This is a genomic window from Streptomyces sp. NPDC017225, from assembly GCF_044331465.1.
Classification (GTDB): Bacteria; Actinomycetota; Actinomycetes; order Streptomycetales; family Streptomycetaceae; genus Streptomyces.
Genome location: NZ_JBIRNE010000003.1, coordinates 396,578 through 744,298 on the forward strand (window position 1 = coordinate 396,578; position 347,721 = coordinate 744,298).

Annotated in this window: 301 protein-coding genes, 6 tRNA genes, 1 other RNA gene, 5 pseudogenes and 1 riboswitch; of the genes and pseudogenes, 154 read left to right on the top strand and 159 right to left on the bottom strand. The window is 71.7% G+C overall.

Annotation, left to right across the window (positions count from 1 at the left end; translation table 11 throughout):
• Positions 1-51: 51 nt before the first annotated feature.
• Both ACH4NX_RS09035 and ACH4NX_RS09040 read left to right on the top strand, forming a co-directional pair.
• Positions 52-594, top strand: coding sequence for a DoxX family protein (locus tag ACH4NX_RS09035; protein ID WP_398127786.1), 543 nt, complete (start codon positions 52-54; stop codon positions 592-594).
• Between the two features lie 50 nt (positions 595-644).
• Entirely contained in the window at positions 645-995 is a 351-nt protein-coding gene (locus ACH4NX_RS09040; RefSeq protein ID WP_351388500.1) for a MazG-like family protein, read from the top strand.
• A 454-nt stretch (positions 996-1,449) separates the two neighbouring features.
• On the opposite strand, the gene ACH4NX_RS09045 is transcribed toward ACH4NX_RS09040, so the two are convergent.
• From ACH4NX_RS09045 to ACH4NX_RS09055, 3 genes are all read right to left on the bottom strand, one after another.
• Entirely contained in the window at positions 1,450-2,181 is a 732-nt protein-coding gene (locus ACH4NX_RS09045; protein WP_351388497.1) for a hypothetical protein, read from the bottom strand.
• Positions 2,182-2,314: 133 nt separating this feature from the next.
• Complete coding sequence (locus tag ACH4NX_RS09050) at positions 2,315-3,319, bottom strand: polysaccharide deacetylase family protein (RefSeq protein ID WP_398127787.1); 1,005 nt, start codon at positions 3,317-3,319, stop codon at positions 2,315-2,317.
• A gap of 45 nt (positions 3,320-3,364) precedes the next feature.
• Entirely contained in the window at positions 3,365-4,381 is a 1,017-nt protein-coding gene (locus tag ACH4NX_RS09055) for a glycoside hydrolase family 11 protein (protein ID WP_398127788.1), read from the bottom strand.
• Positions 4,382-4,731: 350 nt separating this feature from the next.
• Here ACH4NX_RS09055 and ACH4NX_RS09060 point away from each other — a divergent pair, with 350 nt between their 5' ends.
• Positions 4,732-5,781 carry an LLM class flavin-dependent oxidoreductase gene (locus ACH4NX_RS09060; RefSeq protein WP_398127789.1) on the top strand — a complete coding sequence of 350 codons (1,050 nt, stop codon included), beginning with the start codon at positions 4,732-4,734 and terminating at the stop codon, positions 5,779-5,781.
• 142 nt (positions 5,782-5,923) lie between these two features.
• Here the strand turns inward: ACH4NX_RS09060 and ACH4NX_RS09065 are convergent, their stop codons facing one another.
• Positions 5,924-6,346 (bottom strand): RNaseH domain-containing protein, encoded by a 423-nt coding sequence (locus ACH4NX_RS09065; protein WP_398127817.1) that lies wholly within the window; start codon positions 6,344-6,346, stop codon positions 5,924-5,926.
• On the opposite strand from ACH4NX_RS09065, the gene ACH4NX_RS09070 reads away from it, so the two are divergent.
• Together ACH4NX_RS09070 and ACH4NX_RS09075 are read left to right on the top strand one after the other, a co-directional pair.
• Entirely contained in the window at positions 6,322-6,813 is a 492-nt protein-coding gene (locus ACH4NX_RS09070) for a hypothetical protein (protein ID WP_351388485.1), read from the top strand. The genes ACH4NX_RS09065 and ACH4NX_RS09070 overlap by 25 nt on opposite strands.
• Complete coding sequence (locus ACH4NX_RS09075) at positions 6,813-7,196, top strand: hypothetical protein (RefSeq protein WP_398127790.1); 384 nt, start codon at positions 6,813-6,815, stop codon at positions 7,194-7,196. The genes ACH4NX_RS09070 and ACH4NX_RS09075 overlap by 1 nt, the downstream gene beginning before the upstream one ends.
• 94 nt (positions 7,197-7,290) lie before the next feature.
• Here the strand turns inward: ACH4NX_RS09075 and ACH4NX_RS09080 are convergent, their stop codons facing one another.
• Complete coding sequence (locus ACH4NX_RS09080; protein ID WP_351388480.1) at positions 7,291-7,476, bottom strand: DUF397 domain-containing protein; 186 nt, start codon at positions 7,474-7,476, stop codon at positions 7,291-7,293.
• Positions 7,473-8,345, bottom strand: coding sequence for a helix-turn-helix transcriptional regulator (locus tag ACH4NX_RS09085; RefSeq protein ID WP_351388478.1), 873 nt, complete (start codon positions 8,343-8,345; stop codon positions 7,473-7,475). Before ACH4NX_RS09085 ends, ACH4NX_RS09080 begins: the two co-directional genes overlap by 4 nt.
• A 167-nt stretch (positions 8,346-8,512) precedes the next feature.
• Between ACH4NX_RS09085 and ACH4NX_RS09090 the strand changes: the two genes are divergently transcribed.
• The 3 genes and pseudogenes from ACH4NX_RS09090 to ACH4NX_RS09100 all read left to right on the top strand — a co-directional run bounded on the left by ACH4NX_RS09090 (position 8,513) and on the right by ACH4NX_RS09100 (position 12,711).
• The gene (locus tag ACH4NX_RS09090; RefSeq protein ID WP_398127791.1) at positions 8,513-8,971 is read left to right on the top strand and encodes an ATP-binding protein; all 459 of its coding nucleotides are present in this window, start codon (positions 8,513-8,515) and stop codon (positions 8,969-8,971) included.
• Between the two features lie 350 nt (positions 8,972-9,321).
• Positions 9,322-12,339, top strand: a pseudogene (locus ACH4NX_RS09095) (AAA family ATPase); the annotation flags it as partial.
• Between the two features lie 3 nt (positions 12,340-12,342).
• Entirely contained in the window at positions 12,343-12,711 is a 369-nt protein-coding gene (locus ACH4NX_RS09100) for a hypothetical protein (RefSeq protein WP_398127818.1), read from the top strand.
• On the opposite strand, the gene ACH4NX_RS09105 is transcribed toward ACH4NX_RS09100, so the two are convergent.
• The 3 genes from ACH4NX_RS09105 to ACH4NX_RS09115 all read right to left on the bottom strand — a co-directional run bounded on the left by ACH4NX_RS09105 (position 12,712) and on the right by ACH4NX_RS09115 (position 15,487).
• Complete coding sequence (locus ACH4NX_RS09105) at positions 12,712-13,011, bottom strand: NIPSNAP family protein (protein WP_351388470.1); 300 nt, start codon at positions 13,009-13,011, stop codon at positions 12,712-12,714.
• A gap of 244 nt (positions 13,012-13,255) precedes the next feature.
• Entirely contained in the window at positions 13,256-13,585 is a 330-nt protein-coding gene (locus ACH4NX_RS09110) for a hypothetical protein (RefSeq protein WP_398127792.1), read from the bottom strand.
• 228 nt (positions 13,586-13,813) lie between these two features.
• Positions 13,814-15,487, bottom strand: coding sequence for a DUF262 domain-containing protein (locus ACH4NX_RS09115; RefSeq protein WP_398127793.1), 1,674 nt, complete (start codon positions 15,485-15,487; stop codon positions 13,814-13,816).
• Positions 15,488-15,998: 511 nt separating this feature from the next.
• Between ACH4NX_RS09115 and ACH4NX_RS09120 the strand changes: the two genes are divergently transcribed.
• Together ACH4NX_RS09120 and ACH4NX_RS09125 are read left to right on the top strand one after the other, a co-directional pair.
• Positions 15,999-16,676 (top strand): DUF4232 domain-containing protein, encoded by a 678-nt coding sequence (locus ACH4NX_RS09120; protein WP_398127794.1) that lies wholly within the window; start codon positions 15,999-16,001, stop codon positions 16,674-16,676.
• Positions 16,677-16,957: 281 nt separating this feature from the next.
• Positions 16,958-17,680, top strand: a complete 723-nt coding sequence (locus tag ACH4NX_RS09125; RefSeq protein ID WP_351388459.1) for a hypothetical protein — start codon at positions 16,958-16,960, stop codon at positions 17,678-17,680.
• A gap of 223 nt (positions 17,681-17,903) precedes the next feature.
• On the opposite strand, the gene rnpB is transcribed toward ACH4NX_RS09125, so the two are convergent.
• From rnpB to ACH4NX_RS09145, 4 genes and pseudogenes are all read right to left on the bottom strand, one after another.
• Positions 17,904-18,305: RNase P RNA component class A (gene rnpB, locus ACH4NX_RS09130), an RNA gene on the bottom strand.
• 118 nt (positions 18,306-18,423) lie between these two features.
• Positions 18,424-19,203: pseudogene (locus ACH4NX_RS09135) on the bottom strand (DMT family transporter); the annotation flags it as partial.
• 20 nt (positions 19,204-19,223) lie between these two features.
• Entirely contained in the window at positions 19,224-20,099 is an 876-nt protein-coding gene (locus ACH4NX_RS09140) for an AraC family transcriptional regulator (protein WP_398127795.1), read from the bottom strand.
• A gap of 27 nt (positions 20,100-20,126) precedes the next feature.
• Complete coding sequence (locus ACH4NX_RS09145; protein WP_351388687.1) at positions 20,127-20,708, bottom strand: Uma2 family endonuclease; 582 nt, start codon at positions 20,706-20,708, stop codon at positions 20,127-20,129.
• 175 nt (positions 20,709-20,883) lie between these two features.
• On the opposite strand from ACH4NX_RS09145, the gene ACH4NX_RS09150 reads away from it, so the two are divergent.
• The 4 genes from ACH4NX_RS09150 to eda all read left to right on the top strand — a co-directional run bounded on the left by ACH4NX_RS09150 (position 20,884) and on the right by eda (position 23,858).
• Positions 20,884-21,663, top strand: a complete 780-nt coding sequence (locus tag ACH4NX_RS09150) for a MerR family transcriptional regulator (protein ID WP_351388455.1) — start codon at positions 20,884-20,886, stop codon at positions 21,661-21,663.
• The gene (locus tag ACH4NX_RS09155) at positions 21,660-22,274 is read left to right on the top strand and encodes a hypothetical protein (RefSeq protein WP_398127796.1); all 615 of its coding nucleotides are present in this window, start codon (positions 21,660-21,662) and stop codon (positions 22,272-22,274) included. The genes ACH4NX_RS09150 and ACH4NX_RS09155 overlap by 4 nt, the downstream gene beginning before the upstream one ends.
• Positions 22,275-22,331: 57 nt before the next feature.
• Positions 22,332-23,114: a peroxide stress protein YaaA gene (gene yaaA / locus ACH4NX_RS09160; RefSeq protein ID WP_351388450.1), complete on the top strand. Its 783-nt coding sequence runs from the start codon at positions 22,332-22,334 to the stop codon at positions 23,112-23,114.
• A gap of 75 nt (positions 23,115-23,189) precedes the next feature.
• Entirely contained in the window at positions 23,190-23,858 is a 669-nt protein-coding gene (gene eda, locus ACH4NX_RS09165) for a bifunctional 4-hydroxy-2-oxoglutarate aldolase/2-dehydro-3-deoxy-phosphogluconate aldolase (RefSeq protein WP_351388448.1), read from the top strand.
• On the opposite strand, the gene ACH4NX_RS09170 is transcribed toward eda, so the two are convergent.
• The 3 genes from ACH4NX_RS09170 to ACH4NX_RS09180 are packed head-to-tail and all read right to left on the bottom strand — an operon-like array spanning position 23,833 to position 26,820.
• A complete protein-coding gene (locus ACH4NX_RS09170; protein WP_398127819.1) occupies positions 23,833-25,164 on the bottom strand; it encodes a bifunctional RNase H/acid phosphatase in 1,332 nt (443 codons plus the stop codon). The two genes, eda and ACH4NX_RS09170, sit on opposite strands and share 26 nt — an antisense overlap.
• Before the next feature lie 58 nt (positions 25,165-25,222).
• The gene (locus ACH4NX_RS09175; protein WP_351388681.1) at positions 25,223-25,966 is read right to left on the bottom strand and encodes a C4-type zinc ribbon domain-containing protein; all 744 of its coding nucleotides are present in this window, start codon (positions 25,964-25,966) and stop codon (positions 25,223-25,225) included.
• The gene (locus tag ACH4NX_RS09180) at positions 25,963-26,820 is read right to left on the bottom strand and encodes a Nif3-like dinuclear metal center hexameric protein (RefSeq protein WP_351388445.1); all 858 of its coding nucleotides are present in this window, start codon (positions 26,818-26,820) and stop codon (positions 25,963-25,965) included. Before ACH4NX_RS09180 ends, ACH4NX_RS09175 begins: the two co-directional genes overlap by 4 nt.
• Before the next feature lie 197 nt (positions 26,821-27,017).
• Between ACH4NX_RS09180 and ACH4NX_RS09185 the strand changes: the two genes are divergently transcribed.
• Positions 27,018-28,250: a hypothetical protein gene (locus tag ACH4NX_RS09185; protein WP_398127797.1), complete on the top strand. Its 1,233-nt coding sequence runs from the start codon at positions 27,018-27,020 to the stop codon at positions 28,248-28,250.
• A gap of 97 nt (positions 28,251-28,347) precedes the next feature.
• Complete coding sequence (locus tag ACH4NX_RS09190; RefSeq protein ID WP_398127798.1) at positions 28,348-28,518, top strand: hypothetical protein; 171 nt, start codon at positions 28,348-28,350, stop codon at positions 28,516-28,518.
• A gap of 88 nt (positions 28,519-28,606) precedes the next feature.
• Here ACH4NX_RS09190 and ACH4NX_RS09195 read toward each other — a convergent pair whose 3' ends face one another.
• Entirely contained in the window at positions 28,607-29,482 is an 876-nt protein-coding gene (locus ACH4NX_RS09195; RefSeq protein ID WP_398127799.1) for a MaoC/PaaZ C-terminal domain-containing protein, read from the bottom strand.
• 216 nt (positions 29,483-29,698) lie between these two features.
• Positions 29,699-31,141, bottom strand: a complete 1,443-nt coding sequence (locus ACH4NX_RS09200; protein ID WP_351388436.1) for an MFS transporter — start codon at positions 31,139-31,141, stop codon at positions 29,699-29,701.
• A 342-nt stretch (positions 31,142-31,483) separates the two neighbouring features.
• Here ACH4NX_RS09200 and ACH4NX_RS09205 point away from each other — a divergent pair, with 342 nt between their 5' ends.
• The 5 genes from ACH4NX_RS09205 to ACH4NX_RS09225 all read left to right on the top strand — a co-directional run bounded on the left by ACH4NX_RS09205 (position 31,484) and on the right by ACH4NX_RS09225 (position 36,625).
• Positions 31,484-33,379: an MFS transporter gene (locus ACH4NX_RS09205; RefSeq protein WP_398127800.1), complete on the top strand. Its 1,896-nt coding sequence runs from the start codon at positions 31,484-31,486 to the stop codon at positions 33,377-33,379.
• Between the two features lie 100 nt (positions 33,380-33,479).
• Positions 33,480-34,130 carry a class I SAM-dependent methyltransferase gene (locus tag ACH4NX_RS09210; protein ID WP_398127801.1) on the top strand — a complete coding sequence of 217 codons (651 nt, stop codon included), beginning with the start codon at positions 33,480-33,482 and terminating at the stop codon, positions 34,128-34,130.
• Between the two features lie 22 nt (positions 34,131-34,152).
• Entirely contained in the window at positions 34,153-35,154 is a 1,002-nt protein-coding gene (locus tag ACH4NX_RS09215; protein ID WP_351388428.1) for an N-acetylmuramoyl-L-alanine amidase, read from the top strand.
• A 158-nt stretch (positions 35,155-35,312) separates the two neighbouring features.
• Positions 35,313-36,221 (top strand): hypothetical protein, encoded by a 909-nt coding sequence (locus ACH4NX_RS09220; protein ID WP_398127802.1) that lies wholly within the window; start codon positions 35,313-35,315, stop codon positions 36,219-36,221.
• A gap of 113 nt (positions 36,222-36,334) precedes the next feature.
• On the top strand, positions 36,335-36,625 hold the full coding sequence (locus tag ACH4NX_RS09225) for a hypothetical protein (protein WP_398127803.1): 291 nt from the start codon (positions 36,335-36,337) through the stop codon (positions 36,623-36,625).
• 4 nt (positions 36,626-36,629) lie between these two features.
• Here ACH4NX_RS09225 and ACH4NX_RS09230 read toward each other — a convergent pair whose 3' ends face one another.
• From ACH4NX_RS09230 to ACH4NX_RS09240, 3 genes are read right to left on the bottom strand one after another with little or no spacing between them, the layout of a single operon-like run.
• Positions 36,630-37,718 carry a prenyltransferase/squalene oxidase repeat-containing protein gene (locus ACH4NX_RS09230; RefSeq protein WP_351388420.1) on the bottom strand — a complete coding sequence of 363 codons (1,089 nt, stop codon included), beginning with the start codon at positions 37,716-37,718 and terminating at the stop codon, positions 36,630-36,632.
• Positions 37,715-38,449, bottom strand: coding sequence for a class I SAM-dependent methyltransferase (locus tag ACH4NX_RS09235; RefSeq protein ID WP_398127804.1), 735 nt, complete (start codon positions 38,447-38,449; stop codon positions 37,715-37,717). Before ACH4NX_RS09235 ends, ACH4NX_RS09230 begins: the two co-directional genes overlap by 4 nt.
• On the bottom strand, positions 38,443-39,831 hold the full coding sequence (locus tag ACH4NX_RS09240; RefSeq protein ID WP_398127805.1) for a glycosyltransferase family 4 protein: 1,389 nt from the start codon (positions 39,829-39,831) through the stop codon (positions 38,443-38,445). The genes ACH4NX_RS09235 and ACH4NX_RS09240 overlap by 7 nt, the downstream gene beginning before the upstream one ends.
• A gap of 169 nt (positions 39,832-40,000) precedes the next feature.
• On the opposite strand from ACH4NX_RS09240, the gene ACH4NX_RS09245 reads away from it, so the two are divergent.
• The 6 genes from ACH4NX_RS09245 (at position 40,001) to ACH4NX_RS09270 (ending at position 46,704) form a co-directional block, all read left to right on the top strand.
• Positions 40,001-40,708 carry a TetR family transcriptional regulator gene (locus ACH4NX_RS09245; RefSeq protein WP_398127806.1) on the top strand — a complete coding sequence of 236 codons (708 nt, stop codon included), beginning with the start codon at positions 40,001-40,003 and terminating at the stop codon, positions 40,706-40,708.
• Between the two features lie 29 nt (positions 40,709-40,737).
• A riboswitch (cobalamin riboswitch) is annotated at positions 40,738-40,829 on the top strand.
• Positions 40,830-40,958: 129 nt separating this feature from the next.
• The gene (locus ACH4NX_RS09250) at positions 40,959-42,239 is read left to right on the top strand and encodes a prenyltransferase/squalene oxidase repeat-containing protein (RefSeq protein ID WP_398127807.1); all 1,281 of its coding nucleotides are present in this window, start codon (positions 40,959-40,961) and stop codon (positions 42,237-42,239) included.
• Positions 42,236-42,913 (top strand): SCO2322 family protein, encoded by a 678-nt coding sequence (locus ACH4NX_RS09255; protein WP_398127808.1) that lies wholly within the window; start codon positions 42,236-42,238, stop codon positions 42,911-42,913. The genes ACH4NX_RS09250 and ACH4NX_RS09255 overlap by 4 nt, the downstream gene beginning before the upstream one ends.
• A gap of 109 nt (positions 42,914-43,022) precedes the next feature.
• Positions 43,023-44,180, top strand: coding sequence for a CbiQ family ECF transporter T component (locus tag ACH4NX_RS09260; protein WP_398127820.1), 1,158 nt, complete (start codon positions 43,023-43,025; stop codon positions 44,178-44,180).
• Entirely contained in the window at positions 44,177-45,871 is a 1,695-nt protein-coding gene (locus tag ACH4NX_RS09265; protein ID WP_398127809.1) for an ABC transporter ATP-binding protein, read from the top strand. The genes ACH4NX_RS09260 and ACH4NX_RS09265 overlap by 4 nt, the downstream gene beginning before the upstream one ends.
• On the top strand, positions 45,868-46,704 hold the full coding sequence (locus tag ACH4NX_RS09270) for an ECF transporter S component (protein WP_398127810.1): 837 nt from the start codon (positions 45,868-45,870) through the stop codon (positions 46,702-46,704). Before ACH4NX_RS09265 ends, ACH4NX_RS09270 begins: the two co-directional genes overlap by 4 nt.
• Before the next feature lie 122 nt (positions 46,705-46,826).
• On the opposite strand, the gene ACH4NX_RS09275 is transcribed toward ACH4NX_RS09270, so the two are convergent.
• Complete coding sequence (locus ACH4NX_RS09275) at positions 46,827-47,597, bottom strand: calcium-binding protein (RefSeq protein ID WP_351388398.1); 771 nt, start codon at positions 47,595-47,597, stop codon at positions 46,827-46,829.
• Positions 47,598-48,036: 439 nt separating this feature from the next.
• Between ACH4NX_RS09275 and ACH4NX_RS09280 the strand changes: the two genes are divergently transcribed.
• Positions 48,037-48,642, top strand: coding sequence for a lytic polysaccharide monooxygenase (locus tag ACH4NX_RS09280; RefSeq protein WP_398127821.1), 606 nt, complete (start codon positions 48,037-48,039; stop codon positions 48,640-48,642).
• Positions 48,643-48,800: 158 nt separating this feature from the next.
• On the opposite strand, the gene ACH4NX_RS09285 is transcribed toward ACH4NX_RS09280, so the two are convergent.
• A complete protein-coding gene (locus ACH4NX_RS09285; protein ID WP_398128444.1) occupies positions 48,801-49,118 on the bottom strand; it encodes a hypothetical protein in 318 nt (105 codons plus the stop codon).
• A 313-nt stretch (positions 49,119-49,431) separates the two neighbouring features.
• The gene (locus ACH4NX_RS09290) at positions 49,432-49,863 is read right to left on the bottom strand and encodes an ATP-binding protein (protein ID WP_398128445.1); all 432 of its coding nucleotides are present in this window, start codon (positions 49,861-49,863) and stop codon (positions 49,432-49,434) included.
• Between the two features lie 94 nt (positions 49,864-49,957).
• Here ACH4NX_RS09290 and ACH4NX_RS09295 point away from each other — a divergent pair, with 94 nt between their 5' ends.
• The 4 genes from ACH4NX_RS09295 to ACH4NX_RS09310 all read left to right on the top strand — a co-directional run bounded on the left by ACH4NX_RS09295 (position 49,958) and on the right by ACH4NX_RS09310 (position 53,277).
• Entirely contained in the window at positions 49,958-50,806 is an 849-nt protein-coding gene (locus tag ACH4NX_RS09295) for a helix-turn-helix domain-containing protein (protein WP_398128446.1), read from the top strand.
• Positions 50,781-51,047 (top strand): DUF397 domain-containing protein, encoded by a 267-nt coding sequence (locus ACH4NX_RS09300; RefSeq protein ID WP_398128447.1) that lies wholly within the window; start codon positions 50,781-50,783, stop codon positions 51,045-51,047. Before ACH4NX_RS09295 ends, ACH4NX_RS09300 begins: the two co-directional genes overlap by 26 nt.
• Complete coding sequence (locus ACH4NX_RS09305; protein WP_398128448.1) at positions 51,044-51,517, top strand: hypothetical protein; 474 nt, start codon at positions 51,044-51,046, stop codon at positions 51,515-51,517. Before ACH4NX_RS09300 ends, ACH4NX_RS09305 begins: the two co-directional genes overlap by 4 nt.
• Positions 51,518-51,636: 119 nt before the next feature.
• Positions 51,637-53,277, top strand: a complete 1,641-nt coding sequence (locus ACH4NX_RS09310) for a hypothetical protein (protein WP_398128449.1) — start codon at positions 51,637-51,639, stop codon at positions 53,275-53,277.
• Here ACH4NX_RS09310 and ACH4NX_RS09315 read toward each other — a convergent pair.
• Positions 53,231-55,387 carry a bifunctional glycosyltransferase 87/phosphatase PAP2 family protein gene (locus tag ACH4NX_RS09315; protein WP_398128450.1) on the bottom strand — a complete coding sequence of 719 codons (2,157 nt, stop codon included), beginning with the start codon at positions 55,385-55,387 and terminating at the stop codon, positions 53,231-53,233. The genes ACH4NX_RS09310 and ACH4NX_RS09315 overlap by 47 nt on opposite strands.
• Before the next feature lie 456 nt (positions 55,388-55,843).
• Here ACH4NX_RS09315 and proP point away from each other — a divergent pair, with 456 nt between their 5' ends.
• Together proP and ACH4NX_RS09325 are read left to right on the top strand one after the other, a co-directional pair.
• Positions 55,844-57,238 carry a glycine betaine/L-proline transporter ProP gene (gene proP / locus ACH4NX_RS09320; RefSeq protein WP_351388382.1) on the top strand — a complete coding sequence of 465 codons (1,395 nt, stop codon included), beginning with the start codon at positions 55,844-55,846 and terminating at the stop codon, positions 57,236-57,238.
• A 179-nt stretch (positions 57,239-57,417) separates the two neighbouring features.
• Positions 57,418-58,089, top strand: a complete 672-nt coding sequence (locus ACH4NX_RS09325) for an O-methyltransferase (RefSeq protein WP_351388379.1) — start codon at positions 57,418-57,420, stop codon at positions 58,087-58,089.
• A 38-nt stretch (positions 58,090-58,127) separates the two neighbouring features.
• Here the strand turns inward: ACH4NX_RS09325 and ACH4NX_RS09330 are convergent, their stop codons facing one another.
• The gene (locus tag ACH4NX_RS09330; protein ID WP_351388376.1) at positions 58,128-58,520 is read right to left on the bottom strand and encodes a hypothetical protein; all 393 of its coding nucleotides are present in this window, start codon (positions 58,518-58,520) and stop codon (positions 58,128-58,130) included.
• A 192-nt stretch (positions 58,521-58,712) separates the two neighbouring features.
• Here ACH4NX_RS09330 and ACH4NX_RS09335 point away from each other — a divergent pair, with 192 nt between their 5' ends.
• Entirely contained in the window at positions 58,713-59,069 is a 357-nt protein-coding gene (locus tag ACH4NX_RS09335; protein WP_398128550.1) for a DUF1992 domain-containing protein, read from the top strand.
• Between the two features lie 18 nt (positions 59,070-59,087).
• Here the strand turns inward: ACH4NX_RS09335 and ACH4NX_RS09340 are convergent, their stop codons facing one another.
• Both ACH4NX_RS09340 and ACH4NX_RS09345 read right to left on the bottom strand, forming a co-directional pair.
• Positions 59,088-59,630, bottom strand: coding sequence for a hypothetical protein (locus tag ACH4NX_RS09340; protein WP_398128451.1), 543 nt, complete (start codon positions 59,628-59,630; stop codon positions 59,088-59,090).
• A 5-nt stretch (positions 59,631-59,635) separates the two neighbouring features.
• Positions 59,636-60,358 (bottom strand): hypothetical protein, encoded by a 723-nt coding sequence (locus ACH4NX_RS09345; protein ID WP_351388371.1) that lies wholly within the window; start codon positions 60,356-60,358, stop codon positions 59,636-59,638.
• A 165-nt stretch (positions 60,359-60,523) separates the two neighbouring features.
• Here ACH4NX_RS09345 and ACH4NX_RS09350 point away from each other — a divergent pair, with 165 nt between their 5' ends.
• Positions 60,524-61,033 (top strand): GNAT family N-acetyltransferase, encoded by a 510-nt coding sequence (locus ACH4NX_RS09350; RefSeq protein ID WP_398128452.1) that lies wholly within the window; start codon positions 60,524-60,526, stop codon positions 61,031-61,033.
• A gap of 27 nt (positions 61,034-61,060) precedes the next feature.
• Here ACH4NX_RS09350 and ACH4NX_RS09355 read toward each other — a convergent pair whose 3' ends face one another.
• Positions 61,061-63,229: a DHA2 family efflux MFS transporter permease subunit gene (locus tag ACH4NX_RS09355; protein WP_398128551.1), complete on the bottom strand. Its 2,169-nt coding sequence runs from the start codon at positions 63,227-63,229 to the stop codon at positions 61,061-61,063.
• Positions 63,230-63,424: 195 nt separating this feature from the next.
• On the opposite strand from ACH4NX_RS09355, the gene ACH4NX_RS09360 reads away from it, so the two are divergent.
• On the top strand, positions 63,425-64,753 hold the full coding sequence (locus ACH4NX_RS09360; protein WP_398128453.1) for a peptidoglycan-binding protein: 1,329 nt from the start codon (positions 63,425-63,427) through the stop codon (positions 64,751-64,753).
• Between the two features lie 80 nt (positions 64,754-64,833).
• Here ACH4NX_RS09360 and ACH4NX_RS09365 read toward each other — a convergent pair whose 3' ends face one another.
• Both ACH4NX_RS09365 and ACH4NX_RS09370 read right to left on the bottom strand, forming a co-directional pair.
• Positions 64,834-65,499: an HAD family hydrolase gene (locus ACH4NX_RS09365; protein ID WP_351388364.1), complete on the bottom strand. Its 666-nt coding sequence runs from the start codon at positions 65,497-65,499 to the stop codon at positions 64,834-64,836.
• Between the two features lie 274 nt (positions 65,500-65,773).
• Positions 65,774-66,355, bottom strand: coding sequence for a TMEM165/GDT1 family protein (locus ACH4NX_RS09370; protein ID WP_351388361.1), 582 nt, complete (start codon positions 66,353-66,355; stop codon positions 65,774-65,776).
• Positions 66,356-66,778: 423 nt separating this feature from the next.
• Here ACH4NX_RS09370 and ACH4NX_RS09375 point away from each other — a divergent pair, with 423 nt between their 5' ends.
• The 4 genes from ACH4NX_RS09375 to ACH4NX_RS09390 all read left to right on the top strand — a co-directional run bounded on the left by ACH4NX_RS09375 (position 66,779) and on the right by ACH4NX_RS09390 (position 70,776).
• Positions 66,779-67,423, top strand: coding sequence for an HNH endonuclease family protein (locus tag ACH4NX_RS09375; protein WP_351388359.1), 645 nt, complete (start codon positions 66,779-66,781; stop codon positions 67,421-67,423).
• Positions 67,424-67,523: 100 nt separating this feature from the next.
• Positions 67,524-69,161, top strand: a complete 1,638-nt coding sequence (locus tag ACH4NX_RS09380) for an alkaline phosphatase D family protein (protein WP_398128454.1) — start codon at positions 67,524-67,526, stop codon at positions 69,159-69,161.
• 251 nt (positions 69,162-69,412) lie between these two features.
• Positions 69,413-69,868, top strand: a complete 456-nt coding sequence (locus tag ACH4NX_RS09385) for a DoxX family protein (RefSeq protein WP_398128455.1) — start codon at positions 69,413-69,415, stop codon at positions 69,866-69,868.
• 269 nt (positions 69,869-70,137) lie between these two features.
• On the top strand, positions 70,138-70,776 hold the full coding sequence (locus tag ACH4NX_RS09390) for a VTT domain-containing protein (protein WP_351388352.1): 639 nt from the start codon (positions 70,138-70,140) through the stop codon (positions 70,774-70,776).
• A gap of 290 nt (positions 70,777-71,066) precedes the next feature.
• On the opposite strand, the gene ACH4NX_RS09395 is transcribed toward ACH4NX_RS09390, so the two are convergent.
• Entirely contained in the window at positions 71,067-71,300 is a 234-nt protein-coding gene (locus ACH4NX_RS09395; protein WP_351388350.1) for a DUF2277 domain-containing protein, read from the bottom strand.
• A 4-nt stretch (positions 71,301-71,304) separates the two neighbouring features.
• Positions 71,305-71,847: a GNAT family N-acetyltransferase gene (locus tag ACH4NX_RS09400; RefSeq protein WP_351388347.1), complete on the bottom strand. Its 543-nt coding sequence runs from the start codon at positions 71,845-71,847 to the stop codon at positions 71,305-71,307.
• A 157-nt stretch (positions 71,848-72,004) separates the two neighbouring features.
• Here ACH4NX_RS09400 and ACH4NX_RS09405 point away from each other — a divergent pair, with 157 nt between their 5' ends.
• Positions 72,005-72,361, top strand: coding sequence for a hypothetical protein (locus ACH4NX_RS09405; RefSeq protein WP_398128456.1), 357 nt, complete (start codon positions 72,005-72,007; stop codon positions 72,359-72,361).
• Positions 72,362-72,439: 78 nt separating this feature from the next.
• Here ACH4NX_RS09405 and ACH4NX_RS09410 read toward each other — a convergent pair whose 3' ends face one another.
• From ACH4NX_RS09410 to ACH4NX_RS09420, 3 genes are all read right to left on the bottom strand, one after another.
• Positions 72,440-73,081 (bottom strand): DUF305 domain-containing protein, encoded by a 642-nt coding sequence (locus ACH4NX_RS09410; RefSeq protein ID WP_398128457.1) that lies wholly within the window; start codon positions 73,079-73,081, stop codon positions 72,440-72,442.
• A gap of 80 nt (positions 73,082-73,161) precedes the next feature.
• The gene (locus ACH4NX_RS09415) at positions 73,162-73,659 is read right to left on the bottom strand and encodes a DUF6153 family protein (protein WP_351388341.1); all 498 of its coding nucleotides are present in this window, start codon (positions 73,657-73,659) and stop codon (positions 73,162-73,164) included.
• A gap of 94 nt (positions 73,660-73,753) precedes the next feature.
• A tRNA-Val gene (locus ACH4NX_RS09420) sits at positions 73,754-73,828 on the bottom strand.
• A 223-nt stretch (positions 73,829-74,051) separates the two neighbouring features.
• Between ACH4NX_RS09420 and ACH4NX_RS09425 the strand changes: the two genes are divergently transcribed.
• The 3 genes from ACH4NX_RS09425 to ACH4NX_RS09435 all read left to right on the top strand — a co-directional run bounded on the left by ACH4NX_RS09425 (position 74,052) and on the right by ACH4NX_RS09435 (position 76,694).
• Positions 74,052-74,822, top strand: coding sequence for a DUF4097 family beta strand repeat-containing protein (locus ACH4NX_RS09425; protein WP_351388338.1), 771 nt, complete (start codon positions 74,052-74,054; stop codon positions 74,820-74,822).
• Positions 74,823-74,893: 71 nt separating this feature from the next.
• Positions 74,894-76,312, top strand: a complete 1,419-nt coding sequence (locus ACH4NX_RS09430; RefSeq protein WP_398128458.1) for a hypothetical protein — start codon at positions 74,894-74,896, stop codon at positions 76,310-76,312.
• Positions 76,313-76,475: 163 nt separating this feature from the next.
• A complete protein-coding gene (locus tag ACH4NX_RS09435; RefSeq protein ID WP_345593421.1) occupies positions 76,476-76,694 on the top strand; it encodes a zinc ribbon domain-containing protein in 219 nt (72 codons plus the stop codon).
• A 55-nt stretch (positions 76,695-76,749) separates the two neighbouring features.
• Here ACH4NX_RS09435 and ACH4NX_RS09440 read toward each other — a convergent pair whose 3' ends face one another.
• Together ACH4NX_RS09440 and ACH4NX_RS09445 are read right to left on the bottom strand one after the other, a co-directional pair.
• On the bottom strand, positions 76,750-77,394 hold the full coding sequence (locus ACH4NX_RS09440) for a response regulator transcription factor (protein WP_351388333.1): 645 nt from the start codon (positions 77,392-77,394) through the stop codon (positions 76,750-76,752).
• Positions 77,385-78,527 (bottom strand): histidine kinase, encoded by a 1,143-nt coding sequence (locus tag ACH4NX_RS09445; RefSeq protein ID WP_351388331.1) that lies wholly within the window; start codon positions 78,525-78,527, stop codon positions 77,385-77,387. Before ACH4NX_RS09445 ends, ACH4NX_RS09440 begins: the two co-directional genes overlap by 10 nt.
• A gap of 132 nt (positions 78,528-78,659) precedes the next feature.
• Between ACH4NX_RS09445 and ACH4NX_RS09450 the strand changes: the two genes are divergently transcribed.
• Positions 78,660-79,514 (top strand): DedA family protein, encoded by an 855-nt coding sequence (locus tag ACH4NX_RS09450; protein WP_351388328.1) that lies wholly within the window; start codon positions 78,660-78,662, stop codon positions 79,512-79,514.
• Here the strand turns inward: ACH4NX_RS09450 and ACH4NX_RS09455 are convergent.
• From ACH4NX_RS09455 to ACH4NX_RS09465, 3 genes are all read right to left on the bottom strand, one after another.
• On the bottom strand, positions 79,432-80,244 hold the full coding sequence (locus ACH4NX_RS09455; RefSeq protein WP_398128459.1) for an HAD family hydrolase: 813 nt from the start codon (positions 80,242-80,244) through the stop codon (positions 79,432-79,434). The two genes, ACH4NX_RS09450 and ACH4NX_RS09455, sit on opposite strands and share 83 nt — an antisense overlap.
• Positions 80,244-82,736 (bottom strand): phosphoribosyltransferase, encoded by a 2,493-nt coding sequence (locus ACH4NX_RS09460; protein WP_351388674.1) that lies wholly within the window; start codon positions 82,734-82,736, stop codon positions 80,244-80,246. Before ACH4NX_RS09460 ends, ACH4NX_RS09455 begins: the two co-directional genes overlap by 1 nt.
• A gap of 64 nt (positions 82,737-82,800) precedes the next feature.
• Entirely contained in the window at positions 82,801-83,967 is a 1,167-nt protein-coding gene (locus ACH4NX_RS09465) for an HpcH/HpaI aldolase/citrate lyase family protein (protein ID WP_351388323.1), read from the bottom strand.
• Positions 83,968-84,175: 208 nt separating this feature from the next.
• Here ACH4NX_RS09465 and ACH4NX_RS09470 point away from each other — a divergent pair, with 208 nt between their 5' ends.
• Complete coding sequence (locus ACH4NX_RS09470) at positions 84,176-85,159, top strand: TerD family protein (protein WP_398128460.1); 984 nt, start codon at positions 84,176-84,178, stop codon at positions 85,157-85,159.
• Positions 85,160-85,221: 62 nt separating this feature from the next.
• On the opposite strand, the gene ACH4NX_RS09475 is transcribed toward ACH4NX_RS09470, so the two are convergent.
• The 6 genes from ACH4NX_RS09475 to ACH4NX_RS09500 form a co-directional block, all read right to left on the bottom strand.
• Positions 85,222-85,959, bottom strand: a complete 738-nt coding sequence (locus ACH4NX_RS09475) for a Tellurium resistance (protein WP_351388320.1) — start codon at positions 85,957-85,959, stop codon at positions 85,222-85,224.
• Positions 85,960-86,120: 161 nt separating this feature from the next.
• Entirely contained in the window at positions 86,121-87,263 is a 1,143-nt protein-coding gene (locus ACH4NX_RS09480; protein WP_351388317.1) for a DUF475 domain-containing protein, read from the bottom strand.
• Positions 87,264-87,312: 49 nt separating this feature from the next.
• A complete protein-coding gene (locus ACH4NX_RS09485) occupies positions 87,313-87,888 on the bottom strand; it encodes a TerD family protein (RefSeq protein ID WP_351388314.1) in 576 nt (191 codons plus the stop codon).
• Positions 87,889-87,997: 109 nt separating this feature from the next.
• Positions 87,998-88,573 (bottom strand): calcium homeostasis/redox stress adaptation protein, encoded by a 576-nt coding sequence (locus ACH4NX_RS09490; RefSeq protein WP_279563573.1) that lies wholly within the window; start codon positions 88,571-88,573, stop codon positions 87,998-88,000.
• A gap of 305 nt (positions 88,574-88,878) precedes the next feature.
• Complete coding sequence (locus ACH4NX_RS09495) at positions 88,879-89,337, bottom strand: peroxiredoxin (RefSeq protein ID WP_351388311.1); 459 nt, start codon at positions 89,335-89,337, stop codon at positions 88,879-88,881.
• 126 nt (positions 89,338-89,463) lie between these two features.
• The gene (locus ACH4NX_RS09500) at positions 89,464-89,901 is read right to left on the bottom strand and encodes a DUF3052 domain-containing protein (RefSeq protein ID WP_279563571.1); all 438 of its coding nucleotides are present in this window, start codon (positions 89,899-89,901) and stop codon (positions 89,464-89,466) included.
• Between the two features lie 384 nt (positions 89,902-90,285).
• Between ACH4NX_RS09500 and aceE the strand changes: the two genes are divergently transcribed.
• The gene (gene aceE / locus ACH4NX_RS09505) at positions 90,286-93,042 is read left to right on the top strand and encodes a pyruvate dehydrogenase (acetyl-transferring), homodimeric type (RefSeq protein ID WP_351388308.1); all 2,757 of its coding nucleotides are present in this window, start codon (positions 90,286-90,288) and stop codon (positions 93,040-93,042) included.
• Between the two features lie 296 nt (positions 93,043-93,338).
• Complete coding sequence (locus ACH4NX_RS09510; protein WP_351388306.1) at positions 93,339-93,869, top strand: MarR family transcriptional regulator; 531 nt, start codon at positions 93,339-93,341, stop codon at positions 93,867-93,869.
• On the opposite strand, the gene ACH4NX_RS09515 is transcribed toward ACH4NX_RS09510, so the two are convergent.
• Positions 93,823-94,131: a small hydrophobic protein gene (locus tag ACH4NX_RS09515; RefSeq protein WP_351388303.1), complete on the bottom strand. Its 309-nt coding sequence runs from the start codon at positions 94,129-94,131 to the stop codon at positions 93,823-93,825. The genes ACH4NX_RS09510 and ACH4NX_RS09515 overlap by 47 nt on opposite strands.
• Positions 94,132-94,410: 279 nt before the next feature.
• A complete protein-coding gene (locus ACH4NX_RS09520; RefSeq protein WP_398128461.1) occupies positions 94,411-96,033 on the bottom strand; it encodes an MFS transporter in 1,623 nt (540 codons plus the stop codon).
• A 155-nt stretch (positions 96,034-96,188) separates the two neighbouring features.
• Here ACH4NX_RS09520 and ACH4NX_RS09525 point away from each other — a divergent pair, with 155 nt between their 5' ends.
• The 3 genes from ACH4NX_RS09525 to ACH4NX_RS09535 all read left to right on the top strand — a co-directional run bounded on the left by ACH4NX_RS09525 (position 96,189) and on the right by ACH4NX_RS09535 (position 99,077).
• The gene (locus ACH4NX_RS09525) at positions 96,189-96,890 is read left to right on the top strand and encodes a TetR family transcriptional regulator (protein ID WP_398128462.1); all 702 of its coding nucleotides are present in this window, start codon (positions 96,189-96,191) and stop codon (positions 96,888-96,890) included.
• 54 nt (positions 96,891-96,944) lie between these two features.
• Positions 96,945-98,162, top strand: a complete 1,218-nt coding sequence (locus tag ACH4NX_RS09530) for an alpha/beta hydrolase family protein (protein ID WP_398128463.1) — start codon at positions 96,945-96,947, stop codon at positions 98,160-98,162.
• 66 nt (positions 98,163-98,228) lie between these two features.
• Positions 98,229-99,077 (top strand): DUF4429 domain-containing protein, encoded by an 849-nt coding sequence (locus ACH4NX_RS09535; protein ID WP_398128464.1) that lies wholly within the window; start codon positions 98,229-98,231, stop codon positions 99,075-99,077.
• Positions 99,078-99,120: 43 nt separating this feature from the next.
• Here ACH4NX_RS09535 and ACH4NX_RS09540 read toward each other — a convergent pair whose 3' ends face one another.
• On the bottom strand, positions 99,121-100,137 hold the full coding sequence (locus ACH4NX_RS09540) for an aldo/keto reductase (RefSeq protein WP_351388290.1): 1,017 nt from the start codon (positions 100,135-100,137) through the stop codon (positions 99,121-99,123).
• The gene (locus ACH4NX_RS09545; protein WP_351388288.1) at positions 100,134-100,619 is read right to left on the bottom strand and encodes a MerR family transcriptional regulator; all 486 of its coding nucleotides are present in this window, start codon (positions 100,617-100,619) and stop codon (positions 100,134-100,136) included. The genes ACH4NX_RS09540 and ACH4NX_RS09545 overlap by 4 nt, the downstream gene beginning before the upstream one ends.
• Positions 100,620-100,714: 95 nt before the next feature.
• Between ACH4NX_RS09545 and ACH4NX_RS09550 the strand changes: the two genes are divergently transcribed.
• Positions 100,715-101,185, top strand: coding sequence for a GNAT family N-acetyltransferase (locus ACH4NX_RS09550; RefSeq protein ID WP_351388285.1), 471 nt, complete (start codon positions 100,715-100,717; stop codon positions 101,183-101,185).
• 18 nt (positions 101,186-101,203) lie between these two features.
• Positions 101,204-102,025 carry a serine hydrolase domain-containing protein gene (locus ACH4NX_RS09555; RefSeq protein WP_351388283.1) on the top strand — a complete coding sequence of 274 codons (822 nt, stop codon included), beginning with the start codon at positions 101,204-101,206 and terminating at the stop codon, positions 102,023-102,025.
• Here ACH4NX_RS09555 and ACH4NX_RS09560 read toward each other — a convergent pair.
• Complete coding sequence (locus ACH4NX_RS09560) at positions 101,991-102,302, bottom strand: ATP-binding protein (protein WP_398128465.1); 312 nt, start codon at positions 102,300-102,302, stop codon at positions 101,991-101,993. The two genes, ACH4NX_RS09555 and ACH4NX_RS09560, sit on opposite strands and share 35 nt — an antisense overlap.
• Positions 102,303-102,529: 227 nt before the next feature.
• Here ACH4NX_RS09560 and ACH4NX_RS09565 point away from each other — a divergent pair, with 227 nt between their 5' ends.
• Complete coding sequence (locus ACH4NX_RS09565; protein ID WP_398128466.1) at positions 102,530-103,177, top strand: hypothetical protein; 648 nt, start codon at positions 102,530-102,532, stop codon at positions 103,175-103,177.
• The gene (locus ACH4NX_RS09570) at positions 103,177-103,587 is read left to right on the top strand and encodes a hypothetical protein (RefSeq protein WP_398128467.1); all 411 of its coding nucleotides are present in this window, start codon (positions 103,177-103,179) and stop codon (positions 103,585-103,587) included. Before ACH4NX_RS09565 ends, ACH4NX_RS09570 begins: the two co-directional genes overlap by 1 nt.
• Positions 103,588-103,926: 339 nt before the next feature.
• Here ACH4NX_RS09570 and ACH4NX_RS09575 read toward each other — a convergent pair whose 3' ends face one another.
• Complete coding sequence (locus ACH4NX_RS09575; protein WP_398128468.1) at positions 103,927-105,405, bottom strand: hydrolase; 1,479 nt, start codon at positions 105,403-105,405, stop codon at positions 103,927-103,929.
• A gap of 144 nt (positions 105,406-105,549) precedes the next feature.
• Positions 105,550-106,206 (bottom strand): pirin family protein, encoded by a 657-nt coding sequence (locus ACH4NX_RS09580; protein WP_351388669.1) that lies wholly within the window; start codon positions 106,204-106,206, stop codon positions 105,550-105,552.
• Between the two features lie 107 nt (positions 106,207-106,313).
• Here ACH4NX_RS09580 and fasR point away from each other — a divergent pair, with 107 nt between their 5' ends.
• From fasR to ACH4NX_RS09605, 5 genes are all read left to right on the top strand, one after another.
• Positions 106,314-107,519, top strand: coding sequence for a fatty acid biosynthesis transcriptional regulator FasR (gene fasR / locus ACH4NX_RS09585; RefSeq protein ID WP_351388271.1), 1,206 nt, complete (start codon positions 106,314-106,316; stop codon positions 107,517-107,519).
• A gap of 89 nt (positions 107,520-107,608) precedes the next feature.
• A complete protein-coding gene (locus ACH4NX_RS09590; RefSeq protein ID WP_398128469.1) occupies positions 107,609-108,565 on the top strand; it encodes an ACP S-malonyltransferase in 957 nt (318 codons plus the stop codon).
• A 16-nt stretch (positions 108,566-108,581) separates the two neighbouring features.
• Positions 108,582-109,613, top strand: coding sequence for a ketoacyl-ACP synthase III (locus ACH4NX_RS09595; protein WP_351388266.1), 1,032 nt, complete (start codon positions 108,582-108,584; stop codon positions 109,611-109,613).
• A gap of 103 nt (positions 109,614-109,716) precedes the next feature.
• Positions 109,717-109,965, top strand: coding sequence for an acyl carrier protein (locus tag ACH4NX_RS09600; RefSeq protein WP_121746777.1), 249 nt, complete (start codon positions 109,717-109,719; stop codon positions 109,963-109,965).
• Positions 109,966-110,052: 87 nt separating this feature from the next.
• Positions 110,053-111,333, top strand: a complete 1,281-nt coding sequence (locus ACH4NX_RS09605) for a beta-ketoacyl-[acyl-carrier-protein] synthase family protein (RefSeq protein ID WP_351388264.1) — start codon at positions 110,053-110,055, stop codon at positions 111,331-111,333.
• An 89-nt stretch (positions 111,334-111,422) separates the two neighbouring features.
• Here ACH4NX_RS09605 and ACH4NX_RS09610 read toward each other — a convergent pair whose 3' ends face one another.
• A complete protein-coding gene (locus tag ACH4NX_RS09610; protein WP_351388262.1) occupies positions 111,423-111,917 on the bottom strand; it encodes a DUF3145 domain-containing protein in 495 nt (164 codons plus the stop codon).
• A 256-nt stretch (positions 111,918-112,173) separates the two neighbouring features.
• On the opposite strand from ACH4NX_RS09610, the gene ACH4NX_RS09615 reads away from it, so the two are divergent.
• From ACH4NX_RS09615 to ACH4NX_RS09640, 6 genes are all read left to right on the top strand, one after another.
• Entirely contained in the window at positions 112,174-113,085 is a 912-nt protein-coding gene (locus tag ACH4NX_RS09615) for an SGNH/GDSL hydrolase family protein (RefSeq protein ID WP_351388259.1), read from the top strand.
• Positions 113,086-113,147: 62 nt separating this feature from the next.
• The gene (locus ACH4NX_RS09620) at positions 113,148-114,137 is read left to right on the top strand and encodes an aldose epimerase family protein (RefSeq protein ID WP_351388257.1); all 990 of its coding nucleotides are present in this window, start codon (positions 113,148-113,150) and stop codon (positions 114,135-114,137) included.
• 323 nt (positions 114,138-114,460) lie between these two features.
• Positions 114,461-115,090, top strand: a complete 630-nt coding sequence (locus ACH4NX_RS09625) for a hypothetical protein (protein WP_398128470.1) — start codon at positions 114,461-114,463, stop codon at positions 115,088-115,090.
• A gap of 100 nt (positions 115,091-115,190) precedes the next feature.
• Positions 115,191-115,730, top strand: a complete 540-nt coding sequence (locus tag ACH4NX_RS09630; protein WP_398128471.1) for a SigE family RNA polymerase sigma factor — start codon at positions 115,191-115,193, stop codon at positions 115,728-115,730.
• A complete protein-coding gene (locus ACH4NX_RS09635) occupies positions 115,727-116,443 on the top strand; it encodes a hypothetical protein (protein WP_351388248.1) in 717 nt (238 codons plus the stop codon). Before ACH4NX_RS09630 ends, ACH4NX_RS09635 begins: the two co-directional genes overlap by 4 nt.
• 111 nt (positions 116,444-116,554) lie before the next feature.
• Entirely contained in the window at positions 116,555-117,904 is a 1,350-nt protein-coding gene (locus ACH4NX_RS09640) for a pyroglutamyl peptidase (protein WP_398128472.1), read from the top strand.
• Here ACH4NX_RS09640 and ACH4NX_RS09645 read toward each other — a convergent pair.
• The 3 genes from ACH4NX_RS09645 to ACH4NX_RS09655 form a co-directional block, all read right to left on the bottom strand.
• Positions 117,822-118,700: an EI24 domain-containing protein gene (locus ACH4NX_RS09645; protein ID WP_398128473.1), complete on the bottom strand. Its 879-nt coding sequence runs from the start codon at positions 118,698-118,700 to the stop codon at positions 117,822-117,824. The two genes, ACH4NX_RS09640 and ACH4NX_RS09645, sit on opposite strands and share 83 nt — an antisense overlap.
• A 124-nt stretch (positions 118,701-118,824) precedes the next feature.
• A complete protein-coding gene (locus ACH4NX_RS09650; protein WP_351388240.1) occupies positions 118,825-119,244 on the bottom strand; it encodes an organic hydroperoxide resistance protein in 420 nt (139 codons plus the stop codon).
• A 154-nt stretch (positions 119,245-119,398) separates the two neighbouring features.
• On the bottom strand, positions 119,399-120,421 hold the full coding sequence (locus ACH4NX_RS09655) for an NADP-dependent oxidoreductase (protein ID WP_398128474.1): 1,023 nt from the start codon (positions 120,419-120,421) through the stop codon (positions 119,399-119,401).
• 103 nt (positions 120,422-120,524) lie between these two features.
• Between ACH4NX_RS09655 and ACH4NX_RS09660 the strand changes: the two genes are divergently transcribed.
• Positions 120,525-120,965 carry a MarR family transcriptional regulator gene (locus tag ACH4NX_RS09660; protein WP_351388235.1) on the top strand — a complete coding sequence of 147 codons (441 nt, stop codon included), beginning with the start codon at positions 120,525-120,527 and terminating at the stop codon, positions 120,963-120,965.
• A gap of 28 nt (positions 120,966-120,993) precedes the next feature.
• On the opposite strand, the gene ACH4NX_RS09665 is transcribed toward ACH4NX_RS09660, so the two are convergent.
• Positions 120,994-121,632: a hypothetical protein gene (locus ACH4NX_RS09665; RefSeq protein ID WP_398128475.1), complete on the bottom strand. Its 639-nt coding sequence runs from the start codon at positions 121,630-121,632 to the stop codon at positions 120,994-120,996.
• A 313-nt stretch (positions 121,633-121,945) separates the two neighbouring features.
• On the opposite strand from ACH4NX_RS09665, the gene ACH4NX_RS09670 reads away from it, so the two are divergent.
• From ACH4NX_RS09670 to ACH4NX_RS09705, 8 genes are all read left to right on the top strand, one after another.
• Complete coding sequence (locus ACH4NX_RS09670; protein ID WP_351388230.1) at positions 121,946-123,112, top strand: mandelate racemase/muconate lactonizing enzyme family protein; 1,167 nt, start codon at positions 121,946-121,948, stop codon at positions 123,110-123,112.
• Entirely contained in the window at positions 123,109-124,113 is a 1,005-nt protein-coding gene (locus ACH4NX_RS09675) for an alcohol dehydrogenase catalytic domain-containing protein (RefSeq protein ID WP_351388228.1), read from the top strand. Before ACH4NX_RS09670 ends, ACH4NX_RS09675 begins: the two co-directional genes overlap by 4 nt.
• 135 nt (positions 124,114-124,248) lie before the next feature.
• The gene (locus ACH4NX_RS09680) at positions 124,249-125,223 is read left to right on the top strand and encodes a hypothetical protein (protein WP_351388225.1); all 975 of its coding nucleotides are present in this window, start codon (positions 124,249-124,251) and stop codon (positions 125,221-125,223) included.
• A 176-nt stretch (positions 125,224-125,399) separates the two neighbouring features.
• Positions 125,400-126,509 carry a multiple monosaccharide ABC transporter substrate-binding protein gene (gene chvE, locus ACH4NX_RS09685; RefSeq protein WP_279559218.1) on the top strand — a complete coding sequence of 370 codons (1,110 nt, stop codon included), beginning with the start codon at positions 125,400-125,402 and terminating at the stop codon, positions 126,507-126,509.
• A 31-nt stretch (positions 126,510-126,540) separates the two neighbouring features.
• Positions 126,541-128,100 (top strand): multiple monosaccharide ABC transporter ATP-binding protein, encoded by a 1,560-nt coding sequence (gene mmsA / locus ACH4NX_RS09690; protein ID WP_351388222.1) that lies wholly within the window; start codon positions 126,541-126,543, stop codon positions 128,098-128,100.
• On the top strand, positions 128,097-129,341 hold the full coding sequence (mmsB, locus tag ACH4NX_RS09695) for a multiple monosaccharide ABC transporter permease (RefSeq protein ID WP_279559220.1): 1,245 nt from the start codon (positions 128,097-128,099) through the stop codon (positions 129,339-129,341). The genes mmsA and mmsB overlap by 4 nt, the downstream gene beginning before the upstream one ends.
• A 66-nt stretch (positions 129,342-129,407) precedes the next feature.
• The gene (locus tag ACH4NX_RS09700) at positions 129,408-130,556 is read left to right on the top strand and encodes an aldose epimerase family protein (protein WP_398128476.1); all 1,149 of its coding nucleotides are present in this window, start codon (positions 129,408-129,410) and stop codon (positions 130,554-130,556) included.
• Between the two features lie 110 nt (positions 130,557-130,666).
• Positions 130,667-132,373, top strand: coding sequence for a pyridoxal phosphate-dependent aminotransferase (locus ACH4NX_RS09705; protein WP_398128477.1), 1,707 nt, complete (start codon positions 130,667-130,669; stop codon positions 132,371-132,373).
• Positions 132,374-132,395: 22 nt separating this feature from the next.
• Here ACH4NX_RS09705 and ACH4NX_RS09710 read toward each other — a convergent pair whose 3' ends face one another.
• Together ACH4NX_RS09710 and ACH4NX_RS09715 are read right to left on the bottom strand one after the other, a co-directional pair.
• Positions 132,396-133,829: a family 43 glycosylhydrolase gene (locus ACH4NX_RS09710; protein ID WP_351388215.1), complete on the bottom strand. Its 1,434-nt coding sequence runs from the start codon at positions 133,827-133,829 to the stop codon at positions 132,396-132,398.
• On the bottom strand, positions 133,811-134,779 hold the full coding sequence (locus tag ACH4NX_RS09715; protein ID WP_398128478.1) for an arabinan endo-1,5-alpha-L-arabinosidase: 969 nt from the start codon (positions 134,777-134,779) through the stop codon (positions 133,811-133,813). Before ACH4NX_RS09715 ends, ACH4NX_RS09710 begins: the two co-directional genes overlap by 19 nt.
• 242 nt (positions 134,780-135,021) lie before the next feature.
• On the opposite strand from ACH4NX_RS09715, the gene ACH4NX_RS09720 reads away from it, so the two are divergent.
• Positions 135,022-136,587, top strand: a complete 1,566-nt coding sequence (locus tag ACH4NX_RS09720; RefSeq protein WP_351388210.1) for a substrate-binding domain-containing protein — start codon at positions 135,022-135,024, stop codon at positions 136,585-136,587.
• Between the two features lie 7 nt (positions 136,588-136,594).
• Here the strand turns inward: ACH4NX_RS09720 and ACH4NX_RS09725 are convergent, their stop codons facing one another.
• Positions 136,595-137,065, bottom strand: coding sequence for an ATP-binding protein (locus tag ACH4NX_RS09725; RefSeq protein ID WP_351388208.1), 471 nt, complete (start codon positions 137,063-137,065; stop codon positions 136,595-136,597).
• Positions 137,066-137,172: 107 nt separating this feature from the next.
• Between ACH4NX_RS09725 and ACH4NX_RS09730 the strand changes: the two genes are divergently transcribed.
• The 4 genes from ACH4NX_RS09730 (at position 137,173) to ACH4NX_RS09745 (ending at position 141,442) form a co-directional block, all read left to right on the top strand.
• Positions 137,173-138,003: a helix-turn-helix transcriptional regulator gene (locus tag ACH4NX_RS09730; RefSeq protein WP_351388205.1), complete on the top strand. Its 831-nt coding sequence runs from the start codon at positions 137,173-137,175 to the stop codon at positions 138,001-138,003.
• Positions 138,000-138,182 (top strand): DUF397 domain-containing protein, encoded by a 183-nt coding sequence (locus ACH4NX_RS09735; RefSeq protein WP_351388202.1) that lies wholly within the window; start codon positions 138,000-138,002, stop codon positions 138,180-138,182. Before ACH4NX_RS09730 ends, ACH4NX_RS09735 begins: the two co-directional genes overlap by 4 nt.
• Positions 138,183-138,184: 2 nt before the next feature.
• Positions 138,185-138,481, top strand: a complete 297-nt coding sequence (locus tag ACH4NX_RS09740) for a hypothetical protein (RefSeq protein WP_351388200.1) — start codon at positions 138,185-138,187, stop codon at positions 138,479-138,481.
• Positions 138,482-138,649: 168 nt separating this feature from the next.
• A complete protein-coding gene (locus ACH4NX_RS09745) occupies positions 138,650-141,442 on the top strand; it encodes a beta-galactosidase (RefSeq protein ID WP_398128479.1) in 2,793 nt (930 codons plus the stop codon).
• Between the two features lie 45 nt (positions 141,443-141,487).
• On the opposite strand, the gene ACH4NX_RS09750 is transcribed toward ACH4NX_RS09745, so the two are convergent.
• Genes ACH4NX_RS09750 through ACH4NX_RS09770 form a run of 5 tightly spaced genes read right to left on the bottom strand, consistent with a single transcriptional unit; the run spans position 141,488 to position 147,184 of the window.
• Positions 141,488-142,993, bottom strand: a complete 1,506-nt coding sequence (locus ACH4NX_RS09750) for an alpha-N-arabinofuranosidase (protein ID WP_351388195.1) — start codon at positions 142,991-142,993, stop codon at positions 141,488-141,490.
• A gap of 57 nt (positions 142,994-143,050) precedes the next feature.
• The gene (locus tag ACH4NX_RS09755) at positions 143,051-143,977 is read right to left on the bottom strand and encodes an arabinan endo-1,5-alpha-L-arabinosidase (protein ID WP_398128552.1); all 927 of its coding nucleotides are present in this window, start codon (positions 143,975-143,977) and stop codon (positions 143,051-143,053) included.
• A 50-nt stretch (positions 143,978-144,027) separates the two neighbouring features.
• Positions 144,028-144,891: a carbohydrate ABC transporter permease gene (locus ACH4NX_RS09760; RefSeq protein ID WP_351388192.1), complete on the bottom strand. Its 864-nt coding sequence runs from the start codon at positions 144,889-144,891 to the stop codon at positions 144,028-144,030.
• Positions 144,888-145,829, bottom strand: coding sequence for a carbohydrate ABC transporter permease (locus ACH4NX_RS09765; RefSeq protein WP_398128480.1), 942 nt, complete (start codon positions 145,827-145,829; stop codon positions 144,888-144,890). The genes ACH4NX_RS09760 and ACH4NX_RS09765 overlap by 4 nt, the downstream gene beginning before the upstream one ends.
• Positions 145,826-147,184, bottom strand: coding sequence for an extracellular solute-binding protein (locus tag ACH4NX_RS09770; RefSeq protein ID WP_351388188.1), 1,359 nt, complete (start codon positions 147,182-147,184; stop codon positions 145,826-145,828). The genes ACH4NX_RS09765 and ACH4NX_RS09770 overlap by 4 nt, the downstream gene beginning before the upstream one ends.
• A 299-nt stretch (positions 147,185-147,483) precedes the next feature.
• On the opposite strand from ACH4NX_RS09770, the gene ACH4NX_RS09775 reads away from it, so the two are divergent.
• From ACH4NX_RS09775 to ACH4NX_RS09785, 3 genes are read left to right on the top strand one after another with little or no spacing between them, the layout of a single operon-like run.
• Positions 147,484-148,086, top strand: coding sequence for a toxin-antitoxin system, toxin component family protein (locus ACH4NX_RS09775; protein WP_351388186.1), 603 nt, complete (start codon positions 147,484-147,486; stop codon positions 148,084-148,086).
• Between the two features lie 17 nt (positions 148,087-148,103).
• On the top strand, positions 148,104-149,336 hold the full coding sequence (locus ACH4NX_RS09780; RefSeq protein WP_351388664.1) for an MAB_1171c family putative transporter: 1,233 nt from the start codon (positions 148,104-148,106) through the stop codon (positions 149,334-149,336).
• On the top strand, positions 149,333-150,730 hold the full coding sequence (locus tag ACH4NX_RS09785; protein ID WP_351388184.1) for an FAD-dependent oxidoreductase: 1,398 nt from the start codon (positions 149,333-149,335) through the stop codon (positions 150,728-150,730). The genes ACH4NX_RS09780 and ACH4NX_RS09785 overlap by 4 nt, the downstream gene beginning before the upstream one ends.
• A 55-nt stretch (positions 150,731-150,785) precedes the next feature.
• Here the strand turns inward: ACH4NX_RS09785 and ACH4NX_RS09790 are convergent, their stop codons facing one another.
• Positions 150,786-151,700 (bottom strand): SMP-30/gluconolactonase/LRE family protein, encoded by a 915-nt coding sequence (locus ACH4NX_RS09790; RefSeq protein ID WP_398128553.1) that lies wholly within the window; start codon positions 151,698-151,700, stop codon positions 150,786-150,788.
• 11 nt (positions 151,701-151,711) lie between these two features.
• Positions 151,712-152,485 carry an IclR family transcriptional regulator gene (locus ACH4NX_RS09795; RefSeq protein ID WP_398128481.1) on the bottom strand — a complete coding sequence of 258 codons (774 nt, stop codon included), beginning with the start codon at positions 152,483-152,485 and terminating at the stop codon, positions 151,712-151,714.
• A gap of 144 nt (positions 152,486-152,629) precedes the next feature.
• Between ACH4NX_RS09795 and ACH4NX_RS09800 the strand changes: the two genes are divergently transcribed.
• Entirely contained in the window at positions 152,630-153,232 is a 603-nt protein-coding gene (locus ACH4NX_RS09800) for a hypothetical protein (RefSeq protein WP_351388179.1), read from the top strand.
• A 46-nt stretch (positions 153,233-153,278) separates the two neighbouring features.
• Here ACH4NX_RS09800 and ACH4NX_RS09805 read toward each other — a convergent pair whose 3' ends face one another.
• On the bottom strand, positions 153,279-153,992 hold the full coding sequence (locus tag ACH4NX_RS09805; protein ID WP_351388177.1) for a FadR/GntR family transcriptional regulator: 714 nt from the start codon (positions 153,990-153,992) through the stop codon (positions 153,279-153,281).
• Between the two features lie 175 nt (positions 153,993-154,167).
• On the opposite strand from ACH4NX_RS09805, the gene ACH4NX_RS09810 reads away from it, so the two are divergent.
• The 3 genes from ACH4NX_RS09810 to ACH4NX_RS09820 are packed head-to-tail and all read left to right on the top strand — an operon-like array spanning position 154,168 to position 158,434.
• Complete coding sequence (locus tag ACH4NX_RS09810; protein WP_351388174.1) at positions 154,168-155,559, top strand: SLC13 family permease; 1,392 nt, start codon at positions 154,168-154,170, stop codon at positions 155,557-155,559.
• Positions 155,560-155,610: 51 nt separating this feature from the next.
• Positions 155,611-157,071, top strand: a complete 1,461-nt coding sequence (locus ACH4NX_RS09815) for an acyl-CoA synthetase (RefSeq protein WP_398128482.1) — start codon at positions 155,611-155,613, stop codon at positions 157,069-157,071.
• Positions 157,064-158,434, top strand: coding sequence for a carboxyl transferase domain-containing protein (locus ACH4NX_RS09820; RefSeq protein ID WP_398128483.1), 1,371 nt, complete (start codon positions 157,064-157,066; stop codon positions 158,432-158,434). The genes ACH4NX_RS09815 and ACH4NX_RS09820 overlap by 8 nt, the downstream gene beginning before the upstream one ends.
• A 229-nt stretch (positions 158,435-158,663) precedes the next feature.
• On the opposite strand, the gene ACH4NX_RS09825 is transcribed toward ACH4NX_RS09820, so the two are convergent.
• Positions 158,664-162,332 (bottom strand): S8 family serine peptidase, encoded by a 3,669-nt coding sequence (locus tag ACH4NX_RS09825; RefSeq protein ID WP_398128484.1) that lies wholly within the window; start codon positions 162,330-162,332, stop codon positions 158,664-158,666.
• Between the two features lie 226 nt (positions 162,333-162,558).
• On the opposite strand from ACH4NX_RS09825, the gene ACH4NX_RS09830 reads away from it, so the two are divergent.
• From ACH4NX_RS09830 to ACH4NX_RS09870, 9 genes and pseudogenes are all read left to right on the top strand, one after another.
• Entirely contained in the window at positions 162,559-162,909 is a 351-nt protein-coding gene (locus tag ACH4NX_RS09830) for a CU044_2847 family protein (protein WP_351388166.1), read from the top strand.
• Positions 162,906-164,597, top strand: coding sequence for a trypsin-like peptidase domain-containing protein (locus ACH4NX_RS09835; protein ID WP_351388163.1), 1,692 nt, complete (start codon positions 162,906-162,908; stop codon positions 164,595-164,597). Before ACH4NX_RS09830 ends, ACH4NX_RS09835 begins: the two co-directional genes overlap by 4 nt.
• A 29-nt stretch (positions 164,598-164,626) precedes the next feature.
• Positions 164,627-165,709, top strand: a complete 1,083-nt coding sequence (locus ACH4NX_RS09840; protein ID WP_398128554.1) for an AAA family ATPase — start codon at positions 164,627-164,629, stop codon at positions 165,707-165,709.
• A pseudogene (locus ACH4NX_RS09845) lies at positions 165,699-167,189 on the top strand (SAV_2336 N-terminal domain-related protein); the annotation flags it as partial. The gene ACH4NX_RS09840 and the pseudogene ACH4NX_RS09845, both read left to right, overlap by 11 nt.
• A 204-nt stretch (positions 167,190-167,393) precedes the next feature.
• Positions 167,394-170,456: a BTAD domain-containing putative transcriptional regulator gene (locus ACH4NX_RS09850; RefSeq protein WP_398128555.1), complete on the top strand. Its 3,063-nt coding sequence runs from the start codon at positions 167,394-167,396 to the stop codon at positions 170,454-170,456.
• A gap of 180 nt (positions 170,457-170,636) precedes the next feature.
• A complete protein-coding gene (locus ACH4NX_RS09855) occupies positions 170,637-171,686 on the top strand; it encodes a rod shape-determining protein (protein ID WP_398128485.1) in 1,050 nt (349 codons plus the stop codon).
• Entirely contained in the window at positions 171,677-173,107 is a 1,431-nt protein-coding gene (locus ACH4NX_RS09860; protein ID WP_398128556.1) for a GAF domain-containing protein, read from the top strand. The genes ACH4NX_RS09855 and ACH4NX_RS09860 overlap by 10 nt, the downstream gene beginning before the upstream one ends.
• A 177-nt stretch (positions 173,108-173,284) precedes the next feature.
• Positions 173,285-173,986 (top strand): ANTAR domain-containing protein, encoded by a 702-nt coding sequence (locus tag ACH4NX_RS09865; protein WP_398128486.1) that lies wholly within the window; start codon positions 173,285-173,287, stop codon positions 173,984-173,986.
• A gap of 89 nt (positions 173,987-174,075) precedes the next feature.
• Positions 174,076-174,222, top strand: coding sequence for a hypothetical protein (locus tag ACH4NX_RS09870; RefSeq protein WP_351388155.1), 147 nt, complete (start codon positions 174,076-174,078; stop codon positions 174,220-174,222).
• Positions 174,223-174,229: 7 nt separating this feature from the next.
• Here ACH4NX_RS09870 and ACH4NX_RS09875 read toward each other — a convergent pair whose 3' ends face one another.
• The 6 genes from ACH4NX_RS09875 to ACH4NX_RS09900 all read right to left on the bottom strand — a co-directional run bounded on the left by ACH4NX_RS09875 (position 174,230) and on the right by ACH4NX_RS09900 (position 179,159).
• Positions 174,230-175,003 carry a glucose 1-dehydrogenase gene (locus ACH4NX_RS09875; RefSeq protein WP_351388152.1) on the bottom strand — a complete coding sequence of 258 codons (774 nt, stop codon included), beginning with the start codon at positions 175,001-175,003 and terminating at the stop codon, positions 174,230-174,232.
• A gap of 154 nt (positions 175,004-175,157) precedes the next feature.
• Positions 175,158-175,424 carry a hypothetical protein gene (locus ACH4NX_RS09880; protein WP_398128487.1) on the bottom strand — a complete coding sequence of 89 codons (267 nt, stop codon included), beginning with the start codon at positions 175,422-175,424 and terminating at the stop codon, positions 175,158-175,160.
• Between the two features lie 141 nt (positions 175,425-175,565).
• Positions 175,566-176,207: a histidine phosphatase family protein gene (locus tag ACH4NX_RS09885; RefSeq protein ID WP_398128488.1), complete on the bottom strand. Its 642-nt coding sequence runs from the start codon at positions 176,205-176,207 to the stop codon at positions 175,566-175,568.
• A gap of 123 nt (positions 176,208-176,330) precedes the next feature.
• Entirely contained in the window at positions 176,331-176,468 is a 138-nt protein-coding gene (locus ACH4NX_RS09890) for a hypothetical protein (RefSeq protein ID WP_398128489.1), read from the bottom strand.
• Positions 176,469-176,538: 70 nt separating this feature from the next.
• Entirely contained in the window at positions 176,539-177,402 is an 864-nt protein-coding gene (locus ACH4NX_RS09895) for a recombinase family protein (protein ID WP_398128557.1), read from the bottom strand.
• Positions 177,403-177,734: 332 nt separating this feature from the next.
• Positions 177,735-179,159 carry an MFS transporter gene (locus ACH4NX_RS09900; RefSeq protein ID WP_398128490.1) on the bottom strand — a complete coding sequence of 475 codons (1,425 nt, stop codon included), beginning with the start codon at positions 179,157-179,159 and terminating at the stop codon, positions 177,735-177,737.
• A 108-nt stretch (positions 179,160-179,267) separates the two neighbouring features.
• Here ACH4NX_RS09900 and ACH4NX_RS09905 point away from each other — a divergent pair, with 108 nt between their 5' ends.
• A complete protein-coding gene (locus tag ACH4NX_RS09905) occupies positions 179,268-179,960 on the top strand; it encodes a TetR/AcrR family transcriptional regulator (RefSeq protein WP_398128491.1) in 693 nt (230 codons plus the stop codon).
• Here ACH4NX_RS09905 and ACH4NX_RS09910 read toward each other — a convergent pair.
• The 3 genes from ACH4NX_RS09910 to ACH4NX_RS09920 all read right to left on the bottom strand — a co-directional run bounded on the left by ACH4NX_RS09910 (position 179,920) and on the right by ACH4NX_RS09920 (position 182,066).
• On the bottom strand, positions 179,920-180,438 hold the full coding sequence (locus ACH4NX_RS09910; RefSeq protein ID WP_398128492.1) for a DUF4158 domain-containing protein: 519 nt from the start codon (positions 180,436-180,438) through the stop codon (positions 179,920-179,922). The two genes, ACH4NX_RS09905 and ACH4NX_RS09910, sit on opposite strands and share 41 nt — an antisense overlap.
• 658 nt (positions 180,439-181,096) lie before the next feature.
• Entirely contained in the window at positions 181,097-181,666 is a 570-nt protein-coding gene (locus tag ACH4NX_RS09915) for a TetR/AcrR family transcriptional regulator (RefSeq protein ID WP_398128493.1), read from the bottom strand.
• 19 nt (positions 181,667-181,685) lie between these two features.
• Entirely contained in the window at positions 181,686-182,066 is a 381-nt protein-coding gene (locus ACH4NX_RS09920) for a hypothetical protein (protein ID WP_398128494.1), read from the bottom strand.
• Here ACH4NX_RS09920 and ACH4NX_RS09925 point away from each other — a divergent pair.
• A complete protein-coding gene (locus tag ACH4NX_RS09925) occupies positions 182,059-183,192 on the top strand; it encodes a DUF2867 domain-containing protein (RefSeq protein ID WP_398128495.1) in 1,134 nt (377 codons plus the stop codon). The two genes, ACH4NX_RS09920 and ACH4NX_RS09925, sit on opposite strands and share 8 nt — an antisense overlap.
• A gap of 14 nt (positions 183,193-183,206) precedes the next feature.
• Here the strand turns inward: ACH4NX_RS09925 and ACH4NX_RS09930 are convergent, their stop codons facing one another.
• Positions 183,207-183,788: a hypothetical protein gene (locus tag ACH4NX_RS09930; RefSeq protein ID WP_398128496.1), complete on the bottom strand. Its 582-nt coding sequence runs from the start codon at positions 183,786-183,788 to the stop codon at positions 183,207-183,209.
• Positions 183,789-184,374: 586 nt separating this feature from the next.
• Here ACH4NX_RS09930 and ACH4NX_RS09935 point away from each other — a divergent pair.
• From ACH4NX_RS09935 to ACH4NX_RS09955, 5 genes are all read left to right on the top strand, one after another.
• Positions 184,375-184,833 carry a MarR family winged helix-turn-helix transcriptional regulator gene (locus ACH4NX_RS09935; RefSeq protein WP_398128497.1) on the top strand — a complete coding sequence of 153 codons (459 nt, stop codon included), beginning with the start codon at positions 184,375-184,377 and terminating at the stop codon, positions 184,831-184,833.
• Between the two features lie 158 nt (positions 184,834-184,991).
• Complete coding sequence (locus ACH4NX_RS09940; RefSeq protein WP_398128498.1) at positions 184,992-185,744, top strand: class I SAM-dependent methyltransferase; 753 nt, start codon at positions 184,992-184,994, stop codon at positions 185,742-185,744.
• 216 nt (positions 185,745-185,960) lie between these two features.
• Positions 185,961-186,521 carry a DinB family protein gene (locus tag ACH4NX_RS09945; protein ID WP_398128499.1) on the top strand — a complete coding sequence of 187 codons (561 nt, stop codon included), beginning with the start codon at positions 185,961-185,963 and terminating at the stop codon, positions 186,519-186,521.
• 84 nt (positions 186,522-186,605) lie between these two features.
• Entirely contained in the window at positions 186,606-187,448 is an 843-nt protein-coding gene (locus tag ACH4NX_RS09950; protein ID WP_398128500.1) for an alpha/beta fold hydrolase, read from the top strand.
• A 1,077-nt stretch (positions 187,449-188,525) separates the two neighbouring features.
• On the top strand, positions 188,526-188,978 hold the full coding sequence (locus tag ACH4NX_RS09955) for a VOC family protein (RefSeq protein ID WP_328560303.1): 453 nt from the start codon (positions 188,526-188,528) through the stop codon (positions 188,976-188,978).
• A 36-nt stretch (positions 188,979-189,014) separates the two neighbouring features.
• Here ACH4NX_RS09955 and ACH4NX_RS09960 read toward each other — a convergent pair whose 3' ends face one another.
• Positions 189,015-190,004, bottom strand: a complete 990-nt coding sequence (locus ACH4NX_RS09960) for a DUF5937 family protein (protein ID WP_398128501.1) — start codon at positions 190,002-190,004, stop codon at positions 189,015-189,017.
• Between the two features lie 503 nt (positions 190,005-190,507).
• Here ACH4NX_RS09960 and ACH4NX_RS09965 point away from each other — a divergent pair.
• Positions 190,508-190,798, top strand: a complete 291-nt coding sequence (locus ACH4NX_RS09965) for an integrase core domain-containing protein (protein WP_398128502.1) — start codon at positions 190,508-190,510, stop codon at positions 190,796-190,798.
• A 42-nt stretch (positions 190,799-190,840) separates the two neighbouring features.
• Here ACH4NX_RS09965 and ACH4NX_RS09970 read toward each other — a convergent pair whose 3' ends face one another.
• From ACH4NX_RS09970 to ACH4NX_RS09990, 5 genes are all read right to left on the bottom strand, one after another.
• Positions 190,841-191,248, bottom strand: a complete 408-nt coding sequence (locus ACH4NX_RS09970; RefSeq protein ID WP_328560306.1) for a PIN domain nuclease — start codon at positions 191,246-191,248, stop codon at positions 190,841-190,843.
• On the bottom strand, positions 191,245-191,478 hold the full coding sequence (locus ACH4NX_RS09975) for a type II toxin-antitoxin system VapB family antitoxin (protein WP_328560307.1): 234 nt from the start codon (positions 191,476-191,478) through the stop codon (positions 191,245-191,247). Before ACH4NX_RS09975 ends, ACH4NX_RS09970 begins: the two co-directional genes overlap by 4 nt.
• A gap of 356 nt (positions 191,479-191,834) precedes the next feature.
• Positions 191,835-191,911 (bottom strand) — tRNA-Ile (locus tag ACH4NX_RS09980).
• Positions 191,912-192,086: 175 nt separating this feature from the next.
• Positions 192,087-192,159, bottom strand: a tRNA-Asn gene (locus ACH4NX_RS09985).
• A gap of 5 nt (positions 192,160-192,164) precedes the next feature.
• Positions 192,165-192,237, bottom strand: a tRNA-Asn gene (locus ACH4NX_RS09990).
• Positions 192,238-192,386: 149 nt separating this feature from the next.
• Between ACH4NX_RS09990 and ACH4NX_RS09995 the strand changes: the two genes are divergently transcribed.
• From ACH4NX_RS09995 to ACH4NX_RS10010, 4 genes are all read left to right on the top strand, one after another.
• The gene (locus ACH4NX_RS09995; RefSeq protein ID WP_279559250.1) at positions 192,387-192,692 is read left to right on the top strand and encodes a YtxH domain-containing protein; all 306 of its coding nucleotides are present in this window, start codon (positions 192,387-192,389) and stop codon (positions 192,690-192,692) included.
• A gap of 73 nt (positions 192,693-192,765) precedes the next feature.
• Complete coding sequence (locus ACH4NX_RS10000; RefSeq protein ID WP_351388142.1) at positions 192,766-194,220, top strand: FGGY family carbohydrate kinase; 1,455 nt, start codon at positions 192,766-192,768, stop codon at positions 194,218-194,220.
• Positions 194,221-194,349: 129 nt separating this feature from the next.
• A complete protein-coding gene (locus tag ACH4NX_RS10005) occupies positions 194,350-196,083 on the top strand; it encodes an ABC transporter ATP-binding protein (protein WP_398128503.1) in 1,734 nt (577 codons plus the stop codon).
• Positions 196,083-198,011 carry an ABC transporter ATP-binding protein gene (locus ACH4NX_RS10010; protein WP_398128504.1) on the top strand — a complete coding sequence of 643 codons (1,929 nt, stop codon included), beginning with the start codon at positions 196,083-196,085 and terminating at the stop codon, positions 198,009-198,011. The genes ACH4NX_RS10005 and ACH4NX_RS10010 overlap by 1 nt, the downstream gene beginning before the upstream one ends.
• Before the next feature lie 23 nt (positions 198,012-198,034).
• On the opposite strand, the pseudogene ACH4NX_RS10015 reads toward ACH4NX_RS10010, so the two are convergent.
• The 5 genes and pseudogenes from ACH4NX_RS10015 to ACH4NX_RS10035 form a co-directional block, all read right to left on the bottom strand.
• Positions 198,035-199,347: pseudogene (locus ACH4NX_RS10015) on the bottom strand (RNA polymerase sigma factor).
• 303 nt (positions 199,348-199,650) lie between these two features.
• A complete protein-coding gene (dnaG, locus tag ACH4NX_RS10020; RefSeq protein WP_351388136.1) occupies positions 199,651-201,588 on the bottom strand; it encodes a DNA primase in 1,938 nt (645 codons plus the stop codon).
• 29 nt (positions 201,589-201,617) lie between these two features.
• Entirely contained in the window at positions 201,618-202,883 is a 1,266-nt protein-coding gene (locus tag ACH4NX_RS10025; RefSeq protein WP_351388133.1) for an FAD-dependent oxidoreductase, read from the bottom strand.
• 143 nt (positions 202,884-203,026) lie between these two features.
• Positions 203,027-204,301 carry a deoxyguanosinetriphosphate triphosphohydrolase gene (locus ACH4NX_RS10030; RefSeq protein ID WP_351388131.1) on the bottom strand — a complete coding sequence of 425 codons (1,275 nt, stop codon included), beginning with the start codon at positions 204,299-204,301 and terminating at the stop codon, positions 203,027-203,029.
• 558 nt (positions 204,302-204,859) lie between these two features.
• Entirely contained in the window at positions 204,860-205,771 is a 912-nt protein-coding gene (locus ACH4NX_RS10035) for a sirohydrochlorin chelatase (RefSeq protein WP_398128558.1), read from the bottom strand.
• A 181-nt stretch (positions 205,772-205,952) separates the two neighbouring features.
• Between ACH4NX_RS10035 and ACH4NX_RS10040 the strand changes: the two genes are divergently transcribed.
• Positions 205,953-206,639, top strand: a complete 687-nt coding sequence (locus ACH4NX_RS10040; protein WP_398128505.1) for a vancomycin high temperature exclusion protein — start codon at positions 205,953-205,955, stop codon at positions 206,637-206,639.
• A gap of 192 nt (positions 206,640-206,831) precedes the next feature.
• Complete coding sequence (locus ACH4NX_RS10045; protein ID WP_398128559.1) at positions 206,832-208,937, top strand: molybdopterin oxidoreductase family protein; 2,106 nt, start codon at positions 206,832-206,834, stop codon at positions 208,935-208,937.
• Positions 208,938-209,233: 296 nt separating this feature from the next.
• On the opposite strand, the gene ACH4NX_RS10050 is transcribed toward ACH4NX_RS10045, so the two are convergent.
• Positions 209,234-209,821, bottom strand: coding sequence for an NADPH-dependent FMN reductase (locus tag ACH4NX_RS10050; protein ID WP_398128506.1), 588 nt, complete (start codon positions 209,819-209,821; stop codon positions 209,234-209,236).
• Between the two features lie 300 nt (positions 209,822-210,121).
• Here ACH4NX_RS10050 and ACH4NX_RS10055 point away from each other — a divergent pair, with 300 nt between their 5' ends.
• The gene (locus tag ACH4NX_RS10055) at positions 210,122-210,670 is read left to right on the top strand and encodes a hypothetical protein (RefSeq protein WP_398128507.1); all 549 of its coding nucleotides are present in this window, start codon (positions 210,122-210,124) and stop codon (positions 210,668-210,670) included.
• A 121-nt stretch (positions 210,671-210,791) separates the two neighbouring features.
• Entirely contained in the window at positions 210,792-211,412 is a 621-nt protein-coding gene (locus ACH4NX_RS10060) for a class F sortase (protein ID WP_398128508.1), read from the top strand.
• Here the strand turns inward: ACH4NX_RS10060 and ACH4NX_RS10065 are convergent.
• Complete coding sequence (locus ACH4NX_RS10065; protein ID WP_279559263.1) at positions 211,350-211,739, bottom strand: helix-turn-helix domain-containing protein; 390 nt, start codon at positions 211,737-211,739, stop codon at positions 211,350-211,352. The genes ACH4NX_RS10060 and ACH4NX_RS10065 overlap by 63 nt on opposite strands.
• Positions 211,740-211,846: 107 nt before the next feature.
• On the opposite strand from ACH4NX_RS10065, the gene ACH4NX_RS10070 reads away from it, so the two are divergent.
• Entirely contained in the window at positions 211,847-212,752 is a 906-nt protein-coding gene (locus tag ACH4NX_RS10070) for an NAD(P)-dependent oxidoreductase (protein ID WP_398128509.1), read from the top strand.
• A gap of 220 nt (positions 212,753-212,972) precedes the next feature.
• Entirely contained in the window at positions 212,973-214,799 is a 1,827-nt protein-coding gene (locus ACH4NX_RS10075) for a glycoside hydrolase family 3 protein (RefSeq protein WP_351388114.1), read from the top strand.
• Positions 214,800-214,910: 111 nt separating this feature from the next.
• On the opposite strand, the gene ACH4NX_RS10080 is transcribed toward ACH4NX_RS10075, so the two are convergent.
• Complete coding sequence (locus tag ACH4NX_RS10080) at positions 214,911-215,693, bottom strand: sulfite exporter TauE/SafE family protein (RefSeq protein ID WP_351388112.1); 783 nt, start codon at positions 215,691-215,693, stop codon at positions 214,911-214,913.
• Between the two features lie 197 nt (positions 215,694-215,890).
• Here ACH4NX_RS10080 and ACH4NX_RS10085 point away from each other — a divergent pair, with 197 nt between their 5' ends.
• The 6 genes from ACH4NX_RS10085 to ACH4NX_RS10110 all read left to right on the top strand — a co-directional run bounded on the left by ACH4NX_RS10085 (position 215,891) and on the right by ACH4NX_RS10110 (position 222,693).
• Positions 215,891-217,165: an FAD-dependent oxidoreductase gene (locus ACH4NX_RS10085; RefSeq protein ID WP_351388110.1), complete on the top strand. Its 1,275-nt coding sequence runs from the start codon at positions 215,891-215,893 to the stop codon at positions 217,163-217,165.
• A complete protein-coding gene (gene nirB / locus ACH4NX_RS10090) occupies positions 217,165-219,780 on the top strand; it encodes a nitrite reductase large subunit NirB (RefSeq protein ID WP_398128510.1) in 2,616 nt (871 codons plus the stop codon). The genes ACH4NX_RS10085 and nirB overlap by 1 nt, the downstream gene beginning before the upstream one ends.
• Entirely contained in the window at positions 219,777-220,142 is a 366-nt protein-coding gene (gene nirD / locus ACH4NX_RS10095) for a nitrite reductase small subunit NirD (RefSeq protein ID WP_351388106.1), read from the top strand. The genes nirB and nirD overlap by 4 nt, the downstream gene beginning before the upstream one ends.
• Positions 220,143-220,190: 48 nt before the next feature.
• Positions 220,191-220,775, top strand: coding sequence for a TetR/AcrR family transcriptional regulator (locus ACH4NX_RS10100; protein WP_351388103.1), 585 nt, complete (start codon positions 220,191-220,193; stop codon positions 220,773-220,775).
• Between the two features lie 86 nt (positions 220,776-220,861).
• Entirely contained in the window at positions 220,862-221,629 is a 768-nt protein-coding gene (locus ACH4NX_RS10105; RefSeq protein WP_398128511.1) for an SDR family NAD(P)-dependent oxidoreductase, read from the top strand.
• A 110-nt stretch (positions 221,630-221,739) separates the two neighbouring features.
• Positions 221,740-222,693: a superoxide dismutase gene (locus ACH4NX_RS10110; protein WP_351388098.1), complete on the top strand. Its 954-nt coding sequence runs from the start codon at positions 221,740-221,742 to the stop codon at positions 222,691-222,693.
• An 87-nt stretch (positions 222,694-222,780) separates the two neighbouring features.
• Here the strand turns inward: ACH4NX_RS10110 and ACH4NX_RS10115 are convergent, their stop codons facing one another.
• Entirely contained in the window at positions 222,781-223,713 is a 933-nt protein-coding gene (locus ACH4NX_RS10115; RefSeq protein WP_351388096.1) for an oxidoreductase, read from the bottom strand.
• Positions 223,714-223,895: 182 nt separating this feature from the next.
• On the opposite strand from ACH4NX_RS10115, the gene ACH4NX_RS10120 reads away from it, so the two are divergent.
• Positions 223,896-224,366, top strand: coding sequence for an excalibur calcium-binding domain-containing protein (locus ACH4NX_RS10120; protein ID WP_351388094.1), 471 nt, complete (start codon positions 223,896-223,898; stop codon positions 224,364-224,366).
• Positions 224,367-224,544: 178 nt separating this feature from the next.
• Here the strand turns inward: ACH4NX_RS10120 and ppdK are convergent, their stop codons facing one another.
• On the bottom strand, positions 224,545-227,274 hold the full coding sequence (gene ppdK / locus ACH4NX_RS10125) for a pyruvate, phosphate dikinase (RefSeq protein WP_398128512.1): 2,730 nt from the start codon (positions 227,272-227,274) through the stop codon (positions 224,545-224,547).
• A 499-nt stretch (positions 227,275-227,773) separates the two neighbouring features.
• Between ppdK and ACH4NX_RS10130 the strand changes: the two genes are divergently transcribed.
• Positions 227,774-229,570, top strand: a complete 1,797-nt coding sequence (locus tag ACH4NX_RS10130; protein ID WP_398128513.1) for a CDP-alcohol phosphatidyltransferase — start codon at positions 227,774-227,776, stop codon at positions 229,568-229,570.
• Here ACH4NX_RS10130 and dusB read toward each other — a convergent pair whose 3' ends face one another.
• Positions 229,571-230,737: a tRNA dihydrouridine synthase DusB gene (gene dusB / locus ACH4NX_RS10135; protein WP_351388086.1), complete on the bottom strand. Its 1,167-nt coding sequence runs from the start codon at positions 230,735-230,737 to the stop codon at positions 229,571-229,573. It abuts the gene before it with no gap.
• 108 nt (positions 230,738-230,845) lie between these two features.
• Here dusB and ACH4NX_RS10140 point away from each other — a divergent pair, with 108 nt between their 5' ends.
• Positions 230,846-232,291: an MFS transporter gene (locus ACH4NX_RS10140; protein ID WP_351388084.1), complete on the top strand. Its 1,446-nt coding sequence runs from the start codon at positions 230,846-230,848 to the stop codon at positions 232,289-232,291.
• Between the two features lie 191 nt (positions 232,292-232,482).
• On the opposite strand, the gene ACH4NX_RS10145 is transcribed toward ACH4NX_RS10140, so the two are convergent.
• Complete coding sequence (locus ACH4NX_RS10145) at positions 232,483-236,925, bottom strand: cation-translocating P-type ATPase (RefSeq protein ID WP_398128514.1); 4,443 nt, start codon at positions 236,923-236,925, stop codon at positions 232,483-232,485.
• Here ACH4NX_RS10145 and ACH4NX_RS10150 point away from each other — a divergent pair.
• Positions 236,896-238,014: a pentapeptide repeat-containing protein gene (locus tag ACH4NX_RS10150; RefSeq protein ID WP_398128560.1), complete on the top strand. Its 1,119-nt coding sequence runs from the start codon at positions 236,896-236,898 to the stop codon at positions 238,012-238,014. The two genes, ACH4NX_RS10145 and ACH4NX_RS10150, sit on opposite strands and share 30 nt — an antisense overlap.
• Before the next feature lie 64 nt (positions 238,015-238,078).
• Here ACH4NX_RS10150 and ACH4NX_RS10155 read toward each other — a convergent pair whose 3' ends face one another.
• Entirely contained in the window at positions 238,079-239,461 is a 1,383-nt protein-coding gene (locus ACH4NX_RS10155) for a glycine--tRNA ligase (protein ID WP_279559296.1), read from the bottom strand.
• A 216-nt stretch (positions 239,462-239,677) separates the two neighbouring features.
• Between ACH4NX_RS10155 and ACH4NX_RS10160 the strand changes: the two genes are divergently transcribed.
• The 4 genes from ACH4NX_RS10160 to ACH4NX_RS10175 all read left to right on the top strand — a co-directional run bounded on the left by ACH4NX_RS10160 (position 239,678) and on the right by ACH4NX_RS10175 (position 242,922).
• Positions 239,678-240,706 carry a metal ABC transporter substrate-binding protein gene (locus ACH4NX_RS10160; protein WP_398128515.1) on the top strand — a complete coding sequence of 343 codons (1,029 nt, stop codon included), beginning with the start codon at positions 239,678-239,680 and terminating at the stop codon, positions 240,704-240,706.
• Positions 240,703-241,521 (top strand): metal ABC transporter ATP-binding protein, encoded by an 819-nt coding sequence (locus tag ACH4NX_RS10165; RefSeq protein ID WP_398128516.1) that lies wholly within the window; start codon positions 240,703-240,705, stop codon positions 241,519-241,521. Before ACH4NX_RS10160 ends, ACH4NX_RS10165 begins: the two co-directional genes overlap by 4 nt.
• Before the next feature lie 10 nt (positions 241,522-241,531).
• The gene (locus tag ACH4NX_RS10170) at positions 241,532-242,434 is read left to right on the top strand and encodes a metal ABC transporter permease (protein WP_351388076.1); all 903 of its coding nucleotides are present in this window, start codon (positions 241,532-241,534) and stop codon (positions 242,432-242,434) included.
• Positions 242,435-242,502: 68 nt separating this feature from the next.
• Positions 242,503-242,922 carry a Fur family transcriptional regulator gene (locus ACH4NX_RS10175; RefSeq protein ID WP_345591816.1) on the top strand — a complete coding sequence of 140 codons (420 nt, stop codon included), beginning with the start codon at positions 242,503-242,505 and terminating at the stop codon, positions 242,920-242,922.
• A gap of 79 nt (positions 242,923-243,001) precedes the next feature.
• Here the strand turns inward: ACH4NX_RS10175 and ACH4NX_RS10180 are convergent, their stop codons facing one another.
• The 3 genes from ACH4NX_RS10180 to ACH4NX_RS10190 are packed head-to-tail and all read right to left on the bottom strand — an operon-like array spanning position 243,002 to position 244,892.
• Positions 243,002-243,853: an isoprenyl transferase gene (locus ACH4NX_RS10180; protein ID WP_351388072.1), complete on the bottom strand. Its 852-nt coding sequence runs from the start codon at positions 243,851-243,853 to the stop codon at positions 243,002-243,004.
• Positions 243,854-243,903: 50 nt separating this feature from the next.
• Positions 243,904-244,653 carry a DNA repair protein RecO gene (gene recO, locus ACH4NX_RS10185; protein WP_279559301.1) on the bottom strand — a complete coding sequence of 250 codons (750 nt, stop codon included), beginning with the start codon at positions 244,651-244,653 and terminating at the stop codon, positions 243,904-243,906.
• A gap of 23 nt (positions 244,654-244,676) precedes the next feature.
• Positions 244,677-244,892: a hypothetical protein gene (locus tag ACH4NX_RS10190; RefSeq protein WP_351388648.1), complete on the bottom strand. Its 216-nt coding sequence runs from the start codon at positions 244,890-244,892 to the stop codon at positions 244,677-244,679.
• A 321-nt stretch (positions 244,893-245,213) separates the two neighbouring features.
• On the opposite strand from ACH4NX_RS10190, the gene ACH4NX_RS10195 reads away from it, so the two are divergent.
• The 4 genes from ACH4NX_RS10195 (at position 245,214) to ACH4NX_RS10210 (ending at position 248,329) form a co-directional block, all read left to right on the top strand.
• Positions 245,214-246,047, top strand: a complete 834-nt coding sequence (locus ACH4NX_RS10195) for a helix-turn-helix transcriptional regulator (protein ID WP_351388069.1) — start codon at positions 245,214-245,216, stop codon at positions 246,045-246,047.
• Positions 246,029-246,220: a DUF397 domain-containing protein gene (locus tag ACH4NX_RS10200; protein WP_351388066.1), complete on the top strand. Its 192-nt coding sequence runs from the start codon at positions 246,029-246,031 to the stop codon at positions 246,218-246,220. Before ACH4NX_RS10195 ends, ACH4NX_RS10200 begins: the two co-directional genes overlap by 19 nt.
• Before the next feature lie 23 nt (positions 246,221-246,243).
• A complete protein-coding gene (locus tag ACH4NX_RS10205; protein ID WP_351388063.1) occupies positions 246,244-246,723 on the top strand; it encodes a cupin domain-containing protein in 480 nt (159 codons plus the stop codon).
• Between the two features lie 109 nt (positions 246,724-246,832).
• A complete protein-coding gene (locus ACH4NX_RS10210; RefSeq protein WP_398128517.1) occupies positions 246,833-248,329 on the top strand; it encodes an alpha/beta hydrolase in 1,497 nt (498 codons plus the stop codon).
• Between the two features lie 56 nt (positions 248,330-248,385).
• On the opposite strand, the gene ACH4NX_RS10215 is transcribed toward ACH4NX_RS10210, so the two are convergent.
• The 12 genes from ACH4NX_RS10215 to ACH4NX_RS10270 all read right to left on the bottom strand — a co-directional run bounded on the left by ACH4NX_RS10215 (position 248,386) and on the right by ACH4NX_RS10270 (position 265,471).
• Complete coding sequence (locus ACH4NX_RS10215) at positions 248,386-248,919, bottom strand: VOC family protein (RefSeq protein WP_351388058.1); 534 nt, start codon at positions 248,917-248,919, stop codon at positions 248,386-248,388.
• A 34-nt stretch (positions 248,920-248,953) separates the two neighbouring features.
• Positions 248,954-249,670, bottom strand: coding sequence for a response regulator transcription factor (locus tag ACH4NX_RS10220; protein ID WP_351388056.1), 717 nt, complete (start codon positions 249,668-249,670; stop codon positions 248,954-248,956).
• A 3-nt stretch (positions 249,671-249,673) separates the two neighbouring features.
• Positions 249,674-250,960, bottom strand: a complete 1,287-nt coding sequence (locus ACH4NX_RS10225) for a sensor histidine kinase (RefSeq protein ID WP_398128518.1) — start codon at positions 250,958-250,960, stop codon at positions 249,674-249,676.
• A gap of 67 nt (positions 250,961-251,027) precedes the next feature.
• Positions 251,028-253,109, bottom strand: a complete 2,082-nt coding sequence (locus ACH4NX_RS10230) for an MMPL family transporter (protein ID WP_351388053.1) — start codon at positions 253,107-253,109, stop codon at positions 251,028-251,030.
• Between the two features lie 155 nt (positions 253,110-253,264).
• On the bottom strand, positions 253,265-254,380 hold the full coding sequence (locus ACH4NX_RS10235; RefSeq protein WP_398128519.1) for a hypothetical protein: 1,116 nt from the start codon (positions 254,378-254,380) through the stop codon (positions 253,265-253,267).
• A gap of 73 nt (positions 254,381-254,453) precedes the next feature.
• Entirely contained in the window at positions 254,454-255,434 is a 981-nt protein-coding gene (locus tag ACH4NX_RS10240) for an SCO2521 family protein (RefSeq protein ID WP_351388050.1), read from the bottom strand.
• A 1-nt stretch (position 255,435) separates the two neighbouring features.
• On the bottom strand, positions 255,436-256,401 hold the full coding sequence (locus tag ACH4NX_RS10245) for an SCO2522 family protein (protein ID WP_398128520.1): 966 nt from the start codon (positions 256,399-256,401) through the stop codon (positions 255,436-255,438).
• A complete protein-coding gene (locus ACH4NX_RS10250; protein ID WP_398128521.1) occupies positions 256,398-257,315 on the bottom strand; it encodes an SCO2523 family variant P-loop protein in 918 nt (305 codons plus the stop codon). The genes ACH4NX_RS10245 and ACH4NX_RS10250 overlap by 4 nt, the downstream gene beginning before the upstream one ends.
• A gap of 3 nt (positions 257,316-257,318) precedes the next feature.
• Entirely contained in the window at positions 257,319-259,160 is a 1,842-nt protein-coding gene (locus tag ACH4NX_RS10255; RefSeq protein WP_351388044.1) for an SCO2524 family protein, read from the bottom strand.
• Between the two features lie 62 nt (positions 259,161-259,222).
• Positions 259,223-259,966 carry an SCO2525 family SAM-dependent methyltransferase gene (locus tag ACH4NX_RS10260; protein ID WP_351388042.1) on the bottom strand — a complete coding sequence of 248 codons (744 nt, stop codon included), beginning with the start codon at positions 259,964-259,966 and terminating at the stop codon, positions 259,223-259,225.
• A 131-nt stretch (positions 259,967-260,097) separates the two neighbouring features.
• The gene (locus ACH4NX_RS10265; RefSeq protein ID WP_398128522.1) at positions 260,098-261,069 is read right to left on the bottom strand and encodes a hypothetical protein; all 972 of its coding nucleotides are present in this window, start codon (positions 261,067-261,069) and stop codon (positions 260,098-260,100) included.
• Positions 260,990-265,471, bottom strand: coding sequence for a caspase family protein (locus tag ACH4NX_RS10270; RefSeq protein WP_398128523.1), 4,482 nt, complete (start codon positions 265,469-265,471; stop codon positions 260,990-260,992). The genes ACH4NX_RS10265 and ACH4NX_RS10270 overlap by 80 nt, the downstream gene beginning before the upstream one ends.
• Before the next feature lie 265 nt (positions 265,472-265,736).
• Here ACH4NX_RS10270 and ACH4NX_RS10275 point away from each other — a divergent pair, with 265 nt between their 5' ends.
• Positions 265,737-266,162 (top strand): GNAT family N-acetyltransferase, encoded by a 426-nt coding sequence (locus ACH4NX_RS10275; RefSeq protein WP_351388035.1) that lies wholly within the window; start codon positions 265,737-265,739, stop codon positions 266,160-266,162.
• A gap of 68 nt (positions 266,163-266,230) precedes the next feature.
• Here the strand turns inward: ACH4NX_RS10275 and ACH4NX_RS10280 are convergent, their stop codons facing one another.
• The gene (locus tag ACH4NX_RS10280) at positions 266,231-266,926 is read right to left on the bottom strand and encodes a TerB family tellurite resistance protein (protein WP_351388032.1); all 696 of its coding nucleotides are present in this window, start codon (positions 266,924-266,926) and stop codon (positions 266,231-266,233) included.
• Between the two features lie 184 nt (positions 266,927-267,110).
• The gene (gene leuA, locus ACH4NX_RS10285; RefSeq protein ID WP_398128524.1) at positions 267,111-268,832 is read right to left on the bottom strand and encodes a 2-isopropylmalate synthase; all 1,722 of its coding nucleotides are present in this window, start codon (positions 268,830-268,832) and stop codon (positions 267,111-267,113) included.
• A gap of 351 nt (positions 268,833-269,183) precedes the next feature.
• Between leuA and ACH4NX_RS10290 the strand changes: the two genes are divergently transcribed.
• The 8 genes from ACH4NX_RS10290 (at position 269,184) to ACH4NX_RS10325 (ending at position 276,840) form a co-directional block, all read left to right on the top strand.
• Entirely contained in the window at positions 269,184-270,254 is a 1,071-nt protein-coding gene (locus ACH4NX_RS10290; protein WP_351388028.1) for a M4 family metallopeptidase, read from the top strand.
• Positions 270,255-270,275: 21 nt separating this feature from the next.
• On the top strand, positions 270,276-270,542 hold the full coding sequence (locus ACH4NX_RS10295) for a protealysin inhibitor emfourin (protein WP_351388025.1): 267 nt from the start codon (positions 270,276-270,278) through the stop codon (positions 270,540-270,542).
• A 57-nt stretch (positions 270,543-270,599) separates the two neighbouring features.
• Entirely contained in the window at positions 270,600-271,931 is a 1,332-nt protein-coding gene (locus ACH4NX_RS10300; RefSeq protein ID WP_398128525.1) for a GH1 family beta-glucosidase, read from the top strand.
• A gap of 167 nt (positions 271,932-272,098) precedes the next feature.
• On the top strand, positions 272,099-274,258 hold the full coding sequence (locus ACH4NX_RS10305; RefSeq protein ID WP_351388020.1) for a PhoH family protein: 2,160 nt from the start codon (positions 272,099-272,101) through the stop codon (positions 274,256-274,258).
• 12 nt (positions 274,259-274,270) lie between these two features.
• Positions 274,271-274,768 (top strand): rRNA maturation RNase YbeY, encoded by a 498-nt coding sequence (gene ybeY / locus ACH4NX_RS10310; RefSeq protein WP_345591791.1) that lies wholly within the window; start codon positions 274,271-274,273, stop codon positions 274,766-274,768.
• Positions 274,765-276,069, top strand: a complete 1,305-nt coding sequence (locus ACH4NX_RS10315) for a hemolysin family protein (protein WP_351388016.1) — start codon at positions 274,765-274,767, stop codon at positions 276,067-276,069. The genes ybeY and ACH4NX_RS10315 overlap by 4 nt, the downstream gene beginning before the upstream one ends.
• A complete protein-coding gene (locus ACH4NX_RS10320) occupies positions 276,066-276,449 on the top strand; it encodes an MmcQ/YjbR family DNA-binding protein (protein WP_398128526.1) in 384 nt (127 codons plus the stop codon). Before ACH4NX_RS10315 ends, ACH4NX_RS10320 begins: the two co-directional genes overlap by 4 nt.
• 37 nt (positions 276,450-276,486) lie before the next feature.
• Complete coding sequence (locus tag ACH4NX_RS10325; protein WP_398128527.1) at positions 276,487-276,840, top strand: cytidine deaminase; 354 nt, start codon at positions 276,487-276,489, stop codon at positions 276,838-276,840.
• 110 nt (positions 276,841-276,950) lie between these two features.
• Here the strand turns inward: ACH4NX_RS10325 and ACH4NX_RS10330 are convergent, their stop codons facing one another.
• Complete coding sequence (locus tag ACH4NX_RS10330; protein ID WP_351388010.1) at positions 276,951-277,571, bottom strand: hypothetical protein; 621 nt, start codon at positions 277,569-277,571, stop codon at positions 276,951-276,953.
• Entirely contained in the window at positions 277,547-285,364 is a 7,818-nt protein-coding gene (locus tag ACH4NX_RS10335) for a ricin-type beta-trefoil lectin domain protein (protein ID WP_398128561.1), read from the bottom strand. The genes ACH4NX_RS10330 and ACH4NX_RS10335 overlap by 25 nt, the downstream gene beginning before the upstream one ends.
• 549 nt (positions 285,365-285,913) lie before the next feature.
• Between ACH4NX_RS10335 and ACH4NX_RS10340 the strand changes: the two genes are divergently transcribed.
• Both ACH4NX_RS10340 and era read left to right on the top strand, forming a co-directional pair.
• A complete protein-coding gene (locus ACH4NX_RS10340; RefSeq protein WP_398128528.1) occupies positions 285,914-289,063 on the top strand; it encodes a DNRLRE domain-containing protein in 3,150 nt (1,049 codons plus the stop codon).
• A 151-nt stretch (positions 289,064-289,214) separates the two neighbouring features.
• A complete protein-coding gene (era, locus tag ACH4NX_RS10345; RefSeq protein WP_351388005.1) occupies positions 289,215-290,168 on the top strand; it encodes a GTPase Era in 954 nt (317 codons plus the stop codon).
• A gap of 46 nt (positions 290,169-290,214) precedes the next feature.
• On the opposite strand, the gene ACH4NX_RS10350 is transcribed toward era, so the two are convergent.
• The 7 genes from ACH4NX_RS10350 to ACH4NX_RS10380 all read right to left on the bottom strand — a co-directional run bounded on the left by ACH4NX_RS10350 (position 290,215) and on the right by ACH4NX_RS10380 (position 299,246).
• The gene (locus ACH4NX_RS10350; RefSeq protein ID WP_398128562.1) at positions 290,215-291,357 is read right to left on the bottom strand and encodes a carbohydrate kinase family protein; all 1,143 of its coding nucleotides are present in this window, start codon (positions 291,355-291,357) and stop codon (positions 290,215-290,217) included.
• Between the two features lie 158 nt (positions 291,358-291,515).
• A complete protein-coding gene (locus ACH4NX_RS10355) occupies positions 291,516-292,811 on the bottom strand; it encodes a glucarate dehydratase family protein (protein WP_351388002.1) in 1,296 nt (431 codons plus the stop codon).
• A 224-nt stretch (positions 292,812-293,035) separates the two neighbouring features.
• Positions 293,036-294,034 (bottom strand): adenosine deaminase, encoded by a 999-nt coding sequence (locus ACH4NX_RS10360; protein WP_351388000.1) that lies wholly within the window; start codon positions 294,032-294,034, stop codon positions 293,036-293,038.
• A gap of 20 nt (positions 294,035-294,054) precedes the next feature.
• Complete coding sequence (locus tag ACH4NX_RS10365; RefSeq protein WP_351387998.1) at positions 294,055-294,960, bottom strand: ribonuclease Z; 906 nt, start codon at positions 294,958-294,960, stop codon at positions 294,055-294,057.
• Positions 294,961-294,967: 7 nt separating this feature from the next.
• Positions 294,968-295,321, bottom strand: a complete 354-nt coding sequence (locus ACH4NX_RS10370; protein ID WP_351387997.1) for a histidine triad nucleotide-binding protein — start codon at positions 295,319-295,321, stop codon at positions 294,968-294,970.
• A 118-nt stretch (positions 295,322-295,439) separates the two neighbouring features.
• Positions 295,440-298,637, bottom strand: a complete 3,198-nt coding sequence (locus ACH4NX_RS10375; protein WP_351387994.1) for a S41 family peptidase — start codon at positions 298,635-298,637, stop codon at positions 295,440-295,442.
• Between the two features lie 72 nt (positions 298,638-298,709).
• On the bottom strand, positions 298,710-299,246 hold the full coding sequence (locus ACH4NX_RS10380) for a hypothetical protein (RefSeq protein ID WP_351387992.1): 537 nt from the start codon (positions 299,244-299,246) through the stop codon (positions 298,710-298,712).
• Between the two features lie 72 nt (positions 299,247-299,318).
• Between ACH4NX_RS10380 and ACH4NX_RS10385 the strand changes: the two genes are divergently transcribed.
• Positions 299,319-299,675, top strand: coding sequence for a hypothetical protein (locus ACH4NX_RS10385; protein WP_398128529.1), 357 nt, complete (start codon positions 299,319-299,321; stop codon positions 299,673-299,675).
• A 33-nt stretch (positions 299,676-299,708) separates the two neighbouring features.
• Here the strand turns inward: ACH4NX_RS10385 and ACH4NX_RS10390 are convergent, their stop codons facing one another.
• The 4 genes from ACH4NX_RS10390 to hrcA form a co-directional block, all read right to left on the bottom strand.
• Positions 299,709-300,458: a 16S rRNA (uracil(1498)-N(3))-methyltransferase gene (locus tag ACH4NX_RS10390; RefSeq protein WP_351387987.1), complete on the bottom strand. Its 750-nt coding sequence runs from the start codon at positions 300,456-300,458 to the stop codon at positions 299,709-299,711.
• Positions 300,455-301,540, bottom strand: a complete 1,086-nt coding sequence (locus ACH4NX_RS10395) for a nitronate monooxygenase (protein WP_351387985.1) — start codon at positions 301,538-301,540, stop codon at positions 300,455-300,457. Before ACH4NX_RS10395 ends, ACH4NX_RS10390 begins: the two co-directional genes overlap by 4 nt.
• A 145-nt stretch (positions 301,541-301,685) precedes the next feature.
• Complete coding sequence (dnaJ, locus tag ACH4NX_RS10400) at positions 301,686-302,822, bottom strand: molecular chaperone DnaJ (protein WP_351387982.1); 1,137 nt, start codon at positions 302,820-302,822, stop codon at positions 301,686-301,688.
• A complete protein-coding gene (gene hrcA / locus ACH4NX_RS10405) occupies positions 302,823-303,839 on the bottom strand; it encodes a heat-inducible transcriptional repressor HrcA (RefSeq protein WP_351387979.1) in 1,017 nt (338 codons plus the stop codon).
• 186 nt (positions 303,840-304,025) lie between these two features.
• Here hrcA and ACH4NX_RS10410 point away from each other — a divergent pair, with 186 nt between their 5' ends.
• A complete protein-coding gene (locus tag ACH4NX_RS10410; RefSeq protein WP_398128530.1) occupies positions 304,026-304,769 on the top strand; it encodes an MBL fold metallo-hydrolase in 744 nt (247 codons plus the stop codon).
• Between the two features lie 67 nt (positions 304,770-304,836).
• Positions 304,837-305,649, top strand: a complete 813-nt coding sequence (locus tag ACH4NX_RS10415; RefSeq protein WP_398128531.1) for a DUF3097 domain-containing protein — start codon at positions 304,837-304,839, stop codon at positions 305,647-305,649.
• Here the strand turns inward: ACH4NX_RS10415 and ACH4NX_RS10420 are convergent.
• The 5 genes from ACH4NX_RS10420 to lepA form a co-directional block, all read right to left on the bottom strand.
• The gene (locus ACH4NX_RS10420; RefSeq protein ID WP_351387971.1) at positions 305,627-306,205 is read right to left on the bottom strand and encodes a Uma2 family endonuclease; all 579 of its coding nucleotides are present in this window, start codon (positions 306,203-306,205) and stop codon (positions 305,627-305,629) included. The two genes, ACH4NX_RS10415 and ACH4NX_RS10420, sit on opposite strands and share 23 nt — an antisense overlap.
• Before the next feature lie 100 nt (positions 306,206-306,305).
• Entirely contained in the window at positions 306,306-307,538 is a 1,233-nt protein-coding gene (gene hemW, locus ACH4NX_RS10425; RefSeq protein WP_351387968.1) for a radical SAM family heme chaperone HemW, read from the bottom strand.
• A 27-nt stretch (positions 307,539-307,565) separates the two neighbouring features.
• Positions 307,566-309,863, bottom strand: coding sequence for a SpoIIE family protein phosphatase (locus tag ACH4NX_RS10430; protein ID WP_398128532.1), 2,298 nt, complete (start codon positions 309,861-309,863; stop codon positions 307,566-307,568).
• Between the two features lie 237 nt (positions 309,864-310,100).
• Positions 310,101-311,978, bottom strand: coding sequence for an AMP-dependent synthetase/ligase (locus tag ACH4NX_RS10435; protein WP_398128533.1), 1,878 nt, complete (start codon positions 311,976-311,978; stop codon positions 310,101-310,103).
• Positions 311,979-312,311: 333 nt separating this feature from the next.
• A complete protein-coding gene (gene lepA, locus ACH4NX_RS10440; protein ID WP_279559343.1) occupies positions 312,312-314,180 on the bottom strand; it encodes a translation elongation factor 4 in 1,869 nt (622 codons plus the stop codon).
• A gap of 284 nt (positions 314,181-314,464) precedes the next feature.
• Here lepA and rpsT point away from each other — a divergent pair, with 284 nt between their 5' ends.
• On the top strand, positions 314,465-314,731 hold the full coding sequence (gene rpsT, locus ACH4NX_RS10445) for a 30S ribosomal protein S20 (RefSeq protein WP_345593877.1): 267 nt from the start codon (positions 314,465-314,467) through the stop codon (positions 314,729-314,731).
• A gap of 298 nt (positions 314,732-315,029) precedes the next feature.
• On the opposite strand, the gene holA is transcribed toward rpsT, so the two are convergent.
• The 9 genes from holA to ACH4NX_RS10490 form a co-directional block, all read right to left on the bottom strand.
• Positions 315,030-316,019: a DNA polymerase III subunit delta gene (gene holA / locus ACH4NX_RS10450; RefSeq protein WP_351387960.1), complete on the bottom strand. Its 990-nt coding sequence runs from the start codon at positions 316,017-316,019 to the stop codon at positions 315,030-315,032.
• 88 nt (positions 316,020-316,107) lie between these two features.
• The gene (locus ACH4NX_RS10455) at positions 316,108-316,353 is read right to left on the bottom strand and encodes a hypothetical protein (RefSeq protein WP_351387958.1); all 246 of its coding nucleotides are present in this window, start codon (positions 316,351-316,353) and stop codon (positions 316,108-316,110) included.
• Positions 316,354-316,406: 53 nt separating this feature from the next.
• On the bottom strand, positions 316,407-317,288 hold the full coding sequence (locus tag ACH4NX_RS10460) for a YceI family protein (protein WP_398128534.1): 882 nt from the start codon (positions 317,286-317,288) through the stop codon (positions 316,407-316,409).
• A gap of 238 nt (positions 317,289-317,526) precedes the next feature.
• Positions 317,527-320,139: a ComEC/Rec2 family competence protein gene (locus ACH4NX_RS10465; protein ID WP_398128535.1), complete on the bottom strand. Its 2,613-nt coding sequence runs from the start codon at positions 320,137-320,139 to the stop codon at positions 317,527-317,529.
• Between the two features lie 104 nt (positions 320,140-320,243).
• Positions 320,244-321,371 carry a helix-hairpin-helix domain-containing protein gene (locus ACH4NX_RS10470; RefSeq protein ID WP_398128536.1) on the bottom strand — a complete coding sequence of 376 codons (1,128 nt, stop codon included), beginning with the start codon at positions 321,369-321,371 and terminating at the stop codon, positions 320,244-320,246.
• Between the two features lie 110 nt (positions 321,372-321,481).
• A complete protein-coding gene (locus tag ACH4NX_RS10475) occupies positions 321,482-322,327 on the bottom strand; it encodes a DegV family protein (RefSeq protein ID WP_398128537.1) in 846 nt (281 codons plus the stop codon).
• Between the two features lie 73 nt (positions 322,328-322,400).
• The gene (locus ACH4NX_RS10480) at positions 322,401-323,207 is read right to left on the bottom strand and encodes a hypothetical protein (protein ID WP_398128538.1); all 807 of its coding nucleotides are present in this window, start codon (positions 323,205-323,207) and stop codon (positions 322,401-322,403) included.
• A 297-nt stretch (positions 323,208-323,504) separates the two neighbouring features.
• Positions 323,505-326,405, bottom strand: a complete 2,901-nt coding sequence (gene leuS, locus ACH4NX_RS10485) for a leucine--tRNA ligase (RefSeq protein ID WP_398128539.1) — start codon at positions 326,403-326,405, stop codon at positions 323,505-323,507.
• Between the two features lie 191 nt (positions 326,406-326,596).
• Entirely contained in the window at positions 326,597-326,788 is a 192-nt protein-coding gene (locus ACH4NX_RS10490; protein ID WP_398128540.1) for a hypothetical protein, read from the bottom strand.
• Between the two features lie 275 nt (positions 326,789-327,063).
• Between ACH4NX_RS10490 and ACH4NX_RS10495 the strand changes: the two genes are divergently transcribed.
• Positions 327,064-328,329 (top strand): cytochrome b/b6 domain-containing protein, encoded by a 1,266-nt coding sequence (locus tag ACH4NX_RS10495; protein WP_351387944.1) that lies wholly within the window; start codon positions 327,064-327,066, stop codon positions 328,327-328,329.
• Positions 328,330-329,943: an NADH-ubiquinone oxidoreductase-F iron-sulfur binding region domain-containing protein gene (locus tag ACH4NX_RS10500; RefSeq protein ID WP_351387941.1), complete on the top strand. Its 1,614-nt coding sequence runs from the start codon at positions 328,330-328,332 to the stop codon at positions 329,941-329,943.
• Positions 329,944-330,021: 78 nt separating this feature from the next.
• On the opposite strand, the gene ACH4NX_RS10505 is transcribed toward ACH4NX_RS10500, so the two are convergent.
• The 10 genes from ACH4NX_RS10505 to ACH4NX_RS10550 form a co-directional block, all read right to left on the bottom strand.
• Positions 330,022-330,094 (bottom strand) — tRNA-Ala (locus ACH4NX_RS10505).
• 111 nt (positions 330,095-330,205) lie between these two features.
• Positions 330,206-330,439 carry a hypothetical protein gene (locus ACH4NX_RS10510; protein ID WP_003976229.1) on the bottom strand — a complete coding sequence of 78 codons (234 nt, stop codon included), beginning with the start codon at positions 330,437-330,439 and terminating at the stop codon, positions 330,206-330,208.
• A 3-nt stretch (positions 330,440-330,442) separates the two neighbouring features.
• Entirely contained in the window at positions 330,443-330,616 is a 174-nt protein-coding gene (locus ACH4NX_RS10515) for a hypothetical protein (protein ID WP_351387940.1), read from the bottom strand.
• A 201-nt stretch (positions 330,617-330,817) separates the two neighbouring features.
• Positions 330,818-330,890 (bottom strand) — tRNA-Ala (locus tag ACH4NX_RS10520).
• Positions 330,891-331,010: 120 nt separating this feature from the next.
• The gene (locus ACH4NX_RS10525) at positions 331,011-331,682 is read right to left on the bottom strand and encodes a histidine phosphatase family protein (RefSeq protein ID WP_351387938.1); all 672 of its coding nucleotides are present in this window, start codon (positions 331,680-331,682) and stop codon (positions 331,011-331,013) included.
• Positions 331,679-332,125, bottom strand: a complete 447-nt coding sequence (gene rsfS / locus ACH4NX_RS10530; protein WP_351387935.1) for a ribosome silencing factor — start codon at positions 332,123-332,125, stop codon at positions 331,679-331,681. Before rsfS ends, ACH4NX_RS10525 begins: the two co-directional genes overlap by 4 nt.
• An 83-nt stretch (positions 332,126-332,208) precedes the next feature.
• Positions 332,209-334,089 (bottom strand): LytR C-terminal domain-containing protein, encoded by a 1,881-nt coding sequence (locus tag ACH4NX_RS10535; protein ID WP_398128541.1) that lies wholly within the window; start codon positions 334,087-334,089, stop codon positions 332,209-332,211.
• Between the two features lie 16 nt (positions 334,090-334,105).
• Positions 334,106-334,834: a nicotinate-nucleotide adenylyltransferase gene (nadD, locus tag ACH4NX_RS10540; RefSeq protein WP_351387930.1), complete on the bottom strand. Its 729-nt coding sequence runs from the start codon at positions 334,832-334,834 to the stop codon at positions 334,106-334,108.
• 58 nt (positions 334,835-334,892) lie between these two features.
• Positions 334,893-335,060: a hypothetical protein gene (locus tag ACH4NX_RS10545; RefSeq protein ID WP_351387928.1), complete on the bottom strand. Its 168-nt coding sequence runs from the start codon at positions 335,058-335,060 to the stop codon at positions 334,893-334,895.
• A 123-nt stretch (positions 335,061-335,183) separates the two neighbouring features.
• Positions 335,184-335,345: a hypothetical protein gene (locus ACH4NX_RS10550; RefSeq protein WP_351387925.1), complete on the bottom strand. Its 162-nt coding sequence runs from the start codon at positions 335,343-335,345 to the stop codon at positions 335,184-335,186.
• Between the two features lie 142 nt (positions 335,346-335,487).
• Between ACH4NX_RS10550 and ACH4NX_RS10555 the strand changes: the two genes are divergently transcribed.
• Complete coding sequence (locus tag ACH4NX_RS10555) at positions 335,488-336,630, top strand: M48 family metallopeptidase (protein ID WP_351387923.1); 1,143 nt, start codon at positions 335,488-335,490, stop codon at positions 336,628-336,630.
• Between the two features lie 73 nt (positions 336,631-336,703).
• On the opposite strand, the gene ACH4NX_RS10560 is transcribed toward ACH4NX_RS10555, so the two are convergent.
• From ACH4NX_RS10560 to proB, 5 genes are all read right to left on the bottom strand, one after another.
• Positions 336,704-337,777: a hypothetical protein gene (locus tag ACH4NX_RS10560; RefSeq protein ID WP_351387921.1), complete on the bottom strand. Its 1,074-nt coding sequence runs from the start codon at positions 337,775-337,777 to the stop codon at positions 336,704-336,706.
• An 86-nt stretch (positions 337,778-337,863) separates the two neighbouring features.
• The gene (locus tag ACH4NX_RS10565) at positions 337,864-338,433 is read right to left on the bottom strand and encodes a hypothetical protein (protein ID WP_351387919.1); all 570 of its coding nucleotides are present in this window, start codon (positions 338,431-338,433) and stop codon (positions 337,864-337,866) included.
• 150 nt (positions 338,434-338,583) lie between these two features.
• Positions 338,584-339,870 carry a glutamate-5-semialdehyde dehydrogenase gene (locus ACH4NX_RS10570; protein ID WP_351387917.1) on the bottom strand — a complete coding sequence of 429 codons (1,287 nt, stop codon included), beginning with the start codon at positions 339,868-339,870 and terminating at the stop codon, positions 338,584-338,586.
• Positions 339,871-339,949: 79 nt separating this feature from the next.
• Positions 339,950-340,504 (bottom strand): hypothetical protein, encoded by a 555-nt coding sequence (locus tag ACH4NX_RS10575; RefSeq protein ID WP_398128542.1) that lies wholly within the window; start codon positions 340,502-340,504, stop codon positions 339,950-339,952.
• A 136-nt stretch (positions 340,505-340,640) separates the two neighbouring features.
• Positions 340,641-341,765 carry a glutamate 5-kinase gene (gene proB / locus ACH4NX_RS10580; RefSeq protein ID WP_351387913.1) on the bottom strand — a complete coding sequence of 375 codons (1,125 nt, stop codon included), beginning with the start codon at positions 341,763-341,765 and terminating at the stop codon, positions 340,641-340,643.
• A gap of 333 nt (positions 341,766-342,098) precedes the next feature.
• Between proB and ACH4NX_RS10585 the strand changes: the two genes are divergently transcribed.
• The 3 genes and pseudogenes from ACH4NX_RS10585 to ACH4NX_RS10595 form a co-directional block, all read left to right on the top strand.
• Positions 342,099-344,255 carry a hypothetical protein gene (locus ACH4NX_RS10585; protein WP_398128563.1) on the top strand — a complete coding sequence of 719 codons (2,157 nt, stop codon included), beginning with the start codon at positions 342,099-342,101 and terminating at the stop codon, positions 344,253-344,255.
• Between the two features lie 94 nt (positions 344,256-344,349).
• On the top strand, positions 344,350-346,581 hold the full coding sequence (locus ACH4NX_RS10590) for a CDP-glycerol glycerophosphotransferase family protein (protein ID WP_398128543.1): 2,232 nt from the start codon (positions 344,350-344,352) through the stop codon (positions 346,579-346,581).
• Positions 346,582-347,199: 618 nt separating this feature from the next.
• Positions 347,200-347,535, top strand: a pseudogene (locus ACH4NX_RS10595) (transposase); the annotation flags it as partial.
• Positions 347,536-347,721: the final 186 nt, after the last annotated feature.

A 347,721-nucleotide genomic window follows, 5' to 3' on the forward strand; every position in this document is an offset into this window, starting at 1 on the left:
GGGCGGGCGACGGTGGGGAGGTGAGCCGCCGCTGTCTGCGAGGGAGTCGACGTGAACTGTTCTGACCGGCGTGATCTGGGGCTGCTGCTGCTCCGGCTGGGTACCGGCGGCGTCCTGGCCGTACACGGCGCGCAGAAGCTGCTCGGCTGGTTCGGCGGCGGCGGGATCGAGGGCACCGGCGAGGCCATGGAGGCCATGGGCTACGCGCCGGGCCGGGCCAGTGCCACCGCGGCGGGCCTGGCGGAGGCCGGCGGCGGGGCACTGCTGGCGCTGGGCCTGGCCACCCCGGCCGCGGGTGCGGCGGCGGCCGGGGCGATGGCGGGCGCCGCGGCGGTGCACGCCCCGAACGGCTTTTTCGCCCAGGCCGGCGGCTACGAGTACGCGGCGTCGCTCGGCCTGACGGCCGTCGGCCTCGCGGTCACGGGCCCGGGCCGCCTCTCCCTGGACCACGCGCTCGGCCACACCGTCAACCGGAACTGGATGGTCCCGGTGGCGTTCGCGGCGACGGCCGCGGCCACGACGGTGATCGTGGGGGCGCGCAACAAGCGGGTACGGAAGGCGGCGGAGGGAGAGCAGGAACCTCTGTTCGACTGACACGGCGACCGCGTACCGCGTCCCCGGCCGCCCGTGGCAGGCTGCCGCGCATGAACGACGACCATCACGGCAGCGCGCCCGCCGACCTCTGGACCACCGTCGACGCCCTGTGGAAGTGGCTGGAGGCGGACGAGCCCGTCGACGGCAGGGAAGGTTTCCTGCTGCGCATGCTGAAGCTGTCCGAGGAGGTCGGCGAGGTCTCCGAGGCGGTGATCGGCGCGACCGGCCAGAACCCGCGCAAGGGCGTCACCCACACGTGGGACGACGTTGAGGCGGAACTGTGCGACGTCGCGATCACGGCACTGGTGAACCTGCGGACGCTGACACCGAAGGCCCGGGAGGTGTTCGGGCGGCATCTGGAGCGGGTGGCGAGGCGGTCACTGGGCACGCCGGGAGCCTGATCGAGCCGCCGCCGTCGACGGCTGCTCACCCGGCCCGGCGGAGCCGGAACGTGACGGAGCCCGGGAGTCGTATCCAGCTCCCGGGCCCCTGGGGATGCCACCCAATTGCGCACGCCGGCGGCGTTTAAGAGGACGGATCAGTCATCATGCCGTCGTGTTCTTCCTTTGAACTACCGCACCAGGTGAGAGGTGCAGGCGAGAGTCGAACTCGCATCCGACGGCGTTCGTCCGTCCCCGGTCGGTCCGGCGATCGGCGGCGATGCTGAAGCTGGAGCGAGAGTCTGAGATTGACGGCCCGGGCGATCGCCGCCCGCGCCACTTCAGGCTGAACCTCAGTTTCAGCTTGCGCTCACCGCGCGAACCGGTCCTCAGTCCGGCCCGCGCCTGTCGCGCACCCCCGCGCTCGCACGCGGGGGCGTTTGTGGAGGCTACCCGTGTCCGGGCGGCCTGTGCCTCAGCCGAACAGGTAGCCGAACACCGCGTCGCCGACCCGCTGGTCGGTCACCTCGCCGCCGTTGGCCTCCTCGCGGGCGAACTTCACGGCCTGCTGGAGCTTCTCGACCCGCTCCAGCAGCTCGTTCACCCGCCGCGCCGGAAGCGCTCCGGAGAACTTCACGGTCGTCCAGTACCCGATGGGCACGTCCTCGTAGTACACCTCGACCTGCGCCGGGTGCTTGTCGGTCGCCTCGGCCTTGACGTGGTTGCGCGGGACCTTCTTCGTCCGGATGGTGCGGACCGGGTCGGTCTTCCACCAGTCCGTGGACGGGTCCTGGGCCCAGGACTCGGCGGCGTCGAGCGTGGGAAGCTTCTTGACGAAGGAGTGCAGGTCGGTGAGCTGCTTCTCCAGGAAGAGCAGGTAGCTGACCGGTACGTCCGCGACGACCGTCCGCCCGTCGACCGTGACGTCCGCGCGGGCCGCGCAGTTCGCCCAGTCCTTCGTCGCCGTCACGTCGAACAGCCGCGTCAGCGACGCCGCCATCTCACGCAGCACGTCCTCGGCCTGCACCTGCACCCGCGTGGACTCGGGCGGCAGCTGCTCGCCCTCCTCGTCCTTCGGCTGGTACGTACGCGAGATCCCGGCCAGCAGCGCCGGCTTCCGCACTTTCTGGTGCGCCGCGGTGACGTCCTGGAGCGACTTGCTCTTGACGCCCTTTTCGACAGCGATGATCTGGTTCAGCTTCGCCATGTCGGTCCCCCCTTCGAACAGGCATGAACGTATCCCGGCTCCTCGGGGGCGCGCACGTGCTTTTGGGGCCGGCCGGCACGCGTGTGGCACGGCGGCCGAGGCCACCGTGCCACAGCCGAGCTCCGGGCCCGGGTCAGCCCGTGCTGCAGGAGACCGAGGGCCAGGTCCAGTTGCCGTTGGCCTGGATGGTGGCGCCCCAGTTGCTTCCGCTGCCGTTCGACCTGGCGGTCAGCGTCTGCGCGTTCGGGTAACTGGCGTTGATGTTCCAGGTCGACAGGACCTTAGCCGGGGACGGCACGTTCATCGTCACGGTCCAGTCACTGGACCCGCTGACCGCGACGTCAAGGTTGTACCGGTCCCCCCACCGCTGCCCGGCGGACAGAGTGGCGGTGCAGCCACCACCTCCACCGCCTCCGCCACCACCACCACCGCCGCCGCCCCCGCTACCGCCCTCGGGGGCGACCGCGCGGCCGGTCTGCGGGGAGATCATGCCGGAGCACAGGCCCTTGCTCTCCAGGGTCCGCGCGATGCGCGGAATGGCCGCGAGCGTGTTGGCGGGCCAGTCGTGCATGAGGATGACCTGGCCGTTGCCCAGCCGGGAGGCGGCCTGCACGATCGCGTCGGTACTGGCGTTGTTCCAGTCCTGCGAGTCGACGTCCCAGATCACCTCGGTCAGCCCGTACTTGGCCTCGACCGACCGCAACGCCGCGTTGGTCTCGCCGTACGGCGGGCGGAACAGCTTCGGCGTACCGCCGCCCGCGCTGGCGATGGCCTGCTGGGTCCGGGAGATCTCCGAGTCCATCTGCGACTGGCTCAGCTGGGTCATGTGCGGGTGGGTGTAGCTGTGGTTGGCGACCCACATGCCCGCGTCGGCCTGCGCCCGGACCAGGGACGGGTTCTGGGCCGCGTACTGGCCCTGGTTGAACATGGTGGCCCGCAGCCCGTTCCGCCCGAGCGCGTCGAGCAGGGCCCGGGTGTTGCCGGAGGGGCCGTCGTCGAAGGTGAGTCCGACGTAGCCGTCGCAGGCGGCGGCTCGCGCCGGGCCCGCGTCGGCGGCGACGGTGCCCGCGACCGCCAGCGCGGCGACGGCCACCCCGGTGACCAGGGAACGCAGGGACTGACGAGGTGTGATGCGCATACGAGTGAGTCCTCCCCTCTGCTCGTGTCTGTGTCCGTGTCCGGGTCAGCCCGCGCTGCAGGAGACCGAGGGCCAGGTCCAGTTGCCGTTGGCCTGGATGGTGGCGCCCCAGTTGTTGCCGCTGCCGTTCGACCTGGCGGTCAACGTCTGCGCACCGGGATAACTCGCGTTGACGTTCCAGGTCGACAGGACCTTCGCCGGGGACGGCACGTTCATCGTCACCGTCCAGTCACTGGACCCGCTGACGGAGACGTCGAGGTTGTACCGGTCGCCCCACTTCTGCCCGGCGGAGACCGTGGCGGCGCACCCGCCACCCCCGCCGTTGTCGCCGCCGCCACCGTTGTCGCCGCCACCGCCGCCGCCCGTACCGCCGACGGTGATGTTGGAGCTGCCGCTGCTCTGGTAGCCCTCGGTGGCCATGATCATGTAGTAGCTGAAGTTGCCCATCGGCATCCCGGCCCGCGCCCAGGCGTCGAAGTGGTTGCCGGTGGTGATGGTGCCCCCGGTCCGCTTGGACTGCCGCACGCTCCAGTACTGGTCGAAGGTGCGGGTTCCTTCGACGGAGGGCGCGTTGTGGCGGGTGGTCTTGTAGATGTCGTAGGTGCCACCGTCGGAGGTCACGGTGCCCTTGTACTCACCCGTGGGCCGGTAGGTGCCCCAGTTGTCGACGATGTAGTACTCGACGAGCGGGTTCGACGTCCACCCGTAGAGGGTCAGGTACGCGTTGCCGGACGGGTTGAAGGTGCCCGAGTACTGAACGGTCCTGCGTCCGCCGTTGCTCCAGCCCTTGCCGGCGACGAAGTTGCCGGTGTTGCGCCACGAGGTGCTGTACTGGCCGCCGGAGCCCATGTCCATGGAGACGGTGCCCTGGCTGTCGGTCCAGAACGAGTAGTAGTAGCCGTTGTTGGTGCCCTCCTGGTTGGTCGTGACGACCGTGCCGGCGTGGGCGGTGCCCGGCAGCATCAGCGCGGCCAGCGCGGCCAGCGCGAAGGCCCACGCGCTTCTGACGAGCAGCGTGACGGGGCCGCTTCTGCGACGCCCGGGGTGGACGAGCACGTTCATGGCGGGTGCTTCCTCTCGTGAGGGTCGTGAGGTCTCGTGAGGGTGCGACAACGGCGCCAGTGTTGGCCTGCACTCGTCAACCGTCAACACTTTCGGTAGATGTTTCGAAACCTTCGGCCCGGCGCCGACGCTCGCGCACCGAACGCGAGAGCAGGTCAGCCCGGCCGTACGGATCGAACATCCAACCCGAAGAAGTGTCACGCGGAAGAGTGATCAGAAATCACTGAACGACCTGTCGAAACTTTCGCCGCCAACCGGCCCTCTGGACAAGGACGAGCCGTACCTCAATCCTCGGGAAGGCAGAGCACCAGACAGCCGCACACCGTTTCCCGCACCGGAAGGTGTCGCCCGTGAAGTTCAGCTACGCGATGCTCCCCGACTACCCGCTGGCCGAGTCCCTGGAGTCCATCCGGCTCGCCGACGAACTCGGCTTCCACGCCTGCTACGCCGCCGACGAGACCTGGCACAAGGACCTGTGGCTCCTCTTCGCGGCGGCCGCCGGCCGCACGAGCCGCATCCGCCTCGGCCCGAGCGTCTCCCCGGTGACACTGCGCGAGCCGACCCTGATCGCACAGGCCCTCGCCACACTCGACGAACTGTCCGACGGCCGCGCCGAAGGCGTCCTGTCCAGCGGCAACTTCGGCCTGCTCGCCCAGTACCGCATCGACTGGGCTCGCACCAGGCCGCTGTCACGGGTCAAGGAAGCCCTGCACGTGATGCGCACCTTCCTCGACGAGGGCGCCATCACGCACGACGGCGAGTTCTTCTCCTACGACGGCCTGTTCACGTTCGCCCGCCCCGTGCAGGACCGACTGCCACTGAAGCTCGGCGCGATGCGCGGGCCGAAGTCCTTCGAGGCCGCCGGGGAGTTGTCCGACGGCTGCCACCACGCACTGAGTTACACCCGCGAGGCCTACGACTACGCCGTGCACCACATCCGGGCGGGCGCGGAGCGCGCCGGCAAGGACTGGCGGTCCCTGGACATCGGAGCCTGGGTGGTCTTCGCGACCGGCCCCGACTCGGCGGCGGCCAAGGAGGCGGCACGCAGCATGGTCGGCATCTACGCCTCCTCGATGCCCGAGGAACAACTCCTCCGCAACGGCATGGACCCGGCCGAGCTGAAGCCGGTCATCGACGCCATCGGCGCCGGCGACCTGGCACGCGGCATCGAACTGACCACCCCGGAGATCGCCGAGCGCCTCTCCGTCGCGGGCACCCCCGAAGAGTGCCGGGAGAAGATCGAACGGGACATCGCCCCCAGCGGCGTGAACCACATGATCTGCGCGATCACCGACCGCACCCTGGTGAAGACCTTCACGGGCCGCGACCTGCCGAAGGCGGCGGACGTGGACACACAGCTGCGCCTCATCGCGGAACGGGTGATGCCGGCGTTCGCGTGAGGGGCCGAGAATGTCGTCCCCTTCAGCGCGGGAGTGACACAGCGGACAACGAGCCCACCGAACGTCGCTGTGGCGTGGCGGGCTCTCGGCGCCGACGTGGCCGGAGCTCCGTGCACGGGACTCTGGCCGGCCCCCTTCTCTCTCAGGAGTCGGGACACGAACCGTCTTCCTCGTCAGTAAGATCGAAATCGAACGCCAGCTGGCTGGACGAGACGTGCTCCCCCGTGGCGGCGACCCGCGGCGCGGTGGTGTCCGGCGCGTCCTCGACCTCGTGGGGCAGGGCGTAGTCGTCGGCGAGTCGCGCAAGATGCAAGATCAGGGGCAGAGCCAAGCCCTCCCGACCGGCACGGTAGTCCTCGCTGAAGCGCTGCTGGTGTACGAAAGCCGCCCATGCCTCCGCCTCGTCACCGGGCTGGAGACACGCCGCGGTCAGTTCCAGGAGGTCCGGGTTCCAGGCGTTCACCGTCGGCCGGTGGGCGTTGTTGCCCGAGGCGTTGGTGTGCGGGGTCAGCTTGGCGTCGTCGTTGGTGAGGTTCGGCTGTGTGCCCGAGGCTCCGCGATCTATTCAGCGAATCGATCGACGCCTACAGAACAAAGCTTCGTCGCCGCGTCGAAAAGCACGCCTCAGAAATCTTCCGCGTCCTGGCGTCCGAACCCGACTACGTAGGGCTGCGCATCACCGACAGCTACGGGCTTGAGATCCTTGACAAGGATGGCGAAGTCGTGAGGCGATCCGCAGGGTACGAGCATCTCGTGGCCCTGTCTCTGATTGCCGCCCTCCAAGACAGCACAGCGGTACGAGGACCAGTGGTGATGGACTACCCATTCGGTCGCCTGGATACCGAAAACACGGCGCACGTCGTCGCCGCTCCGCCACGAACGGCGAGGCAGGTGATCCTGCTCTCGTTCGACGGAGAGTTTGATCGAGGAGCCGCGCTCCACGCCCTAGGCGGCAATCTGGTGGCCGAGTACCAGTTGGAGCGGCGAAGCTCCAAGCACACTGTGATCGAATGTCGGAGGGCGGCTGTCTGATGGCTGATCTCAGGAACATCTCGCTCACCATTGAGGCGGCCCAGGCCGCAGATGATCTCCTCCACTGGCTAGGTATTTCGGAGAAGGACACGCAGTTGGCGGACCGAGTACGTCTCGGTTTCGCCTATGCGATCGAAAACCAGGTCGACCTGATCCGTACTCCTGGCACCCGCGGCGGGAGCAACTACGACACCGGCGGCCTTGACCCCGACGGTCTGATGGCCGAGGCAGTCAAGATCTACTACCCCGAGCCCGGTGTTCTCGCGGAGCCTTATCGGGCCGTGGAGATCTTGATGAACAAGGGGCTACTCCTGCTCGGCGAGCCCTGGTCGGCAGGAGAGATCGGCAGCAGGGGAGACCTGGTGGACAGGCCCACAGGCTGAGAAGACGTCTCAACAGGCACCTTGACTCCATGAACTCCTAGAAGGCCAGCGCGTGTGGGCACGCCACAACCGTATTGGCGTACCCACACACCGCTCAGCCCTCCGTCACAAACCCCACGAACCGCGACCACCCCTCGTGGCCGATGTCGAAGCGAGGGCGCGTCACGTCCTTGGAGTCCCGTACGCACACGGCCTGTCCGGAGACAGCGACCTCGATGCAGTCGTCACCCGAGCTGCCGCTGTAGCTGGACTTGAACCAGGCCAGTTCCGTCGTGCTCATAGCTCTCCTCGGAGTCGCTCCAGCAAGCCCCGGGAGTCTTTGGGGTTCAGGGCCTGCGAGCGCAGTGTGTCATAGCGCTGACAGAGGAGACTCACCTCTTTCGGGTCAGAGATCAACCGGCCGTTCTCTTGCCCTTCGGAGTATGCCAACCGTCGTCCCTTCGGCGTCTCCAAGAGGCGTACGGGACCGTCCATGCAGGCATGGAACTCCGCCTCCAACGGCATGACTTGCAGCGTCACGTTGCGCGGCGCAGTGCGCTCCAGCGCGTAGTCCAGCTGGTGACGCTGCACGTCACGACCGCCCAGCCTGCGTCGGAATACCGCCTCCTCCACAATGAAATGGAAGGGAACAGTGGGCCGCTCCAGCAGCATCCTCTGCCGGTCCAGCCTCGCCGCCACCTGAGCCTCCAACTGCTCGTCGGTCAGCAGCGGAATGCGGTTCTCGAACAGAGCCCGCGCATACCCCTCCGACTGCAGCAACCCCGGCACCAGTCGGCACTCATACGTGCACAGACTCACCGCCACCCGCTCCAGCCGAGCCCACTGCCGGAACCAGGCCGCGAGCCCCACATCCCCGCGCCCCCGTGTCACGTGCTTCGCCGACCGTCGCAGCGCCCCCGTGTTGCCCAGTGCCTCCTCGGAGCGCTCCACCAGCGCCACGTCGGGCATCCGGCGCCCCAGCTCCACCGACTCGACCGTGTGCTTGGAGAAGCTCACCAGGTCCGCGAACTGCGTCCTGCTGTACCCCGCGTGTTCGCGCAGGGCCTGCAGGACCGCTCCGAACGTCCGCAGGCTGTCCGAGGGGTCGGGTTCCCGGTCCGCCTCGCCGCACGGCATGCCGTCGTCGTCCACCACACCGCCGTCGGTCATCCGCGGCCACCTCCGGTTCCGTACCCGCGCTGTTCGCCGTGCCACACCCAACGACACCCAGCGTGACGTATGAACCGTCGTACCGTCCACGGAATGTGCCCGTACGCTGACGCAGCGTACGGAACGCATCTGTGGAACACGCTCCGCGCACCCGTCACCGTGGCCTCATGAACGCCACCGCATCCCAAGCTTGCCTCACCGTACGCACGTTCGCCCAGCTTCTGTCGTCCACCCGGCGCGGGGCACGGCTGGCCCGTCTCCTCGCCACCGAGCAGCTCCGCGCGTGGCCGGTATCGCACAGCGTCACCGAGCGTGCCGAGCAGATCGTCGCCGAACTCGCCGCCAACGCCGCTCTGCACGGCCGGGTCAACAGCCGTGACATCCGGCTCACCCTCGTCCTCGACACCACGGCCGGCCTGCTCCGCATCGGCGTCACCGACGCCCGGGGTGAGTGCCTGCCGTCGTCGTCCGTCGCTTGCGAGAGGTCTCTGGATGCCGAGTCGGGCCGTGGTCTTCTCCTGGTCACCGCACTCGCCGACCGCTGGGGCGTCGAGCCGTATCCACCCGGCGGCAAGACGGTCTGGGCCGAGTGCGACTGCGAGAGCCCGGACCCGTCAACCTCCTGATCTGGCGCGGCCCCGCTGTGGCCGGATCCGGCTCACACCGTTGATCGAGTCCTGCCCGCCCCGGAAGATGGTCACGAGTCCTCACGTCCACAGCGAGGGCCAAGGGAACGTGATGCCGGTTCTTCGAGGCCGGTAGATCGGGGGCGGGTCGTGTCGGCGGGCAGTGGTGCGGTCGTGAGTGGTGCCGGATGAGGCATCGGATGCAGGTGGCACTTCAGGTCGTGCTGGTACTGATCGCCTGCTTACTCGGCATCACCACCAACTACGCCACCAGCACGGATGACGCGCCGTGGGCGCTGGAGGTCATCCAACGCTTCTCTGTTCCGGCGATCGGGCTGCTGGTGGTGGCCATGGTGGTCGGCCAGGTCGTGGTGTACCGGTTGGAGAATCCCGCGCCGCCGCGGGCCGACTGGCCACGCGACCGGGTCCCGTATCCGGGCCTGGACGCGTACGACGAGGACGAGGCGGCCGTCTACTTCGGCCGAGAGGCACAGGTCGCCGAATTGACGCGCAGGCTGCACGCCACCGCGACGCGGCCCTCCGACCGGTTCCTGCTGCTGGCCGGGGCGTCCGGCAGCGGGAAGTCCTCACTCGTGCGGGCGGGGTTGCTGCCCCGGCTGCGAGAGCGCCGCTGGACTGTCGTCCCTCCGTTCTCACCCGGGCCGAGTCCGCTCGGCGCTCTGGCCGCGTCGCTCGCGACCGCCGCCGGAGAACCGGAAACGGCCGGCGCCGTACTGCGGCGGCTGCGCCAAGGGCCGGATGCCCTGCGGTCCGAGCTGGCCCGGTTGCGCAGCGGGCGGTTTCGGCGGACCCTCCTCGTCGTCGACCAGTTCGAAGAACTCGTCACCCTCGGGGGCGAACGCGAACGAGCCCACTTCCTCGACTCGCTGCGTGCCTGTCTGGAACAGGACTCTTCGGTCCGGGTACTGGCCACGCTCCGCGTGGACCTCCTCGGGAGGCTTCTCGGCACCGGTCATGCCGAACTCTTCCAGCATCCCGTCGCGATCGGCACTCTGGGCAGGGCACAGCTCGCCGAGGTGGTAGAGGCGCCCGGTGCATTGGTCGGCCTCTCCTTCGCCCCCGGCGTGGTCGACACGATCGTGAACGAGACGGGCACCGACGACGCCCTCCCGCTGCTCGCCTACCTCCTCCAGGAGCTGTACTTCGCCTCCGGCCCCGGCGGAACGGTCACCGAGGAGCTCTACCAGCGGCTCGGCGGCGTGCCGGGTGCGCTGGCGCGGCAGGCCGACAACACCGTGGCCGGTCTCGGTGCTGGCGACACCATCGACTTCGTACTCCGGGTGCTGCTGAAGTTCGTCACCGTGGAGGGGCAGGATGTCGCCCGCCGGCACGTGCCGCTGTCGGACCTCACCGATCGTGAGCGGCATGTGGTGGACGCGTTCATCGATGCCCGGCTGCTGCGGTCCGACGTACGCGGAGATGCGTCCGTCGGCCAGGAGCCGTACGCGCAGGTGACGCACGAGGCCCTGTTCCGGCAGTGGGCGCCGCTGCGGCAGGAGGTCGAGACGCGGACCGAACGGCTACGGGAGCGCGCCGAGCTGGAGCGGTGGGCCGGGGACTGGGAGAGATCCGGACGCAGTACCGACTACCTCCTCATCGGCGAACGGCTCACCGTGGCGCGGCGGTGGCTCGATGCTCTGGACGAGACCGGTCAGGCGTCGGCGCCTGCCCGGGCGCTCGTCGAGGCTTCGCAGCGCCGGGACATCGCCTTTCTGAGTCGTGTGTCCGACGGCATCGGCCGGAAGGTGCTCGGCAGCGCCGAGACCGAACCCGAGCGTGCCCTGTTGCTGTCCTTGGCCGCGCTCGGCGAGTGCACGTCGACACCCTTGGCACGGCGGGGTCTGATGGCGGCGCTGGCCACCAGCCACCTGCGCACCCGGCTCGACGGGCACACGGACACGGTCCGCAACATCGCCTGGTCACCGGACGGACGGCTGTTGGCAACGGCGTCCCGGGACGGTACGGCCCGCGTCTACGACGCCCGGTCGGGACGGCCCGTGCTGGTCCTGCCGTCCGACGGCGCGATGGTCGAGTCCGTCGCCTGGTCACCGGACTCGGCCCAGGTGGCCACAGCTGGCCGGGACCATGTCGTACGGATCTGGGACGCCGTATCCGGAGAGCCCGTACGGCTGCTCACTGGAGCCGGGGACCTCGGCAGGCAGGTGGCCTGGTCGCCCGACGGACTGCACGTCGCCGCCACGTTCAAGGACCGCGTGGTACGTGTCTGGGAGCACTCGACCGGTCGGCTCGTGCATGAGCTGCGTGGGCACGACGACGATGTCTGGGGTGTCGCATGGTCGCCGGACGGCAGCCTTCTCGCTTCCGCATCCCACGACCAGACGGTGATCGTGTGGGACCGGGCGACGGGAGCGGCCACTGTGACCCTGGCGGGGCACACGGACTTCGTCGAGGGCGTCGCCTGGTCTCCGGACGGGCGCCGCATCGCGACCGGCTCCGGTGATCACACCGCCCGTGTCTGGGACGTGGAGACGGGCGCGCTCCGGCTTCTGCTGCGCGGACACACCGACTAGGTGTGGAACCTGGCCTGGTCGCCGGACGGCCGGATGCTGGCATCCGCCTCCTCCGACCGGACCGTGCGCGTCGTCGACGCCGAGGACGCGAAGGTCCTGGCCGTGCTGCGCGGACACACCGACACCGTGTGGGGAGTGGCCTGGTCCCCCACCGGCACGCAGCTCGCCACTGGTTCGGCCGACGGCACCGGGATCGTGTGGGACCTGCGTCCGCACGGCGCTGAGACCACGCTCGTCGACGGGCACGACGGCCCGGTGAACGAGGCCTCGTGGTCCGGCGACGGCAGCCGCGTCGCCACCGCTTCCGACGACGGCAACGTGCGGATCTGGGACGCGGTGACGGGCACTCCCGTCGGGCCCGCGGTGAGGCTGGGGGACCGCGTCTGGAGTGTGGCCTGCTCGCCGCACGGCGACCGGCTCGCGCTCAGCACCAATGACGGGCTGTTCCGGGTCATGGACGGTACGGGCCACACACGTTTCGAGCAGCGCGGAGAGGTCGTCGAGGGTGTCGCCTGGTCCCCGGACGGCCGACGGATCGCGACCGGCGGGCACGATGGCGCCGTACGCATCCTGTCGGCGCAGGACGGAACCGAACTGATGAAGTTCGAGGATCACCAGGACTGGGTGGGCCGCACGACCTGGTCACCAAGCGGGCGGCTGCTCGCCAGCTGTTCAGACGACCGGACCTGCCGGCTGTGGGATACCAATGACAGCCGGCAGTTCACTGTCCTGCGAGGGCACGACAACTACGTGGAGGACGCCGCATGGTCCCCGGACGAGGCACGCGTCGCCACGGCCTCAGGCGACTGGACGGCCGCTGTGTGGGACGCGGTCACAGGGCGGCGCATCGACGTTCTGAAGGGGCATGAGGGGCGGGTTCGTGCCGTCGCCTGGTCGCCCGACGGCAGGCATGTCGCCACGGGGAGTGACGATCGCACCGTACGGGTGTGGTCCGCGGCCACCTTCGAGGAGGCTGGTGTCGTCGGCGTCCACCAGGACAAAGTGACCTCGGTGGCGTGGTCGCGCGACAGCACACAGCTGCTGACCGGGTCCGCCGACGGGACAGCCCGGGTGTGGCCCGCTGAACCGGACTACGACCGGCTGGAGGCGTTCGCGAGGAGGCGGGTCTTCCGCACGCTCACGGAGGAGGAGCGGCGGCACCACATGCTGCCGCTCGACCACCCGTGATCAGTGGACCTGCTCGACCGTACGGTCGTCGGTGTGGATGAGGTAGTCGTCCGGGTCGAGGTTCATCGCCTCGCGCTCGGACGACGACCAGTACAGCGCGTTACGCTCCTGGAAGGTCTCGGGACCGTCGTAGGAAACGAGCCACACGAACTGGTTGCGCTCTCGTTCCACCCACGCTCCTCCGATGGTGAAGCCCAACTTCAGCCGCAGCGGCACAATCTCCTGCCGCCAGCGCTCGACCCACTCGTCGAGCATGCCGTCACGAACGGTGTACGTACGCAGTTGCGTGGTCCTGGGCATGAGGGACGGCCTCCTGGCGTTCGGTTGTCGTAGACCCCCAGCCTAGGTACATCAGTGGAAGCCGCGAGGCGTTCTCCAGGACGCTGCTCCTGCCGGTTGTGCGCGCCACGCCTGGGCGAGGGCCGAGCACCAGCGCGGTGCGGGAGCATCCGCAGCCACTGGTGGTAAGCCACTGCTTCGCCTTTCGGTCGGCGAGTGCGATGCGCAAACCGCATGCCGGTGTCGTAGCCCTGCGCCCGTGCCCTCACGCAGGGAGCCCCGGGCGGCAGCCGTGCCGGTCGAGGCCGTGGGCGAGGCCGAGGGCCTCCTCGACCTCGCGGCGTTCCTGTTCCGTCAGTTCCGCGCCTGATTCCTGAGTGGGTACGGCGGGCAGTCCGTCCGCTGCCCGCTCCGCCCGGGCGATGAACGCGTCCACCTCGGCGAACTGTTTCACTACGGCCTCAGTCTCGGCCATCTGGCACATGGCGGCGTGCACCAGGTACGCCGAGACATCCATGCTCGCCAATTCCGCGTGCTCTCTGATGCGTTCGGCCTGGTCTCGCTCCAGGTCGATACTGATCCGCGTCTTCACCACCCAGTCACCGTATTGCGCCTACGACGACAGTGCGATCGCGATGGGAGGCCGTCACCGCGTAGGGGGTTCCAGAGCCCCGAGCACCCGCTCGACGTCGTCCCGCCACGCGGATGGGGCGCAGGCGGGAGGGGGACAGCGCGCCTCTGGGGGGCGCGAGGGCGGGGCCTTTCTTGGGACTTCGTGGGGTGTTTGGTGCGGTGACCGGGGTGTGAGTCCCCGGCCGCGCTCTCACAGACGCCACTCCTCGGCGAGCATGCCCAGCAGTTCCTCCTGCCGGGCCTTGAGCAGCTCGGGGGTCCACTCGGTGTGCTGGAGGACCTGGCTGGTCAGCGCGAAGGGGACCACTCCCCCGCGACCCGTGAAGTACTTGGCCTTCTTGGCGGCGAAGTCGTAGTTCTGGGCCGCGGAGTTCTTGGCCCGGTTCAGCAGCACCAGGTTGCCCAAGCGGTGTGTCCACTGCGCGCGCTGCTCGTCGTCGAACACGTCGACCCACTGGGAATCGGCGCCGGGGCTCTGCGGCAGGACGTGCTCGACCGTGATGAGCGGGTGGTCGTACGTCACTCCCTGACTGCGCGCCAGCAGCTCGTCGAGGCGGAGGAGGACGTACTTGCGGATCCTGCGGACGAGGTAGAGGTCGCCGTCGAGCCAGTTGCGCGTCTCCAGCTTCTCGTCGTCCCTCAGCTCGAGCGCCGGGGAGTCGAGGCCCTGCCCTTCGTCGAGTTGCCGGAGCAGCTCGGCATAGCGGGTGACGCGCGGTGTCGTGTAGACGCGGCGGATGAACATGCTGGCCGACAGGCGTTCCAGCGCCCGCATGAACGCGTCGAGCCACGCGGGGTCGTTCTCACGGTGGCGCAGCGCCCAGAGAGCGGCCGGCCGCCAGTCGTAGTTGTCGATCTGCTGGAGCCTCCTGAACCAGGCGTTGACCGCCTCCGCGCCCGAGGCGGATTCATAGCGGGCTTCCCTGATCTGGGCGTAGGCCTCCGCGTAGGGCCGGACGACGTCGTGAACGAAGACCTCGGCCCGCTCCGGCACGTAGTGACTGAGCACCTGATCGGGGAACTCCTTGAGCAGCTCCTGTTCCGCCCGCTTCTTGGCGAAGATCATCCGCAAGTGCAGGAAGAGTTCCGCGAAATCGTCCCGCCCCAGCATCTCCTCGGCGTCCTCCCAGGTGGTGGCGCACGCCTCGGAGGCCTCGTCGTCAAGATCCCCGATCACCCGTGACTTGAAGATGTCGGTGGGCGACAGGTCCAGGCCCCGGGAGTTCATGACGCTGAAGATGCGGTGGGCGCTGTCGAGGTCCGGGGTGCTGACCACGACCAGGAACGTCCGCTCGGCGAGCATCTGGGCCAGGGCCAGCCGGTTCTCCTCGGGCAGCGCGGCGAGACTGTGGTGCAGGGCGGTCGCGTTGCGCAGCACGGCCTTCTGCGCGTCGGTCCGCAAGCCTTCCGGTTCGAGTTCCAGCAGGGTCTCCACAGCGCCCTTGCTCTGTACGTACTTCTCGAAGAAGTCGGCGTCGCGGCTCCGCAGGGTGAGCCGCGGCCTCGGAGGCAGTCCGCGGATCTTGGCTCCGGGCTCCATCACCAGGCGGTCGAGGTCGCCGCGCAGGTCCGGGTCGTCCGTGAGGTCGCGCAGGACGGACAGGAGGATGGTGAGAGTCGTGAGGCGCTGCTGGCCGTCAATGACCTCTGCCCTGGGGGCGCCACCGTCCTTGACGAGGACGATGGATCCGAGGAAGTACGGCTCGTCCGTCCCGCGGTCCAAGGCCTCCCGCAGGTCCAGCAGCAACTGGAGCGCCTGTTCCTCCTGCCACGCGTAAGGGCGCTGGTAATCAGGGATCTTGAAGTCGTAGTCGCTGCTGAAGACTTTGTGCAGGGGCATCTCGTGCGCCTCGAGCTTTTGCATGTCCCGATGATGGCGGACATGCGTACTTCCTGACATCGAATCAGGCTCACTCGCCTCTGCAGACCGGCCTCCCCCCCCCCTGACCAAGTTGTCCAAGCCGCACCGGGCAGTAGCGGCATCCGACGCCCGGGTCGAGCGTGGTCTTCCGAAGATGATGTCCACCGGGTCACGGATCTGTCCCAGCCGGTGTTGAGCGCGAAAGTGCCGGCCCGGGGCCGGAACCGGTGTCCGCGCCCGGTGTCGGGCGGTCCGGTGTGCCGGGGACGCACCGGGGACGGGCCCCGGATCACCGGGCCGGGCGGTGTCGGGTGAGGGGCACGGCAGGGTGCGGAGGCGACCGCGTTCCCCGTGACGGTCCGCGGTGTACCGGGGTTTGTGTAACAGCAGTGTCCGGAGCGGTGGTCGCATGGAACGGGTTGTGGGGCGGACATGTCTTGGTGATCAGAAAGGCTCGCTCGTACCGAAGCGGACCGAGCGGCAGACACGATCCACCGAGACTGAGGAAGTAACGATGCGCGTTCGCAAGCTCACCTTCGCCGCCCTGGCCGTCGCCGCGGGTCTCTCGCTCACGGCCTGCAACGGCGACGACGGCGCGGCCCAGAGCGACGGGGCATCCGCCTCCTCCGCATCCTCCTCGGGCACCACCTCGGGCTCCGCCGGTTCGGAGCAGGAAGGCTCGGAGCAGGGAGGAGCGGAGCAGGAAGGTTCGGAGCAGGGTGGGGGGACGGACTCCGCCGGGGGCGGTTCCGGCTCGGACGCCCAGGCCGGCAAGTGCCGTACCGACGAACTGGAGGTCACCGCGTCGGACGCCACCATCGGTGGTGACGAGGAAGGCTCGGTCGCGGTCACGTTCAAGAACGGCGGCGGCCGCGACTGTGCCCTGAACGGGTACGCGGGCATCGACCTGAAGACCAGCGCGGGAGAACTGTCCGCCGAGCGCAGTGACCAGGCGTCCGACCCCATGACGCTCAAGGACGGTGAGTCGGTGTCCTTCGGCATCTTCTACCCGCTCAACGACTCGGGCGGCTCCGGCGTCAGGATCACCGGCCTGGTGGTGACCCCGCCGAACGAGACCAAGTCGGTCACCCTCGCGTGGCCGGGCGCCGGCACCCTGCCCGTCACCGACGGCAGCGGCTCCCCCGTCACGGTCGGCCCGATGGGCAGCGCGGGCCAGGGTGGGGCGAGCTGACCCGGCCCGTGGGCCCGGATTCTCCGCCGCCGGGAGGGACGGCTGCCCTGTTCCTACGCGATCCCCGCCGTCTCGATACGGTCGTCGAGACGGCGGCGCCGGACCTGGTGATCAACGCCTCCGGTGACGCCGTGTCCGGACACTAGGATCCCGCCATGGCGGAACCCGTGAGCCCTCAACAGGACAGTGTCAGTGGCATATCCATATCCCCCTCACGGTTGAGACGGCTGTACGCAGGCCGCCGAAGGCGGCTCCTCATCAGCGCGGGAGTCGCTCTGGGAGTGGTCGCCACAGTGCTCTTCGCCGCTTCCGGTCCCGAGCCCGGTGATCACGCATCGACGGTGGTGTGCTCCGACACCGACAACACCGGCCTGACCGCCGACGTGGACGCGGACGGGCGCCTGGACGAGGTGCGCGACCCCGACCTCTCGGGAAAGGTCTCCGTCCTCTTCAGCCGGGCCGACGACCGCGTCGACGTCGGTGTCGGCGAGGCGATCGGCGTCTGGCAGAAGGCCCGCGGCCTGCTGACGCCGGACCTGGAGACCCGGGGCACTTTCGGTGACTTCGACGGCGACGGCTACCTCGACCTGGCGTTGTTCCACAGCCAGGAGGACATCGGGGACAGTCCCCGCCCCAACCTGCTCGTGCACGAGGTGCGCTACGGACCGCTCGCCCGGGACCTGAGCGGCAGCCGGAGCGGCACCGTCCGCGTTCAGAGTTCGCTCTTCGTCGCCGCGGTGCGTGCGACCGACGAGAACCAGGACGGGCGCGCCGAGCTACACGTCTTCCAGTCCGTCGGAGACGGAGGCTACAGGCATTACGTCGGCCGCCAGGAGGACGGCGGCGTGACCCTGAGCGGGGACGACACCGACTACTACGGCAGCGGCGATTGGGACGAACTCCAGCCGGGGTGGAGCGACTTCGGCACGTGTGTGTACACCACTCCCGAGGGCACGCCGTCGGTTCGGACCTCACCTTGGATGTCACGCCCGCATCAGGAGTGAGGCGGGAGTGACGGCTGCCCGGGCAGGACTCGGCGGTCTTGTCGTAGCGGGTCGCGATGTCCGGACGGTGGCCCTGGAGCTGCATCCCCTGCCGCCCAGCACGTGGTCGGGCCGGACGCGGGGCCGGCGATGCCGAAGGCGGCGAACAGGCCGGTGATGCCGCGCCGCAGGTAGTCATGGGTACGGCGCTCGGGCCCTTTCGAGGGAAACCCGCAGGTGGCGGCAGACGAGTCGGGCTGTACGCCGGGTTCTGTTCCGGCGGGTCCTCGCGGGCCCGCCGGCGACGGCCATCCATCTAGGACCGGCGTTGCCACCGGTCTCGTGCGGTCTACCCGCGGACTCGGGCGGGCAGCCCTCGAACGTCCGCGCAGAGACACCGGGGTGTCTCCTTTTGACCTTGCTCCGGGTGGGGTTTACCTAGCTGCCCAGGTCGCCCTGGGCACTGGTGGTCTCTTACACCACCGTTTCACCCTTACCGGAGACCAAAGCCTCCGGCGGTCTGTTTTCTGTGGCACTGTCCCGCGGGTCACCCCGGGTGGCCGTTAGCCATCACCCTGCCCTGTGGAGCCCGGACGTTCCTCGGGAAGTCCCGCAAGGGACTCCACGCGGCCGCCCGCCCGGCTCGTCTGCCGTGTGGACCATGGTACCGGGCGTGCGCGCCGGCTCGGTCCCGTGGCCGCCGTGGCCAGCACCGAGCCGGCCAGGATCAGGGCGAAGGCGGCGATGACGCCGGGCGTCAGGGTCTCGTCCAGGAAGAGCGCGCCGGCCGCGACCGCGATCGCCGGGTTGACGTACGTGATGACCGACGCGCGGGTCGGGCCGACCTCCTTGATCAGCTCCAGGAACGCGACGAAGGCGATCGCCGTGCAGATCACGCCCAGGCCGGTGAGCGCGGCGAACACCTCTCCGGACGGCATCCGGTCCGGGCGGCCCGCGATGGCGGCGGGGGCGTAGACCAGGGCGGCGAGGGTGAGGCAGGACGCCGTGAGGTGGAGGGACGGTACGTCCTTCAGGTGGCGGGCGGCGATCAGGGGGGCCGTGGCGTAGCCCAGCACCGTCACCAGCACCTCGGCGAGGGAGCGGGCGTCGCCGCCGGTCAGGTGCGGGACGGTGAGGACGCCCACGCCTGCCAGCCCGAGGCCGAGTCCGGTCAGGCGCCGTACGCCGAGGCGCTCGGTGTCGCCGAAGAAGCGGGCCAGGAGGATTCCGGCGATCGGCACGCCCGCGATCAGCAGGCCCGCGGTGGAGCTGGACAAATGGCGTTCGGCGTCGGTCAGGGTCCACCAGGGGCCGATGATCTCGATGACGGCGAAGGCGAGGAGGGGCTTCCAGTGGCGTCGTACGGTGCCGGCCAGGCCCCCCTTGCGCAGGGCGAAGGGGAGCAGGATGGCGGCGCCCAGCGCGCAGCGTGTGAACACCACTCCGGACGGGGACACGGTGTCCACCGCCACTTTGATCATCAGGTAGGGGATGCCCCAGACCACTCCCATCAGGGAGAAGAGAAACCAGCCGCGTGCAGTCATGCGGCCGAGTCTCGGCCGGATCAGGCGGCGCCGTCTTGAACGCTGTTGCGGCCGACGTCGTCGTGGCGGACGTTGTCGTGGCGGACGCTGTCGCGGTACGCCGCCGGGGTCACGCCGAGGACCCTGCGGAACCAGCGGGTCAGGTGGGCCTGGTCGGCGAAGCCCACCAGTGCCGCCACCTCGGCGGGGCGCGCTCCCGCGTCCAGCAGGCCGCGCGCCCTGGCCACCCGGTGCTGGGCGAGCCAGGCGTACGGCGGTATCCCCGTCGTCGTACGGAAGGCGCGAAGGAGCTGGTAGCGGGACAGGCCGAGGTCCGTGGCGAGGGCTGCCAGGGACGGCGGGGCGAGGAGTTCGTCGGCCAGGCGGTCGCGTACGGCGCGGGCGACGCGGTCGGCACCGGGAACGGTGTCGTCGGTCGCGCGGGCCACCGAGTGGCGGCGGGCCAGGGCCGTGAGCAGCCAGGGGAGGCGGGACTCGGCCTCCAGGGGATCGGGGTGTCGGGTCAGGTCCGTGTGCGCGGTGCGCAGGGCGGCGGCGAGTTCCGGGTCGTCGAGAACCGGCTGACGGAAGTGCGGAGGGCGGGTGCCGCGCATGCCGTCGGTGAGGAGGTCAGGGGCCGCGTACAGGGCGCGGTACGAGTAGCCGTCGGGGGCTGCCGGGCCGCCGGTGTGCACTTCGCCGGGTTCCAGGACGACGATGGATCCCGGACCCGAGTGGATGTGCCCGCCCCGGTAGGCGATGACCTCCAGGCCGCCGACGGTGACACCGACCGTGAACTCGTCGTGGGCGTGCGGGGCGTAGACGTGCCGGTCGAACCGGGCGGTCAGGAGGTCGAGGGGCGGGCCGTCCGTCCCCAGCCTGGCCCTCGTCCACCGCGCCTGTTCACGTGCGTGCACCTTCCCCCACCCCCTGCCCCAACGGGATCAGAGGAAGTCCGCGGTGTCCAGTTCGAAGGCGAAGGGGGCGGGGAGGGTGAGCGGCTTGCCGAGGGGACGGGTGCGGTGCTCTCGGTAGTCGTCTCGGTGGTCGATCCTTTCCGGGGTGCTGAAGAGCGTGATCGAGGACGCCTGTCGGTCGACCAGCAGGTAGAGGGGAATGCCGCCACCGGCGTAGCAGCGGCGCTTGGCCTCGCGGTCGGCATGGGGCTTGCTGGACGTCACCTCCAGGACCATGGCGACGCCAGGACAGGGCATCCAGGGATCCGCGCCGCGATACAGGCGCAGTCCCGTGGGAGCGAAAGTGCCGTCGGGGATGACGTGGTCCATCGGACAGTCGAGTCCGCCCCTGAGTTTCAGGCCCTTGTTCCCGGAGAACTGCATGTCGGTCCGGGACTTCCTGATCACCTGGCTCACGATCAGCCCGATGTAGTCCTCGTGATCCCCGTCCGGCGGCGGCGTCACAACGATCTCCCCCTCGATCAGCTCGGCCCGGAAGCCTTCCGGCGTGTCCAGGGCGAGGAACCCCTCCAGCAGGACATCCGCCTGCGTCAGCGGCTCATGGGCCATGGCAGTCATGTCACGCCCCTCCTTCGGTCGCTCGCCAGACTGGGACATCGGCTGATCACCTGTCCGAGAGATCGGAAACCGTTCCCTCGATCGTGGCACACGATCACGCCCGCCGTCAGAAGCCCGGACCCGCCGCTCTTGACCCTGTCGCAACGTCAACGTCTTGACTGAAGTCATGCGAATCGGAGAGCTCGCCGACGCTGTCGGCGTCACCACGCGGACCGTGCGGCACTACCACCATCAGGGCCTGCTGCCCGAGCCGGAGCGGCTGGCCAACGGATATCGGACGTACACCCTGCGGCACGTCGTCGTGCTCGCCCGGATCCGGCGGCTGACCGAGCTGGGGCTCGGGCTGGCGGAGGTGCGGGACGTGCTCGCGGACGAGGCCGGGAAGGATCTGGCCGAGGTGCTGGAGGAGCTGGACGCGGATCTGGCGCGGCAGGAGGAGGCGATCCGGGAGCGCCGGGCGCGGTTGCGGGCGCTGCTGGAGACGGAGGGCACGCTGCCGCCCGAGGGGCCGGTGTCGGCGGAGCTGGCCGAGATCTTCGCCGGTATGGGGGACGTCTCCGGCTCCCCCATGGCCGTACGGGACCGGGAGATGCTGGCGCTGCTGGAGAGCACGGTGGCGCCGGAGGACCGGGAGGGTCTGCTGGCCGCGCTGCGCGACGGTCTGGGCTCGCCGGAGGCGGCGGCGCGGGCCCGCCGTGCCTACGCGCTGCTCGACGAGCTGGCCGACGCGGGCGCCGACGATCCGCGGGTGCCTCAGGCGGCCCGGGTGCTCGCCGACTGCCTGCCCGAGGGACTGCTGCCCGAGGAGGGCGTCGTACTGGACTCCGGTTCCGGCTCCGGCCCTGGCTCCGGCTTCCTGGGTGCCCTGTACGCCGACTTCGCGCCGGGGCAGGCGGAGGCGGTCCGGCAGGCCATGGAGATCGCGTCGAGGGGGCGGCGGTCGTGAGGGGCCGGTCCTTCGTCACGTTGCCGTCCCTCGTGGTCCGGCACGAGCTGCGGCTGCTGGCCGGTCTGTGGCTGTGGGCGGCGCGGCGGACCGACGGGGCGGCGGCGGGCGGGGCTGTGTTCGGGTACGCGCGGGGGCAGGGCGCGATGATGGCCGGTCTCGGATTCGTGTGTGTGGTCGAGACGGTGATGCTGTCCTTGCTGCTGCGCGACTGGCCCACCGTGCACCTCGTGGTGCTGGTGCTGGACGTGTACACCATCGTCTTCGTCGCCGGGCTGCACGCCGCGTCCGTGGTCCGCCCGCACGTCCTGGACCCGGACGCCGGCACCCTGCGCGTGCGTCAGGCCGTGCACGTCGACGTACGGATACCGCTGGAGCGGATCGCCTCCGTGCGGCGCGAGCCGCGGACGACGCACGAGCGGGCGGACGGTGAGCTCGATCTCGTCGTGGGCGCGCAGACCTCCGTCACCGTCGAACTCGCCGAGCCCGTCGCCTACGCCACCTTCCTCGGCCGGCGGCGCGAGGTGCGCGTCGTGCGCTTTCACGCCGACGACGCCGGTGGTCTCGTACGGGCCGTCGAGCGGGCACGGGACGGGTACGCCGTACCCTGACCAGGAGCCTCCTGGGGTGATGGAGCCCGGGAGCGCGGAGTGAGTGAAGGAGTGTCTGTGCTTGTCCTGCTGCCCCCGTCGGAGGGCAAGGCCGCGTCCGGTCGGGGCGCCCCGCTGAAGACCGGGTCGCTGTCCCTGCCGGGGCTCACCCCGGCCCGGGAGACCGTCCTGGCCGAACTGGTCGAGCTGTGCGCCGGTGACGAGGAGAAGGCGCGCGAGGTGCTCGGGCTCAGCGAGGGACTGCGCGGCGAGGTCGCCAAGAACACGGAGCTGCGGACGGCGGGGGCGCGTCCGGCCGGGGAGATCTACACCGGCGTGCTGTACGACGCCCTGGACCTGGCCTCGCTGGACGCGGCCGCCGGGAAGCGGGCCGCCCGTTCGCTGCTCGTGTTCTCCGGGCTGTGGGGTGCGGTGCGGGTGACCGACCGGATTCCCTCCTACCGGTGCTCGATGGGCGTGCGACTTCCCGGGCTCGGGGCGCTTGGCGCGTACTGGCGGGCGCCGATGGCCGAGGTGCTGCCCGAGGCGGCCGGGGACGGGCTGGTGCTGGACCTGCGCTCGTCGGCGTACGCGGCGGCGTGGAAGCCGAAGGGGGAGGTCGCCGGGCGGACGGCGACCGTGCGGGTGCTGCACGCGCCGACCCGGAAGGTGGTCAGCCACTTCAACAAGGCGACCAAGGGGCGGATCGTTCGGAGCCTGCTGGCGTCCGCGAGCGTGCCCGAGGGGCCTGCGGAGCTGGTGGATGCGCTGCGGGACCTGGGGTACGAGGTGGAGGCCCAGGCACCCGCGAAGGCGGGGAAGCCGTGGGCGCTGGATGTGCTGGTGGCGGAGGTTCACTGAGCCACCGACTCCTCGCCCGTTGCGTATGTCGCAACGCTTATTGCACAGAGCGCTCACCGGCGGCACGATGAGGGCATGACCTCTCCCCTGCCCTCCTCCCCTCACGTCTCGACGCCGTCGGTACTGGATCTCGCGCCCGTCGTGCCGGTCGTGGTCGTCGACGACCTCGCCGACGCCGTGCCGCTCGCCCGGGCGCTCGTCGCCGGCGGGCTGCCCGCGATCGAGGTGACGCTGCGGACGCCGGTCGCGCTCGACGCGATCCGCGCCATCGCCGGTGAGGTGCCGGGCGCGGTGGTCGGCGCGGGCACCGTCATCACGCCGGAGCAGGTCGGGCAGGTCGTGGCGGCCGGGGCGCGGTTCCTGGTCAGCCCGGGGTGGACGGACGGGCTGCTGGCGGCGATGCGGGCGTCCGGGGTGCCGTTCCTGCCGGGGGTGTCGACCACCTCGGAAGTGGTGGCGCTGCTGGAGCGCGGGGTGCGGGAGATGAAGTTCTTCCCGGCCGAGGCCGCGGGCGGCACCGCCTACCTCAAGGCGCTCGCCGCTCCGCTGCCGCAGGCCCGCTTCTGCCCGACCGGCGGCATCACCCCGGCCTTGGCGCCGGAGTACCTGGCGCTGCCCAACGTCGGCTGCGTCGGGGGCAGCTGGATGCTGCCGAAGGACGCGGTGGCCGGGCGTGACTGGGGGCGCGTGGAGGCGCTGGCCCGGGAGGCGGCGGAACTCAGCGCAGGTGGGACGTGTCGTTGAACAGCCGGACGCTGGCGCCGCCGTCCGCGTAGTACGCCACCGCCGACAGCGAGGCCGCCGACAGTTCCATACGGAACAGCGACTCGGGCGGGGCGCCCAGGGCGAGCCGTACGAACGTCTTGATCGGCGTCACGTGGGAGACCAGCAGCACCGTGCGGCCCGCGTACGCCGCTGCCAGCCGGTCGCGGGCGGCGGCGACCCTGGCGCCGGTCGCCGCGAAGCTCTCGCCGCCGCCGGTCGGCTCGGCGTCCGGGGAGGACAGCCAGGCGTCCATGTCCTCGGGATGACGCTCGCGCACCTCGCCGAAGGTGAGCCCCTCCCAGGCCCCGAAGTCGGTCTCCCGCAGGCCCTCGTCGACCGTCACCTCCAGGCCGAGGCGGGCGGCGACGATGCCCGCCGTCTCGCGCGTACGGGCCAGCGGGGACGCCACGACCGCCTGGATCGTGCCGCGCCGGGCGAGGCTCTCGGCGACCTTCTCGGCCTGCTCCCGGCCGACGGAGGACAGGGACGGGTCGCTGCCGCCGCTTCCGGAGAACCGCTTCTGCGGGGTGAGGGGTGTCTCGCCGTGCCGGAGCAGGACGAAGGTGGCGGGGGCGCCCATGTCGGGGGGTCCCCAGCCGGGTGAGGCCACGGTCTTCGCGGCCCGCACGTCGGCGGCGTCGGCGGTGGCAGGGGCGGTGGCAGGGGCAGCGGGAGCGGCGGTGGAGGGGCGGGGGACGCCGGTGGTCTCGGTGTCCGTCCGGGCCGCCTGGGCGACGCGTTCGTCCACGGCGGCGCCCGCACCGGCATCGGCACTGGTATCGGCACTGGTATCGGCACCGATACCGGCCTCAGGAGCGCCTGCCGCCGCGCCCGCGTCCAGTTCCGCCGTCGACGTGGACGCGGACCACCGCTCGCCGCGGGCCCCCGCGTCCATCGCCTCGTTGGCCAGGCGGTCGGCGTGCTTGTTGCTCGCGCGGGGGATCCACTCGTACGTCACCCGCCCCGGCGGGAAGACACGTGCCGCCTGGGCCGCCAGCGGCTTCATGTCGGGGTGCTTGATCTTCCAGCGGCCCGACATCTGCTCGACGACGAGCTTGGAGTCCATCCGGACGTGGACGGTCGCGTCCGGGTCCAGCTCCTTCGCCGCGCGCAGACCGGCCAGCAGGCCCCGGTACTCGGCCACGTTGTTCGTGACGACCCCGAGGTACTCGGCGGCCTCGGCCAGCGTCTGCCCGGACGCCGCGTCCAGGACGACGGCTCCGTAGCCCGCGGGCCCCGGGTTGCCCCGCGACCCGCCGTCGGCCTCGACCACGAACTTCGGCACCGGACCGGCCGCTGAAGCCGCCACCGAAGCCGCCTCCGAAGCTGCCACCGGACCGGCCCTACAGCCCGGAGTCGGCCGTGCGCACCAGGATGCGGCGGCAGTTCTCGCAGCGTACGACCGTGTCGGGCGCCGCCGAGCGGATCTCGCTCAGCTCGGTGATCGCCAGCTCCTGGCGGCAGCCCTGGCAGCCGCGCTGGTACAGCTTGGCCGCGCCGACTCCGTTCTGCTGCTCGCGCAGCTTCTCGTAGAGCTTCAGCAGGTCAGCGGGGACCGAGCCCGCGATGACCTCACGCTCCTTGGTCACCGAGGCCGCCTCGCCGTCCAGCTCCTCGACGGCGGCGTCGCGGCGCGCGGCGGCATCGTCGGCCTTGCCCTGCACCGCGCCGACCCGCTCGGTCAGCTCGGCGACCCGCTCCTGCGCGGACTCGCGGCGCTCCATCACCTCCAGGACGACGTCCTCGAGGTCACCCTGGCGCTTGGCGAGGGAGGTGATCTCGCGCTGGAGGTTCTCCAGGTCCTTCGGGGAGGTGACGGCGCCGGAGTCCAGGCGCTGCTGGTCGCGGGTGGCACGCTGACGCACCTGGTCCACGTCCTGCTCGGCCTTGGTCTGCTCGCGGGCGCAGTCGCTCTCCTCGGTCTGCGCGGCGACGAGCAGGTCGCGCAGCTGCGTGAGGTCCTTGGTCAGCGACTCGATCTCGGCGTGCTCGGGCAGGGACCTGCGCTTGTGCGCGAGCTGCTGGAGCCGCACGTCGAGGCCCTGGACGTCGAGGAGTCGGATCTGGTCGGCGGGCGCGGCTTTCAGTTGGGGGCTCCCATTGTGTTGGAGGTCGGGGCGGACGCCGCATGGGCGGTCCAGGGGTCGGTGACCGTCTTGGAGACGTGGACCCGGAGGTCCCAGCCGTGCCGGTCGGAGATCTCGTCGAGCTGGGCCGCGCCCAGCTCGCACCAGGGCCACTCGGTGGCCCAGTGCGCCGCGTCGAGCAGCGCGAGGGGACTGTGGGCGCGGGCTTCCGACACCGGGTGGTGGCGCAGGTCCGCGGTGAGGAAGGCGTCGACACCGGCCGTGCGGACGTGGTCGAAGAGGCTGTCGCCGGAACCGCCACTGACGGCTACCGTGCGGACGGTGGCCTCGGGGTCGCCGGCGACGCGGATGCCCTGCGCGGTGGCGGGCAGCCGCTCGGCGGCGCGGGCGGCGAACTCCCGGACGGTCAGCGGGTGCTCCAGCTCGCACACGCGGCCGAGACCGCGGCGCCCCTCGGGGTCGGCCGGGTCCGGCACCAGTGGCCCTACGACGCGCAGGTCGAGCGCGCCGGCCAGGGCGTCGGAGACGCCCGGGTCGGCGGTGTCGGCGTTGGTGTGGGCGACGTGCAGGGCGATGTCGTTCTTGATGAGCGTGTGCACCACGCGGCCCTTGAAGGTGGAGGCCGCGACCGTCGTCGTCCCCCGCAGATACAGCGGGTGGTGGGTGACGAGCAGGTCGGCGCCCAGCTTCACCGCCTCGTCGACGATCTCCTGGACCGGATCGACGGCGAACAGGACCCGGGAGACCTCCTGGTCGGGGTCGCCCACGACGGTACCGACCGCGTCCCAGGACTCGGCCCGCTCGGCGGGCCACAGGTTGTCCAGCGCGGCGATTACTTCTGACAGACGGGGCACGGATGCAAGGCTACCTGGAGGTTCTGCGCCGCTGTACCCACAGCGTGCCCCCGCGACCACCCCGCTCAGGCGCAGCACACACCGCATCCTTCCTTCAGGCGAATCGTTCCTGTGCCACACGTATGTGTGATGCGGACTGTCGCCGGTCCCCCGCCCGTGCGTACGAAACTAGCTTCGTCGCTGGAGGTGACCGAACGATGACGGTCTGTGCAATCGAGCCTTCGGCGGACCCCGGGAACGGCGGCCCCCGGCGGGCGGCCTGCAGTATCACCGCGGAGGGCGCCTACGCCGCGCGTCTCGCCCTGCGGGGAGACTCCTGGTACCCGGAGCGCTGGACCCTGGACGGTCCCGAGCCGTACGCGGTGCCGCTGCCCGGCAACCAGCCGGAGGAGCCCGGCACCGAGGTGCAGCCGATGGGCGACGGACGGGTCCTGGTCCACCGCGTCGCGGCCGGACGGCACGTCTTCTCGCTGCTGTACCCGACCGGGCCCGGCACCGGCGAGCTGTCGCTCGGCGCGGTCGAGTGCCCGTCGGACACCACCGCGCTGCGGCTGCTGCCGCCGGTCCCGGGTGGCGAGCGGGCGTACGCCCTCGCCGTCGGCCCGCGTGCGGCGGTGCTGTGGCAGGTCGCCGGCGGCCTCTTCGGGCCCCTGCGGGTCGCCGAGATCCCCGGCCGCTGCTCGGGCGGGGTCTGGCTGGACCGCACCGGCCGGATACTCGCCCTGGACCGGGAGACCGGCGGGCGCACCAAGACGGTCGTGGTGGACCTGGAGCGGGCCGGCGAGGTGTCGCCGCTGTTGCAGATCGCCGCGGACAGCGACGACCGGATACTGCTGGCCGACCCGGACAGCGGACTGGTGCTGATCCGCTCGGACGCTCCCTCGCCGGGGCACGAACGGCTCGGCTGGGGCGTCCTGGGCAGCACACTGCCGGTGCGCTTCCCGGAGTGCCTGCGGCTGCCGGACTGTGTCGTCACACCGTTCGCGATCCAGCCGGGTCAGGCGCTCACGCCGGAGCGCTGCGCGGTGGCACTGCGCCTGGACGGCGCGTTCGGCAGCTGGGTCGGCGTGTGGCGGCCCGACGAACGGCAGGTGCGTCACCTTCCGGCCCCCGAGGGATGGCTGACGGGGGCCGGGCTGTGGACCGCGGACGGGGAGCTGCGTCTGCCGTGCGCCACACCGCGGTCGCCGTGCGGTGTGGCGCGGCTGACCGCACGCGAGGCGGGCGACGGACCACGGACGAGGGGCCCGGGGGACGCGGAACGCGCGAGGCGTGCCACGCCCGCGCGGGATGCCACAAGCGGGCGGGATGCGGAGATTACGACTCCGGATACCCCGGACGGAACGGGCGAAGCGGACGCCCGGGCATCCGCTTCCCCCCGCCCCGTACCGCTGCAACAGGCTCCGCTGGCACAGCTTGTAACGAAGTAGTGCCGGTTGGCGTGGTCGCCTGGATTCGGGCCGAGGGGTGCCGGTTAAAATCGCCCGGCTGTAGGAAAGATCATGTTGACGGGGTGAATTCCTTCCGATGAACGACGCCAGCACGACCCAGCCGATGCAGGCCGACGGTGCCGACGTTCGCGAGACCGACACCGGCCACGGCCGGCACCGAGGTCCGGTCTCCAGCCAGGACGACGCGGCGACTCCACGGGGCCGCCACCGCAAGCCGGCCGAAGAGGCCGACTCCGCGGCGGCCTGACGGCACGACAAGAGACAGAACACAGAAGCAGCGAGCAGGCAAGCGGCTCCGGCCCCGTCCGTCACTCCGACGAACGGGGCCGTTGCCGTCATCCGAACCGGACGACGGTGTCGGCGAGGACCGGCGCGTCGTCGCGGTCCACGGCGCCCACCGCCACCCGCACCGTGCCGCCGTCCCCCGGCCCCGCGGACCGCCACATGCGCACCCGCAGCGTCTCCCCCGGATACACGACCCCGGCGAACCGCGCGCGGTACTCGCGCACCCGGGTCACGTCACCGTCCAGCAGCGTGTCGACGACCGTCTTGAGCGTGCCGCCGTAGGTGCACAGCCCGTGCAGTACGGGCCGGTCGAAACCGGCGCGCGCGGCGAACTCCGGGTCGGCGTGCAGGGGGTTCCGGTCGCCGGAGAGCCGGTAGAGCAGGGCCTGGTCCTCGCGCAGGGGTCGCTCGGCCACGTGGTCCGGCGCCGCGTCGGGTGGCGGTGCCGGGCGCCCGGACGGTCCCCGCTCACCGCCCCAGCCGCCTTCTCCGCGTACGAAGACCTCGGCCTCGTCGGTCCACAGCGGCCCGTCCTCGTCGGTGACCTCGGTGCGCAGGACCAGGACGGCCGCCGTGCCCTTGTCGTACGCGGCGACGATGCGCGAGGCGGCGCTCGCCCGGCCCCGCGCCGGAACGGGCCGGTGCGGGCGCAGGCGCTGCCCGCCGTGCAGGACATGGGCGAGGTCGACGTCGACGCCGGGCACGGACAGCGCGCCGATCACGCCGGGCGGACCGCCGCCGGCGACGGTGGCGAAGCTCGGCAGGACGTGCAGCCGGGACTCCAGGGTGTAGCGCAGCTCGCGTGGGTCGGTGGCGGGCAGGCCGGCGCCGATGCCGAGGTGGTAGAGCTGGACGTCCTTGTGGTCCCAGGCGATCTCGCGGACGCGGGGTGCGGCGGCGAGCGCCTCGGCTGCGTCGATGGGCATGGCTCTCCCGGTACGGGGATCACGGGTGATCGCGGACGAGCACGACCGTACGGGACGCCGGCCGCCCAGGACGTTCGTCCTGCCGTTCTCCGGACAACCGCGTCTGCCGCCCGCCCCCGCCGACTGGACGCCTGGGTCCGAGCCCGCTATGGCCGGGACTCCCGGCCCGGTACGGCCGAGACTCCCGGCCCGGTACGCCCGGCGCCCGAGCCGTAGTCACCCCCGCGCCCCGCGCTTCGCCCGCTCCCCCGGCGGCAGCCACACCCGCATCAGCACCGCCCCGGCGACCAGCACCACCGCCGCCGTGCGGAACACCAGCGCGTAACCCTCCGTCAGCTCCACCGGCCCGGCGTCCTCTCCCCCGGCCCGGGCCGCCGCGATCGTCGACATCACGGCGAGTCCCAGCGAACCGCCCATCGTCCGGGAGGTGTTGACCAGCCCGGAGACCAGCCCGGCGTCGTCGGGCGCCGCGCCGGAGATGGCCAGCGACGCCAGCGGAGTCGCCGCCAGGCCCGCGCCCAGCATCATCAGCACCCCCGGGATCATGATCGCGGTGATGTAACCCCCGTCCGCGGTCATCGTCGACTGCCAGCCGAAGCCGGCCGCCGCTACGAGCGTGCCGAGCACGGCCGTGTTCCGGGCCCCGATCACCCGCATGAACCGCGGTGCCGCCTTCGACGCGAGGACGACCGCCAGTGAGCTGGGCACCAGGGCGGAACCGGCCTCCAGCGGCGAGTAGCCCAGTACGTTCTGCGCGTACAGCGTCATGAAGAACCACATCGCGAACATCGACGAGCCGGACACCAGCATCGCCACGTTCGCCGACGCCACCGAACGCAGCCGCAGCAGCCCCAGCGGCATCAGCGGCGCCGCCGTCCGCGCCTCGACGAGGAGGAACAGAGCGAGCAGCGCGAGCCCGGCGAGCAGCGGCACCAGGGTGGCGGACGCCGTCCAGCCCTCTGACTCGGTCTGCGAGATGCCGTAGGCCAGGGTGGCCAGGCCGGCGGTGACCAGGAGCGCGCCCGGCAGGTCGAGGCGCCGTCGCTCGCCCGCCCGGCCCTCGGTCAGCCAGAGCGCGGCCCCGGCCAGCACCACCGCGCCCACCGGCACGTTGATCAGCAGCACCCAGCGCCACGACAGCCCGTCCACCAGGACGCCGCCCACCAGGCCGCCCGCGGCACCGCCCCCCGCGCCGACGGCGGTCCAGGTCGCGATCGCCCGGGCCCGCGCGGCGCCCTCCGGGACGGCGGCGGTCAGGATCGTGAGCGTCGAGGGGGCGAGTACCGCCGCGCCCAGTCCCTGCGCGGCCCGTGCGACCAGCAACTGCCAGCCCTCCTGGGCGAGTCCGCCGCCCAGCGAGGCCAGCGTGAACAGTCCGAGCCCGACCAGAAACATCCGCTTGCGCCCGTACAGGTCCCCGGCCCGCCCGCCCAGCAGCATGAACCCGGCGAAGGCGATGGCGTAGGCGTTGACCACCCACTGAAGCCCCTGCGCGCTCAGCCCGAGGTCGGTCCGCATGGACGGCAGGGCGACGTTGACGACGGACACGTCGAGCACGACCAGGAACTGGCCGGCGCACGCGAGCGCCACGACCAGCCAGGTGGGTGGTGTGCGGCGCGGGGATATTCGGGCGGTGTTGGTACCGGTGGCTTCCAGCATGGGTGTCATGGTCTCAACCCGGGTGCGGTCCTTGCATCGGTATTCGGTCCCCGGTCGGTCCGGTTCCCGTGCGGGGGCGGTCCGGTCCTGTCCGGGGGCGGCCCCAGGCCCGCGGACGTGGACATTCCCCAAAGAGAAGGTCAAGAATTCGTTAGGGACTCGAAGTAACGGAATAGTTGCCCCGGCGCACGAGGTTCAGCCTGCACACATACCGCGTCCGCACGTTCCGCGGCGCGGTTCACGCATGGCATCACCTCGCAACGCAACGCACGCAACGCACCGCACCGCACCGCGCGAAACGCATCGCATTCGCCGCTCACACCGGCCTGGAGGCCTCACTCAATGTCCGACACGACGACCGACGAGCCCGCCCGGAAAGCGAGCGGGGCCACCGTCCCGGTGCTCGCCTTCGCGGGCATCGTCGTCGCGGTGATGCAGACCCTGCTCGTCCCGGTCTTCAAGGACCTGCCCCGACTCCTGGACACGACCCCCGGCAACGCCACCTGGGTCATGACCTCCACGCTCCTGTCCGGAGCCGTGGCCACGCCGATCATGGGCCGGCTCGGCGACCTCTTCGGCAAGCGCCGCATGCTGATCGTCAGCCTGTCGGTGATGGTGGTGGGCGCGCTGGTCAGCGCGTTCACCGACGCCCTGCTCCCGATGATCGTCGGCCGTACCCTCCAGGGCTTCGCGATGGGCGCGATACCCCTCGGCATCGGCCTGATGCGCGACATGCTGCCCCGCGAGCGGCTCGGCTCGGCGATGGCGCTGATGAGCTCCTCGATCGGCGTCGGCGGCGGACTGGCGCTGCCCGCCGCGGCCCTGGTCGCGCAGCACACCGACTGGCACGCCCTGTTCTACGGCGCCGCGGGCCTCGGTGTCCTCGCCATCGCCCTGACCCTCGCCGTCGTACCCGAGTCCCCGCTGCGCGCCAAGGGCTCCTTCGACCTGCCGGGCGCGCTGGGACTGGCCGCCGGCCTGGTCCTCTTCCTTCTGCCGATCACGAAGGGCAGCGACTGGGGCTGGTCCTCGCCCACCACGCTCGGTCTGTTCGGCGCCGCCGTCGTGGTCCTGCTGCTGTGGGGCCTGATGGAGCTGCGCGTCGCGGCCCCACTGGTCGACCTGCGCACCACGGCCCGCCGCGAGGTCCTGCTCACCAACCTCGCCTCGATCATGGTCGGCGTCGCCTTCTACGTCGTCTCCCTGGTCCTGCCCCAGCTCCTCCAGCTGCCCGCCGAGACCGGCTACGGCCTCGGACAGTCGATGGTCGTCGCGGGTCTGTGCGTGGCCCCGCTCGGCCTGACGATGATGTTCACGGCGCCGGTGTACGCCCGCCTGTCCGCCCGCTACGGCCCCCGGACGACCCTGCTCCTCGGCCTGCTGATCATCGCGATCGGCTACGGCGGCGGCCTCGGTCTGATGAGCGCCGCCTGGCAGACCGTCGTCACCTCGGTGCTGCTCGGCGCCGGTATCGGCCTCGCCTACTCCTCGCTGCCCGCGCTGATCATCGGCGCGGTCCCGGCCTCGGAGACGGGCGCGGCCAACGGCCTCAACACCCTGATGCGGTCCATCGGTACGTCGGTGTCGAGCGCCGTCATCGGCATGGTGCTCGCCAACACCGCGGACGACGTCGGCGGGGTCGCCGTCCCGACCATGGAGGGCTTCCGGGTCTCCTTCCTGATCGCGACCGGCGCGGTCGCCGTCGGCCTGGCGCTGGCCTTCTTCCTCCCGCGCCGCCGCCCGGACACGACCACCCAGCTGCGCGCGAGCAGCGAGGAGGACGCGAACCTGGCCCGCGCCGAGCGGGCACTGGCCGGGACGCCCGGAACGGGGACGCCCGGAACGGGGACGACCGTGACCGAGATACCCCTGCCCGCGACGACCGGGACCGCGACCGCGACCGCCATGCCCGCGACGACCGCGACCGCGACCACCGCGACCGCGACCACCGCGACCGGCGAGCCGCCGCGCGGCTTCCGCGGCCGGGTGCTGGCCGCCGACGGCGCGCCCGTCGCCCGTGCCAAGGTCACGCTCATCGACCGGCACGGCCGCCAGGCGGGCGCGACCCTCTCCGCCGAGGACGGAAGCTACGCCCTCGCCGTCCCCGCCCGGGGCCCCTACGTACTGGCCGCCCGCGCCACGGGCCACGGCCCGCTCGCCCACTCGGCCACGCACACCGGCGTCGACCGCCCGGTCGACCTGGACCTGTCCCTGCCGGGCGAGACGGTCTCCGCCTGACCCGCCCGCCCCCTCCGGCTCCCGCACCCCCGTCGCAGCACGCGGCCGGGGGTGCGGCAGCATAAGGCGCCGTACGCCCGCCTCACCGAAAGGGACCCCCATGCCCGCGGCACCCACCCCCGACTCCCTGGCCGCCTTCGAGGCCGCGAAGGGGTTCATGCCCACGCACGAGGGCCTCGCCCTGTACGCGGCGGCCGTGGAGGCGGGCGGGCTCGGGCTGCCGTTGCTCGAGGTCGGCACGTACTGCGGGCGTTCCACGGTCCTGCTCGCCGACGCGGCCCGCCTGGCCGGGGTGACCGCGCTCACCGTCGACCACCACCGGGGCAGCGAGGAGCAGCAGCCGGGCTGGGAGTACCACGATCCGGACACGGTCGACCCGGAGCTGGGCGTGATGGACACCCTGCCCACCTTCCGCCGCACCCTCAACCGGGCCGGGCTGGAGGAGCACGTCGTGGCGCTCGTCGGCCGCTCCCCCCAGGTGGCGGCGGTCTGGAACTCCCCCCTCGGTCTCGTCTTCGTCGACGGCGGCCACACCGACGAGCACGCGAACGCCGACTACGAGGGCTGGGCACCGCACGTGGCCGACGGCGGGCTGCTGGTCATCCACGACGTCTTCCCGGACCCGGCCGACGAGTTCACCGGACAGGCCCCGTACCGCGTCCACCTCAGGGCTCTCGCGTCCGGGGCGTTCACCGAGGTCTCCGTGACCGACTCGCTGCGCGTGCTGCGGCGAACGGGCGCGGGGATCTGAGGGCGCGGTCTAGAGTCGCTGCGTGTCGTACACAGGACCGGACTTCGATCCTCCCCAGCCCCGCCGCTCCCCGCTGCGCCGACCGCTGACCGTGGCGATCGCCGCGCTCGTTCCCGGGGCGCTGCTCGGGTGGGGGGTGTACGCGGCGGTCGGCGGCCCGGACGACGGGGACGGCGGCGGGGGCGGTGCGGACCGCGCGGGCAGCGTGGGTACGTCGTCGCCGGCGCCGTCCTCCAGTGGTCCCGCGTCGCCCACCGACGACGCCAAGAGGCCCACGGACACCTCCCCGTCGGCGACGACGGCCAAGCCCTCCCCCTCCCGCTCGAAATCCGCGCCCGCCGCGGCGTCCGGTCCCCTCAGGGGCAAGGTCGTCGTCATCGACCCGGGCCACAACCCGGGCAACTTCCAGCACGCCTCCGAGATCAACCGCAAGGTGAACGTCGGCACGCACTGGAAGGAGTGCGACACCACGGGCACCGCCACCAACGCGGGCTGGCCCGAGGCGACGTTCACCCTCGACGTGGCGCACCGGCTGCGCACGCTCCTGGAGGAGCAGGGCGCCACGGTGAGGCTGACGCAGGACGACGACCGCCCGTTCGGGCCCTGCGTGGACGAGCGGGCCCGGATCGGCAACGAGGCGAAGGCGGACGCCGCGATCTCGATCCACGCCGACGGGTCGGGGGCCGGCAACCGCGGCTTCCACGTCATCCTGCCGGGCTCGGTGCGGGACGGCGACGCCGACACCCGAGCCATCGTCGCCCCGTCCGCCGAGCTCGGCCAACGCATCGCGGGCAACTTCGTCCGCGCCACGGGCAGCGCGCCCTCCAACTACGTCGGTGGCGGCACCGGCCTCGTCACGCGCACGGACCTGGGCGGTCTCAATCTGTCAACGGTTCCCAAGGTGTTCATCGAGTGCGGCAACATGCGCGATAGCAAGGACGCGGCGCTGCTGACCAGTGGTGCCTGGCGACAGAAGGCGGCGCAAGGGATGTCTGACGGAATCGTGAGTTTCCTGCGCGGGTAGTGACCAGCGCGCTCATCCCTGCGGACAGCTCCGACGTACGGACGATAGTGTCGTCCGTACGATGAGGGGCCACCCCCGCGCTTCACTCCGGAACCTGATGGCGACATGGTGACAGCGACGCCTCTACCGACGACGAGACGACCTACGAAGGACCTGAAGTGAATATCCGCTCCCTCACTCGAGGCGACGGCGTGGTGATCGGAGCAGCGGTGTTGCTGTTCATCGCGTCGTTCCTCGACATCTACTCGATCGACGGTGCCCCGGACGACGCCGACATTCCCAGCCTGTGGGGCAGTGGGGCGGTCGTGCTCGGTGTCGTCCTCGCGGGCATCATCGGCACCGTGCTCGTCGTCGTGGCCCGCGCGCTGCCGCAGCCCAAGAAGGTGGCGGGCCTCGACCTCGGCCAGTTCGGCGTCGCGTTCACCGTCTTCGCCGCCTGGTCCGCGCTCGGCAACATCTTCGACCCGGCGGGCGCCTTCGACGGCGACGGGGGCATCACCAACGAGTTCGGCGCCGGCACGGGCCTGATCCTCGCCCTCATCGCCACCCTGATCATGGCCGCCGCCGCCGTCGCGACCCCCCTGGTCCCGGCCCTCAAGGGCTCCCTGATCCCGGCCGCCCGTCCGGCCGCGCCGCAGCCCTACGGCGGTCAGCCGCAGGGTGGTTACGGCTACCCGGGCGCGCAGCAGCAGCCGTACGGCGGCCAGCCGGGCCAGCCCGGTCCCGGACAGCCGGGCCACGGACAGCCGGGCCCCGGTCAGCCGGGTCAGTCCTTCGGCGGGCAGCAGCCGCAGCCGGGTCAGCCGCAGCCGCAGGCCCCGCAGGCGGCCCAGCCGCAGCAGGCGCAGGCGCAGCCGGCTCCGGCCGGGGACTTCTCGCCGTTCTGGTTCGCCGTGCCGGTGCCGCGTCCGTTGTTCGCGGAGGACGGCTCGCCCACGCCGATCGCCGAACTGGCGCCGGGCACCTGGTACCTGGCCGTCGAGCAGCGCGGCGCGAACCTGGTCGCCCAGACGCAGGACGGCCGCCGCGGCGTACTGCAGGACACCTCGGGCATCCAGCGCGGCTGACCGCGCGTTCCACGTCAACGGCCCCTCGTTCCGGGAGACTTCCGGGAACGAGGGGCCGTCGGCGTATCCGCCTCCGCAGGTTTCGGACAGGCATCCGAGGCCAGACGGAAGTCATGTCCCCTAGAACTCGCAGTGGTTCCAGCGCCGGGACGGCCATCGCGGTCATCGCCGACATCATGGCCGTCATCCTCGGGCTGTGGATCCTCATGTACCTGTTGGACGCCAACCCGGCCAACGACCTGGTGCGGTTCGTCCACGATGTGGCCGACGTGCTCGCCGGTTGGTCACGTGACCTGTTCACCTTCGACGAGGCCTGGGCCCGCGTCGTCGCCGGGTACGGCCTGGCAGCCCTGGTCTACCTGTTCGTCGGCCACGCGATCGCGGGCCGCCTGGGCCGCCGCTGACCGCTCAGACGCAGCAGTCCGGGTCCAGTCCCCTCGGCAGGCGGTCGCCGGAGAAGACCTGGCAGGTGGCCTCGTGGCCGCCTAGCGCGGCGACGGCGAGGAGCAGGGAGCCGGCCGTCCAGGTGGTGAGTTCCCGAGGCCAGATCGCCTTGTCCTCGAAGACGTAGCCCGTCCAGTACAGGCCGCTGTCCGCGTCCCGCAGATGCTGGATCGACTGCAGGACGGTCAGGGCGTGGTCGGACTCGCCCACCGCCCACAGGGCGAGCGCGAGTTCGGCGGACTCGCCGCCGGTCACCCACGGGTTGGGGACGACGCAGCGTACGCCGAGGTCCGGGACCACGAAGCGGTCCCAGCTCTCCGCGATGCGGGACCTGGCCTCCGTGCCGGTCAGCGCGCCGCCCAGCACCGGGTAGTACCAGTCCATCGAGTAGCGGCCCTTGTCCAGGAACCGCTCCGGGTGGCGGCGGATGGCGTGCCGCAGCGCGCCCGCCGCCAACTCCCAGTCGGGCTGCGGCTCCTCACGCTGCTCGGCGATGGCGAGCGCGCAGCGCAGCGCGTGGTGGACGGAGGAACTGCCGGTCAGCAGCGCGTCCGTGGTGTCGGTGCCGTCGTCGTCGCGCCGCCAGCCGATCTGGCCGCCGGGCTGCTGGAGACGCAGCACGAACTCGACCGCAGCGTGGACGACGGGCCACATCCGGTCCAGGAACGTGTCGTCACCGGTGGAGAGGTGGTGGTGCCAGACGCCGACGGCGACGTAGGCGACGAAGTTGGTCTCCCGGCCGCGGTCGGTGACGTCGGCGAAGTCCCCGTCGGCGTAGGCCGCGTACCAGGAACCGTCGGGGTTCTGGTGGCGGGCCAGCCACTCGTACGCCCGCTCGGCGGCCTCGTGCTCGCCGGCCGCGTCGAGGGCCATCGCCGCCTCCACGTGGTCCCACGGGTCGAGGTGGTGCCCGCGGAACCACGGGATCGCGCCGTCCTCGCGCTGCTCGGCGAGGATGCCGCGGACGGTGGCGGCGGCCTCGTCGTCGGTGAGGACGCCGGGCAGGATCAGGTGTTCCGTGCGGGGCGTGCGAGGACTTTGGGGCGACGTCACGCGGCGTCCACCGGCGGGAGGTGCGGCTTGGTCGCGTACGCCACGAAGCTCTTGCCGATCAGCGGGTTCAGCGCCTGCTCGGCGACCCTCGTCGCCAGTGGCTTCTTCATGATGTCCCAGACCAGCAGTTTGTGGTACGCCCGCACCGGCAGCGCCTTGTCGTTGTCGACGCCGAACGCGCACTTCAGCCACCAGTACGGCGAGTGCAGCGCGTGCGCGTGGTGGGTGCCGTAGGGCCTGAGGCCGGCCTCGCGGATGCGGGCGAGGAGCTGGTCGGCCTTGTAGATGCGGATGTGGCCGCCCTCGACCTCGTGGTAGGCGTCGGACAGCGTCCAGCAGACCTTCTCGGGGCCGTAACGCGGCACGGTGATCGCGATGCGGCCGCCGGGCCTGAGGACGCGGACCATCTCGGCGAGGACGCCCTTGTCGTCGTGGATGTGCTCCATCACCTCGGAGATGATGACGACGTCGAAGGACTCGTCCGGGAAGGGCAGGGCCAGCGCGTCGCCCTCCATCGCGGTGGCGGTGGCTCCGGCCGGGGCCTCGCCGGCCTCCTCCATCGCCGCGAACCACTTGGCGACCTCGCGGATTTCCTCCGTGCTCCGGTCCAGCGCCACGACCTGGGCGCCGCGCCGGTAGCACTCGAACGCGTGCCGGCCGGCGCCGCAGCCGAGGTCCAGGACGCGGTCGCCCGGGGCGAGCGGGAACCGGGAGAAGTCGACGGTCAGCACGTGGCCCTGCTTTCGGGGTAGACACCGGTGTCACTGGTCGCACTCGTCGGGGTCGCGGGAACGGCCCTGGGAGCGGTCGCGGAGGGGCCGACGGCCTCGCGGTAGCGGGCGGCCGTTCCTTCGGCGGCCCGCGCCCAGGTGAAGTGCCGCAGCACGCGCTCGCGTCCGGCCGCGCCGAGCCGCGCCCGCAGTTCGCGGTCGCCGAGCAGCCGGTTCAGTCCGGCGGCCAGCGCCCCCGCGTCGCCCGGCGGTACGGCGAGGCAGGTCTCCCCGTCGGGTCCGGCGACCTCCGGGACGGCGCCGCCGGTCGTGGCGAGCAGCGCGGTGCCCGTCGCCATGGCCTCGGCGGCGGGCAGCGAGAACCCCTCGTACAGCGACGGCACGCACGCGACCTCGGCCGAACGCACCAGGTCGACCAGTTCGGCGTCCGAGATGCCCTTGACGAACTCGACGGCGCCTTCGAGGCCGTACCGCTCGATCGCCTGCGCGACGGGGCCCTCGGCGGGCCGCTTGCCGACGACGACGAGGTGGGCCCGCGGGTGTTCGGTGCGCGTCTTGGCCAGTGCCTCTACGAGGAAGACCAGGCCCTTGAGCGGCACGTCCGCGCTGGACGTCGTCACGATCCGGCCCGGTACCCGCGGCACCGAGGGGTCGGGCGAGAACAGGTCGGTGTCGGCGCCGATGTGGACGACGTGGACGCGGTCGTCCCGTACACCGAGGTGGTCGACGATCTCCTGGCGGGAGGTGCCGGAGACGGTGAGCACAGAGGGCAGGCGGCGCGCGACGCGCTTCTGCATGCGGGTGAAGGCGTACCAGCGGCGCACGGAGTACCGGCGCTTCCAGCCTTCGGCGGCGTCCAGTTCGAGCTGCCGGTCGACGGTGATGGGGTGGTGGATGGTGGTGACGAGGGGGGCGCCCACGTCGCCCAGCAGGCCGTAGCCGAGGGTCTGGTTGTCGTGGACGACGTCGAAGTCGCCGCGGCGGGCGCGCAGATGACGGCGGGCGCGCAGCGAGAACGTCAGCGGTTCGGGGAAGCCGCCGGTCCACATCGTGCCGACCTCCAGCGCGTCGACCCAGTCGCGGTACTCGCCGCGCTTCGGGGTGCGGAAGGGGTCGGGCTGGCGGTAGAGGTCGAGGCTGGGCAGCTCGGTGAGGGACAGCCGGTCCGCCAGACCCTCGTCGAGCACGGGGTACGGCTGGGCGCCGATGACCTCGACGCGGTGGCCGAGGCGGGCCAGTTCGCGGGAGAGATGGCGGACGTAGACGCCCTGCCCGCCGCAGAACGGGTTCCCCTTGTAGGTGAGGAGTGCGATACGGAGCGGTGGCAAGCCGTCGGCGGCTGGCTCCGGACGGGGACCCGTCTGACTGGCCTCGGCGGTCACCCTGGGCCCCCTCCTCACTGCGCTGTCCCGTGACACTATGCCGGGACGTTAATCTAGAACAAGTTTCAGACTTGATCGTTCAGAGGCTCCGAATCTACCGGCAGGTAGGGGTGCTGTGACGAGTGGATCGGGTGATTCACGCCACGGCGACGGGGAGAAGGTGGCCAAGGTGGACAACCCGGCAGCGAACGCGTCCGGCCGGGCACCCCGCTCCGCCGCCCCACCTCGTACCGCCGCCCCGTACCGCTCAGCAGCCCCGCCCCTCACCGAGCGGCAGCGGGAGCGCCGCCGCCGCATCCTGCACGCGACCGCGCGGCTGGCCTGCCGGGGCGGCTTCGAGGCGGTGCAGATGCGCGAGGTCGCGGAGTCGTCGCAGGTCGCCCTGGGCACGCTGTACCGCTACTTCCCGTCCAAGGTCCATCTGCTGGTGGCGACCATGCACGACCAGCTGGAGCAGTTGCACGGCACCCTGCGCAAGAGCCCGCCGTCCGGTGAGACGGCGGCGGACCGGGTGGCGCAGACCCTGATGCGGGCCTTCGGCGCGCTCCAGCGTGAACCCCGGCTGGCCGAGGCCATGGCCCGGGCCCTGACCTTCGCCGACCGCGGCGTCTCCCCGGAGGTCGACCAGGTATCCCGCCAGACCACGGCGATCATCCTGGACGCGATGGGCGGCCTGGAGAACCCGACCCCCGAGCAGCTCTCCGCGGTCCGCGTCATCGAGCACACCTGGCTCTCGACCCTGATCACCTGGCTCTCCGGCCGCGCCTCCCTCGCCCAGGTGAGAGTGGACATCGCGACGGTGTGCCGGCTGATCGACCTCACGGACGCCGGGGTGCGCGGGCGGGCGCCCCGGCCCGGCCCCGTCGGCTCCGGGTAAGGTGGCCGCGTCGTCATCACGCCGTACGGGGGGAAGCCGGTGCAATTCCGGCGCTGACCCGCAACCGTGAGCCGTCCGCGAAGCCCCCGGGGTCGTCCGCGGACGGTGAGCCGGACTGCCCCGCACGGACGTGACCGGCTCACGTGCCCGGCACCCGCCGGCGCACGGGCACCGTCGAGGCATACGGGGCCGAGCCGCCGGGGGTGCCCCGTGCTGTCCGGCCCCGCACAGGGAAAGGCACCCGCCGCTCATGAACGTCCGCCGTCGTGGCAGCGCCGCGGCCCTCGCCGTCATAGCCGTGCTCGGCGCCGCGGCCGCGCCCGCGGTCGCCGCCGACCCGTCGCCGTCCGCCTCCGCCTCCGCCTCCACGTCCACGTCGTCCAAGCCGTCCCAGCCGTCCGGGCTGTTCGGCACCACGGACCCCCAGTACGACGGCGTCTGGCGCCAGTCCCTCGCCCTGCTCGCGCAGGACACGGTGGGCATGCTCCCGTCGTCGGAGGCCGTGGACTGGCTCACCGGGCAGCAGTGCGACAGCGGCGCCTTCGCCCCGTACCGCGCCGACACCGCCAAGGCGTGCGACGCGAAGACCATGGTCGACACCAACAGCACGGCCGCCGCCGTCCAGGCGCTGTGGGCCGTCGGCGGACACGGCGATGCCGTCGAGGACGCCCTCGCCTGGCTGAAGTCCGTGCAGAACAAGGACGGCGGCTGGGGCTACACCCCCGGCGGTGCCAGCGACGCCAACTCCACCTCCGTCGTCATCGGCGCCCTGACCGCCACGGGCACCGACCCCGAGCGGGTCGAGAAGGACGGCAAGTCCCCGTACGACGCCCTGCTGACCTTCGCCCTGCCCTGCGCCGAGGACAAGGGCGCCGGAGCCTTCGCCTTCCAGCCCGACAAGGACGGCAAGCTGCTCGCCAACGCGGACGCGACGGCCGCCGGCGTCCTCGGCGCGCTCGGCAAGGGCCTGGTCACCGAGGCCGGCGGGAAGACCGCCGACGCCACCTGCGCCGACGCGGACAAGCCCACCCGCGAGCAGGCCGCCGCGAACGGCGCCGCCCACCTCACCCAGGCCCTCGCCGCGGACGGTCACCTGAAGTCCGCCCTCGGCGGCTCCGCCGACCAGCCCGACTACGGCAACACCGCCGACGCGGTCGTCGCCCTCGCCGCGCGGGGCGGCGCGCAGAAGGCCGCCGAGCCGCTGGCCTGGCTGAAGAAGAACGCCGCGAAGTGGGCCGAGCAGAGCGGCCCGGCCGCCTACGCCCAGCTGATCTTCGCCGCGCACGCCACGGGCACCGACCCGCGCGCCTTCGGCGGCACGGACCTGGTGGAGAAGCTGAACGCGACGGGGCCGGCTCCGCGAGGTGTGACGGACACCGCGACCATCAGCGCCCAGGACGCCGACCAGGACGAGAAGAAGGACGACTCCGGCTTCGGTGTCTGGTGGATCGTCGGCGTCTGCCTCGTCGTCGCCGTCGCCGTCGCCGCCGGCCTCGTCCTGCGCGCCCGCACCAAGAGGCAGCAGCCGTGACCCGCCGCGCCGTTCTCCTCCTCCTGGCCACGATCCTGCTGATCGGGAGCGCGGGCCAGGCGCAGGCCGCCGGGTATCGCTACTGGTCCTTCTGGGACCGCGACGGCGACAGCTGGGTCTACGCCACCCAGGGACCGTCGCTCGTCCGTCCCTCCGACGGCGACGTCCAGGGCTTCCGCTTCGCGGTGAGCGAGAACTCGGGCGACGCGGCCCAGCCGCGCGGCACGGCGGACTTCGCGACGATCTGCGCGAAGACGCCGGCCGAGGACGGCAGCAAGCGCGTCGCCCTGGTCCTCGACTTCGGCACGGCGTCCGACGCGCCGTCCGGCGAGACTCCGCCGGCCGCGCGCACGGCCTGCGCCCGGGTCTCCCCCGACGCGACGACCGCCGACGCCCTGGCCGCCGTGGCGGACCCGCTCCGCTACAACACCAACGCCCTGCTGTGCGGCATCGCCGGGTACCCGAAGTCGGGGTGCGGCGAGCAGGTGGCGCAGGACGAGGGCTCGCCGGACGACACACAGGGGGACTCGACGGCCACCGCGGCCCCGGACGAGAAGAGCACGCAGGACGACGACGGCCCGTCGGTCGGCCTCTACGCGGGCATCGCCCTCGTGGCGGCGCTGGCCGGAGCGGCGGCCTGGCAGGCGAGGCGGCGCAGGAATGCCACCGACTGAGCCCGCGGGCAAGCAGTCGGCGGGCACCTCTGCCACGCCGCCCCAGCCTGCGGGCAGCCACCCCACGCCGCCCCAGCCTGCGGGCAGTCGTGCCGCTGGGGCGGCACGGGTGGGCGCAGGCGGCACCCCGCAAGCGCCGGCGAGCATCCCCACCCCCCGCCACCACCGGGGCCCCGCCCTGCACCCCGGCGCCTGGTGGCTCTGGGCGCTGGCCCTCGGCACCGCCGCCACCCGCACCACCAACCCCCTCCTCCTCTCCCTCCTCGTAGCCGTCTCCGCCTACGTCGTCATCGCCCGCCGCCCCCACGCCCCCTGGTCCCGCTCCTACGGCGCCTTCGTCAAGCTCGCCCTCGCGGTCCTCGTCATCCGCCTCCTCTTCACCACGGTCCTCGGCTCCCCCATCCCCGGCACGCACACCCTCGTCACCCTCCCCGAGGTCCCCCTCCCCGACTGGGCACAGGGCATCCGCCTGGGTGGCCGGGTCACCGCCGAGGGCCTCACCTTCGCCCTGTACGACGCGATGAAGCTGGCCACGCTCCTCGTCTGCGTCGGCGCCGCGAACGCCCTCGCCAACCCCGCCCGCCTCCTGAAGTCCCTCCCGGGCGCCCTGTACGAGATGGGCGTGGCGGTCGTCGTCGCCCTCACCTTCGCGCCGAACCTCATCGCCGACGTCCAGCGCCTGCGCGCCGCCCGCCGACTGCGCGGACGCCCCGACGGCGGCGTACGGGGCCTGCTCCAGGTCGGTCTCCCGGTGCTCGAAGGCGCCCTGGAGCGCTCCGTCGCCCTCGCCGCCGCGATGGACGCCCGCGGTTACGGCCGTACCGCGCAGGTCCCCGCCCCCGTCCGCCGTACCACCGCCGCCCTCACCCTGGGCGGCCTGCTCGGCGTCTGCGCGGGGACGTACGGGCTGCTGACCGCGGCGGGCGGCACGTACGGCGTCCCCGTCCTGCTGGCCGGCGTCGCCGCCGCGCTCGCGGGGCTGTGGCTCGGCGGTCGCCGGTCGGTCCGCACCCGGTACCGGCCGGACCGCTGGGACGCCCGTGCCTGGCTGGTCACCGCCTCCGGCGTGGCGGTGGCGGCGCTGATGTTCCTCGCCGCCGCCCGCGACCCGGCGGCGCTGCACCCGGGCGTGGTCCCGCTGGTCGCCCCCGCCCTCCCGCTGTGGCCGGCGGCGGCCGTACTCATCGGCCTGCTCCCGGCGTTCGTCACCCCCGCCCCCACCTCCGTACCCACCCGCGTACCCGCCCCCGTCAAGGAGCCGTCGTGATCCGCTTCGAGGATGTCTCCGTGACGTACGACGGAGTGGCCGAACCCACCGTCCGGGGCGTCGACTTCGAGGTCCCCGAGGGCGAACTCGTCCTGCTCGCCGGCCCGTCCGGTGTCGGCAAGTCCACGGTCCTCGGCGCGGTCAGCGGCCTCGTGCCGCACTTCACCGGCGGCACGCTGAGCGGCCGGGTCACGGTGGCCGGCCGCGACACCCGCACCCACAAGCCGCGCGAACTCGCCGACGTCGTCGGCACGGTCGGGCAGGACCCGCTCTCCCACTTCGTGACGGACACCGTCGAGGACGAGCTGGCCTACGGCATGGAGTCCCTCGGTCTGGCCCCGGACGTGATGCGCCGCCGCGTGGAGGAGACCCTCGACCTGCTGGGCCTGACCGATCTCCGGTCCCGCCCCATCGCCACGCTCTCCGGCGGCCAGCAGCAGCGGGTCGCGATCGGCTCGGTCCTCACCCCGCACCCGGACGTCCTGGTCCTGGACGAGCCGACCTCCGCCCTCGACCCCGCCGCCGCGGAGGAGGTCCTGGCCGTCCTCCAGCGCCTGGTCCACGACCTCGGTACGACGGTCCTGATGGCCGAGCACCGCCTGGAACGCGTCATCCAGTACGCCGACCAGGTCGTCCTGCTCGCGTCCCCGGGCGCGGCGCCGCTCCTCGGTCCTCCGGCGGACGTGATGGCCGTGTCCCCGGTGTACCCGCCGGTGGTGGGCCTGGGCAGGCTGGCGGACTGGTCGCCGCTGCCGCTGACGATCCGCGACGCCCGGCGCCGCGCGGCCCCGCTGCGGGACCGGCTGGCCGGCCGGGAGATCCCGGACCACACGCCGCCGGCCGCCACGCTCCCGCCCCTTCCCCCGCTCCGGCCCGCCCGCGCGTCCCGCTGGCGCCGCCGCGGGAAGGCCCCGCAGGCCGCCCCTTCGGACCCCACCCCGTACGCCGCCGAGGCCCGCTCCCTCGCCGTCCGCCGGGACCGGATCCAGGCGTTGCGCCACATCGACCTGACCGTCTGCCCCGGCGAGACCGTCGCCCTGATGGGCCGCAACGGCGCCGGCAAGTCCACCCTCCTGTCCGCCCTCGTCGGCCTGGTCGAACCGTCCGCCGGTTCGGTCCGCGCCGGCGACGCCGTACCGCACCGCACGGCCCCCCGCGACCTCGTACGCCGGGTCGGCCTGGTCCCGCAGGAACCGCGCGACCTGCTGTACGCCGACACGGTCGCCGCCGAGTGCGCGGCCGCCGACCGGGACGCGGAGGCGGACCCGGGCACCTGCCGCGCCCTCCTCACCGAACTGCTCCCCGGCATCGCCGACGACGCCCACCCCCGCGACCTCTCCGAGGGCCAGCGCCTCACCCTCGCGCTGTCGGTCGTACTCACCGCGCGCCCGCCGCTGCTCCTCCTGGACGAGCCGACGCGCGGCCTGGACTACGCGGCGAAGGCCCGGCTGGCCGGCATCCTGCGCGGCCTGGCCGCCGAGGGCCACGCGATCGTGCTGGCCACGCACGACGTGGAACTCGCCGCCGAGGTGGCCCACCGGGTCGTGCTGCTCGCCGAGGGCGAGGTGATCGCCGACGGTCCGGCGGCGGACGTGGTGATGGCATCGCCGTCCTTCGCCCCGCAGGTCGCGAAGGTGCTGGCCCCGAGGCAGTGGCTGACCGTCGCGCAGGTGCGGGAGGCGCTGGCATGACCGGCGGCGTCCCTCCCCAGCGTCAGGCCCGCGCCGTCCGCCTCGGCCCCCGTTCCGTGGCCGCCCTGCTCCTGGTCAGCGCGGTGGGCGTGGCGGGCTTCGGCTGGCCCTTCCTGGCCCCGCCGGAAGCCTCGCTGAACGCCCACGCGCAGGACGCGCCGTGGCTGTTCGCGGGCCTGCTGGTGCTGCTGGTGGCCGTGGTGGCGGCGACGATCTCGGAGTCGGGGCTCGGCCCCAAGGCCGTGGCGATGCTCGGTGTCCTGGCGGCGGTGGGCGCGGCGCTGCGCCCCATCGGCGCGGGCACCGCGGGCCTGGAGCCGATGTTCTTCCTCATGGTCCTCAGCGGCCGGGTCCTGGGCCCGGGCTTCGGCTTCGTCCTCGGCTCGGTCACGATGTTCGCCTCCTCGCTGCTGACGGGCGGGGTGGGCCCGTGGATGCCGTTCCAGATGCTGTCGATGGGCTGGTTCACGATGGGGGCGGGCCTGCTGCCCTTCCCCGACCGCCTGCGCGGTCGCACGGAGCTGTTCATGCTGGCCGCGTACGGCTTCCTGGCGGCGTTCGCCTACGGCACGGTGATGAACCTGGCGGGCTGGACCTTCATGAACACGCTCGCCTCGAACATCGCCTTCGACCCGGACGCGTCGATCCCCGACAACCTGGCCCGCTTCCTCGCCTACTGCCTGGCCACGTCCCTCGGCTGGGACGGGGGCCGCGCCGCCGTGACGGTCGTACTGACCCTCGCGCTCGGCACCCCGGTCCTGAAGGCACTGCGCCGCGCCACCCGCCGGGCGGCCTTCGAGGCCCCGGTCACGTTCGAGCGGCCGGCGAGGTGAGCCGCCCCACGTGACCGAGGGCGCCGACTGCGGCGGCACCGCGCTCGCGACGCCGATCGCGCCGCGGGGCAGGGCCTTCGCGCTGAGCGGCGCGCTCACGGGAGGGCGTGCGCCGGGTGCGCCTACGGGAGGACGATGTCGCGGCCCGGCCCGCCTTCGACGGTGTCCTTGCCGAGGCCGCCACCGACGAGGTCGTCGCCGCCTTCGCCGTACAGCATGTCGTCGCCGGGGCCGCCGAGAACGATGTCGCGGCCGTCCCCGCCCATGGCATGGTCGTCGCCGGAGCCGGCGTACACGGTGTCGTCGCCGCCGTAGCCCTCGATCATGTCGTCGCCCGCGCCACCCCACATCCGCTGGTCGTCGCCGTCACCCATGAGGTGGTCCGTGCCGTCGCCGCCGTGCAGCACGGCGGGCCCCATGACCATGTCGTTCCCGTCACCGCCCAGCACCGTGCGTGCCGTGTGGGCATGCAGTTCGTCGTCCCCGGAGCCGCCGCTGACGGTGCCGACCCCGGGGGTGAAGGCGGCGACCGTGTCGTCGCCGTCGCCGAGGTGGATGTCGATCCGGTCGGGACGGGGGCCCTCGGCGGGCAGTTCGCAGACGACGGCGGTGGTGTCCTCGGCCGAGGAGTACGCGCAATGGCCGCCCGGTTCGAGCGGGACCACGTCGCGGAAGCCGATCCGCTGGATGCCGTCGCTGGTGTACATGAAGAAGACGTTGAGGTCGTTGGTGTGGCCCGCGGCGGCCGTGAAGACGATCGACTGGGTCTCCCAGTCGGCTCCGACGCGGGACTTCGCCTCGGCGGCGCTCGCGGCGGTCGCCGGGCCGAGGGCGAGGCCGGCAGTGCACAGGGCCACGACGAACGCGCCGACGGCGGTTCGGTTTCGGTTCATGGAACCTCATCTCGATGGAGTGACGGTTGACCGAACGGCTTGCGTGGTGCTGCGGGGACTCGGCCGTGAAGGCGGTCTCCTCCGCCGGCCCGAAGACGCCGGGCCGCGAACTGACGCGGCGTCATGGTAAACCGTTGCCCCTCCGGAGGCGATGGGTGGGACTCGACGGCAAGGAGTGGTTCCGGAGTCGCCGCGGGAAGGGCCGACCGCCCGAGTCCGGCAAGGACACGGGCTCCCGCACCAGGGCGGATTCCCCGACCGCGACCCACCGCTGTGATCAAGTTTGTCTGTTTCATTGACATTTCACTGAGGAGTCGTCATTTTGGGAGCGCTCCCACTACAGCCTTGCCTCTGGAAGGAGTCCCCCCACATGCGCACAACGAGTCCGTTAACCGGGCGTTCGCGGTCGGCCCTCCGCCGGCCTCTCCAGGCGCTCGTCATGCTGTTCGCCGTGGTCGTCGGCGCACTGGCCTGGTCTACCCCCGCCCAGGCCCACGGCACCATCGTCGGTCCCGCCACCCGCGCGTACCAGTGCTGGAAGACGTGGGGCAGCAACCACACGAACCCGGCCATGCAGACCCAGGACCCCATGTGCTGGCAGGCCTTCCAGGCCAACGCCGACACCATGTGGAACTGGATGAGCGCCCTCCGCGACGGCCTCGGTGGCCAGTTCCAGGCGAAGACCCCCGACGGGACGCTCTGCAGCAACAACCTCGCGAGGAACGCCAGTCTGAACAAGCCCGGCCAGTGGAAGACCACCAACGTCGGCAGCAACTTCTCGGTGCAGCTGTACGACCAGGCGTCCCACGGTGCCGACTACTTCAAGGTCTATGTGAGCAAGCAGGGCTTCGACCCCAAGACCCAGACCCTGGGCTGGGGCAACCTCGACTTCATCACGCAGACCGGCGGCTTCGCCCCGGCACAGAACATCTCCTTCCCCGTCCAGACCTCCGGGTACACCGGACACCACGTGGTGTTCGTGATCTGGCAGGCCTCGCACCTCGACCAGGCGTACATGTGGTGCAGCGACGTGAACTTCGGCTGAGCCGAGGAGCGCCGCGCACGGCACCGGCCTTCGCCGGGCGCCGGTGACCCGCCCGCCCGGCAGACCGAGCCCCGTCGGGGCAGGGGGCCCCTCGGCCACCTGCCCCGACGGGGCTCCCGAGCTCGGCGTTCCGTGCCCGAGGACGACCCGCCCATCGCTCAGGCGACCTTGAGTGTCCAGTCACCGGCCAGGAGGCAGGCGACCCACACATAGCCGGGCCCACTCAGGCGGACCGTCCCCCTCTCGGTACCCGTCACGTCCGTGTCCAGCGGCTCGCCACTGCCGAACGCCTGATGCACGACGCCCAATCCCCTCGTGCGGCCGACGCTCTCGTACCGCAGCTCCAGCTCCCCGCCCTCCCAGGTGAAGAGCTGGGTGCCGTGACCGGCCACGGAGGCCGGCAGGGGCGGTACGTCGTCAGGCCGCAACCTGTCGAGCTGCCAGCGGGCCACACCGTTCTCCCCGGCCTTCTTCACCTCCAGGTGCGTATACCGGGCGGGGACGACGAACGGATGCCACGATCGCCCCGACGTTCGGAGAAGGGCGGCGGCCGACGTCCGCTCCTGCGGAGTGTCGATCCACGGAGTCACGCTGTAGGAGGTCACCGGACCCCGCGACCTCAACCGCAACAGCGCCGGCTCCCCCTTCGAACGAGGAACGGCGACAGTGCGCTTCCTCCAGCCACCCACCGGAAACGCTTGTGACATCACGTGCGGCCCCTCCCCTTACGGGCGCCCTTCCGGCCACCCCCGCCTCACCGGCACAGAGGTGATCCAACCACCTCACAGATCACCTCGGCAGACTTCGGACCTCGAACCACACGGTCTTGCCGTCCCCGGGCCCCGGCCCCACGCCCCACTTGTCGACCACCGCGTCCAGCAGCACCAGCCCCCGGCCGCTCTCCGAGTCGTCACTCACCCGCCCGGCCGCGACGGGGAGCCGGGGGCTGCCGTCCGCCACCTCCACCCGGACACCACCGCCGTCCGCCCGCCGCAGCAACAGCAGCGTGCAGCGGCGGTCCGGGACATGGCGTACGACGTTGGCCAGCAGCTCGGTCACGCCGAGCTCCACGGCGTCGGCCAGCTCGTCGAGGCCCCATTCGCCCAGGTACGAACGGACGATGCGCCTGACGTGCCCGGCCGAGTGGGCGCCCGCCGTGAAGCTCATCCGGTACTGGTTCGCGCAGTGGCCCACGAGGACCGAGGGAAAGTATTCGTTCACGGCACGAGCCTGACGTCGGACGACTACCGTGGGCTACCGAACGGATACAACCGGTCCCGTGGTGGACCGAGTTGTGCGAGAGGGGGCTCTCCGCATGACCCACATCAACGTCCTCGACCCGGGCGCTTCACCGCTCGACTACTACGGCTTCGAGCTGCGCCGCCATCGGGAGGCGGCCGGGCTGACGCAGCGGCAGCTCGGCGACATCGTCAACTACACCGGCTCACTGGTCGGCCAGATCGAGACCGCGCGCAAGCTGCCGACGCAGGAGTTCAGCGAGCGCGTCGACGCGGCGCTGGGGACGGGCGGGCTGCTGTCCCGGCTGGTCGACCTGGTGATGCGCAGCCAGCAACCGGCGTGGTTCCAACAGGTGGCCGAGTTGGAGGTGCGCGCGGTCGAGATCTGCACCTTCCAGACGCACATGATCCACGGCCTGCTCCAGACCGACGCCTACGTACGGGCCGTACTCGGCACGCTCGACCCGACCGACCTCGACGACCGCACCGCCGTACGGCTCGCCCGCCAGCGCATCTTCGAGAAGGAAGAACCACCGGTCTTCTGGACGGTCCTCAGCGAGGCCGCGCTGCGCCAGGAGATCGGCGGCCGCAAGACCATGCGCGGCCAACTGACCCACCTCCTGTCCTTCGAGGACAATCCTCGGATCAACGTCCAGGTGCTGCCGTTCTCGGCGGGCGCGCACGCGGGGCTTCAAGGCTCATTCAACCTCTATCGCTTCGCGCGGGACCCCGCCATCGTCTACACGGAGGGGTACGGCACCGGTCATCCGACCGCCAACCCGGAGAGCGTCAAGGACTGTTCACTCCGTTACGATCATCTCCGGGCCGCCGCGCTCTCCCTCAAGGACTCGGCGGAGCTGATCCGCCGGGTGATGGAGGAACGCTATGGGGAGCAAGGCGATGCCGACGAGGATCCAGTGGCGTAAGTCCAGCTACAGCGGCGACCAGGGCGGCGACTGCGTGGAGTGCGCGCCGCTCGGCCGGCTGGCCTGGCGCACGTCGTCGTACAGCAGCGACCAGGGCGGCGACTGCGTCGAGGTCGCCGAGCTGCCCCGCCACGCCACCGTCGCCGTCCGCGACTCCAAGAACCCGGCGGGACCGGCCCTCACCCTGGCCCCCGCCGCCTTCACCGCCTTCACCGCCTGGGCCTCCACCACCGCCGAGTGATCGCGTCCGGCTCCGGAGACGAGCCCTACGCCGAGCACGACGGGGCGGTACTGCTCCTGCTGCTCCTGGCCGGCCTCGTCGCCGTGCTCTGGCTCACCCTTCGTGGGATCACGGGCCTGGTGCGCGCGAGGAGGACCGGCCCGGGCGGGCGGGTGTTCCTCGCACCGGCGGCCGTACTGGCGTGGGGCGCGACGGCCGGCATGTACACCTGGGGCCTCCTGCACCTGTTCTTCTTCGACGACCACGCCCAGGCCCAGGCGTGCCACCGGGCCCTGGGCGGCGGCGAAGTCAGCGGTTACGTACCGACGTTCCTCCCGCTGCACTTCGGCTGCCGGGCCGGGGACGGGCGGGTGGTCGAGGCCGTCATCCCGTCGTACCTGAATCCGGCGACCGTCCTGCTCGGGATCGCCGCGCTCACCCTGACCGGGCTCGCCGTCACTCACCGGACGCGGGAGGCCGTGCCCGAATGACCCGGTGCCCCTGTGGCCCGGTGACCCGGCCCGGGTCCAGGTAAACGTTTCTGTTCGAATTATCGTCTTCGCACGTGCCCCCGCCGTGCCCCCGATGACGCCGAACGGAAACCCCCACCGTGGTCCCTGCCGCACTGACGACCGTCCCCCGCCCCGAGCGGCAGCGGGAGAGACGTCCGGGCGATGCCCTGCGCGCCTTCGGGCGCCGGCATCGCGTGGCCCTGCTCGCCACCCTGCCCACCATCCCGCTGTACGCGGTGTGGTGGGCGTTTCTCGCCACCGGCGGGGGTGACCTCGCCGCGCAGGAGGCGTGGGCCGACTTCACCTCGCGGCACGCCGGTTCGCCGTACGGGCTGTTCTGGTACGGCGGGACGCACACCGCCAACTACAGCGTCATATCGCCGCACCTGATGGCCCTGCTCGGCGTACGCACGGTCACCGCGGTGTCCGGGCTGGCCGGCGCCTGGCTGGCGGCCGTGCTGATCGGGCGGGCCGGGGTGCGCAGACCCCTGTGGCCCGCCCTGCTCGCCTCCCTCGCCCTGTGGTGCAACGTCGCCTCGGGGCGTACGACCTTCGCGCTCGGGCTCGCCTTCGGACTGGCGGCGTGCGTGGTGCTGGTCCGGGAACGGCGGACGGTCCTCGCCGCCGGGTACGCGGCACTGGCCACCATGGCCTCGCCGGTGGCCGGGCTGTACCTGGCCGTCGTGGGCGCCGGTTACCTGCTCGTACGGGACTGGGGGCGCGCCCTGGTGCTCCTCGTACCGCCCGCCGTCGTCGTCGGGCTGACCACGCTGCTGTTCCCCTTCACCGGGGAGCAGCCGATGCCGGCGGCCCGAATATGGCCGCCGGTCGTGCTCGGCCTCGCGGTCACCGCGTTCGCCCCGCGTACCTGGCGGGTCGCCCGGTGGAGCGGGGCCGTCTACGCGACCGGCACCGTGCTCACGTACCTCGTCGCCTCGCCCGTCGGCACGAACGTCGAGCGCTTCGCGGAGTACTTCGCGCCCCCCGTGCTGCTCGCCGCCCTGCTCAGCACGGACCGGTCCCGGCGGGTCGCGCGCAATCTGCTGATCGTCGCCCTCGTCTTCTCCGTCGGGTGGATGGGGAAGAAGACCGACGACGACCTGAGGGAGTACACCGTGGTGCCCGCCTGGGCCGTCGAGACGGACGGTGTCCTGCGGGCGCTGGACGGCCTCGGGGCCGACCGCACCCGGGTGGAGGTGGTGCCGGCCCGCGACCACCGCGAGGCGGCCCGGCTCGCCCCGCACGTCAACCTGGCCCGTGGCTGGAACCGGCAGCTCGACGTGGAACGCGCCCGTCTCTTCTACGACGGCACCTTCTCCGCGGCCACCTACCGGGCCTGGCTGGACCACTGGGCGGTCGGCCTCGTCGTCCTGCCGCTGGGCAAGCCGGACGGGCCCGCCGAGGCCGAGGCGGCACTCGTCCGGGACCCGGACCTGCGGCCCGAGTGGCTGGAGCCCGTCTGGCAGGACGAGCACTGGAGGGTGTACCGGGTGCGGGACGCCGTACCGCTCGTCTCCGAGCCCGGCAGCGTCGTGACGACCGGCAGCGCCGACCTGGTGCTCCGCGTGGACCGGCCCGGCCCGGTGACCGTACGGGTCGCCTGGTCGCCGTGGCTGCGGACCGACGGCGGGTGCCTCGCCCAGGACGGCGAGTTCACCCGCCTGACCGTCGAGGCGCCGGGCGAGTACCGGCTCAGCTCCCGGTACGGTCCTTCGCCGGAGTCGGAGGATCGCTGCTGAGCTTCTCGGCGGGCACGCCGGTGTCCTTGGCCGGGGGCGGCGCGGGGGCGGGGATGGCGTTCGCCGGGGTGGCGCCCTTGACCGCCGAGGCGTCCTTGGCCGCGGTCGCGGTGACCAGCCGGGCCCTCGGCCCCTGGAACAGGTACGTCAGGCCGAAGCCCGCGGCGACCACGGCCGCGCCGCCCACCGCGTCCAGGATCCAGTGGTTGCCCGTCGCCACGATCGCCGCGACGGTGAACAGGGGGTGGAGGAGGCCGAGGGCCTTCATCCACATCTTCGGGGCGATGATCGCGATCGCCACCCCGCACCACAGCGACCAGCCGAAGTGCAGCGACGGCATCGCCGCGTACTGGTTGGTGAGGTGCGTCAGCGTGCCGTAGTCCGGCTTGGAGAAGTCCTGCACGCCGTGCACCGTGTCGATGATCCCGAGGTTCGGCATCAGGCGCGGCGGTGCCAGCGGGTACAGCCAGAAGCCGACCAGGGCCAGCAGCGTGGCGAAGCCGAGGGACGCGCGGGCCCAGCGGTAGTCGACCGGGCGGCGCCAGTACAGGACGCCGAGGACGGCCAGCGGGACGACGAAGTGGAACGACGTGTAGTAGAAGTCGAAGAAGTCCCGCAGCCAGCCGATCCTCACGACGGCGTGGTTGACCGCGTGCTCGATGTCGATGTGCAGGAAGCGCTCGATGTCCAGGATCTGCCAGCCGTGCTCCTCGGCCCGGGCCCGGCCCGCCGAGTTGCTGCCGCCGGTCGCCGCGAGGCGGACCTGGGAGTAGGCGGCGTACGTGACCCGGATGAGGAGGAGCTCCAGGAGGAGGTTGGGGCGGGTGAGGACCCGGCGCAGGAACGGCAGCAGGGGGACGTGCTTGAAGCGGGTCGGGACCGGCGGCGCGTAGCTCGTCGGGACCGGCGCGTCGAAGTACGGCGACGTGCGGGACAGGAAGGGCACGGCGACGGCGGCGGCCAGCGCCGCGAGGAGTACGACGTTGTCGCGCAGGGGGTAGAGGGCCGCCATGTTCGGCAGCATCATCTTCGCGGGCAGCGTCATCACCAGGACGACGGCGACCGGCCACACGTACCGGTCGGAGGCCTTCTTGCCGACCCGGCCGACGAGCGCGGGCAGCACCCACAGCAGCTGGTGCTGCCAGGTGGCCGGCGACACCACGACGGCCGCGCAGCCGGTGACGGCGACCGCGAGCAGCAGCTGTCCGTCGCGGGCGTAGCGCACGGCGCGGCGCAGGGCGAGGACGGCGACGGCGGCGCCGAGCAGGAGGAAGAGGGCGATCTCCAGGGGGCCGGAGAGGCCGAGTCGCAGCAGGGCGCCGTGCAGCGACTGGTTGGCGAGGTCGTCGGCCTCGCCGCCCAGGCCCACACCGGCCATGTGGTGGACCCAGTAGGTGTACGAGTCCTGCGCCATCGCCGCCCAGGCGACGGCGGTGCAGGCGACGAAGGTGATCCCCGTCGACACGGCGGCCCGCCTGCGGTCGGTGAACCACAGCAGGGGGACGAAGAGGAGGACGGTCGGCTGGAACGCGGCAGCGAGGCCGATCAGCGCGCCGCCGATCCGGTCGCCGTGCTCACCGCGTACGGCGAAGCAGCCCAGCAGGACCAGGAGGACCGGGATGATGCTGGTCTGGCCGAGCCACAGCGCGTTGCGCACCGGCAGCGACAGCATCAGCAGGCTGACGGCGACGGGGGCCGCCAGCAGTGCCGTACGGCGGCCCACCGGCTTGGGCAGGGCGCGGGCGGCGACCAGGCCGAGGGCCACGACCAGCAGCAGCGAGCCGAAGGTCCAGCCCCAGCCGAGGGCCTGTTCGGCGGCGCGGGTGAACGGTTTGAGGACCAGGCCGACGAAGGGGGTGCCGGTGAACTCCGTGGAGTCGTAGAGGGACCCCTCCACGTGCAGGACCCCGTGCTCCCCGACCCAGGTGTCCAGGTCCGTCAGCCGTTCCCCGCTCGGTGTGCTGAGGACCGCGGCCAGCTGTCGTACGCCGAGGATGGCGGCGACCAGCCACAGGCCGAGGCGCGCGACGCGCAGCCGTGCCCTGGTCGCATCGACGGCCGGTGCCCCGAAGGGCTCCGCCGGTCGCCCACTGTGCTCCGCATTCGCCACGCCTCGTCGGCCTCCCGCCCCGTTCGTACCGCGCCCGTGTACGCGGTGTGTTGTCCTTGCGAACCCTATGAGGCTCGCACCACCCCCGGGGGGAGACGCAGGCAACCCCCGTTCCACCTGCCCGCCGCCCGCGATTCGTCCCGCATTTTCGCGGCCGTCCGGCCGTTTGTCCGGATTGACGATAGTGCGGGAGCGGTACCGACGCCTCCTGCGGGAGCGAGAAGGATCACAGGTCACACGGCCGGGGAGCGCTTCGTGGGGCGCGGACGTCCCTGCGTGTACGCCCTTTTGGTGCAGTGTGCAACGAAAAGCATACCGGGCGTAAGCGGCGCATCAGCGCCTATGGTCGCTTTTCTGCCCGTGGCCGAGTGCCGCGGGCTTCTTCCGGCCCGGCGACAGTGCCGCCGTGCGGGTCGTGGCGTCCCTGTTCCCGTCGAAAGGTAGGCGAGCGAAGTTTTGTCGGCTGCCCCCGTCGCCACTCACCCGTCCGGCACGAACCCGCACTCCTCCCCTCCCCCGGGATCCGCTCCGGGGGCCGCTTCCCCCACCGTGACCGATCCCGCTCTCGTCAGGCGTGCCGTGAAGGCGGCGGCGCTCGGCAACGCGATGGAGTGGTTCGACTTCGGCGTCTACAGCTACATCGCCGTGACGCTCGGCAAGGTCTTCTTCCCGTCGGGCAACCCGACCGCCCAGCTGCTCTCCACGTTCGGCGCCTTCGCCGCGGCGTTCCTGGTCCGGCCGCTCGGCGGCATGGTCTTCGGCCCGCTGGGCGACCGGGTCGGACGGCAGAAGGTCCTCGCCTTCACGATGATCATGATGGCGGCGGGCACGTTCGCCATCGGACTGATCCCCTCGTACGCGACGATCGGCGTCTGGGCGCCGGTGCTGCTGCTGGTCGCCCGGCTGGTGCAGGGGTTCTCCACCGGCGGTGAGTACGCGGGCGCCTCCACCTTCATCGCCGAGTACGCCCCGGACAAGCGGCGCGGCTTCCTCGGAAGCTGGCTGGAGTTCGGCACGCTCGCCGGGTACATCGGCGGTGCGGGGCTGGTGACCCTGATGACGGCACTGCTCTCCGACGGCGACCTGACGTCCTGGGGCTGGCGCATCCCGTTCCTGATCGCCGGGCCGATGGGCATCATCGGCCTGTACCTGCGGATGCGGCTGGAGGAGACGCCGGCGTTCGCCGCCGAGCTGGAGAAGGCGGAGACGTCGCGGCCGAAGGTACCGCTGCGGGACATGATCACCGGTCAGTGGCGGGCGCTGCTGCTCTGCGTCGGCCTGGTGCTGGTCTTCAACGTCACCGACTACATGCTGCTGTCGTACATGCCGAGCTACCTGACGAGCGAGCTGGAGTACGACGAGACGCACGGGCTGCTCGTGGTGCTGGTCGTGATGGCGCTGATGATGGTCGTCCAGCCGTTCGCCGGCGCGCTGACCGACCGGGTCGGGCGGCGGCCGGTGATCGCGGCGGGCTGCGCGGGGTTCCTGCTCCTGTCCGTACCGGCGCTGCTGCTGATCCGTGAGGGCAGCCTGCTCGCGGTGGGGCTGGGCATGGCCGCGCTGGGGCTGCTGCTGGTCTGCTTCACGGCGTCGATGCCGTCCGCGCTGCCGGCGCTGTTCCCGACGCGGGTGCGGTACGGCTCGCTGTCGATCGGCTTCAACGTGTCCGTGTCCCTGTTCGGCGGTACGACACCGCTGGTGGTGACGGCGCTGATCGGGGCGACGGGCGACCTGATGATGCCCGCGTACTACATGATGGCCGCCGCCGTGGTCGGTGGCGTGGCGGTGTGGTTCATGTCGGAGTCGGCGGGCCGCCCCCTGCCGGGGTCGGCTCCGTCGGTGGAGGGCTGAGCGCGGGCCCCCGGGGTGTTCCGCGGGGCCCCCGGGGTGTTCCGCGGGGCCTCCCGGGGGCCCCGGGCCCGTGCCCCGCGGACGCACCCCGGCGAACGCCTGACACGCCGCCACCGCGCGGATATCTTCGTCAGCGCACCTACTCGGAAAAGCTGACGACGCACACGGGAGGCCCCGTCATGAGCGAGTCGCAGCTCTGGGACGACGTCGACGCCTATTTCACCGGCCACCTCGCGCCCGACGACGACCCCCTGACGGCCGCCCTGCGGGACAGCGAAGCCGCCCGGCTGCCGCAGGTGAACGTCACCGCCAACCAGGGCAAGCTCCTCCAGCTCCTCGCCCAGGTCCAGGGCGCCCGCACCATCCTGGAGATCGGCACCCTGGGCGGCTACAGCACCATCTGGCTGGCCCGCGCCCTCCCCGCCGACGGCCGCCTCGTCACGCTGGAGTACAGCGCCCGGCACGCCGAGGTCGCCACCCGCAACATCGCCCGCGCCGGCCTCGACGCCCTCGTCGACGTACGCGTGGGTCCCGCCCTGGAGTCGCTGCCGAAGCTCGCCGACGAGCGTCCGCCGCCCTTCGACCTGGTCTTCATCGACGCCGACAAGGGCAACAACCCGCACTACGTGGAGTGGGCCCTGAGGCTCACCGCCACCGGCAGCCTGATCGTCCTCGACAACGTGGTGCGCGGCGGCCGCGTGGCCGACGCCGAAGACGACGCCGACGACGTACGCGGCACCCGCGCCGCCATCGAGCTGATCGGCAGCCACCCGCGGCTCAGCGGTACGGCCGTCCAGACGGTCGGCAGCAAGGGGTACGACGGATTCGCGCTGGCCCGGGTGCTGGCCTGAGCACCCGCGCCCCTGGGCAGGCACCGGCGCGCGGGTGCTCAGGCCTCGTGGTAGAAGCCGACGTTGACGCTGCGCGGCTCCGCGCGGTCCTGGACCACGATCTCGCCGCTGCCGCCCCTCGGCAGCGGCACGGTGCCGCCGTAGTCCAGGGGCCGCGTGTGTCCGCCGACGGTGAGCCGGACCTCCGAGGAAGGGTCCGGCTGCGAGCCCCGCAGCCAGGTCAGCCGCCACGTGCCGTCGGGACCGCAGCGGAACTCCAGGTGGACCCGGGAGACGAACAGCCAGTCGTCCGGCGTCGACAGCCGGCACACGGACCTGTCCCGGCCCACCTTCAGCACCGCCCCGGGCTCGCTGGGCGCGTCGGCCATCTGCATGCCGGCCGTGGCACCCGCGTCCGCCGCGGTGACGGCGGCCATGGTGAGTTCGAGCACGCGCGCTCCTTCTGGGGCCCGAGAGGAACCTGGGACGTCCCTCGTTGACGTACTGCCGCCGCATGATAGATCGGCCGGTGGCGCGCTGTCCGGCACACTGGGGTCATGACCGAGCGAAAGCCTCCCGGCGTCGACTTCGATATGGGGGTCCCCCCGCTCGAACGAAGTTGAGAGTGGGGGAGGGTCGACAAACTGATTCGTGACGCGGACGCGCGCGGCGAGTTCGCACAGCTGCCCGGCGCGGGGAAAACCCTTCCGAGCGAAGTGGACAGCACCTACGACGAACTGTGGTGGGTCAAGCGGAAGATGGCCCGCGAGGGCTTCTCCGTGCTGCCGCCCACGCCGGCCCTGCGCAAGGAGGCGGAGGACGCCCTGGAGGCGGCGGCGAACGCGCCGTCGGAGCGGGTGGTCCGCCGCATCGTCGAGGAGATCAACGTCAGGATCCCCGACGTCATGTTCAAGCCGCCGCCCGGCCCCCCGCTGGGTCTGAGGCCCTACGACGTCGAAGAGGTCGTACGGCAGTGGCGGGAGCGCCGGGCGGATCGGTGACGCCTGTGTGCCTGTGTGTCACAGGCGCATGAGACGGTCCGCCAGCTCGCGGTAGTCCCGCAGGGCCAGGCGGAGTTGTTCGGTGTCGGTGCTCGTGGCGGCGTGCTCGGGCTCGCCCGTGTCCCGCCAGGACGTGCGCAGTGTGCGGCGCCGGTGCGTCACGGCGTCCGTGACGCGGGAACCGATCTCCTCCAGGACGCGGTCGGCCTCCTCGACGGAGGCACGCGGCGCGTCGACGAAGCCGGCCACCGCGTGCTGCAACCGCTGCCCGAGCTTGTCGCACTCCTCGTGCGGGAGCAGCGCGCCCGCGTGGGCGGCCGGGGTGGTGCCCTTCGTACGGTCCGGGCCGTCGATCCGGTCCGGGCCGTCGATCGGGCCGTCGGTCCGCAGGCCGGGGGTGGTGTCGGCGCCCGCGCCGACGGCGTGGTCGGCGCGGGCGCCGGGGGCCGGGTACGCGTCGTCCGTCCGGTCGGCGCCCAGGGGCCTCTCGTCACGGGCGTCGGGTATCTGCCTGTCCCGCTCGGCGGGGATGCCGCCGGGCTGCCGGGTCACATCGGACATGTGCCTCAACTCTCCTTCGGCTGGCGCTTGCTGAGCGACCAGGAGTGGTGGGTGCGGGCGGCGCGGGCGGGCGCGCGTCCGTCGCCGTCCGTACCGGCGCGGTGCCTGCCGCCGTCGTGCCCGCCGCCGTCGTGCCTGCCGCCACCGTCATGGCGGCTTCCGTCGTGGCGGCCGGGGCGTACCAGGTCCTCGAACAGCGCGCGGGCCTCGACCAGGGACTCGCGCATCTCCTCCGTACCCGCGCCGCTGTCCTGCGCGCCGTCCACGCGCGCGTGCGTCACGCGGTGCACGCGCCGGTAGCCGTCGACGTGGTGGGCGTGGTGCACGGACAGTGCCGCGAGCTGCTCCTCGTACTGCCCGCCGTCCGGGAAGCCCCGGGCGCCGGCCAGCTCCGCGAGCAGCCGGTCCGCCTCGCCGACGGCCTCGCGCGGGGAGTCGACGAAGCGCTCCTGGGTCGCGGTCCAGCGCGCCTCGAAGCGCTCGCGCTCGGCCGGCTCCAGCGGCCTCTCGTGCAGCGAGCCGTGCCGTTCCACGCGGTCGGCGAGTTCGCGCTCGGCGGCCTTGGTGTCGCCGTCGTGCCGGGCCACGGCCCGGTCGTACTCGGGCCCGAAGCGCCGCTTCAGGCTTCCGCCGTGCTGGGGGCCCCGCGCGCGCAGGGCCAGTACGGCCGCGACAACGAGCACGGCCGCCACGATCACGATCAAAGCGATGATCACGCCTGTGGACATGAGTGCCTTCCGGGTTCTCGGCCCTACCGGCTCTCCGAACGGGCCGGTTCGCTGTTCGGGTTGCCCCGGAGTCCGCGCTCAAACGGCGCACGACGCGCGCCGACGGCGCATCGGTGGGAAAATACGCTTGCGCAGCATGCCGGTGCCGTCCCGACAATGCCGGTCATGACCTGGACCGTCGCCCCGGAACCGTACGACTCCCCCGTCGCCGCCGCCCTCTGGCGCGCGTACTACACAGAGGTCAGCGACCGTTACTACCTGCTGCACGAGGGGCGGACCACCGACCCCGGTGAGCTGGAGCGGGAGATCGCCGCCCACCGCGGCGCCGACCTCGTACCGCCCCGGGGGCGGTTGCTGGTCGCCCGGTACGGCGGCGAACCGGCCGGCACCTCGGGCGTACGACTGCGGGACGACACCACCGCCGAGCTCACCCGGGTGTTCCTGTACGAGCGGATGCGCGGTCTGGGCGGCGCGGCGCTGCTGGTGCGGGCCGCCGAGGACGCGGCACGGGCGCTCGGGGCCTCGCGGATGGTCCTCGACACGCGGGGCGACCTCGTCGAGGCCCGTGCCCTGTACGCGCGCCTCGGCTACACGGAGACCGAGGCGTACAAGGAGGACCCGTACGCCGAGCACTGGTTCACGAAGCGGCTGAAGCGGCTCCCGCGCGCCGCCTGACGGAGCGTGCAGGCCGACAGGGGCGGCTCAGCCGGCCCGCGCCGGGGTGCGTTCCTCGCGCGTACGTCCCTCACGCGTACGTCCCTCGTGCGGGCGCTCCCGCTCCGAGCCGCACAACTCGCCGGTGAGCTCCCTCACCAGACGCACCAGGTCGGTCGGGCGGTCCGGGCCCCACCAGTCGCCCAGCAGCTCGGCCAGGGACTCCTCGCGGGCCGTCGCCAGCCGCTCCGCCACCTGCCGGCCCCGGTCGGTGAGGACCAGGTCGGGACCCTCGCGGACGGCGAGGTGCCGCTCCTCCACCTGGCGGGCGGCGGCCATGACGGCGGTCAGCGGCACGGGGCTGCGCTCGGCGAGCACGGCAGGCTCCACCCGGCCGTACTTCCTCACCCGCAGCAGCATCCAGCTCGACGCCGGCAGCAGGTCGTAGCCCGCCCGCGCGGTGATCCGCCGGTAGATCTCCCGGCGCCCCTCGCGGGTACCGAGCACCGACAGCGCACGGCACACCTCGTCGCGCGAGGACCGTTCCACCGGGTTGCTGGCCAGGGTCTGGGTGGCGTCCGGTGCCCTGACCGAGCCGCGCAGCCGGTCCTCCTTCAGGAACCAGGCCAGCAGGAAGCCGAGGAGGGCGACGGGGGCGGCGTACAGGAAGACGTCGGTGATGGCGGAGGCGTAGGCACTCAGTGCCTCGGGGCGCAGGGTGGGCGGCAGGGCGCCGATGCCGCGCGGGTCGGCCTTGAGCGTGTCCACGGAGACGCCGGGCGGGAGTTCGGCGCCCCGGAAGGCGTCCGCGAGCTTGTCGCCGAGGCGCCCCGCGAAGATCGTGCCGAAGACGGCCACGCCGAAGGACGCGCCGATGGAACGGAAGAAGGTCGCGCCGGAGGTGGCGACGCCCAGGTCCTCGTACGCCACGGCGTTCTGCACGATGAGGACGAGGACCTGCATCACCAGGCCGAGGCCCAGTCCGAAGACGAAGAAGTAGGCGCTCATCTCGGCGGTCGCGCTGTTCTCGTCGAGCTGGTGCAGCAGGAGCAGGCCGAGGGTGGTGACGGCGGTGCCCGCGACGGGGAACACCTTCCAGCGGCCCGTGCGGCTGACGATCTGCCCGGAGACCGTCGAGGACAGCAGCAGGCCGAACACCATCGGCAGCATGTGCACACCGGACATGGTCGGGCTGACGCCCCGCACGACCTGGAGGAACGTCGGCAGGTAGGTCATCGCGCCGAACATCGCGAAGCCGACTACGAAGCTGATGACGGCGGAGAGCGTGAAGGTGCGGACGCGGAAGAGCTTGAGCGGGAGGACGGGCTCGGCGGCCCTGCGCTCCACGGCCACGAAGAGGGCGGCCAGAGCGACTCCCAGCACCGCCAGGCCGATGATCTGCGGCGACCCCCAGGCCCAGGTCGTGCCGCCGAGCGAGGCCACCAGCACCAGGCAGGTGGCGACGGAGGCGATGAGGAGGGTGCCGAGGTAGTCGATGACGTGCCGGGTGGTCCGGCGCGGGATGTGCAGCACCGCCGCGATCACGGCGAGCGCGACGATACCGACGGGCAGGTTGATGTAGAAGACCCAGCGCCAGCTGAGATGCTCGGTGAACACCCCGCCGAGCAGCGGCCCGAGCACGCTGGTCGCACCGAAGACCGCGCCGAAGAGCCCCTGGTAGCGGCCGCGTTCGCGGGGGGAGACCAGGTCGCCGACGATCGCCATGGACAGCACCATCAGCCCGCCGCCGCCCAGCCCCTGGAGAGCGCGGAAGGCGATCAGTTCGGGCATGCTCTGCGCCACGCCGCACAGCGCCGAGCCGACCAGGAAGATTCCGATCGCCGTCTGGAAGAGCTTCTTGCGCCCGTACTGGTCGCCGAGCTTTCCCCACAGCGGCGTGGCGGCGGTCGCGGCCAGCAGGTACGCGGTGACCACCCAGGACAGGTGCTCCAGGCCGCCCAGGTCGCTGACGATGGTGGGCAGCGCCGTCGACACGATGGTCTGGTCGAGGGCGGCGAGCAGCATCCCGAGCAGCAGAGCGCCGATCGAGACGAGAACGCCGCTGGAGACCTGCTCCTGACCTTGCCCCTGTCCCTGGCCCTGTCCCTGGCCCTGCTCCTGCTCCTGGCCCTGGCCCTTCCCGCTCTTGCCGGACCGCACCGGGTCCGGCGGGTTCCTCGGGTCCGGGTCCGCAGCTCCGCGCACATCTCCCGCCATGAAGACCTCCCACGGGCGTCTCACGGTCTCTCACGGGTGCCTTCACGCACCTTCCATCCTGGTCGGTGTGACCCGATATCGCCGGTTCAGTCCTGTGGGAAGCCGGTGTTCCGGGGGCGTGCGCGCGGGAGTGTGGAGAAGATCTGCATAAACTCTGGAGTTCGCGAGGGGAGTCGCGAGGGGAGGAACGAACGCGTGGAACAGCAGAAAGAGCCGCCACAGGAGCCGCAAGAACGGCCCCAGGGGCACTCGTGCCCGGAGTGCGGAACGCCCAGGAAGGCGGACAACACGCCCTCCTGCGCCTGCGGGCTGCGGGCGGCCGACGCCCTGCGCGACGCGCGTACGGCGCAGGCGGCAGCGGCGGAGGACTTCGACCCGCTGCGCATACGGCCGTACGTCGAGCTGGACGGCTCGGAGAAGGCCCCGACACCCCCGGTCACCGGGGCGACGGCTCCCTCCGGTACACCGTCCGGCACGTCTGGGCCGGGCACGCCCGCGTCAGGCGGACCCATGTCCGGCACGCCCGCGTCAGGCGGACCCATGTCCGGCACGCCCGCGTCAGGCGGACCCGTGTCCGAGGGACCGGCGTCCGCAGCATCCGTGGTGTCCCCGTCCACGCCCCCGACCGCGCCCGCCACACGCGCCCCGGCGCCCGGGCCCGGGTCCGGGTCCGCGCCCGACCCGGACGCCACCATGACGCTGCGCGCCGTCGACGCCGGGCCACCGGGGGCGGACACGGAGGCGACCTCCGTACTGCCCATGCCCCTGGCGCCCTCGACCGGTACACCCAGCGCGCACGACCTGCGCATGTTCGAGACCTCGGCCACCACACCCGCAGCCCCGTCCGCGCCCATGGGGCCCGGCGCGGACGGCACGGACGGTACCGGTGGGCGTCCGCGGCGCGGGCGGCGCCGTGGCGTGCTGCTCAGCGCCGCCGGGGCGGTCGTGGTCGTGGTGGGGGCGGCCGGGTACGCGAGCGGACTGTTCTCCTACGAGTCGCCCTCGCGGGACGGAGCGCTGCCGGACGAGGTCCGGGCGAGCGTGCCGGACCCGTCGACCAGCGCCGCCGCCGCGGCCCCCGAGCCGAGCCTCACGTCCGCCCGGCCGACCGCCTCGCCGTCGCCGTCCCCGTCCGCCTCCGCGTCGGCCAGTTCGAGTCCTTCGCCCTCGCCGTCACCGTCGGCGTCGAGCGCCTCGCCCACGCCGTCCCCGTCGGCCGAGCCGACGCGGACCGCGACGAGCCCGCCGGCCGAGAATCCCACGCAGGAGTCCGAGGACGACGACGACGCTCCCGACGGCGGGGGCACGCTGCACCGCGGCGACCGGGGTTCCGAGGTCGCCGAGCTCCAGCAGCGCCTGGCCCAGCTGTATCTCTACATGGGCGACGTCAACGGCACCTACAACCGGCAGGTCGAGGACGCGGTGCGCACCTTCCAGTGGGCCCGCGGCATCCGCTCCGACGAGCTCGGCGTCTACGGGCAGGACACCCGGCGCCAGCTGGAGTCGGAGACGCGAGCCCCCTAGGTGTGCTGTCCCTAGGTGTGCTGTCCCTAGGTGTGCTGTTCGGGCCACGGTCGGCCGACGTCGGCCGACATCGGCCGATGTCAGCCGATACGCAGCCGCAGCGTCCCGTCCGCGCCGGCCTCCGCACGTACCCGCGTCAGGTCCTCCACGACCACGTCGGGCCCGTGGAGACCGGCCCGCGGACCCACCCCCACGACCCGCATCCCCGCGGCGCGCGCCGCCGTGATGCCGGCGCCGGAGTCCTCGAAGGCGATGCAGTCGGCGGGTGCGACACCGAGTTCGGCGGCACCCTTGAGGAAGCCCTCGGGGTCGGGCTTGCTGGCACCGACCGACTCCGCGGTGACCCGGACGTCCGGCTGCGCGAGCCCCGCGGCGGCCATCCGCGCGGTGGACAGCGGCACGTCGGCCGAGGTCACCAGCGCGTGCGGCAGCCCCCGCAGCGAGGCGAGGAACTCCGCCGCCCCGGGGATCGCGACGACGCCCTCGGTGTCGGCGGTCTCCTCGGCGAGCATGCGCGCGTTGTCGGCGTGGTTCTGCTCCATGGGCCGGTCCGGCAGCAGCAGCGCCATCGAGGCGTAACCCTGCCGTCCGTGGACGACCTTCATGACCTCGTCGCCGTCCAGGCCGTGCCGGTCGGCCCAGCCCCGCCAGACGCGCTCGACGGCGGCGTCCGAGTTGACGAGGGTGCCGTCCATGTCCAGCAGCAGGGCACGGGCGGTGAGAACGGTGGGGGCGGTGGCCGTCATCGGCAGACTCCAAGGCGCGGGGAGGAAACAAGGTGACCCCGCCCGCCGGTCAGGGAGAACGGACGGGAGTCACTTTGTTCATCCACGGTACAAAACAGAACGGGCATCGCGCCACCGCCCCGCCCGAACGTTCACGAACCGTTCAGTCCGCACGCCACCGTCGGCGTGGGCCGCGTACGGGGGACGCACACGAGGGACGCGTACGGGGCGGTACGTATGGGGCGGTGCGTACGGGGCGATACGCACGGCGACGGGACCCTCCCCGGGCCGCCGCTCAGCCGGTGACCGCCTCCCACAGGCTCCACACCCCGAGGCCCAGCATGAGCAGCGCCGCGATCTTGGTGATCAGCGCCAGCGGCACCCGCTTCATCAGGGCCTTCCCGCCGACGATGCCGAGCCCGGCCACCGCCCACAGGGCGAGCACCGCGCCGAGGCCGACGGAGAGCGGGTCGTCGTAGCGGGCAGCGAGGTTCGCGGTCATGATCTGCGTGAGATCGCCGAACTCGGCGACCAGGATGAGCATGAATCCCGCCCCGGAGACCTTCCAGAAGGACTGGTTCTCGGGCTTGCGGATCTCCTCGTCCTCGTCGTCCTTCCTCATCAGCAGCACGGCGGCGCCGCCCAGGAACAGCACGCCGGTGATCGCGTGCACGATCTGCTGCGGCAGCAGGGTCAGCACGCTGCCGGCCGCGACCGCGAGGACGACGTGCAGCAGGAAGGCGGCGGCCACACCGGCGAAGACGTAGGAGGCCCGGTAGCGGGTGCCGAGGACGAGACCGGCGAGCGCGGTCTTGTCCGGCAGTTCGGCCAGGAAGACGACGCCGAAGACGACTGCCGTCACGGTCAGGCTGATCAAGGGTTCCTCTATCGGTCGGGGCCGCCCCACCGAGAGTGCTGGTCCTGCGCTGCGGACACCTCGGCACGGCAGCACACGGTCGCCCCCGCCGTACGGCACGGGCGTGCACTGCTTGCCGAAGGTCTCGCTGGCCGGCCCCGCGCACGAGGCCTGCCTCCGGGCGCCGGCTCAGACGAGCTGAGCAGTATGTCGACGGTCCGGCGAAGAGCTACTCCCCTTCTGCGCCGTCCATAGTACGCGAGCCCCGCCGGCGGGGCCGAGGGGCGAAAGTCCCGGGACATTCCGTCACGAGTCCCGTCACACCCATAGACGTGCCATGCACACGTCACTAACTTCTTACCGGCCGCACACCTGTGCGCCATGCGGCGTCGCGAGCATTCCCCTGCCCGCGCCCCAACACCCCCACACTCCCAGGGAGTTCGCATGCCGAAGTTCTACGCGCGTCGACGGCTCGGATTCGTCGCCGCGTTCACCGGGCTCATAGCCTCCGCCGGGCTCCTCAACGGCCCGGCCGCCTCCGCCGCCCTCCCCACCCCGGTCAGCGCCGCCACCGCCCGCGGCTACCTCGCGTCCCTCACCGTGAGGACCGAGAGCCGCACCGGCTACGACCGCGACCTCTTCCCGCACTGGATCACGCAGTCCGGCTCCTGCAACACCCGCGAGACCGTCCTCAAGCGCGACGGCTCGGGCGTCGACACCGACTCCTCCTGCGCCGCCACCAGCGGCAGCTGGTACTCCCCCTACGACGGCGCCACCTGGTCCGCCGCCTCCGACGTCGACATCGACCACCTCGTGCCGCTCGCGGAGGCCTGGGACTCCGGCGCCGGATCCTGGAGCACCTCCCGGCGCCAGTCCTTCGCCAACGACCTGACCCGTCCCCAGCTCCTCGCGGTCACCGACAACGTCAACCAGTCCAAGGGCGACCAGGACCCGGCCACCTGGATGCCCTCGCGCAGCGCCTACCACTGCACGTACGTCCGCGCCTGGGTCCAGGTGAAGTACTACTACGACCTCTCGGTCGACTCCGCCGAGAAGTCCGCGCTGCGGAGCCGGCTCGCGAACTGCTGACGCCCCGGGCCGCGGCCCGGCCACCGCGTGTTCGGCGCGGAGCCTCCCCGCCGGCCTCCGTCGTTCCGTACCGTACGGGGCGACGGAGGAGGCGAACACCATGGCCGGACTGCGCCTTGGACCACTGCTGAGATACACCGACGGCTCGTGCGCGACCGTCTGGGTCGAGACAAACCGGCCCTGCACCGCCGAGGTGCGCTGCGCCGACGGCGCCCGGGGCACCACCCGCACGTTCCAGATCGCGGGCCACCACTACGCCCTGGTCCCGGTGAGCGGCCTGACACCCGGTACGGCGACGGAGTACGAGGTGCTCCTCGACGGCGCCCGTGTGTGGCCGCCGCCCGACTCGCGCTTCCCGCCCTCGGTGATCACCACGTCACCGGCGGCGCACGAGAAGACGCGCATCGCCTTCGGCTCCTGCCGCTGGGCCGCGCCGCCGGCCGGCGGGAAGGACCGGGTGGGCCCGGACGCGCTGGACACCCTCTCCGCCCGCATCGCCGCGGACCCGGAGGGCGAGCGCCCCGACCTGCTGCTCCTGCTCGGCGACCAGGTGTACGCCGACGAGGTCTCCGACGCCACACGCCACTGGATCGCCGGCCGCCGCGACCTGGCCGAAGCTCCGGGCGACCAGGTCGCGGACTACGAGGAGTACACCCGCCTCTACTACGAGTCCTGGCTCGATCCCGAGGTGCGCTGGCTGCTGTCCACCGTGCCCAGCTGCATGATCTTCGACGACCACGACGTCATCGACGACTGGAACACCTCCGAGGCCTGGCTGGCCGACATGCGGGCCACGGACTGGTGGCGCGAGCGGCTGCTGAGCGGGCTGATGTCCTACTGGGTGTACCAGCAGCTGGGCAACCTCTCCCCGGACGAACTGGCCGCCGACCCCCTCTACGCGGCCGTCCGCGAGGTACCCGACGGCACCGACGCGCTCCGCACCTTCGCCGCGCGGGCCGACGCCGACCCGGCGTCCGTCCGCTGGAGCTACCGGCGCGACTTCGGCCGCGTACGGCTGGTGATGGTGGACTCGCGCGCGGCCCGCGTCCTCAGGGAGGACAGCCGCACCATGCTCGACCCGGGCGAGGCCACCTGGCTGCGCGAACAGATCCTGGACGAGCGGGACTCCTACGACCACCTGCTGATCGGCACCTCCCTGCCCTGGCTGCTGCCCCACCTGGTGCACGACGTGGAGGCGTGGAACTCCGCGATGTGCGCCGGTGAACGGGGCGCGGGCTGGGCGCGGCGCGGTGAGAAGATCAGGCGCGGGGCCGACCTGGAGCACTGGTCGGCCTTCCCGTCCTCCTTCGACGCCCTCGCGGACCTGATCGCCGAAGCCGGTACCGGGCCCGGGGCGCCCGCGACGGTGAACGTGCTGTCGGGCGACGTCCACCACGCCTACGTGGCCGAACCGTCCTGGCCGGGCCGCACGCCCGACGCACGGGTGGCACAACTGACCTGCTCCCCCGTCCACAACTCCGTGCCGCTCTCCATCCGCCTCGGCTTCCGCTTCGGCTGGAGCGCCCCGGCACGCGCCCTCGGGCGGCGCATCGCCCGGCACGGACGCTGCGCCCCGCCGGCGGTCGGCTGGCGCAAGACCGGCGGCCCCTGGTTCGGCAACCAGCTCATGACGCTGACCCTGCAAGGGCGATCGGCCCGGCTGCGTCTGGAGCAGGCACGGACGGAACGCGACGGGACGACCGCCCTGCGGATGGTCACCGACAGGGAACTGGCGTAAGAACTGGCACAAGAACTGCGTAGGCCGGAGGCGCGGCCGGGTATGAATCCAGACACACCGGCGGCCTTCGCCGCGCTCATGGGAGCGCTCCCACCTGCGATGGCCGCCGAAGCGAAACGGTGACCATGCGCCAAGTCATGGCCAAATGTTGAACTTGCAAGTACTCGTAAGGCGCACCTAACGTGGGCAGCCCACTCGGTTCCGTCCCCACCGGCCCCACGGGGCCGGTTCGACCGAAGGAGCACCCCCACATGTCCGCACGCCTCAACAGCGCCCAGCCCTACGCCCTCGGCCTGTTCCGCATAGTCGTCGGCCTGCTCTTCGCCTGCCACGGCGCGGCCTCCCTCTTCGGCGTCCTCGGCGGCGCATCGGGAACGGGCGGCACGATCGAGTCGGGCACCTGGCCCGGCTGGTACGCGGCCGTGATCCAGTTGGTCGGCGGCAGCCTCGTCATGCTCGGCCTCGGCACCCGCGCAGCCGCGGTCGTCTCCTCGGGCTCCATGGCCTACGCGTACTTCAAGGTGCACCAGCCGGGCGCCCTGTGGCCGATGGAGAACGGCGGCGAGGCCTCCGCCATGTTCTGCTGGGCCTTCCTGCTGCTGGCCTTCACCGGCTCCGGCGCCTTCGGTCTGGACCGGCTCTTCGCCCGGCGCGCGTCCGGGCAGGAGCAGGCCGCCGCGGAGCCGCAGACGCCGGTCGCCGCCTGACCGACCCGGAGCGGTGCCCCCCGGACCGGACCGTGGGCCGGGGCACCGCCGTCGCTCCCGGCGGCCAGCACCTCCGGGAGCGACGGTCCGCCGCCCGCGAGACACGTGAACAACCCCTTCCAGGTGAAGGCTCCGTGCCGACCGCACAAGCCCCCTGTGAACCGTCTGTCACACCCCGGGCGTACGCTGGATGGCTGTCAGAGGCCGCTCCTGCCGCCCCCGCGTCTCGCGGCATGGAGCGGCTCACGGGGGGATAACGGGGAGTTGTGGTGCTCGACAGTCTCGGGAGTATCGGTTCGCTGGTCAGCAGCCCATGGATCTATGTGCTGGTGGCTGTCTCGGTGCTCCTCGACATCTTCCTGCCGGTGCTGCCGAGCGGCGTCCTGGTGATCACGGCTGCCACGGCGGCGGCCGCGGGTACGGGCGCCGCCGCCGCCGGGCGGGTCCCACAGGACGTCCCCGACATCCTGATCCTGACGCTGTGCGCGGCGACCGCGTCCGTCCTCGGTGACCTCGCGGTCTACCGCCTCGCCTGGCGCGGCGGGCCGCGACTGGACCGCGCGATCGCCCGTTCCCGCAGGCTGACCACGGCGCAGGAACGTCTCGGCGGGGCCCTCGCCCGTGGCGGCGGCGCCCTCGTCGTGCTGGCCCGCTTCGCCCCGGCCGGCCGCTCGGTCGTCTCTCTCATCGCCGGTTCCGCCCACCGCCGGGTCCGCGAGTTCCTCCCCTGGTCGGCCCTCGCGGGGCTGGCCTGGGCCGTCTACAGCGTCGCCCTCGGCTACTTCGGCGGCCAGTGGCTGGGCGCGACCTGGCTGGGGGCGGCGGTGTCGCTGGTGGCGCTCTTCGGCGCGGGCGCGGGGGCGGCGTACCTGATGCGCCGACAGCCCCGGGCGACGGAGGCTTCGTAGCGGGCGGGTTTCGGGGCGGACGGCTTGGGGCCGGACGGGCCCCGTAACAGGCGGGCCTCGGAGCGAGCGGCTTCGGGCCGGACGGGTTCCGTAACAGGCGGGCCCCGTAACCGGCAGGCCTCGGAGCGCGAGCGGCTTCGGGCCGGACGGGTTCCGTAGCCGGCGGGCTGTGGAGCGGGCGGCCTCGTAGCAGGCGGGCTTCGCCGAGTCGGCCAACGCCTGCCAACACCGGTCAACGCCCGCCAAGGCTCGCGATCATGGCCGGTGACGAGGACGTGCGCGGCACGGTGTCACGAGGCGCGCCGCGTGCCGGCGCCTCCCCGCACCTCCAGGCCGGCCAGCAGGTCGGCCGTGGCCCCGGCGACCGCCTCCACGGCCTGATCGAAGACCTCCCTGTTGTGCGCGGCCGGCGCGCGGAACCCGGAGATCTTGCGCACGTACTGCAGGGCCGCGGCCCTGATCTCGTCCTCGGTGGCCTCCTCGGCCAGCGCGGGCGGACGCAGTGTCTTGATGCTGCGGCACATGGCGTCAGTCTCCTCTCTCCAGGTCCACCCGCCAGTCGTTCGATCTGATCCAGTGGCCCTTCGGATACTCGAAGTCGGCCTGCCCGAGCAGGGTGAACCCCGCCCCGCGGCAGACCGCGTTGGAGGCGGCGTGGTCAACACTCGGGAACGCGTGCAGATACCGGTGCCTCCCGTCGGCTCGGGCCGCGTCCCGCACGGCACGGGCCGCCCGGACCGCCAGCCCCCGCCCCTGGAACTCCGGCAGCACCGCCCACCCGGTCTCCCAGACCTCCGCGCCCTCCCAGGTCCGCTGCCAGTACCCGATCGAGCCGACGGTCTCGCCGCCGTCCGCCGACGTGACCCGGTACATCCGCCCGGGCCCCGGATCCACGTACCGCCGGTTCCGGGCCGCGAGCTGCTCCTCGGTCTCCGGTCCGCCCAGACGCGCGGTCATCTCGGGGCTGTTGGTCCTGCGCAGCAGCCACAGATCCCCCTCCGCCCAGGGGACCAGGCACACCCGCCCCCCGGCCTCCCCGCCCCTCCCGGCCCGCTCATCCATGCCATCCATGTTCTTCACGGTAGGGCAGGGGTCTGACAATCGGCCCCGGCGGCGGACCCGGGTGCCAGAACTACGCCCGACTCGCCGCCCCCTACGGCGCCACCCTTTCGCGTGAACCACTGAAGGGAACGCGCGCCTCAAAATCGAACAGACGTATCATTGAGGCGTGGCTACGACCTATGATTTTCCCAGTGACCTCCTCGCCGGTCAGGAGGAACTGCATCAGGTCCGGGCCGAGCTGACGGCCCTGCTGAAGAGACTTCCATGGTCCGTCGAGCCGCTCGACGGATTCAGCGACGACAACGGCTGGCGCAAGGTCGAGCGCCCGGCCTCCCCCGGCTGGTCCGCGGACGAACAGGCCGAGGTGGAGAAGCTCCGTCAGCGTGAGCGCGAGCTCGCCGTGTTCGTCAGTACCCACCGCTACTGGTCGGAGATCACCGGCCCCGACCAGGTGAACGCCCGCTCCGAGCTGAAACGCGCCCACGAGGCCCCTGCCAGGGAGACCCCGCCCGGGGACGCCTGAGCAGCGTCACCCGGGCGGGGTCCGTGCCTCCCACGAGGACGTTCGGTCTCGGTCCCCGTCAGGTCAGCCCATGCCGGGTCAGTCCCTGCCGAGGAGCTTGTTCATCTCGGTGATCTCGGCCTTCTGCGCGGTGGCGATGTCGCCGGCCAGGGCCTTGGCGGGGGCGTAGCGTCCCTTGGCCGTCTGGGTCGCGGCCATCTCGACGGCGCCCTCGTGATGCTCGACCATCATGGTCAGGAACATCCTGTCGAACGCCTTGCCGGACGCCTCCTCCAGCTCCGCCATGTCCTGGCCGTCCATCATCCCGGGCATGCCGGAGTGCGTCGAGTGGTCGTCCATGCCGGGCATCGGCTCCGAGGCCCGCGGCACCTCCTCGCCCCAGGCCTTCAGCCAGCCGGTCATGGTCGAGATCTCCGGATCCTGCGCCTTCTCGATGCGTGCCGCGAGGTCCTCGACCTTCGACGACGCGGAACGGCCGGCGGCCAGCCGCGCCATCTCCAGCGCCTGCCGGTGGTGCGGAATCATGCCCTGCGCGAAGGCCACGTCCTGGGCGTTGTGCGCCTGCCGGCCCGCGTCGGCGCTCGCGGAGGCCGAGCTGTGCGGGCCCTCCTGGCCGGTCCCGCCGTCGCCGTCGCCTCCACAGGCGGCGAGGACGAAGGCGGCGGCGACGGTCGCGGGCACCAGGGCGGTACGGCGCGTCAGGGTACGGATGCTGTTCATGCGTGAACTCCTGCTGTGAGGGGGATCGACATGCCTGTGCACCACGCCGCGCTCGGGCAGCGCGGGTGCGGGGGCGGTGTCTATATCCGCAGGAGCTGAAGTTCGGCCAGAGAGGGCGGCGCCCGCGCGCCGTCCGGTGCGTCGGCCGCGCAGGCGCGCACGACGCCGTCACACACGGCGGTGGGGACCGGGTCGGGCACGGGCGCGGGCAGCACCGGCCCGTCGCTCACCGCGCCGGACGCGCACACCGCGTCGGCGTGCTCGAGATGTCCGCCGCCGCAGGAACCGTCGTCCTGCGGACACCCGGCGTGCGCCGTCCCGGCGACCACCGGCACGGACGGCACTGCCACGGGCGGTTGTTGTGAGGACACGGACGGCTGTGTGGGCGCTGAGGGGCCCGGGGACCCCGAGGCGTGCCGGGCGGAGTGCTCCGGATGGGCCGCAAGCGTGCGCTCCGGGAGGCCCCCGCCGGGCGCCAGCCCGTGCATGCCCAGCAACCCGGCCAGCAGCCCGAGCACGCACACGGCCTGCCACCACCGCACGGGCGGTCGCTGGACGTGCTGCTCGGGACGGCTCACGGACCTCATCCTAGGGAGGCCACGGAGGACCGCACGCGAGAGGCCCCCGGAGAATCTCCGGGGGCCTCCGCACCGACGAGATCGGCGCCGGTCCTGGTGGGCGCGGACGGTTTCGAACCGCCGACATCCTGCTTGTAAGGCAGGCGCTCTACCCCTGAGCTACGCACCCAGGACGAGTGGACAGCCTACATGGCCCGGACCACTGTCCGGCAAACGTGTGGGGGGGGAGTTTCCCGGCCGGGGGTTAACCCCACCCTCGATCCGGTAGTGACCCGGATCCCGGCACGGGCCGGTGCTCAGTACGGTCGAAGAGCCTCGTCGGCAAGGGCCTCCACCACTCCGGAACGGCTCAGGGCGCGGCACCTTCGTCGTCCGTCCCAGGGGGATTCGTCATGGCCGCCCGTACCGTTCCTGCTCGCGCGTTCGCCGCCTTCGGCACCGCCGCCGTTCTCGTCGCGAGTCTCAGTGCCTGTGCCTCCGCCTCGGACGACAAGGACCCAGAGCACCGGTCCTTCGCCCTTCAGGGCCGCACACTCACCGTCGACTCCGACGACTCCGACGTGGAGATCGTCGCCTCGGACGACCACGCGTCCGGGAAGGTCGAGGTCACCCGGTGGTTCTCCGGGTCGGTCGCCATCGGCTCCGGCCCCGAGGTGACCTGGAAGATGGACGACGACCGGCTGGTGCTGCGGATGCGGTGCTCCGGGCTGGCCGCCGACTGCGCCGCCAAACACCGCGTGGAGGTGCCGCGCGGCATCGCCGTCCGGGCGAAGACCGACGACGGCAGCGTGCGGGCGCAGGGCTTCAGGGACTCGCTGGACATCCGGACGGCGGACGGATCCGTGCGTGTCAGCGACTCCACGGGGCCGCTGAAGCTCCACAGCGACGACGGGTCGCTGCACGCGGACGTCTCCTCCCGGCGGGTGAACGCGTCCACCCAGGACGGCTCGGTCCACCTCGAATTCGGAGTCGTGCCGGACCTGGTGGAGACCCGCAGCGACGACGGCTCCGTGACCGTCGCCCTGCCCCGGGCCACGTACAAGGTGACCGCCGAGACCGACGACGGATCGGTCGACGTGTCCGTACCCCGAGCCGACGCCAGCTCCCACGTGGTGACCGCCCGGACCCAGGACGGCAAAGTCACGGTCCGAATCGCGAACTGACCGGCCCGTGTGTTCGTCCCTTACGGGTGGGAGAATGAACCCGGGCAGGACGGACGACACGGGAGAGGGATGTGACGGCGACACCATCGCAGCCGTACTCGCCGATGGTGCCGCGCGCGCAGCGCCTGCCGCACCATTCCCACCGCCACGGCCACCGCCGCGGCGGTTCCGGCACGGTCCGTGACACGCTCACCCTCATGGGCCTGCCGCTCCTCGCGGTGCTCGCACTGCCCGCCGCGTTCGCCGGGGGCGGCACCCGTCGCTGGTTCGGCGGGCGGGCCGAGAGCCAGCGGGCGGAGGCGCAGGCGGCGAAGGACGACGCGGCGGCCGCCTTCTACGAGCTGGACACCGCGCAACGGGACCTGCGGATCTCGATAGAGACGATCGCGGCCGTCGACGCCTCCCCCGCCGCCCGGCAGGCGGTCACCGACTTCGAGGCGCTCGGCCGGCGTATCGACGAGGTCAGCCACCAGTACATCAGCGCCGTCGACGCCCACGACCTGGACCGGGACGACCTGGAGGCGTCGGCGGCCTCCCGCGCCCGCGGCGAACTGACCACCGCCAAGAACGAGCTCGGCCGGGTCAAGCGGGACCTGGACCGCTTCGCCGACGGCCTGGGCCCCCTGCTGGGCAAGGCCGAGACCCAGCTGGCCCGGCTGGCGCCCGCCGTCGAACGCGCCCGGCAGACCCTGCTCGCCGCCTCCAACGCCCTGGACACCGCCCGAGGATCCGGACTGACGGCGGACGACCTCGCCGCCCGGCTCGCCGCCCTCGGCCCGGAACTGACACGGCTGAACCAGGGCGCCGGGCAGCACGGCGTGCCCCAGACCCTCGACCGGGCGGAGCGAGTCACCCGAGAGGCCGAGTCGGTCCGCGCCGAGGCCGAACGGCTGCCCGAGCGAGCCGCCGAGATCGACCACCGGCTGGTCTCCCTGCGCACCCGCGCCCAGGCACTGACCACCCGTACCGAACAGGTCGAACCGGTACTGAGCGAGCTCCGACGGCGGTTCACCGTCGCCTGCTGGCAGGACCTCCAGGCCGTGCCGGACCAGGCCACCGACTCGGTCCGGCAGGCCGAGCGGAAACTGGCCGAGGCGCAGGCCGCACGCGACGAACAGCGCTGGCCCGACGCCACCGCCCTGCTGTCGACGGTACGAGCGCTGCTGAACTCCACCGACGAGGCCGTCTCGGCCGCCGGTGACCGGCTGCGGCAGCTGAACGCCGTACAGAAAGACCCCCAGCAGGAGATCGAGCGCACCCGCTTCGCCATCCGCGACGCCCAGCGCCTGGCCATGGCCGGCCGCAACACCCCCGACCCGCGGCACGCCCGTCCGCTGGACGACGCCGTGTCCCGGCTGGAGCGGGCGATCACCACGCTCGAGGGCCGGCACCCTGACTACTGGCGCTTCCTGACGGAGACGGAAGCGGTCCGGCAGACGGTGGCCGGCGTGGTCACCCGGATCCGTGAGGAGCGCGGGGCCGCCCACTGAGCACCGAGCGGCTGCCGGTTACCGGGTGCCAGGTGCCGGTTGCCGGTTGCTTCGCCGACCGGGCCCCAGTCCGCGGCGGGGTAACCAGGCGCGCCCGAGGTCCTTGCCCCGGGCCGGTTTCGTCGCCGGGACGGGTCGTCGGCCGGGCCGGTAATCTGTGCGCATGCCTCGCTACGAGTACCGCTGCCGCAGTTGCGGCGACACCTTCGAACTGAGCCGTCCCATGGCCGAGTCCTCCGCTCCCGCCGCCTGCCCGGCGGGCCACGACGACACGGTGAAGCTGCTGTCGACGGTCGCGGTCGGCGGCTCGGCCTCCGCGACTGCCCCGGCGCCCTCGTCGGGTGGCGGAGGTGGCTGCTGCGGCGGAGGCTGCTGCGGCTGACCTCCCGGTCCGGACCGCGCGCCCCGGCATCGCCGCCCCGGTGCCTCAGCCTCCCTCAGCTGCCCAGATAGCGCAGCACCGCCAGCACTCTGCGTGAATAGCCCTCACCTCCGGTCAGCTCCAGCTTGTCGAAGATCGCGTTGGTGTGCTTCTCCACCGCGCTCTGCGAGATGTGCAGCCTCCGTGCGATCGCCGCGTTGGTGTGACCCTGCGCCATTTCGGCCAGCACGTCCCGCTCCCGGGTGGTGAGCCGGGCGAGCAGGTCGGAGTGGGTCGTGCGGCCGAGCAACTGGCGGACGACCTCCGGATCGAAGGCGGCCCGTCCGGCGGCCACCCGCTCCAGCGCGTCCAGGAACTCGTCGATCTGGACCACCCGGTCCTTGAGCAGGTATCCCACTCCACCTGTCTCACCCGTCAGCAGCTCCGTCGCGTATCGCTTCTCGACGTACTGCGAGAGGACCAGCACCCCGACCGCCGGCCAGCGCTCGCGTATCTCCAGAGCCGCGCGCAGCCCCTCGTCCGTGTGCGTGGGCGGCATCCGGACGTCGGCGACCACGACATCCGGCTGATCCTCTGTGACCGCCTTCAGCAACAGCTCGGCATTGCCGACGGCCGCGAGCACCTCGTGCCCTTCCTCCGCAAGCAGCCGCACCAGCCCCTCCCGCAGCAGGGTCGAGTCCTCGGCGAGGATCACCCGCATGGCAGTTCCGCGGCCACGAGGGTGGGTCCGCCCGGCGGGCTGACCACACTGAGGCTGCCGTCGAGGGCGGCGACGCGCCGGGCGAGCCCGAACAGTCCGCTGCCGGCCGTGTTCGCCCCGCCACAGCCGTTGTCCTGGACGCTCACGTACATCCGTTTCTCCTCCACTCTGACGGCGACGCTTATCCGGGTCGGCGCCGCGTGCTTGACCGCGTTCGTGACCGCCTCGCAGACGACGAAGTACGCGACGGTCGCCACGGCCTGCTCGGGCTCCTCTGCGAGGTCGTACTCCACCCCCACCGGGACGGACGCCCGCTCGGCGACCGTCTCCAGCGCCGCGCGCAGTCCCGCCTCGTCCAGCGTGGTCGGATAGATCCGCCAGGCCACCTCGCGCAGCTCGTCCAGGGCGCGGCGGCTCTCGTCGTGGGCCTGGCCCAGCAGCCGGTCCCGGCGGTCGGCGTCCTGACTGCGGCGGGCACGGCCGAGCAGCATGCCGAGGGCGACGAGACGCTGCTGCACGCCGTCGTGCAGGTCGCGCTCGATGCGGCGTCGTTCGTCGTTCACCGCGTCGACCACGTCGGCTCGGCTCGCGGACAGCTCGGCGATCCGCCGCTCCAGCTCCTCCTGGTGGCGGGGGCCGAGGAAGTGACGCGCCAGTTGCCCTTCCAGTCCGACCACGCCGAATATTCCCTGCACGGCGAGGAACACGAGGAAGAAGCCGCCCAGACTGCCGAGGACGAACGAACCGGGGTTGCGTATGCCGTCCAGCAGGATCCAGCCGTATATCCCGAAGGTGCCGTACCCGAGGCCGATCGCGGCGGTCAGCATCACCACCCCGCCCAGTACGCCCAGCGCCCAGTGGCAGGCCACGTACCGCAGCGCCCGCACGTCCTCGTACGCGGGCGTGACCCGGAGGTCCAGCCACATCGCCAAGCGGGCGCGCTCCAGCCCCGCCAGTCTGCTCGCGCCCGCGAGGACCGGGCGCAGCACGGCACGTCGACCGGCCGGCCAGGCGGCCACGGGCAGCAGTGCCGCGCCGGCCAGCAGGGAGAAGAGCAGCTCGACGGCGGCCGCGGCGGTGCCCATGATGAGGCCCACCCCGCACCGCACTACGCGTCGCGCCATGTCTCGCATGATCGCGAGGCTAGCCGGGCGCGACAGCCGCACACATTGCGGAAAACCACAATTCCCGCCTGTGGTACACCGCAGTCGATCCTGCGGTTTTCCTCAGTCTCCCTTCAGCTGCGGTTTTCTAGCGTGGTCGACATGACAGCCATCGCAGCGCAGACGGCCGCGGAGAGCGGTGCGGCTCCGCAGTGGATCAATGACCTCATGGACGCGCTCGGCGCACCGGGCGCCGGCCTCGCCATCGCTCTGGAGAATCTCTTCCCTCCCCTGCCGAGCGAGGTGATCCTGCCGCTCGCGGGGTTCGCGGCGAGCTCCGGCCGGATGAGCCTGATTGCCGTCCTGCTGTGGACGACGGCGGGGTCGGTGATCGGTGCGCTCGCCCTGTACGGGGTCGGCGCGCTGCTCGGCCGGGACCGCACGGTGGCGATAGCGGGGAAGCTGCCGCTGGTGAAGGTGTCCGACATAGAGAAGACGGAGGCCTGGTTCCTCAAGCACGGGACCAAGGCGGTGTTCTTCGGCCGGATGATCCCGATCTTCCGCAGTCTGATCTCCGTGCCGGCGGGGGTGGAGCGGATGCGGCTGCCCGTCTTCCTCGCGCTGACCACTCTGGGCAGCGCCATCTGGAACACCGTGTTCGTCCTCGCCGGCTATGCGCTGGGGGACAACTGGTCCGAGGTCTCGGGCATCGCCTCCACGTACTCGAAGGTGATCCTGGCGATCGCCGCGCTGGCCCTGCTGGTCTTCATCGTCATGCGGATGCTGCGGCCGGGAGCCGGCCACCGCAGGCGGGGTCGCGGACGGGACCAGCGGCAGGACATACGGCCGCCCTCCGACGGCACCCGCCCCGGCACCGGGGACGGTGCCGGGGCGGGTGCCGGGAGCCCGGACGACGGGATATGCGACGACGGGATCAGCGAGCCGGACTCGCCTCGCGCAGGAACTCACGAAGGATCCGCTCGCCGGCCAGGACGCCGCGCTCGGGCAAGGCGCTGATCGCCGGAGCCGTCCAGCCGGAGTCGGCCAGCTCGCCGTGGCCGGGGCGCCACCCCCGGTCGGCGGCGAGCAGCAGGTCGGCGTCGAGGAGTGAGTCGCCGGCGGCGAGGGTCAGATCGGCGCCGGTGCGGCGGGCGACCTCGTACACGGCTGCGCTCTTGGTGAGCGGCTTGGGGACGGCGTAGATCTTGCGGCCCTGGAGGGACACGGTCCAGCCCCGGTTCTCGGCCCACACCGCGAGTTCCTTCACCCAGTCCTCGGGCAGCAGTTCGCGCTCGACGACGAGGTAGGCGAAGAGGTCCTCGGCGACCCGGTGCTTGCGCACCCACAGCGGGTCGGCGGTGTTCATCAGGTGGTCGCGGACCTCGGTCAGCGAGGCGCATTCGTCGGCCAGCCGTGCGGTCACCCGCGCGTGCCAGCCGGGGTCGGAGACGCCGTCGACCAGCAGGTGGCCGCCGTTGGCGCAGATCGCGTACTTCGCCGGAGGGCCGGGGAGGTTGATGCGCTGGTACTGCGCGCGGGTCCGGGTGGTGGTCGGCACGAAAAGCGCCGTGTCGGCGAGGTCGGTCAGCAGCCCGGCTGCCGTCTCGGTCATGTAGGAGAGGGGTTTGCTCTCGTAGACCTCGACGCACAGCAGGCGGGGTGCCCGCGGGTCGGGCATGGTCAGCCCGAGCGCGGCGGCGGAGTAGATGAGCGTGCGGTCGAGGTCACTGGCGACGAGCACCGGCATCAGAGGGCCACCGCCTTGCCGTCGGCGCCGGTCGCGCCCCGGGTGTACTTGGGGTGGATCAGCCCGACGCAGGTGTAGGGCAGGTCGGCGACCTCCTCCACTGGCACGCCCCGCTGTTCGGCCAGCAGGCGTACGTGGTCGAGGTCGGCGCCCGCGCCGGCCCGGGCCAGCACCTTCCAGGGCACGCGGCGCAGCATCACGCGGGTGGTCTCGCCGACGCCGGGCTTGACGAGGTTGACGTCGTGGATGCCGTACTCCTCGCATATGCGCTCGACGGCGGCCCAGCCCGCCCAGGTGGGGGTCCGGTCGGCGGAGAGGAGCTCCTTGGCCTGGGCGTCGACCGTGTCGGCGACGTCCGGGAAGCGGGCGGAGACGGCGTCGAGGAAGGCCGGCGACAGGTCGGCGCCGGCGAGTTCGCGGTAGAACTTCGCGCCGTGGAAGTCGTGCGGGCCGACCAGGTCGGCGCGGAGCACGGTGCGGGATATCAGGCCGGAGACCGTGGAGTTGAGGCAGGCGGAGGGGATGAGGAAGTCGTCGCGGGTGCCGTAGGTGCGTACGCAGGAACCGGGGTCGGCGAGCACGGCGATCTCCGGATCGAAACCGGTGACGCCGTCGGAGACCTCGAAGTCGCGCAGGGCGGCGGCGAGTTCGCGGGTGATGGCGCCCTTGCCGGTCCAGCCGTCGACGAAGACGACGTCGGCGGGGTCGTGACGGTCGGCCAGCCAGCGCAGGGCGTTGGCGTCGATGCCGCGTCCCCGGACGATCGACACGGCGTAGTGAGGGAGGTCGAGACCATGGCGGAACCGCGCCCAGCGCCGCATCAGGATGCCGACCGGTGTGCCCGCGCGGGCGAGGGAGACCAGTACGGGGCGGGGCGACCGCTCCGCGAGCACGAGCTCGGTGACGGCGCCGACGGCGCGGGCCAGCCGGGCGGCGGAGGCCTCCAGGGCCGCGTGGAACAGCTCCTGGTACTGCTCACTGGGCTGGTACTCCACGGGCAGCGACTCCGCGTAATGCGCGCCGCCGCTCTGGATCGCCTCCTCGCGCTCCTCGGTCGGTGCCTCCAGCGTCGTGTCCGAGAGGTCCTGGAGCAGCCAGCCGACCTCGTCGGACGCGTACGAGGAGAAGTCGGGGCCGCGCAGGGGCTCGGGCAGCATGGAGGGCCTTTCGGAGGCGTGCGGGGCACGTGGGACGTACGACGGGACGACCGCGAGCAGGACGTGCGGGACGTGGGCGGCGAGCCGGGCCAGCAGTCCGTCGGGCGCGTGCAGCGCCGGGGTGTCGGCGGCCGAGTCGACGACGGCGACGACGGCGTCGAAGCGGGCGCCCGCGACGTTGTAGGCGTAGCGCTCGCCGGGGCCGTCGGCCGGGTCGTCGTGCGCGGGGAAGACCAGCCGGGTGCGTATCGCGTAGCCGGGGTCGTCGACGGCGAGGACGGGAGAGCGGGTGGTGGTGGAGTAGCGCACGTCGGCGTCGACGGTCTGCTCCAGCGCGTGGGCCAGGCGCAGCGGGGCGTACATCAGTTCCTCGAAGCCGAGGACGAGCACGCTCCGCGCGTCCGTGGGCAGCGCCTCGGCGATCCGTTCCGCCATGCCGGGCAGGGCGCTCTCCAGCCGGTCCCGCTGGGCGGCCGTGAACCCGTGCCGTGCGCCGTCGGGGACCCCGCCGGGCCACCGCAGGTCGACGTGGGCGACGGAGCCGGTGGAGGTCGGGGCGGGCGCCTCGGCGGCCGGGCCGTCCCGGGTCGGTTCAGCGGCACGCGCCTCGTACCGGGCGACCAGTTCCTGGCCCTTCTCCAGTACGCCCTCGGGCAGCCGCACCGTGCCCGAGGCGGCCGTCACCAGGTCCACGCGGGCGCCGATCTCCCGGGCGAAGTCCTCCAGCCGGCCGGCGTCGGCGGGCGAGCGCATGTCGACCAGGGCCACCACGACGTACCGCCGGCGCGGATAGCGCTCGTGGAGGGCGCGGACGGTGTTGAGGACCGTGTTGCCGGTGGAGAACTCGTCGTCGACGAGGACCAGCGGCCCGTCGCCGGCCAGCAGCGCCGGGTTCTCGGGCAACAGGAGGTGGGAGGTCGCGTGCGAGTGGGACTCCTCGAAGCCGCCCGCCCGGGCGACGCCGGTGACCGGACGGCGGGTGGAGTGCAGGTACGGGGCGGGGCCCAGGCCGTCGGCGACCGAGTGGCCGAGGCCCGTGGCGGTCTCGGCGTAGCCGAGCACGACCGCGCTCCCGGCCGCTTCGGCGCCGAGCAGTTCGCGGACGCGCCGGCCGAGGGCGACGCCGTGGCCGTACACGACGGAGGGCGACTGCGGGACGTGCTTGCCGAGCACGTTGGAGACGAGCAGGTGTGCCCGCTTGGGGTTGCGGCGCAGGGCGAGTCCCAGCAGGCCGGTCAGCGTGTCGTCGCCGGCGAGTTCGACGCCGAGCCGCTCGGCGACCCAGCTGCCGGACCAGACTCCGGCGCCCCCCTCTGCGCGCGCCCTCTCGGTCATGTAGTCGTGCCTCCCGTTGTCCACCGCGGTCTGGGCCCTTGCGTCGGTCATGGATTCCTTGCGTTCAGTCGGACAGGCCGGCGGCGAGCAGTTCCACGAAGCCGATGTCCTCGTTCGCCACCCCGAACACCTCCGCGCGCAGCAGGGTGCGCTCGGCCCAGGCGCGGTGGGGTTTCACCTCGTTCATCTTGTTCGTGTACGCCGACCTGAGCACGCCCCCGCCGCCACGTTCGGGCCGCAGGATGTCCTGGGCGTCGCTGAACTCCTCGTGGCTGACCACGGACAGCGCGTGCACGGGGAGTACGTGGGAGGGGTGGATGCAGGTCTTGCCCAGCAGGCCGTTGGCGCGGTCCAGGGAGATCTCCCGCAGCAGACCGTCCATGGCGTGCGCGATCAGCTTCTGCCGCAGTTCGACGGCCTGTACCTCCAGGAAGGGGCTCTGCCGCAGTTGCGGTTTGAACATCCTCTCCTGGACGCGGAAGTACTCCCACACCGGTCCGGTCACGGTGAATCCGGTGCCGTCGGCCCGGGCGAGCATGTTCACCACGTCGGCGATCACGGAGGCGACGATCTGGACGTCGTACGCCGTCATGTCGGGGCCCCTGCGCAGCCCGTAGGAGGAGCAGAAGTCGGTCACGCCGAGACGCAGGGCGAGCACGCGGTCGCGGTACTTGTCGACGGCGCGGAAGATGCCCTCCAGCGTCTGTACGCGGGACTCGCGGTACAGCAGGTCCGGGGACTCCAGTACGGGCATCGCGAAGAGCCTTCGGCCACTGGCGGCCTCGGCGGCGGCGAGCGCCTCCAGGAAGGCAATGCCCCGTTCCTCGGTGAATTTCGGCAGCACGAATCCGGACAGCAGCCGCGCGGCGGGGCCGAGTCGCCGTACGAGGTCGGGAATCTGCTCCGGGGTGCGGACCCGGACGAACAGGAGGGGGACGTCCGCGCTGGAACGTTCCGTCAGGTCCGTGAGCTGACGGACGAGGTTCTCCTCACCGACCGGTACGTCGGCGTCGTCGATCGAGTCCTCCAGGCACAGCACCATCGACACCACGCCGCTCGCGCTCTGCTTGAGGATGTCGTCGGCGAGTCTGGGCCGGGTGGCCGGGCTGTAGAGCGTGGCGCCCAGGGCCGCGGACAGCAGCCGGGCCGGGGAGTCCGCCGTGAAGGTGCAGGGCTCCTGATGAAAGAGGCGCTTTCGCACATCAGGGGCAATCTGTCCGAAATGACGCATTAAAACTCCCCCGTGGTGTCTGGGCGACCTGTGAACTGTCCAAAGGTGGCCGGTAATAGTACGTACGTATCCATGTCGGAGGTTCCCACCGGGCATGAATTCCAGGTAACCCGGGCATGACGGCGGCGGCGACCCGGGGTGAGCGGGGCCGACCCGTGTACCCGCCCCCGCATTGTCGTGACCAGGGCCGAGAGGGCAGGATGACGGCATGACGCACGCGATGCTGAAGGGGTCGAACGTCCCGCTGCAAGCCACCACGGTACGCGCCGTGCTGCGCTGGACCCCCGGGCAGGGGGTCCCCGACATCGACGCCTCCGCCTTGCTGCTGGGGCCGGACGACCGCGTGCGTTCCGACGAGGACTTCGTCTTCTACAACCAGCCCCGGCATCCCTCGGGCCAGGTCTGGCGGCTGGGCAAGAAGCGGGTCGCCGAGAGCCTGACCGACACGATCCAGACAGACCTCTCCGGGGTCGAGTCCTCGGTGGGCCGGATCCTGCTGGTCGCTTCGGCGGACGGCACCGCTTTCGACCGGGTCCACTCGCTGCGCATCCTGCTGTACGACGCCACGGCCGCCGACGCGGAACCTCTGGCGTACTTCGACGTCAAGCCGGAGACGGGCGAGGAGACGGCGCTCATCTGCGGCGAGCTCTACCGGCGCGGGGAAGGCTGGAAGTTCCGGGCACTGGGCGAGGGCTATTCGAACGGGCTCAAGGGTCTGGCGACCGACTTCGGCATCTCGGTGGACGAGTCGGAGGGGGCGGACGACCCCATCTCGGCCCCCAGGCCCGAACCGGCCGCGCCCACGCACGCGCCACCCACGCCCGCCCCGCCCACTCAGGCACCCGCTCCGGCCCGGTCCACGCCCGTCCCGCCGGCGGTCGGTCCCGACGAGCCGACCACCGTCCAGCCCCTCCAGCCCGTCCCGGAGATCTCACGGCCGCTGCCCCCGGAGCAGCCCGTGGGAGTGCCCGCGCAGCCCGCGTACGGCTATCCGCAGCAGCCGCCGACGGCACAGCCGGCCTACGGCTATCCGCAGCCGGCCGGACACCCTGGGTACGGGTATCCGCAGGCGCCCGCCGCTGCGGGGGTCACCGGCGCGCAGGCCGGCTACGGCTACCCGCCGCCGGTCGCCGGGACCCCCGACCCGGACTTCCGGCTGCCCCCGCAGGGGCCGCAGTTCGTCGGAAGGTAGACGCCCGGACGGTACGGGCGGGATCTCGGCGAACGGGTACGGGTACGGGTACGAACGGAGCCTCAGCGCTCCGCCTTGCTCTTGTGCCCCCGGCCCCACTGCAGGCCCCACCCGTACAGACGGTCCAGCTCTCCCTGGAAGCCGTACACGAACTTCACCTCGCGGCGGACGAAGATCTCGCCCTTGATGTTCTCGATCATCACCACGGCACAGGACCGGGCCTGCGGATGGCGCTCGTCGAGGCCTATCTCGATGCGGGGGCCGTTGCTCGGGTAGAGCGTGACGATGGCGTGCGTCCGGTCGAAGGCCGGGGTCTGGTCGTAGATGTAGGCGAAGACCAGGAGGCGTTTGATGGCGTCCTTGTGGTCGAGGTTGACGTAGATCGTCTCGCCGGAGGCCGAGCCGAAGCGGTCGTCGCCGCTGAGCTTGACGTACGGCGCGGCGTTGGCGTCCCCCAGGAAGCCGCCGAGCGGCTGGACGACCCCGCGGGTGCCGTCCTGGAGCTCGTAGAGGCAGCCGAGGTCGAGGTCGACGTTGACCATGCTCTGACTGTGACCGACGACCTCGGGGGGCTTGAGCGCCTTGAAGGGGTGCCGCAGCAGGCTCTCGCGCTGCACGCCCCTGATGTCCGACGTGCGCATCCGCCAGCTGAGGTTGATGCGGAGATGACCGGTGGCCGCGCCCTGTTTGGACAGGGAGACCTGGCTGTGCCGTTTGGTCAGCTGGATGGTGTTGGTCGCCGCGCTGCCCGAGTCGAACTCGGCCTCGCGTCCTCGCCACAGACCGTCCAAGAAGCCCATTCCCGCCCCCACCTTCACTCGACCGCCGTGACCGCCGACGGGGCGGCCCCGAGGAGTCGTCCTCGTAGGCCGCCCCGCACAGAGCGTTCCTCAACCGGGCCGTGTTCACACCGAAGGAGCAGGCGCACCGGGGGCGAACCGGCTCCGGTGACAGCAGGGTTTCACACCCCGGAGGAGACCTCCGCCTTCGCCTTGCCGCCGTCGCCCCCGGCCGCGGCGAGCCGCTTGTTACGGCGTACGGAGGACAGGAAGGAGGCGCCGATCAGGATCACGCCGATGGAGCCGGTGATGAGCTCGTGGATCTCGTACTGGATGGTGACCAGGAGGATGACGGCGAGGGCGCCGATGGCGTAGTGCGCGCCGTGCTCCAGGTAGACGTAGTCGTCGAGGGTGCCCTGACGGACCAGGTAGATGGTCAGGGACCGGACGTACATGGCGCCGATGCCGAGGCCCAGGGCCATCAGGACGATGTCGTTGGTCACGGCGAAGGCGCCGATGACGCCGTCGAAGGAGAACGACGCGTCCAGGACCTCCAGGTAGAGGAACATGAAGAACGCCGCCTTGCCGGCCAGCTTGACGGCCGACTTGGGCTTGCCGGCCCGCTCGGCCTGCTCCTCGGCCTCGTGCTCGCGCTCCTCCTCCTCTTCGAGTTTCTCCTCGAAGAAGCCGGAGAGACCGCCGACGACCAAGTAGGTGATCAGGCCGGCGATACCGGCGAGCAGGACCGTCTCAGCCTTGTCCGCGTGGGTGCCGCCGTGCTGGTGGGCGTGGGCGCCGAAGGTGATGGCGGAGACCAGCAGCACGACCAGGGCGATGCAGACCGACAGCATGTCGACCTTGCCGAGCTTGGCCAGCGGGCGCTCCAGCCAGCCGAGCCACTTGATGTCGCGGTCCTCGAAGATGAAGTCGAGGAAGATCATGAGGAGGAACATGCCACCGAAGGCGGCGATCGACGGATGGGCGTCCGTCACCAGCTCCTGATAGCGGTCCTTGTCGGTGAGCGCGAGGTCGACGGCCTCGATCGGCCCGAGCGACGCGCTGACCGCCACGATCACGACCGGGAAGACCAGGCGCATACCGAAGACGGCGATCAGGATGCCGATGGTGAGAAAGATCTTCTGCCAGAAGGCATTCATCTTCTTCAGGATCCCGGCGTTGACCACCGCGTTGTCGAAGGACAGCGAGATCTCCAGGACGGACAGGATCGCCACGATGCCGAAAGCGGTCCACCCCCCGTAGAAGATCGCGGCCACCAGGCCGAGCGCGGTGACCGCGAACGACCACCCGAAGGTTTTCAGAACCACTGGCTACCCAATCGTGTGTGTACGGGGCTCCCCCGCGCCGTACGCGGCTTTACGAAACGCTGACCCCGAAGTCTAGAGCGATGCCCCGGAGGCCCGACGCGTACCCCTGCCCCACCGCACGGAACTTCCACTCGCCCTGGTAGCGGTAGAGCTCACCGAAGATCATCGCGGTCTCCGTGGAGGCGTCCTCGCTGAGGTCGTAGCGGGCCAGTTCCTGGCCGTCGGCCTGGTTGACGACACGGATGAAGGCGTTGCTGACCTGGCCGAAGGTCTGGCCACGCTCGTCGGCCATGTGGATCGAGACCGGGAAGACGATCTTGTCGCACCGGGCGGGCACCGCGGAGAGGTCGATCAGCACCGACTCGTCGTCACCGTCGCCCTCGCCGGTGAGATTGTCACCGGTGTGCTCGATGGAGCCGTCCGGGCTCTTGAGCTGGTTGTAGAAGATGAACCACTCGTCGCCGAGCACCCGGCCGCCGCCGCACGCCAGTGCGCTGGCGTCGAGGTCGAAGGGTGCTCCGGTGGTGGAACGCGCGTCCCAGCCGAGCCCGACCAGTACCTGTGTGAGGTTCGGTGCGGCCTTGGACAGGGAGACGTTGCCTCCCTTGGCAAGCGTGACGCCCATGGTGATCCCTCCCCGGATGATGGTTCTCGGGTTTCCTGCACGTCCGGCGCCGCACGTAAACCGTGCGGCGCCGGACGGTCGAGGCCGTCGCCTCGGACGTGTGGGTGACTCAGACGTTCACGCCGAAGTCCTGCGCGATGCCGCGCAGCCCGGAGGCGTAGCCCTGGCCGATGGCGCGGAACTTCCACTCCGCACCGTGCCGGTACAGCTCACCGAAGACCATGGCGGTCTCCGTGGAGGCGTCCTCGCTCAGGTCGTAACGGGCGATCTCGGCGCCGCCGGCCTGGTTGACGACGCGGATGAACGCGTTGCGCACCTGGCCGAAGGACTGCTGGCGGTTCTCGGCGTCGTAGATCGAGACCGGGAAGACGACCTTCTCGACGTCGGCGGGGACTCCGGCGAGGTCGATCTTGATCTGCTCGTCGTCGCCCTCGCCCTCACCGGTGAGGTTGTCGCCGGTGTGCTCGACCGATCCGTCCGGGCTCTTCAGGTTGTTGAAGAAGATGAAGTGCGCGTCGCTGGCGACCTTGCCGCCGCTGTTCAGCAGCATCGCGCTGGCGTCGAGGTCGAAGTCGGTACCGGTCGTGGTGCGGATGTCCCACCCCAGACCGACGATGACCGCGGTCAGGCCGGGGGCCTCCTTGGTCAGCGAAACGTTGCCGCCCTTGCTGAGGCTGACTCCCACGAGTCCTCCATTGGTGTCCTGGGGCGGGGAGCCCCGAAGTGCGTTGGATGTCGAGTGCCGGATGTCTTGCGTGGATACCGGATCAACGAGTCGATCCTAGTGACGGGTTCCCGTTCACCGCAGTCCCTGGAAGCGACGAATCACACGGTGTCGATCACGCGCCGATCACGCGCCGGTCGTCGTGCCGGCCCACAGGGCCTGCCACAGCGCCTGCCACAGGGTCGGCCGAGGACCCGTCACAGGGTCGGCCGAGGACCCGTCACAGGGTCGGCCGAGGACCCGTCACAGGGTCGGCCAAGGGCCTGTCACAGGGCGTCGAGCGCCTTCACGTACTCGGTCAGGTCACGGGCGTCCGGCAGGCCGTTGACGACCGTCCAGCGCACGATGCCCTCCCGGTCGATGACGAAGGTCCCGCGGACGGCGCAGCCCTTGCCCTCGTCGAAGACGCCGTACGCGCTCGAGACGCTGCCGTGCGGCCAGAAGTCGGACAGCAGCGGGTACTCCAGGCCCTCCTGCTCGGCGAAGACGCGCAGCGTGTGGATGGAGTCGTTGGAGACGGCGAGCACCTGGGTGTCACGGTCGGAGAACTGCGGCAGGTTGTCGCGCACCTCGCACAGCTCCCCGGTGCACACGCCGGTGAAGGCGAACGGGTAGAAGAGCAGCACGACGTTCTTCCGGCCATGGAAGTCGGACAGCCGGACGGTCGCGCCGTGGTTGTCCTTCAGTTCGAAGTCGGGGGCCTTGTCGCCGACCTGGATCGCCATGTCCTGTTCGTCCCTTCGTAGGGTGGTTCGCTGGAACCACCCTACGCAGGGATCATCGCGGACCCGCGTACGGGCCGACGGCGGTCGGCCCGTACGGGGGTCCGGTGCGGTGCGGAGCCTGGCCGGCTACCGCTTGGACTTGGCGGCCTTGGGCGTCGCCAGTCGGCTGCCGCTCCAGTCCTTTCCGACGCTGACGCTCTTGGCCGCCGTCAGTCCGGCGGTCGTCGCGGCTTCCGAAATGTCGCTGGCCTCGACGTACCCCGAACGGCCGGTCTTCGGCGTGAGGAGCAGGATCGCCCCGCCCTCTTCGATGTACGTGGTGGCATCCACCAGCGCATCCGTCAGGTCGCCGTCGTCGTCACGGAACCACAGCACGACGGCGTCGGCCACGTCCTCGTAGTCCTCGTCCACCAGCTCGCCCTCGACGGCGCCCTCAATGGCCTCGCGGAGCTCCTGGTCGACGTCGTCGTCGTAGCCGATCTCCTGGACCACCTGCCCGGGCTGGAACCCCAGCCTGACGGCAGGGTTCGTCCGCTCCTCCGCGTGGTCCGCGGTCGCGCTCACGGGTTGCCTCCTGATCATGTCTTGGTGAATATCTCAGCCACGCGCGTGCGCGAAGCATTGGCCGTAGTCCACACGGACGGGACGGATCGCGCAAGTACCCGGCGACTGGGACCGTCGAAACGGTGACGATCCCGGCGGTGTCGCCGCAACTCCAGCCATGCCGTCCAGACCGAAGGTGACGTACACCACACCTATCTGCCCCGTTTGCGTATTTGGGAACCATGTGTGGGTACGAGACTCGAATGAACGTGCCCCCGATCCCATGGGGAGATCGGTTACCCCACGGTACAGATGACGTTTGCCCGCGCGAGGTCCACGATGGGGAATCGGCGGGGAATCGGCGCGACACCCGGCAAAGTTGCCCTCTGACAGCGAAGGAACAGCGTGGCTTCCGCATCCGATCGCAGTGATCGCAATCCGATCATCATTGGCGGCCTTCCGAGTCAGGTTCCTGACTTCGATCCCGAGGAGACCCAGGAGTGGCTCGACTCCCTCGACGCCGCCGTCGACGCGCGCGGCCGGGAGCGGGCCCGCTTCCTGATGCTGCGGCTGATCGAGCGGGCCCGCGAGAAGCGCGTGGCCGTGCCCGAGATGCGCAGCACGGACTACGTCAACACCATCCCGACCAAGAGCGAGCCGTTCTTCCCCGGCAACGAGGAGATCGAACGCAAGATCCTCAACGCCACCCGCTGGAACGCCGCCGTGATGGTCTCCCGCGCGCAGCGGCCCGGCATCGGCGTCGGCGGCCACATCGCGACCTTCGCCTCCTCGGCGTCCCTGTACGACGTGGGCTTCAACCACTTCTTCCGCGGCAAGGACGAGGGCGACGGCGGCGACCAGGTCTTCTTCCAGGGGCACGCCTCGCCCGGCATCTACGCGCGCGCGTACCTGCTGGACCGGCTGACCGAGCGGCACCTGGACGGCTTCCGGCAGGAGAAGTCCGCGGCGCCGCACGCCCTGTCGTCGTACCCGCATCCACGGTCGATGCCGGACTTCTGGGAGTTCCCGACGGTCTCGATGGGCCTCGGGCCGATCGGCGCGATCTACCAGGCGCGGATGAACCGCTACATGCACGCGCGCGGGATCGCGGACACGTCGAGGTCGCACGTGTGGGCCTATCTCGGCGACGGCGAGATGGACGAGCCGGAGTCGCTGGGCCAGCTGTCCATCGCCGCCCGCGAGGGCCTGGACAACCTGACCTTCGTCGTCAACTGCAACCTCCAGCGCCTCGACGGCCCCGTGCGCGGCAACGGGAAGATCATCCAGGAGCTGGAGTCGGTCTTCCGGGGCGCCGGCTGGAACGTGATCAAGCTCGTGTGGGACCGCACCTGGGACCCGCTGCTCGCGCAGGACCGCGACGGTGTGCTGGTCAACCGGATGAACACGACGCCGGACGGCCAGTTCCAGACGTATGCCACCGAGTCCGGCGCCTACATCCGCGACCACTTCTTCGGCGACGACCACCGGCTGCGCGCGATGGTCGAGAACATGACCGACGACCAGATCCTGCACCTGGGCCGCGGCGGACACGACCACCGGAAGATCTACGCCGCGTACAAGGCGGCCCTGGAGCACAAGGGCCAGCCGACGGTCATCCTCGCCAAGACGATCAAGGGCTGGACGCTGGGCCCGAACTTCGAGGGCCGCAACGCCACGCACCAGATGAAGAAGCTGACGGTCGACGACCTCAAGCGCTTCCGCGACCGGCTGCACCTGCCGATCTCGGACCGGGAGCTGGAGTCCGGCCCGCCGCCGTACTACCACCCCGGCCGGGACACCGAGGAGATGCAGTACATGCACGACCGGCGCCTGGGCTGCGGCGGGTACGTCCCGACCCGGGTCGTACGGTCGAAGCCGCTCGCCCTGCCGGACGACAAGACGTACGCGACCGTGAAGAAGGGGTCGGGCCAGCAGTCCATCGCGACGACGATGGCCTTCGTGCGGCTACTGAAGGACCTCATGCGGGACAAGGAGATCGGCAAGCGGTTCGTGCTGATCGCGCCGGACGAGTACCGCACGTTCGGCATGGACTCGTTCTTCCCGAGTGCGAAGATCTACAACCCGCTCGGGCAGCAGTACGAGTCCGTGGACCGCGATCTGCTGCTCGCCTACAAGGAGGCGCCGACCGGGCAGATGCTGCACGACGGCATCTCCGAGGCCGGCTGCACGGCCTCGCTGATCGCGGCCGGATCGGCGTACGCCACGCACGGCGAACCGCTCATCCCGGTCTACGTCTTCTACTCGATGTTCGGTTTCCAGCGCACCGGTGACCAGTTCTGGCAGATGGGCGACCAGTTGTCGCGCGGTTTCGTGCTGGGCGCGACCGCGGGCCGTACGACGCTGACCGGTGAGGGCCTCCAGCACGCGGACGGCCACTCCCAGCTGCTGGCGTCCACCAACCCGGCGTGCGTCGCGTACGACCCCGCCTTCGGCTTCGAGATCGCGCACATCGTCCAGGACGGTCTGCGCCGGATGTACGGCGGGGACGAGCGGCACCCGCACGGCGAGGACGTCTTCTACTACCTCACCGTCTACAACGAGCCGATCCAGCACCCGGCCGAGCCCGACAACGTGGACGTCGAGGGCATCCTCAAGGGCGTGTACCGCTTCAGCGAGGGGACCTCCGGTTCCCTCCCGGCGCAGATCATGGCGTCCGGGGTCGCGGTGCCGTGGGCGGTCGAGGCCCAGCGGATCCTCGCGGAGGAGTGGAACGTGCGCGCCGACGTCTGGTCGGCGACCTCCTGGAACGAGCTGCGGCGCGAGGCGGTGGCGTGCGAGGAGCACAACCTGCTGCATCCCGAGGAGGAGCAGCAGGTGCCGTACGTGACGCGGAAGCTGGCCGGGGCGCAGGGGCCGTTCGTGGCCGTGTCCGACTGGATGAGGTCGGTTCCGGACCAGATCGCGCGCTGGGTGCCGGGGACGTACCAGTCGCTGGGCGCGGACGGGTTCGGCTTCGCGGACACGCGCGGTGCGGCGCGGCGCTTCTTCCACATCGACGCGCAGTCGATCGTGGTGGGGGTGCTGACGGAGCTGGCGCGGGAGGGGAAGGTCGACCGGTCGGTGCTGAAGCAGGCGATCGACCGGTACCGGCTGCTGGAAGTCGCGGCGGCGGATCCGGGGGTCGCGGGTGGCGACGCGTAGCGCGTGAGCGGTTGCGCGAGGGGCGGTGGGGCTGCGGCTCCGCCGCCCCTCAGGGTCTGTCCCCCCGGGGCTCTCGCGGTGCGGGCCCCGGGGCTCTCGCGGTGCGGGCTGCGGAGTGCTCGCGGTGCGGGCCGCGGGTGTGGCGGTCGCGGCACGGAACATCCGGTCGCCGGGTGACGGAGCGAGACGGTTGTTGTCGTTCACGCCGACGTCGACCCCGAAGCGGCCTTGACCTCGACTTTGCTTGAGGTCCTAGCGTGCTCGCATCATCAGCCGTTCCCGAGGGAGCAACACGCATGACGACCCGACCCATGTCCGACGCCGAACTCGCCGCGCAACCCTCCGGGTACTGGACCGGATTGGCCTATGAGGCCGTCATTTCGTTCGTCCGGGCCCGGCAGGCCGAACTGGGCTTCACCCAGCCCCAGTTCTGGCTGTTGCGCAACCTGTCGGACAACGACCTCTCACCCGACGGCCGCGGCATGACCGTCCTCGAACTCCAGCAGGCCATGAGCTCGTACCTCAGGCCCGAGGACGACCTGGGGGCGGAGGCGGAAGTCCTGCTGGAGCGCGGTTGGCTGACCCGCGACACCGGGGGGCGGCTGTGGATCACCGCGTCGGGCGAGGAGGCTCGCGCGAGCCTCCAGCAGCACACCCCCGCCATCCGGGACCACATCCACCGGGGCATCGACGACGCCGATTACGTCACGACGCTGAAAGTCCTCCAGCGGATGATCCGGAACACCGGCGGTTCCCCGGCCCAGGCGGGTGCGGTGGCTGTCAGAGCACGCCGTAGCCCGAGGCCGTCGCTCCGAGGAGCCCGATGACCGCCAGGACCGTGTCGATGATGCCCAGGACCAGGGCGACCACGGCCGGTACCGGGCGGGATCCCGCCCAGCTTCGGCCCATGGCGAGCCAGCCGCAGACGATCGCGACGGGGCCGAGGACGATCCCCAGCACGAAGAACCCGGCGACCGCGCAGATGACTCCGACGATTGCGAGCGTCGCGCGATCCGGCCCGGTCCGTGACCACGTCCGGCCACGTGAGCGGGGGTGCCTGCGCGATCCTTGTCCGAAGCTCGCCATCATCAACTCCCTGAACTCTTCGTGAAGTTCGGGTACCCCTCTGCGGCGCCTTATGCCTGCCGCGAACGGCTGCCTGCGCGCTGCCCCCCTCCAGCAGCGCGCCGCAGCCTCTCACCCTCCGTGCCCTGCGGAGGACTTGACCCACTGTGACCTGCGAGGTCCGCACCAGGGGAGGGTTCTCCGGCCCTGTCACCCGGATAGGCGAACAGGGCCGGAGAAGGAAGGAGTGCCGGGCCTGGTGGCCCGGCACTCCGTCGCGCGCTCTCCGTCGCGCGCTCTCCGTCAGATGTGGCCCACTCCCGCGCCGGCCTCCGCGTTCTCACCGCGCTTGGTGAGCAACGCGACCAGCACGGCCACGGCCGCGACGCCGGCGGCGACGAGCGACGCCAGGCTCATGCCCGACAGGAAGGTGTCGTGCGCGACCTCCGTGACCTTCGCGGCCAGCGGCTCCGGCATGCCCTCGGTCACCGGCGCCACGCCGACCTGGACCGCCTCGGAGGCCTGGCCCAGCTGCTCCGGCGTCAGTTCCGGAAGGCCCGAGTCCGCCCAGTTGCCCGCCAGGTCGCTGTCGACCTTGGAGGCCATCACGGCGCCCAGCACGGCCGTACCGAGGCTGCCGCCGATCTGCATCGCCGCCTGCTGGAGACCACCGGCGACACCGGAGAGCTCCATCGGGGCGTTGCCGACGATGACCTCGGTGGCACCGACCATCACGGGCGCGAGGCCCAGGCCCAGCAGGGCGAACCACAGCGACATGAGACCGCTGCCGGTGTCCGTCTCCAGGGTGGACATGCCGTACATGGCGAGCGCGGTGAACGCCATGCCTCCCGCGAGCGGGATGCGCGGACCGACCTTGGTGATCATCACGCCCGCCAGCGGCGAGCCGACGATCATCATGCCGGTGAGCGGCAGCAGGTGCAGGCCGGCGTCGATCGGGCTCATGCCGTGCACGTTCTGGAGGTAGAACGTCACGAAGAACAGGCCGCCCATGAAGGCGATGGCCATCATGACCATCAGCACCACACCGGCCGACAGCGGCACCGAACGGAACAGCGCCATCGGGATCAGCGGTTCCCTGACCCTCGTCTCCCAGAAGGCGAAGAGCCCGAAGCCCGCGACGGCGACGGCGAGGAACAGCCATGTCACGCCGTCGCCCCAGCCCCACTCGGGAGCCTTGATGAGCGCCCAGACCAGGCAGAACATCGCGGTGGAGAGCAGCGCGATGCCCAGGACGTCGAAGGAGCGCGGGGCGTTCTCCGCGCGGTGGTCCAGCAGGATCATGATGCCGAGGACGACGGCGAGGATGCCCACCGGCACGTTGATGAAGAACACGGACTGCCAGTTGACGTGCTCGACCAGCACGCCGCCGAGGATCGGGCCGCCCGCGGTGGAGGCGCCGATGACCATGCCCCAGATGCCGATGGCCATGTTGAGCTTCTCGGCCGGGAAGGTGGCCCGCAGCAGGCCGAGCGCGGCCGGCATCAGCAGCGCGCCGAACAGTCCCTGGAGTACGCGGAAGACGACGACCAGCGGGATGGTGTCGGACAGGCCGATGGCACCGGAGGCGGCGGCGAAGCCGACCACCCCGATGAGGAAGGTCTGCCGGTGTCCGAAGCGGTCACCGAGCTTGCCCGCGGTGATCAGGGAGACCGCGAGGGCGAGGAAGTAGGCGTTGGTGATCCACTGGACGTCGGCGAAACTGGCCTTCAGGTCGCTCTGGATGGCCGGGTTGGCGATGGCGACGATGGTGCCGTCGAGGGCCACCATCATGACCCCTACAGCGACGGTGAAGAGCGTGAGCCACGGGTGACCGCGCAGTCCGCTGGCAGGTGCCGGGCCGGACGGCCCGGACGACGCTCCCCCGTCCTCCGATCCCGTCTTGTCGATGGTGGTCTGACTAGTCATACATTCGAGGCTAATGACAGTCACTGCCAGTTGACAAACCATTTCACCGGTCGGTAACTGACATGACATCCACCTTTAGCCTGAACTGCGGAAACACAGCGAAACGGCAGCGCGGCGACACACCGCGGCCGATGCGAGGAGCGAACCTCTTGAACATGGCGGACACGGCCGGCCCACCGGGACTGCGCGAACGCAAGAAGCAGCGCACCCGGGAGACGTTGCTGCGGTCCGCCCTCGAGCTGTTCACCGAGCGGGGCTACGAGGAGACGACCGTCGACGACATCGCCGAGACGGCCGATGTCTCCCAGCGCACCTTCTTCCGCTACTTCGCCAGCAAGGAGGAGGCGGCCTTCTTCGTGTCGCGGCTCGCGGAGGCGCACTTCGTCGACGCGGTACGCCGCCGCCCGCCCGGCGAGGCGCCGCTGGTCACCCTGCGCCGGGCGCTCGTGGAGAGCTGGAGCACCATCGGCGAGGCCGTCGAGCAGCTGGTCCCGCTCGAGCTGCACATGCGCTTCTACCGGGTGATCGAGTCGACGCCCGCGCTCCTCGCCGCCCATCTGCGGCGCGCGACGGAGCTGGAGGAGGAGATCGCCCGCGTCATCGCCGACCGCGAGAACCTCGACGTGGAGACGGACCCGCGGCCCCGTGTGGTCGTCGCCGTCTTCGGAGCGGTGATGCGGGTGACCGAGCGGATCTGGTCGGCGCGAAACGACGCGGGACTCGCGGTGCTGCGCGACCTGACCTCCTCCTACCTCGACCAGGTGGGGCCCGCGCTCACCGATGACTGGCGGAGCGGGCCGGGGACCGAGCGGGCCGGACGGGTGGAACCAACCCCGCAGCACATGATCGAAACGTGATCCGCGTCACTGGATTCACGCGAGACCGTGCCGTTCTCCTAGTGTGTCCTCCCAGTGACTTCCTTCGACACCTCCCCGCAACTGAACGCCTGGCGAGCACTGCTCGCACTGGCCGTGGTGTTCGTGATGCTGGCGACCACCGGGTGGACCGCCCTGCGCAACCAGCGGGGGCCCACGGCCCTCGAAGCGTCGGTCACGGCCTGGGAGCACGGCCGGATCGACGGGCGCGGGCTGCCGGACGCGCAGGCGGCCCCCACCCGGCTGGCCCGCTTCTTCGCCTCGCTCGCCCAGTGGCAGCGCGAGAGCCTGGCCCGCCGCTATCCCCTCGCCGTCGGCAACATGAACGGCGCCCCCGTCGAGCTCCGCTACCTCGCCAACCGCGCGGCACTGCGCAAGGCACGCGCGGCGGAGCGACTACGCATGCACGACAAGCGGCTGTCCCTGTCCGGGCAGCGCGAGGCGGGCCGGCGCGCGCACCACTACGAGTCGCTGCTGAACCCCGCCCGCCACGTCCTCGCCTTCGACCCGGCGGGCTCGGGCAAGGTCGCCGAGGTCTTCGGGAATTTGGACCGCGCCGACCGCGTGTCCGTCGTCGTGCCCGGCGTGGACACCGATCTCCTCACCTTCCAGCGCAGCGACCGCAAGTACGCGGCGCCCGTCGGCATGGCCGAGTCGCTGCACGCCGCCGAGCGCCGGGTGAGCCCGGACACACGTACGGCCGTGATCGCCTGGGCGGACTACACCTCCCCCGACGGCCTCGGCATGGAGGCGGCCACCGCGAACCGCGCCGAGCACGGGGCCGTCCGGCTGAACGCGCTGGTGCGGGCACTGCCCGGCCGGGCCCCCGTCTCGCTGTTCTGCCACAGCTACGGCTCGGTGGTGTGCGGCCTCGCCGCCGACAGGCTGCCCGCCCGGGTGACCGACATAGCGGTGGCCGGCAGCCCCGGCATGCGCGCCGAGAAGGCCACCCATCTGCGCACCTCCGCCCATGTGTGGGCGATGCGGGACGCCGACGACTGGATCCAGGACGTGCCCTACCTGGAGGTCGGCGGCCTCGGACACGGCGCCGACCCGGTGTCCGCGGCGTTCGGGGCGCGGGTGCTGTCCGCGCGGGGCGCCGAGGGCCACAGCGGCTACTTCGTACCGGGTACGGAGAGCCTGCGGAACTTCGCGGAGATCGGCGTTGGCGCATACCGCACGGTCGCCTGCGCCGCGGAAGATGACACATGCCGGGCGGGTTTGTCCGCGGCGGCGACCGCCGGACGCGCGTAGAGGCGCAGAAACTCCGGTTTGCACGGGGAGGGGACGGAAGAGCTCGTGCCGCATACGATGAGCCGTATGGGTGACGTACTGGCCGGATTTCATGCCGCCTGGGAGTTCGAGTCCGACTCCGTGCTCATCCGTTACGAACGGGGGATCCGAACGCCCAAGCTTTTCCAGGCCCTGGGGGAACGCCGTGTCCCGCTGGAGGCGATCGCCGGGGTGACGCTCACGCCCGGCAGGCGGGGCACCGTCGTGCTGCGCGTCGAGCCGCGTCCGGGCGCCGATCCGCTGATGGAGGCGGCGGCCGGACAGCTGAAGGAGGGGTGCGACCCGTATCGGCTGGTGCTGCCCGCCGAGCGGGAGACGCTCGCGGAGTACTACGCCGACGAGCTGCGGGCGCTGCTGACCGAGACCGGCAAGACCGAGCGGTACCTGGTGGCGGCGCCCGAGGCGCCGCTGCACTTCAAGGCGTACGACGGTAAGGCGTCCTTCGACGGGACGTCGGTGGCGTTCCGGTGGTTCTGGACGGGCGCGTCGTCGGCGAAGTGGAAGGCCGGCGACCAGAGCTTCCCCGTCGCCGGTCTGGGTGGAGTGGAGTGGCGCTCCCCCGAGGTGTTCGACGGGTATCTGCGGCTGCTGCCGCGGGACGGGACGCCGGCCGTTCCCCAGGCCGACCAGGATCCGTCGGCGGTCGTGTTCGGACTCGGATACGGGCCCGTGCACGAGTCACTGCCGTTCGCCGCGGCGGTGCTGGCGGCGGTGCGGGAGCGCGGCTCCGCGGTGCCGGTGCCGGTTCCGGCTCCCCGGCGCGACCCCGCGGACATCGCCGAGCGGATCCGGCACCTCGGGGAGCTGCATCAGGCGGGGCTGGTGACGGACGAGGAGTTCTCCTCGAAGAAGGCGGAGTTGCTGGCGGAGCTCTAGGCTTTCGCGTCCGCCGAGTCCGGTGTCGTCGCGGGGCGCTCCCCTACTCGCGCCCGGCGGAAGTGAACGCCATGTCCGCGTACCGGTTGCCCGCTACCTTCCCGGCGATCGGCTCCAGCAGGGTCAGCTCCTCCTCCGTCAGGACGATCCTCGTCGCCGCCGTGTTCTCCTCCACCCGGCCCGGCTTCCGGGTGCCCGGGATCGGGATCACCGCGAGGTCGTGCGCCCGCGCCCGCTGCTGCGCCCAGGCCAGGGCGATCTGGCCGAGGGTGGCGTCGTGGGCGTCGGCGACCGTGCGGACCGGGTCGAGGAGGGCCGCGTTGGCCGCCGCGTTGTCACCGGTGAAGCGGGGCTGCTGGCGGCGGAAGTCGCCGGCCGTGAGGTCCTGGTCGGCGTCGGTGAAGGCGCCCGTGAGGAAACCCCGGCCGAGCGGGGAGTACGGGACGAGGGCCACGCCCAGTTCCCGGGCGGCCGGCACCACACCCGCCTCGATGTCCCGGCTGAACAGCGACCACTCCGACTGCACGGCGGCGATCGGATGCACCGCCCGGGCGGCCCGCAGCTCCTCGCCCGTCACCTCGCTCAGCCCGAGGTGTTCGACCTTGCCCTCGCGGACGAGGTCGGCCATGACGGCGACGGTCTCCTCGATCGGCACGCGCACGTCGCGCCGGTGCATGTAGTAGAGGTCGATCACGTCGACGTCCAGGCGGCGCAGGCTCGCCTCGACCGCCTGGCGGATGTACGGCGGGTCGTTGCGGATGATCCGCTTCGTGGGCTCGTCCGGCGGGATGGCCAGGCCGAACTTGGTCGCGATGACGACCTCGTCGCGGTGGGCCTTGAAGAACGGCGACAGGAACCGCTCGTTCTCGCCGGCGCCGTACGCGTCGGCCGTGTCGTAGAGCGTGACGCCCAGCTCCAGCGCCCGTTCCAGGGTCGCCCGTGACGCGTCGGCGTCCGAGGGGCCGTATCCGAAACTCATGCCCATGCAGCCCAGCCCCTGGACGCCCACCTCGGGGCCGTCGTCGCCGAGCCGTACCGCCGGGATCCTGCTGTCGGTCATCGAGTCCTCTCCCCTTCACCGGCGCGTTCGGCGTCGCCGTAGAAGCTGATCTTCCGGTCGAGTACGGCGAGGGTGTCCTGGAGCTCGCCGATCCTCGTCAGCACGTCGCGGCGGGTGGCCTCCAGGAGTTCCCGCCGGTCGAGGTAGGTGCCCTCGCCCTCGCGCACCAGCTCCGCGTACCGGACCATGTCGGCGACCGGCATGCCGGTCAGGCGGAGCTTGCCGACGAAGTCGAGCCAGTCCAGGTCGCGGTTGTTGTAGCGGCGCTGCCCGGTGTGCGAGCGGTCGATGTGGGACATCAGGCCGATCCGCTCGTACCAGCGCAGCGTGTGGGCCGTCAGTCCGCTGAAGGCGACGACCTCGCTGATGGTGTAGTGGTCCTGCCCGTCGGGGCGCGGGTGGCGCCGGGGCGGGGCGGAGCAGGTGTCTGTTCTGGTGGCGTTCGGCGCGATGGTCTCGGCCGCGGTCTGCATCACCGTCATGTGCTCCACGCTATGGCCTTGGAGTGCGCTCCAAGCAAGCGCGCCCGGCGGGAAGACGACGCGATCGCGGGCGCCCGGTGGTTAGCATGCCCGGCATGACCCTCGTACGCCGTGCGCTGCCCGAGGACGCGGAGGAAGTACTGCGTCTGCGTCAGGTGATGATCGACTCGGTGGCCCGGTCCGACCCCTCCACCGAGTGGCACGCCGAGTCCCTGCCCGTCCTGCGCGGCAGGCTGGCCGGTCCGGACGGCACCTTCGCGGCGTTCGTCGTGGACCATCCACAGCGGCCGGGGGCCCTTGCGGCGCTGGTGGCCGGCACGCTCGACTACCGCATCGGCGGCGCCCGCAACCCGCTCGGCGTCGACGGCTACGTGTTCAGCGTCGCCACCGACCCGGACGCGCGCCGGCGCGGCTACGCGCGCGCCCGCATGGAGGCCCTGCTGGAGTGGTTTGGCGAGCGCGGAGCCCGGCGAGTGCGCCTCACCGCCTCCTCGCGGGCCGAGCCGTTGTACGCCTCACTGGGCTTCCACCACAGGACGGACCCCTTGCTGGAGCTGACGCTCTGAGCACTTAGGCTCGGTGGCATGTCCTTGAAGAGCCTCGCGTTGATCGAGAACTGGCCGGTTCCCACCGCCGCGGCGGGTGTCGTACGCGCCGACGGCACGATCGTGGGAACCCACGGCCCCGTCGGGCAGCCGTTCCCCCTCGCCTCGGTCACCAAGCCGCTCGCGGCGTACGCGGCGCTCGTCGCGTACGAGGAGGGCGCGGTCGAACTGGACGAGCCGGCCGGGCCGACCGGTGCGACGGTGCGCCACCTGCTCGCGCACACCTCGGGTCTGGCCTTCGACGAGCACCGGGTGACCGCACCTCCCGGGGAGCGCCGGCTGTACTCCAACGCCGGTTTCGAGCAGCTCGGCGACCACATCGCGAAGGCGGCGGACATCCCGTTCGCCGAGTACGCGCGGCAGGCGGTGCTGGAGCCGCTGGGCATGACGAACACCACCCTCGACGGCTCCCCGGCCAAGGACGGGGTCTCGACGGTCGAGGACCTGCTGCGGTTCGCCGCCGAGGTGCAGGCGCCGCGCCTGCTGGACCCGCGCACGGTCGCCGAGGCGATGACCGTCCAGTATCCGGGCACAAAGGGCGTACTGCCCGGCTACGGGCACCAGAACCCCAACGACTGGGGCCTCGGCTTCGAGATCCGCGACTCCAAGTCCCCGCACTGGACGGGCTCTTCGTCCTCGCCGCGTACCTTCGGGCACTTCGGCCAGTCCGGTACGTTCCTGTGGATCGACCCGGATGCCCAGCTCGCCTGCGTGGCGCTCACCGACCGCGCCTTCGGCCCCTGGGCGGCCGAGGTCTGGCCGGCCTTCACGGACGCGGTGCTGGCGGAGCCGCGCGGCTGAGGCGGCACTCGAACCACACCGTCTTGCCCGGCCCGTCGGGACGCGGCGTGACGCCCCACCGGTCGGTCACCGCCGCCACGATCCCCAGCCCGCGCCCGCTGTCGCCGTGAGGATCGCCGGCGGTCCGGGCAGGCAGCTCCGCACAGCGGCCGGCGACCTCCACCCGCACCCCGCCGGGCTGGAGCAGAAAGCGGACACGGCAGCGGCGACCGGGCACATGCCGTACGACGTTGGCGACCAGCTCCGTGAGCGCCAGTTCGGCGGCGTCGGCCCACACAGGACCTGAACCCGTCTCGGTCGACGTGCCCCTCCAGCGCGACGGTCTACCTCGGCGAGTACCCGACCAAGGAACTGTCCACCGAGGTCACGCACAACATCACGATCGCCGAGTACCAGGAGGGCATCGACCCGGTCGACATCCTCTTCGGCAGCTGGATCAAGTGCGCCCAGAAGATCGCCCCGGGCGGCGCGGACGGAAGCTGGGGCGGCTGCGCCTGGGCGGCCGTGGACGTCACTGCCCTCTTCGCGGGCAAGATCCTCAGGCCCATCGCCGACGCCGTCACCGCTCTGGACGCTTCCGTCAGGACCGGCATCGGCTTCGGTGACGCGTGGAAGGGTCTGCGCACCATCGGTCTGACCGACGAAGCCATCGCCGGCATCGGAGCCAGAGCACTCCGGGAAATGGGGAACACGTGCAAGGTCAGTCGCACCGCACTGACCGCACGTGCCGGCGCAGGCTACTGCGCATGGCTGGAGTCGGGCGGACCTGGCAAGTGGATGCCCGAGACGGAGAACATGTCGCAGGCTGACCGTGCCTACGAGCAGTTGGTGACGAACGGGGTCCCCTCCGGCATCTCGTACAAGGTCCCCGCGGAGACGCCGAGCGGTTACGTGAAGTTCGACGGGTACCAGAACGGAACCCTTATCGACGCCAAGAACATCCACTACAAGGAAAGCTGGATCAACGGCGAAGGACGGCTCAAATTCCCCACGTCGGAGACAACTACCATGGTGAAGCAGGTGAAGGCTGCGAACGGCACACCCGTCGTGTGGTACATGTCCGACGAAAAGACCCGAGCCACCTTGGAACTATGGGCGCTCGACAACAACGTCAAGGGCATCAAGTTCGTGTTCAGACAAGGACAGGCGTAATGAGCTACAACCTGAGCCTCTACAGGTTCTCAGACGGCGAGTTGGCCCGACCCGACATGGACACGGTCCGGGCGGTCCTCTCGCCCGTCCGTGCCGAGCCCGAGAAGGTGAGCGACGGCGCAACGGAATACTGGATTCGTGCCGCCGACGGCAGCGAGGCCGAGGTGGGCGTCTTCGAACGCCTCATCAGTGTGGAAAATCCGCAGGCCGGTGACGTATGGAAGATCGTCGTCGAGCTGACGGACCAGCTCGGCGCAGGTATCCTCGTCCCCAACGGTACGTTCCTGTGCCCGGAGGACATGCGTGCGCACCTTCCTGAGGGAATGCAGAGCGATTCATCTTTCGTTCCGGCCATCACCCTCGAAGCCATCGAGAGGGTCGCAGGTCCATTCGTGGATCCATTGACCTGACGTCTCATTGACGCGGCAAGTGGACGGGCTTCTCGTCGTAGCTGGCCCGACCGTCTGCAGGCTCCGCCGAAGCCGAGTTGTACCGGTTTCGGCGGAGCCTGCCCACGTACGTCTCCCCGCACCGCTGTCCACTTCCCCGCGTCCGGCGTACGTGGAGCGTCGCGCCTGGGTGGCACCGCACCGACGCGCGTCCTGCCTCCCGCACTCCGGCCAGTACTCGGCGTCCGCCGGTGCTCATCGGCGGGAGGCGCGACGACGGCGCGTCAGTGTTCCCGGCTCCGGCTCCGACTTCAGCTCCGCTTGAGTGGTCGGACGACGCCTGCCGGGGGACGGTCCGGATCACACCGTGAGGGTGATCGCCTCGATCCACAACTTGTTGTCGTGGGTGCCGACATAGGTGAAGTTCAGCTCGTCCCCGGGCTTGTCGCAGGCCAGGTTGATCCAGGTGTCGTTGTGGACGTAGGAGGTGTGGCAGACGTTGCCGCGGCCACCGTCGACACTGAGGACGAACCCCATCATGTGCGGGACGTTCTTCTCGGTGCTGCCGACGTAGTTGTCGACGCCGTCGGCGACATTCGACCAGGGATCGCGGAAGCGACCCTCGCCCTCGGTCGACGCGGGGTCGGGGATGAAGGCGCCGCTGGATGTGCCCTTGGTCCCGGACGAGGCGGTGTTGACGGCCGTGATCGGCGACCCCCCGCCCGCGGTGCCCGCTGTCGCTCCGTCGCACGCGACGTCGGACCAGCCCTGGCCCGCCGTGTAGACCCGGTAGCAGATGTGCCGTCCGGTCGGGTCATCGGCGGCCAGTTGCCGGACGGCGGTCGCCGCGGTCCTCTCCGGCGCCTCGGTCTCCTTCTCCTCGGAGCCACCGCCCCCCGCCCCCGCCCCGGCACCGGCTCCCGCTTCGGCTCCGGCTCCGGCTCCCGCTTCGGCTCCGCCAGGCTGCTGGGTCCCGGCCGCGGCCGGGGGGAGGGCCGGGACGTCGGCGGTCGGGGCCTTCGGCGCCTCGGAGGTCGGTGAGGGGACGGGGGGCAGGTTGCTGACGCCGACTTCCTGGAGCTGTTCGGTGGCGGCGCTGCGGACCTGGGGCCTGTAGGAGATCCACAGCATCACGCAGGTGATCGCCAGCGCCATGGAGACACTGAGGCAGACCGCCAGCCAGCGCGGCAGGAAGCCCCGCTGCACGTACGTGCCCTCCACGTCCAGCGGCGTCACGCCCGACCGCCGCACCGCCAGGGTGTAGGGCCGCTGCTCCGCCGACCCGAACCAGATGATCTGCCGGGGCTTCAGCGTCGCCTCCACGAACGCCGCACGACCGGGCTCGATCTGCACGTTGCTCGGGTGGATGTCGTACGACAACTGGTCACCGTTGTCGCTGCCGCTGACCGACGCCGTCACCTTCGTGTTGCCCAGGTTGTCCACGGCCAGCTTCGGACGGCCGCGGAAACGGCCCTTGACCGTCGTGGGCACCAGTTCCGCCCGCACTTCCGTGAACGGGGTGATGGTGAGGTTCCCCTCCGGAACCGTCGTCGCCTCCGGGTGCTCCGTCGGCGTGATGCGCACCGCGTACGGGTTCGCCCCCGCCGTGGCGTCCGGAGTGCGCGGCGGAGCGAACGTCAGCTCCACCGTCCCGGTCGTCCCCGGGTACAGCCGCAGCGACTGCGGCTCCACGACGGTCCAGGGCGCGAGAGTGCCCACCGCCTCGAAGCGGTACTCGTCCACCACGTCACCGGTGTTGCGCAGCCGCAGCCGCACCGTCGTACTACTACCCGGGTCCACGGTCGCGGAGGCGGGCTCGAGGGAAGTCCAGAGGCTCACTCATCGGACGTTAAACGCGGCGATGACGCCGAGTCAGCAAGCCACGGGGCACCGGGAGTGCCCGAAGAGGCGGGATCGGCTGCCCCCGCTCTCAGCGGGAATCGGGACCACTTCTGATAACGGCCCCGTCCGGCCGGGTCGACGTCAGCCCCCGGACATCTCCCAGACCAGCAACTCCGCCCGCGTCGCCGCCACCGCCTCCGCTCCCTCGGCGTCCGTGATCCGCGTCGCGTCCCCCGCGCCCAGCGCCTCCCCGCACAGCAGCACCTCGCCGCGCACCACGTGCACGTACACGTACGCCCCGTCCGGCACGGCCGTCCGCTCCCCCGCGGCCAGACGGCGTACGTGGAGCATCGCGCCCGCCTCCGGGACGGCGTACGGGGTGGAGTCGGCGATGCCGCGGACGATCTCGTAGGCGGGATCGCCGCCGGGGTCGAGCGGAGCCAGCCACATCTGGACGAAGGTCAGGGGGGCGGGGCCGTCGTTGCGCTCGACGTGGCGGACGCCGGCCGCGGAGCTGAGGCGTTGCACGTCCCCGGCGCGGACGACCGTCTCGTGGCCGGCGGTGTCACGGTGGGTGAGCTCGCCCTCCACCACCCACGTGACGATCTCGGTGTGGCTGTGCGGGTGCTCGTCGAAGCCGGCGCCGGGGGCGAGGCGCTCCTCGTTGCAGGCGATCAGCGAGCCGAAGCGGAGGTTGCCGGGGTCGTAGTGGGGTCCGAAGGAGAAGGCGTGCCGCGACTCGATGCCCGCCGTCGCGTCGCCTCCCGGGTAGCGCTCGTCGGCGCGCCGTACGTCCATCACGCCGTCCACCGTAGTCCCGGCACCCGGCGCTCCGGACGTGCTCCGGACCTCCAGCGTGGCCCCGGCGACACGCCCGCCCGTCCCGATAAGGCAGTCTTGTCCCCGTGCCCGAACCCGAAACCAGCAAGCCCGAGCCCGCGGCGCACGCCGTCCACCCGCATACCGCGACCCTGAAGCGGCTGGAGCAGTCCTCCGGATCGCTCGCCGCGCAGGCCATCGCGCGCATGGACGAGACACTGCCGTGGTATCGGGCCATGCCACCGGAGAACCGTTCCTGGATCGGGCTGGTGGCCCAGGCGGGCATCGCGGCCTTCACCGAGTGGTTCCGGCGTCCGGACGCGCCGCAGGCGATCTCCACCGACGTCTTCGGCACCGCCCCGCGCGAGCTGACCCGGGCGATCACGCTGCGGCAGACCGTCGAGATGGTGCGGACCACGATCGAGGTCATGGAGTCCGCGATCGACGAGGTCGCCGCCCCCGGGGACGAGTCGGTACTGCGCGAGGCGCTGCTCGTGTACGCCCGGGAGATCGCCTTCGCGACCGCCCAGGTGTACGCGCAGGCCGCCGAGGCACGGGGTGCCTGGGACGCGCGGCTGGAGTCGCTGGTGGTGAACGCCGTGCTGAGCGGCGAGGCCGACGAGGGGGCCGTGTCCCGGGCCGCCGCTCTCGGGTGGAACTCGCCCGAGCATGTGTGTGTCGTGCTCGGCACCGCCCCCGACGGTGACTCCGAGCTGACCGTGGAGGCCATACGGCGCGCGGCCCGGCACGCCAAGCTCCAGGTGCTGACCGGTGTGCTCGGGGACCGGCTGGTGGTGATCGCCGGTGGCAGCGACAACCCGCTGGCGGTCGCCAAGTCGCTGATCGGGCCGTTCGCGCAGGGCGCGGTCGTGGCCGGCCCGGTGGTGCCCGACCTCCAGGCCGCGACGCGGTCCGCGCAGGCCGCCGGCGCCGGGCTGAAGGCCTGTACGGCCTGGCAGGACGCCCCGCGCCCGGTACTGGCGGACGATCTGCTGCCGGAGCGCGCGATCGCCTCCGACCCCTCGGCCCGTGAACAGTTGGTGGAGGAGATCTACAGACCGCTGGAGGAGGCAGGGGCCGCGCTGCTGGAGACGCTCAGCGTCTATCTCGAACAGGCGAGCAGCCTCGAAGGCGCCGCCCGGATGCTCTTCGTTCACCCGAACACCGTGCGCTACCGGCTCCGACGTGTGACTGACGTCACCGGATGGTCACCCTCTGATGTACGGTCTGCGTTCACACTGCGGATCGCGCTCATCCTGGGACGTCTGGCCGACAGAGATCCGCAACTCTAGCTTTTTGTCGAGGGTCCACAAAACCCCCTCGTGTTCTTCGTCCCTGTCCTCACGGGCGGTCGTGCCCGTCCTCAAGAGAGAGTGTGAGAGTGCTCGTACTCGTCGCTCCCGGCCAGGGCGCCCAGACGCCCGGCTTCCTGACTGACTGGCTCGCCCTTCCCGGTGCCGCGGACCGCGTCGCCGGGTGGTCCGACGCCATTGGACTCGATCTCGCCCACTTCGGCACGAAGGCCGACGCGGACGAGATCCGTGACACCTCCGTGGCCCAGCCGCTGCTCGTCGCCGCCGGACTCCTCTCCGCCGCGGCGCTCGGTACGTACTCCTTCGCCGGTGACGCGGTGGGCACGGACTTCGTGCCGGGCGCGGTCGCGGGTCACAGCGTCGGTGAGATCACCGCCGCCGCGTTCGCGGGAGTCCTCGACGACACCGCCGCGCTGACCCTCGTACGCCGTCGGGGCCTGGCCATGGCCGAGGCCGCCGCGGTGACCGAGACGGGCATGTCGGCGCTGCTCGGCGGCGACCCCGAGGTGAGCGTGGCGCACCTGGAGAAGCTCGGCCTGACCGCGGCCAACGTGAACGGCGCCGGTCAGATCGTGGCGGCCGGCACCATGGAGCAGCTGGCCGCGCTGAGCGAGGACAAGCCCGAGGGCGTACGCAAGGTCGTCGCGCTGAAGGTGGCCGGCGCGTTCCACACGGAGCACATGGCGCCCGCGGTGGACAGGCTCGCCGAGGCGGCGAAGGCGCTCACGCCGGCCGACCCGAAGGTGACGTACATCTCCAACAGGGACGGGCGGGCCGTCGCCGGCGGTGCCGAGGTGCTGGAGCGCCTGGTCGGCCAGGTCGCCAATCCGGTCCGCTGGGACCGGTGCATGGAGACGTTCAAGGAACTCGGCGTCACCGCGCTGATCGAGGTGTGCCCCGGCGGCACACTGACCGGTCTGGCCAAGCGGGCGCTGCCGGGTGTGAAGACCCTGGCCCTGAAGACCCCCGCCGACCTCGACGCGGCCCGCGAGCTCGTGGCCGAGCACGCCGCCGAGCAGGCCTGACAAGGAGCGCGAGAGCATGTCGAAGATCAAGCCCAGCAAGGGCGCCCCGTACGCGCGCATCCTCGGTGTCGGCGGCTACCGCCCGACCCGGGTCGTGCCGAACGAGGTGATCCTCGAGACGATCGACTCGTCCGACGAGTGGATCCGCTCGCGCTCGGGCATCGAGACGCGGCACTGGGCGGGCCCCGAGGAGACCGTCGCGGCGATGTCGGTCGAGGCCTCCGGCAAGGCCATCGCGGACGCCGGGATCGGTGCCGAGCAGATCGGTGCCGTGGTCGTGTCGACCGTGTCGCACTTCAGCCAGACCCCGGCCGTCGCCACCGAGATCGCCGACAAGCTGGGCACGGACAGGGCCGCGGCCTTCGACATCTCCGCGGGCTGTGCGGGATTCGGCTACGGTCTGACCCTCGCCAAGGGCATGATCGTCGAGGGCTCGGCGGAGTACGTCCTGGTCATCGGCGTGGAGCGGCTCTCCGACCTGACCGACCTGGAGGACCGGGCCACCGCCTTCCTGTTCGGCGACGGCGCCGGCGCGGTCGTGGTCGGCCCGTCCCAGGAGCCGGCGATCGGCCCGACCGTCTGGGGTTCGGAGGGCGACAAGTCCGAGACGATCAAGCAGACGGTCCCGTGGGACCGGTTCCGGATCGGCGACGTCTCCGAGCTGCCCCTCGACTCCGAGGGCAACGTCAAGTTTCCTGCGATCACGCAGGAGGGCCAGGCGGTGTTCCGCTGGGCCGTGTTCGAGATGGCGAAGGTCGCCCAGCAGGCGCTGGACGCGGCCGGGATCAGCCCGGACGACCTGGACGTCTTCATCCCGCACCAGGCCAACGTGCGGATCATCGACTCGATGGTGAAGACACTGAAACTGCCGGAGCACGTCATGGTCGCCCGTGACATCCGCACCACCGGCAACACCTCGGCCGCCTCGATTCCGCTCGCGATGGAGCGGCTTCTGGCGACCGGTGAGGCCAAGAGCGGCGACACCGCGCTCGTCATCGGCTTCGGGGCGGGTCTCGTGTACGCCGCGACGGTCGTTACCCTCCCCTAGGCACTCCGTGCCGGATCACGCGGTCCGGGACGGAGACCAGCACCACCTGCCGCTGACGCGGTGGGCCGCCACACCCTCTGGACAACAAAGAAGGAGCGCCATCATGGCCGCCACTCAGGAAGAGATCGTCGCCGGTCTCGCCGAGATCGTGAACGAGATCGCCGGCATCCCGGTTGAGGACGTCCAGCTGGACAAGTCCTTCACCGACGACCTGGACGTCGACTCGCTGTCCATGGTCGAGGTCGTCGTCGCCGCCGAAGAGCGCTTCGACGTCAAGATCCCGGACGAGGACGTCAAGAACCTCAAGACGGTCGGCGACGCGACCGACTACATCCTCAAGCACCAGAGCTGATCGCCCGATCACTGCCTCTGGGCTGACTGCCCCGCCACCCGGCGGTGGCGCCGTACGAATCCGTATCCCGTTGGAGAAAGAATTCCCGTGAGCTCGACCAATCGCACCGTGGTCGTCACCGGTATCGGCGCAACCACACCGCTGGGTGGCGACGCAGCCTCTACCTGGGAAGGCCTGGTCGCCGGCAAGTCCGGCGTCAAGCCCCTGGAGCAGGAGTGGGCCGCCGACCAGGCGGTCCGCATCGCCGCACCGGTCGCCGTGGACCCCTCCGAGGTCATTCCGCGGCCCCAGGCCCGCCGGCTGGACCGTTCGGCCCAGTTCGCGCTGATCGCGGCGCAGGAGGCCTGGAAGGACGCAGGCTTCACCGGCAAGGCCGGCGAGGCGAGCGAGGGCGGCGGTGTCGACCCGCACCGGCTCGGCGCGGTCATCGCCTCCGGTATCGGTGGCGTGACGACCCTGCTCGACCAGTACGACGTGCTCAAGGAGAAGGGCGTCCGCCGCGTCTCCCCGCACACCGTCCCCATGCTGATGCCGAACGGCCCGTCCGCCAACGTGGGTCTGGCCGTGGGCGCCCGGGCGGGCGTGCACACGCCGGTCTCCGCCTGCGCGTCGGGCGCCGAGGCCATCGGCTACGCCATCGAGATGATCCGCACCGGCCGCGCCGACATCGTCGTCGCGGGTGGCACGGAGGCGGCGATCCACCCGCTGCCCATCGCCGCGTTCGGCAACATGATGGCGATGTCCAAGAACAACGACGACCCGCAGGGTGCCTCGCGCCCCTTCGACACGGGCCGCGACGGCTTCGTCCTCGGTGAGGGCGCCGGCGTCCTCGTCCTGGAGTCCGCCGAGCACGCCGCGGCACGCGGCGCCCGTGTGTACGCGGAGGCGGTCGGCCAGGGCATCTCCGCCGACAGCCACGACATCGTGCAGCCGGAGCCGGAGGGCCGCGGCATCTCGCACGCCCTGCAGAACCTGCTGGACAACACCGATCTGAACCCGGCCGAGATCGTGCACGTCAACGCGCACGCCACCTCGACGCCGGCCGGTGACATCGCCGAGCTGAAGGCGCTGCGCAAGGTCCTCGGCGACGACGTCGACCACATGGCGGTCTCCGGCACCAAGTCGATGACCGGTCACCTCCTCGGTGGCGCGGGCGGCGTGGAGTCCGTCGCGACGGTGCTCGCCCTGTACCACCGGGTGGCGCCGCCGACCATCAACGTCGAGAACATCGACCCCGAGGCCGAGGCCGCGGCGGACATCGTCCGCGGTGAGGCCCGCAAGCTGCCCGTCGAGGGCCGCATCGCCGCGCTGAACGACTCGTTCGGCTTCGGTGGACACAATGTTGTCCTGGCGTTCCGGACGGTCTGAGCGACGTCCGTAGGCGCGTGAAGGGGCCCCCACCCGGTGACTGACCGGGTGGGGGCCCCTTCGTATGACGGGTGACGGGTGACGGCGTTTCAGACCACCTGGTGCAGCCAGCGGACCGGGGCGCCCTCGCCGGCGTGGCGGAAGGTCTCCAGTTCGTCGTCCCAGGGCTTGCCGAGGAGCTTGGCGATGTCGGACTCCAGGTCGGTCTCGCCGCGCTGGGAGCGGACCAGGGCGGCGCGCAGCCGGTCCTCGGGGATCATGATGTCGCCGTGGATGCCGGTGACGGCGTGGAAGATGCCCAGCTCGGGGGTGCAGCTGTAGCGCTCGCCCTCGGCGTTCGCCGACGGCTCCGCGGTGACCTCGAAGCGCAGCAGCTGCCAGCCGCGCAGCGCGGAGGCGAGCTTGGAGGCGATACCGGCCTGGCCCTGCCAGGAGAACTCCGAGCGCCAGGTGCCGGGCGCGGCGGGCTGCCGGCTCCAGTCCAGGCTGACGCGCGTGCCGAGCACGCCGGCGATGGCCCACTCGACGTGCGGGCAGAGCGCGCGCGGCGCGGAGTGCACGTACAGAACTCCACGTGTCGTCACCGGAACCTCCGGGCTGAGCGGGACATCTCGGAACGGGCGGAACGGCCGTGACCGGGCGGACCACGTTGATGGCGAGGCTACCGTGCGACGGGGCAAGGAGTGTGACGTACCGTCGGTCCCGCCGCCGACAAACCTCCGTCATTCACCCGGCAGGACGCTTGTGCGGGTGTGAGCCGTCGCATCCCGCTCTCGGGAACCCTCGCGCGGTGTCATGGGTTGAGGACGTGGGAGGCACTAGGCGAGGGGTGGTACCGGTATGCGGCAGGGGACGGACCAGGGGACCCGGAGCGGCCGTCGCCGTGCGCGAGCCGCGCTCGCGGTCCTGACCGCCGCCGTTCTGGGCGTGACCGGCTGCGACGCCGTGGGCGGCGACTCCCCCGCCCCGTCCGACGCCGCCTCGAAGCGCCCGAAGGCCGCCCCGGTCTGGGACACGAGCCCGGAGTCCGTCGCCGCCGTGGGCGATTCCATCACCCGTGGCTTCGACGCCTGCGCGGTCCTGTCGGACTGCCCCGAGGTCTCCTGGGCCACCGGCGACAGCGCCGAGGTCGACAGTCTCGCCGTACGGCTGCTGGGGAAGGCGGACGCGGCCGAGCGGAGCTGGAACTACGCGGTCACCGGGGCCCGGATGGCCGATCTGACCGGGCAGGTCACCCGGGCGGCGGCGCACGAGCCCGAGCTGTTCGCGGTGATGGTGGGGGCGAACGACGCGTGCCGGGCGACGACCTCGGCGATGACGTCGGTGGCCGACTTCCGGACGCAGTTCGAGGAGGCCATGGGCACCCTGCGCAGGGAACTGCCCAAGACGCAGGTGTACGTGGCGAGCATCCCGGACCTGAAGCGGCTGTGGTCCCAGGGGCGCACCAACCCGCTGGGCAAACAGGTGTGGAAGCTGGGCATCTGCCCGACGATGCTGGGGGACGCGGACTCCCTGGACTCGGCGGCGACGCTGCGGCGGAACACGGTGCGGGAGCGGGTGGAGGACTACAACGAGGTCCTGCGGGAGGTCTGCGCGAAGGACCGGCGGTGCCGCACCGACGACGGCGCGGTGCACGAGTTCCGGTTCGGCACCGGTCAGTTGAGCCGCTGGGACTGGTTCCACCCGAGCGTGGACGGCCAGGCCCGGCTGGCCGAGATCGCGTACGGCGCCGTCACCGCGAAGAAGCCCTGACGCGGCCTGACCTGGCAAGACCCGGTCCGGCTCGGGCATGCCCGTGTCCTAGAGTTCCGCACATGAACGAACTCTTCGGCACACTTTCCGACGGCACCCCCGTTCACCGCTGGACCCTGGAGCGGGCCGGTGTACGGGTACGGGTCCTGTCCTACGGCGGGATCGTGCAGTCGGCCGAGGTCCCCAACCGGGACGGCGACACCGCCGACGTGGTGCTGGGGTTCGCCGACCTGGACGGCTATGTGGCGCACCCGGAGCCCTACTTCGGCGCGCTCGTCGGACGCTACGCCAACCGGATCGCGGGCGGCCGTTTCACGCTGGACGGGCGGACGTACGCGCTGGCGCTCAACAACGGGCCGAACTCGCTGCACGGCGGCGAGCGCGGCTTCGACAAGCGTGTGTGGGACGCGGCCCCCGCCGGGGACGGCGCGCGGCACGGCGTCCGGCTGAGCCGGGTCAGTCCGCACGGCGAGGAGGGCTTCCCGGGCCGGCTGGAGATGTCGGTGACCTACACGCTGGAGGAGTCGGGCGCGCTGCGGATCGTGTACGAGGCGGTCACGGACGCGCCGACCGTACTGAACCCGACGAACCACAGCTACTTCAATCTGGGCGGGACGGGCTCCGGGCACGTGGGCGGGCACGAACTGCGGCTGGCCGCCTCCCGGATCACGCCGGTCGATTCCGACCTGATCCCCACGGGTGGCCCGGAGGACGTGGCGGACACGCGCTTCGACTTCCGGCGGGCGCGGAAGGTCGGCGCGGGCTACGACCACAACTTCGTCCTGGACAAGGGCGTGACCGGCACCGCCGAGGAGGTGGCCGAGCTGTACGACCCGGCGTCGGGGCGCGTGCTGACGGTGGCGACGACCGAGCCCGGCATCCAGCTGTACACCGCCGACCATCTGGGCGAGCCCTTCGCGCCCGGTGACGGCGTCGCGCTGGAGACGCAGCACTTCCCCGACTCCCCGAACCGGCCGGAGTTCCCGAGCACGGTGCTGCGGCCGGGCGAGACGTTCCGTTCGGAGACGGTGTACGGCTTCTCGGTGCGGTAGGCCGGTGCGGTGGACCGGTGCGCTGGGCCGGTGCGGTGCTGAGCCCCGGCCCGGATGTCAGGTCCCGGGCCGGGGCTGTACGTGGGGGCCCGCCGTCGAGGAGCGACCCCGGTCCGACGGTAATCGTCGCGGTCGTGCGGTGGCCGTCGATCGGACGTCCGGTCCGGAGTTCGTACCAACCCTTCACAAACGCCCACGCCGGAGGCGGCCGTGACACCTTCCCGAAGAATCGCCGCGTCCTGACATAGCCGCCGGGCCTTCCCGCCGTCTGAGAGGTGTAACCAACCACCGATCGCACCGATCGACGGATCACCGGAGGACCCATGAGAACGAAGCGGCTTGTTCTGACCGCGATCGCGGCCATCGCCCTGACCGGCGCGGGCGGCACGGCAATCGCCGTGAACGGCGCCACCCGGCCCGCGGCGGCCGGGACCACGGCCACGGCCGCCGTCGAGGCGCGCGAGGCGGTGCCCGCGCGGGCACCCGCCCGTGCCTCCTCCGCCGACACCGACGGGCCGCGTGTCGTGCGGCCCTACCAGCCGGTGGAGATCGGCCAGGGCGCGAAGATGGGCCTCCTGCCGGAGGGCCGGCAGAACTACGTGGTGGCCTGGGACGACTACGCCGAGTCCGTCGAGCAGGCCAAGGGGTACGTCGGCGACAGCATCCGCCCCGACAGCCTCAGCGGCGGGCTGCACACCGAGGGGGACGACGCCCTCTACACGGGTGCCTTCCGCACGGACACGGTGCCGTCCCGCATCACCCTGCGCGTCGACGGAGCCACCGAGGTGGAGGCGGGCATGCTGCGCCTGCCCGGCGAGCCGGGCTGGGGCACGTACTACCACGACGCCGCGGGCGACGGCGCACCGCGGGAGTCCGTCGTCGTCACCGCGTACGGCCCGGACGGCTCGGTACTCGCCGACCTGACCTACCGGCCCTCCCCCGCGGGCCGCTGACGAACCGTCCGCCCGCGCAGGGGTGAGGCCCGCCGGCGTGCCGGTCGGGGGACAGCACGACGGCGGGCCCGTAACCGCCGACGGCAACACGAGGACTCGATTGAAGACGAGCACGGAGGCGGACTTCCAGGCGTTCGCGGTCAGCCGATGGCCCAGGATGCTCCGGTCCGCCCGCCTCCTGACAGGACACCACCACGACGCGGAGGACCTGGTACAGGCCGCCCTGGCGAAGGCGTACGTGAAGTGGGAACGCATCCAGCGCACCGACGACCCCGACTCCTATGTGTGGCGCATCATGATCAACGCGAATGTGGACCGGCTCCGCCGTGCCAAGGTCGGCGAGTGGCTGACCAACCGCTTCCCGGAACGGGCCGCCCCCGGCCACGACGACGCCGTCGCCGAACGCGGCGCGGTGCTGGACGCGCTCGCCCGGCTGTCGGCGAAGCAGCGCACCGTCGTCGTGCTGCGCTACCTGGAGGACCGCAGCGAGACCGAAGTGGCCCACCTGCTCGGCACCGGCGTCGGGACGGTGCGCAGCCACACCGCTCGCGCGCTGCGGAAACTCCGGGAGCAGTCGCTCGTGCCAGGACCGGACGCACTCGCCACGCACCGCAGGACGAAGGGGGACCGGCAGCCGTGAACGACGACCGGGAGCGGCTCGGTGAGCTGCTCCGCGAGGAGGCGGACCGGATTCCCGTGGGGGCGGCCCCCGTCGACGACGTACTGCGCAGGGGCCGGCGGAGCGCGCGCCGCCGCCGTAGGGCCGCGGTGGCCGCCGTGTCCACCGCGCTCACCGCGGTCACCGCCGTCACCGCGCTGCTGGTGCTGGGCCCGGCCACCTCGTCCACACCGGCCCCGGCCACCCCCGCCCCACCGGCGACGGCGCCGCCCCGCCCCACGCCGTCCCAGGAGCAGCCGGCCCCGCGGACGGTACGGCCCTACCGGTCCGTGGAGATCGGCCACGGGCTCAGCATGGCCCTGCTGCCCGACGGCCGGCAGAACTACGTCGTGGGCCCCGGCGACATCAGCGGGTCGGTCGAACAGGCGAAGCACGGCGTCGGTGACGACATCCGCCCCGACACCCTCAGTTCCGGCAAGAGCGTCGACGACACGTACGTCCTCTACCACGGAGCGTTCCGCATGGCCGCCCCACCGGCCAGGATCACCGTCGGACCCGAGTCCGGGCCGCGCCGCACCGCCGCCGTGCTGCGCCTGCCGGACGATCCGGGCTGGGGGACGTACTACGCCTTCGGGGACGTCGCGACGGCGGACGCGGGCTTCACCGTCACGGCGTACGACGCGAACGGCGACGTGCTGTTCGAGCAGCACCACGGGTCCGTCACCGCACCGTGAAGCCCGCCGGGAACGATTCCGGGTCCCCTCCGTAGCGCGTGCCCCTTCCGTCACGGGATACTGCCGCCGTCCGGCAGCGCACCCCACGGCGACGGAAGGACCTGGACTCCCTTGACACACACACGCGTTCGGATCGGCGTACTTGGGCTGGCCCTGGTGGCGGGGCTCGCGGCCCCGGTGACGGCCACCGCGGCACCACCGGCCACCGCACCCGCACCCGCGGCGGCGCCGACCGTCGAGGAGCGGCGGCTCGACGGGGACGTGCCCCAGGAGATCCTGCGGCGCTCCGGATTCGCCGCGGTGGCGCCGGTGTTCGCCCGCGGGCTCGGGCGGGCGGACTCCTACCGCGAGGCGCGCCGCGTCGTCGCGCGGGAGGGTTCCGCGCTGTGGCGGCGGGCCGTGGACCGGGCGCAGGGCCGCGGGCCGGACCGCGGGGACCTCAGCCGGGACGACGACCGGCCGCTGTACTGGGCGCGGCTCGGGATGGCCCGGGAACTGCGCGCCTGGGAGCCGGGCTTCGGGCTGACGGAGCGGCAGCGCGCCGCGTTGCTGGGGGAACTGGAGCGCGACTCGCGCGGCCAGAGCGACGTCCGCCTCCCCCAGGGCGGTGACGGCCGGACCGGAAAGGGCGTGAAGCGTGTCCTGCTCACCGGTTTCGACCCCTTCACCCTGGACCGGGACATCCGGATCTCCAACCCGTCCGGCGCCGCCGCGCTCGCCCTGGACGGCACGGTGATCGACACACCGGACGGGCCCGCCCGGGTGGAGACGGCCGTGTTCCCGGTGCGCTGGCAGGACTTCGGGCAAGGCGCGGTCGAGCGGGCGCTGCGGGCGTATCTGCCGAGGGTGGACCTGTTCACGACCGTGAGCCAGGGCCGGGCCGGGCGGTTCGACGTGGAGCGGACCAACGGGGCCTGGCGGGGCGGCTTCCCCGACAACGACAACGTCTCCCGCACGGAGACGGTCCCGGTCGCCGACCCGGCCTCGCAGCCGCAGTGGACGACGACCACGCTGCCGTACGAGGCGATCGCGGCCGCGGACACCGGGCGCTTTCCCGTGTACGACAACACGAGCGTGACCGAGATCCCGGCGGGAGGCACCGAGGCGGTCGTACGGCCGGGCGGGCCCACGCCCGGTTCGGCGGCTCGCGCGGGCGGCGGCGGGGACTACCTGTCCAACGAGATCGCCTACCGGGCGACCCTGCTGCGGGACCGGCTCGGGCTGCGCGGCTCGCTGCCGGGCGGGCACGTCCACACGCCGGTGCTGGAGTTCGGGGCCGGGAACACCGGTCCGGCGGCCGGGACGGTCACCGACCCCGCGTTCGTGCGGAACCGGCTGGACATCGTGGCGCAGGTGCGGGCGATCGTGGCCGTGGCGGTCAGTGCCTCGGAGCCGGACCGGACGGATCGAACGGACCGGACGGGCCGGAGGGATCGAACGGGCCGGGCGGACGGGAGCTGACCGCCGGGCCGGCGGGAGCGCCGGCGGAGCGGCCGTCGTCGCCGTCGCGGGTCTCCTCGCCCAGCAGTGCGCGGGCGAGGAGCGTGGCGCCGGCGACCGCGCCCGGCATCAGGAACACGGCGACGAAGGGCACCAGGAAGGACACGCCCAGGGGGGTGCCGAAGCCCCAGACCAGCATCTTGCGGGAGCGCAGGAGCGCGAGGCGCTCGCGCAGTTCGACCCCGCGGCGCTGGAGGGCGACGGAGGCCAGTTCCTCGGTGAGGAAGAAGCCGGTGACGAGGAAGCCGACCACCGGGACCACCGTCTGGCCGACGACCGGGATGAAACCGAGCGCGAAGAGCAGTACGCCCCAGACGGCGGCGCGGACGAGGATCCGGAGGCTGTCGCGGCCGGAGATCCACAGCTCGCGCATGAGCGGCAGGTCCGACTCGGGAGCGGTGCCGTCCGGGGAGACGTCGCGGTCCACCCGCTCGGAGAGGCTCTCGTAGAAGGGCTGGCCGACCAGCAGCGTGACCGCGGTGAAGGTGAGGACGGCCAGGAGCAGGGCGAGGGCGAACAGGACGGCGGTGAGGAAGCCGCGGAAGAGCCCGAGCCAGGGGCTCGACCAGTCGTCGGCGAAGGGGGTCGCCCAGGCGGTGAAGTCCGTGCCCCACATCGCCAGCGCGACCAGTGCGGCCGCGTACAGGACCAGTGTGATCAGGCCCGGGACGAGCCCGAAGCCGTAACTCTTGCCGTGCCGGGCCACCCAGCGCTGGCCCTTCAGGAGATGGCCGAATCCCGCCCCAAGATCACGCATGGGCGGAACTCTACCGGTCGGCGCCGGCACCCGGTGGGCCGCGGCCCCGGAGCCCCGGGGGCGCCCTGCCGGGCGGGGCGGCGCCCCGTGCTCGGGCGCCGCCCCGTACGCGTCCGAGCGCCGGTCAGACGAGCGTCACGGTGATGTTGCCGCGGGTCGCCTTCGAGTAGGGGCAGACCTGGTGGGCCTTCTCCACCAGCGACCGCGCGGTGTCGGCGTCCACCGACGGGATCTCCGCGGAGATCTCGACGATGATGCCGAACCCGTCGTCGTTCTTGCCGATGCCGACCTTCGCGGTGACGGTCGAACCGGTGATGTCGGCGCCCTCCTGGCGGGCCACGACGCCGAGGGCGCCCTGGAAGCAGGCGCTGTACCCGGCGGCGAACAGCTGCTCCGGGTTGGTGCCGGCGCCGTTGCCGCCCATCTCCTTGGGCGGGTTCACGACCACGTCGATCTTGCCGTCATCGGTGGCGACCCGCCCGTCGCGGCCGTTCTCGGCGGTGGCGACGGCGGTGTAGAGGACCTCGGACTGCTGTATGGGCATGCGGTTGTCTTCTCTCCTCGGTCCGCCGTGACTCGCGCCCACGATCACGACGGATTTCGGAAAGACGCTACCGCATGCCGGAAGTGCAGTGAAGGTCACTCCTCGGTACGCCGGCTCCGTGATGCGCGCCGGCTCCTCGGCCCGCGCCCGCTGCTCAGAGCTTGACGATCATCTTTCCGGTGTTGTCGCCGCGCAGGACGCCGAGGAAGGCCTCCAGGTTGTTGTCGATGCCCTCGACGACCGTCTCGCGGTACTTCAGCTTGCCGGAGGCGACCCAGGGGCCGACCTCCTGGACGAACCGGGGCTGGAGGTCGTAGTGGTCGCCGACCAGGAAGCCCTCGATGCGGCCGCGGGTCTGGATCAGGCGGGCGAGGTTCTTCGGGCCCGGGGCGGGCTCGGTGTTGTTGTAGACGGAGATCGCGCCGCAGATGGCGATGCGGCCGTCCCGGTTGAGGGAGCCGATGGCGGCCTCCAGGTGGTCGCCGCCCACGTTGTCGAAGTAGACGTCGACGCCGTCCGGAGCGGCGGCGCGCAGCTGCTCGCCCACCGGGCCCTCCTTGTAGTTGAAGGCGGCGTCGAAGCCGTACTCGTCGACGAGCAGCTTGACCTTCTCGTCCGAGCCGGCGGAGCCGATGACCCGGGAGGCGCCCTTGAGCTTGGCGATCTGGCCCACCTGGCTGCCGACGGCACCGGCCGCGCCGGAGACGAACACCGCGTCGCCCTCCTTGAAGGCGGCGGTGCGCAGCAGACCGGCGTAGGCCGTCAGCCCGGTCATGCCGAGCACGCCCAGGTACGTCGACAGCGGCGCCGCGTCCGGGTCCACCTTGACGGCGTTCTTCGCGTCCACCACGGCGCACTCGCGCCAGCCGAAGAAGTGCAGGACGTGGTCGCCGACGGCGACGCCCTCGGCGTTGGAGGCGACGACCTCGCCGACCGCGCCGCCCTGCATGGGCTTGCCCAGCTCGTAGGGGGCCACGTAGGACTTGGCGGCGCTCATGCGGCCGCGCATGTAGGGGTCGACGGAGACGTACAGGTTGCGCACCAGCACCTGGTCCTCACCCGGGGTGGGCAGCTCAGCCTCGACGAGGGCGAAGTCCTCGGGCTTGGGCCAGCCGACCGGACGGCTGAGCAGGTGCCATTCGCGGTTGACGTCGGGGAGGGCGGGGGAGTCGGTCATGGGGCACCTCTTCTTTTCGGGGCTTCCGAGAATGTTTCAGCCTATGAAACAACCATGCGACTGAACATTTCAGGTTGTCAAACAAATGGGTACCCTGGATTCCATGGCCAGACCACACGACACCCCACGCCGACCCGACGCTCTCACCCTGGAAGTCGTCGAGCTGATCGGCGAGGTCGTGGCCCGCTTCCACGCCGACTACGAGGAGGCCGCCGCGGAGCGCGCCCTGACCGGGGCGCAGGCCAAGCTGCTCAGCCTGCTCTCGCTGGAGCCGCTGCCGATGCGGAAGCTGGCACGCAAGCTGCGGTGCGAGCCGTCGAACGTCACCGGGATCGTGGACCGGCTGGAGGCGCGCGGGCTGGTCGAACGGCGCCCGGACCCCGGCGACCGCCGGGTGAAGGTCGCGGCGGCGACGGAGGAGGGGCGGCGGGTCGCGCGAGGGCTGCGGGAGTCGCTGCGGTTCGCGCGGGAGCCGCTGGCGGGGCTGTCGGAGGGCGAGCGGGTGGCTCTGCGGGACGCGTTGCGGACGATGCTGGGGGACTGAGCCGGAGGCGTTCCGGCGGCCACGTCGGCTACGCGCACCACCACAGGAAGCGGTCGCACGTCTCGGACGGGGCCGGGTCCGGTGACGTCGGCGGGGCCGGAGTCGTCGTCGGGGGAGGGTCGTCCGGGGCCGTGGAGGGCGGGTCCGGCGCGGGGGCCGTCCCGGACGCCGACACCGGCGGCGCCTCGGTCCCGTCCGGCGTCCTCGGCTCCTTCCCGTCCGACTCCGCGGACTGCGATGCCGACCCCGACGCCGACACCGTTGTCGAGGCGGAGGCGGAGGCGGAGGCGGAGACAGAGGCGGAGGCGTCGGAGGTCGGCGTGCCCGAGGCCGCGTCCGTGTTCGCACCCGACGCGGCGTCGGCCGGGGCCGTCGACGACTCCCCCACCTCCCGGCTCGCCCCGCCGTCCGTCGTCTCCCCGCCCGCCGTGGCCGGCTTCGCCGGCGAGCTTGGGGCGTCCGTGCCGAGTTCGGCGAGACTCAGTCCGCCGGCCGCCAGGACGAAGCCCGCGGTGACGAGGAGGGTCCGGCGGCGGCGTCGGCGATGCGCGGCGGCCTTGCGGTCGCGGCGGCCGGCCCGGCCGCCGGGCGGGACGTCGCCGGGGGCCTCGTCGGGCGCGTCCGCCTCGTCGGTCTCCTCCGGCGCCCGCTTCCCACCTTCCGTCAAGTGCGGTCCGGGCGGACCGGGTTGTTCGACCGGCGTACCGCACCCCGGGCAGGCGAGGGCGCCGTTGAGGTGCCGTCGGCACGGGTCGCAGTAGTCCATGACGCGGGAAGGTTAAGTTCCGCGACGGGCTCGTTCCTAGAGGCGGCTGTGAAGGTTGTGTAGGGAAGCGGCCGGGGCCCCTCCGCCCGTACTTTCAAAACTGCCGAAACCGTTATGTGTCCGACCCATTGACACTCCGACCGCCCCCTCCTTACTGTCACGCCAGCATTTCGAACGAGTGACGAAATATCGAACACAGCGAAGGGCAGCCGCCGTGCGCATCACCGGAATCAGCACACACGTGGTCGGGACGCCGTGGCGCAACCTGACCTACGTCCAGGTGCACACCGACGAGGGAATCACCGGAGTCGGCGAGACCCGGATGCTGGGGCACACCGATGCTCTCCTCGGCTATCTGAAGGAGGCCGAGGCCAACCACATTCTCGGTTCCGACCCGTTCGCTGTCGAGGACCTGGTCCGCCGCATGAAGTACGGCGACTACGGCCGCGCCGGCGAGATCGTGATGTCCGGTATCGCCGTCGTCGAGATGGCCTGCTGGGACATCAAGGGCAAGGCCCTCGGCGTCCCCGTCTGGCAGCTGCTGGGCGGCAGGGTCACCGACAAGGTGAAGGCGTACGCCAACGGGTGGTACACCACCGAGCGGACGCCGGAGGCGTACCACAAGGCCGCGCAGGGGGTCGTGGAGCGCGGGTACCGGGCGTTGAAGATCGACCCGTTCGGCACCGGGCACTTCGAACTGGACCAGCAGCAGACGAACTACGCCGTCTCGCTGATCGAGGCCGTGCGGGACGCCATCGGGCCCGACGCCGAGCTGATGCTGGAGATGCACGGCCGGTTCTCGCCCTCCACCGCCGTCCGGCTCGCGCGCGAACTCGCGCCCTTCAAGCCGGCCTGGCTGGAGGAGCCGGTCCCGCCGGAGAACCTCAAGGCGCTGCGGAAGGTCGCCGAGAAGGTCGACATCCCGGTCGCCACCGGCGAGCGCATCCACGACCGGATCGAGTTCCGGGAGCTGTTCGAGGACCAGTCGGTGGACATCATCCAGCCCGACGTCGGCCACATCGGCGGCATCTGGGAGACCCGCAAGCTCGCCGCCACCGCCGAGACCCACTACACGCTCGTGGCCCCGCACAACGTGGGCGGCCCGGTCCTGACCGCCGCCAGCCTCCAGGTCGGCTTCACCTCCCCGAACTTCAAGATCCTGGAGCACTTCAACGACTTCGCGGACGCGGAGATCAAGAAGGTCGTCAAGGGCGCCCCGCAGGTGAACCCGGAGGACGGCTGCTTCCACCTCTCCGACGCTCCCGGCCTCGGGGTCGAGCTGGACACCGACGCGGCGGCCGAGTTCCCGCAGCAGCAGGCGCGGTTCGACCTGTGGGCCGAGGGCTGGGAGCAGCGCAAGCCCAAGGGGACTCAGGAATGACCGGCGCGGTCGTCATCGAGGCACCGGGCGAGCACCGGCTCGTGCCGCACGAGCCGCGTGAGCCCGGTCCCGGCGAGGCGCTGGTGAGGGTGCACGCGGCCGGGATCTGCGGCAGCGACCGCGAGGTCTACCAGGGCAACCGGCCCGAGGGCTACGTGCGTTACCCGCTCACTCCCGGGCACGAGTGGTCCGGGACGGTGGAGCGGGTCGGCGCCGGGGTGCCCGCGTCGCTCGTCGGGCGCGGGGTCGTGGGCGAGGGGTTCCGCAACTGCCAGGTCTGCGACCGCTGTCACGCGGGCGACACGACGCTGTGCACGGCCGGGTACGAGGAGACGGGGTTCACCCAGCCGGGGGCCATGGCGCCCACGCTGACGCTGCCCGCCCGCCTCCTGCACGTCCTGCCCGACGGCGCCGACCTCACCGCCGCCGCCCTGCTGGAGCCGGCCGCCTGCATCGCCGCCGCCGCCCTCAAGGCGAACGCCCGCCCCGGTGAGCGGGTCGCCGTCGTCGGCACCGGGACGCTCGGCATGTTCGCCGTGCAGTTCCTGCGCGCCGCGTCCCCGGGCGAACTGCTGGTCGTCGGCACGCGCGGGGACCGGGAGGCGCTCTCGCGGCGGTACGGCGCGACCGACTTCCGGACGAAGGACCAGCCCCTCGCGGACGACTTCGACGTCGTCATCGAGACCGCTGGGTCCGCCGACGCCGCCCGCACCGCCGCCGGGCTGCTCCGCAGGGGCGGGCGGCTGGTGCTGACCGGTATCCCGGCGCCGGGGGCCGACGGGCTGGACCCGACCGACCTGGTCGTACGGCAGCTCGAGGTGCACACCGTCTTCGGGGCGCCGCCGGACGCGTGGGCGCACACGGTGCGGGTCTTCGCGGCCGGCCTGCTCGACCCGCGGCCGCTGGTGACGCACGAGCTGCCTCTCGCCCAGTTCCAGCAGGCCATCGAGTTGGTGGGATCCGGCGACCCGAAGGTCGGCAAGGTGCTGCTGCGTCCCTGACGCCCACCCCTGAGCCGTACGCCGGTACGGGGGCGACCTGACGGCCTCCGTACCGGCGTACATCCATCCGCACGGGCTCCTCCCCTGCCTGTAGCCGCGAACTTCGTCCGACATACCGAACACTAAGGACAGCTTGTGACCGACGCTTCCGCCGCCAAGGCCGCCGCACGCAGGCCCGGTGAGCAGGCGCTCACCGCCCTCGGCCTGGCCGCGCCCGCCCTCGACCCCGCCGACGCCTCGCCGCACTCCTTCCCGGGCGGCGGCCGCTGGCGCACCGAGATCCCCTCCTGCGAGGGTCCGGAGGCGCTGGGGGTGGTCCTGAAGGAGTCCTCACGGCTGGACGTGCCGATCCACCGGATCAGCCAGGGCAGCGGTGTCTGGATGCTGACCGACGCCGAGATCACCGAGATGGTCGAGGCCACCGCCGAACGCGACATCGAGCTCTGCCTGTTCACCGGACCGCGCGGCACCTGGGACATCGGCGGCTCCACCCGGACCGACTCGGGCGGCGCGGGTCTGCGGGCACGCGGCCACGACGCGGTCGCCGGATGCGTCGAAGACGCCGTCCGGGCCACGGAGCTGGGCGTCACGTGCCTGCTCGTCGCCGACGAGGGCGTGTTGTGGACGCTGCACCGGGCGCGTACGGCCGGCATCATCCCCGCCGGCACCACGCTCAAGCTGTCGGCGCTCGTCGGGCCGGTCAACCCGGCCTCGTACGCGGTGTACGAGCGGCTGGGCGCCGACTCCATCAACGTGCCCAGCGACCTGACGCCGGACCACCTGACCGAGATCAGACGGGTTTCGGCCGCGCCGATGGACATGTACATCGAGGCCCCCGACGACCTCGGCGGCTATGTGCGGATGTACGAGGTCGCCGAGCTGGTCCGGCGCGGCGCCCCGCTGTACCTGAAGTTCGGTCTCTCCAAGGCGCCCGGGATCTATCCGTACGGCCACCACCTGCGGGAACTGACGCTGACCACCGCCAAGGAGCGGGTGCGGCGCGGCCGGCTCGCCCTCGATCTGCTCGCGCGGCACGGGGCGGACGGGGACATGGCTCCGCTCGGCACCCGGCTGCCGGGCTCGCTCAACCGGTTCGAGATCTCGTCATAACGTTCCGGAAACTCCCTTCACAAAAGAAGACACAGCCGCGCACAATCCCACACACCTGCTCTCGGTCGTTCCACCCTCGGCTCCACCCTCGATTCCCACTCGGCTCCACCCTCAGCTTCTTGCGTGCCGGCACCACCACCCGACCGAGCCCTGCACCCACATCAAGGATGATGACCATGCGCAACCGCAGAGCCGCACTCGCCGCCGTAGCCTCCGCCGCCTCCCTCGCCCTCACCCTGACCGCCTGTGGCCAGAACAGCGAGGGCGGCAGCGAGGAGAACAAGGGCGGCGACGACGGCGCCACCATCGGCATCGCGATGCCCACCAAGTCCTCCGAGCGCTGGATCTCCGACGGCGCCAACGTAGAGAAGGAACTGAAGGCCAAGGGCTACGAGACCAAGCTCGTCTACGGCGAGGACGACCCGGACCAGCAGGTCTCCCAGATCGAGAACATGATCACGCAGGGCGTGGACGCCCTGGTCATCGCCGCGATCGACAACAAGTCCCTGGGCAACGTGCTCCAGCAGGCCAAGGACGCCGACATCCCGGTCATCTCCTACGACCGGCTGATCCTCGGCACGGAGAACGTCGACTACTACGCCTCGTTCGACAACGAGAAGGTCGGCGAGCTGCAGGGCACCTACATCGTGGACAAGCTCGGCCTGAAGGACGGCAAGAAGGGCCCCTTCAACATCGAGCTGTTCGCCGGCTCCAACGACGACAACAACACCGGGTACTTCTTCCGGGGCGCGATGAACGTCCTGAAGCCGTACATGGACAAGGGCGACCTGGTCGTCCGGTCCAAGCAGACCGACCTCAACCAGGTCACCACCCTGCGCTGGGACGGCGGCACCGCGCAGAAGCGCATGGACGACCTGCTCACCTCCAGCTACCGCAGCGCCCGGGTCGACGCGGTGCTCTCGCCCTACGACGGCATCTCCATCGGCATCCTGTCCGCCCTGAAGTCGGACGGCTACGGCTCGGGCAGCAAGCCCATGCCGGTCGTCACGGGCCAGGACGCGGAGGTCGCCTCGGTGAAGTCGATCATCGCGGGCCAGCAGACCCAGACCGTCTTCAAGGACCTGCGCGAACTCGCCAAGGTCGCCTCGAACATGGTCGAAGCCTCCCTCAACGACAAGAAGCCCGAGGTCAACGACACCAAGTCGTACGACAACGGTGCCAAGGTCGTCCCCGCCTACCTGCTGCAGCCGGTCAGCGTCGACAAGAGCAACTACGAGAAGGTCCTCATCGACGGCGGCACCTACTCCGCGGACGACCTCAAGTAACCGGGCCCCACAAGGATTGGAAGGCACGACCATGGCGGGACCCGTCCTGGAAATGCGCTCGATCGTCAAGACCTTTCCCGGTGTCAAAGCGCTGTCGGACGTCACGCTGACCGTCCGCCAGGGCGAGGTCCACGCCATCTGCGGCGAGAACGGCGCCGGCAAGTCGACCCTGATGAAGGTGCTCTCCGGCGTCCATCCGCACGGCAGCTACGAGGGGGACATCCTCTTCGAAGGCGAGACCTGCCGGTTCAAGGACATCCGGGCGAGCGAGCGGCACGGCATCGTGATCATCCACCAGGAGCTGGCGCTGGTGCCGTATCTGTCCATCGCGGAGAACATCTTCCTCGGCAACGAGCACGCCAAGCGCGGACTGATCAACTGGCACGACACCCTCAAGCACGCCACCGAACTGCTGCGCCAGGTCGGCCTCGACGAGCACCCGGAGACCCGGGTCGCCGACATCGGCGTGGGCAAGCAGCAGCTGGTGGAGATCGCCAAGGCGCTGTCGAAGAAGGTGAAGCTGCTCATCCTCGACGAGCCGACGGCGGCGCTCAACGACGAGGACAGCGGCAAGCTCCTCGACCTGATCCTCTCGCTGAAGGAACAGGGCATGACCTCGATCATCATCTCGCACAAGCTGAACGAGATCCGCCGGGTCGCCGACTCGGTCACGATCATCCGCGACGGGCATTCCATCGAGACGCTCGACGTGAAGGCGAAGGAGACGACCGAGGACCGGATCATCAGCGGGATGGTCGGCCGCGACCTGGAGAACCGCTTCCCGGAGCGGACCCCGCACCACCCCGAGGAGGGCTCCGCACCGGCCCTGGAGATCCGCAACTGGACCGTGCACCACCCCATCGACCAGCAGCGCAAGGTCGTCGACGATGTCTCGATCGAGGTGCGGCGCGGCGAGATCGTCGGCATCGCCGGGCTGATGGGCGCCGGCCGCACCGAACTGGCGATGAGCGTCTTCGGCCGCACCTACGGCCGGCACGCGGGCGGCACGGTCCTCAGGGACGGCAAGGAGATCCGTACGAAGACCGTCCCGGAGGCGGTGGGGCACGGCATCGCGTACGTCACCGAGGACCGCAAGCACTACGGCCTCAACCTCATCGACACCATCAACCGGAACATCTCGCTGACCGCGCTGGGCAAGGTCTCCAAACGGGGTGTGGTCGACGAGCACGGGGAACGCCAGGTCGCCGAGGACTTCCGCAAGTCCATGAACATCAAGGCGCCGACCGTCTTCGAGCCGGTGGGCAAGCTGTCCGGCGGCAACCAGCAGAAGGTCGTCCTCAGCAAGTGGATCTTCGCGGGTCCCGAGGTGCTGATCCTGGACGAGCCCACGCGCGGCATCGACGTGGGTGCCAAGTACGAGATCTACACGGTCATCGACCAGCTGGCGGCCCAGGGCAAGGCGGTCGTCTTCATCTCCTCCGAACTGCCGGAGCTGCTCGGCATGTGCGACCGGATCTACACGATGGCCGCCGGGCGGCTCACGGGTGAGTTCTCGCGGGCCGAGGCCTCGCAGGAAGCGCTGATGCGTCGTATGACGAAGGACAAGAAGGACAACGAGGTAACCCGATGAGCACGGACGTGACCGCCAAGACCCCGGCCCCCGCGCCGTCCGGCAGAGGCGGGTCGGCCTCCGGCGACGGCCTGCTGCGGCTGATGCTCGACGGCATGCGCCGCAACATGCGCCAGTACGGCATGCTGATGGCCCTCGGCCTGATCGTGGTGCTGTTCGCCGTCTGGTCCGACGGCGACCTGCTGCTGCCGCGCAACGTCTCCAACCTGGTGCTGCAGAACAGCTACATCCTGATCCTCGCGATCGGCATGATGCTCGTCATCATCGCGGGCCACATCGACCTCTCGGTCGGCTCACTGACCGCGTTCATCGGCTCGATGGCCGCCGTCCTGATGGTCAAGAACGATCTGCCCTGGCCGGTCGCGGTCATCCTGTGCCTGGCCATCGGCGCCCTCGCGGGATCCGTACAAGGGTTCTTCATCGCCTATCTCGGCATACCGTCGTTCATCGTGACGCTGGCGGGCATGCTGCTCTTCCGCGGTCTGACGGAGATCTTCCTGAAGGGCCAGACCCTCGGCCCGTTCCCCAAGGACCTGCAGAAGATCGCCAACGGCTTCCTGCCCGAAGTCGGCCCGAACACCAACTACCACAACCTCACCCTGCTGCTGGGCTTCGCCCTGATCGCCTTCGTGGTGTTCCAGGAGGTCCGCGACCGCAAGCGGCAGCTGGAGTTCGCCCTCGAGGTGCCCCCGGTCAAGCTGTTCGTGCTCAAGCTGGTCGCACTGGTCTCCGCCGTCCTCGTCGTCACGCTGCTGCTCGCCAGCTACAAGGGCGCCCCGGTCGTGCTGCTCATCCTGGGCGTGCTGGTCGTCGGGTTCGGCTACCTGATGCGCAACGCGATCATCGGCCGCCACATCTACGCCATCGGCGGCAACCTGCCCGCGGCCAAGCTGTCGGGCGTGAAGGACAAGAAGGTCACCTTCCTGGTCTTCCTGAACATGGGCATGCTCGCGGCCCTGGCGGGTCTGGTCTTCGCCGCCCGCTTCAACGCGGCCTCCCCCAAGGCCGGCCTCAACTTCGAGCTGGAGGCCATCGCCGCCTCGTTCATCGGCGGCGCGTCGATGAGCGGCGGCGTCGGCACGGTCCTCGGCGCGATCATCGGCGGTCTGGTCCTGGGCGTGCTGAACAACGGCATGAACCTCGTCGGCATCGGCACCGACTGGCAGCAGGTCATCAAGGGCGCGGTACTGCTGGCGGCGGTCGGGTTCGACGTGTGGAACAAGCGCAAGGTCGGTTCGTAACGGACTGGGGCCCCGCCGGCCAAGGCGGGGCCCGCTTCTTTTCACGGAAGTACAGGAGCCGCACACATGGAACTGAGCAGACGCACGGTCATCGCATCCGCCACCGCCGCGGGCATCGCCGCCGCGACGGCCGGCGGCACGGCACACGCCACGGGAGGCAGGAAGCCGGTGAAGGAGCTCTTCGGCAGGCTCGCCGACGGCACGAGGGTGTACCGCTGGTCGCTGGAGAACGGCGGCACGCGGATGAAGGTGCTGTCGTACGGCGGAGTCGTCCAGTCCCTGGAGGTCCCCGACCGCCGGGGCCGCTACGAGAACGTCTCCCTGGGCTTCGACAACCTCGACGACTACGTGGCCCGCAGCCCGCACTTCGGCGCCCTGATCGGCCGGTACGGCAACCGCATCGCCAAGGGCCGCTTCACCCTGGACGGCGAGGAGTACCAGCTCTCCGTCAACGACGGCGAGAACTCCCTGCACGGCGGCGCCCTGGGCTTCGACTACCGGGTGTGGGACGTCGAGCCGTTCGCCGGGGGCTCCGACGTCGGCCTGGTGCTGCACTACACCAGCGTCGACGGCGAGATGGGCTACCCGGGCACGCTCAGGGCGAAGGTGACGTACACCCTCACCCGGCGCGGCGAGTGGCGCATCGACTACGAGGCCACCACCGACAGGGCGACCGTCGTCAACCTCACCAGCCACGTCTACTGGAACCTGGCCGGCGAGGGCAGCGGCACGATCGAGGACCACGAGCTGTCGATCGCCGCGTCCCGCTACACGCCCACCGACGCGGGTCTCATCCCGACGGGCGAGCTGGCGCCGGTCTCCGGCACGCCCTTCGACTTCCGCCGCGCCAAGCCGATCGGCCGGGACATCCGGGACGCCCACCCGCAACTGGTCACCGCCAAGGGCTTCGACCACAACTGGGTCCTCGACAAGGGCGTCACCGGCCGCCCCGAGCCCGTCGCCACCCTGCGCGACCGCGCCTCGGGCCGCACCCTGCGCATCGCCACCGACCAGCCCGGTCTGCAGTTCTACTCGGGCAACTTCCTCGACGGCACCCTGACCGGCACCGGCGGCTCCCTCTACCGGCAGGGCGACGCCCTGTGCCTGGAGACACAGCACTTCCCGGACTCGCCGAACCAGCCGTCGTTCCCCCCGACCGTGCTGCGGCCGGGACAGACGTACCGGACGACGACGGTGCACTCGTTCGACGCGTGAGCCCGTGAGGACACACTTCCTTCACACGCGTTGAACGCCACCGGATCCTCCTCCGTATGCAAGGGCGGCCCGCGCTCCCCCGCGCGGGCCGCCCACAGACGGAGGTCCACTTGTCCGGCAACGTCACCTCGTTGTTCCGCGGCACCGCGGCGCACAGCCCGTCGATGGCGGCGCTGACGCGGGAGAGCGGCGGGACGGCGGGCGCCGGGCCGGTGGACTTCTGCATCCCGTGCAACCCGTACTTCCCCACCCCGGCGATGTTCGACGAGATGGCCGGCCGGCTGCGCGAGATCATCACGTACTACCCGAGCAGCGCCGACACCATCACCGCCGAACTGTGCGGCCTGCTCCAACTTCCGCCGCAGTGCGTGGCGATGGGCAACGGCTCCACGGAGCTGATCACCTGGATCGACCACCTGCTGGTCCGGGAGTCCCTCGCCGTCCCCGTCCCCACCTTCGGCCGCTGGACCGACCAGCCCGTGGAGACCGGCAAGCGGGTCGACATGTTCCCGCTCCAGGAGGCCGGCGGCTTCGCCCTCGACCTCGCGCGGTACGCCGAGTTCGTGCGGGCCCGGGGGTCGCGGGCGGTGGTGGTCTGCAACCCCAACAATCCCGACGGCGGCTATCTGCACAAGCAGGCGCTGGTGCGGTTCCTGGACGCGATGGCCGACCGGGACCTGGTCGTGATCGACGAGTCCTTCCTGGAGTTCGCCGACGCGGAGGCCGAGCCCAGCGTGGTCGAGGAGGCGGTGCTGCGGCCCAACGTCGTCGTGCTGCGCAGTCTCGGCAAGAACTTCGGCCTGCACGGCGTCCGCTTCGGCTACCTCGTCGCCACTCCGCAGCTGGCGGGCCGGGTGCGCGCCATGCTCCCCAAGTGGAACATCAACTCCCTGGCCGAGCACGTGGTGTTCATGCTGCGCGACCACGGCGCCGAGTACGCGCGGAGCCTGCACCAGGTCCGCCGCGACCGCCTGGAGATGGCCGGTCAGCTGTCCGCGCTGCCCGGTCTGACCGTCTATCCCTCGCAGGGCAACTTCCTCTTCGTCCGCCTCCCCGTGGGCGCCGAGGGCACCGTCGTCCGGGACCGGATGCTCACCGAGCACCGGATCCTGGTCCGTGAATGCGGCAACAAGATCGGTTCGTCCAGCCGCTTCCTGCGTCTCGTGGTGCGCCCCCAGGCCGACGTGCGTCGCCTGGTGTCCGGCCTGGCACAGGTGCTGTACGGGGCCAGGAGGGGAGCCGCCGTGCCCGAGCCCGCTCCAGGGACCGGCTACAGCTCGGGCACGGCGGCCGTGGACCGCCTGATGAGCGAGACCAACGGGGCCGGTTTGCGGGGGCTCGCCGCTCAGGGGGCCGGTACCGGTGTCCCGGGGCTCGCCGCCGCTCCGGCCGCCGACGGCGGCATGCCGCTCCCCGCCGCGGTGCCCGTCGCCCCGGCGGCGGCCGCCGTCGGCCCGATGTCCGGGCCGGTGCCGACGGCACCGCCACAGGTCCCGCAACCGGCTCCGGTCCCCCAGCCGGCTCCGGTCCCCCACCCGGCGCCGTATCCCGGACCGGTGCCGGTCCCCCACCCGGCACCGGTCCAGCAGCCCATGCCCGCTCCGGCCCCTGTTCCCACTCCGGCCCCGGTTCCGGATGCCGCGGTGGCTCACTACCCGGTGGTGACCACCGACCCCACCCCGCCCGGCGTCCCGGCCCGCGGTGGCCTCACGGCCGCGCAGGTCCGGGGCACCAACGGCCTGGAGGCGGTCCCTGCGACGGGCCGGCCGGGAGCGCAGAGCTGGCCGAACGCGGCGGGCATGGGCCGGACGGGGTGAAGGTGAGGGTGCGGACGCTGCTTCAGGCCGGGTTCAGCCGCCACTGCTGACACGCGTTGTTCAGCCACGTCCACTGCCGTACATCGGCGGAGTCGGCCGTGGAGCAGTCGGCGACGTCGGCGACCTTGCCGGTGGCCTGGTTGACGATCCGGACGTGACCGCTGTCCGTGGCGAGGAACCGGAACCGCTGACAGGTGTTGTCCAGCCAGGACCACTGCCGCAGATCGGCCCCGTCGGCGGCCGAGCAGTCGGCGGTGTCCAGCACCTTCCCGGTGGCCACGTTGACCAGCCGGTGGGTGTCGTCCCCGAGGTCCTCCAGACGCCAGCGCTGGTTGGCGCCGCCGTTGCAGGAATACTGCGCCACGTCGGCCCCGTCCGTCGGAGAGCTCCCGGCCACGTCCAGACACTTGCCGCTGTTGCGGTTGGTGACCGTGTACGTCGTCGAGACGACCGACGGCTCGCCCGAGGGTCCGGACATGCCCGCCCCGAGCCGGACCGGGGTGCCGAGGTTCGGGGTGCCGTCGCCGTTCCAGGTGAACTTCTGGGCCCGCGCCGTACGCCCGTTGTCGCAGCCGTCCGAGGCGGCGTCGTTGGCGTGGTAGACGATCCAGCTCTCGGAGCCGTCCGGCGAGGTGAAGAAACCGTTGTGACCGGGCCCGTAGACGCCGTTGCCGTCACTGCGCTGGAACAGTGCCGTCGGCTTCTTCGTCCAGGAGGACGCGGACGCCGGATCGGATCCGGTCAGTTCCAGCTGCCCCAGCTTGTAGTCGGGGGTCCAGCAGCCGCTGGCGGAGTAGACGAGGAACGTCCTGCCACCCCGTTGGAGGATCTCCGGCCCCTCGTTGACCGGTGCGCCCGAGCGTTCCCAGTCGTACGTCGGTGTGGAGACCGTGCTGAAGGAGGAGGCCACCGTGTACGGGTTCGACATCCGGGCGGCGACGATGTTCTGGGTCCCGCTGTGCGTGCTGCCGAAGAGGTACAGCCGACCGTTGATCGTCGCAACCGTGGGGTCGAGCATCCAGGCGGGATTGAGCTGTCCCCGGTAGGTGTACGGCCCCATGGGGTCGGACCCGGCGCTCTCCAGGACGTGGCTGCGCTGGGTCGGGTTGTAGTCGGAGACGTTCTGCCCGGCGACGTAGTACAGGTACCAGCGACCGTTCAGGTAGTGCAGCTCGGGCGCCCAGATGTTGCAGCACCGGGACGCCGCGTCGCCCTGCCACACCTGCACGCTGGGCGCGGTGGCGAGCCCACCGAGGGTGGGCGACCTGCGGACGGTGATGACGTCGGTCCAGCTCGTCGACACCATGTAGTAGTTGCCGCTGTGGTAGGTGATCCAGGGGTCGGCGCCCTTCTGGGTCTTGACCGGGTTGGTGAAGGTGGCCGCGCTCGCGGAGGACTGCCCGAGCGAGAGGGCGAGCAGCAGGGCGGCCAGCAGGGTCAGTAGGCGACGGGCCATCCGCTGCTCCAGTTCAGGAGGTTGATGCCCAGTTTGGGTGTGCCGTTGTCGTTGCCGTCGTAGTAGTGGTAGACGATCAGGTCGCCGTCGACGTCGTTCATGATCGACTGGCCGCCGGGGCCGATGACGCTGCCGTGCGACTCGAGCACGGGCGTGCCGCCGTTGTTCATCATCGAGACGCCGTCGCGGTCGCGGTAGGGCCCGGTCACGCTGGTCGCCCGGCCGACCTTGACCTTGTAGGTGGAGCTGGTGCCGGCGCAGCAGGTGTCGTACGAGGCGAAGAGGTAGTAGTACCCGTTCCGCTTGACGATGTACGGGGCCTCGACGGCCTTGGTGCCGGACGGCCGGGAGGCGAGGGAGCGGCGGGCGGTGTCGGAGGCGAGCTGCTTGCCGGTGGACGGGTCGATCCGGATCATCTTGATGCCTGTCCACCAGCTGCCGAAGGAGAGCCACCACTTGCCGTCGTCGTCGACGAAGAGGTTGGGGTCGATGGCGTTGTAGTCGCTGGAGGAGCCGGAGGTGTAGACGATGCCGTAGTCGCTCCAGCTGCCCGGCTGTCCGGTGGCGGAGCCGGCGAGCCCGATGGCGGAGGTGTTGGAGCCGAACTTCGAGACGGAGTAGTACATCAGGTACTTGCCGCCGTGGTACGAGATGTCGGGCGCCCAGGCCTCCGGGACGGAGGAGTAGCGCGACCACCAGCCCGGCCGGGAGCCGAAGGCGTCCGCGCCCGCGGAGAAGGCGGTGCGGTCGGAGGACGTCTTGCTGCTGATGCCGCCGCCGGTGGCGTAGAGCTGGTACTGCCCGGACGAGGTGCGGATCATCGTCGGGTCGTGGGTGACGACGGAGCCGGTGACCCGGCCGGGGTTGGGGTAGGCCGACGCCGTGGTGGGGAGGAGGGCGAGCAGGGCAGCGGTGGGGAGAGCGAGGAGTGCGGTTCTCTTGCGACTCACGGGGGACGCTCCTGTTCTGTATCTCGAACAACGATCGTCTTGTCGGACGGGAACGTAGGATCGAACCGCACGCGCGTCAATGGCCCGCGCGACAACGGCAACCAACGTCCGGAAAACACCACGTTCCGCAGGTGACGCACCGGTGAACTCCTGACGGCCGGTCAGCGCACTCCCGATTGGCCACTCCGCGCCCCGGACAACATGGCCTCCCCATCCACTGAGCCGGAAGTCGGGAGTCGGTTGTGAACGGTTTTCCGTGGGAGTCGGTGATCGCCGTTCTCGGCCTCGCCGTGCCCGTGATCGCCGCCCTGTGGGAGTTCTTCCTCGCGGGCCGCAAACGGCTCGGTTACCGGGTCCAGATGGACACCAGCGCCCGGGACTCGGCCACTTCCTCCGGACCGGAGGCCGGGGTGCTCCAGCGCATGCAGTGGGACGGCGCCCACCTGCGCGACCCGTCCGTCGCCCTGCTGCGCATCGAGAACGTGGGCTGGACCCCGATAGTCGAGGAGGACTACGTGGCCCCCGCCAACGACGCGGTGGGCATCCGCGTGAAGTTCCCGGGCCGCCGCGTGGTCGGTATGGTCGTGACGGAGTGCAGCCACACCGTGCTGCGTGACTTCTTCACACCGGGGACGTCGGGCTTCGGGGCCTCGGACGGCGTCATCAGACTGCCCAAGGTGAAGCTCAACCGCCGGTCCCACTACAAGGTGCTGGCGGTCCTGGACCGCGTCCCGGACTTCACCGAGACCGACTTCCCCGACCCGGAGGTCACCGCGGGCATCGTCGGCGGGGTGCGCGGCGGGACCATCAAGAGGACCGAGTACTACCCCTTCGCGTCCCGGCCGGTCCGCTGGCTGCTCGCCGTGCTCGTCCTGGTGAGCGTCGCCCAGTCCGTGTCCACGTTCGCCCGGGGCGAGGACGCCGTGGCCGCGCCGCTGGACTGCGCCGAGGGGACGCTGCACCTGACGGGCTCCACGGCGTTCAAACCGGTCCTGGAGCAGGCCGCCGAGCAGTACGTGAAGACCTGCCCCGGCGCGCGAATACCCCTGTCCGACAGTCAGTTCGAGGGCAGTGTCCCGGGGCTGGACGCACTCACCACGGCCGGGGACAAGGAGAAGCCGAAGGGCGACGAAGGGCTCGGCGACCGGCTGACGTTCAGCGACGGCCCCAAGTCCCCCGGCCGCACCCGGCTCCTGCCCCGCACCGTCGCCCTGTCCCTGTTCACCCTGGTCGTGAACAAGGACACCGGGGTCCAGGACCTGTCCCTGAGCCAGGTCCGGGACATCTACGCCGGGAAGATCACCAACTGGGAGCAGGTGAACGGCGAGGACCTGCCCGTCCAGCTCGTCGGCCGCCATCCGGGCTCCGGCACCCGCACCGCCCTCCAGCGGCAGGTCCTGGACGACGCCCCCCTGCCGGCGGTCACGACGAGCGACTGCCGGAGCCTGGACACCGGCCGGCCCGGCCGCTGCGAGGTCGGCAAGACCCAGATCCTGCTGGACACCGTCACCTCGACCCCCGGTGCCCTCGGCTACAGCGAGGTCGGCCTCGCCGACGCCCACAAGGACGTACGGCAGGTCCGCATCGACGGCTACCCCGCGACGCTGGAGGGCGCCGACCAGGGCGCGTACCCCTATTGGGAGACGGAGATCGCCTATACCTACGGCGAACCCCCGGCGGACTCGATCGCCGCGGGCTTCCTGCGCTACCTCGCCAACGAGGTCGGCAAGGACATCATCCGCGCCGAGGGCCACCGTCCCTGCTCCGAACTGGACAAGCCGCTGGTGTGCCGGCCGAGCGGGTCGTGACCTTTGGTCAGCCGGCACCGAGCGCCCGGACGAGCGACAACCAGCCCGGCACGTCGACCTCCGCCCGCACGGTCTTGGCGGGCGGCTCGCGGTCCAGCACCTCCCAGCGGTCGGCGAACGCGTCGACCAACGCCAGGCCGCGGCCGTGCTCGTCGAGCGGGCCCGGCTGCCGCAGGCTTGGCCGGGGCGGTCCACTGCGGGTGTCGGTGACCTCGATCCGGACGCTGCCCGGCACGAGGGAGAGCCGCAGCTCGAAGTCGCGGCCGGCCACCCGGCCGTGGGTCACGGCGTTGGCCGCCAGTTCGGCGACGATCACGGCGACCGCGTCGGAGACGTCCGTGCCGTGCGGGACGCCCCAGTCGTGCAGCTGGGCGAGGGCGAGACGCCGGGCCAGTCGCGCGCCTCGCGGGGTGGAGCTGAGACGCTGGGAGAACGCACGTACGGTAGTCGGTCCCTGGCGTGCGGGGGGTGCTGTCATGCGCCCAATCTGACGCCCGGCGGGCGCTCTTCTCCAGGTGGACGCCGCGTACGCTGCGACGGAGTACATGGTCACGGACTGGACAGTACGGGTCACCGCCCGTGACCATGACCGGGGAGGTGGCGACAGTGGTCGATGAGTCGTCGGACAGCCTGCGGACGTTCGGGGCGGTGGTCCAGGGGCTGCGGGAGCACGCGGGGCTGAGCCGGGAGGAGTTCGGGGAACTGGTGCGCTTCTCCAAACACACGGTGGCCTCGGTCGAGCTGGGCAGGCGGATGCCGGATCCCGCGTTCGTGGAGCGCGCGGAGGAGGCCCTGGGGAGGACGGGGGCGCTGCGGAGGGCGGCGACCCATCTGGTGCGGCAGCCGGGGCTGGCGGCGTGGTTTCGGCGGTGGGCTCAGCTGGAGACCGTGGCCATCACGCTTTACACGTACGAGTGCCGGATGATTCCGGGTTTGTTGCAGACGGAGGCGTATGCGAATGCTCTGTTCGCCGCGCAGCTGCCGCCGCTGGACGACGCGGAGATCGAGGCTCGGTGGGCCGCGCGGACCGATCGACAGAGGTTGCTGCGAGAGCGTCCGCGCACGGCCTTCAGCTTCATCCTGGAGGAGCACCTGTTCCTGCGTCGGACTGGTGGAGAGGAGGCGACGAGGAGGCTCATCGAGCACCTGCTGGAAGTCGCGCGACTACGCAACGTCGACCTCCAGATCATGCCTATGACGCGCGAGGCGCACTCCGGGATCGCGGGCCCCATGCAGTTGCTGGAAACGCCCGAGAACCGGTGGTTCGCCTACAACGAGGGCCAGCGAGGCGGTCTGTTCGTCAGCGACCCGAAGGAGATCAGCGTCCTTCAGAAGCGGTATGCGAGTATGCGTTCGCAGGCTCTCACCGTTCCGGACTCCGTGAGCCTGTTGCAGCGGATGCGAGGAGACCTATGAGCACCGGCGAACTGGTCTGGTTCAAGTCGAGCTACAGCAGCAGCGGCGACGGCGACTGCGTAGAGATAGCCACCCGCCCCCACACCGTCCACGTCCGCGACTCCAAGGACGCCCAGGGCCCCCAGCTCCGTCTCTCCCCCGCCGTCTGGACCGACTTCCTCACCTACGCCACGAAGTGACCGTGGGCCGGCGAATCGTCGTCGCCGTGTGGACGGGGCTGTGTCTGGCCGGCCTCGTCGCCACCGCCGCTCTCGACGCCGGGCCGTCCCCGGAGGAGTCCGGGTGGTACCCCGCCGAGGAGCCGACGCCGGGGCAGGCGCAGAAGCAGAGGGAGACGTACACCGTCGTCTGCCACGAGATCGCGGACCGCGTCGAGCAGAGCCGCGCCGAGGCCGGGCGGGCAGGGCGGATCCCGGCCGACGTGGCGGTACCCCGCGAGTGCGCGGACGAGATCGAGGAGCGCGGGCCGTCCCACTGACGCCGCCCGATCGGCGGACGCGTCCGCGCCTGCCGGTACCGGCCGCCCGGGCAGCATCCGCCGATTGTGCACATGCCATCGGCAGGGCGGTCGCATCGTATGCACACCCCCGGGACGCGAACAGATCGAACTCCGGCCATTTAACGCATCGCCGCCTCCTTGTGGAGAATGGCCCGGCAGCGCAGCACGAGAAGCACGGCAACAGGAGAGGCTCCCTTGGAGCTCAGCAGGCTCAGCAGACGAGCGTTCAGCGCCCTCGCGGGCACCACCGTCCTCGGTCTCTCGCTGGGCGGCAGCGTGAGCAGCCAGGCACTGCCCCGCTCCGGCGTACGCGGCCCCGTGCCCACCGGGCCGCCGCCCGGGCCGCCCGGCGCCGACGGCGTGCGCCACCGCGTCGCCCTGGACCGGTACTCCCTGCTGGTCGACGGCAGACGCCTCACGCTGTGGTCCGGCGAGATGCACCCCTTCCGGCTGCCGAGCCCGTCCCTGTGGCGGGACGTGCTCCAGAAGATGCGGGCGTACGGCTACAACGCGGTCAGCGTCCGCCTCGCCTGGAACCAGCACTCCCCCGCCCCCGGCGAATACGACTTCACCGGCGTCCGGGACCTGGACCTCTTCCTGCGCACGGCCGCCGAGACCCGGATGTACGTCGTCCTGCGGCCCGGCCCTTACATCGGCGCCGACGTGGACGCCGGCGGCCTGCCCGGCTGGCTGACGGCCGCCGAGGGCCGGGCCAGGACCGCCGACCCCGCCTACCTGCGCCACGCCGACGAGTGGCTGAGCCGCGTCAACGCCGTCGCCGCCCGGCACCAGTACACCCGGGGCACGGGCACGGTCCTGCTCTACCAGGTCGACGCCCCCAGGCGCGCCCGCCTGAGCCGCCTGCACGACAAGCTCCGCGCCGAAGGCATCGACGTACCGCTCCTGCACGCCGGCACCCCGGTCGCCTGGGGCGAGGTGGAGCGCACCCGGGACGCCGCCGAGGCGCGCCGCGTCCATCTCGCGCACCTCGCGCACGGGATCACGCTGCACAACGTCCACACCGCGTTCAGCGGCACCTCCTGGGGCTGGCTGGCCGCGCCGTCCGCGCCCACGCCCACGTACGACCCCACCGCGGCGATCGACGAGGCACGCCGGCCGACGGACAAGATGGCCCCCCTCCACCAGCTGGGGCAGCTGCTGCGCAACGTCCCCGACTTCACCCGGATGGAGGAGGCCCGGCGGGTCCGGGCCGCCGACGCCCGGATCAAGGTGCGGCACCTGGCCAACCCGGACACCGGCACCCACGCCTACGTGGTGCGCAACGACTCCGCGACCGACGTCACGTCGAAGGTGCCGATGGGCGGGACCGACGTGGAGGTCACCGTCCCCGCCCGGGACGCCAAGCTGTTCGCCACCGGTCTCCACCTGGGCGCGGGACGGAAACTGGCGTACGCCACCGTGCAGCCCATGCTGTCCATGAGCGTCGGGCGGCTGGACATCGCCGCCTTCGTGGGCCGGGCCGGCGAGATGGCGCACCTGGTGCTGGACTGCCCGCACGAACCGTGGCCGACCCGGCTGGACGAGGAGGCCGCCTGGGTGTATGACCACGGAAAGCTGCACGTCACGGTGCCCCTCGAAGAGAACAGGCTGACCCGGGTGCGGGTACGCAGCGGCAAGTCCGACCGCACCCTGATCCTGCTCGTCGCGGACGACGCCGCCTCGTTGCGGCTGTGGCCGTACGAGACCCCGTCGGGCCGCGTCCTGGTGCACGGCCCGGCGCTGCTGCGCGACGTCGCCCTGGACGGTGCCACGATCCGGCTGACCGGTGACACCGTCGAGGAGTGCCCTCTCGAGGTGTGGGCACCGCGCGGCATCACCCACGTGACCTGGAACGGCGGCGCGGTGGGCACGTCGGGCAGCCGTGCCCACAGTCTGCTGGCCGTCCGGCCGCTGCCCGGCGTGCCCGAGCTGGTGCTGCCCGCGCTGGACGGCTGGCGGCGCCGCGCCGAGAACCCGGAGTCCGCCCCCGGCTACGACGACTCGGGGTGGGCGGTCGCCGACCGGCGGACGTCGTACAGCACCACCCCCGTGCCCGACGGACAGCCCGTGCTCTTCGCCGACGACTACGGCTTCCACTACGGCGACGTCTGGTACCGGGGCCGGCTCAGCGGCGGTGCGGACCTGGAGTCGGTGTCCCTCTCCTACAGCACGGGTGCGCGGGGCATGCTGATGGCCTGGCTGGACGGGGAGCCGCTGGGCACCCACCGCGTGGGCCGGGAGGACGACGACGGCGAGGGCACGTGGACCGCCACGGCCCGCTTCCGGCTGCCGGAGGAAACGCGGGAGGCGCTCGGGAAGGAGCCCGGTGCCTCCCGGGTCCTGTCCGTCCTCGTCCGGCGCACCCAGCACGGCCAGGACGCGTACCAGGCGGCCCGCGGGCTGACATCCGTCGCCTTCGAGGGGGCGTCGCCGAAGGTGGCGTGGCGGATCCAGGGCGCCGCCGCGCCCGATCCGGTGCGCGGGCCGCTCAACCACGGCGGACTGTTCGGGGAGCGGCACGGCTGGTATCTGCCCGGGTACGACGACGGCGGCTGGGAGCCCGTGTCCCTCCCCCGGGCGGACCGGCGCCAGGGCGTGACCTGGTACCGGACCACCTTCCGGCTGGACGTCCCGCCGGACGTCGACGCCTCGGTCGGGCTCGTCCTCGACGACGACCGGGACCGCGACTACCGCGCCCAGGTCTTCCTCAACGGCTGGAACCTGGGCGAGTACGAGGGCGGCCCGGCGGGCGAGCCGCACACCTTCGTCCTGCCGAACGGCGTCCTGCGCACCCGCGCCGCCGCCAACACCCTGGCGATCGCGGTCCTGGCCGGCGGCGAGGCGGCGTCCGGGCCGGGGACGGTACGGCTGAAGCTGCTGGGCGGCGCGGCCGGAGGGGTGCCGGTGAAACCGGTCACCTCCCCCGGCCCGCGCCGCTGACCCGGCCGGGGCCGCCGCGTCCGGCCGAACCCGCCGGCCCCGGTCTCAGCGCAGCCGGATCACGTTCCAGGACAGCGGCTCCAGTACGGCGCTCAGCCCGCCGTCCCGCAGCCGGGTGCCCTCGACCGGGTGCGGGGCGACCCGCTCGGGCTCGGCGAGGGTGTTGCGGGCGTCGGGGTCGGCGTCCGCGAGGGCGCTGTGCTCGACGACCTCGGTCAGCTCCAGGCCGCTCAGGGCGACGTCGAGCGGCAGCGCATCGGTGCGGGAGCGGTTGACGGCGAAGACGGTGACCGAGCCGTCCTCGGCGCGCACGGCGGTGGCGTGCAGCAGGTCGGCCTCGCCGTACTTCTTCGTCTCGTACGTCGGTGAGTCCACCCGGACGTCGAGGACCTCGCCGCGGCCGTGCTTCGAGGCCTGCGCGAACGGGAAGAAGGTCGTCTGCCGCCAGGCCGGGCCGCCCGGCTCGGTCATGATCGGGGCGATGACGTTGACGAGCTGGGCGAGGCAGGCGACGGTGACGCGGTCGGCGTGCCGCAGCAGGGCGATGAGGAGCGAGCCGAAGACGACGGCGTCGGTGACGCTGTAGTTGTCCTCCAGCAGACGGGGCGCCTCGGGCCAGTCCAGGGCGCTGACCTCGGCCTGGGTCTTGGCCATGTACCAGACGTTCCACTCGTCGAAGGAGAGGTTGATCCTCTTCTTGGACTTGAGGCGGGCGCCGATGTGGTCGCAGGTGGCGACGACGTTCTCGATGAACGACTCCATGTCCACGGCGGAGGCGAGGAAGGAGTCGACGTCGCCGTCGAACGGCTCGTAGTAGGCGTGCAGGGAGATGTGGTCGACCAGGTCGTACGTCTCCTTGAGGACCGTCGCCTCCCACTCGGCGAAGGTGTCCATGGACTGGCCGGAGGAGCCGCAGGCGACGAGTTCGAGGCCGGGGTCGATCTGGCGCATGGCGCGGGCGGTCTCGGCGGCGACCCTGCCGTACTCCTCGGCGGTCTTGTGGCCGGTCTGCCAGGGGCCGTCCATCTCGTTGCCCAGGCACCAGAGCCTGATGCCGAAGGGGTCCTTGTCACCGTGCTCGGCGCGCAGGTCGGAGAGCGCGGTGCCGGAGGGGTGGTTGGCGTACTCCTGGAGTTCGAGGGCCTCGGCGACGCCTCGGGTGCCGAGGTTGACCGCCATCATCGGTTCGGCCTGGGGGCCGATCTTCTTGAGGAAGGCGATGTACTCGGAGAGGCCGAAGCGGTTGGTCTCCGTGGAGCGCCAGGCCAGGTCGAGGCGGCGGGGGCGGTCCTCCACCGGGCCGACGGAGTCCTCCCACTTGTAGCCGGAGACGAAGTTGCCGCCGGGGTAGCGGATGGCGGTGACGCCGAGTTCCCGGACCAGGTCCAGCACGTCCTGGCGCAGGCCGGCGTCGTCGGCGGTGGGGTGGCCCGGTTCGAAGATGCCGGTGTACACGCAGCGGCCGAGGTGTTCCACGAAGGAGCCGAAGAGGCGGGGGTTGACCTCACCGACGGTGAAGGCGGGGTCGAGGGTGAAGCGGGCGGTTCGCATGTCTGCCTTTCCAGAGGTTCGCGTGGGTCCGCGGGTTCGTCGTTGCCGGCCGTTCCTCTAAGAGATCTTCGGCCAGCCGTCCTTGGTCCAGGTCAAGGCGTTCAGCCCGAGCTTGGGCGTGCCTTCGTCCTCGGCGTCGTAGTAGTGGTACGCCAGCCAGTCCCGGCCCCGGTCGCGGAAGACGGACTGGCCGCCCGTGCCGATGTGGCGGCCGTGGCCCTCCAGGAGGAGGTCACCGCCGCCCTGGAGCATGGGGGTGCCGGTGCTGTCGACGTAGGGGCCCTTGATGTCCGTGGCCCTGCCGGCCTTGATCTTGTACGTGCTGTCCACACCCGAGCAGCAGGCGTCGTACGACGCGAAGAGGTAGTAGTGGCGGCCGTGCTTGACGATGGCCGGGCCTTCGACGGCGTACGGCTCGTCCGGGCGGGTGGCGAGGTGGTGGACCTCCGCGTCCCGGGCGGCCTTGCCGGTGTGCCGGTCCAGCTCGATCATGCGGATGCCGCTCCAGTAGGAGCCGAAGGACATCCACAGGCGGCCGTCGGCCTGGACGACCGCGGGGTCGATGGCGTTCCAGGTGTCGCTCGTCCCGGAGGAGAAGACCTTGCCGTGGTCGGTCCAGGTACCGGGCAGGCCCGTGCGGGAGGTGGCGACGCCGATCGCGGAGTGGTTGGTGCCCCAGGAGGAGACCGCGTAGTACAGCCAGTAGCGGCCGGCGCGGTAGGAGATGTCGGGGGCCCAGGGGTCGCCTGTGTCGTTGTACTCGTACCACCAGCCCGGGGGTTTCGCGAAGGCGTTGCCCGCGTCGTCCCAGTGCCTGCCGTCCTCGGAGAGGCGGGCGCCGATGACGCCACCGGTGGAGTAGGCGACGTAGCCGCCGTCCTTGAGGCGCGTGACGGTGGGGTCGTGGATGATCTCCTGGCCCGTGATGGGGCGCGGGTCCGGGTAGCTCTCCGCCGCCTGTGCCGTGTGGGGCAGCAGGGCCATCAGGGCGGCCGTCGCCACGGCGGTGAGGGTGGTGCGCACGGTGCGTACGGTCACTGTCCCGCCAATCCCGTGTGGGCGACGCCCGCCACGATCTGCCGCTGGAAGAAGACGAACACGATGATCAGCGGCAGCCCGGCCATCAGGCCGCCGGCCATGAGCTGGGCCCACTGGATGCCGTAGGAGTTCATGACGGTCGCGATGCCGTTCGGCATGGTCATCAGGTCGGGGTTGTTGGTCACCATGTAGGGCCACAGGAAGTTGTTCCACGAGCTGATGAAGGTGAAGATGCCGACCGCCGCGAGGGAGGGGCGGGAGAGCGGCACGATGATGGTGAAGAAGACGCGCCAGCGGCCGGCGCCGTCGATGAAGGCGGCCTCCTCCAGTTCGCGCGGGATGCCCTGGAAGAACTTGTAGAGGATGTAGACCATCGCGGCGGGCGCGCACTGCGGCAGGATCATGCCCCAGTAGGTGTCGACCATCCCCATCTGCTGGACGGTGGTGAACAGGGGCACGCCGAGCACGGCCGGGGAGACCATGAGGCCGGCCATGACCACGCCCATCAGGAGACCCTTGCCCCGGAACTCGGTGCGGGCGAAGCCGTATCCGGCGAGCGCGCTGACCAGCAGCACGATCGTCGTCACGCAGACCGACACGACCAGGGAGTTGACGAACCAGTTGGTGATGTTGCCGGTCTCGAAGAGGGCCGTCCACGCCTGGCCCGTCCAGTCCTCGGGCAGCCAGTGCGTCGGTACCTCGACGGCCTCGGTCTCCGACTTGAGCGAGGTGAACAGGGCCCAGGCCAGGGGCGCCAGGAACAGCGCGGAGACGACCGTGCCGAGGACGGTGAGCACGATCTGGCCGGTCGACCAGGCCCTGCGGGGTGTGGTGCGCGTCGGCGCCGCGGCGGTGGTCATCGGCCGCCCTCCTCACGGTTGCGCAGCAGCCACATCCGGGCGAGGGCGACGGCCGCGATGAGCACGAAGAAGATGATGGAGATCGCGGAGGCGTAGCCCACGCGGTAGCTGGTGAAGCCCTGTTCGAGGGTGTACTGCACGAAGGTGCGGGTCGATTCCTCCGGGCCCGGCCCGAAGTCCTGCATGACGACGGCCTGGTCGAAGACCTGGAGCGAGGCGAGGATCTGCAGGGCGACGACGAGGCCGGTGATGTTGCGCAGCATCGGCAGCGTGATGTGGAGCATGCGGTGCCAGGCGTTCGCGCCGTCCAGCTTGGCCGCCTCGTAGAGGTGAAGCGGGATGCCCTGGAGGGCGGCGAGGTAGAGCAGGAAGCTGAAGCCGACCGTCCACCACAGGGTGGTGATGACGACCGCGAGCAGCGCGTACGACTTGTCGGTCAGCCAGGGCGTCTCGAGGCCGAAGACATGGTTGACCATGCCGGTGCCGGGGTTGAACAGCCACTGCCACAGGTTGGCGGCGACGGTGGACGGCAGCAGGAACGGCATGAAGAAGCAGAGCCGCCACAGCCACTTGCCGCGCTCGATGTGGTGGGCGAGCATCGCGAGGAGGAAGGCGAGGACCGTGATGCAGGGCACGACGAGCAGCGTGAAGTACGCGCTGTGGCCGAGCGCGTCCCACATCAGGGGGTCCTGGAGGGCCTCGCTGTAGTTGTCCAGGCCGATGAAGCTCGCGCTGTCGCCGGAGATGTTGGCGTCCGTGAAGCTGAGGTAGAGGCCGCGCAGCAGGGGCCAGACGACGAAGAGCGCGAACAGGGCGAGGAACGGGGCGACGAACCAGCCGCCGTGCTGGAAGCCCTGCCTGCGGCGGACGGTGGCGCTGTCGGCGGCGGTCTTCGCGCGCGCTTGGCGGACGATCGTCTCGGCGCTGGTCGTGGTCATGCGGCCGCACCTCCCTGCGCGGCGGTTTTGCCGTCCATGGGGTTCTTCGTGCCGAGCAGGTCGGTGAGCGCGCCCTTCATACGGCGGGCGGCGGCCTCCGGCTTCGCCGAGCCCATCGTCGAGGAGACGACGATCGGGCCGACGCGCTGGGCGAGGATGCCGGTGGAACCGGCGAACCACACCTTGGGTTCGGTGGCCTGGTGGTCCATCGCGCCGGCGTACTCGCTCTGCGGGTTCAGCTCCTTGTAGGCGGCCGTGGACAGGGTCGGCGTGTAGGCGGGGATGTGTCCGCCGGCCGCCCACTGCTGGGCGTGCTTGACGACGTAGGCGGCCAGTCGGTGCGCGGCCTCGTTGGTGGCGCCGCCGCGGCCGGCCTGGTGCGGGAGTACGAAGGAGTGCGACTCGGCGTGCGTGGCCTGCTTGCCGAAGACGGGCGGCAGCGGGGCCGCGCCGTAGTCGAGCTTCGCACCGGAGAACACGGGCACCGACCAGTTGCCCTCCCAGGCGAAGGGGGAGCCGTTGACGAACTGTTCGGCACCCGCCGCGCCTCCGTAGCCCGGGTCGGCGTAGCCGTCGGCGACGTGCCGGCGCAGGAACTCCAGGACCTGGGTGGCCTTGTCGGTGTCGAAGGTGACCTCGGTCTTGTCGTCGTTGAACCAGGTGCCGCCGAGCTGGGTGTAGAAGGCGACGAAGTCCCACCACTGGAAGTTCTGGTCGTTGTGCCAGAAGCCGATGGTCTGCAGGCCCTTCTTGGTGGCCTTCTTGGCCTCCTTGAGCACGTCGAACCACTCCTCGGCCGACGTCACCGGCACCATCCGGCCGTCGGCGCCGAGCAGGCCCGCCTTCTTCAGCACGTCCTTGCGGTAGAAGCAGAGCTGGACGTGGATGTCGAGGGGGAGGGCGTAGAGCTTGCCGTCGATGACGGCGCGCTTCCACAGCTCGGGGTTGAAGTCCGCTTCCTTCACGCCGTACTTGGCGAGCAGGCCGACGTCCCAGGGGTCCAGGAGGCGACCGGGCGAGAAGCCGGTGACGCGGCCCAGGTGCATGACGCCGAGGTCGGGTGCGCGGTTGCCGGCGGCCGCCATGGCGAGCTTGGTGTAGAAGGGGCTGCCCCACTGGAGGGTGGAGTCCTTCACGTCGATGCCCGGGTTGTCCTTACGGAAGGAGTCCAGCATCGCGATCATGTTGTAGCCGTCGCCGCCGCTGAAGAGGTTCCAGTAGCTCACGCGGGTGTCCGCTCCGGAGGCGAGCGCGTCGGCGCCCGTGCCCAGGGCCGCGAAGCCGAAGCTTCCCGCGACCGTCAGGCCGCCCGCCGCGGCCAGAAAGTGCCTGCGATCCAGGCCAGGTCGTCCCATGCCCTGCCCCATCTGTCATGAACGTAAGGTGTGCGTTCAGAATGTTCGAGATATCGAATAGCGCTCGTAACTTCGAACGGGACCGTAAGGTCGCACGGAGAGCGCGTCAATGGGTCGCGCAGGACTTTCCGGGAGCGGGGGCCGTCCCGGGCACCGTTCCGGGCCGGTTCCGGTGGTCGTTCCCGGTCCGTCCGCGCCGGTCGTTCCCGGTTGAACAACGGCCCCCGGATCGCATGACGCGGGCGGACGTGGACGCGTAACCTCTGAGGACTCCAGGCCGGCGTCGAGGAGGGGGAAGGATGAACCTCGCGGGGGTACGCGGGCGGGCCGCCCGGGCCGCCGCCGCGCTCAGGCGCGCGCGGGACGGCTCCGCGGGCGGCCTCGCGGCCGACCTCGCCGCCGCGGTCCGCACGGCCCACCGCTCGCCGCGGGACGTGCGGGAACTGTGCCACGCGTTGTGCGCGGAGATGGCCGCGCGCCGCGCCGGACGCCCCGTCGAGCTGCGCTTCGAACGGTTCCCGGACGAACTGATGGTCACCGGACTGTGGGTCGAGTTCCACGACCGCGACCTGGTCATCGTCGAGGAACGGGCCGAGACCGTGCAGCAACTGGTCATCCTCGGACACGAGTTGTGGCACATCCACGCCGGACACCGCCACCACCACGGCGTCGGCACCGCCGCCGCCCGCGCCCTGGCCGACCGGCCCGGCTGGACGGACGTGGCCCTGGTCGCGGCCGCCCGCGACGGCTCCCGGCAGGACGACGAGGCCGCTGCCGACGACTTCGGGCACCGCCTCGCCGCCGCCTGCCGGCCCCTGCTGCGCGGGCGGGCGGACGACACGTCCACCCACCCCGTCCAGAGGTCGCTCGGCTACCGTGGACGGGGAGGTACGCCACGGTGACGACGGAGCTCACGGCGATCCGCGCCGCCGCCGGACGGGCGCTCGAACCCGCCGACCTGCTCGGCGAGTTCTACATCTCCTTCTGGATCCCGGCCGCGGTCCTGACCGCCGCGCTGGCGATCAAACTGCCCACCGTGATCCGGCTCTGGCGTGACCCGCTGCTGCGCGCGGTCGGCGGTCTGCTGATCCTCGCCTGCACGGTGTTCGTCTTCGCGGCCCCCTCGACCATCGCCTGGACCAACCGGGTCACCGGTGTGCCCAACATCTCGGCGCCGTGGGTGTACTCCCTGCTGACCGCCTTCTGCGGCTCCTGTCTGCTGCTGATCATCACCTGGCGCAACGGGCTGTCCGACCGCGCGGCGGCCACGCGCCGCGCCATGCGCTGGGTGGTCTGCGTCTACTCGGGGGTGATCGTCGCCCTGTGGACGCTGTTCGCCCTCGCCGACGCGCCCGTGGAACGCCTGCGGGACCTGGACACGTACTACGCCACGACCCCCTTCATGCGCGAGCAGATCCTGCTCTACCTGCTCGCCCACACCGTGGCCGTCCTGATCACGTCCTGGCTGATCTGGAACTGGGTGCGCACCGACGGCCTCGACGCCTGGCTGCGCTGGGGGCTGATGTTCCTCGGCGTCGGCTACGCGCTGAACCTGGTCTTCGACGCCGCCAAGCTCACCGCCGTCGCGGCCCGCTGGACGGGACACGACGCCGACTGGCTCAGCACCGACCTGGCACCGCCCGTCGCCTGCCTGTCCGCCATCGTGATCGCGCTGGGCTTCATCCTTCCGCACGCCGGCCAGTACCTGCGTGAACGCCGTCAGGTCCGGCTCGCCCACCGCGAACTGCGGCCGCTGTACCACCTGATGCGGTCGGTCGACAGCTCCGGCGTGCCCTTCGTCCCGCGCTCCACGCCGGAGCTGCGCCTCATCCGCCGCGAGACGTTCATCCGGGACGCGCTGCTGCCCCTGTCCCGGCGCATCGACGAGGGCCGGCGGCGGCGGTCCTACGAGGCGGCCCTCTCCCTCGGATTCCCGCCGGAGCGGGCCAAGGCCCTGGCCGCGGCGGTGGTGATCCAGGATGCCGTGACGGACGCGCGGCGACCGCCACCCCGCGAGGACGGCACCGGCGAGGTCGACAGCACGCACCTGCTCCACGAGATCGGCGCCACCTCCCGGGCACTGCGCCGTCCCGACGAGATCGAGGCGGTACGCGCCCGTGCGTCCGCCCCCACAGAGAGCGCCCGCACATGAGTCAACGCCCCACCGGTGCCGTCGTCCTCGGCGGCTCGCTCGCCGGTATGCTCGCCGCCCGTGCCCTGGCGCCGTACGCCGGCCGGGTCACCGTTCTCGAGCGGGACGCGCTGCCCACCGGGTCCCGCCCGCGCCGGGGACTGCCCCAGGCACGCCACGCCCACCAGCTGTGGTCGGGCGGAGCCCGCGCGCTGGAGGAGCTCGTGCCGGGCGTCACCGACCGGCTCCGGCGGGCGGGGGCCCACCGGCTGCCGGTCACCACGGACATGGTGGTGCTCTCCCCGCAGGGCTGGTACCGGCGGTGGGACGAGTCGCACGGGATGCTGCTGTGCACCCGCGACCTGCTGGACGCCACCGTCCGCGCGCTGGTGTGCGCCGACGAGCGGATCGAGGTCGTCGAGCACGCCGAGGCGCTCGGGCTCGACTGCCCGGACGGCACCGTGAGGGGAGTACGCGTGCGGGTGGGTGACGCACCCGAGCGCACGCTCCGCGCCGGCCTGGTCGTCGACGCCACCGGACGCGCCTCGCGCACCCCGCGGTGGCTGGCGGGACTGGGGCTGCCCGCGCCGAGGACGCGGCGGGTGGACGCGGGCGTGGTGTACGCGAGCCGCCTCTACCGGGCTCCGGAGGGCGCCCGCGACGGCTTCCCCGTGGTCAACGTGCAGCTGGACCCGCGGTCCTGGGGGCCGGGGCGGGGCGGGGTCCTGCTCCCCGTCGAGGACGGACGGTGGCTCGTCACGCTGTACGGCACCCGCGGCGGCGAACCGGCCGCCGGCGCCGGGGACTTCGAACGGTACGCCCGCAAGGAGCTGCGGCATCCGGTGATAGGCGAGCTGCTGGCCGGGGCGGAGCCGCTGGGCGACGTGTCGCTCACGCGGACCACCGCCAACCGGCGCCACTTCTACGAGCGGATGCCCGGGTGGCCGGAGAACCTCGTGGTGCTCGGGGACGCGCTGGCCGCCTTCAACCCGGTCTACGGGCACGGGATGTCGGTGGCGGCGCAGAGCGCGCTGGCCCTCCGCTCGGTGCTCGGCCGGTCCGGCTGGCAGGCACCGGAGCTGGCCCGGCCGGCCCAGCGGGCCGTCGCACGGCCGGTGGGCGCCGCGTGGGAACTCGCCGTCGGGCAGGACGTGTTCTTCCCCGGGGCCGCGCGGGGCGGACCGTCGCTGCGGGAGCGGCTGTCCGCGGCCTACGTCGGGCGGCTCGCGTACACCGCCACGGGCAACGGCCGCGTCGCCCGCCGGGTGACGGACGTGATGGCGCTGGAGCGTGGCGCGCACGTACTGCTGGCACCGAGCGTGCTGACGGCCGCGGCGGCCGGTCCGCTCAAGCCGGAGCTGAGCGGACCGCCGCTGACCAAGCGCGAGCGCGAGGCCGCCGGGATGCCGCTCTAGGCATGCCGCCTCGCGCACGCGCGCACGCCTCGCGGGCCGGCCGCGCGTGTCGCCCTCAGCCCGCGAACGCCGGCTGGGCCACCCCCCGGCCCGCGCCCGGCACCACCAGTACCGAGCCCGCCAGCGGATGCGGGGCCGTCAGACCCACCCGGGCCGTGGTGATGTACAGGTCGGTCAGGTCCGGGCCGCCGAAGGCGCAGGCCGTGACCCGGGGGACCGGGAGGGGGATCACCCGGTCCAGGTCACCGGACGGGGTGTAGCGGCGTACCGCGCCGCCGTCCCACAGAGCGACCCACACACAGCCCTCGGCGTCGACACACAGCCCGTCGGGGAAACCGGCACCGTCCTCGATCGTGGCCAGGGGGCGCCGGCCGGTGATCCGGCCGCCCGCCGCTTCGGCGGCCACGTCGAAGACGTCGATACGGCGGGTCGGTGTGTCGACGTAGTACATCAGCCGGCCGTCCGGGCTCCAGCCGGTGCCGTTGCTCACCGTCACGTCGTCGAGGACGCTCTCGACCGTGCCGTCCCCCCCGACCCGGGACAGCGTGCCGCCGCCGGGAGCCTCGTCGTAGCGCATGGTGCCGGTCCACAGCGTGCCGTCGGGGGCGACGGCGGCGTCGTTGGCGCGGCGGCCGGGGACGAGCTCCCGGTGCAGCCAGCGGAAGGTGTCGTCGGGGTCGAGGAGGCCGATCCCGTCCCGCAGGTTGAGGACGAGGCCGCCGCCCGCGCGGGGCTTGACGGCGCCCACGTGCTGGTCGGTGCGGCGGACCGTGCGCCGGCCGGTCGCCGGGTCGTAGGTGTGGACGCGGGAGTTCAGGATGTCGATCCACAGGAGGCGGCCCGCCGCCGGGTCCCAGGTGGGCCCCTCGCCGAGGGAGGCCTCCGCCCGGACGGCCACCTCGTACGCCGTGCCGGTCGCGGCGCCGGTCGCCGCCGTACCGCGCCGCGTCGTCGTACCGTGCTCCGTCATGCCGTGCTCCGTCATGCCGCGCTCCGGTGGCCGAGGCGCTCGGAGAGGTCGGCGGCGCCCTTGACGGCGAGCTGCTCCAGCTCGCCGAGGCGTTCCTCGCTCCAGCGGATCATGGGCACGGAGATCGACAGCGCGGCGACGACCCGGCCGGTGCGGTCGCGGACCGGGGTGGCCACGCAGGAGACGTCCGGGTTGGACTCGCGGTTCTCCACCGCGATGCCGCGCTCGCGGATCCGGGCCAGCGCCTCGCGCAGGGCGGCCGGGTCGGTGACGCTGTTCGGGGTCATCGCGGTCAGCTCGGCGCCGTCGGGGAAGCGCGCGGCGACCTCCGGCTCGGGGAGGGAGGCCAGCAGCATCTTGCCGACGGACGTGCAGTGGGCGGGCAGCCTCCGCCCGGCCGCCGACACCATGCGCACCGCGTGCGTGGAGTCCACCTTGGCGATGTAGATGACGTCCGTGTCCTCCAGGATCGCCACGTGCACCGTCTCGTCGCAGGTCTCGGCGACGGTCCGGGCGACCTGCTGTCCCTCGGCGGCGAGGTCGAGGTGCTCGGCGTAGCGGGCGCCGAGCTGGTACGGACGCACACCGAGCCGGTACCGTCCGGGCTGCCCGGCCACGGGGACGATGTACTTCCGCGCGGCGAGCGTGGTGACCAGCTCGTGCACGGTGGTGCGCGGCAGCTGGAGCCGGCGCACGATGTCGGGGGCGGAGAGCGTGCCGTCCCCGTCGAGGAAGAGCTCCAGTATGTCGAGAGCCCGGGTCACGGCTGGTACGAGGCGTCCCATGTCCCGCCCCCTCCCTAAGTTGTTCGAGATTTCAACAGGCGATCGGAATAGCGAACACAGGCTACTCATATCGCGTTTGCCGGGGCAATGGGCTTGCGTCCGGTCCGTGATCCACGATGGCGCGCCATGGTCCACGATGGTGCGATGGCCTCCACGCCCACCGGAAAGCGGCCCACCGCCCCGTTCACCCCGCTCGACTTCCAGCTGGTGCTGCTGCGCCGCATGGCCGACCACAACCCCGGCCCCGTCGAGGACGCCCGCCGCGAGCTGGGCGCCTCGATCGCCGACATGCGGGAGGCCAACAGGCGCTGGCAGGCGATGCTCCGCTCCCCTCGCTCGCGCTCGGCCGCCGCCCGGTACCGGTCCGTGCTCGGCGAGCCCGAGTCGGCGACGCCGCGCCGGATCGGCGGCCTGGAGTGCGAGGCCCGGCAGTGGCGGCTCCCCCTCTGGCCCGCCCTGCGCTTCGAGGTGCTCGTCGCCGACAAGGGCGTCGTGTGGAACGAGTGGCTGGTCCGCGCCCCGGGCGCCGAGGGACCGCGGCTGCGCACCCTGGACGACCTCATCCCCTGGTCCTGCACCGTCGACGAGGCTGCCCGCGCCTTCGCTCCCGCCCGCCCGCTCCAGGGCTCGGCGCCGACACGGTGGGGGCTGGCCTTCACCGCCCCGGACGCGCGGGGGCGACGGCACGAGGCCGTCGCCGAGTTCACCTGGGGTCTGCTCCAGCGGACGGCGGTCGGCGACCGCTGACGGGGCGCGTCGGCGTCGACGCGAACGGAAGGTGGCGCACCCCGACCTAGCGTTCCTCTTCCGGTTCCGGGTCCCAGTCCAGCAGCCGGACCTTGGCGACCGTGCGGACGTGGCGGCGCATCGCGGTGGCGGCCTGCCGGGGCTGCCGGGCGGCGACGGCGTCCAGGATGGACCGGTGCTGGGCCAGGGAGCGGCCGGGACGGCCCGGCTGGCGCAGGGACTCGGTGCGGCTCTCGGCGATCTGGTGGGCGATGGAGCGCATGAACTCCGCGAGGAGGCTGCTGTGCGCCGCCGCCGTCACCGCGGCGTGGAACAGCCGGTCGCCCTCGACCCCGTGCCCGCCGCGCTCGATCTCCTCGGCCATCACGGCCAGCGCGGACCGCATCGCGGCCAGGTCGTCCTCCGTGCGGCGCTCGGCGGCCAGTTCGGCGAGCTTCGTCTCCAGCGCCTCGCGGGCCTCCAGGACGTCCGGGAGCCGCCGCCGGCGTTCGACCATCTCCTCGACGGGCTCGACGTCGAGGCTGTCCCGCACCAGGTACGTCCCGCCACCGTGCCGCGCCTCCACCAGGCCCTGGACCTCCAGGACCACGATCGCCTGTTTCACCGAGGCCCGGCTGACACCGAGGCGCTGGGCGAGGTCCCGTTCGGGCGGAAGCCGGTCGCCGGCGCGCAGGCCGCCGTCGGTGACGTACTGGCGCAGCCGCTCCAGCACCTGTTCGTACAGGCGCTGCCTGGTCATGGGGCGCAGGGCGTCGGTCACGAGATCCCCCCTCTCGCCGGGAGCGTAGCACCGGCGAGAGGTGGCCGAGTGGCTGAACCAATTCGTGCGCGACCCCTTGACGGCGGACCGGGCGGGGCCCACGCTGACCGACCAGCCGCACCGTTCAAGTGGCTCAGCCACTCAGCCAATAAGGTCAGTCGTCGGGAGCCCCCGCATGTCCCCCGAACTCATCTCGATCCTCGTCCTCGTCGTGGTGTTCGTCATCGCGACCACGCGTTCCGTCAACATGGGCGCACTCGCCTTCGCCGCCGCCTTCGGGGTGGGCACGCTCGTCGCGGACCTCGACGCGGACGGCATCTTCGCCGGGTTCCCCGGCGACCTGTTCGTCGTCCTCGTCGGCGTCACCTATCTGTTCGCCATCGCCCGCGCCAACGGCACCACCGACTGGCTGGTGCACGCGGCCGTCCGGCTCGTGCGGGGGCGGGTCGCGCTGATCCCGTGGGTGATGTTCGCGCTGACCGGCGCGCTCACGGCGATCGGCGCGGTCAGCCCGGCCGCCGTCGCGATCGTCGCGCCGATCGCGCTGAGCTTCGCCACCCGGTACGCGATCAGCCCGCTGCTGATGGGCACGATGGTGGTGCACGGCGCGCAGGCCGGCGGCTTCTCGCCGATCAGCATCTACGGCTCGATCGTCAACGGCATCGTCGAGCGCGAGGGGCTGCCGGGCAGCGAGGTGACCCTCTTCCTGGCCTCGCTGATCGCCAACCTGGTCATCGCGGGCGTGCTGTTCGTGCTGTTCGGCGGGCGCAAGCTGTGGGCGCGGGGAGCGGTGACGCCGGAGGACGACGGCGCGGTGGGCACGGGCACGGGCACGAAGTCCACCGGCGCCGGCGCGGACACCGGTTCCGGAGGCGGTCCGGGCAGCGGCACCGGTGCCGGGGGCGCCGCACCCGCCGCGGTCGCCGTCCGACCCGGTCAGGACACCGACGGCACCGGCGCCGGCCTGCGTCTCACCCCGGCCCGGATCGCCACCCTGGTCGCCCTGGTCGCCCTGGTCGTGGCCGTCCTCGGCTTCGACCTGGACGCGGGCCTGACCGCGGTCTCCCTCGCCGTCGTGCTGAGCACGGCCTGGCCGGACGACAGCCGCCGCGCGGTCGGCGAGATCGCCTGGTCCACGGTCCTGCTGATCTGCGGTGTCCTCACGTACGTCGGTGTGCTGGAGGAGATCGGCACCATCACCTGGGCCGGCGAGGGCGTCGGCGGCATCGGCGTCCCGCTGCTGGCCGCGGTGCTGCTCTGCTACATCGGCGCGATCGTGTCGGCCTTCGCCTCCTCCGTGGGGATCATGGGCGCGCTGATCCCGCTGGCGGTGCCGTTCCTCGCGCAGGGCGAGATCGGGGCGGTCGGCATGGTGGCGGCGCTCGCCGTCTCGGCGACGGTCGTGGACGTCAGCCCGTTCTCGACGAACGGCGCGCTGGTGCTGGCCGCGGCGCCGGAGGCCGAACGCGAGCGGTTCTTCAGGCAGCTGATGGTCTACGGAGGGATCGTGGTGGCGGCCGTGCCCGCGCTGGCGTGGCTGGTGCTGGTCGTACCCGGCCTCGGGTAGGCCCACGTCGCAGAATCGGTATCCGCGAGCAACAGCTAAGGAGTACGACGCGTGTCCTCTCTCTTCCCCGCCCTCTCCCCCGCCGGGCCCGGCGCCCCTGCCGACCGGCCCGCCCTGCGCTTCGGTGAGCGCTCCCTCACGTACGCCGGACTGGCCGCCGCGGCGGGCGGCACGGCCGGACGGATCCGGGGGGCCGGGCGGGTCGCCGTCTGGGCGACCCCGGCGATGGAGACCGCCGTCGCCGTGGTGGCGGCGCTGCTGGCCGGTGTCCCCGCCGTGCCGCTCAACCCGAAGTCCGGCGACAAGGAACTCGCGCACATCCTCGCCGACAGCGAGCCGTCGCTCGTCCTGGCGCCCCCGGGAAGCGAACTCCCGCCCGCCCTGGGCGCGCTGGAGCGCGTCGACGTCGACCTGCGCGCCACCGGCCCCGTCCCCGAGGACGGCCACGCCGACGACGGCGCCCCCGCCCTCGTCGTCTACACCTCCGGCACCACCGGCCCGCCCAAGGGCGCCGTCATTCCCCGCCGCGCGCTGGCGACGACCCTGGACGCGCTCGCCGACGCGTGGCGGTGGACCGGCGACGACGTGCTGGTGCACGGACTGCCGCTGTTCCACGTGCACGGCCTCGTGCTGGGCGTCCTCGGGCCGCTGCGGCGCGGCGGGTCCGTACGGCACCTGGGCAGGTTCTCCGCCGAGGGCGCGGCGCGGGAGCTGAACGACGGCGCGACGATGCTGTTCGGGGTGCCCACGATGTACCACCGGATCGCCGAGGCCCTGCCCACCGACCCGGAGCTGGCCAAGGCGCTCACCGGGGCCCGGCTGCTGGTGTCCGGGTCGGCCGCGCTGCCGGTGCACGACCACGAGCGGATCGCCGCCGCGACCGGCCGGCGGGTGATCGAGCGGTACGGCATGACGGAGACCCTCATGAACACCAGCGTGCGGGCGGACGGTGAACCGCGCGCCGGGACCGTGGGGGTGCCGCTGCCCGGGGTGGAGCTGCGGCTGGTGGAGGAGGACGGCACGCCGATCGCGGAGCTGGACGGGGAGAGCGTCGGCGAGATCCAGGTGCGCGGCCCGAACCTGTTCACCGAGTACCTCAACCGCCCCGACGCCACCGCCGCCGCCTTCACCGAGGACGGCTTCTTCCGCACCGGCGACATGGCGGTGCGCGACCCCGACGGCTATGTCCGCATCGTCGGCCGCAAGGCCACCGACCTGATCAAGAGCGGCGGGTACAAGATCGGGGCCGGTGAGATCGAGAACGCGCTCCTCGAACACCCCGGGGTGCGGGAGGCGGCCGTCACCGGGGAGCCCGACCCGGACCTGGGCGAGCGGATCGTGGCGTGGATCGTGCCGGCCGACCCCCAGTCGCCGCCGGCCCTGGACGCGCTGGCCGACCACGTCGCGGGCCGGCTGGCCCCGCACAAGCGGCCCCGCGTCCTGCGGCACCTCGACTCGCTCCCCCGCAACGACATGGGGAAGATCATGAAGCGGGCCCTGGCGCATGACTGAGCGGCTGTCCGCGCGCGAGTTCCTCGCCCTCGTCACGGACGACTTCACCGAACTCCCCCACCCGGGCGGGGAGTCACGGCCCGACGGCCCCCTCGGCTGGCACGGCTACGACGCCTCCCGTGCCCGCGCCGCCGAGCGCACCGGCGAGGAGGAGTCCGTCGTCTGCGGGACCGGGCACGTGCGGGGCGTCCGAGCGGTGCTGCTCGCCTTCGAGTTCGGCTTCCTCGGCGGTTCGCTGGGCCGCGCCACCGGCGACCGGCTGGAGGCGGCGTACGCCCACGCCCGTGAACACCGGCTGCCGGTGGTGCCGTTGGTCGCCACGGGCGGCAGCCGGATGCAGGAGGGGATGTTAGCGCTGACCCAGCTCCAGCGGGTGGCACGGCAGTCGGCGCTCGTCCGGGAGGCCGGGCTGCCGCAGATCGCCGTGGTGCGCGACCCGGCCACCGGCGGCGGGTGGGCGACGCTGGGCGCGGGCGCCGACGTGGTCCTCGCGCTGCCCGGCGCCCAGGTGGGTTTCGCCGGCTCCCGGGTCCGGCCGCCGGACGCCGACCCGGCTGCGTACACGGCCGAGGCGCAGCTGGCGGCGGGCAGCGTGGACGCCGTCGTACCGCCCGGGGACCTGCGCGCGACGCTGGGCGGGTGGCTGCGGCTGCTGACGGCACCGTCGAGCGACCCGGCGCCGGTGCCCGAGCCGCTGGGCACCACCCGCCTGCCGGAGACCGGCTGGGACGCGGTCCGGCGGGCCCGCGCTCCCGGACGGCCGCGCGCACGGGCGTATCTGGACGCCTACTTCACCCACCGCGCGGCCCTGTCCGGGGACCGCTGCGGCGGCACCGACCCGGACGGCGTGCTCTGCGGCTTCGGCGAGCACGCGGGGCGGACGATCGCGTACGCCGCCCAGACGGGGACGGCGACCAGGCCCGCCGGGTACCGCACCGCCGCCCGGCTGATCCGGCTCGCGGACCGGCTCGGCGTTCCGGTGCTGACCCTGGTGGACACGCCGGGCGCGGCCAACGACGCGGAGGCGGAGCGGCAGGGCGTGGGCGCGGCGATCGCCGACCTGTTCGTCGCGGTGGCGTCGGCGCGTACGCCGGTCACCACGCTGGTGATCGGCGAGGGCGGCTCGGGCGGCGCGCTGGCGCTGGCCGCGCCGGGGAGTACCTGGGCCACGCCGGACAGCTACTTCTCCGTCATCGCACCGGAGCTCGCGGCGGCGATCCTGAAGCGGCCGCCCCAGGAGGTGGAGGCGACGGCCGGCCAACTGCGGCTGCGACCGCAGGATTTGGCAGAGCTTGGCGTGATCCGAACAAGCGATCAGTTGTTCCCTGGAACAGGTGATCGTCGCTCTGAGGAGCGCATGTGACTGCCGGGACCACGATACTTACGGTGTGCACGCAACGGGCTGCAGACCGTAGTCGGCGCACAGTCCCAAGTAGGTCCCACACATGCACAGCGCAAGGAGCCGCACGATCATGAACCTTCTCACCGACATCCTCGCCGGCATCGTCCACTTCGTCGGCTGGCTGGTCTGACGGTCCGAGAACCCAGGCGGCGCCGCCTCCCCGTCCCAGGGAGGCGGCGCCGTCCGCGTGTCACCGCACGGCCACCGCCCGCACGATCTCCTGCGTGACCGAGCCGCCCCGGTCGTCGCCCGCCGAGGCGCGGAGCGAGACGTGCCCGGCGCCACGGGGCACGTTCAGCGTCCCGTGCCAGGACACCTGCCCGTCGCCCTTCCCGTCGCCGCGCAGCCGGACCTGCTGCCAGGTCTCGCCCTCGTCGTACGACACCTCCAGCTTGCCGCCGCCGATCGTCCCGGTGTCCGGGGCGCCCGCCACGTACTCGGCGCCGATCCCGACCCGCAGCCTCTTCCCGCCGCGCACCTCGCCCGCCAGGTCGGTGCCGACGTCGAAGGAGAGGTTGATCAGGGGCAGGTAGGTCCAGCGGTCGTCCGGGGTGGCGGCCGAGCGGAAGGTCCACTCCGCGTGCCCCTCGGTCCCGAGCTTCCAGCGCCCGGCGTCGAGCGAGGTGTCGGTGACGAGCTTGTACGTGCGCTCGTCGGCCGGCGCGTCCGAGACGTAGGCGGCGGAACTCGGTCCCTGGTCGACCAGTTCGCCGTCCAGGTACACCGACGTGGTCTGCGACATCCCGCTCGTCTCGCTCCACACGTCGCCGAAGCCGGTGTGGTCGGGGCCGGAGTCGCCCCAGCCGGGGGCGTTGAACTGGAGCCGGTTGCCCACGCGCTGCTGTCCCCAGCCCAGTCCGGTGCCGAGGTACGGGTGCCACACGGGCTTGAACCAGTTCAGCTCCGTACGCCTGCCTCCCTCGTACCGGACCGTCCCGGACCGCTGCTCCAGCGCGCCGTCGGCGGTCGTCACGGACTCGTGCCACAGCTGGCCGGGCTCCGTCGACACGTACTCGGTGCGTTCGGCCGGGAAGTCGATCCGCTCCCGGAAGCCGAGGCCGATCGGGAAGGTGTCGGTGATCGAGTACCGGAACTCGCCGCCGGCGGTGGGCTCGGCCGCGTGGTACCTGGTCGGCAGCACGGCGAGGTCGCGGCGTCCGGGCTCGTAGGTGAGGTCCCGGTCGGGCACCGCGCCCCGGTGCCCCTGGGACAGGTCGTACGTGTAGGGCGTGTCGCGCGTCCCGGTCATGTCGACGCGCCCGGCGTCGCGCAGCCGCCGCGCGTCGGCTTTGTTCACCGTGGCGATCTGCAACGGCCGGTCGGCGTTGTCGGCGGTGCCCCACCAGGCCGTCAGCCGCCCGGGCGCGTCGTCCGTCACGAACAGCGCCTTCACGCCCGCGTCCTGCGCGGCCTGGGCGAGGGCGGCCGGCTCGGTGTCCCCGGTGAGACGGGCGAGGACCGCCTTGCCCCGGACGCCGTCCGGGAAGGGCCCGTCCCCGACGTCGACCAGCGGCAGCCGGCCGCGCCCCTCGATCAGGGTGCCGCCCGACTGGACGACGGCCTCCCCGACGCCCTTGACCTCCAGCAGCGGCTTGCCCAGCCGCCACACGGTCCGGTACTCGAAGTCGCCCTCGGTGACCTTTGCGCCGGTGGGCGCGGCGAAGACGCTGTCGTACTTCAACGGCACCTGGACCGCGCCGAAGAGGTCCGAGCCGTTCGCGCTGCGGTCGTACTCCATGAGCAGCTGCCGCGTCTCGGTGCGCTTGTCGACCTCGGCGCTGACCTCGCGCAGCTCGCGTCCGTCGAGGGTGATCTCACGGTTTTGGTCGACGACGACCTCGGGCGCCGCGAGGAAGCCGAGCCCGAGCGAGTCGGCGCCGTCGCCGCCGCGCACGTCGAGGAAGGAGGTCAGGCTGTACGTCCCCGGCACCAGGCGCAGCCGGAGGGTGCCGGACTCACCGACGTGCGCGGGGACCGGGTCGACGCCCTCGGCGAGGCGCTGGACGACCAGGTCGGCCGGGGTGGCGTCGCCCGCCCGGTCCTTGACGTGGACGGTGAGCGTGTACCGCTCCTCCTCCTTGACCAGCCCGATCGCCGTGTGCGCGACGGGCGTGCCGTCCGCGCCGGACGCCACGATCCGGCCGCTCGTCTGCCCGACCGGGGCCCTGGACCCGTCCCCGGTGACGGTGGTGGAGGCGGTGCCGTGCGCGGGCACGGTGAGGGCGGTGTCGGCGAGGGTGGCGACGCCCTCGGGGGCGCCCTGGACGGCGAGCCTCAACTCGACGGCCTCGTCGGAGGCGTTGGTGTAGGTGACGGTGCGGGTGACCGGCTCGTTCGCCTCGTACGGCCAGGAGTGGAAGCCGAGGTCGGCGCTGCCGGTGGCGGTGACGTCGGCGCCGATCGCGTCCGGCACGCTGACCCGGCCCGCGCCCAACCGGTAGACGGAGGCGTCGAGTCGCTTCGAGGTGGACATCAGCGCGTCCTTGAGCTGCGCGCCGCTCCAGTCGGGGTGCTTTTCGGCGAGCAGGGCGGCCACCCCGGCGACGTGCGGCGTCGCCATCGACGTACCGTCCATGGAGGTGTAGTCGCCGCTGCCCTCGCTGAGCCGGGAGCGGGCGGCGAGGATGCCCACGCCCGGGGCCGACAGGTCGGGTTTGAGGGCGTTGTCCCCGTACCGGGGTCCGGCGCTGGTGAACCAGGCCGCCTCGTCGGCCGGGTCGACGGCACCGACCGTCAGGGCGGCGTCGGCCGCGCCGGGCGAGCCGATGGAGGACGGGCTGCCGGTGTTGCCGGCGGCGATGACGAACAGGGCGCCGGTCTCGCGGGACAGGGTGTCGACGGCCCGTGCCATCGGGTCGGTGCCGTCGCCGGGCTCGGTGGAGCCGAGGCTCATGGACACGATGTCGGCGTCCACGTCCCGGGCGGCCCACTCCATGCCGGCGATGATCTCGGACTCGCTGCCCGTGCCCTGGTCGCTCAGGACCTTGCCCACCGCGAGTTCGGCGCCCGGCGCGACGCCCTTCTCCCTGCCGTCGGAGGCCGCGCCGCTGCCGCCCACGGTGGAGGCGACGTGGGTGCCGTGGCCGTGCCGGTCGGCGACCTCCTCCCCGGCTATGAAGCTCCGGCTGCGCGCGACCCGTCCGGCGAGGTCGGGATGGCCGGCGTCCACGCCGCTGTCCAGCACGGCCACGGTGACGCCCTTGCCGGTCAGCCCGGCCTCCCAGGCCTCGGGCGTGCCGATCTGCGCGTTGGACTCGGCCATGGCGGCGGTGACCCGTCCGTCGAGCCACACACCGTCGATGCCGGCGCCCCGGCCGGTGAATTCGCGCCAGAATCCACGCCCCTTGTCGGCCTCGACGGCGGCCCCGCGCACGCTGGGCAGCGCCCGGGTGCGCTCGGTCCCCTTAGGGGTGGCGGCCCTGGTGCCCTTCTCGTAGGTCACGATCAGCGGCAGTTCGCCGGTCTCGGCGTCGGCGAGTCCCTGCGCCAGCAACTCACCGACGTCGAAAAGCCGTTCGTCGAGGCTGCCGTCGCGCAGGTACGGCATGGCCTCGTCCGGTACGACGGTGGTCCGGCCGTCGGCGCTGCGGGTGTGCACGGCGCCGGTGGCGCCCTCGGGCCGCTCGACCTCGACGGTCTTCCTGCCGCCGCCGAGCTCGGTGACGGTCACCCGGTCGCCGGTGACGAGGGTGACGGTACGGGCGGCGGCCGTACCGCCGGCGGTGGGGGTGGCCGCGGCCGGGGTGCGTGCCGTGTCCGGGGGCGGCTCCTGCGCCGCCGCCGTACCGGCCGGCAGCAGCGCGATCACGAGCCCCGCCGACAGGAGGGTCGCTCCGCGTCTGACTGGTCCTCTGCTCATCCACGCCTCTCTTCATATCGTCGTAGAGTGCTGCGACGAGTGCTGCGAGAAGTCTCAGGGGGCCTGTGGGGTCCGGGAGTTGACCGGACGTGGCGGATTGGCGCCCTGGCGGGTTTCCGCCAGGGGCGCGAGGGACCGGCATCGCGACACGGGACATGGCCGAGTACCGTCCGTCACAATGGTGTGTCACTGAGGTACGTACGGCTTACGGGGAGCGAGTGGCGCCATGGACGGGTTGACCGAGTTCAAGACCGAGGACGGCGTGCGTGTGGTCGTCGAGGGCGTCGAGGACGAGGACGGGGCGCGGCTGGTCTCGCGCGGTGACGGACCGGCCCAGGCGGCACGCACCTTCGAGGGCTCCCTGGAGGGCGTGCGGGCGGCGGCCGAGTCCGCGCTGCGGGTCTTCAGGGACGGCTCGCTCAGACCCGACTCGGTGGAGCTGGAGTTCGGGGTCAAGCTGAGCGCGGAGGCCGGCGCGATCATCGCGAAGGGGTCGGCGGAGGGTCATCTGGTCGTGAGGCTGAACTGGTCACCGGCGCCGGACCCGGCCGACCCGGGAGCCGCCGGCCGGTCATGAGCAGCGCTACCTGGCACGCCCGGATCGAGTGCGGGGGCCGGATCGCCGGTGCGGGCTTCCTGGTCACCCCCGACAAGGTGCTGACCTGTGCCCACGTCGTACGGGACGGCGACCGGGACCCGCTGACGGTGACGTTCACCGAGCGCCCGGAGCTGCCCGCCGTGCCCGCGCGGATCATCGCCCACGGCGGATGGGGCGGCGGCGCCACCGACCTGGGCGACCTGGCCGTACTGGAACTGGACCGCGAAGTCGCCATCACCCCCGCGGCACTGGCGCCCACGGAGGCCGCCCACGGTGAACCACCCCGCAGGCTGGTCGTGTACGGCTTCCCGGCCGGGTTCGACGAGGGCACGCTGGCCGAGTACCGCACCACCGGACCGCAGCTCATCAAAGGCGAGTGGAACCAGCTGGAGGCCTGGCAGACCGACGGCCAGCCGCTGGCCCGCGGCTACAGCGGCGCGGCGGTCGCCCTGGCCGACACCGGCGAGGTGGTCGGCATGGTCACGGCGGCGGCCGGCGCCAAGGGAGTGCGCAACGGACGGATGATGCCGACCCGGGTCATGGCCCGCTACTGGCCCGACCTGGAGAGTCTGGTACCCGCCTCCCAGCATGCGGCGGCCCAGCGCGCGCGGCTGCGCGAGCTGGTGGAGAAGGCGGTCCGCGCGGGCGTGGACTGCGACCCGGTGCGGCTGTACACCGCCGCCGCCGACCCGTTCGACCCGCTGCCGCCGCCGGACGGTTTCGACTCACTGTGGTCGGCCGCCCTGTTCGTGCTCTGTGAACTCGACAGTGCGCGCGCGACGGCCACCGTGACCCGGTTCGCCGACCGGCTGGAGGCCCTGCTGCGCCTGCCCGACGACCGAGTCCGGCCGGACTGGTCACCGATCCTGGTGGAGCTGGCTCCCAGCGGTGCGGGTCAGGGGCTGGTCCGGGTGGAGGTGTCGGCGTACAGCGGCGGACGGCGTCACCCGGTCGGCTCGGACACGGTGCCGGAGGCACGGCTGCGCGCCCACGTCCAGGACCGGATCGAGGAGGCCTTCCGTCACCTGACTCCGGGCGCGGAGGAGTTGATCGCCTTCGCGCTGCCCCGCGACTGGCTCGACTGGCCCGTCGACCGCTGGGCGAGGGCCGCCGACGACGAGACGCCGCTCGGCTGCGTCCACCCGGTGGTGGTGACCGACCACACCCGGCGCAAGGCCGCCACCCGGCATGTGCTGACCCGCGCCTGGAACCGTCTCGACGCCCGCGGCGGCGCCCGGCTGCACCGCGTGGAGTGCGGATGCCCGGAGGAACCCCGCAAGCTGCGGTACGCACTGCGCAGGGACGGAACCTGCCTGGCCGGCTTCGCCGCGGCCCCGTACGCCGCCCCCACCCGCGCGCACTTCGAGGTATCGCTCACCGCTCCCGCCCCCGCCATCGTCTGGCCGCGCGGCGGTTGCGCCGACGGTCACCGGTCCGGCCCCCCGGGCGCCGACGGCTGCCCGGGCTCCGCCTTCCTCGACGCGCTCGACGCACATGTGAGCCGGGTGCCCCTCACCGAACTGCCGCGCACCGTGCTCGCCCTGCGGGAGGAGGCCGACGCGGAGGACGGTCACTGGGCCAGGGACATCCAGCTGCTCTGGGACGACCCGCGCTGCTTCACCGACCCGCACGCCGCGGCCGTCCACCTCCAGTGCCCCGTAGCGTGACCACCCTCTACAGACCCGGAGACCCGCAGATGCCGCACTGGTCCGTCTACACCGGCGACAGCGAGCCGCACGACGGCATCGACCGCTTGCCCGCGCCGCCGCCGTGGCGGGCGTTCGACGGCGGACCACCGCTGGACACCCCGGGCGAGCCCGAGGACGGGTCGACCATCTCCCCCGACCGTGTACACCGCGCCCAGACGTACGTGGCCACTGCGGACAGCGTCCAGCTCGTCAACGCCGCCCTGTGTCTGCGCCGCCCGCTGCTGGTCACCGGTCCGCCCGGCACCGGCAAGTCCTCCCTGGCGTACGCGGTGGCCCACGAGCTGCGGCTCGGACCCGTGCTGCGCTGGAACATCACCAGTCGCAGCGGCCTCGCCGACGGTCTCTACCAGTACGACCCGCTGTCCCGGCTCTACGCCGCCAAGCAGGCGGCGCGGCACTCGGACCGGCCCACGCCCGAGCCGGGCGCGGGCGGGCCGGATCAGGGCGGGCCGGATCACGGCGGGCCTGGTCACGGCGGCGACGTCGCGGACCATCTGCGGCTCGGTCCCCTCGGCACCGCCCTGCTGCCGTACTCCCGTCCACGGGTGCTGCTCGTCGACGAGATCGACAAGAGCGACCTGGACCTGCCCAACGACCTGCTGAACGTCCTGGAGGAGGGCCAGTACGAGATCCCGGAACTGGTCCGCACCGCCCGGCACTCGGCCCAGGACGAGGCGGTGGTCCTGACGGACGGCGGGGACCGGCCGGTCTCCGTCCGGCGCGGGCGGGTGCGCTGCCGCGCCTTCCCGTTCGTCGTGCTGACCAGCAACGGCGAGCGCGAGTTCCCGCCCGCCTTCCTGCGCCGCTGCGTCCGGCTGCGGCTGCGCCGGCCCGACCGCGCCCAACTCACCGACATCGTCCGCGCCCACCTCGGCGAGCCGGACGCCGCGGCCACCTCCCTGATCGACGGCTTCCTGAGCCGGGCGACCAGCGGGGAACTCGCCACCGACCAGTTGCTGAACGCCATCTACCTCACCGGCGTCGCCGGCCTGGACACCGATTCGCGCGACGCCCTGGCCGAGCAGCTGATGCCCTACCTGAGCGCGACGGCGGACGGTGATGGCTTCTGACCCGGACGGCGTGCCCCCGGTCGGCGCGCCACCCGACGGCGCGCCCCAGGTCGGCAGAGTGCGCGCCGCGCTCGCCGCGGCCGCGGGCCCGGACGCCGGTGGTGACGTCACCCCGCGCGAGCTGGCGGAGCTGCTGTGGCTCGCGGCACGGCTGGCGCCCGGGGCCGGAGTGCCGACCGGCCGGGAGGCTGCCGGGCTCCGCTCCGGTCACGGGCCGGGAGCGGAGCCCGGCGGCCTCCCACCCGGGGCCACCGCCCGCGACGAACCGCCTCCGGCCGCGGATCCGGATCCGCCTCCTCGCGACCCGCCGCCCACCGTGCCTCCGAAAGCCAGGGTCCCGCTGCATCTGCCGGAGCCGTCCCCTCTCCCGGCCGCCGCCGACGGCACGCCGCTGCTCGCACCCGCGCCCCCGATGCTGCACCACACGCTCGCCCTGCAACGCGCGCTGCGCCCCCTCCAACGGAAGGTGCCCGACTCCCGGGCCCGTGTCCTGGACGAGCGGGCCACCGCCGAGCGCATCGCACGGCTCGGCGCGCACCCCGACGTCTGGCTGCCCGTGCTGCGCCCGGCCCCCGACCGCTGGCTCCGCCTCAACCTGGTCCACGACGTGGGCCCCACCATGCCCGTCTGGCAGCCCCTGGCACGCGAACTGCACGTCGTTCTGGCCCAGTCGGGCATCTTCCGAGCGGTCACCGCGCGGCGGGCCACCCCCGACGGCCACGCTCGGGGCGTCCCCGTACTCGCCGACGGCCGCACCGTCACACTGATCGTCAGCGACTGCATGGGCCCGCAGTGGCGGCCCGGCCCGGCGGGCGACCGCTGGTACCGCACGCTGCGCCGCTGGGCCGGCCGGATGCCCCTGGCCATCGTCCAGCCCCTGCCCGAGCACCTGTGGGACACCACGGCTCTGCCCACCTCCGCCGGCCTGCTCACGCCCCCGGCCGCGGCGGCCCCCTCGGCCACCCTCACGTTCACGCCGTACGTCCCGGACACCATGGAGCGTCCCCCGTCCGCCGTCCCCCTCCCCGTGCTGGAACCGGGTCCGGCCTGGCTCGCCAACTGGGCCGGGCTGGTCGCCGACCCGGGCTCGGGGCGCGTCCCCGGCGCGGTGGCCTGGCTGCCGCCCGCGCCGGTACCTCCGGCCGAACCGCCCCGGAACGTCGCCGCCCTCTCCCCCGAGGAGCTGGTACTGAGGTTCCGGTCGACGGCGTCCCCGGAGGCGTACCGGCTGGCCGGCCATCTGTCGCTGGCCGTGCCGTCGCTGCCGGTGATGCGCCTGGTGCAGCGCGCACTGGAACGCGCGCCGCGTCCGCAGCACCTGGCCGAGATCGTCCTCAGCGGCCTGCTCACCACGGTCCTCGGCCCACCCGGCTCGTACGCCTTCCGCCCGGGCGTACGCGACCTGCTGCTGCGCTCCCTGCCGCGTACCGAGCGCGGACGCACCCGCGAACTGCTGGACCGGGTCGGCGCCCTGATCGACGAACGGGCGGGGCTCGCGGCCGGGGAGTTCCAGGCCGAGGCGCGCCGGGGCACGGACGCGGACGGCATCTCGGGAACGGCGTTCGCGACCGTCGCCGAGGAGACGGTACGGCGGCTCGGCGGGGACCGGGCTGCGGGGCGGCTGGTCGGTGGGCGATACCGGCTGCTGGGACAGCGGGACTCCGGACACCGGGTGTGGGAGGCCGTGGACGAGCGCACCGACCGGCCCGTGGTCGTCCACCTGTACCCGGAGCAGACGTCACCGGAGCGGTTCACGCGTGAGGCGCGGACGCTCGCCGAACTCGACGACCCGCATGTCACACGGGTGCTGGACCACGGCCTGGAGGGTGAACGGCCCTACCTGGTCACCGAGTTCCTGGACGGTGTCACCTTGCGGGAGTTGGAGGACGGCAGCGGGCCCGGCGTGTCCTTCGGCGTGTTCGCCCGCCTGGCCACGCAGACCACGGCCGGGCTCCAGGCCCTGCACGCGCGCGGTCTGGTGCGGGGCCGGCGGGACGCCGACGGGCTCCTGCTGCTGCGGGACGGCACCGTGGTGATCAGCCGGTTCGCGCTGGGCCAGGAGGCCGCCGGCAAGGACGCCGCCCAGGACCTCGTCGAACTCGGCCGCCTGGTGCAGCGGCTGGCCCGGAACGTGCCGACCCCGGCCAAGTACGAGGAGCTGGTCCGGGAGATAGAGCACAGCCCGGCGTCCGGGGTCTCGCGCTCGGCGGTGGCGGAACTCGCCCGGGTCTCCTGGCCCCGTCGCATGCGTGTCCAGCTGCTCGGCCGGCCGGCGGTCCGCCGCGACGACGGAACCACGGTCCCGGTCCCCCCCGAGGTGGAGGCCCTGTTCTGCATGCTCGTGCTGCGACACGGGCAGCGGGTGTCGTTCGAGGAGCTGGTGGAGGGCCTGTGGGAGACCCGCCCCCCCGACTTCCCGGCCAACCGGGTCCGCGTGCTGGCCACCGAGCTCCGGGACCTCCTCGGCCCCGGCACCCTCGCCGCCCTCCCCGACGGCTACGCCCTGCACACGCCGGACGACTACATCGACGTGTCGTTCTGCGAGGACGTGCTCCGCCGCCCGCGGTACGACCCCGGGCGCCGGCCGCGACGCCGGGCGATCCGGAACGCGCTGGACCTCTGGTACGGCGAGCCCCTGGAGCGCGTCCCCGGCCCCGCCGCCCGAGCCGCCCGAGCCCGGCTGGAGGACCTGCGCCTCAGCCTGTACGCCGCCCTTGCCGAGCTCGACCTGGAGCTGGGCGACGCCGACCGTGCCCTGGACGACCTCGGACGCCTCGTACGAGAACATCCGGACCGGGAGGACCTGCGCCGCCTGCACATCATGGCGTTGAGGGACTCGGGCCGGACCGCGGAGGCCGTCGAGTCGTACGAGGTCCACGCCGAACACCGTCGTCGGCAGGGCGGCGAACCGGTCGGCCCCGCGCTCCAGGAGCTGTACCGCGCGCTGCTCACCGCGCCGGAGCGGCAGCGTCCGACGATCGTGTTCGAGGCGGCCTCCCCGCTGGACGAGGAGGCCCGCCGGGCCCTCGGCCTGGCGGTGACGCGGCTGCTGGACCGCAGTGCCCTGGCCGGCCACGAGTACGAGGTGCTGACCCGCGGCAACGGCCACATCGTCCTCACCGAACCGGACACCGACGTCCAGCCCGTCCTGGCCGACGTCCTGCGGGCGCTGCCCCACGCGCTCGCCGGGCTGCGGCATCCGCCGAGGCTGCGGGTGACGTTCTGGCACGCCTCCTGGTTCGCCGGCGCGCACCGCCCCGTCGAGCCGCCGGGTATGCGGGCCGCCCTCGACGGGAGCGCCGGCGACCTGGTGGTCGTCGTCTCACCCGTCCTGTACGAGGAGTTCGCGGGCGGCCCCGCCGCGGCGCAGGCGGCCCGCTTCCTGCCGTTGCGCTCATCCGCGGCGGACGAACCGCCGCTCGCCTGGTACTGCTCCCTGCACCTGGCGGCGCCCCCCTCGCCGCGGGCGCCCGCGGTCGTCGAGAGGGACTTGGTGCGCGGCCCCTTCACCGCCTCGGACCCGTCCCTCCTCCCCGCCCCGGTCCCGCATCGCACGGCCGTCGTCCTGGTGCCGGCGGACGGCCCGCCGGCCCTGCTCGCACCTGAGGAGCGGCGCCTGCTGCCGGCCGGCCGGCCGACGACGTACTACGAGGTCGACCTGACCACGTACCGGTTCGCGCGCCAGGCCTCACTGCCCAGTTCCCGGGGCGGGGTGTTCGCTGCCTCGGTCGAGCTGTCCTGGCACGTCGACGACCCGGTCGCCTTCGTCGACGGCGAGACCCGTCACGTGCTGGACCGGCTGCTCGGCCACCTCCTGGAAAAGGCGCCCCGGCTGACCCGCCGGCACCCACTGCCCAGGGCCCGTGCCGCCCAGCGGGAGGTCGGGGAGGGGCTCGCTCCATGGCCGGTGCCGGGGCTGTCGGTCCGGTGCTCGGTACGGCTGGCCCCGTCGGTCACCGAGACCGGGCCGCGGCGGCCGGAGCCGGGAGAGGACCGGACCCGGCTGTGGAGCGGTGCCGACAGGACGCTGCTCGGAGTGCTGCGTACCGCCGACGCGATGCTGCTCGGTTTCGAGGGACCGCTGGCCACCCTCTTCTCCGGTGCCGCCGCCCGCAGGGCGACTCGCGAACTGCTTTCGCTGGTGGCCGAGGAACGTACGCCGGAGGACTCGCTCGCCGGTCGGCCCCTCACCGCTTCCGGCGGCCCGATCGACCCGTCACAGGCCCGTGCCCGGCCCCTCGACGTGCTGCGCGCGTTCGCCCACGACACCCGGCTCGGTCCGCTCCTGCGCGAGCGCCTCGACCGGCTGGAGCTGGAGGCGGCGGCAAGAGCGGGCCAGACCGCCTACGCCACATCGCTCGTGGCCGCCCTGCAGGCCTCCCGCTTCAACTACGCCTACCGCGTGTTCACCGACGTCTCCGAGCAGGCCGTACGCCGCCACCTGGCACGGCACGCGCTGTCCGGCGCGGTCGGCCACGTCCACGGGCGCGGCCCGGACCTCGCGACGCTGATGCCCGACCCCGACTGCCTCCGGCGGGCCCTGGACTCGCTGTACACGCCGGCCCGAACAGCCGTGGTCATCGGCTCCTCGGCCACCGAGCTGGGCGCGGCCCGGGAACTGGGCCTGCCGTTCATCGGCTACGCCGGCACACTCGCCGACGCCGACCACCTGCGCGCCGCGGGCTGCGACGTGCTCGTCCGTTCGCTGATGTCCCTGGTCGACGCCGTGAACGCGCTCGCGGACTGACGGCGCCCCGGCCGGGGTGCGCGCCGGACGACCGGAATCCGCCGTTCTCCGGGTCCCCCCATTCAGCGGCCCCCCGCCCGGCCCCCTCCGGAAGGCGCCCGCCACGGCCCCCGCGCACGATGCCTAGGAGGCCGGCCACCGGGCGGCCCCGCACGGTCCGCGCTCTCGGGAGGATCTGCCATGACCGCCAGTACCGCCAGTCTGGAGCAGCTGCGCCGCTGCCACTTCGCCGTCGACCTGGGCGCGTCGCGGACCCGCGTGTACGTCAAGGGCGCCGGGCTGGTGGTCGACCAGCCGTCCGCCGCCGCGGTCAACACCCGGACCGGCGCGCTCATCGCGGTCGGTGAGCTCGCGGAGCAGATGACCGGCCGCACCCCCGCCTTCATTCGCGTCGTCCGGCCCATCTCCGGTGGCACGGTCGTCGACATCGAGATGGCCCAGCGCATGCTGCGGCACCTGCTCGGCGACAAGATCCGCCGCGCCCTGCGCCGCAAACCCCGGCTGCGTGCCGCCGTCTGCACCCCGCACGGCGCCGATCCGCTGGCCCAGCGGGCGGCGATCGAGACGCTGGTCGGGCTCGGCGCGCGGCGCGTGGAACTCGTCGACACGCTGATCGCCGCGGCGGTCGGCTGCGAACTGCCGGTGGAACAGCCCGAGGCCACCATGATCATGGTGTGCGGCGCGCACGCCACGCAGGTGGCGGTGCTCTCCCTCGGCTCGATCGTGACCGCCGAACGCATCCCGGTCGGCGGTGAGGCCGTCGACCACGCGATCGTGCAGCTCCTGCGCCACCAGCACGAGCTGATGCTGCCCAGCCAGTCGGTACGGCCCCTGCAACTCGCCCTGTCCGGCAACGGGCTGACCACCCAGGGGCCGACGTCCACCGAGATCCACGGGCGGGACGTGGCCACCGGTCTCGCCCGCTCCGTGCGGGTCGACACCGCCGCCGTGCGCAACGCCATCCAGACGCCGCTGACGGCCGTCCTCGACGGCATCGGCAAGGTGCTGCGGGACTGCCCGCCGGACCTGGTGGCGGACCTCGCGGACCGCGGGATCATGATGGTCGGCGGGAGCGCGCTGCTGCCCGGCTTCGACCAGATGCTGCGTCAGGCCACCGGCATGCCGGTGCACATCGCCGAGCGGCCCGGCGTGTGCGCGGTCCAGGGCCTCGGCATCATGCTCGAGGGCCGGATCGAGCCGATGTCCCTGCACTCGACGTCATCCGACTGATCCGGCTGCTCGAAGCGGTCCTGGACGTCGGCACCGACCTCGGTCCGCGCGGCACCCTGGAGCGCGTCGTGGACCACGCCGCCGAGCTGACCGGCGCCGCCTGCGCGGCCCTGGTCACCTCCGACCCCGGCGAGGGCGGCCTCGCCGGGATCCGCACCGCGGGCCGGGACGGCGTACCGGAGTCGGCCGGGACGGCGTACCGGCTGCGGGTGCCGGTCCACGTGGGAGGCGAGGAGTTCGGTGAACTGCGGCTGTCCGGACGGCCCGGCGGCGGCCCGTTCACGGCCGAGGACGAGCAGCTGGTACGGGTCCTGGCCACGCACGCCGGCAACGTGATCGGCGCCGCCCGGCTGGACGGGACGGCCCGGCAGCGCGAGCGCTGGATCGAGGGCGCCGCGGCCGTGACCACCGCGCTGCTCACGGAGGAGAGCGCCGACGACGCGCTCACGACGGTCGCCGAGCGGGCCCGGCTGCTCGCCGACGCCAGTGCGGGCGTCATCCTCCAGCCGACCGCCGGGGGCGGCATGGAGATCGTGACCGCCTCGGCGCCCGACGACCCGGACGGCATCGTCGGCGCGGCCATCGCACCGGGCAGCCCGGTCCTGGAGCAGCTCCTGGGCGGCGAACCGGTGTTCGTCACGGACTCGGCGACCGACCCGCGCATGACGACACGCGTACGGCACCGGTTCGGACCGAGCATGATGCTGCCCCTGCGGGCGGACGGCCGGCTGATCGGCACCCTCGCCCTGCCCCGCCGCCGCGGTGACCGCCCCTACACCGACGTCGAACGGCTGCTCGCCACCCAGTTCGCCTCGCAGGCCGCGCTCGCCCTCGTCCTGGCCGACGCCCGGCGCGGCCGGGAGCGCCTCGCCGTCTACGAGGACCGCGACCGCATCGCCCGGGACCTGCACGACCTGGTGGTGCAGCGGCTGTTCGCCACCGGCATAATGCTGGAGTCCACGCGGCGCCGCCCCGGCGCCGAGGACGTCCGCGACGTCCTCGGCCGGGCGGTGGACGAACTGCGGTCCACGGTCCAGGAGGTCCGTACGACGATCTTCGCGCTCCAGCAGCCCCCGGCCGGACCTCCGACGGGCCTGCGCGGCCGGGTGCTGCGCGAGACGGCGTCCGCCGCCGCGCTGCTCGGCTTCCCGCCGTCCACGCACTTCGCGGGCGCCGTCGACACCCGCGTACCGGACCGGGTCGCGGACCGTCTGCTCACCGCCCTGCGCCACGCCCTGACCGACGCGGCCGGCCGCCCAGGGGTGTCCCGCGTCGAGGTCACCGTGGACGCGACCACCACCCCGCCGGACGGCCGGGACCCTGACGGCCGGGACGGAGTACGGCTGACGGTCTTCGACGACGGCGTGACGGGCCAGGCCGACGGCGGGGGAACGACGTTCACGTGGCGGTCGGCGCTCTGAACGTGCCCGGGAGGGAGCCTGGCCGAAGGAGCCGGGCAGCACCTTTACCCACCCGCGGGCCGGTCATTCCCCGGCGTCGGGTGTAGTCCGCGGTCCGGCGGGCAGGTGCACCCCACGGGGGGCTGTGTGACGTTGCGACGTCTGTCAGGCATCGACAAGGACGGACAAGGCGGTGACATGAGCCCAGCGGCACCACCACGTCTGGCGGGGACGCCGGCCACCCTGGTCATAGACGGCCGGGTGGACGCCGGCCGGGCGGTGCTCGTCCCGCGGGGACAGCTCGTCCACGGATGCGCGGACATCCTCGCCGAGGCCCTGGCCGCGCTGCCGGCCGACGTCGAGCGGGTCGACCTGGACATGGGCGACGTGCTCTTCATGGACACGGCCGGACTGCGGTTCCTGGACCTGCTGGGCGGCTTCAGCCACCGGCAGGCGGTGCCGGTGACGGCGACGAACTGGCACGGCGGGCCGTTGCGGGTCCTGGAACTGGCGGGCCTGGACACCACCGACCCGCTGCGCGCCACGGCCCACCGCCCGAAGCCGCAGCCCGCGCCCGATCCCGCCGCGAACCCGCCGGCCTCCGCGGCCTCCGCGGCCCCCGCCGAGCGGCTGCACGTCCTCGAGGAAGAGGTGGAGCAGCTTCGCCGGGCGATCGCCTCACGCCCGGTCATCGACCAGGCGCGCGGCGTGCTCATGGCCCTGCACGCCTGTACGTCGGACGAGGCGTGGCACATCCTGCGGGAGGCCTCCCAGCTGTCCAACACCAAGCTGCGCACCGTCGCCGCGGCGGTCACCGCCAGCGCCGGGAGCGACGGCCCTCCGCCGCCCGCCGAGGTGCGTACGGCCCTGCGGACGGCCCTGGGCCGACTCGGCCGCTGAGGCGGTGAGGCGGGGCCCGGCGGTGTGGTGCCGACGGCCCGGGCGGGGTACCCGGCCCGGGACGCCGTCCGTCAGCAGGAGGCACGACCATGAGCGAACAGACCACGTCCCAGGCAGAGGGCGAACGCGACGACGAGCCGGACCTCCCGGACCCGCCGCACACCACTCCCTCCCAGGCGGAGGGCGAACGCGACGACGAGGACACGGACGCGGCGGACGACACGGCCGGTCCCTAGGGCCTCCTCAGGAGGCGGTCCACCCGCCGTCCACGGACAGCGCCGACCCCGTGGCGAAGGAGGCGCGGTCGCTGCACAGCCACAGCGCCGCCTGGGCGATCTCGGCGGGGTCCGCCATGCGCTTCTGCATCTGCCGGGCGATGAAAGCCGCCTCCAGCTCCGGGTAGGCCTCCACCGCCTGGCCGATCATCTCCGTACGGGTCGTGCCGACGACGAGCGTGTTGACGCGAATGCCGTGCGCCGCGTACTCGGCCGCCGCGGCCCTGGTCATACCGAGCACCGCGTGCTTCGCGGCGACATAGGGCACGGGGGCTCCGGTGGCCCCCATGGCCGCGGTACTGGACGTGTTGACGATCGCGCCCTTCCCCGCTGCGAGCATCACCGGTATCTGGGAGCGCAGGCAGTTCCAGGTGCCGCTGACGTTGACGGCCATCGTGCGCTCGAAGACGGCCTGGTCGAGCTCGTGCATCGGGGACAGGTCGGCACCGGCGAAGCCCGCGTTGTTGAAGGCCGCGTCCAGGGTGCCGAAGTGCTCGAGGGCCGCGTCCACGGCGCGCTGTACGTCCTCGGCGTCACAGACGTCGCCGGCGCTGATCGCCGCACGTCCGCCCGAGTCGTTGACTTCCTGGGCCAGTTGCTTGAGCACGCCCTCACGGCGGGCCATCAGCAGAACCGCCGCCCCCTCGGCGGCGAACAGACGAGCGGCCGCTTCTCCGATACCGCTCGACGCACCAGTGATCATGACGGTCTTACCGGCGAGTAGTCCATTCCTGTCACTCATGCGCCGAGTAAACCCCCTGACCCCAGGGGAGTGCCATGGAGTATGGCTCATCTGTTCCCAGCCGTCCCAGGCCGTAGGCGACGCCCGGTGCCGAGCGAGCGGCCCGGCCCTGTTCTCGTATAGCTACCGCCAGGTAGCGTGTAGCGCTGAGTAACTACTTGGGGTTGCGGTCGTATTGCTGGAGGGCGGCGAAGTCGGCGTGGGCCGTCTCGACGGCTTCGGGGTACGCCTGGGTCTTCTGGTGTTCGGCGAGGGCCCGGTAGATGCTGGCGACGGACGGGCTGTGTCCCTTGCGCCTGCCGGTGGGGATGATCAGGGCGGGCTGGATCTGCTCGACGGACTCGCCCCGGCGTCGACTCTCGGATGTTCTCCCGCTCCGTCTCGGCCATCGCGGCGAAGAAGCCGAACTGGCTTCGTTCACTTGCAATAGCAGCGTTTGTCCAGCACCTTGGGCAGCAGAGGGACGTCGACGGGCTCGGGAATGTTCACGAGAACTGACGTCAGTGTGGGACGGCCCGCCGCCCGCGAGGGCGACGGGCCGTCGAAGCGGGCCAGGCTGAGGTCAGCCAGCTTGTGCGGAGTCGAGATGAAGAGTGTCACCGAGGCTGACGACTTGGCGGTTGTGGAAGAAGTCGTCTTCGCGGAGCGTGGTGATGCTGCCGGAGGGGGCCCGGAAACTGGCATAGCCGGCCGACTCGATCGGCATCTTGATCCAGGACGCCACGACGAACGTCAGGGAGCCGCCGTGCGTCACGATGATCTGATGTTCGCAAGGGTTCTGCAGGATCTCGTCCGTTGCTGCGTAGACGCGTTGCGCCCACGCAGCCTTGGTCTCGGAACCCTGCACGCCCTCGTCGTGGTCCATTCGCTCCCCGACAGCCGGCGGGGGGACGAAGCGCCGGTCCAGCCACTCCTGCGGTTTTCCCCCTGCCTCACCATAGGACTTCTCCCGCAGCCTGCGATCCACAATCGGCTTCACGCCGAACAGTTCGGCCACTTTCTCGGCCGTCCGCAGAGTGCGCTGCAGATCCGAGGAGAACAGCTCCACTTCGGCGCCGTCCGGGACCTGGGCCCGCAACGCCTGCGCGATGGAGACGGCCGCACGGACGCCAGCGGGCGTCAACTTCGAGTCATGCCATCCGCCGACGACTTCTTCGACGTGGTGCGTCGCCTCCGGATGGGTGACGACGTAAAGAGTGCGCATCAGTTGCCCTCCTGTAGATAACCGGCCTTGGGGACCAACGGAACAGCCGTTAGCGCCAAGCACTTGATCATGGATGACGAAGACCCCAGCGTGGTGATCGCTGGAGTCTTCGCCGCGTGTGGGTCAGTGGCGTTCGTTGGAGAGGCCGACGGTGAGGTCCAGGCGGTGGCCTGGCGGGCCGGGCGGGTCGATGTCGTGCGGGGAGAGGAAGTCGCCGATCCAGTTCAGGCCGATGAGGACGGCGTCGAGGTGCTCGGCCATCCAGGAGCCGGCCGCGTGGAGGAGGTCGGATTCCTCGGAGCCGGTGAACGTGTTGACCTGGACGTTGTTCTCACGGGACTTGGTCTCGACGGGGCCGTTCCATCAGCTCTGGATCGGTGCCGCTGCCGGGGCCGGTGATGCGGGCGCGGACCGGCCGCCGAGGGCCGATGACCTGTGCTTCGTCGGGGGCGTCGGCCTCCTCGGCTTCGGCCAGGGCCCGGTAGAGCGAGGCGACCGAGGGGTGCTTGCCCACGTTCTTGCCGGTCTTGATGGTGAGCTTCTTCGCGATCTCCGGGACAGGGACGCCCTTGTCCTTCAGTGCGACGGCGAAGGTGAGCGAGTCGTCGTCGATGACCTTGGGGCGTCCGCCGTGGTTGCCCTTGCTCGCCGCGGTGACCTGGCCCTCCAGGGTCTTCTCGCGGATGTAGTTGCGGTCGAGCTGGGCGGCGACGGCGAGTACGGCGAAGAACATGGCGCCCATGCCGTTGGGGTCGTAGATGCCGGTGAGGGGGCCGGTGAGGAGTTCGAGCTGGACGCCGGCGGTCTGGAGCTGGGTGGACAGCGTCATCAGCTCGGCTGCGTTGCGCGCGAGGCGCCTGAGCTCGTGGACGGTGAGGATGACCTCTTGGTCTGGGGCGGCCTCCTTGATGTCGTACGCGAGCTTGAGTGCTTCCTCCAGTGCGGGCCGCACCTTGACGCGGGTGCTGATCTTCTCGGAGAAGACACGCTTGCACTGCGCGAGGGCAAGCGCGTCGAGTTGGGACTGGAGTTCCTGCTGGACGGTCGAGCACCGGGCGTACCCGATCCGGATCGGCTTTGCGGCCGGCGTGGGGGGCGCCGCCTCGATGGGCGGGCCCGGCTTCCATGCCCGTCCGGGTCCGCGGTCCTCGGGGATGCGGACGTCGAGTTCTCCGCGGAGCGCGGGGACGAGGATGAAGCGCGGGGTGTGGTACTTCGTCGCGGTCTTCCCGCCGCGGGTGCGGCACGGACTCCCGGCCGGGGCTTCACACGTCGGACAGTCGTTTCATTCTACCGCATTTGCTGCTTGATCGGGCGCCAGTTCCACCCCGGCAGTCTGTCAGAACCGTCTCGCACAATGTGCCAGTTTTGAGAGGACTTCTGCCAATGGCGACCTGCGGAAATGTGATCGCCCGGAGGGTGTTCTCGGAACTCTCACAGATGGTCGTTTATGCGAGGTGCGGGTGCCGTGTGACAGGTGCCAGGTCCCGGCGTCGGTGCGGGGGCGGTAACGGGCGAGATTGATGGTCACCGGGCGGGTTCCTGGCTTCGGTCGGGGCGAGGGACGCGGCGCGGATGGATGAGGACGAGTGTGGTGAGTACTGCGATGAACGCAAGCACGGCGGAGACCGTGAGGACGGCCCGGGTGCCGTCAGCGACTGCCTGGCTGCCTGTACTGGTGCCGTCGTGAAGGGTGAAGATCGCGCCCAGTGCCGCTGTGCCGACGCCGGCGCCGAGGGAGGCGAGGGTGGAGACGGTCCCGGCGACCATGCCGACCCGCTCGGGTTCGGTCACCTCGACCGCCACGGCCATCACGGGGGCGCCGGCGATTCCGCCGCCGGCTCCCCAGGCCAGCAGCGGCCCGAGCAGCGCCCACCACGGTGTGCTGGGTGTGATCAGCAGTGCCAGGGCCGTGAAGCCGACGCCCTTGAGTAAGTAGCCGGAGCCGATCACCAGGCCGGGGGCCCAGTGGCTGAGCAGCTTGGAGCCGACCATGCCGGTGGCGATCTGTGCGAGGAAGATCGGCGTCATCAGCAGCCCCGCCGAGGTTGGGCTCAGGCCCAGGCCGTCCGACAGGTACAGCACCAAGTAGACCGAGCCGCCAATGGTCAGGACGCGTGAGAGGAGGACGGCCAGCATCGCGCCGCAGAACGCGGGTCGGGTGAACATCCGTAGCTCCAGTGTCGGCCTGGGCACGCGGAGCTGGAGGGCCAGGAAGGCGGCCAGTACCAGGCAGGCGGTGAGCAGTGCGACGGTGTCCTGGCCTGCCCATGGTGTGTCGTCGGGGCGGAGCATGAGCAGGGTCGCCGTACCGAGGCCGAGCATGAGCAGCAGGCTGCCGGGCCAGTCCGGCCGCCCGGTCAAGGAGGGTGCGGGGGTGGTTGGCGGCAGCACGCGGGCGGCCAGCACCCAGGCCGCTGCGCCGAGCGGGAGGTTGATCGCGAAAACCACGCGCCATCCGAAGGCGTCGATCAGCACTCCACCGAGGGTCGGGGCGAGGAGCCCGGCCGCGGTCGCGAACGATCCCCAGGCACCGATCGCGAGATTGCGCTCCTCACCGGTGTAGCGGTCCGAGATCAGCGGAATGCCGTTCACCATGATCACTGCGGCTCCGCAGCCCTGAACCACCCGGGCGGCGTTCAGCCACCACAGGTCCTGCGCCAAAGTCGCGGCCAGGGAGGCCAGAGTGAACACGGCGATCCCGGCCAGGAACAGAGACCGCCGCCCCCAGCGGTCCGAGAGGCTTCCGGCCGCCTGAGTCAGTGCACCCATCGCGACCATGTAGGTCACCACCACCGACTCCGCCGAATCCCCGTCCGCGACGTCGGCGCTGATCAGCGGGAGTCCGATGGCCACGATCGTGAGGTCGACGACGACCAGCCCCGTGGAGGCCATCACCAGCACGAGGACCCCGCTCAGCGGCGGGAGACGACGAGACTTCTGAGCTGCCATGCGGGATACGACCTCCAGGCGGGAGCGGGCGGTGCCGTCAGCCTGCGGTCTCCCGACGCTAAAAGTCAACGTGTGTGAAGTTCAAGCGGGGGGCCGTACGATGGCGCCATGCCTGCCACCTCCCGCCGCCGCCCCACGACACGCAAGGGCCGCCCTGTCCTCACCCGGGAGGCCATCGCCGCGAAGGCGCTGGAGATGGCTGGTACGCAGGGGTTCCGTTCCGTCACCATGCGCGCCCTGGCCGCTGAACTCAATGTGACCGTGCGGGCTCTGTACAACTACGTCGAGGACCGCCAGGACGTCGTCGATCTCGCCCTGGGGCTCATGCTCGACTCCTGGAATCCCCCTCCCTTGGACCCCACGGCCTGGGAGGAATCCGTCGCCGGTTACGCGAGGTCGCTGCGCAAGCTGTACCGGCGCTGGCCGCGCGCCCTGCTGGTCTCCCTCGACGAGGACGCGCCCCCCACCTCCGTGCACCCCAACCGCCTGCTCAACCTCGACCGCTTCCTCCAACTCCTGCACGGCATCGGCATCGGCTTCCCGACTGCCCTGGAGGTACACCGCCACCTCTCCCTGCTCATGCTCTCTTTCGCGCTCGTGGTCGACCGCCCCGCCACGCACGCCACGACGGACCGCGGCACGCTCGTCCCCGACGTATGGCTGGCCGCCCACGCCGATCTCGACCTCCCTGCCCTGCGCCAGGCCGCCGCGCTGCCCGTCCCCACCGCGGACACCCAGTTCGACCAGCTCGTCTCCGTCGTCATCGCACAGATCCGCAGCCATCTCGACGCCTCAACATAAGAGCCCACCAGCCCCGATGCCAGGGAATCCGGCATAGCGCGGCCGCACCCCGCGTGCTGCCCATGCGGTCGTTACGGCACCGGGCCACCACCGCCGCCGCCAGCCGCTCCCGCGATAACTCCACCGGACACAGCTCGGAGGCCAGCCACTCGGCCAGCCGCTCCTGATCCTCCTCGGTGTTCACCCTGAACCCGTACGCCTCCCGGATCTCCTTGCGGTGCCGCTTGATCCGGTCGCCCTGCCAGTCGTAGTCCGCCCACGCCCCGGCTGGAACCCTCACCTGCTGGGCCACGTACTTCACCGCCGCCGCGGGCATCTCCTTGGCGGACTCCGGGAACCGGGCCTCCACCTCGAAAAACTTGAGCAACAGTGCGAAGCCCAACCGGGTCGCCCCGGACTTGTTCCGCACCTTCTTCATGTCGTCTTCGAGCAGCGTCCAGACCCCGATCAGGTCTTCCGGCTCCCAGTCCTGCCGCACCCGTGCTCCCTTGCCCAACCAGTTGGATCACCACAGGGTGGCGAGGCGGACCCGGAGCGAAGATCAGAAAACCACAACTGTTGCCGGAAGGTTACTCAGCGCTACACGCCACCTGGCGGTAGCTATACGAGAACAGCGCCTCCACAAGGCGAACGCCACACGCAAAACGCCCCAAGAAAACGTGTTTCCCCAGGTCAGATCGATTCTGCCTGGGGATACTCGGTGGGGCGGGTGGGACTCGAACCCAAAAGCGTGACGCCTCTCACCTGCGGCGATGTCGAAACAACGGACATAGCCACCCGTTTCCATCCGGCTGGATCCCCCTCGATCCGGCTCAGACGGGGGTCGGTTAGGCCTTCGCCACACCGCTTCCCTTCCACCTCACGCAAGCACTGCTCCCCGACGAGCACAGGAAGAATCACGCCTGTCAGCACCATCGACCACGTCCGCGCTGCGGTGGGCTTCACAGGCCACGACTGATCGCCGCCCACCACCCACGGCTGCATTCCGTGGTGGAAAGCATTCCAAGTGTCAGCCACCTCGGATGCCGGCTACGACGCAACCGACTGTCGTCGCCACCCAGCCCTCGGGCGACCTCGGTGACCGTCTTGTCCGACGACAGCGCCGGCGGGACCGCGCCACGACTTCGACCTCAGTACTACTCCTCGTCGTGGCCGGCGCGGTTGAGGAGCAGGTCGGCGGCGTGGGCGAGGACTTGTTGGCGGGTGCGGCCTTCGTGGTCGGCAGCGAGGAAGTGTGCGCCGATGGCCGTGCAGAAGGCGAGCAGGCTGCGAGCCTCGACCTCGTCGGGGTCGGTGCAGAAGGTGCCGACCATTTCGCGCAGCAGGGCCATGCGGCGGTTGTCGACGCGGCGCAGCCGCTCGGTGACCGCCTCGTCGTTGCGGGACCAGGCGCGGATCGCGAGGTCGATGGGCAGTAGTCGATCGTCGGAGAAGGTGAGCGTGCCCGCCCGGCTGATCTTGGTCTTCGGGTCGCCGCCTTCGCGTTCGACGCGGTCGATGACCTCGTCGGTGCTCTCCCGCTCCCAGGTGTCCAGCATCGCCTCGAGCAGTGCGCCGCGGTGGGCGAAGTGCCCGTAGAAGCCGCCCTTGGTAACGCCCAGTCGCTTGGCCAGCACCTCGATACGGACGGCGTCGGGACCGCCGTCAACCAGGGCCTGCAGGCCCTCCTCGATCCATCGCTCACGCGGGGTCCGGACCGTAGCCACCGCGTGGTCCACCTCACTCTCACTCGAGTATACGCCACCGCATAAAAGAGCCTACGCTCGATCCGTACGCTACCGTATATGAGACGGAGGCATCGCGGTGACCATTGGTTTTGTCGGCTTCCACGACCCGCAGTCGGCGCAGCTCGAGGAGTTCGTCGACCGTACCGACCAGGAGGGCGAGGGATTGCGCGCCGCCGCGGGTCGCCTGTCCGCGGAAGTCGGGGCCACACCTCATTGCGATGCCGTCGTCACCACTGGGCGGTCCGTGTTCGAGGCCTCCTTCCACGCTGCCCTCTCCGCGGCCGAGGCCCTGGGCGACGCCGTCCGCTTCGGTGCACGCGAGCCCAAGCCGCGCCAGTTCCTCCCATTCCAGGAACGGTGAGGAGGCGATCATGGCCACGAGGCTTCCCAGCAGCGCACATGCCGCGCTCCCCTGGCGGATCCACGAGCTCACGCGCGACTTCGAGGTCGAGGACCTGTGGGCGATCCGCACCCCTGGCGCCGGAGCGGACGACTTCCCCGCCGTGCTCGCGGCGATGCGGGCGCCGCGACGAAACCCACTGCCGCTGCGGGCCCTGTTCGCGGTGCGCTGGAAGCTCGGCGCAGTGTTCGGCTGGGACAGACCCGGGGCGGGCGTAGGGAACCGGGTGCCCGCGGTGCGCGACCGGCTTCCCGACGACCTCCGTGCGACCGTGGCGGAATCGGCCGCCGGGCTCGGTCCGCTCACGCCGGTCTACGTACTCGACGACGAGTGCGCCCTGGAGCTGGCGAACAAGACCGTCCACGCCGTCATGCACCTCGGCTGGGTACCGGCCGCGCATGGCGGACACGAGCTGCGCATGGCGGTGCTGGTCAAGCCCAACGGCCTGCTCGGACGCCTCTACTTGGCCGGAATCGCCCCGTTCCGTCGTCTGTTCGTGCTGCCGGCCTTCATCCGCCAGAAGGAACACGCCTGGCACGAGCAGCGCTCTCCGCAGTCCGATGGTGTCGGCCCGGGCCACGTCACCGGCGAGGTCGGGACGGCAAACGTGCCCGAGGCCGTCCGCGCCCTCAGCTCATTGCCGGCCATCGACTATGCCGACCACTTCTCCCAGCCGACCAGCACGGTCGCCACGCCGGAGGAGTGGGCCCGGGCGATGTTCGGTAACGTGCCCGGCGCCGCCCAGCGGCTGATCTGGCGCGGCCTCCTCGGCCTTCGCCTCAGTCGGGGACGATCGCCGGACACCGTGGCCGGCTGGCGGATCGCCGGCCGCGGCGAGGACTGGATCCGTCTCGAGGCCGCCTCGTGGTTCCTGAGCGGCAACCTCGTTGTGGGGACCGCCGGCGGACGGGTGTCGCTGGCGACCTTCCTGCACTACGGCCGGCCCCTGGGCCACGCCGTGTGGCCCCCGCTGTCCGCCATCCACCGCTGCCTGGCGTCCGGCCTGCTCCCCGCCGCGGAGGCGAACATCCTGGCATCCCGGTCGCCGGAAACGCGATTGCGTCGAGGCCTGTCTCCTGGCGAACGTGGCTCGGATTCGGCTTGACCCACAGCATGGGCCTACTTGACCGTGCCGCTGTCCTTGTGCCTTCGGTGGTACGACCAGGTCACCGCTGCCAGGAGCGGGCCCCACAGCAGGAGCGGGGCATAGGCGGCGACGAAGAGAGCTTCACCGGCCGAGATGCCGGGGTCCGGGCTGGGCGAGGTCAGCAGTCCGCCGAAGAAGAGGACCCACCACAGGACGGTGACCGCGAGGGCCCCCAGCGAAGCGGCGAGGACCGCGAGTCTGCGGTCGACCGCGCGCCCTCCGAGGAACGGCATCCAGCGCGGCACCACCTCCCCCCAGGGCCGTACCAGGCCCAGCGTGAGGTACGAGGCGGCCTCGGCGACCGCACCGATCAGCAGTACGTAAGCCAGGCCAATCAGCGAGGACTTGCCGGGGAACGCGACGAGGAACTCCTCCTGTTCCATCACCCCGACCGGCAATCCGAGCACGAGCGCGACGCGCCACACCCCGGAGGGCACGGTCGACCAGGCCGCGACATGAGCGGCACGCACCGCCCACCGCGGAGGCGGCGGGACCGGAAGCCGGGCCGACGGGGGCTTGCTGGATTCAGTTGGGGCGGATTCCGTCGTCGTCATGACTCGAACCTCTCGCACCGCCCGGACCGGCACGTCGTACCGAGCGATGATTCACCTCCGCCGCACGGAGGAGTACGGCGCGCCCCAGCACGACAGCAGAATACGAACATTGATCACGACCCCGCACAGCCCCTGGTCGATCGAGGCGGGCGGCGACCGTTCCGGAACGCCTGCCGGCCCCGATCGATAACCCTCCCGCTCCTCATGCCGGCGCGGGAGGGCTACTGTCAGCGCTTTCGGGTGCGCGGCCGCCGAACTGCCGCTCCACCTCCGGGCGGGCCAGGGCACCCTGAGCGAGCGAAAGTTCAGCCGTGCGGGCAGCCACCGGGGGCCCGCACGCTCGGCTGTGAGTTCGATGGCCGGCGTGCACGGACAAGACGTCCCCGACCCCGGCAACGGGAGCAACCCGCACGTCAAGGAAGCCCTCGCCGGGGTGGCGACTGCCAGGGCACTTGACGCGCCCTCAATTCCGACGACAGCGTCGTGACCGGTCCGGGCGCGGCGTTCACGGCTGTGCGTGCTCCATCAACAACGGCCGCTCGCACATGACTTCCTTGTTTGTGCAAGCAGAATGTAAGGTGAGCGCATGATCGACCAGACACACGGTGACGCGGCGCCCGCCAGCGACGTCGAGGATGACCGTTGGTGTATGGCGGTGCGCCTGCTTGGGCGGATCGAGCAGCGGTTGGACCAGGCGTTGCGGTCTTCCCACGGCCTCCCGCTCTCGGAATACCGGGCTTTGTGCGCGCTCAGTCGCGAGGACGGTGGGGGACGGCTACGCATGGGGGAACTCGCAGAGCGCATCGGTCTCAAGGACAGCTCGGTCACCCGTCTTGTCGAGCGGTTGGAGGCGCGAGGTATGGCCGAGCGGGTCAGCCTCGGCGGTGAGGACGGCCGATCTGTGCGAGCCGTCGTCAACGACACGGGCCGCCTTCGGTACGCGGAGGCCACCGCTACTTACCGCGCGGCGCTCGGTGCCGAATTGGACGCGGCCCGCGAGAACATCTACCTGGCCGAACTCGCCGCTTGGGTGCGGAGTCCCTGACCCGCGACAGGCACATCCACTCGGCAACCGGCCAGGCTCCGTGAAAGTCCGGCAAGCCAGGCCACGACCGTCGTTCTCGTGATCGCCCCGCCGGAACGGCAAGCACCCCGCAGGCAGAACCCTGACCGTTTCATCGAGTCGCAGAGGCGGGATCTCCGTTGACCAGTGCAGCCGTTCACTACGACCAACTGCTTGCCGCGCAGTACACCTGGATGCTCGGCGGTGACATCGGCACCCTCGTTACCGAACAGGAAGCGCTACTTCGACGCCTCGGTGTGCAGCCGGGGCCGGCCGGGGGCGTGGCGGTGGACTTGGGGTGCGGTCCGGGCCAGCAGTCGATGGCACTGGCCCGAATCGGCTTCGCGTCGGTGGTCGCCGTCGACGCCAGCAAGTACCTGCTGGACGAACTCGCGCTGCACACGCAGGGCGCAGCCGAGATCGTCCCCGTCCACGGCGACATCCGCAGCGCGCTACCGCGAGTCGCCCGCCCCGGGACTGTCGACGCGGTGGTGTGCATGGGCGACACGCTGCCACATCTCCCGGACAAGGCCGATGTGACAAAACTGCTGGCCGACGTGGCGCGCGCCCTCACAACGGGCGGCCGGTTCGTCGCGACCTACCGCGACCTTTCCCGGAGCCTGGAAGGCGCCGACCGTTTCATCACCGTCCGGAGTGACGAAGACCGCGTGCTCACATGCTTCTTGGAGTACGTGAAGCACGACACCGTCATGGTCCACGACCTCCTGCACACCCGATCCGGGAACACCTGGACCTTGCAGGTCGGCAGCTATCCCAAGCTGCGCATCGCCGCGGACTGGGTGACCGAGCAGTGTCGCGCGGTCGGCCTGGAAGTTCGCGACGACACCGTGGGGTCGCGCGGCATGCGACTCGTGCACGCCGTCAAGAGCTGACACCGACCACTTCTGTCACCTATCCCCAGCTCGGCCAGCCGCAGATGTCAGCGCACCCGAACCGGTCTGCTGGAGTGCATGCTGTGCCCAACGGCGCGGCCTGAAACACACTCGGAGCAAACCGGTACTTGAACGCACCGGCAAGGCACTCCCCCCGTCTTGGGACCTCCGGACACACCGACATTTGTCCCTTCAAGAAGATCACGGCGGTGGACGATGCCAGGAAAGACCAACCCCAGTCGACGAGGCGGCCTGTTCGCCGGCGCCGAGAGCGAACGCCGGTTCGCGAGTCCCGCCACCGGCGACGAGCGCCAGATGCTGACCGACGTCCTGGCCGCCCAGCGCGTGACGTTGCAGCTGAAGTGCTCCGGTCTGGGGCCGGAGTTGACTCTGCGGTCGGTGGGACCGTCCACGCTTTCGCTGATCGGGCTGGTGCGGCACCTCGCGGATGTGGAGCGACGCTGGTTCCGGCAGGTCCTAGCAGGAGAGCACGCGCCGGCCCGGTTCTCCGACGAGACCGACCCCGACGGGGACTTCGAGGGCGCGGGACCCGGCCCGGAAGCCATCGAAGCCGCGTGGGTGGCCTGGCGCGCAGAGGTCACGTTCGCCGAGCGCTTCACCACTCAGGCCCCCGATCTCGACGTCGAAGGTGAGGACGCCTGGCGCGGCACCGTGTCGCTGCGATGGGTGCTCATCCACATGATCGAGGAGTACGCCCGTCACAACGGCCACGCCGACCTGCTCCGCGAACGGATCGACGGAGCCATTGGCTTGTGAACCCGATTGGCCGCACGGTCCGCTTGGACCGCGCAACCCAGTACATGCTGACGATCCGACTCCATACGAAAGTAGCTTGCCCCTATGCCCACTGCCGAAGTCAACGGCGTCACACTGGCCTACGAGGACCGCGGGCCAGCCGATGGAGCCCCAGTACTGCTTGTCCACGGGCATCCGTTCAATCGGACACTGTGGCATCCACAGACAAAAGCCCTCACGACTGCCGGTTACCGAGTGATCACGCCCGACCTGAGAGGTTACGGAGCCAGTCCCGCGACCGGCGACATCGTCTACCTGGCTGACTTTGCCGAGGACCTCGTCGGCCTTCTCGACCACCTGGGCATATCCGAGGCAGTGATCGGCGGTGTCTCCATGGGCGGTCAGATCGCCATGGAACTCCACTCCCGCCATCCTCACCGTATCGCTGCCATGGTCCTCTCGGACACGTCCGCTCCGGCGGAGACGGAGGAGGGCAAGCTCTTCCGCCGCCGCCTGGCCGATCGCCTCCTCGCCGAGGGCATGGACGGTTACGCCGGAGAAGTCATCGACAAGATGCTCGCCGCGTACAACGTCTCCGCCCTGCCTCACGTCGCCGAACACGTGCTGACGATGATGCGCACCACCGATCCACGGGGCGCGGCGGCTGCACTGCGCGGCAGAGCCGAGCGGGCCGACTATCGCGCCCATCTGGCCGAGGTAGGCGTCCCCGTACTCCTCCTCGTCGGGGCCGACGACGTCTATACCTCCGTCGGCGACACGGAAGAGATCCAGCGTCACGTCCCCCACGCCCGGATCGCAGTCATCGGACGAGCCGGCCACCTGCCCGGCGTCGAACAGCCCGAGGAATTCAACCACCACCTGCTTCAGTTCCTGGCACGGGAGCTACCTGCCGGAACCAAGGGAACTGCTGCTCCACAGGGCTCGTAACACGATCATGAACGGGCGTTCTTGAGACGTCTCCAGCAGATGAGACTGCAGGCGAGGGAGACGAAGGCGTCGTGGAGTTGGGTGCGGCTTCCCAGCGGGCGGCGAGTCGTTCGAAGGGGGCGGTGCCGCTGCCCGCGGTATGAGAGACCGACTGCGATCCGCCACATCCCGCTACCGGAAAGCCCCGTTCGACATCTGGCACCTTCCCCTCGCGGCCGTGGGACCGTTCATAACCCTCCCACGGCCACGGAACTACAAAAGCCCAGGTCACGGCCGTGCGGAGCACGTCTTGGATGCCAGAAGCCCTGCGGTCGCCACACCCCCGTGAGGCGGCTGCCACACGCAAAACGCCCCCGGAAAACGCGTTTCCCCAGGTCAGATCGATTCTGCCTGAGGACGCCAGGTGGGGCGGGTGGGACTCGAACCTATAAGCGTGACGCCTCTCACCTGCGACGATGCCGAAACAACGGACATAGCCACCCGTTTCCAACCCGCTGCATCCTCCTCGATCCCGCTCGGACGGGGATCGGTTGGGCGTTCGCCACACCGCTCCCATCTCCGCCTTGGGCAAGCACTGCTCCCGAGGAGCACAGGGAGAGTTTCGCCCTCAGCGCCGTTGACCGCCTCCGCGCTGCGGTGGACTTCACAAGCTACGGCTGATCGCTGCCCAATACCCACGGTTACATTCCGTGGTGGAGGCACTCTGGGATGCCATCTGCCGCAGAAGCCGGCTAAGACGTGGCCTGTCTGGCCTTCCTGCTGACCGAACGCGCGACCGCGACCGTAATCCGGTGGCGGTCAACATCACAAGCGCGCGCTTCTCGCTCAGCCTCGTCGGCGACGCCGGCCCCTGTGACCGCAGAGCCCGCGGGCCGCCCTCCGCTGAGGTGGCCGGGTCAGCCGGCCGCCCGGCCGCCCGCCTTCGGCGGCCGCCAGCAATTCCGGTCCACGCCCCCGATCAATAGACCCGGCACCGTGACCTTTCGACGCACGTCGAATCGATTGGATGCCCACCCCCCTGGTGCCAGCCTGATCTCGGCAACTGCAGGACTCGGCCGTCCGACATCAGGAGACCTCATGATCTTCGTCAACATCACGACAACCGACCTCGAGCGCAGCAAGGCCTTCTACACGGCGCTCGGCTGCGCCATCAACCCGATGTTCACCGACGAGAACGCCGCCTGCGTCGTCTGGGACGAGAACACGAACTTCATGGTCCTCACTCACGGGCACTTCTCGCAGTTCACCGACAAGCAGATCGCCGACCCGCACACGGTCGCCCAGGTGCTGCTGTCGTTCTCGCGCGACTCGCGGGACCACGTCGACGGGACCGTCGACGCCGGTGTCACCGCGGGCGGCCGTGAGCCGCGCCCTGCGCAGGACCACGGGTTCATGTACGGGCGCTCCCTCGAGGACCCGGACGGCAACGTCCTTGAGTTCCTCTACATGGAGCCCCAGGCCACCCGGCAGGGTCCGGAGGCGTACGTCGCCGAGCACGGCGCGGGACCGGACCTCGTTCCCGGGCGGTAACCCCCGCGCCGGCCACGGATGTGCTTGTCCACCGCGTCAGACCCGGTGGACAAGCGCATCGCCGAGCGGCGTGCGCGCGTGCAGCACACGCCGCCCGGCACGCCGGGACGCGATGAGTCCGGCGGCGCGCAGGGCGTCAAGGTGGTGGGATGCAGTGGAAGCCGCGAGCCCGGCCTCTCCTGCGGTCTCCGTCGTCGACAGCGGCGCGCCGACCGCGACGAGCACCGCGGCCCGGCTCTCCCCTAGCAGGCCCGCCAGCGCATCCGGCGAATCGGCACGATGCCACACCTCGGACACACCGAGCGCGGGGTAGAACAGCGTCGGCTGCGCAGGCGGCTCGGTGAGCACAGCGCAGTGGCGCCCGAAGAACGACGGCACGAGCACGAGGCCCCGCCCCTGGCAGTCGACGATCTCCTCGTGTCGTTCCATCCGCACGCGCACGGTGTCGAAGCCGGTGTCGGCGCTCCACTCGACACCTTCGCCGAGATCGGCCGCCATCCCGGCCAGACCGTCCGCGGTCATCCGCCGCACCCGAGAACCGATGTCCGCATGAAGAATGCGTTCGATCTGCGCCCAGTACGGCGCGAGCGCGGCCTCCCAGAGCGCCTCGACGTGGCGCACGATCATGGCGCGGATCCTCGCGGGATCGGCCGCCATCCTCTCCAGCGCGGCCCGCGCGATGCCGGCGCTGCGGACCGCGCGCTTGCGCAGGTCAACCGAGATCGGCTCGAGCGGCGCCTGTCGCAGCCGCTCGATCTCATCCGCAGGCGTGAGATCCCACGACGCGGCCGACGTGAACAGATCGGGCGCGTACCCGACTTCACCCACGACCAGGCGCAACAACTCCAGGGACTCCCGCGGGACATCGTCGCGAACGGCGCGCAGCCATCCCCACTGCAGCGGCTGCTCCTGCGGCCGGCTGAGGGCCCGCACCGCGTGGACGATCTCATGCCCTGGCGACATGCCGAATCGAATGGTGGAGATGTCCTCCGAAGCAAGGCGGAACTCGACATATCTCTGCAGCACGTCGAGCAGGCTACCGCCGACACGACTCAGCCGACCGAGCGCGGCCCCGCTCCGTGCGCGCCACCTCCGCCGAACGAGCCGAGCTCGTACAACTCAGCAGAGAGACAGCTGGGTTGCGGCGGGCGAACGAGGTTCTGGAGGCCGCCGGCGTGTTTTTCGCAAAGGAGCTTAACCAGCCCCGCACGAGGCCGGCCACTCCGCATCCGTCATGTCCGACGGATACCGGCGCACCCGGTCCGGATGATCAGCCGCGTTCCCGTACACGTGCGCGAGACAATCACACGATCGAGCAGCCAAGTTGAACGATGCAGACGCTGAGCGTAGACCTGCGACAACAGGGCCTCCTGGGACTGCTCGGTTCGGTTCGCACCTCCGAGCTACCAAGGGGCCCTGCCTTCATGCGCCTACCGCCGGAAGATCACCCCGGCGGGAAACCCGTTCGACTCACACGTTCCATCATCGGTTGAGATACGGCTTCTCAACAGGTTGAACTCGCCCCATACGTGTCCATCCGCTACGGCGAGCGCCTGGTCGAGGCCGGCGCGACCGCGCCCGTCGGCTCCGTCGCCGACAGCTATGACGGCGCGATGGCCGAGGGCCTCAACGGCTCCTTCAAAGCCGAGCTGATCGACCATCACGGCCCGTGGCGCGACGCTGACCAGGTCAAACGCGCAGTCGTCCAGTGGATCGGCCGATACAACACCGAACGTCTGCACTCGGCCCTCGGCTACCTCCCACCCGAAGAAATCGAGGCCCAACACCACCGATCCCAGGCGACCACGAACTTCGCCTGAAACCACGTAGACCCGGCCGCTACGAAACTCAGGGCAGCTCAGTCAGGCGCGTACGTCTCTTTGCTGCACTTCCTTCAGGACCGCTCCCACCGTGGCGAAGTCGTTGTCCACGTGAAGCACCGTGTGACCGTGATGGACCGCCGTCGCACACACCAGGAGGTCGATGGCTCCGGCGGCACGGTGCTGTCCTCGCTGGGTGAGCTTGTACTGCGCGGTGTCGACCCAGCGCCACGCACTCTTGGGAACCGTGGCGAGATGGCAGAGGTCATCCAGCTCCTCGGCCAACTCGTCCCGATGAGCCGGGCTTGTGGCCGAGTAGAGGAACTCCGCCCTCGTGGGCTCGCAGATATGGAACACACCGGCGGCGATGTGCCCCTCCCAGGGACGCAATGCCCCCGGTGTACGAAAGAGGTGCCAGAGGGCGGACGTGTCGAGCAGGTATGTGATCATTCGAAGGCGGCCCGCCGGGCCTGCTTGGCCGCTGCATGCGCCGCAGCCGCAGCCTCGAACTCGCCCCGCTCACCCCTCGCGGCCAGCCTCTCGGCGGCCTCCAGTCGCTTGATGCGCGCCACATAGTCCCGTAGGGCCCCGTTGACCGTCTCCTTCTTCGTCGAGACACCCATGAGCCGCATCGCCTCAGCCAGCGCCTCGTCATCGAGATCGACCTGGGTCACAGACATATCAGCCACCCCTCACCCCGAATCCATGATGTACATATCTACGATACATCACCAACATTCGCGGCGGCGGATCATCGGGCACGAGACAGAGAGGACCCGCCCCGGCCGCCGAGCCGGGCGGCCACGAACCACATGCGAGTGGATGATGCCGATGCGGTGAGGCAGGGCCGCTGCCTCAGCAGCCGTGGGAGCCTTCACCACGCACCCATCGAAGACTCGAACAAAACCCCAGGTCACAGGCCTCTTGACCCTCACAGGGGACACAAAACGGCACACGTTCGCCACACCGATTCGGGACACCCAATCCCGCGAAAACCGCGTTTCCGCAGGTCAGAACGTTTCCTCGGGGTGACTACTGGTGGGGCGGGTGGGACTCGAACCCACGGCCGGCGGATTATGAGTCCGCTGCTCTAACCGGCTGAGCTACCGCCCCATAGCGGCGTGTCGCGTACACGTGTGCGCGCCGTCTGCCGCAGCATAGCCGCTCATACGATCTCCTGCCTCGGATGGTCGGCTACCGCGCTGCCTTCATGACCTTGAGGACTCCGCAGCGTGCCGCGCGGTTCCCGGACATGAAAAAGGACCCCGAAGGGTCCTCGTTCACCGTGCTCCCCCGACTGGACTCGAACCAGTAACCTGCCGGTTAACAGCCGGCTGCTCTGCCAATTGAGCTACAGGGGACCGAGCTCCTCGGACTGGACTCGAACCAGTAACCTGCCGGTTAACAGCCGGCTGCTCTGCCAATTGAGCTACCGAGGATTGACTCGTTGCATCGAACGTATCCCACTGGGTATCCGCCAGGGGGCGCGCGCTCGCTGCGACACATACATTAGCGCAAGCAGGGGGGTGCTCCGCCAATCGGTACTCCCCGGCACCTCAGGAGCCAGAGCAAGGGAAGGGTGGCCGCCATGCGTTACCGGCTCACGTTCGTCGTCGGACTCGCGGTGGGTTACGTGCTGGGCACGAAGGCCGGACGGGAGCGTTACGAGCAGTTGCGCAAGTCCGCCCGTCAGGTCGCGCAGAACCCCGCCGTGCGCAACACCGCCGAGTCGGCGGCCCAGCAGGGCAGGCACTTCGCCGACAAGGCGTACAGCGCGGTGAGCGACAAGGTCGGGGACCGGATGCCCGACTCGGTGGCCCAGCGGGTCCGCTCCCTGCGCGAACGCGGCACGAACGGCAGTGGCGCGGACGACTGGGGCACCAGCAACACGTGAGGCCCGTGCCCCGGGCGGGTCCCGTGCCCCCACCGGGTACGGATACCTCTCCCGGTACGGCAGAATTTCGGGCATGGGGATAGTCGCCGGGTTGGACAGTGCGCCCGATTTCACTCGTATCGTCGTCTGCGACTCGGAGACGGGTGCCGTGCTGAGGCAGGGCTACGCGCCTCATCCGGTGGAGAGCCCCGAAGGCGGGGGCCGGCCCTCGGACGTCGATCCGCAGGCCTGGCTGCTGTCCCTCGGGGAGGCCGCCGGCGGCGGGCTGCTGGAGGGCGTGCAGGCCATCGGCGTCTCCGCGCAGGCGAACTCCGTCGTGCCGCTGGACTCGCAGGGCAATACCGTGCGCCCCGCCATGGTCGGCGGCGACAAGCGCTCCCAGGTGGCCGCGGCCGACCTGATCGACGCGCTCGGCGGGCGTGAGGCGTGGGCACAGGCCGTGGGCTCGGTGCCGCAGGCCGCGCAGCCGGTGACCAAGCTCCGCTGGCTGGCCAGGACCGAGCCCGAGGCCGCCGCCCGGACCGCGGTGCTGCTCCAGGCCCACGACTGGCTGGTGTGGCAGCTGCTCGGGCGGCCCGCGAGGAGGACCACCGACCGGGGCGGCGCGTCGGGCACCGGCTACTGGTCGGCGGCGAGCGGCGGGTACCGGCCCGACCTGGTCGAGCTGGCGCTCGGGCACCAGGTGATGCTGCCGGAGGTGATCGGTCCGTCCGAGGCGGCCGGTACGACGCCGGAGGGGTTGCTGATCTCCGCCGGTACCGGCGAGACGATGGCCGCCGCCTTCGGGCTGGGGATCGGGCTGGGCGACGCGGTGGTGTCGCTGGGCGCGTCCGGGTCGGTGATGGCCGTGCACCCCGAGGCGCTCGTCGACCAGTCCGGCATGATCACCTCGCTGGCGGACGCCACCGGCATGCACCTGCCCGTCGTCACCACCCTGAACGCCGTACGCACCCTGCGCGGCGCCGCCGAGCTGCTCGGCGTGCCTGACCTGGAGAGCCTGTCCGAGCTGGCGATGAAGTCGACGCCGGGCGCGCACGGACTGGTACTGCTCCCCTACCTGGAGGGCGAGCGCACGCCGAACCTGCCGCACACCGCCGGCACACTGGCCGGTCTGCGGCGCGAGTCGATGAGGCCGGAGCACCTGGCGCGGGCCGCGTTCGAGGGCATGCTGTGCGGTCTCGCCGACGCCCTGGACGTGCTGCGCGGCCGGGGCGTGGACGTGCGGCGGGTCTTCCTGCTGGGCGCGGCGGCCGAGCTGCCGGCCGTGCAGGCGGCGGCGCCCGCGCTGTTCGGAACGCAGGTCGTCGTACCGCAGCCGGCGGACTACGCGGCGATCGGCTCGGCCCGGCAGGCTGCCTGGGCGCTGGGCGCGTCCCAGGGCACGCTGGACCCGCGCAATCCCCCCGTCTGGCAGGGCGCGGTCGCGCAGGTGCTGGAGCCGGGCGAGGAGCTGGCGGTGGGGCAGGCGGTGCGCCAGCAGTTCGTGTCGGTGCGGGAGCAGACCCATCCGGGCGCGCTGCACGCGTAGGGCCGCCCAGAAGGCCGGAAACGGCGCGCTGTTGGGTTAATCAGTTGAGGTAACGCGGGCGGAGTGTCCGACGATAGGGGCCAGGGGCAACCAACCGCCGCCCCTGTCGCCGACTCCGAGAGACACAGCGTGCTCATACGACTTCTGCGTACCTATCTCAGGCCCTACCGAAAACCCATCGCCCTGCTGGTGGCACTGCAGTTCCTGCAGACCTGCGCCTCCCTCTACCTGCCGACCCTGAACGCGGACATCATCGACAACGGTGTCGTGAAGGGCGACTCGGGCCACATCCTGGCCTTCGGCGCCCTGATGATCGGCATCTCGCTGGTCCAGGTGGTGTGCAACATCGGGGCCGTCCACTACGGCGCGCGGACCGCCGCCGCGCTCGGCCGGGACGTGCGCGGTGCCGTCTTCGACCGGGTGCAGTCCTTCTCGGCCCGCGAGGTCGGCGGCTTCGGCGCCCCCTCGCTGATCACCCGGACCACGAACGACGTCCAGCAGGTCCAGATGCTGGCCCTGATGACGTTCACGCTGATGGTGTCGGCGCCCATCATGTGTGTCGGCGGCATCGTGATGGCGCTGGGCCTGGACGTGCCGCTGTCCGGGGTGCTGGTCGGGGTCGTGCCGGTGCTGGCGGTCTGCGTGACGCTGATCGTGCGGCGGCTGCGGCCGCTGTTCCGGGCCATGCAGGAGCGGCTGGACACGGTGAACCGGGTGCTGCGCGAGCAGATCACCGGCAACCGTGTCATCCGCGCCTTCGTGCGGGACGAGTACGAGCAGCAGCGCTTCAGGAAGGCCAACGCCGATCTCACGGAGGTGGCGCTGGGCAGCGGCAACCTGCTCGCGCTGATGTTCCCCGTGGTCATGACGGTGGTGAACCTGTCCTCGGTCGCGGTGGTGTGGTTCGGGGCCCACCGGATCGAGAGCGGCGGGATGCAGATCGGCGATCTGACGGCGTTCCTCGCCTACCTGATGCAGATCGTGATGTCCGTGATGATGGCCACCTTCATGTTCATGATGGTGCCGCGCGCGGAGGTGTGCGCCGAGCGCATCCAGGAGGTCCTGGGCACCGAGAGCAGTGTGGTGCCGCCGGTGGCACCGGTCACCGAGCTGCGCCGGCACGGGCATCTGGAGGTGCGGGGGGCCGGTTTCCGCTACCCCGGTGCCGAGGAGCCGGTGCTCCGGCACATCGACCTGGTGGCCCGGCCGGGCGAGACGACCGCCGTCATCGGCTCGACCGGCAGCGGCAAGTCCACGCTGCTCGGGCTGGTCCCCCGGCTGTTCGACGCCACGGAGGGCGAGGTGCTCGTCGACGGGGTGGACGTGCGGACCGTCGACCCGAAGGTGCTGGCCAAGGTCGTGGGGCTGGTGCCGCAGAAGCCGTACCTCTTCGCGGGCACGGTCGCGACCAATCTGCGCTACGGCAATCCGGACGCCACGGACGAGGAGCTGTGGCACGCGCTCGGCGTGGCGCAGGCCGGGGAGTTCGTCTCCGGGCTGGAGGGCGGGCTCGACGCGCCCGTCTCGCAGGGCGGCACCAACGTGTCGGGAGGTCAGCGGCAGCGGCTCGCCATCGCCCGGACGCTCGTCCAGCGCCCGGAGATCTACCTCTTCGACGACTCCTTCTCCGCCCTCGACTACGCCACGGACGCCGCGCTGCGGGCCGCGCTGGGCCGGGAGACGGCCGAGGCGACCGTGGTGATCGTGGCGCAGCGCGTGTCGACCATCAGGGACGCGGACCAGATCATCGTGCTGGACGAGGGGCGGGTGGTCGGCGTGGGCCGGCACCACGAGCTGATGGCGGACAACGAGACCTACCGGGAGATCGTCCTCTCCCAGCTCACGGAAGCGGAGGCCGCCTGATGGCCGGGCCCGCGGGGCGCATGATGGCCGGGGGCGGACCCGACCAGCGTTCGATGGACTTCAAGGGGTCGACCAGGCGGCTCCTCACCCGCTTCCGGCCGGAGCGGGCGACCCTCTCCACGCTGCTGGCGTGTCTGGTCGTCAGCGTCGGACTCAGCGTGATCGGACCGAAGATCCTCGGCCGGGCCACCGACCTGGTCTTCGCGGGGATCGTCGGGCGGGACATGCCGTCCGGGGCCTCGAAGGAACAGGTCCTGGACTCCATGCGGGAGCGCGGTGACGGCGATGTCGCCGACATGCTCCGCAGCACGGACTTCGTCCCGGGCCGGGGCATCGACTTCGGAGCGGTGGGCGAGGTGCTGCTGCTCGCGCTGGCGGCCTTCGCCGTCGCCGGGCTGCTGATGGCGGTGGCCACCCGGCTGGTGAACCGCGCGGTCAACCGGACCATGTTCCGGATGCGGGAGGACCTGCAGACGAAACTGTCCCGGCTGCCGCTGTCGTACTTCGACAAGCGGCAGCGCGGCGAGGTGCTGAGCCGGGCGACGAACGACATCGACAACATCCAGCAGACGCTCCAGCAGTCGATGGGCCAGCTGATCAACTCGCTGCTGACCATCATCGGCGTGCTGGCGATGATGTTCTACGTCTCCTGGATCCTGGCGCTGGTCGCCCTGGTGACCGTGCCGCTGTCGTTCGTGGTGGCCACGCGCGTGGGCAAGCGGTCGCAGCCGCAGTTCGTGCGGCAGTGGCGCTCCACGGGGCAGCTGAACGCGCACATCGAGGAGATGTACACCGGGCACGCCCTGGTGAAGGTGTTCGGGCGGCAGGAGGAGTCGGCGAAGCAGTTCGCCGAGCAGAACGACGCGCTGTACGAGGCCGGGTTCAAGGCGCAGTTCAACAGCGGGATCATGCAGCCGCTGATGATGTGCGTGTCCAACCTGAACTACGTGCTCGTCGCGGTCGTCGGCGGGCTGCGGGTGGCCTCGGGGACGCTGTCCATCGGTGACGTGCAGGCCTTCATCCAGTACTCGCGGCAGTTCTCGATGCCGTTGACGCAGGTCGCGTCGATGGCGAACCTGGTGCAGTCGGGTGTGGCGTCGGCGGAGCGGGTCTTCGAGCTGCTGGACGCCGAGGAGCAGTCGGCGGACCCGATCCCGGGCGCCCGGCCGGAGGACCTGCGCGGGCGGGTGGAGCTGGAGCACGTCTCCTTCCGCTACGACCCCGAGAAGCCGCTGATCGAGGACCTGTCGCTGAAGGTCGAGCCGGGGCACACGGTCGCCATCGTCGGGCCCACGGGCGCCGGGAAGACGACCCTCGTCAATCTGCTGATGCGGTTCTACGAGGTCTCGGGCGGGCGGATCACCCTGGACGGCGTGGACGTGGCGAAGATGTCCCGGGACGAGCTGCGGGCCGGCATCGGCATGGTGCTCCAGGACACCTGGCTGTTCGGCGGCACCATCGCGGAGAACATCGCCTACGGGGCGTCGCGGGAGGTGACCCGCGGGGAGATCGAGGAGGCGGCGCGGGCCGCGCACGCCGACCGGTTCGTGCGGACGCTGCCCGACGGCTACGACACGGTGATCGACGACGAGGGGACGGGGGTGAGCGCCGGTGAGAAGCAGCTCGTCACCATCGCGCGGGCCTTCCTGTCCGACCCGGTGATCCTGGTCCTGGACGAGGCGACGTCGTCCGTGGACACCCGTACCGAGGTGCTGATCCAGAAGGCGATGGCCAAGCTGGCGCACGGGCGGACGTCGTTCGTGATCGCGCACCGGCTGTCGACGATCCGGGACGCGGACACGATCCTGGTGATGGAGGACGGGGCGATCGTCGAGCAGGGCGCCCACGCCGGGCTGCTGGCGGCCGGCGGGGCCTACGCGCGGCTGTACCGGGCCCAGTTCGCCCAGGCCGTGGCGGAGGTGGAGTAGGGGCTCGGCCGGAGCCGGGGGTCTCAGTCCAGGTAGCCCCTCAGCTGGTCCGCGAAGGTGTGGTCGCGGAGTTTGCTGAGGGTCTTGGACTCGATCTGGCGGATCCGCTCGCGGGTCACACCGAAGATCCGGCCTATCTCCTCCAGCGTGCGGGGGCGGCCGTCGACCAGGCCGTAGCGGAGCTGGACGACCTTGCGCTCGCGTTCGCCGAGGGTGGAGAGCACCGCCTCCAGGTGCTGGCGCAGCAGCAGGAACGCGGCCGACTCGACGGGGCTGGCGGCGTCGCCGTCCTCGATCAGGTCACCGAGCGCGACGTCGTCCTCCTCGCCGACCGGGGCGTGCAGGGAGACCGGCTCCTGGGCGAGGCGCAGCACCTCGCCGACCCGCTCGGGGGCCAGGTCCAGGTGGGCGGCGACCTCCTGCGGGGTCGGCTCGTAGCCGCGTTCCTGCAGCATGCGGCGCTGGACGCGGATCACCCGGTTGATCAGCTCGACGACGTGGACGGGGACGCGGATGGTGCGGGCCTGGTCGGCCAGGGCCCGGGACATGGCCTGGCGGATCCACCAGGTGGCGTAGGTGGAGAACTTGTAGCCGCGGGCGTAGTCGAACTTCTCCACGGCCCGGATCAGGCCCAGGTTCCCCTCCTGGACCAGGTCGAGCATGGTCAGTCCGCGTCCGACGTAGCGCTTGGCCACGGACACGACGAGCCGCAGGTTCGCCTCGATCAGGCGGCGCTTGGCCAGGCGGCCCAGGACGACGAGCCGGTCGAGGTCCAGGGCGAGCCGGCTGTCCAGGTCGACGGCGAGCCGCAGCTTCTCCTCGGCGAACAGCCCGGCCTCCACACGCCGGGCGAGGTCGACCTCCTCGGCCGCGGTGAGCAGCGGTATCCGGCCGATCTCCCGCAGGTACTGGCGGAACAGGTCGGAGGAGGGCCCGCCGGTCTCCGTGCGCGTGGGCCGCGGCGGCTCGGGGGCCTCGTCCTCGGGGGCGCCCGCCGGGTCCCCGGGGTGGCCGGCCTCTTCGGGGACGGCCGCTTCGGTGTCCGCTTCGGTGCCCGCTTCGGTGTCCCCTTCGGTGTCCGTCTCAGGGATGGCCGTTTCGGTGTCCGTTTCGGGGGTGTCTGCCGCGGGCGGCTCGTCCGGCCGGTTCTCGGGGTGGTGCACGGCACGGTGCTGGGCGGGCATCGCGACGAGGACGCCGCTCTCCGCGTCCGGCTCCGCGCCGTCGGTACTGGTGTCGGTCTGGGTGAGGGTCTGGGTCTGCACGGGGGCGACCTCCAGGATGGACGCGTCCGGCGGGGGCCGGCAGCGGTACTTCGGGGGCGGAGCCGGCTCACTCGCCGCTGTCCGCCCCCTACGCGTGGAACGCGACCGGAGGGACCGGCAACCCGCCGGGACGGGCCGGCCGCGCTCCGAGGACTCAGGCACCGGTCCCCAGTGTGGGGTACGACACATCACCGCCACGAGGGGCGTGCGGTGACTTTTTGCGTCCGGCCGTGACCGCGCGGTTACCCGCGGTCGGTTCCAGGGGGTGTCGTTCGGATCAGGCCGGCTCCGGGCGACGGTGCCTTGCGACTGACCCGAGCGGGGTCTGGTGCGTGCCAGGCCCCGCGCCCCCGGCAAGATCCGAACGGCACCCCCTAGAGCGCGGCGGCGCCCTGGACGCGCAGGGTCTGGTCGTACTGCTGGAGGACCCACAGCTCGTTCTGCACGGCGGCCAGTTCGGCGGGGTCGCCGTGGCCGGTCAGGCGGGTGAGGCGGCCGGTGATGTCGCGGATGCGGCGCTCGACGGCCCGGCGCCGGACGGTGACCAGCTGGGCGCCCGCGTAGACGTCGTCGGCGCCCTTGACGCCCCGGTGCAGCATGATCGCCTCGACCGCGAGCTCGGTGACCATGGCGCGGACGGCGTCGTCCGGGGCGGCCTCGCGGACGCGGACCAGGTAGCCCTGGGGGTCCTCGACGCCGGACTCGGCGCCGCCGGCCTCCATGATCGCCTCGCGTACGGCCGCGTAGGGCGGGGCGGTGAACTCGTCGACGCCGTACGCGTCGAAGGCCGGGGAGACCAGCTCGGGGCGCTGGAGGGCGAGCTTGAGCAGCTCGCGTTCGGTGGCGAAGACGGGGTTGCGGAGGTTCAGCGCGGGGCCCCCGCGCGGGCCGGGCCCGGCGGGGCCGGCGTACTGCTGCGGGGCGCCGCCGCTGCCGCGCTGCTGCCGGTCGGGGGCGGCGGGGCCCTTGCCGCCGCGGTCGCGGGCCCAGCGGGCCAGCTGGGCGATCCGCTTGACCACGAACTGGGTGTCGAGGATGCCGAGCATGCCGGCGAGCTGCACGGCGACCTCGTGCTGGGCGCCGCTGTTCTTGATGCGGGCGACGACGGGGGCGGCCTCGTCCAGCGCGGAGGCGCGGCCGGCCGGGGTGTCCAGGTCGTAGCGGCCGACGATCTGGCGGAGCGCGAACTCGAAGAGCGGGGTGCGCGGCTCGACCAGGTCGGCGACCGCGTCGTCGCCCTTGGCCAGGCGCAGGTCGCAGGGGTCCATGCCGTCGGGGGCGATGGCGATGTAGGTCTCGGCGGCGAACTTCTGGTCGTCCTCGAAGGCGCGCAGGGCCGCCTTCTGGCCGGCCGCGTCGCCGTCGAAGGTGAAGATGACGCGGGCCGAGCCGTTGTCCATGAGCAGGCGGCGGAGGATCTTGATGTGGTCGCCGCCGAAGGCGGTGCCGCAGGTCGCGATGGCGGTGGTGACGCCGGCGAGGTGGCAGGCCATGACGTCGGTGTAGCCCTCGACGACGACGGCCCGGGACGCCTTCGCGATGTCCTTCTTGGCGAGGTCGATGCCGTAGAGGACCTGTGACTTCTTGTAGATCGCGGTGTCGGGGGTGTTCAGGTACTTCGGGCCGTTGTCCGCCTCGTAGAGCTTGCGGGCGCCGAAGCCGACGACGTCGCCGCCGATGTCGCGGATGGGCCACATCAGCCGGCCGCGGAAGCGGTCGATGGGGCCGCGGCGGCCCTCCTGGGCGAGGCCGGACAGCAGCAGTTCCTTGTCGCTGAAGCCCTTGCCGCGCAGGAAGCGGGTGAGGTGGTCCCAGCCCTGAGGGCTGTAGCCGACGGAGAAGTGCTCGGCGGCGGCCTGGTCGAAGCCGCGCTCGGCGAGGAAGGCGCGGCCGGTGTCGGCCTCGGGGCCGGTCGCCAGCTGCTCCGCGTACCACTGGGCGGCGATCTTGTGGGCCTCGACCAGGCGGATGCGCTCGCCGCGCTGGTGGCTGGGGTTGTACCCGCCCTCCTCGTAGCGCAGGGTGATGCCGGCCTGGCCGGCCAGGCGCTCGACCGCCTCCGAGAAGGTGAGGTGGTCGATCTTCATCACGAACGTGAGGGTGTCGCCGCCCTCCTGGCAGCCGAAGCAGTGGAAGAACCCCTTGCTCGGACTGACCTGGAAGGACGGGGACTTCTCGTCATGGAAGGGGCACAGGCCCTTCAGGTTGCCGCCGCCCGCGTTCCTCAGCTGGAGGTACTCGGACACCACGGCGTCGATCGGGACCGCGTCCCGTACCGCCTTCACGTCCTCGTCGTTGATCCGTCCAGCCACGCCTGAAGTCTACGGCGGCGGACCGACAGCTACGCGACGAGGCTTTCGAGGGATACGTGCGGGTTCGCCAGGGCCTCCGTGTCCACCCGGGTCTTCGAGCGGATCAGCTGCTGGATCGGCTCCGTGACGTCCCACACGTTCACGTTCATCCCGGCCAGCACCCGGCCCTCCTTCACCCAGAAGGCGATGAACTCGCGCTTCGCGGCGTCGCCGCGGATCACCACCTGGTCGTACGACCCCTGCGGCGCCCAGCCGGAGTACTCCATGCCCAGGTCGTACTGGTCGGTGAAGAAGTAGGGCACGCGGTCGTGGGCGGGGCCCCTGCCGAGCATCGCGCGGGCGGCCGCCGGGCCGCCGTTCAGCGCGCCCGCCCAGTGCTCGACGCGCAGGCGGGTGTCGAAGAGGGCGTGGTGGAAGGAGGCCACGTCGCCGGCCGCGTAGATGTCGGGGTCGGAGGTGCGCAGGTTCGCGTCGACCACGATGCCGCCGCCGTCGGCGGGGCCGGCGATCTCCAGGCCCGCGGCCTGGGCGAGCGCGGTGCGCGGGGCGGCGCCGATCGCGGCGAGCACGTCGTGGGCGGGGTGCTCCTCGCCGTCGTCGGTGCGGGCGGCCAGCACCATGCCGTCCTGGCCGATGATCTCGGTCAGCCGCACGCCGAAGCGGAAGCGGACGCCGTGCGCCTCGTGCAGCTCGGCGAAGACCGCGCCCAGCTCGGGGCCGAGGGCGCCGTGCAGCGGGGTCGGGCCGGGCTCGACGACGGTGACCTCGGCGCCGTACTCGCGGGCCGCCGCCGCGACCTCCAGGCCGATCCAGCCGGCCCCGGCGATCAGGAGGTGGCCGTTGTCCCGGCCGAGGGAGGCGAGGACGTTCTTGAGGCGTTCGGCGTGGGCGAGGCGGCGCAGATGGTGGACGCCCGCGAGGCCGGTGCCGGGGACGTCGAGGCGGCGGGGCTCGGCGCCGGTCGCGATGAGCAGCTTGTCGTACCCGGCGCGGGTGCCGTCGTCGCCGTAGTGGACGGTCTTGGCGACGGGGTCGATCGCGACGACGGTCTGGCCGAGGTGCAGCTCGATGTCGTGCCGCGCGTACCAGCCGGGCTCGTGCACGAAGACGCTGTCGCGTTCCTCCTTGCCGAGGAGGTAGCCCTTGGACAGCGGCGGGCGCTCGTAGGGGTGGTCGCGCTCGTCGCAGATGAGGATCACCCGGCCGGTGAAGCCCTCCGTGCGGAGCGTCTCGGCCGCCTTCGCGCCGGCCAGGCCGCCTCCGACGATGACGAATGTCTGATCCGCGTCGACCACTTGTCTGCCTCCTCGTCAGGGTGCCGCCACATGCGAGCGTCCCGCACGTGGCGTGGTGCGGGAAGAGGGAGTGGCCCGATCAGGCCATGGCGGGCCGTGTTCCGGGCCTTGGTGCCTGGCGGGTCACGCCTGCCCCGACACTCTCATGGATGCCCCGTCAGCCGGGCGTGAAGCGAGCGGGCCGAGGCGTCGGTGAGGGAGGCGATCTGGTCGACGATCACCCGTTTGCGGGCGCGGTCGTCGGCGGCGGTGTCGAACAGGGCGCGGAACTGGGGGTCGAGGCCGTCCGGGGCGCGGGCGGTGAGCGCCTCGGCCAGTTCGGCGACGACGACGCGCTGGTCGGCGCGGAGCCGCTCCTGCTCGGTGCGCTGCATGACGTAACGGACGGCGACCGCCTTGAGGACGGCGCACTCCACGCGGGTCTCGCGCGGTACGGCCAGTTCGGCGGTGTAGCGGGTGAGCCGGCCGTCCCCGTACGCGGCCCGGGTGGCGGTCTCGGCGGCGAGGCAGAAGCGGCCGATGAGCTGGCTGGTGGCGTCCTTCAGCCGGGCCTGGGCGACGGCCGAGCCGTCGTAGCCGTGCGGCCACCAGTCCTGGGCGAGGAGGCGGTCGAGGGCGGCGGCGAGTTCGGCGTGGTCGGTGCCGGCCGGGACGTAGCGGCCGACGGCGACCTCGAAGACGGCCTCGCGCTCGGGGTCGGCGAGCAGGCAGTTCGGGTCGATGTGACCGGCGTGCAGGCCGTCCTCGACGTCGTGCACGGAGTACGCGACGTCGTCGGCCCAGTCCATGACCTGGGCCTCGAAGCAGGTGCGGGCGCCGGGTGCGTCCTTGCGGAGCCATTCGAAGACCGGCCGGTCGTCGTCGTACACGCCGAACTTGGGCGAGGCCGGGTCGGTGGGGTGGGCGCCGCGGGGCCACGGGTACTTGGTGGCGGCGTCGAGGGTGGCGCGGGTGAGGTTGAGGCCGACGGAGCCGTCCTCGGTGAACCGCTTGGGCTCGATGCGGGTGAGGAGCCTCAGTGACTGGGCGTTGCCCTCGAAGCCGCCGCAGTCCTCGGCGAACTCGTTCAGCGCCTGTTCGCCGTTGTGGCCGAAGGGCGGATGCCCCAGGTCGTGGGCGAGGCAGGCGGCCTCGACGAGGTCGGGGTCGCAGCCGAGGGCGGCGCCGAGTTCGCGGCCGACCTGGGCGCATTCCAGGGAGTGCGTGAGGCGGGTGCGGGGGCTGGCGTCCCAGAGCGGACTGCGCTCCCCCGGCGTGACGACCTGGGTCTTGCCGGCGAGGCGGCGCAGGGCCGAGGAGTGCAGGATGCGGGCGCGGTCGCGCTGGAAGGCGGTACGGCCGGGGCGTTTGTCCGGTTCGGGGGCGTAGCGGGCGACCGACGTGGGGTCGTACGGGGGTGCGGGTGCGGTGCCTTCCATGATCCGGTGCCGTGCCTCGCCTTCCCTGTCATGAACCTCGACGTGGTCCCCGTACAGCTCCGGGTCCGGGTGTTCCGCGTGTCGCGTGTCGGCCGGTCCACTCTCTCACGGGCGCGGGGGCCCACCGTGGCAGACTGCGCGGCATGGAAGACATACGTCTCCCCCACTCCGGCCGCGGGAAAGGCACCGTTCCCGTCAGCCACGCTCCGGACGGTGCGGCGACCGTCGTGGAGATCAAGGGCGGACTCCTCTCCTCCTTCCACGTCTACGGGCTGATCGACACGCCCGGCCGGCTGGAGCGGGGCCGCATGCTCCTGAGTCCGTCCCACGCCTTCGGTGTTCACCGGGTACGAGCCGTCGTCCCCAGGGAGTACACCCACCTCACGGTGGAGAGGGGGTCCACCGGTTCGGCGTTCCCCAGCTGGAAGATCGGGTTCCGCGACTCCGGCTCACTGCCCGGGCTGGTGACGGGTGCCGAGGGCGGCCATCCGGATGTCCTGCGGTACACCGGCGAGCGCACGACGCTGACGCTGGAGGTGGACAAGGGGGTCGCGATCCTCACGCACCGTTCGCCCGCAGGCGGGGAAGCGACAGAGCTGCGGCGGTGCGACGGGCCCTTCCGCGGCGCCGTGGAAGTGCCGGGTCCCGGTCTGCTCGAGGTGAACTGCCTGGCCCGCTGGTCGGTCGCTCTGGGCTAGGAAGCCCGTCCTCGGACAGCGTGGCCGGTCTCTCCACCCGGCCGCCCACCGCCTCGTCGTAGCGGCGCAGGAGCAGGCGGGCCATCGCCGGGTGCGTGCCCAGCGGGGCGGAGGCGATCCACGGGGCGGCCGCCGCGCACTCCGTGGCGAAGCGGCCCGGGGCCGTGAAGTACGAGGCGACGGCGACGTGGCGGTGGCCTCGGGCGGTCAGCGCGCGTACCGCCTGAGGGACCGTGGGAGCCGCGGCCGAGGCGTAGGCGGACACGACCGGGACTCCGAGACGGCCGGCCAGCAGGGCCGCGGCGCGGGCGGTGTCCGCCCGGGACTCGGGGTCGCGGGAGCCCGCGGAGGCGAGGACGACGGCACCGCCCCGGGGGGCGCGGGCGGGCCAGCCGGCTTCGAGGAGGCGGTCGTGCAGGGCGTCGACGAGCAGCGGATGCGGGCCGAGCGGAGCGGCCACGCGGGTGCGGGCCGGTGCCGCCGCGGCCATCTCGGGGATGTCCTGTTTGACGTGGTAGCCGCGGCTCAGCAGGAGCGGGACCAGGACGGCGTCCCCGTCTTCGAGGGCGGCGAGGGTGCCGGGCAGCCGGGGTTCGTTCAGCTCGATGTGTCCGAGGCGCACCGGCAGGGCGGGGCGCAGGGCGCGGACCCGGTCGAGGAGGGCGCCCACGGTGACCGGCGCGCGCGGGTCGCGGCTGCCGTGGGCGACGACGACCAGGGCGGGGGTGCCGCCGGGGTGGTTCGCCGTGCTGGTCCTGCCCGTCACCGTCATGGCTGTCGTCGCCGTCATGCACCGATGGTGGGGGCGGGACGTTGCCTTTCCGTTGCGTCGGTGTCACAGGGGTTTTCCGTCGGTCCGCGGGCCGCCGGGGCCCTCGGTGTGAGCGGCGGCGAACCGGACGGCGCCCGGGTACGTCCCTGAGAGCAGAACCGACCGGGGAGGGAACCGTCCGATGCGCCGCCCGAGACTTCGCAGACCACGCCTGCCGCGCACCCGTGAGGGGCGGCGGCGGCTGGTCCAGGCGGTGATGGCCGGGTGCGTGCTCGCGCTGTCGCCGAGCACGTGGATGTACGTCGTGACGGGTGACCGGCTGCGCACCACGGCCGACGTACCGCGTACCGAGGTCGCGGTCGTCTTCGGCGCCGGACTGTGGGAGGGCGAGCCGTCGCCGTACCTCGCGCACCGCCTGGACGCGGCGGCCGAGCTCTATCGCGCGGGCCGGATCGAGGTGGTCCTCGTCACCGGCGACAACAGCCGTGAGGAGTACGACGAGCCGGACGCCATGCGTTCCTACCTGGTCCGGCACGGGGTGCCCGACGGGCGGATCGTCAGCGACTACGCGGGCTTCGACACCTGGGACTCCTGCGTCCGCGCGAAGAAGATCTTCGGCGTGGACCGGGCGGTCCTGATCAGCCAGGGCTTCCACATCCGGCGGGCGGTGGCGCTGTGCCAGGAGGCGGGAGTGGCGTCGTACGGCGTCGGGGTCGACGACAGACATGATCTGACCTGGTACTACGGGGGCGCCCGGGAGATCCTCGCGGCGGGGAAGGCGGCGCTGGACGCGGTCTTCGAGCCGGATCCCACGTTCCTCGGGCCGAAGGAGCCGGGCGTGTCCCGGGCCCTCGCCGGTGAGGAGTGAGGAGGCCTCACGGCGGCGGCTCCCACAGCGGCCCTCGTGTCGGCCCTCGTGTCGGCTCCCACAGCGGCCCTCGCGGCGGCCCTCACCGTGGCCGGAGGGCGGCGGGGAGGTCACCGTCCCGGCGGCGTAACAAAGCGCCGCCCGGTCGCGTAACACGGGCGGCGCACGCTGGGCGGCATGCAGAACACCGGCATGCGGACCACCGCCACGCCCACGCCCACCCACTGCCCGTACTGCGCCCTGCAGTGCGGGATGAATCTGACGCCCGCCGCCGACGGGACCGTCGAGGTGTCCGAGCGCGCCGACTTCCCGGTGAACCGGGGCGCGCTGTGCGGCAAGGGGCGTACGGCGCCGGCGGTGCTCGCGTCGAGCGCCCGGCTGACCTCGCCGCTGGTGCGTTCCGCCGAGGGTCCGCTGGTGCCTGCCTCGTGGGACGAGGCGCTGGGCCGGATCGCCCGGAACCTGGCCCGCACGCGGGCGGAGCACGGCGCGGACGCGCTCGGGGTGTTCGGCGGGGGCGGGCTGACCAACGAGAAGGCGTACACGCTGGGCAAGTTCGCCCGGGTGGTGCTGGGCACCTCGCAGATCGACTACAACGGGCGGTTCTGCATGTCGTCGGCGGCGGCGGCCGGCGTCAGGGCGTTCGGCCTCGACCGGGGGCTGCCGTTCCCGCTGGAGGACATCCCGAGGACCGGGTGCGTGATCCTCGTCGGGTCGAACCCGGCGGAGACGATGCCGCCGTCCCTGCGGTACTTCACCGAGCTGCGTGAGAACGGCGGCACGCTGATCGTCGTCGACCCGCGCCGCACCAGGACCGCCGAGCAGGCCGACCTGCACCTGGCGCCCAGGCCGGGCACCGACCTCGCCCTCGCGCTGGGCATGCTGCACCTGGTCGTCGCCGAGGGGCGGGTGGACGAGCGGTACGTCGAGGAGCGCACGGCCGGCTGGGAGGACGCGCGGGCGGCGGCGATGGGGCACTGGCCGGAGTACGTGGAGCGGATCACGGGGGTGTCCGTTCCCGAACTGCGGGAGGCGGTACGGATGTTCTGCGCGCCCGAGGCCGCGATGGTGCTGACCGCGCGCGGGCCCGAGCAGCAGTCCAAGGGGACGGACACGGTGGGCGCGTGGATCAACCTGTGCCTGGCGACCGGACGGGCCGGGCGCCCCCTGTCCGGGTACGGCTGTCTGACCGGGCAGGGCAACGGGCAGGGCGGACGCGAACACGGGCAGAAGGCCGACCAGTTGCCCGGCTACCGCAAGCTGACCGACCCGGCGGCGCGGCTCCACGTCGCCGAGGTGTGGGGCGTGGACCCGGACTCGCTGCCGGGGCCGGGGCGCAGCGCGTACGAGCTGTTGGACGCGCTGGGCACGGACATCAGGTCGCTGCTGCTGATGGGCTCGAACCCGGTGGTGTCGGCGCCCCGCGCGGCCCACGTCGAGGAGCGGCTGCGGTCGCTGGACTTCCTCGCCGTGTGCGACGTGGTGCTCTCCGAGACGGCGGCGCTGGCGGACGTGGTGCTGCCGGTGACGCAGTGGGCCGAGGAGTCGGGGACCACGACCAGCCTGGAGGGGCGGGTGCTGCTGCGGCGGCGCGCGATCGGCCCGCCGGACGGGGTCCGCAGCGATCTGGAGGTGCTGCACGGGCTGGCCGGCCGGCTGGGCGTGGAGAAGGGCTTCCCCACCGAGCCGGAGGAGGTCTTCGAGGAGCTGCGCCGGGCGAGCGCGGGCGGCCCGGCGGACTACTCGGGGATCGACTACCGGCGGCTGGCCGAGGAGGGCGGGGTGTTCTGGCCGTGTCCGGCGCCGGAGGAGACCGCCGGGACGCGAGGGGACCGGCATCCGGGCACCCCCCGCCTCTTCCTCGACCGCTTCGCCACCGAGGACGGCCGGGCCAGGTTCGCGCCCGTCTCGCACCGGCCGAGCGCCGAGGAGCCGGACGACGAGTATCCGGTGCTGCTGACCACCGGGCGGGTGGTGGCGCAGTACCAGTCGGGCGCGCAGACCCGGCGCGTGGACGAGCTGAACGCCGCCGCGCCGGGCCCCTTCGTGGAGCTCCACCCCCGGCTGGCGGCGCGGCTGGGGGTGGCCGAGGGCGATCCGGTGGCCGTCGTCTCCCGGCGCGGCCGGGCCGTGGCACCGGCCCGCGTCACCGCCGGCATCCGCCCCGACACCGTGTTCATGCCCTTCCACTGGCCGGGCGAGGGCCGCGCCAACACCCTGACCAACCCGGCCCTCGACCCGACGTCGCGGATGCCGGAGTTCAAGGTGTGCGCGGTGCGGATGGAGAGGGTGGTCTGACGCCCGGCGGCCGGGGACCGACTGCCGGCGGCCGGCCGAGGAGGGCGGGGTGTTCCGGCCTCCACGCCGCCCACCCGACGTGAGCACGGCAGCCGCAGCCTCCAGGCCGCCCACCCGACGAAGGCACCACGCCCTCCACGCCGCCCACCCGACGTGAGCACCACGACCTCCGCACCGCCCACCCGACGTGAGCACCACGACCTCCGCACCGCCCACCCGACGTGAGCACCACGACCTCCGCACCGCCCACCCGACGTGAGCACCACGACCTCCGCACCGCCCACCCGGCATGGGCTTCACGCGCCGTCGTACGGCCGCCGCTCCTTCGCCTCCCGCAGGGCCCGCCCCCACCACACCAGCTGGTCGAGCATCGTCTTCGCCGCCGCGTCCGGTCCCGACGGGTCCCTGAGCCTGCCCTCGTCGTCGAACGAGGCGCCCGCGTTGTGGAAGGAGACGGTGTCGCGGACGGTGACGGCGTGCAGTTCGGCGAAGACCTGCCGCAGGTGCTCCGAGGCGCGCAGGCCGCCGGCCAGACCGCCGTAGGAGACGAGGCCGACGGGCTTGGCCCGCCACTCCGTGAAGTGCCAGTCGATGACGTTCTTCAGGCCCGCCGGGAACGAGTGGTTGTACTCCGGGGTGAGGACGACGAACGCGTCCGCGCCCTCCAGTTTGGGGGTGATCTCCGCCAGCGCGGCGGTCGCCTCCGGGGTCGGGGCGAAGGTCGTGGGCAGGTCGGTCCCCGCGACGTCCAGCACCTCGGGGTCGAGGTCGGGGTGGGCCCGGAGATGGTCCAGGAGCCAGTCGGCGACGACGGGGCCGAAGCGGCCGTGGCGGTTGCTGCCGACGAGCAGGGTCACACGCAGGGGAGCGGTCGTTGTGTTCATGCGGGACAGCCTGGTACCTCAAGCTTGATTGAGGTCAAGCGCGGCGCCGGCGGGCCCGTTCGGAGGCACCGCCTCACCCGTTCACACCCGCGCCCCGCACCCTTCGGGATCTTTTCCCGGGACGCCCGCCGCACGCCGGTGACCTGCGGAAACGCTGCCCCGTGTGGACCTGCCGGGCGCGCGGCCGACACCCGTTCATCCCATTCCCGGCGCGTCCTCGGGGAGCGGGCCACGTCCGGTGCGACTTACCTCGGTAGGGCAAGGGGCCGTGAAGAGGTCAGAAGAGGTCAAGGAGCACCGATGCGACGTACCGCCCGCCTGCTGACCGGTACCGCGCTCGCCGTCGCGGCCGTCGGCCTCGCCGCCCAGGCGCCCGTGCACGCCGGGCCCGTGTACGCCGGGGAGGCCGAGGTGAGCGGCGGTCTGGAGGTGCGCCCGTCCTCGGTCGTGCCGGGCGAGCGGGCCACGGTGGACACGACGGCGTGCGGCGGGGGCGGTTCGGCGGCGGGCGACGCCAGCGCGGTGGGCGCCGGTACGTTCCCGCTGGCCCCGGGCACCGGCAAGGGCGAGGCGGTCGGCCGCTTCGAGGTGCCGCCGAGCGCGCAGCCGGGGACGTACGAGATCGTCGCGACCTGTGGTGGGAGCGGCCTGCGGGTGACGGGCGACCTGGTGGTCACGCTGACCTCGGCCCGTGAGCAGGTGTACCCCAAGGGAAGCGTGAAGACGGGGGTCGGTGGCGCTCTTGGCCCCGATCCCGTGCAGACCGCGGCGGGTGTGGCGGCTCTGGCCGTCGCCGCCGCGGGCGGTACCTGGCTCCTGCATCGCCGGGCGAGAGGCGACGGGATCTGACGGGCACCCTCCGCTGCCCGTTCGCCGGTACCGCACTTCCCCACCCCCTCCGGGTCCGACGCCCCTCGCGGCCCGGAGGGGGCAGGGAGCCTTTCAGAGGGACGGAGAACAGGGGGACATCATGCGCAGGGTCGGCAACACCGCGATAGCCGCCGTCACCGCGGCCGCCCTCTGCTCCGGGACCTGGCTGCTCGTCGGCGGCGCCCGCACCGAGGCCCCGCCGCAGCCCTCCGCCGCCCAGGCCCGCACGGGGCAGGCCGGCGAGGCCGCCGCCGCACCGGCGCTGCCGCCCTCCCCGCCCGACCGTGTCCGCGTCCCGGCGATCGGCGTGGACGCCCCGATGACGGGCCTCGGCCTGACGCCGTCGGGCAGCCTCGACGTGCCGCCCGCCGAGCAGGAGAACCTCGCCGGCTGGTACGAGGCCGGCACCACCCCCGGTGAGACGGGCACCGCGATCGTCGCCGGGCACGTCGACAACGCCGAGGGGCCCGCCGTCTTCTACCGGCTCGGCGCCCTGGAGAAGGGCGCCACGATCGAGGTCGACCGGCGCGACGGCGGCGTCGCGCTGTTCACCGTGGACGCGGTGGAGGTCTACGCCGCGAAGGACTTCCCGGACGAGAAGGTGTACGGCGCGGCGAACCGGCCCGAGCTGCGCGTCATCACCTGCGGCGGCGGCTACTCACGCGGTACCGGATACCAGGGGAACGTGGTCGTCTTCGCGCACCTCACCGGCAGCCGGTGAGCCGTTCGGCACGTTCGCCCTGCCCCACGCGCCGAGCGGCGCCAGCGCCTCGTTGAGGGCGACGCCCCGCGCGGTCAGCGAGTACTCCACGCGCGGTGGCACCTCGCGGTACTCCTCGCGGTGCACGATGCCGTCGGCCTCCAGCTCCCGCAGCTGCGCGGCGAGCACCTTCTCCGTCACCCCGGGCAACTCCCGGCGCAGGGCGCCGAACCGGTGCACCCCTTCGCCGAGCGCCCACAGGATCAGCACCTTCCACTTGCCGCCGATCACGTCCATCGCCGCGTCGACCCCGCAGACGTACGCCCCCGGCCGCCGTACCGTACCCATGCCCGTCACCCCGTCCCCACCCGCTGCCTGCTCCCTTTCCCCAGGGTAACCACCCACTCTCAAGTACGTACTTGAGCGGCCGTCGTTCCCGGCGGAGCCTGATCTCCATGACTGACAAGACTTCCACCGCCCGTATTCCGCTCACCGTCCTCGGCGCCGGCGCCATGGGCACCGCCCTGGTCCGTGCCTGGCTCGCCGCCGGACACCCCGTGACCGTCTGGAACCGCACCCCGGCCCGCGCCGAGGCCCTCGCCGCCGACGGCGCGACGGTCGCCGCGAGCGCGGCCGAGGCGGTGGCCGCGAGCCGCCTGGTGATCGCCTGCCTGCTCGACGACGCCTCGGTCGGCGAGGCCCTCGACGGGGCCGACCTGACCGGGCGGGACCTGGTGAACCTCACCACCGGCACGCCCGCCGAGGGCCGCGCCCGTGCCAGCTGGGCGACGGAGCGCGGCGCCCGTTTCCTGGACGGCGGGATCATGGCCGTACCGCCGATGATCGGAGACGCCGGCTCCGGCGGGTACGTCTTCTACAGCGGTTCCCCCGCCCTCTTCGAGGAGCACCGGGACACCCTCGCCGTCCCGGCCGGCACCCGATACGTGGGCGAGGACGCCGGCTTCGCGGCGCTGCACGACGTGGCGCTGCTGAGCGCGATGAGCGGCATGTTCGCGGGCATCACACACGCCTTCGCGCTGATCGGCCCGGAGGATATCGCCCCGAAGGACTTCGCGCCGCTGCTGGTGTCCTGGCTCGGCGCGATGACCGGCTCCGCCCACCTGGCCGCCGACCAGATCGAGAGCGGCGACTACGGCAAGGGCGTCGTCTCCAACCTCGCGATGCAAGTGGCGGGCAACGCGACGCTGCTGCGCACGGCCGAGGAGCAGGGAGTGAGCCCGGAGCTGCTGACGCCGTACACGGCGTTGATGGAGCGGTGGCTCGCCGAGGGGCACGGGGAGGAGGACACGACCGGGATGGTGGAGCTGCTGGATCTGCGGCGGGGGTCGAAGACGGCCTAGGAAGGCGCCCCCGGGATCGCGGGAAGTGGCGTACTCCACGTATCAGCCCAGCTCAGGGCACCCACACGGGCGGCAGGAGAGCCCTTCCACTTTGTCTAGACCTATTTTGTCTAGACCTCTTGCCCCGCCCGTGATCCGCGGGCTACGTTTCCCGCTGTTCGGAGTACTGCACATTTCCTTCAATTCCCTTGATGGGCAAGGCTGGAAGGAGCATGTCCGCATGCAGGACCGGAGTCTGTCCAGACGAACGGTGCTCGCCTCCGCGACCGTGGTCGCCGCGAGCGCTACCGGCGTCGTGGGTGTGGCGGCCACCCCCGCGGTCGCGCACAGGCGCGACGACCGCCTCAAGAAGATCATCTCCAGGATGAGCGTCGAGGCGAAGATCGGCCAGCTGTTCGTACCGTACTTCTACGGTACGTCGGCGACTTCTCCCAGCCAGTTCGACCAGGACCGCAACCTCAGGGAACTCGGCGTCCGCACCGTGGCCGAACTCATCGCCAAGTACCACATCGGCGGTGTCATCTACTTCTCCGGCTGGACGAACAACATCCAGGACCCCCACCAGATAGCGGACCTGACGAACGGTGTGCAGCGGGCCTCGCTCGCGCTGCCCACCCCCGTCCCGTCCCTGATCTCCATCGACCAGGAGCACGGGGCCAACGTCCGCATCGGCAGCGGCGCCACCCAGCTGCCGGGCGCGATGGCGCTCGGCGCCGGCCGCTCGCTCTCCGACGCGCGCACCGCCGGACGGATATCGGGCACCGAACTCGCCGCCCTGGGCATCCACCAGAACTTCGCCCCGGTCGCCGACGTCAACGTCAACCCGGCCAACCCCATCATCAACGTCCGCTCCTTCGGCGCCGACGCCCGAGCGGTCGGCCGCATGGTGGCGGCCCAGGTGACCGGCTACCAGCAGGCCGGCGTCGTGGCCTGCGCCAAGCACTTCCCGGGCCACGGGGACACCGCGCAGGACAGCCACACCGGGCTGCCCGTGATCACCCACACCCGCGAGGAGTGGGAGCGCGTCGACGCCCCGCCTTTCAGGGCCGCGATCGCCGCCGGCGTCGACTCGATCATGACCGCGCACCTCCAGGTCCCCGCGCTCGACCCCAGCAACGAACCGGCCACCCTGTCCCCCGCGATCCTCCAGGGCGTGCTGCGCGACGAACTCGGCTTCGACGGCGTGATCGTCACCGACGCCCTCAACATGCAGGGTGTACGCACCAAGTACGGCGACGACCGCGTGCCCGTCCTCGCCCTCAAGGCCGGCGCCGACCAACTGCTCTTCCCGCCGGACATCGGCGTCGCCTACGACGGCGTCCTGGCCGCCGTCCGCGACGGGGAGATCACCGAGGACCGGCTCGACGAATCGGTCCTGCGCATCCTGCGGATCAAGGACAAGGCCGGCCTGTTCGACGGCAGCCCCTATGTCTCACCGAAGGTGGTCGACCGGGTCGTCGGCGCCCGAAAGCACCAGCGCGCCGCCGCCCGGATCGCCGAGCGCACCACCACCCTGCTGGTCAACGAGGACGAGGCGCTCCCGCTGCGCCGCCGGCAGCGGAAGCTGCTCGTGGTGGGTGCCAGCCCGGCCTTCCCGACCGACGACACCCGCACCACCGTGCCCGAGCTGGCCAAGGCGTTCGACGAGCTGGGCTACCGGACCACCCACCTCGCCACCGGCCGGGAGCCCGACGCGGCGAAGATCGACGAGGCCGTGGCCGCCGCGCGGGGACGGGACGCGGTGGTGGTCACCACCGACAACGTCGGTGCCACCAGCGCCCAGCGCACCCTGGTGTCCCGGCTGCTCGCGACGGGCGTCCCCGTCGTCCACCTCGCGGTGCGCAACCCCTACGACATCGCCCACCTCGGCGACGTCCCGGCCTCACTGGTCTCCTACTGCTGGACCGAGGTCGAACTGCGCGCCGCGGCCCGGGTGATCGCCGGCCGGGTCGAGCCGCGCGGCAAGCTGCCCGTGCCCGTCCAGCGGGCCGACGACCCGGCCGAGATCCTCTTCCGCTCCGGGCACGGCCTGTCCTACGACGACTGACGTCGGCCTTCCCGCCCGGCTTTCGGCCCCGGTGCCCCCGGAAAAAAGGGGGAGCCGGGGCCGGACGCCTCACCCGGCAGCCGGGGACCCCAGGCGTCGTCGTGCCCCCGGCTACGCCACCCACTGCTCCCACGCCAGGTTCGCCACCAGCGCGAAGACCACCGTCAGCAGGACGACGCGGACGAAGCCGCTGCCCTTCTTCAGGGCCGTGTGCGCGCCGAACATGCCGCCCGCGAGGTTGAAGACGGCCATCAGCGCGGCCAGCTGCCACAGGACGGCGCCCTGCCAGGCGAAGGTGGCGAGGGCGCCCGCGTTGGTGCAGCAGTTGACGATCTTGGCGGTGGCGGAGGCGGTCACCAGGTCGAGGTGGAGCACGGCGGTGAGCGCCAGGACGAGGAAGGTGCCGGTGCCGGGGCCGACGAGGCCGTCGTAGAAGCCGATGCCGAGGCCCGCGAGGCCGATCGCGGCGAGGATGCGGCGGGGGCCGGCCGGGCCGGTGGCGGGGGCGGTGCCGAAGGCGGGGCGCAGGATGACGAAGGCCGCCACCGCGAGCAGCACCACCATGATCACCGGCTTGAGCACCTCGGTACTCATCCCGGCCGCGAAGAAGGCCCCGCCGGACGATCCGGCCAGCGCCGCGAGGCCGATGCGTACGGCGGTGCGGACGTCCACCGGCGCCTTGCGGGCGTAGGTCACCGCCGCGCCCGTGGTGCCGACGATGGCGACCGCCTTGTTGGTGCCCAGCGCGTGCGCGGCCGGGGTGCCGGCGGGCAGCCCGAGCAGCAGCGCCGGCAGCAGCAGGAGCCCGCCACCGCCGACCACGGCGTCGATCCAGCCGGCCGCGAGGGCGGCGAGGCAGAGCAGGACGACGGTGGTCAGCGATATGTCGGGCATGATCGCGAGCTTATGGACGGGATGGATGTGCCGTCCATCAAGATGAGCGTCTTCTGAGGTTGCCCGGGTCGCCCGCCTGCTGCCAGGGGCCCGCCCACGCCCCTCACACCCGCCCTCCGCCCCCGCTGAGGGCAGCGTTCCCCGGGGGAAACAGACGCGATGCCACCGGGTAACACCCGCACCGCACGCTCGATGCCATGACCTCGAATACGCGTGTGGTGGTGATCGGCGCCGGACTCGCGGGCGTGACGCTCGCCCGGCGGCTCGGTGAGCTCGGCACGCCCGCGATGGTCGTCGGCGACGAGGAGCACCGCCCGTACAACCGGGTGCTGCTCGCCGAGGTACTGGCCGGACGGTACGGCCCCGAGGTGACCGCCCTGCCGGCACCCGCCGGGCTGCTGCGCGGCCGGGTCACCGGCATCGACCGGGCCGGGCGGACCGTCCGGTGCGCCGACGGCTCGGTGATCGCGTACGACACACTGGTCCTGGCCACCGGCTCCAACGCCGTGCTGCCGCCCCTGCGCGGCCTGTTCACGCCGGACCGGGAGCTGCCCGAGGGCGTGCACGCGTTCCGGACGATGGACGACTGCCTGGCGCTGTCCAAGGCGGTACGGCCCGGGGTGCGGGCCGTCGTCGTCGGGGGCGGGCTGCTCGGGGTGTCCGCCGCCCGCGCGCTGGCCGTGCGCGGCGCGCAGGTCGTGCTCGCCCAGCAGTCCGAGCGGCTCATGGAACGCCAGCTCGACCCGGCCGCCTCCGCGCTCGTACGGCGGCACCTGGAGGACCTCGGCGTCGAGGTGCACACCGAGTGCCGGGTGCGTGACGTGCGCGGCGTCGGCGGGGCGGTGCGGTCGGTGGAGCTGGCCGACGGGTACGCCCTCGGCGCCGACCTGGTCGTCCTGGCCTGCGGGGTCCGGCCGCGCGTCGGCCTCGCGCGGGCGGCGGGGGTGGAGGTCGCCAAGGGCGTGGTCGTCGACGACGAGCTGCGCACCTCCGACCCGCACATCCGCGCCGTCGGCGACTGCGCCCAGCACGCGGGACGCGTGTACGGGCTGGCCGCGCCCGCCCTCGAACAGGCCGGCGCGCTGGCCGAGCTGCTCGCCGGGGACGGCACCGCCGCCCGCTACACGGGCACCCGGTCGCTGACCCGGCTCACTCTCAGCGGGCCCGGCAGCCCCCTCGGCCTCACCGGGTCCGAGAGCCCCGTGGGCCTCACCGGGTCCGGCAGCCCTCTCGACCTCGCCGCGTTCGGCGAGACCGACCCCCGCCCCGGCGACGACGTCGTGCAGCTCGCCGACGCCACCCGGGGCACGTACCGCAAGGTCGTCGTCCGTGACGACCGGCTGGTCGGCGGGGTCCTGGTCGGCGAACTCGGCACCGTCGGCGCGCTCGCGCGCGCCTGGGAGGGAGCAGAGCCGCTCCCGTCCGACGGCGGCCCCCTGCTCCACCTGCTCACCGATGACGGAGGCTCCTGATGTCCACGGACGACATTCCCACGATCGTGCTCGTCGGCCACGGCATGGTCGGCCAGCGCTTCCTCGAAGCGCTCGCCGAGCGCGGCCTGACCGGCACGCACCGCGTGGTCGTGCTGTGCGAGGAGCCGCGCCCCGCCTACGACCGGGTCCAGCTCACCTCGTACTTCTCGGGGAAGACCCCCGAGGACCTGTCGATGACCGACATGGCCTTCATCGCGGAGCACGGCATCGAACTGCGCGTCGGTGACCCGGCCGAGACCGTCGACCGCGAGGCCCGCGAGGTGACCGCCCGCTCCGGGCTGGTCGTCGGCTACGACGTGCTGGTGCTGGCCACCGGCTCCTACCCGTTCGTCCCGCCGGTCCCCGGCAAGGACGCCGAGGGCTGCTTCGTCTACCGGACGATCGAGGACCTGCTCGCCATCGAGGAGTACGCCGAGAACGCGACGACCGGCGCGGTGGTCGGCGGCGGGCTCCTCGGCCTGGAGGCGGCCGGCGCCCTCAAGGGGCTCGGACTCACGTCGCACATCGTGGAGTTCGCGCCCCGGCTGATGCCGGTCCAGGTCGACGAGGGCGGCGGCGCGGCGCTGCTGCGCACCATCGAGGACATGGGCCTGTCCGTGCACACGGGGGTGGGCACGCAGGAGATCCTTACCGGCGAGGACGGCGCCGTCACCGGCATGAAGCTGTCCGACGGTTCCGAACTCGCCACCGACCTGGTGGTGTTCAGCGCCGGTGTCCGCCCCCGCGACCAGCTGGCCCGGGACTGCGGGCTGGCGGTCGGCGAGCGCGGCGGCGTCAGCGTCGACGAGCGGTGCCGTACGGTCACCGACGAGCGCGTCTTCGCGATCGGCGAGTGCGCGCTGGCGGTCGACGGGCGCGTGTACGGACTGGTGGCGCCCGGGTACGAGCAGGCCGAGACGGCCGCCGCGACGATCGCGGCCCAGGAGGCCTCGTTCACCGGCGCCGACCTGTCCACCAAGCTGAAGCTGCTCGGCGTGGACGTGGCGTCCTTCGGCGACGCGCACGGCGCCACCGCGGACTGCCTGGACGTCGTCTACTCCGACTCCCGCGCCGGCCTGTACAAGAAGCTGGTCGTCGGCCGCGACGGCACCCTGCTCGGCGGCATCCTGATCGGTGACGCGGAGGCCTACGGCACCCTGCGCGCCTTCACCGGCTCGGTCCCCCCGGTCTCCCCCGAGTCACTGGTGCTGCCCGCCGGAGCCGGGGCGCCGGCCCAGCTGGGCCCGTCCGCGCTGCCCGACGACGCGGTGATCTGCTCCTGCCACAACGTCACCAAGGGCACGATCCGCGGCGCGGTGACGGAGCACTCCTGCACGACCGTGCCCGAGGTGAGGAACTGCACCAGGGCCGGCACCGGCTGCGGTTCCTGCGTCAAGGTGCTCGGCCAGCTGGTCACCGCCGAGCTGGAGGCGAACGGCGTCGAGGTCGACAAGGGCCTGTGCGGCTGCTTCGCCCAGAGCCGCGAGGAGCTGTACGAGATCGTCGGCGCCCTGCGGATCACCTCCTACCGGGAGCTGCTCGACCGGCACGGCCGCGAGGGCGCCCGGGGCGGTGAGGGCTGCGAGGTCTGCAAGCCGGCGGTCGGCTCGATCATCGCCTCCCTCGCCCCGGCGATCGGCGCGAGCGGCTATGTCCTGGACGGCGAGCAGGCGGCCCTCCAGGACACCAACGACCACTTCCTGGCCAACCTCCAGAGGAACGGCTCGTACTCCGTCGTCCCCCGCATCCCCGGCGGCGAGATCGCCCCCGAGAAGCTGATCGTCATCGGCGAGATCGCCCGCGACTTCGGGCTCTACACGAAGATCACCGGCGGTCAGCGCATCGACATGTTCGGCGCCCGCGTCGAGCAGCTCCCGGTGATCTGGGCCCGGCTGGTGGACGCCGGTTTCGAGTCCGGGCACGCGTACGGGAAGTCGCTGCGCACGGTGAAGTCCTGCGTGGGGCAGACCTGGTGCCGCTACGGCGTCCAGGACTCGGTGCGGATGGCGATCGACCTGGAGCTGCGCTACCGGGGGCTCAGGTCCCCGCACAAGCTGAAGTCGGCGGTCTCCGGGTGCGCCCGCGAGTGCGCCGAGGCCCAGTCGAAGGACTTCGGCGTGATCGCCACCTCCAACGGCTGGAACCTCTACGTCGGCGGCAACGGCGGCGCCACCCCGCGCCACGCGGACCTGCTCGCGCAGGACCTCTCGGACGCCGAACTGGTCCGGCTGATCGACCGGTTCCTGATGTTCTACATCCGCACCGCCGACAGGCTGGAGCGCACCTCCACCTGGCTGGAGCGGATCCCCGGCGGCCTGGACCACGTACGGGACGTCGTCGTGCACGACTCGCTCGGCATCTGCGACGAGCTGGAGTCCCTGATGTCCGCCCACGTCTCGCACTACCGCGACGAGTGGACGGAGACCATCAACGACCCCGAGAAGCTGGCCCGGTTCGTGTCCTTCGTGAACGCGCCCGACGCCCCCGACCCGGTCGTCGGCTTCGTGCCCGAACGCGACCAGATGAAGCCCGACCTGCCGCTGCTGAGCATCGGCCTGCGGCGCACCGAGGAAGACCTCGAAGAAGACCTCCTGGAAGGAAGCACCCGGCGATGACCCTGGCACCCGAGTCCCTGGCACCCGAGACGACCGACCTCAAGGTCCGGCTGCGGCTGACGGACGACTGGTTCACCGCCTGCGACCTGGGCGCCCTGCTCCCGGGCCGGGGCGTCGCGGCCCTGCTGCCGGACGGCGGCCAGGTGGCCCTCTTCCGCGACCGGAACGGCGAGCTGTACGCCATCGGCAACCGGGACCCGTTCACCGGGGCGGCGGTCCTCTCCCGCGGCCTGACCGGCACCCACCGGGGCCGCCCGTTCGTCGCCTCCCCGCTGCTCAAGCAGCGCTTCGACCTGGCGACCGGGCAGTGCCTGGACGACGAGGCGGTCCGGGTGGAGACGTACGAGGTGAAGGCCGCCTGACTCCACCTTTATTGACCGTTCGTTCCACAGAGGTCTACGCTGCGACACGTGGCCAGGACCAAGGAGTTCGATCCGGACGCCGCGCTGCGGGCAGCCGTCGAGCTGTTCTGGCGGCGCGGCTACGAGGCGACGTCGATGTCCGACCTCGTGGAGCATCTCGGCATCGGGCGCGCCAGCATCTACGCGACCTTCGGCAACAAGCACGAGCTGTACCTGAAGGCCCTGGAGCGCTACGAGCGGGGAAATCTCCCGGACCTGCTGGAGGAGCTGTCCCGGCCGGGCCCGGCCCTGCCGGGCGTACGCTCCCTGGTGCGGCGCTACGCCGCCGAGGCGACCGCCGACGACCTGCGAGGACGCGGCTGCTTCGTCACCAACACCGCGGCCGAGCTGGCGCCGCGCGACCCGGCCGCCGCGCGGCGGGTCGAGCGCAACTGGGACCAGCTCGAAACCGTGCTGCACTCGGCACTGGTCCGGGCCCGGGCCCAGGGCGAACTGCCCGCCGGCCGTGACCCGCTGACCCTCGCCCGCATGCTGCTCGTGCTGCTCCAGGGGCTGCGGGTGGTCGGGAAGGCGTCACCGGACCCGGCGCGGGTTCGGGACGCGGCGGAACAGGCACTGGCCCTGCTCGACTGAGGCACCGGGCACCCCCTCTCGGACTCCGGAGGGGCGCTTTTCACGACCTCATAATGAACCGTTCGGTCAAGAAAAAGGGGAGATTCATGACCACCCAGCGCTTCACCGGCAGGACCGCCCTCGTCACCGGCGCGGGCTCCGGCATCGGACGGGCCGTCGCCCTCGGCCTCGCCGCCGAGGGCGCGCACGTCGTCGTCGCCGGGCGCAGGAGGGAGCCGCTCGACGAGACGGTGGCCCTGATCGAGGCGGCGGGCGGCAAGGCGCTGGCCGTCACCGCCGACGTCACGCGGTCCGCCGACGTACGGGCCGCCGTGGACGCCGCCGTGGAACACTTCGGCTCCCTCGACGTGGCCGTCAACAACGCGGGCGTCTTCCACGGCGGGTCCCCCGTGGCCGATCTCGCCGAGGAGGACTGGCACGCACAGCTCGACATCAACGTCAGCGGTGTGTTCCTCGCCCTGCGGGCGGAGGTCCGCCAGATGCGCACCCAGCCGGGCGGCGGCACGATCGTGAACATCGCCTCCACCTTCGGCGTGCACGAGCGCAGCCCGGGCGCCACCGCCTACGCGGCCACCAAGGCGGCCGTCTCGGTGCTCACCCGGGGCGCCGCCCTGGACCACATCGCGGACGGCGTCCGCGTCAACGCCGTCAGCCCGGGCGCCACCGCGACCTCCATGTCCCTGCTGCCCGGCGAGACGGAGGCGGAGCGGGCCGAGCGCATGCGGAGCGAGACACCGCTCGGCCGGGTCTCGTCGGTGGCGGAGGTCGCGGCGGCCGTGCTGTACCTGGCGTCGGACGACGCGGCGTCGGTGGTGGGCATCGACCTGGTGGTGGACGGCGGGCAGACGGCCTGATCGCCCGGGACGGCTGTCGGTTTCCTGCCAAACCCGGCCGGCACCTCGAATTCGCCCCGGCCGTCGGGTTTCATCGAGGCCCACACCCTTCTCGCCCGGAGGCCCGCCCCATGACTCGGAACCACCAAGCCCGACCGTCCCGGCGCGCGCTGCTCGGCGGTGCCGCCGGCGCCGCGCTGGCGGTGGCCGCCGGTACCGGCTCCGCCGAGGCCGCCACCGCCTCCACGACCGTGTGGCCGACCGAGTTCCCACTGCCCGACGGCTGGCTGCCCGAGGGCATCACCATCGGGCGCGGGCCCTACGCCTACCTGGGCTCGCGCGCCGACGGCGCCGTCTACCGCACCGACCTGCGCACCGGCGAGGGCCGGGTCGTCCACGAGGGCAGTACGGGCCTCGCGGCCATCGGCCTGAAACTGGACCACGACGGCCTGCTGTACGTCGCCGGGGGCGGCGGCGGAACCGCCCGGATCGTCGACGCCCGCACCGGCGAACTGCTGCGCACCCACCAACTCACCGAGACGACCGGCCACTTCGTCAACGACGTGGTACTGCTCGGTGACCGCGCCTGGTTCACCGACTCGTACGGCCCCGTCCTGTACGGCGTCCCGCGCGGCCGGCGCGGTGGCGTGCGCACGCTGCCGCTGACCGGCGACTGGGAGCAGACGCCGGACGTCATCAACGCCAACGGCGTCGTCTCCACTCCCGACGGGCGCGGACTGATCGTCGTCAGGATGGCGGCGGGCGAGCTGCACCGCGTCAGCCTCACCACCGGCCGCGCCACCCGGATCAGACTGGTCGGCGCGGACGACGTGGTCAACGGCGACGGCCTGGTCCGGGTCGGCCGCACGCTGTACGTCGTCCAGAACCGGAACAACCTGGTCAGCGTCTGGGACCTGGACGCGAGGGCCGGCCGGGCGACCCTGCGCCGCACGATCACCGACCCCCGCTTCGACGTCCCCGCCACCGCCGCCCGCTTCGGCGACCGCCTCTACCTCGTCAACGCGCGCTTCACCAGCCCTCAGACGCCCGAGACGACGTTCACGGCGGTGGCGGTACGGCGCTGAGCCACCCAGGGCGTCAGCGCGCCGTACCGAACAGCCCAGGACGTCAGCGCGCCGCGTCGAACAGCTCAAGGCGTCAGCGCGTCGGCGTCAGGCCCCCAGCGCCTCGTAGGTGACACCCGTCAGCCGCTCGGAGGCGGCCCACAGCCGCTCCCCCATCGCGTCGTCGGTGGTCCAGGGCGCCCGCCAGGACGGTGCGGGCGCCCCGCGCCACATCGCGAAGGACGGGCCGGTGAAGGAGTCGGCGGGTACGCCGGGCGCGGTCGCCGCGTACAGGACGGGCAGCGCGCCCGACTCGGCGGGCTGGGCGACGACCCGGTTCGCGAGCCGCATCATCCGCTCGGCGAGCCGGCGCCCCTCCGCGCGGGGCCCGGCGGTGAGCAGATTCGTCTCCGCGTATCCCGGGTGGGCGGCGACCGCGCGCACGTCCGAGGCGCCGTCCCGGGCCGCGAGCCGGCGCGCCAGCTCGTGGGTGAAGAGCAGGTTGGCGGACTTGGAGCGGGCGTAGGCGGTCCAGCGCCCGTACCGCCGTACGTTGTTGAGGTCGCGCGGATCGACGTTGGCCAGCGCGTGCATGAAGCTGGAGACGGTCACGACGCGGGCGCCCGGCGTGGCGAGCAGGGTCGGCAGCAGCAGCCCGGTGAGGGCGAAGTGGCCCAGGTGGTTGACGCCGAACTGCGTCTCGAAGCCGTCCGACGTCGTCCCGTGGGGCAGCGCCATGACCCCGGCGTTGTTGACGAGGAGGTCGACCCGCTCATAGGGCAGCCCGTACGCGAACTCGCGGACGGAGGCCAGGTCGCCGAGGTCCAGCCGCGCCACTTCCACGGTGGCGTCCGGCACCTCGCCGAGGAGCCGCTCCACGGCGTCACTCCCCCGCGCCTCGCTGCGGCAGGCGAGCACCACGCACGCGCCCTTGCGCGCCAGCTCGCGGGCCACCACGTAACCGAGGCCGCTGTTGGCGCCGGTGACGACGGCGACGCGCCCGTCCAGGCCGGGCATGTCGCCCACGTTCCAGCCGGTCATCAACGGCTCCTTCCCTGGTCCGGACCCCTCTCACCGTACGCGCCGACACTCCGGAGCGGAGAGTTACCGTCCGGTCACGTCACGTTCGCGTCACGAGTCCTTCATATCGCCACCACATCTCCGGTACCTCAATAGCTTCGTCACCTCATATCCGCTCATCCACACCATCTCCGGGACTCTCGATGAACCTGCTCCGCAAGCCCGTCGCCGTGACCGTCGCCGCGCTGGCCCTGGCCGCCCTGCCGACCGCCGCCCAGGCCCACGAAGGCACCCACCCGTTCGAGAACTGCACCGAGGCGTACGACAACGGGTACTCCAACATCAAGAAGGGCGACAAGCACTACGGGGAGCACCTGGACCGCGACAACGACGGCGTCGGCTGCGACAAGCCGCCCGCCGGCTTCGTGCCGGCCGGCGACAAGGACGCCGGCGACAAGGGCGACGACTCGGCCGGCTCCGGGAACGCGGAGAGCTCCGGCAGCGGCGAGGCCGGTGGCGCGAAGGAGGCCGCCGGGCAGCAGGGCGCCGACCTGGCCGAGACCGGCGGCGACGACACCACCCCGTACATCGCGGCGGGCGGCGCGGCCGTCGTGCTCGCCGGCGGCGGACTGCTGCTGGCCGTGAACAGGCGGCGCAACGCCGGCACCCGCTGACACCACGCGGCACGAGGCCGGGGAGAGAAGACCGCGGAGGCGGCACCCCCGCACAGGGTGCCGCCTTCTTTCCGTGGTCCGGAGCCGCCGCCGATCGGTGAGGGTGGTCGGGTGACAGACGACGGCTCCGGGGCCTGAGGCCCCCATGGGGGCTACCGGTGGTCGCTACCGGTGCTCGCTACCGGTGGTCGCTGCCTTTGGACCGCGACGCCGCCCGGCCGGCCTCCAGGCGGGCCACCGGAATCCGGAACGGGGAGCAGGAGACGTAGTCCAGGCCCACCTCGTGGAAGAAGTGCACCGACTCCGGGTCGCCGCCGTGCTCACCGCAGACGCCGAGCTTGAGGTCGGGGCGGGTGGCGCGGCCGGCCTTCGCGGCGGCGGCGACCAGGGAGCCGACGCCGTCCCTGTCGATCGTCTCGAACGGGGAGACGCCGAAGATGCCCTTCTCCAGGTAGGCCGTGAAGAAGCTGGCCTCCACGTCGTCGCGGCTGAAGCCCCACACGGTCTGGGTCAGGTCGTTGGTGCCGAAGGAGAAGAACTCCGCGGCCTCGGCGATCTGCCCGGCGGTCAGCGCGGCGCGCGGCAGCTCGATCATCGTGCCGATCGACAGCCTGAGCTTCGCGCCCGTGGCGGCCTCGACCTCGGCGATGACCTGGTCGGCCTCGTCGCGGACGATCTCCAGCTCCTGGACGGTGCCGACCAGCGGGATCATGACCTCCGCGCGCGGGTCGCCCTTGGCCGCCCTGCGCTCGGCCGCAGCCTCGGCGATCGCCCGCACCTGCATGGTGAACAGACCGGGGATGACCAGGCCGAGACGGACGCCGCGCAGGCCCAGCATCGGGTTCTGCTCGTGCAGGCGGTGCACGGCCTGGAGCAGGCGCAGCTCGTTCTCGTGCGGCTCCTGCCGGGACTCGGCGAGTGCGACGCGCACCGACAGTTCGGTGATGTCCGGCAGGAACTCGTGCAGCGGCGGGTCGAGGAGGCGGATGGTGACCGGCAGGCCGTCCATCGCCTCGAACAGCTCGACGAAGTCCCGCCTCTGGAGCGGGAGCAGCGCCTGAAGGGACTCCTCGCGCTCGGCCTCGGTGTCGGCCAGGATCAGCCGCTCCACCAGTTCGCGCCGGTCGCCGAGGAACATGTGCTCGGTGCGGCACAGGCCGATGCCCTGGGCCCCGAAGCGGCGGGCGCGCAGCGCGTCCTCGGCGTTGTCGGCGTTGGCGCGCACCCGCAGCCGGCGCTTGCGGTCGGCGAAGGCCATGATGCGGTGCACGGCCTCGACCAGTTCGTCGGCGTCCTCGGCGCCCGCGTGCATACGGCCCTCGAAGTACTCGACGACCGGGGAGGGCACGACCGGGACCTCGCCCAGGTAGACCTTGCCGGAGGAGCCGTCGATGGAGATCACGTCGCCCTCCTCGACGACGTGCCCGCCGGGCACGGTCATCCGGCGGCGCTTGGTGTCGACCTCCAGCTCCTCCGCGCCGCAGACACAGGTCTTGCCCATGCCGCGCGCGACCACGGCCGCGTGGGAGGTCTTGCCGCCGCGCGAGGTCAGGATGCCCTCGGCGGCGATCATGCCGTCCAGGTCGTCGGGGTTGGTCTCGCGGCGGACCAGGATGACCTTCTCGCCGGAGCGGGACCACTTCACGGCGGTGTACGAGTCGAAGACCGCCTTGCCGACCGCCGCGCCCGGCGAGGCCGCGATGCCCCGGCCCACCTTCTCGACCTTGGCGTCGTCGTCGAAGCGCGGGAACATCAGCTGTGCGAGCTGGGCGCCGTTGACGCGCTGGAGGGCCTCGGCCTCGTCGATCAGGCCCTGGTCGACGAGCTGGGTGGCGATGCGGAAGGCCGCGCCCGCCGTGCGCTTGCCGACGCGGGTCTGGAGCATCCACAGCTGACCGCGCTCGATGGTGAACTCGATGTCGCAGAGGTCCAGGTAGTGGTTCTCCAGCGTCTCCATGATCCGCATCAGCTGGTCGTACGACTTCTTGTCGATCTGCTCCAGCTCCGCCAGCGCGACGGTGTTGCGGATGCCGGCGACGACGTCCTCGCCCTGGGCGTTCTGGAGGTAGTCGCCGTAGACGCCCTGGTGGCCGGAGGCGGGGTCGCGGGTGAAGGCGACGCCCGTGCCGGAGTCGGGGCCCAGGTTGCCGAAGACCATGGAGCAGACGTTGACGGCGGTGCCCAGGTCGTGCGGGATGCGCTCCTGACGGCGGTAGAGCTTGGCGCGCTCGCCGTTCCAGGAGTCGAAGACGGCCTTGATGGCCAGGTCCATCTGCTCGCGCGGGTCCTGCGGGAAGTCCCGGCCGGCCTCGGTCTTGACGATCTTCTTGAACTTGGTGACCAGCTTCTTGAGGTCGGCGGCCTCCAGTTCGGTGTCGACCGCGACCTTCTTGGCCGCCTTCGCCGCCTCCAGCGCCTCCTCGAAGAGGTCGCCGTCGACGCCGAGGACGGTCTTGCCGAACATCTGGATCAGGCGGCGGTAGGAGTCCCAGGCGAAGCGGTCGTCGCCGGCCTGCTTGGCCAGGCCCTGCACCGACCTGTCGGAGAGGCCGATGTTGAGGACCGTGTCCATCATGCCGGGCATGGAGAACTTGGCCCCGGAGCGGACCGACACGAGGAGGGGGTCGTCGGCCTGGCCGAGCTTCTTGCCCATCCTGGCTTCGAGGGCGTCGAGGTGCGCACTCACCTCGTCACGCAGTGCCGCCGGCTCCTCGCCACTGTCGAGGTAGGTCTTGCAGGCCTCGGTGGTGATCGTGAAGCCGGGAGGGACCGGAAGGCCCAGGTTGGTCATCTCGGCGAGGTTGGCGCCCTTGCCGCCGAGGAGGTCCTTGAGGTCCTTGTTGCCCTCGGTGAAGTCGTAAACGAACTTCGCCGTGTTCGCTACCTGGGGTTCTTTGTTTTCCGACACGGGTCTCGACTCCTCGAGGACGCGGTGGCTGCCCTGACGGCGAGGAATGTACCCAGATCAAAGGCTCCTGGGTACGTCCACTTGCGCGTCATGCGCCTGTAACCACTCGTCCGCCAGCGGATCGAAAGTCAAGGCTTGGCAAGCGACCGAGGCATTGTGTTTTCACTTCTTGAACGAATGGCCTCTCAGGGCCTCCGTCTGGCGCTCTTCTGAGCGTCATTCTCTACGTTTGAGTTCGATCGGTGAACGATCAAGCTATGGCACTGAGTGCCACACCTTGAGAAGGTGGAATCGCTCGAGATCTGCTCATCTGAGCGCTACCTCTATCAGAGGTGGCGAGAATCACGCTGCCACAGGCCACCGGATTTCACCATGCGGACGTGATCCCGGCCGCGGTGAACACACCGCGCACGGCGGACGTACGACAGGGCGGCGGGTCCGGCCCCCTCGCCGGGCCCGCCGTCCACCGGGTCACGTACGCGTACGGAAGGACCTTCGGGTGCCTGTCATCTCGCCTTTCCGCCGGCCGTCGCGGACCGCCGGCACACCCGGCACCCCCGCCGACGCCACCGAAGACTTCGCAGCTCCGGAAGCTCCGCAGCTCGCCGCGCTCCCGTCCTCCAAGGCCCGCCTCGCCCACTGGCGCGCGTGGCGCACCCGGTACCCCCGCACCGCCCGCGCCGTCCGCCGCGCCACCACCGCCCTCGCCGCCGGCCTCCTGTTCGGGGCGCTGCTGCTGCCGAACACCTTCGCCGCCCTTGAGCCGAACCGGTTCGCGCGCGTCCCGGTGGAGGCGGTCATCGCGGCGGTGCTGCTGCTCTGCCTGCCGCGCGTACCGCGGCTGGTGGCGGCGGCGCTCTTCGGCCTCGCACTGGGCGCGCTGACCGTGCTGAACCTGCTCGACATGGGCTTCACCGAGTACCTGGGCCGGGGCTTCAACGTCGTCCTGGACTGGGGCCTGCTGGACGACGCCCAGTCGTACGTGGCGGACTCGATGGGCGGGGCGGCGGCGGCCTGGGCGGCGGTGGGCGCGGTCGTGGGCGTCCTGCTCCTGCTGGTGCTCATGGCGCTGGCCGCGGTCCGGCTCGGCGAACTGCTCGCCGCGCACCGGGAGCGGGCGGCCGGGGGCGCGCTGATGGCGGCCACCGTGTGGATGACCTGTGTGGCGCTGGGTGTGCAGACCTTCGGCGTGCCGGTCGCCGCCCGCGGCGCCTCCGCGGCGCTCCAGGCGCAGGCGCACCGGGTGGTGGACACGCTGCGGGACGAGGCGGCGTTCGCGAAGGAGGCGAGGGCGGACCGCTTCGGTGCCACGCCCGGCGCACAGCTGGTGCCGGACCTGCGCGGCAAGGACGTGATCTTCACGTTCATCGAGAGCTACGGCCGCAGCGCCCTCGAGGACCCGGTCATGGCACCGGGTGTCGCCCGGACCCTGGCCACCGGCACGAAGGAGCTGGCCGGGGCCGGCTTCCGGGCGCGGAGCGGCTGGCTGACGTCGTCGACGTTCGGGGGCAGCAGCTGGCTCGGCCACTCCACGTTCATGTCGGGCCTGTGGGTCGACAACCAGCAGCGCTACCGCACCGTCACCGCGGGCGACCACCTCACCCTCACCAAGGCGTTCGGGAAGACCGGCGGCTGGGACACGGTCGGCGTGATGCCGGGTGTGCGGAAGGCCTGGCCGGAGGCGGAGTGGTACGGGCTCGACACGGTCTACGACGCGTTCGACGTCGGCTACGAGGGCCCGAAGTTCAGCTGGTCGACCATGCCCGACCAGTACGCGCTGGAGGCCTTCCAGCGGCTGGAGCACGGCAGGGAGCGGGACCGGCCGCTGATGGCGGAGATCATCCTGACCTCCAGCCACCAGCCCTGGGCACCGGTCCCGGAGATGGTCGGCTGGGAGGAGGTCGGCGACGGCTCGGTCTTCGACGGCATCGAGGCGTCGGGCGTGCGGGCGTCCGACGTCATCGCCGACACCACCCGGTCCAAGGAGGAGTACGGCAGGTCGGTCGAGTACTCGCTCACCAGCCTCACGCAGTGGCTGGAGCGCTACGGCACCGACGACACCGTCCTGGTCTTCCTCGGCGACCACCAGCCGCTCGCCCGGGTCAGCGGCGACAGGGCGAGCCGGGACGTACCCGTCTCGATCGTCGCCAGGGACCCGGAGGTGCTCGACGCGATCGACGACTGGGACTGGACGGAAGGGCTGAAGCCCGCCCAGGACGCCCCGGTGTGGAAGATGAACTCCTTCCGCGACCGCTTCCTGACGGCGTACGGCTCCACGCCGCACCCCACGGGCTGATCAGCCGCCGGAGGTGTCCAGCTCCGCGTCCTCGCCGACACCCGCGCAGTCGTACGGGTCCTTCAGCCAGCCGTCGGGCAGGACGACGCGGTTGTTGCCGGAGGTGCGGCCCCGGGGGCCGTCGGCGCCGGTGGGCCAGGGCTGGTCGAGGTCCAGCTCGTCCAGCCCGGCACGCAGTGCCTCCAGGGAGGAGGTGATCGCGAGCCGCTTGCGCATCTCGGAGCCCACCGCGAAGCCCTTCAGGTACCAGGCGACGTGCTTGCGGAAGTCGATGACGCCGCGCGCCTCGTCGCCGATCCACTCGCCGAGCAGGGTGGCGTGCCGGACCATCACGTCGGCGACCTCGCGCAGGGACGGACGCGCGAAGGCCTCCGTACGTCCCTCGAAGGCGGCGACCAGGTCGGCGAAGAGCCACGGCCGCCCCAGGCACCCGCGCCCGACCACGACGCCGTCGCAGCCGGTCTCGCGCACCATGCGCAGCGCGTCCTCGGCGGACCAGATGTCGCCGTTGCCGAGGACGGGGATCTCCGGGACGTGCTCCTTCAGGCGGGCGATGGCGTCCCAGTCGGCGGTGCCGCCGTAGTGCTGGGCGGTGGTGCGGCCGTGCAGGGCGACGGCGCTCACGCCCTCCTCGACGGCGATGCGGCCGGCGTCGAGGAAGGTGAGGTGATCGTCGTCGATGCCCTTGCGCATCTTCATGGTGACGGGCAGGTCGCCGGCGCCGGTGACGGCCTCGCGGACGATGGCCCGCAGCAGGTTCCGCTTGTACGGGAGGGCCGAGCCGCCGCCCTTGCGGGTCACCTTGGGCACGGGGCAGCCGAAGTTCAGGTCGATGTGGTCGGCGAGGCCCTCCTCCGCGATCATGCGGACGGCCTTGCCCACGGTCACCGGGTCGACGCCGTACAGCTGGATCGAACGCGGCGTCTCGGTCGCGTCGAAGTGGATCAGCTGCATGGTCTTCTCGTTGCGCTCGACCAGCGCCCGGGTGGTGATCATCTCGCTCACGAACAGGCCCTTGCCCCCACTGAACTCCCTGCACAGCGTGCGGAAGGGCGCGTTGGTGATCCCGGCCATCGGCGCCAGCACGACGGGCGGCGCGACGGTGTGCGGGCCGACCCGCAACGGCCGGGTGGTGGTGCTGGGGGCGGGCGCTGTGGGCGTGGACATTCCTCCATTGTCACGCACGCGGGACGGTGCTCGCCGCGCCCCGGAGGCGAAGATCATGCATGGGTCATTAGTTAACCGCACTATCGAAACGCGCGTACGATGGCGGCCATGCCGGAGCTCACCCACCGCCGCCGTCTGCTCGTGCTCGGGATCTGCTGCATGAGCCTGCTGATCGTGAGCATCGACAACACGATCCTCAACGTCGCCCTCCCCGCCATGCAGCGCGACTTCGACGCGAGCACGTCGGGACTCCAGTGGGCGATCGACGCGTACACGCTGGTACTGGCCGCGCTGCTGATGCTCGCCGGTTCCACGGCCGACCGGATCGGCCGCAAGCGGGTCTTCATGACGGGGCTGGTGGTCTTCACCCTCGGCTCGCTGCTGTGCTCGCTGGCACCGGACCTGTCCTGGCTGGTCGTGTTCCGGATGATGCAGGCGGTGGGCGGCTCCATGCTCAACCCGGTCGCCATGTCGATCATCACCAACACCTTCACCGACCCGCGCGAGCGCGCCCGCGCGATCGGGGTGTGGGGCGCGGTCGTCGGCATATCCATGGCCGCCGGTCCGCTGGTGGGCGGCCTGCTGGTGGAGTCGGTCGGCTGGCGCTCGATCTTCTGGGTCAACCTGCCGGTGGGCCTCGCCGCCCTCCTGCTCACCCTCCGCCACGTCCCCGAGTCCCGCGCGCCCAAGGCCCGCCGCCCCGACCCGCTGGGCCAGCTGATGGTGATCGTGCTGTTCGGTTCGCTGACGTACGCGATCATCGAGGCGCCGCACGCCGGGCTCGCGACGGTACTGCCCTTCGCCGTGCTGGCCCTCGCCGCGCTGCTCGGCCTGCTCATCTACGAACCCCGCCGCGCGGAACCCCTCATCGACCTGCGCTTCTTCCGGTCGGCGCCGTTCAGCGGGGCCACCGTCATCGCGGTCAGCGCCTTCGCCGCGCTGGGCGGCTTCCTCTTCCTGTCCACGCTGTACCTCCAGAACGTGCGCGGGCTGAGCGCCCTGCACGCCGGGTTGTGGATGCTGCCGATGGCCGTGCCGACGTTCCTGTGCGCCCCGCTGTCCGGGCGGCTGGTCGGCACCCGGGGGCCGCGGCTGCCCCTGCTGATCGCGGGCGGCGCGCTGAGCGTGAGCGGGGTGCTGTTCGCCGCCTTCGAGGCCGAGACGTCCAACGTCACCCTCTTCCTCGGCTACGTCCTCTTCGGCGTCGGCTTCGGCTTCGTCAACGCGCCCATCACCAACACCGCCGTCTCCGGCATGCCCCGCGCCCAGGCCGGCGTCGCCGCCGCCGTCGCCTCCACCAGCCGCCAGCTGGGTCAGACCCTGGGCGTGGCGGTGGTCGGCGCGGTGCTCGCGGCGGGCGTGGGCGCGTCGTCGTACCGGGACACCTTCGTCTCCGCCGCCCGCCCCGGCTGGTGGATCCTGGCCGCCTGCGGCTTCGCGGTCCTTCTCCTCGGCGCCGTCACGAACGGCCACTGGGCCCGCCGCACGGCCGAACGGACGGCCGAGCGCCTGGAGTCGGCAAAGGTGCGGGAGGCGGCACGATCGGGCGCGTGAACGACACGCCCGTACACCCCCGTACACGCGGGGCGCGACTCCCCTGCGACTCGCCGCACACCAATACGCCGCCCCCGCCGCATCCGCCAGGGGCGCGGGGACCTGCGCGCCCAGCCCTCACCCACCCGCGGCCGGCACACGGCCCACCCCGGATCCCCGCCCCGGGCCCGCGCTCACGCTCACGCTCACGCTCACGCCAGAACGCTTCGCGCCGCCGCCGGCAGCCGCTCCGCCACCTTCGGCCAGTACTTCACGACCGCCTCCTCCACCTGCGGCAGCGCCCGCTGCCCCGCCAGTGCCAGGGCGATCGCCGCGGCCACGCCCGCCCAGGCCACCGGGCCCAGCGGGGTGCAGCCGAAGAGCTGGCTGGCGCCCGGGGTCTGGACCAGGGCGACCAGGGCCGCGGCGGATCCCAGCGACGTGACCTGGACCAGGCGGCTGCCGCGGCGGTCGGCCAGGGTCTGGGCGAGCTGGGTGCCGACCACGGCGCACAGGGCCATCGTCGTCGAACGGCGCCCCGTTCCCGGCGTGAAGCGGCCGAGGAGCCAGGCCGCGGTCGCGCCGAGTGCCGTGGTCAGTGCCCGGTGCCGGATCTGGCGGATCAGGGGCTCGCCCAGCACCGCCGTGCCCAGCGGCGTGCCCGCGTCGGCCTCCTCCTGCTCGGGGTCCCCCGTGGGCGTCACCGCCACCGCCATCGCGGGGAACAGGTCGGTGAACAGGTTGACCAGCAGCATCTGCCGGGTGGACAGCGGGGCGGCGCCGCCGAGGACGGTGCCGAGGATGCCGAAGCCGACCTCGCCCGCGTTGCCGCCGATCAGGATGGCGATGGCGTCGGCGACGCTGTGCCACAGCGCCCGGCCCTCCCGGACCGCCTCCACCAGCACCAGCAGGTCGTCTCCCGTCACCACCAGGTCGGCGGCGTTGCGGGCGGCGGCCGAGCCGCGCGCGCTGATGCCGACGCCGATGTCGGCGGCGCGGATGGCGGCGGCGTCGTTGGCGCCGTCGCCGACCATGCCGACGACCCGCCCGGCGTCCCGCAGCGACTCGACGACCTGGAGCTTCTGCTCGGGCGCCACCCGGGCCACGACGTCCGCGTCGCGCAGCATGCGGGAGCGGACCGTGCGGTCGGCGGCGGCGAGTTCGTCGCCGGTGACCACGACCGCGTCCTCGGGCCAGCCCAGGTCGACGGCGATGGCGTGGGCGGTCTGCGGATGGTCGCCGGTCAGCACCACGGGCCGTACGCCCGCCTCGCGCAGCCCGCGCACCAGCGCCGGGGACGTCTCGCGGGCCACGTCGGCCAGCGCGAGCATTCCGGTGAACTCCAGCTTCGACGGCTGCTGTTCGAGTACGTCGGCCGCCTTCTCATTCCGGCGCAGGGGCCGGCGGGCCACCGCGATGATGCGCAGTCCGTCGCGGGCCAGGCTCTGCGCCACCTCCCAGGCGTGCGACGGCAGGTCGGCGCAGGCGGGCAGCACGGTCTCCGGGGCGCCCTTGACGACCAGCTCCGGCGCCCCGTCCCCGTCGCGTCCGACGGCGGCGGCGTAGCCGCGGGAGGTCTCGAAGGGCAGGCCCTCGTCCTGCGTCCACTGCGGGTCGTCCCCGGCGGCGTCCAGTACGGCCTCGTCGGTGGCGTGGGTGGGGCGGGTCCCCTCGCCGTCCAGGCGGGGGCAGGCGCGCGCGGCGATCCGTACGGCGCCGGCGGCGTCCGGGTCGTCCACCTTGCGTACCGTGCCGTCGGCACCGGCGACCCGCGTCAGCCGCAGCTTGTTCTCGGTGAGCGTGCCCGTCTTGTCGAAGCAGATGGTGTCCATGCGGCCCAGCGCCTCCAGTGTGCGCGGGGTGCGCACCAGGACGCCGCGGCGGCTGAGCCGGCGGGCCGCGGCCAGTTGCGCCACCGTCGCCACCAGCGGCAGCCCCTCGGGCACCGCCGCGACCGCCACCGACACACCACCGGCGACGGCCTGCCGGATCGGCGCCCCGCGCAGCAGCGAGAGGCCGGTCACGGCGGCCCCGCCGGCCAGGGTGAGCGGGAGCGCCTTGCGGGTGAGTTCCTGGAGCCTGGCCTGCACACCGGCCGCCGAGGGCGTACGGGCGGCCAGCGCGACCGCCCGCGCCGCCTCGGTGTGGTCGCCGGTGTCGACGACGACGGCCTGGGCCCGCCCCGCCACCACGGTCGTGCCCTCGAAGACCATGCAGAACCGCTCGGCCACCGGGGCGCGGGGCGCCGGGTCCACGCACTTGTCCACCGGCAGCGACTCACCGGTCAGCGCGGACTCGTCCACCTCCAGGCCGTCCTCCCACAGCAGCCGGGCGTCGGCGGGCACGACGTCGTCCGCCTTCAGCTCGATCACATGGCCGGGGTGCAGTCTGGCCGCGTCCATGATCCGCGACTCGCCCGGCCCGGTCCCCGGCTCGCCCTCCCGAGAGGGTTCGTCGCCCCTTCGCGACGGCTCCTCGGTGGCCCGTGAGGGTTCCTCGGCGACCCGCGCCTTCTGCTTCTGCTCCGCCAGCAGCCCCGACAGCGCCCGTTCGGCGCGCAGCCGCTGGAACCCGCCGACCAGCGCGTTCAGGTCGAGCGCCCCGACCACCAGCAGGGCGTCCACGACCGAGCCGAGGATCGCCGACGCGGCCGAGCCGACCGCCAGCACGGGAGTGAGCGGATCGTCCAGTTCACCGCGTACGGCCCGGGCCAGCTGCCACGACCAGCGCGCGGGGGCCAGTGCCCGTACCCGGCCCGCCCGGTCGGCGACCGCGTGCAGCCGGCCCATGGCCTGCTCGACGACGGTCGGCTCGGGTTCGCGCTCGTGGTCCAGCCGGTCCCGTACGTCGTCCGGGTCCAGCGCGTGCCACGCCACCCGCGCCCGGGGGTGCGGGGCGCGGGCCATCGCCACGCCGAGGGCGGCGCGCGTCCCGGACAGCAGGGCCGCCGCCGCGCTCACGTCGACCGGCGCGTGCCGCAGCCCGGACAGCGCCGAACCGACACCCCCGCCACCGTCCTTGCCCTTGCCCTTGCCCTTGCCCCGTGCCTCGCCGACCGCCACCAGCAGCCCGGACAGCGCGGCCCCGGAGCGGGCCAGCGTCTGCGACCGGTGCCCGATCGCGCGGGCCGCCGGCACCGCCCGCAGCAGCCGCCACACGTCGGGGAGACCCTGCGGCGCGAGCACGTCCGCGCCCCACGCCACCGGGCAGTTGCCGTCGGCCAGCGCGACGGCCACGTCCCCGCCGAGCAGCCCGGCGGTCACCGTCTCGTCGTCGCCGGGCCGGGGCCGTACGACGGTGACGACGCCGCCCTCGGCGCGCAGTTCGTCCACGACCTGCCGCAACGGCCGCTTCGCGCTGACCACTTGGTCGGCGAGACCGGTGAAGTCGGCCAGCGCCGGGTCCTCCACCATCACCACGCGCAGGCCCGCGCGCCGCGCCGCGTCCAGCACGTCCTCGGTCCACGGGTCCGCGCCCGCGTCCGGCACCCGCAGCGCACTCGGATGCAGGACGACCGTGGCGGCCATCTCCAGCTGCCGCAGCCGCTCGGGGTCGCGTACGAGTACGCCGGTACGGGACAGCGCGGCGCTCAGTACGGCGTGGAAGGCGGCGGGGCCGTAGCGCGCGGCCTTGGGCGAACCGGCCAGCACCGCCTCGGCGGCCTCGGCCACGTCGTGCTTGACCAGCAGGGTCGCCGCCGCGCCCGCCACACTGCCGGTCGAGGCGTGGGCGGCGTAGTCCTGGGCGGGGGAGCTCCGCAGCGGCGGTCGCAGGGAGGGGTCGGCGGGCAGACTGGCCCGGCCCGGGACGCAGAGCCGGTCGTGCACGACCTCGAAGGTCGCCGTCCGGGTCACCGCCTCCGTCAGCTGGCAGACGCGCAGCGCCCCGTCGAGCACCAGCGAGGTGTAGCTCTGACCGGCGCCGTGGACGGCCGCGTTGGCGGCGGCCAGCGCCACGTCCATGCCGTGCGCGCCGAGCCGTGCGCGCAGCCAGGCACGGAAGGTCGGGTTCTCGCGCAGCAGCGTCGCCACCGCCGTCACCAGGCGGGGCGAGGGCGGCAGTCGCAGGCGCGCGCCGGTCACGGCGGCGGCGATGCCCAGGGCGTCGGCCCCCAGGGCGGCGGCCGCGACGCGCACCGAGGCCGGGTCGCCGGGGTGGGCCAGTTCCTCCACCGGATCGCCCGGGCCGCGTTGCTCCGCCCGGGTCAGTCCGTGCCGCTCGGCGAGTTCGGTGGCCCGGTCCACCACCCGGTCGGTGAGCGCCTCCTCGGTCGCGGTCACCACGAGCCGGGCTAGGCCGGTGTCCCAGTAGGCGAGTGCCACGTCCGGGTGCTCGGCCAGGGCGGTCGCCACCCGGCGCGCGACGCGTTCCGTGCCGCCCGCCCGGCGTACCTCCTCCGTCGCGGCCGGCCGGAGCGCGAGGTGCGCCCGGTGTCCGGCCCGCCAGTCCCGGGTGCCGCCCGGCAGCGCGGCGCGGGCGACCCGTGCCGCGCGTGCCGCGAAGTCCGCGCCGCGCACACCGGCGCGTGCGGTGCCCGCCGCGGCGCCGGCCGCGGCGCCCACCGCGGGTGCGGTGCCGCGCGCGAGCAGCCGGGGACCGGCCAGGACGAATCCGGTGACGGTGTCCTGGGAGCGCGTCAGAAGTCCACCGACCATCGTTGTCTCTCAGCCCGCCTTCCGGGTGGATGCCGCCGTCTTCTTCCGGCTACGGCCGCCCGCGGTACCGGTGGGCCGGCTGGTGGACGCCTTGGTCTTGGAGGTGCCGCGGGAGGACGTGCTCCGGGAGGTGCCGGCCGTGGACTTCCTGGCGGTGGCCTTCTTGGCGGTGGCCTTCTTCGGGGTGGTCTTCTTCGCGGCGGCCTTCTTGGCGGTGGTCGTCTTGGCCGTGCTCTTGTTCGCCGGGCTCGCCTTCGCGGTGCTCTTCTCGGCGGGACCGGACTTCGCGGTGCCCGTCTTCGCCGCGCTCGTCTTCGCCGCGCTTGTCTTGGCCGCGCTTGTCTTGGCCGCGCTCGTCTTCGCCGGGCTCTTCGTCGCCGGGCTCTTCTTGGCGGCGGTCTGCGTTCCGGCGGTCTTCTTGGCGGTATTCCGCGCGGTGCTCTTCGCCGCAGCGGTGCTCTTCTTCGCCGCACCCGACGCGGCCGCACCCGCCTCGGCGGTACCTGCCGTACCGGCCTTCTTCGTACCGCCGCCGTTCGCTTCGCCCCCGCCGGAGGCCTTCGCCCCGTGATCCGTCACCCGCGCGGCGCCCCCGCCCGGCGACTCCTTGCGCCGTGGCTGCGTCAGCCAGGCCACCGCCGCTCCGGTGACGGCCACCGGCCACTCCACCAGTCCGGCGATGCCCAGCACCCCGGCGCCCGTGTACACGACCACCCGCCGCCCACGCGGCGACACCGCTCCCAACCTGTCCAGCGCGCCCTCGGCGGTCCTGCCGACCGTCTCGGCGCCCGGCACCTTCCGCAGCGCCGATGCGGCCGCGTGCAACGGTCGCGGGAGCGTCTGCGCCGACTTCTGCTCAGCCATGACTGTTCGTCCTCGCCCTGTGCATGCCGTGGGGAGCGCATGCTGTGGAAACCCTGGGAACATCACCTTCCGCATTTCTGCGGGTTCCCGCACTTCGGGCACTCATCCCCACGAGCTCGCCACGGCCTCCGGGCCGGAGCGCGCGCCGCCCCCGGGCCGCCGAAGGACGAACCAAGGCCCGCGAGAACGCCGAATGCCCGCCCCTCACCCGACCGAGTCGGGTGAGGGGCGGGCACAGTCCCCGAGGCCCAGGAGGCGAAGCCCCCGGTACCTCAACGGCGACGGGCGTTCAGCAGCCGACGAGCCGCGAGGCCAGGTATCCCTCGATCTGGTCCAGCGACACACGCTCCTGCTTCATCGTGTCCCGCTCCCGCACCGTCACGGCGTTGTCCTCGAGCGTGTCGAAGTCGACCGTCACGCAGAACGGCGTACCGATCTCGTCCTGACGCCGGTAGCGGCGACCGATCGCACCGGCGTCGTCGAAGTCGATGTTCCAGTTCTGCCGCAGCGCCTGGGCGAGGCCCTTGGCCTTGGGCGACAGCTCCGGGTTGCGGGACAGCGGCAGGACGGCGACCTTCACCGGCGCGAGGCGCGGGTCGAGGCGCAGCACCGTGCGCTTCTCCAGCTTGCCCTTGGCGTTCGGCGCCTCGTCCTCGATGTACGCGTCGAGCAGGAAGGCGAGCATCGCGCGCCCGACACCGGCCGCCGGCTCGATGACGTACGGCGTCCAGCGCTCGCCGGCCTCCTGGTCGAAGTAGGAGAGGTCCTGGCCGGAGGCCTTGGCGTGCGAGGAGAGGTCGTAGTCCGTCCGGTTGGCGACACCCTCCAGCTCGCCCCACTCGCTGCCGCCGAAGGAGAAGCGGTACTCGATGTCGGCGGTGCGCTTGGAGTAGTGGGAGAGCTTCTCGGCCGGGTGCTCGAACCAGCGCATGTTCTCCTCACGCAGGCCCAGGCCGGTGTACCAGTTCCAGCGCTGCTCCATCCAGTACTCCTGCCACTTCTCGTCCTCGCCCGGCTTGACGAAGAACTCCATCTCCATCTGCTCGAACTCGCGGGTCCGGAAGATGAAGTTGCCGGGCGTGATCTCGTTGCGGAAGGACTTGCCCATCTGGGCGATGCCGAACGGCGGCTTGCGGCGCGAAGTGGTCTGCACCTGGGCGAAGTTGGTGAAGATGCCCTGTGCGGTCTCGGGCCGCAGGTAGGCGACGGAGCCGCTGTCCTGGGTCGGGCCGAGGTGGGTGGAGAGCAGACCGGAGAACTGCTTGGGCTCGGTGAAGGTGCCCTTGTTGCCGCAGTTGGGGCAGTTGAGGTCCGCGAGGCCGTTCTCCGGGGCGCGGCCCTTCTTCTCCTCGTAGGCCTCTTCCAGGTGGTCTGCGCGGAACCGCTTGTGGCACGAGGTGCACTCGGTCAGCGGGTCCGTGAAGGTGGCGACGTGGCCGGAGGCCACCCAGACATCGGGGGCCAGGATCACGGACGAGTCGAGACCGACGACGTCCTCGCGCGAGGTGACCATGTAGCGCCACCACTGGCGCTTGAGGTTCTCCTTGAGCTCGACACCCAGCGGCCCGTAGTCCCAGGCGGCGCGCTGACCGCCGTAGATCTCACTGCACGGGAATACGAAGCCACGGCGCTTGCTCAGGCTGACGATGGTGTCGATCTTGTCGGCGGCCACGGTGCTCTCTTCATTACGACGACGGGCGACGAAGCGAGATGCTTCCAGAGAATGCCTCAGGTTACCGGCGTGGACTGCCCCTCGGCCAAATCGGGGCCCACCTGGGCTCCCGCCCGTCCACCGGCCGGACCCGCGGCCCGGCTCCTCGCCCGGCCCGAGCCCGCCGGACCGACCGTTTGTTGACAACGGTTTCCATATTTGTTGAAAATGAATGCCATGAACGTACGACGACGACACATATCCGGCATAGCAGTCACCGCGGCCGCCGCGCTCGGCCTCGGGACCCTCTCCGCCTGCTCCGGCGACAGCGCCGCGGCGGGCAACACCGACAAGTTCGACGTCGTCGCGTCGTTCTACCCCATGGCCTTCCTCGCCGAGCGGATCGGCGGCGACCACGTCAACGTCAGCAGCCTGACCCAGCCCGGCCAGGAGCCGCACGACCTGGAGCTCAGCACCAAGCAGCGCGCGCAGCTGGAGGAGACCGACGCGGCGCTCTTCCTCACAGGTCTCCAGCCCGCCGTCGACGAGGCCATCGGCCAGTCCGGCGTCAAGACGAAGATCGACGCGGCCACGCTGACCGCCCTGGAGGAGCACGGCGCCGAGGCCGGCGGCCACGACCACGAGGGCGAGGCCGCCCACGAGGAGGAGCACGCCGGTGAAGAGCACGCCGGTGAAGAGCACACCGAGGAAGAGCACGGCCACGACCACAGCCACGAGGCCGGCGGCAAGGACCCCCACATCTGGCTCGACCCGGTCAAGTACGCCGAGGTCGCCGAGGGTGTCGGCAAGGCCTTCGAGAAGGCCGACCCCGACCATGCCGCCGACTACAAGAAGAACACCGAGGCCCTGGTCAAGCAGCTCGGCGACCTGAACACGAAGTTCGAGACCGGCCTGAAGGACACGGACACCAAGGTCTTCATCACCACGCACTCCGCCTTCGGCTACCTCGCCGAGCGCTACGGCCTGACCGAGGAGGCCATCAGCGGTCTCAGCCCCGAGGCCGAGCCCAGCGCCGCCCGGGTCAAGGAGCTTGAGAAGATGGCCAAGGCCGACGGCGTCTCCACGATCTTCTACGAGACGCTCGTCAGCGACAAGACCGCGAAGACGGTCGCCCAGGACTCCAACCTCAAGACGGACGTCCTCGACCCGCTCGAGGGCATCACCGACAAGTCCCGCGGCGACGACTACTTCCAGGTCATGGAAGCCAACCTCAAGGCACTGCGGACGGCTCTGGGAGCCAAATGACCAACCCTCTGGAGGGCAGCGGCATGAACGAGCCCGTGAGCAGGCCCGTCGACGAGCCCGTCATATCCCTGCGCGGCGTCCGCGCCGAGCTCGGCTCACGCCCCGTCCTGCGCGGCATCGACCTCACCGTGGGCCGCGGCGAGGTCGTCGCCCTGCTCGGCGCCAACGGCTCGGGCAAGTCCACGGCCGTACGCACCGTCATCGGCCAGGTACCGGTCACGGCCGGCGAGATCGAACTGTTCGGCACCCCGCGCCGCCGGTTCCGCGACTGGGCGCGCGTGGGCTACGTCCCGCAGCGCACCACGGCCGCGGGCGGCGTCCCCGCGACGGTGACCGAGGTCGTCTCGTCCGGCCGGCTCTCCCGGGCCCGCTTCGGCATCCTGCGCGGGGCCGACCACGAGGCCGTACGCAGGGCCATCGACCTGGTCGGCATGGCGGACAGGGCCAAGGACTCCGTGGACGCCCTCTCCGGCGGCCAGCACCAGCGGGTACTGATCGCCCGCGCGCTCGCCTCCGAACCCGAGCTGCTGATCATGGACGAGCCGATGGCCGGCGTCGACCTGGCCAGCCAGGAGGTCCTGGCCGCCACCCTGCGCGAGCAGGTCGCGGCCGGCTCCACCGTCCTGCTCGTGCTGCACGAGCTGGGCCCGCTGGAGCCCCTGATCGACCGGGCCGTGGTGCTCCGCGACGGCTGCGTCCTGCACGACGGCCCGCCCCCCAAGGCGGTCGGCCAGCACGCGCTGCCCGGCCACGACCACGTACACCCGCACGCGGCGGCCGGCGCCGAACCGATCCGCACCGGACTGCTGAGCTGAGAAGGCCCCCATGGAAATCCTGAACTACGCCTTCATGCAGCGGGCGCTGCTGGCCGCCGTCCTGGTCGGCATCACCGCGCCCGCCGTCGGCATCTACCTGGTCCAGCGCCGCCAGGCCCTCATGGGCGACGGCATCGGCCACGTGGCGATGACCGGCGTCGGCCTGGGCTTCCTGCTCACCTGGTCCCCGGTGTGGATGGCCACGCTGGTCGCCGTGCTCGGCGCGGTCCTCATGGAGCTGATCCGCTGGTACGGCAGGACCCGCGGCGACATCGCCCTCGCCATGCTCTTCTACGGCGGCATGGCCGGTGGCGTGATGTTCATCAACCTGGCGCCGACGGGCTCCAACGCCAACCTGAACTCGTACCTCTTCGGCTCGCTGTCGACGGTGAGCGAGTCCGACGTCACGGCGATCTGCGCGCTGGCCGCCTTCGTGGTCCTGGTCACCCTCGGCCTGCGCCGCCAGCTGTTCGCCGTCAGCCAGGACGAGGAGTTCGCCCGGGTCACCGGCCTGCCGGTGCGCGCGCTGAACCTGCTGACGGCCGTCACGGCGGCGGTGACGGTGACGGTCGCGATGCGCGTCGTCGGGCTGCTGCTGGTGTCGGCGCTGATGGTGGTCCCGGTCGCCGCGGCCCAGCAGCTCACCCGCAGCTTCGCCGCCACCTTCGCGATCGCCGTCGCCATCGGCGTCAGCGTGACCATCGGCGGCACGGTCACCTCGTACTACCAGGACGTGCCGCCCGGCGCGACCATCGTGCTGCTCACCATCGGCGCGTTCGTCCTGCTCACCGCGCTGGCGGCGCCACTGGCCCGGCGACGCGCGCGGGCGGCCACCGCGGCGCGGGCCGCCGCCGATCCGGCGGAGTGCAAGATTCCGGCCACCCGTGGGGCCACCGACGAGGTCGGCGTCTGACCGCCGGGCGGCCGGGCTGGCACAATGGCCCGGCAAGCCCCAGACGGCAGACGTGAGGAGGAGTACCGGTGACGACCGCTGGACCGCCCGTGAAGGGCCGCGCCACCCGGCAGCGGGCCGCCGTGTCGGCGGCCCTCCAGGAGGTCGAGGAGTTCCGCAGCGCACAGGAGCTCCACGACATGCTCAAGCACAAGGGCGACTCGGTCGGGCTCACCACGGTCTACCGCACCCTGCAGTCCCTCGCCGACGCCGGCGAGGTCGACGTCCTGCGCACCGCCGAGGGCGAGTCCGTCTACCGCCGCTGCTCCACCGACGACCACCACCACCACCTGGTCTGCCGCACCTGCGGCAAGGCGGTCGAGGTCGAGGGCCCCGCGGTCGAGAAGTGGGCGGAGGCCATCGCCGCCGAGCACGGCTACGTCAACGTGGCGCACACCGTGGAGATCTTCGGCACCTGCGCGGACTGCGCGAACGCCTCCGGCGGCTGAGCCGTGGGGCCGGGGCTTCGCCCCGGGCCCCCTTTCGGCCTGGCGGCCTCGTCCTCAAACGCCGGACGGGCTGGGAGGATCAAACACCGGACGGGCGGGAGGGATCCGGCCCGCCCTCCATGGCGAGGAGCTCCTCGTTCGGGATCGCGCCGCCGAAGCGCCGGTCCCGGGAGGCGAACTCCAGGCACGCGCGCCACAGGTCGCGCCGGTCGAAGTCCGGCCACAGCACGTCCTGGAAGACCATCTCCGCGTAGGCGCTCTGCCAGAGCAGGTAGTTGGACGTCCGCTGCTCCCCGCTCGGGCGCAGGAAGAGGTCCACGTCCGGCATGTCCGGGTAGTACAGGTACTTCGCGAGCGTCTTCTCGTTCACCTTCGACGGGTCGAGCCGCCCGGCCCGCACGTCCTCGGCGAGGGCCTGCGCGGCGTCGGCGATCTCCGCGCGCCCGCCGTAGTTCATGCAGAAGTACAGAGTGAGCCGGTCGTTGTCCTTGGTCTGCTCCTGGGCGACCTGGAGCTCCTTGGCCACCGACTTCCACAGCTTGGGCATCCGCCCCACCCAGCGCACCCGGATCCCCAGCGCGTCGAGCTGGTCGCGGCTCTTGCGGATGAAGTCCCGGTTGAAGTTCATCAGGAAGCGCACCTCGTCCGGCGACCGCTTCCAGTTCTCGGTGGAGAAGGCGTACAGGGAGATGTTCTCCACGCCGATCTCGATCGCGCCCTGGAGCACGTCCACCACCCGCTCGGCCCCGACCTTGTGCCCCTCGGTGCGCGGCAGCCCGCGCTCCTTGGCCCAGCGCCCGTTGCCGTCCATGACGATCGCCACATGCTCCGGCACCAGCTCGCCGAGGTTCGGGGGCCGCGCGCCGGACGGGTGCTGCTCCGGCGTCGTGTACTCCCGGCGCTGACGCCCCAGGAACCCGCGTACGGCCATGTGTCTCTCGTCTCCTCGTACTGTCTGTCTGTTCTTCCGGGACTTCTCGACTAGGACTTCTCGACGTACCGCAGGGAGCGCAGGCCGCGTTCCAGGTGCCAGTGCAGGTACGCGGACACCAGCCCGCTCCCCTCCCTGACGTGGCGCGGCTCGCACGCGTCCGCGGTCGCCCAGTCTCCCGTGAGCAGCGCCCCGAGCAGTTCCAGGGCCTGCGGCGAGGGTACGACGCTGCCGGGGACCCGGCAGTCGGCGCAGACGGAGCCGCCCGAGCCGACCGAGAAGAACCGGTTGGGTCCCGGCATACCGCACTTCGCGCAGTCCCCGAAGGTCGGGGCGTACCCGTTCACGGCGAGGGAGCGCAGCAGGAACGCGTCCAGCACCAGGTTCGGCGCGTGCTCGCCCCGGGCGAGGGTCCGCAGCCCGCCGACCAGCAGGAGGTACTGCTGCACCGCCGGCTCGCCCTCGTGGTCCGTGAACCGCTCGGCCGTCTCCAGCATGGCCGTCCCGGCGGTGTACCGCGGGTAGTCGGTGACGATCCCGCCGCCGTACGGCGCGATGGTCTCGCTCTGCGTGCACAGCGGCAGCCCGCGGCCGACCAGCTCGCTCCCCTTCGAGAAGAACTGCACGTCCACGTGCGAGAAGGGCTCCAGCCGCGCCCCGAACTTCGACTTGGTCCGCCGCACCCCGCGGGCCACGGCGCGTACGCGTCCGTGACCGCGCGTGAGCAACGTGATGATCCGGTCCGCCTCACCCAGCTTCTGGGTGCGCAGCACGATGCCGTCGTCGCGGAACAGACTCATGGCGTCCATTCTCGCGCATGGCTTCAAGGCACCTCGCCACGGCTTCGGGCGTTGGTGTACGCCGTCGCCGCGCTGAGCCGCTCGGACGGGGTGGCGTGGCGAACGTCACCCGGCTCGGCGTCCCACTCCCGCCCCCCGCCGTACGGCCGCATCTGCACGTACGGCCCCTCGTGCCCCATGACGACGCCGACCCGCCCGCTCCGGAGGTCGACGGCATAGGACCCGACCGGCGGCATCATCATCGCAGCACCGCCGCGAGTCGCCGCGCGGTCTCGACGGAACACCGTCCCAATTCGATGAGCGGACAGGGCGCCTCCCGCGCAAGACTCACCGGGTCCAGCCCGAGTGACGGCAGAGTAATTCCTGCCTCAGTGAGCGCTGCGCGCAATTCTTTCACCGTTACCTCCGCTTCTTCGACGCAGGGCGTCGCATGCCGTGCCTCCACCGTGTTCCCCTTCCCTTTACGGTTTCACTCTTCGTGTCCCTAGAATGCCTCTCCGTGACTACAATCGGGGGGAGTTCGCGCACTACAAGTGCGGTTCAGTACAGGGGGGTTGGTTATGGCCAACGGTTCACGGCAAGCGGCTTGGGAGTTCTTCGGTATTGAACTAAAACGCCGGCGAGAGGACGCCGGAATCACCCAAGTCGAGCTGGGGACGCGGGTATTCGTCTCCGGCGGATACATCGGCCAGTTCGAACAGGCAATTCGCAAGCCTCAGCTGGATGTGGCGCAGCGGATTGACGGAGTACTGCAAACCGACGGTATTTTCGAGCGGCTGTGCCGCAAGCTGATTGACGATCCTCGGTATGCGGATTACTTCGCCCGTGTGGTGGAGCTGGAGCGCCTGGCCACGCGGGTCTGCGAGTTCGCACCGACGGTGGTTCCGGGCCTGCTCCAGACGAAGCAGTACGCACGCACGGTGACGATCGCCGCCAACCCGTTCAAGTCCGACGCCTACGTCGAGGAGATCGTCACCGCCCGTCTGGAGCGCTCACTGATCCTCGACGACGCTACACGGCCCGAGTATTGGGTCGCGTTGCACGAGAACGTGCTGCGGATCCCGGTGGGCGGCCAACAGGTGATGGCCGCTCAGCTGGAGCACATCGCACGGCTGATGCGTGAGCGCATGGCGGTGGTGACAGTGCTGCCGTACAAGGCGGGGGCGCACGCGGCCATGGGCGGGATGCTGAAACTCATGGACTTCGAGGACGCCCCGCCGGTGGCTTATACGGAGACGGAGTATTCAGGCACACTCATCGACAGTCCAGCCGTGGTGACGCACGCCCAGCGCACATACGATCTACTCAGGGTCGCCGCGCTGTCGCCGGAGGCGTCCCTGGCCCTGGTCGAGTCGGCGGCGGAGGACTTCAGACGATGCGCGAGTACGACCTGACCAACGCCCGCTGGACGAAGAGCAGCTACAGCAACGGCCAAGGCGGCGACTGCGTCGAGGTCGCCGACGGAGTCCCCGGTGTCGTCCCCGTCCGGGACAGCAAGGTGGCCGGTGGCCCGGTGGTCCTCGTCGGGCCGGCCGCCTGGACCGAGTTCGTACGCACCGTCGGCTGACGAAGGACGAAGAAGGGGCACCCATGTCGTACCCGGAGCCGCGCTACCTCGGCGAGAAGGGCGAGATCAACGCCGTGTTCAGGGGGGCCGACACCCCGCCGGACATCGTCTCCCCCGGCGGCACGAGCACCCACTACCTCGCGAGCCACGCCTCCACCGGCGGGGAGTTCGGGCTGTACAAGGTGGACATGGGGCCGAAGGCACCCGGCGCCAGGACGCACTTCCACCGGAGCATCTCCGAGTCCTTCTACGTCCTGTCGGGCGAGGTGGAGCTCTACAACGGCGAGCGCTGGGTCACCGGCCGCCAGGGCGACTTCCTGTACGTGCCGGTCGGCGGGCTGCACGCCTTCAGGAACGACAGCGACGACCCCGTGTCCATGCTGATGCTGTTCTCGCCGGGGGCCCCGCGCGAGGAGTACTTCGAACACGTCGCCGAGTTCGCGCAGCGCGGTGGCGAGGAACTGCGGGAGTTCCAGGTGAAGCACGACAGCTTCTTCGTCTGACGGGCCGGGCTCAGGGAGACCCCTGAGCCGTGACACTGGGGTAATCCCCCGTGTGTTTCAGGTTGTTGCCCGGATGGGGAGGGCCCCGGGCATCCGCGAGGGTCGTCGTATGACGCAGCGCACGCGAACCATCCGCAACGCCGCCATCGTCGGCGTGTCCACCGCCCTCCTCGGCATCACCGCGCCCGTGACCGCGACGGCCTCCGCGACCGCGGGCCCGTCCAAGCCCCTCACCTGGACGGACTGCGAGGGCGGCGCCGCCGACCCCCGTCAGCGGTGCGCCACCCTCCAGGTCCCCATGGACTACGCCGACGCCGACAGCCCGCTCATCGACATCGCCGTCTCCCGCATCCCCGCCGAGAATCCGGACGCCCGGCGCGGGGCCCTGTTCCTCATCGCGGGCGGGCCCGGCGGTTCGAGTCTGGGCGACCCCTCGGGCAAGGGGCAGAAGCTGCCGCAGGAGGTACGGGACACCCACGACCTGATCGGCTTCGCCCCGCGCGGCCTCGCCCCTTCCACCTCCGTCGACTGCGGGCTGGCCCACGCCGACCTGGCCACCTCCAGGCTCCGTCCCTGGCCCGCCCCCGACGGCTCGGTGGACGGGAACATGGTCACCGCCCGGCGCACGGCCGACGCCTGCGCCCGCGACGGCGGCGAGCTGATGCGGCACCTCAGCACCGCCAACGAGGCCCGCGACATCGACCGCGTCCGGGCCGCGCTCGGCGAGCGGAAGATCTCCGCGTGGGGCGTCTCGTACGGGACGTACGTCGGCTCGGTGTACGCGCAGCTCTTCCCGCACCGCACCGACCGCATCGTGCTGGACAGCCTCGACAACCCCGATCCGACCCGCGTCGGCCGCGCCTGGCTCGCCGGGCACGAGCAGGGCGTGGAGGACGTCTTCCCGCACTTCGCCACCTGGGCCTCCAAGCCCGGCAACCCCGACCGGGTGGCGCGCAAGGCCGCCGACGTGCGGCCGATGTTCCTGCGGCTCGCCGCCCGGCTCGACCGCGAGCCGATCCCGTGGCCCGGCGCCAACCCGGAGGAGCTGAACGGCAACGTGCTGCGTCAGACGATGCTGGACAGCTTCGCTTCCCCCAGCCGCTATCCCACGCTCGCGAAGCTGATGCGGGCCGCGCGGCAGGGCACCGTGCCGCCCGCACCGGCGGGGCCGCCCGAGGCCGTGCTGCGGAACGTCACCGCGGTCGGCGCCGGCGTCCTGTGCAACGACGTCGCCTGGCCGAAGTCGGCCGCCGTGTACCAGAAGGACGTCACCGAGAGCCGCGCCAAGTACCCGCTCACCGCCGGGATGCCCCGCAACGCGATGCTGTGCGCCGCCTGGCCCTACCAGCCGCGCGAGGCGCCCGTGCGCATCACCGACCGGGGGCCGTCCAACATCCTGCTCGTCCAGAACGAGCGGGACGTCGCCACCCCGCTCAGCGGCGCCCTGAAGATGCGGGAGGCGCTCGGCCGGCGCGCGGTCATGGTCACCGTGGACTCCACCGGCCACGACGCCTACCTCGCCGAGGGCAACGCCTGCGGCGACCGCACGGTCTCCCGCTTCCTGGCGACGGGAGAGCGCCCGGACGCGGACACCCACTGCGGCTAGGGCACCGCTGGAGAAGCCGGCCGCCCGCACAGCCACGGCGGGCGGGCGGCCGGCGGTCATCCGGTGTTCTTGACCGGGGCGCTGTCGCGTCCCTGACGCCGGCCGCTGAGCTCGACGTCCAGCGTCTGCTGAGCCACCCGCATGGCCTCGGCGTACTCGGGGTCCTGCAGCCGCTCCCACATCTGGTCCTCGGAGAGGTCCTCCACACGGCTGGTCACCCACCAGATGTTGCCGAAGGGGTCCTTAACCCGCCCTCCCCGCTGTCCGAACGCGTCGTCGGCCGGGGAGGTGACGACCTGTCCGCCGGCGTCGACGGCCCGGGCGCACGCCTCGTCCGCATCGGCCACGAACACGTTCAGCAGGCAGGGCATGACAGGCCAGTCCGCGTGCCGGTCGAACGCCATCACGATGGTGTCGCCGACTCGGATCTCGGCATGACCGATCAGCCCGTCCTCGGTCGCCACCCGCGACAGTTCCTCACCGCCGAACGCGTGGGTGACGAAGTCGAGGAAGGCTCCGGTGTCGTCGGTGACGACCCAGGGCGCGACGGTGGTGCAGCCCTGCGGCGCGGTGTTGGTCTGCTCAGGCACGGTGATCCCTTCGATGACGTCGGTCGTCACCAACCTAGGACCCGTCTAGGCCAATGTTTGTCCTGGAGGCGATGCCCTCCCGGGGCGGGGCACCCGGCGTCACCAGCCCCGACTCGTAGCCCACGATGACCAGTTGCGCCCGGTCCCGTGCGCCCAGTTTGCCCATGATGCGGCTGACGTGGGTCTTGGAGGTCAGCGGGCTCAGTCCCAGCGAGTCGGCGATCTCCGTGTTGTTGAGGCCGCGTGCGACCAGGGTGAGCACCTGGCGTTCGCGGTCCGACAGGCAGTCGGGGCCGCCGCCGTCCACCACCGGCGTCGAAGGGCTGCGCAGGAAGCGCTCGATGAGCCGTGCCGTGGGGCCGGGCGACAGGAGCGCGTCGCCCGCCGTCACGGTACGGATGGCGTCGAGGAGGTCGGCGGGTCTGGTGTCCTTCACCAGGAAGCCCGAGGCGCCCGCCCGCAGTGCCTCCACGATGTTGTCGTCGGTGTCGTAGGTGGTGAGGACCAGCACCTTCACCCCGGCCAGGTCCTCGTCGGCCGCGATGAGCCGGGTCGCCTCGATGCCGTCCAGGTCGGGCATCCGGATGTCCATCACGACCAGGTCGGCGCGTTCCGTGCGGGCCAGCTCGACGGCCTGGCGGCCGGTGCCCGCCTCGCCGACGACCTCCATGTCGGGGGCCGACGCGACGAGCAGGGCGAACGCGGCACGGACGAGGTTCTGGTCGTCCGCGAGCAGCACTCGTATGGTCATCCGTCAGCCGTCTCTCTGCGTGGTCGCGGTCGTCAGGGGCGCGGCGGGCGGCGCGGGTGCCGCCGACGCGGTGGGTGTCGGCAGTACGGCCGTCACCTCGAAGCCGCCGGCGCCACCGCCCCGCGGCCCGGCGTCGAGTGTGCCGCCCACGCTGCGGGCCCGCTCGCGCATGCCGACGAGGCCGAAGCCGGGAGTGCCGCCGTGGTGGCCGGGGCCGGTGCCGTCGTCGGTGACGGCCAGGCGCAGGGCGCCCCGCTCGGCGTGCACCTCGACGTGGACGGACGGTTCCGGGCCCGCGTGGCGTACGGCGTTGGTCAGCGCCTCCTGCACGATGCGGTAGGCGGCGGCGCCGACCGCGGGCGGGACGTCGCCGGCGCGTACCGACAGGTCCACCCGTGCTCCGGCCAGCCGGGCGGCCTCGGCCAGGTCGGGCAGGCCGTACAGCCCGGGCAGCGGGCCTCGGGCGTCGCGCGCGTCCTGTTCCCGCAGGACCTCCAGCGTGGTCCGCAGTTCGCCGCGCGCGCTCCGGCAGGTCTCGGCGATGTCGTCGAGGGCCTTGGCGACGGCGGCCCGGTCCAGACGCTCGGGGTCGGCGGTCAGGACGTGGGCGGCGACGGAGGTCTGCACGCCGATGAGGGTGATGCTGTGCGCGAGCAGGTCGTGCAGGTCCCGGGCGACGCGCAGGCGTTCCTCGGCGACGCGGCGCCGGGCCTCCTCCTCACGGGTGCGTTCGGCGCGCTCGGCGCGTTCGACGATGGAGGCGACGTAGTGCCGGTAGAAGCGGACGTCGATGCCGCAGAACAGGACGGCGACGACCCAGCCGGTGATCCGGAGCAGCTCGACCATGCCGTCGGGGTTGGTGACGGCGTTCATGGACAGCCCCACGCCGATGACTGCGGAGCCGGCGACCAGGGTGCGGCGCACCGTGCCGGTCGCCGCGAGTGTGTAGAGGGCCGTCATGGTCGCCGGGCCGGGCGCGGAGTGGTTGTGGTCGAGGGCGTGGAAGGCGGCGACCGGAGCGGCCACCAGGCAGAGCACCAGCAGGGGACGGTGCCTGCGCCGCACGAGCGGCACGTGGGCGACGAGCAGCAGCGTCCAGCCCACCGCGTCCGGGCGACGGCCCTCGTCGGTGAGCAGCGCGATGCAGGCCGCCGCCGCGGCGAGGAACACGGCGAGCACGGCGTCGTTGCGGTCCCGGTGCGGGGCGGTGAGCGGGTCGCGGTTGATCGCGGCCATGATCCGCTCACCGGGGCGGGACGGCCGGGACGCCGCCGGAGTCGTTGCCTGCACGCGGCCATCCTCCGTGACGGACGCGCCCCTCCGGGAGAGGAGGGGCGCACTCCGGTCGTCGGGCACCTCAGACACCGGCGGGCTCTCGCTCCGCCGCCGGCAGGGGCTCCCCCTCGGGCGCCCGGGACAGGCGGCCCGGCCACCACACCCGGCGCCGCAGGACGACGCTCGCGCTGGTGACCAGGTAGGTGCGGACCAGGAAGGTGTCGAGGAGGACACCGACCGCGATGACGAAGCCCAGCTCGACGAGTTGCACCATCGGCATGTTGGTGAGCACCCCGAAGGTGGCCGCGAGGACGAGTCCGGCGGAGGCGATGACCCCGCCCGTGGCACGCAGCGCGGTGAGCGCGGCCCGCGTGGGTTCGGCGCCGTGCAGGGACTCCTCGCGCATCCTGTGCATCAGGAAGATGCCGTAGTCGACGCCCAGTGCCACCAGGAAGACGAAGGACAGCAGGCCCAGGCCCGGGTCGGTGCCCTCGAAGCCGAAGAGGGGCCCGAAGACCAGCCCGCCGATGCCGAGGGCCGCGCCCCACACGGCGACGACGGCGGCGACCAGGATCAGCGGCGCGACCAGGGACCGCAGAAGGGCGGCGAGGATCAGCAGGACCGAGAGCAGCACGATCGGTACGACGACGACGGTGTCCCGGGCGCTGGTGTCCTCCAGGTCGATCTGCTGGGCGCTGGGGCCGCCGACGTAGGAGTCGTCGAGTGTGTCGCGCAGGGCGTCGATGGTGGCGGTCTCGGCCGCCGACTGGGGCGGTGCGGAGGCCAGTACGGTGAGTTCGGTCCAGCCGCCGCCGCTGCGGCCCTTCTCGGCGCTCTTGACCCCGCGGGTGTCGCGGGCCTCGGCGAGCGCGGCGTCGGCGCGGTCGGTGGGGGCGATGACGGTGATGGGCTGGGTGCCGCGCTCCGGGTAGGCGGCGGCGAGGGTCTCCATGGCGGCGATCGCCTCGGGCCTGGTGGTGAAGGTGTCCTCCTGCTTGAGGGAGCCGGGCAGGTTGAGCGACCCGAGGGCGAGTGCGCCCAGGAGTACGGCACCGCCGACGAGGACGGTGCGGGGCCGGCGTTCGGCGGAGCTGCCCATCGCGGTGAACAGCGACCTGCGGGCCTTGGGCGTGCTGCCGTAGCGGGGCACGAGCGGCCAGAAGACGCGGCGGCCCAGCAGGACCAGGATCGCGGGCAGCAGGGTCAGCATGGCGGCGAGCGCGCACAGCACGCCGACGGTGCCGAGCGGGCCCATGCCGCGGCTGGAGTTGAGGTCGGCGGCGAGCAGGCAGAGCAGTCCGGCGGCGACGGTGCCGGAGGAGGCGAGCACGGCGGGGCCGCAGCCGCGCAGGGCGGCGGCCATGGCGTCGTAGGGGCGCTCGATACGGCGCAGTTCCTCGCGGTAGCGGGAGACGAGCAGCAGCGCGTAGTCGGTGCCGACGCCGAAGACGAGGATGGTCATGATGCCGGCGCTCTGGCCGGAGACCGGGGTGCCGAACCCCTGGTTGAGACCGTAGGCGACGCCCATGGAGAGGTAGTCGGCGATTCCGGCGACGGCGAGCGGGACGAGCCACAGGAAGGGGCTGCGGTAGATGAGGATCAGCAGCAGGGCGACGACGGCCGCGGTGGTGTAGAGCAGCGGACCGTCGAGGGAGTTGTAGACCTCGCCGGCGTCGGTGGCGAGGGCGCCCGCGCCACCGACCTCGACGCTCAGCCCGTCGCCTCCCTCGGCGACGTCCCGTACGGCGTTGACCAGTGCGTCGCGGGCCTCCTCGTCCTGGCCGGGCTCGGTGGAGGCGACCGGGTACATGAGGGTGCTGCCGTCCTTGGACGGGATGCCGGACGGGCGTTCGGTCAGCCGGTGCGCGCCCGCGATCTCGGCGATCTGGCCGGCGGCGGTGGCCTTGTCGGCGGCGGTCAGTCCGGCGTCGCGGTGGTAGACGACGACCATCTCGGTGGCCTCACCGCCGGGCAGCCGGTCCTGGATCTTCGCGGCCTGGGTCGAGTCGGCGCTCGCCGGCAGGTAGTCGACGGCCCGGTCCTGCTGTACGTCGGACAGTTTCGACGCGAACGGCGAGGCGATCGCCAGGACGGCGATCCAGAGTCCGAGCACCAGCCAGGGCACGGCCCGCCGCCGTTCCCCGCTTGTCCTTGTGGCCCCCATCTGACGGGCTCCCTCCGGTGGATGTCTGGACAGGTCTCCAGACTTCCGGTGGCGGGGCCTCGGCACGTCGGGCGCGAGGGCGAGCCGGCGGCTACCGCCCGGGGAGACGCGGGGCCGCCGTTACTCCCCGGGGAGTACCCCGGGCGGGGCGGCGGTCAGGCGCGGTCGACCATCCAGTTGCCGTCCTCCTCGGCGTCGACCCGCACTTCCAGTTCGCGCAGGCCCATGCCCGCGTCCCAGAGTTCCCTGAAGCGCTTCAGCCGGTCCCGTACGTAGTCCTGGCGCGCGGTGAGCCGGGTGCGGACGTTGACGTCGCGCAGGTCCTGCTCGACCTCGAACGACACCTCCTCGTCGTAGAGGATGAAGTCGTTGGTGGTGCCGCGCTGGAGGTGCGGGGGCAGTTCGGGCAGGACGGCCACGCGTACGTCGATGCGCCGCAGTTCCTGCTCCTCGCACAGCCGCAGCAGCCGGTCGTCGAGCTCCCGGGCGCTCCCCAGCAGGAACAGCCGGCGCACCGACACACCCTGTTCGTCGATCGCCGCCTGCTGGGCGTCGAGGTAGCGGCCCGCGGGTTCACTGGTCCAGAACTCCCGGTCGACGGAGGTGCTGGTGGCGCAGATGGACTGCTCGGCGGCGCGGGTGAGGGTGAGCATCCAGTCGTGGTTCTCACCGGGGCACTCGGCGCTCAGGTTGGTGAGGTCCGCCATGTGGCCGACGACCCGCGACATCTCCAGGTGGACGAAGGTGTGGAGGATGGAGGTGCCCGGCAGCAGGACGTCGGCGAAACCCTGGGCCAGGTCGGGCAGGCTGTCGATACGGACCCGGTCCAGCTGCGGGTAGGGCTCGGAGGTCCGGTGGTCGACCTGGGTGACGTGCGTCTCGACCAGCTGCTTCACGTCCTCGGTGTGCCGGGTCAGACCGGTCTTCAGCTCGTCGTCGTAGCGGTTGAGGCCGTCCCGTACGGCGGCGGTGTTCTCGGCCAGCGCCTTCTCCACCCGCCGGGTGTGCTCCTCCAGCCGCGAAGGGCCCGGCCGCGGGGCCAGGCCCAGGACGTACTGGACGAGTACCGCGGCGCCGGCGCAGAGCACGGCGGCCACGAACTGCCGCAGCGTTCCGTCGTCCGGGCTGAGCAGCGCGGTGACGCTCCAGAAGAGGGCGCCGACGACCAGGGCGACCAGCGTCATGCGCGCCCATGGGGACTCCCCCCTCGGGTCGGCCGGGTTCGTGGTGCGGACCGGGTCGTCGGACTGGGATGACTGTGCCGTGCTCATCTCGCTTCTCCCCCCGTTGGGATACGCGTCGGATCGGGGTGCGGGGATGTGCGTGCCAGGCGTCGGCGCCCGGTCAGGGGGCCGGCTCGACCTCCCGGTGGGGTGCGGGGATGGCGTGCAGGGTGAGCTGGTCGCGGATCCGCTGCACCAGAGCCTGCCACTGCCGGGTGAAGCCGGGCCGCTCCTCCAGCGGGTCCCACAGCGGGGCCAGCTCCCCGGCCACCCTGGCCCGGGGCATCCACAGGTGCAGCAGGTGGTCGACGGCCGGCCGCAGCGTCCTGACGACGGCGGTGGCGTCCTCGGCGGCTCCCGTGCCCAGACGGAGGCCGTCGAGCATGCGGACGACGGTGGTGAGCAGCCAGTCGTGCAGGGCGAGGTCGTCGCAGAGCGCGGCGAGGTCGGCGCCGGCGGTGCCTTCGGGCACCCGGAGCCGCACGGTGCGCAGTTCGTCCTCGGCGAGGGTGAACCGCTCGATGGACGGGCCGCCGCCCGCGCCCGCCGGGAGGGCGACCCAGCGCAGCCGGGTGGGGCGGGACCGGAAGGGCGGGCGCTGGTCGAGCAGGGGGTGGCGCAGCAGCCGGGTGAGCAGCCCGTCGGCGATCAGGCCGACGTCGAGGTCGCCGTGGCGTCCGCCGCCGAGCACTCCCTGGGCGACCGCCTCGTGGGGCGGCTTCCCGAGCGGCTCGACCACGCCGGGGCGTACCAGGTACTCGCCCCAGGGCCGTCGCTGGTCGGGGCCGGTGGCGGGGACCCGGAAGTGGGCGGAGGTCTGCAGGACGCGCCCCTCGGTGAGCGCGGCGTGTGCGGTGACGGTGCCGACGGCGCGGATCCGGGCGCCGTTGGAGCTGGGCAGCGGGCAGTCGACGCCGGTGAGGGTGTCGGGGGAACGCGCGTAGAGGCCGGGACGCTCGGAGAGCAGGACGCGTTCGTCGGCGCGCAGGGCCAGGAGCTGGGCGGCGGCGCGGATGTCGAGCGACTGCCGGGCGGGCAGCAGACAGGTACGGATCTCGCCGCAGGCGAGTACGGCGCGCGGCGTGCTCTCCCCCGCGCCCATGTCACAGCCCCGCGTAGTAGACGTAGGAGACGCGGTCGGCGACCGAGTCCGGGACGGCGGTGCGCTCGCGGCCGGAACGTTCGGCGACCTGCGCCAGCGCGCCCGGGTCCACCTCGATCTGGTCGAGGATCACGCGGACGGCGTGTTCGACGGGGAGGAACCGGGTGGGCAGGACCGAGCAGGTCCGGTAGGCGGCGAAGGGGTCCGCCCGGGGGTTGAGCCGGAGCAGGGAGGGCAGTTCGTCCCAGGTCTCGGGGAAGCCGGAGGCGGTGTGCGACTGCGGGACGAGGACCGCCTCGCCCTCGTCGCGCAGCAGTCCGAGGCGGGCGAGCTGCCACACGGCGGCGAGGAAGGGGCAGGACCAGGTGCGGTGCCCGTCGGCGTCGTCGCTCCACATCTCGACGTCGAGGAAGACGGAGTGGCGGCGGGCCGCGGTCTCCTGGGGCGGCTGCCAGGCGGCGGCCCGTTTCATCGCCTGCGGGGCGCGGGCGACGGGGCTGCGTTCGCCGTTGGCCAGCCAGCCGGTCTGCGCGGCGGGCGAGCGCAGGCCGTAGCTGCCGGGGGGCGGTGACTCGACGATGCGTCCGGCCACCGCCTCGGCGACGGGCACCTTGCCGGCCGTGGCGCAGCCGGACTCGCGGGCCAGGTAGTCGACGCTCAGCCCGGCCCGCTCGGCCTCGGCGAGGAGCGTGGGGACGACCTCGGCGGGGGTGGAGAAGCGGGTGAAGTAGTCGTCGATGAGGAAGCAGGTGCTGATCCGGGCGCGTTTGCCACCGGTCCGCAGGGTGGCGGCGGTGCGCGCCGCCTCCGCCCAGGGCCGTACCTCCGCGAAGTGCCGGCGCAGCCGTTCGGGCCCGGCCTCGAAGTCCTCCATGTAGAGGTGGCCCAGCTCCAGCGAGAGGTGTGCCAGCGGCACCGACTGGGTGCGTGGCTCGGCGGCGGTCTCACGGAACACCGCGTCCGTCATGGCCGCCCCCAGTGCGAGTCGTCCGTCAGGCGCCTGGCGATCTCCTCCAGCGCCTCCAGGGTTTCCTTGTTGGCGATCTGGGTGCGGAACACATCCTCTTCCGTGATCAGTTGCTCCCGCCACTGGAGGATCGGTTCGAGGGGCACCATGCCGATCACCACGCTGTCCCCGATGCGGTGGTCGGAGGCGAGGCGTCGCAGGGACTCGTCGCAGGCCTCCATCCAGGTCGCCTGTGCCGGTGAGGCATGTACCCACAGCGGGGACTCGGGCGCGGGCACGGCGGCGCGGACGAAGCGGACAGCACCGCGGAGTTCGTTCTCGTCGTGGCCGCGGGCCACGCCGCCGTCGAGGATGCCGTGTTCTTGGAAGACGAGTCCGGCGGCGGCGATCACATGCTGCCGGGTCCAGCGGTGGAAGACCAGCCAGCGGGCGTCCACGCCGCGCATCTCAGGCTGGGCGCTCGCCTCCAGGACCATGTCCATGGCGTAGCTGCGGCCGGCGCTCAGGTCGACGACGATCACGTCGAACTCGGTGTTGAGCCTGAGCATCAGATCTACGCAGCGACAGGTGGAGTCCTGGTCGGTGGCGAACTCACCGCCCCCGGCGTCACCAGGGATCAACACCAGTCGGCCGGAGCCGTTGGGCCGGCTGCTCAGGACGGGATGCTCGGTCTGTCGCCAGACGTCGATCCGGGCCGGCTCGGCGACCTGGCCGCCCAGGTAGGAATGCAGGCCGTTCTCCTTGACGCCGCGCATCGCGCTCGGCACGTCGAAGACGGCGGCGGCCGTGGGCGAGCCGAAGTCGAAATCCACGTAGGCGACGTGGTCACCGGCGAGGGCTCGCTGGTAGGCCAGGTTGGCGCTGGTCACCGAGCGGCCGGTACCCCCCTTGTCGGAGGCGGCGAAGACGAGCACGGCTCAGACCTCCTGTTCGGCGGCGCCTCTGGCCCGGGCGAGGGTGTCGAGCTCGCGGAGCACGGGCTGCGTCAGCGCCAGGGCGGTCGCCGGCCGGTCCTCCATCAGGCGGCGGGCCCGTTCCAGCTGCGCCTGGATCGTCCGCATGGCGCGGCCCCGGCCGCCGTCGTCGGGTGCTGTCTGCAGCTGTTCCCAGCCGAAGAGGTGCCAGGCCTCACTGAGTGCTTCGCGTGCCAGCTCGGACATGTCCTGGCTGCGAATGGGCGGCTGCATGTACAGGTTGCGAGCGGCGACCAGGCACTCCGTCACCCGCTCGGTCATGCTCCAGGACAGCTGGGGAACCGCGTGGGAGGCCTCCGGGTACACGCCAGGAACGTTGTCCCACAGGTCGATGCCGTCACCGGTGTCGATCCGCCGGTCCCACAGGTGCTGGAAAACACTTTCGGCCAGGCGCAGCAACCGGTCCTGGGCGCTCGTGTTCCGGGACAGAGCGGCGAGCTGCAAGGAGCGTTTGAGCAACTGGGCGGAGAAGTCCCGCATCCGCCAGTGCAATTTCGGTCCGGCCCGCTCGGAGCCTGCCAGCGGCATGGCGACTCCTGGGTAATGCAGGGCGACATAGGGGTCGTCCCGGGTCATCCGGCTGGTGATGCGGCCTCGGTCGGCCAGCCGCTCCATCACCGCCACCGTACGGGTCAGGTCGTCGTCGGTGGCGCGGCGGCGCACCAAGTCGTGCACGAGGATGGCCGCGACAGTGAGGGAGAAGTAGTCGGACTCCAACTGCAGGCCGGTTGTCTGCCAGGGAAGGTCCTCGAGGGGCCAGCGGTCACCACCGAAGCGGGCGATTCCGGACCAGTACTGCTGGCTGAGCTCCCAACGCAGCCGCAAAGCCTCAGCCAGCTTTTGCTGGTCGGGAGTGAGCAGACCGAGGGTGAGCGTGCGCTCGGAGAAGAGGTCCTGGATGCCGTCAAGGGCCACGACGGTGAAGTAGACGTACGGCACCTTGTCCGCCACGCCTTCTGGCTGGCCGAGCACCGGCGCGTCCAGTTCGACGACCTTGGGTGCGCCCCTGACCACACCCCAGGCCCAGCCGCACTCGAACAGATATCCCTCGTCACGTACCGTCTCGTCGACCTGGATGCCGCGGATCAGTCCCTCCGAGATGGTTCCGCGCAAGGCCCGGAACTGGCGGGCGAACTGCTGCACCACGGCCCGGTCCGATCTCTGGCCCTGTCTGATCAGGTCGATCAGCCGACGGCCCTGATCGGAGTCGGCGTCGAAGACGTTGACCGCGAAGGAACGAAGCAGACCGGACATCGCTGTGGTGAGCCGGGTCTGGGTGGCCTCCCTGAGCTCCTTGATCGCGCTGTGGATGTCGGAGCGAGCGGTGGTGTTCTCGTAGACCTTGAGGAAACCGAGGGTGGCCAGGCAGAGCGTCACCGACATCGAGTAGGCGTCCACCACGCTCAGGCCCCGCTGCTCGGGGGTCGGTTGGTTCTCCTCGTCCATGCTGAGGAAGTAGGCGCCCCCGGAGAAGGTGGGGCTGCCGTCGGCGGTCGAGTGCGTGCGCATGAAGCCGGTGAGCTCCGCGACCAGCTTCTCCGGGATCTCGACCCGCTCCCCGAGGCTCCGCAGGGCGCGCAGCACGTCCCGGTCGGTGGTGTCCGGCCGGTCCAGGCGGAAGGACGGAATCTCCGTAGCCGGGTACATCAGGCAGAGCAGCCGCTCCGCGTCCGCCACGCTGTTCAGACCGGACTCCCCCGTGGAGCCCGCCCCCTTGTTCTCGAACGCCTGCCGAGCCACGGCTCGCCAGAGCTCCAGCAAGTGCTGACGTGGCTTGATCTGCATCCCCGCACCCCTCATAGAGACCGGCGAGCCGGCATCTAAGGCATGATTCCCATCAACTACCGTCAGAAACAGTTGTTTTTGCGCCTTCCGAGCGCCAACAGCATTCCCTCGTGCCCCTCCCGTACCGTGTGGTGAAGATCGTGCACCACAAGGTCCTCCGCGTACGGCCCCATAAGTTCCTCGACTCCCTCGGCACCCACCCGGAACGCCGGGTACCGGACCTCGTTGACGATGTACCCCTCGGACTCCTTCATGAATGCGGCAGCGAAAGGTGCGCCCGCCTCCAGAACGTTCATGAAGGATCGGACCCCGCGCTCGAACTCGGCGGGGCACTCCGTCATCGACTCCGCGACGAAGCACATCGTCCCCATCTCCCAACGCCGCCAGCCATCGAGGTCGAACAGACTGGCACGCTCCACCCTGACGATCTCGCCGAACCTCTTCCTTGGTTCGACGGCCTCGTAGGCCGGATCCATGCTGAGGATCTCCCAGAACGCATCCCACACGGCATCGAATCCCTGTTCAGATGTTTGCCTCTCCAGGTATGCGACGTTCGGGAGTGCATACTCAAGCAAAGTAATCTTGTCGCACCATGGCAGCATGGCCAGCGCTGGATAGAGATTCGGACCGGCACCCACGTCAACCCCCCGGACCGAGCGAGCAGTCGTACCGCCGAAGCTGCGGCTGAAGTGATCACGCATCAGCCGCACGATCTCCAGGTCGACCTCTCCGGAGATCCGGTAATTGATGTCAACATACGCGTCCGGGGCGAACGCCGACCATGGCGCATCCGCGTTGCGAATCATTCTGTCAACCTTTCGCCCCAGACCGGGGGACATATAAGCGACAGCAGGGCCGGCGTGGACACACATCCGACCCTACCGCAAGAATCACCTGGCAGGCATGAGATTACCAGGGGAAATACAGTCAAAGCACCTCACTCGAGTGCGGCTGCGATCGCCACTCCGGTCTCCTTCTTGGTGAGGTAATGGGTGCTGTCGTGCACGTGAGATCCATTGGGCACCAGGTGACAGGTGACGTCTGGACCGAAGCGGGGACGGAGATCCTTTACCAGCGCCACAACGTCCCGGGCATCGGCAACGTTCGTCCACGCGGTGGATGACGGCTTTCCCGGCCACCGCCCGACTCCGCGCTCAGGTGCCGGATCGACCCGATCGAATATCAGGTTGGGGATACCCAACGGCGAACCTAGGGTGACGAAAGAAGTCACCTTGTGCTCAGGCATGGAACACAACGCCTCGTACGCCACAAGGCTACCCAGAGAATGCGCGACGACCACCCGGGTGTCTTCTCCGACCATCGTCCGTACCCGGTCACGCGCAGCGGCGCGCACATCGGGCTCGGCGAAATAGCGAACCACCTGTTTCAGGTCGAAAATGAGTGCCTTCTCGGCGAGGCCCGCGAAGAACCTCGATCCCGACAGTGCCAGCAGGGCCGACTGAACAAGCGGGCCAAAACCGGACAGGAGATTCTGGGCGCTCGGGGACACGACCTGCGGCTCCTCCGCAGCGGCATGCTCCCACCATTTCAGCAACAGATCCGTCTCCGGTCCGGCCGAGACATCCCACCACCCATAGTGAGGGTCATCGCCGGCAAGACGCTGCCCGGACGGCAGGAACAGGTCACCGTAAAATGCCATCATCACATCGGAATCGGTGATCATTGCCGCTGAACCGGCTCGGCGCAACCCGTCGTGAAGCGCCGGCGCCCACTGACTGAGCAACGTCTGCTCGCCGAGTTGCTGCTTGCCCACACCATGCACACACACAACACGTGCCATCGCAACCTCCGTGACAGCGATGGAATGGTCAGCGTCGATCAAAATTGACGGCTGCACCCATTTCGAACCCGACGATTTCATGACCCGTACCGACGAGAAAGTCACCATCGTCACCGAGTGAAATCGCACGCGCCGGATAGGGCGTGGCCCAGCACAGCATTTCGGTCTGGTTCCGCAGATTCCAGACCCGTACCGTGTAGTCGTCTCCCACTGTGACGGCGACAGGCAAACCGTCGACTCGGCCGGTCGCCACACCGTTCACCACGCCGGTGTGTGCGGCCAGAACGGCCACTTCGTCGCTGGTCGCCAGGTCCCACGCCCGCATCACGCCGTCGTCACCCACACTGACGGCCAGTTCGGACCCGCCGACGCGCGCACAGGCCACACCATGGGCCGCACCGGAGTGGGCTGTCAGGGACTTGATCCGCCGACCGGTGAGCAGGTCCCAGGTGCACATGACGCCGTCGTCGCCGACAGTGACGGCCACATGGCGACCGCCGAGTCGTGTGCAGGCGACCCCGTTCACGACTCCCGAGTGAGCCTCCGCGGCGCAGATGTTCTCACCGGACCTCAAGTCCCACACTCGTACGACCCCGGACGCGTCACCGGACACGGCCACCGCGCGCCCCTCGACGTTGGTGGTGTCCAGGCCCCAGATCCAGTCCTCGTGCCCCCGCAGCACTCTCTGGTGCCGACAGGTCTCCAGGTCCCAGACGTTCAGCGAGTACGTGCCTCCGCCCCCCACGACAGCGACCGGTGCTCCGTCGACATCCGCACAGGCCACCGCGTTCACCGCGCCCGTGTATCCGGTGAGTACGGCCATCTGATCACCGGTACGCGCATCCCAGACACGTACCGCTCCGTCACCGTCGCCTCCCACTGTCAGCGCGGCCGACGAGCCCTTGATCCTCGTGTGCGCGACCGACCACAGCCACCCGGTGTGGCCGTACCCGATCGTCTGCGGCCGCTGCCCCGGAGCACCCGTACGTGCGGCGCTGTCCGGCTCCGCCTCCACGGCATCCGCATCGGCACTCTCGTCCAGGCCCAGCAGCAGACGCCGTGCTCCGGCCCGGACGTCCCAGACATGCACCGAACCGTCGGCACCGCCGGTCACCGCCACAGGGGCACCGTCCACCTCCGTCGCCGCGACGGCGTTCACCGCGCTGGCATGGCCTTCCAGCACGGCGGAAGGTTCGCCGCGTGCCAGGTCCCACACCCGGACGGTGTAATCACCCCCGCCCACCACCGCCAGCGGCCGTTCGTCGACGACGATGCAGGCCACCCCGTTCACCCAGCCTGTGTCACCGCTCAGCACTCGCAGAGCCTGACGCCCCTCCAGGTCCCAGACGCACAGATGCCCGTCCCCACCACCGCCGGAGACAGCGGCCGAGGCGCCGTTGACCCGTGTGGACGACACCGCCCACACCCAACTGCTGTGGCCGGCGAACGCCGCGCGTTCCGTCCGCTCCTGCAAGTCCCAGAGGCGAACGGATCCGTCGGCTCCCACACTGACCGCGTGCGGCACGTCCCGCACGGTGACGCAGGAAACTCCGTTGACCGCCCCCGGATGCCCCACGAGGGAGGCCAACTGCTCCCCGGTGGTCAGATCCCACAGCCTGACCGACGCGTCACCGCCCCCGACGACAGCCACCGGCGACTGGTTCACCACGGCACAGGCCAGCCCGTTGACGGCTCCTCCCTGGGCGCTCAGGACCGCCAGACTCTCCCCGGTCGAGAGATTCCACACCCGCACGGTGTAGTCATCGCCCCCGGACAACGCGACGGGCGCACCGTTCACCATCGTGCAGGCGACCGCGTTGATGGCTCCCTGGTGGCCGACGAGGACGGAACGGAGCTCACCCGTGCGCAAGTCCCACACACGCACGAGGCCATCGGTGCTCCCACTGACGGCAACCGGGCTGCCACCGACCTCTCCGCAGGCGACCGCGTTGACAGACCCGGGCCGTTCCGCCGAGGCCTGGGTGGTCTGACTGTCAGTGGCCCAGACCGGGCGCCAGAGACTGCTGCGGCTCAGACGACGGGAGAGGTCACGGTTCTTGAAGCGCAACGCGTCGATCGCCAGGAGCTCCCTCCTGACTCCCGGGCTGGCGCGCCGGTGGTCGCCGGCCGAAGTCCTGTAGAGGTCCGCGAGCCGAAGCGCCGGCTCCGTCGTGACCCTGTCCAGCACCGCCAGCAGAGGCCCGGGCTCGGCGTGCACGAGGAACTCGGGATCCGCCATCAGGTCGTCGAGCTCACCGCAGGCGGCAGCATGAGTGGCGAGATGGTGCAACGTGTAGGGATGAGCGCGCGGCCAGTCGATACGGCGGAGAGGCGTACGAGGCACAAGGCTCTTCAGCACCTCGACGAATCCTCGCTGTGCCTCTCTCGCGTTCCCGTCCCGCCGCAGGTGCTCAGCCAGCGCCTGGTGATAGAGGCGGTACGCGGAATGACCGAACTCGGTCGCCTCCACGACATACCGGCCGGTGGAATGCTGGAGCCAGAGAAGATCCTCGTCGTTGTAGCGGCGTCCCGACAAGCGGGTTGCCAGCGCGCTCCATATGTCTTCCCAGGGCAGCCCTTGGCCCTCCGCATAGGCAAGGGGACGCAGAAGGTCCCTCGCGCGATCGGCGTCAGCGCCGAGTCGCTCGTCCAAGTCCTGCGCCATTGCCGAGTCCGCGGTTTTCGGCAGCGCCTCACGCCATCGCGCTTGCTGAGGATCCGCGACCGCGTCCTGCGCGGCAAGGGTCCCGGAGACGATGCGGGCCACCAGGAAGGAGGGAAAGGCCGCCTCCGCGACGGCGTCGGCAACCTCACTCACCAGTGCCGCAGACGCGCTGGTGTAAGGGCTGTCGAGCCGCGAATCCGTCAGTCCCTGGCGGGCGTAGGCCGCAAGCGCGGCTCGATCCGCGTAGGTCTCGTTGTCCAGATCGACCAGCTCCACCTTCACATCTCGTTGCAGATGTCTGATCAGGTGTGGTCTGGTCCCCAGGAGGAGACGCACGTTGCCGTTGCTGAACCGGATGATCGGCTGGATCAGCTGCGTCACCAGCGTGTTGGGAGTGGCGGCCTCGTCCAGGGCATCGATGATCGCGGTGAATGGACGTTGCCTGTTCGCCACCGCGTCGAGCAGGGCTCCCACCGTCGAGGCCCGCACGCCGGCGGCTGCCGCGAGTCCGTTGAGCACGTCTTCGTCAGTGAGGGCCTGCGCGTAGATGACCACATCGACGCATCCGGGCCGGGGCACCGCGGACTGCGGCAGGTTCAGCAGGCGGAGCGGCACGCTGTGGTGGCGCTCCTCGCTGGTGAGCGCCGCGACCAGGCCCAGAACGGCGGTCTTTCCCGAACCGGGACCACCTGTCACCACGAGGGCCGCACGCAGTGAGTCCGAGTCGGCCAGCCACTCCGTGAGCTCGGCGAGTGTTCGCCGACGGCCCCTGAACCACCAGCCCCCCTCTTCGCCGAACGATGCCTTGGCACGCACCAGCATGCGCCTGGCCAGCTCGGTTTCCCTGCGTTTCGCCTGCGCCTGCCACTCGATCGCTTGCTGCATCGCGAGATCCGCTTCGAACGGGCGGCTGTGCCACCGTGGATTCGGGAAGAACGCCGGCACATCACCGAGCATCTTGGCCGCGTGCCACTCGATACTCTGTGTGGGCGGTCGGTCGATGTCTGCGTTCATGTGAGCAACGAGTGAGCCGAGACTTAGGTACTCAGGCTTCTCTCCTGCGGTGGCGAGACTGCCCACAGCGGTGGTGAGCAGGTTCGGCAGGGCCTCGACCAGTGCTGACTGGGCCGGCTGAGCGGATGCGATGAACGCGACCCCCGCGCTGTCGTTGTCCGGGCTCCTGCGCAGGCTCTCCAGAGCCGCAGCCACGGAATCTCCCGCTCCCTGGCCGGCGTGACACGTGTCGAGTATGAAGAGCAGTCGCTTGATGCCTGTGTCGTCGAGCAGGACCGAGGCGATCTGGGACGTCGGCAGCGACTGCTTGGGCTTCGACAGATCGCAGTCGGCGGGAAAGAACATGTGCCTGCGCGGCGTCGACCCGATCAACTGGCCGTGCCCCGCGAGATAGACGACGACCATATCGTCCGGACGTCTGTCCTCCGAGGTGGCGAAGCGCTCCAGTTGGTCCAGGAGCGCGTTCCGGTCGGGATCAAGTCCCAGGTCGCTGACGTGTGTGTACCCAAGGCGAGTGGTGAACAGATCGATGATCTTCTGTCGTGCCTGCACAAGCCCGGGACGATCCCCCCTCGGAGATCGGGGCAGATGCGCCACGGCCGTCGCGATGAGAAGCCGTCGCGGTCCTCTCGGCCCGTCGGCCCGGCTCATCGGCGGCGGCCCTTTCCTCGTCGTCCACGTCCTGGGTGGACGCGGGTTCTTCCGTCCGCCGTCACATCTGCCTCCTCGTACCCACCTGTCCCCCGGGAGAGGCGATGAGTACTGAGCTTCCGGTATACCCCCGGCTCTCCCCACCCCCGTGCTCAGCCAATCCCTCACGAGGTCGCACATCGCTGCTTCCGAAGCATGCCGACTTCCCAGACATGTCTCTCGTGCGCCCCCAAGTCCCTCTTGTATGACCTGAGTTGAGAGCTGACCCTGACGTAGAGCCGCAGACTACACAACACACCCGTAGGGGGGACATGCCGCGCGGCGACCCGGTTCACACGAAGACAGCGAGGCAGAGATGACGTCCGAACTCCGGAACGCAGAGCCGGCACGAAACCGGACAGCACCCGAACAATCTCTCGCCCTGCGGCAGGCACGTTCGGCGGACGTGGCCGAGTTGCACATCCTCGACGCGAAGATCTTCAAGAAGGTCGCATACCCGTATTTCCTCATGCGCCAATTGGTCGACCTGTACGGCCCGCATTTCCTGGTGCTGGACGACGGCGAGCATCTGCACGGATATGTACTGGCAGCGACTTCCGCCCTCAACCGCGAGAGTTGGATCCTGGGCCTGTGCGTGACGATGGACCATCGCGGCGAAGGCCTGGGGCGGCAACTGATGACGGCGATCCTCGAGCGGCTGCGCAAGGACGGCATCCGCATCGTGCGACTCACGGTGGAGCCGGAGAACAACGTGGCGGTCACGCTTTACGAACGTCTGGGCTTCACCCCCGAACAACCCGAGAACGGTTTCCGCAGCGACTATTTCGGCACGGGTGAGCATCGGCTGATCATGCGCCTCGGCCTCTGCTGAGCCCATTGAGCCCCATCGGGCCGCCGAAGACGCTCAGGGAGATCTCCGTCTGCCGTGACGACGCCTCGTCAGGAAGGCGTGCCCGCCGAGTCCAGGAGGCGGGTGACGTCTGCGGAGCAGAGGGTGAGGGCCGCGCCGACCGTCGCCAGGGCGTCGCGTTCGGCGGGGGTGTAGGGGCCGTCGGCCAGCGCGATGCGGGCGCCCTGGAGGAGGATCGACTCGCGGCCGACGGTGGCGAGGTGCGGGGCCAGCGGGTCCAGCGCCTCGTGCAGTTCTATGGCCAGGCCGGGCACGCAGGGCTCCCCGTGGACCCGGCCGGTGTCCGCCTCCACTGCCTCGACCAGCGCGTTCAGCTGGTCCTCGTCGCAGTCCTCGAACCCGGCCGCGCGCACCGCGACCGCCGCCGTCTCCAGCGACGTACGGGAGCAGGTGCCGCCCGCGGCCAGGACCGCGAGGGCGACGGTGTGGACGGCGTCGCGGAGCATCGCGGAGAAGCGGGTGGTGGTCGGGTGGTCGAGGACGTCGGTGCCGTAGTGGCGGCGGCAGGCCGCGCACTCGACGGTCGGCGCGGACTCGCCGCGCGGCAGCACGGGCACGCCGAGCATGGTGAAGCGGCGTCGGCCGGTGAGCCGCTGGTAGTTGCGGTCGCCTCCGCAGCCGGGGCAGAAGAACTCGCCGTCGCCGACGGGTGTCCACGCGGTGCGTGTGCCCAGGATGCGCGGCAGCCGGGCAGCTCGGCCGTTTCGTCCCCGTCCAGGCAGCACGTCGCACCTCCGTAACGGCGCGACAGCATCGTCGCGCTTGCGTGATGTTAGCCACATCACCGACGTGGAGTCAGTACCCGGGGAGAGGCCTTTCCGTGACCCGCGCGCGGAGATGGCCGGTATACGACGGGGCCCCGCCCGCCGTTTTCCGGCGAGCGGGGCCTCAAACCACCGATTCGGCTGGTCAGCGAGCCGCTCGGTTGACGGCGGAGACGACCGCCTTCAGCGAGGCGCGCGTGGTGTTCGCGTCGATTCCGATGCCCCACAGCACCTTGTCGCCGATGGCGCACTCGATGTAGGACGCGGCCTGCGCCAAGGCGCCCTCGCTCATCGTGTGCTCCTGGTAGTCCAGCAGGCGTACGTCGATGCCGACGCCCTGCAGCGCGTGGAAGAACGCCGAGATCGGGCCGTTGCCGGTGCCGACCAGGGTGGTCTCCACCCCGTCGACCGTGGCGTCGACGGTGAGGGTGTCGATGCCGTCCCGGTCGGTCGTGGTCTGGCCGTTGGCGACCTGGATGCGGCCCCAGGGGTTGTCCGGGTTGGGCAGGTACTCGTCCTGGAAGACGTCCCAGATCGCCGTCGGCGTGATCTCGCCGCCCTCGGCGTCCGTCTTGGCCTGGATCAGCTTGGAGAACTCGATCTGCATCCGGCGCGGCAGGTCCAGGTTGTGGTCGTTCTTCAGGACGTAGGCGATACCGCCCTTGCCGGACTGCGAGTTGACGCGGATGACCGCCTCGTAGGAACGGCCGACGTCCTTGGGGTCGATCGGCAGGTACGGGACCGCCCACTCGATGTCGTCGACGGTGACGCCCTTGGCCTTCGCGTCGGCCTCCATGGCGTCGAAGCCCTTCTTGATGGCGTCCTGGTGGGAGCCGGAGAAGGACGTGTAGACCAGGTCGCCCACGTACGGGTGGCGCGGGTGGACCTCCATCTGGTTGCAGTACTCCCACGTGCGACGGATCTCGTCGATGTCGGAGAAGTCGATCTGCGGGTCGACGCCCTGGGAGAACAGGTTCATGCCCAGGGTGACCAGGTCGACGTTGCCGGTGCGCTCGCCCTGCCCGAACAGGCAGCCCTCGACGCGGTCGGCGCCGGCCATGACGGCCAGCTCGGCCGCCGCCACCGCCGTGCCGCGGTCGTTGTGCGGGTGGACGGACAGCACCACGTGCTCGCGGCGGGAGAGGTTGCGGTGCATCCACTCGAAGCGGTCGGCGTGCGTGGAGGGGGTGGAACGCTCCACGGTGGCGGGCAGGTTGAGGATGATCTCGCGGCCGGGGCCGGGCTGGTAGGTGTCCATCACCGCCTCGCAGACCTCCAGGGCGAAGTCCAGCTCGGTGTCGGTGAAGATCTCGGGGCTGTACTGGTAGCCGAACTCCGTCTCGGGGCCCAGCAGTTTCTCGGCGTACTCCATGACCAGGCGGGTGCCGTCGACGGCGATCTGCTTGATGTCGTCCCTGGAGCCGCGGAAGACGACGCGGCGGAAGACGGGGGCGGTGGCGTTGTACAGGTGGACGGTGGCCCGCCCGGCCCCCTGGAGGGACTCGACCGTGCGCTCGATCAGGTCCTCGCGGGCCTGGGTCAGTACGGAGATCGTCACGTCGTCCGGGATGGCGTCCGGGTCCTCGATGATCGAGCGTACGAAATCGAAGTCGGTCTGGCCGGAGGCCGGGAAACCGACCTCGATCTCCTTGTAGCCCATCTTGACCAGCAGGTCGAACATCGCGCGCTTGCGGGCGGGCGACATGGGGTCGATCAGCGCCTGGTTGCCGTCGCGCAGGTCGGTGGAGAGCCAGCGGGGGGCGGTGGTGATCCGCCGGTTCGGCCAGGTGCGGTCGGGGATGTCGACCTGCTCGTACCCGCGGTACTTGGTGGTCGGCATGGGGCTGGGCTGCTGGCGGTTGGCCATGATGGCGTGGGCTCCTCGTGATGTCCGCGGTGTCCGCGGTGTCCGCGACGTCCGCGTGTCCGGAAGGACGGCCGACGGCACCACCAAGCTCCGCGGGGAGGGAGTCGGCCTTCTACAGGCCCTCGCCGCGGCAGCTAAGGAGAAGCAGCCCGAATCGCATGATGCCCAGCACCATAGCCGAGTCACGCGGGTCACGCGGGTCCGTATCAGTATGCGGGACCGCGGGGAGAACCGGGATAAAGAGTGCCGTATACCACTCGCAACCGGCTCGAGGGCCGCCTTGGCGCCGCATTTCACCAATCATGGTTGCGCATGGTGACAGCGGCGTCACGGAGTGCAATGGTTTTTGACATGACGCCACACGGGGGCTTCGAGCCCGTCTTCTGCACCATCGTGCCGCCCCACGTCCTCGACAAGCTCGCCGAGCAGGCGGACCCCTTGCTCTCCGGGCCCGCCCGCCGGACCCTCCAGCGCGACGCCTTCGAGCGCACCCACCGTTCGCTGACCACGATCATCGGTGCTCCCGCCGTCGCCCCGCGCGCCGGCGACGAGCCCGAGAAGCCGCAGCGCACGATCTACGACGCCCGGCACGGCACCGACCTGCCGGGCAAGAAGGTGCGCGGCGAGGGCGAGGAGCCCGGCAAGGACGCCAGCGTCAACCGCGCCTACGCGGCGCTCGGCGCCACCTTCGAGCACTTCCTCAAGGTCTACGGGCGCAACTCCATCGACGGCGCCGGGATGCCGCTGGACGCCACCGTGCACTACGACCGCGAGTACAACAACGCCTTCTGGAACGGCGAGCAGATGGTCTTCGGCGACGGGGACGGGGAGATCTTCCTCGACTTCACCATCCCCCTCGACGTGATCGGCCACGAGCTGACCCACGGCGTGATCCAGCACACCGCCAACCTGACCTACTACGGCCAGCCGGGCGCCCTCAACGAGTCGGTGGCCGACGTCTTCGGCGCCCTCATCAAGCAGTACTCGCTCGGCCAGAGCGCCGCCGAGGCCGACTGGCTGATCGGCGCCGGGCTGCTCGCCCCGCGCGTGACGGGCGTGGCGCTGCGCTCCATGAAGGCGCCGGGCACGGCGTACGACGACGACGTCCTCGGCAAGGACCCGCAGCCCGCGACGATGGACGACTACGTGCGCACCGACCGCGACAACGGCGGAGTCCACATCAACTCCGGCATCCCCAACCACGCCTTCTACCTCTTCGCCACCGAGCTCGGCGGAAACGCCTGGGAGCGGGCCGGGCAGGTCTGGTACGACGTGCTGACCGGGGGCGAGGTGACACAGGACGCGTCGTTCGCGGACTTCGCGACCCTGACGCTGAAGGCCGCCCGGGCGCGCTACGGCGACGCCGACGAGCTGGAGGCGGTGGGCAAGGCCTGGGAGCAGGTCGGGGTGCGCACGCCGTAGATCCGTACTAGACACGGACCCATGCGGATTCAGGTGAGGCGCACAGGAGGCTTCGCGGGCATCGAACGCCACGCGGAGGTCGACACCACGGGACGCCCCGACGCGGCCGAGTGGCACGCCCTGGCGGAGCGGGCGGTCGCCGACGGGCGGGCCACGCGGCCCGTCGGGGTGCCGGACGGGTTCAGCTACCAGATCACCGTGGACGGCAGGACGGTGTACGCCGCCGACCCCCGGCTGACGGACGAACAGCGGAGGCTGATCTCGCGGGTACTGAAGGAGGGTGCGTAACGGCACGGCCACGCGAGGGCGTTGACTTTCCTCGCCGACGGTACGGATGATCCGCGCATGGCGACTGGCCCGAGCGCGGTGACGAACCCCGTACCCCGGTTCCCGGACGGCTTCCTGTGGGGCGTGTCCACCTCGGCGCACCAGATCGAGGGCGCGGCCGAGCTGCGGAAGCCGTCCGTGTGGGACGTCTTCGCGTCCGAGCCGGGGCGGATCAAGGACGGCTCGACGGCGGCGGTGGCCTGCGACCACTACCACCGCTACCGCGAGGACGTGGCACTCCTCGCGGACCTGGGCGTGGACGCGTACCGCTTCTCGGTCTCCTGGCCGCGGGTGGACTCCCCCGGCGGCCTCGGCTTCTACGACCGCCTGGTCGACGAGCTGTGCGCGGCGGGCGTCCGGCCGGTGCCGACCCTCTTCCACTGGGACCTGCCGGCGGACCTGGACTGGCTGGAGCGGGACACGGCGTCGCGTTTCGCCGAGTACGTGTCGGTGGTCGCGGACCGGCTCGGCGACCGCGTCGGCAAGTGGATCACCCTCAACGAGCCGGCCGAGCACACCCTGCTGGGCCACGCCGTCGGCGCGCACGCCCCCGGCCGGGAGCTGCTGTTCGCGGCCCTGCCGGTGGCCCACCACCAGCTGCTCGCGCACGGCCTGGCGGTGCGGGCCCTGCGCGCGTGCGGCGCCACGGACATCGGGATCGCCAACTCGCACGGGCCGACGTGGCCGGCCTCCGACGGCCCGGCCGACCGGGAGGCGGCCGGCTTCTACGACCTCCTCCTGAACCGGCTGTTCTCCGACCCCCTGCTGACCGGGCGGTATCCGGACGGCGTCGGTGAGCTGATGCCCGGGGACTCCCGGCGGACCGACGCCGACCTGGAGATCATCGCCGAGCCGCTGGACTGGTACGGCGTGAACTACTACGCGCCGGCGCGGGTGGGCGCCCCGCGGGGCGCGGCAACCGAGTCCGGAGGGCTGACGCTGCCGGCGGAACTGCCCTTCTCGGTGCGCGAGATCGAGGGGCGGCCGCTGACCGACTTCGGCTGGCCCGTCGTCCCCGAGGGGCTGACGGAGCTGCTCACGGGCTTGCGCGACCGCTACGGCGACCGGCTGCCGGCCATCGTCATCACCGAGAACGGCTGCTCCTACGAGGGGCTCGACGACCGGGACCGCATCGCCTACCTCGACGGGCACGTCCGCGCCCTGCACCGGGCGGTGGAGGCCGGTGTGGACGTGCGCGGCTACTTCGTGTGGTCGCTGCTGGACAACTTCGAGTGGGCCGAGGGGTACGCGCGCCGGTTCGGGCTGGTGCACGTCGACTTCGTAACGCACCGGCGCACGCCCAAGGCGTCGTACGACTGGTTCCGGGACGTGATCCGCACACAACGGTGAGTAGCGGCCGGGCAGGCGGTGGGTGGCCGACCGGGCAGGCGGTGAGCGCCGGTCGGACAAAAGGTCTCGGCGCTGTCGGCGGGGAGTCGTACGCTGGAGGCAGCAGACCACACCCGTCACGCGGCGCACGCCGCAGAGGAGGATGTGCAGGCCTCGAGCGCCGGCCCATGACTCAGACACCCTCAGCTCACACCCCCGCGCGGGGACAGGCGAGAGCGCAGTTCACCGTCCCCGCCCAGCACCCCATGGTGACGGTGCTGGGATCAGGCGACTCCCTGTTGCGCGTGATCGAGAAGGCCTTCCCGGCGGCCGACATCCACGTCCGGGGAAACGAGATCAGCGCGGTCGGCGACACCCATGACGTCGCCCTCATACAGCGCGTGTTCGACGAGATGATGCTGGTGCTCCGCACGGGGCAGCCGATGACGGAGGACGCAGTGGAACGCTCGATCGCCATGCTCAAGGCGAGCGAGAACGGGGAGAGCGACGGCCAGGAGACCCCGGCCGAGGTGCTCACGCAGAACATCCTGTCCTCGCGCGGCCGCACGATCCGCCCCAAGACGCTGAACCAGAAGCGGTACGTCGACGCGATCGACAAGCACACCATCGTCTTCGGTATCGGCCCCGCGGGCACCGGCAAGACCTATCTGGCGATGGCCAAGGCGGTGCAGGCCCTGCAGTCCAAGCAGGTCAACCGCATCATCCTGACCCGCCCGGCGGTCGAGGCGGGCGAGCGGCTCGGCTTCCTGCCGGGCACCCTCTACGAGAAGATCGACCCGTATCTGCGCCCGCTGTACGACGCGCTGCACGACATGCTCGACCCGGACTCGATCCCGCGGCTGATGGCGGCGGGGACGATCGAGGTCGCGCCGCTGGCGTACATGCGGGGCCGCAGCCAGCCGGTTTTCACGAACGTCCTCACGCCGGACGGCTGGCGTCCCATCGGCGACCTTGAGGTAGGTGACCTGGTCATCGGCTCGAACGGTGAGCCGACCCCGGTCCTCGGTGTCTATCCGCAGGGCGAGCGGGACATCTACCGCGTCACCGCTCAGGACGGCTCCTGGACCCTGTGCTGCGGCGAGCACCTGTGGACGGTCCGGACGGCTTCGGACAAGCGCCGGGACAAGCCGTGGCGGGTCCTAGAGACCCAGGAGATGATCGGCAACCTGCGGGCGGCTCACGCACGCCGGTACGAGTTGCCGCTGCTGACTGCGCCCGTGCAGTCGCCCGAGCACGACGTTCCCATGGACCCGTACGCGCTCGGCTTGCTGCTCGGCGACGGTTGCCTGACCGGCTCCACAACGCCCTCGTTCGCGACAAGGGACCCTGAGCTGGTGCGGGCGCTGGAAGAATCGCTTCCCGGCGTGACGGCGCGGCACCGCGGCGGCCCCGACTACACACTCAACCGGATCAAGGCACCGGGTGACGTCGCCACGCTGGAGAACCCTGTCACGGGAGTCCTGCGTGAGCTGGATCTGCTGCGCACACGGTCGCACGCCAAATTCGTCCCGGACGACTACCTGAACAACTCGGCCGAGATCCGGCTGGCAGTGCTGCAGGGCCTGCTCGACTCCGACGGCGGCCCGGTCACGCAAGGGGACCGCACATGCCGCATCCAGTACGCGACGACCTCGACCCTGCTGCGTGATGACGTGATCTCGCTGGTCAGGTCGTTGGGCGGAGTGGCGTACACGCGTCGCCGCCCTGCCGAGGGCCGCAAGCCGGGCCTCGCGAAGGGTCGCGAGGTCGCTCACCGCTATGACGCCCACATCATCGACATCCGGCTCCCGGAAGGCATTGAGCCCTTCCGCCTCGCCCGCAAGCGCGACACGTACCACGCGGCCGGGGGCGGCGGACGCCCGATGCGGTTCATCGACAGCATCGAACCCGCGGGGCGGGAGGAAACCGTCTGCATCCAGGTTGCGGCCGAGGACTCGCTGTACGTCACCCAGGACTACCTGCTGACGCACAACACGCTGAATGACGCCTTCATCATCCTGGACGAGGCCCAGAACACCAGCCCCGAGCAGATGAAGATGTTCCTCACCCGCCTCGGCTTCGAGTCGAAGATCGTGATCACGGGTGACGTGACGCAGGTCGACCTGCCCGGCGGGACCAAGTCCGGTCTGCGTCAGGTGCAGGACATCCTGGAGGGCCTGGACGACGTCCATTTCTCCCGGCTGTCGTCCCAGGACGTCGTCCGGCACAAGCTGGTGGGCCGTATCGTCGACGCGTACGAGCAGTACGACAGCAGGAACGGCACCGAGAACGGCGGCCACAACGGCGGCCGTACACCGCGAAACGGTGCCAAAACCAAGGGGAAGTAGACCAGCACGACCATGTCGATCGACGTCAACAACGAGTCCGGAACCGAGGTCGACGAGCAGGCGATCCTCGACATCGCCCGCTACGCGCTCGCGCGGATGCGCATCCACCCGCTCTCCGAGCTCTCGGTGATCGTCGTGGACGCCGACGCCATGGAGCAGCTCCACATCCAGTGGATGGACCTGCCGGGACCGACGGATGTCATGTCCTTCCCGATGGACGAGCTGCGTCCGCCGGCGAAGGACGAGGAGGAGCCGCCGCAGGGGCTCCTCGGCGACATCGTGCTCTGCCCGGAGGTCGCCGCCAGGCAGGGCACCGAGGCACCGACGCGGCACTCCATGGACGAGGAGCTCCAGCTGCTCACCGTCCACGGGGTACTGCACCTGCTCGGTTACGACCACGAGGAGCCGGACGAGAAGGCCGAGATGTTCGGTCTGCAGGCCGCCATCGTGGACGGCTGGCGCGCGGAGAAGGGTCTGACCGGCCCGTCCCCGGCCCCGACCGTCTCATGAGCCTCCCGCTGATCGCCGGCGCGGTCGCCCTGGTCGTGATCGCCTGGCTCGCGGCGTGCGCGGAGGCGGGGCTCGCGAGGGTCTCCGCCTTCCGCGCGGAGGAGGCCGTACGGTCCGGGCGGCGCGGCGCCGAGAAGCTCGCCAAGGTCGCCGCCGACCCGACGCGCTACCTCAACGTGGCGCTGCTGGTCCGCGTCGCCTGCGAGATGGCCGCCGCCGCGCTGGTCACGTACGCCTGTCTGAAGCAGTTCGACGGCACCGGCGAGGCGCTGGTGATCGCCATCGCGGTCATGGTCCTCGTCTCGTACGTCGCCGTCGGGGTGTCCCCGCGCACCATCGGACGCCAGCACCCGCTGAACACCGCGACGGCGGCGGCGTACGTCCTGGTGCCGCTGGACCGGATCATGGGCCCGATCCCGTCGCTGCTCATCCTCATCGGCAACGCCCTCACCCCCGGCAAGGGCTTCCGCCGCGGGCCCTTCGCCTCCGAGGCGGAGCTGCGGGCGCTGGTCGACTACGCCGAGAAGGAGTCCCTGATCGAGGCCGAGGAGCGCCGCATGGTGCACTCGGTGTTCGAGCTGGGTGACACGCTGGTGCGGGAGGTGATGGTCCCGCGGACCGACCTCGTCGTCATCGAGCGCTACAAGACCATCCGCCAGGCGCTCACCCTCGCCCTGCGCTCGGGCTTCTCGCGGATTCCGGTCGCCGGGGACAGCGAGGACGACATCGTCGGCATCGTGTACCTGAAGGACCTGGTCCGCCGGACGCACATCAGCCGGGACGCGGAGAGCGACCTCGTCTCCACGGCGATGCGGCCGGCGTTCTTCGTGCCCGACACCAAGAACGCCGGTGACCTGCTGCGCGAGATGCAGAAGGAGCGCAACCACGTCGCCGTCGTGATCGACGAGTACGGCGGCACGGCCGGCATCGTCACCATCGAGGACATCCTGGAGGAGATCGTCGGCGAGATCACCGACGAGTACGACCGGGAGCTGCCTCCGATCGAGGAGCTGGGCGAGGACCGTTTCCGGGTCACCGCCCGCCTCGACATCGGCGACCTGGGCGAGCTGTACGGCCTGGAGGAGTTCGACGACGAGGACGTGGAGACGGTGGGCGGCCTGCTGGCGAAGGCGCTGGGCCGGGTGCCGATCCCCGGTGCCTCGTCGATCGTGGAGCTGCCCGACGGCCGCGAGCTGGGGCTGACGGCGGAGACCGCGGCGGGCCGCCGGAACAAGATCGTGACGGTGCTGGTGGAGCCGGTGGGCGCGGAGCGGCGCGCCGAGGAGGCCGCGTCGTCATGACCCCCGGGGGACTGCGCGAGCTCTGTCTGTCCTTCAACGCCGCGGTGGAGGACTTCCCCTTCGGCCCCGAGGCCTCGGTCTTCAAGGTGCTGGAGAAGATGTTCGCGCTGTCCTCGCTGGACGGGCGCCCGCTCACGGTCAACCTGAAGTGCGACCCGGACGACGCGGTCCGGCTGCGCGCCGACCACCCGGGGCTGATCGTCCCCGGCTGGCACATGAACAAGCGGCACTGGAACACGGTGACCGTGGACGGCGGGCCCGACGGTGGACGGTCCGGCGGGCTCCCGGACCGTGTCGTCCGGGAGCTGGTCGAGGACTCGTACGACCTGGTCGTCGCCGGCCTGCCGCGCGCGGAGCGGCTCCGGCTCGACCGTCCCTGACGGCCGGGCGGGCCGCGGCGCTCCGTATGCTCACCCCATGACCGAGACTCCCGCCCTCGATCCCGAGGACCGCAAGATCGTCACCCTGGCCCGCTCGGCCCGGGCCCGCAACGGCGTCCCCGAGGGCGCCGCCGTACGCGACGAGACCGGCCGCACGTACGTCGCCGGCACGGTCGCCCTGGACTCCCTCAAGCTCAGCGCCCTGCGCACGGCGGTGGCGATGGCGGTCGCCTCCGGCGCGAAGTCCCTGGAGGCGGCGGCGGTGGTGACCGACTCCGACTCGGCGTCGGAGGAGGATCTTGCGGCGGTCCGGGACCTGGGTGGTCCCGGGACACCGGTGCTCGTCGCCGGGCCGGACGGCACGGTACGTGCCACGGTGAACGCGGGGTGAGTCCGCTTCCGTGCACCGGTTCCTGAGGTGGCCCCCGGCCGTCACGTGACGTCGCCGTCGCAGTCCGGCAAGAGCGAAGCCCCGCCGTCCGTCCGGCGGGGCTTCGGCCGTCACATGGACTGGGCCACCAGCTCCAGCGCCTTGCGCGCTCGGAGGTGTCCCCGCTCGGCGATGTCGAGAACACCTCGCGAGGCCACCGCGTCGGAGTCACCGAGCCGCACCAGCGTCGAGATCTGGTCCCCGAGCTCCTGACTCTCCAGAGGCGTCAGATCCGGAGTCGTTCCCGCGGGGACGAAGACCGCGGCCGCCGTTTCGTCGGCCTCACTCAGGAGGGCGTCGAGCTGCTGGTGAATGTCGAGTCCGAGTGTCGAGCACCAGTCCGACCACTCATCGGCCTGAGAACCCTCCTCGAAGAATCGGAGGACCATCTCAGAGGCCATTGAGTACATCTCAGCGATTTCCTCGGGAGCCTCCTCGAACCGCTCCGCGTCGAGACCACCACGCAGTTCCTCAAGCATTGCGCGCAGTCGGCCCGGCAATGTCCCGGGGCTCCACTTCCCGGGTTCCGCGATGGATTCGTACAGCCCTGAAGGGCCCTCCCAGCAGAGGATCGGCAGCACCCGGTAGAGGCACATGGCTCCCGAGACGAGTGCTGTGTCCGTCGTCGCCTCCGCCAGCAAGCGAGTCAGTGACTCGTGTGACACCTCTACGGCTTCCAAAACATCCTCCACGGCGAGTTGTTCTTACTGCTCTTGAACGAGGGGCCGCCTATCGTAGCCCCCTGCTGACCGAGCAGAGGCGTGCATATGGCCAAGCAGACACCTGTTGATGTGCCCCCCTCCACGATGTCCCACTTGCCGTCAAGAGCCTCGATGACCGACTCTTCCGCGTGCCCCTTGAGCTGGACGAAAATCTCTCCGGGGTTCAACGAGTTGCTCTTCTTCCAACCTGTGGGCATGTAGGTCTTGTTGCTTGCCACCCAGGTCTCGACCCGCGACGGGTCCGCGATGTTCCGGACGCGCACCACTGCTGTCGTGCCGCTCCAACCGGCTTCCGACTGGAGCTGGGTCGCGCGCTCCATCAACTGCTGCGCGCCGGCCTCCGTGCCACCGCAGTTGTGAACGAGGACCGCGGTGGCTCCCGCCACGACGTGGTAGGTGTGGGCGTCGCCGACGGTCAGGTTGTGGACCGTTGTGCCGGGGCTCGTCCAGCGCTGTACCGCGGTGATCTGGACGTGCGTGCCCGCGCTGGTCCGGAGCCACTGACCGGAGCGGAGGTCCGCGGCGTCGAGCCACTCGCCGAGTTCGGGGACCCAGAAGGGGTGGCCGTCGGTCGCGGTGACCTGGGCCGTCTTCGTGCCCGCCGTGCCGTCGGTGTCGACCGTGACCTTGACCAGGTGCTTGAGGCCCTCGCCCTTGATCTCGGCGGTGACCGTCTCGACGCGCCGCTCGCCCGTCTCCGGGTCGGTGGCGACGACCTTGTCGCCGGCCTTGACCTGCTCGATCGGCTTGGTGGTGCCGTCGGCCATCAGGACGCGGGTGCCCGGGACGAAGCTGTTGCCGATCGAGCACGACTCGCCGTCCGCCTTGCCGGAGCCGCCGCTTCCGCTGCTGCCGCCCTTGCCGCGGGAGGAGCCGCCGGAGTTGCCGCCGGGCTTGGAGGCCGCCTTCTTTCCGCCGCCCGAGGCCTTGCTGACCGAGGACACCTTCGGGGCTGCCTTGGCCTGGGCCCGCTTCTGGACGGCGTTGCCGGTCTTCTTGGCCTGGGCGGCGGCCTTGTCTGCGGTTCTCTTCGCCTGTTCCGCCGCCTTCTTCTTGGCGCGTTGCGCGGCTTCCTTCTTCGCCTTCTCGATCGCCGCCTTCTTGGCCTTCAGCGCCGCCGCCTCGGCCGCCTTCGCGGCCTTCAGTACGGCCTCGGCCGCCTTCTTCGCCTTGCGGAAGGCCTGGATGGCGCCGATGGTGCGGTCGATGGCCTTGATGACCCCGGGGATCTTGCCGGCCTTGAACCACGGGATCGCGCCCAGGACCATCCCGGCGCAGGACCACATGTCGCCGCCGAAGCAGGCCATGGCGTCGTTGATGCCGATGAAGTCCTTCAGCGTGCTCCACGCCGCGCCGAGGATCACCGAGGTCAGTGACTTGCCCATGGTGGCCTGGGCCTGTGAGACCTGTGCCGCGGACAGGCCCGCTCCCGCGAGGGCCGCGGCCTTCTCGGAGGCGGTCAGGGAGATGGCCAGACCCGTCGGGTCGGACATCGTCACCGGGTTGTTGTGCGCGTAGGTGTAGCCGTTGGACTGGAGCAGGTCGTTCAGGTCGAGCACCGGGTCGGCGGACAGGAAGCGTCCGACCACCGGATCGTAGAGGCGTGCGCCCAGGGGCTGGAAGCCCGAGCCGTCGTCGCGGGTGGCGCCCAGGAACCCGGAGTGCGTCTGAAGGTCGGAACCGACCGTGTCCGCGCCCCGCTGGTTGCCGAACGGGTCCTGCTTGCGGACGCGTACCGCCATGTCGTCGTGGAGGGCGACCTCCGCGTAGGTGCTGCCCTGGTGGTCTCCGGCGAGCGCGACCAGAGCGTCGCCGCCGTTGCCGTTGGCGTAGCGCATGACCGCGCCGCCGGGGGCCGAGTAGGTGCGCTGGGTGTGGACCAGGGTGCCGCCCGGCCGGACGGTGACCTCGGCCTCGCCCAGGTACAGGGTGGCCTGCTTGTCCTTGATCCGCAGCAGCTGCGCGCCGTCGGGCCCGTAGATGTAGCGGGTGTCGTGCTGCGGGGACCACTGCTGCTCGGCCTTGGTGGCGGCGCAGGTGGCGAGCACGATCGGCGTCGAGTCGGTGGAGACGCCGTCCTTCACCGTCAGGCACAGGCCCGACGCGATGTGGGTCAGCCGGCCGGAGGCGTCGCGCTTCAGTTCCTGGGCGGCCGAGCCGTCGCACTTCTGCAGTTGGACGGCCGCACCGGCGGTGTTGCCGGCCGGGGCCAGGCACCAGTCGTCGTGGACGACCATGGTGCCCCGGTCGGGGTCGGTCTGCGCCGCTCCCGGGGTGGGGGCGAAGCGCCAGTTCTGCGCCACCGTGGCGTTGCAGGAGTACAGCTGGACGGGCTGTCCGGCGGCCGCCGTGCCGCTCCTCAGGTCGAGGCACTTGTCGGCCAGCCCCATGTACGGGGTCTCACCGCCGGTGCCCTGGCCCTTGATCCGGTCGATCTTGCCGTCGTGGGTCCAGGTCAGTTCCTGCTTGTCGCCGTTCTCGACGGAGGTGACGGAGCTGGTCTCGCCGGTCAGCTCGTACAGGCGCTCCGCCTCGGCCTTGACCTGCGCGCCCTGCGGCGTGGTGTAGGTCTTGGACACCTTGGTCAGCGTGTGCGGCTGGGTGCCGTCGGCCTTGCCGTAGGAGTAGGTGGTCGTGGCGTCCTTGGCGGTGTCGCCGGTGAGGTTCCTCTCGGTCAGCTTCGTGCGGTTGCCGACCAGGTCGTACTCGTACTCCTGCCAGTAGCCGGTGCCGTCCTTGCCGTCGGCCACGTCGAGCGTGCCGTCGGCCTTCTTCGGGGCGGCGCAGGCGGTCTGGTCCTTCGCGGTCCAGGCCGTCTTCAGCTGGCCGAGCGGGTCGTAGACGAAGCACTGCCGCTCGGCGATGCCGTCCGAGTGCTCGCGGATCGAGGTGACGTTGCCCGACGGGTCGTAGGTGTAGGAGCGGTTGGAGACGAGGTGGCCGGAGACCACGCTCTGGTCGCCGGTCTGCTCGCGGTAGACCGACTGGTCCTTCAGCTCACCGGTGGACTCGTCGAAGGAGCTCTGCGTCCACACCCGGTACGGCTGGGCGCCCAGGGCCGAGCGCAGTACCTGGCCGTAGGAGTCGTAGACCGTCTCGGCGCCGTACCAGTCCTTGCCGGAGACCGACAGGGGCTTGCCGTCCTTGTTGTAGCGGACGACGAGCTTCTCGGCGTCGAACCCGCCCACGGCCGGGAGCGAGGCCTCCTTCAGCCCGCCGGTGTCGTTGTAGGCGTAGCCGTAGGTGTAGGAGGTCTTGAGTCCCCAGGTGTCGGCCAGGGTCTGCGGCAGGTTCAGCGTGGTCGAGGTCGGCTGGTAGTCGTCGGTGTAGCCGTTGACGCGCTGCGTGTACGCCTGGCCGTCGGTGTAGCGGGTGGCGGTGGCGGGCATGCCCTTGCCGCCCGGGGCGGAGTCGTAGCCCAGGTCGGAGAGCAGCTTGCCGGTGGCGCCGTCCAGACGCTGCTGGGTCGGGCGCGACAGGACGTCGTAGCCGTTCCAGACGGTGACGCCCCGGGCGTTGGTGGTGGTGAGCGCCCGGTCGCGGTGGTCGTACGTGGTCCGAGAGGTACCCGAGTCCGGGTCGGTGGCGCTCGTCTGCCGGCCGCGGTGGTCGTACGTCCACGTGTACGGGTGCGTGGCGTCGGCGGAGTTGGCCGCCTTCACCAGCTGGCCGTGACGGTCGTAGGTGTAGCGCATCGACGTGAAGCCGCTGGGCGCCGAGTTGAAGGTGTCCACGCGGGAGGTGCGGCCGAGCGCGTCGGTGTAGACGCGGTAGGAGGAGGTTCCGGCCGGGTTGACGACCTTGGACCAGTCCTGGCCGTACTCGTAGCGGGTCGCCTTGGCCGGGACCGGCTGCGAGGTGGCTTCCTTGGTCTCCGGGTCCATGACCTTGAGGACCGGAGTCTCCTGCACCACGCGGCCGAGGCCGTCGTAGGTGTACCGGGTGATGTTGGGGACGGCCGTGTCGGCGAGCGGGGTGAACAGCTCGCCCGGCTTCGCCTCGTGGGTGAGGTAGGCGTTGTTGGTCTGCCAGATCTCGCCCGAGCTGTTGTACAGCGTGTCGGAGATCAGGTGGCCGCCGCCGTCCGCCTCCTCCTGCGTCTGCCGCTCGCGGCCGAGGCCGTCGTAGAGGGTGACGGAGGCTTCCACGCGGTCGTTGTGGCCGCGGGTGTAGGAGGTGACGAAGGGGGGCCTGCGCTCCGGGTTGTCCGGGTCGTAGGCCGGGACGGTGTAGACGGCTCGGAAGTCCGGGACGGACGAGCTGGACGGGGTGCGGCCCGGGCCCCAGGCCTCCAGGAGGCGGCCCAGCGGGTCGAACCTGGCCTCGCTGACGTGGCCGTTGGCGTCGGTGGTCCTCAGGGCCGTCGAGCGGCCCGGCTCCAGCACCTGCTTCTGGCTGTGGCCGAGGGCGTTGGTCTCGGTGATCTCGAAGACCTGGCCGGTGGCCGGGGTGTAGGTGATGGTGCCGGACTCGCCGTCCGGGTCGGTCTGCTCGACGACGCGGCCGACGGCGTCGAACTCGCTGGTGCCGTCGGTCTGGAAGCCGGTGCCGGCGCCGTTCAGCGACCAGGTCTCGGTGGCCAGGCCGCGGGTGTTGGTGGCGAGCGCGGTGCCGTAGCCCGTGCCGTCGTAGGCGGTGCGGGTGCCGCCGGTCAGGGTGGAGAGGTCGGCGAAGTCCGCGTTCTCGCAGGTGGTCGGGGAGACCAGGGCCTGCTTGGTGAGGCCGACGAGGTTCTTGCCGGGGTGGTGGAGGTACTCCAGCCGGGTGCAGGACTCGTCGCCGGACCTGCCGGTGTCGCCGAGCACCTCCACCTGGGTGGGCAGACCGTACGTCGACTCGTAGGTGGTCCTCGACTCCACGACCCGCTCGGTGCGGTCGTCGTCACCGGTGCCGGAGGACTTGGTGTACGCGATCTCCCTGGGCTCGGTGACGCGCCAGGCGCGCAGCGGGCTCAGCCCGTCGTCGCGGTCGCGTCCGGCCAGCTCGGTCGCGGCCGGGACGGTGACGCTGCGGGAGAGCCAGTCGGTGTCGGCGTCGGAGGCGCTCGTGTAGGTGAGCTCCTCGGCTATGCGGCCGGCGAAGGGTTCGCGGTCCTTGGCGATCTCGGCGCCGGTGATGTCCTTCACCGGGACGGTGTCGCCCATGCCGCGGAAGTAGCGGGTGACGGACTTGGACTTCTTGCTGCCGATGGTCGGCTCGTCCGTGCCCGTGATCACCGTGGTCTGCTCGAACCCGGCGAAGTGGGAGTAGGTGCGGGTGGACTTCTTGGTGAACTCCGACTCGGACAGCTTCCAGCCGGCGTTCCGGTACTCGTAGGCCGTGCGGGTACCGAAGGAGCCGTCGACGTTGGGGAGTTCCTCGATGGCTTCCACGACGTACTTGTGGAACCAGTCGATTTCCTCGTCCTCGGGGTCGGGACTCCAGAACTGGGGATAGCACAGGCGGGTGTTGGACTTCAGCGCGGCGGTCTCCGACTTGCCGGGGAGTCCGGTGCCGGTGGCGCAGTCACCCGCGGCCGGCTTGTAGGTGACGACGGTCTCGCCGCCGTACTCGTTGATGACGCGCGCGACGCGCAGCCGGGAGAAGCCGGGGCGCGGGTCGTTGGGCCGCATGACCCGGTTGGGCATGTCGTCCGCGTTGGACTCGAAGCGCACCGCGTTGAGGGTGACGCTGTCGTCGGTGGAGCCGTTGCGGGCGTAGCCGGTGCGCTGGACCGACTCCAGCCACAGGGCGGTGTTCGGGCCGGTCTTCAGGACCGGGAAGCTCTGCTTGAGCGCGTACCGGTCGACGACCTGGCGGGCGTCGGTGTCGGTGCGCCGCTGGGCGGAGGTCTGGATCTCGGTAAGGCGCTTGCGGCTCCAGAAGGTGGGCCCGGCGTTCCAGCAGGTCTTGCCGGACGCGCACCGCAGGTCGGCCGGGGTGTCGTACCAGATGCGGTACTTGCCCGGGTCCTTGTCGGTGAAGTTGGCCTCGGAGCAGGTCAGCGACCCCTCGGCGAAGCAGCGTTCCTCGACGGTGAAGTTGACGCGGGCCTGGGCGGGCGCCGAGAAGACGCTGTCCTTGCGCTGGCCGTAGTCGATACGGCTGAGGTAGCCGCCGCGGTCGTAGACGACGGGGGCCTTGAAGTTGAAGTTGCGGGCGTAGTGGTTCTGCTCGGTCTTCCACCACAGGGACATGGCGTTGCCGTGGACGTCCTCGACGTAGTCGAGGTTCCAGCGCCAGGCCTGCTTGCACCAGGAGCCGGCCCAGTCGCCCGCCTTGTAGCAGTCCTCGCCCGGGTGGTTGCCGTACACCGGGACGGTCAGCACCGAGTCGGTGACCGCGTTGCCGTCGGTCCAGCCCGGGAGCCTGTGCTTGCCGAAATGGTAGCGGGTGCCGTCACGGGTGGTGACGATCCAGTACTCGCCGTCCTTGGCGCCGTTGCCGGTCGCGGAGCCCTCGACGCGGGCGACCTCGGAGCCGTCGCCGTTGGCGGTGAACCACTTGTCCTGGTCGTCGTCCCACACCAGTTCGGTGGTCATGCCGCCGAGCGAGAGGGTGGCGTTGTCCGATCCCCAGCACAGGTCCGCCGTGCGGTGGGTGGCGTTGTTCGACCCGGCCTTCTTGGAGTCCTGGCGGCAGTTGGCGTAGGTGCGGGTGATGGAGCCCGGGTTGTAGTCCCAGCCGTCGCCGATCCAGGAGGCCTGGTTGTTGGTGGCGGAGGTGCGCCCGTCGACGGACTGGGAGGAGTAGCTCAGGGCGATCTTCGGCATCGGGCCGCCGGCGGTCTCGGGGACCTGGACCTGGTAGCCGTAGGTGAAGGCACCCGAGGAGGCGCCGGCCGACCAGGAACCCGCGGACAGCAACGGCGTCGCGGTGAAGTCGCCGGCGGCCGAGGCGCCGGTGTCCATGGCGCCGACCACCTGCGGGCCGGAGGCGTCGACGGCCTGAAGGGCGCCCGTGCGGGCAGAGGCCGTGCGGGCGGACGCGCCGGACGGCTTCGGGGTGGTGTCGGGGGTCTGGTCGGTGCCGGACCCGGGGGTCCGCCGGGCGGCCGCTTCGTCGCCGAGCAGGTCGGCCACCGGTACGGAGCCGGTGAGGATCTTGTGGGTGGTGGCGTTCGCGGGCGCCTTCGCCCTGGTGGGAGCCTCCTTCGCCGGCACCACCTCGACGGTGCTGGACAGGCGCTCGGCCTTGTCGTCGTCCGCCCTGCCCGACATGGTCTGCGTACCGCCCTCGGCGGCGCAGTCGCCGCTGTCGGGGGAGGTCAGGACGCATTCGGGCAGCAGCACCAGGCCGAAGCGGTCGGCGGCCTGCGGGCCGTAGAGGTCCGCGAAGGTGGTGGTGTCGACGGTGAGCGCGACCTGTGCTGCCGGATCGGCGGTGGCCGGCGGGGTGACCTGCATGATCAGACCGGAGACACCGGCCTCCTGGGAGGCGGCCGGCGCGGCCAGGTCGACCTTCCACTCACCGGCGACGGCGGCCGCGTCGGTGCCCGCGGGCACGCCGAGCGCGACGGGCAGGCCGCCCGAGACCGGGACCGTGGCGCCGGCCGCGGTGTCCGGGGTCAGGGTCGCGGTGCCGCTGCTCTCCGTCCACGGGGTGACGGCGGTCGGCGCGTACGGGTCGACGGGGACCACGGGCGCGGTGGTGAGGTTCTTCTCCGCCTCCTCGTCCCCGTCGAGCGAGGTGCTCCCGGGGAGGTCGGGGAGGTCGATCGACTCCTCGCGGCTCATGCCGGGGCCGGGTACCGCCCACGCCTGAGCGCTGAGGCTCGTCACCATCATCGTCGAGGACAACAAAAGGACGGTCGCCGTGCGGCCGAGCCGACGACGCCGTCGTTGTGACTCTGTCAGGGCCGGGCGTCTACGCCCCAGCCAGGACAGCGGACTCTGAGCACGCATGCGCGTCGACACTCCCACCCAGGCAAACGAATGTGCCCGCACCTTCTGTCATGCGCGCCACATGTTTCAAGATCACCGAAATGGGGCCGGAGGGCCTTTCTGTGATGTGCGCCATGTCTGATGTCGCATCAGAACGTCACTTCTCGTGACTGGCGAGATGTATGGCGAAAAACCGTTCTCATCGACGCACAACAGGTGATCAAAAGCCGTACATACGACACCCGCGCGCCACTCCGAATGGTTCCCGGAACGACCATCACAACTCCATAAATTCTTCATACATGGACGCCCTGTGCGGATCGTGTGATCGTGTGCGCGCCCATGCCCCGCGACCCGCGTCCCGGGGCTGTCCGTGCTGCCCCCATCCGCCTGGTCCACACGGGAGTGACCGCCGCCGTGCCCGCGCCGCCTCGTTTTCTCAGCCCCCTCGTGCGCACGCGCACCAGGCTGGCCCTCACCCTCGGCCTCGTCCTGGCCGCCCTGACCGCCACCCTGCTGCCGTGGTGGGTGCCCGACGACTCGTCGGCGCCCCGGGCCGACCGGGCGACGGACGCCAAGCCGGCCGCGACCGGTCCCCGTGACGAGGCCTCGGCCGCGGCGGAGGCCCGGCGCACCCGCAAGCAGGTGCTCGTCGACACCGCGACCACCGCCACCTCGCGGACCTGGGCGCGGCCCGACGGCAAGATGCGCACCGAGATCACCGCGCTGCCCCGGCGGGCGAAGAACGCCGAGGGGGCGTGGGCGCCGATCGACAACCGGCTGAGGCGGACCGGGAAGGCCGGCGACGCCCTGGGCGTCCGCCCGGTCAACCCGGCGATGCCCGTGCGGTTCTCCAGCGGTACCCCCGGCGGGAAGGACCGCGCCGACCGCTCCTACGCCCGGCTGCCGCTGGCCGACGGCCCCGCCGCGCCGGAGACCGTGCTGGCCGAGATGGACATCGACGACCACACCGTCGCCTACACCTGGCCGGGCGAGCTGCCCGAGCCGGTGCTCGACGGCCCCCGCGCCCTCTATCCGGAGGTGCTGCCGGGCGTCGATCTGCTCCTGGTCGCCCGTGAGGAGGGCGGGTTCGCCCAGCTACTGATCGTCAAGGACCGGGAGGCGGCGCGGAGCGAGGCGCTGGCGAAGGTCTCCTACGGGCTGCGCTCACGGACGGCCGTGTTCCAGTACGACGAGGCGGGCAGCCGCGTGCGGGTGCTGGACGGGGCCGGCAAGGAGATCGGTTCCCTCCCGACGCCCTTCGGCTGGGACTCCAGCGGCCGTGACCCCGAGCTGCCCGAGGGCGAACTCCGCACCTCGGTCGCCACGCCGGCCGACGTGCTGAAGCTGTCCGGGCTGAGCGGCATCGAGCCCGGCGCGCGGCAGGCCCAGCTGCCGATGCGCCTGGCGGGCGACCGGACGAAGACGGCCCGGGTCGACCTGGGGCTGGGCGGGTCCGGCCTGCTGACCGACCCGGCGACCCGCTTCCCGGTGTTCGTCGACCCGACCCTCAACGGCCCCTGGCAGGCCTGGACGGTGGCCTACAAGCCGTACCCGAACAGCAGCTTCTGGAACGGCACCAACTTCAGCTCCGGTACCTCGGACGCCCGTGTCGGCCACGAGGACGACTCGAACGGCACCGCCCGCTCCTTCTGGCGCATGAAGTTCAGCAGCGGCCTGAAGGGAGCGACGGTCACCGACGCGAAGTTCAAGGTGCTGAACAACCACTCCTGGTCCTGCACCAAGCGTGAGTTCAAGTTCTATCTGACCGGGTCGATCTCGTCCGGCACGACGTGGAACAAGCAGCCGAGCTGGTCCACGGAACTCGACAAGCAGTCCTTCGCGCACGGCTGGTCCTCCAGCTCCTGCCCGGACGAGTACGAGTCCTTCGACGTGGACAAGGCGGCCCAGAAGGGCGCGGACAGCGGCTGGTCGAACATCACCTTCGGCATGCGCGCCACCAGCGAGTCCGACACCCAGACCTGGCGGAAGTTCCGGGCGACCTCGGCGACGCTGACGGTCGACTACAACCGCAAGCCGGGCCAGCCCACCGGCGGCAAGTCGTCGCCCGGCGGCGTCTGCTCACCGGCCCCCGGCGCGGGCGTGACCATCGGCAAGACCAACATCACCCTGTCGGCGAACGCCAAGGACCCGGACGGCAACCTCAAGTCGCTGCAGTTCCGCTTCTGGAAGACCGGCGGGACCCCCGTCGTGTACACCAGGACGCCCGACTCCGGCGGCACCGCCAAGGCGGTCATCCCGGCCACCCTGCCGCTGGAGGACAAGACCACGTACTCGTGGGACGTGCGCGCCGTGGACAGCGAGAACGCGGCCTCCACGTACTTCCCGCCGGGCACCGAGCCCTGCCGGCTCACCGTCGACGCCACGGCTCCCCCGCAGCCCGAGATCGAGAGCGCGGACTTCCCGCGGGCCACGTCCGACGGCCGGACCTGGTCGAAGGTCAAGTTCGGCACGACCGGCTCGGTGACCTTCACCTCCGCGGGCGCCGTGAAGTTCCAGTACGCGATCGAGGGCCTGGACTGGGTCTACGTGACGGCCGACGCCGAGGGCAGGGCCACCCTCCCCGCGCTGAAGCCGCCGCACGCCGGCCCCAACTGGCTGAACGTGTACGCCTACGACGCGCACGGCAACAGAAGCGCCCGCTCGGACCACGCCTTCTACGTCCCGCCGCGCGACACGGCCGACGCGCCCGGTGACACCGGCGGCGACGGCATCCCCGACCTGGTGATCGTGGACGCCAACGGCAACCTCTTCAACTGCGTGGGCAACGAGGGCGGCGAGCTGTACGGCTGCCTGGGGGCCGCGTACACCAAGGACGACAACTCGGCGGACACGAAGCTGCACCCGGCGAACCACTGGTACGACCCGGCCACCGGCAAGGCCGCGCTGATCACCCACTACGCGGACGCCTACCCCGGCGACGGCACCACCGACCTGTTCGCCGTCACCCCCGACGGCGGGTTCTGGCTCTACCCCGGTGACGGCTACGGCAGCTTCGACGTCGGCGAGCGGATCGGCGTCCGCCTGCCCGCGGGCGTCCCGGCTCCCTCGACCTGGACACAGATCAAGGCGGTCGGCGACATCACCGGCGACCGGCACCCCGACCTGGTCCTGCGGGCCGGCGCCGAGTTCTGGACGCTGTCCGGCTACACCGGTGCCACCTTCCAGCAGGCCACGCTGATGAACGACGACGCGTGGGCCCGCCGGGAGATCGTCAACGTCGCCGACATCAACGGCGACAAGACGCCCGACCTGCTGTGGCGCAACCTGGACAACGGCAACATGTACGTCCGGCACGGCAAGCCGGGGCCGGTCGCCGGCAGTGTCGACCTCGTCTCGCTGAAGCTGGCCGCCGGCTCCCTCAACGGCGACGTGGCCTACGGCACGTCCTGGACCGAGGCCAACGTGCCGACGGCCATCGGCATCCCGGACGTCAGCGGCGACGGCGTCCCGGACATCTGGGCACGCCTGCGCTCCGACGGCCAGACGCGGATCTACCACCCGTCCAGGACCAACACGAACGCCCCCGTGAAGGTCGTCCTGACCGTGGACTGGAACGCGGTCAAGTCCTTCGGCTGACGCCACCGCGACGCCGCGACCGCCCGGCCCCGGCCGCCTCCCCTCCCGGGGGGCGGCCGGGGCCCGGTCGTCTCCACACCCGGGACGCGGCCGTGCGGACATGGGCGACCGTGGTACGGCGGGGCTCCGTGGATCAGGGACAATGGGCGCCATGAGCGTTCGTACCCAGTCATCCGAAGAGCCGGCCGAGGCTGTCCACAGGGCCGGTTTCGCCTGCTTCGTGGGCCGCCCCAACGCGGGCAAGTCCACCCTCACGAACGCTCTGGTCGGGCAGAAGGTGGCGATCACCTCCAACCGTCCGCAGACGACCCGGCACACCGTGCGGGGCATCGTGCACCGCCCGGAGGCGCAGCTGATCCTGGTGGACACCCCGGGCCTGCACAAGCCGCGCACGCTGCTGGGCGAGCGGCTCAACGACGTCGTGCGGACGACGTGGGCCGAGGTGGACGTCATCGGTTTCTGCCTGCCCGCGAACGAGAAGCTGGGCCCCGGTGACCGCTTCATCGCCAAGGAACTGGCCGGGATCAAGAAGACCCCGAAGGTCGCGATCGTCACCAAGACCGACCTGGTCGACTCCAAGACCCTGGCCGAGCAGCTGATCGCGATCGACCAGCTCGGCCAGGAGCTGGGCATCACCTGGGCGGAGATCGTCCCGGTGTCGGCCACCGGGAACCAGCAGGTGGACCTGCTCGCGAACCTGCTGGCCCCGCTGCTGCCCGAGGGCCCCGCGCTCTACCCCGAGGGCGACCTGACCGACGAGCCCGAGCAGGTGATGGTCGCCGAGCTGATCCGGGAGGCCGCGCTGGAGGGCGTACGGGACGAGCTGCCGCACTCCATCGCGGTGGTCGTGGAGGAGATGCTCCCGCGCGAGGACCGCCCCGCCGACAAGCCGCTCCTGGACATCCACGCCAACGTCTACATCGAGCGTCCCAGCCAGAAGGGCATCATCATCGGCCCCAAGGGCAAGCGCCTGAAGGACGTCGGCATCAAGTCCCGCAAGCAGATCGAGGCGCTGCTCGGGACCCCTGTCTTCCTGGACCTCCATGTGAAGGTCGCCAAGGACTGGCAGCGCGACCCCAAGCAGCTGCGGCGGCTCGGGTTCTGACCCTTCCCGGCGGCCTCCTGGGCGGTCCCCTCGGCAGCGTGTCCGCTCAGGCCGGGCGGCGGAAGCCGATGGTCGGGACCGCGCGGCGCTGGGGCCAGGAGCCGGGCAGGTCGTCCGGGAGCAGGTCCGCCAGGAAGGCGTAGCGGCGCAGGGCCGTCGGGTCCTGGCCCCGGACCGACTGGACCTTGCGCCACCAGGTGGCGATGTCGCACCAGCCGGGCGCCGACAGGGAGCCGCCGAACTCCTGGACGGAGAGGGCGGCGGTCAGACCGGCGAAGGCGAGACGGTCGGCCAGCGGCCAGCCGGCCAGGGTGCCGGTGACGAACCCGGCCACGAAGACGTCCCCGGCACCGGTCGGGTCCAGTGCCGCCACCTCGATGGCCGGGACCTCGGCGCTCTCCCCCGTACGCCGGTCCACCGCGTACGCGCCGTCGGCGCCGAGGGTGACCACGGCGAGCGGCACGTGCTCGGTCAGGGCGTGCGCGGCGGCGCGGGGACAGGTGGCGCCCGTGTAGCGCATGGCCTCCGCCGCGTTCGGCAGGAAGGCCTCGCAGTGCGCGAGGTCGGGCAGCCCGGCCAGATCCCAGGCGCCTGTGTCGTCCCAGCCGACGTCGGCGAAGACACGGGTGCCGCGCGCGGCGGCCTGGGCGATCCAGGGGGCGCGGACGCCGGGCGTGAGGGAGGCGACGGCGGCACGCGCGCGGGGCGGGCAGTCGGGGGACGGTTCCTCCGGCGGCGGCTCGTGGCCGTGGGAGACCATGGTGCGCTCCCCCTCGTACGCCATCGAGACCGTCACCGGCGAGTGCCAGCCGGGCACGGTGCGCGAGGGGGTCAGGTCGATGCCCTCACCCTGCGCGAGAGCGTCCCAGCAGTAGTCGCCGTAGTGGTCGTCGCCGAAGGCCGCTGCCAGCGAGGTGCGCATGCCGAGCCGGGCCAGCGCGGTCGCCATGTTCGCCACGCCGCCCGGGCTGGAGCCCATCCCGCGGGCCCAGGACTCGGTCCCGCGCACCGGGGCGGAGTCGAGCCCGGTGAAGATGACGTCGAGGAAGACGGTGCCGGTCAGATACACGTCCCAGGGCGGGTCCTGGGGCGTGCGCAGGGCGGCGAGGGGATCGACCTGGGGGTGGTGGTGCGACGCCTCGTCCGGGACGTGGCGGTGCGTTCTCCCGGCGGCCGGCACGAGGGGCATGGCGGGCATGGCGGACGCGGTGGACGTGGTGGACGCGGTGGAGGCTGTCACGGTGCGCTCCCTGGCATGGTGCGGACCCCGCCAGTGTGCACCACGTCACCGACAACGCGACGGCGTCCGGGCCGGTGCCGTCGCCCGGAACGGTGCGGTGCGGCCGGTCACCAGCGCGGGACGGAAGGGGTCACCCACCCCGGGTCGGCCACCCGCATCGCCGCCGCGTCGTCGCGGTCCCGGAGCGTGCCGTCGTCGTCCAGCCAGCGCCGGTGCAGGAACGCCAGCCGGTCACGGTCGAGTTCGACGCCGAGACCGGGCGCGTCGGAGACCGCGACCCCGCCGCCCTCGAAGGTGAGCCGTTCGGTGAGCACGTCCTCGGACTGCCAGGGGTAGTGGGAGTCGCAGGCGTGGTGGAGGTTCGGGACGGTGGCCGCCACGTGGGTCATGGCGGCGAGGCTGATACCCAGGTGGGTGTTGGAGTGCATGGAGACCCCGACGCCGAAGGTGCGGCAGACGGCGGCGAGTTGCTGGGTGTTGCGCAGCCCGCCCCAGTAGTGGTGGTCCGAGAGAACGACCTGCACGGCGCCCGTGGTGAACGCCTCCTGGATCTCGGCGAACGTCGTCACGCACATGTTGGTCGCCAGCGGCACCCCGGTCCGCGCGGCGACCTCCGCCATGGCCGGGGTGCCGAGCGCGGGGTCCTCCAGGTACTCCAGTACGTCTCCGAGTTCCGCGGCGACCTTCAGCGAGGTCTCCACGGACCAGGCGCCGTTGGGGTCGAGACGCAGGGGGTGACCGGGGAAGGCGTCGGCGAGGGCCCTGACGGCGGCGATCTCCTCCTCGGGCGGGAAGACGCCGCCCTTGAGCTTGAAGGACGTGAAGCCGTAGCGGTCGGTGAAGGCGCGGGCCTGGGCGACGACCCCGGCCGGGTCGACGGCGGCGCCCCAGTCGTCCTTCTCGCTCGCCACGCCCTCGGGGTGGCCGGCCCACTTGTAGAAGAGGTACGCGCTGTACTCCACGGCGTCGCGCACCTTGCCGCCCAGCAGGGCGTGCACGGGCAGGCCGAGCGCCTTGCCGAGGGCGTCGAGGCAGGCGACCTCGAAGCCGGAGACGACGGACAGGCGCAGCTTGTCGGCGGTCTGGACGCCGCGCAGCCCGCCGACGTCCACCTGTCCGGAGACCCGGGAGGCGTCGACGGCCACCTCGTCGGCGAGGAGGAACAGGGCGCCCAGGTCACTGACCTGGCGGCCGACGAGTTTCCCGGCGAAGGGGCGGGCCAGGTCGAGGTACTTGGTGTCGCCGTACGTCTCGCCGACGCCGGTGATGCCGTCGGCGGTCTCCACCTCCACGATCAGGCGGGGGGTGTACGGCTGGTGGACGCCCTGCGTGTTGAGCAGGGGCGGGTCGGCCACCAGGATCGGCGTGAGGCGCACGGCGGCGATGGTGAGGTCGCGGGTCACGGGGCGGCTCCTACGAGGTCGGGTCCGGCCGTGGTCAGCGGGCGGTGTCGAGACCCACGCCCCTCACCCTGTCTCCGCACCTGTTGTCTGTGCCTGCGTCTGTGTATGTAGATGACATCCACGTACAGGGATGGAGGTTAGACAGGGGGACGGAAGGCGTCAATGGCGCGACACGGCGGGACCCCGGCAGGCGGCGGCCACACCGGGGTCCGGGACGGGACGGGTCACGCGGAGGGGAACTCGTACGCCTCCACCTCGGCGAGGTAACGGGCCCGCAGTTCCTCGTCGTCCTCCAGGAAGGAGGCGAGGAAGGAGTTGCGGGCCAGCTCCCGCAGCCGCTCCTCGGTGAGGCCGAGGGACTGGCGTACGGCGTCGAAGTTGTCGCCCGCGTAGCCGCCGAAGTAGGCCGGGTCGTCGGAGTTGACCGTGCAGAGCAGGCCCGCGTCGAGCATGGCGGGCAGCGGGTGGTCGGCGAGGGTGTCGACCGTGCGCAGCCGGACGTTGGACAGCGGGCACAGGGTCAGCGGGACGCGCTCGCGCACCAGCCGCTCGACCAGCGCCGGGTCCTCCACCGAGCGCAGGCCGTGGTCGATCCGTTCGACACCGAGGATGTCCAGGGCCTCGGTGACGTACTCCGGCGGCCCCTCCTCGCCCGCGTGCGCGACCCGGCGCAGCCCGAGGGCGGCGGCGGCCTCGTACACCTCGCGGAACTTCACCGGCGGGTGGCCGACCTCGGCCGAGTCCAGGCCGACGCCGGTGATGCGGTCGAGGTGGGGCTTCGCGGCGTCGAGGGTCGCGAGTGCCGACTCGGCGGACTCGTCGCGCAGGAAGCACATGATGAGGCGGGTGGAGACGCCGTGGTTGTCGCGGCTGGTGCCGAGCGCCCGCCACAGGCCCTCCACGACCGTGCCCATCCCCACGCCCCGGGCGAGGTGCGCCTGCGGGTCGAAGAAGATCTCCGCGTGCCGCACGCCCTGGGCGGCGGCACGGGCGAGGTAGGCGTTCGCCAGGTCCTCGAAGTCCCGCTCGGTGCGCAGGACGGCCATGAGCTCGTAGTACAGGTTCAGGAAGGACTGGAGGTCCTCGAACCGGTACGCCTCGCGCAGCGCGTCCGTGTCCGCGTACGGGAGGGACACGCCGTTGCGGGCGGCAAGCTCGAAGGCCAGCTCGGGCTCCAGGGTGCCTTCGATGTGGAGGTGCAGTTCAGCTTTGGGCAAGGGCATCAGAGAATCGTACGACCGTTTTACCGGCGTTTCGGAACCGGGACTCTCAGTAGGTCGTGGGCCACGGTCAGCTCACCGTCGTAGCCGGCCGCCCGGGCCTGCCGCTCGAACTCCCCGGGGTCCGAGTAGCGCTGGCTGAAGTGGGTCAGGACCAGGTGCCGTACGCCCGCGTCCCGGGCGGCCCGCGCGGCCTGGCCGGCGGTGAGGTGGCCGTGGTCGGTGGCGAGCGCCTCGTCCTCGTCGAGGAAGGTGGACTCGATGACCAGCAGGTCGCAGCCCTCGGCCAGCGCGTGCACGCCCTCGCAGAGCCGGGTGTCCATGACGAACGCGAACCGCTGGCCGCGCCGGATCTCGCTGACGTCGTCGAGCGGGACCCCGTTCAGCGAGCCCTCGCGCTGGATGCGGCCCACGTCGGGGCCCTTGATGCCGTGCGCGGCGAGGCGCTCGGGCAGCATGCGGCGGCCGTCGGGCTCGGTGAGGCGGTAGCCGTAGGACTCCACGGGGTGGGAGAGCCGGTGGGCGTCGAGGGTGTAGGCGGGGGTGACCGCGAGGACGCCGTCGGTGGCGACCGGGGCCTCGGTGAGGGTGACCGTCTCGCGGTAGGCGGTGGCGTACCGCAGGCGGTCGAAGAAGCGCCGGCCGGAGAGCGGGTAGTGGGCGGTGACCTCGTGCGGGACCCGGTCGAGGTTGATCCGCTGGATGACGCCCGCGAGGCCCAGGCTGTGGTCGCCGTGGAAGTGCGTGACGCAGATCCGGTTCAGGTCGTGGGCGGCGACCCCGGCGCGCAGCATCTGCCGCTGGGTGCCCTCGCCGGGGTCGAACAGGATGCCCTCGCCGTCCCAGCGCAGCAGGTAGCCGTTGTGGTTGCGGTGCCGGGTCGGGACCTGGCTGGCGGTGCCGAGGACCACCAGTTCGCGTACGGACACGGGACGCCTATCCGGGGGGCCATTCGAGGCCGCGGCCGCCGAGGACGTGGGCGTGGGTGTGCCAGACGGTCTGGCCCGCGCCGCTTCCGGTGTTGAAGACGGTGCGGTAGCTGTCCAGCTTTTCCTGGTCCGCGACCGCCCGGGTCTCGCGCAGGACGTCCGCGGCGAGTTCCGGGGCGCCGGCGGCGAGGGCGGCGGCGTCCCGGTAGTGCGCCTTGGGGATCACCAGGACGTGGGTGGGCGCCTGGGGGTTTATGTCCCGGAAGGCGACGGTCGTCTCGGTCTCGCGGACGATCGTCGCGGGGATCTGACCTGCGACGATCTTGCAGAACAGGCAGTCGTCCTGTGGTTCCCCTGTCATGGGGCTCTCCTCACGCCGGTGATCTTCTACGGCATCGTATCCGCCGGGCTGTGTGGCGGTCGGGCCGTGGGCCGCCCGCACCCGCGGGCTACGGCTACGGCTACGGCTACGGCTACGGCTACGGCAGGCTCGGCGGTGTCTTCGCCGGAGTCTCCTCCAGTGCCTCCAGCGCCAGCCTGATCGCCTCGTCCAGCTGGGGGTCGCGGCCCGCCGCGTGGTCCTGGGGGCGTTGGGGGACCTCGACGTCGGGGTCGACGCCGTGGTTCTCCACGCCCCAGCCGTAGCCCTCCAGCCAGAAGGCGTACTTGGGCTGGGTGATCAGCGTCCCGTCGACCAGCCGGTAGCGGCTGTCGATGCCGATGACGCCGCCCCAGGTGCGGGTGCCGACGACCGGGCCGATGCCGAGCGCCCTGATCGCGGCGTTGACGATGTCGCCGTCGGAACCGGAGAACTCGTTGGCGACGGCGACGACCGGTCCCCGGGGCGCGTCCAGCGGGTAGCTGGCGGGCCGCATGCCGCGCGGCAGGTCCCAGCCGACGATGCGCCGGGCCAGCTTCTCGACGACCAGCTGGGAGGTGTGGCCGCCGCGGTTCTCGCGGACGTCGACGACCAGGCCCTCCCGGGCCACCTCGACGCGCAGGTCGCGGTGGAGCTGGGCCCAGCCGGCGCCGACCATGTCGGGCACGTGCAGATAGCCGAGCCGGCCGCCGGACTTCTCATGGACGTAGGCGCGGCGGTCGGCGACCCAGGCGTGGTAGCGCAGGGGCTCCTCGTCGGCGAGGGGGACGACGACGGCGTGGCGCGGATCGCCGCCGCCGGACGGGGAGATGGTCAGCTCCACCGGCTTGCCCGCGGTGCCGACCAGCAGCGGGCCGGGCCCGGCGACCGGGTCCACGGGCTGTCCGGCGACGGCCACGATCGCGTCGCCGGCCCGCACGGCGACGCCGGGCGCGGCGAGCGGGGAACGGGCGTCGGGGTCGGAGGTCTCCGAGGGCAGGACGCGGTCGATGCGCCAGGCGCCGTCCTCGTGACGGGAGAGGTCGGCGCCGAGCAGGCCCTGCCGGGCGCCGGAGCCGTGGCCGCCGCGCGGGGCGACGTAGGCGTGCGAGGTGCCCAGTTCGCCGTGCACCTCCCACAGGAGGTCGACCAGGTCGTCGTGGGTGGCGAGGCGGTCCAGGACGGGCCGGTAGCGGTCGAGGACGCCGTCCCAGTCGACGCCGTTCATGTCGGGCCGCCAGAAGTTGTCCCGCATGACGCGGCCGGTCTCGTCGTACATCTGCCGCCACTCGGCGACCGGGTCGACGGTCTGCCGCACGCGGCTGAGGTCGACGGTGATGTTGGTGTCGCTGTCCTCGTCGCCCGAGGCCCGCCGGTCGCTGGGCACGACCTTGAGGCGTCCGTCGGCCCACAGCAGCACCCGCTTGCCGTCGCCGCTCACCTCGAAGTGGTCGGCGTCGGCGGCGAGGTGCTCGACGCGCTGCTGGGCGAGGTCGTAGCGCTCCAGCTCGGTGTGCGGGTCGGGGGCGTCCGGGGTGGCGCGGGAGGCGCCGAGGACGCCGGTGACCGGGTGCCGCAGCCACAGGACGCCGTCCTTGGCGGCGCGCAGCCGGGAGTAGCGGGCGGCCTCGACCGGGAAGGGCACGATGCGGTCGGCGAGGCCCTCGATGTCGATCCGGGTGGCCGGGGTGCCCTCGCTGTCGGGGGTCTCCTCCCGGTCCGGTGTCTCGAAGGGACGGCCGTGGCGCTGCGGACCGAAGGGCGACGGGGTGGTCGCGGCCAGCGTGATCAGGTACGGCCGGGCGCCCTCGACGAAGGCCAGGTCGAAGACGTGCTCGTCGTAGACCGGGTCGAAGGAGCGGGTGGAGAGGAAGGCGAGGTGCTTGCCGTCCAGGGTGAAGGCCGGGGAGTAGTCCTTGAAGCGCAGCGGGGTCGCCTCGCTCACCGACAGGTCGGTGGTGTTGGCGAGCTTGAGCTGGCGCAGCGGGTCCGGGCCGGGATGCGACCAGGCGAGCCAGGCGGAGTCGGGCGAGAAGACCAGCCCGGAGACGTCGCCGTCCTCACTGCGGTCGACCTCGCGGACCTCGCCGGTCTCCCGCTCGACGAGCAGGACGCGTCCGTCGTGCGAGGCGACGGCGGCGCGGCTGCCGTCGGGGGCCATGGCGAGAACCAGCACACGGCCGAGCTGTCCGGCGGCGAGGCGGCGCGCGGTGGCGCCGGGCGCGAGTCCGGTGGCGGGCGCGAACTCCAGGGCGTCGTCGCCCTCGGCGTCCGTCACCCACACCACCCACTCCTCGCCGTCGGCGCGGAAGGCGCGCGGCAGCCGGGTGCGGACGCCGGGCCGCGCGGCCAGCGCGCGGGCCGGTCCGGAGCGGTGGGTGATCCAGTGGACGCCGCCGCGTACGGCGACGGCGCTGCCGCGCGCGGTGTGGTCGGGGGACGCGGAGCCGAACCAGCGGGCGGCGTTCACCGGGTACGCCTGGAGGTCCACGCGCGAGCCGCCGACGCGGATGTCGAGCCGGCGCGGCTCGGCCGCCTCCAGGTCGTCCAGCGTCCACAGTTCACCGGCGCTGGAGTAGACGACGCGGGTGCCGTCGGTGGCGGCGTGCCGGGCGTAGAAACCGTCGAGAGGGGTGTGCCGGCGCAGGTCGGAGCCGTCGGCGACGGAGGAGTACAGGGCGCCGGTGCCCTCGTGGTCGGAGAGGAACGCGATGCGGTCGCCGACCCAGAAGGGATACTCGATGTTGCCGTCGAGGCCGGCGTGGAGCCGTACGAACTCGCCGTCGTCCTCGGCGTCGATCCACAGCTTGCCCGCCGTGCCGCCCCGGTAGCGCTTCCACCAGGCGGCCTCGCGGCCCATCGGCGCGGACAGCAGCACGGTGCGCGGTCCGTACGCGACGTCGCCGACGGGCCCGTACGGCAGGGTGGTGGCCGGTCCGCCGTCGAGCGGGACGGCACGGGCCCAGCTGCGGCGGAGGCTGGCCTGTCCGTAGGTGCTCAGGGCGAGGACCTGGCCCTCGGGGGTCCAGCCGCGTACCTGGGTCCTCAGGCTGCCCCAGTGGGTGAGGCGCTTGGCGGGGCCGCCGTCGGCGGAGGCGATGTGCACCTCGGGGGCGCCGTCGCGGGTGGAGGTCCAGGCGACCGTGGTGCCGTCGGGCGAGACGCGGGGGTGGTTCACCGGTACGTTGTCGGCGCTGACCCGCCAGGCCCGGCCGCCGTCGAGCGGGGCGAGCCACACGTCGTCCTCGGCGGTGAAGGCGACCAACTCGCCGTGCGGGTGCGGAAAACGGAGGTAGGCAGGCGCTGCGGGCTGTGTCACCCCCTCACCCTATGCAGGGGCGGGGCCCGCCGACAGAGGTTTGGATCACATACCGGCCACCGGGCCACCGGCCTATTTGCCCTCGACCGGTCGGCAGTGCGGGTCGTCCGGGCACCAGATGGTGCGGGTGACGGTCACCGTGGGCCCCGGCCGGTGCGGGGAGGGCCGGTCGTCCGGCGGGGCGCTCGTGGTGTCGCAGTTGCCCAGCCCCTTGACGCGGAACCACTCCTCGCCGTCCACCTTCGCGGTGAGATCGCCGCGCACACAGGCGCCGTTGACGACCCGGGTCACCTCGCCGTCGACGGTGATGTCCTTCCCGTCGCCGGTCTCCCCCTCGCAGTCGACGGAGGCGACGGTGTCCTCACCGGCCGAGGCGGTGGCACCGCCGTCGCCTCCGCCGCCGTCTCCGTCGCCGACGGAGGCGGTGCAGGTGATCCACCGGACGTCCGCCTTCTGCCGCTCCAGTTCGCGGGTCACGGTCTGGTCGGTCGTGAGCGCCACCGACGCGGAGCTGAGTCCGCCCGGGTCGCACGCGACCACACCGCCGACGGCGACCACCGAACCGACGACCACCGGAGCCACACGCCATATCCGCCTCAATGCCCCCATGGAGGGCAGCCTGCCACCGGTGCGGGGCCCGCGGTAGAGCGCATACGGGCCACCTCTCGCTACCGTGGGCCCATGAGCGGCGGACGGCGGCCGAGAAGGCTCGTCGTGGACGAGACAGCCACCTACGTGTGGTCGGTGCGTCACCGGCACAGCGTCACGGGCTCGTGCGCGGAGGTCCTCACCCTGGCCCGGGACGGGACGCGGACCCGCCTGCTCTTCCGGAGCGGCGAGGGACGGTTCGTCCCCGACGGCTTCCTGCACTCGGGCTGCGTGGCTGTGCGGGACGCGTCGCTCAACCTGCACGAACCCGGTGTCGTACGGGCCTTCGTCGACGAGGGGGCCCGGCGCGGGCTGCTCGACCGGTCCGCGGACCTGGACGGCTGGGAGCTGTTCCAGGCGGTCGCCGCGGCCCGCGCGGTGGACGGCTGAACCGTACGGTCAGGCGCGGCCGTCGTCGCCGCCTCAGGACCAGCGGCCCGTGCGGGCCAGGAGGAGCGCCGTCGCCGCGGTGCCGGCCGTGGAGGTGCGCAGGACGCTGCGCCCCAGACGGTAGGGCTTCGCGCCGGCCTCGGCGAAGAGGGCCAACTCCTCGGGGGAGACCCCGCCTTCGGGGCCGACGACCAGCACGATGTCACCGGTGGTGGGGAGTTCGGTGGCGGCCAGCGGCTCGTCGCCGCTCTCGTGGAGTACGGCGGCGAAGTCGGCGTCGGCCAGAAGTGAGGCAACCTGCTTGCTCGTCGCCGCGTCCGCGACGTCGGGGAAGCGGACCCGGCGGGACTGCTTGCCGGCCTCCCGGGCCGTCGCCCGCCACTTGCCGAGCGCCTTCAGGCCGCGGTCGCCCTTCCACTGGGTGATGCAGCGGGACGCCGCCCACGGCACGATCGCGTCGACACCGACCTCGGTCATCGTCTCGACGGCCAGCTCACCGCGGTCACCCTTGGGCAGGGCCTGGACGACGGTGACACGGGGCCGCTCCTCGGGCTCCTCGCGCACGCCGTCCACGACGGTGACGACGAGCCGGTCCTTGCCCTCGGCGGTCTTCACCACGCCCTCGGCCCAGCGCCCGCGTCCGTCGGTGAGGACGACGTCCTCACCGGTCCGCAGCCGCTTCACGGAGACGGCGTGCCGTCCCTCGGGGCCGTCGAGGACGTACTCGCCGCCGGGCAGGTCCCCCGGCTGGAGGGAGCCGACCACGAACACCGGTGCCGTCATCGGCCCGTACCTCCCGTCGCGAGACCCGACAACGCTGTCCCCGCGGTGGCGAGTTCGGCCACCAGCACCTCCACCAGCTGACCGGCGGGGAGTTCCCGGGCCATCCGGTGGCCCTGTCCCGCCCAGAGCGCCATGCCCTGCGCGTCGCCCGCCTTCGCCGCCGCCTTGCGCAGCGGGGCGGTGAGGTGGTGGACCTCCGGGTAGGCGGCGGGGGCGTAGGGGCCGTGCTCGCGCAGGAAGCGGTTGACCAGGCCGCGGGCGGGGCGGCCGGAGAAGGCGCGGGTCAGCTCGGTGCGGACGAACAGGGGGTTGGTCAGCGCCTGCTTGTGCAGCGCGTGCGCGCCGGACTCGGAGGTGGCGAGGAAGGCGGTGCCGAGCTGGGCGGCGCTCGCGCCGGCCGCGAGGACCGCGGCGATCTGACCACCGCGCATGATGCCGCCGGCGGCGATGACCGGCAGGTGCACCGCCTCCCGGACCTGGGCGACCAGCGACAGCAGTCCGGTGCCGGCGCCGCCCGTCTCCGGGTTGTCCCGGTGGGTGCCCTGGTGTCCGCCGGCCTCGGCGCCCTGCGCGATCACCGCGTCGGCGCCGGACAGCTCCACGGCCCGGGCCTCCTCCGCGGTGGTCGCGGCGACCAGGGCGAAGGTGCCGACCCGGTGCAGGGAGTCGACGACCTCACGGCTCGGGACGCCGAAGTGGAACGACACCACCGGCACCGGGTTGTCCAGCAGCACCGCGAGCTTGGTGTCGTAGCCGTCGTCCCGGCCGCACTCGGGGTCACCGAGCTCCGTCTCGTACCAGGCGGCCTCACCGGCCAGCTGGTGGGCGTAGACCCCGACTGCGGACGGGTCGGCCGACTCCGGCTGCGGCATGAAGAGGTTGACGCCGAAAGGGCGGGCGGTCAGTCCCCGCAACTGCTTGATCTCCTGGTACATCCCGTCCGCGGTCTTGTACCCGGCGGCCAGGAATCCCAGTCCGCCCGCCTCGCAGACCGCGGCGGCGAGCCGCGGCACGGAGACGCCGCCCGCCATGGGCGCCTGCACGATCGGATAGGGGAAAAGATCGGTCAGTGCGGAGGACATGACCGCATGGTGTCACGTCCTGTGGACGGGTCCGAATCCGGGCTTCCGTCGGCATACGCCAGGAGCATCCCCGTCGCGCGACCGTCCCGTACCCATGGGAAAGCCCCTGGCGCGGGCCTCGCCAGGGGCTTGTGGGCACCGGGTGTCAGCGCCCGTTGAACGCGTCCTTCAACCGCGAGAACAGCCCTTGCTGCCCGGGCTGGAACTGTCCCTGCGGACGCTCCTCGCCACGCAGCTTGGCCAGCTCGCGGAGCAGGCGTTCCTGCTCGGGGTCGAGCTTGCTCGGGGTCAGGACCTCGACGTGGACGATGAGGTCGCCCCGGCCGCCGCCGCGCAGGTGGGTGACGCCGCGCCCGTGCAGCGGGACCGACTGGCCGGACTGGGTGCCCGGGCGGATGTCGATCTCCTCCACGCCGTCGAGCGTCTCCAGCGGCACCTTCGTGCCCAGGGCCGCCGCCGTCATCGGGATGGTGACCGTGCAGTGCAGGTCGTCGCCCCGGCGCTGGAAGGTCGAGTGGGGCAGTTCGTGGATCTCGACGTACAGGTCACCGGCGGGGCCGCCGCCGGGGCCGACCTCGCCCTCGCCCGCGAGCTGGATCCGGGTGCCGTTGTCGACGCCGGCCGGGATCTTCACGGTCAGGGTGCGCCGGGAGCGGACCCGGCCGTCGCCCGCGCACTCGGGGCACGGGGTCGGGACCACGGTGCCGAAACCCTGGCACTGCGGGCAGGGGCGCGAGGTCATGACCTGGCCCAGGAAGGACCGCGTGACCTGCGACACCTCACCGCGACCACGGCACATGTCGCACGTCTGGGCACTGGTGCCCGGGGCGGCGCCCTCGCCGTTGCAGGTGTTGCAGACGACCGCGGTGTCGACCTGGATGTCCTTGGTCGTACCGAAGGCCGCCTCGTCCAGCTCGACCTCGATGCGGATCATCGCGTCCTGGCCGCGGCGGGTGCGCGAGCGCGGCCCGCGCTGCGACGCCGTACCGAAGAACGCGTCCATGATGTCCGAGAAGTTCCCGAAGCCACCCGCGCCGAAGCCACCCGCGCCACCGCCGCCGGCCTGCGAGAGGGGGTCGCCGCCGAGGTCGTAGACCTGCTTCTTCTGCGGGTCCGACAACACCTCGTAGGCGGCGTTGATCTCCTTGAACCGCTCCTGGGTCTTCGGATCGGGGTTGACGTCCGGATGCAGCTCGCGGGCGAGCCTCCGGAACGCCTTCTTGATCTCGTCCTGGGACGCGTCGCGGCGTACGCCGAGTACGGCGTAGTAGTCCGTGGCCACCTACGACTCCGCCAGGATCTGTCCGACGTACCGTGCCACTGCGCGTACCGCTCCCATCGTTCCCGGGTAATCCATGCGGGTCGGTCCGACCACGCCGAGCTTGGCAACCGCCTCGCCGCCCGAACCGTAGCCCACCGACACGACGGACGTTGAGTTGAGTCCTTCGTGGGCGTTCTCATGACCGATACGGACGGTCACGCCCGGATCCTTCGCCTCGCCGAGCAGCTTGAGGAGCACGACCTGCTCCTCCAGCGCCTCGAGGACGGGTCGGATCACCAAGGGGAAGTCGTGCCCGAAGCGGGTCAGATTGGCGGTGCCGCCGATCATCAGCCGCTCCTCGTTCTCCTCGACCAGCGTCTCCAGGAGAGTGGAGAGCACGGTGGAGACCGTACCCCGGTCCTCGGCCTCGAAGGCCTCCGCCAGGTCCTCCACCAGGCTCGGCACGTCCGAGAAGCGGCGCCCGGCGACCCGGCTGTTGAGCCGCGCGCGCAGGTCCGCCAGGGACGCCTCGCCGAACGGCGCCGGGCAGTCGACCATCCGCTGCTCGACCCGGCCGGTGTCGGTGATCAGCACCAGCATCAGCCGCGCGGGCGCCAGGGAGAGCAACTCCACGTGCCGCACGGTCGAGCGGGTCAGCGACGGGTACTGCACGACGGCGACCTGCCGGGTCAGCTGCGCGAGCAGCCGCACCGTGCGGGCCACCACGTCGTCGAGGTCGACGGCGCCCTCCAGGAAGTTCTGGATGGCACGCCGCTCGGGCCCGGTCATCGGCTTGACGCCGGCCAGCTTGTCGACGAAGAGCCGGTAGCCCTTGTCGGTCGGGATGCGCCCGGCGCTGGTGTGCGGCTGGGCGATGAACCCCTCGTCCTCCAGGGCCGCCATGTCGTTGCGCACGGTGGCCGGTGAGACGCCGAGGTTGTGCCGCTCGGTGAGGGCCTTGGAGCCGACCGGCTCCTCGGTGCCGACGTAGTCCTGGACGATGGCGCGCAGCACCTCGAGCCTGCGTTCACTGAGCACTCGCGCACACCTCCAAGATCTCGTCGTCCGCCGGCGTCCTGCCGGGGGCCCCACTGTCTTCCCTGGCACTCACGGTGCGCGAGTGCCAGACTTCCCCGGCCCAGTGTACGGCCGTGGGGTACGCCCCCGGCAAGGCCGGGGCACGCCCTCCGTGCGCGGAGGCGGCACAGCGCTAGCGTCGTCGCCGTGACGGTGACTTGGGAGGACCTGGGGTGGGAGCGGCTGGCGGCGGGGGTGGGGCGGCGCCGGCTGCCGGTGTGGGACTGCACGGCGGGGCTGGTCGTCGGCGCGGACGCGGCGCTGATGGTCGACGCGGGGTCGAGTCTCGGTGAGGGCGCCCGGTTGCGCGCGGGGGCGCGGGAACTCGCCGGTCACCATGTGACACATCTCGCGCTGACGCACCCGCACTTCGACCACGTTTTCGGCGCGGCGGCGTTCGCGGGTCCCCGGGGCACGGAGGTCTACGGCGCGGTGGGGACGGACGCGGTGTTCGCGCGGGGCGGACAGGGGCGGGAGGCGCTCCGTTCGGACGCGGTGGCGGAGGGGCTGGACGCGCGGGCGGCGCGGGAGGCGGCCGACGCTCTCGTCCGCGTCGGCCACGAGGTCCGCGGCGAGCGCACGCTCGACCTGGGCGGCGGCCGGCGGGTCCTGCTCGCCGACGTGGGCCCGGGGCACACCGCCCACGATCTCGCGGTGCTGGTGCCGGGCGACCCGGCGGTCGTCTTCTGCGGTGACCTGGTCGAGGAGTCGGGGGAGCCGCAGGCGGGCCCGGACGCCGTACCGGCACGCTGGCCGGCCGCGCTGGACCGGCTGCTGGACCTGGGCGGCGAGGACGCTCTGTACGTTCCCGGTCACGGAGCGGTGGTGGACGCGGGCTTCGTGCGGGCTCAACGGGACGCGCTGGCTGCCCGGTTCGGCGTGTCGCGCTGATCACGACGGACCCGGTTCAGCGTGTCGGACCGATCACGACGCGCCCGCTTCTCGTACCGTCATCAGAATGCGCCAGTACTCCGCCGACCTGACCCCTCCGTGGAAGAAACCGCAGCCGGTTCCGGAGGTCCCGGCCGATCCCGGCCTGGTGGTCGAGGAGCCCGGCACCGGTTTCTGCGGCGCGGTGATCGGCTGCGAGGCGGGCACGGTGACCCTGGAGGACCGCTTCGGCAAGCACCGGGTGTTCCCGATGGAGCCGCGCGGCTTCCTGCTGGAGGGGCGGGTGGTGACGCTGGTCCGCCCCTCCTCCGGTCCGGCGCGCCCCTCCCGTACGGCGTCCGGTTCGGTCGCCGTCCCCGGCGCACGCGCGCGGGTCGCGCGCGCCGGGCGCATCTACGTCGAGGGGCGGCACGACGCCGAGCTGGTCGAGAAGGTGTGGGGCGACGACCTGCGCATCGAGGGTGTCGTCGTGGAGTACCTGGGCGGCGTGGACGATCTCCCGTCGATCGTCGCCGAGTTCGCCCCCGGTCCGGACGCGCGGCTCGGGGTCCTGGTGGACCACCTGGTGCCGGGTTCGAAGGAGTGGCGGATCGCGGAGGCGGTGACGAGCGAGCACGCGCTGGTCGTGGGGCACCCGTACATCGACATCTGGGAGGCGGTGAAGCCGTCGTCCCTGGGGATTCCCGGCTGGCCGCGGGTGCCGCGCGGGCAGGACTGGAAGACGGGGGTGTGCCGGGCGCTGGGGTGGCCGCCGGAGAACACGGGCGCGGTGTGGCAGGCGATCCTGGCGCGGGTGGGGTCTTACAAGGACCTGGAGCCGCAGCTGCTGGGGCGGGTGGAGGAGCTGATCGATTTCGTCACGGGTAGCGGTGGGGCCTGACGCCGGGGAAGGTGCCGAAACCACTGGTGTCCAGCTCGATTCCCAGGACGTCCAGCGCAACCGGTTCACCGAACTTCGCGATGTGCTGCGTCCGGTAGTCGGCTTGGTCCCCCTTTCCGTCGGGATCCGTCAACAGGACGCACTGCGCCATGATCGGATCAACGATGAGGTAGGCGGACACTTCACCCGCGGCGTAGATCGAGCGCTTCACACCGTAATCCCGGTGAACACTGGTTTTGGAAACCACCTCGACGACCATGGTGATCAGCTGGGACGGAATCAGGCGGCCCGCCTCGGGCAAGGCATCAGGTGCCACGACGACCAGGTCTGGCACGGGCACGCTGGCCTCGTCCAGGATGTCGATGTCCTGTGTCTGGAGGCCGTACCAGCGTTCGAGGGGAATCTGCCTGCTCATCAGCAAAACGATGATGTTGTGCACCAGATCAGGACTGGCCATCATCACGATTTCCCCCCGGAGAAGCTCAGCTGTGAGGCCCTCCGGAGGTTCGAAATCCTCGAGGAACTTGGCCATCCCGTACTCGTCCACAGCGGTCATCTCCGTGGCCCTCCACATCCGCCGCGTCCTTTTGGCGGCAGCCTACGAACCAGACTAGGGACCGAACCTCCGATCCGCACCGATTCACTCACCCGAGTGATCAGTCCACCAGGTCCCGCACCACCGCGTCCGCCAGCAACCGCCCGCGCAGCGTCAGCACCGCGCGCCCGGCCTCGTAGGGCTCTTCCTGCAGCAGCCCCTCGCCCAGCGCCCGGCGCGACGCCGTGAGCCCCGCTTCCCTCAGCAGCGACAGCGGGACGCCTTCCCTCAGGCGCAGCTCCAGCAGGACGCGCTCGACGCGCCGGTCCTCGTCCGTGAGGATCTCGCGTCCGGCGCCCGGTGACTTCCCGGCCGCCAGCGCTCCCGCGTACGCCCCCGGGTGCTTCACGTTCCACCACCGCACGCCGCCCACGTGGCTGTGCGCTCCCGGTCCCGCGCCCCACCAGTCGGCGCCGCGCCAGTACAGCTCGTTGTGCAGGCAGCGGCCCGCGTCGGAGGTGGCCCAGTTCGACACCTCGTACCAGTCGAAGCCCGCCGCGGAGAGCGTCTCCTCGGTGATCAGGTACCGGTCGGCGTGGACGTCGTCGTCGGTCATGGGGACCTCGCCGCGCCGGATGCGGCGGGCCAGCTGGGTGCCCTCCTCGACGATCAGCGCGTACGCGGAGACATGGTCGGGGCCGGCGCCGAGCGCCGCGTCGAGGGAGGCGCGCCAGTCGTCGTCGCTCTCGCCGGGGGTGCCGTAGATCAGGTCGAGGTTGACGTGGTCGAAGCCGGCCGCGCGGGCCTCCGCGACGCAGGCCTCGGGGCGGCCCGGGGTGTGGTTGCGGTCGAGCACCTTCAGGACGTGCTGCCGCGCGCTCTGCATGCCGAAGGAGATCCGGTTGAAGCCGCCCTCGCGGAGGGTGGCGAGGTAGGCCGGGTCGACGGACTCCGGGTTGGCCTCCGTCGTGATCTCCGCGTCCGCCGCGAGGCCGAACTCGTCGCGGATCGCGTGCAGCATCCGCACCAGGTCGCCGGCGGCCAGCAGGGTGGGCGTACCACCGCCGACGAAGACCGTGCGGACCTCGCGGGGGTCGTCGCCGAGCACCTTGCGGGCCAGGCGGACCTCGTCGACGAGCGTCTCGGCGTAGTTGTCCCGGGAGGCGAGGACGCCGCCGGTGCCGCGCAGCTCGGTCGCGGTGTACGTGTTGAAGTCGCAGTAGCCGCAGCGGGTCGCGCAGTACGGCACGTGCAGGTAGAAGCCTAGGGGGCGGTCGGCGGCGCCGGCGAGCGCGGACGCCGGGAGGGCGCCGTCGGCGGGGACGGGTTCGCCGTCGGGGAGTGCGGAGGGCATGCGTTCCATTGTCCCGTACGGCCGTGGTTACTCGGCCTGGAGCACCAGCAGGGCCAGATCGTCCTCCGGGGGCCGGGGCCCGAACTCGTGCACCAGCCGTCTGATCCGCTCGGCGACCAGCCCGGCGTCCAGCCCCGCGCATCCGGCGAGCGCGACGGCGAGACCGTCCCCGTCGTCGAACTGCCGGGAGCCGCTGCGCCGCTCGGTGACCCCGTCCGTGACGCAGAGCAGGGTGTCGCCGGACCGCAGCTCGAAGGTCTCGCTGGTGTACGTCGCGTCCTCGACGACCCCGAGCAGCGTCTGCGGCCGCGCTACCGCGCGCACCGTGCCGTCGGGGCCCAGGAGCAGCGGCAGCGGGTGCCCGGCGGAGGCGAGGGTGCAGCGGACACCGCCGTCGAAGGGGACCAGTTCGCCGTAGAGCATGGACAGGAAGCGGGTCTGCGGTCCGTCGCCCGGGGCAACCGGAGGTCCGACGGCGACCAGGGCGCGGGCGGCGGCGTCCGCGGCCTCGGTGGCGTCGTCGAGGAGGAGCTGGTTGAGGCGGTCGAGGACGTCGGGGACCTCGTACTCCTCGCGGGCCAGCAGCCGCAGCCAGGGCCGGGCGAGGCCGATGACGACGGCGGCCTCCGGTCCCTTGCCCTGGACGTCGCCGACGGCGAAGCACCAGCGGCCCTCGCCGGCCGGGAAGAGGTCGTAGAAGTCGCCGCTGGGGCCGCCCTTGTCGCACGGTTCGTAGACGAGGGCGCTGCGTACGCCGGGGATCTCGGCGACGGCGCCGGGCAGCAGGCCGCGCTGGAGGACGGCGCTGATGGTGGCCTGCCGGGCGTACTGGCGGGCGGCGCCGATGGCGAGCGCCACCCGGCGGCTGAGGTCCTCGACGAGGCCGGTGATCTCGTCGGGGAAGCCGGCGGGGCCGGCCCGGCCGATGACCAGGGTGCCCAGCGGCCGGCCGCCGGCGACCAGGCGGTAGGCGAGCGCGGTGCCCCGCGCGGCGTCCGGGCCGAGCACCTCGGCCGGCCAGGGGTGGGCGACGGGGCCGGAACGCCACGGGTCGTGGGGGCGCGGCGGGTCCTTCTCCAGGGCCCGGCGCAGTTCCTCGAAGTGGCTCTCGCCGGCGTGCCAGACGCGGGCCAGGCGGGTCCCCACGGCCGCGCCCGGGTCGTCGCTCCAGGCCGCCCGGCCCAGGGACTCGTCCTCCAGCCACACGCCGCACCAGTCGGCGAGCCTCGGCACGATCAGCTGGCCGGTGAGGGAGGCGACCAGGTCCTCGTCGAGCTGCCCGGCCAGGAGGTCGGAGGCCTCGGCGAGGAAGGACAGGGCGCCACGGCCCAGCCACTCCCGGTCGCGCACGCCGCGCCCCCGGCCGGTCCCGGCGGTGCCGTCCCACCAGTCCGGCGGGTCCGGGGGGTCCGAGCGGTCGGGGCCGTTCCCGCGGTCGGGGGCTTCTCGGCGGTCGGGGGCCGGGTCGTGGCGGAGGGCCTCGTCGTGACTGAGGGCCTCGTCGTGACTGAGGGCCTCGTCGTGACTGAGGGCCTCGTCGTGACTGAGGGCCTCGTCGTGGCGGAAGGTTACGTCGCGGCGGAAAGCTTCCTCGTACTCGGGCTCAGACTCTCCCATCACGCGGCCGGGGCCTGCCCCGCGCCCGGGGCCCGTCGGAGCGTCCTCGGGGCCTCCCAGGCCGCCGGGAACCTCCAGGTCCGGATCGCCGTGGGCCCCGGGCCCGCCCCACCCTGCGAGCCCCTCCCCCGGCGGGTCCACGGCCGGGGACTCGGTGCGCCGCAGGCCCCGGCCCCCGGCGTACGCCTCGATCTCCCCGGCGACCTCGGCGCCCGCGGCCGGCAGCCGCGCCCACACCGTCTTGGTGCCCGGGCGGTAGGTGATGCCCCAGGCCTCCGAGAGCGCGGCGACGAGCCGCAGGCCGCGCCCGTGCTCCGGGAGCTCGTGCGGCGTCTCGTCGTCGCCGCCCCTCGGCGCGCGGCAGGGGTGGTAGTCCGCGGCCTCGACGACGACGGTGCCCGTCTCCTCAAGCCGGCAGACCACCTCGACGTCGGTGCCCGCGTGCACGACGGCGTTGGTGACCAGCTCGCTGACGACCACCAGGGCGTCGGCGGCGAGATGCTCGGTCAGCTGTTCCGTGCCGGGCAGGCCGAGCGCGGACCAGCCGGCGAGCGAGGCCCGCACCATCTCGCGGGCCGCGCCCGGCGCCAGGGAACTTCCGAGCAGGGTCACGTGCGCCCGCGCGCACTCCTGGGCGGATGCGTCAGCGGCGTGCGCGAGCACGCCGGCGCGGGAGACGGTCTCCCGTTGCGTCGGAATGGCCCCCATGAACGGCTCCCCGGGCAGTTCGTGCGAATACTTCGCAGTCGATGCCGACAGAGTGACAGACCGACCCCGTCCATAAGCGCGGAGTTACCGAAGTGGGCCGTCACGAGTGAGAACCGTGCTAGGCGAACGTTCGAAGACAGCCGGAAGACGGACACGTTCGGGCATCGGCCGTGCCGATCAGCCGATCACGACGCCCGCCCCCGTTCCGCGCGTCGTGCGGCCCGTGCCCCGCCCCCGCTACGACTCCCGCGAGCCGTCGTACATCTCCTCGATCAGGTGCTTGTACTCCCGCTCCACGACCGGCCGCTTCAGTTTCAGGCTCGGGGTGATCTCCCCGTGCTCGACGTCCAGGTCGCGGGGCAGCAGGCGGAACTTCTTGATGGTCTGCCAGCGCTGGAGGCCCTCGTTGAGCTGCTTGACGTAGCCGTCGACCATCTCGACGGTCACGGGCGCCGCGACGATCTCCGCGTACGGCTTGCCCTCCTGGCCGTTCTCCTTCGCCCACTGGGTGATCGCGATCTCGTCCAGGGCGATGAGCGCGGTGCAGAAGTTCCGGTCGGCGCCGTGCACCAGGATGTTGGAGACGTAGGGACACACCGCCTTGAACTGGCCCTCGACCTCGGCGGGCGCGATGTACTTGCCGCCCGAGGTTTTGATGAGGTCCTTCTTGCGGTCCGTGATGCGCAGGTAGCCGTCGGGCGAGAGCTCGCCGATGTCGCCGGTGTGGAACCAGCCGTCGGCCTCCAGGACCTCGGCGGTCTTCTCGGGCAGCTTGTGGTAGCCCTCCATGATGCCGGGGCCGCGCAGCAGGATCTCGCCGTCGTCGGCGATGCGCACCTCGGTGCCGGGCAGCGGCTTGCCGACCGTGCCGGTGCGGTAGGCCTCTCCGGGGTTGACGAAGGAGGCGGCGGAGGACTCGGTGAGGCCGTAGCCCTCCAGGATGTGGATGCCGGCGCCGGCGAAGAAGTAGCCGATGTCGGGGGCGAGGGCGGCCGAGCCCGACACGCAGGCGCGCAGGCGGCCGCCGAAGGCCTCGCGGATCTTGGCGTAGACGAGTTTGTCGGCGATGCCGTGCTTGGCGGACAGGCCGAAGGGGGCACTGGCGGTGCCGGTGCGCTTGAAGTTGTCCTGAGTGACCTTGGCGTACTCGCGGGCGACGCCGGCGGCCCACTGGAAGATCTTGTACTTGGCTCCGCCGCCCGCCCGGGCCTTGGCGGCGACGCCGTTGTAGACCTTCTCGAAGATGCGCGGCACGGCCGCCATGTAGGTCGGCCGGACGACCGGCAGATTGTCGATGATCTTGTCGACCCGGCCGTCGACGGCGGTGACGTGACCGACCTCGATCTGGCCGGAGGTCAGCACCTTGCCGAAGACGTGCGCGAGCGGCAGCCACAGGTACTGCACGTCGTCGCCGGTGACCAGGCCGGTCGCGGCGATCGCCTTGGCCATGTACGACCAGCAGTCGTGCGGGAGACGGACGCCCTTGGGCCGGCCGGTGGTGCCGGAGGTGTAGATGAGGGTGGCGAGCTGGTCCCTGGTGAGCGCACCGACCCGCTCCTTGATCAGCTCCGGCTCCTTCTCCAGGCGGGCCGCGCCGAGGGCCTCCAGCGCGCCGAGAGTGAGGACCCAGTCCTCGGTGGTGTCGGCGTCGGTCGCGTCGATCACCACGACGTGGGTGAGGTCGGGCAGCTCCGCCTTCTTCTCCCTGGCCTTGGCCAGCTGCGCGGCGTCCTCCGCGATCAGCACCCGGCTCTCGGAGTCGGAGAGGATGTACGCGGACTCGTCGGCGTTGGTCTGCGGGTAGACGGTGGTCGTCGCCGCGCCGGCGCACATGATGCCGAGGTCGGCGAGGATCCACTCCAGCCGGGTGGCGGAGGCCAGTGCCACGCGCTGCTGCGGCCGGATGCCCAGCTCGATCAGACCGGCCGCGATCGCGTGGACCCGCTCGGCCGCCTGCGCCCAGGTCAGCGACTTCCAGTCGTCCGGACCCCCGCCGGAGGCCGACGGCACCGGGTAGCGGTACGCCTCGGCGTCCGGCGTGGCCGTCACCCGCTCCAGGAAGAGTCCCGCCACGGAGGGCGGACGGTTCTCGATCAGTGTCTGTGTGTCGCTCACGACATCCTCCGTGGGCCCGCGACGGTGCGGCCTGCTCGTTCTGCTCGTTACGACCGGCTCAGGTGCGGCTGGTTCTGGTGTGGCTGGTTCAGGTGTGGCTGGTTCACTCTCGGGCGGTTGTTCCGGCCTGCTCAGGCGTTGTTTAACTCGCGAGTAACTAGCGAGCAGGCATCAGAGTAAAGGGCGACCGGCCCGTGCGTAAGTCTCCGCGCCCTGTCACTTCACACGGAAGCCCACCCGTGACATGCGAAGGGGCCCGCCGCGCTTTCGCACGGCGGGCCCCTCGTGTCCGTTTCGCCGGGTGGGCGGCAGGCGTCGCGAGGACGGTCGCGGCTACTTCTTGGCCTTGCCCGACCCCGCGTTGTCATCACTGGACAGGACCGCGATGAAGGCCTCCTGCGGGACCTCCACGGAACCCACCATCTTCATCCGCTTCTTGCCCTCCTTCTGCTTCTCCAGCAGCTTCCGCTTACGGGAGATGTCACCGCCGTAGCACTTGGCGAGGACGTCCTTGCGGATGGCGCGGATCGTCTCGCGGGCGATCACCCGGGAGCCGATGGCGGCCTGGATGGGCACCTCGAAGGCCTGGCGCGGGATCAGCTCGCGCAGCTTGGCGACGAGCCGCACGCCGTACGCGTACGCCGCGTCCTTGTGGGTGATCGCCGAGAAGGCGTCCACCTTGTCGCCGTGCAGCAGGATGTCGACCTTGACCAGGCTGGAGGTCTGCTCGCCGGTGGGCTCGTAGTCCAGCGACGCGTATCCGCGCGTCTTCGACTTCAGCTGGTCGAAGAAGTCGAAGACGATCTCCGCGAGCGGGAGGGTGTAGCGGATCTCCACCCGGTCCTCGGAGAGGTAGTCCATGCCGAGCAGGGTGCCGCGCCTGGTCTGGCACAGCTCCATGATCGCGCCGATGAACTCGGTCGGCGCCAGGATGGTGGCGCGCACGACCGGCTCGTACACCGCGTCGATCTTGCCCTCGGGGAACTCGCTCGGGTTGGTGACGGTGTGCTCGACGCCGTCCTCCATGATCACGCGGTAGACCACGTTGGGCGCGGTGGCGATCAGGTCGAGGCCGAACTCGCGCTCCAGCCGCTCGCGGATCACGTCGAGGTGCAGCAGGCCCAGGAAGCCGACGCGGAAGCCGAAGCCGAGGGCCGCGGAGGTCTCCGGCTCGTAGACCAGGGCGGCGTCGTTGAGCAGGAGCTTGTCCAGCGCGTCGCGCAGCAGGGGGTAGTCGGAGCCGTCCAGCGGATACAGACCGGAGAAGACCATGGGCCTCGGGTCCTTGTAACCGCCGAGCGCCTCCTCGGCGCCCTTGTGCATGCTGGTGACGGTGTCACCGACCTTGGACTGCCGGACGTCCTTCACACCGGTGATCAGATACCCCACCTCGCCGACGCCGAGGCCGTCGGCGGAGAGCATCTCCGGCGAGTTGGTGCCGATCTCCAGCAGCTCGTGCGTGGCGCCGGTGGACATCATCCGGATCCGCTCACGCCTGTTGAGCTGGCCGTCGATGACACGGACGTACGTCACGACACCCCGGTAGGAGTCGTAGACGGAGTCGAAGATCATCGCGCGGGCGGGGGCGTCCTTGACGCCGACCGGAGCCGGGACCTCGGCGACGACCTTGTCCAGCAGCGCCTCGACCCCGAGGCCGGTCTTGGCGGAGACCTTGAGCACGTCGGCGGGGTCGCAGCCGATCAGGTTGGCGAGTTCCTCGGCGAACTTCTCGGGCTGCGCGGCCGGCAGGTCGATCTTGTTCAGCACGGGGATGATCGTGAGGTCGTTCTCCATCGCCAGGTAGAGGTTGGCGAGGGTCTGGGCCTCGATGCCCTGGGCGGCGTCGACGAGGAGGATGGTGCCCTCGCAGGCGGCCAGCGACCGCGAGACCTCGTAGGTGAAGTCGACGTGCCCCGGCGTGTCGATCATGTTGAGGATGTGCGTGCTGCTCTTGTCGTGGGTGGGGGCCCACGGCAATCGCACCGCCTGGGACTTGATCGTGATGCCGCGCTCGCGCTCGATGTCCATGCGGTCGAGGTACTGGGCGCGCATCTGCCGCTGCTCCACCACACCGGTCAGCTGGAGCATCCGGTCGGCGAGCGTGGACTTGCCGTGGTCGATGTGCGCGATGATGCAGAAGTTGCGGATCAGCGCCGGGTCGGTACGGCTCGGCTCGGGCACATGGCTGGGGATCGCGGGCACGCAGGGTCCTGATTCTTGAGGCGTCCGCAGTGTCTGCGGTCTCGGGTCGGATCGATACGTAGCCTCCATCGTCCCACGGGTGGGGAGCTGGGATGGGTTTGGGACGGGTTGAGGCCGGAGGAGCCCGGAATCGGGACGGGCTTGGGCCGGGATTGGGCCGCTCGACGGGCCGCTGGTAGTGTGGGGGGCTGTGTCTCTTGCCCTCTCAGCACGGGACGCTCCTTCAAGAAATCATCGGCACGGGACCCTCGCGGCCTCGTGCCTGAACCTGCAAAGGCTCATTCGTGGCGAACATCAAGTCCCAGATCAAGCGGAACAAGACCAACGAGAAGGCCCGGCTGCGCAACAAGGCCGTCAAGTCCTCTCTGAAGACCGCGGTCCGCAAGGCCCGTGAGGCCGCTGCCGCGGGTGACGTGGAGAAGGCCACCGAGTACCAGCGCGTTGCCGCGCGTCAGCTCGACAAGGCCGTCTCCAAGGGCGTCATCCACAAGAACCAGGCCGCCAACAAGAAGTCGGCGCTGTCGCAGAAGGTCGGCGCTCTCAAGGGCTGAACCACTTATCTGGTCTGATCGCCGGAAGGACCCAGAGCGGGCCCTCTCTCATCCGCTCCCGTCCGGCACCCAAGGATCCATGCGCGACCTGCGTTCGCCACGCGGGCATGGATCCCCCGAGCTTGATCCGAAGGCCCCGGTGGCCGTCCTTCCCCAGGACGGCCACCGGGGCCTTCGGTATGCCCGTGATACGGCGGGGGTGTCGTTTCCGGGAGCCGGCCCGTCGTTTCTTGGAGTCGGCCTGAGGCCTGATCCCCGACGACGCCCCTGACCGTCCTGTGCGCGCTCCTGCCCGCGCCTACGCCCGACCTCGCGAACGCGCCGCCCTGGCGATGGTCACCACGGCCTTCTCCAGGGCGTACTCGGGATCCTCTCCGGCGCCCTTCACCCCCGCGTCCGCCTCGGCCACCGCGCGCAGGGCCACGGAGACGCCGTCCGGTGTCCAGCCGCGCATCTGCTGCCGGACGCGGTCGATCTTCCACGGCGGCATTCCCAGCTCGCGGGCGAGGTCGGCGGGGCGTCCGCCACGGGCGGAGGACAGCTTGCCGATCGCCCGCACGCCCTGTGCCAGCGCGCTGGTGATCAACACGGGTGCCACTCCGGTCGCCAGCGACCAGCGCAGCGCCTCCAGTGCCTCCGCCGCCCGTCCCTCCACCGCCCGGTCGGCGACCGTGAAGCTGGAGGCCTCCGCCCGTCCCGTGTAGTACTGCCCGACGACCGCCTCGTCGATCGTGCCCTCGACGTCCGCGGTCAGCTGGGACACCGCGGAGGCCAGCTCACGCAGGTCGCTGCCGATCGAGTCGACCAGTGCCTGGCACGCCTCGGGGGTGGCCGACCGCCCGGCGGTACGGAACTCCGTGCGCACGAAGGCCAGCCGGTCCGCGGGCTTCGTCATCTTCGGGCACGCCACCTCGCGCGCGCCCGCCTTGCGGGCGGCGTCCAGCAGGCCCTTGCCCTTCGCGCCGCCCGCGTGCAGCAGGACGAGGGTGATCTCCTCGGCGGGTGTGCCGAGATAGGCCTTCACGTCCTTGACCGTGTCGGCGGACAGGTCCTGCGCGTTGCGTACGACCACGACCTTGCGCTCGGCGAAGAGCGAGGGGCTGGTGAGCTCGGCGAGCGTGCCGGGCTGCAGCTGGTCGGGGGTCAGGTCGCGTACGTCCGTGTCGGCGTCGGCGGCCTTCGCGGCGGCCACCACCTCCTGCACGGCACGGTCGAGCAGGAGGTCCTCCTGGCCCACGGCAAGGGTCACCGGGGCGAGAGGGTCGTCATTCGCAGTCTTCCTGGCCATCGCGACAAGCATCGCACGCACCGCTGACAACGGGCCCCGCCCCGCGTCCCGGCCGGGCTGGGCGGCGGCGTCCGCACCAGTCGGCCAGCTAGGGCTCCTCGCGCCAGCCCTCCCACTCCCCCACGAACTCGTCGAGCTCGCCGGGGTCCAGCCGTCCCTTCTCGTCGCGCAGGACTACGAGCCACTGGGCGTCCTCGGCGTCGTCCTCGCCGGCCAGGGCGTCACGGACGAGTTGGGGTTCCTCGTCGAGTCCGAACCGCTCCCCGAGCTCCTGGGCCACCTCCTGGGCGGCGTCGCGGTCGGGCAGCACCAGCACATGTCTCACTTCACTCACGCGTGCCATTGTCGGACACCGCGCGGCAGCCCGACCGCCAGGCCGGTGTCAGGTCAGCTCTTGGGCACGATCTGGATGTCGAGCTCGATCCTGATGCTGGGGCCGACCACGGCGATGCCTCGCGCCAGCATCGTCTGCCAGCTCACCGTGAAGTCGTCACGGTGCAGCTCGGTGGTGGCACGGCAGGCGGCCCGCGCCTCGCCCTCCATCCCGTTGCCGAGGCCGAGGTACTCGGCGTCCAGGGTGACCGTGCGGGTCACACCGTGCAGCGACAGCGCCCCCGTGACGGCCCACCGGTTGCCGCCCCGGTGCGTGAAACGGTCGCTGTAGAACTCCAGGGTCGGAAACCACTGCACGTCCAGGAAGTCCCCCGACCGCAGGTGGTCGTCGCGCATCTTCACGTTGGTGTCGATGGACGCCGCGTCGATCACCACGTGCATCGCCGACTGCTCCATGTCGTCGGCGATCCGCACGGCGCCCGCGAAGGAGTTGAACCGGCCGTGGATCCGGGCCAGCCCGATGTGCCGGGCGGTGAACGCGATCGACGAGTGCGCCGGCTCGATCTCCCAGTCGCCCGGCGTGGGCAGCTCCGGAGGCTGGGCCACCTGCAGGGTCACGTCGCCGAGTGAGGCCAGCGTGTCCTCGGTGACGGTCGCGGACGCCCGGTACGGCGTGTAGCCCTCGGCGGACACCGCGAGCCGGTACTCCCCCGTGGGCACCGTCGCCACGAACGAGCCGAAGGGGTCCGTCCCGCCGCTGACCACCTTGCGGCCCATGGCGTCGCTCACCGTGAACTCCGCGTTGAGCACCGGCTCGTTGACGGGGTCGAGGACCCGGCAGCTCAGCACTCCCGCGTTCGGCGGGGTCCGCACCGCTGCCAGGGGACCCGTCCGTTGCATCCGCTTCGTTCGGCTTCCCAGCCAGCGGCCGATCATCTGCGACACCCTCTGCACGACTTGAGAAACTAGTTGACGAAGAAACATTCGATCACTGATGGGGCATTCGAGGCAACACGGGACCACATCACGGGAAACCAGCGCATGTGCTGGGAGTACGCACGAGTAGCCCCCTGTGGCCCGAATTGACCGCTCCGGGTGTAATGCCTGATCGTCAGGGCCGACTCACTCACCATCGGAGCCACGCCGCCTCACCGGCGGGGAAGGAGTCACGCCCTCAGTCCCCCGCCACCCGCAACGCCCCGTCCGTGCCGGTGACCGCCAGGGCGCCGTCCCGGTCCGTCCGCAGCACCATCGCCCCTTCGGCGCGCAGCGCCTCGACGGTGCCGGGAGCGGGGTGGCCGTAGGTGTTGTCCTCTCCGCAGCTGATGAGCGCCAGCCGTGGGGACACCTTCCGCATGAGGCCGGGGTCCTGGTGGGCGGAACCGTGGTGGGCCACCTTCAGCACGTCGACCCCTTCCATTGCCGCTGCCGCCGGTGACCGTGCCAGCTCCTGCTGGGCCGGGGGCTCAAGGTCCCCGAGCAGCAGCAGGCGCAGTCCCGCCGTCCGCACCAGAAGCGTGACGCTGGCGTCGTTGGGTCCTTCCGTGCTTGTCGGTGGGCCCGGCACCGTGCTTGTCGGTGGGCCCGGTGCCGTGCTTGTCGGTGGGCCCGGTGCCGTGGACGTCGGTGGGCCCGGTGGTGGCCACACCACCTGCCAGGACAGTGGGCCGGACCGCCGTCGCTCCCCGGCGGCGGCGTGCCGCAAGGGGATCCGCCGTGCCGCCGCCTGTCTGCGGACGGACTCGGCCTGGCCCTCGGGTTCTTCGAGGGCGGTCGTCTCGATCGCCCCCACCGAACGCCCCCGCAGCACCCCGGACAGCCCCGCCACATGGTCGGCGTGGAAGTGGGTCAGCACCACGAGCGGGACGCGGGTGATGCCGAGCGAGCGCAGACAGTGGTCCACCAGCGCCGGGTCGGGCCCGGCGTCCACGACCACGCCGGCGCCCTCCCCCGCCGCGAGCACCATGGCGTCGCCCTGTCCCACGTCGCACATCACCATCCGCCAGTCCGGCGGAGGCCACCCGGTGACCACCCGGGCCAGCGGCGGCGGCCGCACCACCGCGAGCACCAGCAGCACCGCGCAGACTCCGCACCACCAGGGGTGTCTCAGCAACCGCCGGCCGACGAGCAGCACGCCCACCGTGACCAGGGCGAGCAGCGCGGCCCCGGTCCAGCTGCCCGGCCAGTCCACTCCCGCGCCGGGCAGCGCGGCGCCGGTGCGGGCGATTACCGCGATCCACTCGGCCGGCCAGCCTCCGCACCAGGCCAGCCCCTTGGCCACCGGCATCGCCACCGGTGCCGCCGCCAGCGCGGCGAAGCCCAGCACGGTGGCCGGCGCGACCGCGAACTCCGTGAGCAGATTGCACGGCACTCCCACCAGACTCACCCGCGCCGACAGCACGGCGACGACCGGCGCGCACAGGGCCTGCGCGGCACTCGCGGCGGCCAGCGCCTCCGCGAGCCGGGGCGGCACCCGGTGCCGGCGCAATGCCGTGCTCCACCGTGGAGCGAGCGTCAGCAGCGCCCCCGTGGCCAGCACGGAGAGCAGGAAGCCGTAACTGCGGGCCAGCCACGGGTCGTACAGCACCAGCAGCAGTACGGCCGTCGCCAGCGCCGGGAGCAGCGATCTGCGGCGTCCGGTGGCCAGGGCGAGCAGGGCGACGGACCCGCAGGCGGCGGCCCGCAGCACGCTCGGATCGGGCCGGCACACGACGACGAAGCCCAGGGCGAGCGCGCCGCCGAGCAGCGCGGTCGTCCGCAGCGAGAGACCGAGACCGGGCGCCAGCCCCCGGCGTTCGCTGCGCTGGGCCAGCCCGGGGGGCCCGAGCAGCAGGGCGAGCACGATCGTGAAGTTGGCACCGGAGACGGCCAGGGTGTGCGCGAGGTCGGTCTCCTTGAAGGCCTCCTCCAGCTCCGGTGTGACGCGCGAGGTGTCCCCGACGACCAACCCCGGCAGCAGTGCCCGCGCGTCCGCCGGCAGTCCGTCGGTGGCCTCCCGCAGCCCGGCACGGAGCCGCCCGGCCAGCCGCTGCGCGCCCGAAGGCTCGGCCACCACCTTCGGTGCCTCCCGACCGCCCTGGACCCGCAGCACGGCCGCGATCCGGTCCCCGCTCGTCCTCGGGGGCGCCGTCCGGGCGGTGACGCCAAGCCGTGTGGTCGGCAGCAGTCCCAGCCAGCGCGCGGCGCCGGACCCGGCGCCGGAGAGCCACGAGTCCCCCGGCGGGTTCTGGGAGGCGCGGCTCGGGTCCTCCTCGTTCACGTCGACGAGCAGCAGCACCGGCGTCCGGGTGGTCGCGGCCGTCCCGTCCCTCCCCGTCACCCGTCGGACGTCGGCCTCGATCACCACCGTGGGCGGAACGGCACGGTTGCCCCGGACGCGGGGCCGGGTGAGGCGGGGGTCGGCGGTGACCTCCACCTCCGCGGTGACGGTGGCGTACTGCCGCGCCAGCGCGGGCACGGGGCCACGATGAAGGTCCGCGCCGTGCAGCGCGGCCGAGGTCGCGGACGCGGCGACGCAGAGGAGCAGAGCGGCGACCGCGACGTGGGGCCGCCCGCGCGCCGTGCTCTGTCCGCGGGCCGTACGCCGTCCGCGCGCCGACCTCAGCAGCAGTACCCCGGCCAGGACTAGGCTGCCGGTGACGACGCCCGCGGCCCAGTCGGCCGGTGCGTCCAGCACCAGCGCCGCCGTCGCCCAGGCCGCGAGCGCGGGCGGGACCAGCCGCAGGTCCGTAGGCCCGTCCTGCCGGGGATGGGCCGCGCCGAGCCGGTGCCCGGAAGCGGCGTGCACGGCCGCGCGCGGGGGCGTCGTCCGGTCGGGGGGCTCCCCGGGCGGGCTCGGCCGTCTCGTCCGCGAGCTCGGGTTCGCGCTCGGGTTCGTGCTCGCGTCCGTGCTCATGGCCGCACGAGGTTTCGCAGGTCGGCGAAGCGGCGCTCTCCGATACCGGTCACCTCGCGCAACTCGTCCACCGAGCGGAAGCCGCCGTGCTGGGTGCGGTAGTCGATGATGTGGCCGGCCAGTACGGGACCGACGCCCGGCAGCGTGTCGAGCTGGTCCGCGGTCGCCGTGTTCAGAGAGACCGGTGCCGCGGGCGCGGCTCCGGCCGCTGGGGTGCCCGGCCCGGCGGGGGCGGTGCCGCCGGGCCCGGGCCCCGTGACCGGCGCGGGGGCACCGACGATCACCTGCTCGCCGTCCACCAGGAAGCGCGCCTGGTTCAGCCCGTCGGTCTTGGTGCCGGACCGCACGCCCCCGGCGGCACGCAGGGCGTCCGCCACACGGGAACCGGTCGGGAGGCGGTGGATCCCGGGCTTGCGGACCTTGCCGCCGACATCCACCACGATCTCGGCCCCGACTGTGGCCGCGGCCTTGGCCGGGCCCTTGGCCGTGCCCTGGGGCGCGCCGGTCGCGTGATCTCCCGCGGCCGCCTCGCCCTCCCGCTCCTCGCCGTACGCCGCCGCTTCCCGCACCATCTCGGGTGCCGCCACGGACTGGGTGCGGCCGGTCCAGAAGTGCTGCGCGGCGAAGACCGCCGCGACGACGAGAAGTACCGTGAGCGCGGCCACGCTGCGCCGCTCCAGCCCGCACCGTACCTGCAGCCACACCGGCATCCGCTCCCGCAGTGCCTCCCCCGCCCGCTCCCGCCAGGGCGTCGCGACGCCGTCCGGTGCCGCCCCCTCTGACCTGGCCCTCTCCGTCCGAGTCCCCTCGTCCCGAGCGTCTTCTTCCCGGGTCCCGCCTTCTCCCGCCGCTTCCTCCGCACTTCGTGGGGGCGGCCCCTTCCCCGACTCGCCCTGCTGACCGGCGTGTTCGGCGCGTTCGCCGCGTCCTTGTTCGGCGAAGAGCGCCTCCGCACGTCGGCGGAGCTCCTCCGCCGGTGCGCGACGGCGCCCGTGCCGCGCCCGGCCGAGGGAGTGGGAGTGGGAGTGAGATGAGTGGCGTGGACGGGCCCGGCCGTCGGAGGCCGGGGCACGCCCCGGGCCACTGGTCGCGGTCGCTGTACGTGAGCGTGATCGAAGAGCCATGCGCCGAGGATCGGACACCTCGGCACATCCGCGATGATCTTGCTCAATTCCCGGGGACTACCGCCGCGTTGTGGACAACTCCGCACCTCGTACGGGTGACACGACGGCCCTCACCGCGACGAGACCACGACCCCCAGCAGCCCGGGCCCCGTATGTGCCCCGATCACCGCGCCGACTTCGCTCACATGGAGATCGGCCAGTCCAGGCACCCGGCCCCGCAGGCGGTCCGCCAGGGCCGACGCCCGGTCGGGGGCGGCGAGGTGGTGGACGGCGATGTCGACGGGCGCGCTGCCCGCCCGGTCGGCCACGATCTCCTCCAGCCGGGCGATGGCCTTGGACGCCGTCCGGACCTTCTCCAGGGGCTCGATACGGCCGTCGCCCAACCGCAGCAGCGGCTTCACCGCGAGCGCGGATCCGAACAGGGCCTGGGCAGCCCCGATCCGGCCGCCGCGGCGCAGATAGTCGAGGGTGTCGACGTAGAAGTAGGCGGAGGTGCCCGCGGCCCGCTTCTCCGCGGCCGTGACGGCTTCGTCCACCGTGCCGCCGGCCTCCGCCGCACCCGCCGCGGCGAGCGCGCAGAAACCGAGGGCCATCGCGATCATGCCGGTGTCCACGACACGCACCGGGACGGCCGCCTCACGCGCGGCGACGACGGCCGCGTCGTGCGTACCGGAGAGTTCGGCGGAGAGGTGGAGGGAGACGATGCCGTCGGCGCCGGACTCGGCGATCCTGCGGTAGGTCTCGGCGAAGAGCTCGGGGCTGGGGCGGGAGGTGGTGACCGGTCGCCGTTTCTGCAGGGCCTGGGCCAGCGAGCGGGTCGAGATCTCGGTGCCCTCCTCCAGCGCCCGGTCGCCCAGGACGACGGTCAGGGGTACCGCGGTGATGCCGTGCCGCTCCATCGTCCGGGCCGGGAGGTAGGCCGTTGAATCCGTGACGATAGCGACATGGCGGGACATGAGCTGGAGGTTACCTGCCGTAGCGCCCGTACGGCAGCCCGGCCTCGACGGCCGGGCGTTCACAGGGCTGTGATCAGGTCGTGTTCTCCGGACGGGCCTTCTTCTGCCAGGGGTACACCGGGCTCGGGACGGGCGGGGTGATGGCGGGCCTCGCGGCTTCCTCCGCCGACTCCTGCCGCGAGGCCTGCGAGGCCTGCGAGGCCTGTGAGGCCTGTGAGGCCTGTGAGGCCTGTGAGGCCTGTGCGGTCTGTGAGGCCTGTGGGCTCTGCGGCCAACTCTGCCGGGCGGCCGGGGCGTCGGTGGCGGGGGCCTCGGGCCAGGGCGGCGGCGCGGCGGTGGGCTCCGTCTCCATCCAGTGACGCAGGGCGCCCGCCTCGACGTCGATCTGCGCGCTCAGCGAGTCCAGGTCGTCGTCGGCGAAGCGGCGGGCCCGGTCACGGGCCGCCCAGCGCAGGGCCTCCGCCGACCGGGTGATCCGCTCGGTGCGCTCGCGCAGCGCGGGAAGGAGCCCGCCGAGGGTGGCACGGTCCGGCTCCGACTCCAGCCGCCTGAGCTCGGCGTCCAGTTCGAACCCGTGCGCGCTGAGCCGGTCGAAGAGGGCGAGGGACTCCTTGAGGGACTCGTCCTCGGCCACGCCCGCGTGCAGCGCGTCCTGCGTGACCCGCATCGACGTGCGCAGCGTCAGCCGCAGCTGCGCCAGCTCGCCCGCCGGACCCAGCTGGACGAAGGACTTGGCCCGCAGCGTGTGGTCCTCGACCGTGCGGCGGGCCTGGGTGATGCCGCGGTCCACGCTGCGCTTGGCAGCGCCGACGGCCTTCACCGTGGCGTAGACGCCCAGGACGACGGCGAGCACGAAGAGCAGGGCCAATACCGCGATCACTTCCACGAAGCTCCTCCTCCGAGCGTCCGGCCCGCGCACCGGCGGGCCACGGCACTCTGCGCGCCGCTCTTCCACGGTAAACGCAGCGGGCAGGCCCAGGGTTCCGACAGAACCCCGAACCTGCCCGTACTCAACCCTGAACCGGCCCGTAGCGGACGCGGGCCGTCCCGTAGGGGACACCCCCGAACACGAGTCGGACGCTCCCGAACCCGTAGCGGGCGCCCCCCGAGCGCCCGGCCCGGTCCCGCCGTGCCGACGTCACGGCGAACGACGTCACGACGTCACGACGTCACGCCGTCACGACGGGACGATGTTCACCAGCTTCGGTGCCCGCACGATCACCTTGCGGATCCCGGCCCCGTCCAGCGCGGCCACGACCTTCTCGTCGGCCAGCGCCGCCTTCTCCAGGTCCTCCTCGGAGATCGACGGAGCGACCTCCAGCCGCGCCTTGACCTTGCCCTTGATCTGCACGACGCAGGTCACGGTCTCGTCGACGACGTACGCCGGGTCGGCGACCGGGAAGTCCTGGTGGACGACCGAGTCCGTGTGCCCCAGCTTGCGCCACAGCTCCTCGGCGGCGTGCGGGGCCAGCGGCGCGACCAGCAGCACCAGTCGCTCGGCGACCGACCGCGGGACCGGGCCGCCCACCTTCGTCAGGTGGTTGTTCAGCTCGGTGACCTTGGCGATGGCGGTGTTGAACCGCATGCCCTCCAGGTCCTGCCGTACGCCGTCGATGGCCTTGTGCAGGGCGCGCAGGGTGTCCGCGTCGATGTCGGTGTCCGCCGCGTCCGCCACCGTCACCTCGCCGGTGTTCTCGTCGACGACGTTGCGCCACAGCCGCTGCAGCAGCCGGAACTGGCCCACCACCGCGCGCGTGTCCCACGGCCGGGAGACGTCCAGCGGGCCCATCGCCATCTCGTACAGGCGCAGGGTGTCGGCGCCGTACTCGGCGCAGATCTCGTCGGGGGTGACCGCGTTCTTCAGGGACTTGCCCATCTTGCCCAGCAGCCGGGAGACCTTCTCGCCCTGGTAGTAGTAGGCGCCGTCGCGCTCCTCCACCTCGGCGGCCGGCACCGCGATGCCGCGGCTGTCCCGGTAGACGTAGGCCTGGATCATGCCCTGGTTGAACAGCTTGTGGAACGGCTCGGCCGAGGAGACGTGCCCCAGGTCGAACAGGACCTTGGACCAGAAGCGCGCGTACAGCAGGTGCAGCACGGCGTGCTCCGCGCCGCCGACGTACAGGTCGACGCCCCCGTGCGGCAGGCCCTCGCGCGGGCCCATCCAGTACTGCTCGATCTCCGGGTCGACCAGCTGCTCGCTGTTGTGCGGGTCCAGGTAGCGCAGCTCGTACCAGCAGGAGCCCGCCCAGTTGGGCATGGTGTTGGTCTCGCGGCGGAACCGGCGCGGGCCCCGGCCGTCGCCCAGGTCCAGGGTGACGTTCACCCAGTCCGCGTTGCGCGACAGCGGGGTCTCCGGCCGGGTGTCGGCGTCGTCCGGGTCGAAGGTGCGCGGGGAGTAGTCCTCGACCTCGGGCAGCTCCAGCGGCAGCATCGACTCGGGCAGGGGGTGCGCGATGCCGTCCTCGTCGTAGACGATCGGGAAGGGCTCGCCCCAGTAGCGCTGGCGGCTGAACAGCCAGTCGCGCAGGCGGAAGTTGACGGTGCCCTCGCCGGCGCCGGTCCGCTCCAGCCACTCGGTGACGCGCTCCTTGGCCTCGACGACGCCCAGGCCGTCCAGGCTGATCCCGTCGTTCGACGAGTTCATGATCTTCGCGTCGTAGGAGGCGAAGGCGTCCTCCCACGTGGCCGGGTCGGTGCCCCGGCCGTCGGTGGGCTCGACGATGCAGCGGATCGGCAGCTCGAAGGCGCGCGCGAACTCGAAGTCGCGCTGGTCGCCCGCCGGGACGGCCATGATCGCGCCGGTGCCGTAGCCCATCAGCACGTAGTCGGCGATGAAGACCGGGACCTGCTCGCCGTTGACCGGGTTGGTCGCGTGGGCGCCGATGAAGACGCCGGTCTTGTCCTTCGCCTCGGCCTGCCGCTCGACGTCGGACTTGGACGCGGCCTGCGCGCGGTACGCCGCGACGGCCTCGGCCGGGGTCGCGTGACCGCCGGTCCACGCGTCGTGCGTGCCCTCGGGCCAGGCGGCCGGGGTGAACTTCTCGACCAGCGGGTGCTCGGGTGCCAGCACCATGTAGGTGGCGCCGAACAGGGTGTCCGGGCGGGTGGTGAAGACGGTGATGTTCTCGCCGTCGATGGGGAAGTCGACGCGGGCGCCCTCGGAGCGGCCGATCCAGTTGCGCTGCTGCAGCTTGATGGCCTCGGGCCAGTCCAGCGCGTCCAGGTCGTCCAGCAGCCGGTCGGCGTAGGCGGTGATGCGCATGTTCCACTGGCGCAGCTTGGACTTGAAGACGGGGAAGTTGCCGCGCTCGGAGCGGCCGTCGGCGGTGACCTCCTCGTTGGCCAGCACGGTGCCCAGGCCGGGGCACCAGTTGACGGGCGCGTCGGAGGCGTAGGCCAGGCGGTACTCGCCCAGGACGTCGGCGCGCTCGGCCTCCGTCAGCGTGCTCCACACGCGCCCGGCGTGGCCCGGTACGGTCCGCTCACCGGACTCGAACTGCGCGACCAGCTCGGCGATCGGCCGGGCCTTCCTCGCCTCGTCGTCGTACCAGGAGTTGAAGATCTGCAGGAAGATCCACTGGGTCCACTTGTAGTACTCGGGGTCGATCGTGGCGAACGACCGGCGCCTGTCGTGGCCCAGACCCAGCCGGCGCAGCTGGCTCTGCATGTTCTTCATGTTGGCCTCGGTGGACACCCGCGGGTGCGTGCCGGTCTGCACGGCGTACTGCTCGGCGGGCAGGCCGAAGGCGTCGAAGCCCAGGGTGTGCAGGACGTTGTGGCCGGTCATCCGCTGGAAGCGGGCGAAGACGTCGGTGGCGATGTAGCCCAGGGGGTGGCCGACGTGCAGGCCCGCACCCGAGGGGTACGGGAACATGTCCATGATGAACTTCTTGGGCCTGGCGACCAGCTCCGGGTCGCCCGCCAGGTCACCCTTGGGGTTCGGCGCGGCGTACGTCCCCTCGGCGTCCCAGAAGTCCTGCCAGCGTGCCTCGATCTCGGCGGCCATGGCGGCCGTGTAGCGGTGCGGCGCGGCGTCCGCCGACACAGGGGCGGTCGCCGCGGGGTTCGTCTCGCTCATGATCCTCAAAGCTCCATCGATCGTCTCTGCCAGCGGCTGCGACATTCAAGACCAGCGGCTGCGAATGCCGGGAAATGAAAAATCCCCTCGCACAGGAGGGGACGCCGCGCTGATTCCGGCCACCGGATTTCGACCGGGCCGGGACTGATCAGCGCGGCTCGCTAAGCAGAAGGCGTACGGCACGCATGGCGTCAGGGTACCGCAGTCGTCGAGCGGGTCGCGAGGGGCTTCCGGCCACCCACGCCCCCCACCACCACGACCAGCACCACGACCACCACGACCGCCACCACGACCGCCATCACGCCCGCCCCCAGCAACCACCCCGACGCCCCCTGAAGATGCCCCGACACCCTCCCGGCGATCACCGAGAACACCGCGATCACAGCGCGCACCACGCCTTACGACCGGTCGACCTGAACGAAGGTCAAAGGTTACTTCGCGTAACGACCGCTATGGGACATGAGTACGAGCGCATTGTCGTTTGATAACAACGCAATAACTCAAACCTCGTACCCGCGGGTATGGCGCCACTTAGAGTGCGGCAGCGGGACCGCTTTACCGAACCGCTCGGAGTCGCCCCCATGAACCCTCCCCTGGTCCACCCCCGCGGCAACAGCTCACCCCCTCCCCGCCCGTCCGTGAAGTGGGAAGGTCTGCCGTGGTGACGAACGACAGCACGGCGGACGACACCTTCGCGCAGTTCCTCGACTTCGGCGCCGGCGTCCTCTCCCTCGTCTTCCTCAGCTGCTCGGTGATCTGGGGGCTCGTCGCCCAGGACCGGATCGTCCTGGACACCCGCCAACGGATCCTGGCCCAGGCGGTACACCGGACCACCGCGGTCGCCGCGGTCGTGTTCCTGCTGGTGCACATCGGGGTCAAGCTGGCACTGGAGCACACCACCTGGGTCGCCGCGGTGATCCCGTTCGGGCTCCTGACCACGGACGACGAGTCGTTCGGCGGCCGGGGCGTCCTTATCGGCTTCGGCACCCTGGCCAGCATGCTCATGATCTTCGTGGGCGTCACCGGCGCCCTGCGCAACCGCTTCGCGTCCCCGGCCCCCGTGGCCGCCCGCTGGCGGGCCATGCACATGCTGGCCTACCCGGCGTGGTGCCTGGCCCTGCTGCACGGGCTCTACGCGGGTCGCGCGGCGAAGCCGGTCTTCCTGATCCTGTACGGCCTGTCCGTGCTCGGCGTCATGGCGGCCCTGGCACTGCGCGCGGCACCCCGCCCGGTCAAGCGCGGGGTCGCCGACCGGATCGCCGGGTTCCTCGGGACCGGGGAGCGGATGGCCCGCGAGGAACTGGAGGAGAGCCGGACCCGGACGACGGCCGGTTCCACGCTGCCGGGCTACGAGGGCGCCGGGGCGTCGCGGCCACGCGCGGCGGGCCCGTCCACGCCGCTGTACGAGCCCGCGGAGCGCCTCACCGCCCCGGAGCCGGTGAACGGCTTCGCGGCGGCCTACCGAGCCGTGTCCGGTCCCCCGGGCGCGCGCCGGCAGCCGCCGACGGCCGACGCGACCGCGCCCACCCGGCTGCCGCCGGGCATGCGGCCGACCGAGGCGACGCCCCTCGTGGACGGCGGCGGCAGCACCCCGGGCGGCTGGCCCGTCCCGTCGCCGCCGCCGGTCGGCGAGGCGCCCCCGTCGGCCTACGACCCGCTCAACGACACCGGACACACCATCCCGGTCTACGGCACACCGGGCGCCCCGGGCCATGGCTCGAGTGACGTGTACGACACCGGTGAGACGAACACCGTCCACGCCACGTATGACCCGAACGACACGTACAACAGCGGTCCCGCCACAGAACCGACCCCCGGCACGTCCCCCGGTACGTCCCCCGGCCCGTCGTCCTACGACGCGTCCTACGACTTCGACGCACCGGGTTCGGGCGAACCCTGGAACACGCCTACCGGAGGCTACTGAGTGAACGAGGCCCTGCCCGACGTACCCGAAGTCCGCGTGGTCGGCCTTCCCCAGCTCACGTCGGGTTTCGACCTTGTCGAGCGCCTGGATCTGGCCATGCACCTCAAGGTGCACGGGCCGCTCGAACCGCTGGGCGGCGAACAGCTCGCCCAGCTCTCCGAACGCATCAACCTGAAGGGCCGCGGCGGCGCGGGCTTCCCCTTCCACAAGAAACTGCGCTCGGTCGCCGAGGCCGCTATCAAGCGTGGCGTACGGCCGGTCGTGGTCGTCAACGGCAGCGAGGACGAGCCCGCCTGCCGCAAGGACACGGTGCTCATCAACCGTGCCCCGCACCTGATCCTGGACGGCGCGCTGCTGTGCGCCGAGGCCATGGGCGCCCGCACCCTCGTCATCGGCGTCACCCGTGAGTCCACCCAGCGCTCCATGGAGGCCGCCCTCGCCGAGCGTGGCCTGAGCAACGGGCGCCGATCCGCCCTCCGCGCGCGCGTGCAGCGCAATCCGGTCCGCATGGTCACCGGCGCGGCGGCCTCGCTGGTCCGCTCCATCGACGGCGGCCCGGCGATCCCGCCCGGCCGCAAGATCAGCGCGTCGAGGAGCGGCGTCGGCGGCGCGCCGACCCTGCTGTCCAACGCGGAGACGTTCGCCCAGCTGGCGATCGCCGCCCGCATCGGCCCCGAGCGCTACGGCAACACCGGCCTGTACGACGAGCCGGGCACCGTCATGCTCACCGTCTCCGGCGCGGTGGCCCGCCCGATGGTGATCGAGGTGCCGACGGGTGTGCCGCTGCGCTACGTCCTCCAGCTGGCCGGCGCCCCGCCGGAGCCGCAGGGGGTGCTGACCGGCGGCTACCACGGCAAGTGGATCGACGCGGCGACCGTCGACGAGGCGATCGTCTCCCGCGACTCCCTGCGGCGGGTGGGCGGCTCCCTCGGCGCGGGCGCGATCCTGCCGATCGGTCAGGACACCTGCCCGCTGGGCGAGTCGCTGCGGGTGGCACAGTGGCTGGCCCAGGAGAGCGCGGGCCAGTGCGGCCCCTGCTACCTGGGCCTGCCGGCCGCCGCGCGCGGCCTGGAGGACATCCTGAACGGCGGCGGCCCGGCCGCCCTGGAGGCGGTCAAGCAGGTCGCGAGGAACGTGAAGCGGCGCGGCGCCTGCTCGCACCCGGACGGCTCGGCGATGTTCATCGAGTCGACCGTCAACGCGTTCACGGACGACCTCGCCGCCCACGTGCTCGGCAATGGCTGCGGACGACCGGTGGAGGGCGTGCTGCCGCTCCTCGAGGGTGGCGGGACCCCTACGGGCATCCCGGGCGGCGGCGGTGAGGAGAACGGCCCCAGCCGACAGAAGATCTACGTCGACTGGACGTTGTGCCGGGGCCACGGACTGTGCGCGGACATCCTCCCGGAGGTCTTCCAGCTCGGCGCCGACGGCTTCCCGACCGTGGCTCAGGCCGACGTGCCCCGCTTCGCGGAGGCCAAGGCGGTCCGCGCGGTGCGCCGCTGTCCGGCGCTCGCCCTGCGCATCGAGGAGGACACCCGCGGGCAGGCCCCGTCCTCGCGCACCAGTCTGCCGGTCCTGTCCCAGGGACGCGGCCGCCGGGCGCTCGGCCGCTGAGGCAGAGGCGAAGACCGGGGCCGAGGCGAAGCCGGAACGAACAAACCCCCCGGATCGAAGATCCGGGGGGTTTCTCTGTGGAGCTAAGGAGAATTGAACTCCTGACCTCCTGCATGCCATGCAGGCGCTCTACCAACTGAGCTATAGCCCCTTGCCGTCTGCCGCCCGGTTTCCCCGGCGGCGACGCCAACATTACACGGTCGACCGGGGACAACACCAAATCGTTTCCCGTTTGCCCGTTTTGCCCACTTGCGGGGGCTCGTTATGCCGTGACGAACGAATAGAACCGCTTGAGCGTGCAGTGCTCCTCGAGGAGCCGGCCGTAGATCGGCTCACCCTCGAGCTCGCGGTACGTCTCGATCGGGTCGCCTTTTATGATCAGTGCCCGCGCGCACTCCTCGCACCAGTACTGGTAGTCCGGATTGACCGGCTCCATGTCCCGCACGATCGGGGTACCGCTGCCGCACCAGTCGCACTTTCGCCTGTGTGCACCCATCGATCAGCTCCAGCTGTGGCCGCAGGCCGTGCACACGTACGAGATTCCGCCGTTGTCGCCGAGGACTTGGGCCACGTGGCCGGAACCGCAGGAAGGGCAGTTGAGACGGGTGGACGTGTTCCGCGCCACCGCTCCGCCGAGGAGGTGACCGACCTCCTCGAGGATGCTCGCAGGCATCGCCACTCCCTCCCGTCGGGCCGCGGTCCCCTTCCGGCCGTTTGATTCTGCCACGACCGGGCCAATACGGTCAGCGACGCCTCAGTACCAGTCCGGACACGGAGTCCCACAGGGGTATACGCCCGTGGGACGCCTGTTGCTCAAGCGGGGGAGACGAAAAATCCCGCCCCCCCGAGGGGGACGGGATTCGTCCGTGGGCTGTGGAGCTAAGGAGAATTGAACTCCTGACCTCCTGCATGCCATGCAGGCGCTCTACCAACTGAGCTATAGCCCCTGGTCCCACGCGGCTGAGCCGCATGGTCTTTCGCTCCGCTCGGCGGGGCGAACAAGAAGAACTTTAGCCTGCGACCTGCCGGAAAGTGAAATCCGGGTACCGGGCCCGGCCGGCCGCCCCTCAGTCGTCGTCGCCGAGCACCGGTTCCGGCAGCGTGCCGGCGTTGTGCTCCAGCAGACGCCAGCCGCGGACGCCTTCGCCCAGGACGGACCAGCAGCAGTTGGTCAGGCCGCCGAGGCTCTCCCAGCTGTGCGGTTCCAGACCGAGCAGGCGGCCGATGGTGGTGCGGATCGTGCCGCCGTGGCTGACCACGACGAGGGTGCCGTCCTCGGAGAGCTTCTCGGCGTGCCGGAGCACCACGGGGGCGGCGCGGTCGGCCACCTCGGTCTCCAGCTCGCCGCCGCCGCGGCGGACCGGCTCGCCGCGCTTCCACGCCGCGTACTCCTCGCCGTGCCGCGCGATGATCTCGTCGTGGGTCAGCCCCTGCCAGACGCCCGCGTAGGTCTCCCGCAGGCCTTCCTCGAGCGTCACGTCCAGGCCGGTCAGGGCGGCGAGCTCGGCGGCCGTGTCCGAGGCCCGCCGGAGGTCGGAGGCGACGATCGCGTCGGGCCTCAGACCGACCAGCAGCCGGGCGGCACGGCGGGCCTGGGCCACGCCGGTCTCGGTGAGCCCGACGTCCGTGGTGCCCTGGAAGCGGCGCTCCACGTTCCACGAGGTCTGGCCGTGCCGCCAGAGGATGACGCGCCGGCCGCGGCCCGGCTGTCCGGCCGTCACCTCGCCGGTGGCGCTCATCGCCAGTCCCCGTCGGTCTCCGTCGCCTCCTCGGCGGCCCGGAGCCTGGCGTGCTCCTCCGCCTTGCCGCGGGTCTCCTTGGCGTCGGCGGGCAGCTCCAGCTCGGGGCAGTCCTTCCACAGCCGCTCGAGGGCGTAGAAGACGCGCTCCTCGCTGTGCTGGACGTGGACGACGATGTCGACGTAGTCGAGCAGGACCCAGCGGGCCTCGCGGTCGCCCTCGCGGCGTACGGGCTTGACGCCGAGTTCCTTGCTGAGCCGTTCCTCGATCTCGTCGACGATCGACTTGACCTGGCGGTCGTTGGGCGCGGAGGCCAGCAGGAAGGCGTCAGTGATCGACAGCACGTCGCTGACGTCGTAGGCGATGATGTCGTGCGCGATCTTGTCGGCAGCCGCCTGCGCGGCGGTGTTGATGAGTTCGATGGAGCGGTCGGTCGCGGTCACTGCCTGGCTTTCGGGTCGGCGGTCGGTTGACCTCAAGGGTCTCACGACCGCCGACGACGGCCCACGCGACAATCGTCCGGCCGCTAGGAAGCCGGTTCGTAGTCCTGGCCGAGCACCACCGAGACCCTCGCGTTCGCGGAGACCTCGCCCTGGGTGACGGAGTCGGTGGGCAGCCCCAGGGTCTTGGCCACCTGCACGGCGTTCTCCTTGTCGGCGGCCTCGGCGTAGACGACCTCCGACGTGGCCGCGGTGCCGGAGGCGGTGCCGCCCTCCAGGAAGGTGAAGCCGCCGTTGAGGAGCACCACGCGGGCCTTTCCGGCGCGGTCCTCGACGCCGGTGGCGTCGCGTACGGAGACGCTGACGGCCGCGTCCTTGTCGGGGCTCTCGGCGGTGCCGCCGAGGACGTCCTCGACGACGCTGTCACTGGCCTCGGCGCTGAGCCGGCCGTCGGCCTGGACGGGCAGCAGCGCGGTCCTGAAGTCACCGCCCTTGGCGCGGTCGGAGAGCCCGGCGAGGAAGGCACCGAGGTCCTTCTCGGTCAGCGGCGGGTCGAGGATCAGCCCGAGGGTCTGGACGGTGGTCGTCGCGGCCGCGGGATCCGAGGACAGCTTGCGCAGCACCCCCTGCATGACCTGCCCGAACCGCTGCAACTGCGCGTCCGCCTTCTCACCGGAGCCGCGGTGGGTGGCGTAGGCGACGGCCGTCTTGCCGCTGAGGGTCTGGCCCTCGCCCTTGCGTACCAGGGGTGCGGCGCCCTTTTCCTCGGCCTCCGGGTCGGGGACGTCGGTGTCGGTGTCGACCTCGATGTTGCCGACCAGGTCGACGAGGATCTGGAGGTACGGCGTGTCCAGGCGCCAGGTGCCCTCGATGTCGGTGCCGAGGGCCGAGTCGAGCGCGGTGCGCGTCGCGTCGGGGCCCTCGTCGTCGACGGACTTGGCGAGCGTGGTGGCGGTGCCGTCGTCGCCGGTCAGGGAGAGGGAGTTGGGGACCAGTACGGCCGTGCCCTGCTTGGTGGTGGTGTTGTCGACGAGGAGTGCGGTGGAGGTGCCGCCGCCGTCGGTGTCGTGCAGGTGGACGGCGATCACGTCGCGCTTCTGGGCGCCGGCCGCCGTCGAACCGCCCGTCCTGTCGTCCGAGGAGGACAGTCCGGGCAGCTTTCCGGCGTACCAGAGGTAGCCGACGCCGCCGACCGCGACCAGCGCGAGGACGACGACCAGGGCGACGACACGCGCGCGTGCGCGCCGCCGGGCCTCCTCGCGGCGCTCGGTGCGGTTCTCCGTGAACTTCATCCAGTCGATGACGTCCTCGGAGTCGTCGGCCGGCTCCTCGACGAAGGCGAACTGCTCGGTGTGGTACTCCCGGCCGGACTCGGCGGCCTCCTCGGGACCCTGCGCTTCCGGTTCCTCCCGCTGCGGGTCCGGCGGTCCCGCCTGCTGCGGGATGTGGGCGGTCTGCTCGGCGAGCCGGGGCTGCCGGCCGCTGGTGGCCGCCTGCCCGTACGGGTCGTAGGACGGCTGCGTGTGCGTGCCGGGGGCGTAGCCCTCGTAGGAGTCGTAACCGGGTACGGGCGGCTGCTGCCCGGTGTCGTAACCGGGTACGGGCGGCTGCTGCCCGGTGTCGTAACCGGGTACGGGCGACTGCTGCCCGGTGTCGTAACCGGTCTGGGAGCCGTAGGTGTCGTAGGGGGCGTAGCCGGTGGCGGGCGGCTGCTGCCCGCCCGCGGCGTACGGGTCGTGGCCGTAGCCCTGCTGCCCGTACGGCTGACCCTGGTCCGGCTGGTTCTGTGGGCTCTGCTGTCCGTGGTGTCCCTGCTGCCGCGCGTACGCGTCGTACGGCTGCTGCCCGCCGGGACGGGCCGGGGCCTGGCCCTGGGCCTGGCGGTACACCGGCCGGCCGTACTCGTCGTAACCCACGAGTTCGTACTGGTCGCCGCCGTCGTACCCCGCGTCGTATCCGTCGTTCACCGGTGCCCCTCTCGGCTCACTCGCCGCGGTACAGCTCGCGCTTGTCGATGTAGCGCACGACGCCGTCCGGCACCAGGTACCAGACGGGATCGCCCTTGGCGACTCTCGCACGGCAGTCCGTGGAGGAGATGGCGAGGGCGGGGACCTCGACGAGCGACACGCCGCCCTTGGGGAGCCCGGCGTCCGTCAGGTGGTGGCCCGGCCGGGTGACGCCGATGAAGTGCGCGAGGGAGAACAGCTCCTCGCTGTCGCGCCAGGTGAGGATCTGGGCGAGGGCGTCGGCGCCGGTGATGAAGAACAGGTCCGCTTCCGGGTTGAGCGCGCTCAGGTCGCGCAGGGTGTCCACGGTGTAGGTGGGACCGCCGCGGTCGATGTCGATGCGGCTCACCGAGAACTGCGGGTTCTCGACGGTCGCGACGACCGTCATCAGATAGCGGTCCTCGGCCGCGGAGACCGTGCGGTGGCTCTTCTGCCACGGCTGGCCGGTGGGCACGAACACCACCTCGTCGAGGTGGAACTGCGCGGCGACCTCGCTGGCCGCCACGAGGTGCCCGTGGTGGATCGGGTCGAAGGTGCCGCCCATGACGCCGAGCCGGCGCCTGCCCGACGGCGACGGGCCGCTGCCTCGGCCGGTGGCGCGGGCCGGGACCGCGCGGCTGCGCGTGTCACGCGCCGGTGTGCGCTCCGCGTCCGCGTCGTACGTCGCCTCGTGCGCCGGACCGGTAGGCATGTCCTGCTCTCCCATGCGTGCAGACCCTACCGGCCCGGCCGGAGAGCTCCTGCCGCCCCCACAGCCCTCGCGCTCAGCGGTCGCGGTTGAACCGGGTGGTGATCCACAGCAGGAGCATCAGGGCGAGGAACGCGCCGATGCCGGTGACCAAGGGATTCAGGCTCTGGTGGTTGCCGCTGTGCTCCGCGCCGCCCTCGGAGGCGAGGGTGACAAACTGGGCAGCGGTGCTGTGGAAGCTCATCTTCGGCAGGACCTATCCGGTGTGGGCGGGATAAAGACGTCCGCTCATCGTAAGCGGGCGCCTCGCGGACGATCACGCCGACTCCGCCGTTGGGGACCGGACAGGGGGAACCTTCGGATCGCCTCAGTCGTCCTTCTGCTTGTACCCCCGCAGCAGGAACCACGCGGTCAGCACACAGCCCACCACCATCACGATCAGCACGACGCGGAGCAGATTCCCCGGCCCTTGCTGCTCGGCCGCGCCCACCGCCGCGGCGAGCCAGTCGGTGTGGGGGATGTGCGCCATGACGTGGACTCCTTCGTTGCACTGCCCGTCCACGGTATCTCCGCCTAGGCTGGGCCCGGCTTCGGGGGAGCAAAAGGTCATACAAGGGTTCGCAAAGGGCCGGACACACGCACAGGCCTCACACACGCACATGGGGGAAGACATGTCCGACGGCCACCAGCACAACGGGCACGAGAACGTGCCGAGCAGGCAGCGCAGGCGCTTCCCCGGAATCTCCTCGCGTGCGTACGAGCATCCGGCCGACCGCAGCGCCCTGGTGGCGCTGCGCAAGCTGAGCGGCTTCGACACGGTCTTCAAGGCGCTGAGCGGCCTGCTGCCCGAGCGGAGTCTGAGGCTGCTGTTCCTGTCCGACTCGGTGCGGGTCTCGGACCGGCAGTTCGCCCATCTGAACGTCATGCTGCGCGACGCCTGTTACATCCTGGACCTGGAGAAGGTCCCCCCGATGTACGTCAACCAGGACCCGACTCCGAACGCGATGTGCATCGGCCTGGACGAGCCGATCATCGTGGTCACCACGGGCCTCGTCGAGCTGCTGGACGAGGAGGAGATGCGGGCGGTCGTCGGGCACGAGGTCGGGCACGCGCTGTCCGGGCACGCGGTCTACCGGACCGTGCTGCTCTTCCTGACGTCCCTCGCGGTCCGGGTCGCCTGGATCCCGTTGGGCAACCTGGCGATCATGGCGATCGTGACCGCGCTGCGCGAGTGGTTCCGCAAGTCGGAGCTGTCGGCGGACCGCGCGGGTCTGCTGGTCGGTCAGGACCTGCAGGCCTCCATGCGGGGTCTGATGAAGATCGCGGGCGGCAACCACCTGCACGAGATGAACGTGGACGCGTTCCTGGAGCAGGCCGACGAGTACGAGGCCGGGGGCGACCTGCGCGACTCCGTGCTGAAGATCCTGAACGTGCTGCCCCGCTCCCACCCCTTCACCACGGTGCGGGCCGCCGAGCTGAAGAAGTGGGCGGCCTCCCGGGACTACCAGCGGATCATGGACGGCCACTACCCGCGGCGCGACGAGGACAAGGACACCTCGGTCCGGGACTCCTTCCGCGAGTCGGCGTCCAGCTACGCCACGAACGTGCGCGGTTCCAAGGACCCGCTGATGAAGCTGGTGAACGACATCGCGGGGGGCGCCGGTGACCTCGGCGACCGGATGCGCCGCGGCTTCGGCGGCTTCACGGGCTCCCAGCAGGGGTCGCCCAAGGACGCGGACACGTCGTCCGACGGCCCGGAGGGGACCGGCGGCCCGGAGACCCCGGACGACCGTCCGCCGCGCGACGGCGCCTGACCCCGCGACGCGACGGGCAGGGACCGGCCGCCCCGGCCCTCACGCCCTCTGCCGGGCGCCCGTTCCCGGGGGGTCACGCCCTCGGCTGGGCGCCCGCCGCGAGGGTGCCGCACAGGGCCGTGGGGTTGTCCGTGGTGTACGGGTCGGTGCCCGCGGGGGCACCGTCTCCGGCCGTCTGGCCCGCGAGCAGCGGGCGCAGGTGGTCCGCCGGGTTCTCGGCGCAGGAGTGCGGACCGGCCTGGACGGAGGACGCGACGAGCTGCGTCTGGTGCAGCCGCAGGTCGTCCCGGTCGAAACGGAAGTGCAGCTCGCGCCGGACGGTGAACAGCGACGTCTCGGCCCGGGCGTCGCCCTCGGGCCGCAGCGGGTACACCATGGTGTGATCGGCGCTGACCTCCAGCGCGGACGCGTCGCTCTCCGTCACCTTCAGGCTGCCGTTCACCCGGATCGGGGCGTCGGCCAGCTCGGCACGGGCCGGGTCGAAGCGCACCAGCCATCCGGTGGGCGCGTGCCGGCCGTCCGCGGCGGGCTTCTCGAAGCTCTCGTCGAACTGGTCGAGCTGCTCCGGATCCAGCAGCACCCGCACCGAACGGACCTCCCCGCCGCCGACCACGTCCGGGTCGAGCGCCGAGCGGACGATGTAGTTCTTGGCGGTGGTGAGCGCGCTCAGCACCTGGTCGCCCGAGAAGTGCGCGGTGCGCCCGGCGCCGTCCGGCAGTCGGACGCCCTTCGCCGAGGACGGGAAGTCCGCGGCGGGGCTGCGCTCGTACAGGTGCGCGGCGTCGGCGGCGCCGGGCACCCGGCCCTGCGGTGCGAGCGGGACGACGGTCATCCGCGCCGGCTCGGCGACCCGCTGCGCGGCGGGGCTCTGGTACGGGTGCCGTACGCCCATGTAGATGGCGGTGCCGAAGGCAACGGCGATCAGCACGACGAGGACCAGCGCCTGCCGGGACAGGCCGGCCCGGCGCAGCGCCGTACGGCGGCGGACGGCCGGGGCGTGGTCGGACAGGCGCTGTTGGGCGGAGAACTCCTGGAGCCGGGCAGCCCGGACGAACGACTCGTCGAAGACGACGGATCGGTACTCGTCCTCTCCGCCTCCGGGGGCGCCCTCGGGTGTCCCTCCGGGCGGGTCGCCAAGCCCTGCCATACCTTCAGGGTAGGTCTCCGGAAGGTAGCGTAAACGCGTCGGCGCAGGTGAAGTCGGGGCAGGTTCCGGCCCACGGGACGGCCTGGTCAGGGGGTGCGCGGGATGACCGACACAGCCGGCTGGGAGTAGTCGGCGGAGGCGGAGGGGGTCACGGCCCGGCCCTGCTCGGGACCGGTCGAGACGGGGGGCGGCACCTGCTGCGTACCGCCGCCCGAGGAGGCGCCCCGGTAGACGGCCACGAAGGCCAGCGCGACCATGCCGACGCCCATCACGACGGCGAGCATCCAGGCGACGGGCCGGTGCCAGCGGACCTGCTTGCCGTACGCCGCGGGAGCGCCGTACGGGCGGTCGAGGAGGTCGCGGTCGTCGTCCGGGTCGTCGAGGTCGGGGTCATGGCCGAAATCGCCGTACCCGTCGTCGTAGCGCTCGCCCCTGGTACGGCCGCGGCGGGCCGCTTCCGCCTCGGTGGCCTCGGCTCTGGCCTGCGCGGCGGCCAGGAGGCGCTCGACGGCGGTCGGCTCGTGCACCGCTGCCGCCCGCACGAAGGCCTCGTCGAATACCACGGAGGCGAACTCTTCGTCCGACACCCCGCGGTCGTGTTCGTCGTCGGGCTCCCAGCCGTCAGGGAACGGCCTACCCCCCACGTCCTCCGGCACGGGTCCAGAGTAGACCCGGGTGGTCGATTTGGGCAGACGGCGGGGAAGTTCAACCGGTGGGTGAGATGCCCCGATCAGGTCACGGGCGCACCCGTGGGCGCGTGCCCCTCACTCGCGCCCACGCGCGTGCGCTTCGGCGCGGACCGCCGCTCAGCGCCGGACGTGCCCGTCACCAGTGACGATGTACTTGGTGCTGGTCAGCTCCGGCAGCCCCATCGGGCCCCGGGCGTGCAGCTTCTGCGTGGAGATGCCGATCTCGGCGCCGAAGCCGAACTGGCCGCCGTCGGTGAAGCGGGTGGAGGTGTTCACCGCGACCGTGGTGGAGTCGACCAGCTGGGTGAAGCGGCGGGCGGCCTGCTGCGAGGTGGTCACGATGGCCTCGGTGTGGCCGGAGGTCCACAGCCGGATGTGCTCGACGGCCTTGTCGAGGGAGTCGACGACCGCCGCGGCGATGTCGTAGGAGAGGTACTCGGTCTCCCAGTCCTCCGGCGTGGCCTCGACGGCCGTCACCTTGGAGTCCTCGGCGTACGCCAGCACACGCTCGTCGGCGTGCACGGTGACCCCGGCCTCGGCGAGGGCGTCCAGCGCGCGGGGCAGGAAGTCGGCGGCGATGTCCTGGTGGACCAGGAGGGTCTCGGCGGCGTTGCAGACGCTCACGCGCTGCGCCTTCGAGTTGATCAGGATGTCGACGGCCATGTCGAGGTCGGCCTGCGCGTCGACGTAGACGTGGCAGTTGCCGGTGCCGGTCTCGATGACGGGGACGGTGGACTCCTGGACGACCGTGTTGATCAGCGAGGCGCCGCCGCGCGGGATGAGCACGTCGACGAGCCCCCGGGCGCGCATCAGCTCGCGCACGCTCTCCCGGCTCTCGCCGGGCACCAGCTGCACGGCGTCGGCGGGCAGCCCGGCCCCGCCCACGGCGTCGCGGACCACCCTCACGAGGGCGGTGTTCGACTGGTAGGCCGAGGAGGAGCCGCGCAGCAGCACCGCGTTGCCGGACTTCAGGCACAGGGCGGCGGCGTCGACCGTCACGTTGGGCCGGCCCTCGTAGATGATGCCGACCACGCCGAGCGGCACCCGGACCTGGCGCAGGTCGATGCCGTTGGGGAGGGTGTTGCCGCGTACGACCTCGCCGACGGGGTCGGGCAGGGCGACGACGTCGCGCACGTCGGAGGCGATGGCGCGGACCCGCTCCGGGGTGAGGGTCAGCCGGTCGACGATGGCCTCGGACGTCCCGGCGGCGCGGGCCTTGGCCACGTCCTGGGCGTTGGCCTCGACGATCTCGCTCGTACGGACCTCCAGCGCGTCCGCGACGGCGAGCAGCGCGTCGTCCTTCGCGGCCCGCGGCAGCGGCGCGAGGTCGGCCGCGGCGGACTTGGCCCGGTAGGCGGCCCGGGTGACCGGGGACATCGAGTCGTACGGCGAGAGCGTGGTCATGGGGGAAGCGTAGTAGGCGGCGCGGAGCCTCCACCGGTCGTCCCGAACCCCGAGACACGGCCCGGGGCGGACTCCGGCACTAGAAGGGGTGAACTCCGACCGGTGTCGCCGGTGCCGGTCCGTACCCCGCCGCGATGCGCTGGTGATAGGTCGCCCGGTCGATGACCTCCAGGCCGACGATCTCCCAGGGCGGCAGTCCCGCGGTCTGCCGGTGCTCGCCCCACAGGCGCAGGGCGACGGCGGCGGCGTCGTGCAGGTCGCGGGCCTCCTCCCAGTACCGGATCTCCGCGTGGTCCTCGGCGTACCGGCTGGTCAGCAGGAAGGGATGGTCGTGCGCGAGCTGCTCCAGGGCGCGCCGGACCTCGGTGAGCGGGGCCCGGGCGCCGGAGACGCTGAGGGTGACGTGCCACAGGCGCGGGATGTGCTCGGACTCCTCGCCCCGGAACCGGTCGCCGGCCGCGACGCTGGTCAGGGCGCGCTCCTCGCCGGCCGCGCGGGATGCTCCGCTGCGGGCCGTACCGCCGGGACGGGCACCGGTACCGCCCCGGGCGCCCGTGCCACCGCGGGTGCCGGTGACACCACGGGCGCCCGTACCACCGCGGGACGCCGCCGCTCCAGGGCGCACTCCGCTCACGACGGCCTCCTTCACGCACACGGCTCGGCCCGGTGGTCGGCCGGGCTGGTCCCTGAGGAGAGTTGAGCAGGCCACGCAAGATCGCGGGGCGGTTTTTGCGGAACGTCCACCGCCGATTCGGGGACGTTTCGACCCATTACGGGTGCAGGATCACCAGATCGTCCCTGTGTACGACCTCGCGTTCGTACGAGGGTCCGAGTTCGCGCGCCAGCTCCCGGGTGGAGCGGCCGAGCAGCCGGGGGATCTCCCTGGCGTCGAAGTTGACGAGGCCCCTGGCCACCGCGCGCCCCGCGCCGTCCCGCAGCTCCACCGGCTCGCCCGCGGCGAACTCGCCCTCGACGCCGGCGATCCCGGCCGGCAGCAGCGACTTGCGGCCCTCGACGACCGCGCGCACCGCCCCGTCGTCGAGGACCAGCGCCCCCTGCGGGGTGGAGGCGTGCTGGAGCCACAGCAGCCGGTCGGCGGAGCGTTTGCCGGTGGCGTGGAAGTAGGTGCCGGTGTCGCCGCCGGTCAGGGCGTCGGCCGCGTGGACCGCGCTGGTCAGCACCACGGGGATGCCGGCGGCGGCGGCGATCCGGGCCGCCTCCACCTTGGTGACCATGCCGCCGGTGCCGACGCCCGCCCTGCCCGCGCTGCCGATCTCGATGTCCGCGAGGTCGGCCGCCTCGCGCACCTCGGCGATCCGCGAGGTGTCCGGCCGGCTCGGGTCGCCGTCGTACACGCCGTCCACGTCGGAGAGCAGCACCAGCAGGTCGGCGCGGACCAGGTGGGCGACGAGGGCGGCGAGCCGGTCGTTGTCGCCGAAGCGGATCTCGTCGGTGGCGACGGTGTCGTTCTCGTTGACGATCGGGAAGGCGCCCATCGCCAGCAGCTTGTCCAGGGTGCGCGAGGCGTTGCGGTGGTGGGCGCGGCGGCTCATGTCGTCGCTGGTCAGCAGCACCTGGCCGACACGGACTCCGTAACGGGCGAAGGAGGCGGTGTAGCGGGCGACCAGCAGGCCCTGGCCCACGCTGGCGGCGGCCTGCTGCCGGGCCAGGTCGCTCGGGCGGCGGGCGAGGCCCAGCGGCGCGAGGCCGGCGGCGATGGCGCCGGAGGAGACGAGGACGATCTCCTTGTCGGTCCCCCGCACCTTGGCCAGCACGTCGACGAGCGCGTCGACCCGGTCGGCGTCCAGGCCGCCCGCCGCGGTGGTCAGCGAGGAGGAGCCGACCTTGACGACGATCCTGCGGGCCTCGCCCACGGCCTGCCTCGCCCCTGCCACTGCTGCTGTCCGCCCAGTCACCGCCGCCGTCCGCCCTCTCCCGTCGACACGCGCCGATCCCCGCGCTCGCCAGGCAATCTACGCGAAGTCGGACGCGTCACGCGCCGCGGTCCAGGCTGCGGACAGGAGGCGCGGCGGCCACCGCGTCAAGGCCGCGGTCAACACGGGCGTGTCGTCAGAAGGTCGCCTGGCGTTAACCCGGATGTCCGATGCGCGACGAGCAAGCCTGGAGCGACCGCAGTGCCCCTATCCCTGCCCCGCCGCGGTCTTCCCCGCCGCGATCCGTCCCGCCGCCGCCTCCCCCGCCTCGGTCTCCCCCGCCGGCAGACCGCCGTGAAGCTGCTCGTCGTCGGCGTACTGGCGGCCGCGTTCGTCGCGCAGGCGGTGGGCGCGCTGCTGCCGCACGTGCCGCTGCTGCTCGCCGCGACCGCCGGTTCACTGGCCGCCGAGGGGATGCTGTACCGGTGGCAGCGGGGCGTGGTGTCGCTGTTCGCCAAGTCGCACGCCGACGTCACGGTCCGGCACGTGCTGCGCGACCTGCTGCTCGTGGTGGGCCTGCTGCGGCTCGGCGAGCAGCACCGGGAGACGGTGTACGCCCCGCTCGTCGCCGGTCTGCTCGCCTTCTACGGACTGCACTGGGCGATCCAGGCGGTCTCCGTCCTGGTCCGGCGCACCCGGACGCTGCCCGTGGTGACCCGCAACATCGACGCCTCGGCGCTGCGCCTGACCCCGGCGCCCCCGGTCCTGCTGCGCCGCCCGGGTCCCCGGCTGGCGGCCTTCGGACTCCCCGCGACGGCCGGACTGCTGGCCACGGCCGCCACCGACGCGCCGGTGTACGGCGCGGCGGGTCTCGCGCTGTCCCTGACGGCCGTGCTGGCCGGCCTGGTCGCGCTGCTGCTGCGGTTGCCGCCGGGGCGCCGGCCCGCGGGTGAGCGGGAGGTGCTCGACTGGTTCGAGGCGTGGCTGGCGGAGTACCGGCCCACCGTCGGCCTGTACTTCTCGGGCGGGGCGTCCTCGGCGTACCAGGCCAACATGTGGCTGGAGCCCCTCGCCCGGCTGGACGGACGGCCGCTGATCGTGCTGCGGGAGCGGTTCATGGTGCAGCGGATCGCGGCGACCGACATCCCCGTCGTGTGCCTGCCGAAGGTGTCCACGCTGATGTCCCTGGAGCACTCCACGCTGCGGGTCCTGCTCCACCCGTCGAACTCCGGGAAGACCTCGCAGGTCCTGCGCATCCCCACGATCAAGCACGCCTTCGTCAACCACGGGGAGAGCGACAAGCTGTCCTCGTGCAACCCGTACGCGAAGGCGTACGACGAGGTGTGGGTGGCCGGTCCGGCGGCGCGCGAGCGGTACGCGCTGGCGGAGGTCGGCGTCGAGGACAAGGACGTGGTGGAGATCGGCCGCCCGCAGCTGGAGGCCGTACGGCCGTACGCGGGCCCGCCCGCCGCCGGGGCGTTCACGACGGTCCTGTACGCGCCGACCTGGGAGGGCTGGGACGGCAACCCGGGGAACACGTCGGTGGTCGAGGCCGGGGAGAACCTCGTACGGGCACTGCTCGCGGACCCGGGTGTACGGCTGCTGTACAAGCCGCATCCGCTGACGGGGTCGGTGGATCCGCGGGCCGGGGCCGCCGATCTGCGCATCCGGGAGCTGGTGCGGGCGGCGAACCGGGAGCGGGGCGGGCCCCGGCCGGGGGCGGCGGCGGCCGCCGAGCCGGCCCGGCGGGCGGCGGAGCTGGACCGGCGGGCGGCGGAGCTGGACCGGCGGGCGGCGGAGCTGGACCGGCTCACCGCGGCCGGTTTCCGCTCGGCCGCCGACCAGGTGGAGCGGATGCTGCGCGGGTCGGCGCCGGAGCCCGGGCGGGCCGGGGCGGTGGCGCGGGCGACGGCCGCCTGGGAGGAGGCGTACTGGGCCGCGCTGCCCGAGTGGGAGCACCAGGTCGTCACGGACGCCCGGCCGCCCCTCTACTCCTGCTTCAACCGGGCCGACCTGCTGATCAGCGACGTGTCGAGCGTGATCAGCGACTTCCTGGCGAGCGGCAAGCCGTACGCGGTGGCCAACACCAGTGGGCTGGCGGAGGACGGGTTCCGCAAGTCCTTCCCGACGGTGGCGGCGGCGACGGTGCTGACGCCGGACGCGGCCGGGGTGGCCGACCTGCTGGACCTGGTCCGGCATCCGGAGCGGGACACGCTCGCCGGGGAGCGCGCGGCGCTGGCCCTGCGTCTGCTGGGTCCGGCCGAGCCGCCGTCCCAGGAGCGCTTCGCCGGTGCCGTACGGGAGCTGTGCGCGGCGGCCGGGGAGCACCGGGCGCGGATGGAGCGGAGGCTGGCCGCGGAACTCCCCCTCCCCGGACCACGACGGGAGCCGCCCCTCCCCTTGCACGCCGACGCGATCAGCACTTGTGTGGAAATTCTGAAAGTTGCACAAAACCCACATCCGACGCGTGAATCTTCACATGTCGATTCGGACAAGCAAGGCCCGAGATAGTGGCGGACGTATCGCCCTCGGCGGCAAGTCACAGACTGTCCGGCTACGGTAAGTACGGACACATGGCCAGCTTCCTTGGAACAGGTTGTAAAGGATGCCCACATTTTCCCTCGTCATCCCCGTGTACAAGGTGCAGGGGTACCTGCCCGAGTGCCTCGACTCCGTACTGGGGCAGGAGTACACGGACTTCGAGATCATCGCGGTCGACGACTGCTCGCCTGACGGCTCTGGTGCCCTGCTGGACGAATACGCGGAACGCGACCCACGCATTCGAGTGATTCACCTCATGGAGAATGTGGGACTGGGGCTCGCACGAAACGCCGGACTGGAAAAGGCACAGGGCGACTACGTACTGTTCCTTGACAGTGACGACACGATGCCCGACGGGGCGCTGGCAGCGATGTCCGACCGTCTCGACGCCACCGGCAATCCAGACATTCTCATCTATGACTACGCCCGTACCTACTGGGACGGCAGGACAAAGCGGAACCAGCGAGCGGACCTGCTCCGATACGACGGATCGGACGTCTTCTCCCTCGCTGACCATCCGAAGCTGCTTGATTTGCTGCAGATAGTCTGGAACAAGGCCTACCGGCGCGACTTCGTCACCCGCGCGGGGCTCGTCTTCCCCCCGGGTTACTACGAGGACGCTCCCTGGACATTCTGTTCCCTGATCACCGCCGAGCGGATCGCACTGCTGGACCGGGTCTGCGTGCACTACCGACAGCGCCGCGAGGGCGGCAACATCCTGAAGACGGTCAGCCGTAAGCACTTCGACGTCTTCGACCAGTACCGCCGTGTCTTCGACTACCTCGACGCACACGAGGAACTGGCCCAGTGGCGCGACCCGTTGTTCCGCAAGATGATCGACCACTACCTGACCGTGCTGGAGCGTCCGGACCGCCTGCCGCCCAACGCGCGGTCGGAGTTCTTCCACCGCGCCGCCACCGACTACCGCGCACGACTGCCTGAGGGCTTTGCCCGGTCGGACGGCAATCACGGCCGCAAGTACGCGTTGCTGGAACGCGGAGCCTACACCGCGATGATGAGCGCGACGCGCGTGGCGAAACTGCGCGAGGACGTCAAGAAGCGTGCCCGCACGGCCGTGAACCGGTCCAAGCGCCGCGCCATGGGCCTCTTCTACCGCTCCCAGCAGCGCGGGCCGCTGGACGAGAACCTGGCCGTGTTCTCCGCCTACTGGAACCGCAGCGTCTCCTGTAACCCCGCGGCCATCGACGCCGAACTGGCCCGCCTGGCCCCGCACATCCGCCGTGTGTGGGCCATCCGGCCGGACGCTGTCGACCAGGTGCCCGCCGGAGTGGACTACGTGCGCGTGGGCTCACGCGAGTACTGGGCTGCCGTGGCACGCGCCAAATACCTGGTCAACAACGTGAACTTCGCGGACTCCGTGGTGAAGCGGGAAGGCCAGATCCACCTGCAGACTCATCACGGCACCCCGCTGAAGACCATGGGTCTGGACCAGCGGAAGTACCCGGCCTCCACGAACATGAGTTTCGCCAATCTCCTCAAACGCTGCGACCGCTGGGACTACAGCATCACCTCCAACCGACATTCCAGCGTGGTGTGGGAACGGGCCTACCCCTGCTTCTACACGACGCTGGAAGCCGGTTACCCGCGCAACGACGTCCTCGCCAACGCCGAGGCCGAGGACGTGCGGCGGGCACGTGCGGCACTCGGCCTGGCGGACGGCGGGAAGGCGCTCCTCTACATGCCGACCCACCGCGAGTACCAGCCGGGCTTCACACCGCCCCTGGACCTCACCCGGTTCGCGCGGGAACTCGGGCCGGACGTGACCCTGCTGGTGCGCGGCCACTACTTCTACGGCAACTCGCCGCACGTCGCCGAGCTCCGCCGCACCGGCCGGGTCATCGACGTCACCGGGCATCCCCGGGTGGAGGAGCTGTACCTCGCCGCGGACGCCCTGATCACGGACTACTCGTCGGCGATGTTCGACTACGGCGTACTGGACCGTCCGATCATCAGCTACGCCCCCGACTGGGAGACCTACTCCGCGGTCCGCGGCACCTACTTCGACCTGCTCCAGGAACCGCCCGGTGCGGTGGCGACCACCCAGGAGGAACTGCTCCGGCTGCTCGCCTCGGGAGACTACGACAGCCCGGAGGCGACCGAACAACGGGACGTCTTCCGTCGGCGTTTCTGCGAGTTCGACGACGGGCATGCGGCGGAACGCGTCGTGCGGCGCGTTTTTCTAGGGGAAGACACGCCTGTGCCTGTGATTCCGCTCGAAGAACGCCGCCACGTTCCGACTCCCGCCCAGGCGCTCGCCGGGGACGAACCCGCGTGACCGAGCAGGAGATCGCCGACCGGCAGCCCGCACGGCGCGGATAAGTACCGCGCGGGTCGCCGGCCCAGCCGTCCGGGGCCGGCGACCGCGACGGGGCAAAACCACGGTGCAGTGGGTGGGACAACGAACACGGTGCGGTCGGCCGTGGCCACTCCTGCCAGCGTGCGCTTATTGCGCACTGTGCACCGAGCCGTAGTAGCAGCTCGCCTACTACCTGAGCTGCGGCAGAGTCCGTTCCAAGGTACTCGGGCAAGGAGAACACCTCTCCAAGACTCCCTGAACGTAAGCGCCACAATTTCCGTCGAGAAGGTTCCGTCCCCACGCCATTCAGCCAGAAAACGTCATAACCGCGCCGTACCTCCAAGCTTCCCTCTACTTTTCCATCTGTGTATTCTTCACGTCGGCGTAGCGACATAAGGAAATGGAACGAGCCGCCGAACTCGTCGTCCGTGGAACGACGTCCGAGTACTCGCTCTCCAGTGCCGTGTACGGTGATTGGCGTAACTCCCCGGCCGAAAAGCGGCAGTTGACTTCGATTCCTCATCGATGATCGTCGCCGCTGAAGAATCGAGGTTATTCAGACCTGCCCTCTGCGAGCTGTCCGGCGTTGCGCTGGACTGGTCTCACCAGGGACGATTCCGCTCGGAAGCCGCCTTCGCCTCCTTCGCCGGCGTCTCGCCGATCCCTGCCTCGTCCGGGCTGACCAACCGGCACCGGCTCAACCGCAGCGGCGACCGGCAGCTCAACCGGGCCATGCACACCATCACCCTGATCAGGATGCGACTCGATCCCTCTACGAAGACGTACGTCACACGCAAGATCACCGAAGGGAAGACCTCCCGCGATGCGCAGCGATGCCTGAAGCGAGCGATCTGCCGCCAGATCTTCAAGATCCTTGAGCACTCCGACCGGAACCGACTCGGCAACGTCGAAGAACTCGCTCAAGCGGCTTGACACGACATAGCAGCCTCGGGGGAGGTGGAGGGCCCTGGTGCGTGGGGCGGGTGCGCCAGGGCCCTCTGTTCAGCCGACGATGTGGAGTCGGCCGTCGTAGCCGCCGAAACCTTCAGTGATGGTGTGGTAGTCGGTGAACCCGTCACCAAAGCCCCGGCCCATCGTGATGGTGCCGTCCTTCTCGTA

Bases quoted from the DNA above. Each gene is read 5' to 3' on its own strand.
- ACH4NX_RS09040 (WP_351388500.1), top strand. From the start codon at position 645: ATGAACGACGACCATCACGGCAGCGCGCCCGCCGACCTCTGGACCACC.
- ACH4NX_RS09045 (WP_351388497.1), bottom strand. From the start codon at position 2,181: ATGGCGAAGCTGAACCAGATCATCGCTGTCGAAAAGGGCGTCAAGAGC.
- ACH4NX_RS09050 (WP_398127787.1), bottom strand. From the start codon at position 3,319: ATGCGCATCACACCTCGTCAGTCCCTGCGTTCCCTGGTCACCGGGGTG.
- ACH4NX_RS09055 (WP_398127788.1), bottom strand. From the start codon at position 4,381: ATGAACGTGCTCGTCCACCCCGGGCGTCGCAGAAGCGGCCCCGTCACG.
- ACH4NX_RS09075 (WP_398127790.1), top strand. From the start codon at position 6,813: ATGGCTGATCTCAGGAACATCTCGCTCACCATTGAGGCGGCCCAGGCC.
- ACH4NX_RS09080 (WP_351388480.1), bottom strand. From the start codon at position 7,476: ATGAGCACGACGGAACTGGCCTGGTTCAAGTCCAGCTACAGCGGCAGC.
- ACH4NX_RS09085 (WP_351388478.1), bottom strand. From the start codon at position 8,345: ATGACCGACGGCGGTGTGGTGGACGACGACGGCATGCCGTGCGGCGAG.
- ACH4NX_RS09090 (WP_398127791.1), top strand. From the start codon at position 8,513: ATGAACGCCACCGCATCCCAAGCTTGCCTCACCGTACGCACGTTCGCC.
- ACH4NX_RS09105 (WP_351388470.1), bottom strand. From the start codon at position 13,011: ATGCCCAGGACCACGCAACTGCGTACGTACACCGTTCGTGACGGCATG.
- ACH4NX_RS09115 (WP_398127793.1), bottom strand. From the start codon at position 15,487: ATGCAAAAGCTCGAGGCGCACGAGATGCCCCTGCACAAAGTCTTCAGC.
- ACH4NX_RS09120 (WP_398127794.1), top strand. From the start codon at position 15,999: ATGCGCGTTCGCAAGCTCACCTTCGCCGCCCTGGCCGTCGCCGCGGGT.
- ACH4NX_RS09145 (WP_351388687.1), bottom strand. From the start codon at position 20,708: ATGGCCCATGAGCCGCTGACGCAGGCGGATGTCCTGCTGGAGGGGTTC.
- ACH4NX_RS09150 (WP_351388455.1), top strand. From the start codon at position 20,884: ATGCGAATCGGAGAGCTCGCCGACGCTGTCGGCGTCACCACGCGGACC.
- eda (WP_351388448.1), top strand. From the start codon at position 23,190: ATGACCTCTCCCCTGCCCTCCTCCCCTCACGTCTCGACGCCGTCGGTA.
- ACH4NX_RS09185 (WP_398127797.1), top strand. From the start codon at position 27,018: ATGACGGTCTGTGCAATCGAGCCTTCGGCGGACCCCGGGAACGGCGGC.
- ACH4NX_RS09190 (WP_398127798.1), top strand. From the start codon at position 28,348: ATGAACGACGCCAGCACGACCCAGCCGATGCAGGCCGACGGTGCCGAC.
- ACH4NX_RS09195 (WP_398127799.1), bottom strand. From the start codon at position 29,482: ATGCCCATCGACGCAGCCGAGGCGCTCGCCGCCGCACCCCGCGTCCGC.
- ACH4NX_RS09200 (WP_351388436.1), bottom strand. From the start codon at position 31,141: ATGCTGGAAGCCACCGGTACCAACACCGCCCGAATATCCCCGCGCCGC.
- ACH4NX_RS09205 (WP_398127800.1), top strand. From the start codon at position 31,484: ATGTCCGACACGACGACCGACGAGCCCGCCCGGAAAGCGAGCGGGGCC.
- ACH4NX_RS09210 (WP_398127801.1), top strand. From the start codon at position 33,480: ATGCCCGCGGCACCCACCCCCGACTCCCTGGCCGCCTTCGAGGCCGCG.
- ACH4NX_RS09225 (WP_398127803.1), top strand. From the start codon at position 36,335: ATGTCCCCTAGAACTCGCAGTGGTTCCAGCGCCGGGACGGCCATCGCG.
- ACH4NX_RS09250 (WP_398127807.1), top strand. From the start codon at position 40,959: ATGAACGTCCGCCGTCGTGGCAGCGCCGCGGCCCTCGCCGTCATAGCC.
- ACH4NX_RS09270 (WP_398127810.1), top strand. From the start codon at position 45,868: ATGACCGGCGGCGTCCCTCCCCAGCGTCAGGCCCGCGCCGTCCGCCTC.
- ACH4NX_RS09275 (WP_351388398.1), bottom strand. From the start codon at position 47,597: ATGAACCGAAACCGAACCGCCGTCGGCGCGTTCGTCGTGGCCCTGTGC.
- ACH4NX_RS09280 (WP_398127821.1), top strand. From the start codon at position 48,037: ATGCTGTTCGCCGTGGTCGTCGGCGCACTGGCCTGGTCTACCCCCGCC.
- ACH4NX_RS09295 (WP_398128446.1), top strand. From the start codon at position 49,958: ATGACCCACATCAACGTCCTCGACCCGGGCGCTTCACCGCTCGACTAC.
- ACH4NX_RS09300 (WP_398128447.1), top strand. From the start codon at position 50,781: ATGCCGACGAGGATCCAGTGGCGTAAGTCCAGCTACAGCGGCGACCAG.
- ACH4NX_RS09325 (WP_351388379.1), top strand. From the start codon at position 57,418: ATGAGCGAGTCGCAGCTCTGGGACGACGTCGACGCCTATTTCACCGGC.
- ACH4NX_RS09340 (WP_398128451.1), bottom strand. From the start codon at position 59,630: ATGTCCGATGTGACCCGGCAGCCCGGCGGCATCCCCGCCGAGCGGGAC.
- ACH4NX_RS09345 (WP_351388371.1), bottom strand. From the start codon at position 60,358: ATGTCCACAGGCGTGATCATCGCTTTGATCGTGATCGTGGCGGCCGTG.
- ACH4NX_RS09350 (WP_398128452.1), top strand. From the start codon at position 60,524: ATGACCTGGACCGTCGCCCCGGAACCGTACGACTCCCCCGTCGCCGCC.
- ACH4NX_RS09355 (WP_398128551.1), bottom strand. From the start codon at position 63,229: ATGGCGGGAGATGTGCGCGGAGCTGCGGACCCGGACCCGAGGAACCCG.
- ACH4NX_RS09365 (WP_351388364.1), bottom strand. From the start codon at position 65,499: ATGACGGCCACCGCCCCCACCGTTCTCACCGCCCGTGCCCTGCTGCTG.
- ACH4NX_RS09375 (WP_351388359.1), top strand. From the start codon at position 66,779: ATGCCGAAGTTCTACGCGCGTCGACGGCTCGGATTCGTCGCCGCGTTC.
- ACH4NX_RS09380 (WP_398128454.1), top strand. From the start codon at position 67,524: ATGGCCGGACTGCGCCTTGGACCACTGCTGAGATACACCGACGGCTCG.
- ACH4NX_RS09385 (WP_398128455.1), top strand. From the start codon at position 69,413: ATGTCCGCACGCCTCAACAGCGCCCAGCCCTACGCCCTCGGCCTGTTC.
- ACH4NX_RS09395 (WP_351388350.1), bottom strand. From the start codon at position 71,300: ATGTGCCGCAGCATCAAGACACTGCGTCCGCCCGCGCTGGCCGAGGAG.
- ACH4NX_RS09400 (WP_351388347.1), bottom strand. From the start codon at position 71,847: ATGGATGGCATGGATGAGCGGGCCGGGAGGGGCGGGGAGGCCGGGGGG.
- ACH4NX_RS09410 (WP_398128457.1), bottom strand. From the start codon at position 73,081: ATGAACAGCATCCGTACCCTGACGCGCCGTACCGCCCTGGTGCCCGCG.
- ACH4NX_RS09425 (WP_351388338.1), top strand. From the start codon at position 74,052: ATGGCCGCCCGTACCGTTCCTGCTCGCGCGTTCGCCGCCTTCGGCACC.
- ACH4NX_RS09435 (WP_345593421.1), top strand. From the start codon at position 76,476: ATGCCTCGCTACGAGTACCGCTGCCGCAGTTGCGGCGACACCTTCGAA.
- ACH4NX_RS09440 (WP_351388333.1), bottom strand. From the start codon at position 77,394: ATGCGGGTGATCCTCGCCGAGGACTCGACCCTGCTGCGGGAGGGGCTG.
- ACH4NX_RS09445 (WP_351388331.1), bottom strand. From the start codon at position 78,527: ATGCGAGACATGGCGCGACGCGTAGTGCGGTGCGGGGTGGGCCTCATC.
- ACH4NX_RS09450 (WP_351388328.1), top strand. From the start codon at position 78,660: ATGACAGCCATCGCAGCGCAGACGGCCGCGGAGAGCGGTGCGGCTCCG.
- ACH4NX_RS09455 (WP_398128459.1), bottom strand. From the start codon at position 80,244: ATGCCGGTGCTCGTCGCCAGTGACCTCGACCGCACGCTCATCTACTCC.
- ACH4NX_RS09460 (WP_351388674.1), bottom strand. From the start codon at position 82,736: ATGACCGAGAGGGCGCGCGCAGAGGGGGGCGCCGGAGTCTGGTCCGGC.
- ACH4NX_RS09465 (WP_351388323.1), bottom strand. From the start codon at position 83,967: ATGCGTCATTTCGGACAGATTGCCCCTGATGTGCGAAAGCGCCTCTTT.
- ACH4NX_RS09470 (WP_398128460.1), top strand. From the start codon at position 84,176: ATGACGCACGCGATGCTGAAGGGGTCGAACGTCCCGCTGCAAGCCACC.
- ACH4NX_RS09475 (WP_351388320.1), bottom strand. From the start codon at position 85,959: ATGGGCTTCTTGGACGGTCTGTGGCGAGGACGCGAGGCCGAGTTCGAC.
- ACH4NX_RS09485 (WP_351388314.1), bottom strand. From the start codon at position 87,888: ATGGGCGTCACGCTTGCCAAGGGAGGCAACGTCTCCCTGTCCAAGGCC.
- ACH4NX_RS09495 (WP_351388311.1), bottom strand. From the start codon at position 89,337: ATGGCGATCCAGGTCGGCGACAAGGCCCCCGACTTCGAACTGAAGGAC.
- ACH4NX_RS09510 (WP_351388306.1), top strand. From the start codon at position 93,339: ATGACGACCCGACCCATGTCCGACGCCGAACTCGCCGCGCAACCCTCC.
- ACH4NX_RS09515 (WP_351388303.1), bottom strand. From the start codon at position 94,131: ATGATGGCGAGCTTCGGACAAGGATCGCGCAGGCACCCCCGCTCACGT.
- ACH4NX_RS09520 (WP_398128461.1), bottom strand. From the start codon at position 96,033: ATGACTAGTCAGACCACCATCGACAAGACGGGATCGGAGGACGGGGGA.
- ACH4NX_RS09525 (WP_398128462.1), top strand. From the start codon at position 96,189: ATGGCGGACACGGCCGGCCCACCGGGACTGCGCGAACGCAAGAAGCAG.
- ACH4NX_RS09535 (WP_398128464.1), top strand. From the start codon at position 98,229: ATGGGTGACGTACTGGCCGGATTTCATGCCGCCTGGGAGTTCGAGTCC.
- ACH4NX_RS09540 (WP_351388290.1), bottom strand. From the start codon at position 100,137: ATGACCGACAGCAGGATCCCGGCGGTACGGCTCGGCGACGACGGCCCC.
- ACH4NX_RS09545 (WP_351388288.1), bottom strand. From the start codon at position 100,619: ATGACGGTGATGCAGACCGCGGCCGAGACCATCGCGCCGAACGCCACC.
- ACH4NX_RS09550 (WP_351388285.1), top strand. From the start codon at position 100,715: ATGACCCTCGTACGCCGTGCGCTGCCCGAGGACGCGGAGGAAGTACTG.
- ACH4NX_RS09555 (WP_351388283.1), top strand. From the start codon at position 101,204: ATGTCCTTGAAGAGCCTCGCGTTGATCGAGAACTGGCCGGTTCCCACC.
- ACH4NX_RS09570 (WP_398128467.1), top strand. From the start codon at position 103,177: ATGAGCTACAACCTGAGCCTCTACAGGTTCTCAGACGGCGAGTTGGCC.
- ACH4NX_RS09580 (WP_351388669.1), bottom strand. From the start codon at position 106,206: ATGGACGTACGGCGCGCCGACGAGCGCTACCCGGGAGGCGACGCGACG.
- ACH4NX_RS09595 (WP_351388266.1), top strand. From the start codon at position 108,582: ATGTCGAAGATCAAGCCCAGCAAGGGCGCCCCGTACGCGCGCATCCTC.
- ACH4NX_RS09600 (WP_121746777.1), top strand. From the start codon at position 109,717: ATGGCCGCCACTCAGGAAGAGATCGTCGCCGGTCTCGCCGAGATCGTG.
- ACH4NX_RS09615 (WP_351388259.1), top strand. From the start codon at position 112,174: ATGCGGCAGGGGACGGACCAGGGGACCCGGAGCGGCCGTCGCCGTGCG.
- ACH4NX_RS09620 (WP_351388257.1), top strand. From the start codon at position 113,148: ATGAACGAACTCTTCGGCACACTTTCCGACGGCACCCCCGTTCACCGC.
- ACH4NX_RS09625 (WP_398128470.1), top strand. From the start codon at position 114,461: ATGAGAACGAAGCGGCTTGTTCTGACCGCGATCGCGGCCATCGCCCTG.
- ACH4NX_RS09645 (WP_398128473.1), bottom strand. From the start codon at position 118,700: ATGCGTGATCTTGGGGCGGGATTCGGCCATCTCCTGAAGGGCCAGCGC.
- ACH4NX_RS09650 (WP_351388240.1), bottom strand. From the start codon at position 119,244: ATGCCCATACAGCAGTCCGAGGTCCTCTACACCGCCGTCGCCACCGCC.
- ACH4NX_RS09655 (WP_398128474.1), bottom strand. From the start codon at position 120,421: ATGACCGACTCCCCCGCCCTCCCCGACGTCAACCGCGAATGGCACCTG.
- ACH4NX_RS09660 (WP_351388235.1), top strand. From the start codon at position 120,525: ATGGCCAGACCACACGACACCCCACGCCGACCCGACGCTCTCACCCTG.
- ACH4NX_RS09675 (WP_351388228.1), top strand. From the start codon at position 123,109: ATGACCGGCGCGGTCGTCATCGAGGCACCGGGCGAGCACCGGCTCGTG.
- chvE (WP_279559218.1), top strand. From the start codon at position 125,400: ATGCGCAACCGCAGAGCCGCACTCGCCGCCGTAGCCTCCGCCGCCTCC.
- mmsA (WP_351388222.1), top strand. From the start codon at position 126,541: ATGGCGGGACCCGTCCTGGAAATGCGCTCGATCGTCAAGACCTTTCCC.
- mmsB (WP_279559220.1), top strand. From the start codon at position 128,097: ATGAGCACGGACGTGACCGCCAAGACCCCGGCCCCCGCGCCGTCCGGC.
- ACH4NX_RS09700 (WP_398128476.1), top strand. From the start codon at position 129,408: ATGGAACTGAGCAGACGCACGGTCATCGCATCCGCCACCGCCGCGGGC.
- ACH4NX_RS09710 (WP_351388215.1), bottom strand. From the start codon at position 133,829: ATGGCCCGTCGCCTACTGACCCTGCTGGCCGCCCTGCTGCTCGCCCTC.
- ACH4NX_RS09725 (WP_351388208.1), bottom strand. From the start codon at position 137,065: ATGACAGCACCCCCCGCACGCCAGGGACCGACTACCGTACGTGCGTTC.
- ACH4NX_RS09730 (WP_351388205.1), top strand. From the start codon at position 137,173: ATGACCGGGGAGGTGGCGACAGTGGTCGATGAGTCGTCGGACAGCCTG.
- ACH4NX_RS09735 (WP_351388202.1), top strand. From the start codon at position 138,000: ATGAGCACCGGCGAACTGGTCTGGTTCAAGTCGAGCTACAGCAGCAGC.
- ACH4NX_RS09745 (WP_398128479.1), top strand. From the start codon at position 138,650: ATGGCCCGGCAGCGCAGCACGAGAAGCACGGCAACAGGAGAGGCTCCC.
- ACH4NX_RS09750 (WP_351388195.1), bottom strand. From the start codon at position 142,993: ATGCGAACCGCCCGCTTCACCCTCGACCCCGCCTTCACCGTCGGTGAG.
- ACH4NX_RS09755 (WP_398128552.1), bottom strand. From the start codon at position 143,977: ATGGCCCTGCTGCCCCACACGGCACAGGCGGCGGAGAGCTACCCGGAC.
- ACH4NX_RS09760 (WP_351388192.1), bottom strand. From the start codon at position 144,891: ATGACCACCGCCGCGGCGCCGACGCGCACCACACCCCGCAGGGCCTGG.
- ACH4NX_RS09765 (WP_398128480.1), bottom strand. From the start codon at position 145,829: ATGACCACGACCAGCGCCGAGACGATCGTCCGCCAAGCGCGCGCGAAG.
- ACH4NX_RS09770 (WP_351388188.1), bottom strand. From the start codon at position 147,184: ATGGGACGACCTGGCCTGGATCGCAGGCACTTTCTGGCCGCGGCGGGC.
- ACH4NX_RS09775 (WP_351388186.1), top strand. From the start codon at position 147,484: ATGAACCTCGCGGGGGTACGCGGGCGGGCCGCCCGGGCCGCCGCCGCG.
- ACH4NX_RS09785 (WP_351388184.1), top strand. From the start codon at position 149,333: ATGAGTCAACGCCCCACCGGTGCCGTCGTCCTCGGCGGCTCGCTCGCC.
- ACH4NX_RS09790 (WP_398128553.1), bottom strand. From the start codon at position 151,700: ATGACGGAGCACGGTACGACGACGCGGCGCGGTACGGCGGCGACCGGC.
- ACH4NX_RS09795 (WP_398128481.1), bottom strand. From the start codon at position 152,485: ATGGGACGCCTCGTACCAGCCGTGACCCGGGCTCTCGACATACTGGAG.
- ACH4NX_RS09800 (WP_351388179.1), top strand. From the start codon at position 152,630: ATGGCCTCCACGCCCACCGGAAAGCGGCCCACCGCCCCGTTCACCCCG.
- ACH4NX_RS09810 (WP_351388174.1), top strand. From the start codon at position 154,168: ATGTCCCCCGAACTCATCTCGATCCTCGTCCTCGTCGTGGTGTTCGTC.
- ACH4NX_RS09820 (WP_398128483.1), top strand. From the start codon at position 157,064: ATGACTGAGCGGCTGTCCGCGCGCGAGTTCCTCGCCCTCGTCACGGAC.
- ACH4NX_RS09825 (WP_398128484.1), bottom strand. From the start codon at position 162,332: ATGAGCAGAGGACCAGTCAGACGCGGAGCGACCCTCCTGTCGGCGGGG.
- ACH4NX_RS09830 (WP_351388166.1), top strand. From the start codon at position 162,559: ATGGACGGGTTGACCGAGTTCAAGACCGAGGACGGCGTGCGTGTGGTC.
- ACH4NX_RS09835 (WP_351388163.1), top strand. From the start codon at position 162,906: ATGAGCAGCGCTACCTGGCACGCCCGGATCGAGTGCGGGGGCCGGATC.
- ACH4NX_RS09840 (WP_398128554.1), top strand. From the start codon at position 164,627: ATGCCGCACTGGTCCGTCTACACCGGCGACAGCGAGCCGCACGACGGC.
- ACH4NX_RS09855 (WP_398128485.1), top strand. From the start codon at position 170,637: ATGACCGCCAGTACCGCCAGTCTGGAGCAGCTGCGCCGCTGCCACTTC.
- ACH4NX_RS09865 (WP_398128486.1), top strand. From the start codon at position 173,285: ATGAGCCCAGCGGCACCACCACGTCTGGCGGGGACGCCGGCCACCCTG.
- ACH4NX_RS09870 (WP_351388155.1), top strand. From the start codon at position 174,076: ATGAGCGAACAGACCACGTCCCAGGCAGAGGGCGAACGCGACGACGAG.
- ACH4NX_RS09875 (WP_351388152.1), bottom strand. From the start codon at position 175,003: ATGAGTGACAGGAATGGACTACTCGCCGGTAAGACCGTCATGATCACT.
- ACH4NX_RS09885 (WP_398128488.1), bottom strand. From the start codon at position 176,207: ATGCGCACTCTTTACGTCGTCACCCATCCGGAGGCGACGCACCACGTC.
- ACH4NX_RS09890 (WP_398128489.1), bottom strand. From the start codon at position 176,468: ATGGCCGAGCACCTCGACGCCGTCCTCATCGGCCTGAACTGGATCGGC.
- ACH4NX_RS09900 (WP_398128490.1), bottom strand. From the start codon at position 179,159: ATGGCAGCTCAGAAGTCTCGTCGTCTCCCGCCGCTGAGCGGGGTCCTC.
- ACH4NX_RS09905 (WP_398128491.1), top strand. From the start codon at position 179,268: ATGCCTGCCACCTCCCGCCGCCGCCCCACGACACGCAAGGGCCGCCCT.
- ACH4NX_RS09925 (WP_398128495.1), top strand. From the start codon at position 182,059: ATGGCCACGAGGCTTCCCAGCAGCGCACATGCCGCGCTCCCCTGGCGG.
- ACH4NX_RS09930 (WP_398128496.1), bottom strand. From the start codon at position 183,788: ATGACGACGACGGAATCCGCCCCAACTGAATCCAGCAAGCCCCCGTCG.
- ACH4NX_RS09935 (WP_398128497.1), top strand. From the start codon at position 184,375: ATGATCGACCAGACACACGGTGACGCGGCGCCCGCCAGCGACGTCGAG.
- ACH4NX_RS09945 (WP_398128499.1), top strand. From the start codon at position 185,961: ATGCCAGGAAAGACCAACCCCAGTCGACGAGGCGGCCTGTTCGCCGGC.
- ACH4NX_RS09950 (WP_398128500.1), top strand. From the start codon at position 186,606: ATGCCCACTGCCGAAGTCAACGGCGTCACACTGGCCTACGAGGACCGC.
- ACH4NX_RS09955 (WP_328560303.1), top strand. From the start codon at position 188,526: ATGATCTTCGTCAACATCACGACAACCGACCTCGAGCGCAGCAAGGCC.
- ACH4NX_RS09970 (WP_328560306.1), bottom strand. From the start codon at position 191,248: ATGATCACATACCTGCTCGACACGTCCGCCCTCTGGCACCTCTTTCGT.
- ACH4NX_RS09975 (WP_328560307.1), bottom strand. From the start codon at position 191,478: ATGTCTGTGACCCAGGTCGATCTCGATGACGAGGCGCTGGCTGAGGCG.
- ACH4NX_RS09995 (WP_279559250.1), top strand. From the start codon at position 192,387: ATGCGTTACCGGCTCACGTTCGTCGTCGGACTCGCGGTGGGTTACGTG.
- ACH4NX_RS10000 (WP_351388142.1), top strand. From the start codon at position 192,766: ATGGGGATAGTCGCCGGGTTGGACAGTGCGCCCGATTTCACTCGTATC.
- ACH4NX_RS10010 (WP_398128504.1), top strand. From the start codon at position 196,083: ATGGCCGGGCCCGCGGGGCGCATGATGGCCGGGGGCGGACCCGACCAG.
- ACH4NX_RS10030 (WP_351388131.1), bottom strand. From the start codon at position 204,301: ATGGAAGGCACCGCACCCGCACCCCCGTACGACCCCACGTCGGTCGCC.
- ACH4NX_RS10035 (WP_398128558.1), bottom strand. From the start codon at position 205,771: ATGACGGTGACGGGCAGGACCAGCACGGCGAACCACCCCGGCGGCACC.
- ACH4NX_RS10040 (WP_398128505.1), top strand. From the start codon at position 205,953: ATGCGCCGCCCGAGACTTCGCAGACCACGCCTGCCGCGCACCCGTGAG.
- ACH4NX_RS10045 (WP_398128559.1), top strand. From the start codon at position 206,832: ATGCGGACCACCGCCACGCCCACGCCCACCCACTGCCCGTACTGCGCC.
- ACH4NX_RS10050 (WP_398128506.1), bottom strand. From the start codon at position 209,821: ATGAACACAACGACCGCTCCCCTGCGTGTGACCCTGCTCGTCGGCAGC.
- ACH4NX_RS10055 (WP_398128507.1), top strand. From the start codon at position 210,122: ATGCGACGTACCGCCCGCCTGCTGACCGGTACCGCGCTCGCCGTCGCG.
- ACH4NX_RS10060 (WP_398128508.1), top strand. From the start codon at position 210,792: ATGCGCAGGGTCGGCAACACCGCGATAGCCGCCGTCACCGCGGCCGCC.
- ACH4NX_RS10065 (WP_279559263.1), bottom strand. From the start codon at position 211,739: ATGGGTACGGTACGGCGGCCGGGGGCGTACGTCTGCGGGGTCGACGCG.
- ACH4NX_RS10070 (WP_398128509.1), top strand. From the start codon at position 211,847: ATGACTGACAAGACTTCCACCGCCCGTATTCCGCTCACCGTCCTCGGC.
- ACH4NX_RS10075 (WP_351388114.1), top strand. From the start codon at position 212,973: ATGCAGGACCGGAGTCTGTCCAGACGAACGGTGCTCGCCTCCGCGACC.
- ACH4NX_RS10080 (WP_351388112.1), bottom strand. From the start codon at position 215,693: ATGCCCGACATATCGCTGACCACCGTCGTCCTGCTCTGCCTCGCCGCC.
- ACH4NX_RS10085 (WP_351388110.1), top strand. From the start codon at position 215,891: ATGACCTCGAATACGCGTGTGGTGGTGATCGGCGCCGGACTCGCGGGC.
- nirB (WP_398128510.1), top strand. From the start codon at position 217,165: ATGTCCACGGACGACATTCCCACGATCGTGCTCGTCGGCCACGGCATG.
- nirD (WP_351388106.1), top strand. From the start codon at position 219,777: ATGACCCTGGCACCCGAGTCCCTGGCACCCGAGACGACCGACCTCAAG.
- ACH4NX_RS10105 (WP_398128511.1), top strand. From the start codon at position 220,862: ATGACCACCCAGCGCTTCACCGGCAGGACCGCCCTCGTCACCGGCGCG.
- ACH4NX_RS10110 (WP_351388098.1), top strand. From the start codon at position 221,740: ATGACTCGGAACCACCAAGCCCGACCGTCCCGGCGCGCGCTGCTCGGC.
- ACH4NX_RS10115 (WP_351388096.1), bottom strand. From the start codon at position 223,713: ATGACCGGCTGGAACGTGGGCGACATGCCCGGCCTGGACGGGCGCGTC.
- ACH4NX_RS10120 (WP_351388094.1), top strand. From the start codon at position 223,896: ATGAACCTGCTCCGCAAGCCCGTCGCCGTGACCGTCGCCGCGCTGGCC.
- dusB (WP_351388086.1), bottom strand. From the start codon at position 230,737: ATGTCCACGCCCACAGCGCCCGCCCCCAGCACCACCACCCGGCCGTTG.
- ACH4NX_RS10140 (WP_351388084.1), top strand. From the start codon at position 230,846: ATGCCGGAGCTCACCCACCGCCGCCGTCTGCTCGTGCTCGGGATCTGC.
- ACH4NX_RS10145 (WP_398128514.1), bottom strand. From the start codon at position 236,925: ATGGTCGGTGGACTTCTGACGCGCTCCCAGGACACCGTCACCGGATTC.
- ACH4NX_RS10160 (WP_398128515.1), top strand. From the start codon at position 239,678: ATGAACGTACGACGACGACACATATCCGGCATAGCAGTCACCGCGGCC.
- ACH4NX_RS10165 (WP_398128516.1), top strand. From the start codon at position 240,703: ATGACCAACCCTCTGGAGGGCAGCGGCATGAACGAGCCCGTGAGCAGG.
- ACH4NX_RS10170 (WP_351388076.1), top strand. From the start codon at position 241,532: ATGGAAATCCTGAACTACGCCTTCATGCAGCGGGCGCTGCTGGCCGCC.
- ACH4NX_RS10180 (WP_351388072.1), bottom strand. From the start codon at position 243,853: ATGGCCGTACGCGGGTTCCTGGGGCGTCAGCGCCGGGAGTACACGACG.
- recO (WP_279559301.1), bottom strand. From the start codon at position 244,653: ATGAGTCTGTTCCGCGACGACGGCATCGTGCTGCGCACCCAGAAGCTG.
- ACH4NX_RS10190 (WP_351388648.1), bottom strand. From the start codon at position 244,892: ATGATGCCGCCGGTCGGGTCCTATGCCGTCGACCTCCGGAGCGGGCGG.
- ACH4NX_RS10195 (WP_351388069.1), top strand. From the start codon at position 245,214: ATGGCCAACGGTTCACGGCAAGCGGCTTGGGAGTTCTTCGGTATTGAA.
- ACH4NX_RS10200 (WP_351388066.1), top strand. From the start codon at position 246,029: ATGCGCGAGTACGACCTGACCAACGCCCGCTGGACGAAGAGCAGCTAC.
- ACH4NX_RS10205 (WP_351388063.1), top strand. From the start codon at position 246,244: ATGTCGTACCCGGAGCCGCGCTACCTCGGCGAGAAGGGCGAGATCAAC.
- ACH4NX_RS10210 (WP_398128517.1), top strand. From the start codon at position 246,833: ATGACGCAGCGCACGCGAACCATCCGCAACGCCGCCATCGTCGGCGTG.
- ACH4NX_RS10220 (WP_351388056.1), bottom strand. From the start codon at position 249,670: ATGACCATACGAGTGCTGCTCGCGGACGACCAGAACCTCGTCCGTGCC.
- ACH4NX_RS10230 (WP_351388053.1), bottom strand. From the start codon at position 253,109: ATGGGGGCCACAAGGACAAGCGGGGAACGGCGGCGGGCCGTGCCCTGG.
- ACH4NX_RS10235 (WP_398128519.1), bottom strand. From the start codon at position 254,380: ATGAGCACGGCACAGTCATCCCAGTCCGACGACCCGGTCCGCACCACG.
- ACH4NX_RS10240 (WP_351388050.1), bottom strand. From the start codon at position 255,434: ATGGGCGCGGGGGAGAGCACGCCGCGCGCCGTACTCGCCTGCGGCGAG.
- ACH4NX_RS10245 (WP_398128520.1), bottom strand. From the start codon at position 256,401: ATGACGGACGCGGTGTTCCGTGAGACCGCCGCCGAGCCACGCACCCAG.
- ACH4NX_RS10255 (WP_351388044.1), bottom strand. From the start codon at position 259,160: ATGCAGATCAAGCCACGTCAGCACTTGCTGGAGCTCTGGCGAGCCGTG.
- ACH4NX_RS10260 (WP_351388042.1), bottom strand. From the start codon at position 259,966: ATGATTCGCAACGCGGATGCGCCATGGTCGGCGTTCGCCCCGGACGCG.
- ACH4NX_RS10265 (WP_398128522.1), bottom strand. From the start codon at position 261,069: ATGGTGACTTTCTCGTCGGTACGGGTCATGAAATCGTCGGGTTCGAAA.
- ACH4NX_RS10270 (WP_398128523.1), bottom strand. From the start codon at position 265,471: ATGTGCGACCTCGTGAGGGATTGGCTGAGCACGGGGGTGGGGAGAGCC.
- leuA (WP_398128524.1), bottom strand. From the start codon at position 268,832: ATGGCCAACCGCCAGCAGCCCAGCCCCATGCCGACCACCAAGTACCGC.
- ACH4NX_RS10290 (WP_351388028.1), top strand. From the start codon at position 269,184: ATGACGCCACACGGGGGCTTCGAGCCCGTCTTCTGCACCATCGTGCCG.
- ACH4NX_RS10295 (WP_351388025.1), top strand. From the start codon at position 270,276: ATGCGGATTCAGGTGAGGCGCACAGGAGGCTTCGCGGGCATCGAACGC.
- ACH4NX_RS10300 (WP_398128525.1), top strand. From the start codon at position 270,600: ATGGCGACTGGCCCGAGCGCGGTGACGAACCCCGTACCCCGGTTCCCG.
- ACH4NX_RS10305 (WP_351388020.1), top strand. From the start codon at position 272,099: ATGACTCAGACACCCTCAGCTCACACCCCCGCGCGGGGACAGGCGAGA.
- ybeY (WP_345591791.1), top strand. From the start codon at position 274,271: ATGTCGATCGACGTCAACAACGAGTCCGGAACCGAGGTCGACGAGCAG.
- ACH4NX_RS10315 (WP_351388016.1), top strand. From the start codon at position 274,765: ATGAGCCTCCCGCTGATCGCCGGCGCGGTCGCCCTGGTCGTGATCGCC.
- ACH4NX_RS10320 (WP_398128526.1), top strand. From the start codon at position 276,066: ATGACCCCCGGGGGACTGCGCGAGCTCTGTCTGTCCTTCAACGCCGCG.
- ACH4NX_RS10325 (WP_398128527.1), top strand. From the start codon at position 276,487: ATGACCGAGACTCCCGCCCTCGATCCCGAGGACCGCAAGATCGTCACC.
- ACH4NX_RS10335 (WP_398128561.1), bottom strand. From the start codon at position 285,364: ATGGTGACGAGCCTCAGCGCTCAGGCGTGGGCGGTACCCGGCCCCGGC.
- era (WP_351388005.1), top strand. From the start codon at position 289,215: ATGAGCGTTCGTACCCAGTCATCCGAAGAGCCGGCCGAGGCTGTCCAC.
- ACH4NX_RS10350 (WP_398128562.1), bottom strand. From the start codon at position 291,357: ATGCCCCTCGTGCCGGCCGCCGGGAGAACGCACCGCCACGTCCCGGAC.
- ACH4NX_RS10360 (WP_351388000.1), bottom strand. From the start codon at position 294,034: ATGCCCTTGCCCAAAGCTGAACTGCACCTCCACATCGAAGGCACCCTG.
- ACH4NX_RS10370 (WP_351387997.1), bottom strand. From the start codon at position 295,321: ATGACAGGGGAACCACAGGACGACTGCCTGTTCTGCAAGATCGTCGCA.
- ACH4NX_RS10380 (WP_351387992.1), bottom strand. From the start codon at position 299,246: ATGGGGGCATTGAGGCGGATATGGCGTGTGGCTCCGGTGGTCGTCGGT.
- ACH4NX_RS10385 (WP_398128529.1), top strand. From the start codon at position 299,319: ATGAGCGGCGGACGGCGGCCGAGAAGGCTCGTCGTGGACGAGACAGCC.
- ACH4NX_RS10390 (WP_351387987.1), bottom strand. From the start codon at position 300,458: ATGACGGCACCGGTGTTCGTGGTCGGCTCCCTCCAGCCGGGGGACCTG.
- ACH4NX_RS10395 (WP_351387985.1), bottom strand. From the start codon at position 301,540: ATGTCCTCCGCACTGACCGATCTTTTCCCCTATCCGATCGTGCAGGCG.
- ACH4NX_RS10415 (WP_398128531.1), top strand. From the start codon at position 304,837: ATGCGCCAGTACTCCGCCGACCTGACCCCTCCGTGGAAGAAACCGCAG.
- ACH4NX_RS10420 (WP_351387971.1), bottom strand. From the start codon at position 306,205: ATGACCGCTGTGGACGAGTACGGGATGGCCAAGTTCCTCGAGGATTTC.
- hemW (WP_351387968.1), bottom strand. From the start codon at position 307,538: ATGCCCTCCGCACTCCCCGACGGCGAACCCGTCCCCGCCGACGGCGCC.
- ACH4NX_RS10430 (WP_398128532.1), bottom strand. From the start codon at position 309,863: ATGGGGGCCATTCCGACGCAACGGGAGACCGTCTCCCGCGCCGGCGTG.
- holA (WP_351387960.1), bottom strand. From the start codon at position 316,019: ATGGCCAGGAAGACTGCGAATGACGACCCTCTCGCCCCGGTGACCCTT.
- ACH4NX_RS10460 (WP_398128534.1), bottom strand. From the start codon at position 317,288: ATGATCGGCCGCTGGCTGGGAAGCCGAACGAAGCGGATGCAACGGACG.
- ACH4NX_RS10470 (WP_398128536.1), bottom strand. From the start codon at position 321,371: ATGGCTCTTCGATCACGCTCACGTACAGCGACCGCGACCAGTGGCCCG.
- ACH4NX_RS10475 (WP_398128537.1), bottom strand. From the start codon at position 322,327: ATGTCCCGCCATGTCGCTATCGTCACGGATTCAACGGCCTACCTCCCG.
- leuS (WP_398128539.1), bottom strand. From the start codon at position 326,405: ATGAGCGAGACGAACCCCGCGGCGACCGCCCCTGTGTCGGCGGACGCC.
- ACH4NX_RS10510 (WP_003976229.1), bottom strand. From the start codon at position 330,439: ATGGGTGCACACAGGCGAAAGTGCGACTGGTGCGGCAGCGGTACCCCG.
- ACH4NX_RS10515 (WP_351387940.1), bottom strand. From the start codon at position 330,616: ATGCCTGCGAGCATCCTCGAGGAGGTCGGTCACCTCCTCGGCGGAGCG.
- ACH4NX_RS10525 (WP_351387938.1), bottom strand. From the start codon at position 331,682: ATGAGCGCCACCGGCGAGGTGACGGCCGGACAGCCGGGCCGCGGCCGG.
- nadD (WP_351387930.1), bottom strand. From the start codon at position 334,834: ATGGGAGAGCAGGACATGCCTACCGGTCCGGCGCACGAGGCGACGTAC.
- ACH4NX_RS10545 (WP_351387928.1), bottom strand. From the start codon at position 335,060: ATGAGCTTCCACAGCACCGCTGCCCAGTTTGTCACCCTCGCCTCCGAG.
- ACH4NX_RS10550 (WP_351387925.1), bottom strand. From the start codon at position 335,345: ATGGCGCACATCCCCCACACCGACTGGCTCGCCGCGGCGGTGGGCGCG.
- ACH4NX_RS10555 (WP_351387923.1), top strand. From the start codon at position 335,488: ATGTCCGACGGCCACCAGCACAACGGGCACGAGAACGTGCCGAGCAGG.
- ACH4NX_RS10560 (WP_351387921.1), bottom strand. From the start codon at position 337,777: ATGGCAGGGCTTGGCGACCCGCCCGGAGGGACACCCGAGGGCGCCCCC.
- ACH4NX_RS10570 (WP_351387917.1), bottom strand. From the start codon at position 339,870: ATGACCACGCTCTCGCCGTACGACTCGATGTCCCCGGTCACCCGGGCC.
- ACH4NX_RS10590 (WP_398128543.1), top strand. From the start codon at position 344,350: ATGCCCACATTTTCCCTCGTCATCCCCGTGTACAAGGTGCAGGGGTAC.